Origin of the sequence: Janthinobacterium svalbardense, assembly GCF_002327145.1 — a bacterium.
Taxonomy (GTDB): Bacteria; Pseudomonadota; Gammaproteobacteria; order Burkholderiales; family Burkholderiaceae_D; genus Janthinobacterium; species Janthinobacterium tructae.
Genome location: NZ_CP023422.1, coordinates 5,039,502 through 5,500,874 on the forward strand (window position 1 = coordinate 5,039,502; position 461,373 = coordinate 5,500,874).

The 461,373-nt window shown below is 62.9% G+C and carries 404 protein-coding genes, 4 tRNA genes, 1 other RNA gene and 2 pseudogenes (1 of these 411 cut by a window edge); 204 read left to right on the plus strand and 207 right to left on the minus strand.

Translation table 11 applies throughout. From position 1 onward, the window contains the following. Positions 1–185 precede the first annotated feature (185 nt). From hemP to CNX70_RS22430, 3 genes are all read left to right on the plus strand, one after another. Entirely contained in the window at positions 186–383 is a 198-nt protein-coding gene (gene hemP / locus CNX70_RS22420; RefSeq protein WP_034750559.1) for a hemin uptake protein HemP, read from the plus strand. An 86-nt stretch (positions 384–469) separates the two neighbouring features. Further along, positions 470–796 (plus strand): hypothetical protein, encoded by a 327-nt coding sequence (locus tag CNX70_RS22425; RefSeq protein ID WP_071076090.1) that lies wholly within the window; start codon positions 470–472, stop codon positions 794–796. 40 nt (positions 797–836) lie between these two features. Continuing rightward, positions 837–2,066, plus strand: a complete 1,230-nt coding sequence (locus tag CNX70_RS22430; RefSeq protein ID WP_096237225.1) for a DUF2325 domain-containing protein — start codon at positions 837–839, stop codon at positions 2,064–2,066. A 15-nt stretch (positions 2,067–2,081) separates the two neighbouring features. Here the strand turns inward: CNX70_RS22430 and CNX70_RS22435 are convergent, their stop codons facing one another. From CNX70_RS22435 to CNX70_RS22455, 5 genes are read right to left on the minus strand one after another with little or no spacing between them, the layout of a single operon-like run. After that, the gene (locus CNX70_RS22435) at positions 2,082–3,446 is read right to left on the minus strand and encodes a sulfite reductase subunit alpha (RefSeq protein WP_096237228.1); all 1,365 of its coding nucleotides are present in this window, start codon (positions 3,444–3,446) and stop codon (positions 2,082–2,084) included. 13 nt (positions 3,447–3,459) lie between these two features. Next, positions 3,460–4,500: an FAD:protein FMN transferase gene (locus tag CNX70_RS22440; RefSeq protein WP_096237230.1), complete on the minus strand. Its 1,041-nt coding sequence runs from the start codon at positions 4,498–4,500 to the stop codon at positions 3,460–3,462. Between the two features lie 26 nt (positions 4,501–4,526). Beyond that, complete coding sequence (locus CNX70_RS22445) at positions 4,527–5,351, minus strand: DUF4198 domain-containing protein (protein ID WP_071076087.1); 825 nt, start codon at positions 5,349–5,351, stop codon at positions 4,527–4,529. Between the two features lie 10 nt (positions 5,352–5,361). Then, positions 5,362–5,877, minus strand: coding sequence for a DUF2271 domain-containing protein (locus CNX70_RS22450; protein ID WP_034783417.1), 516 nt, complete (start codon positions 5,875–5,877; stop codon positions 5,362–5,364). 32 nt (positions 5,878–5,909) lie between these two features. Beyond that, entirely contained in the window at positions 5,910–6,563 is a 654-nt protein-coding gene (locus CNX70_RS22455) for a PepSY-associated TM helix domain-containing protein (protein ID WP_096237232.1), read from the minus strand. Positions 6,564–6,826: 263 nt separating this feature from the next. Here CNX70_RS22455 and CNX70_RS22460 point away from each other — a divergent pair, with 263 nt between their 5' ends. Then, positions 6,827–7,324 (plus strand): pyridoxamine 5'-phosphate oxidase family protein, encoded by a 498-nt coding sequence (locus tag CNX70_RS22460; RefSeq protein WP_096237234.1) that lies wholly within the window; start codon positions 6,827–6,829, stop codon positions 7,322–7,324. A 117-nt stretch (positions 7,325–7,441) separates the two neighbouring features. Here CNX70_RS22460 and CNX70_RS22465 read toward each other — a convergent pair whose 3' ends face one another. From CNX70_RS22465 to CNX70_RS22525, 13 genes and pseudogenes are all read right to left on the minus strand, one after another. Then, positions 7,442–7,714: a hypothetical protein gene (locus CNX70_RS22465; RefSeq protein ID WP_157751232.1), complete on the minus strand. Its 273-nt coding sequence runs from the start codon at positions 7,712–7,714 to the stop codon at positions 7,442–7,444. 174 nt (positions 7,715–7,888) lie between these two features. Continuing rightward, entirely contained in the window at positions 7,889–8,284 is a 396-nt protein-coding gene (locus CNX70_RS22470; RefSeq protein WP_096237238.1) for a KGG domain-containing protein, read from the minus strand. 193 nt (positions 8,285–8,477) lie between these two features. Next, positions 8,478–9,167: a ligase-associated DNA damage response endonuclease PdeM gene (gene pdeM, locus CNX70_RS28405; protein ID WP_157751234.1), complete on the minus strand. Its 690-nt coding sequence runs from the start codon at positions 9,165–9,167 to the stop codon at positions 8,478–8,480. Next, positions 9,164–11,629, minus strand: coding sequence for a ligase-associated DNA damage response DEXH box helicase (locus CNX70_RS22480; protein ID WP_157751236.1), 2,466 nt, complete (start codon positions 11,627–11,629; stop codon positions 9,164–9,166). Before CNX70_RS22480 ends, pdeM begins: the two co-directional genes overlap by 4 nt. Next, a complete protein-coding gene (locus CNX70_RS22485) occupies positions 11,626–13,257 on the minus strand; it encodes an ATP-dependent DNA ligase (protein ID WP_096237242.1) in 1,632 nt (543 codons plus the stop codon). The genes CNX70_RS22480 and CNX70_RS22485 overlap by 4 nt, the downstream gene beginning before the upstream one ends. Next, a pseudogene (locus tag CNX70_RS22490) lies at positions 13,250–14,280 on the minus strand (ligase-associated DNA damage response exonuclease). The gene CNX70_RS22485 and the pseudogene CNX70_RS22490 overlap by 8 nt, the downstream one beginning before the upstream one ends. Positions 14,281–14,366: 86 nt before the next feature. Beyond that, positions 14,367–16,055 (minus strand): RecQ family ATP-dependent DNA helicase, encoded by a 1,689-nt coding sequence (locus tag CNX70_RS22495; RefSeq protein WP_244198917.1) that lies wholly within the window; start codon positions 16,053–16,055, stop codon positions 14,367–14,369. A gap of 103 nt (positions 16,056–16,158) precedes the next feature. After that, a complete protein-coding gene (locus tag CNX70_RS22500; protein WP_096237244.1) occupies positions 16,159–16,557 on the minus strand; it encodes an MAPEG family protein in 399 nt (132 codons plus the stop codon). Positions 16,558–16,604: 47 nt separating this feature from the next. Then, entirely contained in the window at positions 16,605–20,015 is a 3,411-nt protein-coding gene (locus CNX70_RS22505) for a hybrid sensor histidine kinase/response regulator (protein WP_244198918.1), read from the minus strand. Further along, on the minus strand, positions 20,012–21,136 hold the full coding sequence (locus CNX70_RS22510) for a hybrid sensor histidine kinase/response regulator (RefSeq protein ID WP_096238625.1): 1,125 nt from the start codon (positions 21,134–21,136) through the stop codon (positions 20,012–20,014). The genes CNX70_RS22505 and CNX70_RS22510 overlap by 4 nt, the downstream gene beginning before the upstream one ends. Before the next feature lie 106 nt (positions 21,137–21,242). Next, positions 21,243–21,851, minus strand: a complete 609-nt coding sequence (locus CNX70_RS22515) for a chemotaxis protein CheB (protein WP_096237246.1) — start codon at positions 21,849–21,851, stop codon at positions 21,243–21,245. A 1-nt stretch (position 21,852) separates the two neighbouring features. Continuing rightward, positions 21,853–22,698, minus strand: coding sequence for a CheR family methyltransferase (locus CNX70_RS22520; RefSeq protein WP_208624455.1), 846 nt, complete (start codon positions 22,696–22,698; stop codon positions 21,853–21,855). Positions 22,699–22,826: 128 nt separating this feature from the next. Further along, positions 22,827–23,819 carry an aldo/keto reductase gene (locus CNX70_RS22525; RefSeq protein WP_157751238.1) on the minus strand — a complete coding sequence of 331 codons (993 nt, stop codon included), beginning with the start codon at positions 23,817–23,819 and terminating at the stop codon, positions 22,827–22,829. A gap of 83 nt (positions 23,820–23,902) precedes the next feature. Between CNX70_RS22525 and CNX70_RS22530 the strand changes: the two genes are divergently transcribed. Both CNX70_RS22530 and CNX70_RS22535 read left to right on the plus strand, forming a co-directional pair. Further along, positions 23,903–24,793: a LysR family transcriptional regulator gene (locus CNX70_RS22530; protein WP_244198919.1), complete on the plus strand. Its 891-nt coding sequence runs from the start codon at positions 23,903–23,905 to the stop codon at positions 24,791–24,793. 67 nt (positions 24,794–24,860) lie between these two features. Continuing rightward, positions 24,861–25,370, plus strand: a complete 510-nt coding sequence (locus tag CNX70_RS22535; protein ID WP_096237248.1) for a free L-methionine (R)-S-oxide reductase MsrC — start codon at positions 24,861–24,863, stop codon at positions 25,368–25,370. Here CNX70_RS22535 and CNX70_RS22540 read toward each other — a convergent pair whose 3' ends face one another. Both CNX70_RS22540 and CNX70_RS22545 read right to left on the minus strand, forming a co-directional pair. Then, positions 25,371–25,967: an O-methyltransferase gene (locus CNX70_RS22540; protein ID WP_096238629.1), complete on the minus strand. Its 597-nt coding sequence runs from the start codon at positions 25,965–25,967 to the stop codon at positions 25,371–25,373. It lies immediately after the preceding gene. 37 nt (positions 25,968–26,004) lie between these two features. Then, positions 26,005–26,895, minus strand: a complete 891-nt coding sequence (locus tag CNX70_RS22545) for a DMT family transporter (protein WP_096237249.1) — start codon at positions 26,893–26,895, stop codon at positions 26,005–26,007. Positions 26,896–27,003: 108 nt separating this feature from the next. On the opposite strand from CNX70_RS22545, the gene CNX70_RS22550 reads away from it, so the two are divergent. Next, positions 27,004–27,783 (plus strand): AraC family transcriptional regulator, encoded by a 780-nt coding sequence (locus tag CNX70_RS22550; protein WP_096237251.1) that lies wholly within the window; start codon positions 27,004–27,006, stop codon positions 27,781–27,783. A gap of 81 nt (positions 27,784–27,864) precedes the next feature. Continuing rightward, positions 27,865–30,327 (plus strand): tetratricopeptide repeat protein, encoded by a 2,463-nt coding sequence (locus CNX70_RS22555; protein ID WP_096237253.1) that lies wholly within the window; start codon positions 27,865–27,867, stop codon positions 30,325–30,327. Here the strand turns inward: CNX70_RS22555 and CNX70_RS22560 are convergent. From CNX70_RS22560 to CNX70_RS22575, 4 genes are read right to left on the minus strand one after another with little or no spacing between them, the layout of a single operon-like run. Continuing rightward, positions 30,324–30,617, minus strand: a complete 294-nt coding sequence (locus tag CNX70_RS22560; protein WP_244198920.1) for a hypothetical protein — start codon at positions 30,615–30,617, stop codon at positions 30,324–30,326. The genes CNX70_RS22555 and CNX70_RS22560 overlap by 4 nt on opposite strands. Before the next feature lie 48 nt (positions 30,618–30,665). Continuing rightward, entirely contained in the window at positions 30,666–31,064 is a 399-nt protein-coding gene (locus CNX70_RS22565) for a hypothetical protein (protein ID WP_096237255.1), read from the minus strand. Position 31,065: 1 nt separating this feature from the next. Beyond that, positions 31,066–31,869: a type I methionyl aminopeptidase gene (map, locus tag CNX70_RS22570; protein ID WP_096237257.1), complete on the minus strand. Its 804-nt coding sequence runs from the start codon at positions 31,867–31,869 to the stop codon at positions 31,066–31,068. Positions 31,870–31,886: 17 nt separating this feature from the next. Continuing rightward, positions 31,887–32,486 carry a TetR/AcrR family transcriptional regulator gene (locus CNX70_RS22575; protein WP_096237259.1) on the minus strand — a complete coding sequence of 200 codons (600 nt, stop codon included), beginning with the start codon at positions 32,484–32,486 and terminating at the stop codon, positions 31,887–31,889. 122 nt (positions 32,487–32,608) lie between these two features. On the opposite strand from CNX70_RS22575, the gene CNX70_RS22580 reads away from it, so the two are divergent. Then, positions 32,609–34,123, plus strand: coding sequence for an AMP nucleosidase (locus CNX70_RS22580; RefSeq protein WP_096237261.1), 1,515 nt, complete (start codon positions 32,609–32,611; stop codon positions 34,121–34,123). Positions 34,124–34,130: 7 nt separating this feature from the next. On the opposite strand, the gene CNX70_RS22585 is transcribed toward CNX70_RS22580, so the two are convergent. The 4 genes from CNX70_RS22585 to CNX70_RS22600 all read right to left on the minus strand — a co-directional run bounded on the left by CNX70_RS22585 (position 34,131) and on the right by CNX70_RS22600 (position 37,963). Continuing rightward, the gene (locus tag CNX70_RS22585) at positions 34,131–34,601 is read right to left on the minus strand and encodes an RES family NAD+ phosphorylase (RefSeq protein ID WP_096237263.1); all 471 of its coding nucleotides are present in this window, start codon (positions 34,599–34,601) and stop codon (positions 34,131–34,133) included. After that, on the minus strand, positions 34,598–35,074 hold the full coding sequence (locus CNX70_RS22590; RefSeq protein ID WP_243420321.1) for an Xre family toxin-antitoxin system antitoxin: 477 nt from the start codon (positions 35,072–35,074) through the stop codon (positions 34,598–34,600). Before CNX70_RS22590 ends, CNX70_RS22585 begins: the two co-directional genes overlap by 4 nt. Positions 35,075–35,207: 133 nt before the next feature. Then, positions 35,208–35,678, minus strand: a complete 471-nt coding sequence (locus CNX70_RS22595) for a cyanophycin metabolism-associated DUF1854 family protein (RefSeq protein ID WP_096237265.1) — start codon at positions 35,676–35,678, stop codon at positions 35,208–35,210. A 2-nt stretch (positions 35,679–35,680) separates the two neighbouring features. Continuing rightward, positions 35,681–37,963 (minus strand): cyanophycin metabolism-associated ABC transporter, encoded by a 2,283-nt coding sequence (locus CNX70_RS22600; protein ID WP_244198921.1) that lies wholly within the window; start codon positions 37,961–37,963, stop codon positions 35,681–35,683. 467 nt (positions 37,964–38,430) lie between these two features. On the opposite strand from CNX70_RS22600, the gene CNX70_RS22605 reads away from it, so the two are divergent. The 7 genes from CNX70_RS22605 (at position 38,431) to CNX70_RS22635 (ending at position 52,285) form a co-directional block, all read left to right on the plus strand. Beyond that, positions 38,431–40,608 (plus strand): cyanophycin synthetase, encoded by a 2,178-nt coding sequence (locus CNX70_RS22605; RefSeq protein WP_096237267.1) that lies wholly within the window; start codon positions 38,431–38,433, stop codon positions 40,606–40,608. Positions 40,609–40,677: 69 nt separating this feature from the next. Further along, a complete protein-coding gene (cphA, locus tag CNX70_RS22610; RefSeq protein WP_096237269.1) occupies positions 40,678–43,248 on the plus strand; it encodes a cyanophycin synthetase in 2,571 nt (856 codons plus the stop codon). Positions 43,249–43,433: 185 nt separating this feature from the next. Beyond that, on the plus strand, positions 43,434–46,598 hold the full coding sequence (locus CNX70_RS22615; protein ID WP_096237271.1) for an EAL domain-containing protein: 3,165 nt from the start codon (positions 43,434–43,436) through the stop codon (positions 46,596–46,598). 224 nt (positions 46,599–46,822) lie between these two features. Further along, positions 46,823–49,501 (plus strand): TonB-dependent receptor, encoded by a 2,679-nt coding sequence (locus tag CNX70_RS22620; RefSeq protein ID WP_096237273.1) that lies wholly within the window; start codon positions 46,823–46,825, stop codon positions 49,499–49,501. A gap of 163 nt (positions 49,502–49,664) precedes the next feature. Next, complete coding sequence (locus CNX70_RS22625) at positions 49,665–49,949, plus strand: hypothetical protein (RefSeq protein ID WP_167389588.1); 285 nt, start codon at positions 49,665–49,667, stop codon at positions 49,947–49,949. 44 nt (positions 49,950–49,993) lie between these two features. Beyond that, positions 49,994–50,881 carry a MurR/RpiR family transcriptional regulator gene (locus CNX70_RS22630; protein WP_096237277.1) on the plus strand — a complete coding sequence of 296 codons (888 nt, stop codon included), beginning with the start codon at positions 49,994–49,996 and terminating at the stop codon, positions 50,879–50,881. Between the two features lie 81 nt (positions 50,882–50,962). Continuing rightward, on the plus strand, positions 50,963–52,285 hold the full coding sequence (locus tag CNX70_RS22635; RefSeq protein ID WP_096237278.1) for an aspartate aminotransferase family protein: 1,323 nt from the start codon (positions 50,963–50,965) through the stop codon (positions 52,283–52,285). Here the strand turns inward: CNX70_RS22635 and CNX70_RS22640 are convergent. The 4 genes from CNX70_RS22640 to CNX70_RS29015 form a co-directional block, all read right to left on the minus strand. Next, complete coding sequence (locus CNX70_RS22640) at positions 52,282–52,545, minus strand: PAAR domain-containing protein (RefSeq protein ID WP_096237280.1); 264 nt, start codon at positions 52,543–52,545, stop codon at positions 52,282–52,284. The genes CNX70_RS22635 and CNX70_RS22640 overlap by 4 nt on opposite strands. Before the next feature lie 28 nt (positions 52,546–52,573). Beyond that, positions 52,574–53,662 (minus strand): hypothetical protein, encoded by a 1,089-nt coding sequence (locus CNX70_RS22645; protein WP_244198922.1) that lies wholly within the window; start codon positions 53,660–53,662, stop codon positions 52,574–52,576. 322 nt (positions 53,663–53,984) lie between these two features. After that, positions 53,985–55,196: an effector protein Tle3 domain-containing protein gene (locus tag CNX70_RS22650; protein ID WP_244198923.1), complete on the minus strand. Its 1,212-nt coding sequence runs from the start codon at positions 55,194–55,196 to the stop codon at positions 53,985–53,987. Beyond that, the gene (locus CNX70_RS29015; protein WP_341865574.1) at positions 55,180–55,446 is read right to left on the minus strand and encodes a type VI secretion system baseplate subunit TssF; all 267 of its coding nucleotides are present in this window, start codon (positions 55,444–55,446) and stop codon (positions 55,180–55,182) included. Before CNX70_RS29015 ends, CNX70_RS22650 begins: the two co-directional genes overlap by 17 nt. 189 nt (positions 55,447–55,635) lie before the next feature. Here CNX70_RS29015 and CNX70_RS22660 point away from each other — a divergent pair, with 189 nt between their 5' ends. The 5 genes from CNX70_RS22660 (at position 55,636) to CNX70_RS22680 (ending at position 62,531) form a co-directional block, all read left to right on the plus strand. Further along, complete coding sequence (locus CNX70_RS22660; protein ID WP_096237284.1) at positions 55,636–56,967, plus strand: serine/threonine-protein kinase; 1,332 nt, start codon at positions 55,636–55,638, stop codon at positions 56,965–56,967. 26 nt (positions 56,968–56,993) lie between these two features. After that, on the plus strand, positions 56,994–57,875 hold the full coding sequence (locus CNX70_RS22665) for a tetratricopeptide repeat protein (protein WP_167389709.1): 882 nt from the start codon (positions 56,994–56,996) through the stop codon (positions 57,873–57,875). Further along, entirely contained in the window at positions 57,872–58,432 is a 561-nt protein-coding gene (locus tag CNX70_RS28415; RefSeq protein ID WP_157751244.1) for a hypothetical protein, read from the plus strand. The genes CNX70_RS22665 and CNX70_RS28415 overlap by 4 nt, the downstream gene beginning before the upstream one ends. 362 nt (positions 58,433–58,794) lie before the next feature. Then, the gene (gene mutS / locus CNX70_RS22675; RefSeq protein WP_096237290.1) at positions 58,795–61,485 is read left to right on the plus strand and encodes a DNA mismatch repair protein MutS; all 2,691 of its coding nucleotides are present in this window, start codon (positions 58,795–58,797) and stop codon (positions 61,483–61,485) included. A 14-nt stretch (positions 61,486–61,499) separates the two neighbouring features. Continuing rightward, complete coding sequence (locus CNX70_RS22680; protein WP_244198925.1) at positions 61,500–62,531, plus strand: hypothetical protein; 1,032 nt, start codon at positions 61,500–61,502, stop codon at positions 62,529–62,531. A 193-nt stretch (positions 62,532–62,724) separates the two neighbouring features. Here the strand turns inward: CNX70_RS22680 and CNX70_RS22685 are convergent, their stop codons facing one another. Next, on the minus strand, positions 62,725–63,276 hold the full coding sequence (locus CNX70_RS22685) for an FKBP-type peptidyl-prolyl cis-trans isomerase (RefSeq protein WP_096237294.1): 552 nt from the start codon (positions 63,274–63,276) through the stop codon (positions 62,725–62,727). A 93-nt stretch (positions 63,277–63,369) separates the two neighbouring features. Here CNX70_RS22685 and CNX70_RS22690 point away from each other — a divergent pair, with 93 nt between their 5' ends. Beyond that, entirely contained in the window at positions 63,370–64,491 is a 1,122-nt protein-coding gene (locus CNX70_RS22690) for a cupin domain-containing protein (RefSeq protein WP_096237296.1), read from the plus strand. A gap of 353 nt (positions 64,492–64,844) precedes the next feature. Further along, on the plus strand, positions 64,845–65,099 hold the full coding sequence (locus CNX70_RS22695; RefSeq protein WP_096237298.1) for a hypothetical protein: 255 nt from the start codon (positions 64,845–64,847) through the stop codon (positions 65,097–65,099). 160 nt (positions 65,100–65,259) lie between these two features. Here CNX70_RS22695 and bamC read toward each other — a convergent pair whose 3' ends face one another. From bamC to CNX70_RS22735, 8 genes are all read right to left on the minus strand, one after another. Continuing rightward, positions 65,260–66,453 (minus strand): NlpB/DapX family lipoprotein, encoded by a 1,194-nt coding sequence (gene bamC, locus CNX70_RS22700; protein ID WP_096237300.1) that lies wholly within the window; start codon positions 66,451–66,453, stop codon positions 65,260–65,262. Positions 66,454–66,533: 80 nt separating this feature from the next. After that, entirely contained in the window at positions 66,534–67,412 is an 879-nt protein-coding gene (gene dapA / locus CNX70_RS22705) for a 4-hydroxy-tetrahydrodipicolinate synthase (RefSeq protein ID WP_096237302.1), read from the minus strand. Positions 67,413–67,496: 84 nt separating this feature from the next. Further along, positions 67,497–68,069 (minus strand): class I SAM-dependent methyltransferase, encoded by a 573-nt coding sequence (locus tag CNX70_RS22710; RefSeq protein ID WP_096238633.1) that lies wholly within the window; start codon positions 68,067–68,069, stop codon positions 67,497–67,499. Positions 68,070–68,112: 43 nt separating this feature from the next. Beyond that, positions 68,113–68,790, minus strand: a complete 678-nt coding sequence (locus CNX70_RS22715; RefSeq protein WP_096237303.1) for a site-2 protease family protein — start codon at positions 68,788–68,790, stop codon at positions 68,113–68,115. Between the two features lie 83 nt (positions 68,791–68,873). Next, complete coding sequence (locus CNX70_RS22720) at positions 68,874–69,497, minus strand: L-threonylcarbamoyladenylate synthase (protein WP_096237305.1); 624 nt, start codon at positions 69,495–69,497, stop codon at positions 68,874–68,876. A 36-nt stretch (positions 69,498–69,533) separates the two neighbouring features. Next, positions 69,534–70,418 (minus strand): protease HtpX, encoded by an 885-nt coding sequence (gene htpX / locus CNX70_RS22725; RefSeq protein WP_070303511.1) that lies wholly within the window; start codon positions 70,416–70,418, stop codon positions 69,534–69,536. 92 nt (positions 70,419–70,510) lie between these two features. After that, on the minus strand, positions 70,511–71,344 hold the full coding sequence (locus CNX70_RS22730; RefSeq protein WP_096237307.1) for a 3',5'-nucleoside bisphosphate phosphatase: 834 nt from the start codon (positions 71,342–71,344) through the stop codon (positions 70,511–70,513). A gap of 102 nt (positions 71,345–71,446) precedes the next feature. Continuing rightward, on the minus strand, positions 71,447–72,325 hold the full coding sequence (locus CNX70_RS22735) for an alpha/beta fold hydrolase (RefSeq protein ID WP_096237309.1): 879 nt from the start codon (positions 72,323–72,325) through the stop codon (positions 71,447–71,449). A 219-nt stretch (positions 72,326–72,544) separates the two neighbouring features. Between CNX70_RS22735 and CNX70_RS22740 the strand changes: the two genes are divergently transcribed. The 5 genes from CNX70_RS22740 to CNX70_RS22760 all read left to right on the plus strand — a co-directional run bounded on the left by CNX70_RS22740 (position 72,545) and on the right by CNX70_RS22760 (position 78,159). After that, positions 72,545–73,069 carry a gamma carbonic anhydrase family protein gene (locus CNX70_RS22740; RefSeq protein ID WP_096237311.1) on the plus strand — a complete coding sequence of 175 codons (525 nt, stop codon included), beginning with the start codon at positions 72,545–72,547 and terminating at the stop codon, positions 73,067–73,069. A gap of 4 nt (positions 73,070–73,073) precedes the next feature. After that, the gene (gene hslO, locus CNX70_RS22745; protein WP_096237313.1) at positions 73,074–74,054 is read left to right on the plus strand and encodes an Hsp33 family molecular chaperone HslO; all 981 of its coding nucleotides are present in this window, start codon (positions 73,074–73,076) and stop codon (positions 74,052–74,054) included. Between the two features lie 138 nt (positions 74,055–74,192). Beyond that, positions 74,193–76,595 (plus strand): TonB-dependent receptor, encoded by a 2,403-nt coding sequence (locus CNX70_RS22750; RefSeq protein ID WP_244198926.1) that lies wholly within the window; start codon positions 74,193–74,195, stop codon positions 76,593–76,595. Further along, positions 76,595–77,725 (plus strand): glycerophosphodiester phosphodiesterase, encoded by a 1,131-nt coding sequence (locus tag CNX70_RS22755; RefSeq protein ID WP_096237315.1) that lies wholly within the window; start codon positions 76,595–76,597, stop codon positions 77,723–77,725. The genes CNX70_RS22750 and CNX70_RS22755 overlap by 1 nt, the downstream gene beginning before the upstream one ends. A gap of 152 nt (positions 77,726–77,877) precedes the next feature. Next, positions 77,878–78,159, plus strand: coding sequence for a hypothetical protein (locus CNX70_RS22760; RefSeq protein WP_071075942.1), 282 nt, complete (start codon positions 77,878–77,880; stop codon positions 78,157–78,159). Between the two features lie 204 nt (positions 78,160–78,363). On the opposite strand, the gene ftsB is transcribed toward CNX70_RS22760, so the two are convergent. From ftsB to CNX70_RS22775, 3 genes are all read right to left on the minus strand, one after another. Then, the gene (gene ftsB / locus CNX70_RS22765; protein ID WP_071075941.1) at positions 78,364–78,687 is read right to left on the minus strand and encodes a cell division protein FtsB; all 324 of its coding nucleotides are present in this window, start codon (positions 78,685–78,687) and stop codon (positions 78,364–78,366) included. Between the two features lie 61 nt (positions 78,688–78,748). Next, complete coding sequence (gene eno / locus CNX70_RS22770) at positions 78,749–80,032, minus strand: phosphopyruvate hydratase (protein WP_096237317.1); 1,284 nt, start codon at positions 80,030–80,032, stop codon at positions 78,749–78,751. A gap of 140 nt (positions 80,033–80,172) precedes the next feature. Next, entirely contained in the window at positions 80,173–81,825 is a 1,653-nt protein-coding gene (locus tag CNX70_RS22775; protein ID WP_071075940.1) for a CTP synthase, read from the minus strand. A 246-nt stretch (positions 81,826–82,071) separates the two neighbouring features. Here CNX70_RS22775 and CNX70_RS22780 point away from each other — a divergent pair, with 246 nt between their 5' ends. Continuing rightward, on the plus strand, positions 82,072–82,479 hold the full coding sequence (locus tag CNX70_RS22780; protein WP_071075939.1) for a PRC-barrel domain-containing protein: 408 nt from the start codon (positions 82,072–82,074) through the stop codon (positions 82,477–82,479). A 30-nt stretch (positions 82,480–82,509) separates the two neighbouring features. Here CNX70_RS22780 and CNX70_RS22785 read toward each other — a convergent pair whose 3' ends face one another. The 5 genes from CNX70_RS22785 to CNX70_RS22805 form a co-directional block, all read right to left on the minus strand. Beyond that, positions 82,510–84,765, minus strand: coding sequence for a TonB-dependent receptor domain-containing protein (locus tag CNX70_RS22785; RefSeq protein ID WP_096237319.1), 2,256 nt, complete (start codon positions 84,763–84,765; stop codon positions 82,510–82,512). 40 nt (positions 84,766–84,805) lie between these two features. Continuing rightward, the gene (locus tag CNX70_RS22790) at positions 84,806–85,585 is read right to left on the minus strand and encodes an energy transducer TonB family protein (RefSeq protein WP_096237321.1); all 780 of its coding nucleotides are present in this window, start codon (positions 85,583–85,585) and stop codon (positions 84,806–84,808) included. Beyond that, a complete protein-coding gene (exbD, locus tag CNX70_RS22795) occupies positions 85,582–86,010 on the minus strand; it encodes a TonB system transport protein ExbD (protein WP_096237323.1) in 429 nt (142 codons plus the stop codon). The genes CNX70_RS22790 and exbD overlap by 4 nt, the downstream gene beginning before the upstream one ends. A gap of 3 nt (positions 86,011–86,013) precedes the next feature. Continuing rightward, a complete protein-coding gene (gene exbB, locus CNX70_RS22800; RefSeq protein ID WP_096237325.1) occupies positions 86,014–86,769 on the minus strand; it encodes a tonB-system energizer ExbB in 756 nt (251 codons plus the stop codon). 105 nt (positions 86,770–86,874) lie between these two features. Beyond that, positions 86,875–87,804, minus strand: coding sequence for a ChaN family lipoprotein (locus CNX70_RS22805; RefSeq protein ID WP_096237327.1), 930 nt, complete (start codon positions 87,802–87,804; stop codon positions 86,875–86,877). A 189-nt stretch (positions 87,805–87,993) separates the two neighbouring features. Here CNX70_RS22805 and CNX70_RS22810 point away from each other — a divergent pair, with 189 nt between their 5' ends. Beyond that, complete coding sequence (locus CNX70_RS22810) at positions 87,994–89,403, plus strand: FAD-binding oxidoreductase (RefSeq protein WP_425269206.1); 1,410 nt, start codon at positions 87,994–87,996, stop codon at positions 89,401–89,403. On the opposite strand, the gene CNX70_RS22815 is transcribed toward CNX70_RS22810, so the two are convergent. Together CNX70_RS22815 and CNX70_RS22820 are read right to left on the minus strand one after the other, a co-directional pair. After that, the gene (locus CNX70_RS22815) at positions 89,404–89,883 is read right to left on the minus strand and encodes a GNAT family N-acetyltransferase (RefSeq protein ID WP_244198927.1); all 480 of its coding nucleotides are present in this window, start codon (positions 89,881–89,883) and stop codon (positions 89,404–89,406) included. It lies immediately after the preceding gene. Between the two features lie 40 nt (positions 89,884–89,923). Beyond that, positions 89,924–93,067, minus strand: a complete 3,144-nt coding sequence (locus CNX70_RS22820; protein WP_096237329.1) for an error-prone DNA polymerase — start codon at positions 93,065–93,067, stop codon at positions 89,924–89,926. Between the two features lie 96 nt (positions 93,068–93,163). Between CNX70_RS22820 and CNX70_RS22825 the strand changes: the two genes are divergently transcribed. Further along, a complete protein-coding gene (locus CNX70_RS22825; RefSeq protein WP_096237331.1) occupies positions 93,164–93,949 on the plus strand; it encodes a PhzF family phenazine biosynthesis protein in 786 nt (261 codons plus the stop codon). Positions 93,950–94,126: 177 nt separating this feature from the next. Beyond that, entirely contained in the window at positions 94,127–96,529 is a 2,403-nt protein-coding gene (locus CNX70_RS22830) for a TonB-dependent receptor plug domain-containing protein (RefSeq protein WP_096237333.1), read from the plus strand. Positions 96,530–96,652: 123 nt separating this feature from the next. Here CNX70_RS22830 and CNX70_RS22835 read toward each other — a convergent pair whose 3' ends face one another. Continuing rightward, complete coding sequence (locus tag CNX70_RS22835; RefSeq protein ID WP_244198928.1) at positions 96,653–97,138, minus strand: hypothetical protein; 486 nt, start codon at positions 97,136–97,138, stop codon at positions 96,653–96,655. A gap of 209 nt (positions 97,139–97,347) precedes the next feature. Between CNX70_RS22835 and CNX70_RS22840 the strand changes: the two genes are divergently transcribed. Continuing rightward, the gene (locus tag CNX70_RS22840; RefSeq protein WP_096237337.1) at positions 97,348–99,546 is read left to right on the plus strand and encodes an OsmC domain/YcaO domain-containing protein; all 2,199 of its coding nucleotides are present in this window, start codon (positions 97,348–97,350) and stop codon (positions 99,544–99,546) included. 39 nt (positions 99,547–99,585) lie between these two features. Here the strand turns inward: CNX70_RS22840 and coaD are convergent, their stop codons facing one another. From coaD to CNX70_RS22865, 5 genes are all read right to left on the minus strand, one after another. Further along, positions 99,586–100,734, minus strand: coding sequence for a pantetheine-phosphate adenylyltransferase (coaD, locus tag CNX70_RS22845; RefSeq protein ID WP_096237339.1), 1,149 nt, complete (start codon positions 100,732–100,734; stop codon positions 99,586–99,588). Positions 100,735–100,828: 94 nt separating this feature from the next. Further along, complete coding sequence (locus CNX70_RS22850) at positions 100,829–102,163, minus strand: ATP-binding protein (RefSeq protein ID WP_096237341.1); 1,335 nt, start codon at positions 102,161–102,163, stop codon at positions 100,829–100,831. A 2-nt stretch (positions 102,164–102,165) separates the two neighbouring features. Continuing rightward, positions 102,166–102,825 carry a response regulator gene (locus tag CNX70_RS22855; protein ID WP_010400558.1) on the minus strand — a complete coding sequence of 220 codons (660 nt, stop codon included), beginning with the start codon at positions 102,823–102,825 and terminating at the stop codon, positions 102,166–102,168. Positions 102,826–102,922: 97 nt separating this feature from the next. After that, entirely contained in the window at positions 102,923–104,437 is a 1,515-nt protein-coding gene (locus CNX70_RS22860) for a Do family serine endopeptidase (RefSeq protein WP_096237343.1), read from the minus strand. A 266-nt stretch (positions 104,438–104,703) separates the two neighbouring features. Beyond that, positions 104,704–105,180 (minus strand): Hsp20 family protein, encoded by a 477-nt coding sequence (locus CNX70_RS22865; RefSeq protein ID WP_096237345.1) that lies wholly within the window; start codon positions 105,178–105,180, stop codon positions 104,704–104,706. Positions 105,181–105,402: 222 nt separating this feature from the next. Here CNX70_RS22865 and CNX70_RS22870 point away from each other — a divergent pair, with 222 nt between their 5' ends. Continuing rightward, positions 105,403–105,753 carry a hypothetical protein gene (locus tag CNX70_RS22870; protein WP_096238637.1) on the plus strand — a complete coding sequence of 117 codons (351 nt, stop codon included), beginning with the start codon at positions 105,403–105,405 and terminating at the stop codon, positions 105,751–105,753. A 198-nt stretch (positions 105,754–105,951) separates the two neighbouring features. Here the strand turns inward: CNX70_RS22870 and CNX70_RS22875 are convergent, their stop codons facing one another. The 4 genes from CNX70_RS22875 to imuA all read right to left on the minus strand — a co-directional run bounded on the left by CNX70_RS22875 (position 105,952) and on the right by imuA (position 109,858). After that, positions 105,952–106,710, minus strand: a complete 759-nt coding sequence (locus tag CNX70_RS22875; RefSeq protein ID WP_096237347.1) for an alpha/beta hydrolase family protein — start codon at positions 106,708–106,710, stop codon at positions 105,952–105,954. A gap of 70 nt (positions 106,711–106,780) precedes the next feature. Further along, a complete protein-coding gene (locus tag CNX70_RS22880) occupies positions 106,781–107,485 on the minus strand; it encodes a glutathione S-transferase N-terminal domain-containing protein (protein WP_096237349.1) in 705 nt (234 codons plus the stop codon). Between the two features lie 245 nt (positions 107,486–107,730). After that, a complete protein-coding gene (locus CNX70_RS22885; RefSeq protein ID WP_096237351.1) occupies positions 107,731–109,218 on the minus strand; it encodes a Y-family DNA polymerase in 1,488 nt (495 codons plus the stop codon). Then, entirely contained in the window at positions 109,148–109,858 is a 711-nt protein-coding gene (gene imuA, locus CNX70_RS22890; protein WP_096237353.1) for a translesion DNA synthesis-associated protein ImuA, read from the minus strand. Before imuA ends, CNX70_RS22885 begins: the two co-directional genes overlap by 71 nt. Before the next feature lie 217 nt (positions 109,859–110,075). Here imuA and CNX70_RS22895 point away from each other — a divergent pair, with 217 nt between their 5' ends. Next, positions 110,076–111,341 (plus strand): putative Na+/H+ antiporter, encoded by a 1,266-nt coding sequence (locus tag CNX70_RS22895; RefSeq protein ID WP_096237354.1) that lies wholly within the window; start codon positions 110,076–110,078, stop codon positions 111,339–111,341. Between the two features lie 34 nt (positions 111,342–111,375). On the opposite strand, the gene CNX70_RS22900 is transcribed toward CNX70_RS22895, so the two are convergent. The 3 genes from CNX70_RS22900 to CNX70_RS22910 form a co-directional block, all read right to left on the minus strand. Then, positions 111,376–113,409 (minus strand): GNAT family N-acetyltransferase, encoded by a 2,034-nt coding sequence (locus tag CNX70_RS22900; protein ID WP_096237356.1) that lies wholly within the window; start codon positions 113,407–113,409, stop codon positions 111,376–111,378. A gap of 83 nt (positions 113,410–113,492) precedes the next feature. Then, on the minus strand, positions 113,493–114,707 hold the full coding sequence (locus CNX70_RS22905) for an MFS transporter (RefSeq protein ID WP_096237358.1): 1,215 nt from the start codon (positions 114,705–114,707) through the stop codon (positions 113,493–113,495). A gap of 284 nt (positions 114,708–114,991) precedes the next feature. Continuing rightward, entirely contained in the window at positions 114,992–116,245 is a 1,254-nt protein-coding gene (locus tag CNX70_RS22910; RefSeq protein WP_341865530.1) for an extracellular catalytic domain type 1 short-chain-length polyhydroxyalkanoate depolymerase, read from the minus strand. A gap of 185 nt (positions 116,246–116,430) precedes the next feature. Here CNX70_RS22910 and CNX70_RS22915 point away from each other — a divergent pair, with 185 nt between their 5' ends. Continuing rightward, positions 116,431–117,015 (plus strand): PRC-barrel domain-containing protein, encoded by a 585-nt coding sequence (locus CNX70_RS22915; protein WP_096237360.1) that lies wholly within the window; start codon positions 116,431–116,433, stop codon positions 117,013–117,015. Between the two features lie 82 nt (positions 117,016–117,097). Here CNX70_RS22915 and hrpA read toward each other — a convergent pair whose 3' ends face one another. Further along, positions 117,098–121,249, minus strand: a complete 4,152-nt coding sequence (hrpA, locus tag CNX70_RS22920; RefSeq protein WP_096237362.1) for an ATP-dependent RNA helicase HrpA — start codon at positions 121,247–121,249, stop codon at positions 117,098–117,100. A 57-nt stretch (positions 121,250–121,306) separates the two neighbouring features. Here hrpA and argA point away from each other — a divergent pair, with 57 nt between their 5' ends. Next, positions 121,307–122,617 carry an amino-acid N-acetyltransferase gene (gene argA / locus CNX70_RS22925; RefSeq protein WP_046685875.1) on the plus strand — a complete coding sequence of 437 codons (1,311 nt, stop codon included), beginning with the start codon at positions 121,307–121,309 and terminating at the stop codon, positions 122,615–122,617. Positions 122,618–122,664: 47 nt separating this feature from the next. Here argA and kdsA read toward each other — a convergent pair whose 3' ends face one another. Continuing rightward, complete coding sequence (gene kdsA, locus CNX70_RS22930; protein ID WP_096237364.1) at positions 122,665–123,510, minus strand: 3-deoxy-8-phosphooctulonate synthase; 846 nt, start codon at positions 123,508–123,510, stop codon at positions 122,665–122,667. Positions 123,511–123,729: 219 nt separating this feature from the next. Here kdsA and CNX70_RS22935 point away from each other — a divergent pair, with 219 nt between their 5' ends. Together CNX70_RS22935 and CNX70_RS22940 are read left to right on the plus strand one after the other, a co-directional pair. After that, positions 123,730–124,002, plus strand: a complete 273-nt coding sequence (locus CNX70_RS22935; protein WP_034750797.1) for an oxidative damage protection protein — start codon at positions 123,730–123,732, stop codon at positions 124,000–124,002. Positions 124,003–124,228: 226 nt separating this feature from the next. Beyond that, complete coding sequence (locus tag CNX70_RS22940) at positions 124,229–124,663, plus strand: DUF6622 family protein (protein ID WP_244198929.1); 435 nt, start codon at positions 124,229–124,231, stop codon at positions 124,661–124,663. Between the two features lie 65 nt (positions 124,664–124,728). Here the strand turns inward: CNX70_RS22940 and rpiA are convergent, their stop codons facing one another. After that, on the minus strand, positions 124,729–125,406 hold the full coding sequence (gene rpiA, locus CNX70_RS22945) for a ribose-5-phosphate isomerase RpiA (RefSeq protein ID WP_096237366.1): 678 nt from the start codon (positions 125,404–125,406) through the stop codon (positions 124,729–124,731). Positions 125,407–125,612: 206 nt separating this feature from the next. Between rpiA and CNX70_RS22950 the strand changes: the two genes are divergently transcribed. The 19 genes from CNX70_RS22950 (at position 125,613) to CNX70_RS23035 (ending at position 142,244) form a co-directional block, all read left to right on the plus strand. Then, complete coding sequence (locus CNX70_RS22950; protein WP_096237368.1) at positions 125,613–125,981, plus strand: response regulator; 369 nt, start codon at positions 125,613–125,615, stop codon at positions 125,979–125,981. 2 nt (positions 125,982–125,983) lie between these two features. Then, positions 125,984–126,610 carry a chemotaxis protein CheC gene (locus CNX70_RS22955; RefSeq protein ID WP_071075909.1) on the plus strand — a complete coding sequence of 209 codons (627 nt, stop codon included), beginning with the start codon at positions 125,984–125,986 and terminating at the stop codon, positions 126,608–126,610. 5 nt (positions 126,611–126,615) lie between these two features. After that, positions 126,616–127,587: a sensor domain-containing diguanylate cyclase gene (locus tag CNX70_RS22960; protein WP_167389710.1), complete on the plus strand. Its 972-nt coding sequence runs from the start codon at positions 126,616–126,618 to the stop codon at positions 127,585–127,587. Positions 127,588–127,737: 150 nt separating this feature from the next. Continuing rightward, positions 127,738–129,405 carry a sensor histidine kinase gene (locus CNX70_RS22965; protein ID WP_157751246.1) on the plus strand — a complete coding sequence of 556 codons (1,668 nt, stop codon included), beginning with the start codon at positions 127,738–127,740 and terminating at the stop codon, positions 129,403–129,405. After that, positions 129,402–130,118, plus strand: a complete 717-nt coding sequence (locus CNX70_RS22970; RefSeq protein WP_341865531.1) for a response regulator — start codon at positions 129,402–129,404, stop codon at positions 130,116–130,118. Before CNX70_RS22965 ends, CNX70_RS22970 begins: the two co-directional genes overlap by 4 nt. 243 nt (positions 130,119–130,361) lie before the next feature. After that, entirely contained in the window at positions 130,362–130,508 is a 147-nt protein-coding gene (locus tag CNX70_RS28420; protein ID WP_157751248.1) for a hypothetical protein, read from the plus strand. A gap of 80 nt (positions 130,509–130,588) precedes the next feature. Then, positions 130,589–130,759 carry a Flp family type IVb pilin gene (locus CNX70_RS22975; RefSeq protein ID WP_096237373.1) on the plus strand — a complete coding sequence of 57 codons (171 nt, stop codon included), beginning with the start codon at positions 130,589–130,591 and terminating at the stop codon, positions 130,757–130,759. A gap of 68 nt (positions 130,760–130,827) precedes the next feature. Continuing rightward, positions 130,828–131,001: a Flp family type IVb pilin gene (locus CNX70_RS22980; RefSeq protein WP_096237375.1), complete on the plus strand. Its 174-nt coding sequence runs from the start codon at positions 130,828–130,830 to the stop codon at positions 130,999–131,001. Next, on the plus strand, positions 130,998–132,053 hold the full coding sequence (locus tag CNX70_RS22985) for a phosphatase PAP2 family protein (RefSeq protein ID WP_096237377.1): 1,056 nt from the start codon (positions 130,998–131,000) through the stop codon (positions 132,051–132,053). The genes CNX70_RS22980 and CNX70_RS22985 overlap by 4 nt, the downstream gene beginning before the upstream one ends. Next, positions 132,050–132,637: an A24 family peptidase gene (locus tag CNX70_RS22990; protein WP_096237379.1), complete on the plus strand. Its 588-nt coding sequence runs from the start codon at positions 132,050–132,052 to the stop codon at positions 132,635–132,637. The genes CNX70_RS22985 and CNX70_RS22990 overlap by 4 nt, the downstream gene beginning before the upstream one ends. Before the next feature lie 41 nt (positions 132,638–132,678). Next, a complete protein-coding gene (locus CNX70_RS22995; protein ID WP_096237381.1) occupies positions 132,679–133,299 on the plus strand; it encodes a methyltransferase in 621 nt (206 codons plus the stop codon). Between the two features lie 36 nt (positions 133,300–133,335). Continuing rightward, on the plus strand, positions 133,336–134,682 hold the full coding sequence (locus tag CNX70_RS23000) for an ATP-binding protein (protein WP_096237383.1): 1,347 nt from the start codon (positions 133,336–133,338) through the stop codon (positions 134,680–134,682). Then, the gene (gene cpaB, locus CNX70_RS23005) at positions 134,679–135,512 is read left to right on the plus strand and encodes a Flp pilus assembly protein CpaB (RefSeq protein WP_096237385.1); all 834 of its coding nucleotides are present in this window, start codon (positions 134,679–134,681) and stop codon (positions 135,510–135,512) included. The genes CNX70_RS23000 and cpaB overlap by 4 nt, the downstream gene beginning before the upstream one ends. Before the next feature lie 43 nt (positions 135,513–135,555). Continuing rightward, positions 135,556–137,385, plus strand: a complete 1,830-nt coding sequence (locus tag CNX70_RS23010; protein WP_244198930.1) for a type II and III secretion system protein family protein — start codon at positions 135,556–135,558, stop codon at positions 137,383–137,385. Positions 137,386–137,394: 9 nt separating this feature from the next. Next, positions 137,395–137,685 (plus strand): pilus assembly protein, encoded by a 291-nt coding sequence (locus tag CNX70_RS23015; protein WP_096237387.1) that lies wholly within the window; start codon positions 137,395–137,397, stop codon positions 137,683–137,685. Positions 137,686–137,730: 45 nt separating this feature from the next. Next, positions 137,731–138,921 (plus strand): CpaE/TadZ family protein, encoded by a 1,191-nt coding sequence (locus CNX70_RS23020; RefSeq protein WP_096237389.1) that lies wholly within the window; start codon positions 137,731–137,733, stop codon positions 138,919–138,921. Then, positions 138,918–140,303 (plus strand): TadA family conjugal transfer-associated ATPase, encoded by a 1,386-nt coding sequence (locus CNX70_RS23025; protein ID WP_096237391.1) that lies wholly within the window; start codon positions 138,918–138,920, stop codon positions 140,301–140,303. The genes CNX70_RS23020 and CNX70_RS23025 overlap by 4 nt, the downstream gene beginning before the upstream one ends. Before the next feature lie 11 nt (positions 140,304–140,314). Beyond that, the gene (locus CNX70_RS23030; protein ID WP_096237393.1) at positions 140,315–141,292 is read left to right on the plus strand and encodes a type II secretion system F family protein; all 978 of its coding nucleotides are present in this window, start codon (positions 140,315–140,317) and stop codon (positions 141,290–141,292) included. Between the two features lie 19 nt (positions 141,293–141,311). Then, positions 141,312–142,244 carry a type II secretion system F family protein gene (locus tag CNX70_RS23035; protein ID WP_096237395.1) on the plus strand — a complete coding sequence of 311 codons (933 nt, stop codon included), beginning with the start codon at positions 141,312–141,314 and terminating at the stop codon, positions 142,242–142,244. A gap of 292 nt (positions 142,245–142,536) precedes the next feature. Here CNX70_RS23035 and CNX70_RS23040 read toward each other — a convergent pair whose 3' ends face one another. From CNX70_RS23040 to edd, 6 genes are all read right to left on the minus strand, one after another. Next, positions 142,537–143,937, minus strand: coding sequence for a vWA domain-containing protein (locus CNX70_RS23040; protein ID WP_096237396.1), 1,401 nt, complete (start codon positions 143,935–143,937; stop codon positions 142,537–142,539). 36 nt (positions 143,938–143,973) lie between these two features. Further along, the gene (locus CNX70_RS23045) at positions 143,974–144,555 is read right to left on the minus strand and encodes a TadE/TadG family type IV pilus assembly protein (RefSeq protein WP_096237398.1); all 582 of its coding nucleotides are present in this window, start codon (positions 144,553–144,555) and stop codon (positions 143,974–143,976) included. Continuing rightward, positions 144,555–145,079, minus strand: coding sequence for a TadE/TadG family type IV pilus assembly protein (locus CNX70_RS23050; protein ID WP_096237400.1), 525 nt, complete (start codon positions 145,077–145,079; stop codon positions 144,555–144,557). The genes CNX70_RS23045 and CNX70_RS23050 overlap by 1 nt, the downstream gene beginning before the upstream one ends. Positions 145,080–145,242: 163 nt before the next feature. Then, complete coding sequence (locus CNX70_RS23055; protein ID WP_096237402.1) at positions 145,243–145,755, minus strand: hypothetical protein; 513 nt, start codon at positions 145,753–145,755, stop codon at positions 145,243–145,245. 63 nt (positions 145,756–145,818) lie between these two features. Further along, a complete protein-coding gene (eda, locus tag CNX70_RS23060; protein ID WP_096237404.1) occupies positions 145,819–146,448 on the minus strand; it encodes a bifunctional 4-hydroxy-2-oxoglutarate aldolase/2-dehydro-3-deoxy-phosphogluconate aldolase in 630 nt (209 codons plus the stop codon). A gap of 3 nt (positions 146,449–146,451) precedes the next feature. Then, on the minus strand, positions 146,452–148,365 hold the full coding sequence (gene edd, locus CNX70_RS23065; protein WP_096237406.1) for a phosphogluconate dehydratase: 1,914 nt from the start codon (positions 148,363–148,365) through the stop codon (positions 146,452–146,454). Between the two features lie 336 nt (positions 148,366–148,701). Here edd and pgi point away from each other — a divergent pair, with 336 nt between their 5' ends. After that, on the plus strand, positions 148,702–150,366 hold the full coding sequence (pgi, locus tag CNX70_RS23070; protein ID WP_096237408.1) for a glucose-6-phosphate isomerase: 1,665 nt from the start codon (positions 148,702–148,704) through the stop codon (positions 150,364–150,366). Positions 150,367–150,380: 14 nt separating this feature from the next. Next, the gene (locus tag CNX70_RS23075) at positions 150,381–151,277 is read left to right on the plus strand and encodes an SMP-30/gluconolactonase/LRE family protein (RefSeq protein WP_096237410.1); all 897 of its coding nucleotides are present in this window, start codon (positions 150,381–150,383) and stop codon (positions 151,275–151,277) included. Between the two features lie 68 nt (positions 151,278–151,345). Here the strand turns inward: CNX70_RS23075 and CNX70_RS23080 are convergent, their stop codons facing one another. Then, the gene (locus CNX70_RS23080; protein ID WP_096237412.1) at positions 151,346–152,299 is read right to left on the minus strand and encodes a chemotaxis protein; all 954 of its coding nucleotides are present in this window, start codon (positions 152,297–152,299) and stop codon (positions 151,346–151,348) included. 528 nt (positions 152,300–152,827) lie between these two features. On the opposite strand from CNX70_RS23080, the gene zwf reads away from it, so the two are divergent. Both zwf and CNX70_RS23090 read left to right on the plus strand, forming a co-directional pair. After that, the gene (gene zwf / locus CNX70_RS23085; protein ID WP_096237414.1) at positions 152,828–154,300 is read left to right on the plus strand and encodes a glucose-6-phosphate dehydrogenase; all 1,473 of its coding nucleotides are present in this window, start codon (positions 152,828–152,830) and stop codon (positions 154,298–154,300) included. Positions 154,301–154,387: 87 nt separating this feature from the next. Beyond that, positions 154,388–155,242, plus strand: coding sequence for an SIS domain-containing protein (locus CNX70_RS23090; RefSeq protein ID WP_034750862.1), 855 nt, complete (start codon positions 154,388–154,390; stop codon positions 155,240–155,242). A gap of 130 nt (positions 155,243–155,372) precedes the next feature. Here the strand turns inward: CNX70_RS23090 and CNX70_RS23095 are convergent, their stop codons facing one another. The 6 genes from CNX70_RS23095 to CNX70_RS23115 all read right to left on the minus strand — a co-directional run bounded on the left by CNX70_RS23095 (position 155,373) and on the right by CNX70_RS23115 (position 159,982). Beyond that, entirely contained in the window at positions 155,373–155,744 is a 372-nt protein-coding gene (locus CNX70_RS23095) for a DUF3304 domain-containing protein (protein WP_096237416.1), read from the minus strand. 38 nt (positions 155,745–155,782) lie between these two features. Next, positions 155,783–157,954 carry a phospholipase effector Tle1 domain-containing protein gene (locus CNX70_RS23100; protein WP_244198932.1) on the minus strand — a complete coding sequence of 724 codons (2,172 nt, stop codon included), beginning with the start codon at positions 157,952–157,954 and terminating at the stop codon, positions 155,783–155,785. Positions 157,955–157,963: 9 nt separating this feature from the next. Continuing rightward, on the minus strand, positions 157,964–158,236 hold the full coding sequence (locus CNX70_RS23105; protein WP_096237420.1) for a DUF3304 domain-containing protein: 273 nt from the start codon (positions 158,234–158,236) through the stop codon (positions 157,964–157,966). Continuing rightward, positions 158,173–158,430 (minus strand): DUF3304 domain-containing protein, encoded by a 258-nt coding sequence (locus CNX70_RS28630; RefSeq protein ID WP_167389589.1) that lies wholly within the window; start codon positions 158,428–158,430, stop codon positions 158,173–158,175. Before CNX70_RS28630 ends, CNX70_RS23105 begins: the two co-directional genes overlap by 64 nt. Positions 158,431–159,065: 635 nt before the next feature. Next, entirely contained in the window at positions 159,066–159,575 is a 510-nt protein-coding gene (locus CNX70_RS23110) for a DUF3304 domain-containing protein (RefSeq protein WP_157751250.1), read from the minus strand. A 68-nt stretch (positions 159,576–159,643) separates the two neighbouring features. Further along, complete coding sequence (locus tag CNX70_RS23115) at positions 159,644–159,982, minus strand: DUF3304 domain-containing protein (RefSeq protein WP_167389711.1); 339 nt, start codon at positions 159,980–159,982, stop codon at positions 159,644–159,646. 181 nt (positions 159,983–160,163) lie between these two features. On the opposite strand from CNX70_RS23115, the gene CNX70_RS23120 reads away from it, so the two are divergent. Continuing rightward, on the plus strand, positions 160,164–161,513 hold the full coding sequence (locus tag CNX70_RS23120; protein ID WP_425269253.1) for an IS4 family transposase: 1,350 nt from the start codon (positions 160,164–160,166) through the stop codon (positions 161,511–161,513). A 120-nt stretch (positions 161,514–161,633) separates the two neighbouring features. Here the strand turns inward: CNX70_RS23120 and CNX70_RS23125 are convergent, their stop codons facing one another. Beyond that, positions 161,634–162,563: a DUF4123 domain-containing protein gene (locus CNX70_RS23125; RefSeq protein WP_096237426.1), complete on the minus strand. Its 930-nt coding sequence runs from the start codon at positions 162,561–162,563 to the stop codon at positions 161,634–161,636. A gap of 13 nt (positions 162,564–162,576) precedes the next feature. After that, positions 162,577–165,411 carry a type VI secretion system Vgr family protein gene (locus CNX70_RS23130; protein ID WP_096237428.1) on the minus strand — a complete coding sequence of 945 codons (2,835 nt, stop codon included), beginning with the start codon at positions 165,409–165,411 and terminating at the stop codon, positions 162,577–162,579. Positions 165,412–165,585: 174 nt separating this feature from the next. On the opposite strand from CNX70_RS23130, the gene tal reads away from it, so the two are divergent. The 3 genes from tal (at position 165,586) to CNX70_RS23145 (ending at position 169,820) form a co-directional block, all read left to right on the plus strand. Beyond that, positions 165,586–166,521 carry a transaldolase gene (tal, locus tag CNX70_RS23135; protein ID WP_096237430.1) on the plus strand — a complete coding sequence of 312 codons (936 nt, stop codon included), beginning with the start codon at positions 165,586–165,588 and terminating at the stop codon, positions 166,519–166,521. A gap of 232 nt (positions 166,522–166,753) precedes the next feature. Then, positions 166,754–168,493, plus strand: coding sequence for a methyl-accepting chemotaxis protein (locus CNX70_RS23140; protein ID WP_096237432.1), 1,740 nt, complete (start codon positions 166,754–166,756; stop codon positions 168,491–168,493). 151 nt (positions 168,494–168,644) lie between these two features. Next, positions 168,645–169,820, plus strand: a complete 1,176-nt coding sequence (locus CNX70_RS23145) for a tetratricopeptide repeat protein (protein ID WP_096237434.1) — start codon at positions 168,645–168,647, stop codon at positions 169,818–169,820. On the opposite strand, the gene hemW is transcribed toward CNX70_RS23145, so the two are convergent. The 3 genes from hemW to rph all read right to left on the minus strand — a co-directional run bounded on the left by hemW (position 169,817) and on the right by rph (position 172,539). After that, positions 169,817–171,091 carry a radical SAM family heme chaperone HemW gene (gene hemW / locus CNX70_RS23150; protein WP_096237436.1) on the minus strand — a complete coding sequence of 425 codons (1,275 nt, stop codon included), beginning with the start codon at positions 171,089–171,091 and terminating at the stop codon, positions 169,817–169,819. The genes CNX70_RS23145 and hemW overlap by 4 nt on opposite strands. Continuing rightward, positions 171,088–171,672: an RdgB/HAM1 family non-canonical purine NTP pyrophosphatase gene (rdgB, locus tag CNX70_RS23155; RefSeq protein ID WP_096237438.1), complete on the minus strand. Its 585-nt coding sequence runs from the start codon at positions 171,670–171,672 to the stop codon at positions 171,088–171,090. Before rdgB ends, hemW begins: the two co-directional genes overlap by 4 nt. 138 nt (positions 171,673–171,810) lie before the next feature. Next, positions 171,811–172,539, minus strand: coding sequence for a ribonuclease PH (gene rph, locus CNX70_RS23160; RefSeq protein ID WP_096237440.1), 729 nt, complete (start codon positions 172,537–172,539; stop codon positions 171,811–171,813). A 278-nt stretch (positions 172,540–172,817) separates the two neighbouring features. Here rph and CNX70_RS23165 point away from each other — a divergent pair, with 278 nt between their 5' ends. The 4 genes from CNX70_RS23165 to CNX70_RS23180 all read left to right on the plus strand — a co-directional run bounded on the left by CNX70_RS23165 (position 172,818) and on the right by CNX70_RS23180 (position 177,095). Next, positions 172,818–173,708 (plus strand): YicC/YloC family endoribonuclease, encoded by an 891-nt coding sequence (locus CNX70_RS23165; RefSeq protein ID WP_096237442.1) that lies wholly within the window; start codon positions 172,818–172,820, stop codon positions 173,706–173,708. A 120-nt stretch (positions 173,709–173,828) separates the two neighbouring features. Next, positions 173,829–174,467, plus strand: a complete 639-nt coding sequence (gene gmk / locus CNX70_RS23170) for a guanylate kinase (RefSeq protein ID WP_099762610.1) — start codon at positions 173,829–173,831, stop codon at positions 174,465–174,467. A gap of 59 nt (positions 174,468–174,526) precedes the next feature. Then, on the plus strand, positions 174,527–174,730 hold the full coding sequence (gene rpoZ / locus CNX70_RS23175; protein WP_010400723.1) for a DNA-directed RNA polymerase subunit omega: 204 nt from the start codon (positions 174,527–174,529) through the stop codon (positions 174,728–174,730). A gap of 82 nt (positions 174,731–174,812) precedes the next feature. Further along, on the plus strand, positions 174,813–177,095 hold the full coding sequence (locus CNX70_RS23180; RefSeq protein ID WP_096237446.1) for a RelA/SpoT family protein: 2,283 nt from the start codon (positions 174,813–174,815) through the stop codon (positions 177,093–177,095). A 90-nt stretch (positions 177,096–177,185) separates the two neighbouring features. On the opposite strand, the gene CNX70_RS23185 is transcribed toward CNX70_RS23180, so the two are convergent. Both CNX70_RS23185 and greB read right to left on the minus strand, forming a co-directional pair. Beyond that, the gene (locus CNX70_RS23185) at positions 177,186–177,827 is read right to left on the minus strand and encodes a transposase (RefSeq protein ID WP_096237448.1); all 642 of its coding nucleotides are present in this window, start codon (positions 177,825–177,827) and stop codon (positions 177,186–177,188) included. 69 nt (positions 177,828–177,896) lie between these two features. After that, complete coding sequence (gene greB, locus CNX70_RS23190) at positions 177,897–178,463, minus strand: transcription elongation factor GreB (protein WP_096237449.1); 567 nt, start codon at positions 178,461–178,463, stop codon at positions 177,897–177,899. A gap of 115 nt (positions 178,464–178,578) precedes the next feature. Here greB and CNX70_RS23195 point away from each other — a divergent pair, with 115 nt between their 5' ends. The 12 genes from CNX70_RS23195 (at position 178,579) to CNX70_RS23250 (ending at position 190,658) form a co-directional block, all read left to right on the plus strand. Beyond that, positions 178,579–179,166 (plus strand): hypothetical protein, encoded by a 588-nt coding sequence (locus CNX70_RS23195; protein ID WP_096237451.1) that lies wholly within the window; start codon positions 178,579–178,581, stop codon positions 179,164–179,166. Positions 179,167–179,183: 17 nt separating this feature from the next. Beyond that, positions 179,184–180,686, plus strand: coding sequence for a sensor histidine kinase (locus CNX70_RS23200; RefSeq protein WP_244198934.1), 1,503 nt, complete (start codon positions 179,184–179,186; stop codon positions 180,684–180,686). 30 nt (positions 180,687–180,716) lie between these two features. After that, positions 180,717–181,364 carry a response regulator gene (locus CNX70_RS23205; RefSeq protein ID WP_096237453.1) on the plus strand — a complete coding sequence of 216 codons (648 nt, stop codon included), beginning with the start codon at positions 180,717–180,719 and terminating at the stop codon, positions 181,362–181,364. Between the two features lie 201 nt (positions 181,365–181,565). Further along, positions 181,566–183,137, plus strand: coding sequence for a diguanylate cyclase (locus CNX70_RS23210; RefSeq protein WP_096237455.1), 1,572 nt, complete (start codon positions 181,566–181,568; stop codon positions 183,135–183,137). A gap of 368 nt (positions 183,138–183,505) precedes the next feature. Then, positions 183,506–184,954, plus strand: a complete 1,449-nt coding sequence (locus tag CNX70_RS23215) for a flagellin (RefSeq protein ID WP_096237456.1) — start codon at positions 183,506–183,508, stop codon at positions 184,952–184,954. A 93-nt stretch (positions 184,955–185,047) separates the two neighbouring features. Continuing rightward, positions 185,048–185,425, plus strand: a complete 378-nt coding sequence (locus tag CNX70_RS23220; protein WP_096237458.1) for a flagellar protein FlaG — start codon at positions 185,048–185,050, stop codon at positions 185,423–185,425. 120 nt (positions 185,426–185,545) lie between these two features. After that, positions 185,546–187,546, plus strand: coding sequence for a flagellar filament capping protein FliD (fliD, locus tag CNX70_RS23225; protein WP_157751254.1), 2,001 nt, complete (start codon positions 185,546–185,548; stop codon positions 187,544–187,546). Positions 187,547–187,576: 30 nt separating this feature from the next. After that, positions 187,577–188,032: a flagellar export chaperone FliS gene (gene fliS / locus CNX70_RS23230; RefSeq protein ID WP_096237462.1), complete on the plus strand. Its 456-nt coding sequence runs from the start codon at positions 187,577–187,579 to the stop codon at positions 188,030–188,032. A gap of 3 nt (positions 188,033–188,035) precedes the next feature. Beyond that, positions 188,036–188,362: a flagellar protein FliT gene (locus CNX70_RS23235; RefSeq protein ID WP_096237464.1), complete on the plus strand. Its 327-nt coding sequence runs from the start codon at positions 188,036–188,038 to the stop codon at positions 188,360–188,362. A gap of 17 nt (positions 188,363–188,379) precedes the next feature. After that, positions 188,380–189,567, plus strand: coding sequence for a flagellar hook-length control protein FliK (gene fliK / locus CNX70_RS23240; RefSeq protein WP_096237466.1), 1,188 nt, complete (start codon positions 188,380–188,382; stop codon positions 189,565–189,567). Continuing rightward, positions 189,560–189,886, plus strand: a complete 327-nt coding sequence (locus tag CNX70_RS23245) for an EscU/YscU/HrcU family type III secretion system export apparatus switch protein (protein WP_096238642.1) — start codon at positions 189,560–189,562, stop codon at positions 189,884–189,886. The genes fliK and CNX70_RS23245 overlap by 8 nt, the downstream gene beginning before the upstream one ends. A gap of 25 nt (positions 189,887–189,911) precedes the next feature. Beyond that, complete coding sequence (locus tag CNX70_RS23250) at positions 189,912–190,658, plus strand: flagellar brake protein (protein WP_096237468.1); 747 nt, start codon at positions 189,912–189,914, stop codon at positions 190,656–190,658. 72 nt (positions 190,659–190,730) lie between these two features. On the opposite strand, the gene fliE is transcribed toward CNX70_RS23250, so the two are convergent. Then, entirely contained in the window at positions 190,731–191,033 is a 303-nt protein-coding gene (gene fliE / locus CNX70_RS23255; protein ID WP_243136536.1) for a flagellar hook-basal body complex protein FliE, read from the minus strand. Here fliE and CNX70_RS29020 point away from each other — a divergent pair. The 14 genes from CNX70_RS29020 to fliR all read left to right on the plus strand — a co-directional run bounded on the left by CNX70_RS29020 (position 190,930) and on the right by fliR (position 202,693). Further along, positions 190,930–191,286, plus strand: coding sequence for a hypothetical protein (locus tag CNX70_RS29020; RefSeq protein ID WP_243136610.1), 357 nt, complete (start codon positions 190,930–190,932; stop codon positions 191,284–191,286). The genes fliE and CNX70_RS29020 overlap by 104 nt on opposite strands. Positions 191,287–191,370: 84 nt before the next feature. Then, entirely contained in the window at positions 191,371–193,086 is a 1,716-nt protein-coding gene (gene fliF, locus CNX70_RS23265) for a flagellar basal-body MS-ring/collar protein FliF (protein ID WP_096237474.1), read from the plus strand. Then, a complete protein-coding gene (gene fliG, locus CNX70_RS23270; RefSeq protein ID WP_071075865.1) occupies positions 193,079–194,077 on the plus strand; it encodes a flagellar motor switch protein FliG in 999 nt (332 codons plus the stop codon). Before fliF ends, fliG begins: the two co-directional genes overlap by 8 nt. A gap of 43 nt (positions 194,078–194,120) precedes the next feature. After that, positions 194,121–194,834: a flagellar assembly protein FliH gene (locus tag CNX70_RS23275; RefSeq protein ID WP_096237476.1), complete on the plus strand. Its 714-nt coding sequence runs from the start codon at positions 194,121–194,123 to the stop codon at positions 194,832–194,834. Positions 194,835–194,923: 89 nt separating this feature from the next. After that, a complete protein-coding gene (fliI, locus tag CNX70_RS23280; protein WP_244199198.1) occupies positions 194,924–196,240 on the plus strand; it encodes a flagellar protein export ATPase FliI in 1,317 nt (438 codons plus the stop codon). A 32-nt stretch (positions 196,241–196,272) separates the two neighbouring features. Then, positions 196,273–196,713, plus strand: a complete 441-nt coding sequence (gene fliJ, locus CNX70_RS23285) for a flagellar export protein FliJ (protein WP_071075863.1) — start codon at positions 196,273–196,275, stop codon at positions 196,711–196,713. A gap of 19 nt (positions 196,714–196,732) precedes the next feature. Next, positions 196,733–198,010, plus strand: a complete 1,278-nt coding sequence (locus tag CNX70_RS23290; RefSeq protein WP_244198935.1) for a flagellar hook-length control protein FliK — start codon at positions 196,733–196,735, stop codon at positions 198,008–198,010. A gap of 257 nt (positions 198,011–198,267) precedes the next feature. Next, a complete protein-coding gene (fliL, locus tag CNX70_RS23295; protein WP_341865533.1) occupies positions 198,268–198,708 on the plus strand; it encodes a flagellar basal body-associated protein FliL in 441 nt (146 codons plus the stop codon). A gap of 6 nt (positions 198,709–198,714) precedes the next feature. Next, a complete protein-coding gene (fliM, locus tag CNX70_RS23300; protein ID WP_071075860.1) occupies positions 198,715–199,701 on the plus strand; it encodes a flagellar motor switch protein FliM in 987 nt (328 codons plus the stop codon). A gap of 51 nt (positions 199,702–199,752) precedes the next feature. After that, positions 199,753–200,187 (plus strand): flagellar motor switch protein FliN, encoded by a 435-nt coding sequence (gene fliN / locus CNX70_RS23305; protein ID WP_034754038.1) that lies wholly within the window; start codon positions 199,753–199,755, stop codon positions 200,185–200,187. Next, on the plus strand, positions 200,184–200,771 hold the full coding sequence (gene fliO / locus CNX70_RS23310; protein WP_096237479.1) for a flagellar biosynthetic protein FliO: 588 nt from the start codon (positions 200,184–200,186) through the stop codon (positions 200,769–200,771). The genes fliN and fliO overlap by 4 nt, the downstream gene beginning before the upstream one ends. A gap of 7 nt (positions 200,772–200,778) precedes the next feature. Continuing rightward, on the plus strand, positions 200,779–201,537 hold the full coding sequence (gene fliP / locus CNX70_RS23315) for a flagellar type III secretion system pore protein FliP (protein ID WP_096238644.1): 759 nt from the start codon (positions 200,779–200,781) through the stop codon (positions 201,535–201,537). Between the two features lie 9 nt (positions 201,538–201,546). After that, positions 201,547–201,816 (plus strand): flagellar biosynthesis protein FliQ, encoded by a 270-nt coding sequence (gene fliQ, locus CNX70_RS23320; protein ID WP_071075857.1) that lies wholly within the window; start codon positions 201,547–201,549, stop codon positions 201,814–201,816. Positions 201,817–201,832: 16 nt separating this feature from the next. Next, positions 201,833–202,693 carry a flagellar biosynthetic protein FliR gene (gene fliR, locus CNX70_RS23325; protein ID WP_096237481.1) on the plus strand — a complete coding sequence of 287 codons (861 nt, stop codon included), beginning with the start codon at positions 201,833–201,835 and terminating at the stop codon, positions 202,691–202,693. 15 nt (positions 202,694–202,708) lie between these two features. Here fliR and CNX70_RS23330 read toward each other — a convergent pair. After that, positions 202,709–202,870, minus strand: a pseudogene (locus tag CNX70_RS23330) (amino acid transporter); the annotation flags it as partial. A 73-nt stretch (positions 202,871–202,943) separates the two neighbouring features. On the opposite strand from CNX70_RS23330, the gene CNX70_RS23335 reads away from it, so the two are divergent. Beyond that, entirely contained in the window at positions 202,944–203,708 is a 765-nt protein-coding gene (locus CNX70_RS23335; protein ID WP_096237483.1) for an ArgP/LysG family DNA-binding transcriptional regulator, read from the plus strand. A 9-nt stretch (positions 203,709–203,717) separates the two neighbouring features. Here CNX70_RS23335 and CNX70_RS23340 read toward each other — a convergent pair whose 3' ends face one another. The 13 genes from CNX70_RS23340 to flgB all read right to left on the minus strand — a co-directional run bounded on the left by CNX70_RS23340 (position 203,718) and on the right by flgB (position 216,573). Then, complete coding sequence (locus tag CNX70_RS23340; protein ID WP_096237485.1) at positions 203,718–204,977, minus strand: MFS transporter; 1,260 nt, start codon at positions 204,975–204,977, stop codon at positions 203,718–203,720. A gap of 48 nt (positions 204,978–205,025) precedes the next feature. Then, complete coding sequence (locus CNX70_RS23345; RefSeq protein ID WP_096238645.1) at positions 205,026–205,469, minus strand: MarR family winged helix-turn-helix transcriptional regulator; 444 nt, start codon at positions 205,467–205,469, stop codon at positions 205,026–205,028. Positions 205,470–205,637: 168 nt separating this feature from the next. Next, entirely contained in the window at positions 205,638–206,879 is a 1,242-nt protein-coding gene (gene flgL / locus CNX70_RS23350; RefSeq protein WP_167389712.1) for a flagellar hook-associated protein FlgL, read from the minus strand. Positions 206,880–206,930: 51 nt separating this feature from the next. After that, positions 206,931–208,898 (minus strand): flagellar hook-associated protein FlgK, encoded by a 1,968-nt coding sequence (gene flgK, locus CNX70_RS23355; protein WP_096237489.1) that lies wholly within the window; start codon positions 208,896–208,898, stop codon positions 206,931–206,933. A gap of 88 nt (positions 208,899–208,986) precedes the next feature. Continuing rightward, a complete protein-coding gene (gene flgJ / locus CNX70_RS23360; protein ID WP_096237491.1) occupies positions 208,987–209,913 on the minus strand; it encodes a flagellar assembly peptidoglycan hydrolase FlgJ in 927 nt (308 codons plus the stop codon). A 10-nt stretch (positions 209,914–209,923) separates the two neighbouring features. Next, positions 209,924–211,039, minus strand: coding sequence for a flagellar basal body P-ring protein FlgI (locus tag CNX70_RS23365; protein ID WP_096237493.1), 1,116 nt, complete (start codon positions 211,037–211,039; stop codon positions 209,924–209,926). Positions 211,040–211,041: 2 nt separating this feature from the next. Beyond that, positions 211,042–211,692, minus strand: a complete 651-nt coding sequence (locus CNX70_RS23370; RefSeq protein WP_096237495.1) for a flagellar basal body L-ring protein FlgH — start codon at positions 211,690–211,692, stop codon at positions 211,042–211,044. Between the two features lie 50 nt (positions 211,693–211,742). Then, positions 211,743–212,525: a flagellar basal-body rod protein FlgG gene (flgG, locus tag CNX70_RS23375; protein WP_010400781.1), complete on the minus strand. Its 783-nt coding sequence runs from the start codon at positions 212,523–212,525 to the stop codon at positions 211,743–211,745. Positions 212,526–212,596: 71 nt separating this feature from the next. After that, entirely contained in the window at positions 212,597–213,340 is a 744-nt protein-coding gene (locus CNX70_RS23380) for a flagellar basal body rod protein FlgF (protein WP_096237497.1), read from the minus strand. Between the two features lie 60 nt (positions 213,341–213,400). Continuing rightward, entirely contained in the window at positions 213,401–214,948 is a 1,548-nt protein-coding gene (locus CNX70_RS23385; RefSeq protein WP_096237499.1) for a flagellar hook protein FlgE, read from the minus strand. A 54-nt stretch (positions 214,949–215,002) separates the two neighbouring features. Then, positions 215,003–215,701: a flagellar hook assembly protein FlgD gene (locus tag CNX70_RS23390; protein WP_096237500.1), complete on the minus strand. Its 699-nt coding sequence runs from the start codon at positions 215,699–215,701 to the stop codon at positions 215,003–215,005. A gap of 15 nt (positions 215,702–215,716) precedes the next feature. After that, positions 215,717–216,118, minus strand: a complete 402-nt coding sequence (gene flgC, locus CNX70_RS23395; protein WP_071075845.1) for a flagellar basal body rod protein FlgC — start codon at positions 216,116–216,118, stop codon at positions 215,717–215,719. 2 nt (positions 216,119–216,120) lie between these two features. Continuing rightward, the gene (flgB, locus tag CNX70_RS23400; RefSeq protein WP_096237501.1) at positions 216,121–216,573 is read right to left on the minus strand and encodes a flagellar basal body rod protein FlgB; all 453 of its coding nucleotides are present in this window, start codon (positions 216,571–216,573) and stop codon (positions 216,121–216,123) included. A gap of 191 nt (positions 216,574–216,764) precedes the next feature. Between flgB and flgA the strand changes: the two genes are divergently transcribed. The 3 genes from flgA to CNX70_RS23415 all read left to right on the plus strand — a co-directional run bounded on the left by flgA (position 216,765) and on the right by CNX70_RS23415 (position 218,355). Further along, on the plus strand, positions 216,765–217,460 hold the full coding sequence (gene flgA, locus CNX70_RS23405; RefSeq protein WP_096237502.1) for a flagellar basal body P-ring formation chaperone FlgA: 696 nt from the start codon (positions 216,765–216,767) through the stop codon (positions 217,458–217,460). 110 nt (positions 217,461–217,570) lie between these two features. After that, complete coding sequence (flgM, locus tag CNX70_RS23410; protein ID WP_034754089.1) at positions 217,571–217,879, plus strand: flagellar biosynthesis anti-sigma factor FlgM; 309 nt, start codon at positions 217,571–217,573, stop codon at positions 217,877–217,879. 8 nt (positions 217,880–217,887) lie between these two features. Then, complete coding sequence (locus CNX70_RS23415) at positions 217,888–218,355, plus strand: flagella synthesis protein FlgN (protein ID WP_096237503.1); 468 nt, start codon at positions 217,888–217,890, stop codon at positions 218,353–218,355. Between the two features lie 50 nt (positions 218,356–218,405). On the opposite strand, the gene CNX70_RS23420 is transcribed toward CNX70_RS23415, so the two are convergent. The 11 genes from CNX70_RS23420 to CNX70_RS23470 form a co-directional block, all read right to left on the minus strand. Beyond that, positions 218,406–219,266, minus strand: coding sequence for a hypothetical protein (locus tag CNX70_RS23420; protein WP_096237504.1), 861 nt, complete (start codon positions 219,264–219,266; stop codon positions 218,406–218,408). A gap of 72 nt (positions 219,267–219,338) precedes the next feature. Continuing rightward, positions 219,339–219,701, minus strand: a complete 363-nt coding sequence (locus CNX70_RS23425) for a translation initiation factor Sui1 (RefSeq protein WP_096237505.1) — start codon at positions 219,699–219,701, stop codon at positions 219,339–219,341. 48 nt (positions 219,702–219,749) lie between these two features. Beyond that, positions 219,750–220,538 carry a flagellar motor protein MotD gene (gene motD / locus CNX70_RS23430; RefSeq protein ID WP_096238646.1) on the minus strand — a complete coding sequence of 263 codons (789 nt, stop codon included), beginning with the start codon at positions 220,536–220,538 and terminating at the stop codon, positions 219,750–219,752. 5 nt (positions 220,539–220,543) lie between these two features. Beyond that, the gene (locus CNX70_RS23435) at positions 220,544–221,290 is read right to left on the minus strand and encodes a flagellar motor protein (RefSeq protein WP_071075840.1); all 747 of its coding nucleotides are present in this window, start codon (positions 221,288–221,290) and stop codon (positions 220,544–220,546) included. Then, positions 221,272–222,003: an RNA polymerase sigma factor FliA gene (locus CNX70_RS23440; protein WP_096237506.1), complete on the minus strand. Its 732-nt coding sequence runs from the start codon at positions 222,001–222,003 to the stop codon at positions 221,272–221,274. The genes CNX70_RS23435 and CNX70_RS23440 overlap by 19 nt, the downstream gene beginning before the upstream one ends. Positions 222,004–222,047: 44 nt before the next feature. After that, positions 222,048–222,911: a MinD/ParA family ATP-binding protein gene (locus tag CNX70_RS23445; protein WP_096238647.1), complete on the minus strand. Its 864-nt coding sequence runs from the start codon at positions 222,909–222,911 to the stop codon at positions 222,048–222,050. Further along, a complete protein-coding gene (gene flhF, locus CNX70_RS23450; protein ID WP_096237507.1) occupies positions 222,904–224,232 on the minus strand; it encodes a flagellar biosynthesis GTPase FlhF in 1,329 nt (442 codons plus the stop codon). Before flhF ends, CNX70_RS23445 begins: the two co-directional genes overlap by 8 nt. 323 nt (positions 224,233–224,555) lie before the next feature. After that, on the minus strand, positions 224,556–226,652 hold the full coding sequence (flhA, locus tag CNX70_RS23455; protein WP_096237508.1) for a flagellar biosynthesis protein FlhA: 2,097 nt from the start codon (positions 226,650–226,652) through the stop codon (positions 224,556–224,558). Then, a complete protein-coding gene (gene flhB, locus CNX70_RS23460; RefSeq protein WP_096237509.1) occupies positions 226,649–227,842 on the minus strand; it encodes a flagellar biosynthesis protein FlhB in 1,194 nt (397 codons plus the stop codon). Before flhB ends, flhA begins: the two co-directional genes overlap by 4 nt. Positions 227,843–227,981: 139 nt before the next feature. Further along, positions 227,982–228,980: a fumarylacetoacetate hydrolase family protein gene (locus CNX70_RS23465; protein ID WP_096237510.1), complete on the minus strand. Its 999-nt coding sequence runs from the start codon at positions 228,978–228,980 to the stop codon at positions 227,982–227,984. A gap of 86 nt (positions 228,981–229,066) precedes the next feature. Further along, complete coding sequence (locus tag CNX70_RS23470) at positions 229,067–229,777, minus strand: pseudouridine synthase (protein ID WP_096237511.1); 711 nt, start codon at positions 229,775–229,777, stop codon at positions 229,067–229,069. A gap of 257 nt (positions 229,778–230,034) precedes the next feature. Here CNX70_RS23470 and CNX70_RS23475 point away from each other — a divergent pair, with 257 nt between their 5' ends. Beyond that, positions 230,035–230,400 (plus strand): hypothetical protein, encoded by a 366-nt coding sequence (locus CNX70_RS23475; protein WP_096237512.1) that lies wholly within the window; start codon positions 230,035–230,037, stop codon positions 230,398–230,400. A gap of 388 nt (positions 230,401–230,788) precedes the next feature. Here CNX70_RS23475 and CNX70_RS23480 read toward each other — a convergent pair whose 3' ends face one another. The 4 genes from CNX70_RS23480 to CNX70_RS23495 form a co-directional block, all read right to left on the minus strand. Continuing rightward, complete coding sequence (locus CNX70_RS23480) at positions 230,789–231,790, minus strand: S49 family peptidase (protein WP_096237513.1); 1,002 nt, start codon at positions 231,788–231,790, stop codon at positions 230,789–230,791. Positions 231,791–231,831: 41 nt separating this feature from the next. Continuing rightward, on the minus strand, positions 231,832–232,209 hold the full coding sequence (locus CNX70_RS23485; protein WP_208624456.1) for a Rieske (2Fe-2S) protein: 378 nt from the start codon (positions 232,207–232,209) through the stop codon (positions 231,832–231,834). Continuing rightward, on the minus strand, positions 232,206–232,865 hold the full coding sequence (locus tag CNX70_RS23490; RefSeq protein WP_096237515.1) for an HAD-IIIA family hydrolase: 660 nt from the start codon (positions 232,863–232,865) through the stop codon (positions 232,206–232,208). Before CNX70_RS23490 ends, CNX70_RS23485 begins: the two co-directional genes overlap by 4 nt. An 89-nt stretch (positions 232,866–232,954) precedes the next feature. Then, entirely contained in the window at positions 232,955–233,950 is a 996-nt protein-coding gene (locus CNX70_RS23495) for an RluA family pseudouridine synthase (protein WP_071075830.1), read from the minus strand. 697 nt (positions 233,951–234,647) lie between these two features. Here CNX70_RS23495 and CNX70_RS23500 point away from each other — a divergent pair. From CNX70_RS23500 to CNX70_RS23525, 6 genes are all read left to right on the plus strand, one after another. Continuing rightward, positions 234,648–237,776, plus strand: coding sequence for an Rne/Rng family ribonuclease (locus tag CNX70_RS23500; protein WP_096237516.1), 3,129 nt, complete (start codon positions 234,648–234,650; stop codon positions 237,774–237,776). A gap of 88 nt (positions 237,777–237,864) precedes the next feature. Then, positions 237,865–239,196: a chromate efflux transporter gene (gene chrA, locus CNX70_RS23505; RefSeq protein WP_096237517.1), complete on the plus strand. Its 1,332-nt coding sequence runs from the start codon at positions 237,865–237,867 to the stop codon at positions 239,194–239,196. A 29-nt stretch (positions 239,197–239,225) separates the two neighbouring features. Continuing rightward, on the plus strand, positions 239,226–240,347 hold the full coding sequence (gene moaA, locus CNX70_RS23510; RefSeq protein ID WP_096237518.1) for a GTP 3',8-cyclase MoaA: 1,122 nt from the start codon (positions 239,226–239,228) through the stop codon (positions 240,345–240,347). Positions 240,348–240,408: 61 nt separating this feature from the next. Further along, complete coding sequence (gene moeA, locus CNX70_RS23515; protein WP_096237519.1) at positions 240,409–242,256, plus strand: molybdopterin molybdotransferase MoeA; 1,848 nt, start codon at positions 240,409–240,411, stop codon at positions 242,254–242,256. Next, positions 242,256–243,041 (plus strand): hypothetical protein, encoded by a 786-nt coding sequence (locus CNX70_RS23520; protein WP_096237520.1) that lies wholly within the window; start codon positions 242,256–242,258, stop codon positions 243,039–243,041. The genes moeA and CNX70_RS23520 overlap by 1 nt, the downstream gene beginning before the upstream one ends. Before the next feature lie 292 nt (positions 243,042–243,333). After that, the gene (locus CNX70_RS23525) at positions 243,334–244,236 is read left to right on the plus strand and encodes an MHFG family PEP-CTERM protein (RefSeq protein ID WP_096237521.1); all 903 of its coding nucleotides are present in this window, start codon (positions 243,334–243,336) and stop codon (positions 244,234–244,236) included. Between the two features lie 12 nt (positions 244,237–244,248). Here the strand turns inward: CNX70_RS23525 and CNX70_RS23530 are convergent, their stop codons facing one another. Together CNX70_RS23530 and CNX70_RS23535 are read right to left on the minus strand one after the other, a co-directional pair. Then, positions 244,249–245,634, minus strand: a complete 1,386-nt coding sequence (locus tag CNX70_RS23530; protein ID WP_096237522.1) for a DNA recombination protein RmuC — start codon at positions 245,632–245,634, stop codon at positions 244,249–244,251. A 5-nt stretch (positions 245,635–245,639) separates the two neighbouring features. Then, a complete protein-coding gene (locus CNX70_RS23535) occupies positions 245,640–246,035 on the minus strand; it encodes a group II truncated hemoglobin (protein ID WP_034754244.1) in 396 nt (131 codons plus the stop codon). A gap of 133 nt (positions 246,036–246,168) precedes the next feature. Between CNX70_RS23535 and CNX70_RS23540 the strand changes: the two genes are divergently transcribed. From CNX70_RS23540 to CNX70_RS23550, 3 genes are read left to right on the plus strand one after another with little or no spacing between them, the layout of a single operon-like run. Next, complete coding sequence (locus CNX70_RS23540) at positions 246,169–247,434, plus strand: MFS transporter (RefSeq protein ID WP_096237523.1); 1,266 nt, start codon at positions 246,169–246,171, stop codon at positions 247,432–247,434. A 12-nt stretch (positions 247,435–247,446) separates the two neighbouring features. Next, positions 247,447–247,794, plus strand: coding sequence for a GIY-YIG nuclease family protein (locus CNX70_RS23545; protein ID WP_096237524.1), 348 nt, complete (start codon positions 247,447–247,449; stop codon positions 247,792–247,794). A gap of 57 nt (positions 247,795–247,851) precedes the next feature. Further along, positions 247,852–248,319: a MarR family winged helix-turn-helix transcriptional regulator gene (locus CNX70_RS23550; protein WP_096237525.1), complete on the plus strand. Its 468-nt coding sequence runs from the start codon at positions 247,852–247,854 to the stop codon at positions 248,317–248,319. Between the two features lie 10 nt (positions 248,320–248,329). On the opposite strand, the gene cqsA is transcribed toward CNX70_RS23550, so the two are convergent. Next, positions 248,330–249,574, minus strand: coding sequence for an alpha-hydroxyketone-type quorum-sensing autoinducer synthase (gene cqsA / locus CNX70_RS23555; protein ID WP_096237526.1), 1,245 nt, complete (start codon positions 249,572–249,574; stop codon positions 248,330–248,332). Between the two features lie 167 nt (positions 249,575–249,741). Here cqsA and CNX70_RS23560 point away from each other — a divergent pair, with 167 nt between their 5' ends. After that, positions 249,742–251,046 (plus strand): sensor histidine kinase, encoded by a 1,305-nt coding sequence (locus CNX70_RS23560; RefSeq protein ID WP_096238648.1) that lies wholly within the window; start codon positions 249,742–249,744, stop codon positions 251,044–251,046. A gap of 3 nt (positions 251,047–251,049) precedes the next feature. After that, positions 251,050–252,057 carry a response regulator gene (locus CNX70_RS23565; protein WP_096237527.1) on the plus strand — a complete coding sequence of 336 codons (1,008 nt, stop codon included), beginning with the start codon at positions 251,050–251,052 and terminating at the stop codon, positions 252,055–252,057. Positions 252,058–252,065: 8 nt separating this feature from the next. On the opposite strand, the gene CNX70_RS23570 is transcribed toward CNX70_RS23565, so the two are convergent. Next, the gene (locus CNX70_RS23570; RefSeq protein ID WP_096237528.1) at positions 252,066–254,597 is read right to left on the minus strand and encodes an ABC transporter permease; all 2,532 of its coding nucleotides are present in this window, start codon (positions 254,595–254,597) and stop codon (positions 252,066–252,068) included. Between the two features lie 36 nt (positions 254,598–254,633). Then, positions 254,634–255,665, minus strand: a complete 1,032-nt coding sequence (locus tag CNX70_RS23575; protein ID WP_096237529.1) for an adenosine deaminase — start codon at positions 255,663–255,665, stop codon at positions 254,634–254,636. A gap of 549 nt (positions 255,666–256,214) precedes the next feature. Between CNX70_RS23575 and CNX70_RS23580 the strand changes: the two genes are divergently transcribed. From CNX70_RS23580 to CNX70_RS23645, 14 genes are all read left to right on the plus strand, one after another. After that, a complete protein-coding gene (locus CNX70_RS23580; protein ID WP_071075815.1) occupies positions 256,215–258,137 on the plus strand; it encodes a PrkA family serine protein kinase in 1,923 nt (640 codons plus the stop codon). A gap of 72 nt (positions 258,138–258,209) precedes the next feature. Then, positions 258,210–259,478 (plus strand): YeaH/YhbH family protein, encoded by a 1,269-nt coding sequence (locus CNX70_RS23585; RefSeq protein ID WP_096237530.1) that lies wholly within the window; start codon positions 258,210–258,212, stop codon positions 259,476–259,478. Next, entirely contained in the window at positions 259,478–261,079 is a 1,602-nt protein-coding gene (locus CNX70_RS23590; protein ID WP_096237531.1) for a SpoVR family protein, read from the plus strand. Before CNX70_RS23585 ends, CNX70_RS23590 begins: the two co-directional genes overlap by 1 nt. A gap of 538 nt (positions 261,080–261,617) precedes the next feature. Then, entirely contained in the window at positions 261,618–262,274 is a 657-nt protein-coding gene (locus CNX70_RS23595) for an energy transducer TonB (RefSeq protein ID WP_071075813.1), read from the plus strand. A gap of 86 nt (positions 262,275–262,360) precedes the next feature. Then, complete coding sequence (locus CNX70_RS23600; protein ID WP_167389714.1) at positions 262,361–263,290, plus strand: MotA/TolQ/ExbB proton channel family protein; 930 nt, start codon at positions 262,361–262,363, stop codon at positions 263,288–263,290. Positions 263,291–263,295: 5 nt separating this feature from the next. Further along, positions 263,296–263,724, plus strand: a complete 429-nt coding sequence (locus CNX70_RS23605; RefSeq protein WP_071075811.1) for an ExbD/TolR family protein — start codon at positions 263,296–263,298, stop codon at positions 263,722–263,724. 105 nt (positions 263,725–263,829) lie between these two features. Continuing rightward, complete coding sequence (locus CNX70_RS23610; protein WP_180979394.1) at positions 263,830–264,261, plus strand: ExbD/TolR family protein; 432 nt, start codon at positions 263,830–263,832, stop codon at positions 264,259–264,261. 78 nt (positions 264,262–264,339) lie between these two features. Beyond that, entirely contained in the window at positions 264,340–265,551 is a 1,212-nt protein-coding gene (locus CNX70_RS23615) for a tetratricopeptide repeat protein (protein WP_096237534.1), read from the plus strand. A 283-nt stretch (positions 265,552–265,834) separates the two neighbouring features. After that, positions 265,835–266,806, plus strand: a complete 972-nt coding sequence (locus tag CNX70_RS23620) for a bifunctional riboflavin kinase/FAD synthetase (protein ID WP_096237535.1) — start codon at positions 265,835–265,837, stop codon at positions 266,804–266,806. Between the two features lie 81 nt (positions 266,807–266,887). Continuing rightward, positions 266,888–269,788 carry an isoleucine--tRNA ligase gene (ileS, locus tag CNX70_RS23625; RefSeq protein WP_096237536.1) on the plus strand — a complete coding sequence of 967 codons (2,901 nt, stop codon included), beginning with the start codon at positions 266,888–266,890 and terminating at the stop codon, positions 269,786–269,788. 183 nt (positions 269,789–269,971) lie between these two features. Continuing rightward, positions 269,972–270,478: a signal peptidase II gene (gene lspA, locus CNX70_RS23630; RefSeq protein ID WP_096237537.1), complete on the plus strand. Its 507-nt coding sequence runs from the start codon at positions 269,972–269,974 to the stop codon at positions 270,476–270,478. 17 nt (positions 270,479–270,495) lie between these two features. Beyond that, complete coding sequence (coaBC, locus tag CNX70_RS23635) at positions 270,496–271,716, plus strand: bifunctional phosphopantothenoylcysteine decarboxylase/phosphopantothenate--cysteine ligase CoaBC (RefSeq protein WP_096237538.1); 1,221 nt, start codon at positions 270,496–270,498, stop codon at positions 271,714–271,716. A 34-nt stretch (positions 271,717–271,750) separates the two neighbouring features. After that, on the plus strand, positions 271,751–272,200 hold the full coding sequence (dut, locus tag CNX70_RS23640; protein ID WP_086140592.1) for a dUTP diphosphatase: 450 nt from the start codon (positions 271,751–271,753) through the stop codon (positions 272,198–272,200). A gap of 10 nt (positions 272,201–272,210) precedes the next feature. After that, positions 272,211–273,314 (plus strand): M48 family metallopeptidase, encoded by a 1,104-nt coding sequence (locus tag CNX70_RS23645; protein WP_096237539.1) that lies wholly within the window; start codon positions 272,211–272,213, stop codon positions 273,312–273,314. 124 nt (positions 273,315–273,438) lie between these two features. On the opposite strand, the gene CNX70_RS28635 is transcribed toward CNX70_RS23645, so the two are convergent. Then, complete coding sequence (locus CNX70_RS28635; RefSeq protein ID WP_162835767.1) at positions 273,439–273,579, minus strand: hypothetical protein; 141 nt, start codon at positions 273,577–273,579, stop codon at positions 273,439–273,441. 98 nt (positions 273,580–273,677) lie between these two features. Between CNX70_RS28635 and CNX70_RS23650 the strand changes: the two genes are divergently transcribed. The 5 genes from CNX70_RS23650 (at position 273,678) to CNX70_RS23670 (ending at position 277,429) form a co-directional block, all read left to right on the plus strand. Next, positions 273,678–274,685, plus strand: coding sequence for an XdhC family protein (locus CNX70_RS23650; protein WP_096237540.1), 1,008 nt, complete (start codon positions 273,678–273,680; stop codon positions 274,683–274,685). A 68-nt stretch (positions 274,686–274,753) separates the two neighbouring features. Next, positions 274,754–275,671, plus strand: a complete 918-nt coding sequence (locus tag CNX70_RS23655; protein ID WP_096238649.1) for a DNA-3-methyladenine glycosylase family protein — start codon at positions 274,754–274,756, stop codon at positions 275,669–275,671. A gap of 57 nt (positions 275,672–275,728) precedes the next feature. Beyond that, the gene (locus CNX70_RS23660) at positions 275,729–276,100 is read left to right on the plus strand and encodes a COG4315 family predicted lipoprotein (RefSeq protein WP_096237541.1); all 372 of its coding nucleotides are present in this window, start codon (positions 275,729–275,731) and stop codon (positions 276,098–276,100) included. A 19-nt stretch (positions 276,101–276,119) separates the two neighbouring features. Then, complete coding sequence (locus CNX70_RS23665; protein WP_096237542.1) at positions 276,120–276,647, plus strand: RNA polymerase sigma factor; 528 nt, start codon at positions 276,120–276,122, stop codon at positions 276,645–276,647. Then, positions 276,644–277,429 (plus strand): anti-sigma factor family protein, encoded by a 786-nt coding sequence (locus CNX70_RS23670; RefSeq protein WP_096237543.1) that lies wholly within the window; start codon positions 276,644–276,646, stop codon positions 277,427–277,429. Before CNX70_RS23665 ends, CNX70_RS23670 begins: the two co-directional genes overlap by 4 nt. A gap of 43 nt (positions 277,430–277,472) precedes the next feature. On the opposite strand, the gene mug is transcribed toward CNX70_RS23670, so the two are convergent. After that, a complete protein-coding gene (gene mug / locus CNX70_RS23675; protein ID WP_096237544.1) occupies positions 277,473–277,994 on the minus strand; it encodes a G/U mismatch-specific DNA glycosylase in 522 nt (173 codons plus the stop codon). A gap of 183 nt (positions 277,995–278,177) precedes the next feature. Between mug and CNX70_RS23680 the strand changes: the two genes are divergently transcribed. Both CNX70_RS23680 and CNX70_RS23685 read left to right on the plus strand, forming a co-directional pair. Next, on the plus strand, positions 278,178–278,654 hold the full coding sequence (locus CNX70_RS23680) for a (2Fe-2S)-binding protein (protein ID WP_096237545.1): 477 nt from the start codon (positions 278,178–278,180) through the stop codon (positions 278,652–278,654). Then, complete coding sequence (locus CNX70_RS23685; RefSeq protein WP_096237546.1) at positions 278,651–280,966, plus strand: xanthine dehydrogenase family protein molybdopterin-binding subunit; 2,316 nt, start codon at positions 278,651–278,653, stop codon at positions 280,964–280,966. Before CNX70_RS23680 ends, CNX70_RS23685 begins: the two co-directional genes overlap by 4 nt. Here the strand turns inward: CNX70_RS23685 and CNX70_RS23690 are convergent. After that, positions 280,963–282,141 (minus strand): MFS transporter, encoded by a 1,179-nt coding sequence (locus CNX70_RS23690; RefSeq protein ID WP_096237547.1) that lies wholly within the window; start codon positions 282,139–282,141, stop codon positions 280,963–280,965. The genes CNX70_RS23685 and CNX70_RS23690 overlap by 4 nt on opposite strands. A gap of 110 nt (positions 282,142–282,251) precedes the next feature. On the opposite strand from CNX70_RS23690, the gene CNX70_RS23695 reads away from it, so the two are divergent. Continuing rightward, positions 282,252–283,052, plus strand: coding sequence for a helix-turn-helix transcriptional regulator (locus CNX70_RS23695; protein ID WP_096237548.1), 801 nt, complete (start codon positions 282,252–282,254; stop codon positions 283,050–283,052). Between the two features lie 46 nt (positions 283,053–283,098). Here CNX70_RS23695 and CNX70_RS23700 read toward each other — a convergent pair. Continuing rightward, a tRNA-Met gene (locus CNX70_RS23700) sits at positions 283,099–283,175 on the minus strand. A 142-nt stretch (positions 283,176–283,317) separates the two neighbouring features. Then, positions 283,318–283,394 (minus strand) — tRNA-Met (locus CNX70_RS23705). A gap of 198 nt (positions 283,395–283,592) precedes the next feature. Here CNX70_RS23705 and CNX70_RS23710 point away from each other — a divergent pair. The 3 genes from CNX70_RS23710 to CNX70_RS23720 are packed head-to-tail and all read left to right on the plus strand — an operon-like array spanning position 283,593 to position 285,700. Then, the gene (locus CNX70_RS23710) at positions 283,593–284,171 is read left to right on the plus strand and encodes an NUDIX hydrolase (RefSeq protein WP_096237549.1); all 579 of its coding nucleotides are present in this window, start codon (positions 283,593–283,595) and stop codon (positions 284,169–284,171) included. Positions 284,172–284,200: 29 nt separating this feature from the next. Then, on the plus strand, positions 284,201–284,917 hold the full coding sequence (aat, locus tag CNX70_RS23715; protein ID WP_096237550.1) for a leucyl/phenylalanyl-tRNA--protein transferase: 717 nt from the start codon (positions 284,201–284,203) through the stop codon (positions 284,915–284,917). Between the two features lie 60 nt (positions 284,918–284,977). After that, entirely contained in the window at positions 284,978–285,700 is a 723-nt protein-coding gene (locus CNX70_RS23720) for an arginyltransferase (RefSeq protein WP_096237551.1), read from the plus strand. Positions 285,701–285,775: 75 nt separating this feature from the next. Here the strand turns inward: CNX70_RS23720 and CNX70_RS23725 are convergent, their stop codons facing one another. Next, positions 285,776–289,087: a S41 family peptidase gene (locus CNX70_RS23725; RefSeq protein WP_096237552.1), complete on the minus strand. Its 3,312-nt coding sequence runs from the start codon at positions 289,085–289,087 to the stop codon at positions 285,776–285,778. 203 nt (positions 289,088–289,290) lie between these two features. Between CNX70_RS23725 and CNX70_RS23730 the strand changes: the two genes are divergently transcribed. After that, positions 289,291–290,334, plus strand: coding sequence for a quinone-dependent dihydroorotate dehydrogenase (locus tag CNX70_RS23730; RefSeq protein WP_096237553.1), 1,044 nt, complete (start codon positions 289,291–289,293; stop codon positions 290,332–290,334). A 172-nt stretch (positions 290,335–290,506) separates the two neighbouring features. On the opposite strand, the gene CNX70_RS23735 is transcribed toward CNX70_RS23730, so the two are convergent. From CNX70_RS23735 to CNX70_RS23745, 3 genes are read right to left on the minus strand one after another with little or no spacing between them, the layout of a single operon-like run. Next, complete coding sequence (locus tag CNX70_RS23735) at positions 290,507–292,018, minus strand: efflux transporter outer membrane subunit (protein WP_096237554.1); 1,512 nt, start codon at positions 292,016–292,018, stop codon at positions 290,507–290,509. Beyond that, positions 292,015–295,191: an efflux RND transporter permease subunit gene (locus CNX70_RS23740; RefSeq protein ID WP_096237555.1), complete on the minus strand. Its 3,177-nt coding sequence runs from the start codon at positions 295,189–295,191 to the stop codon at positions 292,015–292,017. Before CNX70_RS23740 ends, CNX70_RS23735 begins: the two co-directional genes overlap by 4 nt. Next, positions 295,191–296,357, minus strand: a complete 1,167-nt coding sequence (locus CNX70_RS23745; RefSeq protein ID WP_279629326.1) for an efflux RND transporter periplasmic adaptor subunit — start codon at positions 296,355–296,357, stop codon at positions 295,191–295,193. The genes CNX70_RS23740 and CNX70_RS23745 overlap by 1 nt, the downstream gene beginning before the upstream one ends. Positions 296,358–296,819: 462 nt before the next feature. Here CNX70_RS23745 and CNX70_RS23750 point away from each other — a divergent pair, with 462 nt between their 5' ends. From CNX70_RS23750 to CNX70_RS23760, 3 genes are all read left to right on the plus strand, one after another. Next, complete coding sequence (locus CNX70_RS23750; RefSeq protein WP_096237557.1) at positions 296,820–299,243, plus strand: TonB-dependent receptor plug domain-containing protein; 2,424 nt, start codon at positions 296,820–296,822, stop codon at positions 299,241–299,243. Positions 299,244–299,390: 147 nt separating this feature from the next. Next, the gene (locus CNX70_RS29025; RefSeq protein ID WP_096237558.1) at positions 299,391–300,002 is read left to right on the plus strand and encodes an immunity protein Imm33 domain-containing protein; all 612 of its coding nucleotides are present in this window, start codon (positions 299,391–299,393) and stop codon (positions 300,000–300,002) included. Beyond that, positions 299,999–300,352 carry an MmcQ/YjbR family DNA-binding protein gene (locus tag CNX70_RS23760; RefSeq protein WP_096237559.1) on the plus strand — a complete coding sequence of 118 codons (354 nt, stop codon included), beginning with the start codon at positions 299,999–300,001 and terminating at the stop codon, positions 300,350–300,352. The genes CNX70_RS29025 and CNX70_RS23760 overlap by 4 nt, the downstream gene beginning before the upstream one ends. Here the strand turns inward: CNX70_RS23760 and CNX70_RS23765 are convergent. From CNX70_RS23765 to CNX70_RS23800, 8 genes are all read right to left on the minus strand, one after another. Continuing rightward, entirely contained in the window at positions 300,349–301,281 is a 933-nt protein-coding gene (locus tag CNX70_RS23765) for a CysB family HTH-type transcriptional regulator (RefSeq protein WP_096237560.1), read from the minus strand. The two genes, CNX70_RS23760 and CNX70_RS23765, sit on opposite strands and share 4 nt — an antisense overlap. A 13-nt stretch (positions 301,282–301,294) precedes the next feature. Continuing rightward, positions 301,295–302,365, minus strand: coding sequence for a sulfate/molybdate ABC transporter ATP-binding protein (locus tag CNX70_RS23770; protein WP_096237561.1), 1,071 nt, complete (start codon positions 302,363–302,365; stop codon positions 301,295–301,297). Between the two features lies 1 nt (position 302,366). Beyond that, complete coding sequence (gene cysW / locus CNX70_RS23775) at positions 302,367–303,293, minus strand: sulfate ABC transporter permease subunit CysW (protein WP_096238650.1); 927 nt, start codon at positions 303,291–303,293, stop codon at positions 302,367–302,369. After that, positions 303,290–304,099, minus strand: coding sequence for a sulfate ABC transporter permease subunit CysT (gene cysT / locus CNX70_RS23780; protein WP_070224513.1), 810 nt, complete (start codon positions 304,097–304,099; stop codon positions 303,290–303,292). The genes cysW and cysT overlap by 4 nt, the downstream gene beginning before the upstream one ends. Before the next feature lie 313 nt (positions 304,100–304,412). Beyond that, positions 304,413–305,051, minus strand: coding sequence for a peroxiredoxin (locus tag CNX70_RS23785; RefSeq protein WP_096237563.1), 639 nt, complete (start codon positions 305,049–305,051; stop codon positions 304,413–304,415). 44 nt (positions 305,052–305,095) lie between these two features. After that, on the minus strand, positions 305,096–305,662 hold the full coding sequence (locus tag CNX70_RS23790; RefSeq protein ID WP_096238651.1) for an RBBP9/YdeN family alpha/beta hydrolase: 567 nt from the start codon (positions 305,660–305,662) through the stop codon (positions 305,096–305,098). 53 nt (positions 305,663–305,715) lie between these two features. After that, a complete protein-coding gene (locus CNX70_RS23795; protein ID WP_096237564.1) occupies positions 305,716–306,720 on the minus strand; it encodes a sulfate ABC transporter substrate-binding protein in 1,005 nt (334 codons plus the stop codon). A 130-nt stretch (positions 306,721–306,850) separates the two neighbouring features. Then, positions 306,851–307,234, minus strand: coding sequence for a diacylglycerol kinase (locus CNX70_RS23800; protein WP_096237565.1), 384 nt, complete (start codon positions 307,232–307,234; stop codon positions 306,851–306,853). Positions 307,235–307,387: 153 nt separating this feature from the next. On the opposite strand from CNX70_RS23800, the gene CNX70_RS23805 reads away from it, so the two are divergent. Then, positions 307,388–308,167 carry an IclR family transcriptional regulator gene (locus CNX70_RS23805; protein WP_096237566.1) on the plus strand — a complete coding sequence of 260 codons (780 nt, stop codon included), beginning with the start codon at positions 307,388–307,390 and terminating at the stop codon, positions 308,165–308,167. A 107-nt stretch (positions 308,168–308,274) separates the two neighbouring features. Here the strand turns inward: CNX70_RS23805 and CNX70_RS23810 are convergent, their stop codons facing one another. From CNX70_RS23810 to CNX70_RS23820, 3 genes are all read right to left on the minus strand, one after another. Continuing rightward, positions 308,275–309,348, minus strand: coding sequence for a serine hydrolase (locus CNX70_RS23810; RefSeq protein ID WP_096237567.1), 1,074 nt, complete (start codon positions 309,346–309,348; stop codon positions 308,275–308,277). Positions 309,349–309,524: 176 nt separating this feature from the next. After that, entirely contained in the window at positions 309,525–310,244 is a 720-nt protein-coding gene (locus tag CNX70_RS23815; RefSeq protein ID WP_096237568.1) for a nitroreductase, read from the minus strand. Between the two features lie 21 nt (positions 310,245–310,265). Further along, complete coding sequence (locus tag CNX70_RS23820; protein ID WP_096237569.1) at positions 310,266–311,192, minus strand: DMT family transporter; 927 nt, start codon at positions 311,190–311,192, stop codon at positions 310,266–310,268. Positions 311,193–311,541: 349 nt separating this feature from the next. Here CNX70_RS23820 and CNX70_RS23825 point away from each other — a divergent pair, with 349 nt between their 5' ends. Then, complete coding sequence (locus tag CNX70_RS23825; protein WP_071075781.1) at positions 311,542–312,108, plus strand: phasin family protein; 567 nt, start codon at positions 311,542–311,544, stop codon at positions 312,106–312,108. Between the two features lie 133 nt (positions 312,109–312,241). Here CNX70_RS23825 and CNX70_RS23830 read toward each other — a convergent pair whose 3' ends face one another. The 6 genes from CNX70_RS23830 to CNX70_RS23860 all read right to left on the minus strand — a co-directional run bounded on the left by CNX70_RS23830 (position 312,242) and on the right by CNX70_RS23860 (position 317,640). Next, positions 312,242–312,979, minus strand: coding sequence for an ABC transporter ATP-binding protein (locus CNX70_RS23830; protein WP_425269207.1), 738 nt, complete (start codon positions 312,977–312,979; stop codon positions 312,242–312,244). Continuing rightward, entirely contained in the window at positions 312,976–313,749 is a 774-nt protein-coding gene (locus CNX70_RS23835) for an ABC transporter ATP-binding protein (protein ID WP_034785170.1), read from the minus strand. Before CNX70_RS23835 ends, CNX70_RS23830 begins: the two co-directional genes overlap by 4 nt. Before the next feature lie 12 nt (positions 313,750–313,761). Then, entirely contained in the window at positions 313,762–314,979 is a 1,218-nt protein-coding gene (locus tag CNX70_RS23840) for an ABC transporter permease subunit (RefSeq protein ID WP_096237570.1), read from the minus strand. 22 nt (positions 314,980–315,001) lie between these two features. Beyond that, the gene (locus CNX70_RS23845; RefSeq protein WP_034785168.1) at positions 315,002–315,931 is read right to left on the minus strand and encodes a branched-chain amino acid ABC transporter permease; all 930 of its coding nucleotides are present in this window, start codon (positions 315,929–315,931) and stop codon (positions 315,002–315,004) included. Between the two features lie 295 nt (positions 315,932–316,226). Continuing rightward, positions 316,227–317,174 carry a 4-hydroxy-3-methylbut-2-enyl diphosphate reductase gene (gene ispH, locus CNX70_RS23855; protein WP_096237572.1) on the minus strand — a complete coding sequence of 316 codons (948 nt, stop codon included), beginning with the start codon at positions 317,172–317,174 and terminating at the stop codon, positions 316,227–316,229. A gap of 10 nt (positions 317,175–317,184) precedes the next feature. Next, entirely contained in the window at positions 317,185–317,640 is a 456-nt protein-coding gene (locus CNX70_RS23860) for an FKBP-type peptidyl-prolyl cis-trans isomerase (RefSeq protein ID WP_070224501.1), read from the minus strand. Between the two features lie 121 nt (positions 317,641–317,761). Here CNX70_RS23860 and radC point away from each other — a divergent pair, with 121 nt between their 5' ends. The 3 genes from radC to rpmG all read left to right on the plus strand — a co-directional run bounded on the left by radC (position 317,762) and on the right by rpmG (position 319,111). Next, complete coding sequence (radC, locus tag CNX70_RS23865; protein WP_096238653.1) at positions 317,762–318,436, plus strand: RadC family protein; 675 nt, start codon at positions 317,762–317,764, stop codon at positions 318,434–318,436. 248 nt (positions 318,437–318,684) lie between these two features. Next, positions 318,685–318,921 carry a 50S ribosomal protein L28 gene (rpmB, locus tag CNX70_RS23870; RefSeq protein WP_010400928.1) on the plus strand — a complete coding sequence of 79 codons (237 nt, stop codon included), beginning with the start codon at positions 318,685–318,687 and terminating at the stop codon, positions 318,919–318,921. Between the two features lie 22 nt (positions 318,922–318,943). After that, positions 318,944–319,111: a 50S ribosomal protein L33 gene (rpmG, locus tag CNX70_RS23875; RefSeq protein WP_010400929.1), complete on the plus strand. Its 168-nt coding sequence runs from the start codon at positions 318,944–318,946 to the stop codon at positions 319,109–319,111. 139 nt (positions 319,112–319,250) lie between these two features. On the opposite strand, the gene CNX70_RS23880 is transcribed toward rpmG, so the two are convergent. The 5 genes from CNX70_RS23880 to CNX70_RS23900 form a co-directional block, all read right to left on the minus strand. Beyond that, positions 319,251–320,420 (minus strand): DesA family fatty acid desaturase, encoded by a 1,170-nt coding sequence (locus tag CNX70_RS23880; protein WP_425269208.1) that lies wholly within the window; start codon positions 320,418–320,420, stop codon positions 319,251–319,253. Positions 320,421–320,591: 171 nt separating this feature from the next. Further along, positions 320,592–321,950, minus strand: a complete 1,359-nt coding sequence (locus tag CNX70_RS23885) for a mechanosensitive ion channel family protein (RefSeq protein ID WP_096237574.1) — start codon at positions 321,948–321,950, stop codon at positions 320,592–320,594. Positions 321,951–322,073: 123 nt separating this feature from the next. Beyond that, entirely contained in the window at positions 322,074–323,393 is a 1,320-nt protein-coding gene (locus tag CNX70_RS23890; RefSeq protein WP_096237575.1) for an RsmB/NOP family class I SAM-dependent RNA methyltransferase, read from the minus strand. A gap of 21 nt (positions 323,394–323,414) precedes the next feature. Beyond that, a complete protein-coding gene (purN, locus tag CNX70_RS23895; protein WP_096237576.1) occupies positions 323,415–324,023 on the minus strand; it encodes a phosphoribosylglycinamide formyltransferase in 609 nt (202 codons plus the stop codon). Positions 324,024–324,179: 156 nt separating this feature from the next. Further along, on the minus strand, positions 324,180–324,578 hold the full coding sequence (locus CNX70_RS23900; protein WP_071075771.1) for a barstar family protein: 399 nt from the start codon (positions 324,576–324,578) through the stop codon (positions 324,180–324,182). A gap of 559 nt (positions 324,579–325,137) precedes the next feature. Between CNX70_RS23900 and CNX70_RS23905 the strand changes: the two genes are divergently transcribed. The 5 genes from CNX70_RS23905 to CNX70_RS23925 all read left to right on the plus strand — a co-directional run bounded on the left by CNX70_RS23905 (position 325,138) and on the right by CNX70_RS23925 (position 329,110). Continuing rightward, positions 325,138–325,650 (plus strand): glycine zipper 2TM domain-containing protein, encoded by a 513-nt coding sequence (locus tag CNX70_RS23905; RefSeq protein ID WP_071075770.1) that lies wholly within the window; start codon positions 325,138–325,140, stop codon positions 325,648–325,650. Between the two features lie 201 nt (positions 325,651–325,851). After that, a complete protein-coding gene (locus CNX70_RS23910) occupies positions 325,852–326,640 on the plus strand; it encodes a class I SAM-dependent methyltransferase (protein WP_096237577.1) in 789 nt (262 codons plus the stop codon). A gap of 47 nt (positions 326,641–326,687) precedes the next feature. After that, positions 326,688–328,454 (plus strand): GspE/PulE family protein, encoded by a 1,767-nt coding sequence (locus CNX70_RS23915; RefSeq protein WP_096237578.1) that lies wholly within the window; start codon positions 326,688–326,690, stop codon positions 328,452–328,454. A gap of 68 nt (positions 328,455–328,522) precedes the next feature. Then, positions 328,523–328,598 (plus strand) — tRNA-Lys (locus CNX70_RS23920). A 104-nt stretch (positions 328,599–328,702) separates the two neighbouring features. Beyond that, on the plus strand, positions 328,703–329,110 hold the full coding sequence (locus tag CNX70_RS23925; protein WP_096237579.1) for a hypothetical protein: 408 nt from the start codon (positions 328,703–328,705) through the stop codon (positions 329,108–329,110). A gap of 14 nt (positions 329,111–329,124) precedes the next feature. Here CNX70_RS23925 and CNX70_RS23930 read toward each other — a convergent pair whose 3' ends face one another. Together CNX70_RS23930 and CNX70_RS23935 are read right to left on the minus strand one after the other, a co-directional pair. Beyond that, positions 329,125–329,628 (minus strand): hypothetical protein, encoded by a 504-nt coding sequence (locus CNX70_RS23930; protein WP_096237580.1) that lies wholly within the window; start codon positions 329,626–329,628, stop codon positions 329,125–329,127. 3 nt (positions 329,629–329,631) lie between these two features. After that, positions 329,632–330,678, minus strand: a complete 1,047-nt coding sequence (locus CNX70_RS23935; RefSeq protein ID WP_096237581.1) for a lysozyme inhibitor LprI family protein — start codon at positions 330,676–330,678, stop codon at positions 329,632–329,634. A 174-nt stretch (positions 330,679–330,852) separates the two neighbouring features. On the opposite strand from CNX70_RS23935, the gene CNX70_RS23940 reads away from it, so the two are divergent. Next, entirely contained in the window at positions 330,853–333,021 is a 2,169-nt protein-coding gene (locus CNX70_RS23940) for an alpha/beta hydrolase family protein (protein ID WP_096237582.1), read from the plus strand. A 55-nt stretch (positions 333,022–333,076) separates the two neighbouring features. Here the strand turns inward: CNX70_RS23940 and CNX70_RS23945 are convergent, their stop codons facing one another. The 5 genes from CNX70_RS23945 to CNX70_RS23965 all read right to left on the minus strand — a co-directional run bounded on the left by CNX70_RS23945 (position 333,077) and on the right by CNX70_RS23965 (position 338,628). Further along, on the minus strand, positions 333,077–334,369 hold the full coding sequence (locus tag CNX70_RS23945; RefSeq protein WP_096237583.1) for an MFS transporter: 1,293 nt from the start codon (positions 334,367–334,369) through the stop codon (positions 333,077–333,079). Positions 334,370–334,536: 167 nt separating this feature from the next. Then, positions 334,537–335,268: a BON domain-containing protein gene (locus CNX70_RS23950; RefSeq protein ID WP_096237584.1), complete on the minus strand. Its 732-nt coding sequence runs from the start codon at positions 335,266–335,268 to the stop codon at positions 334,537–334,539. Positions 335,269–335,372: 104 nt separating this feature from the next. After that, positions 335,373–336,077, minus strand: a complete 705-nt coding sequence (locus tag CNX70_RS23955) for a hypothetical protein (protein WP_244198937.1) — start codon at positions 336,075–336,077, stop codon at positions 335,373–335,375. Between the two features lie 146 nt (positions 336,078–336,223). Beyond that, on the minus strand, positions 336,224–337,948 hold the full coding sequence (locus CNX70_RS23960) for a dipeptidyl-peptidase 3 family protein (protein ID WP_096237585.1): 1,725 nt from the start codon (positions 337,946–337,948) through the stop codon (positions 336,224–336,226). An 80-nt stretch (positions 337,949–338,028) separates the two neighbouring features. Next, on the minus strand, positions 338,029–338,628 hold the full coding sequence (locus CNX70_RS23965) for a short chain dehydrogenase (protein WP_096237586.1): 600 nt from the start codon (positions 338,626–338,628) through the stop codon (positions 338,029–338,031). 111 nt (positions 338,629–338,739) lie between these two features. Here CNX70_RS23965 and CNX70_RS23970 point away from each other — a divergent pair, with 111 nt between their 5' ends. Continuing rightward, a complete protein-coding gene (locus tag CNX70_RS23970; protein ID WP_096237587.1) occupies positions 338,740–339,657 on the plus strand; it encodes a LysR family transcriptional regulator in 918 nt (305 codons plus the stop codon). On the opposite strand, the gene CNX70_RS23975 is transcribed toward CNX70_RS23970, so the two are convergent. The 3 genes from CNX70_RS23975 to CNX70_RS23985 are packed head-to-tail and all read right to left on the minus strand — an operon-like array spanning position 339,658 to position 343,988. After that, a complete protein-coding gene (locus CNX70_RS23975; protein WP_244198938.1) occupies positions 339,658–341,133 on the minus strand; it encodes an efflux transporter outer membrane subunit in 1,476 nt (491 codons plus the stop codon). It abuts the gene before it with no gap. Positions 341,134–341,174: 41 nt separating this feature from the next. Continuing rightward, complete coding sequence (locus tag CNX70_RS23980; protein WP_096237588.1) at positions 341,175–342,773, minus strand: DHA2 family efflux MFS transporter permease subunit; 1,599 nt, start codon at positions 342,771–342,773, stop codon at positions 341,175–341,177. Positions 342,774–342,779: 6 nt separating this feature from the next. After that, positions 342,780–343,988, minus strand: a complete 1,209-nt coding sequence (locus tag CNX70_RS23985; RefSeq protein WP_096237589.1) for an HlyD family secretion protein — start codon at positions 343,986–343,988, stop codon at positions 342,780–342,782. Positions 343,989–344,132: 144 nt separating this feature from the next. Between CNX70_RS23985 and CNX70_RS23990 the strand changes: the two genes are divergently transcribed. Beyond that, positions 344,133–344,849, plus strand: coding sequence for a TetR/AcrR family transcriptional regulator (locus tag CNX70_RS23990; protein ID WP_096237590.1), 717 nt, complete (start codon positions 344,133–344,135; stop codon positions 344,847–344,849). A 23-nt stretch (positions 344,850–344,872) separates the two neighbouring features. Here the strand turns inward: CNX70_RS23990 and CNX70_RS23995 are convergent, their stop codons facing one another. The 4 genes from CNX70_RS23995 to aceE all read right to left on the minus strand — a co-directional run bounded on the left by CNX70_RS23995 (position 344,873) and on the right by aceE (position 352,539). After that, positions 344,873–345,973 carry an STAND family AAA ATPase gene (locus tag CNX70_RS23995; protein ID WP_157751256.1) on the minus strand — a complete coding sequence of 367 codons (1,101 nt, stop codon included), beginning with the start codon at positions 345,971–345,973 and terminating at the stop codon, positions 344,873–344,875. Positions 345,974–346,294: 321 nt separating this feature from the next. Beyond that, positions 346,295–348,076, minus strand: coding sequence for a dihydrolipoyl dehydrogenase (lpdA, locus tag CNX70_RS24000; protein WP_096237592.1), 1,782 nt, complete (start codon positions 348,074–348,076; stop codon positions 346,295–346,297). Positions 348,077–348,086: 10 nt separating this feature from the next. Continuing rightward, positions 348,087–349,748, minus strand: coding sequence for a dihydrolipoyllysine-residue acetyltransferase (gene aceF / locus CNX70_RS24005; protein ID WP_096237593.1), 1,662 nt, complete (start codon positions 349,746–349,748; stop codon positions 348,087–348,089). A 94-nt stretch (positions 349,749–349,842) separates the two neighbouring features. Next, positions 349,843–352,539 (minus strand): pyruvate dehydrogenase (acetyl-transferring), homodimeric type, encoded by a 2,697-nt coding sequence (aceE, locus tag CNX70_RS24010; protein WP_096237594.1) that lies wholly within the window; start codon positions 352,537–352,539, stop codon positions 349,843–349,845. 533 nt (positions 352,540–353,072) lie between these two features. On the opposite strand from aceE, the gene folD reads away from it, so the two are divergent. From folD to CNX70_RS24035, 5 genes are all read left to right on the plus strand, one after another. Continuing rightward, positions 353,073–353,918: a bifunctional methylenetetrahydrofolate dehydrogenase/methenyltetrahydrofolate cyclohydrolase FolD gene (folD, locus tag CNX70_RS24015; RefSeq protein ID WP_096237595.1), complete on the plus strand. Its 846-nt coding sequence runs from the start codon at positions 353,073–353,075 to the stop codon at positions 353,916–353,918. Positions 353,919–353,966: 48 nt separating this feature from the next. Next, complete coding sequence (locus CNX70_RS24020) at positions 353,967–356,036, plus strand: M3 family metallopeptidase (RefSeq protein WP_096237596.1); 2,070 nt, start codon at positions 353,967–353,969, stop codon at positions 356,034–356,036. Between the two features lie 20 nt (positions 356,037–356,056). Next, entirely contained in the window at positions 356,057–356,482 is a 426-nt protein-coding gene (locus tag CNX70_RS24025; RefSeq protein ID WP_096238656.1) for a DNA polymerase III subunit chi, read from the plus strand. Beyond that, positions 356,479–356,832: a DUF2486 family protein gene (locus CNX70_RS24030; RefSeq protein WP_096237597.1), complete on the plus strand. Its 354-nt coding sequence runs from the start codon at positions 356,479–356,481 to the stop codon at positions 356,830–356,832. Before CNX70_RS24025 ends, CNX70_RS24030 begins: the two co-directional genes overlap by 4 nt. Before the next feature lie 367 nt (positions 356,833–357,199). Further along, a complete protein-coding gene (locus CNX70_RS24035; RefSeq protein WP_096237598.1) occupies positions 357,200–358,342 on the plus strand; it encodes a branched-chain amino acid ABC transporter substrate-binding protein in 1,143 nt (380 codons plus the stop codon). Here CNX70_RS24035 and CNX70_RS24040 read toward each other — a convergent pair. After that, positions 358,335–359,237: a LysR family transcriptional regulator gene (locus CNX70_RS24040; RefSeq protein ID WP_096237599.1), complete on the minus strand. Its 903-nt coding sequence runs from the start codon at positions 359,235–359,237 to the stop codon at positions 358,335–358,337. The two genes, CNX70_RS24035 and CNX70_RS24040, sit on opposite strands and share 8 nt — an antisense overlap. A 91-nt stretch (positions 359,238–359,328) precedes the next feature. Here CNX70_RS24040 and CNX70_RS24045 point away from each other — a divergent pair, with 91 nt between their 5' ends. Then, positions 359,329–360,327, plus strand: a complete 999-nt coding sequence (locus CNX70_RS24045; protein ID WP_096237600.1) for an NAD-dependent epimerase/dehydratase family protein — start codon at positions 359,329–359,331, stop codon at positions 360,325–360,327. Positions 360,328–360,348: 21 nt separating this feature from the next. Here CNX70_RS24045 and CNX70_RS24050 read toward each other — a convergent pair whose 3' ends face one another. Next, positions 360,349–360,660, minus strand: coding sequence for a c-type cytochrome (locus tag CNX70_RS24050; protein WP_071075742.1), 312 nt, complete (start codon positions 360,658–360,660; stop codon positions 360,349–360,351). A gap of 223 nt (positions 360,661–360,883) precedes the next feature. Continuing rightward, positions 360,884–362,755 carry a dihydroxy-acid dehydratase gene (gene ilvD, locus CNX70_RS24055; protein ID WP_096237601.1) on the minus strand — a complete coding sequence of 624 codons (1,872 nt, stop codon included), beginning with the start codon at positions 362,753–362,755 and terminating at the stop codon, positions 360,884–360,886. Between the two features lie 186 nt (positions 362,756–362,941). On the opposite strand from ilvD, the gene CNX70_RS24060 reads away from it, so the two are divergent. Together CNX70_RS24060 and lgt are read left to right on the plus strand one after the other, a co-directional pair. Next, entirely contained in the window at positions 362,942–363,853 is a 912-nt protein-coding gene (locus CNX70_RS24060) for a LysR family transcriptional regulator (RefSeq protein ID WP_096237602.1), read from the plus strand. A 79-nt stretch (positions 363,854–363,932) separates the two neighbouring features. Then, on the plus strand, positions 363,933–364,763 hold the full coding sequence (lgt, locus tag CNX70_RS24065) for a prolipoprotein diacylglyceryl transferase (protein WP_096237603.1): 831 nt from the start codon (positions 363,933–363,935) through the stop codon (positions 364,761–364,763). A 9-nt stretch (positions 364,764–364,772) separates the two neighbouring features. On the opposite strand, the gene CNX70_RS24070 is transcribed toward lgt, so the two are convergent. The 5 genes from CNX70_RS24070 to CNX70_RS24090 form a co-directional block, all read right to left on the minus strand. Continuing rightward, complete coding sequence (locus tag CNX70_RS24070) at positions 364,773–365,237, minus strand: EVE domain-containing protein (RefSeq protein ID WP_096237604.1); 465 nt, start codon at positions 365,235–365,237, stop codon at positions 364,773–364,775. 88 nt (positions 365,238–365,325) lie between these two features. Beyond that, a non-coding RNA gene (gene ssrS / locus CNX70_RS24075) (6S RNA) lies at positions 365,326–365,503 on the minus strand. 54 nt (positions 365,504–365,557) lie between these two features. Continuing rightward, positions 365,558–365,869, minus strand: coding sequence for a cell division protein ZapA (locus CNX70_RS24080; protein WP_034747344.1), 312 nt, complete (start codon positions 365,867–365,869; stop codon positions 365,558–365,560). Beyond that, positions 365,869–366,159: a DUF904 domain-containing protein gene (locus CNX70_RS24085; RefSeq protein ID WP_306594795.1), complete on the minus strand. Its 291-nt coding sequence runs from the start codon at positions 366,157–366,159 to the stop codon at positions 365,869–365,871. Before CNX70_RS24085 ends, CNX70_RS24080 begins: the two co-directional genes overlap by 1 nt. A 129-nt stretch (positions 366,160–366,288) precedes the next feature. Beyond that, positions 366,289–367,035 (minus strand): hypothetical protein, encoded by a 747-nt coding sequence (locus tag CNX70_RS24090; RefSeq protein ID WP_096237605.1) that lies wholly within the window; start codon positions 367,033–367,035, stop codon positions 366,289–366,291. Positions 367,036–367,569: 534 nt separating this feature from the next. Between CNX70_RS24090 and groES the strand changes: the two genes are divergently transcribed. From groES to CNX70_RS24115, 5 genes are all read left to right on the plus strand, one after another. Beyond that, positions 367,570–367,860, plus strand: a complete 291-nt coding sequence (gene groES / locus CNX70_RS24095; protein WP_096237606.1) for a co-chaperone GroES — start codon at positions 367,570–367,572, stop codon at positions 367,858–367,860. Between the two features lie 50 nt (positions 367,861–367,910). Then, positions 367,911–369,551 (plus strand): chaperonin GroEL, encoded by a 1,641-nt coding sequence (groL, locus tag CNX70_RS24100; RefSeq protein WP_096237607.1) that lies wholly within the window; start codon positions 367,911–367,913, stop codon positions 369,549–369,551. Positions 369,552–369,772: 221 nt separating this feature from the next. Continuing rightward, positions 369,773–370,282 carry a hypothetical protein gene (locus tag CNX70_RS24105; protein ID WP_244198939.1) on the plus strand — a complete coding sequence of 170 codons (510 nt, stop codon included), beginning with the start codon at positions 369,773–369,775 and terminating at the stop codon, positions 370,280–370,282. A gap of 92 nt (positions 370,283–370,374) precedes the next feature. Continuing rightward, positions 370,375–370,950: a GNAT family N-acetyltransferase gene (locus CNX70_RS24110; RefSeq protein ID WP_096237608.1), complete on the plus strand. Its 576-nt coding sequence runs from the start codon at positions 370,375–370,377 to the stop codon at positions 370,948–370,950. A gap of 82 nt (positions 370,951–371,032) precedes the next feature. Continuing rightward, the gene (locus CNX70_RS24115; RefSeq protein WP_096237609.1) at positions 371,033–372,607 is read left to right on the plus strand and encodes a POT-type proton-dependent oligopeptide transporter; all 1,575 of its coding nucleotides are present in this window, start codon (positions 371,033–371,035) and stop codon (positions 372,605–372,607) included. Between the two features lie 52 nt (positions 372,608–372,659). Here CNX70_RS24115 and CNX70_RS24120 read toward each other — a convergent pair whose 3' ends face one another. Then, positions 372,660–374,291, minus strand: a complete 1,632-nt coding sequence (locus CNX70_RS24120) for an alpha-D-glucose phosphate-specific phosphoglucomutase (RefSeq protein ID WP_096237610.1) — start codon at positions 374,289–374,291, stop codon at positions 372,660–372,662. A 168-nt stretch (positions 374,292–374,459) separates the two neighbouring features. Here CNX70_RS24120 and CNX70_RS24125 point away from each other — a divergent pair, with 168 nt between their 5' ends. The 11 genes from CNX70_RS24125 to CNX70_RS24175 all read left to right on the plus strand — a co-directional run bounded on the left by CNX70_RS24125 (position 374,460) and on the right by CNX70_RS24175 (position 388,222). Beyond that, the gene (locus tag CNX70_RS24125; RefSeq protein WP_208624458.1) at positions 374,460–374,945 is read left to right on the plus strand and encodes a sigma-70 family RNA polymerase sigma factor; all 486 of its coding nucleotides are present in this window, start codon (positions 374,460–374,462) and stop codon (positions 374,943–374,945) included. An 8-nt stretch (positions 374,946–374,953) separates the two neighbouring features. Next, positions 374,954–376,051, plus strand: coding sequence for a FecR family protein (locus CNX70_RS24130; RefSeq protein ID WP_167389715.1), 1,098 nt, complete (start codon positions 374,954–374,956; stop codon positions 376,049–376,051). Positions 376,052–376,135: 84 nt separating this feature from the next. Further along, positions 376,136–378,538, plus strand: a complete 2,403-nt coding sequence (locus CNX70_RS24135; RefSeq protein WP_096237613.1) for a TonB-dependent siderophore receptor — start codon at positions 376,136–376,138, stop codon at positions 378,536–378,538. A 269-nt stretch (positions 378,539–378,807) separates the two neighbouring features. Further along, on the plus strand, positions 378,808–381,069 hold the full coding sequence (locus CNX70_RS24140) for a TonB-dependent siderophore receptor (RefSeq protein WP_096237614.1): 2,262 nt from the start codon (positions 378,808–378,810) through the stop codon (positions 381,067–381,069). A gap of 71 nt (positions 381,070–381,140) precedes the next feature. Continuing rightward, a complete protein-coding gene (locus tag CNX70_RS24145; protein WP_244198940.1) occupies positions 381,141–381,887 on the plus strand; it encodes a DUF4198 domain-containing protein in 747 nt (248 codons plus the stop codon). A 2-nt stretch (positions 381,888–381,889) separates the two neighbouring features. Next, positions 381,890–382,225: a DUF3649 domain-containing protein gene (locus tag CNX70_RS24150; RefSeq protein WP_096237615.1), complete on the plus strand. Its 336-nt coding sequence runs from the start codon at positions 381,890–381,892 to the stop codon at positions 382,223–382,225. After that, complete coding sequence (locus CNX70_RS24155) at positions 382,222–383,844, plus strand: PepSY-associated TM helix domain-containing protein (protein WP_096237616.1); 1,623 nt, start codon at positions 382,222–382,224, stop codon at positions 383,842–383,844. Before CNX70_RS24150 ends, CNX70_RS24155 begins: the two co-directional genes overlap by 4 nt. Continuing rightward, entirely contained in the window at positions 383,844–384,197 is a 354-nt protein-coding gene (locus CNX70_RS24160) for a DUF3325 domain-containing protein (RefSeq protein WP_096237617.1), read from the plus strand. Before CNX70_RS24155 ends, CNX70_RS24160 begins: the two co-directional genes overlap by 1 nt. A gap of 5 nt (positions 384,198–384,202) precedes the next feature. Beyond that, the gene (locus CNX70_RS24165) at positions 384,203–384,730 is read left to right on the plus strand and encodes a sigma-70 family RNA polymerase sigma factor (protein WP_096237618.1); all 528 of its coding nucleotides are present in this window, start codon (positions 384,203–384,205) and stop codon (positions 384,728–384,730) included. Beyond that, positions 384,727–385,680 carry a FecR domain-containing protein gene (locus CNX70_RS24170; RefSeq protein WP_096237619.1) on the plus strand — a complete coding sequence of 318 codons (954 nt, stop codon included), beginning with the start codon at positions 384,727–384,729 and terminating at the stop codon, positions 385,678–385,680. Before CNX70_RS24165 ends, CNX70_RS24170 begins: the two co-directional genes overlap by 4 nt. Before the next feature lie 91 nt (positions 385,681–385,771). After that, positions 385,772–388,222, plus strand: coding sequence for a TonB-dependent siderophore receptor (locus CNX70_RS24175; RefSeq protein ID WP_096237620.1), 2,451 nt, complete (start codon positions 385,772–385,774; stop codon positions 388,220–388,222). Here the strand turns inward: CNX70_RS24175 and CNX70_RS24180 are convergent. The 12 genes from CNX70_RS24180 to CNX70_RS24235 form a co-directional block, all read right to left on the minus strand. Beyond that, a complete protein-coding gene (locus tag CNX70_RS24180; RefSeq protein ID WP_096237621.1) occupies positions 388,213–390,027 on the minus strand; it encodes a putative bifunctional diguanylate cyclase/phosphodiesterase in 1,815 nt (604 codons plus the stop codon). The two genes, CNX70_RS24175 and CNX70_RS24180, sit on opposite strands and share 10 nt — an antisense overlap. 168 nt (positions 390,028–390,195) lie before the next feature. Continuing rightward, entirely contained in the window at positions 390,196–391,809 is a 1,614-nt protein-coding gene (locus CNX70_RS24185) for a methyl-accepting chemotaxis protein (protein WP_096237622.1), read from the minus strand. A 226-nt stretch (positions 391,810–392,035) separates the two neighbouring features. Then, entirely contained in the window at positions 392,036–393,511 is a 1,476-nt protein-coding gene (gene xylB / locus CNX70_RS24190; RefSeq protein ID WP_096237623.1) for a xylulokinase, read from the minus strand. 36 nt (positions 393,512–393,547) lie between these two features. After that, positions 393,548–394,426: an AraC family transcriptional regulator gene (locus tag CNX70_RS24195; protein ID WP_096237624.1), complete on the minus strand. Its 879-nt coding sequence runs from the start codon at positions 394,424–394,426 to the stop codon at positions 393,548–393,550. 42 nt (positions 394,427–394,468) lie between these two features. Continuing rightward, positions 394,469–395,593, minus strand: a complete 1,125-nt coding sequence (locus tag CNX70_RS24200) for an ABC transporter ATP-binding protein (protein ID WP_096237625.1) — start codon at positions 395,591–395,593, stop codon at positions 394,469–394,471. Positions 395,594–395,595: 2 nt separating this feature from the next. Then, positions 395,596–396,636, minus strand: a complete 1,041-nt coding sequence (locus tag CNX70_RS24205; RefSeq protein ID WP_096237626.1) for an NAD(P)-dependent alcohol dehydrogenase — start codon at positions 396,634–396,636, stop codon at positions 395,596–395,598. Between the two features lie 30 nt (positions 396,637–396,666). Further along, positions 396,667–397,494, minus strand: a complete 828-nt coding sequence (locus CNX70_RS24210; protein ID WP_096237627.1) for a carbohydrate ABC transporter permease — start codon at positions 397,492–397,494, stop codon at positions 396,667–396,669. Further along, the gene (locus CNX70_RS24215) at positions 397,482–398,372 is read right to left on the minus strand and encodes a carbohydrate ABC transporter permease (protein WP_096237628.1); all 891 of its coding nucleotides are present in this window, start codon (positions 398,370–398,372) and stop codon (positions 397,482–397,484) included. Before CNX70_RS24215 ends, CNX70_RS24210 begins: the two co-directional genes overlap by 13 nt. A 114-nt stretch (positions 398,373–398,486) precedes the next feature. Continuing rightward, positions 398,487–399,758, minus strand: coding sequence for an ABC transporter substrate-binding protein (locus CNX70_RS24220; protein ID WP_096237629.1), 1,272 nt, complete (start codon positions 399,756–399,758; stop codon positions 398,487–398,489). A gap of 147 nt (positions 399,759–399,905) precedes the next feature. Continuing rightward, positions 399,906–400,448: a GNAT family N-acetyltransferase gene (locus CNX70_RS24225; RefSeq protein ID WP_244198941.1), complete on the minus strand. Its 543-nt coding sequence runs from the start codon at positions 400,446–400,448 to the stop codon at positions 399,906–399,908. A gap of 8 nt (positions 400,449–400,456) precedes the next feature. Further along, positions 400,457–400,975, minus strand: a complete 519-nt coding sequence (locus tag CNX70_RS24230) for a GNAT family N-acetyltransferase (protein WP_096237630.1) — start codon at positions 400,973–400,975, stop codon at positions 400,457–400,459. 36 nt (positions 400,976–401,011) lie between these two features. Beyond that, a complete protein-coding gene (locus tag CNX70_RS24235; RefSeq protein WP_096237631.1) occupies positions 401,012–402,286 on the minus strand; it encodes an amidohydrolase family protein in 1,275 nt (424 codons plus the stop codon). 380 nt (positions 402,287–402,666) lie between these two features. Here CNX70_RS24235 and CNX70_RS24240 point away from each other — a divergent pair, with 380 nt between their 5' ends. The 5 genes from CNX70_RS24240 (at position 402,667) to CNX70_RS24260 (ending at position 411,355) form a co-directional block, all read left to right on the plus strand. Further along, positions 402,667–403,581, plus strand: a complete 915-nt coding sequence (locus tag CNX70_RS24240; RefSeq protein ID WP_096237632.1) for a phasin family protein — start codon at positions 402,667–402,669, stop codon at positions 403,579–403,581. 165 nt (positions 403,582–403,746) lie between these two features. Continuing rightward, positions 403,747–405,498 carry an ABC transporter ATP-binding protein gene (locus CNX70_RS24245; RefSeq protein WP_096237633.1) on the plus strand — a complete coding sequence of 584 codons (1,752 nt, stop codon included), beginning with the start codon at positions 403,747–403,749 and terminating at the stop codon, positions 405,496–405,498. Then, entirely contained in the window at positions 405,488–407,296 is a 1,809-nt protein-coding gene (locus CNX70_RS24250; RefSeq protein ID WP_096237634.1) for an ABC transporter ATP-binding protein, read from the plus strand. Before CNX70_RS24245 ends, CNX70_RS24250 begins: the two co-directional genes overlap by 11 nt. Positions 407,297–407,422: 126 nt before the next feature. Next, on the plus strand, positions 407,423–409,123 hold the full coding sequence (locus tag CNX70_RS24255) for a methyl-accepting chemotaxis protein (protein WP_096237635.1): 1,701 nt from the start codon (positions 407,423–407,425) through the stop codon (positions 409,121–409,123). A gap of 165 nt (positions 409,124–409,288) precedes the next feature. Next, positions 409,289–411,355 (plus strand): sensor domain-containing diguanylate cyclase, encoded by a 2,067-nt coding sequence (locus CNX70_RS24260; protein ID WP_244198942.1) that lies wholly within the window; start codon positions 409,289–409,291, stop codon positions 411,353–411,355. Between the two features lie 24 nt (positions 411,356–411,379). On the opposite strand, the gene CNX70_RS24265 is transcribed toward CNX70_RS24260, so the two are convergent. Next, the gene (locus tag CNX70_RS24265; RefSeq protein ID WP_096237636.1) at positions 411,380–411,709 is read right to left on the minus strand and encodes a hypothetical protein; all 330 of its coding nucleotides are present in this window, start codon (positions 411,707–411,709) and stop codon (positions 411,380–411,382) included. 150 nt (positions 411,710–411,859) lie between these two features. Then, complete coding sequence (locus CNX70_RS24270) at positions 411,860–413,095, minus strand: cytochrome-c peroxidase (RefSeq protein WP_425269209.1); 1,236 nt, start codon at positions 413,093–413,095, stop codon at positions 411,860–411,862. Between the two features lie 163 nt (positions 413,096–413,258). On the opposite strand from CNX70_RS24270, the gene acpA reads away from it, so the two are divergent. Next, on the plus strand, positions 413,259–415,379 hold the full coding sequence (gene acpA, locus CNX70_RS24275) for an acid phosphatase (RefSeq protein ID WP_096238662.1): 2,121 nt from the start codon (positions 413,259–413,261) through the stop codon (positions 415,377–415,379). Positions 415,380–415,436: 57 nt separating this feature from the next. On the opposite strand, the gene CNX70_RS24280 is transcribed toward acpA, so the two are convergent. Both CNX70_RS24280 and CNX70_RS24285 read right to left on the minus strand, forming a co-directional pair. Next, positions 415,437–416,372, minus strand: a complete 936-nt coding sequence (locus tag CNX70_RS24280; protein ID WP_157751258.1) for a hypothetical protein — start codon at positions 416,370–416,372, stop codon at positions 415,437–415,439. A gap of 219 nt (positions 416,373–416,591) precedes the next feature. Then, the gene (locus CNX70_RS24285; protein ID WP_096237638.1) at positions 416,592–417,011 is read right to left on the minus strand and encodes a hypothetical protein; all 420 of its coding nucleotides are present in this window, start codon (positions 417,009–417,011) and stop codon (positions 416,592–416,594) included. Positions 417,012–417,307: 296 nt separating this feature from the next. Here CNX70_RS24285 and CNX70_RS24290 point away from each other — a divergent pair, with 296 nt between their 5' ends. Then, on the plus strand, positions 417,308–418,378 hold the full coding sequence (locus CNX70_RS24290; protein WP_096237639.1) for a M29 family metallopeptidase: 1,071 nt from the start codon (positions 417,308–417,310) through the stop codon (positions 418,376–418,378). Here CNX70_RS24290 and CNX70_RS24295 read toward each other — a convergent pair. Further along, positions 418,371–419,330 carry a LysR family transcriptional regulator gene (locus CNX70_RS24295; protein WP_244198943.1) on the minus strand — a complete coding sequence of 320 codons (960 nt, stop codon included), beginning with the start codon at positions 419,328–419,330 and terminating at the stop codon, positions 418,371–418,373. The genes CNX70_RS24290 and CNX70_RS24295 overlap by 8 nt on opposite strands. Before the next feature lie 109 nt (positions 419,331–419,439). Between CNX70_RS24295 and CNX70_RS24300 the strand changes: the two genes are divergently transcribed. The 13 genes from CNX70_RS24300 to CNX70_RS24360 all read left to right on the plus strand — a co-directional run bounded on the left by CNX70_RS24300 (position 419,440) and on the right by CNX70_RS24360 (position 436,822). After that, on the plus strand, positions 419,440–420,279 hold the full coding sequence (locus tag CNX70_RS24300) for a phytanoyl-CoA dioxygenase family protein (protein ID WP_096237641.1): 840 nt from the start codon (positions 419,440–419,442) through the stop codon (positions 420,277–420,279). Further along, positions 420,279–421,097: a sugar phosphate isomerase/epimerase family protein gene (locus CNX70_RS24305; protein ID WP_096237642.1), complete on the plus strand. Its 819-nt coding sequence runs from the start codon at positions 420,279–420,281 to the stop codon at positions 421,095–421,097. The genes CNX70_RS24300 and CNX70_RS24305 overlap by 1 nt, the downstream gene beginning before the upstream one ends. 45 nt (positions 421,098–421,142) lie before the next feature. Beyond that, positions 421,143–421,604 (plus strand): MarR family winged helix-turn-helix transcriptional regulator, encoded by a 462-nt coding sequence (locus tag CNX70_RS24310; protein WP_096237643.1) that lies wholly within the window; start codon positions 421,143–421,145, stop codon positions 421,602–421,604. Positions 421,605–421,769: 165 nt separating this feature from the next. Further along, positions 421,770–424,139: a M1 family metallopeptidase gene (locus CNX70_RS24315; protein WP_096237644.1), complete on the plus strand. Its 2,370-nt coding sequence runs from the start codon at positions 421,770–421,772 to the stop codon at positions 424,137–424,139. Continuing rightward, complete coding sequence (locus tag CNX70_RS24320; RefSeq protein WP_096237645.1) at positions 424,136–424,624, plus strand: DUF6702 family protein; 489 nt, start codon at positions 424,136–424,138, stop codon at positions 424,622–424,624. Before CNX70_RS24315 ends, CNX70_RS24320 begins: the two co-directional genes overlap by 4 nt. 6 nt (positions 424,625–424,630) lie before the next feature. Further along, the gene (locus CNX70_RS24325) at positions 424,631–426,667 is read left to right on the plus strand and encodes a TonB-dependent receptor (protein WP_096237646.1); all 2,037 of its coding nucleotides are present in this window, start codon (positions 424,631–424,633) and stop codon (positions 426,665–426,667) included. A 105-nt stretch (positions 426,668–426,772) separates the two neighbouring features. Further along, the gene (locus CNX70_RS24330; protein WP_096237647.1) at positions 426,773–427,507 is read left to right on the plus strand and encodes a 2OG-Fe dioxygenase family protein; all 735 of its coding nucleotides are present in this window, start codon (positions 426,773–426,775) and stop codon (positions 427,505–427,507) included. A 142-nt stretch (positions 427,508–427,649) separates the two neighbouring features. Then, complete coding sequence (locus CNX70_RS24335; RefSeq protein ID WP_096237648.1) at positions 427,650–429,011, plus strand: hybrid sensor histidine kinase/response regulator; 1,362 nt, start codon at positions 427,650–427,652, stop codon at positions 429,009–429,011. A gap of 264 nt (positions 429,012–429,275) precedes the next feature. Continuing rightward, positions 429,276–430,004 (plus strand): CerR family C-terminal domain-containing protein, encoded by a 729-nt coding sequence (locus CNX70_RS24340; protein ID WP_096237649.1) that lies wholly within the window; start codon positions 429,276–429,278, stop codon positions 430,002–430,004. Beyond that, positions 430,001–431,416 carry an efflux transporter outer membrane subunit gene (locus tag CNX70_RS24345; protein ID WP_244198944.1) on the plus strand — a complete coding sequence of 472 codons (1,416 nt, stop codon included), beginning with the start codon at positions 430,001–430,003 and terminating at the stop codon, positions 431,414–431,416. The genes CNX70_RS24340 and CNX70_RS24345 overlap by 4 nt, the downstream gene beginning before the upstream one ends. 13 nt (positions 431,417–431,429) lie before the next feature. Continuing rightward, positions 431,430–432,593 carry an efflux RND transporter periplasmic adaptor subunit gene (locus tag CNX70_RS24350; RefSeq protein WP_096238664.1) on the plus strand — a complete coding sequence of 388 codons (1,164 nt, stop codon included), beginning with the start codon at positions 431,430–431,432 and terminating at the stop codon, positions 432,591–432,593. Positions 432,594–432,602: 9 nt separating this feature from the next. Continuing rightward, positions 432,603–435,719, plus strand: a complete 3,117-nt coding sequence (locus tag CNX70_RS24355; RefSeq protein ID WP_096237650.1) for an efflux RND transporter permease subunit — start codon at positions 432,603–432,605, stop codon at positions 435,717–435,719. A gap of 131 nt (positions 435,720–435,850) precedes the next feature. Then, positions 435,851–436,822, plus strand: a complete 972-nt coding sequence (locus CNX70_RS24360) for a hypothetical protein (RefSeq protein WP_157751260.1) — start codon at positions 435,851–435,853, stop codon at positions 436,820–436,822. A gap of 28 nt (positions 436,823–436,850) precedes the next feature. Here the strand turns inward: CNX70_RS24360 and CNX70_RS24365 are convergent, their stop codons facing one another. From CNX70_RS24365 to CNX70_RS24395, 7 genes are all read right to left on the minus strand, one after another. Beyond that, positions 436,851–437,591, minus strand: coding sequence for a tetratricopeptide repeat protein (locus CNX70_RS24365; RefSeq protein WP_167389716.1), 741 nt, complete (start codon positions 437,589–437,591; stop codon positions 436,851–436,853). Positions 437,592–437,699: 108 nt separating this feature from the next. Further along, a complete protein-coding gene (locus tag CNX70_RS24370) occupies positions 437,700–439,100 on the minus strand; it encodes an efflux transporter outer membrane subunit (protein ID WP_096237653.1) in 1,401 nt (466 codons plus the stop codon). Beyond that, positions 439,097–440,266, minus strand: coding sequence for an HlyD family secretion protein (locus CNX70_RS24375; protein ID WP_244198945.1), 1,170 nt, complete (start codon positions 440,264–440,266; stop codon positions 439,097–439,099). The genes CNX70_RS24370 and CNX70_RS24375 overlap by 4 nt, the downstream gene beginning before the upstream one ends. Continuing rightward, entirely contained in the window at positions 440,253–441,947 is a 1,695-nt protein-coding gene (locus CNX70_RS24380) for an MFS transporter (RefSeq protein WP_208624459.1), read from the minus strand. Before CNX70_RS24380 ends, CNX70_RS24375 begins: the two co-directional genes overlap by 14 nt. A 151-nt stretch (positions 441,948–442,098) precedes the next feature. Next, complete coding sequence (locus tag CNX70_RS24385; RefSeq protein ID WP_157751262.1) at positions 442,099–442,719, minus strand: helix-turn-helix transcriptional regulator; 621 nt, start codon at positions 442,717–442,719, stop codon at positions 442,099–442,101. A 140-nt stretch (positions 442,720–442,859) separates the two neighbouring features. Further along, positions 442,860–445,271, minus strand: coding sequence for a catalase (locus CNX70_RS24390; protein WP_096237656.1), 2,412 nt, complete (start codon positions 445,269–445,271; stop codon positions 442,860–442,862). 235 nt (positions 445,272–445,506) lie between these two features. Beyond that, positions 445,507–445,860: an ElaB/YgaM/YqjD family protein gene (locus CNX70_RS24395; protein ID WP_096237657.1), complete on the minus strand. Its 354-nt coding sequence runs from the start codon at positions 445,858–445,860 to the stop codon at positions 445,507–445,509. Between the two features lie 332 nt (positions 445,861–446,192). On the opposite strand from CNX70_RS24395, the gene CNX70_RS24400 reads away from it, so the two are divergent. After that, positions 446,193–447,593 carry an aminotransferase-like domain-containing protein gene (locus CNX70_RS24400; RefSeq protein WP_096237658.1) on the plus strand — a complete coding sequence of 467 codons (1,401 nt, stop codon included), beginning with the start codon at positions 446,193–446,195 and terminating at the stop codon, positions 447,591–447,593. A gap of 98 nt (positions 447,594–447,691) precedes the next feature. On the opposite strand, the gene CNX70_RS24405 is transcribed toward CNX70_RS24400, so the two are convergent. The 3 genes from CNX70_RS24405 to pepN form a co-directional block, all read right to left on the minus strand. Beyond that, positions 447,692–447,767: transfer RNA gene (locus CNX70_RS24405), tRNA-Thr, on the minus strand. Positions 447,768–447,873: 106 nt separating this feature from the next. Then, positions 447,874–448,875 (minus strand): class 1 fructose-bisphosphatase, encoded by a 1,002-nt coding sequence (locus CNX70_RS24410; RefSeq protein WP_071075685.1) that lies wholly within the window; start codon positions 448,873–448,875, stop codon positions 447,874–447,876. 108 nt (positions 448,876–448,983) lie between these two features. Then, the gene (gene pepN / locus CNX70_RS24415; RefSeq protein WP_096237659.1) at positions 448,984–451,638 is read right to left on the minus strand and encodes an aminopeptidase N; all 2,655 of its coding nucleotides are present in this window, start codon (positions 451,636–451,638) and stop codon (positions 448,984–448,986) included. 197 nt (positions 451,639–451,835) lie between these two features. Between pepN and CNX70_RS24420 the strand changes: the two genes are divergently transcribed. Further along, positions 451,836–452,465, plus strand: a complete 630-nt coding sequence (locus CNX70_RS24420; RefSeq protein ID WP_096237660.1) for a DUF4136 domain-containing protein — start codon at positions 451,836–451,838, stop codon at positions 452,463–452,465. A gap of 175 nt (positions 452,466–452,640) precedes the next feature. Here the strand turns inward: CNX70_RS24420 and CNX70_RS24425 are convergent, their stop codons facing one another. The 4 genes from CNX70_RS24425 to CNX70_RS24440 all read right to left on the minus strand — a co-directional run bounded on the left by CNX70_RS24425 (position 452,641) and on the right by CNX70_RS24440 (position 457,577). Then, complete coding sequence (locus CNX70_RS24425; protein WP_096237661.1) at positions 452,641–453,630, minus strand: quinone oxidoreductase family protein; 990 nt, start codon at positions 453,628–453,630, stop codon at positions 452,641–452,643. Positions 453,631–453,653: 23 nt separating this feature from the next. Continuing rightward, positions 453,654–454,043: a methylglyoxal synthase gene (locus tag CNX70_RS24430; RefSeq protein WP_096237662.1), complete on the minus strand. Its 390-nt coding sequence runs from the start codon at positions 454,041–454,043 to the stop codon at positions 453,654–453,656. A 29-nt stretch (positions 454,044–454,072) separates the two neighbouring features. After that, positions 454,073–454,993 (minus strand): DMT family transporter, encoded by a 921-nt coding sequence (locus CNX70_RS24435; RefSeq protein WP_096237663.1) that lies wholly within the window; start codon positions 454,991–454,993, stop codon positions 454,073–454,075. Positions 454,994–455,093: 100 nt separating this feature from the next. Then, a complete protein-coding gene (locus CNX70_RS24440) occupies positions 455,094–457,577 on the minus strand; it encodes an alkaline phosphatase D family protein (RefSeq protein WP_244198946.1) in 2,484 nt (827 codons plus the stop codon). A gap of 144 nt (positions 457,578–457,721) precedes the next feature. On the opposite strand from CNX70_RS24440, the gene CNX70_RS24445 reads away from it, so the two are divergent. From CNX70_RS24445 to CNX70_RS24460, 4 genes are all read left to right on the plus strand, one after another. Next, positions 457,722–458,447 carry a YebC/PmpR family DNA-binding transcriptional regulator gene (locus CNX70_RS24445; protein WP_010401062.1) on the plus strand — a complete coding sequence of 242 codons (726 nt, stop codon included), beginning with the start codon at positions 457,722–457,724 and terminating at the stop codon, positions 458,445–458,447. A 60-nt stretch (positions 458,448–458,507) separates the two neighbouring features. Next, positions 458,508–459,776, plus strand: coding sequence for a phosphoribosylamine--glycine ligase (gene purD, locus CNX70_RS24450; protein WP_096237665.1), 1,269 nt, complete (start codon positions 458,508–458,510; stop codon positions 459,774–459,776). 88 nt (positions 459,777–459,864) lie between these two features. Continuing rightward, the gene (locus CNX70_RS24455; RefSeq protein WP_096237666.1) at positions 459,865–460,611 is read left to right on the plus strand and encodes a hypothetical protein; all 747 of its coding nucleotides are present in this window, start codon (positions 459,865–459,867) and stop codon (positions 460,609–460,611) included. Positions 460,612–460,694: 83 nt separating this feature from the next. Then, on the plus strand, positions 460,695–461,373 hold the 5' portion of the coding sequence (locus CNX70_RS24460; RefSeq protein ID WP_096237667.1) for a hypothetical protein. The gene runs 596 nt beyond the window's last position; 679 of the gene's 1,275 nt are visible here — the first part of the coding sequence; the start codon lies at positions 460,695–460,697; its stop codon lies beyond the right edge, outside the window.

The following is a 461,373-nucleotide window of genomic DNA, read 5'->3' on the forward strand; positions in this document are numbered from 1 at the left end:
GTCTTTTTTCTGCTGTCCGCCCCATCTCCCGCCCGCTGGCGCCACCGCGCGCCACGCCTACGGCACTCCCCTCCCCGGCAGTCAAAAAAAGCCTGCATCCGGCACAAATAAGCCTTGCTTTTCGGGCCACATTCAACAATAATGCAAATACGAATCATTCTCAACTGAGACAAAGAAAGCCCAACATGCAAAGCTCAAAACCAGCCTTGATCCAGGATGCCGCTACTGCCCACGTCCGTCCTCCCGTCAGCATGGCCCAGCCGGCGCGCCGCATCACCAGCGAAGCCCTGCTGCAGCAGGGCCGCGAAGTGGAGATTGAACACAGCGGCAAGATCTATCGCCTGCGCGTCACCCAATTGAACAAGCTGATCCTGACTGCCTGAAGCAGCACGGCAGCCAGTCACCACACTCGCCAGCCAGTCGCGCCCCGTGCGCGCAGCCAGCCAAACCACCCGCACAGGAGTGATTGATGGCGAACGACCGACCTTTCCCGATGTTTCCTTCCCCGCAAGGCCAGCAGCCTGAATTGCTCCTGTCGGCCGTGCTGCACCTGATGTCGCACTACCATGCGGGCAGTCCCTGCGAGAAACTGGCCGGTGTCATCGAACGCCATCTGCAAGTGCTGTCCAGTTCGCCCGGACTGGGTCCCGTGTTGCAAGCGACCTGCCAGCAACTGTCGCAGCAATGGGCCACCCTGGTGGCGCTGCACCGGCCCGCGCCGCCGAAGACCACCTTGCTGGATCGCCTGGTACGCCTGCTGAGCGCCAGGCGCCCTGCCTCGCCCCTGCCGCAATAATTTCTCTTCAACACCTCCCACCGCCTAACAGGATATCGCCATGTGTGACAAAGACCAGTCCCTGCCCGTCATCAGCAATTGTTCCAGCGGCGAGGCCGAAACGGCCGCGCTCGCTTCGCGCCGCCGCCGGCTGTGGGAACTGTCGCACACCTGCCATTGTCCGCTGGTGGGCGTGGGCTTGCCATTGGGATACCTGCGCAAGCTGGTGGGCAAGATGACGGGCGGACGCGTGCTGGCCGACGACTACGAAGTGCATGTGGGTGCCGTGACGGAATGCGGGGTGCGCAACCGCCTGTCCGAAGCCCTGCAAAAGGAACTCGAACGCCGCTACGCTCCCGTCATCCTGCGCTTTCGCGGCGCCAAGACCACGCAACAAGTGGCCGAACTGTGGCGCACGGCCGTCGCCAACGGCGACGTGTCGGGTGCCTTCTGGGCCGGCCTGACGCATCCGCGCTGCGACGCCGAACTGGAAGAGCAGATGTGCCGCGATTTGCACATGATTCAGCACCAGGCCGGTGCCTGCGTGCGGGCCGACATGGGAAAATTTACCGCCTTGCAGGAAGAAAATGCGCGCCTGACGCACGAACTGGCCAAGCTGCAACAGCGCAGCCAGGCCATGCTGATGGAAAAGACGGGCGAACTGGAACGCCAGGAAGCCGTGCTGCTGCGCACGCGGTTTGACTCGATCAGCAAGGATAGCGTCATCGATGGCTTGCGCTTTGATCTGGCGCAATTGCAGGCCGCCATCCCCGCGCTGGAATCGCGCACGCGCCTGGTCGAACGCCTGGCGCAAATGGATGAGCGCGAAAAGGAATTGCGCCAGCAAATCGCGGAATTGAAGCAGGCCCAGCCACGCCCGGCCGCCGCCGTGCCGCCACCGGCACCGAAGCTGGAAGTGCCGACGGGCGGCAAGCTGAAAATGCCGATCCGCCTGGTCGATCAAAGCGTCTTGTGCGTGGGTGGCCGCAGCGGCAATGTCGCCACCTACCGCGCCCTGATCGAACGGGTCGGCGCGCAGTTCGCCCACCACGACGGCGGCCTGGAAGACAATGCCAACCTGCTCGATTCGAGCCTGGCGGCGGCCGACCTGGTGATTTGCCAGACGGGCTGCATCAGCCACAGCGCCTACTGGCGCGTGAAGGATTATTGCAAGCGCACGGGCAAGCGCTGCGTCTTCATCGACAACCCCAGCATTTCCAGCCTGGCACGCGGCTTGCAGGAAGTGAGCGGCGAGATGGAAACGACGCCGCTGGCCGCGATCCAGCCGTAAGCAGCCCCTTCTGTATTAATACACGTCGCGCCGGTAGCGCCCCTCGGCCGCCAGCGCATCGAGCGCGGGCCGGCCCAGGATTTCCTGCAGGGCCTGGTCGACGCCGCCCGCCATGCCGGCCAGGCTGCCGCAAATGTAGATGGCCGCGCCCTGCTGCAGCCACAATGTGATTTCATCGGCATTGCCGCGCAGGCGGTCTTGCACGTAGGTGCGCTCGGCCTGGTCACGCGAAAACGCCAGATCCAGACGCGGCAAGTCGCCGCTGGCGTGCCACTGTTCAATTTCTTCGCGATAATGGAAATCGTGGGCCGCGTTGCGCTCGCCAAAGATCAGCCAGTTGCGCCGCTGCCCTGCCAGCACGCGGCTTTTCAAATGCCCGCGCAAGCCGGCAATGCCGCTGCCGTTGCCGATCAAGATCAACGGCCGCTGGGCATTATCTTCCAGGCGAAAACGTTTGTGCTGGCGCAGGCGCAATTGCAGCACCTCGCCCACTTGCGCTTGCGCCGTGAGAAAGCCCGAGGCCAGGCCCAGGCTGCCGTCGGGATGCGCATGCTGGCGCACCAGCAAATGCACGCTGCCATCATGCGGGATCGAGGCGATCGAATATTCGCGCGGTTGCGATGGGTCGGCCGGCGCGGCCACTTGCACCAGGTCGCCCGACTGCCAATCCGGCAAGCTGCCTGCCACGGGCGCCAGTTCCACATGATAGATGGCGCCACCCGCGCTGCCCGGATTGAGCAACTGCCGCTGCATCAATTTCCAGTCGCCGAAGGCGGGGCCGCTCCAGTCCGGCGCGTCGCTGGTGCCAGCCAGGTGGCTCAGGTGCTGGAACCATTGTTCGATGGCGGCGCTGGCGCTGCGGTCGACCTCGATGCGTTGAAACAGGCGCGCGGCGCCCTGCGTGGCCAGCCAGGCATCGAGCGCGCGGCCGAAGCCGCAAAACTGGTCATAGCTGCGGTCGCCCAGGGCCAGCACGGCGTAATGCAATTGCGGCAGCGCCAGTTCGCCCGTCATCAGGCGGCCCATGAAAGCGGCGGCATTATCGGGCGCATCGCCTTCGCCATACGTGCTGACCAGGAACAAGGCCCGTTCCGCTTGTTGCAGATCAAGGGCTGTGAGTTCGGCCAGCGCGCACAGGCGCACGGGGATGCCGGCCAGTTGCAGGCTCTGCGCCGTTTGCGTGGCCAGTTCCTCGGCATTGCCCGTCTGGCTCGCATACGCCACCAGCCAGGCAGGATTGTTGGCCAGCGCCGCCCTGGCGGCAGCGGACGCGCGGCGCTTAGCGCGTGCGCGCAGCCAGGGTGCCAGGCATACGCCCGCGTAGCTGAGGGACAAGGTGGCAAGCAAGGCCAGCCGCGTCGTATCGTGCGTAAAAATCATGGGAAATAAATGTTCATTCGTCGAGCATGGCCAGCATGTGGCTGCTCAACGTTTCGTGGTAGCCATCGCCGTCGCGCTGCAGGAAGCGCGCGGCCAGGCCCTGCTCTTCGGCCAGCGCCATGCCAGCGTCTGGTCCCAGCACCGTCAGGGCCGTCGACCAGGCGTCGGCCGCCATGCATTGCTCATGCACGACGGTGACGGAAGCGAGCTGATTGGCGATCGGCATGCCGCTGCGCGGATCGATCGTATGGGAAAAACGCACCGTGCCATCCTGAAAAAAACGCCGGTAGTCGCCCGAGGTGGCCACGGACAGGCCGTGCAGCGCCAGCAGCATTTCCGGCGGATGCTGGGCATTATCGGCACTATCCGCGGCGCCTTCGACCTGTTCCAGCATGACCCACCACGGCTGGCCGTCGGGCTTGCTACCGGCGCCGCGCAGCTCGCCGCCCACTTCGACCAGGTAATGGCCGATGCCCTGGCTGTCCAGGTAGCGGGCCAGGCGGTCCACGCCATAGCCCTTCGCCACGGCCGACAAATCGAGTTGCAAGCCACCGGGCTGGCGCGCGCGGCGGGCCGGCAAGTCCAGTTCCAGGCGGCGGCGCTGGCGCTGCGACAGCAGCAGCGCCAGCGTATCGTCTTTCGGCGGCAGGAAGCCCGGTTCATCGTAGCGATTGCGGGGGCCGAAGCCCCACAGGTTGACGAGCGCCCCCGCGCACGGGTCGTACGCGCCACCGGACGCCTGCGACACGTGCATGGCAAAGCCCAGCACCTCGCAAAAGGCGGCGGGCAGGCTGTGCCAGCTGCCCGGCTCGGCCCGGTTGAAGCGGCCCAGGTCGGACGCGTCGCTCCAGTGGCTCATTTGCGCCACGACCAAGTCCAGCTGTTGCTGCAAGCCCTGCTGCAGGTCGGCGCTGCCGGCGCGTCCCGGCATGGCGGATTCGACCAGGCGCACCGACCAGCTGGTGCCCATGGTCAGGCCGTGCAAGTCCCGGATCGCGGCGCCGGGCGGCGCGACCTGATCGGAAATATGCTGCGGCAGCAGGACCCAGCGCATCGGCGAGCTCGTGAAGAGGCCGCCGCTTACTGCGGCAGCACTTCCACGGTGGCCGCGTAGGTCATGCGGCGCTCGGGCATGGCTGGCGGCTGGCCGGCCACGGCCGGTGCGGCCGCTGGCCAGGTGCTGCTCAGGTAATACATGCCTGCCGCCGGTACCGTAAACGTGATCTCGCCCTTGGCATCGGTGCTCTGGCGGATTTCACCGAGCACGCCACGGTAGCGCACGCCGCCTGGCACCAGGCTGAAAGCCTGGTTCGCCGCCGGCTTGCCGTCGACCAGGAAACGCCAGGTGGCTTTTTCGCCCGCGCGCAAGTCATTCGGGTGCGTCACGGGCACGAATTCCAGGCCCACGCCCGTCGGCTTGAACACTTCCGTGCTGGTTTCGCCATTGCTGAAGAAAGTTTCCAGGCGGCTGGCCGTGCGCGTGACTTTCACGTCTTGCGCATCGGCCGGCATGTCTTTCTTGAAAGTTTCCTCGTTGCCGCGGAAACGCTTCTGCTCGCCATTTTGCTTGTAGCTGGCCATCACGTTTTGCGACACGATGGCCGCCTTGTACGTGCCCGGCTTTTCCATCTTCACATCAAACACGCTGCGCAAGCGGCCCGTGACGGTGTTCGCCGGCGCCACTTTCGCGCCATCGGGACCGATGACTTGCAGCGCGTCCAGGCGCAGCGGCTGGTGGTCGATCTCGAACAGGCCATCGGAGACGGCCGCGTCCACCGTCACCCAGGCGTCCTTGCTTTCCACCATCGTGCTCGATGGCACCATCCAGCCGCGGTGGGCGTGGGCGTTCATGGCCAGGCCGGCCAGGGCCAGGGCGATCAGGGGCTTATTGAGTTGCTTGAACATGATGTGCGCCTTATGGTTTGAGTTGGACGACGACATTGCCGAGTTCTTCCTTGCCTTTGGCAGGAACGGACTGGGCCGATTTCAGCGGCCACTGGAACGGCACGCGCACCAGTTCGCGTCCACCCGCTTCGCGCGCCGCTTCCACCACCACCTGGTATTCGCCGGCCGGCAGCTTGTCGAGCAAGGCCTTGGCGCCGGGGAACGTCAGGGTATGTTCGCCCGGCGCACGCGTGGCGCCGCTGACGCCGTCGACGGGCATGGCCAGGTCGCGGCCGCTCTTGCGCCACCATTGACGCATGTCCTTCAGCCATTTCTCGCCTGCCTTGTCCTTCTTTTTCACGTCATACAGCACCGTCAGGTTGCCGACCACCTTTTGATCGGCCGTTTCCAGCCACGCCGCCACGTAGGGACGGTGGTATTCCGCCACGTTCAATTGCGGGATTTCAATCTTGAGGGCCAGGTCGGCCGCCATCGCCGAAGTGCCGATCAGGGGAAGGCCAAGCGCCAGGGAGTAGCGTAATTTCATGGTGTGCCTGTAAAAAGAAAAAATAAAAACGATCAGTGGATAAACAGCAAGGCGATCGCGCAAGGTATCAAGATACCGAGGCCAACCATCGGCCAGGTAAATGGCCGGTTGGCCGCGTGGAACTTCAAAATCAATAGCCCCGTCAGGCAAAACACGATGCAGGCGCCGGCAAAAATGTCGATGAACCAGCTCCAGGCCACGCCCGTGTTGCGGCCCTTGTGGACATCGTTGAGCCAGGACACCCAGCCCCGGTCCGTCAATTCGTATTCGGCGGCGCCGTCTTCCAGGCCGATCCGCACCCAGGCGTCACCACCCGCCTTCGGCAGCGGCAGGTAGACTTCGTCGACGCTCCATTCGGCGGGACGGCCACCCACATTGAGCGCCCATTGCTGCTTGAGCCAGGTCTCGGCGGCGGTCGGCATGGGCGCGTTGGCGCCATCGTGCTGGGCGGCATACGCGGCCAGTTGCGTGACCAAAGGGGCCGGCAACGTCGCCTTCTGGCGTGTGATCGCCGGCTTGGCCTCGATCTGGCCAGCGTGGTTCAGGGTGATGCCGGTGATAGCGAACAGAAACATGCCCAGCAGGCAAAGCGCCGAGCTGATCCAGTGCCATTGATGCAAGTTCTTCAGCCAGACGGCGCGGCTGGCGTTGTTCTTGGCCTTGTCTGCGGCGCCCGCATTACCCATAGCTCGCTCCCGGCAAGGAGCGGGCCAGGTGGCGCGACAAGTCAGTGTGCTTCATTCCCATCCTTCAATCAAAGTGCATGCTGATATTTTCAAACAAATGATAATGATTATCATTTATTAAGTCAATACATGGGGCACCCCGCCGGACCAGCGTTTTGTAACAGCTTTGAAACAAAGCTCCGCTGCTACGTAAGCTGCCGTACAGAGCAGCATGCAGCAAGCGCCTATGCTTGTTGTTCAGGACAACCAACAAGGGAGTACCCATGCAAGCTTATTCCAGCGAACAACTGGCCAGCATCGCGGCCAGGATCAAGGACGTCAAATTCGGCATGCTGACCACCAGCGACGACATGCGCACTCTCACCAGCCGGCCCCTGACGCAGCAGCAGGTCGACAACGAAGGGCAGATCTGGTTCTTTGTCTCGGACGAGGCCGCCTACACGCGCGACTTGCTGAACAATCCGCAAGTCAACGTCAGCTTCGTCGACACGGGCGACAGCCTGTATGTGTCCGTCTGCGGCCATGCGCAGTTGCTGAAAGACCGCGCCAAGGCGGAGGAATTGTGGAATCCGCTATTAAAAGCCTGGTTCCCGGGTGGACTCGACGATCCGAAACTGTCGCTGATCAAGGTGACGATCCAATCGGCCGAGTATTGGGACAGCAGCGCCAGCAAGATGATGCAATTCTATGCAATGGCCAAGGCGGCCATCACGGGCGAGGCGCCGAAAGACCTGGGCGAACATGGCCGGGTAGAGCTGTAGCGCTGTAGCAGAGCCTTCCTGATTGACACGCGCACAGGCAGGCATGGCCAGCCAGCGTGCGCGAACACGCCTGACGGCTGCCCCTGCAGGGATGATCAGACAAGCAAGAAGGGCAGCTCAGACCCCCGTACTGCCCGTGGTGTCGGGTGCATCGTCAGCGCTCTGCCGGCTCTGGCCGGCGGAACCGGACTGATGATGGGGCAAGCGGTCGGCGCGCCGTACTTCGCCGATGGAAAACAGATCGTCGCCAATATCGAGGCCCTGCTCGCTATCGACCAGCACAAAGTTCTCGGCCGACTCGGCCGTGCTTTGCTTGTTGCCCAGCGTGGACGGCATGGACGGCGTGCCGCCCTGGCTATTGCCGGGCTGCGGCGTAGTAGAGTTACCCATCATCTTCCCCCTGATCGTGAATGCGAGCGGATTGCAGATTGGCTGTGCGTTGGCCGTGGCCGGCGCCGCTATTTCATCATAGTGCATGCCTGCTGCATTGCATCAAAATTTTGTGACTGGCCGGCGGCAATGCGCGATTCCCGCCGGCCAGACTTGCCTTGCTACGGCTTGCGCTTACTTGTTGCGCGAACCGGAGGAGCCCGACCCTGAACCTGAACCTGAGCCACCGCTTTGCTTGTTGCCACTGTCGCGGTTGCCCTCCTGGTTCATGCTGGCATTCTCACGCGAGCCGCTGGAGCTGGAGCTGGAGCTGGCGGCACTTTGCCGGCTGCCATCGTTCTTGTGGCTTTGGCTGCCTGCGCGGCGCGCTTCTTCCGACGTGAATTCATGCGCCGTGCCCTTTTCATGCGCTGCACGTCCGCCTTCGCTGGCGATTTCGCGCTGCTGGGCGGGGTCCATGGAAGCGAAGCCACGCTTGCTGGTATCGCTTTGCTTGTTGCCGCCGCTGCCGCTACTACCGCTGCTGCTGGCTTTACTGCCTTGCTGTTTGTTGTCGTTCGATGTGGCCATGATGATCTCCTTGATCGTTAGAATCAGAAAACAGTGCAACCATGCAATTCTTCCCCCTCGCATGGCAAGGGAACCCTCATCTTAGTGCGCACATGGGGCGCAAGAAATAGGAGGATGGCAAGAGCGCATGTAGGATGAGTCCCGCCCACGGTGGCACAGTTACTTTCAGTTTTTCACCAAAAGTACCAAACACTCAGCAGTTAGCGGGTATAGCAAAAATCGCCGCGTCCGCCGTCACATACACGCGCTCGCCAGTGGCAGGCCGCAGGATATGGCCGCCCGTAAAGGCGCCAAACGCGGGCAGGATGGCGTGCGATGGCCCCAGCAGGAAACACGGCAGGCGCAGGCCGCCACCGCGTAATCCCCGCCCTGTTGCGCGCAGGTGAAACACGGGATGCACATGACCGGCCAGCACATAGCCGGGCGCGACAATGTCCGGGTGATGGCAGAACGACAGATTGCCGACGCTGTGCGGTTCATCGACCATGCGGATGCCCAGCGCGGCGGCCGGATCGCCCGCATGCGCATCGTGGTTGCCGCGCACCACCGTCAGGCGCATGTTGGAATGGCGCGCGCGCCAGGCCAGCATCGCCGCCACGGTGGCGGGCGCATGCGCGGCGCGCGCGTGCAAAAAATCGCCGAGAAAGACGATTTCCTCGCAGGCGTAACTGGCCAGCAAGGCGTCGAGCGCCAGCAGGTTTTGCGTGGTGGTGCCGCGCGGCACGGGTACGCCCAGCGCACGAAACGCGGCCGCCTTGCCGAAATGGATGTCGGCGATAATCAGCATCCGGCGCGCCGGCCAGTACACGGCCTTGTGCGCCAACAGCCAAACGCTCTCGCCAGCCAGGTCCACCGCGCAGTGCGCTGGCCGCTGCCCGCTCATGCGGCCGCCTTTTCCAGCGCGCTCACCAGGCGCGCCACCCGGTCCGACAGCTTTTCCGTCGTCAACTGTTCGCGGAAGCGCTCGACCATCAAGCCGAAGGCAAACGGCGAGGCGCGCTCCAAAGGCTGCAGGCTGATGCGCCGGCCGTGCAGCTCGCGCAAGGTGGCGCGCAAGCGCGTCAGTTCCAATTCCTGCTCCAGCACTTCGCGCTGCGCCTGCGTGAGCAGCAAATTGGCCGCGTCGTGCTTGCGGAACACTTCAAAGAACAGCGAGGACGAGGCCTGCAGCTGGCGCGCGCTTTTCGGCTGCCCCGGATAGCCTTGGAATACGAGGCCGGCGATGCGGGCGATTTCACGGAAGCGCCGCTGCGACAATTCCGTCGCGTTCAGGCTGGCCAGCACGTCTTCCAGCAAGTTGTCGGTGCTGAACAGGGCAATATCGGCGCCACTGGCGGCCGTCAACAGCGGCGCAAATGCGATGTCGTCCGTGCCCAGCAATTCAAAACCGTAATCGTTGACGGCGATCGACAAGGTGGCCGGCTGCACGCGCGCGATGCGGTACGCCAGCAGCGACGCCAGTCCCAGGTGCACGGAGCGACCGGCGAACGGATACACGAACAGGTGATGGCCTTCGCGGCTGGACAGGGTTTCCACCAGCAGACTGGCGCGCGTGGGCAGGCTGGACCATTTCTGCTGGATGGCCAGCAGCGGCGCCAGCGCGCGCATTTCCGGCCCGCTGGCTTTCCCTTCTTGCGCCAGCTGCAACTGGTCCAGCACGGCATGCGCCAGTTCCGACGACAACGGCATCTTGCCGCCTTGCCAGCGCGGCACGGCGCCGCGGCTACCCGTGGCGCGCCGCACGTAGGCCGTCATCTCGTGCACGCGCACGAATTCCAGGATGCGCCCGCCAAACAAGAAATGGTCGCCCTGCTTCAGGCGCGCGATGAAGGATTCCTCGATGCTGCCGATGCGTCCGCCACCGAGGAACTTGACCTGGATCGCCGCCTCCGACACGATGGTGCCAATGCTCATGCGGTGGCGCCGCGCCAGCGCCACGTCCGGCACGCGGTACGTGCCCTGTTCATCCGGCAGCACGCGCCGGTACTCCGGATACACGGTCAGGCTTTGCCCGCCGCGCGCAACGAAGTCGAGCGCCCATTGCCACTCGTCCAGGCTCAGGTGGCGATACGACCAGGCCGCGCGCACTTCCGCGTACAGCACCAGCGATGCAAAACCGCCGCCCAGGGCGATCGTCACCAGGTGCTGCACCAGCACGTCGAGCGGTTTGTCCGGCACGGGGCGCGCTTCCAGGTGGCCCTGCGCCAGGGCCGCGCGGGCAGCCGCCGCTTCCAGCAATTCCAGGCTGTTGGTGGGCACCAGGGTGACGCGCGAAATGCGCCCCGGCGCGTGGCCGCTGCGCCCCGCCCGCTGCACCAGGCGCGCGATGCCTTTCGCGCTGCCCACCTGCAGCACCCGTTCGACGGGCAGGAAATCGACGCCCAGGTCCAGGCTGGAGGTGCACACGACGGCTTTCAACTCACCCGTTTTCAGGTGCTGCTCGACCCACTCGCGCACTTCGCGGTCGAGCGAACCGTGGTGCAGGGCGATCAATCCTGCCCAGTCGGGCCGCGCATCGAGCAGGTGCTGGTACCACAGCTCGGCCTGCGAACGCGTATTCGTAAACACCAGCGTGGTGGTGCTGCCCTCGATCTCGGCGATCAATGGCTGCAGCATCTGGATGCCCAGGTGACCGCCCCAGGGAAAGCGCGTGGGGTTCACAGGAATCAGGCTGTCGACGAGGATGCGCTTTTTAACTTTGCCTTCCACCAGCACGCCATCGCTTTGTTCCCCCAGCAAGACGCCCTGCGCCTGCCGCAGATTGCCCAGGGTGGCCGACAGGCCCCACGTCATCAAGGTTCCATTCCAGCGGCGCAAGCGGGCCAGCGCCAGCTGCACTTGCACGCCGCGCTTGCTGCCCATCAATTCGTGCCACTCGTCGACGATCACGGTTTCCAGCAGGCTGAAGCGTTCCTGCGCGTCCGCCTGGCTCAGCATCAGGGACAGGCTTTCCGGCGTCGTGACGAGGACCTCGGGCCAGGCTTTCGCCTGCCGTGCCCGCTGCGCGGCGCTGGTATCGCCCGTGCGCGCCTCGATGCGCCAGCCGGGAGCGAGCTCCGCGCCAGAGGCTTGCAGCGCGCGCACGGTATCGGCCGCCAGCGCCCGCATGGGCGTGATCCACAACACGCGCAAGCCCTGCCTTTTGCTCTTGCGCGCCAGCCGCTCGGCGCGCAGCAAGGCGCCGAACCAGACGGCATACGTCTTGCCGGAACCCGTACTCGCATGCAGCAGGCCGGAGCGGCCCTGCGCAGCGGTGCGCCAGACGGCGCGCTGGAAGGGAAAAATCTTCCAGCCACGCCCGGCAAACCACGTGTCGATGCGCTGCGCCAGCACGCTTTTGCTCATGTGGCCTGGACCAGCATGGCCTTCAGGGTGGCCAGGGTGTCCGCGTCGGCGATGGCCTTGTCGTCACGGCGGCGCAGGATGCGGGGAAAGCGCACGGCGATGCCCGCCTTGTGACGGCTGGACGCGGCGATGCCTTCGAAGCCGATCTCGAATACCATCGTTGGCTGCACGCTGCGCACGGGGCCGAATTTTTCTATCGTCGTCTTGCGGATGGCCGCGTCGACTTGCGCGATCTCCGCATCCGTCAAGCCCGAATACGCCTTGGCGAACGGCACCAGCTTGCGCTCCTCGCCACCTTCCTCATCCCATACGGCGAACGTGTAATCCGTGTACAGCGACGCGCGCCGGCCGTGGCCCGCCTGGGCGTAGATCAGCACGGCGTCGATGGCATACGGCGCTATCTTCCATTTCCACCACGTGCCCACGTCTTTCGTGCGGCCCACGCCATATGCGGCCGAGACGGCCTTGAGCATCAGGCCTTCCACGCCGCGCGCGCGCGATTCAGCGCGGATGGCCGCCAGCGCCTCCCAGCTGGCAGCCATGATGCGCGGCGACAGGCGCAGCGCGGGAGCATCTACCTGCGCCACGACGCTTTCCAGCAGCGCGCGCCGTTCGAGCTGGGGCAACTGGCGCACATCCACGCCACCCGTTTCCAGCACATCGTAGGCTACCAGCACGGCGGGCAACTCGGCCAGCAGCTTGGACGACACCGTCTTGCGGCCCATGCGTTGTTGCAAATCGGCAAATGGCGCTGGCACGTCACCAGGCTGCCAGATGAGGATTTCGCCATCGAGCACGGTGCCCTCGGGCAAGGCCAGCTGCGCCAATTCGGGAAAGCGCTCCGTGATCAATTCCTCGCCGCGCGACCACAGCCAGTTCACGCCCTCGCGGCGCAGCAGCTGGGCACGCATGCCGTCGTACTTCCATTCGACCAGCCAGTCGCCGATGTCGCCCAGCGTCTCCGGCCCCGCCTGCAAGGGGTGCGCCAGGAAAAAGGGGTAAGGCTGGCCGCCGCGCAGCGCATGCTCGCCCTCCGACTGCGCGGCGATCAGTTTCAAAAATCCCGCCCCCGTGGGGCTGACCTTGCCATCGGTCCAGCCCATCAGGCGCTGGGCGATCAGCTTGCCGTCGACGGCGGCGATGGACGCCAGCGCGCGCGTCACCAGCAGTTTTGAGACGCCCACGCGAAAACCGCCGCCGATCAGTTTGATCAATAAAAAACGTTCGCGCGTTTCCAGCTCATCCCAGTAGGCCAGCAAGTCGGCGCGAATCGTGTCGGGCGCTGCGCCGCGCAACGGTGCGATGCGCTGCTCTATCCACTCGGCCAGGCCGATGTCGCTGCGTCTGGATGGTGCGGGCAGGATCAGGGCGATGGTTTCGGCCAGGTCGCCGACGGCGTGATAGGCTTCGTCGAACAGCCAGGCATCGAGGCCTGCCCGTTCGGTCGCGTATGCGCGCAGCAACCTGGTGGGCACGGCCTGGCGCGGCTTGCCACCGGCCAGGAAGTACACGGCCCAGGCCGCGTTCTCGGGCGCGGCAGCACCAAAATAGGCTTGCAGCGCCGCCAGCTTGCGGCTGGTGGACGTGGTTTCATCGAGTTCCGCGTACAAGCGGGCAAAGTCACGCATGGGGCGCTGCCTCCTGCTGTGCAACTACGCTGTCGTCCGCCTCGTCATCGCCATATTCCGTCTCGAAGCCGCCCGCCTGCCAGCCATTCTGCTGCAGCCAGCGCACCATCACGGGTATCGAGCCGTGCGTAACGATGATGCGCTCGGCCTGCGTAGCCGTGATGGCTTGCATCAGGCCGGGCCAGTCGGCGTGGTCGGACAGCACGAACCCCCGGTCCACGCCACGCCGCCTGCGCGCGCCACGCAGCAGCATCCAGCCGCTGGCGAACGCATCGCTGTAGTCGCCGAAGCGCTTCATCCACGGCGAACCGGCCGCCGATGGGGGGCGATCACCATGGCCGTCTTCAGGGCCGCCTTCTCCGCCACATCGCCGACCATGACGGTGGCGGGCAAGGCCACGCCGGACTCGCGGTAGACCTGCGTCAAGGCCTGCGCCGCGCCATGGCAGATGATGGGGCCGATGCTGGGATCGAGCCCGGCCAGGATGCGCTGCGCCTTGCCGAAGGCATAGCAGAACAGCACGCTGGTGCGCCCTTCGGCCGCATTCCTGCGCCACCACTGGTTGATGTCGTCATGGATTTCCTGCGGCGCCTGCCAGCGGTAGATGGGCAGGCCGAAGGTCGATTCCGTGATGAAGGTGTCGCAGCGCACGGGCTCGAACGGTGCGCAAGTGGGATCGGGCTGCAGCTTGTAGTCGCCGGACGCCACCCACACTGCACCGCCGTATTCCATGCGCACCTGGGCAGAACCGAGCACGTGGCCGGCCGGATGCAGCGACACTTGCACGCCGTGGTGTTCGATGCTGGCACCATACGCGAGCGCCTGGATGGAAACGGCGCCCAGGCGCGCGCGCAGCACTTGCTCGCCGGGAGCGGCGCACAGGTAATGCCGGTGCCCAACTCGCGCATGGTCGGCATGCGCATGCGTGATGATGGCGCGCTCGACCGGTCGCCACGGGTCGATGTAGAACTGACCCGGCACACAGTACAAGCCTTCCTTGCGCACCACCACCATGTCCGCCATGCCCGCCTCCTTACGAAAAACCGCGTTGGAATGGGCTGATTCTAGCGCTCTTGCGCTCGATCACTGTTCGACAGCGCACTATGGGTTCAAGCCGGTGCGACAAACTCGGCCATGAAGGTGCGCGTGGTGTTTTCCGGAAACGCAATCGTGACCTGGTCGCCCGCCACCGATAGCACGGTGCCGATCTGGTAACGGGGCACGCGCACGCGGCTGCCGACGGCGATCTGGGACCCTGGCGCCGACACATGAGCAGGCGCAGGCGGCAACTCGTCCAGGGTGATGGGCGCGGCCAGCGCGGGCGGCGACTGGCAATTATCGCAAGTGCAGCAGCGCGCGAAATCACCGGCATCGCCAAAGTAATCGAGCAGCAGTTTCCAGCGGCACAGGCCGCTTTGCGCATACGCCACCATCTGCTCCAGCGCCTGTTTTTCGCGCTCCTGCTTGTCGACATAGATCTGTGCCAGCTGCGCATACGAGGGCGACTTGGCCGAGGGCGCTTTCAGACTGTAGCCCAGCTTGCGGTCCTGGTGCAGCAGTTTGCCGTCTTTCAACAGTTTCAGGCACACCTTCAAGTGGCCGTCGGAAAACTCGGGCAGGCTGGACGCCAGCGCAGCGAAAGCAAAGGTGGCCGGCAAGTCTTGCGCTGCCGCCACGATGGCGGCCAATTCTTCAGTTGTCGGGTAATGCTTCGCCAGAAAGAATTGCTGGACCCGCTTGTCTTCCTGGAAGTACAGCAAGGTGCAGTCGGCGGGCAAGCCGTCGCGCCCCGCCCGGCCCGCTTCCTGGTAGTACGCTTCCAGGTTGGCCGGCACCTGCAAGTGAATCACGAAGCGGGTGTCGGGCTTGTCGATGCCCATGCCGAACGCGTTAGTGGCGACCATGATGCGGCGTTCGCCGTTCATGAACAAGTCCTGGTTGTGCTGGCGATCGCGCGCCGCCAGCTTGCCGTGGTAGCACGTGACGCTCTCGCCCAGTTCCGCCAGCCGCGCCGCCAGGTCCTCGACGGCCTTGACGGTGGCCGCATACACGATGCCCACGCCAGCCGTCTCGCGCAGCAGGCGCAAGACGCTATCGTGTTTCTCTGCGGCATTCGTAACCTGGATTACGCGGTAGCGCAAATTGGCGCGGTAGATGCCCGTATTGATGACATGCAGCTTGCGCGCTTCCAGTTGCGCGTCGATATCGGCCATCACTTCTCCTGTGGCCGTGGCCGTCAGCGCCAGCACGGGCGGACGGCCCAGCGCGCGCAGGGCGGCCGCGATGTCCAGGTAGGCGGGACGGAAGTCGTGGCCCCACTGGGAAATGCAATGGGCTTCATCGATAACCACCAGGCTGGGGGGCGCGCCAGCCAGCAGCGACAGGAATGCGGTATTGGTCAGGCGCTCCGGCGTGCAAAAGATGATGAGCCTGCCGCGCTGGGCGATGCAGGCGATGGCAGCGTCCTCTTCCGCACGCGCCAGGCTGCTATTGAGCTGCACGGCCGTGATGCCCAGTGCGTGCAGCTTTTCCAGCTGGTCTTTCATCAATGAAATGAGCGGCGAGACGACCAGCGTCACGCCCGGCAACAGGGCGGCGGGCAGCTGGTAGCACAGCGATTTGCCGCTGCCGGTGGGCATGATGGCCAGGGTGTCGCGCCCGGCCAGCACGCTGTCGATGACTTCCTGCTGGCCAGTGCGCAGGCGCGCGATGCCGAATACCGAACGCAGCAGCCGCTGGATCTTGCGCTGGCGGGCGCGGCCAGAATCTTGCACTACAGAAATAGCATTCACCATCATGGTCCGGTCCCTGACATGCCGGCACCAGTTACCAGCTTGTCGCCACTTTACGGCCGGGTCTGTCGCCAGGCCGTAGGACGCCTGCTACAGCCCGCGTAGGAATTCAGGAAGCGAACAGGATGGCCCAGAACAGCATCAGCAAGCCGGCAATCGACACGCACCACACCAGTGTGCGCACGACGGGCACGCCAAACGCGTACAGGGGCAAATACAGCACGCGGGCGGCCAGGTACAGGGCCGCGCCGTACAGGGTCAGCGCGCTTTCGTGCGCCGTCACGTGGGCGATCAGCACGGCGGCGGCGAACAGGGGCAGGGTTTCAAACAAGTTCGCCTGGGCGCGCTGCAAGCGGCCCGTGATCTTGCCCACGGGCGGCCCATCGCCGTCGCGCGCGCTGACGTTATACGCCGTGCCCGTTTCGCGCGTGCGAAACATTGCAGGCAGCAGGATTTGCACCAGCGCCAGCACCAAAGTACAGCCCAGCATGGTCAGTTCAGGAGTCATCTTTACCTCTGCGGATGGGATAGGCAAGCCGTGCCGGCGCGTGCCCGTCAGGGTTGGTCGAGTGCTGCTTGTAATTCCGTCAAATCATACGGCTTGCGCAAGACACTGGCGGAAAAGCCCAGTTCATCCATCGATTCCTTGCCATAGCCGGTGGAAAAGATGATGCGCATGCCCGGTTTCTCGCGCAGCACCATGCGTGCCAGCGCGATGCCGGACATGCCGGGCAGGCTGACATCGGTAAACAGGATATCGAAGTCTTGCTCGTTGAGCAATTTCCACGCCGCCTCGCCATCGGACACGCCGCTCACCGTGTGGCCCAGCATGCCCACCAGTTCGCACACCATCAGCTGGGAATCGAGATTGTCTTCCACCACGAGTATCTTCATCGATGTCGGCATGTCCCCCTGCGGTTCGGGCGCATGGCCAGTCAGGTCCAGCCCCGGCGTGCCGCTTCCCAGCGCGCTGGCCGCCGTGCTGCCGCTTGCCGGAGAGCCGGCCACCGGCGCGCCAGACCGTTCAAACTGGCGCGCGCGCATTTGCTGCTGGCGGTTGGCAAGCACATGGCGCAGCTTGCGCGCCAGCTCTTCGCGCCGGTACGGCTTGCTGAGCAATTCCACCCCCGCGTCGAGCCTGCCCTCATGCACGATCACATCCTGCGCGTAGCCCGAGGTAAACAACACGGCGATGTCGGGCTGCAATTCGCGCGCCTGGCGCGCCATGTCCGTGCTGCTGACGGGGCCCGGCATGATGACATCCGTAAACAGCAAGTCGATCTGCGCGCCGCTGTGCAGCACGGCCAGCGCGCTTTCGCCATCTTCGGCTTTCAGCACCGTATAGCCAAGCGCGCCGAGCATGTCGACCACGGTGGTGCGCACGCCCACGTCGTCTTCCACCACCAGCACGGTTTCCGTGCCGCCCGTGACGACGCCGCTCAACTCCAGCTCCTCGTCCGCTTCGGCCATCAGGGAACGGGGCAAATAGATTTTGACTCCCGTGCCCACGCCAGGTTCACTGTAGATGCGGATATGGCCGCGGCTTTGCGTGACGAAACCATACGCCATCGACAGGCCCAGGCCCGTGCCCGCGCCTTCCGGCTTGGTGGTGAAAAACGGCTCGAACGCACGCTGCAGCACGGGGCCGCTCATGCCGCGGCCCGTGTCCGTCACCGACAGCATCACATACTGCCCCGCCGGCACGTCGACCAGCTTGTGCACATACTGTTCGTCGAGCACGACATTGCCCAGTTCGATGGTCAGCTTGCCCGCGCCATCCATGGCGTCGCGCGCGTTGATGGCCAGGTTCAGGATGACGTTCTCGATCTGGCTGCGGTCGACCAGAGTGTTCCACAGCCCGCCGCCGCCCACCAGCACGATGTCGATCGCTTCGCCCAGGGCGCGCCGCAGCAGCGCATCCATATTGCGCACCACACGGGCCAGGTCGGCCACCACGGGTTTCAACGGTTGACGCCGCGCAAACGCCAGCAGGTGAGACGACAGCTTGGCGCCCCGCTCGACGGCGGCAATCGCCGTGTCCAGGCGCTGGCGCATCAGGCCATCCGAGCCCGTCAGGTGGTGCAGCAAATGCAAATTGCCGGAAATGATTTGCAGCACGTTGTTGAAGTCGTGCGCGATGCCGCCCGTCAGCTGGCCCACGGCTTCCATCTTTTGCGCCTGGCGCAAGGCGTCTTCGGCCTTGGTGCGCTCAGCCACTTCCTGTTCGACACGGTGTTCCAGCGTTTCGTTCAATTCATGCAGCGCTTTTTCCACGCGGCGCCGGTCCGTGATATCGGTCTTGACGGCGATCAGGGAACGTGTCTGGCCATGCTCGTCCAGCAGACGGCTGACATTGCTCGACACCCACACTTGCGAGCCATCGGGTTTCAAATAGCGCTTTTCCAGCGAAAAAGACTCGCCCGTTTCCACCAGGCGCTGGAACAGTACGCTGTTGCCGGGTACATCCGCCGGATGCATAATGTCGTTCATGTTCAGGCTCAGCAGCTCTTCGGCCGAGCGGCCCAGCATGCAGCACAGGGCCCCGTTGACCCTCTGGAAACGGCCATCGAGGCCCAGCTCGGACAAGCCCACCGAGGCCTGGCCGAAAATGGCCGCCATGCGCTCCTGGCTGGCGTTGAGTTCATCCTCGATCTGGCGCCGCTCCGTCACGTCGAACGAGACGCCCACGTAGCGGCGCTGGCCCGGCATGCGGCCGGCCACCACCTCGCCCTGGCGCGCGATCCAGCGCAGCGCGCCGTCGGCAGGGCGGCGGATGCGGTATTCCTCGTATTCGAGGGGATTGGGCGCCAGATCCAGCTTGCTCGGTCCGACCTTTTGCCGGTCGCGCGCATCGACCAGACTCACCAGCAGGCGTTCCGTCACTTCCACCTCGTCGGCAATGCCCCACAGGCGACGGAACATGGGCGACACCAGCATCGCACCCGTATCGGGAAACCATTCGAACGTGCCGATGCCGCCCGCCTGCTGGGCCAGGCGCAGCCGCTCCTCGCCTTCCATGCGCCTGGTGACATCGATGCCCTCGACCAGGATGCCCGTGACCACGCCCTCGTCATCCTTGATGGGCTGGTACACGAAGTCGATCTGGCGCTGGCCCGTCTGCCCATCCGCCGTCTGCAAATCCACTTTGACCTGGCGCCCCTCGTAAGGTTCGCCCGTGCGGTAGACCTGGTCGAGCAGTTCGATGAAGCCCTGCGCCTTGACTTCAGGCAAGGCCGATTCGACTGTCTTGCCGAGTAAGTCGCGGTGCCCCACCAGGTGCAGATAATGCTCGTTCGCCAATTCGAACACATGCTGCGGCCCGCGCAGCAGGGCCATGAAGCTGGGCGCCTGCTGGAACAGGGCGCGCAGCAGCGCGCGCTCCTCGCCCAGGCGGCGGTTGGCCGCGCGCACGGCCTCGCTCTCGGCCTGCAAGGTGGTGTTGAGTTGGCCCAGCTCGGCCGTGGCCAGCTTCAGCTGGCGCCCCTCTTCCATGCGCGCCGTCAATTCCAGCGCCGTGCACAGCACGCCGTCCACCTGGCCGCCGGCGCCATGCACGGGCGCATAAAACAGGTCGAAGCAAACATCCGTCGGTTTTCCATCCCGCAACAGCGGCAGACAGCGCTCGCGGTGCATTTGCGTCTCGCCGCGCAGTCCCGCTGCGAGGATGCGCGCGTTCCAGTCCCAGATTTCGGGCCAGACGGCGGGCACCGTGCCGCCCAGCGCCACCGGATGGCGCGCGCCGGCGATCTGAATGTAATCGTCGTTGTAAATCATGACGTGCTGCGGGCCCCACATCAGCACCATCGCCATCGGCGAATTGAGCATGATGTCGACGCTGGTGCGCAGATGGGCGGGCCAGCCTTCGAGGGCGCCCAGGCTGGTGGCGGACCAGTCATGCTGGCGCACCAGTTCGCCCATGCTGCCGCCGCCGGACGGCCAGGCTGGCGCGCGCATGTCGCCGCTCATGTGGCCAGTCCCGCTTGCACGCGCACCTGGCACTGGCGCGGGATGCGCACCGTCGCCAGCGTACCCTGCGTGGCCGTCGAACTGATCTCGACCGTGCCGCCGTGGGCCTTGACGAACATGTTCACCGTGTACAGGCCCAGTCCCAGGCCCTGCCCAGTCCGGCGCTTCTCGCCCGCCTGCTGGAACGGTTCGAACAGGGTCGGCAGCAAGGCGGCGGGAATGACGCCGCGATTGGCGATGCGCAACTCGATGCTGTCGGCGTCCCGTCCATCGAGGGCCAGTTGCACCGGCGTACCCGCCTCGCCATGCGTGAGGGCATTGCACAGGAGATTCGAGATGACTTGCGACAGCAAGCCCGCATCGCATTGGCCGTGCAGCTCGCCAACACTGCTGACTTCGACAAGCGGGGCCTGGCCGGCCGTCTCGCATTCCTCGACGATGGCGCGCGCCAGCGCCAGGAAGTCGTGTGTGCTGCTGCGCAACTCCATCGTGCCGGAACGGATGCGCGCCAGGTCCAGCAGCTGGTCGACCATGCGCGCCATGCGCTTGGCGCTGCTTTCGATGCGCTGCGCCGTGACGATCACCTTCGGATGATCGCTCATCATCGGCAACAGCATGGCGCCGTTCATCACCACCGACAGCGGCGTGCGCAAGTCGTGGCCCAGCACGGCCGTGAACAGTTCGTTGAGGTGCAGCGCATGCTTGAGTTCATCGAGCTGGGCCGACAGTTCACGCTTTTGCTGGAACAGTTGCACCAGCACCGCCACCTTGCTTTGCAAGGCTTTCACGTCGATGGGCTTGTACAGGAAATCGACGGCGCCCGCCTCGTAGCCACGGAAGCTGTAGCTCGGCTCGCGCGACGCGGCCGTGAGAAAAATCAGGGGGATGCCGCGCGTGCGTTCGCTGCCGCGCATCAGTTCGGCCAATTCAAAACCGTCCATCTGCGGCATTTGCACGTCGATCAGGGCGAGTGCCACTTCATGCGTCAACAGCAGTTCCAGCGCTTGCGCGCCCGAACTTGCTTTCAGGATCACAATACCGGGCCGTGCCAGCACAGCTTCGGCGGCGACCAGGTTTTGCGCGATGTCGTCAACGACGAGGATATGGATAGGAGCGGTCACGGAATCATCTTCAGGCATCGCAACGGCAAGATGCCATCGTGTTTCGATATGAACATCAACATTGTTTCAATTCTCACATATATTACACGCACTGCCCCACTCCCATTCACTTGTGTTCGCCATCACCGAGCAAGGCCAGGCTGGCAGCCATCTGCGGCAAATCGAGCACCCGGTCGGCGCCGGCCAGCTTGAGCGCGGCGGCCGGCATGATGCCACAACTGGCGCGTTGCGGATCTTGCACCCAGGCACTACCGCCCAGCTGCCGCACGCGCGCCAGTCCCGCCGCGCCGTCGGCCGAAGCGCCCGTCAGGATGATGGCCAGCATGGCGCGCCGGTAGGCATAGGCAGCCGTTTCCAGCAGGACATCGATGGACGGGCGCGAAAAATACACGGGTTCTTCCTGCGACAGGGAAAAACAGCCATCGGGTTCGATTTGCAGGTGGTAATCGGGCGGGGCAAAATACACGGTGCCGCCTTGCAGCGGTTCCTTGTCCTGCGCTTCGCGCAAGGGCAGCGCGCAGCGCGCCGCATACAGCTGCGGCAACTGGCTGGAACGGCCTGGCGCCAAATGCAGCACCACCACCACGGTGGCGCGGCAGGTGGCGGGCAAGGCGCGCAGCACCGTGCCCAGCGCTTCCACGCCGCCGGCCGAGGCGCCGATGGCGATCAGGCGCAGGCCTGCGGGCGGTGGTGCCACGTCGCTGGTCGGCAGCATGTCAGGCACGCTGGAAGATGCGTTCAGCCGGACTCAGCTCGTTGAAGCTGGCCGCATGGCGGCTGAAGTGCAGGCTTTCCTTCATGCCCAGGCCCAGGAAGCCCCGGTTCACCAGCGCTTCGTGGAACAGGCCCAGGCTGCGGTCTTGCAAGTCTTTATTGAAGTAAATCATGACGTTACGGCAGGAAACCATGTGCACCTCCGAAAACACGCTGTCCGTCGCCAGGCTATGGTCGGCGAAGACGAACTGGCGCCGCAGGCGGCGGTCAAAGATGGCGCCCTTGTAGGCGGCCGTGTAATAGTCGGACAGCGAACGCTTGCCGCCCGCCAGCTGGTAGTTTTCGCTGAACTGGGCGATGCGCTCGACCGAATAGATGCCCGCTTCGGCGGCGGCCAGCGCCTCGACATTGATGTCGGTCGCATAAATCATGCTGCGCTCAAGCAAGCCTTCCTCTTCCAGCAGGATGGCCAGCGACCACACCTCTTCGCCGCTGCTGCAACCGGCCACCCAGATCTTGATGGAGGGATAGGTGTGCAGGACGGGCACGACTTTTTCGCGCAAGGCGCGGAAATATGCGGGATCGCGGAACATCTCGCTCACCTGCACCGTAAAGAATTGCAGCATCTGCGCGAACATGGCCGGTTCGTGCAAGATGCGGTCCTGCAATTGCGACAGGCTGGCGCAGCCAAAGCGCTGCATGGCCTGGCGCATGCGCCGGCGCAGGGACGCCACGGAATAATCGCGAAAATCATGCTGATAGCGCAGCAGTATTCCCTCAAGTAATAACTTCAGTTCGATATCGAAAATATCATCATCTAGCAATTTGACATCCACCCTTCTATCCATGCAGCATCCCCCGGCCCCGCACCACTACACGGGTGCATGGAGCCAGCCGAAATGCTAGCAGATCACCGGGGATTATCGCGCAGGAAAAGCGTCAGTTAGGTACGCTGGCGTACGCTCGGCCCACTTTTTCAGGCATCCACGCCCTTCATGCCCTCCTGCGTATAACGCGCCCCCGCCGCCATGCCCAGGGGAAAGGCGGCGTTCATCGCCGCCAGCTCCGCCCCGTCCAGCTGCACGGCCAGCGCGCCGAGGTTGTCGTGCAAATACGCGATGCGCTTGGTGCCGGGAATGGGGATGATGTCATCGCCTTGCGCCAGCAGCCAGGCCAGCGCCAGCTGGGCCGGCGTGCAACCTTTTGCGCGCGCCAGTTGCTGGACCTGCGCCACGATGGCCTGGTTGCGCGCCAGGTTGTCGGCTGCGAAACGGGGATTGAACTGGCGGAAATCCCCCGCGTCGAGACTGGCCGCATCGGCGATGGCGCCCGTCAGGAAACCGCGCCCCAGCGGGCTGTAGGCAAAGAAACTGGCACCCACTTCGCGGCAGGCGGCCAGCACGCCCTGCTCCGGCTCGCGCGTCCACAGCGAGTATTCGCTCTGCACGGCGGCCACGGGGCAGAGTGCCGCCGCACGCCGCAAGGTGGCGGTGCTGACTTCGCACAGGCCCACGGCGCGAATCTTTCCTTCTTGCAGCAGTTGCGCCAGCGCCCCCATCGATTCTTCCAGTGGCGTATCCAGGTTCAGGCGGTGCAGATAGAACAGGTCGATGCTTTCCACGCCCAGGCGCGTCAGCGACGCTACGCACGCCTGGCGGATATAGGCGGGGGAATTGTCGACGCGGCGCGCATAACTGCCCGCCTCGCGCGCCAGGCCGCACTTGGTGGCGACCAGGGCCTGGCCGCGATGGCCCTTTAAAAATCGCCCCAGCAATTGCTCGTTGTGGCCGACGCCGTAGGCGTCGGCCGTGTCGAACAGGGTCACGCCCGCAGCCAGGGCCGCTTCCAGCGTGGCCATCGATTGCGCCTCGTCCGTGGCGCCATAAAATTCCGACATGCCCATGCAGCCCAGGCCCAGTGCCGAGCTGCTCAAACCGCTATGGCCGATGCGTCGTTGTTGCAGTTGCATATTGATCTCCCTCACGTCAAAGCGGCCAGTCTGCGCCGCGCCGGCTGGCGGGGGAATGTGCGATTTCGTGATACCTTTCTGGTATGAGAGCCCTCGACACCCATGCCCTGAGCCTGTTTTGCGCCGTTGCCCGCTGCCTCAATTTCCGCCAGGCGGCGGAGCAATTGCACATGACCCAGCCGCCATTGTCGCGCGCCATCAGAACATTGGAAGAAAAACTGGGCGCGCGATTGTTCGAGCGCGACACGCAGGGCGTGGCCCTGACGCAGGCGGGCAGCACCCTGCTGCCGCAGGCACTGCACATTCTCGATTTGCTGGATCGGGCGCAAACGTCGCTGCGGCAAGACAGCGCGCCCGCGCGCCTGCGCCTGGGCCTGACGAGTTCCGTGGCAGCCGGCCTGTTCCGCCCGCTGCTGGGGGCGCTGGAAGGACAACTGGGCAATATCCGCCTGGAACTGACGGCCGCACCGTCGCCACGCCTGGTGGCTAGCGTGCGCAAGGGCCAGCTCGACGCGGCCCTGCTGGCGCTACCCAGCGCCACCTTCGAGCTGGCCGTGCAGCCGCTGGCGCGCCAGCCCATGATGCTGGCCCTGCCCGCAGGCCACCGGTTGGCGAAGAAACGCAAGCTCAGTCTGAGCGACATCGCGGCAGAACCGATTTACTGGTTCGAACGGGCGCGCCAGCCCGCCTTCTTCGACCATTGCCAGCAAGTGTTTCGCCGGCATGGCTTCGCGCCCACCTTCCTGCGCGAAGCGGTGGACCACCATGTGCTGCTCGGCGACGTGGCGGCCGGCAAGGGCATGGCGCTGCTGGCCGATTCGTTCCGCGCGCTGCGCTTAGCTGGCGTGGCCTACCGGCCATTGACCGAGGGCGAGGAGCTGGCGGCCGGCATTGGCCTGGCCTGGCGCGAAGAGCACGGCCATGCGGCCCTGCCCCTGCTGCGCCAGCTCGCGCAAGAACATCTGACAAAATGAAGGCCGCGCGCGGAGGCGCCAGACGCGCTACCATGACGCCTTCCCCATTTTGCACGCCACCACGACCATGACGTTTACCCTCAGCGACGCCGCCTACGCCACCGATACCCCAGAAGCCAAGCAAGCCATGTATGCGGACCTGCGCTCGCAGCTGCAAGGCTTGCTGTCGGGCGAAACCGACTTCATCGCCAATACGGCCAACTTCAGCTCGCTGGTCTTCAACACCATGCCGGGCCTGAACTGGGCCGGTTTTTATTTCCTGAAAGGCGAGGAACTGGTGCTGGGACCGTTCCAGGGCAAGCCGGCCTGCATCCGCATCAAGAAGGGACGCGGCGTGTGCGGCACCACCGTGGTCGAAGGCAAGTCCATCGTCGTGCAGGATGTGCACGCGTTTCCTGGCCACATCGCCTGCGACGTCAATTCGCGCTCGGAACTGGTGGTGCCCGTGTTTGCGAACGACCAGATCATCGGCGTGTTCGACCTCGACAGTCCCCTGGTCGGCCGCTTCGATGATATCGACGCGCAAGGCGTCGAATCGCTGGTGCGCGTGCTGCAAGCGGCTATCGTTGCTGAATAATCAGTTGCCGGACTTGACGGCGATGAATTCGCCCTTGCCGACGGTGGCCAGGCACGTCGTGTAGCGGCTGTCGGCGCGGATGGCGTCAAGGAACGGCGCCATGTCCGCGTAGTGCGAACTGGCGTTGTCGACCACCAGCACGCCGCCGGCCGCCAGCGCGCGGTCCAGCTGCGGCCACCATAGGGCGTATTGCTGGCGCGCGGAATCGAGGAAGATGAAATCGTAGGCGCCATCGGCCGCATCGCGCAGCACGTCGCCCGCGTCCGCCAGCAACTGGCCAATCACGCCTTGCAATTGCGCGCGCGCAAAGTTGGCATGCGCCATGTCGAACTTGTCCTGCGCCTTTTCCACCGTCACCACGCTGCCGCCCAGCGAGCGCGCCGCGCGCGCCAGCCACAGGGTGGAATAGCCGTTCGAGGTGCCGATTTCCAGCACCCGGCGTGCGCCGCGCGCATGCACCAGCACGGCCAGCAATTCGCCCGTATCGCGCGTGATGTTGAGCATGCGGCTGGCGCGCTCGGCATGTTCAGCATCATTGGCCAGACCGAACGCTTCCAGTTCGGCCAGCAGGGTATCGATGGTATCGGCGCTTGCCATGATGGCTCCTTTGCAAAATACCAGCATAGCAAAAATACTACGCTTGTGCGCGCCTCAATGGACGTTTCAGGGTTTGCACCATCAGCACGCCCAGCAGCGTCACGCCGCCACCGATCACATCGTAGCTGTGCAAGGTTTCACCGAGGAACAGCATGGCGATGATCACCGTGAACACAGGCAGCAAATTCATCAAGGTCGTCGCGCGGCTGGGGCCCAGCTTGGCCAAGCCATGCATCCACAAAAACGGCGCGATGATCGAGGCGGGAATGCCGGCAAACAGCACCAGCGGCAAGCCGGCGCTGGTGACGGGCGGCGCAGACTGGCTCAGGTAGTACACGAACAGCACGGGCACGGCGCACCAGACCTGGATCAGCAAGGAATGCCAGTTATTCATGGGAATCTTCCAGCGCTTGAGCAGCACGCCGTAACCCGCATACGACAGACAAGCCAGCAGCATCAGGGCGTCGCCCACGGCCGCGCCATGGGCGAGCAGGGCGGCCGGATCGCCATGGCTGAGCAGATAGCCGAGTCCCAGCAAGGACACGATGCCGCCGAACACGCCGCCCACGGTGGGCGCCTCTTTCAACACCAGCACGGACAAGCCCACGGCCAGCAGCGGCATCATCGACGCCAGAATGCCCATGTTGGTGGCCGTCGTCGTCTGCGCGGCGATGTAGGCCAGGCACTGGTACATGACCATGCCCAGCATGCCCAGCACAAACAGTTTCCCAAGATACGGTTTCACCACGGACCGCTGCTTCCACACGGGGCGGGCAAACACGAGCGCCAGCAGCACGCCGGCCAGCAGCCAGCGGTAGAACGAGATGGCGGCCGGGTCGATCACGCCGACAGCCATCTTGCTGACGATGGTATTGATGGCCCAGATCAGCACCGCGATCACGGGAAACAGATAATGCTTGGCTTTCATGCAAGTAACTCCACTATTCAATGACTGCCATTTTCGCATGGTCCGATTCCATGGATATAATGAAAACCGGACAAACGATGCGAAGAACAGGACAAAACAGGACACTCCATGGCCAGCAACCAGCATTTCCCCGCCGTTTCCGACACCCTGCCCTACCCCGTGTACTTTCGCCTCGACGATTATCACGCACACCAGCAGTTCGATTACCAGAGCCATCCCTGGGGCCAACTCACATATTGCTCCACGGGCGTGATGGAAATCATGGTGGCGGGCCAGCGCTATCTGTCGCCGCCCCAGTACGCCGTGTGGATACCGCCCGAGACCTTGCACGACGGCTATATCCGCCAGGATGTCGTGTTTCACTCGGCCTACATCGACGCCAGCCTGTGCGCGCAGCTTCCCGCGCAGCCATGCGCGCTGGTAGTGAGTCCCTTGCTCAAAGCCATACTCGGCGACTTCGCCGAAAGGGGCGTCACCACGCCCACCACCCTGGCCGACCAGCGCCTGGCGCAAGTGCTGGTCGACCAGTTGCAGTTGGCGCCGTGCAGCCGCAACTACCTGCCCGGCAGCGACGAGCCCGTCATCGCGGCGCTGCTGGCCGCCCTGCAGGCGGAGCCGGGGAGTAACCGCTCACTGGCCGAGTGGGCCGCACAATTGCATGTGACCGAACGCACGCTGGCGCGCCGCTGCCAGCGCGAACTGGGCATGCCGTTCGGCGAATGGCGTCAGCGCCAGCGCTTCCTGGCGGCCCTGCCCCTGCTGGAACAGGGCGACACCGTGCAGGCGATCGCGCTGGAACTGGGCTACAGCACGGCCTCGGCCTTCATCGCCATGTTTCGCCGCCAGAGCGGCGGCACGCCGGACCAGTTCCGCCGCGGCCTGCGCTGAAAAAGCCAGTCCGCTTTGTCATGGTTTGTCATATGAGGATGCTAAAATCCAAACATCTTTCCAGAGAGCAAAAGGACGCGCATGAACCCCAGCACCGAGACGGCCCATGACACCCCAGGCAGCGAGGATGCGCCGCAGGTGACGAAGACAGCCGCGACGGCGCCAGCGCCCATCCGCCTCGACAAGGAAGACATCCCCACCGTGCTGGGCAAGCTGCGCACGCTGGTGCAGGACAAGACGCGTTTTGAGCCGCAGGACATCACGCCGCTAGGCGAGGAAGACGTGCTGCAGGATTTTTCCCTGCAAGCCAATTACGCGCTCGAAGCGCACTTCGAACAGCGCGTCATCAATGGCTACTTCACGCCAGCGGGCAATGACTGCCGCTGTGGCTCCCACGAGGTGGGAGCGCTCGCTCACGCGCAGGAGAAGGAACGGCTGCGCCGCGCGGCCGGCAAGCTCGACAATGCCTTGCGCCAGGCGGGCCAGGCCTACAATGGCATCGAGGCGGGCGTCTACCTGCCGCACGCCGTCAAGTACTGGCACCTGGACACCTGCAACAACTGTCATGGAAAAGGCCGCATCAGCTGCCACACCTGCCACGGCTTGACCACGGAAACCTGCTGGAGCTGCCATGGCGGGCGCACCGTCAGCTGTGACGCGTATGGCTGCTACGGCAGCGGCAAGGTGTCGTGCTCGTATTGCAGCGGCAGCGGCTCGGTCGCCGAGCAAGTCACCGATTACGTCACGGTGCAGGTGCCCACGACCACCTACAGCAACGGCAGTTCGCACACCAGCTACCACAGCGAAACGCGCACGCAATACCGCACCGAGCATCGCAATTGCTACCATTGCAGTTACGGCAAGGTCACGTGCAACAGCTGCCACGGTTCCGGCAACATCAATTGCGGCACTTGCCGCGCCAGCGGCAGTGTCACCTGCCGCACCTGCAGCGGCGTGGGCGACTTGCGCTGCAACCCCTGCGACGGCTCCGGCAAGGTGGGCAAGGCGGCCTGGGTCGACGTACACGTCGCACCCGGCTACAGCGTCAGCCTGCCCAAGCAGGCGCCCGACGACGCGCGCCGCATCCGCGACAAGGAGAGCGTGCACTCACTGGCGGCCATTTCCAGCAGCCTGGCCCTGGCGAAAGTGAGCATTTACAATGAAGACCAGCCGCAGGAAGTCGACGCCCTGTACGCAGGCAAGCTGCGCATCGTGCGCCTGGATGCATCGTGCAACGCCGAAAAGCACCACCTGGTGGCGTACGGCACCGACTTGCGCTGGCTGACCCTGGACGACATCGTGGAAAAGCTGCTGCGCGGCGACCTCAAGGCGCTCAGCGACGCGCTCGCTGGCAGCTTGGATGACGGCCTGTTCTCGGCCCACGTGCAGGGTTTGCTCACGCCGCTGCGCGACGTGGCCGCCTCGGAACTGAATGCGGACGTGATCGAGTCTGTCCTCAGCGGCGACGCAGACCACGCACACGTCGATGTCGTCTCCGCCGAGTATGCGCAGAATGTGCGCACCTGCGTGCTCGGTGCCTTGCGCCAGGTCTACACGCGGCTGGCCAAGCAATTCTGGTGGAAAAGCGCGCTGGCCGCGCTGGCCGCCGCCATCGCCACCTGGTTCTTTGCCGGACGCGGGGCCGCCGTCGTCGCCGGCCTGCTCGTCACGGGCGCCGGCTACTGGCTGTTCAACCGCAAGGTCAAAGCCGTGCTCAGCGAAGCGCTGGGCGGCGAGCAGCAAGCCGCACGCGCCATGCGCATCGCCGGCAAGGGCCGCCGCAACCAGCTGGCGCAAGTGCTGGTCCTCGCGCCGGCCAGCCTGGCCGTGCTGGCCGCCAGCTATGGCTTGCCCGTGCGCGTGCGCCCGGTTTCTGCGCCACCGCAAACGGCCATGGCCTCGGCGCCCGTCGCGACCCATGCGCCGGCCGCCGTACCGCAGAACGCGAGCAGCGCCAAGGCCGTCAAGCTGTACGAAAATGGCGACAAGGTACAGGCACTGGCCATGCTGGAAAGCCTGGTCGGCAAGGGCGACGCCGGCGCGTATGGGCTATATGGCTGGATGCTGCTGATGGGCGAAGGCAAACCCGGCCCCGCCACGGCGCCAACGGTGCAACAGCGCGAAGCGCGCCAGGTGGCCGCCAAGCCCCTGGTCGGCAAGGGCTTGCTGAAAAACGACAGCTATGCGCTGACGGCGAAGGGCGTGATGCTGGCCGAAGGCTGGCAAGAGCCGCGCAACATGGCGCGCGGCCTCGACCTGCTGAAACAGGCGGCGAACAAGGGCAATGCGCAAGCCATGCATTTGCTGGGCCTGTACCATGTGCGCGGCTACCAGATCCCCGTCAACCACAAGGAAGCGCGCAAATGGTTCACCCAGGCCGCAGACAAGGGCAGCGCGGGCGATATCTACAATCTTGGCTTGATGGACTGGGAAGGCGCTGGATTAAAACGCCCGGACCGCGCCAGCGCCATGCAGCGCTGGAAGATCGCCGCCGCCATGGGCGAAGAGCGCGCGATCAAGGCGGTAGCGCAAGGCAAACCTTAAGCTGCTGCCAGCGCCTGCAAGGCCATCGGGTTCGGCGCCGGCTCGCCGACTTTCGTCAACAGGTTGCGGTCCGTGTGGTGAAACGGCTCGTCCTTGCCACGGATCAGCATGACCGTGTCTTCATCGTAGCCCCAGGTGCCGTCGGCGTGGATGTCGACCTTGATGCGGTATTCGACGGTAGTGAACGCGTGTTCGAGGAAGGGGTTCGAGCAGATGCCGTAGGCCGTCGAATCGCGCCTGGCCACCAGTTCAAAACTGGTGGCGTACGCCGTCGTCGTGCCGGACGCCACGGCGATCTTGGGGCAACAGTGCTTGCCGCCATGGTAAGACCCACGCAGCTATCCGGGAAACAGCGCGATGTGGCACTCGATGAACAGCAAGGCTGCTGTCGCCAGCGCGGGGCGCTGCGCCTCGAACACGGCGGCGTCGCGCGTCTGCAGCAAGTTGGCGGCCACATCGGGCAGGTCCAATGCACCGGCGATGAACGCCGCCACCGCCTCAAGGTTCGCGTACAGCGCGCTGTCAAACCCTTCCCAGTCCACATAGGCCAGCCACTCGGCCAGCGTCACCACGCCGGCGACGGGCGGCGCCAGGGCCGCGATGCGCTCGACGCGCAGCACGCTGTCGCTGCGGATGCCTTCTTGCTGCAAGACCGCCAGCGCCACCTGCTGCAGCGCGTCCTCGGCATCGTGCCGGTGCTGGTTCAGCAGGCGCTGCGTCAGGCTGGCGCTGTGCATCTCAGACCAGCGGGTCCGGCAAACCGGTCAGGGTGAAGATTTCAAAGCCCGTTTCCGTCACGGCCAGCGAGTGCTCGAACTGCGCCGACAGCGAGCGGTCTTTCGTCACCGTCGTCCATTTGTCGGGCAAGACCTTGACCTGGTAGCTGCCCACGTTGAGCATCGGTTCGATCGTGAAAATCATGCCCGGTTCGAGCACGATGCCCGTACCGACGCGGCCATAATGCAGCACTTGCGGCGTGTCGTGGAAGACCTGGCCCACGCCATGGCCGCAGAAATCGCGCACGGAAGAAAAACCCTGCGCCTTGGCCACCGCTTCGATGGCGGCGCCCACGTCGCCCAGGGTGGCGCCCGGACGCACCGTGTGGATGCCGGCCATCATGGCGTCATACGCCGTGTTGACGAGGCGGTTGGCCAGGATGGAGACGGCGCCCACCTTGAAGGTGCGGCTGGTGTCGCCGAACCAGCCCTGGAACTTCGGCGTCACGTCGATGTTCAGGATGTCGCCCACTTTCAGGATTTTCGTTTCCGACGGAATGCCGTGCGTGACCACGTGATTGACGGAGATGCAGCTGGCGTGCTTGTAGCCGTGGTAGTCGATGGTGCCGGGGATGGCGCCGGCGGCGCGCATGAATTCTTCGCACAGGGCGTCGAGTTTGGCCGTCGAGACGCCCGGTTTCACGAAAGGCGCGATGTAGTCGAGCGTGTCGGCGGCGATGCGGCCGGCCGCGCGCATGCCGATGAAACCTTCTTCGTCGTGCAGGGGGATTTTCTTGCCGTGTTCAAGCTGGGTGGAATAGCGCATGGGGATTCTTTTCTTTGTTAGTGTGATGTGGCATGTAAGGCCCAGCCGCGCACGGCGTCGTGCGAGGCGCGCAGCATGGCGTCGACACTGGCCGGTATCGGCCGCTCCTGGGTCAGGTAAGGCTTGACGACGGCCACTGGCGCGTCGATCAGCACGAATTTGAGCAGCATGTGATCGAGGTCCAGCTGCGTAGTGGCGGGCATGGCTTCGGCGCAGCGCACAAAGCAGGCGTCGAGCGCCGCCTGCTCCTCTTCCACGGCGGCCAGCAATTGCTCGCTGAGGCCACTGCTGAAATCGGGGCTGTCCGCGCATTGCAGCAAGAAGCGCGCATACACGGGCTTGCGCCGGCACCAGTCCAGCAAGCCGTGCACGCCAGCCCAGGTATCGCCACCGAGCCAGCGGCTGGCCACTTCCTCGCGGAAATCGCTCTTCACGCGCAGCCAGGCGCGCGCCAGGATGGCATTGCGCGAGTCGAAGCGGTGATATACGGAACCGATGGGCGCACCGGCCTTGACGGCGATGGCGGCCATCGACACGGCACCCACGCCGCACTGGGCGGCGACGGCAATCGCGCTGTCGATGAAGTTGTTTTCGTTGAATTTTGCGAGTCTGACCATTCAAATAGAATACAGATTCTATTTGAATCCGTCAAGCGGCCCCGCCAGGCAAAAAACGCGTCCAACGCGACTTGCCCCGCTGCCTTACAATGATATGCACGAACAGCTAAAGGAGAATCCGCTTGCTTACGCCCCCCTTCATCGCCTCCTCCCGCTTCGACGATCCACGCCTGGCGCTGGAACAAGTGCAAGCCATATACCGCAGCAGCATCGAACACCTGCGCGATGCGCTGCAGCGCTTTGTCGCCGGCGAAGACATGCACGAGCGCGTACGCGCCTGCTACCCCTTCGTGCGCATCCAGACCGACACCGTGGCGCGCGCCGACTCGCCGCTGGCCTACGGCTTTGTCGCTGGCCCCGGCGTGTTTGAAACCACCCTGACGCGCCCCGACCTGTTCAGCGACTATTACCTCGACCAGTTCACCCTGCTGCTGAAAAACCATAACGGCGGCCAGAATGTCCACCTGGAAGTGGGCGTCAGCGCCCAGCCCATCCCCGTGCATTTTTCGTTCGCCGAGCATGACCATATCGAAGGCAATATGGATGCGGGCCGCCGCCTGGCCATGCGCGACCTGTTCGACCTGCCCGACCTGTCGGCCATGGACGACGGCATCGCCAACGGCACGCACGAACCGGCGCATGGCGAAGCGCAGCCGCTGGCCCTGTTCACGGGGCCGCGCGTCGATTACTCGCTGCAGCGCCTGCGCCACTACAGCGGCACCTCGCCGCAGCATTTCCAGAACTTCGTCCTGTTTACCAATTACCAGTTCTACATCGACGAATTCATCCGCCTGGGCCACGCCATGATGGACCGCGCACCCGACACGCAAGCACCATCGGACGACGACGGCTATATCGCCTTTGTCGAACCGGGCAACGTCGTCACGCGCCGCGTGGGACAGACCGTGGAAAGCGAAGATGCGCTGGGCGCCGCGCCGCCGCGCCTGCCGCAGATGCCCGCGTATCACCTGCTGCGCGCCGATGGCAGCGGCATCACCATGGTCAATATCGGCGTGGGACCGGCCAATGCGAAGACCATCACCGACCATATCGCCGTGCTGCGCCCGCACGCCTGGCTGATGCTCGGCCATTGCGCCGGCTTGCGCACCACGCAAAGCCTGGGCGACTACGTGCTGGCGCATGCGTACGTACGCGAAGACCATGTGCTCGACGAAGACTTGCCGCTGTGGGTGCCGATCCCGCCGCTGGCGGAAATCCAGCAGGCGCTGCAAACGGCGGTGGCGGAAATCACCCAGCTGACGGGACATGATTTGAAACACATCATGCGCACGGGGACGGTGGCCAGCACGGATAACCGCAACTGGGAACTGCTGCCGCAGCGCACGCCGGAGCGCCGTTTCAGCCAGAGCCGCGCCATCGCGCTGGACATGGAAAGCGCGACCATCGCCGCCAACGGCTTCCGCTTCCGCGTCCCGTACGGCACCCTGCTGTGCGTCAGCGACAAGCCGCTGCACGGCGAAATCAAGCTGCCCGGCATGGCCAACCACTTCTACCGCGAGCGGGTCGACCAGCATCTGCGCATCGGCATCCGCGCCGTGGAACTGCTGCGCCGCCAGGGCGTGGACCGGCTGCACAGCCGCAAGCTGCGCAGCTTTGCGGAAGTGGCGTTTCAGTAAGCCTGCATCAAGGGAAAAAGCGGGGATCGTAGCTCCACCGCCGGACGGTGCTGGCGGTGACCGCTGCTGCATCGGCATGGCGGGGGTTGAGCAAGACATTGTATTCGTCGGGCACGATCACGGAAGGCACCAGCAGCAAGGCAGATTTTCCCGCTGCAATCCAGCCATCGCCGGCCCGCTTGCCCGACAAGCCGGCCGGTATGGCGTCCCAGCAGCCGGGAAATGGGTCGAGTACCTGGCGCGCGTTCCATACGCCATCGGGAATGGCGATACGCACCAGGTAACGGTTGAACGGCAGGCCGCCGCCCCGCAGGTAATGGACGGTTTCCAGGGTGGCCAGGGCGATACTCGTCGAGCAATACACGACGGGCGCGCCCTTGCTGTTCCAGCGGCCGCCCGTGATCCTCGCGCCGGTGCCGCTCAGGTCACTGGCGGGATAGGCTGGCGTCTCGACGGCAATACGCCAGAGCACGTTCATGCATAGGCTCCGCTCTGCGTCATGGACAGCAATTCCGCCACCAGTTTTTGCCCCTCGAAGGTATCCATGTAGCTGGCCGGCGTCGCTCCCGCCAGCGCAGGCAGCGGCTTGCTCAGCCAATCGGAGACCCAGCGCGCCGCGTCAAAGCCGGCGGGATCGCCCGATTGTTCGACCATCGCCTGCACCATGCCGATCAGGGTTTCAACACCCAGTACGCGCTCCGATTCATCCTTCGACAGCAAGCTGGCGTCTTTCTCCTTGCGGCTGATGGTGGCGCGCGACAACCCCAGGCTGGACAACAGGAATTCCTTGCTCATGCCCATGCGCGCGGACAAGCGACTGATCGTCGAAGCTGGAATGCCCCGCCGTATCAGCGCAATGCGCGCATCAGTATCAAAGCCGTACAGCGCCATGCCTTCGTACAGGGCCCTCGCTTGCTGAGCCGGAACGGGAGCATCAATGTGTCGTTGCATAATCATCTCCTTTAAGACGATAGTATAGCTCAAATGAGGCAACCTACAAGGAAAGCACAAGGTCAAAAAAAATGCCGCCCAGCGCAAGCTGAACGGCATGAGCGGCGGCACTGCACCGCATTCGGGGCGCTTCCTACAGGAAGCGATCCAAAATCTTCCGCGTCGTCTTGTCGATATTAAACATGTCGCGGATCAGGAAGTGGATGCCGTGGTTGTCGGCGATCAGCAGCGACGTGGCGCCGATGCGGCGGATGTCTTCCTCGCCTTTCAGCACGAATTGCGTCTCGCCCCGGTCCGTGTCCACATGCCAGGTGCATGGCGTGGCAAAGCTGGAAACGCTTTTCACGCGCGCGATCTCGGGCATGAATTCGCGCCCTTCCAGCTCTTCCTGCAGCAGGCTGCGTGCCGGCTCCGGCAAGGTGTCGAGGCGCTCGATCCACGCCACTTCCTTGCCATTGCCCAGCACCAGCGAAATGCCTTCGTCGGGCGACTGGATGGGAAAAGCGCGCACGGGCGCCACGCCTTCAAAGACCTGGCCGTCTTCGGCCGTCATCACCAGCTTGCCGAAGGTGTCGCGGCTTAATGTAAAAGTTGTACTGGCCATGCTTATTCCTTGTCATCCAGGGCGAGTTCGTTGTTGCGCGCCTGTGCTTCGTAGAGGCGGAAATAGGCGCCCTCTTTCGCCATCAGTTCATCGTGACTGCCCACTTCGACGACCTGGCCGCGATCCAGCACCACCAGGCGGTCGGCCCGGTGCAGGGTCGACAGCCTGTGCGCGATGGCGATCGTCGTGCGGCCTTGCACCAGGTTGTCCAGCGCCTTCTGGATTTCTTTTTCCGTTTCCGAATCCACCGACGATGTCGCTTCATCCATGATCAGGATGCGCGGATCGATCAGCAGGGCGCGGGCGATCGAGATGCGCTGGCGTTCGCCGCCGGACAAGCCCTGGCCACGCTCGCCCACCATCGAGTCGTAGCCTTGCGGCAGGCGCAGGATGAATTCGTGCGCATGCGCGGCGCGCGCGGCGGCGATGATCTCCTGGCGCGACGCGTGCGGCTTGCCGTAGGCGATATTTTCCGCGATGGTGCCGAAGAACAGGAACGGTTCCTGCAGCACCAGGCCGATGTTGCGGCGGTAGTCGGACACGGCGAACGAGCGGATGTCGACGCCATCGAGCAAGATCGCCCCTTCCGACACGTCATAGAAGCGGCAGATCAGGTTGACCAGCGTACTCTTGCCCGAACCGCTGTGGCCCACCAGGCCGATCATCTCGCCCGCCTTGATATTCAGCGTGATGCCGCGGTTGACGGCCCGGTTGCCATAGCGGAAACCGACTTCACGCAAATCGATCCTGCCTTCGATCTTCTCCAGTTTGACGGGGTGCGCCGGTTCCGGCACGCTCGACACGTGGTCGAGGATGTCGAAGATGCGCTTGGCGGCGGACGCCGATTTCTGCGTCACGGAAACGATGCGGCTCATGGAATCGAGGCGGCCATAGAAGCGCGTGCTGTAGGCGATGAAGGCGGTCAGCACGCCGACGGTGATTTCGCCGCGCGACAGTTGCCAGATGCCGAAGCACCAGATGACCAGCAAACCCATCTCCGTCAGGAACGAGACGGTGGGCGAAAACAGCGACCAGACTTTATTGAGCTTGTCGTTGACGGCCAGGTTGTGCGCGTTGGCGTCGCGGAAGCGGGCCGCTTCGCGTTTTTCCTGCGCAAACGCCTTCACCACGCGGATGCCGGGGATCGTATCGGCCAGCACGTTGGTCACTTCGCTCCACACGCGGTCGATCTTTTCAAAGCCCGTGCGCAGGCGGTCGCGCACCAGGTGGATCATCCAGGCGATGAAGGGCAAGGGTGCCAGGGTCATGATGGCCAGCCAGGGGTTCATCGACCACAAAATGACGCCCGTCATGATGATCATCAGCACGTCGGAGGCAAAATCGAGCAAATGCAGCGAGAGGAAGACGCAGATGCGGTCGCTGCCACTGCCGATGCGCGACATCAGGTCGCCCGTGCGCTTGCCGCCGAAAAATTCCAGCGACAGCTTCATCAGGTGTTCATACGTGGCCGAGCGCAAATCGGCGCCCATGCGTTCGGACACCAGGGCCAGCACATACGTCTTGCCCCAGCCCAGCAGCCAGGCCAGCAGGGCCGAGCCGAGCAAGCCGCTCATGTAGTACACCACCAGCCACGGGTCGATGTGCTTGCCGTTCTGATACGGGATCAGGACATTGTCCATCAGCGGCGCCGTCAGGTAGGGCGGAATCATGTGCGCGGCCGTGGAGAGCAGCATCAGCATGAAACCCAGCGCCAGCTGGCCACGGTAAGGGTGGGCAAAGCGCCACAGGCGAAACAGGGTCCAGGTGGATGGCGGCGTGTACAGCACCTTGGCGCAGATCGGGCATTCTTCCTGCTCCGGCTCCAGAGGCGCCTTGCAACTCGGGCACACTTCCTGTTCCGCTTGCAGCACGGGCTGGCCCGTCAGGTGGCTGTCGAGGCGCTCGACGAACTGTTCCAGCACGCGGATCGCATGCAGGTTCTGGCCCAGGGTGAAGCGCCACGCCGCCAGGCGGCCGTGGTCGTCGAACAGTTCCAGGTGGCCGACACCGGCGTGGTCGTGGTGCGTCAGGCGCAGTCCGGGGCGGAAAGACCAGCTTTTCCAGTCGGTATCGCCCGGTGAACGGGCCAGCAAACGCTTCTCGGTGACAACAATTATGCCTTTTGTGAAACGTAATCGCGCATCGAGGTCAACCTCAACGCTACTTAAAACGTTCTCCCCTGGAGAAAGCTTGCTCTCCACCTCCGCCAGCCAGGCTTCTGCTACCGGCGCAGGCAGCGAGGTGAGGGGAATAGTTGTTGCAGGAACACTCAGTTCAGTTGTCATCGTAAAGCATACTCCGGCTCGAGGCCAAGCCCTTCAGGGCGGGATTTGGGGGATGGGGCAGACGCCCGATCAATGTTTGTGTACTGCGCGATGGCGAGGTAGATGCACCAGTGGCAATTTCCTGTATTGTATCGAATGGATGCCTGCCGGTAAGGAATGATGGCAAAACGGCGCAAAAAAATGCGTGGCCATCGACCAGCGACAAGTATACAACAGCGCGCTGTTGCGCAAATGCTCCAGCTTGGCCCGGAGTCGGTATCTTTATAACAAGTAAGGCAACATTTAGTAACAATTAGAATGACAACAGCAGCAGAATACGGGAAGCAAACGCGACAAGAGGCCGCTAAAAGTGGCACACTGCGCATACCCGGGATAAAGAACCAAGCACGAGCCTGAAAAGACTCTGTAGAGCCACCATAAAGTATCTGGCGCCCAGACGCCTGGCTTGTTATCAAGAAACCACTTACATGATCAAGAAGAAGAACATCGAATTTGCCCGCGTCACCCACTTGCGCGGCCCCAACATCTGGACGTATCGCCCGGTGATTGAAGCCTGGGTCGACATCGGCGAACTGGAAGACTATCCATCCAATACCCTGCCCGGCCTGTACGAGCGCCTGGTGGCGTGGCTGCCGGGCATGATCGAGCACCGCTGCGGCGTGGGCGAACGGGGCGGCTTTTTCGAGCGCCTGCGCGAAGGCACCTGGTCGGCGCACATCCTCGAGCACGTGGTGCTGGAATTGCAAAACCTGGCAGGCATGCGCACGGGCTTCGGCCAGACGCGCTCGACCAGCCAGCGCGGCGTCTACAAGATGGCTTTCCGCACGCGTGAAGAGCACGTGGGCCGCGCCGCCCTGGCCGCCGCGCGCGAACTGCTGATGGCCGCCATCAACGATGAAGCCTACGACCTGGAAGCGGCCCTGGCGCCCCTGCGCGACATGGTCGATGCGCGCTGCCTGGGCCCGAGCACGGCCAGCATCGTCGATGCGGCCACCGAGCGCGGCATCCCTTCGCTGCGCCTGAACGACGGCAACCTGGTGCAGCTGGGCCACGGCGCCGCGCAGCGCCGCATCTGGACGGCCGAAACGGACCGCACCAGCGCGATTGCCGAAGGCATCGCCAGCGACAAGGACCTGACCAAATTCCTGCTCAAATCGTGCGGCGTGCGCGTGCCCGAAGGCAGCCTGGTGCGCAGCGCCGAAGCGGCCTGGGAAGAAGCGCAAGACATCGGCGTGCCCGTCGTCGTCAAACCGTATGACGGCAACCATGGCCGCGGCGTGTCGCTCAACCTGATGACGGAAGCGGACGTCAAGGCCGCCTACGAACTGGCCGCGCGCAAGGGCGACAGCTCGGCCGTGCTGGTGGAAAGCTTCATCACGGGCGACGAACACCGCTTGCTGGTGGTCGGCAACAAGCTGATCGCGGCCGCCAAGGGCGAATCCTTGTGGGTCGACGGCGACGGCGTCTCCACGGTGCTGGAACTGGTGAACACGCAGATCAATATCGATCCGCGCCGTGGCGAAGGCGAAGATTTTCCATTGGGTACCGTCAAGCCGCATGAATCGGGCGAAATCGTGCTGGAACTGCAGCGCCAGGGCATGACCGCCCTGTCCGTGCCGCAGGCGGGCCAGAAAGTGCTGATCCAGCCGAACGGCAACGTGGCCATCGACGTCACCGACGACGTGCACCCGTCCGTCGTGCATGCGGCCCTGCTGGCCGCGCGCGTGGTGGGCCTGGATATCGCCGGCATCGACCTGGTCACCACCGACATCACGCGTCCTTTGGAAGAGCAGCGCGGCGCCATCATCGAAGTCAATGCCAGCCCCGGCCTGCTGGCGCACATCAAGCCGGGCGTGGGCCAGAGCCGCCCTGTCGGCGCGGCTATCGTCGACCACCTGTTCGCGCCCGAGGAGACGGGCCGCATTGCGCTGATCGGCGTGACGGGCACGCGCGGCGCCAGCCTGATCGTGCGCATGCTGTGCAAACTGCTCAACCTGTCGGGCCTGCACACGGGCGCCGTCTGCAGCGAAGGCATGTACCTGGACCAGCGCAGAGTCGTCAGCAGCGATTGCGTGAACTGGGACGCGGGCCAGCGCCTGCTGCTCAACCGCACCGTGCAGACGGCCCTGTTCGAGAGCAATCCACGCATGATCCTGGCCGAAGGCCTGGCCTATGACAAGTGCCAGATCGGCATCGTCACCGACATGGGCAGTTTGGAGAGCGTCAAGGATTTCGACGTGCTCGACGATGCTGGCCTGTACAAGGCCGTGCGCAGCCAGGTCGACGTGGTGGTGCCGACGGGCGTGGCCGTGCTCAACGCCGCCAACGCCCACGTGCTGGAGCTGGCCGAACTGTGCGACGGCACGGTGACCCTGTACGCACAGGATGGCAGCTTGCCGGCCATCGCGGCGCAACTGACCGCCGGCCAGCGCGCCGTGTTCGTGCGCGGCAACCATATCGTGCTGGCCGAAGGCGGCATCGAAACGGTCTTGCTGTGCCTGGACCTGCTCAAACCTGCTACCGCCGGCAATGTCGACAGCGTGCTGGCCGTCGCGGCCGCCGCTTGGGCCATGAACCTGCCCGTCGACCTGATCTGCGCGGGTTTGCGCACGTTTGACGCGGCTCCCGGCTGCATCGGCAACTAAGACTCAAGCCAAGACTCAAGCCCGGCTTAGGCCGGGCCCACAAGAACACAACAGGATTACGGTTTAATTATGGAAGTATCTCGCGTACGGGCCTTGCGGGGCCCTAATCTCTGGAGCCACGACACCGCCGTGGAAGCCATTGTTTCCTGCACCACGCAGGAACTCGACATCGCCCAGTTGCCCGGCTTCGAAGCCCGCCTGCGCGCGCGCTTTCCGCAACTGAGCCCGCTGCAACCGCTGGGCAATTACAACGCCGCGCCGATGGCGCAGGTGCTGGAACTGGCGGCGCTGGGCCTGCAGGCGCAAGCCGGCTGCCCCGTCACCTTCAGCCGCACCACGCCGACCCTGGAAACGGGCATCTTCCAGGTCGTCGTCGAATACTCGGAAGAAGCCGTCGGCCGCCTGGCCCTGGAACTGGCGCAGCAGCTGTGCCGCGCAGCGCTCGACGATGCGCCGTTCGACCTGGCCGGTGCCCTGCACCAGTTGCAGGAACTCGATGAAGACGTGCGCCTGGGCCCTTCGACGGGCGCCATCGTCAACGCCGCCGTGGCGCGCAACATCCCGTTCCGCCGCCTGACCGAAGGCAGCCTGGTGACGTTCGGCTGGGGCAGCAAGCAACGCAAGATCCAGGCCGCCGAAATGGACGGCACCAGCGCCATTGCCGAAGCCATCGCGCAAGACAAGGAACTGACCAAGAAGCTGCTCGATTCGGCCGGCGTGCCGGTACCGCACGGCCGTGTCGCCATCGACGCGGACGATGCCTGGGCCGCCGCCTGCGAGATCGGCCTGCCCGTCGTCGTGAAACCGAAGGATGGCAACCAGGGCAAGGGCGTGACAGTGAACGTCACCACGCGCGAACAGCTGACGGCCGGCTTTCTCGCGGCGCAGGAATTCCGCGACGATATCCTCGTCGAACGCTATCTGCCGGGCCACGATTTCCGTTTGCTCGTCATCGGCAACAAGATGGTGGCAGCGGCCCGCCGCGACCCGCCGCAAGTGGTGGGCGATGGCCAGCACACGGTGCGCGAACTGGTCGATCAGGTCAACCTGGACCCGCGCCGCGGCAGCGGCCACGCCACCTCGCTGACGAAAATCCGCTTCGACGACATCGCCCTGGCCAGCCTGGCCAAGCAGGGCTATGTGGCCGAATCCGTGCCGCCCGTGGGCCAGCGCGTTATCTTGCGCAATAACGCCAACCTGTCGACGGGCGGCTCGGCCACCGACGTCACCGTCGACGTGCACCCGGAAGTGGCGGCGCGCGCCGTCGCCGCCGCGCACATGGTGGGCCTGGACATCTGCGGCGTGGACGTGGTCTCCGAAAGCATACTGAAACCGCTGGAAGAGCAGAACGCCGGCATCGTCGAAGTGAACGCCGCGCCTGGCCTGCGCATGCACCTGGCGCCGTCGTTCGGCAAGCCGCGTCCCGTGGGCGAAGCCATCATCGCCGCCATGTTCGCCGAGGGCGACGATGGCCGCATCCCCGTCGTCGCCGTGACGGGCACCAACGGCAAGACCACCACCGTGCGCCTGATCGCCCACCTGCTCACCACCTCGGGCCTGCGCACCGGCATGACCAACACCGATGGCGTGTACATCGAAGGACGCCAGATCGACAGCGGCGACTGCAGCGGTCCGCGCAGCGCACGCAACGTGCTGCTGCACCCGGACGTGGACGCCGCCGTGTTCGAAACGGCGCGCGGCGGCATGCTGCGCGAAGGCCTGGCCTTCGACCGTTGCCAGGTCGCCGTGGTGACGAATATCGGCGCCGGGGATCACCTGGGCCTGAACTACATCACCACCGTGGAAGACCTCGCGGTACTCAAAAGAGTGATCGTGCAGAACGTGGCCGACAGCGGCGTGGCCGTGCTGAACGCCACCGACCCTGCCGTGGCGCGCATGGCCAAGAATTGCAGTGGCACAGTGACCTTCTTCGCCGCCGACAAGACGCATCCCGTGATGGCCACGCACCGCGCGCAGGGCAACCGCGTGGTGTACGTGGAAGATGGCAATCTGGTCGCCGCACAGGGCAAGGAACGCCACGAGATCGCCCTGTCGCAAGTGCCGATCACGCGCAACGGCGCCATCGGCTTCCAGGTCGACAACGTCATGGCTTCGCTGGCCGCCGCCTGGGCCGTGGGCCTGGACTGGAAAACCATCGCGCTGGGCCTGAAAACCTTCGCCAATGAAGCCGACAATGCGCCCGGCCGCTTCAATGTATTCGACTACAAGGGCGCCACCTTGATCGCCGACTATGGCCACAATCCGGACGCCATCCTGGCACTGGTGCAGGCCGTGGAAAGCATGCCGGCCAAGCGCCGTTCGGTGGTCATCAGCGGCGCCGGCGACCGCCGCGATGAAGACATCCGCCAGCAGACGGAAATCCTCGGCGCCGCCTTCGACGACGTGCTGCTGTACCAGGATCAATGCCAGCGCGGCCGCGCCGACGGCGAAGTCGTGGCGCTGCTGCGCCAGGGCTTGAACGGCGCCAAGCGCACCAGCTATATCGATGAAATCAACGGCGAATTCGTCGCCATCGACAAGGCCCTGGCGCGCTTGAACGAAGGCGATCTGTGCCTGATCCTGATCGACCAGGTGGAAGAAGCGCTGGCGCACATCGCCAAGCGCGTCGCCGAAGCGTAAACGCAGCCTGACGGCATACGAGGGCGGCCTGCGGGCCGCCCTTTTTCATTGCCACCGCTTTTCCGCACCAGCATGGGGCACGCACAGCCCAAAACGCCCCGCATCGACCTTATCAGCCTGTAAATTCAGGCATGAAAATTGCTCATAAGAAAACATAAATGAGCTGACGAGAAGGTGGGGCACGCATGGTGGGCAGAATCTCGCGCATGATCGGGGCATTGACGGTGGGGCGCAAACTGGCGCTGATCTATTTGCTCGACCTGTCCGCCGTCATCTTCATTTCCGGCATCCTCATCAACGAAAAATACATCGCCATCGATTTCTCGCGCAAGGAGATGGCGGGCAACGACTACATCGCCGCCATCCGCGATGCGCTGCTGCCACTGACGCGCAGCACGGCGCAAGCGGACGCGCAAGCCGCCGCCATCGAGCAGGCCGAGCGCCAGTTCGGTGCAGGCATGCGCAGCGCGCAATTGAGCGGGCAATTCGCCACCCTGTTGCGCCAGGCCGGCGACACGCCAGCGGCACATGACGGCATGGCGCCCTCGCCCGCCTTTGTGGCCGGACGCGAACTGCTTACACGCGTGGGCAATCAATCGAACCTGATCCTCGACCCTGACCTGGACAGCTACTACACCATGTCGCTGGTGATCCTGCGCTTTCCCGAACTGCTGGAAGTGATCAACAGCACGCGCGACCTGGCCCTGCAGTTGGCGACAGCCGAAGGCGCGCAGCGCCAGCGCCTGCAGACCCAGTTCCTGATCCTGGAAGGGCGCATGGACGCCACCATGGGTGGCATCGGCAGCGACTACACGGAGGCGTTCGCGGCCAGCACGCCGCTGCTGCGCCGGCACCTGGACGGCTCGCGCGCGGCCCTGCAGCAAGCCGTGACGCAGTTTCGCGCCAGCACCCAGGCACTGGCCGGCACGCCGGCCCATGCGGATGGCAACGCCGCGCTGCTGCGGCACGATGCGGCGGCCGTCGCGGCCCTGCAGCAGGCCTGGCACGCGGCGGAAAACGAATTGCACCGTTTGATCCAGCTGCGCGTGGACGGCTTTTTCACGCGCATGTGGCTGCACCTGGGCACGGCCGTGCTGCTGCTGATGATGATACTGGGCCTGGTGTTTTTCGTCGCGCGGCAGATCGCCCTGCCCATCCGCCGCCTGGCGCGCGTGGCGCAGGAAGTGCGCGAAACGGGCGACCATAGCCTGCGTGCCGTCTGGGACAGCGAAGATGAAACGGGGCGCCCGGTCAGCGCCTTCAATACCATGCTGCAGCAGCTCGACTTCCAGCGCATGGCGCAGCAGGACCTGGTGGCGCGCGCCAGCGCGGCCGATGCGCAGCGCCAGCTGGTCGACGCCATTCCCATCCCGCTGATGGTCACCTCGATCCCGCATCACCAGGTGCTGCACGCGAACCAGGCCGCGCACGCGTGGCAGGGCGGCCTGGAACTGGACCCCTGGGTGGGCGGCATGAGTCCGCAAGCCCGTTCGCGCTTCTTCCAGCGCTTGAGCGATCTGGGCGCCGTCGATGAGTTCGAGGTGTGCTGGAGCGGCGGCGGCACGCCCACCTGGGCCTTGATTTCCGCGCGCCTGATCGACTACCAGGGCCAGCGCGCCGTGCTGTCCACCTTCACGCCGATCAACAAGATGAAGCTGATGGAATCGCGCCTGGAACTGTGGGCCAAGGTCTTCGAGGCATCGGCTGAAAGCCTGATCGTGATGGATGCCGACATGCGCATCATCACCGTCAACCAGGCCTTCCGCCGCCATTCGCTGTACGAGATGGTGGAGCTGATCGGCAAGCGCCCGGCCTTCCTGCTGTCGCCGCAAAACAGCCATGAACAGCTCGACAGCCTGCGCCAGACCCTGGCGCGGCGCGGCTACTGGCAAGGAGAAATCTCGGTGCAGCGCAAGTCGATGGAAAGCTATCCCGCCTGGCTGGTGATGAACGCCGTGCGCGACCTCGATGGCGTCACCACGCATTTCATCGCCAGCTCGCTCGACATCAGCGAACGCAAGGCCAGCGAGCGGCAGATCGAGCACATGGCCCATCACGACGCTCTGACGGGCCTGGCGAACCGCCACGTGTCGAAACTGCGCCTGGCGGCCGCCATCGCGCAGGCGCGCCGCAGCGGTGAAAAGGTGGCCGTGCTGTTCGTCGACCTGGACCGCTTCAAGCACGTCAACGACGCGCTGGGCCACCATGTGGGCGACGCGCTGCTGCAATCGGTCTCAAAGCGCCTGCTGCAGCTGGTACGCGAAGGCGATACCGTCAGCCGCCTGGGTGGCGATGAATTCGTCGTCATCCTCAACGGCATCGGCGACGCAGAAGCCATCGGCGCGCTGCTCGACACGCGATTGATACCGGCCATGCGCCAGCCGCACCTGGTGGAAGGCAGCGAGCTGTATGTCTCTTGCAGCGTGGGCGTGGCCATCTACCCGGACCACGGCGACGACATGGATACCCTGATGCGCCACGCCGATGCGGCCATGTACCAGGCCAAGAGCGGCGGGCGCGATAATGCGCGCATGTTCACGCCGCAGATGCAGGAGCAGCAGTTGCAGCAGCTGCACCTGGAAAGCGACCTGCGCCACGCCATCGAGCGGCAGGAACTGGTGCTGTACTACCAGCCGCGCGTTGATGCGCAGAGCAGCCGCCTGAATGGTGTGGAAAGCCTGATCCGCTGGCAGCACCCGCAGCACGGCCTGATCGCGCCCGACAGCTTCATTCCCGCCGCCGAGGAATCGGGCCTGATCGTCTGCATCGGCGCATGGGTCATCCGCGAAGCCTGCCGCCAGCAGCTGGCCTGGCGCAAGGCGGGCGCGGGCGAGATCGCCGTGTCGATCAACCTGTCGGCCATCCAGTTGAAAAGCGGTACCCTGGTGGCCACCTTGCGCGACGTGCTGCGCGAGTTTCCCGTCACGCCAGGACAGATCGAATTCGAACTGACCGAATCGATCCTGATGGACAATGTGGACGACACCATCGCCACCCTGCACGCCATCAAGGCGCTGGGGTTTGCACTGTCGATCGACGACTTCGGCACCGGCTATTCGAGCCTGAACTACCTGTGCCGCTTCCCGCTCGACAAGCTGAAAATCGACATGAGCTTCGTGCAGGACATCCACGGTTCGCCGCAAAACCTGGCGGTGACGAAAACCATCATCGGCCTGGGCCATACCCTGGGTTTGACGGTCACCGCCGAAGGCGTGGAAAGCGCGGCCGATGCCGACGTGCTGCGCCACGCCGGCTGCGATGAATTGCAAGGCTTTTATTTTGCCCGTCCCATGCCGCAGGCGCACTTCATGGCATGGCTGGCGCACAGCGACGCCCGCTGCGCCGCCTGACACCTCCTGTGGAGCGTCCGCAACGCGCACGCGGATTCGACAACACGCAGTGCGCCGCCAGGGCGCATGAATGCTGCAGGGATACCGGAATTGGTATTGACATCGCAAAAGAAGTCATTTGTGGGGCAAAGTCATTCCCCCTACCATGTTTCCTGAGCAAGTTTCAGCTCTGGCGGCGACTGCCGCAGCGTTCTCAACATAACTAAAATACAGGTGGAGACAAGATGAAGCAATGGATGGCAACGGGCACCCGCACGCCCAAGCAAAACACACGGTTGACCTTGAAGGCCACGGTGGCCGCGCTGGCCGGCGCAGGCCTGCTGAGCAGCGCTTCCGTCTGGGCGCAACAGGCGCCCGCCGTGGAGACACCGGCGGCAGAAGTGGCAGAAGTGGCAGAAACAGCGTCGGCGGCGGCGCCAGCCGACAATGCCGGCATCGCCGTGGTGGCCGTCACCGGCGTACGCCGCGCCGCACAGAGCGCGCAGACGATCAAGAAGAACAACGACCAGGTGGTCGACTCCATCGTTGCCGATGAAATCGGCAAATTCCCCGACAAGAACGTGGCCGAAATCCTCGGCCGCGTGACAGGCGTGCAAATTCGCCGCGAAGGCGGCGAAGCGGGCTCCGTCATCATCCGCGGCCTGCCCGGCGTGGTGACCTTGCTCAACGGCCGCGAAATGTTCACGTCCGTTGGCCGCAGCCTGTACCTGGCCGACATTCCGACGGCCATGCTGCAGCGCGTGGACGTGTACAAATCGCAGGGCGCCGACATGGTCGAAGGCGGCACGGCCGGCGTGATCGACGTGCGCACCAACCGCCCCTTCGACTTCAAGGGTTTTACGGCGTCTGGCAATGTGCGCGCCGAGCACCGTGACAAGTCCGGCTCGACGGACCCGAACGTCAGCGGCATGGTCTCGAACCGCTGGAAAACCCCGTACGGCGAATTCGGCGCCCTGCTCGGCCTGTCCTACCAGCGCAGCAAATACTATGACGAGACGATCTGGAACGCCGAACCGGTGAAGCGCCCGGAAGCGGGCAACATCACTGGCCCCGATTCCGTCGGCATGATTCCGACCGTGGGCGACCGCAAGCGCTATGCGGCGAATGCCGCCTTCCAGTGGCGCCCGAACTCGCAGGTGGAAGTGTATGCGGAAGGCATGTCGACCCTGATCAAGCACGCGTTCGACAGCCAGTTTTTCGTCGGTTCGCTGCCCTGGGGCCAGAATCCGGACATCACCCTGATCCCCGGCACCACTCAGGCGGCCACGGTGGGCAAGATCGATGGCCCATGGTCGCCGTTCACGCTCGGTTCGACCCAGGCGCGGCGCGACCGTTCGATCGGTTCGCAAGGCGCCATCGGCGCGCGCTGGGACGTCACGCCGCAATTGCGCGTGACGACGGAACTGGCGCGCACGGTCAGCAACTTCGAGCGCGAATTCCCCATCCTCGATTTCCTCGCCCATCCGACCAGCGTGATCGGCAGCACGAACGTGAACGGCGGCGCGCAAATCAGCTACCCCGGCTACAACATGCTGGACCCGAAGAACTACACGCTGCTCGGCTTTTACGACAACCACAACCACGACGAAGGCAGCTCCACCGACTGGCGCGCCGATGCCACATACGACATGGACAGCACGGGCTTCTTCCGCGAGTTTTCGGGCGGCGTGCGCATGGCCAAGCGCAAGGCCGAATCGATCCGCGAAAAAAATGGCCAGGGAGGGCTGACGTCGACCATGTACGCGGACGCGATTCCCGGCCTGGCCTGCACCTCGCACCAGAACACGGGCAACTTCGGCCTGCAAAGCTGGCTCACGCCATGCCGCGACTTCATGCTCAACAACACGGACACCTTGCGCCAGCTATTTACGGGCAGCAGCGAACGCAGCCCCGACGATCCGATGACCCACTTCAAGGATGTGGAAAAAACCAATGCCATCTACGGCAAGGCGCGCATCGGCTTTGACCTGGCACAAGTGCCGGTCGATGGCACCTTGGGCGTGCGCGTGGTGCAGACCAAGCAGGACTTGCAAGGCAATTCCTCGCAAAACGGCATCATCACGCCCGTGCGCGTGAAAACGTCCGACACGGACGTGCTGCCCAGCCTGACCCTGAAAGCCATGCTGCGCCAGGACCTGATCGCCCGCCTGACCGCCGGCAAGGCCGTACAGCGCCCGAACTTCGCCGACTTCAATCCCGGCGTGACCCTGGGCCAGAGCCTGGAAATGGTGCGCCCGACGGGCAGCGGCGGCAATCCCGACCTGAAACCCGTGGAAGGCAAGAACCTCGACGCGGCGCTGGAATGGTATTTCGCGCAGACGGGCTCCGTCACGGCCACCGTGTTCCGCCACAACTTCAAGAATTACATCCTGTCCGGTTCTGCCAAGGAAACGTATGGCGGCATCGTGTACGACATCACGCGCCCGCGCAACACGTCGAAGGGCCATCTGCAAGGCATGGAAATGGCCTACCAGCAGTTCTACGACAAACTGCCAGGCTGGATGAGCGGCCTGGGCCTGCAGGCCAACGCCACCTACATGACGGGCGAACTGGAAGAATTGAATGGCAGCGCACATCCGTTCACGGGCATGTCGAAATGGTCGGCCAACATCGTCGGCCTGTACGAACAGGGAGCATGGTCGGCGCGCCTTGCCTACAGCTGGCGCGACAAGTACGTCGACGACTACAACTACCGCGGCAAGGGCATCCACCTGACCGTGGCGCCGACGAAAACCCTGGACGCGTCGGTGTCATACAAGCTCAACCCGCACACCACGGTGACCCTGGACGCGAACAACCTGCTCGACTCGACCTACCGCGACTACCACGACACGCCGGACTACGTGCGCGATGTGCGCCGCTATGACAAGGTCGTCGGTTTGTCCGTCCGCTGGAGTTACTAGCCCCCCCTTTCTTCCTTGCGAGGGTTTTCAGCGCCAGCCGGCAACGGTTGGCGTTTTTTTTGCATTGAGGAATCTATCCGACATTGGAGTGATCTGGCGCAAGGTGCCGCCGCCGGGGCGCTTTTATGCTGGCGGCTTGACTAGCGAACCCGGCGGGGACAGCATGCGCGATGCACGGCACGTCGATGCACAGTTATTTCAACCCGACATCCCGCTGCGGCTCGACATGCGCACGGCGGCGCTGGTCGAACATGCGCTGGCCTTGCAGGAAATGGCCGGCACGGGCGCCGCCGCCCTGTTTTTGCATTGCCACGACGTGCCGCTGCCCACCGCCTTGCGCGTGCTGACGACGGGTCCGCGCCGCAAACCGGCCGGGCCACACCTGTTTGCCCGCCTGCGTCCGCGCACGGCCGCGCTGGCGCAAGGCTTGCCCCTACCGGCGCGCTGACGAATCCTGTACCATCGCCGCAACCTATCCAATGAGGCACGGCGATGCAGGCAGCGACACCCCACGACTCCTATGCGGCACTGATGGACCTGATCAAGGCGCGCCATGCGGAACTGAGCCCGCAATTCCAGGCCGGCGCACGCTACCTGGCCGACCATCCGGACGACGTGGCGGTATCATCGATGCGCAGCATCGCCGCGCGCGCCCAGGTGCAGTCGGCTGCCCTGGTGCGCCTGGCGCAGCAACTGGGCTTTTCCGGCTGGCCGGAACTCAAAGCCATCTTCGTCGAACGCCTGCGCGCGGGGCCGGCCGGGTATGCTGAAAAAGCCAATGCGCTGGCTGGCAAGGAAGGGAATCTGGTCACCGAAGTGTTCGCGGTGCAGCAGCGCAACCTGGCCGCCACGGAGAGCGCCAACCACGCCGCCCTGGATGCGGCCGCCAGCCTGCTGCAGGCGGCACCCCGCGTGCACGTGGCGGGCTTTCGCGCCGCCCACCCCATCGCCTATACCCTGCACTACCTGTACCGGCTGCTGCGCCCCAGCGTGCAGCTGCTGAGCGGCCAGGGCGGCACGCTGGAGATGGATTTGCGCGCCCTGCAGGCGGGTGAAGCCGTCGTTGTCATCAGCTTCGCGCCGTATTCCAGCGAAGCGCTGCTGGTGGCGCAGGCGGCGCGCCAGGCCGGCTGCCTGGTGGTCACCATCAGCGACAGCGCCATGTCGCCGCTGGCCCTGCAGGCCGACGCCAGCATCGTCATTGCCGTCGACAGCCCCTCCTTCTTCCCCTCCATCGTGGCCGGCGTCGCGGCCGTGGAAAGCCTGGTGGAATTGCTGGTGGCGCGCGCGGGGCCGGATGCCGTGACAGCCATCGGCGCGGCGGAAAAACAATTGCGGGCGCTGGGCGCCTACGCAAAAACATCAAATGATGTAAATTAAAAACAAATACATCAATCGTTGCATTGCGGCGCAGCGCATCCTATACTCGGCCATCTCCCTTGCCGACAAGAAAGCGATGCCATGAGCCATGTCTTCCACCGCAGCCTGACCGCCACTTACCCCGTCGCCATGGGCGGCGACGGCCCTTACTTGATCGATGCAAACGGTAAACGCTACCTGGACGCCTGCGGCGGCGCGGCCGTCTCGTGCCTGGGCCATGCGGATGCGGCCGTCATCGCCGCCGTGCAGCAGCAGATTGCCACGCTGGCCTACGCGCACAGCGCGTTTTTCACCAGCGAACCGATGGAGCAGCTGGCCGATTTCCTCGTCGCCCGTGCACCTGCCGGCATCGACAGCGTGTATTTCGTCTCGGGTGGCTCGGAAGCGGTGGAAAGCGCGCTGAAAATGGCGCGCCAGTATTTCGTCGAACGGGGCCAGCCGCAGCGCCGCCACGTCATCGCGCGCCGCCAGAGCTACCACGGCAACACCCTGGGTGCGCTGGCCACGGGCGGCAACGCCTGGCGCCGCCAGCAGTTCGAGCCATTGCTGATTGGCGTCACCCATGTGTCGCCCTGCTATGCCTGGCGCGACCAGGCAGCCTATGAAACGGATGGCGACTACGTGGCGCGCCTGGGCCAGGAGCTGGAAGACAATATCGCCGAGCTGGGCGCGGACAACGTCATGGCCTTCATCGCCGAACCCGTCGTCGGCGCCACGGTTGGCGCCCTGCCCGCTATCACCGGCTATTTTGCGCGCATGCGCGCCATCTGCCAGCGCCACGGCATCCTGTTGATTCTCGACGAAGTCATGTGCGGCATGGGCCGCACGGGCAGCCTGTTCGCCTGCGAGCAGGAAGCCATCACGGCCGACCTGATCTGCATCGCCAAGGGTTTGGGCGCCGGCTACCAGCCCATCGGCGCCGTGATGGTATCGAAGGACATCCGCGACACCCTCCGCGCCGGCACGGGCTTCTTCCAGCATGGCCATACGTATATCGGCCACGCCACGGCCTGCGCCGCCGCCCTGGCCGTGCAGCGGCAGATCGAGGAACGCGATTTATTGGCCAATGTGCGCGCCATGGGCGGCTTGCTCAAGGAGCGCCTGCACCAACGTTTCGATGGCCATGCGCATGTGGGCGACATCCGCGGCCGCGGCCTGTTCCTGGGCCTGGAACTGGTGCAGGAACGCGCCAGCAAGCAGCCGTTCGACCCGGCCCGCCGCCTGCACGCGCGCATCAAGGCGCACGCCATGCAGGGCGGGCTGATGTGCTACCCCATGGGCGGCACCATCGATGGCCTGCACGGCGACCACATCCTGCTGGCGCCGCCCTACATCATAGCCGCCAGCCACATCGATGAGCTCGTCGACAAGCTGGGCACGGCCATCGACGCCAGCCTCGCCTAACCGCGCCCGCTGTTGCCCACGGTGGACATCAGGCTGGCGCCGCAGCTGGTCTTGTGCCCGTCAAAGGCCACGGGCACGCCATCGATCAGCACCTGCGGAGCGCCCTCGGCGATCACGCAGCGCACGTGGCCCTTGATCGGACACACGCAAGGGTCGCCCTTGCGCGCCACGGCCACGCCCAGCACCGTACTGTTCGGCGCCGCTCCCACCACCTTGCCGCCGTGGCTGGTGGGGTCATTCAAACGGATCACGCCACGCATGCTCTTCTCCTTGAATATGTAAAACGCCTCATTGCGAAAACCCCTGGTAATACTCGCGCGCATCGTGGCGCAAGCCCCACCAGGGCAGATAAGCATGGTTGCCGCTGCGCGCGCGGAACCACGGTTTGTCGGGCTGGATCGGCCGCACGACGGTCGGCGGCGCCACCACCAGCGCGACAGGCGCGGACAGGTCGCTGGTGCCAGCCACCAGCACGGGTTTCCCGAAATGGTGCGCGTAGGCGATGCCCAGCGCCACGTTCGTCAGGGCGGTACCCGCGCCCGTCTCGCCCAGCACGGCGGTCAAATTGAAGCTTTGTTTGAGGAAATCGAATTCCGGCAATTGCACGGTGAGCGTCTGCGCCAGCGCACCCAACCGTGCGGACGAATCCTGCTGCGTATTGCCGGCGTCGTGAGTGAGATAGCCGATCCCGGTCTCGGCTTGATTGGCCTTAGCCGCAGCCTCTTCGATAGCCGCCGTCCACGCCTGCACCAGGCGCGGCGGTTCGCCCTTTTTGACTTCAAAATCCGCCACAGCCTTGCTGCTTGGATAGCCTAGCCACGCCAGCGGCGCCCGCTCCGTTTTAAAGTCGGGGCCGGCCAGCACCAGCAGTACCAGGTTTTCGTTGATCTGCCGGTCCAGGGGACGGCTGGGCGCATCCCAGTTCATGGCCCAGACAGTTTCCTTGGGGTGGCTTTGCAGGTAGTCGAGCGCGGCGGAAAGTGAAGTAAAACCGGCGTTGGGGCCGCCCGTGGTGATGCGGACGTCGGGTGGGGTGGAGCGGGTCCAGAGGGTGGGAGAGTGGATGTTGCCGATGCTAAAAGTCCTTGCAACTCTTTTGCGCACAAATGCTATCGTTTCGACCGGATCGAGCTTACCTTCTGGCAGGGCATATTCGATATGAATACCAGCCAATTCTCGCCAGCGTGACTTGTCCTCGGCTGAATGAACGTTATAAAAATATTCCGGGTCGGAGTAATACACATCATGGTACAAGTTCATTAACTCATTAATGTATTTTTCATGGTATCCATCGAAAGTTTCAGAGCCTTCATTACCTATAGCAATGGAGGCAATACTCTGCAACTTAGAATATTTTTCAGGTTTTTCTTTTACCATATCATCGTTCGGATTAGGCCGTGCCAGGCCGAGGGTCCAAAGTAGCTGCCATTCAGTGGGATAGTCTCTACGATGCAAAGGATTTAACCATTGCAACCCGACTACCTGAGCCAGAAATGGTCTCTGCACTAAAGATCCATCAATAGGAACGACAGGAGTCACTATGTTTGCCGATGTACGTAAACGGGCGCAAGCTGACAAAACTAAAACAATCAAAAACGCACCGAGTATAGATAACAATATAGATCTAGCCATGACATAATCTCCAACAAGATAAATATTTACTTAATATTTATGAATTTATATGAAATGTTATTTCTCTTTATAAAAATGCTCGTTCACCGGAATTAGGACGAGAATCAAGAGCAGGGTTCTCTCTCACGTCAACTATGGATACAGGAAGATTACCTTCTCCACCAGTCTGCTGAGACCATTGAGTAATGGTCAAACCATGCAATTTCCCATCATTGAAATATTCTTCGAACAATTTAGCGGATTCAGTATTATTTAGCGCCCTCAACAACCTCCAATCCGCCGCCACCCTCAACTTGCGCAGCTGGTACGGCTTGATGCGGCACACGCCCACCGCCACGTCGTACGCGAGCGCCCGCTCTGCGTGCATGGGGTTGGTCAGGATGCTGGAATGGTCGGTGGCATAGGCACCGGCCTGGCTGGACATCATTTCCTCTGTCCGCGTGCTGCGCCATGCTTGGTACTCGGCGTCAGGCGTGGCGTTGGGCATTTCCTGCTGGACTTTTTGACCGGCCGGACTTTTCCCTTCCCGTACGGCCTGCGCGCGTATCACCGCGCGCTGCTCGAAGCGCAACCGTGCCTCGTCATCGGCCGTGCCCCTGGCAATGTCCATGCGCCTGGTCTCGTCTTTTGCCGCCTGCCCCTGCAGGCCGCCGGGCGGAATCTCATGATCGGCAAGGTAATCGTCGCCGGGCGCGCGTTGCTTGCCCGCCTGGCGCGATTCGCCGGCGGGCGCGTAGCCTTCGTCGAATTGCTCGCTTGTCTGGCCAAAGCGCAAGGACTGCGGCTTGAAGGGCGGCAGCAAGTCAGGTGCGTTCAGTTCGATTTTCCAGTCTTTGTGGGGCGAGGCATTGCAAGGGCTTTGAGCCAGGCCCGTGATCACGATAAACACAGGTGCCAATCCCACCGTCAGGATGGTGGAACAGGCGCCCTCGCTGGCCTCGACGCCCTGCTTGATCGAATACGACGCATATTTCTGCGCCGGAAACCAGAAGTCCTTGCCGCCCGGCGCAGGCTTGCGCCAGTGATCGCTCCAGTAGTGATAGCTGCCCTGCTTGCCCACCTCAAACCCCTGGGCAAACACGCGCTGCACGCACACGCCTGCGGCCTCGGTGGCAGCCAGTTCGCCGCCGGGCGCGGTACCGGCAATCCCATATTGCTCGAGGTCCGCAGCGGCGGCCAAGCCGTGCTGCGCATTGGCCATCGAGCGGTCGATTTCCTCGTTTGTCTGCGCCATGCCCAGACTGGCGCGCTGGCGGATGATGTCAAAGAAGTTTTTCAAGGTGGCTATGCGCGCCTGCACCCTGCCCGTGCTGCCGTCCCACGAGTCCCAGCGCGCCAGCTATGGCCGGATAGCGCCGGGCAAACGCCTGATTGTGCGCATGCAAGGTGCCCAGTTCGCGCTCGTAATATTGCAGCAGCTCATCCATGCCAGCCTCCTTCGCCTGATCGGCACATGCCGGTACAGCCTCGTCTGCATTATTGAGGAAGCGGGGAATAGGAAAATTGAGTTTGAACAAGATTACATGCATCAGCAAGGAATGCCACTCCAGCGCTGGCACAGCACTTTTGTTCACTCTTTGCCAATATTAATTGACTTATTCGAAACAATCGTTTTAAATCAGGAGGTTACTCAAAATCAATCATCTTGGGCATTCAAACATCGCATTGACCCTCTCGATGCTTGACGTCCACGCTGATGCACTCAGAAGCCAAGATATATGGAACTGCTCGACTCCCTGCGTCAGACCCCGTCGCAAGACGACACGATCAGCGGGCACTATGAAGTGCGCCGCTTGCTGGGCGAAGGCGGTTTCGGCCATGTATTCGAAGCCTGGGATGCCAAGCTGTGCCGCAGCGTGGCGCTGAAGCGGCTGAAACCGCAAGCCGACGTGCTGCATCCGGAAAAACTCATCAATGAAGCGCGCCTGGCCGCCTCGCTGCGCCATGCCGCCTTCGTGCGCATCTTCGCCATCGAGGGCCAGGGCACGAGCCAGTCCATCGTCATGGAACTGGTCGAAGGCCAGACGCTGGGGCAATTCATGCACAGCGGCAAGGCGGACTTGCAGGCGGCGCTCGACATCGCCTACCAGATCGCCGACGCGATGGACGAGGCGCATGCCATGGACCTCGTCCATGGCGACCTGAAACCGTCGAACCTGATGCTGGAGGCAAGCGGCAAGGTGCGCATCCTCGACTTCGGCCTGGCGCGCCACATCGACCCGCAAGCGACGCAAACGACCACCCTGTGCGACTTGCAGGGCACGATCGCCTACATGGCGCCCGAGCGCCTGATGGGCCGCCTGCCCGACACGCGCGGCGACGTGTATGCCTTGGGCGCCATGCTGTACGAAATGCTGGCCGGCCAGCGCCACTTCGCCCACCTGAACGGCCTGGCCCTGGCCGCCGCCCACATGCAGGCAACGGAAGCCTGGCCCGACCTGCCGGAAACCGTCCCGCCCACCATCAACGCCCTCGTGCGCGCGATGACGGCGCACGACCCGGCCGAACGGCCACGTACCATGCGCGACGTGCGCGAGGCGATCGGGGTGCAGCGCGGCGAACCGCTGACCTTGGCCACGCCCCTTGCCGACGAGACGCCTGCGAAGGAAGAACCGCCCGCCAGCGTCTCCATCCGCCTGCCCCTGCCCGCAAGCGCACCCTGCAGTGGGGCGCGGGCGTGGCGCTGCTGGCGGTACTGGCGGGATGGCAGCTGCCCAATATCATTCCTGCCGTCAAATCGTTCGTCACGGGCGAAAAAGCACCGGCACCGTATTCGGAAATGGCTAGCATGGCAGCGGGGATGGAGGCGTTGCGGGTGTTTGATCGCGATACGAGCCAGGCGCAGGCCATCGAGCACTTTAGTACGGTGCTCAAGCATAATCCGACGAGCGCGGCCGCCGCCGCCGGCTTATCACTCGCCTTTAGTCTGCGTTATATTGGTGATGGCCGGGACGATACCTGGCTACAACGCGCAGATGCAAGCGCACAGCAAGCGCTGGCTGCAGACAGCCAACTTGCACTATCACACGTTGCGCGAGCTTGGGTCTTAGAACTGAAAGGCCAGCCCGACGAAGCCTTGATCGCAAGCGCAACAGCACTCAACTTAGACCCGCAGAATTTGCTGGGACTAGTCGGCAAGATAAGAGTACTGACAAAGGAAAAGAAGTTTACGTTGGCACAAACAGTTCTCGAAGGAACACATCAGTTATATCCTCGCGAACGTGTGTTCCAAATATTGCAGGGAATACTACACTATCGACAAAGCGCCTATAAGGACGCAGAGATCGCTTTTCGCAAGGCCATCGAACTCGATCCCAGGTCGTCCTCGGCATACTCCGCTCTCAATGCGGCACTTCTACGCCAGGATCGCCAGGATGAAGCTTTACAAGTGCTGCAACAAGGCCTGCAAATTCATCCACACTGGGAACTATACGGCAACCTGGGCACCTCTCTATTTGCCAAAGCAGACTATCTTGGCGCCGTAGAAGCATTCAAAAAAGCCGTGTCCTCGAATACAGGAAATCCGGGGGCCTACCTGCTGTGGGCCAATTTGGCGGATGCACAACGCTGGGTTCCCGCGCAGGCCGCAGCTTCGAAAGATTCATATCAACGTGCTATTACACTCCTCACCCCAATCGTAAAGCGCATGCCAGGCAATGCGACCCTCCATTCTCGAATGGCATTGTACAGAGCCTACATTGGCGATAAGACTGAAGCCATGGCGCGGCTCGAGCAAGCACTCGCGATTTCCAGCGATGTGGCAGACGTACAGTTTCGTGCCGCTCTCACGCAGGAGCTCATAGGCAATCATAAAGAGGCATTGGACGCGCTGCTGAAGGCCGCCAAACTTGGCTATCCAATAAATTTAATCGAATCAGCCCCTGATCTACTCGACCTCCGACGAGATAGCCGTTACCAGCAGTTTATTATCAACATACAAAGAGATCGCAAAATATGACGCATGTAAGCCCGTGGATGAAATTATCCGTACATTTTGATGCAGACCAGACTAGCAGCCAGCTCGACTACAATTTCAGTTCGTGCGATGGCTCTGCGAATCCAAGACACGGCCAATATATGGGGGGCATTCACTTCCAGCAAGGCCAGCATGTCTACGTAGAGGTCAATTGCTGTGGATCAAAAAAAAGCGGCTTTACCTCCTTCCAAATCGTCGACTGCTGCATTATCAGCGTCCCTCAGCTGACACAAATCGGTGCGCACGTGCCGACAGTGTATTCACCACCATCGCCATTTCTTCAAGCCCTCGGCGCGACTTACGGCTTGCAGCTGGATTTTGAATCGCAACTGCTGCCACAAGATCCGGAACTACCCGACTTACGTCGTATTCGCCAAGAATGGAAACACACACTTGACGTTGGCCATACCGAGGGACGCTGGGAACTGTCGTTTGTCCTAACTGTTCGTATCCTGCGCGGGGATAAAGTACAACCCGAACTGCGCGTTTTTGCCTTCGATCCAGAAAGTACTGTTGGCGGCTCAATAGACCTGGACTGATCGCTCCCACAAGCGGTAACACCGAATGGGGTAAGCGAACTTCCTCGGTGTCATTTCAACGGTACGGCCCCATCCGAACCGGAAAGTACGGCCTGCTGCTTGTTGGCCGCAGGCTAAGCCCGCACGGCCAAGCAACGCGACGTGGTACTCGTCCCGCCGCCTGACGAAGTATTCCCAAGCCACGCCCTGGCGGCGCGGCTTTTTCACATCCGCACGCAATACGCCGCCCCGCCTGCCGAAAGCGGTAAAATGACGGCCTTGAAGCCAAGCTCTGCCCCCTGGCGCAGCCTTGAACGCACACAGCACCACCCACAGCCCGGCAGGCATGCCTTTCCTGCCGCCGGACCAACGACAAAGAACACATGACCACCGTCCCAAAAGAAATCAACGCCGCCGCGGCAAAGAAAAATTCGGCTGAAAAGCTCACTCCGATGATGCAGCAATATTTAGGCATCAAGGAAAACCACCCGACGATGCTGGTCTTCTACCGCATGGGCGATTTCTACGAGCTGTTTTTCGAGGACGCGGAAAAAGCCTCGCGCCTGCTGGGCATTACCCTGACGGCGCGCGGCGTGGCCAGTGGCAACCCGATTAAAATGTGCGGCGTGCCGTTTCATTCGCTCGATGGCTATCTGGCCAAGCTGGTCAAGCTGGGTGAGTCGGTGGCCATTTGCGAACAGATTGGCGATCCGGCCACCAGCAAAGGCCCCGTCGAGCGCAAGGTCATGCGCGTGGTCACGCCCGGCACCCTGACGGATGCGGACTTGCTGCCCGAGAAGGCCGAGCGCCCGCTGCTGGCCATGTGCAGCATCACGCAGCGCAAGACGGTCACCACCGGCCTGGCCTGGCTGTCGCTGGCCAGCGGCGCCTTGAAACTGATGGAGTTTTCCGGCGACAGCGGGACCGTGGCGGCGCGCTTGCAGCAGGAACTGGAACGCATCGTGCCAGCCGAAATCTTGAGCGGCGACAATGGCAACCTGTTTGACGACTATGCGGGCACGCACATCAACCGCGTGCCGGACTGGCATTTTGACGTGGTGGGCGGCCACAAGGCCCTGCTCGACCAGCTGGGCGTGGCGACCTTGACGGGTTTTGGCGCCGATGGCCTGGGCGCCGCATTCGGCGCGGCCGGCGCGCTGCTGCGCTATGCACAGTCGACGCAGGGACGCGGCTTGCAGCACGTGCGCTCCCTGACGACGGAAACGGAAAGCGAATTCATCGGTCTGGACGCGGCCACGCGGCGCAACCTGGAGCTGACGGAAACCATTCGCGGCCAGGAATCGCCGACCTTGTTCTCTTTGCTGGATCATTGCCGCACCGCCATGGGCTCGCGCATGCTGCGCCACTGGCTGCACCATGCCCGGCGCGACCAGAACGTGGCGCGCGCACGCCATGAAGCCATCGCCGCGCTGGCGCAAAGCGAAGCGGCGGGGCCATTGGCCGCCACCCTGGCGCAAGTGCCCGATATCGAACGCATCACCACGCGCATCGCCCTGCTGTCGGCACGTCCGCGCGACCTGGCCGCCCTGCGCGACGGTTTATTGCAACTACCGGCCCTGCGCGGCGACGTGGTCCGTTGTTATGGACCTGGCCAGGGCGGCGAAACCGGTTTGCTGGCCGCCATCCACGCGGCCCTGTCCACGCCAACGGCCTGCCTGGATTTGCTGGTGCGCGCCGTGGCGCAGGAACCGGCTGCCATGGTGCGCGACGGCGGCGTGTTCGCCACGGGTTTTGACGCCGAACTCGATGAACTGCGCGCCCTGTCGGAAAACGCGGGCCAGTTCCTGCTCGACCTGGAAACACGCGAACGCGCACGCACCGGCATCGCCAACCTGCGCGTCGAATACAACAAGGTGCACGGCTTCTATATTGAAGTCACGCACGGCCAGACGGACAAGGTGCCGGACGACTACCGCCGCCGCCAGACCCTGAAGAACGCCGAGCGCTACATCACGCCGGAACTCAAAGTGTTCGAAGACAAGGCCCTGTCGGCGCAAGACAAGGCCCTGGTGCGCGAAAAACTGCTGTACGACCTGCTGCTGGCCGAGCTGGCGCCGCACATCGGCACCTTGCAGACGATTTCGCAGGGCCTGGCCCAGCTCGACACCCTGAATGCGCTGACGGAACATGCGCAGCAGCACAACTGGGCCGCGCCGCAACTGGTCGACGAGCCGTGCATCAACATCATCGAAGGCCGCCACCCGGTGGTGGAAAAGCAGATCGAACGCTTCATCGCCAACGATTGCCGCCTCGTCAACGAGCGCCGCCTGCTGCTGATTACCGGCCCGAACATGGGCGGTAAATCGACCTTCATGCGCCAGGTGGCGCTCATCACCCTGCTGGCTTACGTGGGCAGCTACGTGCCGGCCGCGTCCGCCACCATCGGCCCCATCGACCGCATCTTCACGCGCATCGGTGCCACCGACGACCTGGCGGGCGGACGCTCGACCTTCATGGTCGAAATGACGGAATCGGCGGCCATCCTGAACGGCGCCACCGAACACTCGCTGGTGCTGATGGATGAAGTCGGCCGCGGCACCTCGACCTTCGATGGCCTGGCTTTGGCGTGGGCCATCGCGCGCCATCTGATCGACAGCAGCCGCAGTTTCACCCTGTTTGCCACACACTACTTTGAGCTGACGCAACTGCCGGACAGTCACCCGAGCGCCGCCAACGTGCATTTGTCTGCCGTCGAGCACAAGGACAGCATCGTCTTCCTGCACGCCGTGCAAGCCGGTCCCGCCTCGCAAAGCTATGGCTTGCAGGTGGCGCAACTGGCCGGCGTGCCGCAACCCGTGATCAAGGCCGCGCGCAAGCACCTGGCGCGCCTGGAAGCGCAGGCGCTGGACGCCACGCCGCAGCGCGACCTGTTCGCCGCGCCGGCAACCGATCCGTATGCGCAAGCGGAAGAAGAGGAAGCGGCGCCGCTGGCCGCGCTGAATGCGGCGCAGCAAGCCTTGCTCGACGCCATCGCCGACCTCGATCCCGACGCACTCACGCCGCGCGATGCGCTGGAGCAGTTGTATCAGTTGAAACGGCTGGCCGCTGCATGACCATACGGCGCAGCATGGCTAGCCTACGCCTGCGCCTGCTGGCTGCCGGCTTGCTGGCCGCCAGCCTGCCATGGCAAGTGGCGCTGGCCGCACCAAGCGACCAGGCCGGCTTCGAGTTTGCCGTGCTGGGCCATTCCTTCAATGCGGGGCCGGACGATGGCCCCCTGAAAAAAGCCATCGCGGAAACCAGCGCCTTCAATGCGTCGTTCGTCGTGGCCACCGGCATCAAGGCCGCCAGCGAGTCCTGCAGCGACAAGCTGTACAGCCAGCGCAAGGAGGTGCTGGACGCCAGCGGGCCGCCGCTGATCGTCTCGCTGTCGGCCAGCGACTGGGCCAACTGCCGCAATTCGCGCGGCAGGGTCAACGCGATCGAACGCCTGAACCGCTTGCGCGACGTGTATTTTGCCGACGACCAGAGCCTGGGCCAGCGCAAGCTGACCCTGTCGCGGCTGTCATCGACGGCGAAGTTCCGCAGCTATGCGGAAAATGCCCACTGGGAATACGGTGGCGTGCTGTTTGCAACCGTCAACCTGCCCGCGAATAACAACCATTTCCTGCCAGAAGCGGGACGCAACAGCGAATTCGAAGACCGCCTGGTGGCCAACCGCTCCTGGCTGCAGCGCCTGTTCGCCATGGCACAGCGCAAGAAACTCGACGGCATCGTGCTGTTTTCCGATGGCGACGTGGGTGTACTGGACGAAGACGACAATTCGCTGCTGCCCAGCTTCAGTTCGAAACAGGATGGCTTTGCCGGACCGCGCAAGCAGATCCGTACCCTGGTGAAGAAATTCAGCGGCAAGGTCTTGCTGGTCGATACGCAGCGCGATGGCGACGCGGACGGCAAGGAGGGCAAGAGTAAAAAGGCCGCGGCCAAGGCTGGCGGGCCGAAAATCAGCTGGAAAGGCAACCTGGGCCACGTCAGCATCGACAACGACTGGTCCGCCATCGCCGTACGGCCCGGCAAGACGCCATTCTTTGAGGTGCGTCAACGGGCCACGCGGCCATCGGCGCAAGCGCGGGTTAAGGCGTCGACTGTGCGCAGATAAACATGCGCCACAATAGATAAAGGCCGACGCAAAGCCAGCCTTTATCTATCCAACCCACCAGCGTCACGGCGCCTGACAAAACCGTAGCGAGCAGCTGCGCGGCGTGGCCGAGAAGCGCAACCGTACTCTAGTACGGTGAGCATCGCCGGCCGCGCCCCGCTGCGCGCAGTAGGTTTGGTCAGGCGTCTCCAGATTAGTGGATAGGGTGGGTGCGGAAGTGATCGCCCTCGTCGCCTTCATCATCGCCATCTTCATCGCCATGGTCATGGCCGTGTGCGCCATGCACGTGGCCATGGGCGATTTCTTCGTCGGTGGCTTCGCGCACGTCAGCGACGGTCAGCGAGAAGCGCAGCGCGATGCCGGCCAGTGGATGGTTGCCGTCCAGCACGACTTTGTCGTCGGCGATATCGGTCACCGTGAAGATCATCGCTTCTTCGTCCGGCGAATCGCTTTCCGGCATGCCTTCGAACTGCATGCCCACTTCCAGCGGCTCAGGCAGGCGATTGCGCGGCTCGACCTTCACCAGGGCTGGATCGTATTCACCGAAAGCATCATCCGGTTCGATCTGAATCGTGTTGGCATAGCCCACTTCCTTGCCGTCGAGCTCTTCTTCGATCTTCGGCAGGGTGTTTTCATAATCACCGTGCAGGTAGACCATCGGCTGACGGCCGTCTTCGATCAGATTGTCTTGCGCGTCTGACAGTTTGTAGTTGACAGTCACGACCGTATTTTTGGCAATCTTCATTATGCTTCCTTTCATTGTATAAGCTGGCAAATTATACCTTCACGCCGCCAACGGCAGGCGCATTCCTGCATTTCCGGTTGTTATAATGGGCGCATGAAAAAATTAACTCTCCTCGGCGATATCACGCCGGCGCAATTCCTGCGCGACTACTGGCATAAAAAGCCCTTGTTGATCCGTCAAGCCGTGCCTGGCTTCAAGGCCCTGTTCGATTTCAAGGCCCTGGCCGAGCTGGCTACCCTCGACCACGTCGAATCGCGCCTGGTCAGCCATGCGGATGGCCACTGGAACATGCAGCAAGGTCCGTTGGCCAGCCTGCCCTCGCTGAAACAGAAGGAATGGACCTTGCTGGTGCAGGGCGCCAATCTGCACAGTGCCAAGGCCGACGCCCTGCTGCGCCAGTTCCGTTTCCTGCCGGACGCGCGCCTGGACGACCTGATGGTCAGCTTCGCCACCGATGGCGGCGGCGTGGGCCCGCATTTCGATTCCTACGACGTGTTCCTGCTGCAAGGCCAGGGCAAGCGCCACTGGCGCATCGGCGCGCAGAAGGACCTGAGCCTGATCGACGGCTTGCCGCTGAAAATCCTCAGCAACTTCACGCCCAACGAAGAATTCACGCTGGAACCGGGCGACATGCTGTACCTGCCACCCCACTACGCGCACGACGGCGTGGCCATCGGCGACTGCCAGACGTATTCGATCGGCTTCCGCTCGCCCACGTTCCAGGAACTGGGCGAAGCTTTCCTGCAATTCATGGCCGACTCGATCGACTTGCCGGGCATCTACAGCGATCCCGACTTGAAAGCCTCGGGCAAGCCGGCGGAAATCCCCCGTGAAATGCTCAGCACCATCACGGAAGAAATCAACAAGGTGCGCTTCACGGAAGAAGACGTGACCATCTTCCTGGGCGAACACCTGTCGGAACCGAAACACAATGTGTTTTTCAAGCCGCTGTCCAAGCCGCTGACGGTGGGCCGCTTCGCGGACGCCGCACAGAAAAAGGGTGTCGTGTTGTCGCGCAAGACGCTGATGCTGTATCGTGGCAAGAATGTCTTCATCAATGGCGAATCGTTTGCCATTGGCAAGGCCGATAAAACGGCCCTGGAAACCCTGGCCAACGAACGCGCGCTCGATGGCGCCGCCGTGGCCCAGGCTTCCGATGACGTGATGGATGCGTTATATACCTGGTATCAGGATGGCTGGATCGAACTGGCCTGAATGATCGTGGCGTAGCAAAGTGGTATGACAGCAGGTAAAAAGACAACATCTGCGCTAGCACAATGAAACATATTATTTTTATATCGTTTTGTCGTGCTTTCGCAAATCGCTTACACTTGCTTGCAATTTGCTTCGGCAAATATTGCGATATCACAAAATAGTTGCGAATTTGCCTCTTGCTCCTATTGCGACGCACCAAAAATCGCTATAATATTCGGTTAGGAAGTTTCCGTTGTCTGGCAGGCACCACCTGGTACGAAAAGCCTTCGAAGACGACCTAACGAGCGATAATTACCGGTAATTATTCATCGCAACAATATTGATTTATTTTTTGAAATAATTAAGGAAAACAAATGAAAAAATCCCTGCTGATCGCCTCCCTGATGGTTGTTGCTCTGGCTGCTTGCAGCAAAAAAGAAGAAGCTCCTGCACCAGCACCAGTAGTTGAAACCCCAGCAGCAGCACCAGTAGTTGAAGCTGCTCCAGCTGCTGCTGCTGACGCTGCTGCTTCGGCCGCTACCGACGCTGCTGCTGCTGCTTCGGCTGCCGCTTCGGCCGCTACCGACGCTGCTTCGGCTGCTTCGGCTGCTGCATCGGCTGCTAAGTAATTTAGCACCCTGCACTAGAGAAAGCCGACCTTCGGGTCGGCTTTTTTGCGTCCGCAGTTTTATAAAACGCGGACTATCGGCAATAAAAAGGCTGACCCAGTTTCCCGGGCCAGCCTTTTTAATGCGCGGCAGGTTTTCAAACCTGCCGCTGCCACACCACTTATTTCAACTGCTCGTTCAACAAACCCAGGATCTTCTCGGCCACTGGCGAGGTATCGGGCTGGCCTTCGTTGCTGAGGATGCTGACCAGGCTGGTCGAGCCATTGCCGGCCTTGACCAGGACGCGGTAGCGCTGCGCTTCCTTATCCTTGTCGGACGACGAGCCCCAGCTGAACAGTTTCGAGAAGAAACCATCTTTCTTGACGACATCCGGATCGACGTAACGCACGAAATAGGTGCCTTGCGTGCGGTCGCGGTCTTCCACGGTAAAGCCGACACGGTCCAGGGCCAGGCCGACACGGCGCCAGGCGCGGTCGAAGCCTTCATCGACTTCGATGGCGCGCGCCGGCGTGGCGGCTTGGCCCACCAGCTTGGCGTGCTGCGGCTGCACGATGGCGGCGTCGACGGCCGTCTTCGCCTGCGCATCGTCGCTGGCCGCGCCCAGGCGCGTCATCAGCTTGGCCAGGAATTGCGCTTCCAGGCCCGGATCGTTCGGACGCGCAGTCCAGGTGGTGGTTTCCTTGTCGCGGCCCGTGACGACCTCTTCCACGCCACGGTGGCTGATGTAGATTTCGGTCGAGCCATCGGCCAGACGCTCCACGCGGGTACGGAACTTGTCTTTTTCACCCGTCGAGTACAGCGAATCGAAGGCCTTGCCGATGGTGTTGCGAATAAAGTCCTGCGGCAGCTTGGCGCGGTTTTCGTTCCACTCGGTTTCCATGATGCCAGCCGTCGGCTGGTCGATGGCGACGGTAAAGCCGGAATCTTCCCAGAACTGCTTGAGCTGCGGCCACAGTACTTCAGGCGACTGCTTGACGACCAGCCAGCGCTGGTTGCCCGCGCGCTCGACCTTCACACCACCGGCAGTGACAGGCACGACGCCCACCACGCCGTCGGCGCCCACGATGACGGGCGTACCGGCCGTGGCGCTGCGCTGCGCGTTGTAGCCGGAAGCCGTGGCCACGCCGTTTTTCGCATCCGGCAGGGAGTAGCGGTTGTCCTGTTGCAATTGCGTCAGGTCAGGCGGCACGTCCAGGGTGCTGGCTTTCTTGACCGACTTGTAGTCGACCTTGTCGCCACCGACTACCGAACTGATCATGCCACAGCCCGCAAGGCTGGCTGCGACGGCGCCGATGATAATGCCGCGGACGGCGATGGTGGCAGGCGCCGGTATGGTTTTCTTGCAATTAGTCATGTCGTAACTGGATAAGAAGCTAAGTAGCAGCTGGAATCAGGGAAGGTCCGGACTGGTCAAGCCCGGGCTTGAAGTTCGGCTTAAGACAGGATGCCAGCGTCGCGCAAGGCCTCGCGCACGGTGGCATGGCAATTTTCAGCCAGCGGCACCAGTGGCAAGCGTATGCCGGCTGGCATCATGCCCATTTCGGCCAGCGCCCATTTGACGGGCACCGGATTGGGCTCGACAAACAATTTCTGGTGCAGGGGAAAAACTTTGTTATTGATGGCGATCGCCGTGGCGCGCTCACCCGCCATGGCTGCGACGCACAGTTCGTGCATGGCGCGCGGCGCCACGTTGGCCGTCACGGAGATGTTGCCGTGGCCGCCGCAGAACATCAGCGCCATGGCCGTCGGATCATCGCCCGAGTACACGGCGAAGCCCGCTGGGACCAAACGCAGCAGGTCGATGCCACGGCCGATATTGCCGGTCGCATCTTTCACGCCGACAATATTCGGGATGGCGGACAGGCGCACGATGGTGTCGTTGCTCATGTCGGCAACGGTGCGGCCAGGCACGTTATACAGGATGACAGGGATGTCGACGGCTTCGGCGATGGCCTTGAAGTGCTGATACATGCCTTCCTGCGTAGGACGGTTGTAGTACGGCACCACTTGCAAGACAGCATCGGCGCCCGCTTCTTTCGCATAGCGCGTCAGTTTGATGGCCTCGGCCGTGGAGTTGCCACCGGCGCCGGCGATGATAGGAATGCGTCCCTTGGCATGTTCGACGGTCAACTTGATCAGTTCGCAGTGTTCTTCCACGCTCACTGTTGCCGATTCGCCCGTGGTGCCAACGATGACGATGCTGTCCGTACCCTCGGCGATATGCCAGTCGATCAGCTTGCGCAGACCTGGAAAGTCCAGACTGCCGTCAGCGTGCATCGGGGTGACGATTGCTACAATGCTGCCCTTGATCATAGTAAGTTTATAGCGCCGATAAATAAAACAACGATTGTAGCGGATAGCCCGCGCCTGTGGTGCATTCTGACATAGTATGGCCGCTCAAAACGTCGGCAGCAAGGCTGCCAACCGTGGAAAATCCGGCCGGACGGCACAAATTCGTTGCACCAGAGCAGCTTTTGGCTGTTCCACGCGCCCATCCTCGTACGCTACCACACGCAAGCCGTGCTGCACCGCCCAGGTCAGCATTTCGCCTTCCTTCAGCAGAAATTTCGGATTCGACGGCTTGCCGAACTGCTCGTTACCCTCGGCGAAGGTTTCGTACAGCAGCACGCCATCGGGCGCCAGGCTGGCCACCATCGCTTCGAGCAAAGGCCGGTGCAGATAATTGGTGACGACGATGCCGGCAAAGCGGCCAGGCGCGAACGGCCATACGGCGCCCGCTGCCTCCAGGTCCACCAGCGAGGTGGTGATGCCCGTGCCGGCCGCCTTTTCCAGCATTTCCGGATCGTGGTCGAGCGCGATCACGGGGTGGCCCAGGCTGACCAGGTGGCGCGCATGGCGGCCGGCACCACAGGCCAGGTCCAGCACTTCGCCACCCGGGATCAGGGGCGCCCAGCGGCGCAGCCAGCCCGAAATCGCTTCAGTTTCTATTGTTGGTTCAGTTACTTGCATCGGTACTTCCATCAGTTAATTGCGTGCATCAGCTTGCGCGGCATCAAGTCAAGACAGCCGTCAGGGGCGTGACCAAGGTGACAAAAATGCCAATGACAAATTCGATCGCCGCCAGCAGGGCGCGGTTCAAGATGCCCGTGTACATCAGCAGCACCAGGGCGCCGAAGACATACAGGCTGTAGCGCTCGATGCTGGCATACGGACGCGCCAGCTGCATCGGCAGCAAGCCCGTCATGATGCGCCCGCCATCGAGCGGTGGCACGGGAATCAGGTTAAAGACAAACATGGCCGCATTCACGCTAACGCCGGCGCCGGCCATCTTGCGGAAAAACATGCCCATTTCCGTCGGCGCCAGGACGCTCAGGACGACAAAGGCGATCATCCAGCCCAAGCCCATGACAAAATTGGCGCCAGGCCCGGCAAACGCCACCCAGGCCATCTGCTTCTTCGGATTGCGCAGGCGGCTGAAATCGACGGGCACCGGTTTGGCATAGCCGAACGGTACCTGGATCGTGAAATACAGTATCAAGGGCAGCAATATCGTGCCGAAAGGATCGATATGCCGGATGGGATTGAGGCTCAGCCGGCCCTCGTTCGAGGCCGTGGGGTCGCCGAAATAGCGGGCCGCGTAGCCGTGCGCCGCCTCATGCAGGGAAATGGCAAACAGCACCGGCACCAGGTACACCGCAATGGTCTGGACTATCGTATTGAAATCGCTCATGACCGCGATTCTACCAGAGGCGTCCCAGGCACTTTCTTATGTTGCCATTAAAGATAGGTAAATCCCGCGCCCTGCGCCAGCGACTACAAGCCCAGCACGGCCGGGTCGCCGCGTCCCACGCGCACCACTTCCGGCTCCGCTCCCGTCAGATCGATCACGGTACTGGGGCCATGCGCGCAGACGCCGCCATCGATGATCAGGTCGACCAGCTTTTCCAGCCGTTCGCGGATGGTGTCGGCATCCGTCAGGCTGTCTTCGTCGCCAGGCAGGGTCAGGGTCGCACCCAGCAGGGGCTGGCCCAGTTCTTCCAGCAGGCTTTGCACGATGCGGTGCTGCGGCACGCGCAGGCCGATGGTCTTGCGCGAAGGATGGCTGAGGCGGCGCGGCACTTCCTTGGTCGCCTCCAGGATAAAGGTATAGGCGCCCGGCGTGCCCGCCTTGAGCAGGCGGAACTGGCGGTTGTCGACGCGGGCATACAAGCCCAGCTCGCTCAAGTCGCGGCACAGCAGGGTCAGATGATGCTTTTCATCCACGCCACGGATGCGGCGCAGGCGCTCGACGGCACCCTTGTCGTCGAGCTGGCACACCAGCGCGTAGCAGGAATCGGTGGGCAAGGCCACCACGCCGCCGGACTGGATGATCTGCGCCGCCTGTTTGATCAGGCGCAATTGCGGATTCTCGGGGTGAATCTGGAAAAATTGACTCATGGTCTACGTAGTCTTAGTTATTGGCATTAATTATCATTATTGCACGCCGCGCAGGGCGGCGATGCGTTGCTCGATCGGTGGATGGGTGGCGAACAGCGCGCCCCAGCCGCCATTGCCGCCGCTGATGCCCAGCGCCTGCATCGATTGGGGCAGCTCGCCCGGCGGCACGCCGCCCAGGCGGGCCAGCGCATGCATCATCGGCGTGGGGCTGCCCAGCAGCTTGGCCGAACCGGCATCGGCGCGAAATTCGCGCTGGCGCGAGAACCAGGCCACGATGATGGAAGCGAGCAAGCCAAAGATGACTTCGCACACCATCACGGTAACAAAGTAACCGATGCCGCGTCCGCCGCCTTCGCGGTTGTTATTTTTCAGCAGCACATTGTCGACAAAGAAACCCACCACGCGGGCCATGAAGACGACGAATGTATTCACCACGCCCTGGATCAGGGTCAAGGTCACCATGTCGCCATTGGCGACGTGGGCGATTTCATGCCCCAGCACGGCTTCGACCTCATCGCGGTTCATGCTTTGCAGCAAGCCGGTGGAAACGGCCACCAGCGCCGAGTTTTTGAAGGCGCCCGTGGCAAACGCATTCGCGTCGCCTTCGTACACGGCCACTTCCGGCATGCCGATGCCGGCCCGCTCGGACAGTGCGCGCACGGTATTGACCAGCCACAACTCGGTCGACGAGGTGGGGTTGTCGATGACGCGCGCGCCCGTGCTCCACTTGGCCATCGGTTTGCTGATCAACAGGGAAAAGATCGACCCTGTAAAACCCACCACCAGCGAAAACACCAGCAGGCTGCCCAGGTTCAAGGTGCTGCCGCGCGCCGGATTGCCCACGCCCAACAAGCTGAGGACGAGCGACAGCACCAGCATCACGGCCAAGTTGGTTGCAATAAAAAGGACAATACGTTTCATGGGCGATGGCTCCGGAAAACAATAATAACTAAAAGATAAGTATGCGGTCGCAACTTTTCAAGCCCGCGCGGCAGGCGCAGGCAGGCCGTGCCCTAGAACCAGTCGTGCCAGATCGGGGTCACATTGGCGGGTAAAGGCGGCAGCTTGGCAAAATCCACGCGCGATTCGCCCGGCGCATGGAAATCCGTGCCGCGCGAAGCGAGGAAGCCGTAGGCGTTGGCCAGCTGCGCGTATTCGGGATACTGGTCCGGACTGTGACTGCCCGTGACGACTTCGATGGCCACACCGCCGAGTTGCTTGAATTCATCGAACAGCACGCCTTGCGCCATGTCGCTGAAACGGTAGCGGCCCGGATGGGCGATGACGGCCACGCCGCCCGCGCCACGTATCCAGCCCACCGCCTCGGCCAGGGTGGCCCAGCGGTGCTCGACATAGCCCGGCTTGCCTTCCGACAGGTATTTCTTGAACACGTCAGGGATGTCCGCGCATTTCCCCGTTTCCACGATGTAGCGGGCAAAGTGCGTGCGCGACATCAGATCCGGGTTGCCGACAAATTTCAAGGCCCCTTCATAGGCGTCGGGAATGCCGGCCAGGTCCAACTGGCGGGCGATTTCGCGGCCGCGCGCGTCGCGCCCGGAGCGTGTCTGGTGCAAGCCCTGCACCAGGCCCGGATTGTTTTCATCGACTTGCAAGCCCACGATGTGCACGGTCTGGCCGGCCCAGGTGATGGAAATTTCCACGCCGGCCACGAAGCGCATGCCCAGGTCCAGCGCGGCCGTGCGCGCAGCGGCGACGCCGGACACTTCATCGTGGTCCGTCAGCGCCCATACATCGACGCCAGCCGTGCGCGCGTACGCAGCCACGGCGGCGGGCGCGAGCACGCCGTCGGAAATATTCGAATGACAATGCAGGTCGACTTTAAGCATGTGAAAACAATACCCTGCACGGGCTGAGCATGGAAGAAGTTTTCATTGTACGCTGCTTGCAAGATAAGGAAGTCGCGTTAGCGACACAGTTGTGCCAGCGCATTACTGCGCCAGGAAAGTTTCCACCAGACGCGCCAGCTCCGCCGGCTGGTCATGGTGCAGCATGTGGCCCGCGTCCGCCATCATCTCGCAGCGCACATCCTTGATGCAGGCCAAACGCCGGTCGATTTCGATGCGCGCCTCTTCCTTCGGCCCCATCCATTGCCACATATTCGTATCATCGGCTTCTACCCACAGCACGGGCGCCGTGATGCGGCGCCAGCACGCCATCACCTCTTCCACCTGGTACAGGATGGGATTGACCCGCTTGTGCTGCGGGTCGCCCAGGATGTCCCACTCGCCCGCCTCGTTCTGCGCCGACCAGTGCTCGGCCAGGAAGGCGGCGCGCGTGTCGGGCAGGCGCGGATTGGTCTTTTGCAGGCGCTCGGCCACGGCCTGCTGGCTCGGATAGCTGCGCATCGCGGGCGGCTCGCGCAATTCATCCAGCCACTTGGCGTAGCGGCCCGGCGCCTGCTCCGGTTTCGTCGCCATCATGCCGAAGCCTTCCAGGTTGATGAAACGGCTGATGCGCTCGGGCCGCACGCCCGCGTACAGGCCGGCCACATTGGCGCCCATGCTGTGGCCGAGCAGATTGACGGGGGCATCCGGCGAATAGTGCAGCAGCATGGCGTCCAGGTCGGCCAGGTAATCGGGGAACCAGTAGGTGTCCGATTGCGTGTAGTCGCTCAGGCCAAAGCCGCGCCAGTCGGGTGCGATCACGTGCCAGTCGCCTTGCAATTCGTCGACGACGAACTGGAACGAGGCGGCCACGTCCATCCAGCCGTGCACCATGAACAGGATGGGCGCGCCTTCGCGGCCCCAGTGGCGCACATGCGTGCGGGCGCCGCGGATGTTGATGAATTCGGAACGGGAAAGTTTCATGGGTTTCATCTGATTGCCTGCCTTGAAAGTGGCGCGGATGGCGCCACATGCTGTGTCTGTAGATAGGGTGCGCATAAAAGTACGACCGTTCGATTATTATACCGGATTAGCGCCGGGCGCCAGGACTTGTCCTGCAACAGCGTAAAATAGCGTACGCAGCACAGTAAAACTTCAGCGTCCGGCCATGCCCGTCGCTTCCACCACCGCCACAGGCTAATGATGACACTCTACCAATTGGGCGCCGATGCGCCACAGATTGACGCTTCCGCTTTTGTTGCCGACACGGCCAACGTGATCGGCAAGGTGACCCTGGAAGCGAACACCTCCGTATGGTTCGGCGCCACGCTTCGCGGCGACAATGAACGCATCACCGTGGGTGCCAACAGCAATGTGCAGGAAGGCGCCGTGCTGCACACGGACCCCGGCTACCCGCTCGACATCGGCCAGAACGTGACAATCGGCCACCAGGCCATGTTGCATGGGTGCACGATTGGCGATGGCGCCCTGATCGGCATCCAGGCCGTGATCCTGAATGGCGCGAAGATCGGCAAAGGGTGCCTGGTCGGCGCGGGCGCGCTGGTCACGGAAGGCAAGGAATTTCCCGACAATATGCTGATCATCGGCTCGCCGGCAAAAGCCGTGCGGCCCCTGACGGCAGACGATATCACCAGGCTACAAAGCAACGCCGTAAACTATGTGCAACGCGGCCAGCTATTTAATACGCAACTCAAGAAGATTGGATAAAAGAATGACGACTGAAACCACCGGCGCAGTCAGCGCAGCCGTTAGCGGCCAGGATACCCTGCAAAAATTTATTTTCGACAACGCCGCCGTGCGCGGCCAGTTCATCGACGTTTCCCACACCTGGCAGGAAGTGGTAGCGCGCCACGCCTACCCGACGGCCGTGAAAAAAGTGCTGGGCGAAATGGTGGCTGCCGCCGCCCTGCTGTCGGCCAACCTGAAATTCAACGGCTCGATCATCATGCAAATCCACGGTGACGGTCCCGTGCGCCTGATGGTCGTCGAGTGCGATTCCGACCTGCGCCTGCGCGCCACGGCCAAGCTGGACCCGGACGCCACCATCCCCGACGTGGCCAGCGTGCCGCAATTGCTCAATGCCACGGGCAAGGGCCGCTTCATCATCACCCTGGACCCGGCCGACAAGGTGCCGGGCCAGCAACCGTACCAGGGCATCGTGCCGCTGGACGGCGACGACATGGCGACCGTGATCGAAAACTACATGTTGCGTTCGGAACAGCTCGATACGCGTCTGTGGCTGGCCACGGACGACAGCGTCTCGCGCGGCCTGCTGCTGCAAAAGCTGCCCCACCATGGCGGCAAGGCCGAAGCGACGCCTGTCTCGGAAGAAGCTGCGCTGGACACATGGCACCGCGCCGTGATGCTGGCGTCGACCCTGAAAGAGGAAGAAATCCTCGCCACCGACATCGAGACCCTGATGCAGCGCTTGTTCTGGGAAGAAACGATCCGCGTCTTCGACCCGCTGCACCCGAGCTTCCATTGCAGCTGCACGCGCGAAAAAGTGGGCAATATGCTCAAGATGCTGGGCGAGGAAGAAGTCAACGGCACGCTCGACGAAGTGGGACAAGTGGGCGTGAACTGCGATTTCTGCGGCCAGCACTATACATTCGACAAAGTCGATTGCGCGCAGCTGTTCATCACGGATGCGCCGGCCGAAGTACTGATTCCGCCAGCCGCCAGCATTAACTAATTGTAATATTCCTCGCGCCGCCCCTCTGGCGGCGCCCTTGTTTCCACTGTCATCGTTCCGTCATCAGTTAGTCATCAGCCCGTCACGCGCCGCCGTTACGCTGCGCAGCTTGTATTACTTCCCACTTTCCACAGGCTGATGATGACCACCCACTTGACGCTGGCCCTGCGCCGCCATTCCTTCCATGTTTTGCTGGGCGCTTGCGCTGCGGGCCTCTCCCTGCCGGCTCTGGCCCAAACGGCCGTGGCCGCCGCCGTAGCCTCCGCCGCCACCGAGATGGCAGCGCCCGTTGATGACAACGCACCGATGGCCACGGTGGAAATTTCCTCGCGCAAGACGCGTTCTTCGGTCGCCCTGAGCAAGAATGAAATCCAGAAAATCCTGCCCGGCACGAATCCCCTGAAAGCCCTGCAAACCTTGCCTGGCGTCAGCTTCCAGACGGCCGATCCATGGGGCAACAATGAGCAAAACCTGTCGCTGTTCGTGCATGGCTTTTCCGGCCAGCAACTCGGCTACACCATGGATGGCGTGCCGCTGGGAGACCAGCAGTACGGCAATTACAACGGTCTGTCGCCGCAGCGCGCCGTGATCAGCGAAAACGTGCGCAGCGTCGTGCTGTCGTCGGGTGCGGGCGACCTGGCGACAGCCTCGACCAGCAACCTGGGCGGCACCATCGAAACCTATTCCAGCGACCCGCTGGCCACGCAAGGCGCCAGCGTGCAGCAAACGGTGGGTAGCCACCGCACCTCGCGCACGTTTGCCCGCTACGACACGGGCGCCTTCGGCGACGGCAGCAGCGCCTACTTTTCCATCTTGCACCACGAAGCGCGCGCCTGGGATTTCGATGCGCGCCAGGGCGGTGACCAGTTCAACGCCAAATACGTCAACCGCAGCGAAGCGGGCAAGCTGACCCTGTTCTTCAATTACTCGGACAAGATCGAGCCGAACGAAGACAGCACCGTGCACGTGAAGGGCGAGACGAGCGCGCCGTACACGCGCCCCTTCCTGTACCCGGACTTCAAGGCGGCCCTGAATTACCTGTCGCCGACGGGCGCCACGCCTGCCGCCGACGGCAACAATTACCGCAATTACTACAGCGATGCGCAGCGCACCGATTACCTGGCCTACGCCAAGTTCGACGCCAACTTGTCCGAAGGCATGACGTGGGCTAACCAGGTGTATTACCACAAGGATGACGGCGCGGGCGTGGTGGCCGGCCCCATCGGCGTGGCCGGCTTGCCTGGCCTGTTCAGCGTGTACTACCCGAAACAGAACCTGAAACAGGTGTTCGGCAACTCGGGCTACGCCGTGCGCACGACGGAATACGACATCAAGCGCGGCGGCTTCATTTCCACCTTGCGCCGCGAAATCGGCAATCACCAGCTGGAAGCGGGCCTGTGGCTGGAACAGAACCGCTCGTCCGCCTACCGCCGCTGGTATGCGCTGGACGTCAACAACCCGACCTCGCCCTACGACCGCCCCAGCAATCCTCTGATCACACAGTACGGCAGCGAGATCGACAACAAGGTGGTGCAGCTGCACTTGCAGGATGAATGGCGCATCCGTCCCGATATCGCCCTGCAGGCCGGCTTCAAGTCCAGCCTGCAGTTTGCCGATGGCCAATTCCCCGTGCAACCGGCCCTGGGCGCCATTTCCGGCGGCTCGACGGCCTTGCCGGTCGGCACCATCAACACGAAAAAATGGTTCCTGCCGCAAGTGGGCGCGCGCTGGGACTTCACGCCGCAAGACCAGCTGTACTTCAATATCCAGAAAAACATGCGCCAGTTCGTCACCTATGGCGGTGGCGGTGCCTCGCCATGGAGCTTGTCGAGCCAGGCCGCGTTCGACCTGTTCAAGCGCGACGCCAAGCCGGAAACTGCCCTCACCTATGAAGTGGGCGTGCGCGGCAGCCATCCATTGCGCTTGGGCGCCATCACGGCCATCGATGGGCAAGTCAATGTGTACCACGTCGATTTCAGCAACCGTTTGCTGCAGATCAGCCCCACGCCCGTGATTTCCTCCATCATCGGCGGCAACCCCGTGCTGGCCAACGTGGGCAGCGTGCGCACGGACGGCATCGACATCGCCGGCACCGTGCACTTTGGCAACAATTTCTCGTTCTACAATGCCCTGTCGTACAACCGTTCGCAGTACGCGGACAATTACAACAATGGCGCCGCGCTGGTGCTGACGGCCGGCAAGAACGTGCCGGGCTCGCCGGAATGGCTGAACAAGTTCGTGGCTTCGGCTACGTTTGGCGATATTGAAGTGCAACTGACGGGTGACTATGTGGGCAAGCGCTACGCGACGTACACCAACGATTTGTCCGTGCCCAGCTATTTCCTGATGGGCCTGGGCGTGTCGGGCAAGCTGCCAGTCATGGCCAGCTGGCTGAAAAACCCGCGCTGGCGCGTGAACGTCAGCAACCTGGCCAACCGCGACGGTTCGCTGAACGTGGTGGTGGGCGCAGCCGACAAGACGTACAATACCTTCCCCATCGCCCCGCGCCAGGGCTTCCTGACCCTGACGGCGGATTTCTGATGCGCACGCCCGCTCTGCCCCAGCGTCACTTTTCGCGCCGCAACTTCGTCCAGGCGGCCGTGGGCGGCCTGGCGCTGGCCGCCGCCCCCGGCTTTGCGGCCGGCCTGCTGGAAACAAAACCGGCGCGTCCGCTGGTATTCGCCCACCGGGGTGCCAGCGCCCTGCGCCCCGAGCATACGCTGGCGTCGTATGCCAAGGCGATCCTTGACGGCGCCGACTACGTCGAGCCCGACCTGGTCGCCACGCACGACGGCATCCTCGTGGCGCGCCACGAAAGCAATCTGATCGACACCACCGACGTGGCGCGTCGTCCCGAGTTCGCCAGCCGGCGCGGCAAGAAGCTGGTCGACGGCGAATGGCACGAGGGCTGGTTTGTCGACGACTTCACGCTGGCTGAACTGAAAACCCTGCGCGCCATCGAACGGCTGCCGAAAGTACGCACCGGCAACACCTTGTACGATGGCCAATTCCAGATCCCAACGTGGGAAGAAATCATCGATTTTGTTGCAGCGCAATCTGCCGCCAGCGGCCGCATCATCGGCCTCGTACCGGAGCTGAAGAGCTCGACGTATTTCCGCGATGCGGGCCTGGCGCTGGAAGACCGTTTCCTGTCGACCATGCTGGCGCACGAATACACGCGCCGCGCACCGATCGAAATCCAGTCCTTCGAAGTGGCCAATTTGAAGTACCTGCGCGAGAAGCTGGGACGGCGCGCCAACGTGCGCCTGATGCAGCTGGTGGTGGGCGGCGAGGTGCGTCCCATGGATGTCGTCAAGGCGGGTGGAAAGTTAACGTTTGGACAAATGACCACACCGGCCGGCTTGCGCGACATCGCCGCCTACGCGGACGTGGTGGCGCCGCCCACGCGGGGCGTCATCCCGCTGGGCGCCGATCAGCGCCTGGCTGCGCCCACGACCATCGTCGACGATGCGCACCAGGCAGGCTTGCTGTTGCACACGTGGACCTTCCGCCCGGAAAACCGTTTCCTGGCGGCCGACTTCCGCGACGGTAATGGAGAAAATGCGCGCAACGAAGCGGGATCCGTGGCGGAAATGCGGCGCTATATCGAAACGGGACTGGACGGCTTTTTCAGCGACGATCCGGGCCTGGGACGCATCGCCGCCGGATAAACATTTCGTAACAATTTTAATTCCAGGGCGTGGCCAGCGGCTACGCCCTTATTATTCGTTTCTTGAATTACTGAAATTGGAATTTGAAATTAGACATATATCGCCAACTCCACTATTGTGCAATGCAACAACAGACCATTCATGGAGGGCATATGTCCACTTTTACCAACACCTACAGCAACGACAACGACAACTACTTCAGCAACCTGGGCCGCGCCACGCGCGCCTTCCTGGGCGCCCTGCTCGCTTCCAAGCCGTACAGCGAACTGGCGCAGAAGGAAGTCATCGCCACGAACACCAGCAGCGCAGAAGAACAGCGCTATGTGCGCCCAAGCAAGCGCGACATCGCGCTGCTGAACTCGGAAGCGGCCCGCTACGAGCACCTGATGCCGAATCTGGCCTCGGAACTGCGCTTCCTGGCGTCGCGCGGCTAACTCAATACACGAAAGGATTTTTATATGATGATTCTCGAAACCGCACTGATCGCCGTTGCCGTCGTGGTCACCGGCATCCATTTCTACCTGATCACGACCGGCAAAGCCCGTTTCTGATCAGCAAGCAGCAAGGTAGTAGCAGTCATAAAGTGATATGTCAGCCTGGCAATCGGTCCAGGCTGGCAAGCGGGAAGTCGTACTATCTTAATGTGGCGCAGCAGCGTCCACCGGCGTTTCCAGCAGTGGCGGGGTTTGTCCCTTGCGCACGATCTGCACGAAAATCTCATTCTGTTTGACCATACCCAGCTCATAGCGGGCACGCTCCTCGACGGCGCCCGTACCATCTTTCAGGTCGCGCACTTCGGATTCGAGCTTGGCGTTTCTCGCCTTCAATTCCACATTCTTCTTGTTGGCCAGCGCCACTTGGGCTTCCATGTCGGCAACACGCAGCCAGCCGCCTTTACCCAGCCAGAGGGGAAATTGGATCAGCAGCAGCAGGGCTGCCAGGGCGAGCGTAATCAGGCGCATGGGGCATTCAGTTAACAAACCGGCCGGATATCTCCGGCCGGCCAGTGGGTTTTACATCAGCTTACTTCAGATTATAGAACGCATCGCGGCCAGGGTAGCTGGCGATGTCGCCCAGGTCTTCCTCGATACGCAGCAGCTGGTTGTACTTGGCCATGCGGTCCGAACGCGACATCGAGCCGGTCTTGATCTGCAGGGCGTTGGTGGCAACGGCGATATCGGCGATGGTCGAGTCTTCCGTTTCGCCCGAGCGGTGCGAAATGACGGCCGTGTAGCCGGCGCGCTTGGCCATTTCGATGGCGGCAAAGGTTTCCGTCAGGGTGCCGATCTGGTTGATCTTGATCAGGATCGAGTTGGCGATGCCCTTCTGGATGCCTTCTTTCAGGATCTTGGTGTTGGTGACATACAGGTCGTCGCCGACCAGTTGCACTTTCTTGCCCAGTTCTGCCGTCAGGATCGCCCAGCCGTCCCAGTCGCCTTCGTGCATCGCGTCTTCGATCGAGATGATCGGGTACTTGTCGCACCAGGTCGCCAGCAGGTTGGTGAACTCGGTGGCCGTCAGGCTCAGGCCTTCGCCTGCCATTTCGTACTTGCCGTTCTTGTAGAACTCGGACGCGGCGCAATCGAGGCCGATGGCGATCTGCGTGCCTGGCTCGTAGCCCGCTTCTTCGATGGCCTGGATGATCAGCTTGATGGCTTCTTCATGGTTGGCCAGCGATGGCGCGAAACCGCCTTCGTCGCCCACGTTGGTGTTCAGGCCCTTCTTGTGCAGGATCTTTTTCAGCGTGTGAAACACTTCCGCGCCGTAGCGGACGGCTTCCTTGAACGACGGGGCGCCCACGGGAATGATCATGAATTCCTGGATGTCCAGGTTGTTGTCGGCGTGCGCGCCGCCGTTGATGACGTTCATCATCGGCACTGGCATCTGCATGGCGCCCGAACCGCCGAAATAGCGGTACAGCGGCAAGCCCGCTTCTTCGGCGGCAGCCTTGGCGACGGCCATGGAAACGGCCAGGATGGCGTTGGCGCCCAGGCGCGATTTGTTTTCCGTGCCGTCCAGGTCGATCAGGGTACGGTCCAGGAAAGCCTGTTCATTGGCGTCCAGGCCCATGATGGCTTCGGAGATTTCGGTGTTGATGTTTTCGCATGCTTGCAGCACGCCCTTGCCGAAGTAGCGCTTGGCGTCGCCATCGCGCAATTCCACGGCTTCGCGCGAACCGGTCGAGGCACCCGACGGTACGGCCGCACGGCCCATCACGCCCGATTCCAGCAACACATCGCATTCGACGGTCGGATTGCCGCGCGAGTCCAGGATTTCGCGACCGATAATATCAACAATAGCACTCATGTCATTCTCCAAAGTTAAGCGTAACAGGGGCTGCACACTGCGTTCTGATGCGCAATTGCACAAAGGGGCAAAGAAACTCCCGGCGGGAACCATCTGGCCGGGAGCTGTCTTACGGGTAATACTGTCGCAATCGACCCGCGTTATTCCGCGGCGGCGTTGGCTTCTTTGTGCGCCAGCGCTGCCTTGATGAACGAGGTAAACAACGGATGGCCGGTGCGTGGCGTCGACTTGAACTCGGGATGGTATTGCACGCCCATATACCATGGGTGGGAATTTTCACCCGTGCGTGGCAATTCCATGATTTCGCACAAATCTTCGCTCGGCGTGCGGGCCGAGACGATCATGCCAGCCGCTTCGACACGGGCCAGGTAATGATTGTTGGCTTCGTAGCGATGGCGGTGACGCTCGGTCACCACGCTGCCGTAGATCTCGGCAGCCAGGGTGCCCGGATTGACGGCGCAGGTCTGCGCGCCCAGGCGCATGGTACCGCCCAGGTCCGAGTTTTCATCGCGCAACTCGACTTTACCATCGTGGTTTTGCCACTCATTGATCAGTGCAACGACAGGTTGATCCGTATCAAGGTCGAACTCGGTCGAATTCGCGTTCGGCATGCCTGCCTTGTTGCGCGCGTATTCGATCAGGGCCACTTGCATGCCCAGGCAGATGCCCAGGTAAGGGATCTTGTGCTCACGGGCGAACTGGGCCGCCTTGATCTTGCCTTCCACGCCGCGCTTGCCGAAGCCGCCCGGTACCAGGATGGCATCGTACTTGGCCAGGTTCTCGCAACCGGTCGTTTCGATTTCTTCCGAATCGATGTACTCGATGTTGACGCGGCTTTCCGTGTGGATGCCGGCGTGGCGCAACGCTTCGATCAGCGACTTGTACGACTCGGTCAGCTCGACATACTTGCCGACCATGCCGACGGTCACTTCCGCCTTCGGGTGCTCCATCGTGTAGATCAGCTTGCTCCAGATCGACAGGTCGGCCGGTGCCGGATCGAGGTCCAGCGCTTCGCAGATGATCTTGTCGAGGCCCTGGTCGTGCAGCATTTGCGGCACTTTGTAGATGGTGTCGACATCCCACACGGAAATGACGGCATGCTCTTCGATATTCGAGAACAGCGAGATTTTCGCGCGTTCGTCTTCCGGGATGGCGCGGTCGGCGCGGCACAGCAGCGCGTTCGGCATGATGCCGATTTCGCGCAGCTTTTGCACCGAGTGCTGCGTCGGCTTGGTCTTCAGTTCACCGGCCGAGGCGATGTAAGGCACCAGGGTCAGGTGGACGAAAGCCGTGTTCTTGCGGCCGGCGCGCAGGCTCAGCTGACGCGCCGCTTCCAGGAAGGGCAACGATTCGATATCGCCGACGGTGCCGCCGATTTCGCACAGGGCCACGTCGTAGCCTTCGGCGCCACGGCGGATGTAATCCTGGATTTCATTGGTGATATGCGGAATCACCTGCACGGTCTTGCCCAGATACTCGCCCCGGCGTTCCTTGCGGATCACCGATTCATAGATCTGGCCAGTGGTGAAGTTATTCACCTTTTTCATGCGGGTGGAGATGAAGCGCTCGTAGTGACCGAGGTCGAGGTCGGTTTCAGCCCCGTCATCGGTGACGAATACTTCACCGTGTTGCATAGGGCTCATCGTGCCAGGATCGACGTTGATATACGGGTCGAGCTTGAGCATGGTGACTTTAAGGCCGCGCGATTCGAGGATCGCGGCGAGGGAGGCGGCGGCAATCCCTTTTCCAAGGGAAGACACAACGCCACCAGTGACGAAGACAAATTTGGTCATTGCAGATGGTGCCGAACGGCACGTGCGGGAAATTGAAATTATACACTAAAGCCCGCCTGCGGCGCTCTCCACGCGCGGAAATTTACGCCAAATGTCGACGATCGCCCCCGCTCCTGCGGTCTACACACAACAAAATTACTCAATAGTAATAATTAAAATATTTTCAATTCCTTAATTTGTGTGGGCGAGCGAACAGACCCTGCCGCGCCCTGTCGGCAGACTGGGATTTTTCAACGGAGGTACATCATGAGCTACGAAGAACGCGACGCCTACGGCATGTATGTCAACCGCGGCCACAAAGGTCCCGGTCCTGAACTGATGGGTGCCGACACCCTGATCGGCGACCATGTGCACAACGCCAAGGATGAACACCTGGGCGAAATCAAGGAAATCATGATCGACATGCGCAGCGGCAAGATCGCCTATGCCGTCATGTCGCACGGCGGCGTCTTCACCATCGGCGAAAAACTGTTCGCCGTGCCCTGGGAAGCGCTGCTGCTCGACACCGTCAACAAGCGCTTCACGCTCAACGTCGACAAGGAACGCATCGAAAACGCGCCCGGCTTCGACACGGATAACTGGCCGAACATGGCCGATACCACGTGGGCCCAGTCCATCCATAGTTACTACGGAACGACACCACGCGAGTATTAATTCACCCAGGGCGCAGGGCTGGGGTGCACCTTAAAACCGGTACTCCAGCCCCGCCACATACGTCCTGCCCCGCGCCGTGCTCAGCGGCGTGTTGTCCTGCGACTGCGACGGCATCGAGTTCAAGCGGTTCAGCGCTTCCGAAAAATCCTTGTTCATGGCGTTCTGCACCGACAGGCGCAGGAACAGGTTTTTCGACACCTGATAACTCGCATACAGGTCGATCACGGCCGGGATCTTCGGATTCTCGGCCTTGAGCACTTCGCCCGTCGCTTCGTCGGCTTCATTGTCCGGCGACAAGCGGCGGTTCGAGCCCGTGTGCTTGAGGATGGCACCCACTTCCAGCTTGTTGTCCAGCAGGCGCGTGCCCACGTCGAGGTTGTAGTACGCGCTGGGCAGCTCGCTGATGTCGGCCGCGCCGAACCAGGCGCTGGCGATCGAGGTGGGCTGGCGCGTCGTTTCGCGCGTGTACGACAGGCGCGCATAGGCCGGCCCCAGCTGATATTGCGCTTCCAGCTCCCATCCGCGCGAGTACACGGGCGTGGCCGAGTTGATGTAGATATACATGTTGGTCATGTAGTCATCCACATTGCGCCAGTCATTGGCGAGCACTTCCGCGATATTGCACTTGCGGCCGCTGTCGCACACGAGGAAGGACTGGCTGGTGATATAGCCGTCGATCTTGCTCTTGAAATACAGGGCCTTGAAGTTCAGCACGTCATTCTTGCTCAGCAAACCATGCAGGCTGGAATTGAAGCCCAGCTGATAAGTGCTGGCCCGCTCGCCCTTCAGGAAGGGGTTCATCGAGGCGCCGCCATCGTTGGAAAAGAATACTTCCTGCGGATTCGGTCCGCGCATGGTGCGCTCGGCACTGGCAAACGGCTGGAACCACGGCGCGACCTGGGCCGACAGCATCAGCGAAGGATTCACGCCGTGTTCTTTCAGCGCGATGTGCGACGCGCCTTGCGGGAAGCACTGCACGCGCAGGTCGCAGGCAGGCTTGTAACCCGTCAGCTCGAAGCTCGTATAGTTGAGGCCTGCATTGACTTGAACAATGCCACGGTTGTATTGCAGGCCGGCATACAGGCTATCGATCTTTTGCCGTCCTTCCGGCCCGAAAGTATTGTTTTCAATCGATTGCTGGTTCGCCTCGGGGTTGTCGGGATCGTCAACCAGGCTTTCCACGTGCTTGCTGTATTTGTTGCGCATCAGTTTGCCGCCGACGGTCACCAGCGCATCGCCGCCCGCCAGCTTGAAGCTGCTGGTGTTGTTGATATCGAAGGCATCAGCGCGGTTGGCCGCATTCGTGTTGATGAAATTGGTCAGCGCTTCGGGCATGTATTTTTGGTTGCCACGGCTGCTGCTGGCCACCACATTGAGGTCGATCAATTCGGAAAACGGCGTGTAGTGATATTTGACGTAGTAGTCATCACTCTGGATATCGCGGCGCGTAAACGTGCTGCGGTAATCGCGCGCCGACAGTTCCAAAGAGTGGAAATCGCTCAATTTGAGGTCCAGCTTGAGCAGTTGCGACTTGGGCTTTTGCTTGTAATAGCGGTTGTAGCCGAAACCGAATTCCTCGCTGTTGACGCCGTTGGCATTCTTGTAGTTATTGCCGATCACGCTGGCACTGGTGGCCGCCATGAAGCCCACGCTGCCGCCATCGAAGGCAGGGTTTTTCATGGCCACGGCCAGCATGGCGCTACGCCCCACGCCATTATTTCCTGTCGACATCTTCGTGCGCGCCCCGGTTTTTTCACCGGCGAAGACGACATCATCGACGCCGATGGTGCGAAAGTTGCTGCTGCCGGCCAGCGCATTGATGCCGTCGCCGCCGACGACATTGCCGCGCGACACGTCCACGCCGATGATGAAATTCGGGTCGATCAGGGCGCCGAACTGGCTGCTGGGCACGCCGCCGTGCGACACGGACGAGGGCGCGCTGCCATAATAATTCTGGCTCACGCCATCGACCATCATGTTGACGCGCCCCAGACCCGACAAGCCGCGAACATTCACGCTGACGGCACCCTGCGCCGGATCGATCTGGGTAAACGTGCCCGGCATGCTGCGCACGATCTGGTCCACGCTCTGCAAGCGCGTGTCCGGTCCGCGCGCACTGACGGCGCCCGGTTTTTCCAGCGCCTGCTGTTCCGCAGGGACCGCCTCGCCCGACACATTCAGCGGCGAAAGCTCGACCTTGCCGCCGGCATTTTCTTGCGCCCACGCCTGTTGCGCGAGCACGGCCATGCACACGCCCACGGCGCGCGCCATTATCTTGATATTCATACACCCTCGATTTGTTATGTGATTGAAAAAATGCGAAAAATCAGCTGCCGCCGTGGCCGCTCTCGGCATCGAGCCTGAACGACACGGGCAAGGTGACCGTCACCGTGCCCTGGCGCAGCAAGGTGACTGGCGGCGCCGGCAACGGTTGCGCGCGCTCAAGCACTTGCAGCGCTTCGCGGTCGAGCATCACCGTGCCCGATGACGTGATCAATTCGCTGGCCAGCAGCTTGCCGTCGCGGTCCACCTGGAAGCGCACCCAGGCGGCGCCGGCCCGCTTGCGCTGGCGCGCATCACCGGGATAGCGCTTGAAGTGGGCCAGGTGGCTGAGCACGCGGCTTTGCCAGCTGGCCGGCGCCGCGCTGGCAGGTGGCGTGTCGCTGTCGAACGGCGCCGCCTGCGGACCGCGCACGGGGCTTGGCGCCGGTGTGGCGCTGCTGCTGGCCTGTGCGGGGACCGTCGGCTCATTGGCAATCTCTTTGCCCGGATCCGTCACGGGACTGGCCGCCGCCTTCGCGTCCTTTTCTGCGGCGATGATCTGCGGCGCGGCGGCACGCGCCAGCACGGGCAGCGCTTCCTGCCTGATGGCACTCTTTGGCGGCCGGGCGGCACTGGAGGCGGCCGACTGGCGCGCCCCTGCTGCTGCCGCCTGTTGTGTCTCCGGCGACATCGCTTGCGCGGCAAACACCAGCATCACGCTGGCGGCCGGATTGACGGGCGCCACACTGACGGGCTGCCAGCTGGCCCACAGCAGCAGCGCCAAGGCAGCCAGCAACACCAGCGACGTGGCGATGCCCCAGCTCAATATCGGACGCGGATTCACCCGCCCCCCTCCCGGCCCACCAGGCCCACTTTCAGGTAGCCGGCCTGGCGCAGGGCATCCATCACGCCCAGCACGTCTGCATACGCGGCTTGCTTGTCGGCCTGGAAAAACAGCGTGCGCTGGCGGTCGCCGCCCGTTTCGGCATCGAGCAGGCGGCCCAGTTGCTCGCGCGCCACGGGCGATTCCCCCAGATACAGGCGGTGATCGGCTTTCAGGGAAACGAACAGGGGCTTGTCGGGACGCGGCTCGGGCTTGGCCGTGGCGGCCGGCAAGTCGATTTTCAGGTCGACGGTGGCCAGCGGCGAGACCACCATGAAGATGATCAACAGCACCAGCATCACATCGATGAAGGGCGTGACATTGATCTCGCTCAATTCCGGCATGTCGGCCGTGTCGTCGTCCGTAGAAGGAAAGAGGCTGGCCATGGCTCAGGCCTGCTGGCGCGTGTCGAGGTCGCGGCTCAGCATCAGCAGCACTTGCGCGGAAGCGGCGCGCAGCTGCGCCTTGTACTGGTTGATGCCACGACTCAAGACGTTATAAATGACGACGGCGGGAATCGCCGCCACCAGGCCCAGGGCCGTTGCCAGCAAGGCTTCCGCGATGCCCGGCGCCACGGTGGCCAGATTCGTGCTCTGGCTGACGGCGATGCCGATAAAACTGTTCATGATGCCCCACACGGTGCCGAACAGGCCGACAAACGGCGCCACGGCGCCGATGCTGGCCAGCAGACCGATGCCTTGCGTCATGGCGCGCACCTGGTGGGCGATCCACTGTTCCTGGCGAAAGCCGGCCCGCTCCTTCAGGGCTGCCGCCGGTGCATTCGCGTGCGACAAGCTCAGTTCCTGCTGCACCTCGGCCAGCAACTGCTGCGCCAGCGAAGTGCTGCCTGAGCCCTCCACTTTGGCGGCCGCGTCGGGTAGCGAGGTCGCCGTCTTCAGCATGGCGACGGCTTGCGCCGCCGCGCGCCGGGCCGTCAGCAAGCTGGCGCCCTTCACCAGCAAGACCACCCAGGTGGCCAGCGCGGCGACCAGCAAGCCGATGAGCACGCTTTTCACGACCTGGTCGGCGGCGAAAAACATGCCCAGCGGCGACATGTCGTGCGGCAGCGCGGACGCTTGCGCGCCGGAATGAAAGATGAAAAGAAACACGCCGCCGGCAGCGGCTTTGATACAGGAAATACGCATGGAAGCTTCAACAGGTAAGAAAAAATCGGACGGACTACCTGGCTGCTGCTAAGAAGCTTGCTGGGGAAGAGTGCCGGGCAGAACGCCCGGCGGAAATGCAATGAATTATTGGGCGCTGGCAACGGCCGGCATTGCCGGCGTGAACCAGACGAAATCCGCCTGCGGCGCCAGCACCGTGGCGCCCTGCTGCGCCAGCACCAGCACCAGCGGCGCGGGGCCGCCCGTCAAGTCCTGCACGTGCAGCGGCACGCCCAGGTCCTTGTGCGCGTGGTAGGCGCCGGCGATCAGCACGGCCGGCGCGGGCGCGGCCAGCAGGCGCTCGGCCATGCGGCGGTCGCGCTGCTGCTGCACCGACAGCATGGCGGCCAGGCGCGGCGCGTCGATCTGGTTGTCATGCATGACGCGGATGATGTCTTTCAACTTGTCATGCACCTTGCCATCGTTGGCCAGGTTCGAATGCTTGCCCTGCACGGCTGGCTGGTCGATGAACAGTTGCTTGATCTCGCTGCGGTCCAGGTTGGCCGACCAGACGGGATACGGCGCGCGCATCACGGTCATGACCAGGTCGCCATATTGCGCCCACTTCCAGCTCGGTTGCCAGGCCAGCAGTTCGGCCACGTGTTCGGGACGTACGACGGGGTCCGTCTGCAGCCACGGCTTGACCTTGTCCACCTTGGCTTGCTGGTCCGGATTCAGCATTTCCAGCAGCACGCTGCCTTGCGGACGCTGGCCCTGCAATTGCTGCAGCAGCCATTGCTCGATCCGGTGATGGCTGAGCTGGTCATGCTGTTCGCCGATGATCACGCGCGGCGCGGCGGCCAGCTGGGCCAGCAATTGCTCGGCGCTCAGGCGCTGGCCGCTGCGCAGGTCGACGATCTCGCCCAGTTGGCGCACGTCTTGTGCAGAAGCGGGCGCGGCGCTCGTGGTGGCGGCCGTGCCAGTGGCTGGTGCAGCGGCTGGTGCGACGCTGCTGCAGGCGCTCAGCGCCAGCACGCAGGCGGGCAGGACGGCGGCGAGGGACAGGGGGAATTTCATGGCAGGGCCTTTCGGGTCTGAGCACGCATTGCAAAATAACTACTGGCGGGCATTTTAATAGAAATGATTCTCATTTACAACCAGTGCACGGCAAACCCTGCGGATTTTTTTACAACTGGCAAAAAATTAATATACTGCTTGAGTGAAATCCCCGGGCGCGGAGTAGAATAAAAAAAACGGAGGACTCGCGTGAATCAAACTGACCAGTTGGCGGTACTGAAACAACCGCTGCCAGACTCTCTTGCTGCCGTACTTTCCCTGATCTTTGCCGACCGCTTTTCCATGACGCAAGCCATGCGCGCACACCATGGCCGCGACGAGTCGAGCTATCCGCCCATGCTGCCCGATGCCGTCATCTTCGCCCATTCCACCGAGGAAGTGGCGGCCGCCGTCAAGCTATGCAGCGCGCACGATGTGCCCGTCATCGCCTATGGCAGCGGCACCTCGCTCGAAGGTCACGTGCTGGCCCTGCATGGTGGCGTGACGATTGATCTGTCGCAAATGAACCAGATGGTAGCAGTGCATGCTGAAGACTTGACGGCCACCGTGCAGGCGGGCGTGACGCGCAAGCAACTCAACGAGGAAATCCGCGACACGGGCCTGTTCTTCCCCATCGACCCGGGCGCCAATGCGTCGCTGGGCGGCATGGCGGCCACGCGCGCCTCGGGCACGAATGCCGTGCGCTACGGCACCATGCGCGAAAACGTGCTGGCCCTGACGGTGGTGACGGCCGATGGCCGCATCATCAAGACGGGAACCAGGGCGAAAAAATCGTCGGCAGGCTACGACCTGACGCGCTTGTTTGTCGGCAGCGAGGGCACCCTGGGCATCATCACCGAAGTGACGGTGAAACTGTACCCGCTGCCGGAAGCGATCTCGGCCGCCGTGTGCTCATTCCCCGGCACGGGCGAAGCCGTCAGCGCCGTGATCCAGACCATCCAGATGGGTATTCCTGTGGCGCGGGTCGAGTTTCTCGATGAAAACGGCGTCAAAGCCATCAACGCCTACGACAAGATGGCGCTGCCGCAAAAGCCGCTGTTGCTGTTTGAATTCCACGGCACGCCGGCCAGCGTGGCCGAACAAGCGCAGCTGGTGCAAGCCATCACGGCGGAACACGGCGCCAGCGATTTCGAATGGGCCAGCCGCCCCGAAGACCGCTCGCGCCTGTGGGCCGCGCGCCACAACGCGTATTTCGCCCTGCTGCAGATGCGTCCTGGCAGCCGCGCCATTTCCACCGACTGCTGCGTGCCCATTTCTCGCCTGGCCGAATGCATCCTGGCCACCAAAGCCGATTGCGAGGCGCAGGGCCTGGTCTACGCCATCATCGGCCATGTGGGCGACGGCAACTTCCACGTGCAGATGCTGGTCGATCCCGATGACCCGGCCGACATTGCCCGCGCCGAAAAGGTCAACAGCGACATGGTCACGCGCGCCATCGGCATGGACGGCACCTGCACGGGAGAACATGGCGTGGGCATGCACAAGATGGCTTTCCTGGTGGAAGAACATGGCGAGGGCGCCATCGACACCATGCGCGCCGTGAAACACGCGCTGGACCCGAAGAACCTCATGAATCCGGGCAAGATCGTGCGCTGGTAATCAGGCCGTCAATTCCATGCGCATCGGCACAAACGCGATGCCGCCCGTCTCCACCTTCGGTCCCGTGGCGACAAAGCCCAGGCTTTCATACAGGGGCAAAGCGTAGGCCGAGGAGTTGACGGTAAATGCCGTCACGCCGCCCCTGGCCAGCGACGCATCGCGGGCAGCCTGCCACAAACGGCGCGCCATGCCGCGCCGGTGCAGGGCACGCGGCACGAACATGTGGAACAGATGCGTGTTGTCGCGCATGGCCACCACGCCGGCCAGTTCGCCGTCGATATGCGCGAGCTGGTAGGCGTAATTGGGCAGCGACAGATACTGCTCGATGGCGGGCTGGCGGCAATGTTCGATGAACTGTTCCGCCCCCGCGCCATCGGGGTGCAGGGTCAGAAAAGGCATGAGGTCGTCGATCAGTGCAACGATGGCGGGCGCGTCGGCGACCAGGGCGGGACGCAGTATTGGTTCGGGCAAAGTAGTCATGATGACAATCATGCCATCGTCTGGACGATGTTGACAAGCCTCAACAAAAATCCCGGCTGCTGGTCCGCAAGCGTCCCAGCAGATGCGACATGTCGACCAGGCGCTTGGCCACCAGGTTGCGCACGATGCCTTCCCTTTGCCACACGCCATACACGCCCAGCAGCGGCGCGCTCAGCACTTCGCGCCGCTGGCTTTCCACCAGGTCCGGCCAGACGATGACGTTGACGGTGCCCGTCTCGTCTTCCAGTGTCATGAAGATCACGCCCTTGGCCGTGCCCGGCCGCTGGCGCACGGTGACGATGCCGCAGGCGCGCGCCAGCTGGCCATGCGTGTAGCTGGCCAGCGTCGCGGCGGGCAGAAAACGTTCTTCCAGCAACTGTGCGCGCAGCAGCGCCAGCGGGTGGCGGCCCAGGGTCAGGCCTTGCGAACGGTAATCGCTGACGATGCTTTCGCCTTCCGTCGGCGCGGCCAGCATGGGCAAGTCTTCCTCTGGCGTGGTGGAACGCAATAAATCCCTGTCGGGCACGGCACCAAACGCCTGCCATAGCGCTGCGCGCCGGTGGCCGGCCAGCGCGTGCAGGGCATTGCCGGCAGCGAGCACCTGCAAATCATGACGGTCCAGGCCGCCACGCCGGGCCAGGTCGGCCACGTCAAGAAAGGCGGCGATGGAACGCGCATCCTCGATGCGCCGGGCGGCCTCCGCGCGCATGCCGAACAGGCTGTTCACGCCCAGGCGTACGGCGGGCGCGGTGCCTTCCGCAGTCTCTTCCAGCGTCGCCTCCCAGCCGCTGACGGCCACGTCGACGGGCAGCACTTGCACGCCATGGCGGCGGGCATCCTGCACCAGTTGCGAAGGGCTGTAAAAACCCATGGGCTGGCTGTTGAGCAAGGCGCACAGGAAGACGGCCGGTTCGTGGCATTTCAGCCAGGAACTGGCGTACGTCAGCAGGGCAAAACTGGCCGCGTGCGACTCGGGAAAACCGTATTCGCCAAAGCCCTCGATCTGGCTGAAGATGGCCTCGGCAAAACCTTTCTCGTAGCCATTGTCGACCATGGCATCGACGATGCGGTCATGGTAATTGTTCATGCCGCCCTTGCGTTTCCAGGCAGCCATGGCACGCCGCAACTGGTCCGCTTCGCCGGGCGTGAAATCGGCGGCGATAATGGCCACCTGCATCACTTGCTCCTGGAAGATCGGGATGCCCAGGGTGCGTCCCAGCGCCTTTTCCAGGCCCTTCGGATACACCACGGCTTCCTTCTGCTGGCGCCGCTGCAGATACGGATGCACCATGCCGCCCTGGATGGGGCCGGGACGCACCAGCGCCACCTCGATGACGAGGTCATAGAATTCACGCGGACGCAGGCGCGGCAGCATGCTCATCTGCGCGCGCGACTCGATCTGGAACACACCGATGGTGTCCGCCTGGCACATCATGTCGTAGGTGGCGGGATCTTCGGCTGGAATATCCTGCAAACGGAATTCCTCGCCGCGCCGCGCACTCACCAGTTCCAGGGCACGGCGCAAGGCCGACAACATGCCCAGCGCCAGCACGTCGACCTTCATCAAGCCCAGCTCTTCAAGATCGTTCTTGTCCCACTCGATGACGCTGCGCTCGGCCATGCTGGCGTTTTCAATCGGCACCAGGCGCGACAATTTCCCCTGAGCGATGACAAAGCCGCCCGGATGCTGCGACAAATGGCGGGGAAAGCCCAGCAACTGCTGCGCCAGGCCGGCCCACTGCTGCGACAATGCCGCCTCCGGATCGAGCCCGCATTCGGCCAGGCGCTGCAGCAGATCGTGCTTGCCGTCGAACCAGCGATGCGCCTTGGCCACTTTTTCCACGATGCCCAGGTCGATCCCCAGCGCCCGGCCACTGTCGCGCAAGGCGCTCTTGGGCCGGTAACTGATCACCACGGCCGCCAGCGCGGCCCGCTCGCGGCCATATTTGCTATAGATATATTGGATGACCTCTTCGCGCCGCTGGTGCTCGAAATCGACGTCGATGTCGGGCGGCTCGTTGCGCTCGCGCGACATGAAGCGCCCGACCAGACAATTGCCCCGTGCAGGGTCCACTTCCGTGATGTGCAGGCAATAACAGACGGCCGAATTGGCGGCCGAGCCCCTGCCCTGGCACAAGATGTTTTGCGAACGGGCAAAGCGCACGATATCGTAGACGGTCAAAAAGTACGCTTCATACGACAGCTCGGCGATCAGTTCCAGCTCCTGCTCGATCTGCTGCTGCACGTTGGCGGGAATGCCCAATGGAAAGCGGATGCGCGCGCCCGCATAGGTTTCCTCGCGCAAATAGGTCGCCGGCGTGTGGCCGTCCGGCACCAGCTCGTCGGGATAGTCATAGCACAGGCTGTCGAGGGAAAATGTGCACAGCTTGGCGATGCGCACGGTTTCCGCCAGCGCTTGCGGCGGATACACATTGGCCAGGCGCAAGCGCGCGCGCAAATGCTGCTCCGCATTTTGCGCCAGCGCATAGCCGCACTCGCCCACGGGTTTACCCACGCGTATCGCGCACAAGGTGTCGAGCAAGGGCTTGCGCGAACGCACGTGCATGCACACATGGCCGACGGCCACCACGGGCAAGCCCAGCGCCTGCCCCGCGTCCTGCACGGCACTGCGGTGCGCGTCGTCCTGCGCCCGCTGCAGCAAATTCAGGCCGATCCAGCTGCGCTCGCTGCCAAAGGTGGACGCCATCCACGCACCCTGCGCGCGCACGCCTTCCGGCGAGGCCGGATAGCTGGGCAGCAAGATCATCAGGCAGCCGGGCAGCCCCCGCAAATGGGCAAACTGCGCCGATGGCGCGCTGAAATCGTCAAGCGTCAGCAGATAGCGCCCCTTGGCCGCCCGCGTGCGCGCCATGGTGATCAGTTCCGACAAGTTGCCGTAGCCATCGATATCGCGCACCAGCGCCAGCAAGGACAAGGCCGCGCCGCCATCGGCCCGCGTCAAGTGAAAGTGCGCGCCGATAATCAGGGGAAAGCCGGCCCGCTTGGCTACCGCATGGGCACGCACGACGCCGGCCAGCGAACACTCGTCGGTGATGGCCAGCGCCTTGTAACCGAGCTGGACTGCGCGCGCCACCAGCTCTTCCGCATGCGAGGCCCCATGCAGGAAGCTGAAGTTACTCAGGCAGTACAACTCAGCATACTCGGGTAAGACTGCGCCCCACATGATCCACCTCAATACTGTATATAAACACAGTCTATTATACTTATCTGGAATCGGGCTTATCGTTTATGCTGGTGTTTTACCTCCACATCGACCGCCATGATCGTCCACTTACTAAAATGTTTCGGCGCCGCCCCCGGTGGCGGCAATGCGGCGCTGGTCGTGGAAAACGACCACGGCAGCGAAACGGCGCGCCAGCAATTCGCCCGCGAGCGGCAAGTGAGCGCCTGCGTCTTCATCGACCGGCAAGCGGACGGCGGCATCGTGTTCGACTATTTTTATCCGCACACGCGCAGCCCCCTGTGCCTGCACGCCACCCTGGCGGCCGCGCATGTGCTGCTGACGGCGCCGGGTGCCCCGGCAACCCTGACGGTGAGTACCGCCATGCGCGGGCAAGCCTTGCAGCTGGTGCGCCGCGCAGCCGATCTGTTCATCGGCCTGGCGCCGCAGCCGGCGCCTGCCGTCATGCTGGAAAAATATGTGCCGTCCGAACTCATGGGCCAGCATATGCACTTGCTGTCGCCACCCGTGATCGCCTCGGTCGGCAGCCCGAAGCTGCTGCTGGAAGTGGCTGACCGCACCGCCCTGCGCGCGCTGCGGCCGAACCTGGAGCTGATCGCCGACTGGAGCGCCTTGCATCAGGTCAATGGCTGCTATGCGTATTGCCGCACGGGCGAGAGCGAATACGAGGGGCGCAACTTCAACCACCTCGACCAGGCACTGGAAGACAGCGCCACGGGCGTGGCGGCGGGCGCGCTGTCAGCGCACCGACAACAGTCGCTGCGCCTGCATCAGGGCCACGTGACGCAGCAACCGTGTCTGATCGAGGTGCAATACAGCGCGCAGGCAATCTGGGTGGGCGGCATGGTGCAACGCAGCACCTGAATGGGGCATGCTGCACCAGTACAGGGCAAGCCGGGCAGCGACCAAAAGATAATCAACCAGGAAACAACAGTTGCAACCAATTTGTAATAACAAAACAAAGTATCGCTGGTGAATGCTGAAATGATCGCACTAGAATCAAGCGAGTAATAAAACAACCATACCACTTGGAGATACTGCGTGCCGACCCTCACCACCTTGCGTAAAGCCGTCCTCATCAGCCTGTACGGCAGCGCCGCCCTGGCCGCCTTCAGTCCCGCCGCCATGGCCCAGTCCACGGAAGCGGGAGCCACGGACGGTCCCGTGCAAACGGTCAGCGTGGTCGGCTCGCGCCGGGTCGCCAGTTCCGCCACCGACACCATGGTGCCGGTCGATATCATTCCGATGTCCAGGGTCGCCGAGCAAGGCGGTCAGTTTGACCTGGCGCAATCGCTGCAATACATCTCGCCCTCGTTCAACTCCACGCGCCAGACGGGCGCCGACGGGGCTGACCTGGTCGATTCGGCCGCCCTGCGCGGTCTCGGTTCCGACCAGACGCTGGTGCTGGTGAACGGCAAACGGCGCCACACGACGGCCCTGGTGAACCTGTTCGGCGCGCGCAACCGCGGCAATACGGGCACGGACATGAATGCGATTCCCTTGTTGGCGATCAAGAACGTGCAAGTGCTGCGCGATGGCGCTGCCGCCCAGTACGGCTCGGACGCCATTGCCGGCGTGATTGACATCGAACTGAAGAAAAGCCTGGGTTGCGAAGCAGTGGCCGGCTACAGCCAGTATTCCGAAGGCGACGGCAAGAATTACATGACCTCCGCCTACTGCGGCATCGCGCTGGGCGACAAGGGCGTCATCGCCATCACGGGCGAATACCTGGACCGGGGCCGTTCGAACCGGGCCGACGCGGACAGCATGCGCATCATCGGCGACACCAAATCGCAAAACAAGACGCTGTACCTGAATGGCGACTACGCCACCAGCGGCACGGGTAAACTCTACTTCACGGCCGGCGCGCAGACGCGCGACGCGTCGAGCGCCGCATTCGGCCGGGGTGGCATCGGCAGCGACGACATTCCGTCGCGCAATTCGGCCGCCATGTATCCCAATGGTTTCGTACCGTTCATTAACGGCAAGATCGATGACCAGTACGCCACCTTCGGCCACCGCAGCCAGATCGGCGAATGGCATGCTGACTTTTCGCAAACCTATGGCTACAACAAGATGCGCTACGACATCAGCCATACCTTGAACGCCTCGATCGCCAATCTTGACCTGATGAACGGTGGCAAGGGCATCAGCGCCAGCAGCTACGACGCGGGCGGCTTCTCGTTCCAGCAACTGACCAGCAACGCCGATTTCAGCCGCTATTACGACACGGTGATGAGTGGCATGAACGTGGCCTTCGGCGCCGAATACCGCAGCGAGGAATACAAGATCATGGCCGGCGAACCGGGCTCCTACAGCGACGCCGACGGCGTGGGCGTGGGCGGCAATGCGGGCAGCCAGGGCTTTCCCGGCTTCCAGCCAGGCGACGTGACCAAGGCCAAACGCCACAGCATTGCCGCGTATGGCGACGTAGAACTGGACTGGACGGATCGCCTGAAAACCCAGGCGGCTTTGCGCTATGAAAAATTCAGCGACTTCGGCTCCACCGTGACGGGCAAGCTGGCCGCCAGCTATAAAGTGGCACCGAATGTGCTGCTGCGCGGCTCGGCCAGTACGGGCTTCCGCGCGCCGTCGTTGCAGCAAGTGTATTTCTCGTCCACCTTCACCGACTTCATCGGCGGCGTGCCCACGGACGTGGTACTGGCCCCCAATGGCGGCGCCGTCGCCAACGCAGCCGGCATTCCCAAGTTGAAAGAGGAAAAATCCACCAGCTTTACGTTCGGCACCACCTGGACGCCGACGCAAGCCATTTCCGTCACGGCCGACTTGTACAATATCAAAATCAAGGACCGCATCGTGCTGTCGGGCCGCTTCAATGCCGACAACTATCCCGACCTGGCGGCGCGCCTGGCCCTGTTGGGCGTGGGCGAGGCGCAATTCTTCGTCAACTCCATCGACACGCGCACGCGGGGACTGGACCTGACGGCCTCGCACAAGGGTGAACTGGCCGGCAACCGCCTGAACACCTTCCTGGCCTTGAACTTGAGCAAAACGGAAGTGACAAAAGTCAAGACGCCCGCCTCGCTGACGGGCTTCGAGGATGTCTTGCTGTCCGAGCGCGAACGCCTGTTCATCGAACAGGGCGGCCCGCGCGCGAAAGCCACCCTGGGCTTCGACTACATCACGGGCAAGCTGGAATCGGACCTGCGCATCATCTACTTTGGCCCGCAAACCCTGGGCACCTTCAGCGGCACGGCTGAAGGCGTACCGAACGCCCGCTACGCGGCCAAGACGTCCGCCGACCTGAGCTTCACCTACAGCATCAGCAAAAATACCAAGCTGACCTTTGGCGGCAACAACATCTTCAACGTCAAGCCCACCACGCAAAACGCGGACGAAACGGATAACGGCTTCAAATACGACAGCGTGCAATTCGGCCTGAATGGCGCGTCGTATTTCGGACGGCTGTGGGTGAAATTCTGATCACCGTGTCCACCTGAAAAAACAGCGGCTGCGCCAGCATGGGCAGCCGCTGTTTTTTATGCCCGCATCGACACACGGCCAGTATCGGCTGCCGCATTCGTCACAAGTTTTCACAGTTCACTTTCACAACTCATACACGCCCATACTCCAGTACCGGCTGCCTTGCCTGTTGCGGGCAAGCCAACCCAATGCCTGCAACTCCTTGCCGATCAGGCGATTCATGATGCCATGTCCGACCAGCAACACAGGCCCGCTGGCGGCCAGCGCAACAAGCCGCTCGGCGGCAATCCTGGCGCGCCGCCGGCTGAGCGTCAGCGAATCGGCTCCGCGCGCATAACCGAACAACCAGAGCAGGCGAAAAATCGCTGCCCAGGCGGCAGGCGGCAGCCAAGGTGCCCTCCACAGCGCAAAGGGCAGCCCGGCTTCGGTAAACATCGCCTCTTGCATGAACGGCAAGTCACCCAGTGCCCTGGCCGATGAGCATGCCCTCGGTGCCGTGCTGGCGACGATAGTCGACGCCGATAGCGCTGCCATGGCGCACTCTGCAGGTATGCCGTTGTCCTTGATGAGCGATTGGTTGTAGAGATCAATCCACTCGCCCATTTGCATGGGCGCTATCCAGCCCCCCTTGGCGAGTTGGGGCTCGCCGTGACGCATCAGTGTTATTCGCATGTAGTCAGATCACCTCGACGATTTATCAGTCTGTTTCATTACCCCGGCGGCGCCCGGCCAGCACGGCCGCAGTGAACAATCTTTGCCCTGCGGCGGAAAGCACGGATAATAGCGCCTAACTCATAAGCACAGTATTGGATTACCTCATGGAAATTAAAGTCAACTTTCTCGACAAGCTGCGTCTCGAAGCCAAGTTCGACGATTTTACCGTCATCGCCGACCAGCCCATCCGCTACAAAGGCGATGGCTCGGCGCCTGGCCCGTTCGATTACTTTTTGGCATCATCGGCACTCTGCGCGGCGTACTTCGTGAAGTTGTATTGCGATACGCGCAATATTTCCACCGAGAATATCCGCCTGTCGCAAAACAATATCGTCGATCCGGAAAACCGTTACCAGCAGATTTTCAAGATCCAGGTCGAGTTGCCGGCCGATATCTCGGCCAAGGACCGCCAAGGCATCCTGCGCTCGATCGACCGTTGCACGGTGAAAAAAGTGGTGCAAGCGGGGCCAGAATTCGTCATTGAAGAAGTCGCGAACCTGGACGCCGATGCGCAATCCTTGCTGATGCTCAATCCGACCGGCGAAGCCAGCACCTATATCGTGGGCAAGGATTTGCCGCTGGAACAGACCATCGCCAATATGTCGGGCCTGCTGGCGGGCCTGGGCATCAAGATTGAAATCGCCTCGTGGCGCAACATCATTCCGAATGTGTGGTCGCTGCATATCCGCGATGCGCATTCGCCCATGTGCTTTACCAACGGCAAGGGCGCGACCAAGGAAAGCGCGCTGGCGTCGGCCCTGGGCGAGTATATCGAGCGCCTCAGCAACAACCATTTCTACGCCGGATCGTTCTGGGGTGAAGACATCGCCAACGCGGATTTTGTTCATTACCCGAACGAGCGCTGGTTCAAGCCGGGCCGCAAGGATGCGCTGCCGAAGGAAATCCTCGATGCGTACAGCCTGGAGATCTACAACCCCGATGGCGAGCTGCGCGGTTCACACCTGATCGACACCAACTCCGGCAATGCCGAGCGCGGCATCTGCTCGCTGCCGTATGTGCGCCATTCCGATGGCGAGGTCGTGTATTTCCCATCGAACCTGATCGAAAATCTGTACGTCAGCAATGGCATGAGCGCCGGCAATACCCTGGTCGAAGCGCAGGTGCAATGTCTGTCGGAAATTTTTGAGCGGGCCGTGAAGCGCGAAATCCTCGAAGGCGAAATCGCCCTGCCCGACGTGCCGCAGGACGTGCTGGCGAAATACCCGGGCATTCTGGCCGGCATCCGGGGCCTGGAAGAGCAAGGCTTCCCCGTGCTCGTCAAAGATGCGTCGCTGGGCGGCGTGTACCCGGTGATGTGCGTCACCCTGATGAACCCGCGCACGGGCGGCGTGTTTGCCTCGTTCGGCGCGCACCCGAGCCTGGAAGTGGCGCTCGAACGCAGCCTGACGGAATTGCTGCAGGGCCGCAGCTTCGAAGGTTTGAACGACTTGCCACAGCCGACGTTTGCCAGCGAAGCCGTCACCGAGCCGAACAACTTCGTCGAACACTTCATCGATTCCAGCGGCATCGTCTCGTGGCGCTTCTTCAGCGCGAAAGCCGATTACGACTTTGTCGAGTGGGATTTTTCCGGTCACGGCGAAAACTCGAATGCCGAGGAAGCGGCGACCCTGTTCGGCATCCTCGCCGAGATGGGCAAGGAAGTGTACACAGCCGAGTACGACCAGCTGGGCGCCATAGCCTGCCGCATCCTCGTGCCCGGTTATTCGGAAGTGTATCCCGTTGAAGATTTAATCTGGGACAACACCAACAAGGCGCTGCTGTTCCGCGCCGACATCCTGAACCTGCATCAGCTGGACGATGCCAGCCTGGAAGACTTGCTCGAGCGCCTGGAAAACAGCGAGCTCGACGAATACGGCGACATCGCCACCCTGATCGGCATCGAGTTTGACGAAAACACGGTGTGGGGCCAGCTGACGACGCTGGAATTGAAGCTGCTGATTCATCTGGTTCTGCAGCAGTTCGAGGAAGCGAAAGAGCTGGTGGAAACCTTCTTGCAGTACAACGACAACACGCTCGAACGCAAACTGTTCTATCAAGCCTTGAACGTGGTGCTGGAAGTGGAGCTCGATGACGCGCTGGAACTCGACGATTATGTCGTCAATTTCCGCCGCATGTTTGGCAACGAACGCATGGACGCGGTGCTGGGCTCGGTGGACGGCAGCGTGCGCTTCTTCGGCCTGACCCCGACCAGCATGCAACTGGAAGGCCTGGACCGGCACCAGCGCCTGATCGACAGCTTCAAGAAGCTGCACGCGGCGCGTGCCAAGGTTGCTGCCCGCTAGGGCGGCAAGCCCGGGCGGCTGACAAGCGGCTGACGAGAGTCAGCCGCTTGTCAGCGCCGCGATCTCCTTCTGCATGTTTTCAATCGCCCGCGCGTTGTACTGATCGGCGAAATACACGTCGCCAAACAGCTGGCCCGCCTGCGCCTTGCTGCATAAATGCTGCAGGGCCAGGCCCCGCTGCTGCTTGAAGCGCACGGGGTCCACATGCGCGTATTCCAGGCCGATGGCTTGCGTGTAGGCGTGATACACCTCTTCATCCTGCCCCAGGATGGCCAGGTCGGCGCTGAGCATGGCGTCCTTCAGCGCGTGGCTGATGCCGGGCCCCTGGAAATGGTCGGTGGCGCGTATCAATTGCGCCACATCGAGGTTGTCCCCGGCATCGAGGCCGCTGGCCAGCCACAGCTGGGCGCTCGCCTCTTCGCTGGAATACAGGGCATCGTCGTCGTGACCGTAGACGGCGTCATGGAACCAGAACGCCTTCTTGACCAGCGCGCTGTCGCGTTTGGGTGCATAGGTATTGTCGGCCCAAACGCGGATCTCGGACAGGCCGTGCACCAGGTGGTCGAGGTTGTGATAGTGGCGCTCCGCGCCGCCATACGCCTGCGGTCCCGTCAGGTGCGCGAACCAGTGGTCCGCCAGCGCGATGTCGGCTTGCGAAGCGGTGGCGTAATGCCACAGCGCTTCCCACTCCTTGCGCAGACAGTCGAGTATCCACGCGTGGTAGGCGGGACCGGGGACGAATTTTTTCATGGTCCAGTTCCAGCCCACCGGGCCTTCCAGCGCCTTGACGAAGCTGGAACTGACGGAGCCGAGGTCGCGCGGCGGCATGACGAAAATCGTCTTGGCGCCCTGCAGTACGTCCACATTGGTTTGCTGAATCAGGTTTTCATAGTCGAAATCGGCCGTCGTGCGGATGCCGCGGATCAGGTAGTCGCAGCCATGCTTCTTCGCCGCGCGCGCCGTGTAGTCGCCCTTGACGATGACCACTTGCACATTCTCCCAGCCGCACTCGCGCGCGCTCTGCTCGATGATGCGCTTGCGGTCTTCGGCCGGGAACTGCGGCTTCTTGGCGGGGTTTTGCGACAGGAAGACGATCACCTCGTCGGCGAGCGAACGCGCTTCGCCGATCACCCACATGTGGCCATTGGTGATGGGGTCGAGGGTTCCTGAAAAGCCGATCTTCTGCATGCTGCGCTCCGTTTGCTTGATTGCTTATTGCGCAGACAATATATGCCAGCGGCGCGCGCGTCAATGCAACAGGCCAAAGATCATGATCAAAATATTATTTTCTTACGGCTTGCGGGAATTCCACGCGCACGCACAGGCCGCCCAGGCGCTCGGATTTGTCCAGCACCAGGCGCGCGCCATGGCGTTCGGCGATGGCCTTGATGATGGCCAGCCCCAGGCCGCTGCCGTTGGCGTCCGTGCCGGGCACGCGGTAGAAGCGGCTGAAGACGCGTTCGCGCTCCTCGGGCGGGATGCCGGGGCCGTTGTCTTCCACGGACAAGGTCACGCCGACGGGGCTGGCGCGCAGGTCGATATCGACCGTGCCGCCCTGCGGCGTGTACTTGATGGCGTTGTCGACCAGGTTGCGCAGCATGATGTTGAGGGCGTCGGCCTGCCCCGCCACTCTGGCCGGGTCCATGTGGTGCAAGCCCAGGTCGATCTTGCGCGCCTGCGCGATGCCGGCCATGTCGCCCAGCGCCCGCTTGACGACGTCGTTCAAGTCCACCGCCTGCAACTGGTCACCGCTGGCGGCGCTCGCTTCCTGGCGGGCCAGCACCAGCAGCTGCTCGACCAGGCGCGTGGCCCGCTCGATGCCGGCGCTCACGCGGGAAATGGCCAGGCTGCGTTTTTCTTCCGATTCGGCCCGCTCCAGGCTCAAGACCTGCAGTTTCAGGGCCGCCAGCGGCGTGCGCAATTCATGCGCGGCGTCGGCAACGAAATGCTGCTGCGCGTCGAACGCCGTTTTGACGCGCCCGAACAGCAAATTCAATTCATGCACCAGGGGGCGCACTTCGTCGGGCAAGCCCGCTTCCGAGACGGGCGATAAATCGTCCGCCTGGCGCGCCGCCACCTGCTTGCGCACGCGCGAGACGGGCGCCAGCGAACCGCTGACGACCCACCACACGACCAGCATCAATATCGGCGCCATCAGCGCGATGGGACCGACCGTGCGCAGCGCCAGGCTGCCGGCCATGCGCTTGCGCACGGCCATGTCCTGCGCGATCTGCACGGTCTGGGAACTGGTTTGCACGGAAAAGATGCGGTAAGTCGTGCCGTTCGCTTTCACATTCGAAAAGCCCAGCACGGCGCGCTGCGGCAATTCCGCGCGCGTGATCGAGCGGAACACCTGCACGCCGTCCGGCGTCCACACCTGCACCACCATGTCGTTGTTGACGGGGTCGGCCGGCAAGGCTTGCGCATGGTTGGCCAGCGGCGCGCCGGAGCGCAGCGACAGGGCCATCTGCTGCATGTGATAGTCGAAGATCTGGTCGGCGTCGTACAGGGCGCTGCGGTAGGCGATCGAGGCCTGCGCCAGGGCCGCCATGATGATGGCCGCCAGCAAAAACCACAGCAGGCGGCCGCGCAGCGAGTGCGTCACCGTGACCTTCATCCTCATGCCTTGGGCACCATGTAGCCGAGGCCGCGCACGTTCTGGATCAAGTCGCTGCCCAGCTTCTTGCGCAAGCCGTGGATATACACTTCCACGGCATTGCTGTTGACTTCATCCTTCCAGCTGTACAGTTTTTCTTCCAGCTGCGCGCGCGACAGCACGATGCCGGGACGCGCGATCAGCGCTTCCAGCACGGCCCATTCACGCGCCGACAGGTTGACGGGATGGCCCTCGGCGATCACTTCGCGCGTCAACGGATTGATACTCACGCCCTGGTGTTCGAAGATCGGTTCCGGACGGCCCGAGGCGCGCCGCAGCAGGGCACGGATACGCGCCAGCAGTTCGTCGAGATCATACGGCTTCAAGACGTAATCGTCGGCGCCCGCGTCGAGGCCCGCGATGCGCTGCTCGACGGCGTCGCGCGCCGTGGCCACCAGCACCGGGGTATCGAGCTTGCGCAAACGCATCGAGCGCAGCACGTCGAGGCCATCCTTGCGCGGCAAGCCCAGGTCCAGCAGCACCAGGTCATAGGTTTGCGTCTGCAGGGCCGTATCGGCCATGTCGCCGTCCTTGACCCAGTCCACCGCATAGTGCTCGGCGCGCAGCAAATCGAGCACCACCTCGCCGATCATCGTATCGTCTTCTACCAGCAATAAGCGCATGGCTGCTCCTTGTTCTATTTTCACCCCAAAGGCGAAAGGCCGGGGTCGAACCCTGAGGGTTCGACCCCAGTATTTGCCCTTGGGTTTGTTTCTTTCATTAACCCAAACGCACCGGAATAAAAATCTTGTCGGGGCCGCGCTGGATCAGCAAGGCCACCGACTTGGCGGATTTTTCCACCACGTCGCGCACCTGCTCGACCGTGTTGACGGGACGGCCATTCACCGACAATAGCACGTCGCCCGGCAGCACACCGGCATTCGCGGCAGCACCGCCCGCGTCTTCCACCAGCAGGCCGGCACTGATGCCCGCCTCGCGTTTTTCATCCGATTGTAACGGACGCAGAGCCAGGCCCAGCTGTACCTTGCCGGCCGCGCCGTCGCTCTTCGCCACTTCGGCCACCTTGTCGGCCGCATTGCCCAGCGTCGCCGTCAGGCTGACGATCTTGCCGTCACGCCAGACATCGAGGCTGATCTTGTCGCCTGGCAAGGACGTACCCACCAGCGCCGGCAAGTCGGCCGAAGCGATGATGCGCTGGCCATTCACCTTGCGCACCACATCGCCCGACTTCAGGCCCGCCTTGTCGGCCGGGCTGCCACGCTCCACGTTGGCCACCAGCGCGCCTTCCGGCGTGGCCAGCTTGAACGAGTCGGCAAAGCCCTGGTTGACTTCCTGCACCGTCACGCCCAGCTTGGCATGGCTTGCCTTGCCCGTGGCGACGATCTGGTCCTTGATGCGGCCGGCCAAGTCGATCGGGATGGCGAACGACAGGCCCTGGAAGCCGCCCGTCTGGCTGTAGATCTGCGAATTGATGCCCACCACTTCGCCGCGCGTATTGAATAGTGGACCACCCGAGTTGCCGGGGTTCACCGCCACGTCGGTCTGGATGAACGGCACATTGCTGTCGTCGGGCAGGGAACGGCCCTTGGCGCTGACCACGCCGGCCGTCACGGTGCTGTCGAAACCGTACGGCGAACCGATGGCCAGTACCCACTCGCCCACTTTCAGGTCGCTCGAATGGCCCAGCGGCACGATGGGCAGGTTGTTGGCATCGATCTTCAGCACGGCGATATCGGTCTTCGGATCGGTGCCCAGCACCTTGGCGCGGAATTCGCGGCGATCGTTCAACTTGACGGTCACTTCGCGCGCATCGCGCACCACATGGGCATTCGTCATGATGATGCCGTCCGGGCTGACGATGAAGCCGGAACCGAGGCCGTGCGTGGGCACGTCGCGGCCACCGCGCTGCCCGCCTTGCGGCCCCTGGAAGCGGCGGAAGAATTCGAAGAACGGGTCGTTGCCGAAGTCATCGTTGCCGGCCTGGGCCGATGGGTCGTAAGCCACCTTGGTGCTGCCCGTGACGCTGATGTTGACGACGGCCGGGCTGTTGCGCGCGGCGATCTGGCTAAAGTCGGGCAAGGCCACCAGCGGCGCGCTGGCGGCAGGCGCGACGGCGGCAGCCACGGGGGCGGCGGGAGTGCCGGCGGCGGCATTCGCGCCGGCATTGTTCTGATGCATCACCATGGCGCCGCCGGCGCCCAGCACACCGATCGCGGCCAGCGCGGCTACGGTGCGTTTGATTTTCAGCGATGCGGTATTCGTTTGCTGTTCCATGAATTGCTCCTCATTCAATGAGATTTTGATGTATGCAATAGTGGGCCACGAGTCTTAGGCGGTGCTTAACATTTTTCCATTTGGAAACAGGCGTTGGCGCCTTTAAGCATCGCTTAATCCAGCGTTCCGCATGGCGGGCGATGGAGGGGCATACAGGGCCTGGACGTGACACTGGCCGGATCAACCGGCCAGTATTTTACTGCATGGGAGGGTACCCTCCTGGCTGCCCGGGCGCCAGAGGGGCGCCGGGGTCAGCTCAGCTCAGCTCAAGCTGCCTGGCGCTGTTCCAGCGCATTCACGTTGGCGGCGGTAGCGAGGGTGTCGCTGCCTGTGCCGATCTCGATCTTGCGCGGTTTCAGCGCTTCCGGCACTTCACGCACCAGGTCGATGGTCAGCATGCCGTTTTCAAACGTGGCGCCCGTGACCTTCACATGATTGGCCAGCTGGAAACGCTGTTCGAAATCGCGGGCAGCGATGCCGCGGTGCAAGAACGTGCGCTCGACGCCATCTTTCTGCTTGCGGCCCGTGACATGCAGCGAGTCGCGTTCGGTGATGATGTCGATCTCTTCGCGCGAAAAGCCGGCCAATGCCATCACGATGCGGTATTTATCTTCCGACACCAGTTCGATGTTGTAGGGCGGATAGCTGGGCTGTGCATCGGCGCGCTGTTCGTTGAGCAGCTGTGCCAGGCGGTCAAAGCCAATGGCGGAACGGTACAGGGGAGCAAGGTCAAAAGTACGCATGATAAATATCCTTTTCAAATGAAGCGATAAGAGGGGCGGACCTCACCGTGAGCATCCGCTGGCTACCAATCTAAGGACGATCAAGCGGCCTTCAAGGCCTTGAAATTGGCAAAAAGCGCCCCAGACGACGCTAAATTTGTAAGAAATTTTTACACGGCCAGCCCAAAGCGATTTTGCATGGCGTCCCCTATGCGGGGCCGGCTTTTGGTGTATGCTGGCGGCATGAACAATGACACCGACATCCAGCTCAGCGGCCCTTTCAAGGCCACCGACGGCTCCGGCCGTGCCCACGACATCAAGGCCATCCGCATCTTCGACGAAGGCTACGGCATCATCGACGTCTACGTCGATTTCGCCGCTCCGCTCGAAGCGGGCGCCTGCAAGGACAAGACCCTGGTCGGCCACATCCTGGCCCGCTTGCGCAGCCTCGGCTACGTGGGCCCCGATTTCGGCCACGGCGACCTGGGCTTGCAAGACAAGAAACTGATCGTCCTGGAAGCACCCGAGGAATTTTCCGCCTTTGCAATCAGTAAGGGCTGGAAGGATCTATCAGCCGAATTTGACGAAGACTGAGAACACCTGACCAAATCTACTACGCGTCGCGCTTTGCGGCCGGCGATGCTCACCGTGCTTTAGCACGGCTGCGCTTCTCGGCCACAAATCACTGCCGCTCGCTACGATTTTGTCAGGTGTTGTGAAGTACCAATAGTATGTGCGCCGCGCCAGCTTCTGCTGCCGCGGCGTTTTTCATGGGCGACCGCTTAGTTCAGCTTAGTTGATATAACGCGCGCTCCAGGCGGCAATCACATTGGCGACATACGCGGCATCATCGCGCCCCGTCAACAGATGGTCGGCATCGTCGAGCGAAACAAAACTTTTCGGGTGCTTCGCGGCCGTAAAGATATCCATCGCGTTCGACAGGCTCACCGTCGTGTCGTTCGGTGCGTGCATCACCAGCAGGGCGCGGCGCAGGCCGGCGATGTGAGCCTTCAGGCTGTGGCTGCCCGCGTCGTCGACGAATTGCTGGCGGATGCGGAAGGGCCGCCCTTCCAGCTGCACCAGCGCCTCGCCTTCGGCGGCAATCTGCTCCAGGTGTTCGCTGAACATGCGCGTCACGTAAGCGGGCGTGCTGGGGGCGGCCAGGGTCACCACGGCGGTCGCTTCCGGCACTTGCGCGGCAGCGGCCAGCACGGCGGCGCCGCCCAGGCTGTGGCCGATCAGCAATTGCGGCGCAGCATGTTTTGCACGCAGGAAATCGGCGGCGGCCAGCAGGTCGTCGACATTCGACGAAAAATTCGTGGCGGCAAACTCGCCCTCGCTGGCACCGAGTCCCGTGAAGTCGAAGCGCAGCACGGCGATACCGTGCTGCGTCAAGCCTTGTGCGATGCGCCGCGCGGCCAGCACGTCCTTGCCGCAGGTAAAACAGTGGGCGAACAGCGCGTAGGCGCGGATGGCGCCGTCAGGCGCGTCGAGGCGCGCCGCCAGCACATGGCCGTGCGCGCCGGGAAAATCTTGCCGGGTGGATTTCATTGTCTCAGATCAAAGCTGCCGCGCAGGGCGGCCGATGGCGCATTGTAGCGCCGCCCGGCCACGGCCTGTTCTAAGCACGCTTGGGAATATCCACGCCCTTGGTAACGGCTGGCCTGACCAGGAAAGCGTCCAGCGCGCGCTGCAGGTTCGGGAAGTTGTCGATGCCGACGAGGTCGCCAGCGCCATAGAAACCCACCAGGCAGCGCACCCACGGGAAGATGGCGATGTCGGCAATCGTGTACTGGCCACCCATGATCCAGTCGCGGCCCTGCAGGCGCTGCTCGAGCACGCCCAGCAGGCGCCTGGCCTCGCCGAGATAGCGCTCCAGCGGACGCTTGTCTGCGTAGTCCTTGCCGGCGAATTTATGGAAGAAGCCCACCTGGCCAAACATGGGGCCGATACCGCCCATCTGGAACATCAGCCACTGTATCGTTTCATAGCGCAGGCCCGCGTCCTGCGGCAGGAACTTGCCCGTCTTTTCCGCCAGGTACAGCAGGATGGCACCCGATTCGAACAACGCCAGCGGCTTGCCATCGGGACCGTCCGGGTCGAGGATGGCGGGAATCTTGTTGTTCGGATTGAGGGACAGGAAGGCGGGCGACAGCTGGTCGTTCTGCTCGAAACTGACCAGGTGCGGCTCGTATGCCAGGCCCAGCTCTTCCAGCAGGATCGAGACCTTGATGCCGTTCGGCGTGGGCAGCGAGTACAGCTGCAGGCGCTCGGGATGCAGTGCGGGCCATTTTTGGGTGATGGGGAAGTCGGAAAGTTGGGACATGGAAATCCTTATTCAAGTGGTTGACGCCGCGCAAGCAAGAAAGCCAGTATAGCCAAGCATGGCCGTTTCAGCAGGACAGCGCATTTAGAGCCTATCCCAGTAGTGAGCGTCTTCTGCTGGCAGTTCATCAGGAGCGCGGACAAGGCGTGAGGAGGACGCGTGGCGAGCCACGCAACGACGATCAACGCAGTCCCCGCTTCTGAGGGGCGCCAGCAGGGGATGTATTCATCTACTGGGATAGGCTCTTAGCCAAACAAGCCATGCAAAAACCAGCGCGGCGCGGCGTCTTCTGCGCTGCCGGCGATGCGTTCGCGGTAAACCCAGTAATGGGCGTGGTCGCGTCCTTCGGCAATAAAATAATCGCGCGCCTGCGACTGCCCCCACCAGCCCGCCTCGATGCGCTCGGCGACAGACACCATCTTCAGGGGCGAGCCATAGAAGGGCCGGTGTTCGCGCATCAACAGGGCGATGGGCTGGGCCAGCAGCCAGCCGGGACGGGGCATACCGGGCAAACCGGGCGGCAAGTCGGGTAGCGCGCTTCTTGAAACGGGCTTGGCCGGCAGCGGCAGCCACTGGTTGGCCGCTTCGGGACGGTAATCGGCGCGCGGGGATGCCTGCAAGACATTCTCGGCGCCCAGGCGCGCCACCAGCAACTCCATCAGGCGCTGGCGCTCCTGCGGCGTGCCGCCCGGCTCGGGAAACAGGCTCTCGCTGGGCGGGGCCATCGGCTGCACCTGCAGCGCTTCCAGGGTCAGGCCGATCACGGGTGCGTCCAGCACCAGCTGCGCCAGGCGCTCCTTGAGCAAACGCACCAGGTGCTCGTCGCGCCAGACGGCCTCGCCCAGCGCCAGGTCGATGACGGTGGGCGGGCGCGCCACCCTGCCCCGCTCGTGCGCCAGCAGCAGCTGTATGCGCTCGACGGCGAATTGCCGCGCGCACAGCCAGCCCGTCATTTGCTGCAGCAGGCGGCGCGCGCCGAACAGCAGCGCGTCCGCGTGCTCCACGCGGTCGAACAATTCCAGGCTGGCGCGGAACGTGGGCGGCGCTTCCATCCAGACGAACAGTTCCGTGCTGTGGCCATGCGCGTCGTCGAGCATGGCCAGCACGGCGGCGCCGCAGCGGCGCTGCAAGCCGGGCCGGGGCAACTGGCGCAGCTGCCCCAGGGTGCGGCAGCCGATGCCCTCGAACCATTCGAGCCAGGGGCGCGCGGGCGGCAGCAAGGCGCACGGCAGGCGGTCGAGGCGGCGCACCAGACTGGCCATGCCCAGCACGCGGCCCTGGCGCGTACCGGCACGCGCCAGCAGCCAGGCGCCGCGCGCCGTGGGGGCGCACGACAGCTGGGCCGTGTAGCCCAGCGCGCGCAAGCTGGCCGCGATGTGCCGGCACAGGGCGCGCACGCCGCCGAACAGGCGCAGGCTGGCGCCCGCATCGACCAGCAGGGTCGCCTCCTCGCCCTGCGCCACCAGAGGCGAATATTGCAGCAGCGCCAGCGCCACCGCTTGCAAGGCCTGCGCTTCCAGTTCAGGAGAGCGCTCGTGCAGGCGCGCCTGCGGCGCCAGCATCAGCGCGCCTGCGCGGCGCATGCCCGGCCGGATGCCGGCCGCCCGCGCCAGCGGCGACAGGGCCATCACTTGCTCCTGCTCCAGCACCACGCCCAGCTGGTCAGCCGACCAGCGCGGGCAAAACACTTCGAGCGGAAGCCGGGGCAGGCACAGGCCGATCCAGAGTCGCATGGCGTCGCAATAATGAAGGAGGTTGCAGGGGCAGGAACAGGGGCGCGTCGCGCTGCGGTCCCCGGCGCTTGATGAAGCCGATCTCGATGCCGCCAGCGGCCGGGCGCACGGACAGGCGCAGCGGCGCGGGCGACGCATCCTGCGCGCCGTGCAAGGGGCGCAGCATGCAGAACAGGGTGTTACCGCCTTGCGCGGCCAGGTGCAGCCGGCGCAGGCTGTCGGCGCGCACGTGTGACTGCCAGAACAGCAAGGCGCCGCAACTGCCGCTGCGCAAGATGTTTTCAGCTGCCCACAAGGCATCCTTGCTGCCGGCGCTTTTGAGCCACAGCAGTTGCGACGGCGTCAGACCCTGCGCGGCCAGGGCCAGCGCCTGCGGCGGATGGGGCGGCTGCAGCAGCACGATGGGCAAGCCCGGCAGTTGCGCCAGCGCAGGCGCCAGCAGCCGCAATTCGCCACTGCCCGCCTGCTGCACCAGCAGATCGATGAGGCTGCCGCTGGGCCAGCCGCCGCCGGGCAGTTGCGCGGACAGGGCGGCAAAGCCCGTGTCCAGACAGCGCGTGGCGCCCTGCCCCAGCTGCGATGCGCGCCATAAAGACGGGTGCAAGGCTTCCGGCGAGGCCATCAATTCGGAATGTTGCATAAGTTGTTGTCTAACTGAAATCAAGATGAATACTGTATGCATATACAGTACTATCCAGCCCCGCTTTTGGCAAGGCTTATCTGCCAGATAGCATGCCCGGGACCGCTCCGCCATGTCCGAAAAACCCCGTTTCCGGCATCGATTGCTGTACCATAAGCACTCTCCTTACCGCCTGGCAAAGTACCAGTCGGCTCCCTCCGTCCATAAGGAAACGCATTTGACCACCATCCAAATCATCAGCGCCATCGTCTTCGGCCTTGCGCTCATCCACACCTTCGCCGCCAAGTCATTTGAAACCCTGGCACAGCGCCATCCCCGCCATGGGGGCCTGCTGCACCTGCTGGGCGAAGTGGAAGTCGTGTTCGGCTTCTGGGCTTTCATTTTGATCATCATCATGGCCTTTGTCTCGGGCGGCGATGCGGCCATCGAGTATGCCGAATCGCGCCAGTACACGGAACCGCTGTTCGTCTTTGTCGTCATGGTGGTGGCCGCTTCGCGCCCCGTGCTCGACGCCGTGCAGCGCCTGTTGAAAGGCGTGGCGCGCGTCATGCCGCTGCGCACGGAACTGGCCCTCGTCTGGCTGGGACTGGCGCTCGTGCCCCTGACGGGCTCGATGATTACGGAACCGGCCGCCATGACCCTGGCCGCGCTGATGCTGGCGCCACAAATCTTCCGTCCGGGCATCCCCGAATGGCTGAAATATGGCGCGCTGGGCGTGCTGTTCGTCAACGTTTCCATCGGCGGCACCCTGACTTCGTACGCAGCGCCGCCCGTGCTGATGGTGGCCACCACGTGGAACTGGGACAGCGCCTACATGGCCAGCCATTTCGGCTGGAAAGCCGCCATCGCCGTGCTGGTCAACGCCACGGGCGTGAGCATATTGCTGCGCAAATACCTGCACAGCAACACCTCCGATATCAAGCCGAAAGCCGGCGAAGTGGAAGCGCCGAAAGTGCCGCTGGCCGTCAGTCTCGTGCACATGATCGTGCTGGCCGGCGTGGTGGCCCTGGCGCACCATCCCGTGCTGTTCTTCGGCCTGTTCCTGTTCTTCCTCGGCTTCGTGCAAGCGTATGAGCGTTATCAAAGCCCGCTGATCCTCAAGGAAGGCTTGCTGGTCGGCTTCTTCCTGGGCGGCCTGGTGGTACTGGGCGGCATGCAGCAATGGTGGCTGCAACCTATCGTCTCCAGCCTGGAACCGCTGGCCCTGTTCTTCGGCGCCCTGGGCTTGACGGCCATCACCGACAATGCGGCCCTGACTTACCTCGGTTCGCTGATCGTCGGCATGACGGAAGAAGCAAAATACATGCTGGTGGCTGGCGCCGTGGCCGGTGGCGGCCTGACCGTCATCGCCAATGCACCGAACCCGGCCGGCGTATCCCTGCTGCGCCGCGGCTTCAAGGATGAATCGATCGGCGCCGTCGGCCTGCTGGCCGGCGCCCTGCTGCCCACGGCCGTGGCGGCCCTGGCCTTCCTGGCTTTGTAGTCACCGCAGTGCGGCGGCCACCCCGGCCGCCGCTTTAATCGCCTTCATACACGAGGAAGTGCAGCCGGTCATAAAACAGGCTGTAGGCATAGTCGAACGTGCCCACGCTGCGAAACCCCTTGTGCAGATACACCTGCAGCGCTTCGCTCTTTTCCCACACCGTCAAGGTAATGCGCGCACAGCCCTTGCGGCTGGCCAGGTCGCGGATTTCATGAAACATTTGCCTGAATAAGCCCTGGCCCCGGTATTTCTCGTCGATGGCCAGGCTGCTGACGAAACAGTCGTCGGCGCGAGCATGCGCGAGCACGAAGGCGTCGTACGCATCGTCGAGCGCCATCATGTCGTCGCGGTAATATGAAACGGCGCCGCAAGCCTGGAACTCGTCCATCGTCGCGGCCGTGAAAAAGCCGATGAAGTGCCCATCCTCGTCATGCAAGCCGTGGATGTGCGCCAGATACGGGTCGATGTTTTGCCGCCGCTGCAGTTCGACGAACTGCAGATTGAGTTTATTTCCAAAAGAACAGTATTCAAGGTAGCTGGTGGCAAACAGCAATTTGGCCATGCGGTTCTTCGCCTCGTCACCCAGCAGTTCGCCCGCCACCAGCCTGAGCGGCGCATGCGACAGCAAGCCCGCCTGCGCCTCATCGCCGGACGGGACTGCATCGCCGATGGCCGGCATGCGGCTGCCGTGGCGGCCCACGGTGGGGCGCCAGAAAGTGCCAGCGGCAATATGCTGTGAGCGCTGGGCCAGCAGGTAGCGGCAAAAGACGCTATTCACCCGGTCGAGCAGCGGGTCGTCCGATAGCACCGAATAATAGTGGAAGTGATCGATGTCGGCCCGCAGCTGGGCCGCATACGCCATGCGCGGCACTTCCTCGATGTCGAACACGTCGACGATGTCGGGCAGGCGCAAAGGATCGTCGAGTTGCCAGTCGAGTTCATCGAGCCGCGCCACGCAGCGCGCATACGCGCGCCGCTCCTCGTCGCTCAAGGGGATGTGCATCTCGGTAATGATGTCAATCAGCAAGCGCATGCCACGGATGCCGCCCGCCACCGCTTCGCGCGCGCCGTCATACAGCACGCAATAGCGCTGGTAGAACTCGGCATGGCTGAGCAGGGTCACGCCCAGGTTTTTCTTCCATTCGGCATAGAACTGGCCGAACAGCTGCGCTTCGAATTGCGGGCAGGAATGGGGAATTTCCCCATCGATGCGCGCATAAGCGAGGTTCACATTGCGCTGGATCACACGCAGCGCGGCGTCGTTCTTCTTGGCAATCAGCATGCCCGTTTCATCGAGAAACAGATTCATCCAGCTGACATGCCGGCGCTCTTGGCTGTCATCAGCGTTGCGCTGGAAGTAGTCGGGCACTTCGGGCTTCATCAGGAAAATCGTCGCGGGATTATGCGGGATCGTATCGACATCCATATACATGCCGCCGTATTCGCACATGATGAGGATGCGGAAATAATCGGACAAGGTGGCGAAGTAGCGCTGCGTATGCAGGGTATCGAGGATATCGAAGCGGGCCGGCGCAAAGTCCAGCGCCAGCGCGCGCAGCGAGTTGATATGCAGGGTCGTGCCGCCGATGGCGTAGCGGCCTATCGTGTAGCGCCCGGCGCCGCCCGTAGGGCTGAAGCGCGCGTCATTGCGCAATTGCTGCGCATCCCACACCCACAGGATGGAGACATACGGCGCGCCGCCATTGTGCCGCACCTCGTCCAGCGCCGCGCCCCACTGCCCAATCGCTTCACAGGCGATGGCCGGCAGCGGCCCGCCCATCCAGATGCGGTGCAGGTAGCGCTCGTCGTCGCCCAGCGCACGCGTGGGGATGCAGCTGAGCGAGGAACAGCTTGCCGCATTGAAATATGTAAAATTGGCGGCGACGAAGCTGCGCAGGGCGGCGACGCCCGCCTGGTGCTCTGCGGCCAGTTGCACCAAGTCAATGCCGGCCGGCCGGACATCGGCCAGGGTGATGTAATCGAGTTTCAGCCGGTGGATGCGGAACTCGTATTCCAGGCTGAAAATCTTTGCTTGATCGTGTTTCGAGGCCAGGTCATCTATTTTCATGAAAGCACCATTTTCCAAAGAAGAGTGTCAATCAACGTCGCAGGAGGTAAAACAAGGTCGGGAACATGCGCAGCGTGGCGCCATCAGTGCCGGGCCAGCCGCACCTCGCTTTGCCGGCGCCCCGCCATGCCCCGCGTAAACAGCAGCAGGCAGGCGGCAATGACCACGATGACGGGGATATTCAGTAGCGCATACGTTTCCAGCGCATAGCCGAAACGCTGGCACAGCACGTTGTACAGCTGCAGCCAGGCGGACAGATAAATGCAATACAGCAGGCTCATGGCGGCCGTTGTCAGTGTCATCGATTCCTTGCTGGCCGTGATTGCGCTGCGGATCAGGGCGCCATTGAACAGGCCGAAGCCGATGGAATAGACAAACATGCAGGCCGCAAACACATCCACGTGGTGGCGGCCCGCGCCGGCGCCCAGCATGCCGGCGGCCGCGATCAGTCCGCCCAGGCGCAGCAGATGGACGAGGGGGAAATCCTGGCGCAGGCGCTGGATGGCGATGCTGCTGAGGACAAAGCCGGACAGAATCACGCATTGCAGCGCGATATACGTGGCATAGGACGCGCCCATTTCCTGCAGCACGAAGAGGGGCGAAAAGCCGATCCAGGCCGTCAGGGGCACGGTGGCCAGCCCGGCCGTGAACATGCCGAACATGAAGCGCCCGTTGCTGAAAATGGCGACATAGCTGCGCACGATGGCGCGGCCATCCAGGCGCGGCTGTGTCGCCGCCGTGCGCGGCATGCTCTTGAACAGGCCCAGCAGAGACAGCAGCGCCAGCAGGCCGGAGAGGAAAAACACGTAGCGCCAGTCCAGCCGGCTGATGATGGCGCTGCCGAGGATGGGACCGGCCAGGGGCGCGAGGATGGTGGTGCTCGACAGAATGCTGCTGAGCTTGACGGCCGCCATGTCGTCGAACAGTTCATGGATCATGGCATAGCCGATGAAGATGAAGCAGCAGCCCATGCCCTGGATGAAGCGCAGGGCGAGAAATTGCTCGATGGAAGTGGCAAATGGCACGGCCAAGGTGGCCAGCAGGAATAGGGTATTGCCGGTCAATACCAGCTTGCGCTTGCCGATCGTGTCGGCCAGCGGGCCCAGGACAATCTGCAGCGAACTGCCGCCCAGCAGATACAGGCTCAGGGACAGAGGGACGAATTTTGCCTCCGCCTGGAACTCGTCGACGATGCCCAGCATGGCCGGCATGATCATGTCGTTCGACAGATAGATATTCAGTTCAAAGACGAGGAAAAACGCAAAAAACCACAGCAACTGCCTGGACTGGATGGACATGGTGCATTCCGTAACGTGGGTGGCTGCCGTCAGTGCGTGCCGGTCGTCGGGGCATGGGACGACGGACATGGATCACACTGAAAACGTGTACCAATTGTATACCAGTTAGGGTTTTTATCGCTTATTTTTGTGATTTTTAAATACCGCAGCAATACCACTTGAAAAACCGAGGGCAGCACGGCATGCGCTGCCGGGGCTGAGGAGGGCACGGCCGGCACTGAGGGGAAGGGAGTAGCGATGCGTACCAGTGCCTGCCGCGCCGTTGCGGCGCGCGGCAGGCTGGCTTAGCGGCGGCGGTGGCTGGCGAAGAAATCGAGCAGCATCTTGCTGGCGTCGGGCTTGGCCTTGTCGTTGAACGGCAGGCTGGCGTCGCCGCCGCTCCACGCGTGTTCAAGGTGCTCGACCTGCGCCACGCGCAGCAGCACCTCCTGGCCCACCTGATAATCGTGCAGCGCGTACGCATGGGCCGGATTGCGCCCGCCCGCCGCGCCGCCCGGCAGGCGCTGCGCCGTCACCAAGGTATCGGCTGGCAGGCGGTTCACGCGCACGCTCTGGCGCACCAGCTGCGTCTGGTTGATGGGCCGCACCACCTTGTCGGCCAGCCCTTGCAGCAGGATGGTCGGCAGGCGAGGAAACGCGGGCTGGCGCGCCAGCACTTCATCGATGGCCGCGTCGGCACGGGCGGCAGCGCCATGCTGCATCACGCCCAGCGCGCCGATCAGGTTATGCCCGGCGCCAAACACGGGCCCCGAATGCAGGCCCAGTGCGGCAAACAGATGGGGATGGTTCAGGGCCACGATATGCGCCATGCCGGCGCCGGCGGAAATGCCGCAGATATAGATGCGCGCGCGGTCGATCGCGTAGCGGGCCGCCACTTGCTCGATGGCGCCGACGATCAGGCGCACGTCGCCGCCGCCCTCCTGCGTCAGCTTGTCGTACCACTTCCAGCAGCGGCGCGCATGCGAACGCAGCGATTGCTGCGGATACAGCACGGCATAGCCCTTGCGTTCGGCCAGGCGGTTCATGCGCGTGCCCTCGGCAAACTGCGTGGCGCTCTGCTCGCAGCCATGCAGCATCACCAGCAGCGGCCGGCCCCGGCTGCGCATGGCGACGCTGGGCGCCTTTTCGGGCAGGTACAGGAAATACGGCAGGCGCCGGCCCGGCAACTGCCCCAGCTCCGGCAACGGCGCATAGTGGGCGGCCAGCCACTTGCCCGGCGGGGGCGCCGTTCGTTTGCGCACGCGCGGGGGCGACAGAGGCGTGGCAAACGGCGCCAGGGCGGGCACGGCGTCGCTGGCGGGCCTGGCGCGCGGCGTCGGTCTGGGCTTGGGCTTGGGCTTGGCCACGGTCTTGCTGCGGGGTTTAGCCTTGGGCTTGGCGGGTACAGGCCCGAACAGCACCTTGGCCAGTTTGGTCGCCGTACGCTGCTGCGCCTTGCCGGCGCGCAATAGCCCGCGCAGCCACTTGGTGGCGGGCTTCACCATGGCGAGCGGCGCGCGTGGCTTGGTGGAGCGTAGCGCCAGTTCATCCCTCTGCAACGTTGCATCGTCAGCATGTGCGGCCTCCTCCGTAGAACGCATAGAGTACCGCAATTGGCTGGCAACACCGTGCGTTTGCACACCGATAAAAGTGCCGGAGGCACGATTGAGGCAGATCAAGCGTGACCTTGGGCGTATGCTTACGCTAGGTGTTCGATCAGCATTTCACCAGAGGAGAAAACACCATGAGCTATCTGGACCGCGACATCCTGGGCATGTACCGCAACGACGACGGCCCGGGGCCGGCCCTGATGGGGGCCGACACCCTGCTCGGCGACGATGTCTACAATCACAGCGACGAGGAACTGGGCGACATCAAGGAAATCATGCTCGACATGCGCACGGGCCAGATCGCCTATGCCGTGCTGTCCTTCGGTGGCATTCTGGGCATGGGCGACAAGCTGTTTGCCGTCCCCTGGGAACGCCTGACCCTGGACCCCGTCAACAAGCGCTTCTTGCTCAACGTAGAAAAAAACCAGCTGAAAGACGCACCCGGTTTCGACAAGAACAACTGGCCCGACATGGGCAGCGATGCGTGGAACCAGCAGATGGAAGCGTTCTATGGCAGCGGCACGCGCTATGGCAGCGGCGCCATGGCGGCGGGCCGCATGGCATCGGGCAACGACCTGCGCAGTGGCGCCAGCCTGCAATCGGGCAGCGACAGCAGCATGTCCGGCACCTCCATGAGCGGCAGCCGCGCCGGCACGGGCAGCAGCCAGGGCGGCTCGCACTCATCGCTCAGCGATGACGGGCGCGACGAGCGTAGTTAATGGACCAGGCAGACAAACCCGACAGGCAAGGGCCGGGGTCGTACCCTGAGGGTACGACCCCAGTCTTTGCTTGGGGATGAACCTACCGCTGCATCGACTCCCATACTTTCTGCAAGCGCTTGGCAGAAACAGGCATCGGCGTGCGCAATTCCTGCGCAAACAGCGATACGCGCAGCTCTTCCAGCATCCAGCGGAACTCGACCAGTTTCGGGTCCGTGTTCTTGCCGGCCTGGCGGTCCTTCGCTTGCCGCAGGTAGGGTGCGGCCGCCGATTGCCATTCGGCCATCAACTTGGTGTCGCGCGCGGGGTCGGCGCGCAGTTTTTCCAGGCGCACATTGATCGCCTTCAAATAGCGGGGGAAGTGCGCCAGCTGCGTGTACTCGTTTTCCGTCAGGAAGCGTTTATGCACGAGTCCCTGCAGCTGCGACTGGATATCGGCCGCTGCCGCTGCAGGAATATTCTGCAGGCGCTTGGGCAAGCCGTGAAATTCCGTCAGTACTTGCGACAGCAGGCGGGCGATTTCATTCACCAACAGAACCAGGCGCGACTTGCCTTCCGCCTGGCGCTTGGCGAACGAAGCGGCGTCCAGCGGCAGCGGATCTTGCAGGCAAGCGATGTCGAGCGCCTTGTTGATGATTTGCTCGCGCAGCTCTTCCTGCGACCCCAGGGCCATGAACTGCATGCCCATCTGCTGTAAACCCGGGATGCTTTTCTCGACGTACTTGATCTGCTCCTTCATTTGCAGCGCGAACAAGCGGCGCAAACCGATCTTGTGCGTGCGCGCGGCCACGGTCGGGTCGTCAAACACTTCCAGGTCGCAATGCGTGCCCTTGTCGACCAGCGCGGGAAAGCCGATCAGGGTCAGCTTGCCCTGCACGATTTCGAGCAGCTCCGGCAATTCGCCAAAGGTCCAGGCCGTCAAGCCCATGTGCTGCGAGACGGTGGCATTCGGCGCTGCCGGCGCGGTAGCGGCGGACGCGCCCTTGCCTGCTGCGACCGTAGCGTTCTGTGCCTGCAGCCGCGACGCCACTTGCGCGCCAGCTACCTTCGCACCGGGCGTGCCCGTGCCCGACACGCCGGACACTTCAGCCAGTTTCTGGAAACTCTGGCGCGCCTGGCCGCCGAATTCCGCCTGCAGGGTGGCCAGGTTGCGGCCCATGTCCAGCTGGCGGCCATGCTCGTCGATCACCTTGAAATTCATGAAGTGATGGGCAGGCAGGGTTTCCGGCTTGAAATCCGTCGTCAGCACGTTGATGGTGATCTGCGTGCGGATATCGAGGATGATGGCGTCGATCAGGTCACCCCGGCCAAACACGCCCGCTTCATGCACGCGCTCGCAGAATTTCGCCGCATAGTCGGGCAGCGGCACGCAGTGGCGACGCAGCTTTTGCGGCAGCGATTTGAGCAGCAGATGCACTTTTTCCTTCAGCATGCCCGGCACCAGCCATTCGCAGCGCTCGCGTGGCAACTGGTTCAGCGCATACAGCGGCACGCTCAACGTCACGCCATCGCGCACGCTGCCCGGCTCGAAGTGATACGTCAGGCCCATTTCCAGGCCCGTCACGGACATGGTTTTCGGGAACAAGTCGGTGGTCACGCCGGCCGCCTCGTGGCGCATCAGCTCTTCGCGGTTCAGATACAGCAGCTTGGGGTTCTCGCGCGTGGCTTCCTTGTGCCATTTTTCGAAACCGGCGCCATTGCACACGTCCGCCGGCAGCAGCTTGTCGTAGAAGGCGGCGATCAGTTCATCGTCGACCAGCACGTCCAGGCGGCGCGATTTGTGTTCGAGGTTTTCAATGTCCTTGATCAGCTTGTGGTTGTGCGCAAAGAATGGCGCGCGCGTGTCGAAGTCGCCGCCGACGAGGGCGTCGCGAATAAAAATTTCGCGCGCTTCCGGCAAGTTGAAATTGCCGTAATTGATGCGGCGCTGGCTGTACACCACCAGGCCATACAAGGTCGCGCGTTCCGAGGCCGTCACTTGCGCCGAACGTTTTTCCCAGCGCGGCTCGCCCCACGATTTTTTCAGCAAATGTTCACCGACTTTTTCCAGCCATTCGGGCTGGATCTGCGCCACGCAGCGCGCATACAATCGCGTGGTGTCGACCAGTTCGGCCGCCATGATCCACTTGCCCGGCTTTTTCAGCAGCGAGGAACCGGGCCAGATATGGAACTTGATGCCGCGCGCGCCCAGGTACCCGGCGCCCGGCTCGTCCTCGCCCTTGAAACCGATATTGCCCAGCAAGCCGGTCAGCAAGGCCATGTGCAGGTTGTCGTAGGTGGCCGGTGCCTCATTCAATCGCCAGCCCTGCTCCTTGACGATGGTCAGCAGCTGCGAGTGCACGTCGCGCCATTCGCGCAAGCGCATCTGCGACAGGAAATTCGTGCGGCAATTGTCCTGCAGCTGGCGGTTGGTTTTCTTGTGCTCGATGGCGGACTCGAACCAGCGCCAGATTTTCAGGTAGCTCAAGAATTCCGACTTTTCATCGGCGAATTTCTTGTGCGCCTCGTCGGCCGCCTGCTGGTGCTCCATCGGGCGGTCGCGCGGGTCTTGCACGGACAGGGCCGAGGCGACGATCAACACTTCCGTCAGACACGCGTTATCGAGCGCGGCCAGGATCATGCGGCCCACGCGCGGGTCCAGCGGCAGCTTGGCCAGCTTGTTGCCCAGCGCCGTGAGCTGGTTCACCTCGTCGACGGCGCCCAGTTCCTGCAGCAACTGGTAGCCGTCGGCCACCGCGCGCGCCAGCGGCGGCTCGATGAAGGGGAAGGTTTCCACGTCCGTCAGGTGCAGGGATTTCATGCGCAGGATGACGGCGGCCAGCGAAGAGCGCAGGATTTCCGGCTCCGTGAATTTGGGCCGCAGCAAATAATCCTGCTCTTCGTACAAACGGATACAGACGCCATCGGCCACGCGGCCGCAACGGCCGGCGCGCTGGTTAGCGGCCGACTGGGCGATCGGCTCGACCTGCAGCTGCTCCACCTTATTGCGATAGCTGTAGCGTTTCACGCGCGCCAGGCCCGCGTCGACCACGTAGCGGATGCCGGGCACGGTCAGCGAGGTTTCCGCCACGTTGGTGGCCAGCACGATGCGGCGCGCATTGCTGGTCTTGAAGACCCTTTCCTGCTCCTCGGCCGACAGGCGCGCGAACAGGGGCAAAATCTCCACGTGCGGCGGATGGTGCTTGCGCAGCGCTTCGGCGCAGTCGCGAATTTCGCGCTCGCCGGGCAAGAACACCAGCACGTCGCCCGAGCCGATGCGGCACAGCTCTTCCACGCCATCGACGACGGCATCCATCAGGTCGCGCTTTTCGCGCGCGGCAGCGGTGCGCTGGCCAGGCTTGTCAGGGTTGGCGGCACCCGGCATGACCACCTGCTCGCGCTCCACGGGACGGTAGCGCACTTCCACCTGGTACAAACGGCCCGACACTTCGATCACGGGCGCGGGTTTTCCCGGCGTGCCGAAATGGCGCGAAAAGCGTTCCGCATCGATGGTGGCCGAGGTGATGATGATTTTCAAATCGGGCCGGCGCGGCAGCAGCTGTTTCAGGTAACCGAGCAGGAAATCGATGTTCAGGCTGCGTTCGTGCGCTTCATCGATGATGATGGTGTCGTAATTTTTCAACAACGGGTCGGTCTGCGTCTCGGCCAGCAAGATACCGTCCGTCATCAGCTTGACGGAGGCGCCACGGCTCAGGGTGTCGGTAAAGCGCACCTTGAAACCCACCGTTTCGCCCAGCGGCGTACCGAGTTCCTGTGCGATGCGCTTGGCCGTCGAGGAAGCGGCGATACGCCGCGGCTGCGTATGGCCGATCATGCCCTTCTGGCCACGTCCCAGTTCCAGGCAAATCTTCGGCAACTGCGTCGTCTTGCCGGAACCCGTCTCGCCCGAGACGATGATGACCTGGTTTTCCGTCAGGGCCTTGGCGATTTCGGCGCGCCGGCCCGAGACGGGCAAGTCTTCCGGATACGTAATCGGTGGCAGCGGATTGCGGAAAGCCTTTTCCGCCTCGCGCGCGGCGCGCGCTGCGTCGCGGCTTTCCTGGCCCTCGCGCGGGGCGCGCTGCTGCTGTTGCTGTTTCTGTTGCTCCGCGCGCGGCGGCTGCGGCCTTTGCTGGCTCACGGGCGGGCGTGACCGGCCCTGCGCGGGCGTAGCGGCAGGCGTGGCAATATCCGCGCTGGCGGGCACATTTGCAACGGTGGACGGAGGGGAAGACTTATTGCTGGCTGAAGACATTGTTTTTTTACAGGTATTTTAAGCGCGCACATCGCGCAGCGAATTATAATGCGCTTAATGGAAAACCCTACCCAATTCGTCCAATGGCTGCGCTCCGTCGCGCCCTACATCCACGCCTTTCGCGGCAAGACCTTCGTGGTCGCCTTCCCCGGTGAACTCGTCAGCGCCGGGGCGCTGCAGGTGCTGGCCCATGATTTGTCCCTGCTGCATGCGCTGGACATCAATGTCACCGTCGTCTACGGCTCGCGGCCGCAGGTGGCGGAACAACTGGCCTTGCGTAACGTCGAAGGCCGCTTCCACAACGGCGTGCGCATCACGGATATCGCCGCGCTGGAATGCGCGAAGGAAGCGGCCGGCGAGCTGCGCCTCGATATCGAGGCCGCGTTCAGCCAGGGCTTGCCGAATACGCCCATGTCGCATGCGGCCATCCGTATCATTTCAGGCAACTTCATCACGGCGCGCCCGCTGGGCGTGATCGATGGCGTGGACCTGGAACTGACGGGCATCACGCGCAAGGTCGACGCCGAAACCATCCATTCCATCCTCGGTTCCGACGGCCTGGTGCTGCTCTCGCCGCTGGGCTTCTCGCCGACCGGCGAAGCGTTTAATCTCACCATGGAAGATGTGGCCTGCAGCGCCGCCATCGCCCTGCACGCGGACAAACTGATTTTCATCACGGAAACACCGATGATGGAAGACGCCACGGGCGTGGAAATTCGCGAACTGTCGTCGCACCAGGCCGAAGCCGTGCTGATGGCAGGATTTTTGCCGGACGCCACGGCGTTCTACCTGAAACATTGCGTCAAGGCTTGCCACAACGGCGTCGAGCGTTCGCACATCGTGCCATTCTCGATGGATGGCTCGGCCCTGCTGGAATTGTTTACCCACGATGGCGTGGGCACCATGATCAGCCATGAAAACCTGGAAAGCCTGCGCCAGGCCACCATCGAAGACGTGGGCGGCATCATCAAACTGATCGAACCGCTGGAAGCGGACGGCACTTTGGTGAAGCGGGGCCGCGAGCTGATCGAACGCGAAATCGATTATTTCTCCGTCATCGAGCATGATGGCGTGATCTTCGGCTGCGCCGCCCTGTACCCGTTCCCCGCGCAAAAGATGGCGGAAATGGCATGCCTGACGGTCAACCCGGAAGTGCAAGCCCAGGGCGACGGCGAGCGCATCCTGAAACACATGGAAAACCGCGCGCGTGCCGCCGGCCTGAACAAACTCTTCGTACTGACCACGCGCACCTCGCACTGGTTCAAGAAACGCGGTTTCGTGCCCGCCACCGTCGACGATTTGCCGAAGGACCGCCAGCATATGTATAACTGGCAACGCAAATCCCAAGTGCTCATCAAGACACTGTAAAACTGAAAAAGCCCGGCATGCCGGGCTTTTTCTTTACTTACACATCATTACTTGATATTCAACGGCGCAAACGATTTGACCAGGTCATCGAGCGCCTTCAATTGCGCCAGGAATGGTTCCAACTGGTCCAGCGGCAAGGCGCTGGGGCCGTCGCAGCGGGCGTTGTCCGGGTCAGGATGGGCTTCCAGGAACAGGCCGGCGATGCCGACGGCCAGGCCGGCGCGGGCCAGGTCCGCCACCTGCTGGCGGCGGCCGCCCGAAGCGGCGCCGCCGGGGTCGCGCTGCTGCAGCGCGTGCGTGACGTCGAAGATGATGGGCAGGTCGTCACAGGTTTTCTTCATGACGCCAAAACCCAGCATGTCGACCACCAGGTTGTCGTAACCCAGGCACGTGCCACGGTCGCACAGGATCAATTGATCGTTGCCCGCTTCCTTGAATTTTTCGACGATATTGGCCATCTGGCCAGGACTCAAAAATTGCGGCTTCTTGATGTTGATGACTTTACCCGTTTTCGCCAGGGCCACGACCAGGTCCGTCTGGCGCGCCAGGAAGGCGGGCAGCTGCAGCACGTCGACCACCTCGGCCACCTGCTGCGCCTGCCATGGCTCATGCACGTCGGTAATCACGGGCACGCCGAACGCCGCCTTCACATCCTGGAAGATGCGCATGCCTTCTTCCAGGCCAGGGCCACGGTAGGAATGGATCGATGAACGGTTGGCCTTGTCGAAACTGGCCTTGAACACATAGGGAATGCCCAGTTTTTGCGTCACGCGCACATATTCTTCGCAGGCGCGCATGGCGAGATCGCGCGATTCGAGCACGTTGATGCCGCCAAACAGCACGAAGCTGCCTGCATTGCTGACGTCGATGCCATGGACTTTCACTGAGGTCATACGGATTCCATATTGGTTAATTGCTACTACTTGCTTGGACGAGGCACAGCCAGCGGCTGGCGTGATAAGGCATCTTACTAGCTGGGGCGGCGCAGATCAAATTTGATCCAGCGCAAGGGTGCGGCAAACGGCGCGTGGCCGGGCCGCGACGGCCCCGCGAGGGCAGGCGCAAAGTACCTTATAATCACGCTTTATCTCTACACTGATTCAGGAGCACAGATGGCCCGCACGATCCACTGCATCAAACTCAACAAGGAAGCCGAAGGACTGGATTTCCCACCGTACCCGGGCGAACTGGGCAAGAAGATTTACGAATCGGTGTCGAAAGAAGCATGGGCCGCCTGGCTCAAGCACCAGACCATGCTGGTCAATGAAAACCGTTTGAACCTGGCCGATGCGCGCGCCCGTAAATACCTGGCCACGCAGATGGAAAAGCATTTCTTCGGCGATGGTGCCGATGCCGCCATGGGCTACGTACCACCGACGGAATAAGTTTTATCGCTTGCCCGTGACCACGTCACGGGCAGTTTCACCTGCGTTTCACGCCCTGCCCCGCCGTTTCGCGGCACCTCCTTCCCGTTTCGTCGCACACCGCTCGCCGCCCACGCCGCCGGCTGGCACAGTACGTCCATCGACAACTTCACACCAAGGCGGACACCATGTTGCAGCACATCTTCAGCCACACCCCCTCTACGTCTGGGCCATCCTGGGCTTTCTCGTGTACCGGGGCGTGCTGGCCAGCCGCGCACGCGAAGTGACCTTGCGCAAGCTGTGCATCATTCCCCTGGTCATGCTGGTCCTGTCCCTGAGCGGCGTGCATGGCAGTTTCGGCCTCGATGGCATGGCGCCGTTCGCCTGGCTGACCGGTGCCCTGGCCGGCGCGGCGCTGGCATGGACGCTGGTCGATACGCGCAAGATCGTGGCCATTCCCCAGCGACACAGCGTGCAGCATCCCGGCAGCTGGCTGCCGTTGATCCTGATGATAAGTATTTTTTGCATGAAATATGCGGTCGCCGTAACCCTGTCCATCGCGCCGGCCTATGCCCATGCGACCGGCTTCAGCGTACCCGTCTGCCTCGCCTACGGTGGCTTCAGCGGCATCTTCCTCGGGGCTTGCTGCGCACCGTGGCTGTGTACCGCCAGGCGCACATGACAAGCGGCCCGCAAGGGGCCGCAGTATAAGACAGGTGCCAACGCCGGCGAACGCCGGCTATCACCTTAGTAGGCCAGCGTACGCACGCCTTCCGGCATGCCCAGCAGGCAAACATTCGCGCCGCGCACGGCGAACAGGCCGACGGCGATGACGCCAACGATCTGGTTGATCTGCTGTTCCAGCGCTACCGGATCGGCGATCTGCAAGCCCAGCACGTCGATGATTTCGCCACCGTTGTCGGTAATGAAGGCTTCCGTGCTGCCCGCTTTCAGGCGCAAGCGGGGCGTGCCGCCCAGCGCGGCCAGCTGGCGCGAGACGGCGGCGCGGGCCATCGGCACCACTTCCACCGGCAGCGGGAAGGCGCCCAAAGTGCCCACCAGCTTGGAGCCGTCGGCGATACAGACGAATTGCTTCGCTACCGAAGCAACAATCTTTTCACGCGTCAATGCCGCGCCGCCGCCCTTGATCATGGCGCCGCTGGCCGTAATTTCATCGGCGCCGTCGATGTAGACGGCGATCGACTCGACGTCGTTGAGGTCGAAGACGGCAATGCCATGGCCAGCCAGGCGCGCGGCCGTCGCTTCGGACGACGCGACCGTGCCTTTGATGCGGTGCTTGATCTTGGCCAGTTCATCGATGAAAAAATTGGCGGTAGAACCGGTGCCGACACCGATGATTTCACCGTCGACCACATAATCAATGGCGGCGCGGGCTACGGCTTGCTTCAATTCGTCTTGGGTCATGACATTCAGGCTAAAGTGGGGAATGGCGCTATTTTAACGGATTGCCAGCCCGGCTTGCCGGCCATGATGACCGACCATACCATGAGATACAACAGCTAAACGGGAAAAACTTACCATAGGGCAATTCCCCATTCAATTACTCTCTATGGCCTTTAAAATATGCGAAAATGGAATGATCGACCGATATGACGTTTCAGGAATAGCAAATGAATCACAGTAAACAGGTACTTGTTGTCGATGACAGCCGGGTTTCACGTTTGATGTCGCATCAGTTCATCCTCAGCAAACATGCCGACTGGCAAGTGATTGAGGCGGCGACGGGTGAAGAAGCCCTGGAAAAAGTCAAGACAGTCAACCCTGTCCTGATATTACTGGATGTCAACATGCCCGGCATGGGCGGCGTGGCGGCGGCGGAACAATTGCGCGTGCTGTATCCGCAAACGCACATCATTCTCGTCACGGCGAATGTGCAAAACGCCATCCGCAACCGCGCCAGCGAGCTCGGCGTCGGCTTCATGGAAAAACCGATCACGGAAACCCGCATCCATCAGCTGATCGAATCACTGGGACTGTGAGCATGATCAATCTCTCCGAACTCGAAAACGATGCCCTGGTAGAGATATTCAACATCGGGGTGGGCCATGCGGCCGCCGCGATGAGCGAGATCGTCAATGAAGAAGTCACCATGTCGGTGCCGTCGATCACGTTCCTGAACCGTGCCGACGCGGCCGCCCTGCTGGGTAGCAAGAAGGATGGCGAACGCATCTGCGGCGTCAGCCAGCATTACGATGGCGCCTTCGCCACCGAAGCCATCCTGATGTTCCCGGAAGACAAGAGCCTGGAAATCGTGCGCCTGATGGTGGGCGATGCCATGCCGCTGCAGGAACTGACGGAGATGGAACAGGAGGCGATGAGCGAAATCGGCAACATCATCCTCAACTCCTGCGTGGGCACCCTGGCCAACCTGTTCGACAGCGAACTGCATGGTTCGCTGCCCCTGTACCACGTGGGCACCAGCGCGGAAATCCTGTCCTCGTTCGGCGGCCGCGATGACGAAGCCGTCGTGCTGATGCTGCATATCGACTTCGTGCTGTCCAAGCACCAGATCCACGGCTATGTCGCCTTCGTGCTCGACCTGTCCGCCTTGCACGACCTGAAACAGCAGGTCAGCCACTATCTGGCCAAGGTCCTGGGACAGGCGTGACGATCATGCCGGATGCCTTACACCGACTCGCCCTGCTCGAGAGCATACTCGGCGCCGTCAACCTGGGCGCCATCGTGCTCGACGAGCAGCACCGCATCGTGCTGTGGAACCACTGGATGGCGCGCCACTCGGCATGCCGGGCCGACGCCGTGCTGGGGCAAGACTTCTTCGCCGTCTATCCGGAACTGCGGCACAAGCGCATCGATTCAGCCATCACCCAGGCCCTGCGCGACAATTTCCAGTCGCTATTATCGCAAACGCTGCACAAGGCGCCATTTGCCCTGTACACGCATGGCGCAAGCGTTGGCGCGGCAGAAGGCGGCGAGCGCATGCAGCAGGCGATCGCCGTCACGCCGATCAATCTACCCGCTTCACCGCGCCACTGCCTGATCCAGATCAATGATGTCACCATCGCCGTAGGCCGTGAAAAGCTGCTGCGCGAACAAACCATGGTCTTGCGCTCGCAAACGTTTTCCGACGGCTTGACGGGCATTGCCAACCGCCGCCACTTCGACGTGGCGATCGAGAAGGAAATGCGGCGCGCCATGCGCACAAGCAGCCCCCTGTCGCTGCTGATGATCGATATTGACCATTTCAAGGATTACAACGACCATTACGGGCACCAGCAGGGCGACGACTGCCTGATCCGCGTGGCAGCCGAACTGGCCGCCATGCTGCAGCGCCCCACCGACCTGCTGGCACGCTATGGCGGCGAGGAATTTGCCGCCATCTTGCCCGACACGGACGCCGCGCAGGCGCTGCGCATGGCCGAGGCGCTCCGCGAACGGGTGGCCGAACTGCGCATTGCGCATGCCAAGACGGGCAATGCGGTCAAGCACATCACGGTCAGCATCGGCATCGCCACGCAGCACCCGCAGCAGCAACTGGCCATCTCCGCCCTGATCGGCGCCGCCGACCGCGCCCTGTACCTGGCCAAGGGCGCCGGGCGCAACCGTGTGATGGTGCAGCCATTATAGGAAATGCAAGGCCTGGCAAAGGATTCCAGTAGACATCTTTACGGCGTGTGCGTAGACTCGTAACTGATTGCAGCAACAACAACAAGAATTTGTCTGTGGTATCTATCCATGCGCATGGCCTGCCCATGCGGGACACGGCCAGGAGCGCTTGTGAATCTCGATCCTTCCTTCAAATCCGGCTTGCCGGGTGCTGGCATGGATACGACCATGGTGAACGGCATGCGCCTGCTGCTGTCGAGCGCTACCTTGCTGACCCTGTTCATCGACCCCGAAAGCGCCGGCAAGCTGAGCAAGATCACCTGGCTGATCTTTTCCGCGTATACCCTGCACAGCCTGCTGCTGTATGTGCTGGCCGTCCTGGGCCTGAGTTTGCCGGAAGATATTCTGCTGTACTGGCTGGACGTGGCCTGGTATGCACTGATCGTATTCTCCAGCAGCAACCACAACAACCTGTTTTTCCTGTTTTTCTTCTTTGCCATCCTGACCTCGTCGTTCCAGCGCGGCTTCGAGGAAGGCGCGCGCATCACCCTGGCCTCGGCCGGCCTGTTCGCCGCCACCGCCCTGTTCGGCGAAACGGATGCGGAACTGTCGCGCCTGCTGCTGCGCACCACCTTCCTGCTGGCGCTCGGCTACATGATCGCCTACTGGGGCGGCTCGGCCATCACGCAGCGCAGCCACCTGGCACTGCTGCGCGATGTCAGCCAGCTGTCCAATCCGCGCTTCGGCGTCGACCAGACCATTAGCTCGGTGCTGGAAAAAACCCGCAGTTATTTCAACGGCCGCAGTTGCCTGCTGGTCATGCAGGACAAGGGCACACGCGTCTGGTCGCTGCGCAGCGTACTGCATACGGCAACGGGCGTCGTGCACACCAGCTCGCTCCTCAGCGACGACGCGGCCAGTCTCCTGCTCGCTTTCGCGCACGATAAAATCGCGCTGTACAACCAGCCCGTCGGCCCCTGGCTGCCGTGGACAGGCGGCGCGCGCATGCTCGATCCCCACAGCGGGCGCTGGCTACGGCATGACGCTGCGGCAGGCGCGCGCCTGGCCGAACTGCTCGAAGCGCACGCCTTCATCAGCGCGCCACTGCCCTTGCGCAATGGCAAGGGCCACATCTTTATCGTCTGCGCCACCAGCATGAGCAAGACCGACGCCCTTTTTCTCAGCCATATCGGCGCGCAGGCGTTTCCCGTCATTGAAAACATCGATCTGCTCGACCGCCTGGCATCGCAGGCGGCCTCGCGCGAGCGCGAAAAGATCGCGCGCGACCTGCATGACACGGCCGTGCAGCCGTATATCGGCTTGCGCCACGGCCTGGCCGCCCTACGCAATGAAGCCACGCCGGGCAATCCGCTGCTGCCCGAACTGGAAAAACTGATCATCATGTCGGGTCAGGTGATCGCCGACCTGCGCAGCTATGCGCGCACGTTCAAGAACGGCCAGGTGCAAAGCGAGCCGGAACTGCTGGTGGCGCTACGGCGTCAGGCGGCACAGATTCACGAATTCTATGGCATCGACATCACCCTGCATATCGAGGGCGACCTGCATATCAACGACCGCCTGGCGGCCGAGGTGTTCCAGATCGTCAACGAGGGCATGAGCAATATCCGCAAGCATACCTCGGCGCGCCACGGCGCCGTCAAGCTGACCTGCGTGCAGGGCGCGCTGCACATCAGCATCGAGAATGAATGCGCGGCCGCGCACGTGCCCGATTTCCTGCCCGACTCGCTGGCCGAGCGCGCCGCTGCCCTCGGTGGCAGCGCCCGCGTCACCCACAGCCGCCTGGGCCACACTTCCGTGCAGATCGAGATCCCGATATGACCGACATGAATGAACACCAGCACCTGCCCGACGTCCACACCCACACCAGCATCCGCGTCATGCTGGTCGACGACCACAAGACCATGCTGTGGGGCCTGGAACGGCTGATCGGCGGCGAACACTCGGGCATGCGCGTGGTCGCCACAGCGTCCGACAGCGCAGCAGCGCTGGCACAGGCGCTGGCGCTGGAACCCGATGTCATCGTGCTGGACCTGGACCTGGGCGGCGTCAGTTCGCTGGCCATCCTGCCCGCGCTGGCGCAGTGCGGCAGCACGCGCGTGCTGGTGCTAACAGCCAGCCACGACCAGGCCACGCTGGACCAGGCCATCCTCAAAGGCGCGCGTGGGGTCATCAGCAAGGATGCGCCGGCCGAGATGGTGCTCAAGGCCATCGAAAAGGTCTACCACGGCGAACTGTGGCTGGAGCAAGCCATGCTGGGGCGCATGATGACCCAGCTGACGCAGCCGGGCGGCGCATCGGCGCACGCCATCGCCGTGGCCAGCCTGACCTTAAAGGAAAGAAAGATCATCGCCGCGCTGGTGCACGGCAGCGGCACGCCAGCCAAGCTGCTGGCGGACCAGCTGTTCATCTCGGAACACACCTTGCGCAACCACCTGACGTCGATCTACCGCAAGCTGGGCGTGTACAACCGCCTGGAACTGTACGCCTACGCCAGCAAGCATCAACTGGGCGAATTGCCGCCCGCCAGCTGATTCCCGTTTCCGCAGCCGCACCCCCTCACAGGGCGCCCGCTTTGCCAGCGTAGCGCCAGGCATGCGTTCGGCCTGCGCCTGCGCGTGCCAAGCCCAGCCATGACAATTGTCCCGAAAAAATCGAGCATATCCTCCCGGCCGGAAAGGGAGGTTCTTCTGATGTAGATCAAGCTGCCCACTTCTATATTGGTGTTACCGGAGTGCAAATCACACGCCACGGTCCACCACGATACGGAGCACGGCATGCGCCTAGCCAAGTTTCTTCCTGCATCACTATCCGCCTATTTGCAGGGCAAGGAAAAGGCCGCCTTCTACCGCTATGCCCTGGTCGCCGCACTGCTGGCCGTGATCTGCATCATCGGGCTGCTGGCACTGGGAGTAAGCCCGTAAGGCAGCGTTTCGCGGAAATACCCCTGCAAGACAGCAATGCTGTTTCACCCACCGTAGTTCCTCAACCACCAGGAGTTGTCATGAACCTCATCAAAAACTTTATCCGCGAAGAAGATGGCGTGACCGCCATTGAATATGGCCTGATCGCCGCCTTGATCGCTGTCGTGATCATTGTTGCCGTCAAGCTCATCGGCACGAACCTGAACATCATCTTCAACAAGGTCGCTACTGCCCTGGTTCCCGCCGCGTAACAGACCACAAGCCGGGCTGGCCCTGTGCGGCCCGGCTGTTGGCAATTGTCCAGTTTCCGAGGTACGCCATGAAACGCCTGTTCTCCTGCCTGCATGACGATTCAGCCGTCACCGCGATCGAATACGCGTTGCTGGCCAGCCTGCTGGCAGTGGCAGTGGTGGCCAGCATCAGCCTGGTCGGCGACCAGGTGCTGCTCATGTACGGCCATATCAAGGACCAGATCATCCTGGCGCTATCATGAACGCCCTCAGCCACCGCCCCCTATGCCTGATCGTGCTTGGCTATGCCGCCGCGGTCACATTACTCCTTGGCAGCCTCTCCACGCTGCGCGACAGCGTGCCGATACTTTCGGGCTTTCTCCTCATTTCGCTGCTGTGCGCCGTGTTTGCGCTATGTGGCTACAGCCTGTATGTGATGCTCGGGCTGCGCCCAGATCGCCTGTGCCATGACCTGTATCACGTGCTGCGCCGCTACCTGAGCAGGGAGCGCCTGCTGCAGGCGCTGCCCGTGTTGCTGCTCATTCCCATCTTTGCCGCCAGCTTCACGGCCTTCAAGGCGGCCATTCCCCGCTTGCATCCCTACACCTGGGACAGCCGCCTGTCCGCCTGGGATATCGCCCTGCACGGCGGCAGCGCGCCATGGGCATGGCTGCAACCGCTGCTGGGCTATCCATGGATGACGGGCCTGCTGAACGTCAGCTACCACCTGTGGTTCTTCCTGTTCTATGCCACGATCTACTGGCTGGCGCAAGACATGCGCCGCCCGCTGCTGCGCATGCAGTTCCTGCTCAGTTTTGTCCTCTCCTGGATCATCCTGGGCAGCATCGCGGCCATGCTGTTTTCCTCCGTCGGCCCCTGCTACTACGGCCACTTGCACGACAGCGACCCCTACGCCCCACTGATGGCCTATCTGCACGAAGCCAACCAGCACTTCCCCATCTGGGCTTTGTCGGTGCAAGACACGCTGTGGCAAGACTACCAGAGCAGGGGCGCTTCGAGCGAACTGGGCATCTCGGCCATGCCCAGCATGCATGTCGCCACCGCCGTGCTGATGGCCTTGCTGGGCTGGCGCGTCAGCCGCACCGCCGGCCTCGCCCTCAGCGTTTTCGCCATGCTGATCATGCTCGGTTCCGTGCACCTGGGCTGGCACTACGCGCTCGACGGCTATGCCGGTGCGGCCGGCGCGGCACTGGTCTGGCATGCGGTGGGCCGCATGCTGCGTGCCGGCGGCGTCTGCGTCAGCACGCTGGGCGCTGCGGCGCCATGCATGAGCAAGGGAGGGCTGCTGTCATGAGTGCCGCCCTGACCTCGCTGCTGTGCCTGGCCTTGCTGGCCGGCCTGTTGGGTGCTGCCCTGTGGCATGACCTGCGCACGCGGCGCATCCCGAATCGCCTGGTGCTGTGGGGCACGGTGGGCGGCGTGCTCCTGAACAGCATGCTGCCGGCCGGCGCCGGCCTGTTCCAGCAGCCGTTTGGCGGCCTGGGCCTGCTGCAGTCGCTGGCCGGCGCCGCTGCCGGACTGGCCCTGCTGCTGCCCATGTATTTGCTGCGCGCCCTGGGCGCCGGCGACGTCAAGTTGATGGCCATGTGCGGCGCCTTCCTGGGGCCGCTTGCCGTGCTCGAAGCGGTGCTGCTGACCTTGCTCGCTGGCGGCGTGCTGGCCATCGCAGCCGCCCTGCTGGGACGCCGTTTGCGCCAGGTGCTGAAAAACGCCTACTACATGCTGCTCGGCACGCTGCTGCAAAGTCTTGCAGGCGGCCCCGCTACCGTGGCCGAGCCGCCTGCCGTCACCGGCAAGCTGGCTTACGCGTTTGCCATCACCAGCGGCACGGGCCTGCAAATTTTCCTGACGTACAACCACCTGTGGAGCTTGCGCTGAACAGCGCAACTCCATGACCGCATCCAGAACGGGACGCCATCATGAACGCCATCAGCACCCTGCGCCACTCGCGGCACGCCAGCCTGCTCGGCAACGCCTTCATGGCGGGCATCTGGGCCGTGTTTGCCTATGCCCACGTGCTCGCTTACCTTCACACCAGTGACTGGAGCTATTTGCTGTTCTGCATGACGGAAACCGTCTCGGCCCTGTTTTTCCTGATCCGCACGGTACCGGACAGCGTCTCGACCGACATGCGCGACTGGCTGCTGGCCATCGGCGCCACCTTCGCGCCTTTCTTCTTCAATCCTTCCGACATGGCGCTCTGGGCCGATGCACGCTACCTGCTGCTGCCGGGCAGCGCCTTGCTGCTCACGGGCCTGCTGTCACTGAACCGCAGCTTCGGCCTGGTGGCTGCCCAGCGCACCATCAAGACCCGCGGCGTCTACCGCGTGATACGCCACCCGCTGTACGCCAGCTACCTGATTTCCCTGAGCGGCTACGTGCTGGCCAATACCTCGACAGCGAATCTTCTCATCTACGTCGCGACGATGTCGCTGCTACTGGCGCGCCTGCTGCGCGAAGAGCGCTTCCTGGCTGCCGACGTGCGCTACCGCGCCTACATGCGCCAGGTGAAATACCGCTTGCTGCCTTTCATTTTCTGATCACCAGCCCAGATCGACCCGCAACAAGGAGCCGTCATGCCCGATACCTATCCAGAAGAACCCGCCAACGGCAGCATCACGCCGGCAGCGATGCGCGCGCCGCGCAATGTGGCCGAGACCGGCTTGCCCTTCTTGTTCCTGGTAGAACTGCTGGTGAAAGTCATGTTCCAGCGCGGCCAGATCAGCTTGCCGGCCCTGTCGGCGCACGTGAAGCTGGGCGCCAGCGTGCTCGAACCGCTGCTGACCTTCATGCGCGCCGAAAAACTGTGCGAGGTACAGCGCACCGGCTACAGCGGCACCGACGCCGACCAGCAGTATCACCTGGGCGACCAGGGACGCCTGCGCGCCGCCGACTATTTGCGGCGCAATGCCTACAGCGGCCCCGCACCGGTCACGCTGGCCGACTACAGCGCGCAGGTGCTGGCGCAAAGCGTGGCCCGCATGCAAGTCACGCGCGACACCGTGATGCAGCAGTTTCACACCGTGGTGGCCAGCGCTGCCGTACTCGACCAGCTGGGCGCGGCCATGAACTCGGGCCGGGCGCTGCTGCTGCACGGTCCCGCCGGCAGCGGCAAGACCTACCTGGCCGAGCGCCTGCATGGCTTGCTCAGCGGGACCATCGCCCTGCCGCATGCGGTGATGGTCGATGGCGAAGTGCTGCCCTTCCTCGACCCCATGCTGCACACACTGGCCAGCGGCGCCGCGCCGCCGGCCGACCCGCGCTGGGTGCGTGCCCTGCGCCCCACCGTGCTGACCGGCGGCGAACTGACGCTCGACATGCTCGACCTGCAATTCGACCAGGGCGCGCGCCTGTACCAGGCGCCGCTGCACCTGAAAGCCAACAACGGCATCTTCATCATCGACGACCTGGGCCGCCAGCGCTGCTCTCCCGTGGAACTGATGAACCGCTGGATCGTGCCGATGTCGCGCCGCGTCGATTACCTGTCGCTGCACACAGGCTACAAGTTTCCCGTGCCCTTCGACGTCATCGTGGTGTTTTCCTCGAACCTGGCACCGCAGCAGCTGGCCGACGACTCCTTCCTGCGCCGCATTGGCTACAAGATCCATATCGGCGAACTGAGCGGCTACCACTACGAAACCGTGTTCCGCAACACCTGCGAACAATTCGGCATGGCCTTCAACCACGCCAGCTACCACTACCTGCTGCAACTGCATGGCCAGCATGCGCGGCCGCTGCTGGCCTGCTATCCACGCGACATCCTGTCCCAATTGTGCGACGTGGCGTGCTACGAGGGCCGTCCGGCACGCCTGGAAGCCGATGCGCTGCACTGGGCCTGGAACAACTATTTCGGCGCCGCCGACGGCTCCGCCGGCATACAGAACGGATCGGCTTCGGTCCTGCATAAAGGAGTATCAAAATGAGAAACGCACGCGCTCTGACGATGATGGCCTTCGCGGTCATCCTGGCGTTCGTGGCGGTCATCGTGGCCGCGCGCTGGATCAATGCCCAGGCTTCGGGCAATACCAACAAGGTAGCCGTTGCGCTACTCGACATCAGCCTGGGCGCGCGCATCTCGCCTGAAATGGTGCGCATGGTCGACTGGCCCGCCAACGCGCTGCCGCCGGGCGCCTTCAACGATCCGAAACTGCTCGACGCGCGCGTCACGCGCACCAGCATCCAGCACGGCGAACCGATCATGGAGAGCAAGCTGGCGCCCCCCGGCACCCAGGGCGGCCTGTCGGCCGTGGTCGGCGAAGGCAAGCGCGCCATGACCGTGCGCGTCAATGACGTGGTAGGCGTGGCTGGCTTTGCCCTGCCCGGCAACTATGTCGACATTCTCGTCAACACCCAGGACGAGATGACCAAGAATGCCAGCGGACGCGACCCCAGCATTTCGAAGATCGTCCTCGAACGCATCCTCGTGCTGGCGATCGCACAGGAATCGAGCCGCGACGACACCAAGCCCAAGGTGGTCAATGCCGTGACCCTGGAATTGACGCCGGACCAGGCGGAAAAGCTTGACCTGGCGCGCAGCGTCGGCACGCTCTCGCTGGTGCTGCGCAACCAGATCGAAGACAAGCCCGTCAACACTGAAGGCGCCACCAAGACCAGCCTGCTCGACACCAAGGTCGCCGCCCAGGTACCGGCGCCAGCACCACGCCCTGTCGTGCGCCACCGCGTGGTGCAAGGACCGGTCGGGCCACAAGTCGATGTCATCAAGGGGCTGGAACGCAGTTCCCAACAATTCTGAACAACGCGGATTCCTGCCCGATCCGCACCACGAGGAGCATGCCATGAGCACCATGAGCAAACTGAGCACAGCAAACGGGAGCCGCATCCTGCGCATGGCCCTCGCCATCGCCGCCATCGGCGCCCTGATTCCGGCCGCGTATGGCGAAGTGGCCGCCCCGGCGCCACCAGCGACTTCGCCCGGCCTGTCGACGACGCCACCGGGCGCCAAGCCGCAGATGGCTGGCGCCTCTGCCACAGCCACTGCGGCGGCCATCTCGCCGCCGCCAAAAGTGGTGTACCGCGCACCACGCGCCAAGGCCATCACGCCGCAAGCCAAGCCGGACTCGGCCGGCAGCCACACCGACGTCAGCCGGAGCATGGCCCTGGCCGAAGGCAAGTCGACCTTGATGCACCTGCCGTTTCCCGTCGCCCGCGTCTCGGTGGGCGACCCGCGCATCGCCGATGTGATCCTGCTCAATACCACCGATGTCTATCTGCTGGGCAAATCCGTCGGTACCACCAACCTGATCATCTGGAACCGCAGCAACGAGGCCAGCATCATCGACCTGTCCGTCAGCATCGACAGCAGCCTGCTGCAGGCGCGCCTGAGCGCATTGCTGCCGAACGAGAAAGACTTGCATGTGACGGTCGCTGGCGACACGCTGATCCTGTCGGGCATGGTCAGCGATACCGTCAAGGCCGACCAGGCGATGTCGCTGGCGAACGCGTATGCCCAGCGCGGTTCGCGTCCTGCCACCGGCACGGCTGCGGCGGCGGGCGCCGGCGCAGCGCCAGCGCCCGCCGCTGGAGGCCCCGCCGATCCCTCGGGCGGACCCGCTCCCTCGCCGCGCGTGATCAACCTGATGTCCATCGCCGCGCCGCAGCAAGTGATGCTGGAAGTCAAAGTGGCGGAGGTATCGAAAACCCTGGTCGACCAGCTGGGCGCCAGCCTGGGCATCAACAAGACCATCGGCAGCTGGTCGTATTCGCTGCTGTCCAGCCTGTTGAGCAATAATCCCAGCGGCTTGAGCGGCGCCAGCAAGAACAACTTCTTCAATCTCGACGCGCAGAAACGCGATGGCCTGATCAAGGTGCTGGCCGAGCCGAACATCATGGCCATCAGCGGCCAGGAAGCCAGTTTCCTGGCCGGCGGCAAGATTTTCATTCCCGTCAGCCAGACCAACAACGGCGGCACGCCCACGATCACGCTGGAAGAAAAAGAGTTTGGCGTGGCCGTCAAATTTACCCCCACCGTGCTCGAAGGGGGGCGCATCAACCTGAAAGTGTCGCCGGAAGTATCCGACCTGAACAAGGAAGGCATCGGCATCACCGCTACGGGCATCTCGACGACCGCCATTCTGCCCTCGTTTACCACGCGGCGCGCCACCACTACGGTGCAACTGTTCGACGGCCAGAGCTTCGCCATCGGCGGCTTGATCAAGAACAACGTCACCAGCAATATCAAGGCCCTACCGGGCCTGGGTGAAGTTCCCGTACTGGGCGCGCTTTTCCGCAGCACGGATTTCCAGACCGACCGCTCGGAACTGGTCTTCATCATCACGCCGCACCTGGTCAAGCCATTGCCGGCCGACTACAAACTGCCCACCGACGAGTACATACCGCCGACGCGCGGTGACGTCTTCCTGCAGGGAAAAATGGAAGGCCGGGCGCCAGCACCGCAGCCGCAGCCGCAGCCGATGCTGCAGCCGGCACCGATGCCCATGCCAGCGCCGCTGCCAGCACCCGCTTCCATGCCGCCCCAGGCAGCCATGCCGGCCCCCGTGCCGCCCGCCATGCCGACATCGCCCAGCGACGATCTGCCGCAATACCGCGCCGTGCCCAAGGCCGATGCGGCCACGCCGTCAGCCAGCATCATCGATGATCTCAAATAGGAGCACCCCATGAAAACCTTTACCTTCACACGTACCCTGCCCCGCTGCCTGGTGTGCGCAGCGGTATCGCTGGCTGGCTGTGCCGCCACGACCACTCCTGTGCTCGACAGCCATTTCGGCGAGGCGCTGACCCTGCTCAAGCAACAGCAGATCCTGTATCCCGCTGCGGCCAGCAATACCAATCCCGTGCTGGGCCTCGATGGCAGGAGCGCCATCAGCGGCTACAAGCTGTATCAGAAGTCGTTCAGCGCGCCCGAACCGCTGCCCGACGTACTGACGATCGGCGTCAGCAAACGCTGACACTGCCGCCCCGCCCTTTGATCCCATCCACAGCCGGAGCCCGCCGTGAAAATCTTCATTATCTCCAGTAACGAACAACAACTGGCCGGGATGGCGGCGCTGCTGCGCGAGCGCCATGCCGGCGACGATATCGACAGCGCCATCGGCAGCCTGGAGCGGCTTGCCGGCACGGCCGAAATGGCGGCGCCCGACGTGCTGCTGCTGGCGCAACCCGTCATCGACGATGCCGACCTGGCGCGCATCGAGCGCCTGGCCAGCCGCCAGCAGGGCATGGCCATCATCCTGCAATGCGAGCACCAGGGCAGCGACTTCCTGCTGAAAGCCATGCGCGCCGGCGTGGGCGAAGTGCTGCCGCAAGCCGACAGCGGCGCGGCCTTGAATGCGGCGCTGCAGCGTCTCGAGGACAAGAGCGCGCGGCACGTGCAGCGCCATGGCAAGGTGATCGCCTTTGCCTCGTGCAAGGGCGGCAGCGGCGCCACTTTCATCGCCGCCAACCTGGCCTATGCCCTGTCGCTGGACAATCAGCGCGTGGCACTGTTCGACCTGAACCTGCAGTTCGGCGATGCGGCGCTGTTTGTCTCTGACCAGAAGCCGACGGCGACCCTGTCGCACGTGGCGCAGCAAATCCACCGCCTCGACGCGTCCTTCCTGGCCGCCAGCATGGTGCAGGTGACGCCGAATTTCAGCATCCTGGCCGCGCCCGAAGATCCGGCCCATTCCAGCGACGTGAAACCGGAACACATCGACCAGCTGCTGCACCTGGCGCGCAGCGAGTACGATTTCATCGTGCTGGACCTGGGCCGCGGCCTCGATGCCATCAGCGTGCGCGCGCTGGACCATGCCGACATGATCTGTCCCGTCATGCAGGCAACGCTGCCCTATATCCGCGACGGCAAGCGCCTGCTGCAGGCGTTCCAGTCACTGGAGTATCCGGTAAGCAAGATTCACCTGATCCTGAACCGCTACGCAGGCGACGATGAAATCCGCCTGCGCGACCTGGAGGCGGCGTATGGCCAGCGCATCTTCCATACCATCGCGAATCACTACGCGGCAGCGGCCGCTTCGGTCAACCAGGGCGTGCCGGTGTTGAAGCTGGCGCCGGGCAGCCCGCTGTCCAAGTCGCTGCAGGAATGTGCCAGCAAGCTGTCGGGCGGGCGCGCGCCCGTCCCGGCAGGCCTGTTTTCGCGCCTGTTCCAGCGTAGCCGGCCCATTCACCTTCGAGGGGAAACAGCATGAGTACCGATATCCATGGCGGCAATCCCAGCCTGCGTGAACGCCTCGGCAGCGCCGCCGCGCCGAATGGCTACGCGCCGTTCGGCGCACCCCGCGCTGGCAGCGCCGACAATCCCGCCTACCATGAACTCAAGCAGCATGTGCACCAGGCCCTGCTCGACAGGATCGACCTGGAGGGCATGCAGCGCCTGTCGCAGGAGCAGATACGCGAGGACCTGAAAACCCTCGTCGGACGCCTGCTCGATGAAGATAATGTCGTCATCAACGACATCGAGCGGCGCACGCTGGTGCGCGACATCCAGGATGAAGTGCTCGGCTTCGGCCCGCTCGAACCGCTGCTGGCCGATCCGGAAATTTCCGACATACTCGTCAATACCTACCGCCAGGTGTATGTCGAGCGGCATGGCCAGTTGGAACTGAGCAATATTCGCTTCACCGACGATGCCCACCTGCTGAAAATCATCGACAAGATCGTCTCGCGCGTGGGCCGGCGCATCGACGAATCGAGTCCCATGGTCGATGCGCGCCTGCCCGATGGCTCACGCGTCAACGCCATCATCCCGCCGCTGGCCATCGATGGCCCGGTGATGTCGATACGGCGCTTCTCGGCCCAGCCGCTGCGCCTGGCCGACCTGGTGGAACGGCACAGCCTGACGACGGAAATGGCACAGATACTGCAAGGCCTGGGCAAGGCCAAGGTCAATATTCTGATCTCCGGCGGCACTGGCAGCGGCAAGACCACCATGCTCAACGCGATTTCCGGCTTCATCAGCACGAGCGAGCGCATCGTCACCATCGAAGATGCGGCCGAACTGCAGATGCAGCAACCGCACGTGGTACGCCTGGAAACGCGGCCGGCCAATATCGAGGGCAAGGGCGAGGTGACGCAGCGCGCGCTGGTGCGCAATGCGCTGCGCATGCGGCCCGACCGCATCATCCTTGGCGAGGTGCGCGGCGCCGAAGCGCTCGACATGCTGCAGGCGATGAACACGGGCCACGAAGGCTCGATGGCCACCATTCACGCCAATACCCCGCGCGACGCGCTGACGCGGCTGGAAAACATGATCAGCATGGCTGCCTCGATGTTGCCGGGTAAGGCCATGCGCCAGCAGATCAGCGCCGCCATCGGCGTGGTGGTGCAGGTGGCGCGCCTGACCGATGGCAAGCGCAAGGTGGTGGCGATCCAGGAGATCACCGGCATGGAAGGCGAGATCATCACCATGCAGGAAATTTTCACCTTTCGCCAGACCGGCATTGCCCAGGACGGCACCGTCAGCGGACACTTCCAGGCCAGCGGCGTGCGGCCGCAGTTCCTCGACCGCCTGCGCGCCTTCGGCGTCGTGGTGCCGGAAAGCCTGTTCGATCCCAGCCGCCAATACCACTAAGGAGAAGGGCCATGGACTATAGCTATTACGTCTTCGGCGCGCTGATCTTCCTCGCCGTGGTGCTGTTCATTACGGGCCTGTATCACAGCTGGAACAATGCGCGCGGCCCCGAATCGGAGCGGGTGGCGCATCGGCTGCGGGTGCTGTCGGCCGGTGCCCACGCGGGCGAGCAAAACAACACCATGATCAAGCAGCGCCTGCTCAGTGAAACGCCGGCGCTGCAGAAATTGCTGCTGGAGGTGCCGCGCGTGCATGCCCTGGACCGCCTGCTGGAGCAGTCGGGCCTGAAATGGAGCGTGGCCCAGTGGGCCATGCTGGTGCTGCTGACCTTTCTCGTCGCCCTGGTGGCCATCAGCTTCATCAACCTGCCCTGGCTGCTGCGCCTGCTGGTGGCGGCCGCCTGTGCCCTGCTGCCCCTGTACTACATCGAGCGGGCCAAGGCGCGCCGTTTGCTGCGCATCGGCATGCAGCTGCCCGACGCACTCGACCTGATGAGCCGTGCACTGCGCGCCGGCCATGCCTTTCCCACGGCACTGAAAATGGTCGGCGATGAAATGAACGCGCCGCTGGCCGAGGAATTTCGCATCGCCTTCGACGAAGTCAATTTCGGCATCGCCATGCCGGATGCCCTGATGAACCTGGCCACCCGCGTGCCCAGCACCGACATGCGTTATTTCGTCATTGCCGTACTGATACAGCGCGAGACGGGCGGCAACCTGGCAGAACTGCTTGAGAGCATCAGCCACATTATCCGCGACCGCATGAAACTGCTGGGCCAGGTGCGCGTGCTGTCGGCCGAGGCGCGCCTGTCGGCCTGGATACTGTCGCTGCTGCCATTCGCCGCGGCGGCCGTGATCCACCTGAGCAATCCGACTTTCCTGGCCGTGCTGTACGACGATCCCGGTGGAAAAAAAATGCTGGCCTGTGCTGCGATGCTGATGCTGATCGGCATCCTCATCATGCGCAAGATCATCCACATCCGGGTGTAGTGTCGAGGGAGAAAACATCATGACTACCGTGCAAATAGGATTTCTGGGCTTGCTCTTCATCGCCGTCTTCGCCGGCGCCATGTTCGTGCTGCTATTGGCCATACCCGACCCGCTACGCCAGCGCCTCGACAGTGTGGGTACCAGCGAAGCAGGCGGTGCGCGCCAATGGCTGGCGCACTTCGTCAAGTTCAGCGGACCGCTGGCCCGCCTGTCCTTGCCGGAAGACGGCTGGGAAACGTCCAGGATACGCCTGCGCTTCATGCATGCGGGCCTGCGCCATCCGTCGGCGCCCCTGCTGTACTTCGGCGCCAAGACGGGCCTGGCCATCGGCCTGCCCGTGCTGCTGTTCCTCGGGCTGAGCTTGGCCGGGGTACATAACGATGGCATCAATTTGCTGCTGTGCCTGCTGTTGGCGGCCGGCCTCGGCTACTACCTGCCTAATCTCTGGCTGAACCGGCGCATCCGCCTGCGCCAGCGCGAGATCTTTGAAGCGTTTCCCGACGCACTCGACCTGATGACCGTCTGCGTGGAGGCGGGCTTGGCCATGGATGCGGCACTGGCGCGGGTAGCGGCCGAGATCAGCCTGAAAAGCGGGGTGCTGGCCGAGGAACTGCATTTGCTGACGCTGGAACTGCGCGCCGGCAATTCCAAGGAGCGCGCCTTGCGCAACCTGGGCCTGCGCACGGGCGTCGAGGATGTCGACGCCCTGGTGTCCATGCTGATCCAGGCCGAACGCTTCGGCACCAGCATCGCCTCCTCGCTGCGCGTGCAGTCCGATCAGCTGCGCACCAAACGGCGCCAGCTGGCCGAAGAGCAAGCCGCGAAAATCGCCCTGAAGCTGCTGTTTCCCCTGATCTTCTTCATTTTCCCCTCGCTGCTGGTGGTACTGATGGGGCCAGCGTTCCTGCAAATCTACCGCATCCTGCTGCCAGGCATGGCTGGCGGTAATTAAGACGAGCGTTCCCTACGACTCCCGGCAGCAGCCACTGCCGGGAGCAATGCCTTCCCCCGCCAGCAACGCATCCCTCCCTGCCCTTTCTCGCAGCCTGCCCCTGCCGCAGCACCGCATGCCTGTCCAGTGCTGTGCTGGCGGGCCCGAACAACATGTCCGGCTTGGCCGTATGGCGCCAACTACGCACGTATGCGTCGCAGGCGCGTGCTTGATGCGGTGAAGGCGCCTGCCGCGATGAACCCAAAAAAAGGCCGGACTGCGTGTCCGGCCCTGTTGCCTGCCTGGCGAGCAACTACATGCTGATGCGCAAGATGGCCGAGGCGAGTTTCTCGAAGCACGGTTTGAGCTCGGTGGCATTGGCCGCGTGGCAATAGATGCCCACCGGCTGCGTCGGCGTGGCGCAACGCGCTGGCGCATCCGTCGTGTTGGCCATGCACTTGAGAATACTCTCGCCCGTGTCGCCAGCGACGGGGCCATTGACGGTGGTCAACTGCGTTCCCAGGCCCAGCGTAAATACATACATGCCTTCCGAGCGTGCCTTGGCGGCCATCGCTTCGAGCAGGTTGCGCGAAGCATTGTTGACATTCACCCAGGTCTTGGCATTGGTACTGGTATCGTTGGTCACGGGCCGCAGCGTGGTGCCCGGATAAATGGCGAACTCCTGGTCAGCCAGATTGTGCGCGTTGTACCATTTTGGCAAGGCGGCAGCATCCAGGTTTTTGACGATATCGCTTCCCTGGTAGCACTTTCCCGCAGCCGTCGAACTCTGCATGTTGATCAGCCACAAGCCAGCCGGCGTGCCGGTGGCGGCATCGTTCGTGATCAGCGAGCCGGGCGTGGTGCAATCAGCAGGTTTTTTGAAGGTAAAAACGGAAGAAAGGGTATTCGGCGTGCCGTCGGAAAAAAACACGATGACGCGCAGGCTGGAACGCTGGGCCAGAGGAATGCTGTTGAGCTGGTTGCGCCCATTCCACATGCCTTCGGCGGAATTGGTCAAGCCGTCAAAAACGTATTTGCCGATGTGAGTATTCATGCCCTTGCCGTCCGCCGAGCCGGTCGGCGCATCCGTATCGTTCAGGGCGAAGCCGCGTGTGCTGGTACGTATTGTATTGTCGAGTACAGCGCCATACGAAAAATGAATCAGGGCCATTCGATCGAGGTCCTTGTTAAATTTGGTCAGAAACAATTTCGCACTGCTGATCACGGTCGGCCCCACGGACGCCATCGACCCCGAGGTATCCATCACGAACGCCAGGTCCAGGTCCTTGCGGATGGTTTGCGCCGCTGCGCTGACATTGAGAAAATTGAAGCCCAACACCCGCATCAGGGTCACCGGCACCGATGCCGTGGCCGACGCGTCGACTGTGACCTTGCCCGCGTCAAACGTGATGGTCGGATCGGGAAAGCTGGGCGTGGCACCCAGATAGCCGGTGGGAAAATTGGCGGCAAAGAATTTGCGCGCGGCAGCCTGCGCGCTGGCCCGTTGCGCGGCCTCGCCCACGCCCTGTGTGACGGAACGGGCAGCGGCGATGCTGGCCGCATCGACGGCAGAGTTGAGCTTGGAGCGGACAATGAAACCCAGGCCCGAATCGATGGCCAGGCCCACGGCGCCTATCAGCACGACAAGCGACAATGCCACGACAATCAGAACCTGTCCCTTGGCCTTTTTTCCAGGCGTGTTACGTTTTTTCATGATGCCCTCCAGGTAGCGGATGATGGCGTCCGGATGTCAGAAGATGGTTTTGGCGTACAGGTTGCCGCTCAGCTGCGGCGTTTTGGCGCCGAAGCCCAGGTTCATGCCTGCAAACAGAATGGTCGAGCGGTACAGCGTTTCCACGACATAAATCACTTCGCCGTCAGCGAGCTGGTTGCTCATGGCGTCATTGATGGCCGAGCCGGCGCTGGGGATGTTGCTGCACTTGCCGCTGCCATCGGTGGCCCAGCTGTTGCAAGTCCATACCCGGCTCGGCTGCTGCGCCCCCTTGGTCCAGCGGTAGTGTTCCAGTATGACGTTCGACTTGCCAGGGCCATTGCCCATGATCTTGCTGATGTACATGCTGCCATTGTTGGCCATGTCCAGCGGCGGCGTCGTCATGGCCAGCGCCGTCATGATGGTCTGGGGGTCTTGCGAGGAGCGCGATGCCAGGTTGGCGCCTTCGCGGCTCAGATTAGTCAGGATCATGTCGCCTTGCACGATGCGCGCCAGGTCGAACACGGGGACGGCCAGCATCAGCAAAAATGGCAGCACGAGAGCGAATTCCACGGCGGCCACACCCTTCTGGCGCCGGATTGGCAGTTTGCACGCGTTCATCAGAAGGCCTCGTTGCGCATGGTGGCAGCCACGCTGAAGGTGTATTGGCTGCGTGAGCCGGCACTGGTCTGGTGGCTGGGATTGAGCAGTGCCATCAAGCGCCAGGCGGGCGTGACGACAGGCCAGGTGCAGTTCACCTGCAAGACGACGATGTCGCCGGCGGCGCCAAACATAGTGTTGTTGTAAGCCGATGGCGTTTGCGACACGCCATTGACGACGATGACGGGACTGACCATGCCATACAGCCCCAGCGAACTATCCTTAATTCTTTGCAATACCGCTTCGTAACGCTGCTTGTTCGCCGTGGCGGGGTCGAGGTTGTTTTGTCCCGTGATGGAATAGCGCGCCCCTTCGCGCACCGCGTATTGCATTGTCAAGTTGACCCAGAACATGACCCCCAGTTCCATGATCATGGCGATGAGGAAAAAGAGGAGTGGGGCGACCATGGCAAACTCCACCAAGGCCGCGCCGCGCGGCATTTTTTTCAGGCACAACTTTCCCCTACAGCTGTTTCTAGTCTGCATGATTTACTCGCTTGGACAGGTTGCTCTCGGTCTCGCGCCGAAGTTGCAATAAAGTCAAATAAATTGTTCTTTGTATAATTTAATTTAGGTAATGCCGAGACGAAAGTCAAGGTCTGAATGCGGGTAAATCAGGTGCGCTCGAAAATGCGCAGGGGAGATAAAATTAGCGCGGCAGCAGGCGCCGGTCGGCAGGGTTGAGCAGGAAGCCTTGCAGGATCTCCTGCAGTTGCGGCAATTGCGCCTCGTAGGCGGGAATGCCAAGCTGGCGCGCGCCGAAGTAGTGGGCGATGATGTCGCCCTGCTGCTCCATGTTGAAGTCGGACAGGACGCCGCCGGCCTGCGCGTCGTAGCGGTAGGCGCGCTGCCCAATGTAGCCACCGCGCAGCGCCAGCAGCACGCCATGCAGCAGCACGCCGTAGCCCAGTTGGTACTGCCACACATGCACCATTTCGTGGATGAAGAACAGCTTGCCGCCGTGGCCTTCGCGGGAAAAATCATCGCGGTACTGGGCCGGCATGAAGTGCAGGCTGCCGCGCGGCGTCATCGCCGTGTTCTGGTCCTGCAAGCCGAATGGTAAAAAGGAGCCGCGCACGACGCGCACGCGCGCGTAGTCGATGGCGCCCTGGAAGACGCTGCGGGCCATGGCGGTTTCGCCGATGGTGAGGGGGCGGCGCAAGACTCGCATCAGAAGAAGAGAAGAAAGCGCGGCAGGCATGCAAGCCTGCCGCGCCGGTACCGCTTAAACCGAACGTAAACCGCTGGCTGCTTTCGCGATTTCCGTGATGCGTTCCCAGTTGCCGGCCGCAATCGCGTCTTTCGGCGTCAGCCATGAACCGCCCACGCAGGCGACGTTCTTGCATGCCAGGAACTGCGACGCTGTCTCTTGCGAGATGCCGCCCGTCGGGCAGAAGGTGATGTCCGGCAGCGGGCCGTAGATGGCGTTGAGCATGCCGATGCCGCCGGCCGGCACGGCCGGGAACAGTTTCAGCTGCAGGAAGCCGTTTTCACGCGCCGCCATCACTTCACCGGGCGTCATCACGCCTGGCAGCAGCGGCAGGCCGCTGCTTTTCGCCGCCGCCACCAGGGCCGACGTCAGGCCAGGCGAGACGCCGAAGACGGCACCCGCATCGCGCGCCTGGACGAATTCCTCGGGACGGGTCAGCGTGCCGACGCCGACGATGGCGCCCGGCACGGCCGACATGGCGCGGATCGCTTCGAGGCCGTGCTTGGTGCGCAGGGTCACTTCCAGCACGCGGATACCGCCCGCCACCAGCGCGCGCGCCAGCGGTACGGCGTGTTCAGGATCGTCGATCGCAATCACGGGGATCACGCTCGAAGTGCGCATAATTTCCAGTAGTGTCATGGTCATCTCTTATTTCCTAGCCAAAAAGTCTTCATCGGAACCCGGTACGATATCACCGACATTGTCGGCGTCGTGCAAGGCGACGGTGGTGGGAATCGGCGACGGCAGGCCGAAGGTGGTGGCACCCTCTTCCGCCGCGCTGACGGTGGAACGGAACATGGAAAACAGCTCGCGGCCCATGCCGACGTGGTTCGGCGACAGGTCGGTCGTGACCAGCGAACGGGCGTGCCAGACGTCGGCCGGCACCAGCGCTTCCAGGACGCCGGTAAACGCGTCGAGGCGGATGATGTCGCCGTCGCGCACCAGGCCCAGCGGGCCGCCGGCGAGGATTTCAGGCGAGACATGGATGGCGGCCGGCACCTTGCCCGACGCGCCCGACATGCGGCCATCGGTAACCAGCGCCACGTGGCGGCCCGCATCCTGCAGGTTGGCCAGCGCGGGCGTGAGCGCATGCAGTTCCGGCATGCCGTTGGCGCGCGGGCCCTGGAAGCGCAGCACGGCGACGAAGTCGCGGTCCAGCGTGCCGGCCTTGTAGGCGGCCATGAACGCTTCCTGTGAATTGAATACCAGGGCCGGTGCTTCGACCGTGCGGTGCTGCGGCTTGACGGCCGAGACCTTCATCACGGCGCGGCCCAGGTTGCCTGCGACGAGGACCATGCCGCCGTCCGGCGCGAACGGGTTCGAGGCGGGGCGCAGCACGTTTTCGTCGGCGCTGGCGGCCGGTGCATCTTTCCAGAAGACCTTGCCGTCTTCACCGAGGAAGGGCTCCATGCAGTGCGCGCGCAAGCCATGACCGAGGATGGTGTTGACGTCTTCGTGCAGCAAGCCCGCATCGAGCAGTTCGCGGATCAGGTAACCGGTGCCGCCGGCCGCGTGGAAATGGTTCACGTCGGCGTCGCCGTTCGGGTAGATGCGCGTGAGCATCGGCACGATGGCCGACAGTTCGTTGAAATCGTTCCAGTCGATGACGATGCCGGCCGCCTTGGCGATCGCCACCAGGTGCAAGGTATGGTTGGTCGAACCGCCCGTGGCCAGCAAGCCCACGACGGCGTTGACGATACATTTCTCGTCGACGATATGGCCGACTGGCAAGTAATTGGTGCTTTGCGCCGTGATGACGGCAGCGCGCTGGGCGGCAGCTTTGGTCAGCGCATCGCGCAGCGGGGTATTTGGCGTGATGAAGGCGGCGCCCGGCAAGTGCAGGCCCATCACTTCCATCAGCATCTGGTTGCTGTTCGCGGTGCCGTAGAAGGTACAGGTGCCGGCGCCGTGGTAGGCTTTCGATTCGCCTTCGAGCAAGTCTTCGCGCGTGGCCTTGCCTTGCGCATACAGCTGGCGCACCTTGGCTTTGTCCTGGTTCGACAGGCCCGACGTCATCGGACCGGCCGGCACGAAGACGGCGGGCAAGTGGCCGAAGTGCAGCGCGCCGATCAGCAAGCCCGGCACGATCTTGTCGCACACGCCCAGGTACAGGGCCGCATCGAACATATTGTGCGACAGCGCCACGGCGGTCGACATGGCGATGGTGTCGCGCGAGAACAGCGACAGTTCCATGCCCGGCTGGCCTTGCGTTACGCCATCGCACATGGCGGGCACGCCGCCGGCGAACTGGGCCACGGCGCCCACTTCGCGCACGGCTTGCTTGATAATCTGCGGGAAGCCTTCGAAGGGCTGGTGCGCCGACAGCATGTCGTTGTACGAGGAAACGATGGCCACGGACGGCTTCTTGTATTCTTTCAGCGACAATTTGTCGTTGACGGGAAAGGCGGCAAAGCCGTGCGCCAGGTTGGTGCACGAGAGGGCGCCGCGCTGCACGCCCTGAATGCGGGCCGCATCCAGATGCGCCAGGTAGGCGCCGCGCGATGGCCGGCTGCGCGCGATGATGCGCGCTGTTACGGATTCGACTACTGGATGCAGCGCCATATGGATTTCCTTAAAAATGAGTATTTCGTGAAATTTTACTACAAAATGCTGAAGAAGAAGCGCTCTTGCATGGGCCAACAACAGAAATAAGCCACAAATTGCGGCATGTCAAAGCCAAGCCAGGCAATATCGCGTATCCGCAGCTGCCAACATATCTCTTATATATGGCTGCTGCAATCGCTAAAAAAAGCACAACAAAATCGGCTTCACGTCACAAACTGTAGTGAAATTACGTTTTTGTGATGTATTATTCTCATACCAACGCCGGATCCGCTGTTCGCCACGACGAACGCGCCGCGCTCCTTTCAACCGAGACAAGCACCCAAGCCGACCGCCATGCGCCAGCCAGCACCTACTCCTGCCATCACCGCCACCGCCAGTTTCCAGTCCCTGCAAGCGCACAGCGCCAGCCTGCGCGAAGTGCATCTGCGCGAGCTGTTCGCTATTGACCCCGCACGTTTCTCGACGATGACGGTCGATGCGGCAGGACTGCTGCTCGATTACTCGAAGAACCGTGTCGACGCCAGCGCCATGGCGCTACTGATGGACCTGGCGCGCGAGCGCGGCGTGGAAGCGCAGCGCGAAGCCATGTTTACAGGCGAGAAAATCAATCTTACCGAACATCGGGCCGTTCTGCATACCGCCTTGCGCGCGCCGCGCGGCACGAAACTGGTGGTCGATGGCCAGGATATCGATGCCGACGTGCAAGATGTGCTGCAACGCGTCAAGGCGTTTACGGACAAGGTACGCAATGGCAACTGGCTCGGCCACACGGGCAAGCCGATTTGCGACATCGTCAACATCGGTATCGGCGGCTCGGACCTGGGCCCGAAGATGGCTTGCCTGGCGCTGCGCTCGTATGCCAACCCAGGCCTGGAAATGCACTTTGTGTCCAACGTCGACGGGCACGACATGGAAGCAACCCTGTCGAAAGTCGATCCGGAAACGACGCTGTTCATCGTGGCCTCGAAAACCTTCGTCACGGCCGAAACCATGCTCAACGCCAATACAGCGCGTGCCTGGTTCCTGCTCGAAGGCGAAGAAAAGGACCTGGCCCAACATTTTGTGGCCGTCTCGACCAACACGCAAGCCATCGTCGACTTCGGCATTTCGCCGGACAACATGTTCCCGTTCTGGGACTGGGTCGGTGGCCGCTATTCCGTCTGGTCGTCGATCGGCCTGGCCGTGGCCCTGTCCGTGGGCTTTGAATACTTCAGCGATTTCCTCGCCGGCGCGCATGCGATGGACCAGCACTTCCGCCAGGCACCATTGGAACAGAACATGCCCGTGGTGCTGGCCATGGTGGGCTTCTGGAACCGCCAGTTCCTCGATTGCGGCTCCGTTTCCATCGCGCCGTATCACCAGGACTTGAGCCGCTTCGCCGCCTATCTGCAACAGCTGGACATGGAAAGCAACGGCAAGCGCGTCACCAAGGATGGCGTGCCCGTCGACGTGCCGACCGGCCCCGTCATCTGGGGCGATTGCGGCACGAATGCGCAGCACGCGTATTTCCAGCTGCTGCACCAGGGCACCGATATCACGCCCATCGACTTCATCGCCGCCCTGCGCGCCACGCACGACTTGCCAGGCCACCACGACGCCCTGCTGGCCAACTGCTTCGCCCAGTCGGAAGCCTTCATGACGGGCAAGACGGGCGAGGAAGTGCGTCTTGATTTGCAGGCGCAAGGCTTGCCGGAAAGCGAAATCGAGGCGCTGGTGCCGCACAAGACCTTCCCCGGCAACCGCCCCAGCAACACCATTTTGATGGACCAGCTGACCCCGACCACCCTGGGCGCCCTGATCGCGCTGTACGAACACAAGACCTTCGTGCAGGGCGTCTTGTGGAACGTCAACAGTTTCGACCAGTGGGGCGTGGAACTGGGCAAGGTGCTGGCCAAGAAAATCCAGGCCGAACTGACGGGTGTAGCCCGTCCCGACCACCACGACAGCTCGACCAATGGCTTGATTGCCCTGGCGAAAGCCGCCAAAGCGGCGTATTAATTTAATTGAGGTTTATGAATATTTACGAAATCAAAGTAGTCAGCGACAAGCCCATGCAAGTGGGCGAATGCCCGCTATGGCATGGCAAGGAAGCGGCCCTGTACTGGGTCGACATCGATGGCCGCGCCGTACACCGCTTGCACCCGGCCAGCGGCCAGCATGAACAGTGGAGCATGCCGACGGAACCGTCGGCACTGGCCATCAACGCGGGCGGCGGCCTGATCGTGGCCTTGCGCAGCGGCTTTGCCCACCTCGACACGAAGACGGGCAGCCTGGCGGAAATCGCCCCGGCACCGTTCGACATGGCCACCACGCGCTTCAACGACGGCAAGGTCGACCCTGCCGGCCGCTTCTGGGTCGGCACGATTTTCGAGCCGCGCAGCGCCGATGCGGCGGAAATGTTCGTGCTGGAAAAGGGACAAGTGCGCAAGGTCTGGTCCGGCGGCATGACCGTGTCGAACGGCCTGGGTTTCAGCCCGGACGGGCGCACCATGTACCACGCCGATACCACCACGCACCGCATCGACCGCTTTGATTTCGACGCAGCCACGGGAGCCATTTCCGCGCCGCAACCATTCCAGCGCTTTTCCACGGACAAGAAAGCGTTTGATTACGGCGGACGCCCCGATGGCGCGGCCGTCGACAGCGAAGGCAATTACTGGTCGGCCATGTTTGAAGGCGGCAAAATTTTACGCTTCGCCCCCGATGGCCATGTACTGGGCGAAATTACCGTGCCCGTGCGCTGCCCCACCATGCTGACGTTTGGCGGCCCCGACCTGCGCACCTTGTACATCACCAGCGCCAGCCACAACCGTTCCGCCGCCGAACTCGCCGACCACCCGTTGAGCGGCCACGTGCTGTCCGTGCGCGTGGACGTGGCGGGCCAGCCGGAAACGCCGTACCAGGCGTAACACGGCCAGGCATGAAAAAGCGCCGGCACCCGCGAGGGTCCGGCGCTTTTTACATGCCAGCACAAAATTTAGCGGGCCAGCACTTTGCGGATGGTGTCAGCCAGTTCCGCTGCCACAAACTTGGCCACATAACCATCGGCGCCCACGCCCTTGACGTGGTCTTCGTTGGTCGAGCCCGTCAGCGACGAATGGATCACCACGGGGATGTTGGAGAAGCGGCCATCGTTCTTGATGTTGCGCGTCAGGGTAAAACCATCCATTTCCGGCATTTCCAGGTCGGTCAGCACCAGCGCGACCTTGTCTTTCGCCGTCTTGCCTTCGGTCGCCGCCTGGGCCGAGATCGCCTGCAGGCGTTCCCACGCTTCCTTGCCCGTCTTGGTCATGATGAAGGGCACGCCCATCGCTTCGAGGCCCTTCTCGATCAGCGAACGGGCCAGCGAGGAATCGTCGGCCGCGAGGATCACGGCGCCGGCCGGCAAGCGCACTTGCGGGCCGATACTGTTCTTGTCCACGTCCGGGTCGCCCGACGGCAGCACGTCGCGCAGGATTTGCTCCACGTCGAGCACTTGCGCCAGGCGCGTCTTGTCCGTGTCGCCATCGAGGCGCGCGATGCTGGTGACGAGGCCGCCACCGACGCTCGATTCGGCCGACAGCACCTGATTCCATTCCAGGCGCACGATTTCATCGACCTCTTCCACGGCAAACGCCTGTGTCGAGCGGGCAAATTCGGTCACCATCAGGATCTTCAAGCCGCTGCTCTTGCAACCGACCGCCATCGGCAAGTCGATCACGGGCACGATCTGGCCGCGGATATTGACCACGCCCAGCATGTGCGGGTGCGACCCGGCCACCGCCGTAATGACCGGCATCTCCATGATTTCACGTACCTTGAACACATTGATGCCGAACAGTTCGCGGCTGGTCGAGTGATCGCTGGTGCCCAGCTTGAACAGGAACAGTTCGAATTTGTTATTGCCTGTCAGGCTGGTGCGTTCATCGACATCTTGCTGCATTGAATTCATTGTGTCCCCTTAAGCCGTCTTGTAAAGTTAAGTCTGCCTACCCGTGATGCTGCGAACAGTGCGGACTGCACGTCGCACAGACGTCGGATGGCGGGTTCGGGGCATGGCCGGCGCTAACGGTGCAGTGCAGTACAACCAATAGTTGCTATCGATTTCAGCTTGAATTATACGTTTTTTTACTTTCCTTAAAGCTACTTTACGCTGCTAACGGCGATCCTGACAGCATTTCTTGATTTGCTTGTTGCTACAGCGCAAATGATGACGGAGGGAACCGAAAATTTCCCTGGCAACCATGGTTGCTTTGAAAAGCCCTGCGCCAGCGAACGGCATATAATGGTCCTGCCGACGCCGCCTGCCAGCATACCGGGCAAAACTGCGACGCCAGTGAATGGAATGTAGTAAAATTTCTTGCAATTGCCTGTTCTACGTAGTAAATTTACACCACAGAATGATAGTAGCGACAGACTGGCACTTCCGGTCGGCCTCCTCCCCGCTCCGGCTCTTTTACTTTTGCGACGACACTCACTTATGGCACTTACCGATTTTGACCTGGTCCTGTTTGGCGGCAGCGGCGATTTAGCAATGCGCAAGTTGCTGCCTGCAATGTATGCGCGCGACGTCGCGAACGATTTGCCGCCGACGGCGCGCATCATCTGTGTGGGCCGCCAGGACAGCGGCCAGGATGCCTTCCTGAAGATGGTAGAGACCAACTCGCGTCCCCACATCAAGGCCAGCACCCTGAATGCCGCCACCTGGAGCAAATTCTGCGCGCGCATCGTGTATGTGTCGCTCAACGCCAGCGATGCAACAACGTATGCGCCGCTGGTCGAAGCGCTGCGCGGCGATGCCGAGCTGACCCGCGTGTACTACCTGGCGACGCCGCCGCACTTGTTTGCCTTGATCTGCGACAACCTGGAAGACAATGGCCTGGTCACGCCGAATTCGCGCGTGGTGCTGGAAAAGCCGCTGGGCCGCGACTTGGCCAGCGCCAAGCAGATCAATGCCGAAGTGGGCAAGGTCTTCCAGGAATCGCAGATCTACCGTATCGACCATTACCTGGGCAAGGAAACCGTGCAGAACTTGCTGGCCCTGCGCTTCGGCAATATCCTGTTCGAACCGCTGTGGCGCCGCGAATGGATTTCCGACGTGCAGATCACCATCGCCGAGAAACTGGGCGTGGGCAACCGCATGGGTTACTACGACACTTCGGGCGCGCTGCGCGACATGCTGCAGAACCACTTGCTGCAACTGCTGTGCATCGTCGCCATGGAACCGCCGACCTCGATCGCGCCGGACGCCGTGCGTGATGAAAAGCTGCAAGTGCTGCGCTCGCTGAAAAAATTCACGCCCACCACCCTGGCGCAAAACATCGTGCGCGGCCAGTACCGCGCCGGCCACGTCGATGGCGCCACCGTGCCGAGCTACCGCGACGAGCCGGATGCACCGGAACATTCGCGCACCGAAACCTTCGTCGCGCTGAAGGCGGAAATCGACACCTGGCGCTGGGCCGGCGTGCCGTTCTACCTGCGCACGGGCAAGCGCATGGCCGACAGCCTGGCCGAAATCGTCGTGCGCTTCAAGCAGATCCCGCACTCGATCTTCAACCAGCCCACCTCCAGCTTCCAGCCGAATTGCCTGGTCATCCGTTTGCAGCCGGACGAAGGCTTGCGCATGAACCTGATGGCGAAAACCCCGGGCGACGGCATGCGATTGAAACCGGCGGAACTGGAACTCGATTTCCGCGAATCGTTCAAGACGCCGCGCATGGACGCCTACGAGCGCCTGCTGCTCGACGTGCTGCGCGGCCAGCTGACCCTGTTCATGCGCGGCGACGAACTGGAAGCGGCCTGGGAATGGGTCGAGCCGATACTCGACCACTGGGAACAGAACGACAGCGCGCCGATTCCGTACACGGCCGGCACCTGGGGCCCGGCCGCGGCCAGCGCCCTGATCGGCCGCGATGGCTTGCAGTGGCGTGAAGAAGCCTTACCTGAGGATTAACAGGCAAGACAAGGGCCTGCCCACAGATGGGCAGGCCTTTTACCTATTATCCCGACACTCCTGAACACCTACCAGAAGACTACCCTGATGCTGCTTGACTCCATCCGCACCCAGCTCGATTCGCTCTCCAAGTCGGAGAAGAAGGTCGCGCTGGCCGTGCTTGACCAGCCGAACCAGACGGTCAGCCAGAACATCACGGCGCTGGCGAAAAGCGCGCAGGTGTCGGAACCGACCGTGGTGCGCTTTTGCCGCACCCTGGGCTATGACGGCTGGCATGAATTCAAGCTGAAACTGGCGCAGGGCCTGGCCTTGGCCATGCCGGGCGCGAACGAGCAGCCGGCGCAGGACGACCTGGCGGCCGACCTGGTCAACAAGATTTGCAGCCGCTCGATCAACACCCTGCTCGACCTGCGCAACAACCTGAACCCGGAAGCGATCCAGCGTGCGCTCGACATCCTGTCGCGCGCCAGCAAGATCGAATTCTATGGCCAGGGCACCTCGGGCATCGTGGCGGCCGACGCGCAGCACAAGTTCTTCCGCTCGGGCGTGCCGACGGTGGCCTACAGCGATCCGAACATCCACAGCATCGCGGCAGCCCTGCTGCGCGGCGGCGACTGCCTGGTGGCCATCTCGCAGCGCGGCAACAGTCCCGCCCTGGTCCGCTCAGTAAAACTGGCGCGCCGCGGCGGCGCCGACGTCGTCGTGCTGGCCCCATCGGGCACGCCGCTGGCCGACCTGGCGACGGTGCTGATCCCGATCGACCTGGTCTTCAACACCGATCCCTACACACCGATTTCCGCGCGCCTGGCCTACCTGGTCGTGATCGACGTGCTGGCCGTGGGCCTGGCCCTGCAGCGCGGGCCTGAATTCCGCAAGAAGATGCAAAATGCACAGAAGGCCTTGCAGGAATTCGACATGCAGTTCGATTCCTTCATCGGCTGACCTCTCATCGGCTTCAGCCTCGCTGGAGCCGCCCCTTTGCGCGACAGACATCAAGGCATATCGGCAGGTTTTCCGGAATGAAGAATAGGATGAGTTTTGGCACTCCCTCCGGCATTTGACACAACAACCCTCACCTCATCATGGGGAAGAAATGCATATAGATATCTCCCGGCTCATCGTATTTTTCCACTTCCACCATTTTTTCTTTGACAACATCGGTATGCCCCTCAGGCATATTCCACCGCACCAGCACCATCATCCCCGGATACCACACTCGCGGAATAGAAGTACAACAAACCTCGGCTCCCCCTGCTCCCCATCTGGCCATATTGGCGCCTCCCGCCCCATCCACCGATGCGGAGTAAATAGACTCCCCCGTATGGTTCACGATACCTACCTGCGCCCCTGCCGTAGGACTTGGGCCTGCTTCCTCAAGCTGCCGGGCCTTGAGGGCGCAGCCGCTCAGTAGCAATGCAACGCCAAGACAAATAATCCACTTCATAATTTTCCTTTCTGCTCCAGCCGCGCTGAAGTCACGCCTTATGCGAGCGCCTCGATCCGGGTTGCAGAACGCTGCTGCGCCAGGTACATCTCTTCATCGGCTTTGGCTTGCGCAATATCCTGTATCAAGTTATCACTCCACACGAATTCTTCCGGTGCTTCTTTCGCCTTGATGCCGGCCGTCGGCATGCGCTGCAGTTCCTTCTCGTGCACGCTTTTCCGGAAGAAGCCGCTTTGCGGGGAATAGCCTCGGCGCAGGATATAGCCGCCACCCTCGCGCCGCGTATAGGTTTGCGTGGTGATCAGCCTGCTACGCATGTCGGCGCTGTCGGCATCCGTACGGATCGGGTAAGGCGTGCCGTACTGCGCTTCCTTGACCAGTGCCTCCTCTTCCGGTGTCAATGCTTCGCCATTCTTCTGTTTCAGTTGCGCGGCTTCGGTCTTCCGGCTGAGCTCATACGCGCGTTTATAAAAGCCTTCTTTAGGCGGTTTATTGGCGAACGAGGCGATCCTGGCGCGCTTGTCGTATTCCGTCACTTCACCCGCCATATAAAAGCCGGCCAGGGAATCATGTACATAATCGTCAAAAAACCGCATCACTTCGGGGGGCAGCGGTTTGGGGTGATCGAATATGTCGAGCGCAAATTCTTCCCATTTATCCAGGGACGTGTGATTCTGGGCGCGAAAATATTGCCAGTGATTCATTCGCTGGCTATCCCGGGCGCTGAACGGTTGCCCTTCATCACCATGACGGAAGGCTTTGCGCACGCGCAGCGCTTCCAGATCGCCTGCCAGCAGGCGGTTGTAGGACCCCAGATCCTCCCGCTCTTGCGCGTTGGCCGCCTTGAAGCTGGTCGTGGCTTCCAGTGTCTTGACGCGCACGGCGCGCCAGCGGTAATACAGCTCCATGTGCTTGCTCAGCAAATCGCCTTGCTTGTTCAGCTCTGCGGTGTACGCTTCCCATGCGCGGGCAAGCTCTTGACTGACCTGGAAATCAACTTGTACCGTAGCCTCCAGTTCGCTGAACGGTCTCAAAGGTACGCCCTTGAGGCGCGCCTCTTTGAACATATGCGCCAGCGGGATTTGCGACAGCAAGGCCGCTTGTCCGCCGCGCCCCTTCCCTTGTTCTCCCGGACCATAGCCGCCTCCCACGTCGGAGTGCACGCCTGGGAAATACACTTCCTCAATATTGCCTTTCAGGCGCGTGACGGGGAAATTCATGCGCTGTTCATGCGCGGCAATGCAATGCAAGCCGGCCTGGACGCAGGGCGGTAACGGCTTGAGCAATTCGTTGGCCCAGGCCCAATGGCCATCGAACATCGCGCCAGGCGCGATCGTGGTTTGCGCCACCGACCCCGAACTGCCCACGGTCGCCACCGTGTCGAAGACGCCAAGAAAATCGATGATGACGGGGATGCCGGCAAACTTCTGCACCTTACCTTCGCCTGGCGTGAGCAAATCGGCAAACAGCTGGCAAAACGCTACCGCCTCGGCGGCACCACGCGAAAAACCGAACACGGACAAGGTCAGCGATGGAATATACGGCCTCGGCTGTGCCGCCATTGCCGCCCTTAGTTTTTCAATATGCTCAGCGAACCATTCAGAATGGGTCATAAAGCGCTCCCTCCCAGTTGACGGATGCGCTACCTTTTTGCGGCCTACGGCATTATCATAAGTACGTGCGAACTCGCCGGCTTGATCATCTTTATATAATGGATTTCCTTTTGCATCAATAATTGCATGCAATGAATTTACAACCTGCAACAGTCCCCATATAATGCGCGACTGCCCCCCTGCTGCAAAAGCCTTCCCTTCGTCCGACTCAGTCAATTCACCAATTTCCTTAAATGGCGTCCCCACTCCAGGAATATAATATCGGAAATAACCGGCACTCCGCTTATCAGATGAAAAACTAGAAAATAGACGTGCCACATTGCTATGACTGGCATCACTGGCGTCTACCACAACATTATTTATAGATGTTGGCTTCTTTGTTTTTGGATCGAGCACACCTGTTCTCACCCCATTTTTATCGCGCTCCAGGTTGTTATTTGTTCCGTCAAAAAAGAGTCCGACTTTCACCGGAATACTACATGTTCTTTCACCTTTACCGTCACATCCAGCCAAAGAAATTTTTGATTGCTCAAGCGTAGATGATTTAAGAAAAGAAACAACAGGGAAGGGTGCAAGAGTGGGAGTTTCACTAATCACAATAAACCTCTAAGGATTAATATTTTCTGGTTTTCCATAGTGACGTATCGGATGAGCAGTGCTATATCCTGGATAAATTGAAACCACAACCCGAACTTCGTCGTTTGGAAAAAAATGGATATAAATACTTCCTGTTTCATCGTATTTTTCCACTTCCACCATTTTTTCTTTAACAATATGTTTTAATCCATCCGGCATATCCCACCGCACCAGAACCATCATTCCCGGATACCAAACTCTTGGGATGGAGGCACAACAGATTTCTGCCCCCCTGCCCCCCATCTGGCCATATCCGCGCCTCCCGCTCCATCAACCGATGCGGAGTAAATAAAATTTCCGGTATGGTTCACAATACCCACCTGCGCCGTCGCGGTGGTCCTTGGGCCAGCTTCCGCAACCTGTCTGGCCTTGAGGGCGCAGCCGTTCAGCAGCAATGCACTAAACAAGGCCGTGCCAAGATAAGTCATCCATTTCATAATTTTCCTTTTATAAAAGCTAACAATTGAAGCAACAAGGCTAGGCAGCTGATCGTGCCTGCCAGAAATCGTCGGGGAGCGTGTCGAGTTCGGACAAGTAATTTGCCCCCTGGCGTGTCCGACGCAAGATGCTGATTTACATAATCCAGTCTCACTCTCATACATTACCCGATTAATTTCATGTAAATCTGCAATAACTCCTACACAATTCGCCACCCCTCCTTTGGAAAAATTCTTCCCTTCATCCGATTCAATTAATTCACCGATTTTCCTAAATAGCGTCCCAACGCCAGGAATATAATATCGAAAACAACCAGCACCCGCTTATCAGATGAAAACCAAAAATAGACGCGCCGCATTGCTATGACTGGCATCATTGACGCCTACCACAACATTATTTATAGGTATGGTTTTTTTGATCGAGCACACCTTTCCTCACCCCACTTTTATCGTGCTCCATGTTGTTATTTTTTATCAAATAATAGTCCGACTTTCACTGGAATACTGCATATTTTTTCACCTTTACCGTCACATCCAGCCAAAGAAATTTTTGATTTCTCAAGCGTAGATGGTTTAAGAAAAGAAACAACAGGGAAGGGCGCAAGAATGAAAGTTTCACCAATCACAATAAACCTCTAAGGATTGATATTTTTTGGTTTTCCATAGTGACGTATCGGATGAGAAGTGCTATATCCTGGATAAATTGAAACCACAACTCGAACTTCGTCGTTTGGAAAAAAATGGATATAAATACTCCCTGTTTCATCGTATTTTTCCACTTCCACCATTTTTTCTTTTATAACGTCGGTATGTCCCTCAGGCATATTCCACCGCACAAGGACTTTCATTCCCGGATACCACACTCTTGGGATAGAGGCACAGCAAATTTCTGCCCCTCCCGCTCCCCACCTGGCCATATTGGCGCCTCCTGCGCCATCCACCGATGCGGAATAAATATATTTTCCCGTATGATTCACAATACCCACCTGCGCTGTCGCGGTCGACCTTGGACCTGCTTCCTCAAGCTGTCTGGCCTTGAGCGCGCAGCCGTTCAGCAGTAAGGCACCACACAAGACACCAGCAAGAAGAATAATCCGTTTCATCATTTGTCTTTTATAAAAATAATAGCTAATTGGATTGATCAAGCATCGACGGCTGAAATAAAAAAACGACAGGCAAAGGCGCGAAAGAGGAAGTTTTTTAGATGAAAAAATCAAGGAGTATTGGCAGGTTTTCCGGAATGAAGGATAGGATGATTTTTACTATCGCCGTCCACATTTGACACAACAACTCTCACCTCATCATCCTCAAAAAAATGCATATAGATGTCTCCTGGCCTATCATACTTCTCCACCTCCACCATTTTTTCTTTGATAACGTTGGTATGTCCCTCAGGCATATTCCACCGCACAAGGACTTTCATTCCCGGATACCAAACTCGCGGGATAGAGGCACAGCAAATTTCTGCCCCTCCCGCTCCCCACCTGGCCATATTGGCGCCTCCCGCGCCATCCACTGATGCGGAATAAATATATTTTCCCGTATGGTTCACAATACCCACCTGCGCCGTCGCGGTGGTCCTTGGGCCAGCTTCCGCAAGCTGTCTGGCCTTGAGGCATATCGTTATACACAAGTCGGCAGGCGTCCCACACGCAGCCCTGAAAGTCGTTAACTTTCAAGGACTTACCTGAGGGGCTTGTAAACTTTGCCGAGATCGCGTTTACTCTTTGACTTTGGGTGACGCATTGGTCAAGGTATCGAGCCGCTGGACGGAGCAAGAGTTTGCTGGACTGGACTTGGGCGATGCTCGCCTCGACAAACGAGCGAGAACACTGATGGAACGATTTACGGCAAAGCCGACGGCGAGCATTCCCGAAGCCTGCGACAGTTGGAGCGAAACCTGCGCGGCCTACCGCTTTCTCGGCAACGAGGATGTGTCTTGGGAGGCCATCCTGGCCCCGCATTGGGAGCGCACCCGCGAGCGCATGCAGGCCCATGCTGTCGTGCTGTGCATCCAGGACACGACCGAACTCGATTTCAACGGCCAGGAAGCGCAGGGGCTGGGGCCGCTGAACTATGAGGCACGGCGCGGCATGTACCTGCATCCGACCTACGCCGTCACGCCGGCGCGCGAACCGCTCGGCGTGCTCGATGCCTGGATGTGGGCGCGCGCGAAGCGTGGCAAGGACGGCGTGCGTCCCGGGCAGAAAGAAAGCGCGCGCTGGATTGAGGGTTACGAACGCGTGGCCGAGATGGCCGCGACGTTGCCTGGTACACGGCTGGTGTACGTGGCCGACCGCGAGGCCGACGTGGTGGCGTTGATGCGCCGTGCGCGCGACTTGGACACGCCGGCCGACTGGCTGGTGCGCGCCACGCACAACCGCAGTGTGGACGACGGCGAAAAGCTGTGGGAGCACACTTGCAGCGGCGCGGCACTGGGAGAAATCAGCTTCACCATGCCGGCCGGCGAAGATCAGAAGGCGCGTACTGTGCGCCAACAACTGTGGGCCCGGCAGGTCGAGATTGCCGACGGCAAAGGCGGACGCCTGGGCGTGACCTGCGTGGTGGCGCGCGAAGTGGGCGCGCCAGCCGGCAGCGAGCCGGTCGAATGGCGCTTGCTGACCAATCGGCCCATCGAGACGGTCGAGCAAGCCGTCGAATTGATCGAATGGTACCGGGCGCGCTGGGAGATCGAGATTTATTTCCATGTGATCAAAAATGGTTGCAAGGTCGAAGCGCTGCAGCTATCGGCCATCGACCGCATCGAGCGGGCGCTGGCCTTGTTCATGGTGGTCGCCTGGCGCGTCACCTATCTGATGCGGATGGGCAGGACCTGCCCCGATCTCGATGCCGCGCTGTTCTTCGATCCCGACGAGATTCGTGGCGCCCATTTGCTGACCAAGAAGAAGATGCCAGCCTCGCCGCCCACCTTGAACGAGATCGTCCGCCTGATCGCCCAAGTCGGCGGCTTCCTCGGCCGGAAAAGCGACGGAGAACCTGGCGTCAAAACCATCTGGCGCGGATTGAGTCAAGTTCACGCCGCAGCCGAAACATTACGCGCACTGCGCGATGGGCTTGGCTGACTTATGTATAACGATATGGCCTTGAGGGCGCAGCCGTTCAGCAGCAAGGCACTAAACAAGACCGTGCCGCAAAAAATAATCCATTTCATCATTTTCCTTTTATAAAATAAAGCAACAAGGCTAGGCAGCTGATCGTGCCTGCCAGAAATCGTCGGGCAGCGCGTCGAGTTCGGACAGGTAATTCGCACCCTGGCGCGTGCGCCGCAACAGGCTGGCCATCGCAGGATGCAAGGTAAAGTCATCGGCCAGCATCAAGGCCAGGGCGCTGAAATGCTGACGCTGGCCAGCCGCCTCGATGCCGCTGGCGTTTGCCACTAACAAATGACGCGCCACGCGCGCGTGGCACCCGGCCGGGGTGCCGGAATAAAATAGATCGGGCTGCACATCATGCAGATTGGCCAGGATGGCGTCGGTCTCGGCGATATCCACCAAGGCGGCAAAGGCGGCGTCGCTGAGGGGGAATTTGTCAAACTCCGCAGGGACGGGACTGGGCTGCGCCTCGCCCTGCCAACTGATCAGGGAGCCATCGCGCCGCAGCGACCACCAGCGGTAGATCGGGCTCAGCAAATGCGCAGACTGCGTTTCAGTCAAGGCTGCCAGCAAGGCCGGCAATGTGCGGCTATCGGCCCAGCGCACGGGCCATTCAACGGTATCTGGCGTAATGGCAATCAAATAGGGGCGCAGATGCTGCTCCAGCTGGTCGATATCGAGCGTGCTGGCGATGATGCTGAGCATGGGCTTGCCTGCGCACAGCGAAAACAGGCGCTGCAGCCACTCGGCCTGCTCGCTGCTTGTCGATGGCGCCGCCATTAAATGCGGTGCGGCACTCTTGAAATTTTGTAGCGAGGTGTGCGCATACAGAGACTGGCGCCGGAGCCGGCTAGGGTAGCGCCTGGTGAAAAACTCCTCATCGCAGGCGCCGTCCAGCAGCGCCAGCAGATGCAAGGGCTGGCTGCCGTTCGCCACCGCCGCCTCCGCGCGCAAGGCCTGCAGTTGCTGCACGATCAGTACTGGAACTTCTGGGTCGGGAACATCGATGGCAAAGTACATCAGGATTCCTTTTCTAGGCTGCCGTGGGTGCGACAAACGGGCTGCCGCTACGCAGTGCCGCCAGCAGGCACGCCTTGCAAACGCTGGCAGGCAGCGCCGGCAATGGATAAGCCAAGCGTGTCGGCCCGATAAAACTCTTCCTGCCGGCATGCACCGTGATCTTGCCAGGGCACTGGATGGTGATGTTGCCGCCCTCGATGGTGATATTGGCTCCGCCCGCCGTCGACAGGCGTATGCTTTTTGCCGCCGCCCAGTCGATATGCGCGTTGGCGCTGATGACGTTGATTTCCTCGCGCGCCTGCACGTTGAGCACGTCGGCCTGCGCCTGCAGGTCGATGGCCTGTTTGGCGGCGATCATCTCCAGGCCGATATTGTTCTCCCCGGCCTTGACCACGCCACCCAGCACGCCAATCGCCTGGCCCGTGTGCAAGCGCAGCTTGCCGCCGCCGGTCAGTTGCGTGTCCTGCCCGCTCATCATAGTGACGGTTTCGCCATTCGCCAGTTGCAGGTCTTGCCCCGCGACGACGCCCAGTCCGGCCCTGGCGGCAATCGCGATGATGGAGTCCTTTGTTTGGGGCAACTGGTCATGCATTCCGGAAACACTGGCCAGCATCGCCTTGAGTGGCGCCGCCTTGTCGTCGAGCTCGCTGGCATTCGGCGCGCTGGCGCCGATGTGGCTGGCGTACGTCACCGTCTGGTGCGTCTTGGCGGCCTGGCTGAAGGTGTCGCCCAGCAGCACCGCCTGTTTCAACAATGCCATGCCACCGGCGTTGTCGCCGGCCGGTTCGCGTTGCGCGGCGTCATGCCTGAGCACATAGCTGCTCACCAGCAAGCCAGCCTTGGCCCGCACCACGCCATACGCGTCGGTACGCAACTCGGCGCCGGCGCCGCGCAGGCTGCCCCGGTAATTGTCGGCCGCGTGGATCAGGTGGCCCAGGTTCAGCTCGCTGGCCGCGTGGCTGCTTTTCAGCTCGATGCGTCCCTGCTGGTCGGTATCGTCGAACAGCAGCTGGTTGTAGCCGGCCGCGCTGCCTACCTTGCCGAACTCCTTGCTGCGGATGCCCCATTGCGCCGCGCCATTACGGTGCGCCGCGCTGGCCCCTGCTGCGCCATGCCACAGCGGACTGTTGCCGCCCGCCAGATTGCCCTGGCCCGCCACGGCGTGATCGTGCGCCGGCTGGAAAACGCCAGCGTCGTTTTGATCACGCGCCATGCCGCCCGGGGTTGGTTTGGTACCGCCCTCGCCCTGGCCGTTGTACAGGGCGCCGATGATGACGGGCCGGTCGATATCGTTTTCCAGGAATTGCACCAGCACTTCCTGGCCGATGCGCGGCAGAAACTGGCTGCCCATGCCGCCACCGGCCGCGCGTTGCGCCACGCGCACCCAACAGGTCGCGCCAGTCTCTTGCTGCCAGTGAAAGCGGATGCGCACCCGGCCCAGCTTGTCGCAATAGATTTCATCGGCGCCGCTGGCCACGTCATTGCCATCGGCGCCGACGACGATGGCGCTCTGGCTGCCCAAGGCGGTCGGCGTGGCGTGCTGGCGCGCATCGTTGTCATCGTGCACCGGACGCCACGGCGTGCTTGCGGTAATCATCTCGATACAGTTGGCGTAACCGCTGCTTTGCGCCTGGGCAATCGCGGCAGCGAAATCTGGAAACCCTGCGCCCCACTCTGCCACGGTTTCTTCCAGCAATTCCGGTATCGGGCCGAACAGTTCCGCCAGTCCTTCCAGCGCTGGGGCCGGCAGGTTGTTGACGCCGATGCTGGCCACGCGCAGCACGACATACTCAGGCGCGGCACCGTCGGCTGCCTGCAACGGCCCCTGCGTCAGGGTAAAGCGCGTGCCGGCGCGCAAGGTGCGCACGGTCGAGCGCGCCTGCCACAGCTGGGCACGCGCTTCGTGGGCCTGCATCTGCAACTGCGCGTAGCGCTGCGCCTGGGCGCCATTCGCATACCAGTACTGGCCCGGTGTGTCGTAGCTTTCCAGCAGCGGCGCATTCTTGCCGCCGAGAACCATATTCGTCGGCACGCTGGCCGCGACCGCCTTCTTGGCCTTGTAATCGTAGCTGAGCACGCTACTCAGCCCGACGTGCAGGCTGCGCCGCGCGTACAGCGCTTGCACGCTGTCGCCCGGCTCGCCGACGCGCGCGCCATGGAAGCGCAAGCCGCCGCCTTGCGTGCTGCTGGCGTCCTCTGGCGTGGCGCAAGCCTGGCTGCTGTCGGCAAAGACGATCATGGTCTGACCGTCAAACCGCCAGGCCAGCCCCTCTTCGGTCAGCAGGCGGCGCACGAAATCGAAATCCGATTCGCGGTACTGGCAACAATAGCTGCGTTCGCCCGCGTCCTGCATGAACGACGCCACCTCGTCGCTCCAGCGCCACAGTGCGTGCGGCGCGTAGGCCGAAAATACCGCGTCGACGATGGCCGTCACACTCCGATCTTGCCAGACGCGGCTGTTACGCACTTGCGTCAGTAGCCACAGCCACGGCGTCATGCGCAGCCGGTAGCGCGCCAGGCCGCCATTGCTGCCCAGCATGGCGGCGGCGCTGATGTAGCCGGAAAACTGGGTGCGCGTGCCGTCGGCCAGGCTGATATGCAGGCTGGCCGGCTGGCCCAGCAGGGAAGCGAGCGGGACATAAGCACTGGTGGATAAAGCAATGATGTCGCGCGCGCCGATGGTTTGCAGTGCCTCGTCGGCGGCGAAGCCTTCCACCAGCAAGCCGCTGTCCTGGCCATCGTCACCGATGGACAATGCATACAGGCGTGTCGCGCCATTGAAGGCGGCTACCGCGCTAACGATATCTTGTGTCAAAGGATGCTCTTCATCTGGAGTGTGGCATCGCATATTGCTTATAAAAACAATGTGCAAATTAAACAAGTTCAGGCAATTATGCGCGAGTTCTCAAAAAAGCAAGATTCAATTGAACAAGTAGTGCGCGGGGAAGACAATAGTCGGTGCTTCAGGCACCGGATTCGGTACAATACCCGGGCAAGCCCATTCACTCTTTCCCGTGCAGCCATGAACCAACTCGAACAACTGAAGCAATTTACTACCGTGGTGGCCGACACCGGCGACTTCCAATCGATCCAGGCTTACACGCCGCGCGATGCGACGACAAATCCGTCGCTGATCCTGAAGGCTGTACAGAAGGATGAATACAAGCCGTTGCTGGAAAAGGCCGTGCGCGACCATCCGAATGCCTCCAACTCCGAAATCATCGACCGCCTGCTGATCGCGTTTGGCGAGGAAATCCTGCAAATCATCCCCGGCCGCGTCTCGACCGAAGTCGATGCGCGCCTGTCGTTCGACACGGATGGCACGGTGGCCAAGGGCCGCGACCTGATCGCCCTGTATTCGAACGCCGGCATTGCCCGCGAGCGCGTGCTGATCAAGATCGCCTCCACCTGGGAAGGCATCCGCGCCGCCGCCATCCTGGAAAAGGAAGGCATCCGCTGCAACATGACCCTGCTGTTCTCGCTGGCGCAGGCCATCGCCTGCGCCGAAGCGGGCGCGCAGCTGATTTCGCCGTTCGTCGGCCGCATCTACGACTGGTACAAGAAATCGACGGGCATCGACTACGTGGGCGCGGAAGACCCGGGCGTGCAATCGGTACGCCGCATCTACAATTACTACCGCAAGTTCGGCTACAAGACCGAGGTGATGGGCGCGAGCTTCCGCAACACCTCGCAAATCCTCGAACTGGCCGGCTGCGACCTGCTCACCATCAGCCCCGACCTGCTGCAAAAGCTGGCCGACAGCGATGCCCCCGTGGAGCGCAAGCTGAGCGCCGAAGCGGCGCCATCGGCCAACGTCGTGCACATGTCGCTCAACGAAGAAGCCTTCCGTTTCATGATGAATGAAGACGCGATGGCGACGGAGAAGCTGGCCGAAGGCATCCGCGCCTTCTGCGTCGATTCCGGCAAGCTGAAACAGATGATCGCGGCGCTGCGGTAAGCGCCTATACCCCCGCAAAAAGCGGCGTCCGTGCACTGCACGGCGCCGCTTTTTTTCCGTCTCGCCCTCGCCCGCCTTCGTGAAAGCGAGCGCCAGGCGGGCGATCTGCAGCACGTGCGTGGCTGCAACAGTGAGCAAAAACAAGCCATTTTTTCGTTTACCTCTTGGTCACTTATCAGTGCATACTATGTCGCACAGGCAACCTTAATCCCTCTGCGACAGGAGTCTAACCATGCACGCCCTCTCCCACCTTCGTATCGGCACCCGCCTGGCGGCAGGCTTCGCGCTGGTGCTGCTGCTGTCCGTGGTCTCCACCTCGTACGCGCTGTACAGTGCCCGCGTGAATACCGAAGCGACGCGGCAAATGATGGAAAAGCCGCTGGCCAAGGAACGCCTCGTATCGGACTGGTACGTGCTGATTTATTCGGCCATCGCGCGCACCTCGATGATCGCCAAAAGCACGGATGAAACCCTGTCGAGCGTGTTTGCCGACACCATCGCCGACAGCACGAAACAGGGCAGCGAACTGCTGAAGAAAATCGAGGCGCTGCTCGACAGCGACGAGGAAAAAAACATTTTCAAGGCGTCCATTGCCGAGCGCGTCAAGTACCAGGATGCCAAGACACTGGTGATGAATGCGCGCAAGGCCGGCAACGCGGCGCAGGCGGAAAGCGCCTACCGCGACAGCTTCGCGCCCGCCGCCGCCAAGTACCAGAACAACGTCAAGGCCCTGCTGTCGCAGCAGCGCCAGGCCATCGATGCCACGGCGCAAGCGATCGAGGCGGCCAACCGACGCAGCTTCACCCTGCTGCTGACCTTGTGCGCGCTGGTGGTGGCGCTGGGCAGCGTCTGCGCCTGGCTGATCACGCGCTCGATCACGCAGCCATTGAAGGCCGCCGTGAAGGTGGCCGAAACGGTGGCCGACGGCGACTTGCGCACGCATTTCGGCACGCCTGCCAGCGATGAAATCGGCGACTTGATGCGCGCGCTGCACGGCATGAACGAGGCACTGCGCAAGGTGGTGTCGGAAGTGCAGACGGGTACCAACGCGATCGCCACGGCCTCGGGCGAAATCGCCGCCGGCAACCAGGATCTGTCGGCGCGCACGGAGCAGCAGGCCAGTTCGCTGGAAGAGACGGCGTCGTCGATGGAAGAATTGACCAGCACCGTGAAGCAGAATGCGGACAACGCGCGCCAGGCCAACCAGATGGCGGTCGCCGCGTCCAGCGTGGCCGAACGGGGCGGCAACATCGTCAGCCAGGTGGTCGACACCATGGGCGCCATCGACACGGCGTCGACGAAAATCGTCGACATCATCGGCGTCATCGACGGCATCGCCTTCCAGACGAATATCCTGGCATTGAACGCGGCCGTCGAAGCGGCGCGTGCCGGCGAGCAGGGGCGCGGCTTTGCCGTCGTGGCCACGGAAGTACGCAGCCTGGCGCAGCGCTCGGCCGCGGCGGCGCGCGAAATCAAGACCCTGATCGGCGACTCGGTGGAACAGGTCAACAACGGCACGCGGCTGGTGCAGCAGGCCGGCAGCACCATGAGCGAAGTGGTCGACAGCGTGCGCCACGTTACCGACATCATGGCCGAGATCACCGCCGCCAGCGCCGAGCAAAGCATGGGCATCGACCAGGTCAACCAGGCCATCGCGCAGATGGACCAGGTAACGCAGCAAAATGCGGCCCTGGTGGAAGAAGCGGCGGCGGCGGCCGAGAGCATGCAGGATCAGGCGGCGCGCCTGGCGCAGGTGGCGGCCGGCTTCCAGCTCGAACACGTGACGCCGGCAGTAGCGCCGGTACGCGCCGCGCGGCCGGCCAGGACCGCCCCCGCCGCCACGCCGCGGCTGGCGACGCAGCGCCAGTCTCAGGCGACGGCCAGCAAGCCGGCCGCACCCAGGGCTGCCGGTGCTGCGGCGCGCAAAACGCCATCACACGTCGCCGGCGAGCAGGACTGGGAAGAGTTTTAAGCCCGCGGTGTCAAGCCCTGCTTCAAGCGCCGTGCAGGCGGCAAGGCGCTTGAAACTATTTGACAGCGGCGCCAGGCGCGCCGATACTGGTTTCAGGTGGGACTGGCGCGCCACCGCGACATGAGACAGCCGGCGCCTCCAGGGAGAGACCATGCGTCCCTATCTTGTTTGCACCGCTTGCGTCGTGCGCCTGCTTGCCGTCCTCCTCTGCGCCACGCTGGCCGCCTGCGCCGCCGCACCGCCCGCCAGCTTGCCGCCCATCTTCAACGATAACGATTTTGCGCCGGCCAGCGCCGTCGATACCGGCCAGGTCTTCGCCCTCAGCGACGCCATGCGCCAATATGTGCAGACGCACGTGCGGCACGCTGCGCGCAACGGCAATCCCCGCGTGGCACTGTACGAGGCGCTGTACGACAAATCCAGGCTGAAGCTCGAGTACGATGCGGCCATGACCCGCAATGCGCGCGAAACGTTTGAGGCGCGCAGCGGCAACTGCCTGTCGCTGGTGATCATGACGGCAGCGCTGGCGCATGAATTGGGCTTGCAGGTGCGCTACCAGGAGGTACTGGGCGAAGCAAGCTGGAGCCGCAGCGGCGACATGTATTTTGTCGCCGGCCACGTCAACCTGGTGCTGGGCCAGCGCCTGGGCGAGAGCCCGAATAACTACGACGCCAAGGGCATGATGGTGATCGACTTCCTGCCGTCCGGCGACGTGGCGGGCTACCGCACGCGCGAAATCAGTGAAGCGACCGTGCTGGCCATGTACCTGAACAACCGTGCCGCCGAAACCATGAGCGAAGGCCGGCTGGACCAGGCGTACTGGTGGGCCAGGGCGGCCCTCCTGCAGGATCCCTCGTTCAGCGGCGCCTACAACACCCTGGGCGTGATCCAGTTCCGCCATGGCGACCTGGCGCAAGCGCGGCGCACGCTGGCCCATGCGCTGATGCGCACGCCGGACAATACGCTGCTGCTGTCGAATCTGGCGCAAGTCCTGGAAGCGTCCGGCCTGCCCGATGCAGCGCTGCCGCTGCGCCGGCGCCTGCTGGCGCTGCAGCCGCAGCCGCCCTTCCACTACTTCAACCTGGGCAAGGCGGCCATGCAGCAAAACGATTACGTCCAGGCGATCCGCCTGTTTTCACGCGAAATCGCGCGCGACCCGTACTACCACGAATTCCACTTCTGGCTGGCGCAGGCGCATGCGCGTCTGGGCCAACTCGCGCAGGCGGACCGGCAGCTGGAACTGGCGATGGACAACAGCACCACGCGCAGCGAGCACGGGCTGTATGCGGCCAAGCTGCAGCGCCTGCGCGCCACCACCGCGCATTAATCTTCCAGGAACATCTGCTGCAGGTCATTCAGGAAGCACAATCCCCGTTCCGTCGGGCGGATGACCTGGTGGTCGCGGTACAGCAAGCCTTTCGCTTCGGCCGCATTCAGCGGCTGCTCGATGGCGTTGAGGGCCAGGCCCGTGCGCTCGGCGAACAGGTTCGGCGAGAAACCCTGCGTCAGGCGCAGGGTATTGAGCATGAATTCAAAACCCATCTCCTCGCGCGCCAGCTCGCGCTCTTCCTGCACCGGCACGCCGGCCAGTACCGCGTCCATGTAGGCGCGCGGCTGCTTGTAGCGGGCCTGGCGCAGCACACGATGCGGGAACGATATCTTCGAATGGGCGCCCGCGCCGATGCCCAGGTAGTCGCCGAATTCCCAGTAATTGCGGTTGTGTTTAGCCTGGCGGCCCGGCTGCGCATACGCCGACACTTCGTAGCGGCCATAACCGGCCTGCGCCGCACGCGCGGCCACCATGTCGGCGATGTCGGCGCTTGCGTCGTCGTCCGGCAGCACCGGCGGATACTTGGCGAACAGGGTGTTCGGTTCCAAGGTCAGGTGGTACAGCGACAAATGCGGCGGCGCGAACGACAGCGCCGTTTCCAGGTCCTGCTGCGCCTCGGCCAGGGTTTGCGTGGGCAGCGCGTACATCAGGTCGAGATTGAAATTGTCGAAATTGGCGTGCGCAATGTCCACCGCGCGGCGCGCCTCGTTGTCGTCATGGATGCGCCCCAGCGCCTGCAAATGGCGGCCATTGAAGCTCTGGATGCCGATCGACAGGCGGTTGATGCCGCTGGCCCGGTAAGACTTGAATTTTTCCGCTTCGAAGGTGCCCGGATTGGCTTCCATGGTGATTTCGCAATCGGGCTCCAGTGGCAGCAGGGTGCGCACGTCCGACATCAGCCGGTCCAGCCCCGCCGCCGACATCAGGCTGGGCGTGCCGCCACCGATGAAAATGGTGTGGATCTTGCGGCCCCAGATCAGCGGCAGCGCCATTTCCAGGTCCAGCCGCAAGGCCGCCAGGTACTCCGCTTCCGGCAAGTCACCGCGCACCTCGTGCGAATTGAAATCGCAATACGGGCATTTTTTCACGCACCACGGGAAATGGATGTACAGCGACAGCGGCGGCAGTGCCGTCAGGTTCAGCGCGCCCGGCTGCAGGTATTTCAGGGCCGCACCGGCCGCGCCGGAAATGCCTTCCTGCGGCGCGGGCGAGGCGCCGGGCCTGGCTGCCGACTTGGCAACGGCGCCCACCAGTTTGATCGGGATCATCGCAGCTTTTCCACCAGCGCGCGCAGGGCCTGGCCACGGTGCGACAGCGCGTTCTTTTCATCGGACGTCAGTTCGGCCGCGCACTTGCCCAGCGCAGGAATGAAGAAATGCGGGTCGTAGCCGAAACCGCCGGTGCCGCGCGCAATGGCGATCATTTCGCCATTCCAGCGGCCGTCGGCGATCACCGGTTGCGGGTCGTCCGCATGGCGCACGTACACCAGCACGCAGTAGTAATACGCGGACTTGTCGGCATGCGCCTCCAGGTCGGCGATCAGTTTGGCGCTGTTGGCGGCATCCGATTTCGGCTCGCCCGCATAGCGGGCCGAATACACGCCCGGCGCGCCGCCGAGCGCATTGACGCACACGCCGGAATCGTCGGCCAGCGCCGGCAAGCCCGTCAGGCGGGACGCGTGGCGCGCCTTTTGCAGGGCGTTTTCAACGAAGGTGTGAAATGGTTCGTCGCTTTCCGGCACGGCGTACTCGCCCTGGGCGTGGACGGAAAAACCGATGCTCGAGAGCAGCTCGTTGAATTCCTTGAGCTTGCCGGCGTTGTTGGAGGCGAGGATGAGGCGTTGGGTCATGTCAGTAGTCCGGTTGAAGTGCCGACATTGTAAACCCTTTGCGCTCCCCTCACCTCGCCCCGCCGCCGCGCTCAACGGCGGCGAGTGTGGGCTTTTTGCCCGGCACGGCGGGCAATGACATGTAAATCTATGTAAAGATTACATGCCGAGAGATTGCTTTTGCAGGGCGATCAGGTCGGCGATGCCGCCCTGCGCCAGGTCCAGCAAGCGGTTCATGCCGGCGCGGTCGAACGCGGCGCCTTCGGCCGTGCCCTGCACTTCGATGAAGTGGCCCGCTTCCGTCATCACCACGTTCATGTCCGTGTCGCAGCCCGAGTCTTCCACATAGTCCAGGTCCAGCACCGGCATGCCCTGGTAGACGCCCACCGAGATGGCGGCGACAAAGCTTTTCACAGGGATGGCGGTGATCGCGCCGCGCGCCTGCAACTGGGAAAACGCGTCATACGCGGCCACCATGGCGCCCGTGATCGAGGCCGTGCGCGTGCCGCCGTCGGCCTGGATGACGTCGCAATCGAGGTGCAGCGTGCGTTCGCCGAACGCCTGCAAATCAAAGGCGGCGCGCAGCGAGCGGCCGATCAGGCGCTGGATTTCCTGCGTACGGCCGGACTGCTTGCCGCGCGCCGCTTCGCGGTCCATGCGCGTGTGCGTCGAGCGCGGCAGCATGCCGTACTCGGCCGTCAACCAACCCTGGCCCTTGCCCTTCAGGAAACCCGGCACCTTGTCTTCGATGCTGGCAGTGCAGATGACCTTGGTGTCGCCACACTCGATCAGCACCGAGCCTTCGGCATGCTTGGTGTACTGGCGGGTGATGCGGATGGCGCGCAGCGCGTCGACGGCGCGGCCGCTCGGGCGGGATTCAAATGTCATGGGGTGTCCTGTGTAATTGGGGTTGCGGCCGCGATTTTACCACCGCGGCGCCATGCCACGGCGCAGGGCGGGTCCGCGCACAAGATCCCTACAATCCTGCCCCGCCAAACACAATTTTCTTTACAATGCCGTAAAACGCACACTATTCAGCAATTTTCAGGCCATCGAGCACTTCGGTCCTGTTTTGCGGCGCGGGCGGTATTGCCTGCGCTGGCTGATTAAGTGTATAAGTGACTGTATATAAGACCAAATCGGGGAATCCTTTGAGCATTTCAAGCATGACAGGCTACGCGGTTGCCACCAGCGAAGGTGCTGCAGGCACACTGACAATTGAAATCAAGAGCGTCAACTCGCGCTTTCTCGACCTGCAATTCCGCATCAACGACGATCTGCGGGCGCTGGAGCCTGACTTGCGCGCCGCCGTCATGTCCGCCATCACGCGCGGCAAAGTCGAGGTACGCCTGAGCTTTGGCCGCAAGGCCGCCACCGCCGGCACGCAGGCGCTGAACCTGCCCCTGCTGGCCGAACTGGCGCGCCTGCAAAACGAAGTGGGCCAGCATTTTGTCTCCGCCCCCGTCATGACGGTGGCCGAACTGCTGCGCTGGCCGGGCATCATCGAAGAAGCACAAGTGGGGCAAGAGTCCTTGCAGGCGGACGTGGGCGCGCTGACCAAACGCACCGTGGCGGCCTTCGTCGACAGCCGCAAGCGCGAAGGCGCGGCACTCGAAGCGGTGCTGATATCGCGCATCGAAGCGATGGAAGCCATCGTCAAGCGCATCACGCCCTTGATTCCGCAGGTGGTGGCGGCCTTCCAGCAAAAAGCCATCGAGCGCATGCAGGATGCGCTGGGCCTGGCCAGCCAGGGCTCGAATTCGGCCCTGTCGCGCCAGGACGCCATGGAGCGCATCCGCCAGGAAGTCATTTTGTACGGCATCCGCATCGACGTGTCGGAAGAACTGGCGCGCCTGTCGGCTCACCTGGGCGAAACGCGCCACATCCTCACCAAGGGCGGGCAAGTGGGCAAGCGCCTCGACTTCATGATGCAGGAACTGAATCGCGAAGCCAACACGCTGGGCGCCAAGGCTTCCGTCAAGGAACTGGCCGACGCCTCGATGGACTTGAAGCTGCTGATCGAGCAGATGCGCGAACAGGTGCAAAACCTGGAGTAACCGGCCGGCCACGCCGGCCTCTTTGGGACTGGCTCACAGCCTTGCCTCTTGGTAAAATACCGGATTGGGCGCCGCTTGCGCGAGCATTGGCGCCAACAACACGATTATTGAAAGATCCGCATGAGCCACCCTACCGCCTTCTCCGGCAGCCTGTTCGTGGTCGCCGCGCCATCAGGCGCCGGCAAATCGACACTGGTCAATGCATTGCTGGCGCAAGAGCCCGGCATTAAATTGTCGATTTCGACCACCACGCGCGCGCCCCGTCCGGGCGAGCAGCACGGCCGCGAGTACTACTTCACGACGGCGGAAGACTTTGTCGCGCGCGCAGACCAGGGCGAGTTCCTGGAATGGGCGGAAGTGCATGGCAATTACTATGGCACCTCGCGCATCATGGTGGAACAGCAAATGCTGGCTGGCACCGACATCCTGCTGGAAATCGACTGGCAGGGCGCGCGCCAGGTGCGCAAGCAATTCCCCCGCGCGGCCGGTATTTTCATCCTGCCGCCATCGATCGATGCGCTCGAAGAGCGCCTGAACAAGCGCGGCCAGGACGAGCAGCACGTGATCACGCGCCGCCTGCTGGCGGCCGGCGGCGAAATCGCACACGCTCCCGAGTTCGAGTATGTTATTATCAATGAAGAGTTTACGGTCGCTTTGTCCGAACTGAGCGCGATCGTGAGAGCGGCCCGTTGCCGGTTTGCGCAACAAGCGGCCCGCAACGCATCGCTATTCGCCCAGCTGGGCCTGCACGCAGAGTAATTCGTCTGCACGCCAGTTCACACAGCGCCACGCACCACGCATAAAATTGAGGAGTTACTATGGCCCGTATCACAATCGAAGATTGCCTGAAGCAGATCCCTAATCGTTTCCAGCTGACCCTGGCTGCAACCTACCGCGCACGTCAGTTGTTGCAAGGCCACACCCCAAAGGTGGAAGCCAAGGACAAGCCTACCGTTGTCGCACTGCGTGAAATCGCTGCCGGTAAAGTCGGCATCGAAATGCTGAAAAAAGTCCCGATGTAATTGGGAAGCCGCGTGCCGGAACAGTGCTGACCCCTGGTTCTACCGTATCCTTTATTCACACTGTAAAGCAACGCGACGTTTTATGAGTCCGACTCCAGCCGACACGACTTCTGCAGCACTGCCGCCCCTGGCCCCGCGCCAGGCGGCAAAATTACAAGGCGCTTCCGCGTCCGGCGCTGGTACGTCCACCGGGACCACCTCCGCCACACCGCCAGCACCCGCCTTGGGCGTGGCCTCCGTCAGCCACCTGGCCGACAAGCTGGCCGAATACCTGTCCCCCGCCGACCTGAAAAAAGTCAAGGAAGCCTACCGCTTCTCCGACGAAATGCACCTGGGCCAGATGCGCCGCTCGGGCGAGCCGTATATCTCGCATCCGATCGCCGTCGCCGAAATCTGCGCCGACTGGAAACTCGACGCGCAAGCCATCATGGCCGCCCTGCTGCATGACGTCATGGAAGACCAGGACGTCAAGAAGGAAGAATTGATCGAGCGCTTCGGTGCGCCCGTGGCGCACCTGGTCGACGGCCTGTCGAAGCTGGAAAAGATCGAATTCCAGAGCCAGATCGAAGCGCAGGCGGAAAACTTCCGCAAAATGCTGCTGGCCATGGCGTCCGACGTGCGCGTGATCCTGATCAAACTGGCCGACCGCCTGCACAATATGCGCACGCTCGATTTCATGACGGCGGCAAAAAAACGCCGCATCGCCAGCGAGACCATGGAAGTGTACGTGCCGATCGCGCACCGCCTCGGCCTGAACAATATTTACCACGAACTGCAGGACCTGTCTTTCTCGCACCTGTATCCGATGCGCTACCGCACCCTGGCGAAAGCCGTCAAGGCGGCGCGCGGCAACCGGCGCGAAGTGGTCAACAAGATCATGGAAGCGGTGAAAAGCACCTTGTCCATGGCCGAACTCGAAGCCGACGTCACGGGCCGCGAAAAGACCCTGTACGACATCTATAAAAAGATGCGCAGCAAGCATTTGTCGTTCTCGCAAGTGCTGGACGTGTACGGCTTCCGCGTGGTGGTGGGCAGTTTTGCCGACTGTTACGTGACCCTGGGCACCCTGCACAGCCTGTACAAGCCGATGCCGGGCAAGTTCAAGGATTACATCGCGATCCGCAAGCTGAACGGCTACCAGTCGCTGCACACGACCGTCATCGGCCCCTACGGCACCCCCGTCGAATTCCAGATCCGCACCCAGGAAATGCACCGCACGGCCGAGTCTGGCGTGGCGGCGCACTGGCTGTACAAGAGCGGCGAATCGAACCCGTCCGACCTGCAGCAGCGCACCCACGCGTGGCTGCAATCGCTGCTCGACATCCAGCAGCAGACGGGCGACTCGGCCGAATTCCTCGAACACGTCAAAGTCGACCTGTTCCCCGATTCCGTCTACGTGTTTACGCCGAAATCGAAGATCATCGCCCTGCCGCGCGGCGCCACGGCCATCGACTTCGCCTATTCGATCCATACGGGTATCGGCGACCAGACCGTGGCCGTCAAGATCAACAACGAAACCTCGCCGCTGCGCACCGAGCTGCACAATGGCGACATCGTCGAGATCATCACCGATTCCTCGTCGCGCCCCAGCCCCACCTGGCTGTCGTTCGTGCGCACCGGCAAGGCCCGTTCGGCCATCCGCCACCATTTGCGCACGATCAACCTGCCCGAATCGATCGCCCTGGGCCAGCAATTGCTGTCGCAGGCGCTGCAAAGCCTGAACATCGACGCCGATCTGCCGGCGCCGCTGGTCGAACGCCTGCTCAACGAATCGAGCGCCAATTCCATGGACGAGCTGTACGCGGACATCGGCATCGGCAAGCGCATGGCTACTCTGGTGGCGCGCCACATCTTCGGCTTGATCGGCGGCGAAGCGGCCAGCATGCCGGTGGAACACAATAGCGGCAGCGAACTCGACCCCGTTACCATCTGCGGCAGCGAAGGCGTCTCGGTGCAGCTGGCACCGTGCTGTTTGCCGATTCCGGGCGACCAGATCATCGGCCAGCTGCGCCGCGACCAGGGGCTATTAGTGCACACGAGCGACTGCTCGCAAGCCAAGCGCCAGCGCGCCAAGGAACCGGACCGCTGGATCGCCGTGCGCTGGGGAACCGAACTGAACCGCCGCTTCGACTGCCGCATCAAAGTGCTGATCAACAGCGAACGGGGCATCCTGGCTAGAGTCGCCGCCGAAATCGGCGAGTCCGACGCCAACATCATCTATGTCGGCATGGACGAAGACAAGGACAACGTCCTCGACCAGCTGCGCTTCACCGTGCAAGTGAAAGACCGCGTCCACCTGGCCGCCCTGCTGCGCAATGTGCGCAGAGTGGCCGGGGTGAACCGCATCCTGCGCGAGCGTAACTAAAAATTGTTGGCAAAGAGCTGGGGTCAGACCCGGCGGGGGAATACGTCCCAGTGGGACGTATTCCGATCGCGGAGCGACCGACCCCGGCCTTTACGCTTTGCGGGTTTGATTTTCTTGCACGAAGGCGCTACTTCCGACAACAGCATTGCCACGACTAGCGTCACGCAATGCTTGGAACGCAAGCGCATCTTCTGCCTGGAACAAAGCAGCATACGCCTGCTGTCTGTCACCCGGACGGTTGCCAAGATCAAGATAAAGCGGATGCGGCTCAATCAACGGATCGATTCGCCCTTCAGCATTGCAACGGTAGCTGGACCACTTGTAATTGCCCGGATACTGCACCATGCCGGCGCGAACCGGATTGAGCTCTATATAGCGCTGGCAAACCAGCAGATAAGTCGCATCCTGTACCACACAGGATTTGTAGCGCCCATCCCACAAGGGGCCGGTACGATGGCGGCGCCAGTTGATGTAATGCGCATATGCCTGCCCCAACGACTTCATCAACTGAGAAACGGCCTCGACTTTCGCCGCAGACAGCAGCAGATGCACATGATTGGTCATCAGGACATAGGCATGCAACTGGACCTTGTGCGCCAGACAGTGGCACTGTAACTGCTGCAGATACCAGAGATAATCGCCTGCCTCGAAAAAGCAGATCCGCCTGTCAGCCCCACGCTGCACCACATGCAAGGGCATGCCAGGCATAAACAAACGCTGGACGCGTGCCATGGCTGCTCTCCCGTAAAGAAAAGTCCCAGCGTGACAGGCTTATCAAGACGCACCCTGCGTCACCGCAAACTACCCCTCCCCCGGCGCCGGATACGTCACTTCCAGCAGCTCCAGCTCTTGCTCGCCCTGCGGCGTGTTGAGGGTGATGAGGTCGCCCTCGCGCGCCTTGGTGATGGTGCGCGCCATCGGCGAGACCCAGCTGATCTTGCCGTTCAGGGGATCGAATTCATCGATGCCGACGATGGTGATGGTGTGCGTTGCGCCGTCGCTGGTGCGATACGTTACCGTGGCGCCGAAAAATACCTGGTCGTTGCCATGGTGCACGCTGGGGTCGACGATGGCGGCCAGGTCCATGCGTTTGGTGAGAAAGCGGATGCGGCGGTCGATTTCGCGCAGCCGGCGCTTGCCATAGATATAGTCGCCATTTTCCGAGCGGTCGCCATTCGACGCCGCCCAATGCACGATGCGCACCACTTCCGGACGGTCGACGTCGATCAGCTGCAGCAGCTCTTCCTTGATGCGCTGGTAGCCGGCCGGCGTGATGTAGTTCTTGGCGCCGGCGGGAATGGCCAGCGCCAGCGCGGCCGCTTCTTCATCGTCGTCGTTGTCGGATTCTTTTACAAAGGCTTTATTCATCCGTCTATTGTAGCCCCGCCAGGGAGCCGCAGGCACACCGGATGCGGGGGCAGCCGGGCTTTTTTGACGTATCATCGTGGCAATCGCGGCAAACCTGCGCCGCACACGGAGACGGATGAAAAAATTTTACAGAGTCAGGCGCTGGCTGTTCGCGCCGCTGGTCTACCTGGCCGCCATCTGCCTGCTGATCGAGGAATGGCTGTGGGCGACGGGCGCGCGCATCATGCAGGTGGTGGCGCAATTTCCGCCGCTGCATGCGCTCGAAGCGTGGATCAAGCGCCTGCCGCCGTACTGGGCGCTGGCCATCTTCGTGCTGCCGGCCGTGCTGCTGTTTCCCGTCAAGCTGCTGGCCCTGCTGGCGATCGCGCGCGGCCATGCGTTTTCCGGCATCGGCGTGATCGTCATCGCCAAGCTGGGCGGCGCGGCCGCCGTCGCGCGCCTGTACAAGCTGACGCGCCCTACCCTGCTCAGTTTGCCGTGGTTTGCCCGCTGGCATGGCCGGTTCATGGAAACCAAGGACCGCTGGATCGCCCGCCTGCGCGCCACGCGTCCATGGCGCCGCGTCAGCCGCCTGTCGGCCGCGCTGGGCCGCGCCCGCCGCGCCTGGTGGCAGCGCTTGCGCAAGGGCGCGCCAGGCCGTCATCATTCCCGCCCGGCCAGAGTGCTGCGCCGCTTCGCCGCCTTTTGGCGCGCGCGCCGCTGATGAGGAAAGGCCATCCCATGCACGATACTGCCCGGCTCGCCCCCGCCCTGCGCGCTGCGGCGCGGGAAATCTACCTGTACGACGCGGTCAGCTTGCAATTGCTGGACGCCAACGATGCCGCCTGCGACAACTTGCAGTACGCGCGCAAGGAGTTGCTGGCGATGACGCCCTTCACCTTGGCGCCACAGCTCGACGCGCAGCAGCTGGCCGCCGTGCTGGCCGCCCTGGACGACAGCATCGGCGCGCAAACGCTGCTGCACGTGCAGCAGCGCCGCCGCGATGGCAGCCTGTATTCGCTCAGCCTGCACCTGTCGCGCGTCAGCCGCCAGGGCCGCGCCCTGCTGCTGGCCGAGGGCGAAGACTTGCGCACGCCACAGGCGACGGCCGCCGCCCTGGCGCAGGTGCAGTCGCGCTTCAACGCCATCGTCTCGAATACGCCGGGGCTGGTGTACCAGTTCTGCCTGCATGCGGATGGGCGCGCCGCCTTCCCCTACCTGAGCGAGGGCTGCCAGGCCTTGCTGGGCCTGGAGCCGGCACAGCTGCATGCGCGCCCGGAACTGTTCTACCAGCTGATCCTGGCCGACGACCGCGCCTCGTATCTGGAGTCGATGCAGGCCTCAAAAAACGCCTTGTGGAGCTGGAACTGGGAAGGCCGCATCTGGATCGATGCCTGGAAGGATGTCAAATGGATCAACTTGCGCTCCACGCCGCGCGCGCTGGCCGACGGCACGGTGCAGTGGGAAGGCATCATGACGAATATCACGGAAAGCCGGCTGGAACAGATTGAAGTGCGCCAGTCGCGCGCCCGCCTGGCCGAGCTGACTGCGCATATCGACAAGGTCAAGGAACACGAACGCACGCGCCTGGCGCGCGAACTGCACGATGACCTGGGCGGCAATTTGACGGCGATCAAGATGGCGCTGGCCATGCTGGCGCGCCGCCTGCCGCCGGACGACCCGCTGCTGCAGGAAAAAGCCGACTATGTCGATGCCCTGGTCGACCGCAGCATCGACGCCGTACACCGTATTTCGCTGGACTTGCGCCCCTCCATGCTGGACCTGGGCCTGGTTGCCGCGCTGGACTGGCAGGTGAAGGAATTCGCGCGCCAGGCCGGCATCGAATGCCAGTTCATGTCGAACCGCCAGCATATCGAACTGGAACTGGACCAGGCGACCAGCCTGTTCCGCATCGCCCAGGAGGCACTGACGAATATTGCCAAGCATGCGCAGGCCAGCAAGGTCAGCGTGCGCCTGGCCCGGCAGCGCCAGCATCTGAGCCTGTCGATCGCCGACAATGGCGTCGGCATGCGCCTGTCCGACCGCGCCAAGCCACAGTCGTTCGGCATTCGCGGCATGGCCGAACGCGCCAGCGCGCTGGGCGGCACCCTGAGCCTGGTGGACGGGCCCGATGGCGGCACCCTCCTGAGCATAAAAATCCGGCTCACCACGCCGCGAGAGGCGATAATAGCGGCTGCAGCCAGTGCGCCCGCGCACAGCGGGCCGCCGCCAGACGCGGCCTAGTGGGTGAATTAGATAGGAAACAACGCAGTCATGAAAGAAAAAGCCACCATCCGGGTATTCATCGCCGACGATCATGCGATCGTGCGCGAGGGCTTGAAGCAAATCCTCGCCGACACGAAGGACATCATCGTGGCCGGCGAGGCTGAAAATGGCCACGACGCCATCAAACTGTTCCGTGGCTCGAAATGCCAGGTATTGCTGCTCGACATCTCCCTGCCCGACCGCAGCGGCATCGAGGTGCTCAAGCAGATCAAGAAGGAAAAGCCGGAACTGGCCGTGCTGATGCTCTCCATGCACCGCGAGGACCAGTACGCCATCCGTTCGCTCAAGGCGGGCGCGGCCGGCTACCTGACGAAACAGAGTGCGCCGCGCGAGCTGGTCACGGCCATCCGCCAGGTGGCGCAAGGCTTGAAATACATCAGTGCCTCGCTGGCGCAGGAACTGGCCAACACGGTGGGCGAAGACCACGAGACGGCCTTGCACGACGCCCTGTCGGACCGCGAATACCAGACCCTGGTCATGATCGCCTCGGGCAAGGCGGTGGGCGCCATTGCCGAAGAACTCAAATTGTCCGTGAAAACGGTCAGCGAATACCGCGCCCGCTTGCTGGTCAAAATGAAACTCAAGAACAGCGCTGAACTGACGCATTACGCCATCCGCAACCAGCTGGTGGATTGACGCCAAAGCGGCATGCCCGCTGGCATCGGACGAATTGACAGGACTTCTCCTTGCTTCTCGCACAATAAGTTCTTTGCCAACTCGCCTATCATGGGGATAATGAGAAATATCTGAAAAGGCTGTGTCTACATGTCCAGTAAATTGCCATCTTCACCAGCAAGCGCTCCCGCTGGCGCTACGCACACCGCCGCCGCTGCGGCGATGAACCCTGCCGATATCGCCCGCGAAGCGTTTCGCCGCCTGGCCACGCGCCGCATCGCCCCCACGCCCAGCGCCTACCGCGACATCTACAATGAAATCGCCGGCATCAGCGAACCGGCCGATACGCCGGGTGCGCCTGCGGCGGTGCTGGCCGCCAGCGCCCCTCAGGACGGCGGCGCGGAAAACGTCCTGACGCAGTTTGCCACCAAGATGAGCGAATCGGCGGGCGAACTGGGCGACTTTGGCCGCCGTTTCCAGCGGGCACTGAAGGCGCGCGACTGGGACAGCTATGCGCGCACCCTGGCGCAACTGGCGGAAAAACAGGTCAAGAAAGGCGGCGGCATCGAATTGCCGCCCCTGCCGGACGGCGAACAGACGCGCACCCTGCGTGAATTGCTCAGCCGCACCCTGGGCTTTGCCGTCGCCACCTTGCTGACGGGCACGCCCGCGCTGGTGGAAGAAGCCGAATCGCTGGGCGCGGCCATCAAGCTGGCGCACACGGAAGAGGCGCTGAACGAAGCGGCGCTGCGCCTGAAGCAGCTGTGCTACCAGATCGAACTGAAAAGCGGCGATACGGCCGAGCAGCAGGAATTGCTGCTGCGCCTGTTCAAGTTGCTGCTGGACAACGTCAGCCAATTGCTCGACGACGACAGCTGGCTGCGCGGCCAGGTCGATGCCGTGCAAAACCTGATCGCCGGCCCGCTCGACCAGCGCGCGCTGGAAGACGCCACGCGCAGCCTGAAGGAAGTCATCTACAAGCAAAGCCAGCTCAAGCACAGCCTGTCCGACGTCAAGCTGACGGTGAAGAACATGATGATGACCTTCATCGACCGCCTGGGGCAAGTGGCGGCGTCCACGGGCGACTTCCATGAAAAGATCGGCGGCTATTCTGAAAAGATCAGCCAGGCGGAAAATATCAGCGAATTGAACAGTGTTCTCGACGAAGTCTTGCGCGAAACGCGCATGGTGCAGAACGAAGCCCTGCGCGCACGCGACAAAATGGTGCTGGCGCGCCAGGAAGTGCAGGATGCGGAACAGCGCATCCACACCCTGGAAGCGAAGCTCCAGCATATGAGCGAACTGGTGCGGGAAGACCAGCTGACGGGCAGCCTGAACCGCCGTGGCCTGGACGATGTGTTCGAGCGCGAGACGGCCCGCTCCGACCGGCGCGGCACGCCGCTGTGCATCGCCATGCTGGACCTGGACGACTTCAAACGCCTGAACGACACCTACGGCCACCTGGCCGGCGATGCCGCGCTGAAACACCTGGTGAAGATCGTCAAGGAAACCCTGCGCTCGATGGACGTCATCGCCCGCTTCGGCGGCGAGGAATTCCTCATCCTGCTGCCGGAAACCACGGTCGAAGCGGCCTCATCGACGATGACGCGCTTGCAGCGCGAGCTGACCCGGCATTTCTTCCTGCACGACAACGAGAAAGTCTTGATCACTTTTTCCGCCGGCGTGGCCCTGCGCCTGCCCAACGAAGACCAGGCCGAGCTGGTCAAGCGCGCCGACCGCGCCATGTACCAGGCCAAGCAGACGGGCAAGAATCGGGTGGTGGTGGCCGACTGAGCGGCAACTTGCAGGCTGTCACACACCATGCCCACCTTACGGTGGGTTTTTTTTGGGCTGCGCCCGCCTTGGACGCACAGCGGCGCTGCCGCGGCCGCTATGCGCCCCCTGTGGCAATCTGAAGATACTGAACATTATTTCTTATATTTAATTATTTACAACCCTAAAGTTTCCTCAAAGCGTGCCGTTTATGCGTCCTTGCCTATGCCAACTTGAGGGGCAAAACAAAAAATATACTCGCTGTATTTCCCTAAACTTTCCATGGCCCACTCCGTTAATGAATATAACTGCGGTGTGAGTGTCCCGGAAGGCAGGGGCAGACCAAGGTACAAGGCACATAGCCAAAACATATAGCAAGGAGCTTCAAAATGGCCTCAGTCATCAATACCAATACCGCGTCACTGAATGCGCAACGCAACCTGAGCACATCGCAGTCCGCCCTGTCCACGTCATTGCAACGCCTGTCGTCGGGTTTGCGCATCAATAGCGCAAAAGACGATGCTGCTGGCCTGGCGATTTCCGAGCGTTTCACCTCGCAAATCCGCGGTCTCGATCAAGCCAAGCGCAACGCCAACGACGGCGTGTCGCTGCTGCAAACGGCCGAGGGTTCGCTGAAATCGACGGGCGACATTCTGCAACGTGTCCGCGAACTGTCAGTACAGTCGTCGAATGCCACCAACTCGGCCGGCGACCGCAAGGCGATCCAGGCTGAGGTAGGCCAGCTGCTGTCGGAAGCCGACCGCATCTCGCAAACGTCGGAATTCAACGGCTTGAAACTGCTCGACGGCTCGTTCGGCTCGGCATCGTTCCAGGTGGGCGCCAACGCTGGCCAGACCATCCAGGCCACGACTGCCAACTTCCGTACGAATAACTACGGCAACAACCAGTCGTCCGCCGCGCCTCCAGCAACCTTGGCTGGCAGCACTGCTACCGCTTACGCCGGCGGCACCTTCGACATCCAGGGCCTGAAATCGGCAACGGTCACCGCGACGACCGCCGACACCGCGCAAACGCTGGCAGCCACCATCAACGGCAAGACCGCCGATACGGGCGTGACGGCCACGGCCAAAACGGAAGAAGAAGTCAAGTTTACGCAAAATGGCGTGTATTCGCTGGCAGTCACCTCCGACAATGCCACCGCCTCGAACGTGACCTTCACGGTGGGCCAGAACAACGCGTCGGGCCTGGCATCGGCAGTAAGCGCCTTCAATGATGTATCGTCCACCACCGGCGTGACGGCCAAGCTGAACGATGCCAAGGATGGCCTGGTGCTGACCAATATTGCCGGCAACAACGTAAAGCTGGACAACAAGAGCGCAACCTCGACCTTCACGGCTGCCTCGATCGGCGCCGACGGTGCCCGGACAGCGGCTGCCACTGTTGCCGCCACCAACGGCTCCGCCGTGTCGATGGGCTATATTTCGATGAACTCCGACAAGGGTTTCTCGTTGGGCACGGTTACCGCCGGCAATGGCGTGGCCGCTGGTCCGGCGACGCTCAATGCGGTATCCAGCATCGACGTGTCGACTGTCGCGGGTTCGAACGATGCGCTGAAGATTCTCGATTCCGCCTTGGCCAGTGTCAACAGCCAGCGCGCAAGCTTCGGTGCCTTGCAGTCGCGCTTTGAAACGGCGGTGAGCAACCTGGAATCGACTTCGGAAAACCTGTCGGCATCGCGTAGCCGCATTCAGGATACCGACTTCGCATCGGAAACGGCCAAGCTGACGCGCGGCCAGATCCTGCAACAGGCTGGTACGGCAATGTTGGCCCAGGCCAACTCGCTGCCTAACGGCGTGCTGTCGCTGCTGCGCGGTTAATCTCCGCCCCGTAGTACCGTAGCTTAGCCCTCCCCGGCCGATCCAGATATTGCATCTTGATCCGCCGGGGATTTTCCGTTAGAGGACACCATCATGGATATCCAGGCAACAAACGGCCTCCCGGCCCCGCAGCAGCAGCGCACTGCGATCACCCCAGGCAGCACCACGGCCGCCAAACCGGCGGCGCCAGCAGCCACGGACAGCAAGCCCACCGGCAAGGCCGCCAGCAAGGAAGACGCGCAGTCCGAGCTGAGAGAGGTCAAGCAAGCCGTCAGTGACATCAACAAGGCGATGCAGTTCATGTCGCGCCAGCTGGAGTTTTCAGTCGATACCGACAGCGAGCGCACCATCGTCAAGGTGATCGACCAGCAAACCCGCGAGGTCATCCGCCAGATGCCCACCAAGGAAGCGCTGGAAATCGGCAAGGCGCTGGAAAAAGCACAAGGTTTGCTGATCAAGCAAACGGCGTGAAACGGCCCTGTGCCACTTCCTTCGTGGCATAGGGCAAACAGCTGGCCGAATACCCCTCTAAAGTCTGGATGGATTATGCCGTTAACCAAGTATATTCATGCATTCTCATAGGAGGTTATTGTGGCTGTCTCATCCGTCAGTACTGGTGGCGTTCTCGACGTAAATGGCCTGGTCAGTCAGCTGATGGCAGTGGAGAGCCGCCCCTTTGTTGCCATGCAGAACAAAGAGAAGGCGATTACCTCCCAAATCTCCGCCTATGGCACCCTGAGCGGCGCGGTCGGCGCGTTCCAGACCACCGTCACCGCCCTGGCCGATTCCTCCAAATACAAGGTGGCCAACGCCACCACCTCGGATGACAAGGTCCTGACCGCCACCGCAGGCAAGGACACAGTCAAAGGCAACTACAGCGTCAACGTGACCCAGCTGGCGCAGGCGCAAACCATATCCGCCGCCGGCCAGGAAAGCACCTCGACGCTGATCGGCTCGGGCGCCAGCACCGTGCTGACATTCGACTTCGGCAGCGTCACCGGCGGCACCCTGACCGACGGCAAATATACGGGCGCCACCTTCGACCTCGATGCCACCCGCGTGGCGCGCACCGTCACCATCGACGGCAGCAACAACTCGTTGCAAGGTATTCGCGACGCCATCAACAAGGCCGGCATCGGCGTGACCGCCAGCATTATTTCCGACGGTAGCGACAAACCGAACCGCCTGGTGCTGACTTCCGACAAGAGCGGCGAAACGTCGAGCATGCGCGTGTCCGTCGCCGGCGACCAGGACCTGAGCAACTTGCTGTCCTATGCGCCCAACGGCACGCAGAACATGACCCAAAGCAATGCTGGTCAAAATGCCAAGCTGACCGTCAACGGCGTGGCCATTACCAGCCAGACCAATAGCGTTGACAATGCAGTACCTGGCGTGACGATGTCGGTACTCAAGATCGGCACCAGCAGCGTCGGCGTCAGCATGGACACCTCCGGCATCAAGACGGCGCTGACCAATTTTGTCAAGGCCTACAATGACCTCAATACCACCATCACCGGCCTGACGGCCGTCACGCCCGATTTGAAACAGGGTGCGGCGCGCACCGGCGGCCCGCTGGTCGGCGATTCGACCACCAACAGCCTGCAGGCCAGCTTGCGCAAGCTGTTCGGCACCAGCGTGCCGGGCCTTGACAGCACTGTGAAGAGCCTGAGCCAGCTGGGCGTCGCTTTTCAGAAGGACGGCACCCTCAAGCTCGATACCGGCAAGATGCAAACGGCGATCGACAAGAATTCGGAAGACGTCATCAAGCTGCTGGCGACCTCGGGCTCGACCTCGGACAGCCTGGTCAGCTTCGTCAGTTCGACCAGCAATTCGACGGTCGGCACCAAGGGCATCTCGATTTCCAAGCTGGCCACGCAAGGCACCCTGGTAGGCAGCACGGCGGCCAACCTGACCATCATCGCCGGTGTCAACGACAACCTGTCGCTGAGCATCAATGGCGTCAGCACCAAGGCCACCCTGGTGCCGGGCAACTATACGGCCGACAGCCTGGTCAGCCATGTGCAGTCGCTGATCAACGGCGCCTCGGGCGTGACCGACACCACGGCCGGCGTCAAGGTAACGCAGGAAAATGGTGTGCTCAGCATCGTCTCGAACAAGTATGGCTCGTCATCGAAGCTGGAAATCACCGGCAATGGCGCCGACGACCTGTTCGGCGCGCCGACCATGACCACAGGCGTGGACGTGGCCGGCACCATTGACGGCGCGGTGGCCGTCGGCAGCGGCCAGACCCTGACCGGTTCGGCCGGTTCCGGCAGCGCCGGGATTGCCGTACTGATCAAAGGCGGCCAGCTGGGCGACCGCGGTACGGTGAATATTTCCAAGGGTATCAGCGCCTTGTTTGCTACTATTACGGATAATTACCTGGGAACGGCGGGTCTGATCCAGAACAAGAATGACGGCTTGAACAAGAGCATCGCCGATATCACCAAGCAACGCGATGCGCTCAATACGCGGCTGACCCTGACCGAGGCGCGCTTGCGCAGGCAATACAGCTCACTCGACGTCTCGCTCAGTTCGATGAACGGCACCATCAATTTTTTGACTCAGCAACTCGCTGCGCTGGCCAAGTAGAGCTAACGCATATCTACCAGAGGAATACGAATGTTTGGATCATCAAACAAAGGCGCGCAATCCTACGCCAAGGTTGGCCTGGAAACGGGCATAGGTGCCGCTTCCCCGCACAAGCTGATCGCCATGCTGTACGACGGCGCCTTGGTAGCAGTGCTGAGCGCGCAGATGCACATGAAAGCAGGCAATATCCCTGAAAAGGGCAAGTCCATTTCACGCGCCATGCAGCTGATCGACCAGGGACTGCGCGCCAGCCTGGACAAGAATGCGGGCGGCGAGATCGCCGAAAACCTCGATGCGCTGTATGAATACATGGGCGCGCGATTGCTGACGGCCAACCTGAAAAATGACCTGAGCATCCTCGAAGAGATCCAGCGCCTTCTGACCGACCTGCGCGACACCTGGAACGCCATCGGCACGCCTTCCAGCATGAATATTGCTGCTAGCGATGCATCTGCTACCCGCATCTCCAACTATGCGAGCGCCTGAGCCATGATGACCCATCAAGAAGTCCTGACCACCTATGAAACCATGCAGACCCTGACGGGCCGGATGGTGACCGCCGCCAGCAACGCCGACTGGGACGCGCTCGAAGCGCTGGAGCAGCAAGTGAGCGCACACGCGGAAGCGCTGAAAGCGAATGAAGCAAAAGTCGTGCTGGAAAGCGCCGGCCGCCAGCGCAAGGTTGCCCTGATCAAGCAGATCCTGGAAGACGACCGCAAGATCCGCGACCTGACCATGCCGTGGATGGCGCATTTGTCCAAGCTGATCAACAGCACGGGCACCGAACGGCGCCTGGCCAACGCCTACGGCGTCTAAACGCAAGCGGGGGCGCCATGTTGCCGAAGATGGATGCCATCGGCATGCCGCCCCTGACCCCGGTCAAGGGCGCGCGCCCGGCCGACGCCGTCGCCGACCCGCGCCAGGCCGAGTTCCAGCGCTCGCTGCAAGGACTGATCGGCAAATCCATGCAGGGCCAGGTGCTGGCGCGCATGGGTGATGGCAGCTACCTGGTGCGTGTGGCCGGCACGCCGGCCCGCATGCAGCTGCCCGCAGGCGCCCAGCTGGGCACGGAAATTCCCCTGACCCTGATCGGCATCAATCCCCGCCCCTCATTTCAAATCGGCAACAACCGCGACCAGCCCGCCAGCGCCCTGCTGACGTATGCCGACGCGCAGGCCGAACCCGACGCGGCCGAAGCACGGAGCTCCCAGGCCGGCGCCGCCCAAGCGGGCACGCGCGCCAGCAGCACGGCCGCCACCCTGCTCAGCCGCGCACCGCTGACGCCGGCCAATTTGCTGCCCGCCCTGGCAGGCGATACACCGGCGCCGGAACTGAGCACCACCGCGCGCGCCATCAGCAGCGTACTCAGTCAGGCTGAAAGCGTGCCCGGCGCCCCCTTGGCGCTGGTCGGCAAGACGCCGCTGATGGCCGCGCCGGGAGCCGATCCCGCCCAGCTGGCGCAAAAGCTGCGCGACACGCTCGGCAGCAGCGGCCTGTTCTATGAATCGCATGTGGCCGAATGGGCCGAAGGCAAGCGCCCGCTGGCCTCGCTGCTGCTGGAACCGCAAATGCAAAAGGCCGCGCCGGGCGAGACGCCCAGGACGGGCACCGACCTGGCCTCGGCGCAGCTGATCAATTTACAGCTGCATACGCACGAACAGGCGCGCGTGCAGTGGCAGGGCGAAGCCTGGCCGGGCCAGAAGATGCAGTGGGATATCAGCCAGGATGCACCGGAAGGACAGCAGCACGCTGGCACGCAGGGCGACGAGGAAGCGACGGCCTGGCGCAGCAATGTGCGCTTCCAGTTCCCCCTGCTGGGCGACCTGGCCGCGCACGTGGTCTTGCAGGGCGGCCGGGTGGCCATCCAGCTGCAGGCCGGCAGCGAGGCCAGCGCCGATACCTTGCGCCAGCATGCGGCGCGGCTGGAAGCGTCGCTGGACGCCGCCGGCTGGCCCCTGTCGTCATTGACGATCGCCGGCAAGCCGGAAGCGGCCGAGCCAGCGGAAACAGATGATGCTTGACGACACCAAGCGCAAGGTGCCGCAGACGGCCGTCGCCCTGGCCTACCAGAGCGGCACGCCAGCGCCCAAGGTGGTGGCCAAGGGCAGCGGCCTGATCGCGGACCAGATCATCAGCACGGCGCGCGAACACGGCGTCTTCGTGCATGAATCGAAGGAATTGGTGGCGCTGCTGATGGATGTCGACCTGGACCGCCAGATTCCGCCCGGCCTGTATCGGGCGATTGCGGAACTGCTGGCCTGGTTATATCATATTGAATCTGCGAATGGCGGACCGATCCCGCCGCCGCCCGACACCAGCATCAACCTCACCGATACATAGACAGGCATCAATGCAAGCACATATTATGGATTCCGGCCTCGAAAACTGGCATGACTTTGAAGTGGAATCGCGGCGGGAAATCGTCGCCTTGCTGCGTAGTATCAGCGAAAAGAACCAGCTGATCCGCATGCTGATCCATGGTGAATCCGATGTGTGCGTCACCTCCATCCTGGAAGTCGATGCCGACCACAATACCGTCATCCTCGACCGTTCCGTGAACGCTGACCAGAACCGGCGCATGCTGGCCGCCAAGGGTATCTCGTTTGAAACGTCGCTCGACAAGATCCGCATCCTGTTTGCCAGTGCCCAGGTGCAAGAGTGCAATTACGGCGGCACTCCCGCCTTGAAAATTGCCATTCCAGAAACATTGATCCGCCTGCAGCGGCGCGAGTATTACCGCATGACCACGCCCGTGAGCAATCCCGTGCGCGTCTCGATTCCCCTGCCGCCCTCGCTGGGCGGCGCCGACGCCCCGTTTCCGCTGGCCGACATCAGCTGCGGCGGCATCGCCATCCTGGACAATAAGCTGATACTGGGCGAGACCATCGGCAGGGACTATCCAGGTTGCCGCATCGACTTGCCTGACGTCGGCATCGTCACCGCCACCTTGCAAATTCGCAATTCGCTGGACATGACCTTGCTGAACAACAAGCTGAACCGCCGCCTGGGCTGCCAGTTCGTCGACCTGCCGCGCAGCATGCTGGCGCACGTGCAGCGCTATATCACGCGCCTCGAACGAGAACGGAATGCGCGGATGGCTGGACTCAGCTGATACCCCAGCCGAAAGCTGGGGTCAGACCCGCCGGGTCTGACCCCGGAACTTGCCTTTGGGGTAAATGAAACTTTACACCTGCATATTCATGATCTCGTGATACGCCGACACTAATTTATTGCGCACCTGCACCGTCGCCTGGAATTCGATGCTGGACTTTTGCATCGACACCATCACATCCGACAGGCTGACCTTTTCGTCGCCCATGGTAAAGCGCTGCCCCATCGCCGACGAAGCCTGTTGCGAACTGCTCACGGAGTCCAGCGCGCTCTTGAAGGCATCGGCAAAATTCACCTTCGCTGCCGGCATTTCGGTCTGGATCGCCGGTATTTTCGCCTCCGGCCGCGTGGCCGCCGACTTCAGTTGCGCGATCATCGCCTCGATCCTGCTGCTATCGATACCGCCTGTTTTCACTTTGCCTCCCGATTCTGGTCTGCTTCATATCTGTTCCATGCCTGTTGCACCCAGAGAACAAAACCCTGGCTTGCAAGGCAACGACGGGTACAATAACTTCCGTCACATGTTGCCAGGGTTCCACAATACCAGCGCCAACGCCAGCCGCTCGGCCGAGCAGGCGGCAAAAGCGCCTTCTGTTTGGACGATTGAAGCGCGTGACAGTGGCGGATAATTCTGCATATCGCCCCTCCTCCCGAGGAAGCGGCCCCCACGCACCACCGAACACCCGTCAAACCACACGCCCTGGAAGGCAATCATGGCTGTAGCCGAAGAAATCGATGTGAACCGCATACCGCCGGAACCGGCGCCTGCCCGCTCGCCCGTGGAGTCCGTGCAAGCGTTCGCCAAGACGCCGATGGGCAAGAATTTCCTGCGCGGCCTGGGTGTGGCCGCACTGATTGCCATCGGCGTGGCCCTGTACATGTGGAACCAGCCACCCGAGTACAAGGTCCTGTTTTCCAATTATACGGACCGCGACGGCGGCGCCATCACCGCGTCGCTGGACCAGCTGGGCATCAAGCACAAGTTTTCCGAAGGCGGCGGCGCCATTCTCGTGCCCACCGAGCAAGTTCACGATGCGCGCCTGAAACTGGCCGCGCAAGGCTTGCCGAAAGGCGGCAACGTGGGCTTCGAACTGATGGAAAACCAGAAGCTGGGCGTCTCGCAATTTCTGGAACAGGTCAATTTCCAGCGCGCCCTCGAAGGCGAACTGGCGAAATCGATCGAATCGGTGTCCGCCGTCGATACGGCGCGCGTCCACCTGGCCCTGCCCAAACCGTCCGTCTTCGTGCGCGAACAGCAAAAACCCACGGCTTCCGTGCTGCTGAACCTGCATCCGGGCCGCGGCCTCGATCAATTGCAGGTAAGCGCCATCGTGCACCTGGTGGCGTCCAGCGTGCCGGAATTGCTTCCAGTCAATGTCACCGTGGTCGACCAGGCCGGCAGCTTGCTGTCGAACCAGGAAAAGGACAAGGACCGCGCCAACGGCATCAAGAGCCTGGACCCGAACCAGTTAAAGTACGTGCAGCAATTGCAGCAAAGCGTGATCAAGCAAGTCGAATCGATCTTGCTGCCCATCGTCGGCGAAGGCAATGTGCGCGCCGAAGCGACGGCCGACGTGGATTTCTCGCAAAGCGAGCAGGCGGCCGAAACCTACAAGCCGAACTCGCCGCCGGAAGCGTCCACCATCCGCAGCCAGCAAACGAGCGAATCGACGGGCGCCGGCAATGCCAACCCGTCCGGCGTGCCGGGCGCCCTGTCGAACCAGCCGCCGGGCGTGGCCACGGCGCCGCTGACGGCGGAAGCGCCAGGCGCACCGGCCGGCGCAGCGACGGCGCCGAGCCAGAAAGAATCGACGACAAATTACGAAGTTGACAAGACCGTGCGCTACGAGCAGAAATCCATGGGCGGCTTGCGCCGCCTGTCGGTGGCCGTCGTCGTCAACTACCGCCGCAGCTTCGACAAGGATGGCAAGGTCACGGTCAAGCCGATTTCGCCTGCCGAAATGGTGCAGATCAATAACCTGGTCAAGGAAGCGATGGGCTACAACAAGGAGCGCGGCGACAGCTTCAGCGTGGCCAACTCGCCCTTCGACGGCATCGACCGCGCGCCGGAAGGCAAGCTGGAGTGGTGGCGCGACCCGGCCAACCTGCCGCTGGCCAAGGAACTGGCGAAATTCCTCATCACGGCCCTGATCCTGCTGTATATCTTCATCAAGATCGTGCGCCCGATGCTGCGCCCCGTGATGCGCAAGATCGACGATTTCGGCGCGCCACCGCCTGTCATCGAGCCGGAACTGGCCAAGGACGGCGCAGAAAACGAAGTTCTGCTCAGCGAAGCGGAACTGGAAGAGCTGGAAGAAGATACGGCGCGCGGTTATCGCGAAAACCTGGCGATGGCCAGGAAACTGGCACAGGACGACCCGCGCGTGGTGGCCAACATCATCAAAGCATGGATAGGCAATAATGAGTGAGACAACGGGACTGCAAAAAGCATCGATCCTGATGCTGGCACTGGGCGAGAGCGAAGCGGCCGAGGTCATGAAATTCCTCGGACCGCGCGAAGTGCTGAAACTGGGCGCCGCCATGGCCACCATGAAGGGCATCGCGCACGAGCAAGTGGTCGAGGTGCTCGACGACTTCCGCGCGCAGACGGAACTCAATTCCACCGTCGGCCTCGATTCGGACGAATACATCCGCCAGGTGCTGACCAAGGCGCTGGGCGACGACAAGGCATCCGTGCTGCTGTCGCGCATCTTGGGCGGCAAGGATGCATCCGGCATCGAATCACTGAAGTGGATGGATTCGCAATCCGTGTCCGAGCTGATCCGCAACGAACACCCGCAGATCATCGCCACCATCCTGGTCCACCTGGAACGCGACCAGGCGTGCGAAATCCTCGGCCATTTCACGGACCGCCTGCGCAACGACGTGGTCTTGCGCATCGCCACCCTGGACGGCGTGCAGCCGGCCGCCTTGCGCGAACTCAACGATGTGCTGACGAAACTGCTGTCGGGTAACGAAAACATCAAGAAATCGTCGCTGGGCGGCGTGCGCGCAGCGGCCGAGATCCTCAACTTCATGAGCGGCGAGCAGGAAGGCTCCGTCATGGACAATATCAAGAACTACGACAACGACATGGCGCAAAAGATCATGGACGAAATGTTCGTGTTCGACAACGTGATCGACATCGACGACCGCGGCATCCAGCTGCTGCTGCGCGAAGTACAGTCGGAAATGCTGATCATCGCCCTGAAAGGCGCCTCGCAAGAGCTGCGCGACAAGATCTTCAAGAACATGTCGCAGCGTGCCGGCGAGATGATGCGCGAAGATCTGGAGTCGAAAGGTCCCGTGCGCCTGTCGGAAGTGGAATCGCAGCAGAAACAGATCCTGCAAATCGTGCGCCGCCTGGCGGACGAAGGGCAGATAGTCCTGGGTGGAAAAGGCGAGGATTCGTTTGTCTAATTTAATACCCAAAGAGCAACAAACCGCTTACCAGCGCTGGGAAATGACCTCGTTTGGCGACGAGCGTCCCAGCGTTGTGGCGGCGCGCAAGCTGCTCGAACCCGATCCTGAACCCGAGTTCGACCCGGAAATGGATCCATACGGCGAGCTGTCGGAAGCAGAGCCTGCCGCGCCGCTGGAATACCCGACGCAGGAAGAACTCGACGCCATCCGCGAGGAAGCGCGCGCCACCGCCTTCGATGAGGGCCGCACCGCCGGCTATGCGGAAGGCCACGCGGCCGGACATGCCGATGGCCATGCGCAGTCGTATGCCGAAGGCAAGGCGGCGTCCGGCGTGGAACTGGCACATCTGCAAACCATCGCCGTCGACTTCGGCACGGCAGTGCACCAGGCCGATGAACTGATCGCCAACGACGTCATGGAACTGGCCTTGCAACTGGCCAAGGCCATGCTGAAGACGGCCTTGCCCGTGCGCCCAGAACTGATGCTGCCGATGGTAAGGGAAGCTATCGAATATTTGCCTGTGCTGCAACAACCGGCCTTGCTGATGCTCAATCCGGAAGATGCGCAAGTGGTGCGCAACGGCATCGGCGATGAGCTCGACAAGGGTGGCTGGCGTGTCATCGAAGACCCGTCCGTGGAACGCGGCGGTTGCAAGATCGACACGGCCAGCAACCAGATCGATGCGCAAAGCTCCACCCGCTGGCAGCGCCTGACGCATGCGCTGGGCAAGGACCTGGACTGGCTGGCGCCGTGAGCGAGCCCGTCAAAGGCCCCACGGCCCATGCGGCGCGCTGGCGCGCCTACCTGAGCGACTGTTCGGCCGTGGTCGGCTTTGTGGAACCGATGCAAATATCGGGCCGGGTCACGCGCGTGGCCGGCCTGGTGATGGAAGCGGTGGGCCTGCGCCTGGCCGTCGGCGCCGCCTGCACCGTGCCGCTGCCGAATGGCGGGCGGGTCGAGGCGGAAGTCGTGGGTTTCGAAGGCGAGCGCCTGTTTTTGATGCCGCAAAGCGACGTCGAAGGCATCGTGCCCGGCACGCGCGTGTTTTCCGTCGAACCGGCCATCCCACGTCCCGGCAGCGTGGCGCATCCGCGCCGCCGCCCCAGCGACCGCGCGCGCCACCTGCCCGTGGGACCGCAACTGCTGGGCCGCGTGCTCGATGGCGCGGGCCGCCCGCTCGACCAGCTGGGCCCGCTGCTCACGACGGACAGCGCCCCCATCAATGTGCGTCCCGCCAATCCGCTGGGCCGTGCGCCCATCGTGACCACGCTGGACGTGGGCGTGCGCTCGATCAATGCCATGCTGACCGTGGGCCGGGGCCAGCGCATGGGCCTGTTCGCCGGTTCCGGCGTGGGCAAGAGCGTGCTGCTGGGCATGATGGCCCGCTACACGGAAGCGGACGTGATCGTCGTCGGCCTGATCGGCGAACGGGGACGCGAAGTGAAGGAATTCATCGAGCAAATCCTCGGTGCGGAAGGCCTGGCCCGCTCCGTCGTCGTGGCGGCACCGGCCGACACGCCGCCGCTGATGCGCCTGCAGGGCGCCGCGTATGCGACGGCCATTGCCGAGTATTTCCGCGACCAGGGGCAAAACGTGCTGTTGATCATGGATTCACTGACCCGCTACGCCATGGCGCAGCGCGAAATCGCCCTGGCCATCGGCGAACCGCCTGCCACCAAGGGGTATCCGCCGTCCGTCTTCGCCAAGCTGCCCGTGCTGGTGGAACGGGCCGGTAATGGCGAGGAAGGCGGTGGCTCGATCACTGCCTTCTACACCGTGCTGACCGAGGGCGACGACCAGCAAGACCCGATCGCCGACTCGGCACGTGCGATTCTCGATGGCCACATCGTGCTGAACCGGCGCCTGGCCGAGGCAGGCCATTATCCCGCCATTGACATCGAGCAATCGATTTCTCGCGCCGCCCACTCGATCACCACACATGAACACCAGCAGCAGGCGCGCAAGCTGAAGCAACTGTATTCGCGCTATGAACGCAGCCGCGACCTGATCAGCGTGGGCGCCTACAGCGCCGGCACCGACCCCGTACTGGACCAGGCCATCGCCCTGCATGAAAATATCGAGGCGTTTTTGCAACAGCAAATCACCGAGCGGGTCAGCATGGACGAGAGCTTGGGGCAACTTACCGCTCTATTCGACTGATTAGGGCTTGCATGGCGGGAATATAATCAGGCATGGCTTCTCCTTCCCAACTTGCAACCCTGATCGACCTTGCCCAGCGCGAAACGGATGACTGCGCCAAGCGCCTGGGCGCAGCCCTGAAAGCGCTCGACGATTGCCGCCAGAAGCTCGACATGCTGTCCGGCTACCGCGACGATTATGCCCAACGCTTCGAGGCAAGCATGAGCAACGGCATCACGCCCATGGCTTACCGCAACTTCCAGGCCTTCATGGTCAAGCTCGACAGCGCCATCCAGGGCCAGCAGCAAGTGGTCGAGCATGCGCAAGCACGCAGCGAGAATGAAAAGATGCGCTGGCAACTGGCCGAACGCAAGCGCATGTCGTACACCACCCTGAATAACCGGGCGCAGGAACAGGCGCTGAAGCTGGAAAACAAGCGCGACCAGAAAGCAATGGATGAGCACGCGGCGCGACAAGCCTATTACAAACGCTAAGCAACACTGAGGCAGCATCATGCAAACCCAGCCAACACCGATTTCCCAGATTATCTCGCCGAATGCCACGCCGGGCGCCGCCAACCGCAGCCAGCCGCCCACCAGCAGCACCGCGGGCGACTTCCAGCGCACCCTGAACCGCCAGATCGAGCAACGCCAGGCCAGCCGCAATATGGAGCAAGCGCAGGGACAAGCATCGGCGGCAAGCCGCCCCGCCAGCCATGCGGCAACGCCGGCCCACGCCCAGGTGCCGGCCAGGGAAACGACGCCAGCGCAAGCGGGCACCGAACAGGCCGCCAACAAGGAACAGCCTTCCGCGCCGGCCAGCGAGGCGCCCGCCACCAGCGATAGCGCCACGGCCGAGGCCAGCGTGCCCGCCATTCCCGCCGAGACAGTCGCGCCGCCGGCCGATCCGGCCGCCGAGATGCTGGCCCTGGTGGGCAGCATCCAGCTGGCCATCCAGCCGCCAGCGGCCAAGGCCGCGCCAGAACTGCCCGCGCGCGCCAGCCTCAAGGCCGAGGGCAAGAACCTGGCAACAGGGGCCTTGCTGGCAGCCGGCCAGGGCAGCGGCAAGGCCGCCGCCACCGTTATCGCGCAAGCCGACAGCGGCGACTTTGCCGACAGCCTGGGCCTGGCCCAGGGCAAGACCAGCGCCACGCCAGGCACCAGCGTGCCGAGCGGCAAGGCCGAGCCGGGCAAGCTGGCCATCGATGCGCAGCTGGCGGCCACGGCCAAGGCTGGCAGCGCCGTGGGCGACGCGATCATCAAGGAAGCACCTGCCGACCTGAGCCGCCTGGCAGCCCAGTTGCAGCCAGGCGCGCTGCAGCAGGCCGCCGCCGCTGTGGCCGTGCCGGCAGACAAGCTGACGGGCCGGGTCGGCACGCCGGCCTGGGACCAGCAGCTGGGACAGAAGGTCGTGTGGATGGCGGCCGGTGGCGACCAGAGCGCCACCCTGACCCTGAATCCGCCCGACCTGGGACCGGTGCAAGTGGTCCTGACGGTCACCAATGACCAGGCCGATGCCGCCTTCATGTCGGCCCAGCCCGAAGTACGCCAGGCGCTGGAAGCGGCCATGCCGCGCCTGCGCGAGATGATGAGCGAAGCGGGCATCGCCTTCGGCAGCGCTACCGTCTCGGCCGGCACGCCGGAACAGCAACACAATGGCGAGCGTGCCGCCTCGGGCGAACGCCGCGGCAACGGCCAGGGCGGCGGCGTCTCCGGTGGCGAGATCGCCATCGCGCCGGCGGCGGGCGGACGCAGCCGGCCCAGCCTGAGTGCCGTGGATACCTTTGCCTGAGGCCAATTCGTCGGCCGCAGGCATCAGGCACCCGCCAGAGAGTAACTTTTCGTCTAAAAACAGCGAGTTGAGGGCGCTTCCGCCCTCTTTTCACTGCATCCTTCTGCGCAGAATTTGCCGATAATGACATAATGGCGTCGTGATCCACTTCCATGCACTCGTGTACCATTGAAAGCAAATCCAAAAATGAAAGCAGATCCGAAAGCAGATGCAGGCCTGGCCCCCCCGGCGCCTCGAAAAAGAAGCTTCTGATCATCGTGCTGGCCTCGGTGCTGGTGGCCGGCGGCATCGGTGGCGGTGCAGCCTGGTACTTCCTGCATGGCAAGGCCGATAAAGAAGAAGCGGCGCCCAACAAGAAAAAACATGCCGCTTCCAAGGCAGGTCCGCCCGTCTTCGTGCCCATCGATTCCTTCACCGTCAACTTGCAGCCGGAAAATGGCGAGCAATACCTGCAGATCGCCTTCACCTTGCAGGCCAGCAGCCCGGAAGAAATGGACTTGATCAAGGTCAACATGCCGAAAGTGCGCAGCCGCTTGCTGCTGCTGCTGTCCGGCAAGAAGGCATCCGAACTCAATACCGTGGAAGGCAAGCAGCAACTGGCGGCCGAAATCATCAATCAGGTGAACCAGCCGTTCGAGGACAAAGGGCCGGAGCAGGACGTGACGGACGTATTATTTACCGCATTCATCATTCAATAAGCAGCCATGGCCGATAATTTCCTCTCCCAGGAAGAAGTCGATGCCCTTCTGAAGGGCGTCAACGGAGACCAGGACGACGCGCAGGCGCCGGAAGATGTCACGGGAGTTCGTACCTACAACCTGGCAACCCAGGAGCGCATCGTGCGCGGCCGGATGCCAACGTTGGAAATTATCAACGAGCGTTTCGCCCGCCTGCTGCGCGTGGGCCTGTTCAACTTCCTGCGCCGCAGTGCCGAAGTGTCGGTGGGTTCCGTGCGCGTGTCGAAGTACAGCGAGTTCATCCGCAACCTGGTGGTGCCGACCAATCTGAACCTGGTGCACATGAAGCCGCTGCGCGGCACGGCCCTGATGGTCTTCGATCCGGGCCTGGTGTTCCTGCTGGTCGACAATCTGTTTGGCGGCGACGGACGTTTTCATACGCGTGTCGAAGGACGCGACTTTACGCAGACGGAGCAGCGCATCATCTTGCGCATCCTCGACATCGTCTTTGAAGCCTATACCAAGTCGTGGGAACCGGTCTTCCCCGTCGAGTTCGAATATATCCGTTCGGAAATGAACACGCAGTTCGCCAACATCGCCACGCCGAACGAGGTCGTCGTCGCCTCGACGTTTACGGTGGAACTGGGCTCCGTTTCCGGACAAATCCACTTCTGCATGCCGTACTCGATGATCGAGCCGATCCGCGATTCGCTGACTTCGAGCCTGCAGGGCGAAGCGCTGGAAGTGGACAAGCGCTGGATCCGCCTGATGACGCAGCAGATCCAGATCGCCGAAGTCGAACTGGTGGCGTCGCTGGGCACGGCGCGCGTCTCGTTCGACGAGATTTTGAACATGAAGGTGGGCGACATCATTCCGCTGAATATTCCCGAACTGATCGCCGCCACCGTCGACGGCGTGCCCGTGATGGATTGCACATATGGCGTGTTGAACGGACAATATGCGCTGAAGGTTGAAAAGTTGTTGGCAAATTCCGATAACATGAATAATCACTAAATAACTACCCGGGCCGCGTTGCGGCCCGTATCTGCACAACAGGAGAAACACATGTCTGACAACCAAGACGACCAAAGCGCGGAAGACGATTGGGGCGCGGCCATTGCCGAGCAGGCCAAGGCGGAAGCCGAAGCGCTGCAAAACCAGGCCGCCAATACGGCCAGCGCGGCCAGCGCCGCCGTGTTCAAGGACTTTTCCAAGCAGGCGTCGAAGTCGGAAACGCACAACGATATCGATTTCATCCTCGATATTCCCGTGCAGCTGACAGTCGAACTGGGCCGCACCAAGATCGCCATCAAGAACTTGCTGCAACTGGCACAGGGTTCCGTGGTCGAGCTCGACGGCCTGGCGGGCGAACCGATGGACGTGCTGGTGAACGGCTGCCTGATCGCCCAGGGCGAAGTGGTGGTGGTGAATGACAAGTTTGGTATCCGCCTGACCGATATCATCACGCCTTCCGAACGCATCCGAAAATTGAATAAATGAAGCCTGGCCTGTTGATTTCCACCGTGCTGCCGCTCATGGCGGCATGCAGCATTGCGCTGGCGGCGCCCGCTTCGGCGCCCGTACCAGCTTCGGTCCCGGCTGAAACGGCGGCGGCCAGTGCAACTGCCGAAGTGGCATCTGAAAAACCCGCTGCCGCCGCTGCAGCGGCCCCCGCCCCTGCCGCCGCCCTGCCCGCCATGCCGGCGGGCGCGCCCATGACGATGGCGCCGACGAGCTCGGCCGGCAGCTTGCTGCAAACCATCTTGGCGCTGGTGTTCGTGCTGGCCCTGCTGATCGGCCTGGCCTGGTTCATGAAGCGCTATGGCCCCAAAGTCATGGGCGGCAACAACAAGATGCGCGTCGTCAGTTCGCTCAATCTGGGCGGACGCGAACGCATCGTCCTCGTCGAAGTGGCCGACCAGTGGATCGTCGTCGGCGCCTCGCCCGGCCGCATCAACGCGCTGGCGACCATGCCGCGCCAGGAAGGCGAGTTGCCGCAATTGGCAACGGCGCAAAACGGCCCTGCGGCGGCCAATTTTTCCGAGTGGCTGAAACAGACCATCGAAAAACGCAATGGGAAATAAGCAGCAGATGGCGTGGTCCAACGTAAAGACTCCCCTGACCTGGCTGCTGGCGGCGGCGGCCCTGGCCTTGCCGCTGTGGGCCATGGCCCAGCCGGGTATCCCGGCCTTCAACAGCACGCCGGCGCCGGGCGGCGGACAGAATTACTCACTGCCGGTGCAGACGCTCATCCTGATGACGTCGCTCACCTTCCTGCCGGCGGCCCTCCTGATGATGACCTGCTTCACGCGCATCATCATCGTGCTGTCCCTGCTGCGCCAAGCCATCGGCACGCAATCGGCGCCGCCGAACCAGGTGCTGGTGGGACTGGCCCTGTTCCTGACCCTGTTCGTCATGGGCCCCGTGTTCGACAAGATTTATACGGATGCCTATCTTCCTTATCAGGAAAACAAGATCAGCATGCAGCAAGCCATGGACAAGGGCGTCGATCCCCTGAAAACCTTCATGCTCAAGCAGACGCGCCAGGCCGACCTGGCGCTGTTTGCCAAGATGTCGCGCTCGCCGGCCCTGCAAGGCCCGGAAGACGTGCCGCTGCGCATCCTCGTGCCCGCCTTCGTCACCAGCGAACTGAAGACGGCATTCCAGATCGGCTTTGCCATCTTCATCCCGTTTTTGATCATCGACATGGTGGTCGCCAGCGTGCTGATGTCGATGGGCATGATGATGATGTCGCCGGCGACGATCTCGCTGCCGTTCAAGCTGATGCTGTTCGTGCTGGTCGATGGCTGGCAATTACTGCTGGGCTCCTTGTCTCAGAGTTTTTACTAGGGGAAAACGATGACACCCGAAAGCGTCATGACCCTGGGCCGCCATGCGATGGAAGTCACCCTGATGGTGGCCGCGCCCATGCTGCTCGTCGCCCTCATCATCGGCTTGATCGTGAGTATCTTCCAGGCGGCCACGCAGATCAACGAGTCGACCCTGTCTTTCATCCCCAAGCTGGTCGGCATCTTTGTCGCCCTCGTCGTGGCCGGTCCGTGGATGCTGTCCGTCATGCTCGACTACATGCGCCAGGTATTTACCGGCATTCCGAACCTGGTGGGTTAGTGCAGCCACCATTGCCATGCTGACCCTGTCGAGCATCGAACTGAATACCTGGATCGCAGCACTGCTGTGGCCGCTTAGCCGCATCCTCGGCCTGATTGCGGCCGCGCCCCTGTTCGGCAACGCGGCCGTGCCGGCCAGCGTCAAGGTGACCCTGGGCGCGCTGCTGGCCATGATCATCGCTCCCACCGTGCCGGCCTTGCCGGCCGTCAACCCGATGTCCTTGCCCGGCTTGCTGATCCTGACGCAAGAGATGCTGGTGGGCCTGGCCATGGGCTTTTCCATCCGCATCGTGTTTTCCGCCGTCGAAATGGCGGGCGAGCTCAGCAGTCTCACCATGGGCCTGGGCTTCGCCTCGTTCTTCGACCCGCAAACCAAGGGCAGGTCTTCCGCCATCAGCCAGTTCCTCGTCATGCTGGCCACCTTGATGTTTTTGACAGTCAACGGCCACCTGGTCTTGCTGGCGGCGCTGGCGGAAAGCTTTGTCAGCCTGCCCATTTCATCGAATCCCATCAGCGGCGGCGGTTTCCAGCAATTGGCGGCCTGGGGCGGGGAAATCTTCCGCTCCGGCCTGCAAATTGCGCTGCCCATCATCGCCGCCCTGCTGCTGACCAACGTGGCGCTGGGCATTTTGACACGGGCCGCGCCACAGCTGAACATTTTCGGTATCGGTTTTCCCGTGACCCTGGGCGTGGGCTTGCTGGTGATCAGCATGGTCCTGCCCTACCTGGCCACGCCGTTCCAGAACATGTTCCTGCGCGGCATAGAAGCGGCGCGTTTGCTGCCGCGCGGCTTCGCCACGCGCGACCGCCCACCGCCGCCCGCGCCGCCGAATCCCTTGCGCCCCGCGCCGCCAGCAGCGCTGCCGGCAGCGCGCTGATCAGGGCTAGCCGCCCAGCGCGCAAAACAGCACGATGGCGCCCACGTGTTCGCGGCGCAGGCCTTGCCGCAAGACAAAGGCATTTTGCGAGCCGATGGCAACGATGAGTCCCAGGCCCAGGGTCATGCCCTGGAAAAAGACGGAAAAAACCAGTGGGGTGGTGGCGGAGAGTGTCATGCGGCGATCTTGCCAGCCGCACGCAATGAAGGCAAACTACCTTTTCTATTGCTACTTAAGGAAAACTTTATCCATGCTCGACTATGCCGCCCTGGGCGCCCTGGCCGCCGTCATCCGCGAAGGCAGTTTTGAGCGCGCGGCGCGCGCCTTGCATGTGACGCCATCGGCCATTTCGCAGCGCATCCGCCTGCTGGAAGAGCGCGTCGGTTGCGCGCTGGTGATACGCGATCAACCCTGCCGCGCCACGGAAACAGGCCGGCGCTTGTGCCAGCACGTGGACCAGGTGCAACTGCTCGAACAGGATTTGCAGGGCAACTTGCCGGCGCTGGCGCAGGCAGCACTGGGCGTGTCGCGCGCCAGCGTGCCCGTCGCCGTGAATGCCGACAGCCTGGCCACCTGGCTGGCGCCCGCCATCGCCGCCTTCGCCGCCGGGCACCCGGTGCTGCTGCAAGTGGCCGTTGACGACCAGGACCATACGGCCGAGTGGCTGCGCAGCGGCACCGTGCTGGCCGCCGTCAGCGCCATGGCCCGGCCCGCATCGGGCTGCAACAGCCGCCCGCTGGGCGCCATGCGCTACCTGGCGGCCGCCAGTCCCGCCTTCCTGCAGCGGTATTTTGCCCACGGCGTGGGCGCCGCCAGCCTGGCCCTGGCGCCCAGCCTCGTGTTCAATGCCAAGGACGAGCTTCAATCGCGCTGGGTGCGGCGCCTGTGCCACCGGCATGTGGAATTGCCGCGCCATGCCCTGCACTGGCACACGGCACGCGCCGCGTCCGGCCTGCTCGACGGTTTGAGCGCAGCCATCCTGGCTGCCGGCCGCACGGGCCTGCTGCCGCCCTGATTGCCAGGCTCAGGGCTGGTCGCTGCTGAACGCGAAGCGCCAGCGCCGCACATCGACATTCAAACGCAACTGGTGATGTTTGACCAGGTAGCGCACGCCGACCAGCGCCGCCGCCAGCCCCGACAGGGCGGCTATGCCCAGCGCCCAGCGCGGGCCGAAGGTGTCGGCCACCCAGCCCACGACGGGTGCGCCCAGCGGCGTGCCGCCCGCCGAGATGGCCAGCAGGATAGCCATCACGCGACCCCGCATGGCGGGTGCCGTCGACAGTTGCACGCTGCTGTTGACGCTGGTGGTAAACGTTTGCGCGGCGATGCCGATGAGCACCAGCATCATGCCGAACAGCCAGTAATTGGGCATCACGGCGGCCAGCGCGCAGGCCAGGCCGAACAGCGCCGCCGCCCCCAGCAGCAAGGCCAGCGTCGGCTGGCCACGGCCCGCCGCCAGCAGGGCGCCGGCCACGGAGCCGCACGCCATGATGGAACTGAGCACGCCATACTGGCCGGCGCCCGCATGGAAGGCCGTGACCGACATGGTCGAGAGGAAAATCGGGAAATTCAAGCCGAAAGTGCCGATCAGGAACAGCATCAGCAGGATGGCCATCAGGTCGGGCCGCTGGCGCACGTAGCGGAAACCCTCGCCCAGGCTGGCGCGCGTGGCCTTGATGCGCGGCGCGCGGCGCAGCAATTGCACGCGCAGCAGCAACAGCGAACCGATCACGGCGGCAAACGAGGCGGCGTTGATGATGAAGACCCAGCCACTGCCGACGCTGCTGATCAGCAGCCCTGCTACTGCGGGGCCCAGCATGCGCGCCGCATTGAACGAGGTGGAATTGAGCGCCACTGCATTCGTCAAGTCTTCCTCGCCGACAATTTCGGCAACAAACGTCTGGCGCACGGGCGAATCGAAGGCCGTCACGCAGCCCAGCAGGAAAGCAAACACATACACATGCCACAGTTGTACCAGGCCGCTGATGCACAAGATCCCGAGTCCCAGCGCCAGCAAACCCATGGCCGCCTGCGTGCACAGCAGCAATTTCCTGCGGTCGAGCAAGTCGGCTGCCATGCCCGTCAGGGGCAGCAACAGCAGTTGCGGGCCGAATTGCAAGGCCATGACGATGCCGACGGCGCTGGCATTGTGCTGCGTCAATTCGCTCAGCACCAGCCAATCTTGCGCCGTGCGCTGCATCCAGGTGCCGATATTCGACACCAGGGCACCGCCGGCCCAGATACGGTAATTGGGAATGCGTAACGAACGGAAGGTGTTGTTCATCTGGGCGTGCGGGCTCCTTGCCGGGGTCGTGGTGGAAAATTCAGCGCATCACTGCGCCAAGCGTTTGAGTAAGGCCACCGCATGGTTCAGTTCGGTGACTTCGTCCGGCGTGAGCCGGGTTTCAATGGTGCGCGCCAGCCAGTCCTCGCGCGCGGCACGGCTGGCCGCGATCCAGGCGCGACAACTGTCCGTCAGGGTCAAGAGCGTCTGCCGGCCATCCGCCGGGTCGGGCGAGCCCGTCACCATCCGCGCCTCCGTCAAGGCTTGCACGGTGGCGGCCATCGACTGGGGCCGCATGCCTTCGGCGCGCGCCAGGCTGCTGGCGGTGGCCGGGCCATCGCGCTCGAGGCGGCTCAGCACGGATGCCTGCGACATGCTGACATCGCCCAGATGCGCTTCTTCGCGCAGGCGGCGGCGCAGCTTGCCGACCAGGATACGTAATTCGCCGGCCAGTTGCAGCACTTGTTCGTGGTCTTCTTGTAAAGTGGTCATGGTAGCCATAGGGTGTATCAACGGCCATCAGTATAACAGATAGACAGGTAGACTGCACAGTTTGCCTGTACATCTTGTCAAGGCGGCCATTTTGCGCACGTAAAAAAGCCGGGGCGGGAGGTATTCTCCCTGCCCCGGCTTGCCGGTCATCCAGCTGATACCGAGCTCTTAGCTGATGTAATTGAACAGCGACAGGCCCGAGATCGAGGTGAATGTTTTTTGCGCCGCCTGCAGGGTGACCTGCTGCTGGGTGAAGGTGGAAATGGCTTTCACCATGTCCAGGTCTTGCAGGTCCGACAGGGTGGTGGCGTACTGGAGGTCGAGGTCGTCGCCTGCGCTGTCGAGATAATCGAGCTCTTTCATGCGGGCACCCACTTCGGTGCGCACCGACAGCACATTGTCGTAGGCCGTGTCGAGTATATTGTGGGCCGCGTTCAAGCCGTTCGCCAGGCGCGCCTGGCCCGCGTCGCCAGTGGTCGTCTGGCGCAGCACGCCGATCAGGTTTTTCACGGTGGTAAACAGCGATTCCTTGGCGCTCGGCTCCAGCGTAAAGCTGTCCTGGTCGGCCGGCGCACCCGTGATGTTGACTTGCTGGCCGTCGAAGGTGATGGTGTCGCCAGTCTTGTAGGGGACGGGCACGGCGGGATTCGGTACCGTCTGGCCCAAGGTGGCGTCGGTGATGGTATACGTGGTGACGGCAGTCGTACCCGTGCCCGCGACCTTGAAGTCAATGGAATACTTATGTCCCGTCAATGCCGTCGGGTCCGTCACCGTGCCGCCGGAAACGATGCCGGAACCACCGCGCGTGAAGTTGCCGGCGGCGGCGGCCGTGGTGAACTTGCCGTTGCCGGTCAGGTTGTTTTCAAAGACGGTGGCGCCGGAATCGCTGGTCGCCAGGTTGCGCGCCGAGCCCACCTGCAATTCGCGCTGGCCCTGGTCGCCCACATAGGTGGCGCCCGTCGGCGTCTGGCTGAATGGCTGGGTGGTGGATTTATAGCCGGAAAACAGGTAGCCACCGGCGCCGTCGGCCGTGTTGGCGATGCCCAGCAAGTCGGTCAGCCGCCCTTCCAGCTCCCTCGCCAGGGTCTCGCGGTCGACGTCTTTCAGCGCGGGATTGCCGGCCTTGACGACCAGGTCTTTCACGTCCGCAATCAGTGAACCCGTGCTGGCCAGCGCCAGCTCTTCCTGTGACAGGAAATTCTTCGCATTCGAACGGTTCGTCACGAACTGGGTATTGATCGATTGCGACTGCGTCACTTCCAGCGCGCGCGCCGAGGCGATCGGATCGTCGGCAGGCGTCAGATTGCGGCGGTTCGCCGACAGCTGCATCTGCGTACGGTTCAGGGCGCCCTGCAGATTGTTCAGCTGCGAACTGCCCTGGTCATAAATCATTCGTGTGCTGATGCGCATGATGCTGCCCTTCCAGAAAGCCGCCGCGCGCTATGTCGCGGCAAAAATTGATTAACGTCCCAGGCCGATGACCACGTCGAACAGGGTGCTGGCGATCTGCATGACCTTGCCGCACGCCTGGTAGGACTGCTGGTAACGCAGCAGGTTGGCCGCCTCTTCATCGAGGTTGACGCCGGAGACGGCCTGCTGCTGGGTGCTGACCTGCTGCAGCAAGGCCAGGCTGGCCAGGCCGCTGACCTGTACTTCGCGTGTCTTGTTGCCCACGAAGCTGACGGTTTGCGCATACGAGCCCTGGAACGTGGCATTGCCGCCATCGAGGATATTCTTCGTCTGCAAGCCCGCCAGCAGCGCGGCATTGCGGTTGTCGCCCACGCCACCCGTATTGGGCTTGATCGTGAAGGTATCGCCCTGCGCCGGCGTGCCCGTCATGCTGACATTGATGCCGCCAAAGCTGAAGTTGTCGCCTTCCGCATACGGGATGCTCGCCGTGCCGGCCGGATAGGTCGTGGTGGCGCCATTCACACCCTTGACCGTCACCGCCTGGCCGGCCGGGAAACCCGTCAGCGAGGTAGTCGCCTTGTCGTAGGTCAAGGTCACGGGCCCCGTCAGGGCATTGCCCGGGGTCAGGTAGGCCTTGTCGACGGAGCCGGCGCTGAGCTTGCCCGTGCCCGTATTGGCCACCGGCGCCGAGGTGGCGATGGGGGCGGCGGCGGCAATCTTGTTGCGGTCGGTGATCAGCACGGCCAGGCCCGCCGCGCCATTCGCCGTCGGTTTGATGACGTAGTTGTCGCCCTGGGCGGCCGTGCCCGAGATCGAGAAATCGACGCCGTCGATGGTTTGTGGCGCCGTTTGCGGATACGGATTGATGATGGTGTGCGCGCCGTCCGATTCGCGCGTCACCACATAATTGGTGCCATCGTAATTCAGGCTGTAATCGCTGGCCGTCAGCTTGGTGGGGTCGCTGACCTTGGCCGACAGCACGGTGGTGCTGCTGGCGTTGTTGCCGCGGTCGGCGCCGATCACGGGGTCGGGTATCTTGAAAAAGTCGCCGCCCATGACGCCATTCAAGTCCTGGCCCAGCTTGTGCTGGTCGTTGAAGGTACTCGCCAGCGCGATGGCCACCTTGCCCAGCGAGTTCTGCACATTGTCCAGGGTGCCGCTGCGAAATTCCAGCAAGCCGCCCAGCGAGCCGCCGGCCAGGGAGCTGTCCGGCAGTACGCTGACGGTATTGCCCGTGACATAGCCCACCTCGATGCGGTTCGGGTCCGTCCGCGAAGGCGTAGCCGCCAGCGCGAAGCTGCGGTCCGCCACCACCAGCGGCTGGCCCGCGCCAATGGAAATGGTGACGGTATTGTTGGCAGCGGGCTGCACCGTCGCCTTGACATATTTATTCAATTCCGTGATCAGCTGATCGCGCTGGTCCAGCAGATCGTTGGGCTGGTTGCTGGCATCGACCGACAATTGGGAAATCGACTTGTTCAGCTCGGCGAGTTGCTTGGCGTAGGTATTAATCACCGTCACATTCGACGTGATCTGCGAATTGACGCCGTCGCCGATCTCCGTCAGGCGCGCGCTCAAGCCCTGGAAACGGGAAGCGAGCGAGCCTGCGCTCGACAGCAACGCCTGACGCGAGGCGACCGAAGACGGATTGGCGCTGAAGTCCTGCACGCCCTTGAAGAAATCCTGCATGGCGGGCGACAGGCCCGCCGTGGGGTCGGCCAGCAAGTTGTCGATCTGGCTGATCTGCGTGTAATAGCTATCGAGCGCGCTGGTGGCGCTTTGCGCGGCATTGACCTGGGTGCCCATGAAGCTGTCGTACTGGCGCTTGATCTGCGACACTTCCGTGCCCGTGCCGACGAAGCCATAGCCGGCAAAGTTCGACTGCGAAGTCTGCTGCAGCACCGTCTGGCGATTGTAGCCGGGTACATTCGCATTGGTGATGTTATGCCCGGTCGTCGACAGGCCCACCTGCGCTGCAAGCAAACCGCTCTTACCGATACTGAGTAGATTCGAAGTCATGGTGTCTTATTGGTTACCGTCACATGTATTTACGGCAGCCGCGGCGAAAACTTGAAGCGCGCAGCCTGCACAGGGGTAGGAAGGCGGCTTAACCGACCAGCGAATGCTTGATGATTTTTGTCAATTTGGCAGCGTAATTCGGGTCCGTCGCGTAGCCAGCCTTTTGCAAGCCCTGGGCAAACGTGCTGGCGTCGCCCGCGCTGGCGAGCACTTTCTCGTAGCGCTTGTTGTTGGTAATCAACTGCGCATAATCCTTGAAGCTGTCCGCGTAACTGTCATAGGCGCGGAATTTTTCCACCTTGCGCTGCGCCTTGCCATTCACATATTCCGTGGTGACGGCTTCCGTGACCTTGCCCTTCCAGTCGCCCGTGGCCTTGATGCCGAACAGGTTGTGGCTGCTGCTGCCGTCGCGGGCGATGATTTCGCGCTTGCCCCAGCCCGTCTCCAGCGCTGCCTGGCCCAGCATGAACTTGGCCGGGATGCCGGTGGCGCGGCTGGCTTCTTCCGCGTGCACGCCCAGCTTTTCCTGGAAGGCGCGCACATGCGGCGCCTGCGTGGCGTTGGCCTTCTCGCTCAGGGTCTTGCCGCTGCCGCTGGCACTGCTTGCGCCGTCGGTGAGGGCGCCCTGCTGCTGGCGGAATGCGGCCAGCGCCTGCGTCATGCTCGACGAGCGGGGCGACGGCGCTTCGGCGCCATCGGCGGCCAGCGCCTGGTTCGAGGACGACAGCTGGCGGATCAGCACGTCCGCCAGGCCCGTGCCCCGCTTGGCCAGGTTCTGGCTCGTCTGCTGGTCCAGCATCGAGGTATACATCTTGCTTTGCTGGCTATCCATGATGCCGTCCTGCGGCGAGGCTTCACGCATGCTTTTCATCATCATGTTGATGAACATGGCTTCAAATTGCGTGGCCGCCTCTTTCAGGGCGGCAGGGTCCTTCGCCCTGGCGGACTGGCGCAAGCCATCCATGCCCTTGACGTCGTAGGCGGCGGTGTTGCTGAGGTCGGTTTGGCTGATCATGGCGTGTCCATCAAATGATTTCAAGTTCGGCGCGCAGCGAACCGGCCGCCTTCATCGCCTGCAGGATGGCCAGCAAGTCTTGCGGCGAGGCGCCGATGGCGTTCAAGGCTTTCACCACATCGGACAGCGAAGCGCCACCCTTGACCAGCATGACCTTGCCCGGTTCCTTCTTGATATCGATCTGTGCCGTCTGCGTGACCACCGTGCGCCCGCCCGACAAGGGCGCCGGCTGGCTCACCTGTGGCTCGACATTGATGGTGACGGACAAGTTGCCGTGCGAAATAGCGCAGGTTTCCAGCGTCACAGACTGGTTCATCACAACGGAACCGGTACGCGCATTCATGATGACCTTGGCCGCCAGGCGGGCCGGATTGACTTCGATGCTTTCCAGCTGGCCCAGGAAGGTCACGCGCTGGTCGCTGCTGCCCGGCGACTGCACCTGAATCACGCGCCCGTCCAGCGCGGCAGCCGTGCCGGCGCCGTAGCGGCTGTTGATGGCGTCGACCACGCGGCTGGCGGTGGCGAAATCGGTGGCATTCAATTCCAGGCGGATGGTGTTGTTGGCGCCCAGCACCGAGGGCACAGTGCGCTCGACGGTGGCGCCACCCGAGATGCGCCCCACGCTCAGGTGATTGATGACGATGGAGCTGCCGGCCGCCTGCGCGCCCACGCCGCCCACCAGTACATTGCCCTGCGCCATGCCGTACACCTGGCCGTCGGCGCCCTTCAATGGCGTCATCAGTAAGGTGCCGCCGCGCAAGCTTTTCGCATTGCCCATCGACGACACGGTCACGTCGAGCATCTGGCCCGGCTGGGCAAACGCGGGCAAGGACGTCGTCACCATCACGGCGGCCACGTTTTTCAGCTGCAAACTGGTACCTTGCGGCAAGTTGATACCTTGCTGCTGCAGCATCGCCGCCACGCTCTGGATGGTGAACGGCGTTTGCGTGGTCTGGTCGCCGCTGCCGTCGAGGCCGACAACCAGGCCATAGCCCATCAGCTGATTCTGGCGCACGCCGGCGATGCTGGCCAGGTCTTTCAGGCGTTCGGCCTGGGCGACGGGCGCCAGCATGGCGGCTGCCAGGCCGCAGGCGAGCAAAAGGCGGGGGAAAGTCAAGGTCGCCATGATCAGAACGGCAGCAGGCTGAGGAAGAAGCGCGAGGCCATCGAGGCCATTTCGGCGCGGTCGATCTGGCTGTTGGTGCGGTATTCGACGCGCGCGTCGGCCACCTGGGTCGAGGCCACGACGTTGCCCGTGCCGATGGTGTCCGGATTGACCATGCCCGAGAAGCGGATGAATTCCGTGCCCTTGTTCATGGCGATCTGTTTTTCGCCGGCGACGATAAGATTTCCGTTTGGCAATACTTCGATCACCGTCACGCCGATCGTGCCGGAAAAGGTGTTGCTGGCGGACTGGTTGTCGCCATCCGCAAACTTGGTCGCACCATTCGCCGAGACGCTGCCGCCCAAACGGCCCTGGGCAAAACCAGGCGTACTGAAGCCCACGCTGCCGGACTTGTTGCCGGAACTGGCGCCCGCCTTGACGGCGTTCGTGCGCTCGGTGATGGCGATGATCATGGTGTCGCCCACGTGGCGCGCGCGGCGGTCTTCGAAGGCGGGACGGTAGGTCGACGGCTGGTAGATGGAACCGTTGCTGACGACCACGGGTTCCGGCATCGGTGCGCGCGTGGTGGTCGGGTATTGCACGATGGACGTAGGCGTGATGGCGCAGCCGGACAACAGGACTGCGGACAACAGGGCGATGATGGGGTATTGCATGGCGAACCTCCGCTGCCATCCGGCGGCGGATGGCATGACGACTATGAAAATTAAAGTTGCGACAATTTCTGCAGCATTTGATCGGATGTGGTGATGGCCTTGCTGTTGATCTCGTAGGCGCGCTGCGTCTGGATCATGTTGACCATTTCCTCGGCCACGTTGACGTTCGAGCTCTCGATATAGCCCTGCATCAGCACGCCGGCACCATTCGTGCCCGGGGTGTTGGTTTGCGCCACGCCGGAGGCGCCCGTTTCCATGTACAGGTTTTCGCCCTTCGACTCCAGGCCGGCCGGATTGACGAAGGTGGTCAGCTGCAGCGAGCCGATCTGCGATGGCGCCACGGTATTGGGCAAGGTCACGGAGACGGTGCCGTCGCGCGCCACGGTCAGGCTCAGCGCATTCGTCGGCACGGTGATGGCGGGCTGGATGACGAAGCCTTCGGAGGTCACCAACTGGCCATTGGCATCCGTCTGGAAAGAGCCGTCGCGCGTATAGGCGGTGGCGCCATCAGGCAGCAGCACCTGGAAGAAACCGGTGCCGTTGACCATCACGTCGCGCGAATTGCCCGACGCCTGGGGATTGCCCTGGGTATGGATGCGTTCGGTAGCCACGGTGCGCACGCCCGTGCCGATCTGCAAGCCCGACGGCAGCTGGGTTTGCTGCGACGATTGCGCACCCGGCTGGCGCACATTTTGATACAGCAAGTCTTCAAACACGGCGCGCGACTTCTTGAAGCCCGTGGTGCTGACGTTGGCCAGGTTATTGGCGATCACGTCCATCTGCGTCTGCTGCGCTTCCAGGCCGGTCTTGGCTATCCAAAGGGAACGAATCATTTTTTTCTCCAATAACAGCGCTTGCCAGCCCTGTAGACTATTTCTATGTAACCATTATGCGACCGGCTCTATCAATTCAAAGCGAGGATCTGGGTGGCTTTCGCCGCGTTATTCTCGGCATTCTTCAACAAGCTCATTTGTGTTTCGAACTGGCGCGCCAGGGCGATCATGCTGACCATCGAGTCGACGGGGCTGACATTGCTGCCTTCGAGCGCGCCCGTCGTCAATTTGACGGCCTGGTCGGCCTGCGCCAGCGTGCCATCCTTCAGGCGGAACAGGCCGTCGTCGCCGCGCACCAGTTGCTGCTCGGGCGGGTTGACCAGCTTGATGCGTCCCAGCACCGTGGACGGGCCTGGCGGCACATCCGTGGAAATCGTGCCCACCGTGCCATCGCTGGCGATGGACACCGTCACGCCCGGCGGAATGGCCAGCGGACCCGTGTCGCCCTGCACCATCAAGCCCGATTGGGTCTGCAACATGCCGTTTTCATTGAGCTTGAAGGCGCCGTTGCGCGTATAGGCTTCGGAACCGTCGGCCGACTGCACCGCGATCCAGCCGCCATTTTCCACGGCCACATCGAGCGTGCGGCCCGTGTGCTGCATGGGTCCTTGCGTGAAATCGGAACCGACCGTCGAATCGACGACAAAGGCGCGCGTCGGCATCATGCCGTCCGCCACCACGGGCACGGCGCGAAACGAGTCGAGCTGGGCACGGAAACCCGTGCTGGTGGCGTTCGCCAGGTTATTCGCCGTGGTCGCCTGCTTGTCCAGGATGTGCTTGGCGCCCGAGCCGGCGGTGTAGATGAGACGGTCCATGTGTTTTCTCCGTGCAAAACGAAAGCCGGGAGCAGTCCGAAAGAACTGCTCCCCTTACTCTTAACGCAGGTTGACGAGTGTTTGCAAGACCGAATCCTGCGTCTTGATGGTCTGCGCATTCGCCTGGTAGGCGCGCTGGGCCGTGATCATGTTGACCAGCTCGGCCGTCAAGTCCACGTTCGACACTTCGACGGCCGAGGCGCGCAAGTCGCCCAAACCGGCCGAGCTCGGCTCACCCGTCATGGGGCTGCCCGAGGTCGAGCTTTCCGCCCAGGCATTGTTGCCCAGCGGCTCCAGGCCATTCGGATTGGAAAACTTGGTCAATACCACCTGGCCCAGGTCGCGTGTCTTGCCATTGTTGTACTGGCCCTGGATCACGCCATCGGTGCCCACGACGAAACGGCTCAGCTGACCGGCCGCATAACCATCGGCCACGGTACGCTTTTCGCTGGTGGACGAACTGAGCTGGGTGGAATTGGTGAAGTCGACCTTGATCGCCAGGTTCGCATTCGCGCCCGTGGCGGGGAAGACGGGCAGGTTGACCGTCACCGGCAAGGTTTGCGGCGGCGTCAGGCCCAGCATGGCGGCCTTGTCCAGGCTGCCGACGCTGTTGAACACCAGCGAGGCCGACCTCACGGCGGGCACTTCCGTCACGGCGGCGATATTCTTGTCGATCTGGTCTGGCGTCAGGCTGGAATTGATGCCGTTGGGCACGGCGCTGCCATAGGTGGCGCTGATGGCGGCCAGCTGGGCGGGGCTGGCACCGGCCGCGGCTGCGGCGGCGCTCACGGCGGCGCCGGCCGCATTGCCATAGGCGACGGCGGCAGCCGTGATGGCCGCCGGTACCAGCGGCACGGCCGTGACGGCGGACTGGTAGGCAGCGCGCGCGGCCAGAGAGGCGGCATCGGTCTGTGCCGCGGCAGCCACTTTCGCGCTGGTAATTTCCTTGCCGTCAGTAGCCGAGTAGACATCCCAGCTATTGGTGCCCGTCTTGACATAGAAATTGGACATGGTGTGGGCATTGCCCAGCGAATCAAAAACCGGTACGGGGAATTGCTTGGTCCACGACTTTTGCTCGCCCACGCTGAACGGCACCACGGTTGGCATGGCCGAGTTGGAATCGAGGTTGACCTGGGTATCGATCTTGGTGGTCGCCTGCGGCGCCATGTCGGACGGGTCGATCTGCAGCGGTACCACGGCGCCGGCCAGGATCTTGCCGTTCACGTCGGCCGGATAGCCCGTCAGCTGGGCTTTCTGGGCATTGATGATGAAGCCGCTCTTGTCGACCTGGAACTGGCCGTTGCGCGAATACTGGATGGCACCGTTCACGCTGGTGCGGAAGAAACCGCCGCCATTGATGGCGATGTCGAGCGGATTCGACGAGCTTTCCAGGTTACCCTGGTTGAACAGCTGCGCCACTTGCGACACGGCCACGCCGATGCCGGGCTGGTTGCCGCCCACGCCATACAGCGAGTTGGCATAGATGTCGGCAAACTGCGCCTGCGATTGCTTGAAACCCACGGTGGCCGAGTTGGCGATATTGTTGCCGATGACGTCCAGCGATTTGGCGGCGCCATTCAAGCCGCTCAGGCCTTGTTGGAAAGACATTGTGTTCTCCTGGTAGAAATTAGGGGTAGAGGGTCTACGCTACAAACGAGCGGCTTACAAAATCTGTTTCACATCGGCCATGGTGATGCTGCCCACGCCCGGCACGTTCAACTTCACGCCACCGGCGCCCGTCGACACGCTGGCGACCGAACCGAACATCAGCGCCGCTGCATCCGTGAGCTTGGCGCCGCCACGCGTCGCTTCCACCGAAAAGGTATACGCGCCGTCGGCCAGCACGACCGGCTTGCCATCCTTGTCGAGCTCGGCCGTGGAGCCGTTCCAGCCCAGCGGCAAGGTACCCGCATCCTGCGGGCCCAGGTCGATGGAATGGACTTCCTTGCCCGCGCTGTTGTAGATGATGACCTTGACGCTGTCGGCCGGCGTCGCCAGGTCCACGCCCAGCAGGGCCGCGCTCTTGCTCAGGGTGACGTTCTTGCCTGCCGTCAGCACGCCGTGGCCGATGATATTGGCCGCCTGCATGGATTCGGCCTGCTGGTAGCTGGTTTTCAGCGTTTCCAGCGTGGTATTGAGCTTGTTGACGCCCGTCACCGTGGACAGCTGGGCCAGCTGGCTCGTCAGCTGCGCATTGTCCAGCGGGTTCATCGGATCCTGATTTTGCAGCTGGGTCACCAGCAGGGTCAGGAATTTGTTCGTTTCTTCCTCGACGCTGCCCTTCGCGGCCGTCGTCTTCTTCGGATTCATCGTCGCCATCAAGTCGGTGACGGTGGCGGTGCTGGTATCGATGGTTGCCATAATGGTCAGTCAGCCTTATTGGCCGAGCGTAAGGGTTTTCAGGAGCAGCGACTTGGCTGCGTTCATGGTTTCCACATTGGTCTGGTACGAGCGCGAGGCCGACAGCATGTTGACCATCTCGTCGACCGTATTCACGTTGGGCATGGTGACGTAGCCCTTTTCGTCGGCCAGCGGGTTCTTCGGGTCGTAGACCAGCTTCATCGGCGACGGATCTTCGATCACCTTCTGCACCTTGACGGCCGTGGCGCCGTTGGCCATGGGCACGGCTTCGAACACCACCTGCTTGGCGCGGTAGGCTTCGCCCGTGGCGCTGGTGGCGCTGTCGGCATTGGCCAGGTTGCTGGCCACCGTGTTCAGGCGCTGCGCCTGGGCGCTCATGGCCGAACCGGAGACGTTAAAGATATTAAATAGCGACATGATTATTGTCCTCCCTGGATGGCCGTCAGCATGCCCTTGATCTGCGAGTTGAGGAACGTCACGGCCGCCTCGTAGCGGATGGCGTTGTCGGCAAAGGCATTGCGTTCAAGATCCATGTCCACCGTATTGCCGTCGACGGCGCCCTGGGCCGGCGCGCGGTACAGCAGCGGCGTGCCGTCGGGCAGGGTCTCGACCTTGCCGCCCGTGCTGCTCCCTGCTGCAGCGGCCACGCCCTTGCCCGGCAGATGCTGCGGCGCCGTGCCCTTCAGGGCCGGCGGCACGCCATCCTTGCGCGCCATCGCCCCCTTCAGCGCGCTGGCGAAATCGACATCGCGCGCCTTGTAGTTGGGCGTATCGGCATTCGCGATATTCGAGGCGAGCAATTCCTGGCGCGTCGAGCGCAGGCTCAGCGCCGTCTCGTTGAAGCGCATGTAATCGTCGAGTTTCCCTATCATGTCAGGCTCCGGAAAGATCTGCCACTGGCGCCTGAGATGGCGGAAGGATGGCGGTATAGTGATGACAGGAAACATAGTACGGTGCCCACCGGCAAGGCCATCGCCGGATCAGACCGTACTTTTACCCCTTAATCGGCGCTTCGATCAGAGCTGCGCACACTATCATGGCACTATTCCAGAGGCCTATCACCATGAAAACACCGCTCGCTTTCTTCTTCGTTCTTGCCGCCCTGCCAATATTGGCGCAGGCGCAAAACGCCGGCCGGCAGACGCCGGAAGCGCTACGCAACAGCGTGGAACAGTTCCTGCAAGTGCAAAGCAATGGCTTGCCAGGCAAGGTGACGGTCACCGTCGGCGCCGTCGATCCGCGCCTGAACCTGGCCGCCTGCCCCGCGCCGCAAGCGTTCATGGCGCCAGGCGCGCGTGCCTGGGGCAAGACTACCGTGGGCGTGCGCTGCACGGCACCCTCCAACTGGACCATTTATTTGCAGGCCAACGTGGCCGTCGTGGGCGACTACGTGGCCAGCGCCGTGCCGCTGGCACAAGGGCAAGCCATCGACGCCAGCCAGCTGGTGACGATGCAGGGCGACCTGGCGGCATTGCCTGCAGGCATCGCCACCGACATGGCCCAGGTGGTGGGCGCCAGCACGAATATTTCCTTGCCACCAGGCACGCCGATGCGCCTCGATACCCTGCGCCGCAAACCGGTGGTCATGCAAGGCCAGCTGGTGCGCGTCGTTTCAAGTGGCAACGGTTTCCAGGTGGCATCAGAAGGACGCGCCATCGGCAGCGCCGGCGATGGCCAGACGGTGCAGGTACGCACGCAGAGCGGGCAGCAGATCAGCGGCGTGGCGCGCGCGGGTGGCATGGTGGAGGTCGCCTTTTAACGCGGATAGATAGCGATATTGTAGTCTGGCGCACTAAAGTTCCTGGATAAGATGCCGATAAGAAGTCATATCCCGGAGTTTTTTGACTTCGACCAGACGAGGATCACGCTGTGAAAATTACCGATAACACCATTAAAAGCAATCCCGGCCTGCCGGTGGCGCCCGCGAATACCTCCGGCGCCCGGAATGCCGAGAAAGCCCAGGCAACACCGACGACGTCGGACAATGTACGCCTGTCGCCGCAAGGACAGGCATTAGCGGCCAGTGCAACTGCCGGCAGCGGCGCCGTGTTCGACACGAAAAAAGTCGAACGCATCAAACTGGCGATCGCCGACGGCCAGTTCCAGGTCAACTCTGAAAAAGTGGCGGACGGTCTCCTCGACACAGTCAAGGACTTGCTGCACTCACGAAATAGATAGGTTCCCTCATGCAATCAGTGACTCCGTTTTCCAGCCTGCGCGACGAGCAACAGCTCATGACCACATTGCTGGCATTGATGAAAGAAGAACAGCGGCATCTGGTTGCGGCTGACATCGATGCAATCACGGAGCTCACGGTGCGCAAGACGGCACTCGTCGGACAATTGAGCCAACTGGCGGCGCAACGCCACCAGGCGCTGGCGGCAGCCGGTTTCACGGCCGCCGAAGCGGGCATGGAAGACTGGCTGATCAGCGCCAGCGAAGCCGAAGCGGCGCCCCTGTGGAAAGCCCTGCTCGACACCACGCGCGAAGCGAAAGAACAGAACCGGCTTAACAGCCTGCTGGTCAACAAGCACATGCTGCACACGCAAGGCGCCCTGAACGCCATGCGCCCCACGGCCCAGAGCGGCAATTTCTACGGCCCCAGCGGCCAACCGACGACGAACACGGCCAGCCGGCGCGTCGTCATCGGCTAAGTCCCTTATTTAGAGCCTATCCCCCGGCAAGGCGCAGCGGCTTTGCCAGCTCAGCCGTGCCCGGGACGCCCCGTATGCTGGCGAAATTTCGCCGCGATGGCTTGCCCCTTCGCTGCGGCGGCAGCCTGCTGCGCCGGGGTCAGCTCATCCTGCAGCCAGTGCCAGTATTCATCCTGATACGGATTGGTGACGCCGGGAGCGAGGATGTCGTCGTAGACGAGGCGCAGGGCCAGCAGGTAGCCATACGCTTGCGGCGCATCTTTCTGCACCATCTCGCCATCGCGCAGGTAGGTCATCATCAGGGTCGCCACGCTGGAGAGTTCAGCTTCATCCGCCTGCGCCGTCAGCTGGGCGATGGCTTGCCGCTTCCATGCCTGCACCAGCGGATCGTCGGGACGGTTGCGCAACGCGCTGCGGTCGCCGAACGGCCCTTCCGACAGGAACAGGGTGGCGGCGCCCGGCACGCCCGCCTTCGCGGCAGTGGCCAGGTAGCCGAGACGGTCGTCGCGCTGGCGCTGCGTCAGGCCCGCGCACAGCTGCTGCTGGGCGGCTTTTTCTTCTGCCGTCATCTCGCGGCCCAGCTCGAATTCCAGCCCCGGCAAGCGGCTTTCGCGCTGGAAGACGATGCAGTCGTCGAGCAGGTTGTAGGCCGCATACGCGTCTTCCGGCCTGCCGCTGGCGGCCAGGCGTTCGAGCCGCTGCACCAGGGAAACGACAACGGACGCGTCAGCCGCAGGGACGGAAGCATCGATATGCAAATACGATTCCAGGCTGCGCCCCGCTGGTGCGCTGGCGGCAGCGATAGCCACAGATTCCGGCGCGCCGCCGTCGGGTGCGGGCCAGTACGCCAGCGCCAGTGCTGCCGCGATGGCAGCGGCGATGGCGATGCCGGTGAGCTTGATATTCATCATGAGTGGCGTGCGTGGACTGGAAGCGCACGTTACCACAGGTGCGCGGCGGCATGCCGCACGCGGCGCGGGCGATCAGCCGCCGGCTTTTTTCGCCTGATGGCCCAGTTTGGCCAGCGCAGCCACGATGGTGTCCACGTGGTCGCCCTGCACTTCGATCACGCCATCCTTGACGGTGCCGCCCGAGCCGCACTGCGTGCGCAGCTGCTTGCCCAGCAGGGCCAGCGCGATGGCGTCCAGCGCCAGGCCTTTCACCACGCTGACGCTCTTGCCGCCGCGGCCCTTGGTCTGGCGCGACACGCGCACCACGCCATCGCCCGCAGGCGCCACCTTGGCCTGCGCCTTGCACGCGCATTGCGCCAGCGGCAGGCGGCAGGCGGGACACATGCGGCCCGTTTCAGTGGAATACACGAGACCGCCCAGGGAACTGCTTTTCATGATGGAGAGATAAAAAGGGAGAAGGCGCGATTGTACCAAGCGCCGGGTTCAGTTGGCGGGAGCAGGTGCCGGTGCGACGGGCGGCGTCGGCACTTCCGTCACCGTCTCGGGGATGCCCGACAAAATCGTCACGGCGACCCTGCGGTTGCGCGCGCGCCCTTCCGGCGTTGCGTTCGGCGCCACGGGGATGTTGTCGGCGTGGCCCACGGCCGTCAGGCGCGACGCTTGCACGCCGCTGGCGATGAACAGGCGCACCACGGCGCTGGCGCGCGCGGCCGACAATTCCCAGTTCGAGGCAAAGGTCGAATTGCTGATCGGCTGCACATCCGTATGTCCTTCTACCTGCACGTCGTGCGTGTCATCCTTGAGCAGCACGGCCACGGCGCGCAAGGCCTGGTCCGACTCCATCGTCAGCCCTGCGGCGCCCGGATCGAACAGCACGCTGGCATTGATTTCCACGCTCACGCCGCGGCTCGTCTGCGTGACCCGCACCTTGCCTTCCTTGACCAGCGGCGCCAGCGTGGACGTCAGGTCCTGCGCCAGGCGCGTCATGTGTTCGCGCTCGCGGCGGATGGCTTCCGTGCGGCGTTTCAGGGCGGGGTTCGGCAGCGCAATGGCTTGCGGCGCTTCCATGATGATGGGCGGCGCGCCCTTTTCCAGGCTGAAGGCCTGGCCGATGGCATTCTGGAAGACGCGGTACTTGCCTTCGTTGACTTGCGAAATCGCGTACATGACGACGAAAAAGGCGAACAGCAAGGTGATGAAGTCGGCGTACGAGATCAGCCAGCGGTCCTGGTTGTCCGGCTCCTCGTCATACTTCCTGCGCGCGCGCCGCATCATGCTCAGTGCTCGTGCAGCAGGCTGGCCACGCGCTCTTCGATGATGCGCGTGTGGTCGCCCGTGGCGATGTCGTACAGCACGGCGGCCGTGATTTCATACTGCAGTACGCGGCGCGAAACGATGGCCTTGAGTTTGTTCGCCACCGGCAGGAACAGCAGATTGGCCAGGCCGACGCCATAAATCGTCGAGACAAACGCCACGGCGATGCCGCTGCCCAGCTTACTCGGGTCGGTGAGGTTTTCCATCACGTGGATCAGGCCCAGCACGGCGCCCAGGATGCCGATGGTGGGCGAATAGCCGGCCGCCGATTCCCACACCTTGACGGCCTGGCGTTCGGCCATCTCGTAGGCGGAGATTTCCACGTCGAGCAACTGGCGCAGCTTGTCGGGCGCGATGCCGTCGACGATCATGCGCAAGCCCTTGGCATTGAAGCGGTCGGCCGTGTTTTCCATCAGGCGTTCGAGCGCCAGCGGGCCGTCGCGGCGCGCCGTCAAACTCCATTGCCCGATGTCGCGCGCCAGCGCGGCACGCGTGTCGGCTGGCGGCAGGAAGACCCAGCGCAGCATTTCCAGGCCGCGCACGAAGGTGCGCAGCCGCGTTTGCAGCAGCACGGCGCCGAAGGTGCCAATGACCACGATGGCAAAGGCGGCCGGCTGCAGCAGGGAGGCCATCTTGCCGCCTTCCAGTGCCTGGCCGACCAGCAGGCCGGCCAGCGCCAGCGCCAGCCCGATTACGCTGGACCAGTCCACGCCAGCTCCCTCAAGGTTGCCCGCAGGCGCGCGACGGCCTGGGTATGCAGCTGCGAGACGCGCGATTCGGACACGCCCATCACCGCGCCGATCTCCTTCAGGTTCAGCTCTTCTTCGTAGTACAGGCCCATGAGCATTTTCTCGCGTGGCGGCAGCGCGTCGATGGCATCGATCACGGATTGCCGGAAATCGGTATCGAGCAGGGACCGCAAGGGGTCGCTGTTCTCGTCCACGCAATGGCGGTCGAGAAAGCTGTCATTGCCGTCCGGGTCATGAAAGTCTTCGTAGTACAGCAACTGGTGGCCGCCGCCGTCGCCCAGCATTTCCTGGTAGTCGACCAGCGACATTTTCAGCAATTTTGCCACTTCCGACTCCGTCGGCGGGTGTCCCAGGCGCTGCTGCAAAATGCTCATCGCCTCTTCGATCTTGCGCATGTTCTGGCGCATGCTGCGCGGCAGCCAGTCGCTGGTGCGCAATTCGTCGAGCATGGCGCCGCGGATACGCAGCACGGCATACGTCTCGAACTGTGCGCCATGCGTCTCTTCATAGCGGCTGATGGCGTCGAGCAGGCCGATCATGCCGGCCTGGATCAGGTCATCGACCTCGACCGAAGGCGGCAATTTCGCCTTCATATGGTGCGCCAGACGCTTCACCAGCGGAATGTGCTCCGTCAGCAAATAGTCCTTGTTCGATTTCCCTTTGACCGTGTACATAGGCTGCTTATTGTTTTAACTGCTATCGTGTGCTGATGATGGATTCAGACGCTGAACTGGTGCGGGCTCCCCGTCTGGTACAAGGTGCCACCGAGCACCGGCGCCGCCGAACGGGCCAGCCGCTCGGCCAGTCCGCGAAACGCCACCGAGGCTCCCGCCAGCGGAAAGGCATCGACCACGCTGCGGCCCAGACGCGCCGCGCGGTGCAGATACTCATCGGCAGGTACCGACCCCATCGAGGTCAGTTTCACGGCCAGGTAGCGGCTCGCCGCCTGCGCCATATTATCGTATACCACTTTTGCCTCGGATTCGGAAGCGCCGGTGACGAGAATGCCGAACGGACGACGTCCCAGCTCCTGGCTCAGGCGCTTGATCAGGCAGTACGCGGCCTTGATCGAGGTGGCACTGGTCGACACTTGCACCACGATATCGGACGAGGCCATCAGCGGCACGGGGAAGCATGCACCCGCGTCGGCCATGATGCCGTCGACCAGCACGATGCCGCTCTGGCGCGCCAGCACCTCGAAGGTCTTGCCAAGGCGGCGCAGTTCTTCCTCGCCCGCATAGTCCATGCTGTCCATCAGGTGGTTGCGCGCGCCCAGGCTGGCCACGCCGAAGCCTTGCGGCACCTGGTGGATGACCTGGTTCAAGGCGCACTGCTGGCGCGCCACGTCGCGCAGGCTGGCACCGTGCGCCAGTCCCAGGCGCGCGGCGACGCCGTCGCTGCCGCCGCTGGCGTCGAGCAGCAGCACGTCATTGCCGCCGTAGACCAGCGAGGCGCCCAGGTTGACCAGCATGGCGCCCTTGTCGTCCTGCGGCGTGGCCGATAAAAATGTCATGACGCGCGGCTGCGGGCCAGCCAGCATGCGGCGCAAGCCTTCGGCCTGGTCGAAATCGAAATTAGCCAAGGCGCACCCCGCGCGCTTCATTGTTGCGGGCGGCCGCTTGCGCCATCAAGAGCGGCAGTTCGGCATCGGAAAACTGCGTCGCCGCCGCATCGCGCTTGAGCTTGAAGGCGCGGTCGATCAGGTAGCCGCGGTCGGCCAGGTACAGGTCTTCCGGCACGCGCTGGCCGTTCGACACATAAAACAGGTTGAGTTTCTGGCGGATCACCACGTCGAGCACATTGCCGATCGAGGCCGCTTCATCGAGCTTGGTCATGATGCAGCCGGCCAGACCGCTGCCCTGGTAGGCGCGCACCACTTCGTTCAAGGTTTCCTGCGTCGCCGTGGAGTTCAGGCACAGCAAACGTTTCACGTCGGCGCCGGCACCCGACAGCATGGCCACCTGTTCCGTCACCATCTGGTCGCGCTGGCTCACGCCCACCGTATCGATCAGCACCGTGTGCTTGTTCTTCAATTCTTTCAAGGCGATGCGCAAGTCCGCTTCATCCTTCACCGAATGCACCATCACGCCGAGGATCTTGCCGTAGATGCGCAGCTGTTCGTGCGCGCCGATACGATAGGCGTCCGTGGTGATCAGGGCCAGCTTTTCCGGGCCGTGGCGCATCACGCAGCGGGCCGCCAGCTTGGCCGTGCTGGTGGTCTTGCCGACACCGGTCGGGCCGACCAGCGCAAACACGCCGCCCTGCTCCAGCATGGCGTCTTCATTGGCGACCGTATTCAGATTGCGGCTGAGGACAGTCTTGATCCAGCGCATGCTTTGCGCGCCATCGAGGCCGGCGGGCAGCTTGTCGATCAGGTAGCGCGCCAGGCTGGCCGAGAAACCGGCGGCCAGCATTTCGCGCAGCACCACGGCTTTTTGCGGCTCGCGCTGCTGCGTCGAGCCCCACGAGATTTCCGCCAGCTGGGTTTCCATCATGCCGCGCATGGCGCGGATTTCATTCATCATGCCGCTCATCTCGGCGGCGGCGTTCTCTTTGACGTGCGCCAGCGCGCTGGCCATCATCTGCTGCATGCGGGCCATGTCCACTGGCTCGCCGGCAGCCTGGCGCGGTGCGGCAGGACGTGGCGCAGCCGGGCGCTGGGCCGGGGCAGCCTGACGCTGCGGCGTGGCGAACTGGGTCTGCAACTGGGGACGGGGCTGGGACATTTCGGACGCGGCCGGCGGCGACGCCAGCGAAGCGGCATCGTCATTGGCCAGCGCGAGGATTTCCACCACGCCATCGGCCTGGCGGTTCGACAGGATCACGGCATCGGGACCCAGCGCTTCGCGCACCTTGCGCAGCGCATCGCGCGACGAGGCGCCCGTAAATTTCTTCACATTCATGACCGGCCTCCCAGGGCGGGGGTGGCGCAATATTGGCTGAACTGTGTGACCATCGTCGACTCCTGTTGCTTGGGTGCTGTCTTCCACATGGACACAGATCACCCGGACAGTTTCCATTATTAGCGATGCTTGGAGGAAATGATCGAAGGAACAGGACGGGAAAGTACCCGTTATTCAGTTTGCCGGCAGGAAATTGATTAAAAAATAAGCAAAAAGGCGGCAACCCGTCGCTTCGCGATCGGAGTGCGCCCCCATTGGGACGCACTCCCCCATCGGGTTCGACCCCGGCCCTTCGCTTGGGTTTGCGGTCTTAACAATGCCGACTATTGCGCGCCCACCAGGCTGGTGACGCGAATCGTCTTGGTTTCCGGCACTTCCGCATGCGACAGCACCTTCAGCTGCGGCAAGGCGCGGCGCAGGAAACGCGACAGCAGGGCGCGCAGCGGCGCCGGCACCAGCAGCACCGGCGTCAGGCCCAGCGCTTCCTGCTGCTGCGCGGCCAGCCCTGCCTGGTGGGCGATGGTATCGGCCAGGCCCGGCTCGATGCCGGCGCCGTCGCCGCCATTGCCCATGGCTTGCATCAGCAGGCGCTCCAGGCGGCTGTCCAGGGTCATCACGGACAATTCGGCGGCACCGGGGAACAGTTGCTGCACGATGGCGCGGCCCAGGGATACGCGCACCAGCGCCGTCAGCTCGTTCGGGTCTTGCGTATTGACCGTATGCTCGGCCAGGGTTTCGATGATGCTGCGCATGTCGCGGATGTGCACGCCCTCGGCCAGCAGGTTCTGCAGCACCTTTTGCAAGGTCGACAGCGACAACATCTTCGGCACCAGGTCTTCCACCAGGCGCGGCGCATCCTTGCCCAGGTGATCGAGCAGGGACTGCACTTCCGCGCGGCCCAGCAGTTCGGAAGCGTGCGAGGTGATCAGGTGGTTCAAGTGCGTGGCCACCACGGTGCCCGCATCGACGACCGTGTAGCCCATCGATTGCGCCTGGTCACGCAAGCTGGCGTCGATCCAGGTGGCGGGCAAGCCGAACGCGGGATCGCTGGTGGCCACACCCGGCAAGGCGCCGCTGGCCATGCCGGGATTGATGGCCAGGAACTGCCCGTTAAACGCTTCGCCCACGCCCACTTCCACGCCCTTGAGGGTGATGCGGTAGGCGGACGGCTTCAATTCCAGGTTGTCCCGGATATGCACGGGCGGCGCCAGAAAGCCCACTTCCTGGGCAAATTTCTTGCGGATGCCCTTGATGCGCTTGAGCAATTCGCCGCCCTGCGTCTTGTCGACCAGGGGAATCAGGCGGTAGCCCACTTCCAGGCCCAGGGTATCGACGGGCATGATGTCTTGCCAGCTAGCTTCTTCCTGCTCGGGCGCCACGGTGGCTTGCGGCACGTCGGCCGGCCTCTCGGCCGCTTCTTTTTCCTGCGTGCGTTTCTTGCTGATCAGATAGGCGGAGCCGGCCAGCGCGGAGGCCAGCAGCAGGAAGACCATGTTCGGCATGCCGGGAATCAAGCCCATGCCGCCGATGATGCCGGCGGTGATATACAGTACTTGCGGTTTCGCAAACAGCTGCCCCACCAGCTGGGTGCCGATGTCCTGGTCGCTGGCCACGCGCGAGACGACGATACCGGCCGCCGTGGAAATGATCAGCGAAGGAATCTGTGCCACCAGGCCGTCACCGATGGCCAGCAGGGTGTAGTTCTTGAGCGCGTCGGCAAAGCCCATGTCGTGCTGCAGCAAACCCACCAGCAAGCCGCCGATGATATTGATGACGGTGACCATGATGCCGGCGATGGCGTCGCCGCGCACGTATTTGCTGGCACCGTCCATGGCGCCATAGAATTCCGCTTCCTGCGCCACTTCCGTGCGGCGGCGGCGCGCTTCGTCTTCGCCGATCAGGCCGGCGTTCAGGTCGGCATCGATGGCCATCTGTTTACCAGGCATGGCGTCCAGCGCGAAACGGGCGCCCACCTCGGCGATACGGCCCGCACCCTTGGTCACGACGGTAAAGTTGATGATGGTCAAAATGATGAACACCACGATACCGACCGTGTAGTTGCCGCCGATCAGGAAGTGACCGAACGCTTCAATCACTTTACCGGCCGCGTCGGCGCCCGTATGGCCTTCCGTCAGCACCACGCGCGTGGACGCCACGTTCAGCGACAGGCGCAGCATGGTCGACACCAGCAGGATGGTCGGGAAGGCCATGAAGTCGAGCGGCTTGACCGTGTACAGCGCCGTCAGCAGCACGATGATGGACAGCGCGATATTGAAACTGAAAAAGATGTCGAGGATAAAGGCCGGCAGCGGCAGCACCATCATCGCCAGCAGCATGATGATGATGATCGGCGCGGCGAGACCCTTGCTGGCGTTGCCGCTCATACCGCTGAGCCAGGCTGGCAATCTCAGGCCGTTCATGGTGTACTTCCTTTATTCTTGTCTGCCGCGTCTGCTGCGGCCTTGATCTGCGATGCGGGGTCGAGCGGATCGAGCTCGGGCGGCACGTCGAGTTTTTTCGGCTTGTCGGGCCGCTGGCCATGGCCACTGCCGTAGCTGCGCAGCTGGAACACATACGCCAGCACTTCGGCCACGGCGCCATACAGCGCCTCGGGGATCTCGTCGCCGATGTCCGTGTGCTGGTACAGCGCACGCGCCAGGGCCGGCGCTTCCAGGATGGCGACCTTGTGTTCGCCCGCCAGTTCGCGGATCTTCGCCGCCACCTCGTCGATACCCTTGGCCACCACCTGCGGCGCGCCACGCGAATTCTCGCCATACTTCAAGGCCACCGCGTAGTGGGTAGGATTGGTCACCACCACATCGGCCGTCGGCACGTCGGCCATCATGCGGCGGCGCGACATTTCATGCTGCATCTGGCGAATCTTTGCCTTGATCTGCGGATTGCCGTCCGACTCCTTCGACTCTTGCTTGACTTCCTGCAAAGACATTTTCATCTTGTTGGCGTAATGCCACATCTGGTACGGGCCGTCGATGGCGGCGATCAGGCCCAGCGCGCCCACGATCATCAGGAAGGCCGTAATCAACAGGCTGATCAGATGGGCCGAACCGGCGCGCAAGGATTCGACCGACAGGCCCAGCACGGCGTCTTTCTGGTGCTGCATCACCATCCAGGCGACGACGCCGACGACGAGCGTCTTGGCGATGGCCTTGAGCAATTCCACCAGCGCATTCTTCGAAAACATATTGCCCAGGCCGCGAATCGGGTTGAGCTTGCCAAAATTGGGGGTGAATGCCTTGGAACTGAACAGCCAGCCCCCAACCAGCACGGGCGAAGCAAGGGCGACGAGCATGATCGCCAGCGCGTACGGCAGGCAAGTCAGCAAGACGGAACCCACGTCGTAGCCGATGCGCAACATCATCGCGTCGGGATTGAGGATTTGCTCCCGGTCCAGGGTCAGGCCGGAGACCATGACGGCCGTCAGCCGGCGCACGATGGCGTCACCGGCAAACCACAGGCAGCAGCCGGACGCCATCAACACCGTAAACGTGGCCACTTCACGCGATCGCGGAACGTCGCCTTCCTCACGCGCCTGCTCGAGGCGCTTCGGTGACGCGGCTTCGGTCTTTTCTGCGTCGCTGTCTTCCGACATCAATCAACTCCGGTGAAGTCCTGCAGCCTGGTTAGGCGCAATACGGACTGGGCATGACGCATTATCGGTTCAAGTGTGCGGACGCCATCGGCGGAACAGGGGCACAATTCCCCTGTATTTCCCTTTGCCTAGATGAAACTTAACGCGACTTGCGCGCCTCGGCCTGCTTGACGGTCTGCTCGATGGCACCAAACAGCGACTTGCCGTCATCGCCCTGCATTTCCAGTCGAACAACATCACCGAACAGCAAATAGGGTGTGCTGGCGACGCCATCGGCGATCATCTCCTGGTGACGTCGCTCAACGATGCTGGAAAATCCCTTTTTAATTTCCTTGTTGGCGACACCGCCCGCACTGACCACGCTGCCGGCGCGCGCGTTGCGCGTCTGGCACAGATGCGCAAGCAATTGCGGATAATTAAACGCCATGTCGGCGCCCGCGTGGGGCTGGCCCGTCAATTTTCCGTTCAGGCTGCAGCGCAGCGCGTAATGCACCTTGCCGCCGCGCCAGGCATCGCCCAGCTCGTCAGGCGTGATGGCCACCGGTGAGCAAGCCATGGCCGGCTTCGATTGCAGGAAGCCGCAGCCGCTGGCCTGCTCCTCGGGCGCCAGATTGCGCAGAGTAATATCGTTGACCAGCATCAACAGCTTGATGTTCAGGTGCGCCTGGTCCGGCGTCGAGCCCATGGCCACGTCATCCGTGATGGCGGCGATGCCCGCCTCGTAATCGATGCCCCACTGTTCGTGCGCCAGGGTGATGTCGTCGTGAGCGCCGAGGAAATCATCGCTGGCCCCCTGGTACAGGCGCGGCGCTTCGCGCAAGTTGGTGGGCACATCAACGCCAGCGGCCTTGCAGGCCCGCTCGATCTGCTGCAGGTAAGATGCGCCAGCCACGCGCAGGCTGCTGCGCGGCAAGGGCGCCATGCAGTTGGCAGGGTCGAACTCGAAGGCGCGATGGCCGCGGCCGCTATTGATGGTCTGGTACAGCAAATCGAGCTGGGGCGCGATGAAACTCCAGTCGTCGAGCGCCTTTTGCAAGGTCGAGGCGATGCCATCGGCCAGATGGGCCGTTTTCAGGTCGCGCGAGACGACAGCCAGCTGGCCGTCGCGCGTGCCGTCTTTCAAAGTTGCTAATTTCATGTACGGGAAACTTCGTCTAGGCAGGCAATGGAGGCTAAAGACGTCAAAAAGCCGGGAAATCCCCGGCTTTGACGGTCAGGAGGGATTTACGCCAGCAGCGCGATCTGCTCGGGAGTCAGATAACACCACTCGCCTTCGGCAATGCCCAGCGACTCCAGCGTCAGGCTGCCGATGGCGGAACGGTGCAGCGCGCTGCAATGGTTGCCGGCGGCGGCCAGCATGCGCTTGACCTGGTGGTATTTGCCTTGTTCGAGCACGATTTCCAGCTGGAATTCTCCACGCTGGACGCAGACGAGGGCCGCCAGCGGGGCCGGTTCGTCGTGCAATTGCACGCCAGCCAAGAGCTGCGCCACCAGTTCATCGGTCACGGGCGCTTGCGTGGTAGCCTGATAAATCTTGGGAACATGACGCTTCGGCGACGATTGCGCATGGATAAAGGGGCCATCGTCGGACATCAGCAGCATGCCGGTCGTATCGTGGTCGAGCCGGCCGACGGGTTGGACTTCGCGCCAGGTGAACTGTTCCGGCAGCAGGGTCAGCACGCCCGGGTGATGGCTGGGCTTGCGCGAGCATTCGAAGTTGGCGGGCTTGTTCAGCGCCAGGTACAGGTGCGCGCGGTATACCCACTCTTCTTCAAACACGTGCAGCACCAGGCCTTCGGTCTCGACGGTGGTGCGGTAAGTGGTCTGGGTGACGCCATCGATGACGACATCGCCATCTTCGATGAGGGAACGACAATATTTACGGGTGCCAAAACCCTGCGATTGCAGGATGCGGTCTAGGGATAATTTACTCATGGGCGTGACTTTACCAGAAGCGGCTGGCAGCGTGAAGCGGCGGCGCGCGGCGCCTGCACCAGCCGGCGCACCGTGCGTCAGCCTTGCGCAGGCACAGATACGGCGATGCACAAGGTGAGATTTCGATATAAATGGCCCATTCCTTTGAGATATATCAAGCGCTCGGAATATCGCATTGATAGACTGAAACTTCGTTAGGAATCCGCCTAACGTACTTTAGGAATTGTGGCAGTCGCCACCCCTCATAAGGACATTGTATGAAGCATACCGATACCATCGCCTTACAAGGCAGCATCGCCGACATGCGCCAGCGCATCGCCGTAGAACAGGCGGCCATGCACAAGGTCAGACTCGGCGTGGCGCGCTGGCGCAACACCCCTGCGCCGCAGGATGCGGACGCGCCACCATCGCCAGCGAGCCAGACGCACTGGCATGCCGAGGTGCAATGCCAGTTCATGTGCTGGCTGGAACTGGGCGGTTTTGCGCACGCGGATGCGGCAGCCGACAAGGTGAGCGCGCCCGCCATGACGGACATGCCACCCGACATCAGCGCCAGCTCCGGCAACAACACAGCAGCGGCGCCGGCTCCCCTGCCCGCACACTGTAACGGCTGCGCCGCCTGAGCGCGCCACCATCGGCCCTGCCATGCCCTACCCCGCATGCCTGCCTTGCCAGCCAGACCAGATCACGCATTGCACGATGCCAGCCCACCCGGCACGAACGACGCACAAAAGGAAACGGCGGCATTGCGCCGCCGTTCCCAAGCCCCATCGGGACTTCAGTGAGGAATGTAAATTCACTCAAAACCACATCTGCGATGCGGCGAGTAGTTCCAAGACCTGCCAATCAAGTTAGCATTGACCACATACTGACAACATAGTTGATATATCGCCCCTCCTTGAAAAGAACTACGCTTTCACTATAGCCCAAGCAGCCCCTTTTTCAAGCCAAATTACCATCTTATTGAAAATCATTCTCGACTGGCTTGCTTGTCAGCCAAGAGTAATGCCTTCAACGCAACGCCGGTTGTGACTGCTGTACGGCCGCCTTCATGGCGCCTGCGCCCATGGCGGCGCCAAATTTTTTCAGCACCCGCTCCGGCAAGCCTTCATGCTGCGTGTAGTCGACGATGTCTTCCGCCTTGACGACATCGCGCGCCACGCTGTCGACCGTGCCGAAATCGTCGGCCAGGCCCATTTCCACGGCTTTCGCGCCCGTCCAGTACAGGCCCGAGAAGGTATCCGGTGTTTCCTTCAGGCGCTTGCCCCGTCCCGTGCGCACCACGTCGATGAATTGCTGGTGGATTTCATTGAGCATGCCTTGCGCATACGCCTTGTGCTTTTCCGTCAGGGGGCTGAACGGGTCCATGAAGCCCTTGTTCTCACCCGCCGTCAGCAGGCGGCGCTCGACGCCCACCTTTTCCATCACGCCCGTAAAGCCGAAGCCATCCATCAGCACGCCGATGGAGCCGACCACGCTGGCCTTGTTGACATAGATTCGGTCGGCGGCGGCGGCGATGTAATAGCCGCCCGAGGCGCACATTTCATCGACCACCACATACAAGGGCTTGTCCGGATAGCCCTTGCGCAGGCGCTGCATCTCGTCGACGATCATGCCGGCCTGCACGGGACTGCCGCCCGGACTATTAATGTGCAGCACCACGGCCACGGAACCGGCATCGGAAAATGCCTTGTCGAGCGCGGGGATGACGACGGCGGCCGAGCCGCTGCCTTCAGACTCGATGGCGCCGCTGATGTCGATCAGGGCCGTGTGGCGCCCCAGGGTCTCGCTGTCGTCGGCCGTGTTGTAGTCATAAAACACCCACAGGGCGAACAGCACGATCAGCAGGCCGAACACCTTGAAAAAGATGCTCCAGCGGCGGTGCGCGCGTTGCTCTTGCAAAGTGGCAAATACCAGCTTTTCCAGCACATCGCGCTCCCAGTTCCCCGCAGGTGCGCCGTGGCCGGCGGCTGGCGCGCTGCTGTCCAGCTTGTCATTCGTGTTTTCGCTCATGGTTCACTTTGTTTAAATTGCAATAATGCCTGTGCCCGGCTTCAGGCCGGCAGCGGCTGGACATACTCATCGGGTTGCCAGTACAGCTGGCCATCGCGCTCGCTCACGGGAATCGGGCGCAAGCGGCCACCCTTGCAGGGACCGCCCGCGCAGTAGCCGCTCTCCGGCACATAGATGGCGCCATGCGTCGAACACATCAGATACAAGCCGCTGGACTCGAAAAACTCGCCCTCGGCCCAGTCCAGTTCGATCGGTACGTGGGCGCAGCGGTTCAGGTAGCCATATGCCTTGCCGCCGTGGCGCACGACAAAGCCCGTAGTCGCTTCGCCACCGGCCGAGACGGGAAAGCGCACGCCCTTGCCGCCGTCGGCCACCGCATCGGCGGCACAAATCAACACTTCCACAACATCGCTCATCATGCGTGCTCGCTCAGCCATTGGTGCAGATCGGCCACCGTGGCGGCCGAATACAGGGGATTACAAGCCTGCAACTGCTCCACCGGATGCGCCCCATACTCTACGGCAATACCGGCCGCGCCTGCATTGCTTGCCATCAACAAATCATGACTGGTGTCGCCGATCATCACGGTGCGGCGCATATCCTGCCCCAGTTCGCGCGTCAGCTCCTGCAGCATGGCCGGATGGGGCTTGGAAAACGTTTCATCAGCGCAGCGCGTCGCATCGAACAGCGACAGCAGCTTGACGGCGTTCAGCGAACGGTTCAGGCCGACACGGCTCTTGCCCGTGGCGACGGCCAGAAAGTACGCTTGCTGCGAGAGTTCCTGCAGCATTTCCTGCACACCGGGAAACAGGGTCAGCTCATGGTCGCGCGACAGATAGTGATAGCGATAGCGTTCCGCCATGCGCGCATGGTATTTCGGCTCGACATCTGGCATCACCAGCTGCATGGCTTCCTGCAAGCCCAGGCCGATCACATGCGAGGCCAGCAACTCGGTGGGAATTGGCAAGCCCAGGTCTTTCGCCGACGCCTGGATGCACTTGACGATGGTCGAGGTACTGTCTATCAGGGTACCGTCCCAATCGAAGACGATCAGATCAAATTGCTTTCTTGCCATGTTTCCCGACGGCAAAGCCGCCGGCTCCTTGAGAATGAATGATGGCGACTGACTACCTTGTGAGTAGTGTCCCCGCACGCGATGCAGAGCTATCGTGCGGCAACGGCCAATGGTTTGCCCAAGCTTACCAAGAAACGCTCGCATTCGGCAGCCAGCGGCGCATTCAGGGTCACCGTCTTGCCCGTCTCCGGATGCGTAAACGTGATCTGGTGCGCGTGCAGGAACATGCGCTTCAGGGCGCCGCGCGTGCTGTCGGCTTTCAACAGGGCACGGTTGAGGGCAAAGTCGCCATATTTATCGTCGCCCGCAATGGGGAAACCGGACGAGGACAGATGCACGCGGATCTGGTGCGTGCGTCCGGTCTTCAATTCCGCTTCCAGCAAGGCGAAGTTGTGATATTTATGCAACAGTGAAAACACCGTGTGCGACGCCAGGCCATCGGCCTGCACGGCCACCCGGCGCTCGCCTTCGGCCGTCGTATATTTATGCAGCGGCAGCTTGATATGCTGGCGCGCATTCTTCCAGTCACCGGCCACCAGCACCAGGTAGCGCTTGTCCGTGAGGCCGTCGCGCATCTGCTCGTGCAAATTCGTCAACGCCGTGCGCTTCTTTGCCAGCAACAGCAAGCCGGACGTGTCGCGGTCCAGGCGGTGCACCAGTTCCAAAAACTTGGCGTCGGGGCGCGAGGCGCGCAATTGCTCGATCACGCCGAACGAGACGCCCGAGCCGCCATGCACGGCCACGCCGGCCGGCTTGTCGATGACGAGCAGCTGCGCATCTTCGAAAATGATCTTGAATTCGGCGGCCGGCGCGCCCGTGGGGGCCTTTTCGGCCACGCGCACGGGTGGAATGCGCACCACGTCGCCGGCGACGAGACGGTACAGCTGATCGATACGGCCTTTATTCACCCGCACTTCTCCCGATCGCAAGATCCGGTAGATGTGGCTTTTAGGCACTCCCTTGCACACTCTTAATAAGTAGTTGTCGATGCGCTGGCCTGCTTCTTCCTCGGCGATCGTTACGAATTGGGCTTGCGGCTGAACCGGCGGTGTTGAAGGGGGAACAACATCTTTTTGACTCTTCATTTACTATGTCTTCCCAGAAATCTCTCTAAGTCCTTCATTTTGAATATATAATTGTTTTTGCTGCGGCCCTGGCTGCTGCGAGTGTAAGAATAAAAGCACATTTTACACAGGGGCGTCTCCACCGGCCTCGCCAAATTGCAAATTCGGTGGAAAAAAATGTATATGCACCATCCCTGCGCGAATCAAGGTTGCACCGTAGTTGTAATCGGATAACGCGTGGAGATGCTGAAGTGAGTGTGGGATTATAAGGATAAGTACCCGTTAGCGCGACTTATCGAGTCGGGCTCGCGGGTTGATGAAGTTGATAACGCTTGCCGTTTTCGCCAAACCCCGTATGTGGCCAAATACTGAGGGTTGTCGATGATAGGCTGAGGCCAAGCCTCGCCATCGCGATCCCTGTAATGAGCCGGCTAACGATTTTGGCTCTGAATTTGCTGACCACTTGCATTCTCTGCCCCCGATGCAGTTCATTCTCATCCGGGCTGTTTCAGATGAGTTGCAAGTGTCCTGTGCACTCGGCATGACGATTGACCTCACCGCGCCTGTTGCGGCCGTAACGCATATCTCGTACGCGTTGTTGCTCCGCACGCCTGGGCATTTCCCCCGCCAACACTCCCGTTCTCGCATATATCCCTGTACTTTCGCCGCTTCCCCGGAAGCGGCTTTGAGATGGCCTACGGGTCGCGGAGTTATAAAAATGAAACGCATGTTGTTTAATGCCACGCAGCAAGAAGAACTGCGCGTAGCGATTGTCGACGGACAAAAACTGATCGACATCGATATCGAGACAGCCGGGCGCGAACAGCGCAAATCCAACATCTACAAGGGCGTCATCACGCGCATCGAGCCATCGCTCGAAGCGTGCTTCGTCAGCTATGGCGAAGACCGCCACGGCTTCCTGCCTTTCAAGGAAGTTGCCCGCACGTATTTCCGCGAAGGCGTCGATGTGCGTAACGCTTCCGTCAAGGAAGCGCTGCGCGAAGGCCAGGAAATCATGGTGCAAGTGGAAAAGGAAGAGCGCGGCAACAAGGGCGCTGCCCTGACCTCGTTCGTTTCGCTGGCCGGCCGTTACCTGGTCTTGATGCCGAACAACCCGCGTGGCGGTGGCGTATCGCGCCGCGTGGAAGGTGAAGAGCGTCAGGAATTGCGCGAAACCATGGATAAACTGGACTTGCCAGCTGGCATGTCCGTCATTGCCCGCACCGCCGGCATCGGCCGCAACGTCGATGAACTGCAGTGGGACTTGAATTACCTGATGCAACTGTGGCGCGCCATCGAAGGCGCCGGCAAGTCGGCCAACGGCGCTTTCCTGATCTACCAGGAATCGTCGCTCGTCATCCGCGCCATCCGCGACTACTTCCAGCCCGACATCGGCGAGATCCTGATCGACACCGACGAGATCTACGACCAGGCGCACCAGTTCATGAGCCACGTGATGCCCGACATGGTGCACCGCGTAAAACGCTACAGCGACGACGTGCCGCTGTTCTCGCGCTTCCAGATCGAACATCAAATTGAAACGGCGTACAGCCGCACCGTGCCGCTGCCATCGGGCGGCGCTATTGTTATCGACCACACCGAAGCGCTGGTGTCCGTCGACGTCAACTCGGCCCGCGCCACGCGCGGTTCGGACATCGAGACGACCGCCTTCAACACCAACTGCGAAGCGGCCGAAGAAGTGGCCCGCCAGTTGCGTTTGCGCGACTTGGGCGGCTTGATCGTCATCGACTTCATCGACATGGAAGTGGCAAAAAACCAGCGCGAAGTGGAACAGCGCCTGAAAGACGCGCTGCACCATGACCGTGCCCGTGTACAAATGGGCAAGATTTCCCGCTTCGGCCTGATGGAACTGTCGCGCCAGCGCCTGCGCCCTTCGCTGTCCGAAGGTTCGCACGTGACATGCCCGCGCTGCTCCGGCACGGGCCATATCCGCGACACGGAATCGTCCGCCCTGCAGGTGCTGCGCATCATCCAGGAAGAGGCGATGAAGGAAAACTCGGCCACCATCCACGTGCAAGTGCCCGTCGACGTGGGCGCCTTCCTGCTGAACGAAAAGCGCGGCGAAGTGCTGAAAATCGAAAACCGCCACCGCATCGCCGTGATCCTGATCCCGAACAAGCATCTGGAAACGCCGCACTACAAGCTGGAACGCATCAAGCACGACGATCCGCGTCTGGAAGACAGCCAGGCCAGCTATAACCTGGCCGAAAGCGCTGAAACCGACATGGCTTACAGCAAGCGCCAGAAGGAAGAAGCCAAGCCGCGCCAAGAAGCCGTCGTCAAGACGATCACGCCTGACCAGCCGGCACCGCTGGTCGAGCGCAAGCCTGTCGAAGCGAAGCCAGCCCCGGTGGCCGCGCCTGTCGCACCACAGGGCCTGATCGCCAAGATCATCAGCTTCTTCACCGGCGCCCCGGCACCGGTGGCGCCAGCGCCCGCCCCTGCCACAACAGCCAAGCCGGCCGGCGCCGACCGCGGCGACCGCAACAGCCGTGGCCCGCGTGGCCGTGGCCGCAACGGCAAGCCTGGCCGCGAAGAACGCGAACCGGGCCAGGGTCGCCCAGCCCAGGACGATGCAGCGAAAGAAGCGGAAGCACTGGAAAAGGCGGCCCGTCCGCCACGCCCACCGCGTCCGCCACGCGAACCGCGTGAAGCGCGCGAAGGTGGCGACGCCACGGCGGCGCCACGCGAACGGGGCGAGCGCCCTGAACGCGCGGAACGTCCAGAGCGCGCAGAGCGTCCAGAGCGCGTGGAACGTCAAGAGCGCGCCGAACGTCCGCCACGCCAGCCACGCGAAGGCCGCGAGCCACGCATCGACAAGGCTGTTGTTGCTGAAGTGAAAGCGGATGAACTGGCCTTGGTTGGCGCTACCGCCAGCGCCGTCAATGTGGTCGTACCGTCAAGCGGTCCGGACGCTGATGCAGCACCAATGAGCTTGCTGAAAGCGCCGGTCAATGCCGGTCCTGAAGGCGAAGAGACGGAAAACGACGTGGAAGGTGAAGAACCGCGCCGCCGCCGTCGTCGTGGTGGCCGCAACCGCAACCGCCGCGACCGCGAAACGGGCGAGCTGATCGAATCGGCAAACGGCGAGAACGAAGGCCAGGACGCGCCAGTGATCAGCTTTACGGTCGCCCCGGCGCCAGAAGCCGCCGCTGATGCTACCCCGGTCGCCGTCGTGGCTGCCACCGCTGTCGTCGCCGTCGCTGCGCCAGTGGAAGCTGCCGTCGTGGAAGTGGTCGAAGTGGTCGAAGTGCTGGAAGTGGCCAAGGTCGTAGAAGCCGCTCCTGCCGCAGAAGCTGCACCAGTTGCTGAAGTGATCGTGCCGGCAGCCCCTGTCGAAGCGGTTGCAGCGCAAGCTGAACCAGCCGCTGCCGAGCCAGCACCAGTTGCCGAGTACAGCTTTGCCGAGAAAGCGGAAGCTGCACCTGCACCTGCTGAAATCATCGTCGAAGCCGTGCCAGTGGTGGAAGCTGCGCCTTTGGTCGAAGCCGTCGCCGTGATCGAGGAAGCACCAGCGCCAGTGGCTGAAACGGCACCTGCCGTGGTGGAAGCCGCACCGGTGGTTGCCGAAGTTGCTCCCGCCCCTGCTCCTGCTCCGGCGCCAGCACCTGTCGTCGCTGCAGCGCCGGCACCTGCGCCGCTGGACTTGAGCGCCGTGCTCGGTTCGGCCGGCCTGACCCTGGCTGCCACCGATCCGGAAAAACTGCGCTTGGCGCAGGAAGCGGCCGCCAAAGCAATCGCTCCCGTGCGCAAGCCGCGCGAACGCAAGCCATTGCCGCCGCAATCGGATGAGCCGTTGATCCAGGTCAACACGCAACGTCCATAAGCGCGCCGGGTTCGCCCAGCCGCCAATAATGAAAGGGGGAGCTCAGGCTTCCCCTTTTTTATGTCCACTTTTTTGCCAGCCAGCCGCCATGCACGAGCACGCCACTCCGTCCCCCGTCAGCCTGCGCAGCGCCTTCTGGTACTGGCTCAAGCTGGGCTGCGTCAGCTTCGGCGGCCCGGCCGGGCAAATCGCCATGATGCATGCGGAACTGGTGGAAAAGCGGCGCTGGATTTCCGAACAGCGTTTCCTGCACGCCCTCAATTACTGCATGCTGCTGCCGGGGCCGGAAGCGACCCAGCTGGCCATCTACATCGGCTGGCTGATGCACCGCACGCGCGGTGCCCTGGTGGCGGGCCTGCTGTTCCTGCTACCCTCGCTGCTGCTGCTGATCGTCCTGTCCTGGCTCTACATGGCCTACGGCCACGTGGCCGCCATCGCCGGCATCCTGTACGGCATCAAGCCGGCCGTCGTCGCCATCGTGCTGGCGGCTGCCTGGCGCCTGGGGCGGCGCACCTTGCGCAGCCCCGGCCTGATCACCATCGCGGCGGCAGCATTTGTCGCCATCGCCGCACTACAGCTGCCATTTCCGCTGATCGTGCTCGCCGCTGCCCTGCTGGGCATGGCGGGCGGGCGCTGGCTGCCGAGCCATTTTCATATTGGCGGCACGCAACATGGCGGCGCGGCCCGCTACGGCGCCGCCCTGATCGATGACGACACGCCCACGCCGGAGCACGCGCAACTCAAATGGCCGCGCCTGCTGGGCACGGCCGCCGTGGGCCTGGCGCTGGCATTCATCACCTGGCTGGGCCTGGCACTACTGGGCGGACGCGAGCAACCGCTGGCGCAGATGGGCGTGTTTTTCAGCAAGTCCGCCCTGCTCACGTTCGGCGGCGCGTATGCCGTGCTGCCCTACCTGGTGCAGGGCGCCGTAGACCATTACCACTGGATCACCAGCGCGCAGATGATGGATGGCCTGGCGCTGGGCGAAACGACGCCCGGCCCTCTGATCATGATCGTCGCCTTCATCGGTTTTGTGGGTGGCTGGAGCCATGCCGTGGCAGGCGAGCACCTGTGGCTGGCGGGCGTGTGTGGCGCGCTCGTCGCCAGCTGGTTTACTTTCCTGCCCTCGTTCATCTTCATCCTCGCCGGCGCGCCGCTGGTGGAAGCGTCGCGCGGCAATTTGCGCCTGAGCGCGCCCCTGACGGCCATTTCGGCGGCCGTGGTGGGCGTCATCGCCAGCCTGGCCCTGTTCTTTGGCCGCCATGTCTTCTGGCAAGAAAACCTGCTGCCCCACTGGGACTGGCTGGCGATGTTCATCGCACTGGCAGCCGGCGTGGCGCTGATCAGGTTTCAAATGGGCACCATCAAATTGCTGCTCGCCTGTGCCATCTTCGGCCTCGTGCTATCGTATCTGCCTTGACCGATTTAACGTAAGTGGTATCACCTTTCATGGCTGACAAGATTATCTACCTCGCCGAGGCCCGCAATGGGGCACCGGCGATCCCCGCGCGGCTGGAAAGTCCCAGCGGTAACGTGGCCGACAGCCTGGGCCGGCCCCTGCACGACCTGCGCATCTCGATTACCGACCGCTGCAATTTCCGTTGCGTGTATTGCATGCCAAAGGACGTGTTCGACAAGAACCACGTGTATCTGCCGCACACGGATTTGCTGTCGTTCGAGGAAATCACGCGCGTGGCGCGCCTTTTCGTTGAACACGGCGTGGAAAAGATCCGCCTGACGGGCGGCGAACCGCTGCTGCGCAAGAATATCGAAAAGCTCATCGCCATGCTGGCCGCGCTGCGCACGCCGTCGGGCCAGCCGCTGGACCTGACCCTGACGACCAACGGTTCCTTGCTCGCCAGAAAGGCGCAAGCCTTGAAGGATGCGGGCCTGAACCGCGTTACCGTGTCGCTCGACTCGCTCGACGACGCCACCTTCAAGCGCATGAACGATGTCGATTTCGCCGTCGCCGACGTACTGCACGGCATCGATGCGGCGCACCAGGCAGGACTCGGCCCCATCAAGATCAACATGGTCGTCAAGGCCGGCATGAACGAGCAGGAAATCGTGCCCATGGCACGCCACTTCAAGGGTACGCCCTACATCTTGCGCTTCATCGAATACATGGACGTGGGCGCCTCGAACGGCTGGAACTTGCAGGAAGTCATCCCGTCCGCCGAAGTCGTGCGCCGCATCGGTGCACACCTGCCCTTGCTGCCCATCGACCCCAACTACACGGGCGAGACGGCGGCGCGCTGGCGCTATGCCGATGGCAGCGGCGAAATCGGCCTCATTTCCAGCGTCACGCAAGCGTTCTGCGCCGACTGCAGCCGCGCCCGTCTCTCGACCGAGGGCAAGCTGTACACCTGCCTGTTCGCCAGCAGCGGCCACGACTTGCGCAGCCTGCTGCGCGGCGGCCGCAGCGACGCGGAAATTTCCTCGGCCGTGGCGCAGTTGTGGCGCGGCCGCGCCGACCGCTATTCGCAATTGCGCACCAGCCAGACGGATTTGACGGGCGGCGCGCTTGAGCATGGTAAAAAGAAAGTGGAAATGTCGTACATCGGCGGCTGAATCGGGCGCGGCGCGCGCCCGCCGCTGCTACCATGGCGCATGCACCCACTTCCTACCTGACATGATCAACACACACGACATTACCGGCCTGATCCTGGCCGGCGGCCTCGGCACGCGCATGGGCCAGCGCGACAAGGGCATGCTGCCCCTGCATGGCCAGCCCCTTGCGCGCCACGTGCTGCAGCGCCTGGCGCCACAAGCAGGCCAGTTGGCCATCAGTGTCCACGCCGATGCCGGCGATTACGCGCGCTTCGGCCTGCCCGTCTGGCCCGACGTGCTGCCTGGCCAGCTGGGCCCGCTGGCAGGTTTACACAGCGGCATGCAGCACGCCAGCACGCCCTTCCTGCTGACGGTGCCGTGCGATTCGCCCCTGCTGCCGCCCGACCTGGCAGCGCGCCTGGCCGCCGGCCTGGTCGACAACGACGCCGACCTGGCCATCGCCGTCACCGAAGAGATCGACCCGGTGACGGGATCGACGGTGCGCCGCCCGCATCCCGTATTTTGCCTGGTAAAAACCTCGGCCTTGCCCCAGCTCGATGCGTATTTGCGCAGCGGAGAGCGCCGCATGCGCACCTGGCATGGCCCCTTGAAGCTGGCCGAAGTGCTCTTCGAGAACAATCGTGCATTCGGCAACATGAATACCCCGGACGAGCTGGCCGCCCTGCAGGCGCAAGGCCTGTCCGTGCCAATGGCGCAAGCGATTCTGGCCGACACCGTGGCGCCCGTCGCCGACGTGGAACAACTGCCGCTGCTGCAAGCGTTCGAGCGCATCCTGGCGGCCGACATCATCTCGCCCATCAGCGTGCCCGCGCACGACAATTCCGCCATGGATGGTTATGCGCTGCACGGGGCTGACCTCGGCGGCGACACTGCTGTCACCCTGGCCGTGGTCGACACCATCCTGGCCGGGCGTCCCGGCACGGTCAGCGTGCAACGCGGGCAATGCGCGCGCATCATGACGGGCGCCGTCATGCCGGACGGCTGCGACAGCGTGGTGCCACAGGAACTGCTGCAGCAGGCCAGCGAACAGCACATCACCATCGCGCCGGACTGCATCCGCCCCGGCGACAACCGCCGTTTCAAGGGCGAAGACTTGATGCAGGGCCAGCCGGCCTTGCTGCAGGGCAAGCGCCTGGGACCGGCCGAACTGGGGCTGCTGGCCTCGCTGGGCATCGCCACCGTGCCCGTGCGCCGGCGCCTGCGCGTGGCCTTCTTTTCCACCGGCGACGAATTGCGCTCGATCGGCGAGCCACTCGACGCCGGCTGCATCTACGACAGCAATCGCTACACCCTGCTGGGCATGCTGAGCCGTTTGGGCTGCGAAGTGCTCGACATGGGTATCGTCAAGGATGAGCCGCAAGCGCTGGAAGCGGCCCTGCGCGGTGCCTGCACCAAGGCCCACGTCATCATCACCTCGGGCGGCGTGTCCAGCGGCGCGGCCGATTTTACGCGCGAGATCCTGGCGCGCCTGGGTGAGGTGGCCTTCTGGCAAATCAACATGCGTCCGGGCCGCCCCATGGCCTTTGGCCGGATTGCCAGCGAAGGCGACACGGCCTTGCTGCTGGGCCTGCCCGGCAACCCCGTGGCCGTGATGGCGGCGTTTTATTTCCTCGCCCGCCCCACCCTGCTGCGCCTGATGGGCGCCGATGCGGACACGGCCACCCTGCCGCTGCTGCAAGTGGCTGCACAAGCACCCATCCGCAAGAAGCGAGGCCGCACGGAATACCAGCGCGGCATCGTCGAGCGGGGCGCGGACGGGCGCCAGCACGTGCGCGTGACGGGGGCGCAAGGCTCCGGCATCCTGCGCTCGATGACGCAAGCCAATTGCATGATCGTGCTGCATGAAGCGCAGGGCAACGTGGCCACGGGCGACCTGGTCGATATCGTGCTGTTCCATGGATTGACCTGATGAAACCTCTGCTTCTGGCGCTGGCCTTGCTGCAGGGAATGGCGGCGTACGCTGGCGAAGTCCACAGCAATGGCTACACGGTGCGCTTCGACGAGCGCATTGAAACGGCGCCGGGCGACTTGCATGGTGCCACCGTGGGCCGCATCAGCATCGTGCGCGCCGCCGATCAAGCTCTCGCGTGGCAGGAAAACACGCCCTTGCAACCGGGCTGCGGCGCCATTGCGGCCATCACCGTCCTCAACGACAGCTATGTGGCCCTGTGCGGCCACTTGGGCGGGCGCCATTACACGCAAAAGATCATCTTCATACAAGGCAACTCGCCCAGCATGGTGAGCGTGGACCAGTTCGATTCGCCCAGTGCCGTGCGCGTGGAGCGCGACGGATCGCTGGCCGTCGACGTCCTGCGGCGCGACCGCTTCCCTGCCGAACTGACGGGTCCGCATTACTTTCCCACCGTGTACCGCTTGCACCGCGATGACGCCACCCTCGGTTTCATCCCCAGCTTTGATGCCGATGCCGCCGAGCGCTACTGGCAGCACTATCGCGCCACGCGCCAGGCGGCGCCAGCGGCGGACGTACTGCCGGAACTGCTGGCCTCCCTGCTGGCGGCCCAGGCTGGCAAACAATCCATCTGTGCAGAGCTGGCCACGCTCGCCGCGGATTTGCAGCAAGGACAACCGTACGATACGCAAGGCGCACGCACCTTGATGCGCAAGTGGCTGCACAAGCTGCCCGCCATCGGCTATCCCGCCTTCGATACGCAAGCCTGCCCGGGCCGCATCTAGATCGTTTCACCGCCGCCTGCTGGCGGCGCATCCCTCAACACCCCACTGCCCTCTCAACCGGCCCGCCCAGCGCGGGCCGCTCGCATTGCCCCTTCGCAATCAATTGACCTGCGCGGCAAGCGTTCGACCATCGAGATTAAAATACTAATTATTTCTTTAAGGAACATATTAATAAACACAACATCAATTGTAATTATTTTATTTATTTGTTGATACTACAGTTTCTTCGGTGATAACATTCGAACTCACATAAAAATTCAATTTTGATATTGTTTTCACGAGGAAACTAATAATGAGACACCATTCATGGATCGCGGGCGCCGGCATGCTGGGAGTGGCTTGCCTGCTTGGCATGTTGTCCCTGGCGCCGCTGCCCGCCTATGCCAAAGGGGCACCACGGGCGGACGTGCTGGAGCATTGCAGCTGGAACCGCCCGGGCGCTGACCCGTTCATGGGAGATGTGGTGGCCGCCGTGGACAGGTACCCGGACATCGCGCCGCAGGTGCGCGAAGCATTGAAGGCGCGCATGCGCGCGCGCCAGTACGATGAAATCGTCGTCATCAGCCGCGACGCCATCCGCGGCAAGGGTAATTACAATGCGCGCATCAGCGACATGCATTTCGGGCCAGGCCGCGTCTGCCGCAATGTCACGCGCTCAGGCTGGAGCGAGCAGATGCAGGAAAGGGGTCTCGTGTACTGCGTGCAGGGCGTTTGCATCCTCGTGCCCACCGTGTGCCGCAATGTCAGCCGCATCACGCGGATGCCAGCGTCAGCGACGCCAGCTGCCGGAGCCGCGCCCGTTGCCGCCGCGCCCGCCGCCCCGGAAGCAACTGGCGTGCCCGTGATCGATAATCCCGACGCCTTGCACGGCGGTTCCTTCACGGGCGCCGGCGCGCCGCCTGCCGTGGCGAGCACGCCCTTCCTGCCCTTCGATTATGTGCGTACCGTCGGCGGTATCACGCCGCCAGCCGGCATGGGCGGCATGGGCGGCGGAGGTGGTGGAGGTGGTGGCGCCCTGCCGCCGGACCAGGGCAGCAGCATCATCGTGCCGCCCACCGTGATCCTGCCGACCCTGCCACCCACCGGCCCGACAGTCTTGCCGGCCGTTCCCGAGCCGCAAACATGGGCCATGCTGCTGGCGGGATTGGCACTGCTGGCCGGCGCCACGCTGCGCCGCCGGCCAGCGGCGGCCTGAACGCCGACGGCGCTATTCGCCGTCCGCCTCGGCGGACAGCCCCGCGTCCGCCGCGCCCAGCAGCAAGGCGGCCGCCTCGCCCGGCAAGGCTTCCACGGATTTCAATTTGCGCGCCATCTGCCGGCTGCGCACTTCCGCGCTTTCGATATTCTTCGCCGCCTTTTCCAGCGTCAGCCGGGTTTGCGACAGCACGTCGCCGAACTTGCCGAATTCCGTCTTGACGGCGCCCAGCACTTGCCACACTTCCGACGAGCGCTTTTCCAGCGCCAGCGTGCGGAAACCCATCTGCAGGCTGTTGAGCAAGGCCGTCAGGGTGGATGGCCCGGCAATGCTGACCCTGTGTACGCGCTGTAATTCGTCGGCCAGTCCCGGGCGGCGCAGCACTTCCGCATACAAGCCTTCCGTGGGCAGGAAGAGGATGGCGAAGTCCGTCGTTTGCGGCGGCGCCAGGTATTTCTCGGCGATGGTTTTCGCCTCACCCCGCACGGCCCGTTCCAGCTCGCGGCCGGCGACGGCCACGCCGTCCGCATCGGCCCGCTCGGCCGCGTCGACCAGGCGCTCGTACTGTTCCTTGGGGAATTTCGCATCGATGGGCATCCACACGGGGGGACCGCCATCGACCATGCCCGGCAACTTCAGGGCAAATTCCACGCGCGCGCCGCTGCCCGGCAGCGTTTCCACGTTCTTCGCGTACTGGTCGACAGTGAGTACCTGCTCCAGCAGCATTTCCAGCTGCACCTCGCCCCACGTTCCCCGCGTCTTGACGTTGGTGAGCACCCGCTTCAAATCGCCTACGCCCAGCGCCAGCTGCTGCATTTCACCGAGGCCCTGGTGGACTTTTTCCAGCCGCTCCGACACTTGCTGGAACGAGGCACTCAAACGCGTTTCCAGCGTGGCATGCAGTTTTTCATCGACCGTCTTGCGCATCTCTTCCAGGCGCGCGCCATTGTCGGCCTGCAAGTCGCGGATCTTGTTTTCCAGCGTGGCGCGCACTTCCAGCATGCGCTGCGCATTCGATTCGGTCAGCTGGGCCAACGTCTGATTGGTGCTCTCGGCAAAGCGCGCCAGGCTTTGCGCCTGCTCCTCGCGCCCGACTTTCCCCTGCGCCTGCATCTGCGTGCGCAGGCTGTCGAGCTGTTGCAAGGTTGCCGCCTGGAATTGCGCCAGGCCGGCCGCCAGGTCTTGCCGCGTGGCTTGCGCCGACGCCTGCAGCTGCAGCCGCACCTCGCGCTCGACCCGGTCGATGCGCTCCAGGCTTTGCTGCTGATGCTGCTGTACCAGGGCCAGCGTGGTGGCGCCATCGCCGGCAGCGCCACGCGGGCGCAGCAACAGCAAGAGCAACAGGACAATGGCGACGATGGCGGCGCCCAGCAGGCTGTAGAACTCGATTGGGCTCATGGGTGTCAGTCAGGTTTATTGCGCATCCAGTCGGCTGTCTGATAGAACGATTCCATCAGGCGCACGCGCAGGGATTCTTCGATGCCCGTGTCTTCCATGGCCCAGGCCATGGCCCGCAGCCACTGGTCGCGCTCGCTGGTGCCGATGGCGTAAGGCAAGTGACGGGCGCGCAGGCGCGGGTGGCCGAATTTCTCGATATACAAATCCGGCCCGCCCATCCAGCCCGTCAGGAAGAAATATAGCTTGTCGCGCGAACCGTCCGTCGATGGCGGATGCATGACGCGGATGCCGGCGAACTCGGGCTCGAGTTCCATCAGATCATAAAAGCGGTCGACCATTTCACGCAGCACAGGGGCGCCGCCGATGGTCTCGTACAGGGTGGGGGCAGTGGTATCAGTCATGGCCGCCATGATAGCGCAAGCATCGGCGCTCCATGCGCCACTAGCTCTCTCTGCCACAATAAATGGCAATATACTTGACTGATCAAGCTTATATCAACTACTATGCAATTTTTAAACCACGGACAAGACGACCATGCCAGACGCTATCGACACTCCTTTGCTGCGCAATAGCAACTTCCGCTGGCTGCTGGGCGGCGGCCTCGTTTCCATGCTGGGCGACCAGTTCAGCATGCTGGCCCTGCCGTGGCTGGTGCTGAGCCTGACGAACGATAGCCTCAGCCTGGGCATCGCCGTGGCCCTGATGGGCGCACCGCGCGCCGTACTCATCTTGCTGGGCGGCACCATCGCCGACCGCTACTCGCCCCGGCGCGTGCTGCTGCTGAGCAAATATGCGAACGCTGCCATCCTGCTGGCGCTGGCGGGGCTGCTGATGCTGGAGCAGGCCAGCCTGGCGCTCGCGTATGCGGCCGCGCTGGCACTGGGCATCGCTTCCGCCTTTGGCATTCCGGCCGGCACGGCCATCCTGCCGCAAGCCGTGCCGACGCAATTGTTGCAAAAAGCCAATGGTTTGCAGATGGGTGCGCGCCAGTTGTCGCTGCTGGCCGGCCCCCTGCTGGCGGCGCTGGTGCTGGGCGCCCACGAGGGCGCGCAGAAAACCCCCATGGCGGCGCTGGCCGCCGCCTTTGCCATCGATGCGCTGACGTTTCTGTTCTCCGCCTGGACCTTGCGCCAAGTCAAGCTGCGGCCACTGGCCGTGGTGGCGGCGCAGGGCATGTGGCGCGACATGGCGGCGGGCCTGGCCATGGTGTGGCGCGACCTTCCCTTGCGCAGCTGCTATGCGTACTGGGCGCTGGTGGCCTTCTTCGTCATGGGTCCGCTGCAAGTGGCCTTGCCCGTGCTGGCCAGCGAACGCCTGCACGGTGCTGCGGCGCTGGGACTGCTGATGGGCGCGCACGGCGCCGGCACCCTGGCCGGCATGCTGGCGTCCAGCCTGGGCGGCGCCTGGCTACGCCAGCGTTTCGGCGCCACCTTGCTGGCCGTTGACGCCATTGTCGCCATCCTGCTGATGGCGCTGGGGCAAATCGAAACCGCCTGGCAAGGCGCGGCCTTGCTGGCCGTCACCGGCCTGCTGGGCGGCTATGTGCAGGTGGCCATCTTTACGTGGATACAGCGGCGCGTGGCGCCCACCATGCTGGGCCGGGCGATAGCCGTGTTCATGGGCATCTTCCTGGGCCTGGCGCCTCTGTCGGCGGCGGCCACGGGCGCGCTGCTGCGCCACCTGAGCGTGGGCGAACTGTTCTGCGCCGGCGGCGCCCTGCTGCTGGCCGCCGCCATCGCCGCCACCCTGTTCACTGACATTGCGCGCATCGCGGCAACCGATTACGTCACCCAACCTTGAGGAAATCGCAGGATGGATAAAACACAGCAAGCTGCCCTGAAAGCGGCCTACCGGCAACAAGCGCCAGCATTGGGCATCATCGCGCTGCGCCACGTGCCCAGCGGATGCACCCTGCTCGAACGCAGCCGCAACGCCCCTGGTGCGCTGAACCGCCACCGCTTCGAACTCGCGCTGGGCACGCACCGCAACGCCCGCCTGCAGGCGGACTGGCGGCGCGATGGCGCGGCAGCCTTCCGCTTCGACATCATCGACAGCGTCAAGGCATCGGGCGATCCCGCCTTCGATGCGCAGGCCGAACTCGATGCCCTGCTGGCGCTGCACCGCGCACAGTGGCTGGAACAGGGGCAGCCACTGTATTGAGCAGTATTGCTTTACACTTGCGCACTCAAGCACTGCGCAGCCAACACCAAGGAAACCATGACCGATCACACTTCCCCGCCGCCGGACGGCGCCAGCGCGCTGGACTTCTGCTTGCGCCTGGCGCGTGCCCAGGCGCTCATTGTGCGCCGCTTGGACAGCATCTTGGGCAATCTGCACGGCCTGAGCTTTGGCGATTATCAATTGCTGTACCACTTGCAGCGCGCACCCGGTGGCCGCCTGCGCCGCATCGACCTGGCCGAGCGCCTGGCGCTGACGGCGTCCGGCATCACGCGTTCGCTGATACCGCTGGAGAAAATCGGCCTGGTGGCGCGCCAGGCCGATGCGCGTGATGCCCGCGTCGGCTATGCCGTCATCACCGATACGGGGCAAGCCCTGCTGATCCATGCCGATGCGACGGCGCAGGCGCTGGGCCAGGAATTGCTGGGCAGCGCCAGCGCGCAGCAGTTGGCACCGCTGTCCCTGCTGCTGGCCGGCATCGCCGGCAGCCAGCCCGGCAACGGCTGACGCGCGCTCCCTACACCAGCGCCAGCTTGCGCAAACGCCGCGTCGACGGCCAGCGCGCCATGCCCGTCTCGTCGCGGATGGCGGCGCAGGCGGCCAGCACTCTGGCGCACTCGTCCTCGCGCAAGCCCGCATTCAGGGTCAGGCGCACCAGCGAGCGGTTCTTCGGCGTGGCCGGCGCGCAGAACACGGCGCCGTAGATGCCGTGCCGCTCCAGCGCCTTGCGCAGGATCAGGGTGTCGGGTTCAGCGCCCGCTTCCAGCGCGATGATTTGCTCGGTGCCGTCGCTGACGTTGTAGCCAAGCTCAGCCAGCCCCTGGCGCAGCTGCACGCTGTGGCGGCGCAGGGCGGCGCGGCGGCCGTCGGCGGCGCGGATGAAATCGAGCGCCGCATCGAACCACGCCAGCTCGTGTTCCAGCAGGCAGGAGCTGAAGATGGCGGGCCGCGAGGCGGACAGGAAATAGCCCTTGAAGCGGGCCGAACAGGTGATCAGCCCCGCCCGCCCCGCAAACGCCTTGGCCAGCGACGCCGTGCGGAAATGCACGCGCCCGGCCAGGCCCAGCTCGGCCACCAGGCCCGCGCCCTGCGGGCCGTGCGTGCCCAGCGAGTGCGACTCGTCGACGATCAGCATGCTGCCGCTGCGCTCGGAGATTTCCACCATTTCCAGTAGCGGCGCCACGCTGCCATTCGTGCTGTACAGCGCATCGACGACGATGATGCCGGGGCCATGCTTGTCGAGCTGGCGCTGCAGGTGGGCGCCATCGTTATGCAGGAAGGCCACGGGCACGGCTTGCGCCGATTGCACCCCTTCCCACAGCGAGGCGTGCGCCTGCATGTCCAGGTAGACGGGGATGCCGGGCCCGGCCAGGCTTTGCAGCAAGCCCACGTTAGCGGCCCAGCCCGACTGCGCCAGCACACAGGCTTCGCTGCCGAGATAGTCCGCGAATTTTTGTTCGAGCCGGTGCTGGCGGCTGCCTTCCTGCAAGAACACGGACGACATCAGCATGGCGCCGCCGCCCTGCAAGACGCGCGCCTGGGCCGCCAGCAGCACGGTCTCGCCGGCGATGTTCAGGTAATCATTACCTGCCAGCATGACTGCACGCGCGGGCATCGCTTGCCATTCGTGCAGGTGTTCGCCACCGAGCAGCTTCTCGATGCGCTCGACGTAATGTTCATCCATGCGTGCGCGCACGAAGGCAGGCATCTGTTGTTCGGCATGGATGGCGGGGGACGACAGGGGAAAAAGGGCGTGTGACATAGGGGACTCCTGATTGGTTGCGGGGGAACTACCGCGTCCAACATGCGCGAGCCATCCGGCAAGAGTTTGATACAGCTCAACAGTTATGCTGATATCGTGCTGATAAGGAGAGAACCCGCCGATCATGTTGCATTGACACGCCTCAACGAACACGTCCCCTGATCATGATGCACGTGCAGTCCCCTTCCGGAAAACGGTGGCAAGGCAAGCTGCTCCAGCCTTTCCTGCATTTCCACGACGCCATCGAACACACGCCCGTGCGGCGCGCGCAGGTGCGCACCCTGGCACTCATCGGTGCGCTGGGTATGCCCCTGTACTACGCGCTGTGGCATTATTTTTTTCCGCAAGAATACGAATCGCCACTGCTGCGCACCATCTCCGCCCTGCTGTTCCTGCCCGCGCTGTGGCCCGACCGCTTCAGCAATACCTGGTTCAGCGTGTACCTGTTCCTGGGGCTGACCTTCGAACTGCCATTTTTCTTCACCTACATGTTCCTGATGAACCACGCCGCAGCGCTGTGGATGCATTCACTGCTGGTGGCGCTGGTCGTGCTGTTTCATTTCGATACGCGCATCGCCATGCTGGCCTACCTGAGCGGCACCCTGCTGGCCTGCCTGGCGTTTGCCGTGTTTGGTGATCCCGCCTTTTTGCTCAGCGGCGACGTCTTGCAGCAATTGCCCGTGCACTGGTTCACGATTGCCGTGCTGTCGGTGGTCAAGGTGGGGCGCCATGTGGGTGCACAAGAGAAACTGGCCGGGCTGGCGGCCGGCCTGGGCAGCGTGGCGCACGAATTGCGCACGCCCCTCGTCAGCGTCGAGGCGAACGTGCGCGGGCTGCAGCGCAAGCTGCAAGACCGGCCGCCGGACGCGGCCAACCTGGAAGCGTTGGCGCGCATCCAGTTCGAAGTGCGCCACATGCACCACATGATCGATTTGTTCCTGCTCAGCGCCAGCGCCGTCAACCGCAAGCTCGAAGCGAACGAAGCTGTGGCCATGCACGACAGCGTGGCGGCCGTGCTGCGCCGCTATCCATTTACCAGCACGGCCCAGCGCGACATCGTCAAGGTCGACGTGCGCGCCGATTTCACCTTTCCGGGCCAGTCGGAATTGTGCGTGGTGATCCTGCTGAACCTGCTGCGCAATGCCTTGAAAAGCATCCACCGCGCCGGCAAGGGCCGCGTGCGCATCATCATCGATGGCGCCCATCCCGTGCCGCGCCTGCTGTTCATCGACACGGGCTGCGGCATCGCGGCCAACCGCCTGCCGCTGATCTTCGACCGCTTCTATTCGTATCCTGCGCACAACGGCAGCGGCATCGGCCTGGCCCTGTGCCGGCAAATCATGCAAGCCTGGCAGGCACGCATCCGCTGCGTGGCGCGCGAAGGTGCCTACGCCATCTTCGTGCTGGAATTTCCCCAGCCCCTGCCCGTGCCCACCCACACCCGTTTTCCATCCATCCACCGCGCGAGGTGACGCATGCAACTGCCCGTCTACACCCATCCGACCCTGACCGTACTGATCGACGACAGCGATTCCTTCCTGAAAAGCCTGGCGTTCCAGCTCGATCCTGGCCTGGCGCGCAAGACTTTCCACGACACCAGCAGCGCGCTGCACTGGCTGCGCCACAGCACGCAACTGGGCGAGACACCGCTGCACGTCAATTTCGACACGCAAAACCTGCCGCCCGACCAATGCAACGTGGCGCTCGATCTCGAACGCATCTGGCGCATCAGCGGCCAGGCGCAGCGCTTTGCCGTGCCCTCCGTGCTGGTAGTCGATTATTCGATGCCGCAAATGAATGGCCTGGAATTCTGCCAGGCCGTGCGCGACTTGCCGTGCAAGAAGATTTTATTTACAGGTGCAGCCGATGAAAAAGTGGCCGTGACGGCCTTCAACCGGGGCTTGATCGACCGCTACATCAAGAAGAGCGACGACGATGCGCTCGACATCCTGGAACAGGAAATCGTCTCTTTGCAGCGCGAATTTTTCCTGCAGCACTCGGATACCGTGCGCGACTTGCTATTGCTGCACGACTATGCTTTCCTGCAAGACGAAGCCCTGGCCGCAGTCGTGTACGAGCTGTGCCAGCGCCATGGCTTCGTCGAGTTCTACATCTTTCCCAATCCCTGCGGCATCCTGTTCTTCACGCGCGACGGCCACGCCAGGCTGATGATCATCGAGACGGAGCGCAGCCTGCACACGCAATATGAAATGGCGCGCGACAGCGACGCACCGCAATCCCTGCTGCTGGCCCTGCTGGAAATGCGCGTGATCCCGTACTTTTCCGACGCCGACAGCGACGGCATGTATTCCAGCCAGATCGGCGAAAACTGGTTCCGCTACTGCGCCGCACCCACCATCTGCCTGGGCCGGGTGACGTATTTCTGGGCCCTGTTCGACGTCCCGCCGCACCAGCTGGGGCAGCCGGTCATGTCCTACGCGCAATTTCTGCGCGCGGGCGCGGGCGACAGCGTCAGCGCGTAGTTGGCAACTTAGCCTTCCCGTAGCGTTTGCAGCGGCGGATGTTTCAATACATTGCGCAAGCCCAGCCAGCCGCCGGCGATGGCGCACAGGGCGCCGGCCAGCAGGCCGAAGGCCCACACGCCCGGTGCGAAGCTCCAGGCGAACTTGAACTGATACGTGGCCAGGGCCCAGCCCATGGCCGCCGCGCCCGTGGCCGCCAGCAAGCCGGCCAGCGCGCCCACGAGGGAAAATTCGATCAGCTGCGCCTGCGCCAGCTGGCGCCGCGTGGCACCCAGCGCGCGCAGCAGTCCCGCTTCGCGCGTGCGCTCGTCCTGCGACCCCATCAGCGCGGCATACAGCACCAGCAAGCCCGAGGCCAACGTAAACGCGAAGAGGAATTCGACGGCCGTGACCACCTGGTCCAGCACACCCTGGATCTGTTTCAGCACGCCGCCCACGTCGACCACCGTCAGATTAGGATAGTCGCGCAGCAAGGCATTACCCAGGTCCGCCTGTGCGGGAGGCAAGTGAAACGCCGTGATCCACGTCTGCGGCGTGTCCGCCATGGCGGCCGGGTTGATGATGACAAAGAAATTGACGCGCATCGAACCCCATTCCAGCTTGCGTAAACTCGTGATCGCCGCCTCGACGGGCTGGCCGGCGATGTCGAAGCGCAGCTTGTCGCCCAGTTTCAGTTTCAATGTCTTGGCGATGCCCTCCTCCACCGACGCCTCAGCCGGCGCACCGGGCGCATTGGCGAACCACTTGCCGGCCACCAGCTTGTTTTCTTCCTGCATGGTGGCCATCGTCGACAGGTTGAATTCGCGCTCGGCCAGGCCCTTGGCGCGGTCATCCTCGTAGGTGGTTTCCGTGATGGCATTGCCGTTCACGGCCACCAGGCGCCCGCGTATCATCGGATACAGGGGCGCATTGGCCACGCCGGCCTGCGCCAGGCGCGCGGCGATCGGGTCTTTTTGCTCGGGCAGGATATTGATCATGAAGCGGTTCGGCGCGTCCGGCGGCGTGGCGTTGCGCCAGGCCAGCATCAAGTCGCCTCGCACCACCGTCAGCAGCAGCAAAGCCATCAGGCCCAGCGCCAGCGACACCACCTGGATCACGGTGGCGCCCGGACGGCGCTGCAAGGACGTGACGGCAAAGCGCCAGCCCTGGTGATTGAAGGCGCCGCGCAGGGTTTTCAGCGATTTGATGCCCAGCCAGCCGGCCAGGCCGAACAGGGCGAAGCCGCCGAGGAAACCGGCCGCCGTCAGCAGCGCCAGTTTCACGTCGCCCGCCTGCCACAGCAGCAGCACGACGAAGGCGGCGATGCCCAGGCCGTAGGTGGCCAGGGCCAGCGCCTGCGGCGGCTCCTGTTCGCGGCGGATCACCCTGTTGTGCGGCACATTGCGCAACTGCAAAATCGGCGGCAGGGCAAAGCCCAGCAGCAAGAGCATGCCGGTGGCCACGCCTTGCAGCGCGGGCAGCAGGGAGACGGGCGGCAAGTCGCTCTGCACCAGCTTGCCCAACAGCTCCAGCAGCACCAGGTGGCCGCCGAAGCCCACCATCACGCCGACCACGCTGCCGGCCAGGCCCACCAGTAAAAATTCGATCACGTACATGGCCGTGACCTGGTTTTGCGTCAAGCCCAGGCAGCGCAGCATGGCGCAGGCGTCCAGGTGCCGCAGCATGAAGCGGCGCGCCGCCATCGCCACGGCGACGGCGGCCAGCATGGCCGACAACAAGCCGACCAGCGACAGAAAACGGTCGGCGCGGTCCAAGGTCGATTGCATCTGCGGACTGCCCGATTCCAGCGACTCGATGCGCACGCCCTTGATGGCCTGCGCCTTGATCTGGCTTTCCAGCCAGGCTTGATATTGCGCAAGCTCGGCCGCCTTGGCGGGCGGTGCCGACAGCAGCAAGCGGTACGATACGCGCGAGCCGTTCTGCACCAGCGCCGTGGCGGCCAGGTCGCTCAAGGGCAGCATCACGCGGGGGGCGAAGTTCAGGAACGAGGCGCCCCGGTCCGGCTCGCTGGCGATCAGTTGCGTGACGGTAAATGCCTTGTCGCCCAGTGTCAAGGTGTCGCCCAGTTTCGCGTTCAGGCTGGACAAAATCGCCGCGTCGACCCACACGGTGCCGGGCGCCGGTACCTGGCTGGTCGGCTGGCCCACGGCATCCTGCGCTTCGTTCAGTTGGGTGGTGATTTTCAGCTTGCCCCGCTGCGGGTAGCCGGGTGAGACGGCCTTGATGGACGCCAGCTGCGACAGCGACTGCTCACCTTCTCCCGCCTGCGCCATACTGGGGAACGTCACCGTGTCGGCCAGGATAAAACCGCGCTTCTGCGCTTCGGCGCGCCATGCCGCATTGACGGGCTGGTCGGCGTTGATGACCAGGTCGGCCCCCAGCAGCTGGTGCGCGTCGCGGTTCAGGCCCGCGCGCAAACGGTCGACGAAGAAGCCCACGGCCGACAGGGCCGCCACGGCCACGATCAGGGCGACGAGCAGGAAACGCAGTTGCCCGGCGCGCCAGTCGCGGCCGGTCATTTTCAGGGAGAGGCGGAGCATGGGCGGCGGGTCTTTATGAACGTGGATAGTGATGCGTTATTGCGCTGCGCCGTGGGCGGCGGCGTGCCGGGCGAAATACGCAGCGACGGTAGCGAGAAACGCGTCTTTTTGCGCCTGCGGCAGGAAGGCGGCAATAAAACCGTTGCGCGCCAAGCGTTGCGCGTGGGACAGGCCCAGCGGCAAAGCATCGAAAATGGCGTCGAAATTGTCGTTCATGTAGCCGCCGAAGTACGCGGGATCGTCCGAGTTCACCGTCACGAGCAGGCCGGCGTCGAGCAGTTGCAGCAGGTTATGGTCATGCATCTGGTCAAACACGCGCAGTTTGGTGTTCGACAGCGGGCAGACGGTCAGCGCGATTTGTTCGCGCGCCAGGCGGGCCGTCAGTTCCGCGTCTTCCAGGCAGCGCACGCCATGGTCGATGCGTTCGACTTGCAAGTCGTCGAGCGCCGTGCGGATGTAGGCTGGCGGGCCTTCTTCACCGGCGTGGGCCACCAGGTGCAGGCCCAGCTCGCGGCAACGGGCAAACACGCGCGAAAATTTCTCGGGCGGGTTACCCACTTCCGAGGAATCGAGGCCGATGCCGATGAATTTGTCGCGGTGCGGCAGCGCGTCTTCCAGGGTCTCGAACGCTTCTTCCTCGCTCAGGTGACGCAGGAAACACAGGATCAGGGCCGCGCTGACGGGGCTGTCCTGGCAGGCGCGATGGATGCCGTTGATCACGTCGGCAATCGGCACGCCGCGCACCGTGTGCGTTTGCGGGTCGAAGAAGATTTCCGTGTGCAGTACGTTATCGGCTTCGGCGCGGCGCAGATAGGCTTGCGTCATGTCATAGAAATCCTGCTCTTTCAAGAGCACGCTTGCGCCAGCGTAATAAATGTCGAGAAAAGACTGTAAATCCGTAAAAGCATAGGCGCTGCGCAAGTGTTCTACCGATTCATAGCCCAGCGGCACGCCATTGCGCTCGGCCAGTGCGAAAATCAGTTCTGGCTCCAGCGAGCCTTCGATATGGATATGCAACTCGGCCTTCGGCATGCCGCGGACGATCGCGCGCAATTGGGGGTTCATCATGGGTGTTCCTCATAGGGTGACGATAAAAGTGCTGGCACGCGCGCGCGCGGCGCGCAGGGCCATCAGACATGCAGGCATCTTAGCGCAAGATGGCCGGTCTCACCGGCGACAGCAGCGCCATGGCTGGCACCGGCACGTGCTGGCGAATTGTCGTATGATGGTTTAAAAGGTACAAAAAGGTTCATTGCAATCGATGAAAAATTTGATGATTTATCCAATTAAATCAACAATTTACAAACAAGTATTAAGGATATGCTGACATATCTTTTGACTTCCTTATCCTTTAGAGCAATAATAAATTTCATGGGGCAATGGTAGGTGCAACAAGCGCTATCAACAGTGAAAAAAAGCCGGCTGGCCACGTCAGCGTACGGCATCAAGCGCCAGTTTTTTGGTCCGGGCAATCCGGACTCGCAAAGACACCCGGGCTTGAAACAACAATAAAAATCGGTACGGGGTACAGGAAAAGTTCAGACGGCGAGCCCAGGCGAGTGCCAGGCGGGCGGCCATGGTGACTGGCAGTACAGGTTTACATTAAAGGACATTGACATGACCATTTTTGATAACTATGCAGCACGCTACGAGCGCACCCGCGAAGAGGAAATGTCGCTCACCGAATACCTGGCCCTGTGCAAGAAGGACAAGCTGACCTATGCCAGCGCGCCCGAACGCATGCTGGCCGCCATCGGCGAGCCGCAACTGGTCGACACGCGCAACGACACGCGCCTGTCGCGCATCTTCGCCAACAAGGTGATCAAGATCTATCCCGCCTTCCGCGAGTTCTACGGCACCGAGGAAGTCATCGAGCAAGTCGTCTCGTATTTCCGCCATGCCGCGCAAGGGCTGGAAGAACGCAAGCAGATCCTGTATCTGCTGGGGCCTGTCGGCGGCGGCAAGTCGTCCATTGCGGAAAAACTCAAGTCGCTGATGGAGCACGTACCCTTCTATTGCCTGAAAGGCTCGCCCGTCAACGAATCGCCGCTGGGCCTGTTCAACGAGCAAGAAGACGGCACCATCCTGGAAGAGGATTACGGCATCCCGCGCCGCTACCTGCGCAACATCCCCAGCCCGTGGGCCGTGAAACGCCTGCATGAATACAATGGCGACATCAACCAGTTCCGCGTCGTCAAGCGCTATCCGTCCGTGCTGAAACAGATTGCCATCTCGAAAACGGAGCCGGGCGACGAGAATAACCAGGATATTTCCTCGCTGGTGGGCAAGGTCGACATCCGCAAGCTCGAAGACTACGCGCAGGACGACCCGGACGCCTACAGCTATTCTGGCGGCCTGTGCCTGGCCAACCAGGGCTTGATGGAATTCGTGGAAATGTTCAAGGCCCCGATCAAGGTGCTGCATCCGCTGCTGACGGCCACGCAGGAAGGCAATTACAAGGGCACGGAAGGTTTTGGTGCGATTCCGTTCGACGGCATCATCCTGGCCCACTCGAACGAGTCGGAATGGAAGACCTTTAAAAACAACCGCAACAACGAGGCTTTCCTTGACCGTATCTATATCGTCAAGGTGCCGTACTGCCTGCGCGTGACCGATGAAATCAAGATCTACGACAAGCTGGTGGCCAATTCCTCGCTCGTCAAGGCCCCGTGTGCACCCGGCACCCTGCGCATGATGGCGCAGTTCGCCATCCTGTCGCGCCTGAAAGACCCGGAAAACTCCAGCATTTTCTCGAAAATGCTCGTCTACGATGGCGAAAACCTCAAGGATACGGACCCGAAAGCCAAATCCATGCACGAATACGTCGATTACGCGGGCGTGGACGAGGGCATGAACGGCCTGTCGACGCGCTTTGCCTTCAAGATCCTGTCGAAAGTGTTCAACTTTGACAATTCCGAAGTGGCCGCCAATCCCGTGCACTTATTATATGTACTGGAACAGCAGGTCGAGCGCGAGCAGTTCGCGCCGGAACTCGAGCAGCGCTACTTCTCCTATATTAAAGAGCACCTGGCGCAGCGCTATGTGGAATTCATCGGCAAGGAGATCCAGACGGCTTACCTGGAAAGCTATTCGGAATACGGTCAGAACATTTTCGACCGCTACGTGACGTTTGCCGATTTCTGGATACAGGACCAGGAATACCGCGATCCGGACACGGGCGAAAGTTTTGATCGCGAATCGCTGAACAATGAACTGGAAAAAATCGAGAAACCGGCGGGCATTTCCAATCCGAAGGATTTCCGCAATGAAATCGTGAACTTCGGGCTGCGTGCGCGGGCCTCGAACGGCGGCAAGAATCCCGCCTGGACCAGCTATGAAAAGTTCCGCACCGTGATCGAAAAGAAGATGTTTTCGAATACGGAAGAATTGCTGCCCGTGATTTCCTTCAATGCCAAGGCCAGTGCCGACGATGCCAACAAGCACGCCGACTTCGTGGCCCGCATGGTGGAAAAAGGCTATACGGCCAAGCAGGTACGCCTGTTGTGCGAATGGTACTTGCGCGTACGCAAGTCATCCTAGCGCGGACAGCGGAGGCGTGCTCCCGCCCGGCGACTGGCGGGGCGCGCAAGACGAGAGGCAAGGAGGCACCCTTTGACATACCTCATCGACAGGCGCTTGCAAAGCAAGAATAAATCCGCCGTCAACCGCGAGCGTTTCCTGCGGCGTTACAAGGGCCAGATCAAGGATGCCGTGGGGCGCGCCATCAAGGGGCGCTCGATCACGGACGTCGAGAATGGCGAAAAGGTCAGCATCCCCGTCAAGGACGTGGGCGAACCGTCGTTCGGCCACGCGCATGGCGGCGTATGGGAAGTGGTTAATCCCGGCAACAAGGAATACCTGAAGGGCGACCAGATCGCCCGGCCGAAAGGCGGCGGTGGCAGTGGGCGGGGCAAGGCGGGCAATAGCGACGAGACGACGGAAGACGACTTCATCTTCGAATTGTCGCGCGAAGAATTCATGAATTATTTCTTCGAGGACTTGGAATTGCCGCACATGGTGAAAACCCAGCTAACGGCCACCACGGAATTCAAGAACCAGCGCGCCGGCTACAATATGTCGGGCACGCCATCGAACATCCATGTGCTGCGCTCGCTGCGCGGCGCGCTGGGCCGGCGCATCGCTGTCGGCGGCGGCGCCCGCAAGCAACTGGCGCAGGCCGAGGAAGACCTGGCCGCCCTGCTGCTCGACGGCGCCGCCGAGGACGACCCGCTGGTGGTGGAACTGCGCCGCGTGATCCATCACTTGCACACGCGCCTGCTGGCCATCCCCTTCATCGACCCGTTCGACTTGCGCTACAGCAACCGCATCAAGGTGCCCAAGCCGATGACGCAAGCCGTCATGTTCTGCATCATGGACGTCTCCGGTTCCATGGACGAATCACGCAAGGACACGGCCAAGCGCTTCTTCATCCTCTTGTATCTGTTCCTCAAGCGCGCCTATGACAAGATCGAGGTGGTCTTCATCCGCCACCATACGGCGGCGGCGGAAGTGGACGAGCATGAATTCTTCAATTCGCGCGAGTCGGGCGGCACCGTGGTGTCGTCCGCCCTGCACTTGCTCAACACTATTATTGACGAACGCTATGGCGCCGGACAATGGAACAGCTATGTGGCGCAGGCGTCCGACGGCGATAACTGGGACAACGATTCCGTGCTGTGCCGCCAATTGCTGATCAACACCATCCTGCCCAAGGTGCAGTACTACACCTATGTCGAGATCACCGACGGCCCGCAGCAAAACCTGTGGGAGCAATATGCGGGCGTGCTCGACCATCACGCCCATTTCGCCATGCAAAAGATCGTCACGCCGGCCGATATCTACCCGGTCTTCCGCGAACTGTTCAAGAAACAGGTGAAATGATGAGTGCAGCCTTTGACCGCGCCAGCAACACTCCGGGCGAACCGTTCGTGCGCCTGCGCCACCCGAACGCCCTGCCCGAGCAGTCGGAATGGACGTTCGAACTGATCGAGCAAATCCACGAGGAAATCCGCAGAGTGGCGAAGCAGTTCGGCCTGGACACCTATCCGAACCAGCTGGAAATCATCACGGCCGAGCAAATGATGGATGCCTACACCTCGGTCGGCATGCCTGTCTCGTACAACCACTGGTCGTTCGGCAAACATTTTCTTTCCACCGAAAAAAGCTACAAGCGGGGCCAGATGGGCCTGGCCTACGAGATCGTCATCAACTCGAACCCGTGCATCGCCTATTTAATGGAGGAAAACAGCCTGACCATGCAGTCGCTGGTGATCGCGCATGCGGCCTACGGCCACAACTCCTTCTTTAAAGGCAACTATCTGTTCCGCGCCTGGACGGATGCGGACGCCATCATCGACTATATGGTGTTTGCCAAGAATTACATCGCCGAATGCGAGCAGCGCCATGGCGTCGATGCGGTGGAATTGCTGCTCGACTCTTGCCACGCCATCCAGAACTATGGCGTGGACCGCTACAAGCGCCCGGCGAAACTGTCGATGGCGAAGGAATATGCGCGCCAGAAAGAGCGCGAAGCGTATGTGCAGTCGCAGATCAACCAGCTGTGGCGTACCCTGCCCCGGCGCGAGGATGACGAGGAAGAGGATGAGCAGCGCAAGGCCGCCCCCCGCTTCCCGCCCGAAGCCGAGGAAAACCTGCTGTACTTTATAGAGAAGTATGCGCCGCTGCTGGAACCGTGGCAGCGCGAGATGGTGCGCATCGTGCGCAAGATTTCCCAGTATTTCTATCCGCAGCGGCAAACCCAGGTCATGAACGAAGGCTGGGCTACCTTCTGGCACTACACGATATTGAACCAGCTGTATGACGAAGGCGTGGTGGGCGACGGCTTCATGATGGAATTCCTGAAAAGCCATACCAACGTGGTCTACCAGCCGCCCATCGACAGCCCGTATTACAGCGGCATCAATCCGTATGCGCTGGGTTTTGCCATGATGAGCGACATCCGCCGCATCTGCGAGCATCCGACGGACGAAGACCGCGCCTGGTTCCCCGACATTGCCGGCAGCGACTGGCGCAAGAGCCTGGACTTTGCCATGCGCAATTTCAAGGATGAAAGCTTCATCGCCCAGTATCTGTCGCCGCGGCTGATCCGCGAATTCCATTTCTTTGCCGTCCTCGACGACGACAAGAATGAAAAACTGGCCATTTCCGCCATCCACGACGATGCCGGCTACCGCTACGTGCGCCAGCAACTGGCCGAGCAGTACAACCTGGGCAACCGCGAGCCGAACATCCAGGTCTGGTCCGTGAATACGCGCGACGACCGCGCATTGACCCTGCGCCACACGCAATTCCAGCGCCGCCCGCTGAACCAGCAGGCAGCCGAAGTGCTCAAGCACGTGGCTCGGCTGTGGGGCTTCGATGTGCACCTCGATACGGTCGATCCGCAGGGTGTCGTCCTGGGTACCCTGAATTGCCGGCGCGAGAAGCGCAACCGGCGCGATGATGCGCCGGCAAGGCCATAAGTGATCTTCTTGATAATTATTTTAGCAAGAATATAAGCACATCCTATGCCTATATAGGAATTCCGTATGGCCTGGCGACGTCGAAACGGCTGCCGGGAGCGTCTTTTTTGACCTGGGTGAAGTTCCTTTCGCACCCGATTGGTGCGCGCGTATGGCGAAGTGGTCTGGTTCAGAGGTAAAATATTCCTCATGGGAAATATTTTTCTCCAAATTTAGCGGTTTCCATATTGATTATCACGAAATATAATTCCGTCATATGGGCACATCGGAGAACTTAGCAGTAGTCGCCCAAAACGGCTGTAAAAAACCGATAAGACCGCCTTTTTTTATGTCCGAAAGCGTGCAAAGATGACATAAGCAAGTACGTTTTCAGGGCGCAAAAGCGCCAAAAATTTAACCGGTTTTAGGCGTTAAAAATCTGTGTAAAATAAAGAATTCGTATGTATAATTCGGCGACGTCCCGGATACGGCTGGAGCTTTGTGTCGTCATTTTGGGGTTCAGTTGCAAGACAAGAGATGGTATTTGGAGAAAGCAGGCATGAATTTTTCGAACGAGAAAAGTCCCAAGAACTACACAGGCATCACCGTCGTTGTCCTGCTGCACGTTCTCGCGGCTTACGGGATCGCGACGGGCTTGGGCAAGCGGTTGGTCACCAAAATGATGGAACCGGTTGAAACCAAGATTATCGAGGAAGTCAAACCGCCTCCACCGAAGGATCTTCCACCGCCACCACCGCCGCCAGAAATGAAAGCGCCACCGCCGCCATTCATTCCGCCAGTCGAGGTGAACGTGCAGCAGCCGCCACCACAGCAGAACGTGATTGCAAATACGACTGCCGTGAAGCCAGCCACGAATGTATTGGCACCGCCAGCGCCGCCTGCACAGCCTACGCCAACTCCTGGACCAGCCAAATCGGTGCGTACACCGGCCGTGGTTGACTTCAGTGTCTGCGAAAAACCGGCTTATCCAAAGTCGTCGCAGCGCAACGAGGAAACCGGTGTGGTGACACTGTCGTTCCTGATCGGTGTGGACGGCAAGGTCGCTGATTCGAAGATCGTGAAGTCCAGCGGCTTCAGAGACCTGGACAAAGCTGCGGTGCAAGGTATCAGCCGCTGTACATTTAAGCCGGCAACAGTTGACGGCAAGCCGGAACAAGGCTGGCAGCAAATGCAATACGTTTGGTCGCTGGATTAACACCCGAGACAGTTATCCCCTGTCTCACACCATGATTTCGTTGTCATTACGTTCAGCGATCTGTTATTTTTAATTTTGGAGGAAGCATGTTTAAGAATACCCGTTTGTCCGCATTTTTTGCCGCGGTTCTGTTGTCCGTCACCGCTACTACCGCTCTGGTAGCAGCTCCGGCATTCGCTGACGCGCCAGCATCGGCTGCCGCTTCGGCTCCTGCGGCAGACGCTGCACCAGCACCAGTTGCCGCAGATGCAGCCGCTCCAGCAGCAGACGCAGCAGCTCCAGCCGCTGATGCAGCAGCTCCAGCCAAAACTGAAGAAGTGCATAACCCGTTCGGCCTGTCCGCAGTCTGGGACGGCGGCTTCGTGCCACGCGCTACCCTGATCATCCTGTCCATCATGTCGATCGGCAGCTGGTACATCATCATCACCAAGCTGATCGATCAAATGAAGATCTTCAAGCAAGCCAAAGAAGCCGCTTCCAAATTCTGGAAAGCTCCTTCGATCGCTGCTGGTTCGGCAACCTTGAGCGAAGGCTCGCCATTCCGCTTCATCGCTGAATCGGGCACCAAGGCAACCGCGCACCATGACGGCGCCCTGCTGGAACAAATCGATCTGTCGACCTGGGTGACGATGTCGATCCAGCGCGCTTCGGACAAAGTCCAATCGCGTCTGCAAGATGGCCTGTCGTTCCTGGCAACCGTTGGTTCGACCGCACCGTTTATCGGTCTGTTCGGTACCGTCTGGGGTATTTACGGCGCGCTGACCGCTATCGGCATGACCGGTAACGCATCGATCGATAAAGTGGCTGGTCCAGTTGGTGAAGCACTGATCATGACCGCGTTCGGTCTGCTGGTCGCCGTTCCTGCCGTTTTGGGTTACAACTGGCTGGTGCGTCGTAACAAATCCGCAATGGAAGACATCCGCTCGTTCAGCGCCGACGTTCACTCGGTACTGATCTCCGGCGCCATGTCGACCAGCGAAGCTGGCCGTGCTGCCGGCGCTAAAAAGATCGGATAAGAATCATGTCGATGTCCGTCGGCTCCGACAGCGGAGATGAAGATCAAGTAATGTCAGAAATCAACACGACGCCGCTCGTCGACATCATGTTGGTTTTGCTGATCATTTTCTTGATTACGAGTCCAGTTGTCCTCAAGCTGCAGAAAATCGATCTGCCGATTGAGGCCAATCAAGCCCTGCAAACCAAGCCAGAGAACGTTAACATCGTTGTTAACAAGGATGGCGAGATTTACCTGGGCCAGACCAGACTGAAAGACACGAACGAACTGTTCGATTATCTTAAAGTTGAAGCAGTGAAAGTACCGCAGCCGGAAGTACACGTTCGTGGCGACCAAGAAACACGCTACGAATCGATCGGCCGGGTTATTTACACGACCCAACGTGCCGGGATCCAGAAGGTCGGCTTCATCACCGAACCACCTGACAAGGGCTGATAGCGGCTGGCAGCGGCGTCCCGGCAACAGGGGGATGCCGCTGCCGGAAGCTGACCGGGCGGCAGTTTTGCCCGGTGCTTCGTTGGACTTCTTAAAGGAAACACTATGAGTATGAATGTCGGTTCGGGAAGCGCTCCAGGCGCGGATCCGGAACCAATGATGGAACTGAACATGACGCCCCTCATCGACGTGATGCTGGTGCTGATTATCATGTTGATCATCACGATTCCTAAGCAAAACCACTCGGTGAACCTGAACATGCCGGTCGGCACCCCGCCGCCACCGACAACCGAACCAGTGGTCGTCACGATCGATGTCGATTTTGATGGCACTATCTTGTGGGACAATCAGGTCGTACCTGATCGTAATACGCTGGAAGCCAAGCTGAGCAACGTTGCTGCGCAAGCAGACCAGCCAGAAGTGCATCTGCGTCCTAACAAGCTGGTGGAATACAAAGTCGTCGCCGGTGTGATGGCGTCGGCGCAGCGTCTGGGCGTGACCAAAATCGGTCTGGTCGGCAACGAGCAATTCCAGTAAGCTGTAGCAATCAGGTTATCTTTACATCCGAATAGGCAGGACTTCCTGCCTATTCGCTTTTTACTGAAAGACTTTCTTATGTCCAAGTTTCGTCTCGCTCATCTCGGCCTCGTCATGGCCGCTATCGGTTTTACCGCAGCAACTCCCGTAATCGGCCTGGGCTCGCTGGCATACGCCGCGGACACCGTGCGCGCCGAAGTGGGCAAGCCACTGCAAGAAGCGCAAAAACTCGCTAGCAGCGGCAAAAACAAGGAAGCGCTGGCCAAACTGCGTGAAGCAGACAGCGTCGGCGGCAAGACCGCCTTTGAAAGCTACCAGATCGAGCGCGTGCGCGCCTCGGCCGCTGCTGCTGCCGGCGATAATGGCGCCGCCATCAAGGCTTTCGAAGCCGTCATCAATTCCGGCCGCCTGAGCGCCGCCGAAGCCCCCAAATTCACACAAGCGCTGGCAGGCATGTACTACCGCGCCAAGGACTGGCCGAACACCATCACCTGGATCAAACGCTCGCTGAAAGACCGCGAAGATCCACAGATGCGCGAACTCCTGATCCAGACCTACTACGTCAGCGGCAACTACGCCGAAGCGGCGAAGGAACTGCAAGCGCGCGGCGGCAACTCGGAAGCGAGCCTGCAAATGCTGGCCAACATCCAGATGAAGCAAAACGACAAGGCCGGCTATGTGGCCACCTTGGAAAAACTGGCATCGAGCTATCCGAAGACCAGCTACTGGGCCGACCTGCTGAACCGCGTATCGGGCAAACCTGGCTTCTCGCAACGCCTGAGCCTGGACGTCCAGCGCCTGCGCCTGGCCAACGGCCTGTTCACCAAGCCGTCCGAATACATGGAAATCAGCCAGCTGGCCCTGCAAGCAGGCAATCCAGGTGAAGCATTGAGCATCATCGAGCAGGGCTACAAAAAAGGCGTGCTGGGCACCGGCGCCGACGCACCGCGTCACCAGCGCCTGAAAGACCTGGCCCTGAAAACCCAGGCCGACCTGAAAGCCAGCGCCGCCAAGTCGGAAGCGGAATACGTGAAGAACAAGGATGCCGACAGCTTGAGCAAGCTGGGCTTCGCCCTGGTCTACGATGGCCAGGCCGACAAGGGCCTGGGCTTGATGAACGACGCTGTGAAACTGGGCACCGCCAAGTATGCGGAAGAAGCCAAGCTGCATCTGGGCATCGCCTACATGCACGCCGGCAAGAAGTCCAATGCCACGACGGCGTTCAAGACCGTCAAGGGCACGGATGGCGCTGCTGACCTGGCCCGTTACTGGACTTTGATGAACAAGTAATTGACATCGAACCCAGGCTACTGCGCGTCGCGCTTTGCGGCCTGTGATGCTCACCGTACTAGCGTACGGTTGCGCTTCTCGGCCACAAATCACTGCCGCTCGCTACGCCTGGCTTCGACGTTGAGAGTGTAGTGTATCCATATTAAAGCGTTGCCAGCACACCCGCCGGCAACGCTTTTTGTTATTTCAGCAGTGAAATTCGCCCTGCGCCAGCCCTGCCGGGTGTGCATCCCTGAAACAGTCCGTATAATCCCCCTTTTGGCACAGTTTTCATCAGATTCCTATGAAGGTATTCCGCGGACTTCCCAATGCCCAGGCACGAGCGCCTTGCGCTCTGACCATCGGCAATTTTGACGGTGTCCACATCGGCCATCAAGCCTTGCTGGCGCGCGTGCGCGGCGCGGCGACCGAACTCGGCATTGAAGCGGCCGTGATGACGTTCGAACCGCACCCGCGCGAATTCTTCGCGCAGCGCGCCGGCGACCTGTCGAAGGCGCCGCAGCGCATCGCCAACCTGCGCGACAAGCTGCAATCGCTGGACGACGCCGGCATCGATAGAGTCGTCGTCGAGCACTTCAGCGCGCAATTTGCCGCCTTGACGCCGCAGGAATTCACGCAAAAAGTCCTCGTCGACGGCTTGCACGTGAAATGGCTGATGGTCGGCGACGATTTCTGCTATGGCGCCCGGCGCGCCGGCGACGTCGCCATGCTGCAGGACGCGGGCCGCGAACATGGTTTCCACGTAGAAACATTGCCTACCGTCATGAATGGCAGCACGCGCATCTCGTCGTCGGCCGTGCGCCTGGCCCTGGCCGCCGGCGACTTCCCGCTGGCCACGCAGTTGCTGGGCCACCCATACGCCATTTCCGGCCATGTGATCCACGGCCAGAAGCTGGGCCGCACCCTGGGTTTTCCCACCCTGAACCTGCGCGTGGCGCACCGCCCCGCCCTGTCCGGCATCTTCATCGTGCAAGTGCACGGCCTGGCGCCGCAAGCGCTGCCCGCCGTGGCCAGCCTGGGCGTGCGCCCTACCGTCGACGACAGCGGACGCGTCTTGCTGGAAGTGCATCTGTTTGATTTCAATCAATCCTGTTACGGCAAGCTGGTGCGCGTAGAATTTTTGCAAAAGCTGCGCGACGAAGAAAAGTATGACGACTTGCCCACCCTGACGGCCGCCATCGAGCGCGACTCGAACCAGGCGCGCGCCTATTTTGAGCACCGCAGCGGTGCCATTACCGCTACCGACCGAATTTGACGCCGGCCAACTCCGCCGCCTGGCGGCGCCTGCCGCCGCAAACCCGCTACAAAAATAGACTCCATACCATTAAAGAAGATTATGTCCGATCAAAACAAGCCCGCCACGCCCAAGCAGAACAAGAAGCCTGAAAGCAAATACCCGGTCAACATGACGGAAACCCCGTTCCCGATGCGCGGCGACATGGCCAAGCGCGAACCGCAATGGGTACAGCAATGGCAAGACAAGAAAATTTACGAGCGCGTGCGCAAGGCTGCCGCCGGCCGTCCTAAATTCATCCTGCATGACGGTCCGCCGTACGCAAATGGCGACATCCACCTGGGCCACGCCGTCAACAAGATCCTCAAAGACATGGTCGTCAAGTCGCGCTCGCTGGCCGGCTTCGACGCGCCGTATGTACCGGGCTGGGATTGCCACGGCATGCCGATCGAGATCCAGATCGAAAAACTGCACGGCAAGAACCTGCCGACGGCCGAAGTGCTGGAAAAGGCCCGCGCCTACGCCAACGTGCAGGTCGAGCGCCAGAAGAAAGATTTTATTCGCCTGGGCGTGCTGGGCGAGTGGGACAACCCGTACCTGACCATGGCGCACGGCAATGAAGCCGACGAATTGCGCGCGCTGGGCAAGCTGCTGGAAAAAGGCTATGTCTACCGTGGCCTGAAACCGGTCAACTGGTGTTTTGATTGCCAGTCGGCGCTGGCGGAAGCTGAAATCGAATACGAAAACAAACGCGACCCGGCCATCGATGTCGGCTTCAAGTTCGCCGAATTCGACAAGCTGGCAAAAGCCTTCAATCTGCCGACACTGCCGACCGAGAACGGCTTCGTCGTCATCTGGACCACCACGCCTTGGACCATCCCGTCGAACCAGGCACTGAACGTCCATCCTGAATTGAAATACGCGCTGGTCGAAACCTCGCGCGATGGCCAGCCTTTGCTGCTGATTCTGGCGCAAGACCTGGTCGAATCCTGCCTGGCGCGCTACAAGCTCGATGGCACGACGATCGCCACCTGCGATGGCGCCGCGCTGGAAGGCATCAGCTTCCGCCATCCGCTGCACGCGTCGGATGCTTTCTACGACCGCCTGTCTCCGATGTACCTGGCCGATTACGTGACCGCCGAAAGCGGCACGGGCGTGGTGCACTCGGCGCCGGCGTATGGCGTGGACGACTTTATCTCGTGCAAGGCGCACGGCATGAAGGACGACGACATCATCAAGCCCGTCATGGGCGACGGCAATTACGTTTCGACCTTGCCGCTGTTCGGCGGCATGAGCATCTGGGATGCTTCCAAGCCGATCTGCGCCGCCCTGAAAGAAGCGGGCGCCCTGTTCGAAGTCAAGATGTTCGACCACAGCTACATGCACTGCTGGCGTCATAAAAAGCCTGTCATCTACCGCGCCACCTCGCAGTGGTTCGCCGGCATGGACGTGACGCCGAAGGACGGCGGCGCGACCCTGCGCGAAACCGCGTTGAAAGGCATCGCCGAGACCGAGTTCTTCCCGGACTGGGGCCAGGCGCGCCTGCACGGCATGATCGCCAACCGTCCTGACTGGACCCTGTCGCGCCAGCGCCAGTGGGGCGTGCCGATGGCTTTCATCGTGCACAAGGAAACGGGCGACCTGCATCCGCGCACGCCGGAACTGCTGGAGCAAGTGGCCAAGCTGATCGAAAAAAACGGCATCGAGGCATGGCAGGCGCTGGACTTGAAAGACCTGATCGGCGACGAAGCGGCCATTTACGCCAAGAACAAGGACACGCTGGACGTATGGTTCGATTCCGGCGCCACGCACCAGACGGTGCTGGGCGGCCCGCAAGGCCATGGCTCGCATTCGACGCAGCTGCAATTCCCGGCCGACCTGTACCTGGAAGGTTCGGACCAGCATCGCGGCTGGTTCCACTCGTCCCTGCTGGTGTCGTCGATGCTGAATGGCCGTCCGCCGTATAAAGCCCTGCTGACGCACGGCTTCACGGTCGATGGCGAAGGCAAGAAGATGTCCAAGTCGCTGGGCAACACCCTGGCGCCGCAAAAGATCTCGGACACCCTGGGCGCCGACATCCTGCGCCTGTGGATCGCCTCGACCGACTACACGGGCGAGCTGTCGATCTCCGACGAGATCCTGAAACGCGTGACGGAAGCGTACCGCCGCATCCGCAACACCCTGCGCTTCCTGCTGGCCAACACCTCGGACTTCAATCCGGCCACGGACGCCGTGCCGGTGGCGGAGATGTTCGAAATCGACCGCTATGCGCTGGCCAACATGGCCTCGCTGCAAACGCAGATCGAGAACAACTACGCACGCTACGAATTCCAGCCAGTGGTGTCGAAGCTGCAGACGTACTGCTCGGAAGACCTGGGTGGATTCTACCTGGACATCCTGAAGGACCGTTTGTACACCTCCGGCTTGACGTCGCACGCACGCCGCTCGGCGCAGACGGCCCTGTGGCATATCACGCAAAGCCTGCTGCGCCTGATGGCCCCCGCCCTGTCGTTCACGGCCGAAGAAGCATGGGCTGTCTTCGCCGGCGCGGATGCGTATGCCGCCAGCGATGAAACCATCTTCACGCAAACCTGGTGGCAGCTGCCGGAAGTGTCGGACGCGGCCGCCCTGCTGGAGAAATACACGGCCCTGCGCGCCGTGCGCACGGACGTCACAAAACAGCTGGAAGACTTGCGCACCTCGGGCGCCATCGGCTCCTCGCTGCAGGCGGAACTGACGATCAAGGCCGCGCCGATGAAGTACAAGCTGTTGACCACCCTGGGCGAGGACTTGAAATTCGTCTTCATCACCTCGCAGGCCAGCGTGGCCGAAGTAGCCGACGAGGCGGCAGAGGAAATCGTCGTGGCCGCGTCGACGGCGCCGAAGTGCGAGCGCTGCTGGCACTACCGTGCGGACGTGGGCACGGACGCCGCGCATGCTACCCTGTGCGGCCGCTGCGTCAGCAACCTGTTTGGCGCGGGCGAGAAACGCCGCTTCGCCTAAACAACGTCGTCAAAATCTACTGCGCGTCGCGATTTGCGGCCTGCGATGCTCGCTGTACTAAAGTACAGCTGCGCCTCTCGGCCACAACTCGCTGCCGCTCGCTACGATTTTGCCCGCCGTTGTATGCTATGAGTCCAACCGCCGCCTGCCACCAGGCGGCGGCTTTATCTTCCCTGGAAAAATATGGCCACTAAAAACCGTTTTTCATCGAAATCGTCCTCCTCGTCGCTGGTGCCCTGGCTGGGCATTGCCGCCATCGTCATCCTGTTCGACCAGATCACCAAGATCACGATCCTGAAGACTTTCCGCTATGCGCAGGAGATGGTCATCACCTCGTATTTCAACCTGGTGCTCGCGTATAACAAGGGCGCCGCGTTCAGCTTCCTGTCCGACCAGGGCGGCTGGCAGCGCTATTTCTTCACCGCCATCGCCCTCGTGGCAGCCGTCTACATCATTTATTTGCTGAAAAAGCACGCCGGCCAGCGCATGTTCTGCTGGGCCCTGGCACTGATCCTGGGCGGCGCGCTGGGCAACGCCATCGACCGCCTGATGTACGGCCACGTGGTCGACTTCCTCGACTTCCACTGGAAAAGCTGGGGCCACTTCCCCGCCTTCAACATCGCCGACAGCGCCATCTGCATCGGCGCGGCCCTGTTCATCATCGATGAACTGCGCCGGGTAAACAAATAAACACGCAGGAGAACGGCATGGAATTGTCCGGCAAAAAAATCGTCCTGGGACTCTCGGGCGGCGTCGCCTGCTACAAGGCGGCGGAACTGTGCCGCGCCCTGACCAAGTCTGGCGCCTCGGTGCAGGTGGTGATGACAGATGCGGCCAGCCACTTCATCACCGCCGTGACGATGCAGGCCCTGTCGGGCCACCCCGTGCACACCAGCCAGTGGGATGCGCGCATCGATAACAACATGGCGCATATCGATTTGACGCGCCATGCGGACGCCATCCTGATCGCGCCGTGTTCGGCCGATTTTCTGCGTAAACTTGCGCACGGCGTGTGCGACGACCTGCTCTCGACCCTGTGCCTGGCCCGCCCGGCCCACCTGCCTTTGCTGGTGGCCCCGGCCATGAATGTGGAAATGTGGCAGAACCCCGCCACGCAGCGCAATGTGCAGCAGCTGCGCGACGACGGCATCAAGCTGTTCGGCCCTGCCGCCGGCGAACAGGCATGCGGCGAAGTTGGCCTGGGCCGCATGCTGGAACCGGAACAGCTGTTGACGGAGCTGATCGCCGCCTTCCAGCCGAAAGTCCTGGCGGGCAGGCGCGTGCTGGTCACGGCCGGTCCAACTTTTGAAGCCATCGACCCCGTACGCGGCATCACCAATCTGTCTTCGGGCAAGATGGGCTATGCGGTGGCGCGCGCGGCGCGCGAGGCGGGCGCCGAGGTGCTGCTCATTTCCGGCCCCACGGCCCTCGACGCGCCCTTCGGCGTGCACCGCATCGACGTGCAAAGCGCGCAGCAGATGCACGATGCGGTACTGGCCCACGTCGACGGCCAGCATGTCTTCGTCGCCGTGGCCGCCGTGGCCGACTGGAGAGTCGCCAACGCCAGCGACCAGAAGATGAAAAAGCAGGCCGACGGCTCCGTGCCCGAACTGCAGTTCGTGCAAAATCCCGATATTTTGGCCACCGTGGCGGCACGCACCAACCTGGCCGGCTATCCCTACTGCGTCGGCTTTGCCGCCGAATCGGAAAACCTGGTGGAATTTGGCTCGACCAAGCGCGAGAAAAAAGGCATTCCTCTGCTGGTCGGCAATATCGGCCAGAACACGTTTGGCCAGGACGACAACACCATCATCCTGTTCGATGAAGAAGGCCATACCGTGCTGCCGCGCGCCTCGAAACTGAACCTGGCGCGCCAGCTGATTTCCGAAATCTCGAAGCGAATCGCCAAGAATTCGCTGCTCAAGTAACCCTTTATACGACTTAGCTTAGTTAATCAGATTAATGAAAAATATCGACATCAAGATCCTCGACGCCCGCATGCAGGAACTGCTGCCGGCCTACGCCACCCCGGGCAGCGCCGGCCTCGATTTGCGCGCCTGTATCGACGCGCCCATCACCATCGAAGCGGGTCAGACGGTGCTCATTCCCACCGGCCTGGCCATCCACATCGGCGACCCGTCGTATGCTGCCATGATTTTGCCGCGCAGCGGCATGGGCCACAAAAACGGCATCGTCCTGGGGAATCTGGTAGGCTTGATCGATTCCGATTACCAGGGCCAGCTGATGGTATCGACCTGGAACCGGGGCCAGAGCGCTTTCACGCTCAATCCCATGGAACGCCTGGCGCAGCTGATTATCGTGCCGGTGCTGCAAGTGGGCTTTAACGTCGTCGAGGAATTCGGCGACAGCGAACGCGGTGTTGGCGGTTTCGGCAGCACCGGAAAACATTAAGGAATTTCTTATGCCAGGTTTCCGCCATCTGATCTCAGCCCCGACTTCGCTGCGCCATCTGGCCTCGCCACTGCTAGTGGCTTGCGTTGCCCTTCTCTCTGCCTGTACCACGCCAACGACGACTGTCAGCGGCCCGTTCAACGTGGTGCCTGCGCCCGATGCGCCCGCGCCGACGGCGCAGCAAAAGGCAGCGCAGGAAGAGCTGGTGAAGATGGTGGCGCTGCAGGATCGCCTGTCGAAAGTTTCGGCGCCCCTGCTGATCAACAATTCGGACCTGTGCAAGACGTATGCACGCAACCTGCTGGGCTTCACGGCGCAGAATAAGTATTCCTACCCTGGCATCTATGCCGATGCGGCGCAGGCAGCCCTCGGCTATGGCGAACAGATGCAGGTCTCGGGCGTGCTGCCTGGCAGCGGCGCCGCGCGCGCCGGCTTGCGCAAGGGCGACGGCTTGCTGGCCGCCGAAGGCAAGCCGCTGCCGGCCGGCCCGAAAGCGGAAGGCCCGTTCGGCGCCATCGTCGGCCCGCTGGCCTCGAAGAGCGCCAGCCTGAACATGACCATCGCCCGCGACGGCCAGCCACAGGACCTGAAAATTCCCGTCACGCGCGCCTGCGCCTTCCGCGTCGCCCTGGGCAATGCGGACAATGTCAACGCGTATTCGGACGGCGCGCGCATCATGCTCACGCGCGGCATGCTCAATGCGGCGCAAAACGACGAAGGCATCGCCTTCGTGATCGCCCGCGAAATGGCGCACAACATCCTCGATCACGCGCGCAGCCAGCGCACGGCCGGTACGGCCGGCAGCATCATCGACAGCCTGGGCGCCGTGCAGCCCGACGTATCGATGCTGACGGGCGCCGCCGGCATCAAGCCCATGCCGCAGGAACTCGACGTACAAGCCGACACCCTGGCCATCTACCTGCTGGCGCGCGCCGGCTACAACGTCGACAACGCCGCCCGCTTCTGGCAGCGCCTGGCCACGCAAGTGCCGGCGACAGTCGCCAACGGCTACACGGCTCTGCATCCAGGTACCAACTCACGCATGGCGGCCATCAACCGCGCCGTCACCGACGTGCGCGCCAAGCAGGCGGCAAAGAAGCCGCTCAAGCCTTAAGCCTGACAAAGGAGGCGCCTGAACAAACCGTCGCGAGCGGCAGTGATTTGTGGCTAAGAAGCGCAACCGTACTCTAGTACGGTGAGCATCGCAGGCCGCAAAGCGCGACGCGCAGCAGGTTTGGTCAGGCGCCCGGGAAGTTCGGGAAGTAGGTGCCCATGATCCAGGTCAGGGCACCGCAGAACACCACGGCCAGAAACAGGACGATGAGCAGCTTGCCGAACTTGGGAATACCCTCTTCTTGCGTCTTGACTTCATTTGACATGAAAATTCTCCGCAGGGTGGTGGAGCAGGTAGTATATCCACAATCTTGAAACCTTTTCCATACTTTGCCGCAAACATGCGGCATCACTCCCGTACCCCATGGACAGCATCGACCTTGAAGTTCTGAAAACCAGCGCCGCCTGGCTCGCTGCCGGCCACCGCTGCGAACTCGTCACCGTCATCAAGACCTGGGGTTCCAGCCCCCGCCCGGTGGGCGCCACGCTGGCCATCTGCGACGATGGCACGGTGGTCGGTTCCGTCTCCGGCGGCTGTATCGAGGATGACCTGATCGACGCCGTCCGCACAGACGGCATCGTGCGCACGCTGCCGGAAATCGTCAACTACGGCATCAGCGCCGACGAGGCGCACCGCTTCGGCCTGCCCTGCGGCGGCACCATCGAACTGGCCATCGAGCCGCTGCATGCGGACAGCCGCGTGGCCGAACTGCTGGCGCGCCTGGAAGCGCATGAACTGGTCGAACGCCGCCTGGACTTGCACAGCGGCGCCGTCACCCTGCGCACCGCCGTGCCGGGCGCCGTGCTGGCCCTGAAAGACGCCGTGCTCACCACGCAGCACGGCCCGCGCTGGCGCCTGCTGATCATCGGCGCCAGCCAGCTGTCGCGCTTCGTGGCGCAAATCGCCACGGCCATGGATTACCACGTCATCGTCTGCGACCCGCGCGAGGAATACCGGGGCGGCTGGAACGTGCCCGGCGTGCCCCTGCTGCACGCCATGCCCGACGACCTCGTGCTGGATTTAAAGCTCGACAGCCGCAGCGCCGTCGTCGCCCTCACGCACGATCCCAAGCTCGACGACCTGGCCCTGATGGAAGCACTCAAATCCCCTGCGTTTTACGTGGGTGCCATCGGCTCGCGCGCCAACAACGCCAAGCGCCGCGAGCGGCTGCTGCAATTCGACGTCAGCGCCGAACAGCTGGCGCACCTGCATGCGCCCATTGGCCTGTACATCGGCAGCAAGACGCCGGCCGAAATCGCCATTTCCATCCTGGCCGAGCTGACGGCCGTCAAAAATGGCGTGCCCGACGCGCTGCAGATCCAGCACGCGGCCGCCTTGACGCCGCCCAACCCGGACCTCTGCGTGCGCTGAAGCCTGAAAGCAAGAAACAAGATGCGCCAGCGGCGCGCCCCTGCTACCTTCCCTGATTTTTGGCCACCATGACCCTGCTGCACTGGACCCTGCCCCTGCCCGCCGGCTACCGCCGCGACGATGTCATCGCCTTCCACAGCCGCGATGGCGAAGCCGTAGCGGAGCAAGTCACGCCGACGGGGCTGCGCAAGGGCATCCTGCTGCGTGGCAGCGCCGTCGTGCTGGATGTGGCGTTCACGGACGACGCGGCCATCTGCCGCGCCGAGATCGACGGCAGCGCCAGTGACGCTCTGCAAACGCCGCTGCACGGCGCCTTGCTCAATATCCTCGGCCTGCGCATCGACCCGCAGCCATTCGCGCAACTGGCCGCCGCCGACCCGCTGCTGGCGCCTTTGATCCGGCTCAACCCGGGCTTGCGCATCGTGCAATCTGCCAGCCCGTTCGAGGCGCTGACCTGGGCCATCATCGGCCAGCAGATCAACCTGTCGTTCGCCATTTCCCTGCGCCGCACGTTTATTCTGCAGGCGGGACGCCGGCACGGCAGCGGCTTGTGGTGCTACCCGGAGGCGCGCGACGTGGCGCGCCTGTCCGTCGAGGATTTGACCAGCCGCAAATTCTCGCGCGCCAAGGCGGAAACCGTGCTGCGCCTGGCGCGCCTGGTCGACGCTGGAGCATTGTCGCTGGAGCTGCCCCCCTGCGGCGACGTGGCGGCCATCTCACAAGCGCTGCTGGCCGTGAAGGGCATCGGCCCGTGGACCGTGAATTACGCGCTGCTGCGCGGCTACGGCTATGCCGACTGCTCGCTGCACGGCGACGTGGCCATCCGCGCCGCCCTGCAAAAGCTGCTCGGCGAAGTAACGAAACCTGACATGGCGCGCACCGAGCAGTGGCTGCGCCAGTATGCGCCGCACCGCACCATGGCCGCCGCCCACCTGTGGGCCAGCCTGCATGCGCCGGCAAAAAATATTTTGCCAGCCCGGGAATAAACGGCAGGCGGCACGCGTCTATCCCTTGCAAGCCCCCAAAACCTCAAGGAGACCATCATGCGCTTTACTACTTTTGCCGCCACCGCCCTTTTCACCGCCTTGTCCGTCCCGCTGGCCTTCGCCGCCGACGTCATGCCCGCCAATGGCATGCTGGTCAACGCCGGCGGCATGACCGTGTATGTGTTCGACAAGGATGTCGCCGACAGCGGCAAGAGCGCCTGCAGCGGCGGCTGCCTGGTCGCCTGGCCCGCCGTCATCGCCACTGACGCGGCGCCCGCCGCCCCGTATGGCAGCATCAAGCGCGAAGACAACGGCGCCATGCAGCTGACCTACAAGGGCAAGCCCCTGTACCTGTACAAGGAAGACAAGAAGCCGGGCGATGTCGCCGGCGACAACTTCAAGAACGTGTGGCACGTCGTCAAGCCGTAAGCCCCCTCCTGCCGCCACGATGACCACGCCAGAGGACAGCCGCCAGCTGCAAGCCTGCCTGCCGGGCCTGCGCCGCTATGCGCGCGCGCTGGTAGGCGGGCTGCAGGCGGACGACCTGGTGCAGGATACCGTGGAGCGTGCCTGGCGCAAGCTCGATCAATGGCAGCGTGGCGGCGAGATGCGGCCCTGGCTGTTCTCCATCATGCATAACCTGCACCTGGACCAGCTGCGCCGCCCCGGCCTGGCGCTGCAGGAACTGGACGACGACAGCGTGCTGCCCGCCCCTGAGCGGGCGCCGGGGCAAGCCATCGCCATCGGCGAAATGGATGCGGCGCTGGCCCGCCTGCCGCTGGGGCAGCGCGAAGTGATTCTGCTGGTCGCGCTCGAACAAATGCCGTATGAGCAGGTGGCGGCCACCCTGGACATCCCCATCGGCACCGTCATGTCGCGCCTGTCGCGCGGACGCGACAAACTGCGCACCCTGCTCGATGGCCGCCCTGCCGGCAGCCAGGGCAGCGGCCCTCCCACCCTGAAAGTCGTGAAATGACAATGCAAGCCATCAGCGAAGCGCAATTGCATGCCCTGGCCGACGGCGTCCTGCAGGAAGAGCAGCGCGCGGCCGTCGACGCCCACCTGCGCGCGCATCCGCAAGACGCGGCCAGGGTCGCTGCCTGGCGCGAGCAAAACCGGCAATTGCGCGCCCTGTTCGATCCCGTGCTGGACGAAGCCGTGCCGCCGGCGCTGCGGCAGGCAGCGGCCCCGCCGGCGGCCAATTACGCCTGGTACCGCCCCGCCATGCAGGCGGCAGCGGCCATCGTGCTGCTCATAGCAGGTGGCGCAGGAGGCTGGCTGCTGCGTGGCGGCGACAGCATGACCGCCAGCGCCAGCCCGATCTCCCTGGCGCGCAGCGCCGCCATCGCTCATGCCGTCTACACGCCAGAAGTACGCCACCCAGTGGAAGTGGGGGTCGAACAAGAGGCGCACCTGGTGCAATGGCTGTCGAAACGCCTGGGCAGCAAATTGCAGCCGCCCGCGCTGTCGCAGCTCGGCTATCACTTGATCGGCGGGCGCCTGCTGCCCGGCGATGGCGACGGCCCCGTGGCACAATTCATGTACGAAGAGGGCGGCGGCAAGCGCCTGACCCTGTACGTGGCCAGGGAGCGGGCCGGCAAGCAGGAAACGGCATTCCGCTACACGCAGGAAAAGGACCTGGGCGTGTTTTACTGGATCGATGGCCAAATGGGTTACGCCCTCTCGGCCAGGCTGCCGAAAGCCGAGTTGGGCAAGATCGCCGACGCCGTGTATGCGCAACTGGAGGCACCTCGCTGAGCCACGCATAGCCGCTATTGCCGCGCCGGCGCGCGTCTGGACGTCAGCTGAGCGCGCGCCTCAGTTCCGCATACGCGTCGACCAGCCGCTCCTTCGAATAGCCGCGATTGAGTCCACTCGGATTGGGCAAGATCCACACGCGCGCGCCGCCAAAGCGCTCTGGCTGTTCGCCCCAGTCCACCTGGCGTTGTCCCGTCATTGCCGCGTAGGCGGCCTTGCCCAGGAAGGCGATCCACTGCGGCGGCATCAATGTCAGTTTGTGCTGCAGGCCCGCCGCCGCTTGCGCGAATTCGTCCGTCCCCACCTGGTCCGCGCGGCTGGTCGGGCGCCCGACGGCCGCCGTCAGCCCCAGCCCGAAACCGAGCACGCTGGCATCGTCCTGCGGCGCCACCAAATGCGGCGTGAAGCCGGCCAGATGCAATACGGGCCAGAAGCGGTTGCCGCGGCCGAGAAAATGGTGGCCGGCCGCCGCCGCGTCCACACCGGGATTGAGGCCGCAAAAAACCACCTGCAAGCCAGGAGCCAGGATGTCGGGCAAGCCTTGCGCCGGGGCGATATGTGTCATGGAAAACTCCCAATACCAGGAGCCGCAGTATAGAAGAACTTGCGCAGACATGTGCTGGCCTGCCGCCAGCTGCCATGCCCTGCAACACATGGCGGCTGGTGCTACCATCTGGTACTGATGAGCTAATCCCTATGGCGGATGGCCGTCGCGCTGTCCCGCACCATCCCCCACCGAGGAATAAACATGACGACCCTGACCATCAATGGCAAGCAGCACGACCTTGCACTGCCTGAAGACACGCCCCTGCTGTGGGCCTTGCGCGACGAACTGGGCATGACCGGCACCAAATTCGGTTGCGGCATGGCCCTGTGCGGCGCCTGCACCGTGCATATGGATGGCGAGGCCATCCGCTCCTGCGTGACGCCCGTGTCGGCCGCGACCGGCAAGCGCATCACCACCATCGAAGCGGTGGGCGAAGACAAGGTCGGCCTTGCGCTACAGCAAGCCTGGCAGGAACACGGCGTACCACAATGCGGCTATTGCCAGGCTGGCCAAATCATGTCGGCCACGGCCCTGCTGCACAAGACGCCGGCGCCGAACGACAAGCAAATCCGCGAAGCGATGAGCGGCAATATCTGCCGCTGCGGCACCTACACGCGCATCCACGCAGCCATCAAGCAGGCCGCGACCAGCATCAACGCGAAAGGAGCGGCCAAATGAGCATCCTTGAAAACATCCCCGCCCCCTCCCCCACTTCGCCTGCGCGGCGCAACTGGCTCAAGGCCGCCGGCGTGCTGGCCGGTTTGAGCCTGGTGGCCGGCCCTTCCGGCCTGGTAATGGCGGCCGACGCCGTCAAATACGGCGGTGACAAGATGGCCGGCGGCGTGGTCGACGACACCCTCGTATTCCTGTCGATCGGCGCCGACGGCATCGTCACCATCGTGGCGCACCGCTCCGAAATGGGGCAAGGCATCCGCACCAGCCTGCCCATGGTGGCGGCCGATGAACTGGGCGCCGACTGGGCGCAGGTGCGCGTGCAGCAGGCGCCCGCCGACGAAGCGCGCTACGGCAGCCAGGATACGGACGGCTCGCGCAGCATGCGCCACTCATTCCGCGCCATGCGCCACGTGGGCGCCACGGCGCGTTTGATGCTGGAAACGGCTGCCGCCGTGCGCTGGGACGTGCCCGTGACGCAAGTCAAAGCCGTCAACCACGCGGTCGTGCATGCTGCCAGCGGACGCTCCCTGTCGTTCGGCGCCCTGGCCGAAGAAGCGGCCAAATTGCCGGTGCCGCCGCGCGCGCGCATCAGCCTGAAAACGGCGGGCGAGCTGCGCTACATCGGCCAAAGCAGCACGCGCGGCATCGACCTGCATGACATCGTCACCGGCAACACCCACTTTGGCATCGACACGCGCCTCGATGGCATGGCGTATGCCGTCATCGCCCGTCCGCCCGTCTTCGGCGGCAAGCTGAAAAGCGTGGACAAGACGGCGGCCCTGAAGGTGCCGGGCGTGCTGCGCATCGTCGAACTGGCGGGCAGTCCGCCGCCGACCATGTTCAACCCGCTGGGCGGCGTGGCCGTCATCGCCAGCAACACCTGGGCCGCCATCAAGGGCCGCGAAGCGCTGGTGCTGGAATGGGAAGATGGCCCGAACGGCGGCTACGATTCGAAGGCTTTCCGCAAGACGCTGGAAGCGGCCGTGCGCCAGCCGGCCAGCCCGGCGCGCGACCAGGGCAAGACGGTGGCCACCCTGGCCGCCGCACCCGCCGCGCGAAAATTCAGTGCAGAATACTATCTGCCCCACCTGGCCCATGCCACCATGGAACCGCCCGCCGCCACCGTGCGCATCGCCGATGGCAAGGCTGAAGTGTGGGCCTGCGTGCAGGCGCCGCAAGCGACACGCAGCAACGTGGCCAAGGCCCTGGGGCTGGCGTATGACGACGTGACCGTGCATGTGACCCTGCTCGGCGGCGGCTTCGGGCGCAAATCGAAACCCGATTTCGCCGTCGAGGCGGCGCTGCTGTCGAAGGCCATGGACGGCGCGCCCGTCAAGCTGACATGGACGCGCGACGACGACCTGCAACACGACTACCTGCACACGGTGTCCGTCGAGCGGCTGGAAGCGTCGCTGGACGCCAAAGGCCATCCCACCGCTTGGTTGCACCGCACGGCCGCGCCCACCATCACCTCGACCTTTGCCGCCGGCGCGAACAAACAGGCACCATTCGAGCTAGGCATGTCGGCCATCAATGTGCCGTATGCGATTGCGAACATCCGCGTCGAAGTGCCGGAAGTGCCGGCCCATACGCGCATCGGCTGGTTCCGTTCCGTCTCGAACATCCCGCACGCCTTTGCCATCCAGTCGTTCACGGCCGAACTGGCGCATGCGGCGAAAAAAGATCATCGCGACTACCTGCTGGATTTACTCGGGCCGGCGCGCAAGATCAACCCGGCCGACTTGTCCGATGGCTGGAACTATGGCGAAGACCCGGCGAAGTATCCGGTCGACATAGGCCGCATGCGCCACGTGATCGAGCTGGCGACAGCCAAGGCGGGCTGGGGCCGCAAGCTGCCCAAGGGCCGGGGACTGGGCCTGGCCGTGTCCTACAGCTTTGTCACCTATGTGGCGGCCGTGATCGAGGTGGAGATCAACGCAGCCGGTGAAGTCATCGTGCCCAGGGTCGATATCGCCATGGATTGCGGCCCGCAGATCAACCCGGACCGCGTGCGTTCGCAGATCGAAGGCGCTTGCATCATGGGCCTGTCCCTGGCCATGAGCGGCGAAATCAGTTTCAAGAATGGCCGGGTCGAGCAAAGCAATTTCCACGACTATGCCGTGCTGCGGGCCGCCGATGCGCCGCACGTAATCCACACGCACCTGGTGCCCGGTACCCTGGACATGGAACTGGGCGGCGTGGGAGAGCCGGCCACGCCGCCCATCGCGCCGGCCCTGTGCAACGCCATCTTCGCCGCCACGGGCAAGCGCATCCGCGCCCTGCCCGTGGGCATGCAGTTGGCAAAAAAGGCTTAAGTCCGCCGCGCGGCGGGGAACTGCAACAGCAGCGCGGCGATGGCCACGGCCGCTGCGCCGGCCGCCAACAGCCACATGGGCCAGTTGAGCAGGAGCAGCACCCCGCCCGTGGCGGCGCCGATGGCGCTGCCCAGGTACAGCGCCGATTCATTGAGGGCGATGGCCAGGTTGCCGTCGCCCTGCTGCGCGCGCACGGCCAGCAACTGCTGGTTCTGCGGCACTTGCAGGGCCCAGCCAGCCGCGCCCCACAACGCAATGGGCGCCAGCATCAGCCAGGCCGACCAGCCGGCCGCCAGCGGCAGCGCGCACAGGGCCAGCGCCAGCAGCAGCAAGATGAAACAGGTCAGTTTCGGCGCCGCCACCTTGTCCGCCCATGGCCCCACCAGCACGCTGCCCGCGATGCCGCCCACGCCCCACGCCCACAGGAACGGCGTGACGGAAAGCATGGCGCCGGGCGCGGACCACGCCAGCAGCGGCGCAATAAACGTGTACATGCCCAGGCTGGCGACGGCCGCCAGCAGGGACACCAGCAGGATGGCCAGCACCGGCCCATCGGCCAGCAAGGCCAGCTTGCGGCGCAGCGGCATGGTCGGCGCCACCGGCAGCGCAGGCAGCTGCCACAGCAAGCCCGCCAGCGCCAGCCCGCCAAGGACGGCGACCAGCCACAGGGCCGCCGTCCAGCCCAGCTGCTGCGCCAGCAACAGGCTCAATGGCACGCCCAGCACCGTGCCGCCCGCCATGCCGCCCATGATCACGCCGATGGCCTTGCCCCGCTGCTGCGGCGCCGACACGCCCGCCGCCGCCGCGATACCCAGCGCCAGGTAGACACCGGCCCCGATGCCGGCCATGGCCCGCCAGGCCAGCAAACTGGCAAATCCGGACGCCAGCGCGCTGGCCCCGTTCGCCAGCACGAACACGGCCAGGGCGAGCAACAGGCCGGTGCGTTGCGCCCGCGCCGGCAGCAAGGCCACGACCAGCGGCGAGCCCAGGCCATAGGCCAGGGTAAATGCCGTCACCAGTTGCGCGGCCATGGCCAGCGAGATGGAAAATGCACTGGCGATCAGCGGCATCAAGCCCGCCGTCACATACGAGGCCATGCCCAGCGCGAACGCACCCACGGCGATCAGGTAGACGGTGAGGGGAAGAACGGCACGAGAGGAAGAAGAGTCAGACATGGGCTAGCTTTCGGGAAGAAAACGGGCATTCTGGAATACAATATAAACAATTACAATTTAACTGTTTATGCTATTACTGATAGCAACAGGTTCACAGGAGAGACCGCAGCATGCGCACTTTGGCCCGCACCCGCCACGAACTGGCCGCCTATCTGCAGGCGCGGCGCGCGCGCCTGTCGCCGGAAGACGTGGGCTTGCCCGGCGGCGGGCGGCGCAGGACGCCGGGTTTACGCCGCGAAGAAGTGGCGGCGCTGGCCGGCGTGGGGCTGACCTGGTACACCTGGCTGGAGCAGGGGCGCGAGATCGGCGTCTCCAGCGTCTTCCTCGACAAACTGGCCGAAGTGCTGAAACTGGATGGGGGCGAGCGCCGCCACCTGTTCCTGCTGGCGCATGCGCGTCCACCGGCCGAAGAGGGCAAGACGTATTGCGTGGTGCCGCCGCTGGTGCGCCGTCTGATGCACGAGCTGGCGCATCCGGCCTATGTGCTCAACCTGCGCTGGGACGTGCTGGCGTTCAATGCGGGCGCGGACGCCCTGTTTGGCTTCGGCGCGCATGCCGCCTCGCGGCGCAATCTGCTGTGGCTGCTGTTTACCGATCCGCTGCTGCGCTCACGCTTCGCCGGCTGGGAAGAGCAGGCGCCGCTGATGCTGTCGAGCTTTCGCCGCGACTACGCGCGCGCCACGCAGGAAGCCGATATCCACGCGCTGGTGGAAGAATTGGAAAAAGTGTCGCCCGAATTCAAGCAGTGGTGGCGCCGCCACGACGTGCATGCGCCGTGCGACGGCGTGCGCCGCCTGGCAATCGACGGCGAGCAGGTCGCGTATGAACACACCTCGCTGACCATCGATGCGGACCGCCATTTGCGGCTGGTCGTGTATGCGCGCCAGCTGGAAGAAGAAATCGCCCCGTAAACGAAAAAACCGCTGGCCCTCTTGCGAGGAACCAGCGGCTTCGAAATGGTTGCGGGGACAGGATTTGAACCTGTGACCTTCGGGTTATGAGCCCGACGAGCTGCCAGACTGCTCCACCCCGCACTCGAATTATATACCAGATTGTTGCGCCGCGTAAAGGGCAAGAATTGACAATCTCATTCCTGCCCCGTCTGCCGGAGTTTGCCGTTGGCCGGCAATGGAAAAAGCCGCTGATCTTTTGCAAGAGTCAGCGGCTTTCCGGTATTGGTTGCGGGGACAGGATTTGAACCTGTGACCTTCGGGTTATGAGCCCGACGAGCTGCCAGACTGCTCCACCCCGCACAAGAATTATAAGGGCAAACGGGTGACTTAGGCAATAGCTATCTCAACTTAGACTGCAATAGAGCTATTAAATTAAAAACCTCGGTCAATTGCCACTTGGCATGGTGTCCGCCTGTCACGCCACGCCGCACGCAATCGGTGTACAGTAAGCGTTACACTATCGACTTACCCGATGCCATCCCTACTCCAAGCCTGCCCATGAAATTCTGCTCCGAATGCGCCCATCCTGTCAGCCTGTCCATTCCGGAAGGCGATAACCGTCCGCGCTATGTGTGCGCCAACTGTGACGCCATCCATTACCAGAACCCGAAAATGGTGGTCGGCTCCATTCCCGTCTGGGAAGAGGACGGCCAGTTGCAGGTCTTGCTGTGCAAGCGCGCCATCGAGCCGCGCCTCGGTTACTGGACCCTGCCGGCCGGCTTCATGGAAAACGATGAAACCACGTCCGACGCGGCCGAGCGCGAAACGGTGGAGGAAGCAGGCGCCAATATCGAGCTGGGGCCCCTGTTTTCACTGCTCAACGTGCAGCGCGTGCACCAGGTGCACCTGTTCTACCTGGCGCGTTTGCGCGACCTCGATTTCGCACCGGGCATCGAAAGCCTGGAGGTACAGCTGTTTACGGAAGCGCAGATTCCCTGGGATGACCTGGCCTTCCCCACCATCCGCGCCACCCTGGAACTGTTCTTTGCCGACCGCGTGAAAATCCGCGAAGGCGGCGGCTATGGTTTCCATACGGGCGACATCACGCGCCCGATGGCGCGCCCGGATGCCGAGTAAGCCCATCCCCCCATTACCATTGCGATGGCATGATTCCCTGGCTCGATATCCACACCCCCTTTCCCGACGTTTCGCGCGCCCTCACCGATGAAGCGCCCGGCCTGCTGGCGGCCGGCGCCGACCTGTCGCCCGCGCGCCTGCTCGACGCCTACCGGCACGGCATCTTCCCCTGGTTTTCCGAGGGCCAGCCCATACTCTGGTGGAGCACCGATCCGCGCATGGTGCTGATGACGGAGGACTTCAAGGTCTCCGACAGCCTGGCCAAGGCCATCCGCAAGGTCGAGCGCAGCGCCGCCACGGACGGGCGCTGGCAGCTGCGCTTCGACGGCGATTTCGACGCCGTCATGCGCGCCTGCGCGGCACCGCGCAAGGATGGCCCGGGCACCTGGATTTCCGACGAAATCATCGCCGGCTACACGGGCTTGCACAAGCTGGGCTACGCGCACTCGTCGGAACTGTGGCTGGACGGCGAACTGGTGGGCGGCGCGTATGGCGTGTCGATCGGGCGCATGTTCTATGGCGAATCGATGTTCGCGCGCGTCTCGGATGGCTCGAAGATCGCGCTGGCGCAGCTGGTGCGCTTTTTGCGGGCACGCGGCGTGACCATGATTGACTGCCAGCAAGAAACAAAACACCTGGCCTCGCTGGGCGCGGCGCCCATTTCGCGCGCGCGCTTCCTGGCCCATGTACGCGTCGCCATTGAAGCTGCGCAAATCACCGATTGGCATGCTGCGCCAGCAGCGTAAAAAAGCTATGATAGCTTCACACAGACATCCATTGCTGCGGCCAGACCAGACAGGATCAGCATGACGCACCTGAACGAACTACCGTTTGCCACCCTGCAGTTCTACACGACGGCGCCCTACCCGTGCAGCTACCTGGACGACCGCCAGGCCCGCTCGCAGGTGGCCACGCCTTCGCACCTGATCAACAGCGACGTGTATTCGGAACTGGTGCGCAACGGCTTTCGCCGCAGCGGCATCTTCACCTACCGGCCGTACTGCGACGGCTGCCAGGCCTGCATCCCAGTGCGCGTGGTGGCGCAATCGTTCACGCCCAACCGCAACCAGCGCCGCGCCTGGAGCCGGCACGCCGACCTGCAGGCGGGCGTGGCCACCCTGTCCTTCCTCGACGAGCATTACGAGCTGTATCTGCGCTACCAGAGCACGCGCCACGCGGGCGGCGGCATGGACCAGGACAGCCGCGACCAGTACGCGCAATTTTTGCTGCAAAGCCGGGTCAACACGCGCCTGGTGGAGTTTCGCGATGCCGAAGGCATCCTGCGCATGGTCAGCATCATCGACGTGCTGGCCGATGGCCTGTCGTCCGTCTACACGTTTTTCGATCCCGACGTGCCGGGCGCCTCGTACGGCACCTACAACGTGCTGTGGCAAATCGCCCAGGCGCGCGAACTGGGCCTGCCCTACATCTACCTGGGCTACTGGATAGAACAAAGCCCGAAGATGGCGTATAAAACCAACTTCAAGCCGCTGGAAGCGCGGATCAAGGGGCAGTGGGTAGTCCTGTAAATTGAACCCAACGGCGAAGGGCCGGGGTCGAACCCTCAGGGTACGACCCCAGTCTTTGCAACGGGGGTTTCCGTTTTATTTGCTCTTGTCCGGAAACGCCGGACGTGCCGGCCGCACGGGCGGGTTCTTCGCCAGCTCGGCCTGGATCACTTCAATCGCCTTTTCCAGCTGCGGATCGCGCCCGGCGATGACGTCGGCCGGCGTTTGCTCGACTTCGATATCGGGCGGCACGCCTTCGTTTTCCACGCCCCAGCCGTTTTCGCGTGTCCAGAACGCCAGGTTCGGCGCCGTGATCGTGCCGCCATCCATCAGCACGGGAAAGCCGAGGATGCCCACCAGGCCGCCCCACGTCGCCTTGCCGATCAGCGGGCCCATGTTGTTTTTGCGGAACATCCACGGCAGCAGGTCGCCGCCCGAGCCGGCCGTCTCGTCGATCAGCATGGCGCGCGGCCCCTGGATCGAGGCGGACGGCGTCTTCATGTCGGCGCCGTAGCGCATGGTCCACCAGGCGATTTCCTTCTTCTGCAGAATCTCGATGTAGTAATCGGCCACGCTGCCGCCGCCATTGAAACGCTCGTCAACGATGATGGCCTGCTTGTCCGCCTGCGGGAAGAAATAGCGCTTGAAGTAAGTGTGGCCCAGGCCCGCCGTATTGGGCACGTACACGTACGCCACCTTGCCATTGGTGGCCGCATTGACCTTGCGCATATTGCCCTCGATCCAGTCGCGGTTGCGCAAGGCATCCTCGGTCGGCACGGGCACCACGGTGATGGTGCGCGCGCCCTTGCCGTCGGCCGATGGCCCCACGGTCAGGTCGATGGCCTTGCCGGCCGTGTTCTCGAAGGCGCTGTAGATATTCGTCGGCGGCGTCAAAGGACGGCTGTCGACGGCCAGCAGGTATTCGCCCGCCTTGACGTTCAGGCCCGGCTCCGTCAGCGGCGCGCGCAGGGCCGGATTCCAGTTCAAGCCACCATACACCTTCTTGAAGCGGTAATGGCCGTCGCGCACTTCGTAATCGGCGCCCAGCAAGCCGCCCGGCACTTTCTTCGCCTCGATAAAATCGTCGCCGCCGCCGCCGCGATGGTGGCCCACGGCCAGTTCGCTGCACATCCATTGAATCAACCGGTTCAGGTCGGCGCGGCTGGCCAGCTCGGGCAGGAACACGGCGTACTTGTCGCGCATGGCCTTCCAGTCCACGCCATGCATGCCCGGATCATAGAAATAGTCGCGGTTGATGCGCCACACTTCATTGAAAATCTGCGTCCACTCGGCGCGCGGATCGGCTTTCACTTCGATGGCGTCGACCTTGATCTTGCCCTCGCCCGGCGCCAGCAACTTGCCCGTGGCGGAGCCCATGGCCCAGTTGTCCTTCTGCCGGTACAGCAGCTTCTTGCCATCGGCCGACACCTCGAAGTCGTCCGCTTCGGCCACCACGGTTTCCGCCTTGCGCTCCTTCAAATCAAAGCGCTGCACGGCCTTCTTGCCATCGCTTTCGCGCAGCAGGAAGATCTGCCCCGCAGCGCCAGCCGTCAGGCTGGAGAATTGCGCGGCCGGCAGCGGCAGGTCGACGATGCGCGTGGCAATGCCGTCGAAATCGATGGTAATCGGCGCCACGGGCGCCACCACCACTTTCGGATCGTCGCGGCCCGTCTTCGGATCGACTTTCGGTTCGTTTTTCGGCTCGGCTTCCGCCTTGGCCGTGTCTTTCTTGCTCTCCGCGCTGGCGGCCTTTTCCTCGTCGCTTTCCTTGATCAGCGGCGACGGCAAGTCGCGCCGCAGCACGGCCATCCACACGGTGCGCGTCACCAGATTGTCTTCGTTCTGCTGCGAGAACCAGTTGTTGCTGGGGCCTGCGTTGGTCGACGCGAAGAAGTACAGATATTTGCCGCTCTTGTCGAACACGGGCTGGGCCACGTCGGACAGGCCATCGGTCACGGGCATCGACTTGTTCTGCTCCACGGAATAGATATACGCGCTGCGCGTGTAGGTGGGCGAATTGAGCGTGTAGGCCAGCCAGCGCGAATCGGGCGCCCACGAGGCGCGCATGCTCTTGTCGACGCCATACATCGGCTCCGTGGCGACCTTTTGCACCTTGCCCGTGCCGACGTCGATCACATACATGCTCCAGCCATTGTCGGCAAACGCGATCTTCTTGCTGTCGGGCGACCAGACGGCGTTGTCATAGAAGCCGCTGCCATTCAGCTTGTACTTGCGTACGGCGCCCTTGCCGTCCTGCGCGCGCACATGCAGTTCATATTCTCCCGACTCGTCCGAAAAATACGCGACCGAGCGGCCATCGGGCGACCAGATGGGCGTGCGCTCGTGGGCGCCGGCCGTCTGCGTCAGGTTGCGCACGTCGCCCTTGTCGGCGGGGATGGTGACGATCTCGCCCCGGTATTCAAAGGCGATGCGCGCACCCGACGGCGAAATCGACGCGTCGCGGATGTATTTCGCGTTCTTCACCCAGCGGGGGCGCGTCTGCCCCAGGTCGCTGGCTACGCCGATGGCGAGTTTGTGCGCCTGGCCGCTGGCGATGTCAAACGCGTGCAGATAGCCGGCCTGCTCGTAGACGATGGTGCCATTCGCCGCCGAAGCGTTCAGCACGGGGAAATCCGTGTGCTGCGTCAGCTGGCGCACGGCTTTGGTCTTGACGTCATACGCGAACAGGTTGAATTCGCCGTTGCGGTCCGAGCGGAAGTACACGGTGTCCTTGATCCACATGGGATCGACGTCGTTCGAGCGCGTGCTCGGCTGGGGGATTTTTTCGATGGATTTATCGGCCGAGGAGAATAACCACAGCCAGGAATTGGTGCCACCCCGGTAGCGCTTCCACTGCTTGAAGGCCGGCATCAGCGGGTTGTAGGCGATGCGCTTGCCGTCCGGCGAATACGCGGCGCGCGACGCGTTGGGGATCTCCAGCTGGGTTTCCACGCCGCCCGCCACCGGCACCGTGAACAGCTTCTGGAAGCGGTTGTTGAAGGCGGCGCGGGGCGAGGTGAACATCACGGCCTGGCCATCGGGCGTAAACGACTGCGCCAGGTCCGCGCCCGGGTGGAAGGTCAGGCGGCGCGGCACGCCGCCCGCCGCCGCGATCACATACACGTCGACATTGCCGTCGATGTTCGCGCTATACGCGATCAGGCTGCCGTCGGGCGAGAACACAGGGTTGGACTTGTCGCCCAGGTCGGACGTGAGGCGCCGCGCGCCGCCGCCATCGAGGTTCGACAGCCACAGGTCGCCCGCATAAATGAAGGCGATATGGCGGCTGGAGACGGCCGGTTCGCTCAGCATGCGGGTGTCTTGCGTATTGGGCAGGGCCAGGGCCGGGTGGCTCAGCAGCAGTGCGCTGGCGGCCGCGATGGCCGTCAAGATGCGTGTCTTTTTCAATCGATGTCTCGCTTATGAAGTCAACAGAACAGAGAAAAAACAGGAAAGTCCGTGGCCGAATGCGAATTAACAAGGAATCAATGTTGCATTTGACCAAAGAGAACTATACACCCGGCAGCCGCGCGGAACACGGTAAAATACGCCACTTATTTCGCACGCCGCCAGTCCTTCCCGGTAGCCCGCACACCTACTCAAAGCGCCCCATGTCTGAAAAATTCCTGTACTCCCTCGCCCGCCCGCTGCTGTTTTCGATGGATGCCGAAGCGGCCCATCATCTGACCCTGCCCGCCCTGAAACGCGCCAGCGCGCTGGGCCTGACCAAGCTGGCCGGCAAGCCGGCACTTGATCCGCGCACGGTGATGGGCATTACCTTCCCCAATCCCGTTGGCCTGGCCGCTGGCCTGGACAAGGATGGCGCCTACATCGACGCGCTGGCCGACCTGGGTTTTGGCTCCATCGAAGTGGGCACCGTCACGCCGCGCGCGCAGGCGGGCAATCCGAAACCGCGCATGTTCCGCCTGCCGCAGGCGCAGGGCATCATCAACCGCATGGGTTTTAACAATGGCGGCGTGGACGCCTTCGTGGCCAACGTGCAGGCGTCGAAGTTTTACCAGAACCGCGCCGGCGTGCTGGGCCTGAACATCGGCAAGAACGCCGACACGCCCATCGAGCGGGCGGCCGACGACTACCTGCTGTGCCTGGAAAAAGTCTACCCCTACGCCAGCTATGTGACGGTGAACATCTCTTCGCCGAACACCAAGAATTTGCGCCAGCTGCAGGGCGCGTCCGAACTCGACGCCCTGCTGTCGCAACTCAAAGAGGCGCAGGCGCGCCTGGCGGACAAGCACAAGCGCTACGTGCCGCTGGCCCTGAAAATCGCGCCGGACATGGATGGTGAACAGGTGAAAAGCATCGCCGAGTCGCTCACGCGCCACCGCATCGATGGCGTCATCGCCACCAACACGACCCTGTCGCGCAGCGCCGTCGAAGGCATGCCGCACGGCGCGGAAGCGGGCGGCCTGTCGGGCGCGCCCGTGTTCGAACTGTCGAACAATGTCATCCGCTTGCTGAAGGCGGAACTGGGCGACGCCCTGCCCATCATCGGCGTAGGCGGCATCATGCAGGGCAAGGATGCCGTGGCCAAGTTCGAGGCGGGCGCGCAGCTGGTGCAGCTGTACAGCGGCCTGATTTACGCCGGTCCGGCCTTGATCAAGGATTGCGCACGCGCGCTGAGGGGCACACGATGAGCTTCGGCAAACAGAAGCTTCCAGTGACTTGAGGACGTCAGCCACCGGCACCTCTCGTCGCTGACTTGATATGCAGTGTTTGGCCTACAACGCTGGGATGGTCAAGAGATACGACGCAAGGCCCGGGCGGCCCGCCATACACAGGATCGGCCCGGGATGCTGCTAAGTAAGGTCAATTCCGGCCGCTGAGTTGTTTCGCGAAGCGCGATCGAGTAATGGCCCTGGCGCCGCCGCAGTCGTCATTTTCCTGCGCACAGATCTCCCAGCCGCCGCCCAGTGCCTTGTAGATGCTGACGACGGCAAGCCGCTGGTTGGTGCGCGCGACCGCCAGCGCACGCCTGCTGGCAAAGTCGGCGCGTTGCGCTTCGAGCACATCCAGGTAGAGGCCTTCACCCTCTGAAAACCGCAGCCTGGCAAGATGCGCCGCCTCGCGATTTGCCGCCGACTCAAGCAGCCGCAGTCCAAGCGTGCTACCGGCGCTGCCATAGGCTTTGAAGGCATCATCTGTTTCCTGTAGTGCGCGCAACACGGTCTGGTCATACGCGAGCAGGGCCGCCTGGGCACGGGCCTCGCTGGCGGCGATCCGGGCGCGCACGCGCCCCCTGTCGAGCAAATTCCAACGCATCACCGGGCCGATAAAGCTGGACTGCATTCCAGCGTCGCCCATGGCATCGAGACTGCCCCCAACGAGCCCGATGGAACCGAGCACCTGGATCTCGGGGTAGAGACCGGCCGTCTCCACCCCGATGCGGGCGGTCGCCGCAGCAAGGTTTCTTTCTGCCGCCGCAATATCGGCGCGCCGTGCGAGCAGCGTGGCGGGATCGCCCACGGCAATCGTCCGCACTGACAGCGCTTCATGCACAGGCATGGCGGCGGGAAGACTGAACGTCTGCGGGACTTCGCCCAGGAGGATGGCCAGCGCATTGACGGAAGCCGCGCGGCGGCGTTCCAGCTCGGGCATGGCTACCTCCACTGTGCGCAGCAAGGCTTCGGCACGAAGCCGGTCAAGTTCGCTGGCAGAGCCCACGCTCATCAGGCGCTCGACCAGCGCCAGGCTGTCGCGCTGGCTTTGCCGGATGCTGGCGACAACAGCGAGTTCAGCGTCGATGCCGCCCAGCTCGAACCAGGTGCCCGCCACTGCGGCGGCAACGCCCGCCTGCACGCCGCGCAGCAACGCTTCGCGTGAGCCCGCCAGCGCCCGCCCCGCCTCCACGGAACGCCGCACGCGGCCAAACAGGTCGATTTCCCAGGCAGCGTCGACGGTCCCGCGATAGGTTTCGCTCTGACGCGGCTGGCCGGGTAGCGTTTCGATCTTGCTCAAGCGACGCTGCTCGTAAGCAAGCGCGGCTCCACCCTGCGGCAGGAAGCCTTGCCTGTCTTCGCGCAGCAGGGCTTTTGCCTCTGCGAGCCGAACGGCAGCGATGCCGACGTCATGGTTTGCCGCCAGCGCCCGCTGGATCAGGGTGACCAGCAGCGCATCGTCGAAGGTGCGCCACCATTCCACCTCGACCGCACCCGGGACAAGCGCGGCGTGCGCCTGGCCAGTACCACTGGAGAATTGCGACGATGGCAGCGACGGCGGCAAGGGCGGCGAGTAATCGGGGCCTGCCGCGCATCCGGCCAGCACGACGAACACACTTAGCGCACTCAGAGAAACTACAACTGTTTGATACGGGCGGTTCATGACGTGCTCCTGTCCATGCTGGGCTTGGTCGTTGGCGTGCGGCGCTCGAAGCGGGCCGCCAGGGCGCGCATCAGCACATAAAACACGGGCGTGAGAAATAATCCGAACAGTGTCACGCCGAGCATGCCGGCGAAAACCGCGATGCCCATGGCCTGGCGCATCTCGGAACCGGCACCACTGGCGAACACCAGCGGCACGACGCCAGCGATGAAGGCGAGCGAGGTCATCAGGATGGGCCGCAGCCGCAGCCGGCAAGCCTCGATGACCGCATCGAGCGGGCGCGCTCCTTCCATTTCCAGGCTACGTGCGAACTCGACAATGAGGATGGCGTTCTTGGCCGCCAAGCCGACGAGCACAATGAGCCCGATCTGCACGAAGATGTTGTTGTCGCCGCCCACCAGCCACACGCCGATGATCGCGCTCAGCAGACACATCGGCACGATCAGCAGGACCGCCAAGGGCAGCAGCCAGCTGTTGTACTGCGCGGCGAGGATGAGATAGGCGAGCAGCACGCACAGCGGGAAAATGAACAGCGCCGAATCGCCGGCCAGCTTTTGCTGGTAGGTGAGGTCAGTCCATTCAATACTCATGCCTTCAGGCAGCACCTCCTTCGCCAGGCGTTCCATGACAGCAACCGCCTGCCCCGAACTGACACCGGCCATCGCGCCACCCGAAATGTCGGCCGAGGGATAGCCATTGTAATGAACCACGCGGTCCGGACCGGAGCTGGGCGTGACGGTAACAAACGACGACAAAGGCAGCATGTCGCCGGCCGCGTTGCGCACCTGCAAGCGGCCGATGGCCTCGGCCTGCATGCGGTGCTCCGCATCGGCCTGGGCCGTCACCTTGTAGGTCCGGCCGAAGCGGTTGAAGTCGTTGACATACAGGGAACCGAGATAGATCTGCAGCGACTCGAACACATCGGCCAAACGCACCCCCTGGCTCTTGACCTGGGTGCGATCGATGGCGACGTCGAGCTGCGGGGCATTGACGTCCATGCTGGTCATGAGTCCGGCCACCTGTCCCGACTCGGTGGCTTTGGTCATCAGGATATGGGTCTGCTGGACCAGTGCATCGAGCCCGGCGCTGCCGCGATCCTCGACCAGCATCTTGAAGCCACCGGTCGCGCCAAGGCCGGGCACGGGCGGCGGCGGGAACACACCGAGGAAGCCGTCGGGAATGCCGGAAAATTTCGCCTGCAGGCGCGCGGCGATCGCGCTCGCGGTGAGATCGGCGGTCGTGCGATCCTTGAACGGGTCGAGCATGACGAACATGACCGCGGCGTTCGGCACGTTGACGAAGCCGTTGATCGACAAGCCAGGGAAGGCAACGACGCTTTCAACGCCAGGTTCGTCCAGCGCGATCCTGGACATTTGCCTGGCGACCGCCTCGCTACGCTCCAGCGATGACGAATTCGGCAGCTGAGCGATCGCAACAAGATAATATTTATCCTGCATCGGCACGAAGCCCGGCGGCACGGCCTTGAAGCCGAAGAAAGTCAGCGCGAGCAGGCCACCGTACACCAGCAGCGCCACGCTGCTGACCCCGACGACCTTGCGCACGGTGTTGCCATAGGCATCCGGCGCGCGCTGGAACGGCCGGCCCAGCATCTGCAACAGGCGCTCGGCACGGCCACGCAGGCTGCGCGGGTCATGCACGGCCTCGGCCTTGCGTGGCTTGAGCAGGAGGCCGGCAAGCGCCGGGCTGAGCGTGAGCGAATTGACGGCCGACAGGATGGTCGAGATGGCGATCGTCAGCGCGAACTGGCGGTAGAACTCGCCCTGCAGACCGCTCAGGAAAGCGGTCGGAATGAAAACGGCGGCGAGCACCGAGGTGATCGCGATGATGGGGCCCGTGACCTCGTCCATGGCGCGCCTTGCCGCTTGCTTGGGCTCTTCGCCATTTTCGATGTGACGTTCGACATTCTCGACCACCACGATCGCATCGTCGACGACGATGCCGATCGACAGCACCAGGCCAAACAGGGACAAGGTGTTGAGCGAGAATCCCATCAAATGCATGACGGCGAAAGTGCCGATCAGCGATACCGGCACGGCCATCAGGGGGATCAGCGAGGCGCGCCAGTTGCGCAGGAACAGCACCACCACGATGACGACGAGAATGATCGCCTCCAGCAAGGTGGTTGCCACCGACTCCAGCGAGGCGCGCACAAAGACCGTCGGATCATAGGCGATGCGCGAGCTCAGTCCCGCCGGGAACTTGCCCTCCAGCCGCTGCATGGTTTCCCGTACCGCCTGCGAAACGTCGAGCGCGTTGGCGCCTGGACTCTGAATGATTTGCAAGGCGACGGCGGGTTCGCCGTCAAGCAGGCTGCGCAGCGCATAGGCGTCGGCCCCCATCTCGATGCGGGCGACATCGCGCAAGCGCGTCACCTGGCCTTCGGCGCCCGTGCGAATGATGATGTCGCCGAACTGTTCCTCGTCGGTCAATCGTCCGAGCGTGTTGACCGTCACCTGGAACGCGGCACTGGAATCGGGAGACTGGCCGACGGAGCCGGCTGCCACCTGCACGTTCTGCTCGCGTACCGCGGCAATCACGTCGCCGGCCGTCAAGCCACGTGCGGCGATCAGGTTTGGATCGAGCCAGAGCCGCATGCTGTATTCACCCGCGCCCCAGACCAGGACGTCGCTGACGCCGGGGATGCGGGACAGCTCGTCGCGCACCTGGAGGTAGGCGTAATTCGACATGTACAGGGGATCGTAGCGTTTGTCGGGCGACAGCAGGTGGACCACCATCAGAATGTCCGGCGAGGTTTTCTGTGTGACGACGCCCTGGCGCTGCACTTCTTCAGGCAAGCGCGGCAACGCGCGCGAAACCCGGTTCTGCACCTGAATCTGTGCCATGTCGGCATTCGTCCCCTGCGCGAAAGTGGCGGTCAGGATCATGCGGCCATCGGTTGCCGATTGCGACGACATGTACAGCATGCCCTCGACCCCGGTAATGGCCTGCTCGAGCGGCGCTGCCACCGTTTCGGCGATCACCTTGGGATTGGCGCCAGGATAGGAAGCGCTCACCTGCACGGTCGGCGGCGTCACGGCCGGATATTCGCTGAGCGGCATCTGGAAGAAAGCCACGATACCGGCGAGCACCATCAGCACCGAAAGGACGATGGCAAAGATCGGGCGATCGATGAAGAAACGTGGGAAAGACATTACGCGCCTCCCGAGGTTTTCGGCACAGCAATGGGCGTACCGTCAATCGCGGCTGACTGTGGCGTCACTTGCATGCCGGGGCGCACCAGCCCCTTGACGACGATGCGCTCACCGGGCTGCAGGCCTTGCTCGATCACGCGCAAACCGTCGACAACGGGGCCAAGCTCGACGGGCCGGTATTGCGTCTTGTCGTCTTTGCCGACCACGAGCACATAGCGGCGCCCCTGATCCGTGCCTATCGAGTGATCGGCAACCAGCACCCTGGCTTGCGGCGCCCCCGTCTCCAGCCTGACCTTGGCAAACAGGCCGGGCGTCAGTTTTCCATCGGGGTTGTCGACCACCGCGCGGACACGCACCGTCCCCGTCCCGCGATCAGCAGCGTTGGCGAGGAAGTCGACACGGCCGGACCGCGAATACGACTTGTCGGTGGCCAGTGCCAGCATGACCTTGGCCGCCTGCGTCCCATGCGGGGCGGCATTGGCTCGGCCGGCTGCAAGCGAGCGCAAATAGGTGCGTTCGTCGACATCGAAATAGACATGCAGCGGATCGATGGAGACGATCGTCGTCAGGGGCGTCACGCCGCTGGTGACATAATTGCCCTCGGTGACGAGGACTTGCCCGACACGTCCGCTGATCGGCGCCGTGACGCGCGTGAAACTCAGATCCAATTGCGCAGTATCTCGCGCAGCTTTTGCGGCATCGACCTGTGCCTTGCCAGCATGTAGCGCAGCCGTTGCCATGTCGAGACGATCACGCGCGACGATCTTTTTGCCGAACAGCTGTTCGGCTCGCGCATATTCCGCCTGGGCCAGCATCGATGCCGCTTCAGCCTCGCTCAAGCGCGCTGTCGCGGCATTCAGCGCGGCCTGGAACACGCGTGGATCGATGTCAAAGAGCTTGCGGCCCTTCTCGACAAAGCGTCCTTCAGGCACGCTCACGTCCTGAATGTAGCCGGCCACCTGCGGGCGCAGTTCAACCCGCTTGAGCGCGGTCAGCGAGCCGTTGAACTCGACATACGGTGTTGCCGGACGAACGACCACTTCGGCCACGGGAACGCTGGGCGGCTTTGCGGCTGCGGGAGAGGATGCCGTCTGCTTGCATCCGCTGATGGTGAATGCTGCGCCTAGCACCGCAGTGATCAGGGTTATGGTTTTGACTTTCATCATTGTGCCTTTCGCGACTGGAGTCGACTTGGTTTCGTTGATCTGAAGCAGATCCCATAGTCGTTATCCGAGGTGACACACTTGGAAGGTCAAGCATTTTTTGATTTCGAGAGCGGTGCTGAAGGGAGTTGTTGGTTCGCACAATCCCAGTCTGAATATTTCTTCGGACAGCCATGGGCAGAAAGAACGTGTTCTTCATGCCAGACACCCCACGCTCATGACATATAGTCGTATTTATACAACAGCCAGCAATTTACTGCGGTGCAGCATTGCAGCCTTGCCATGCCCGGTCGTATGCTGGAGACAAGGCCACCGCACTACTCGCGCCATTTTGACGTGCATCAGATATTTATTGCATATCGATAGACAGAACGATTCGTAAGCACGCCGTTCGCCCGCTGCTAAGCTGATTTCGTCACCGGACCGCCATGGTCCGCGCAACCACTAACCGAAGAGATATTGTCGATGAGTTCCAGCACCGCCCGCTCCCAGCTTCCCGCCCTCCCGGTGAAAACCGTCCTCGCCGCCAGCCTGATCGCCTGCTTCAGCCTGCCAATGCATGTGCAAGCGCAGCAAGAGCTGCCGGCCGAAGGTGAATTGCAATCGGTGGTGGTCACCGGTACCTTCGCCAAGAACCGCCGCACCATCGATTCCGAATCGCCGATCGACATCCTCACCTCGCGCGACCTGCAAAGCACGGGTTCGGGCGAACTGGCTACCGTGCTGGCGCGCCTGCTGCCATCGCTGAACTTTGCCCGCGCCACAGGCGCCGACGCCAGCGACGCCGTGCGTCCGGCGCAATTGCGCGGCCTATCGCCCGACCAGACCCTGGTGCTGGTGAACGGCAAGCGCCGCTACACCTCGGCCGTGGTTAACGTCAACGGTTCGCTGGGCCGCGGCTCGGCGCCCGTCGACTTGAACGCCATTCCCCTGGCCGCCATCGACCATGTGGAAGTGCTGCGCGATGGCGCGGCGGCCCAGTACGGCTCCGACGCGATAGCCGGCGTGATCAACATCATCCTGAAAAAAGGCGCGGCCGGCGGCGATATCGAAGTGGGCTATGGCCAGACGCAGGAACGCGACGGCAAGCAAAAATCCATCAAGGGCTCGGCCGGTTTCGCCTTGGGCGACGACGGCTGGGTGCGCGTCTCGGCCGAAGTGGCCGAACGCGACCCGACCAACCGTGCCGGCGCCGATTTCCGCAATCCGCTGGAACCGCGCTATGGCAAGGTCAACCAGCGCTATGGCGACCCGGAAAGCAAGCCGGCCACCGTCTTCATCAACAGCGAATACCACATCAATGACGATGTGGACTGGTACGCCTTCGGCAATTACGGCAAGCGCGACACCTCGGCCGCCGCCACCTGGCGCACGGCCCTGATCGCTGACCCGAATAATTCGAAGCTGTTCGTGCAGCGCACACCGCTCTTCCCGGAAGGCTTTTTGCCATTGCAAAACAGCACCCTGACCGACCAGTCCATCGTCACGGGCTTGCGTGGCGAAGCGGCCGGCTGGCGCTGGGATGCCAGCATCAATTACGGCAGCAACAAGTTCGAACTGGACCTCGACAACACGGTCAACCAGTCGCTGGGTGCAGCCAGCCCCACGCACTTTTATGCCGGCTCGCTGAAAAATGAACAGACGGTATTGAACCTCGATGCGGCGCGCGAATTTCCCGTGTCTTACTTTACGGGACCGCTGACGGTAGCCGTCGGTGCCGAAGCGCGCCATGAGAAGTACAGCATCGGTGCAGGCGACGCAGCGTCGTACACGGGTGGCGGCTCGCAAGGCTTTGCCGGCTTCCGTCCTGCCAATGCGGGCAGCCATTCGCGCCACAACGAGTCGATCTATGTGAATCTGGAAGCGGAAGCGACGAAAAACCTGTCCGGTGGCGTGGCCCTGCGCCATGAGCGCTACAGCGATTTCGGCAGCACCACTTCGGCCAAGGGTTCGGCCCGTTACTCGTTCACGGACGCGCTGTCGCTGCGCGGCACCGTGTCGAGCGGCTTCCGCGCGCCATCGCTGGCGCAGCAGTACTACACCATCACCACCACCAACTTCCAGGTCATCAATGGCAACAATACCGCCATCGAGACGGGCACCTTCGCCGTCAACACGCCGCAGGCACGCTCCCTCGGTGCGCAAGACCTGAAACCGGAAAAGGCCCGCAACTACAGCCTGGGCCTGCAATTCCAGCCGACCCGCAACTTCACCACGACAGTGGACGCTTACCGCATCGACATCGACAACCGCATCCTGTTCTCGGCCAATCTGGTCCTCAACAATGCTTTGAAGAACATCCTGGCCGCCCAAGGCACGCCGGTGGGTTCGGGACGCTACTTCACCAACGCCGTCGACACGCGCACGGAAGGCGTGGACATCGTCAGCACCTACCGGATCGACCTGCAAGAGAAAGACCGCCTGGACCTCACCGTGGCGTACAACCACAACAAGAGCACGGTACAGAAAATCGCCGACAATCCAGCCATCCTGACGGCCAACAACCTGAAACTGATCGACCGCCAGAGCATCGACCGCATCACGGTGGCGTCGCCGAAGGACAAGTTCAGCCTGGCCGCCGATTACGGTTTTGGCATCTGGAACGTGCACGGCCTGGTGACGCGCTACGGCAGCTTCACCGTGCCGCAAAACGATGTCAAGCTGGACCAGACGTATGACCCGCAATGGGTGCTGGATGTGTCCGGTTCCGTAAAGCTGGGCAAGAACTGGCGCCTGGTGGCCGGCATCGACAACGTCACCAACCGCTACCCGGCGCAAGTGACCAGCAACGGCAACCTGAACGTCAACGGCACGCAGCCCTACAGCATCTTCGCGCCGAACGGCTTCAACGGCCGCTATTACTACGCCAAGGCGGGTTATAGCTGGTAATCGCTGGTAATAGCTGACAATAGCAACACAGCACGGGAGGCATCTGCCTCCCGTTTTTTATTCCCGCCTGCCCCCTGGCGTACGGGTGGCCATCCTGGCAGGCAATCGGCTACCATGGACATTCTCCCACTCTGACGACGGAATATCATGCCCAGCTGGCATCTGACCGACGCCGCCGATCTGGCGGCGCGCCATCCCTACACTTTCTACAAATCGCCACCCGAGGCCATCGCCCAGGTGCGCCCCGGCGAGGTGGTCAAGCTGATCTTCGCCTTCCACAGCGACGATCCGCAGGCGCCGGGCGCCGAGCGCATGTGGGTGCTGGTGGAGACGATCGAGCCGCATGGACATTTCACCGGCAAGCTCGACAACATGCCCGGCTACATCGCCGATCTGCACGCCAAGGACGCCATCGCCTTCGAAGCGCGCCACATCATCAATACGCAACACGACGATGACGACAATCTCGTCAACCGCTATGCGGGCCTGTGCTTCGTCACAAAACGCGTGCTGGAAGACGGCGCGCCCGTCGGCTATCTGTACCGCGAAGAGCCGGACAACGACGACGACAGCGGCTGGCGCCTCACGGCCAACGACGAGAGCGACGACTACATCAACGACAGCGCCAACGTGGCCCTGGTATCGCTCGGTGCCGTGCTCAGCGTGGACGACCGCTTCATCCGCCTGCTGGACTCGCCTGCCGGCGCGGCATATGCTTTCGACCACAGCACGCAACAATTCATGGCGGTTGAGGAATGACAACAGATGAACTGAAGGAATTTTGCGCGGCCCTGCCCGGCGCGCAAGCCGTGCTGTACGGTGCGCCGTCGAACATCCTCGTGGTTGAAGTGAGCGGCAAGAAATTTGCCTACTTTAAGACCAGCGCACCGGAGCAGTGGCGCTTCAGCCTGAGGGTCAGCGCGGAGCGCTTTATCGAACTGACGGACATGCCAGGCGTGAAACCGGCCCGCTACATGGGTCGCTTTCACTGGGTCACCATCGTCGATGTGACACGCTTCCCGGCCGATTACCTGGCCGAGCTGGTGCAAGATAGCTACGCGCGCGCCGTGGCCAGCCTGACGCGCGCGCAGCGGGCGACCATCGGCTAGAGGGCTTCCTCTCCCGCCATGGCGCGGTCGATGTCTGCGCGCGTCAGGTCCGGCGCCAGTTGCAGGATGAACTCGTAGGCGTAGGCGCGCAGGTAGGCGCCACGGCGCACGGCCAGGCGCGTCGTGTTGCTGGCGAACAAATGCGACGCCTCCACGGCCCTTAACCCCTTGTCGCGGCCATGGTCGAAGGCCATCGACGCGACGATGCCCACACCCAGGCCCAGCGCCACGTATTGCTTGATGACGTCCGAATCCATGGCCGTCAAAATAATATCGGTGGCCACGCCCGCCTTGGCGAACGCGGCGTCGATATGGCCCCGGCCCGTGAAACCCTTGTCGTAGGTAATCAGCGGATACTTGGCCAGGTCTTCCAGGCGGATGGGTGTATGTTCGAGCAGCGGGTGGCCGTCCGGCACGACGATCAAATGGCTCCAGCGGTAGCACGGGAACGACACCAGGTCAGGGAACTGGCTCAAGCCTTCCGTGGCGATGCCGATATCGGTCTTGCCCGACAACACCCATTCCGCGATGTGCTCGGGCGCGCTTTGTTGTAGCGCAATGCGCACGTCGGGATAGGCGGCGCGGAAGCCCTGCACCACTTTCGGCAGCGCATAGCGCGCCTGCGTGTGCGTAGCCGCCACCGACAGGGTACCGCTGGTCTGGCCGCTGTATTCCAGGCTGGCCTGCTGCAGGTTTTCCGCCTCGATCAAAAGGCGATCGACGATTTTCAAAATGCCCTTGCCCGGCTCCGTCAAGCCCGTCAAGCGCTTGCCGTTGCGCTCGAAGATGACCACGCCCAGCTCGTCTTCCAGTTCGCGGATTTGCCTGCTCACGCCCGGCTGCGACGTGAACAGGGCGTTCGCCACTTCCGTCAGGTTGTAGCCGCGGCGCGCCGCTTCGCGGATCGAGCGCAGTTGTTGAAAGTTCATATATTTTCAGCCTTTAGGTTCTTGTTGGTTCAACGAACACGTGGAGGCGTTTCGGGCGGACAACTAACGTCTCGCCTTCCTTCAACTGCAGATGCGTAAAACGCTCGTTCGACATCACCGCTTCGATCAGTTCGCTGTTATCGATGCGCTGCAAGTCCAGCTGGGCCAGCGGGCCGATGGCATGCGCGCGGCTCAGTTTCACCACGATGCCTTCGGCACCCTGCGTGTAGCGGTCGATTTCCAGGTCGTGCGGACGCACATAGGCCGTGCCCTTGCTGTCGCTCACGCCCGCATAATCGGGCACCTCGAAGCTGGCGTCGCCGGTGGCCATCACGCCGTCATGCACGCGGCCGTGGAACAGGTTGACGTTACCCAGGAAGCCGTAGACGAAAGGCGAAGCCGGATGGTTGTAGACTTGTTCCGGGGAACCGAGTTGCTCGACGGTGCCCTTGTTCATCAGCACCACCTGGTCCGCCACCTCCAGCGCCTCTTCCTGGTCATGCGTGACAAAAATACTGGTGACGTGCAAGTCGTCATGCAAACGGCGCAGCCAGCGGCGCAATTCCTTGCGCACCTTGGCATCCAGGGCGCCGAACGGTTCGTCCAGCAGCAGCACGCGCGGTTCGACAGCCAGGGCGCGTGCCAGGGCGATGCGCTGGCGTTGTCCGCCCGACAGCTGCGGCGGATAGCGGTCGGCCAGCCAGTCCAGCTGCACCAGCTCCAGCAAATCTTTCACTTTACGGCGGATCTGGTCTTCCGACGGGCGCTCGCTGCGCGACTTCACGCGCAAGCCGAAGGCCACGTTTTCAAACACCGTCATGTGCTTGAACAGCGCATAGTGTTGAAAGACGAAACCGACCTGCCGCTCGCGCACATGGCGGTTCGACGCATCTTCCGCGTCGAGCAGCACCTGGCCGCTGTCCGGATGTTCCAGACCGGCGATGATGCGCAGCAAGGTCGTCTTGCCGCAGCCGGACGGGCCCAGCAGGGCCGTCAATTCACCGGCGGGAAAGTCCAGCGAGATATTGTCGAGGGCGACGAAATCGCCGAAACGCTTGTGGATGTTTTTAACTGCGATGGTCATATCAGTGCTCCGTGGAACGTAAGGCGGAATCGTCGGCGTCGCTCTCGTTCAAACGCCACTCAATAAAAGCTTTCAAGGCCAGGGTCACCAGCGCCAGCAGGGCCAACAGAGAGGCGACGGCAAACGCGGCGGCAAAGTTGTACTCGTTGTACAAAATCTCCACCTGCAGCGGCATGGTGTTCGTTTCGCCGCGGATATGGCCGGAGACGACGGACACGGCGCCGAACTCGCCCATGGCGCGGGCATTGCACAGGATCACGCCATACAGCAAGCCCCACTTGATGTTTGGCAAGGTCACTCTACGGAACGTATTCCAGCCCGAGGCGCCCAGCACGAGAGCGGCCTCTTCCTCTTCGCTGCCCTGCGACTGCATCAGCGGGATCAGTTCGCGCGCCACGAACGGGAAGGTAATGAAGATGGTGGCCAGCACGATGCCGGGCACGGCAAACAGGATCTTGATGTCGTGCTCCTGCAGCCACGGGCCGAACCAGCCCTGGGCGCCGAACATCAGCACATAGATCAGGCCGGAAATCACGGGCGAGACGGAAAACGGCAAGTCGATCAGGGTCAGCAGGATGCTCTTGCCGCGGAACTCGAACTTGGCGATACACCAGGACGCGGCCACGCCGAACACCAGGTTCAGCGGCACGGCGATGGCGGCCGTGATCAGGGTCAGCTTGATGGCGGAAATCGCGTCCGGATCGATGATGGCGGCGATATACGCTTCCCAGCCCTTCTTGAACGCTTCGGCAAACACGGCCACCAGGGGCACGATCAGGAACGCCGTCAGGAACAGCAAGGCGATGCTGATCAATACCGTGCGCACCCACAACGGCTCCAGCACGACGGGGCCGACGTTCGGCTCGAAACGGCGCGCTTTTGGCAGCGCATCTTCCACCGTCGCCACGGCAGTGATATTCGTACTCATGATTTCTTCGCCTTTCCGCGCGTCCATGCTTGCAGCAGGTTAATCGTCAACAACAGCAAAAAGGAGACCACCAGCATCACCACGGCGATGGCCGTGGCGCCCGCGTAATCGTATTGCTCCAGCTTGGTAATAATGAACAGCGGCGTGATTTCCGACACCATCGGCATGTTGCCAGCGATAAAGATTACGGAACCGTACTCGCCCGTGGCGCGGGCAAAGGCCAGCGCAAAGCCCGTCAGCAAGGACGGCAAAATCGTGGGAAAGATGACGCGAATAAACGTTTGCAGCGAATTGGCGCCCAGGCTGGCGGCCGCTTCTTCGAGTTCCTTTTCCGCGTCTTCCAGCACCGGTTGCACGGTGCGCACGACGAAGGGCAAGCCGATGAAGGTCAGCGCCACCACCACCCCCAGCGGCGTGAACGCCACCTTGATGCCCAGCACGCCTTCGATGAACTGGCCGAACCAGCCGTTCGACGAGTACAGAGCGGTCAGGGTGATGCCGGCCACGGCCGTCGGCAAGGCGAACGGCAAGTCGACCAGCGCGTCGATGATGCGCTTGCCGGGGAATTTGTAGCGCACCAGCACCCAGGCCAGGATGCCGCCAAACACCACGTTCAGCAGGGCAGCGATCAGCGAGGCGCCAAACGTCAGCCGGTACGACGCCATCACGCGCTCGGACGTCACTGCGCTGAAGAAGGCGTCCCACGTCATGGTGAAGGTTTTCAGGAACACCGACGAGAGCGGAATGAGAACGATCAAGGCCAGGTAAAAGAGCGTGAAGCCCAGTGACAGCTTAAACCCCGGCATGACCCGAAACGGCGCGCCGCGCGCCTTGATCGGTGCTGCTGATGCTGCAGACATAGAAACTCCTTCTTATTACATTTTTGAGTTATAGGGCGCAATAATCACATGCAATCGTTATAAAAAGAACTAACCATTTCTCATTTGCTTAGATGGATTTTGCATACTTCGTTATCAAAGCGCTGGGCGAAAAAAAACGCACCGGACAGGTGCGTTTTTTAAGTGTCACTTGAGAAACCCCTGCGAAATGCCGGGGTCGGACCCTGAGGGTCCGACCCCAGAACTTGCTTTTGGGGTATATCCGCAACTGACCCCGTTCTTACTTGTTCGGCTGCGGCGTCAGGCGCAGGTACGGCTTGGCAGCCGTAAAGCCCTTCGGATACTTCTGCTTGATCACGTCCGGGTCTTGCACGGTCAATGGGATGATGACGTCGTCGCCATCTTGCCAGTTGCCTGGCGTGGCGACCGTGTAGCCGTCCGTCAGTTGCAGGGCATCGATGACGCGCAGGATTTCATTGAAGTTGCGGCCAGTACTGAGCGGATACGTGAGGATCAGGCGTACCTTTTTGCTCGGGTCGACGATGAAGACGGAGCGCACGGTGGCCGTCACGGATTGCTCCGGGTGGATCATGTCGTACAGCACCGACACTTTCTTGTCGACGTCGGCGATGATGGGGAAGCCCACCACGGTGTTTTGCGTCTCTTCGATATCCTTGATCCAGCTCTTGTGCGACTCGGCCGCGTCCACGGACAGGGCGATGGCCTTCACGTTGCGCTTGTCGAATTCCGGCTTGAGCTTGGCCGTCAGGCCCAGCTCCGTCGTGCACACGGGGGTAAAGTCGGCCGGGTGGGAAAACAGCACCACCCAGGAATTGCCAGCCCACTCGTGGAACTTGAGCGTCCCGATCGAGCTGTCTTGTTCAAAATCAGGGGCGACATCGCCCAGGCGTAAAGTCATCGTGATCTCCTTGTGAAGTTGTGTGTCTATGGATATTCGTCGAATCAGGCTGCCTGACGGTGGCGTTTGTCGCTTTGCGCCAGATCAAACAGTGTTTGCAGTTGCGCCTGACCGTAGACCCAGTCACCAAGGCGCGACTCGGCGTTGATATGGCCCAGCGCACCGCCATCAATATACTTGCAATTCCAGCGCCGCGCCCACTGCGCCGCGTGTTCGGCCGTCATCCACGGATCCGTCTGGCTGGCGATCAATATGCCGGGGCAAGGCAAGCGCTTTTGCGGCAAGGCTTTGGCCACGCCAAACTTGTCCGGATCGGCCGGCCCTACCAGCAGCACGCCGGCCACGCCCTGCGGGTCGCGCGCCAGGCTGTGCGCCGTCGTCAGGCAGCCGAAGCTGTGGGCGACGATCAGGGTCGGGCGCGCATCTTGCCGCCGCACCTGGTCCAGGCGCGCCGACCAGGTGGCCAGCTCGGGTTCGTTCCAGTCATCCTGCTCAACCCGCTCGAATTGCGGATACAGGCGCTGCCAGCGGCTCTGCCAGTGCTCGGGACCGCTGTTATGCAAGCCCGGCACGATCAGTACCCGGTAATCGGAAAAGCTGCGCAGCGCCATGATGTGTCCTTGCGTGATCGATTCCGGCAAGCGTTGCCGCCTACCGGTGAAGATTACTTCGGCTGATAAATCTGGTCGAAGATGCCGCCGTCGGCAAAGTGCGCCTTCTGGGCCGACGTCCAGCCACCGGCCACTTGCTCGATGGTGAACAGCTTGACCTTGGCAAACTGCGACGCGTATTTCTTCGCCGCCTTGTCCGTTGCCGGACGGTAGTAATTCTTGGCGATGATGTCTTGTGCTTCGTCCGTGTACAGGTAGTTCAGGTAAGCCTCGGCCACCTTGCGCGTGCCGTGCTTGTCGGCAAACTTGTCGACCACGGCGACGGGCGGCTCGGCCAGGATGCTGACGGACGGGGTGATGATGTCAAACTTGGTCGGGCCCAGTTCCTTGACGGCCAGGTAAGCCTCGTTTTCCCAGGCGATCAGCACGTCGCCGATACCCCGTTCAACGAAGGTGGTGGTGGCGCCGCGTGCGCCGGAATCGAGCACGGGCACGTTTTTATACAGTTTGCCGAGGAAATCCTTGGCCTTCGCTTCGTTGCCGCCCGGCTGGCGCAAGGCATAGCCCCAGGCCGCCAAATGGTTCCAGCGGGCGCCGCCCGAGGTTTTCGGATTCGGCGTGATGACGGACACGCCCGGCTTGATCAGGTCGTTCCAATTCTTGATGCCTTTCGGGTTGCCCTTGCGCACCAGGAACACGATGGTCGAGGTGTACGGCGCGCTGTTGTGCGCCAGGCGCTTTTGCCAGTCGGCGGCCAGCAGTTTGTGCTCGGCCAGTGCATCGATGTCATAGGCCAGGGCCAACGTGACCACGTCCGCTTCCAGGCCGTCGATGACGGCGCGCGCCTGCTTGCCGGAACCGCCATGCGATTGCTTGATCTTGACGTTGTCGCCCGTCTTGCCTTTCCACTCCTTGGCAAATGCCGTGTTCACATCCTGGTACAGCTCGCGCGTCGGGTCGTACGACACGTTGAGCAGGGTGATATCGGCGGCCTGCGCCGTTTGCAGAAGGGCAAACGCGCTAAGGGCGGCGGCAATGATGATTTTTTTCGACAGCATCTAAGATCCCCGTGTGGTTGAACTTTCAGAGCCACCAGATTACGGCGCAACGGCCGCAAAGAGAACGAAGCGTTTCGCCGTTTGATATGCGTTTTTCACATATGGACGGCACACAACGGGGATAAAGCAGTTAATAAAAACGGTTGAACAGCACCACGGACCACGTGGCGAAGGCCAGGATGCAGGTCAGCAGCACGGCGGCGCTGCCGAAGTCCTTGGCGTTTTTCGACAGCGGATGAAGCTCGAGCGAGATGCGGTCGACCACGGCTTCCAGCGCGGAATTGATCAGTTCGACGATCAAGACCAGCAGCAGCACGCCGATCAGCACCAGTTTTTCAAAGGCGGAGATGCGCAGCAGCAAGGCGATCAGCGTGCCGACGACGAACAAGCCCAGTTCCTGGCGGAACGCATGTTCATGGCGCCAGGCCGCCTTCAAGCCGTCGAGCGAGTAGAAAAAGGCGGAAAAAATCCGTTTCAAGCCGCTCTTGCTCTTGAATTCATTGACAGGTTGCATAGTTTTCCATGGTTCAAAGTACATCCAGCCGTCAATTATGACGGCCAACATGAGAATTGTGACAATTTATTCGCTGAATATCTCGGAACATTTCACTATTTTTTCACATCATGGTATAAAGATGCATGAATACTGCATTGCACCAAATCCATCATGAAAATTGAACCGGTCGCAGCTCCAAAGACGACGATCCAGGTCATCGAACGCATGGTCGCCCTGCTCGATGCCCTGGCCAAATATTCCGACCCGGTCAGCCTGAAGGAATTGTCCAAGGTTTCCGGCCTGCACCCCTCGACGGCGCACCGCATTCTCAACGACATGGTGCTGACCCGCTTTGTCGACCGCATCGAACCGGGCACGTATCGCCTGGGCATGCGCCTGCTGGAACTGGGCAATGTGGTGAAAAGCCGCCTCAGCGTGCGCGAAGCGGCGCTGGACTTCATGCGCCAACTGCACAAGAAAACCCAGCAAACCATCAACCTGTCCGTGCGCCAGGGCGACGAGATCGTCTACATCGACCGCGCCTTTTCCGAGCGCTCGGGCATGCAGGTGGTGCGCGCCATCGGTGGCCGCGGCCCGCTGCACCTAACCTCGACCGGCAAGCTGTTCCTGTCAGTCGACGAGCCGAAAGCCATCCGCGCGTACGCCACGCGCACGGGCTTGGCCGGGCACAACAAGAATTCCATCACGGATCTGCAAAAACTCGAGCGCGAGCTGAGCCTGGTGCGCGAGCGCGGCTATGCGCGCGACAATGAAGAGCTGGAGCTGGGCGTGCGCTGCATGGCCGCCGGCATCCGCGACGATTCAGGCAAGCTGATCGCCGGCCTGTCGATCTCGGCCCCCGCCGACCGCCTGCAGGATGAGTGGCTGGGGGATCTGGTGGAGACGGCGAACCAGATTTCCGTCACCTTGGGTTTTATTCCACAGGACTAAAGCACTGCCGCATAAAAATGTTCAGGGCAAGGCGCACTAACGAAGACAGTACGACTAGTACGGCGAGTTAGTGCAACGTAGCCATGGACATTCGCATTGAAACTTAATCAACCGCCGGGCAGGCTCATGTTGGCTGGTTTGAGGGCTTCCAGCCACTTGCGCATGCGTCCCGCATCGGCCGTACGCGACTGTTTTCCCTTGGAATCGAGGAAGACCATGATCACGGCCCGTCCTTCGATGACGGCCTGCATCATCAGACAACGTCCCGCCTCGTTGATGAAGCCCGTCTTTTGCAGGCCGATTTCCCAGCCCGGGTTGGCCACCAGGTGATTCGTATTGCCAAACTGCATGGGCTGGCCGCTGGCTTCGACGATGGCTTTCGGGTCCGTCGAGTACTCGCGCAGCAGCGGATGGCGGAAGGCGGCCATGGCCAGCTTGCCCAGGTCGCGCGCGCTGGCCACGTTCATCTTCGACAAGCCGCTGGAATCGACGTAATGCGTATCGAGCATGCCCAGTTGGCGCGCCTTGCTGTTCATGGCGTCGACAAAGGCCGGCAAGCCGCCCGGATAATTGCGGCCCAGCGCCGAGGCGGCGCGGTTTTCCGAGCTCATCAGGGCGATATGCAGCATATTGCCGCGCGTCAATTGCGAGCCCACTTTCAGGCGTGAGCTGCTGAACTTGGCGCGGTCGACGTCCTCGTCCATGATCGTCAACACTTCATCCATGTCCTGGCGCGCTTCGACCACCACCAGGCCCGTCATCATCTTGGTGATGGAGGCGATGGGCAGGGCCACATTCGAATTCTTTTCAAACAGCACTTCCGAATTGGCCTGGTCCAGCACCAGTGCCACGCTCGATTTGAGGTCGAGCGGATCGCGCGTGAGATTCAGACCAGCCAGGTCGCCCATGGTGGGCATCGGTGCGGCCATGGGCACGGCCACGCTGCTGACTTTTTGATAGATGACCTTGCGTTTGCCGCGCACCATGACGACCCGGCGCACGGTCTTTTCGCGCGGCGCGGCCGTCGTGCCCTTGCGCAGCACGACTTTGACTTTCTTGGTGTTGTGTTTCTTGGAGGCTGAGGATTTGCCGTTCGCTTCCTTGGCGTGCACGGCCGCAGCCGGCGCCAACGCAAACAGCAGGGAAGCCAGGACACCCAGCGCAAGTTTAAACTTAGCCATTCGATAATTCCCCGTGAAGCTGTTGCCTTATTGCAGTGTAGCGAAATGCAGAGTAATCGCAAGCCTATTTAACAGTTGGGACAGTATTTATTGCAGCAACGAAATACAAATCGTTGGCGATCAGCAAACAAACTCATCCTTAATCGACTGTTTGCTTGCGCAAATCGCCAGCGTGTCTATTTATCCATGAATTTAACAAAGCCGGCCAGCGGCTCGCGTTCCGTGTTCAAGCGGTTCTCGATCTTGTCCGGGTCGGCATAGCCGAGGGCCATGCCGCACACCACCATTTCGCTGGCCGGCACGCCCAGTTCCTCGCGGATGATGTCATGGTAGTGGATGAAGGCCGCTTGCGGGCAGGTATCGAGTCCGCGCGCGCGCGCCGCCAGCATGATGTTTTGCAAGAACATGCCGTAGTCGAGCCAGGAACCCTGTTCCAGCACCCGTTCGATGGTAAAGATCAAGCCCACGGGCGCATCGAAAAACTGGAAATTGCGTCCATGCTGGGCCGCCATGCCGGCCGTGTCGCCGCGCTCCAGGCCCAGCAACTGATACAGATCCAGGCCGATCTTGCGGCGGCGTTCGATGAACGGCGCCGTCCACTGGCGCGGGTAATAGATATACGACGCCGTGCGCGCGGGGGCGTCCGGCGCCTTCGGTGCGGCATAGGCATCGAGGATGCGGCGCGACAGGCGCAGGCGCGCTTCGCCCGACAGCACGTACACTTTCCACGGCTGCATGTTGGCGCCAGAGGGGGCGCGCGCCGCCACTTCCAGGATGCGCGCAATCTCGTCCGGCGCCACCGGCGTGGGCAAAAAGGCGCGGATCGAACGGCGCGACACAATGACGGCGTCCACGGCTTGCTGCGCCGACGTTGTTTCCAATGCTTGCTTGCTCACTGCCCTGCTCTCCCGCTCACTCTATTTCTTGACGACAAACACCACGCCGACCACGGCCACCAGCATGCCGGCGATACCCAGCATATTAAAGGCTTCGCCAAACATCAGCCAGGCCATCACGGCCGTCGTGGGCGGTGTCAGGTACAGCAAGCCCGTCACTTTCGTCGCATCGCTGCGGCGGATCAGGGCAAACAGCAGGAAAATGGCGCCGATAGACAGCACGAGTACCGACCACAGCAAGGCGCCTATGAAATTCGCCGTCCATTGGACGTTGCTGAAATGCAGGTCCAGCCCCTCGTAATACAGGGCGAATGGCAACACGACCACGATGGAGGCGGCAAACTGCACCACCGTGCCAGTGCGCAAGTCGAACTGGGGACAGTGGCGTTTTTGATACATGGTGCCGGCCGTCATCGACAGCAGGGCAAACACGCACAGCAGCACGCTTTCCACGGTCAGGCCCACGAGATTGATCTTCGCGTACACGACGAGGGCCACGCCCAGCAAACCAAAGAGCAAGCCCAGCCACTGGCGCGGGCGCACGGATTCGCCGATCAATGGTGCGGCGCAGGCCGTCAGCACAGGCTGCATGCCGACGATCAGGGCAGAGAGGCCGGCTGGCATGCCCAGCTTGATGGCGCACCAGACGCCGGCCAGATAGCCAGCCTGCATCAGGATGCCGGCCACGGCGATCTGGCGGAACTGTCCCACGGGCCACGGTGCGCGCAACAGCAGCACCAGCGGCAGCAGGATCACCAGCACGCCCAGGAAGCGCAGCAACAAAAAGGTCAGCGGCGGCGCGTACGGCAGGCCGAACTTGGCGACGATAAAACCTGTGCTCCATAACAACACAAAAAAGCCGGGCAAGGCCATCGGCGCCAGGGTCGTCAAGAAAGGAGCTTTGGGGGCTTTACCGCTGGCGCCAGCTGCGGCGGGAAGATTGGACATGGTATCAACTCGGGAAACGGGGTCGGCACCGGGGCGCTGCGCCAGTGCGGGAGGCAAAGTCTAGCATGCTGCGCCGCACTCGTCCTGAAAGGCGGGGAAATAACAGTTTAGGGTTAAACCATTGACACCCAGAAATCAAATATTTCTCTTTAGAAACAATGGTTTTTGATGCAAATCTATTCAATTGTTGCATTGCACAAGAATCGCTTGACTTCATTTTTTTTCGCCGTAGAATAGGGTTTGTTGCGTTGCACAATTCTTGTTCAGCTTGAAAATTTAGATTCACCTGCTTTCCCAAACGGTACACGCAGCATCAAATTAACCAGATTTCGATTTTTTGGAGATTTATATGTTTTCAATTCCTGAGCAATTTTCGTCCGCTACCAAAACCAACCTGGAAGCCCAATTCGCCCTGTTCTCGTCGCTGACGAGCAAAGCCTTCGAAGGCATCGAAAAGATCGTCGAACTGAACCTGACCGCGGCCAAGGCAACGCTGGAAGAATCGACCGCCGCCGCCAAGCAATTGCTGTCGGCAAAAGATCCCCAAGAATTCTTCTCGCTGAGCGCTGCTCAAGCCCAGCCTAGCGCCGAAAAAGCCATCGCTTACGGTCGTCACCTGGCTGCCATCACGTCGGGCACCCAAGCCGAGTTCAGCAAAGCAGCTGAATCGCAAATCGCTGAAACCAACCGCAAAGTGCTGTCGCTGGTGGAAGAAGTCACCAAGAACGCGCCAGCCGGTTCGGAAAACGCTGTTGCCATGCTGAAAAGCGCCATCGGCAACGCCAATGCAGGCTACGAGCAATTCTCGAAAACCAGCAAGCAAGCCGTCGAAGCCATCGAAGCGAACCTGACATCGGCCGTGAACCAGTTCACGCAAGCGGCTGAAAAAGTCGTGCCACGCACGGCTGCCAAGTAATTATTGCGCGACCGCTACGGCGGTCCGTTGTTCCAAGCTCCTCCAGGCATCCATCCCGCACTTCTCCGACGGATGCCATTATGCCCCAGCCCAGCTGGGGCATTTTTTATGTCTGAGCACTTCCTGAACGCGTTTACTCCCCCAGATACGCCGCCTTCACGCGCGGGTCGTCGAGCATGGCGGCCGCATTGCCGCCCATGATGACCAGGCCGGAATCCATCACATAGCCGCGGTGCGCCGCTTGCAGGGCCAGGCGGGCATTCTGCTCGACCAGCAAGATCGTGATGCCTTCGGACGACACCTTGCGGATCACCTCGAAGATTTTTTCCACCATGATGGGCGACAGGCCCATCGATGGCTCGTCGAGCAGCAGCAGCTTCGGATGACTCATCAGGGCGCGCGCCATGGCCAGCATCTGCTGCTCGCCGCCCGACAGGGTGCCGGCCATCTGCGCCGCCCGCTCTTTCAAGCGCGGAAACACGTCGAACCATTTCTCGATATCGGCCTCGACACCGGCCTTGTCCGTGCGCGTGTAGGCGCCCATCATGAGATTTTCACGGATCGACATGCGGGTAAACACGCCCCGCCCTTCCGGCACCATGGCCAGTTTCTTCTCCACCAGGTGAAACGACTTCGTGCCCTTGAGCGATTCGCCCAGGTAACTGATCGTGCCCTCGACCTTACAGGCCGGCAGGGTGCCCGTGATGGCTTTCAAGGTCGTCGTCTTGCCCGCGCCGTTCGCGCCGATCAGGGCGATCAGCTCGCCTTCGTTGACTTCCAGGTCGATACCCTTGACGGCCTTGATGCCGCCGTAGGCCACGTGCAAGCCCGCCACTTTCAATACAGTCTTGTTCAAGCCATTGTTACTCATGCGTGCGATCCCCCCAGGTAAGCCTCGATGACGGCCGGGTTTTGTTGTATTTCGGCCGGCAAGCCTTCGGCGATGCGCTTGCCATATTCGAGCACCGTGATGCGGTCGCATAGTCCCATCATCAGTTTCACGTCGTGCTCGATCAACAGCACGGTCTTGCCTTCGGCCTTGATTTTCACCAGCAACTCGCGCAAGGCCAGCTTTTCCGTCGCGTTCATGCCCGCCGCCGGCTCGTCGAGGGCCAGCAGCGTGGGGTCGGTGGCCAGCGCGCGGGCGATTTCCAGGCGCCGCTGGTCGCCATACGATAAAAAGCGCGCCGTGCGGCTGGCGAACTGGGCGATGCCGACGAAATCGAGCAACTCCATCGCCCGCTTGCGGATGGACGCCTCTTCCTCGCGCGCCGCCTTGTGGCGGAAGATGGCGCCGAACACGCCCTGGTGCGAGCGCACATGGCGCCCCACCATGACGTTTTCCAGCGCCGTCATGTCGCCAAACAGGCGGATATTCTGGAAGGTACGCGCAATGCCCGCCTTCGCCACCTTGTGCGGTGCCGACGGCGAATACGGCTTGCCGGCCAGCTCGAAGGTGCCCGTATCGGGCTGGTACAGACCCGTAATGACGTTAAAGAAAGTGGTCTTGCCGGCGCCGTTCGGGCCGATCAAGCCGTAAATCTGGCCTTGCCGGATGGTGATGCCCACATCGGTCAGCGCCTGCAAGCCGCCGAAACGCTTGTTTACGCCGGCGATATTGAGAATGATCTGTTCGCTCATGCTATCCCTCCCTTATGCGGACACGACGCCGGTGGATTTATTCGGCTGGTCCACATCGTGGTCGGGCCGGTCTTCGTGCTTCGGCGATGGCCACAGGCCGGCGGGACGGTTGAGCATGATCAACACCATGGCCAGGCCGTACAGCAATTGGCGCAGCACTTCCGCCTCGATCACCACGTGGCCGAACAGCGCCTGCTGGGCCGGCTCCACCACGTGGCGCAGCACTTCCGGTATCGAGGCGAGGATCACGCCGCCGAGGATCACGCCGGGGATATGGCCGATGCCGCCCAGTACCACCATGGCCAGCACGGCGATCGATTCCGTCAGCGAGAACGATTCGGGCGAGACAAAGCCCTGGAACGAGGCAAACATGGCGCCGGCCACGCCGCCGAACGAGGCGCCCATGGAAAAGGCCAGCAATTTGACGTTGCGCGTATTGATGCCCATGGCCTTGGCGGCGATCTCGTCTTCGCGGATGGCCACCCAGGCACGGCCCAGGCGCGAATGCTGCAGGCGCTTGGTGACGAACACGACGGCGATGCACAGGAAGAGGAACAAAAAGTAATAGGCATTCACGGACGGCATGGAAAAGCCGGCCACCACGACGGTGCTGTTGGTGCCCGCCTCGCCCGCCAGGTTGACGCCGAAGATGCGGATGGGGTCGATCAAATTGATGCCTTGCGGGCCATTCGTGAAATTGATCGGGTCGTTCAAATTGTTCATGAAGATGCGGATGATCTCGCCAAAACCCAGGGTCACGATGGCCAGATAGTCACCGCGCAACTTCAAGGTCGGCGCACCCAGCAAGGCACCAAACAGGCCGGCAACAAAAGCTGCCAGCGGCACGATGAGCCAGATCGACAAATGGATGCCGTTTTCGCGGATTTCCGGTCCCATCAGTTGCACCAGGGTCTCGCCCAGCAGCGGATATTGATTCACCACCGATTCGAGCAGGATGGCGAACTGTGGCGACGCCAGCAAGGCCGTCAGGTAAGCGCCCACGGCGTAGAAGGCGATGTAGCCCAGGTCGAGCAGGCCGGCAAAGCCGACGACGATGTTCAAGCCCAGGGCCAGCATGATGTACAGCAAGGCCATGTCGATGATGCGCACCCACGAGTTGCCGAACTGCGCGGCAAAGAACGGGAACACCATCAGCAGCGCGGCCAGGCCCAGCATGCCGGCGTAGGCTTTGGCCGGATTTTTCTTCGCGTCAAAATCGAGTAGTGCCATGATTTAATCTCCCAGTTTCACATCAGGCACGGTCGGCCACGCGTTCGCCCATGATGCCGGACGGGCGCAAGGTCAGCACGATGATCAGCACGACGAAGGCAAAGATATCCTGGTAGTGGCTGCCCAGGAAGCCGCCCGTGATGTCGCCGATATAGCCGGCGCCCAGGCTCTCGATAATGCCCAGCAAGATACCGCCCAGCATGGCGCCATAGATATTGCCGATGCCGCCCAGCACGGCCGCACAGAAGGCCTTCAAGCCGGGGATGGCGCCCATGGAAAATTGAATGGAGGCATAGTTGGCGCCCCACATCACGCCCGCCACGGCCGCCAGCGCGGCGCCGATGGCAAAGGTGGCCACGATGACCTTGTCGGAATCGACGCCCATGAGGCCCGCCACGCGGGGGTTTTCCGCCGTGGCGCGCATGGCGCGGCCCATTTTCGTCTTTTCCACCAGCAATACCAAGCCGCCCATCGACAGCGCGGCCAGGGCCAGCAGCAACACTTGCGTTTGCGAAATCACGGCGCCGCCTATGTTGATGGGGTCGGTCGACAGCAATTGCGGGAAGGGCAAGGGATTGCGCGTCCAGATCATCATGGCGAAGGTTTGCAGCAGGATGGAGACGCCGATGGCGGTAATCAGGGGGGCGAGGCGGGGGGCGTTGCGCAGGCGGCGGTAGGCGACCCGCTCGATGATAATGTTGACCAGAATACAGATGGGGATGGCGCCGAGGATGGCGGTGGCCAGTTTCAGGTAGCCGGGCCAGTCCGGTACATAAATGCCCAGCAGCTTGAGGATGGTCAAGCCCACCATGGCGCCGATCATGAGTACGTCGCCGTGGGCGAAGTTAATCAGGTTCAAGACGCCATACACCATCGTGTAACCGAGGGCGACTAAGGCATACATGCTGCCCAACACCAAGCCGTTGATGATCTGCTGGATGAATGTATCCATGATTGCCCTATCAAATATGCATTTTTCGGGAACAACTTCGGCCAGAATATGTCGCTGATACAAAAACGGCACCGGAGGAAGAATTCCTGCAGTGCCATCCCTGGACCGTTCTCACCAGCATGGTGCACGCACTCAAAACGGGCGTGACCTTGCTTAGTCATAACGACAACATATTCAAGCTTGAAGCAATCATAACGATCTTTTGCAAAAACTAAGCTTGGAATAAATCGATCATTTCCGAATTAAATTCGGTTTTGAGGTAACTATTTCATCGATACGCAATCGCCCTACAGACTCAGGCCACGTCGCGCTTGAGGCCATCGAGGCCTTTCGGCATCGGGAACGTGACGGCTTCCTGCACGCCGTCGAGCGGGCGCACGCTCTTCACGCCACACTCTTTCAAGCGGTCGATGACGGCTTGCACCAGCACCTCGGGCGCCGAGGCGCCAGCGGTCACACCCACGCGCAGCTTGCCTTCCAGCCAGGCGGGATCGATCTGCGAGGCATTGTCGACCATGTAGGCTGGCGTGCCCATCTTCTCGGCCACTTCGCGCAGCCGGTTCGAATTCGAGCTGTTCGGGCTGCCCACGACGATCACCACTTCCACTTGCGGCGCCATGAATTTCACGGCTTCCTGGCGGTTCGTGGTGGCGTAGCAGATGTCGCCTTTTTTCGGCTCGGCGATGTTCGGATATTTCAGCTTCAAGGCCTCGATAATGTCGCGAGTGTCGTCAACTGACAACGTTGTTTGCGAAACATAGGCCAGGCTCTCCGGATTGGCTACCTGCAATGCCGCCACATCATCGAGCGTTTCCACCAGATGCATGCCCATATCAGCCTGCCCCATCGTGCCTTCCACCTCGGGATGGCCATCGTGGCCGATCATGATGATTTCGCGGCCTTCGCGGCGCATCTTGCCCACTTCCATGTGCACCTTGGTGACCAGAGGGCAAGTCGCGTCAAAAATGCTCAGGCCGCGCGATTCCGCCTCGGCGCGCACGGCTTTCGACACGCCATGCGCGGAAAACACGAGCGTATTGCCAGCAGGCACGTCATCGAGGTCGTCGATGAAGATAGCGCCCTTGTTGCGCAAGTCGGCCACCACATAGGCGTTGTGGACGATTTCATGGCGCACATAGATCGGTGCACCAAATTGCTGCAAGGCACGTTCGACGATTTCAATCGCCCGGTCGACGCCAGCGCAGAAACCACGGGGCTGGGCCAGTAACAGTTCTTTATCCATCGCTATTCCTTCACAGCACCGAAATGAGCTTGACTTCAAAGCGCAGCGGCTGGCCTGCCAGCGGATGATTGAAGTCGAACAGGGCCGAATCCTCGCGCATTTCGCGCAGCACGCCGGCAAAGCGGCCGCCGCCCGGCGCGGCGAAGTCGACCAGGTCGCCGATCTTGTAGTCGGCGCCCGGCACCGAGTTCTCGTCCAGGGTCGCGCGCGAAACGGACTGCACCAGCTCGGGATTGCGCTCGCCAAAGCCTTCGCCGGCGGCCAGCTCGAACGTCTGGTGCGTGCCTTCAGGCAAGCCCAGCAAACGCTGCTCGAGGAATGGCGCCAGCTGGCCCTGTCCCAGCATCAAGGTAGCAGGATTTCCGCTAAAGGTAGTGACAATATCAGTACCGTCAACAGTAGCAAGACGATAATGCAGGGTGAGGTAAGCCGCTTCGGTGACGACTGCTGGTTGCTCGTTGGACATAGTGAGTTTTCAGGTAGCTGATGCAAAACGATATTGTAAGCCACACTGGCCGCGCTTGCCCCATGGCTTCGTCAAAGAAGACCATGCCGGGGCACGCGCCGGTGACAAACAGGAGAACAGCATGGGCATCAAGGACTGGCCGGCCAGCGAACGGCCGCGCGAACGCCTGATCGAGGATGGCGCACACTCGCTGTCGGATGCGGAATTGCTGGCCGTGTTCCTGCGCACGGGCGTGCGCGGCAAGAGCGCCGTGGAGCTGGCACGTGACACGGTCGAGCACTTCGGCTCCCTGCGGGGCCTGTTTGGCGCCAGCCTCGTGAGTTTTTCCGCCGTGCATGGCATGGGCAGCGCCAAGTTTGCTCAGCTGCAAGCAGTCATGGAACTGGCGCGGCGTGCCATCATCGAGGATTTGCAAGCAGGCCAGGCGCTCAATTCGCCGCACGCCGTCAAAGACTATTTGCGCCTGACCCTGGGCAACCTGGCACACGAAGCGTTTCATGTGTTGTTTTTGGACGTCAAGAACCGCCTGATCACGACCCAGGAAATGTTTCGCGGCACCCTCACCCACACCAGCGTGTATCCGCGCGAAGTGGTGAAACAAGCGCTGCTGCACAACGCGGCCAGCGTCATGCTGGCGCATAACCACCCGTCCGGCACGCCCGAGCCCAGCGAATCGGATTTATTGCTCACGCGCGCGCTGGTGCAAGCCTTGTCGCTGGTGGACGTGCGCATCCTCGACCATTTCGTCGTGGCCGGTCGGCAAGTACATTCGTTTGCGGAACACGGCCAGATCTAGGCCCGCACCCGCCCTGGTCACAGTTAACCATGTGTAAACAAGGACATACGTGACAGCAGCGGAACGCTTATCTAACAGTAAACAGTCCTGTTTACCAGTGCTTTCCCCTATGAAGAAGGGTAAAAGTCTAATTGTTAAATTATTTCAATACAACATGACACAATTGTTTTTCGCAAGTCATTGATAAATCTGCTTATTTTGGATATACTCTCGTTTTTCCAATTTGGAATATCTTTAAGGAGTGCGCCATGGCACGTGTTTGCCAAGTCACTGGGAAGAAGCCGATGGTCGGCAACAATGTTTCCCATGCAAACAACAAAACCAAACGTCGTTTTTTGCCTAACTTGCAGAATCGTCGTATTTTTGTTGAATCTGAAAACCGCTGGGTCTCCCTGCGTTTGTCCAACGCCGGTCTGCGCGTCATCGATAAAGTCGGCATCGACGCCGTATTGGTCGATATGCGCGCTCGTGGCGAAAAAGTCTAATTAGCAGAATAAGGGAGCTATCATGGCAAAATCAGGCCGCGACAAAATCAAGTTAGAATCGACCGCCGGTACGGGTCACTTCTACACGACTACCAAAAACAAGCGTACGACGCCTGCGAAAATGGAGATCATGAAATTTGATCCTAAAGCACGCAAGCACGTAACGTACAAAGAAACCAAAATCAAGTAATTGATCTTGTGTTCTGTAAAAAGAACCGCTCCGATGAGCGGTTTTTTTTCGTCCTGATTTTTTACGCCGCCCTCCCCCTTTGCCAGGGCGAAAAAAAAGGCCCTGGAATCCAGGGCCTTGATATGGCGCAACAGGCTAATCAGGCATAGCTGCGCAGGCGCAGTGAAAAATCCTGCAGCGACTGGATGCCCGACGCTTCGGCGCGCGTGCACCAGTCTTGCAGCTTCTGCAGCAATTGCTCGCGCGTAAAGTGCGAACGCTCCCAGATGGCCCCCAGCTCCACGCGCATGTGGTGCATGGTTTCCAGCGCCTTGCTGTGCTGGAACAATTCAGACAGTTGCTCATGGTGCGCCTCGGCCAGCTTGCCCGGCTCGCGCTGCATCAGCTTGCGCGACGACTTGAGGAAACGCTTTTCCAGTTCGGCCTTGTGCTTCAGGTGTTCCAGCTCTTCCTTCCAGGCATGCTTGATCGATTTCGCGTACTTGGCCATCACGTCGTAGCGGTTGGCGATGACCGACTGCAAGGTCTCGAAGTCCGCTTCCAGCTTGCCGTGCGAGAACTTCGGTTCCGGCGCCAGCTTTTTCACCTTGGCCAGACCCAGCATTTCCAGCGCGCGGATATACGCCCAGCCGATATCGATTTCATACCATTTCGACGACAGCTTGGCCGACGTCGCATACGTGTGGTGATTGTTATGCAACTCTTCGCCGCCGATCAGGATGCCGAACGGAATGATGTTGGTGGCCGCGTCGGCGCAATCGTAGTTGCGGTAGCCCCAGTAGTGGCCGATGCCGTTGATGATGCCGGCTGCCGTGATGGGTATCCACATCATTTGCACGGCCCACACGGAAATGCCGATCACGCCGAACAACACGAAATTGATGACGAACAGCGACACCACGCCCAGCCAGCTGTACTTGGTGTACAGGTTGCGCTCGATCCAGTCCGTCGGCGTGCCGTGGCCATACTTGGCCATGGTTTCCATGTTCTTCGATTCAGCGCGATACAGCTCGGCGCCTTCCCAGAACACTTTCTTGATGCCGCGCGTCACGGGGCTGTGCGGATCTTCTTCCGTATCGCACTTGGCATGGTGCTTGCGGTGGATAGCCGCCCACTCCTTGGTCACCTGGCCCGTCGTCAGCCACAGCCAGAAACGGAAGAAATGGCTGGGGATGGCGTGCAATTCCAGCGCCCGGTGAGCTTGGTGGCGGTGCAGATAAATCGTGACGCTGGCGATCGTGATATGCGTGACCACCATGGTGTACAGGAAAACTTGCCATGCGGTCAGATCGGTAATGCCAGTTGCCATGAACTGCAAAACGTCGTGTAAAACGGAACTCAATGTCATTACTACTACTCCAAGTGGACAGGCATGCGCACGGTCGCTCCAGTGACTCTGGAGGTCCGGCAGAGTTAATTTTAGGCGTAATTGTACGCCCTAATGGGTACGATCAGGCAAAATCGGAGGCAGGCAGCGAGGTTAAGGCTGGGTGCCGGATGGCGCGGACTCACCCTCTGCCGCGCCCGCGAGCGGGGCAGGAGGCGTACCAACAATACGCAATTCGCGTTGCGGAAACGGTACAGTGACCTTATGTTCCTGCAAGGTGCGCCAGATGGCGCGGTTCACATTCGACTTCACGCCGCCGGTGCCGTTTTCCGGGTCGGCGATCCAGAAGCCGATCTGCACATCGAGGCCGTCGGCGCCGAAACGCACAAGGGTGGCCGATGGCGGATTGCTTTGCGACACACGCGGCACCTTGGCCGTCGCCGCTTCCAGCAAGGGGAAGATGACATCGATATCCGTTTCATAGCCCACCGACACGGCCGTCGACAGCCACACCATGCGGTTGCTCAGCGACATATTCTGCACGCCGCCGGAAATCAGCATTTCATTCGGCACGATGGATTCAACGCCATCGCCACCCAGTAATACAGTATAGCGCGTATTGATCTGCGTCACCTTGCCCGTAAATTGCCCCACCGTGATCATGTCGCCGATGGTCAGACTGCGGTCGAGCAGGATGATGAAGCCGGAAACGAAGTTCGCGGCGATCTTTTGCAAGCCGAAGCCCAGCGCCACGCCGAAAGCGCCGCCAAACACGGACAGCACCGTCAGGTCGATGCCCACCAGCGACAGGCTGACCAGCACTGAAACGAGGATCAGCACGGCGCGCCCCATGCGCGACAGCACCACGCGCAAGGAGGTGTGCAAGCCCTGCATTTTCATCAGGCGCTCGTCGAGCGAAGTGCCGGCCCACATGGCCAGCACCAGCAGCACGGCCACGGAAATACCGGCTTGCAAGATGGCAGCCACGGACACCTTGTTGCGGCCCAGCGGTACGACGATGCCTTCCAGGAAGGCATGCAACTCCGGCCACAGGCCCGTGATATACAGGGCCATGCCGGCCCACACCACCACCGTGAATATCTTTTCCAGCAACAACATGGTGGGACTGATGTCGCCATGGCGGGCAAAAATACGGCGCAGCACATAAAAACCGAAGCGCACCAGCGCCATCGAGGTGCACAGGGGGATGGCAATACTGAGCAGATTCACCGACTGGAACTTGGCCAGGAAATGTTGCGCAATGCCCAGCAGCATGGCCGCCAACACGGGCGTCAGGATGCGAATGAAACTGTCGGTGCGCTGCAAGGTTTCCGGCGTAGCCGGGACAGCGGCCGCTTCCGCCCGCTGGTGCAGGAATGCCCGCAACTGCCGCACCAGCAGCCAGCTCAGTGCCAGGCAGGCGACGATGACCAATGCCTGCCACAGGATGGCCGGTTGACGGAAATCGTCGACAAAGTCAGTGATCAGGTTGAGCAGCGGGGTTTCATTCATGGCGGATGGTCTGGAAGATGGTGCAGGGAAATAACTGGGCGGGGCGCCCACAGCCTGCGCCAGACTGGCTGGCGCAAGTGCATGGCCACCGCTGCGATGCTGCAGCGGCGGCCCGTGACCAACTTATTCGGCTGGTTCAGCGTCAGCGTCGTCGGCCGGTTTTTCATCGGCGTAGACTTTTTTCGGCATGACCTTGCGCTCGAACACGGCGGCGAAGAAGCCGTCGGTATGGTGCAGGTGCGGCAGCAATTTCAGGTAATCGCCCATTTCCAGTTCGATCTTCTGTTCGGCCAGCACCTTGCTCATCGGCACCAGGGTGAAGTCCGGATGGGCCGCCAGGAATTGCTCGGCGATAAAATCGTTTTCTTCGTTCAGGAAACTGCAGGTGGCGTACACCAGACGGCCGCCGCCCTTGACCAGGCGCGCCGCGCCGGTCAGGATGGCTGCCTGCTTGGCTTGCAGTTCGACGATGGAGTTCGGCTGCTGGCGCCATTTCACGTCCGGATTGCGGCGCAGGGTGCCCAGGCCGCTGCACGGGGCGTCGACCAGCACGCGGTCGATCTTGCCGGCCAGGCGCTTGATCTTGGCATCGCGCTCATGCGCGATCTGCACCGGATGCACGTTCGACAGGCCGCTGCGGGCCATGCGTGGCTTCAGCTTGGCCAGGCGTTTTTCCGACACATCGAACGCATACAAACGGCCCGTGTTGCGCATCAGCGCACCCAATGCGAGCGTCTTGCCGCCAGCGCCGGCACAGAAATCGACCACCATCTCGCCGCGCTTGGCGCCGACGATCTGCGACAGGATCTGGCTGCCCTCATCTTGCACTTCGATGGCGCCGCTCTGGAACAACGGCATGTTTTGCAGCGAAGGCTTCTTGATCACGCGCAGCCCCAGCGGCGCGTAAGGCGTCGGGGTGCTGAGGATCGGTGCTTCGGCCAGGGCCAGCATCACGTCTTCACGCGTGGCCTTGAGCGAGTTGACGCGCAAGTCCAGCGGCGCCGGTGCGTTCAGCGCATCGGCCAGCTTCATGGTTTCCGCTTCGCCGAACTGGGCGATCAGCTTGTCGAACAGCCAGGTCGGCATGTTGGCACGCATGTTCGACGGCATCAGGCTGCGGTCGATCTGCGTGATGCGTTCCAGCCATTCCACTTCTTCTTCCGTCAGGCCACCCAGGGAGTCGGCACCAACGGCTTCGGCCAGGCCGAGGATGGTCAAACGGCGCATGGTCGGGCCACTGCCCGCTTCGGCGAAATCGGTAAAGAACGACTTGTTGCGCAGCACGGCATAAATGCCTTCGGCGATGGCGCCGCGTTCGCGCGAACCGAGGCGCGGATGGTCGCGGAAATAGCGCGACAGGGTGGTGTCGGCCGGGGCCGTGAAACGTAAAATTTCGCGCAATACTTCTTCAGCATTGGCAAGTATCGCTGGTGGCAATCTCATTGTTATTCTTCCTGTAATATTTTATTGAGGGTCCACGCGGACCTGGCCATGCTCGACTGACAGTTTATCGTCAATGAACAGGCGGATGGCGCGCGGGTAAAGCAGATGTTCCTGTACCAGCACGCGCGCCGATAAGCTGTCTTCTGTGTCGCCTGGCAAGACGGGGACTTTCGCACTCGCCACGGCCGGGCCATGATCGAGCTCGGCAGTTACGAAATGCACGGTCGCGCCGTGTTCCGTCACACCCGCCTCGATCGCCTGGCGGTGCGTCGCCATGCCCGGGAACAGCGGCAGCAGCGACGGGTGGATATTGAGCATGCGCCCCGCATAATGCTCGACGAAGGGCGGCGTCAGGATGCGCATGAAACCGGCCAGCACGACCAGGTCGGGGGCGAAGCCGTCGATCACGGCTTGCAGCGCCGCATCAAACTGCTCGCGGCTGGCATAATCCTTGTTGGCAACGACTGCCGTCGCTATCCCATGTTCCGCGGCAAAAACCAGTCCCTGGGCGTCGGCCCGGTTACTGATGACGGCGGCAATCCGGGCTGGCCATTGCTCGGCTTGCGCCGCGCGGACGACCGCCTCCATGTTGCTGCCGCGTCCGGAAATGAGGATAACGATATTTTTCATAGCGCGCATTGTACCCGCTATGGCGATGCGAATCTAGAAAGGCCGGTATTATTGTTGCGGCGCAACATAAGCGCCAGCGCGCCGCAGCCGCCCGGCGATGCTGATTCCCATCTGCATGGGAAGCCGGCTTCAGGGCATCGCGGCAAGAGTAAGTATTTACTCGAACGAATAGAAGACGCGGAACGGCACTTTCTTCTCGGCCCAGTAGTCGGCCGCATCGCGGAACACGTCGAGCAGGATCTCGCGCGCTTCCTTGTCGAATTTTTGCGTATTTGGCAATTGCTCGAGCACCACCAGGAAGCCCGTTTGCGTGCCGGCCTTGTGCATGGTATCCGTCAGGCACAGGCGCAGGGCATCAAAATTCTTTGCCAGGTTTTTCGGGAACAGGAATGCTTCTGCAATAATGCCGATGACTTGTTGTTTGGTCTGTCCAGCGTTGCAATGCGCATATAAAAAGTGCTGCCCGAGACGGATCGCCTCGTCTTGTAACTCGGTCACGCGAAAGGCACGGATGGACTGGACAAGGTTGGGCGGCACGGTTAGTAACAAACTCATTTTTCCCTCAAATCGACCTGTTATGTATGGATTTGTTTAAGTAACCCCCAATAAATTATTGTGATTTCTAACTTCCATAACCGGCGCTCTGCGGCGTTGCCCACCGCTAGCAGTGCTCGCACTGCGTCGCAGCGGACGCCTTGCATAGCATCCGGTTCTGTTCGTTATAAATTTACAATATTTTCCTGAGCATTACTTAGCTGCTCTTCTTATTGCATCCCGCACGCGGGTCAATGCGCACGCGGTGATTCGATCTGTATCAACTTTTATGCGATTCAGTGCGATTTTATATAAGCCATACGCGTATTAGGGTAACGTGTTGTCCTGTATGAATCAACCCGAATGTGATGTCAAACGCAAGATTTGTTACAAACCGCTGGTTTCAAGTCACTTCAACATCTTGTATCGATTGAAAGTGCATGTTACAGACTGTGGGGCAAGGGGCTTGGGCTGTTACATTTTGTTGCCATGCGAACGACAACCGGGCAGCGAGTCGGATTACTATAGACTCAAGTTATAAAAAATACCCTGAAAGATTCTCTACATAATGAGGTTAGAAATGAACTTGCAAGCCAAATTGATGATGTCAGCCCTCTGTATCGGCACATTGCCACTCGCTCAGGCTGCCGACTTTGAAGATTTCGGCAAGGTCGTGCGCGTCGTGCCACAAGTGGAACAGATCAATCGTCCACGCCAGGAATGCCGCACGGAATACGTGCAAGTGCAAGCGCCGCCGCAACAGCGCAGCGCTGGCGGCTCCATCGTCGGCGGTATCGCCGGCGCCCTGCTCGGTAGCCAGGTCGGTGGTGGCAATGGCCGCACGGCCGCTGCTGCTGCCGGCGCGATTGCCGGCGCCGTCGTCGGCGACCGTGTCGACAACCAGAACAATTACCAGGGCGGCATGCAGGAACAAGCCGTCAAGCAATGCCGCCAGGTCGACCACTGGGAATCGCGCAACAATGGCTACCAGGTCACCTACGACTACCGCGGCCGCAACTACACGAGCATCATGTCCTACGATCCGGGCGAACGCATCCGTTTGCGCGTATCCATCGAGCCAGCTCAACAGTAACGCCTGACATAAGCTGCTGCGCGTCGGCATAGGCGGCCTGCGATGCTCACCGTACTAGAGTACGGTTGCGCTTCTCGGCCACCTCTTCCTTCCGCTCGCGACGCTTCTGTCAGGCGTTGTTACTCATTATTAAAATGCCGATTCCTAAGGGTCGGCATTTTTTATGGCACGTTATAATGCGGCACACTTTCAGGCCGCCTTATGCTTATCAAACGAAAATCCATCGAACAAGTCGAATCCTCGCGCCCCGCGCGCAAACCCCGCTACGCCCCTGTCACCCTGTCCGAAATGGATGGCGTGCGCTATCTGCATTTCGGCACGGAATGGGTGCAGGGCGCCATGCGCATCCGCAAGCCGGACTGGCCGGAACTCGAATACGCGCAGCAGATGATGGCGTGGATGCTGTGGATCGAGCAGCCGCAGCGCCTCGCCCAACTGGGCCTGGGCACGGGCGCGCTGACCAAGTTCTGCTACCGCCAGTTCCCGCAGGCGCAAGTCGAAGCCATCGAACTGAACCCGTCCGTCATCACCATCTGCGCTTCGATGTTCAAGCTGCCGCCCAACGACGAGCGCCTGCACGTGCGCGAGATGGATGCGCTCGACTACGTCAACGACGACGCCAATCACGGCACCCTGGACGCCCTGCAGGTGGACCTGTACGACGCCACCGCGCGCGGTCCCGTGCTCGACAGCGCGGACTTCTATTCCGCCTGCTGCGCCTGCCTGGCGCCGCACGGCATCATGACGGTCAACCTGTTCGGCGACCACCCCAGCTACGCGAAGAACATCAAAGCGATGAAGTTTGCGTTTGCACAGGTGATCTGCCTGCCGGAAGTCCATGATGGGAATGTGGTGGCGATCGCGTTCAAGACGAAAGTGGCGCTCGATGCCGAAGCGCAAGCGGCCCTGCTGGAACGCGCCAAGCAGATCGTTGCCGAGACCAAGCTGCCCGCCAAGACCTGGGTCAAGGGCATCGTCAGCACCCTGTAAGCACCGGCACAGCCACGCAAGGCCGGCAGCCCTGAAAGGCACCGGCCATGCCCGCTTCCCCTCCTCCCTCTCCCATTTCACCCAACACGCCGCTGCAACTGCCGCAACTGCTGGCCTGGCTGCAGGAAGACGGCTTGCTCGATGCGGCGCAAGCGGCGGCCATCGTCGCCCAGGCCGCCCTGCTGCCGGCGCCCCCCTTGCATCCGCTATGCAGCATCGCCCACGACGCACTCACGCTCGACACCCTGTGCGCCTGGCTGGCGCAACGCTCGGGCTTGCCGTATGTGCGCATCGATCCCTTGCACATCGATTTCAGCCAGGTGGCCGACGTCATGACGGCCGGCTACGCGGCCCGCTTCAACATCCTGCCCGTGGACAGCACGCTTGAGCGCATCGTCATCGCCACGGCCCAGCCCTACGCGCTCGCTTGGCAGGCGCAACTGGGGAACCTGGCGCCACGCAAGCTGAGCCTGGTCATCGCCAATCCGCTACACATCGCCGACGCCATCGCGCAATTTTTCAGCCTGGCCACTTCCGTCAAGGTAGCCCGGCAAGCGTCCACGCAAGACCTGGCACTGCGCCAGAATGTCGAGCAGCTGGTGGAGCTGGGGCGCAACAAGACCAGCCTCGACGCCAACGATCAGCACGTGGTGCGCATCGTCGACTGGCTGTGGCAATACGCGTTTGTCCAGCGCGCCTCCGACATTCATCTGGAACCGAAGCGCGATGCGGGCCTCGTGCGCCTGCGCATCGATGGTCGCCTGCACCAGGCGTATCAATTGCCGCCCGTGGTCTTGCTGGCCATGACGGCGCGCATCAAGTTGCTCGGGCGCATGGACGTCGTGGAAAAGCGCCGCCCCCAGGATGGCCGCATCAAGACGCGCAATGCGCAGGGCAAGGAAATCGAGCTGCGCCTGTCGACCTTGCCCACGGCCTTTGGCGAAAAGCTCGTCATGCGCATCTTCGACCCGGAAGTGGCCGTCAAAAACCTGTTTGAGCTGGGCTTTCCGCCTGAGGACGCCGAACGCTGGCGCCAGCTGACGGCGCGTACGCACGGCATCGTGCTGGTGACGGGCCCCACCGGCTCGGGCAAGACCAGCACCCTGTACAGCACATTGAAGGCGCTGGCCAGCAGCGAAGTCAATGTGTGCACGGTGGAAGACCCGATCGAAATGGTCGAGCCAGCCTTCAACCAGATGCAGGTGCAAACCCAGGCCGGCATCGAACTGTCGTTTGCCGATGGCGTGCGCGCACTGATGCGGCAAGATCCCGATATCATCATGGTGGGAGAGATCCGCGACCTGGCCACGGCCGAGATGGCCATGCAGGCGGCGCTGACGGGCCACTTGGTGCTGTCGACCCTGCACACCAACGACGCACCCTCGGCCGTCATGCGCCTGCTGGAACTGGGCTTGCCCGCCTATTTGCTGGAAGCGTGCCTGGCCGGTGTGCTGGCGCAGCGCCTGCTGCGCTGCCTGTGTCCGGACTGTAAACAGCCGGGCGACGCCCCGGACGCCGCCGCATGGCAGCGCCTGACGGGCGGCCAGCTGGAACGGCCGCAGGCCACGTACCGCCCCGTTGGCTGCGCCCTGTGCCGGCACAGCGGCTACCTGGGGCGTGCCGGCATTTATGAACTGCTGAGTGTGACGGAAACGTTCGGCCAGCTGATCAAGGCGGGCGCCGACCTGCACGCCTTGCGCCGCCAAAGCCTGCTCGACGGCATGACGCCGCTGCGCATCGCGGGTGCGCGCAAGATCATCGATGGCGCGACCAGCATCGAGGAAGTGCTGAAGCTCACGGCAGCCCTGCCTTGACTGGCCTGCACTTTCTCGCAGGAATGCTTTGCATTCTTTTTCAACTGATATATAATGCGGCCTCTTTCGGGTCGTTAGCTCAGCTGGTAGAGCAGCGGACTTTTAATCCGTTGGTCGCAGGTTCGAATCCCGCACGGCCTACCACGAATGCGCAGTACTAAAAAGCCCATCCTCACGGATGGGCTTTTTTCGTTTCAGGCTCCCACGGTTATACTGGCTCTTCGTCTTGCCAGACCTGAAAGAAACGCATGAAACTTGCCGCCCTCCTCCTGTCCACCGCTTGCCTGTCCGCCCAAGCGCAAGCACAAGTACAGCCGCCCATCGTGCTCGATGGCCAGTACAGCGCGCGCACGGACGAGATGAGCTTGCAGATCATCGGCGAGCGCGTCTGCTTCGTGCCCGACAAGGCGCAGTGGAGCCGTCTGCCCCGCCCTGCCGCCACGCACGCCGTGTGGTTTTGTTTCAGCAACGATGGCGAGGCGCGCCGGCTGCTGCGCGTGCCCGCGCGCCAGGCCGACAATTGCGGCTGGCAAGCGCGTGCGCGCATCGTCATCGACACCTATCAAGCGTACGTCGAGCAAGGTGACGGCAACGACATGGCGCGCCTGGCATCCGTGGTGAAGGTGGCGCAACCGAATGCCATCGCCTGCGAGTAATCAGTTCAGTTCGATCAGTCCAGTTCATACTCCTGCAGATAGCGGGCGAACAAGTCGCCATCGGCCAGCGGGCACGCAAAACCGGCACCCCAGTCGGCCAGCAGCAACTGCGCTTTCAAGGGCAGCAGCAACAGCTCAGGCATGGCGTAGCTGCACCACAAATCCACCACGATGCCGTCGTCGTCCAGGCCGGCAAACAGGGTTTCCGTCTTGTCGCCGCCAAAGGCCAGCACGTTCTTGCATTCCACGCGGTAACTGCTGTAGCCCGTGTAGACGGCGTCATACGGCGGCATGGCGTCCGCCAGCGCCAGCCGCAGCTGTTCCATCGTGAGGCCCAGCGCGCGCATCTGCGACGGCGGCGCCTCGGGCACGTACATCTCGGTCCAGCCGGCGCCGCTGCGGTGCGCATCGGCGAACGCCTGCTGCTCACCCATCTGCGTCAAACAGTACTGCAAGTTATCCAGCGGCAGCAGTTCGATCATGCAAAAATCATCTTCGTGATAATAGGCTTCGCGCATGCTTCAATTCTCCAGCAAATCTTGTAATTGGGCATTGCGCCGCGCCGTCAGCAGACCAGCCCAGGTGTCGCTCGTCACGGACGGATAGCGCACGGCGCCGAAATTCATCCAGGCATCGCGGTACGCCAGCCACAGGCGCTGGGTGGCGCGGATGCCATCCTTGCCCACGGCGCCCGCGTACGTCTCGGCCGGCTTTTTCATCAGCTTGCCGTAGATGGCGTTGAGCTCCTTGTCGAGCGCCGCCACCTGTTCCTTGGACATGCTGGCTGGCAACTTGCCCGCTTCGTAGCCACGCACATCCTGCGCCAGTAAATCGAGCTCGGCCGTGCGGGCGGCAATGCTCAGGGCGGCGCGCGCCGTGCCGCTCAAATCCGTTTCATTCGCTGCGCGCGCGTCGGCAAACTTGCTTGCCGCCGTCTGTAGTTTTTGCAGCGACGCTTGCGCCACGGCAGGCATGCTTGCGCTGACTTTGCCTGTCGCCTGCGCGCGCACGCGCTGCTTTTGCCGCGCATCGATGGCGCTGCACACGCCCATCATGTAGCCGCTGGTGATGTCGTCGCACCAGTCCATCATGCCGCGTCCACTGGCATTGATCTGCTGCAAGTGTTCGATGCGGCCCTGCATCTCGGCCGGCGCCGCATCGATGCTGCACGCATACTTGAGCGCCAGCAGCGGGTCTTTCTGCACGCCCTGTCCATTCTGATACAGCATCATCAGCACGGCGCTGTTGTGCGTAGCCATCGCGCAATGGCGCGCGGGACGCCAGTCAGCGGGCTTGGGCGAAGACATACTCTTGGTATCGTAATACAGCTCGCTCGCCTGGCACTGCTGCAAGGCAGCCACGGCGGACGGCGCCGGCAGGTCGGCGGGTGGCGGCGCCGCATCCTTGACCTTCAGGCAAGTCGTATACCAGGCCGTGCTTTCCGCGTGGCCCACGCCCATGGCGCTGGTATTCGGGTAGGGTGCGGCGGCAGCGGCAAAGCCCGGGGCGGCAAGCAGCGCGCCCGCGCCCAGCAATAGCGTTTTCAATAAGGGTAGACAAATTTTCATGTTCAAGCAGCGCCAGCGTGAGTAAAGCGGCAAGTTTAACTGATCAGCCAAGCGGCACCCGCCCGTTACACGCCCATCCCGCCTGGTAAGTAACGGTACTCAGCCTTGGCAGTACAGGAAACCATGGGCAATAATGTTTCCCGCTGTACTTTTTTCACTTCCCGGACCACGCCCATGACCTTACCCCGTCTTCGCCGTTCCCTCGGCTCCCTGCTGATCGCAGCAGCCTGCGCCTCGATGGCAACGACCATCCACGCCGCCGATACCACGGCGGCTATACCAGTTGCCGCCCCACAAGCGCAAGCCAGACACGCCATCACGCATGAAGACGTATGGCTGATGAAACGCGTGGGCGCGCCCGTCGCCAGCCCGGACGGGCGATGGGCCGTGTTTTCCGTCGTCGACAGTGCCTACTCTAGCCAAGATCAATGGTCGGACCTGTGGATCAAATCGCTGCTTGACGACAGCCCCGCGCGCCGCCTGACCTATTCCAAAAGCGGCGAAGGCGCCGTGGCCTGGTCGCCGGACAGCCGCCAGCTGGTCTTCGTCGCCAAGCGCGACGGCGATGAAGCGGGACAGATTTACCGCCTCGACGTGGCCGCCGGTGGCGAAGCGCAGCGCCTGACCTCGCTCACCCTGGGCGCGCGCATGCCGAAATGGAGTCCGGATGGCAAGCAATTGCTGTTCATCAGCGACATCTATCCAGGCAACAAGACGGAAAGCGACGTCAAGCAAAGCGCCAAGGAGCGCAAGGAACGCAAAGTCAGCGCCCGTTCATATGAAACGACGGCGCCCCGCTACTTCGACAAATGGCTGACCGACAAGCAAGTGCGTCTGTTCGTCATCGACGCCGACGCCGCAGCACGAGGTGACAACACCGCGCGCGACATTCTGTCGGGCACGCAATTGGTCACCCTGCCGGGCTTTGGCGGCGGCCAGGGCGATGAAGGACAATCCTTGGACGCCGTCTGGACGCCAGATGGCAAGGCCGTCGTCTTCAACGCGGCCACCAACCGCGACGCGGCCCAGCGCGAAGCCGTGTATTCGCAACTGTATCTGCTGCCCGTGGCGGGCGGCGAAGCGCAGCGTTTGACGCAGGACAAGCACAGCTACGGTTCCTTGAAATTTTCGGCCGACGGCAAGACCCTGTTCGCCTTGAGCGATGCGCAAACGTCCGGTAAAGTGTATGACGTGAAACGCCTGGCCAGCTTTGCCTGGCCGATGAGCAACCCTGCACCGACGATATTGACAGCCAAGCTGGACCGGTCTATTTCGCGCTTCGTGCTGCCCGAAGGCGGCAAGCGCGTCATTTTCAGCTATGAACACGCGGGCCTGGAAAAGCTGTACTCGATCGATGCCAAGGGTGGCGACGTGCGCGAGGAGCCATCCTTGCCGACGGGCAGCATCAATTCGCTGAGCAGCGGCGGCAAGGCTTTGGTCGGCGTGTGGGAGTCCGCCATCAACCCGCCGGAAATCTATGCGCTCAACGGCAAGCAGCCAAAGCGCCTGACGGCCTTCAACACGGAGAAAGCGAGCAAGATCGATTGGCAGGCGCCCGAGCACTTCTGGTTCACCACGGCCGATGGCCACCAGATCCACAATATGCTCGTCAAGCCCGCCAATTTTGATCCGAACAAGAAATACCCGCTGTTGACCGTCATCCACGGCGGCGCGGCCAGCATGTGGCGCGACCAGTTCGTGCTGCGCTGGAACTATCACTTGCTGGCCAAGCCAGGCTACGTTGTCTTGCTGACGGACTACAAAGGTTCCACCGGCTATGGCGAGGAATTCTCGCGCTCGATTCAGTTCGACCCATTGAAGGGACCGGGCGACGAAGTCAACCAGGGCGTCGATGAAGCCATCAAGAAATACCCATTCATCGACGGCACGAAACTGGCCGCCGGCGGCGCCAGCTATGGCGGCCACCTGGCCAACTGGCTGCAAGCGACCACCACGCGCTACAAGGCCATCGTCTCGCACGCGGGCGAAATGGACTTGATCATGCAATGGGGCACCAGCGACGGCGGTTTTGGCCGTGAAACGAATGCGGGTGGCCCCGTCTGGTCGAACCTGCCCGTGTGGCGCGATCAAAGCCCCGTCATGCAAGCGGGCAATCACGAAAAAGGCACGGGCTTTACCACCCCCATCCTGATCACCGTGGGTGAGCTCGATTACCGCGTGCCGGCCAACAATGCCTTGATGAACTTTGCCGTGCAACAACGCCTGAACGTGCCGGCGAAATTGCTGGTCTTCCCGGACGAAAACCACTGGATCTTGAAGGGCGAGAACAGCCGCTTTTTCTATAGCGAAGTCGAGGGCTGGCTGGCGAAATATTTAAAATAATCCTGCTGCGCGCTTTTTGAAAGGCCAGGCTCCGCTCACGCGGGCCTGGCTTTTTTCATGCAGGCTGGACTGTGGCCACGGCCGCCTTCTGGCGGGCGATTGCCAGCACCATCAACGCGGCGACGAGGCAGGCGGCACCGGCCGCGAACAGGGCCGGGTTGTAGGTCAGCATCAGGGTGCGGATGCGGCCTGCGCCATACGCGGCCACGGCGGCGCCCAGCTGGTGGCCGGCGAAAATCCAGCCGAACACCATGCCCGCCCGCTCCCGGCCGAACGTGGCGCCCACCAGTTTCACCGTCGGCGGCACGGTGGCGATCCAGTCCAGGCCGTAGAACATGGCGAACAGCGACAGGCCGTACAAGGTGAATTCCGAATACGGCAGCCAGAACAGGGACAGCCCCCGCAAGCCGTAATACCAGAACAGCAGTTTGCGGTTGTCATAGCGGTCCGACAGCCAGCCGGACAAGATCGTGCCAAACAGGTCGAAGGCACCCATCATGGCCAGCACGGAGGCGGCCGGCACGGCGGACAGGCCCGAGTCGCCGCACAGGGAAATGAAGTGCGTCTGGATCAATCCGTTGGTGCTGAGGCCGCAGATGAAAAACGTGCCGAAGAGTATCCAGAAGGTACGATTGGAAACCACGCTGCGCAGGATTACGAAAGGCGTGGCAAACGTCATCTTTGCCGCAGGCGGCGCCATCAGGGGCGTGGCCGAGTCGGCGCCATACGGACGCAAGGCCAGGTCCTGCGGGCGGTTGCGCATGCACAGGAAGGCCAGCACGGCGACGATGGCGCAGCTGGCAAACACGGGCATGACGGCCGTGCGCCAGCCGAAGTGCTCGATTAGCCAGGCGCCCACGGGCAGGAACAGCAGCTGGCCCGTGGCCGAACTGGCCGTCAGCACTCCCACCACCAGGCCCCGGTGCGTCTCGAACCAGCGGTTCGCCACCACCGCGCTCAAGACCAGCGCCGTCATGCCCGAGCCCAGCCCCAGCAGGATGCCCCACAGGGCCACCAGGTGCCAGAACTGCGTCATGCGCGTGGCCAGCAGCATGCCGGCAGCGATCAGCCCCAGGGCCACGCAGATGACATTGCGCAAGCCGAAGCGCTCCATCAGGATGGCGGCAAACGGCCCCATCAGGCCAAACAGCACGAAGCGCACGGCCAGGGCCGAGGAAATCTGCTCGGCATCCCAGCCGAACTCGCGGCTCAAGGGCTGCATCAGCGCGCCGGGCAAGCCCAGCGCAGCCGACGAGGTCAAGGCGGTGAGGAAGGTAATGGCGACGATGACCCAGGCGAAGTGGATGCCGCGCCGCGCCAGCCAATGCGAAACAGGATAGGAAAGCATGCTGCCCTCATGAGAAAAAGTGGATACCGATCCACACCAGCGGGCGGGATTTTTCTCATGTTATATTACGATCATAATTTATACAATCAAAAAAAACTGGAGCCACGTCGCGGTGCGCGGCTCCAGTCCTGGCTTCAAGCTTGTGAAATGGGATCAGACCCCAAACATTACTTCACCTTCAAGCCATTCTTCACATCCGTCACGCCTTCCACGCCACGGGCCAGGTCGGCGGCTTTTTTCACTTGCGCCTGGGAAGGCACAAAGCCGCTGAGCATGACGACGCCATTCACCGTTTCCACGTGCACGTCGAGCGCTTTCAAGTCATTGTCCTTGACCAGGTCTGCCTTGATCTTGGTGGTAATGACGGAGTCTTCCACTGCCACCTTGGTGCTGCTGGCCGCATTGCGCGTCATGCAGGCGGCCTTGGCCGTCGCATCCATGGCGTCGCAATTTTCTTTCATCGTGGCGGCGGGATTCTGCGCCACGTTGGAGCCGGCCCTGGCGCCCGTGCTGGCGTCCGCCAGCGCGGCCGTTTTCGCCGCCTTGGCATCGTTCATGCACGTGGTTTTATCGGTGCCCGTGCGGTCGCCGCACTTGGCCTTGGCCATGTCATACTCGGCATTGGCAACATCCTTGCGGGCCTTGCCCAGTTCGCGCGGCGTGTTGCGGTATTGCGCCACGGCGTCCGATTCGGCCTTGGCGCGCGCCACTTTGGCTTCTTCCACGCAGACTTTTTTCGCGTTGCCGCTGTGGGCATCGCAAGCAGCCTTGGCCTGCTTGTAGTCGGCCGTTGCCTTGTCCGTCAAGCTCTTGTACGAAGCATCCTGCGCATACGCGGGCGCGGCGGCAAGCAGGGCGCTGGCACTGGCGGCCAGCATGAGTGCGATCATTTTGTTCATGATGGTTCCTCTCTGGTTAGTTGATGCCCAGATTAGACCCCTGCCGCACGCAAAGCTCCGTGCGACAACACACGCTGACAGGTCATCCGCGTAAAAATCAGCGTTTATTTGTCGCCGCTCAAACCCTTTCGCCACAATACTTGCGCCTGTTCAAATGGTGAAGCGGCCTCAGCAAATGTACCTTTGCCATCGCCCAGCGCCAGCCATGCCTGCGTGGCGTGGGAACTGCCTGCACCGCCATCCGCGCCATCGCTGCCGGCGCGCACGCCGCGCATCCAGGCCAGCACAGCAGGGTATTGCCCGGGGTAGCGTGCATGCATCCAGGCCAGCGCCACCAGATCCGCATAGGCCTCTTCGCGACGCGTCTCGCGCAGCTCCTGCGCCAGCGGTGTCAACTTGCCCCGCTGCCTGCTGCGCGGCTCGATAAAGCCGCGTGGCAAGGCGTGCCAGTCGCCCTGTGCATAGCGCTGGCAATGGCCGATTTCATGCGCCATCATCGCTTCCATCATCATGCCTTGGCGCGCAGCCGGCACGCCCTGCAAGACACTGTCCGCCTGCGCATTCCCGCGCAAGGAGAGCACCAGCTTGCAGCGCCCCGCTTCGTAGCCCAGCGCCAGCGGCACGGCGCCGGGCGCATCTTGCGGTTGCACGATGATATCGATGGGCAAACCTTGCGCGCGCGCGAATGCGATGACGGGCTGGCCGGCCTGCAGCCAGCGGCTTTCCAGATCGGTGAGCTGGGCGGCAGCCACGGCGGGCACAGGGGATAAAGCGATGAGCAAGCTCATCAGCAAGAGCGGATTTGGCATGGGATAGACGGGACGGAAGAGAAGCAACTACTGCAGAGTAAGCGGTGAAAATATTTCCACAAGGAAAAACTGGCAACTTTTCATAAATAAAGACGAAAAAAACCGGTGCAGTGCACCGGCTTTTCACACTGACAATAGTCTCGGGTTTATTTCTTCGCAGTCATTGCTTTGTCCAGCGCACGGGCCGTGACGAATTCCGGGCGGATATCGTTCGGTACGGCCTTCATCTTGTCGAGCGCTACCTGCACTTCAGGGCGGATCACCACGTACTTGCTCATCAGTGCTTGCGCGCGCGCATAGTCGCCCGTCGCCTCGATGGTCAGAAATTCGCGGTCCAGGTCGATCACGGCCTGTTTGATCTTGCCAAAATCGACGCCGAACTTGCCGTCGCCCAGGGAAATAAAACCACCCTTGTCGAGGATGTAATTGATCTGGATGGCCATGCCGCGCGCGTGCGAATCGGTCAGGCCGAAATGCAGGGTGCGGAAACCGGAAGCGAGGAAAGTGTTGTACAGCTTGCGCTCGGCCGCGGCGCCCTGGCCCAGGGTATCGTTGAGTTGTCCCTTGTCCATCATGTAGCGCAGCGCAAACAGGCCCGTGATGTCGGCCTTGGCTTCTTCGATGGTCGAATATGCTTCCTTCAAGTCCTGGCGCGGCGTCGATGGCTTGCCGTCGACGACGGTGGCGTGCGGGCCCAGGCCGTGCATGATTTCATGCGCGAGGATGTGCGTGAAGAAGGAATTGAAATCCACGTCCTGCTGCGCTTCGGGCGTCAGCACCAGTTTCGAGATCGGCGTCAGGGTGGCCTTGAACTTGGCTTCCTGCACATTCTTCAACATGACGCGCTTCGAGCCGCGCGCACTGATGATGCGCTCGTCGTTCGGCAAGTTGTAGGCGGCCGTCTGCACGGCCATGTTGCCGTCGCCGGCGCCATACACCTGGTTGACCACCACCATCGGCGCCAGCGCGCCCACTTTCGGGTTGCGGTACTGGGCGTCGAGCGGCAGGTTGTCTTCCAGCTCCTGCATGTGTTTGGCGAAGAAGTTCAGCTTTTGCGTTTCCGCCTGGTCGCGGATATTCACGTAGGCTTCGAACGCGGCCTTGTAGCCGAACAGTTCGTCGTTATACGTTTCATACGGGCCGATGGTGATGTCGACGGGCGAATCGAGGTCCATCCAGGCGAAGTCGGATGGCAAGTAATCGTTGTCGAGGAAAGCCTTGGCGCGCAGGGTCAAAAACTTCTTCAGCGACGCGTTGTCCGTGGCGGCCGCCGCTTCGTCGAGCAGTTTGGCCAATTGCTTCAGCTCCACCTTGTATTCGTCCGAATACTTGACGGTCTGGTAGGTGCCATCCTTGCCCGCGCGAATCGTCGTGAAGAACCATTGCGCCTGCTGCTTGTCGTCCGCCGGCAAGCCATTCATCCACGTTTCCAGGCTGGCCTTGGTGGCGCCCTGCGGATAGAAATTGCCCGCTTCCGGCTTGTGTGCGGGAATGGCCATGCCCGCATAGCTGGCCGGCATGAACGAGGCGTGCGCGTCGAGCACCGACCATGGGCCCTTGTTGATCCAGAAATAGTTCAGACGGGCCTGGCCCAGCTTGGATTTGTCCTTCTTCAAGGCCGCCCACAAGGCTTCATTGCCGGACCAGCGCTGGCGCAGCTGCAATACGTCGACCAGCTTGGCCGCTTCGACCAGCTTGGCGATGGCCTGGCGGTCGCCGGCAGACAGGTGGGTGACATCGGCGGTCAGTGCGACGGGCGCATAGCGGGCGCTCATGCTGGTCAGTTGTTGCGCGGTGGCCGGGATTGCTGGTGCGGCGCAGGCGCTGCCGACGGCGGCGGCCATCAGCAGGGGAATCAGGAATTTTTTCATGGGGCCTCGGTTAAATTTTGGGGTCAGACCCCAAGTGAGGCAAATTGTAATCCACCAGCGCCCCCGCCTGCAGCGCTGGCCTACCAAACCTTGTACACCTGCCCCGTCTGCGCCCCTTCCACGCTGCGGCTGTAAGCGAGCGCCACGCGGCTGGCGGCGGCCGGCTCGAAGCCGTAGAAGAACGGGCCATACGCGTCCAGCGATTCGGCCAGCACCGTGGGGCTGACGACATTGATGCGCACGCCGCGCGCCAGTTCGATGGCGGCGCCCCGCACGAAGCCTTCCACGGCTGCATTCGTCATGCTGGCGGCCGCGCCGAAGCGGATCGGCTGCTCGGCCACGATGCCGCTGGTGAGGGTGATCGAGCCGCCGTCGTTCAGGTATTCCTGCGCCACCAGCGCCACGTTGACCTGGCCCATCAGCTTGCTGTCCAGACCCAGCCGGAATTGCTCGGGGGTAAACTCGGCCAGGGGGCCGAAATGCAGCTTGCCCGCCGTCACGACGACGGCATCGACCTTGCCGATGCGCTTGAACAGGGCGCGCACTTGCGCGATGTCGCCCATGTCAGCCTGGTGCGTGCCGCTGCGGCTGCCCACTTCGATGATTTCATGGCGTTGCGCCAGTTGCGCGGCGACGGCTGTGCCGATGGTGCCACTGGCGCCGATGATGACGATTTTCATGCTGCTTCCTTGTGTGGGTTGAACGACGGAGCCAGTATGCGCCGCTTACAAAAAGGAATAAATACGCTAGAATTTACAAGATTACTAACCCATAATTTGCAATCGAGGCATATGGATAAATTGCGCAGCATGGAGATTTTTGTCGCCGTCGTCGATGCGGGCAGTTTCACGGCCGCCGCCGAGGCGTTCCAGATTTCGCCCGTGATGGTGGGCAAGCACATCAAGCAGCTGGAAGAGCGGCTGGGTGCGCGTTTGCTGGCGCGCACGACGCGCCGGCAAAGCCTGACGGAAATCGGCCTGCAGTATGTGGACCAGTGCCGCCAGATCCTGGCGCAGATCGCGGCAGCCGAAACGGGCGCGGAAGCGATGCGCTCCACGCCGCGCGGCAAGCTGAAAATCACGGCACCCGTGTCCTTCGGCAGCGAGTGCATCGCGCCGCTGATGGCCGACTACCTCGATGCATATCCGGAAGTGAGCCTGGAATTAAGTCTGAACGACAGGACGGTGGACCTGGTGGAGGAAGGGTTCGATGCGGCCATCCGCATCGGCAAGCTGGAAGATTCCGCCATGGTGGCGCGCGTGCTGCGGCCGTATGCGATGGTGATCTGCGCCGCGCCCGCCTATCTGGCAAGACACGGCACGCCGCGCACGCCGGCCGACCTGGCGCGCCACGAATGCCTGGACTTCATGCAGTGGACGCGCCACGTGCGCTGGCGCCTGGCCAGGAGCGGCGACGACGACGGCAGCCCCGTGCGCGAAAGCCGCTTCCGCTCGAACAATGGCCAGGCGCTGCGCGTGGCGGCCCTGCACGGCTTCGGCATCGTCATGCAGGCGGAAATCCTGATGGCCGGCGATATCGCGGCGGGCCGCCTGGTGCCGCTGCTGGAGGATTACGTACCGGCGCCGCGCCTGATGCATCTGCTGTATGCGCGCGACCGCCAGCCCACACCCAAGCTGACGACCTTCATCGATTTTCTGCTGGAACGCTACGGGCCAGCGGCGACACCGCCGCCGGCCACGCTCACGTAACTAGTTAGCCTTGGCCAGCGTGGCCAGCGCGCCTTCCGGCGCCCAACCCGCGCCAAGCGCGCGGGCCACGGCCACGCTCGCCAGCAAACGCTGGGTCTTGATCTGCGCGGCGGCGCGGTCCGCCGTCAGCGAACTGCGCTGCGCATCGGTGACGTCGAGGTAGGTCGAGATGCCGCGCTCATAGCGCGTGCGCGCCACCAGATAGGCGCGCGCGGCGGCTGCCTGCGACAGGGCCTGGGCGTCGCCCTGCAACTGGCGCTGCTCCACGTCGGACAGCGCATCTTCCACTTCGCGCAAGGCCGTCAGCAGCTTGGTTTCGTGGTTCGCCACGGCTTCCGCATAGCGCGCCTTGGACAAGTCCAGATTGGCCTGGTTGCGGCCAGCGTCGAAGATCGGCAGGGACAGGGCCAGCGGGCCAAAACTGAACTGGCGCGAACCGCCCTGCGCCAGGTCGCGCAGTTTTTCGGAGGCGTAGCCGAAATTGCCCGTCAATTGCAGCGACGGGTAAAACGCACCTTCGGCCACGCCCACTTGCGCGTTCGCCGCGCGCAGGCCCGCCACGCTGGAAACGAGGTCCGGGCGGTGCGCCAGCAGGCTGGCCGGCAAGCCGACGGGAATGGCGGGCGGCAGCGGCAGGCTCGATGGCTCGGCGGCCACCGGCAATTGCAGCGCCGACGGCGGCTTGCCCGTCAGGGTGGCCAGGCTGTTTTCCAGCTGGTTGCGCTGGCGCTTGACTTCATGCAGGTCGGCCTGGGCGTTCGACAGTTCGACTTTCGCGCGCGCCAGGTCCAGCTCATTCGTCAGACCCGCATTGAAGCGCGCCTCGACCAGGTCGGCCGATTCGCGGCGCGTGCCCAACGCGCCATTCAGGATCGCCATTTCCGCATCCAGTCCGCGCAGCTGCCAGTAATTGCTGGCCACTTGCGCCGACAGCATCAGCAGCACGCCGTCGCGGTCGGCCTGCGCCGCCAGCGCCTGCGAATCAGCCGCTTCGACCATGCGTTTTACACGCCCCAGCAAGTCGACTTCATACGACAGCGAACCGCCCACGGAAAAGTTATTACCACTGATGGAGCGGTTGCCCAGAGCCAGGCCCTGCGAAGTGTTGGCCGAGGTACGCGAGTTCGAAATACCCGTGCTGACGTTGACGCTCGGGCCCTGATTGGCGCGCGCCGTGCCGCTTTGCGCCAGCGCCTGCAGCAGGCGCTCGCCGGCCGCCTTCACGCCGGGATTGTCCTGCAGCGCGCTGTGCTCCAGGCGATCCAGGGTCGCGTCGCCGTAGATGCGCCACCACTCTTTGGGCAGCTGCGCTGCATCCGCTGCGGCCGCGCCGTGGCGAAAAACGCCATTGTCGATGCCGGCCACGTTTGCCGGGGCCATGAAATCCTGGCCCACGCTGCCGCAGGCGGACAGCGCCACGGCAAGGGAAGCGGCCAGCGCGATTTTCGTCATTACTGTTTGCATGATGGTTTGCATGATGATTACCTTCTTGTTCTTGAGGTGGCTGCGTGCGGCGCTCAATGACCGCCGCCACCGCCACCGGGAGCTTTGAGTTTGTCGGCCAGCCACAGGGGCACGATGCAGGCCAGCAGGATGGCGCCGATCAGGAAGAAGCCATCGTTGTAGGCCATCACATACGCTTCGCGGCGCACGATGCCGTCGATCGCCTGCAAGGCCTGGTTGCCGGCCGTGACGGCGTCATAGCCTTTGGCCATGAACGACGACGTCAGCTGGTCGATGCGCAGCTGCGTGGCGCTGGAATACGCATTGATCGCTTCGCCCAGGCGCTGCGAATGAAAATGCTCGCGGGTACTCAGGGCCGTGGCCAGCAGGGCGATGCCGATCGAGCCGCCCAGGTTGCGCGTCATGTTGAACAGGCTCGATGCGGACGGCATGTCCTTCGGTGCGATGCCCTTCATGGCGAAGTTCGACAGCGTCAGCATGACGAAGGGCTGGCCCAGCGCGCGCACCACTTGCGACCACAGCAGCTGGTCGTAGCCGGTGGACGCGTCCATGTAGGCATTCATCATGCACGAGCCGCCGAACAGCAGCAGGCCGAACGAGCACAGGATGCGGTTGTCCACCACGGACGACAGCTTGGCGACGAAGGGCATGATGAACAGCTGCGGCAAGCCCACCCACATGATGACTTCACCGATCTGCATCGGCGAATAGCCGGCGATCTGGCCCAGGAACAGCGGCAGCAGGAATGCCGAGCCGTACAGGCCCATGCCCGTCACGGCCGACAGCACGGTGGCGACCAGAAAATTGCGCTGGCCGTACAGGGCCAGGTTGACGAACGGCTCGGCGCGCGTGGCGCTGGTGACGACCCAGCCCAGGATGCCCGTCAGGGCCAGCGCGGCAAAGGCGATGATGAAACCGGAGTCGAACCAGTCCTTCGAATTGCCCTCTTCCAGGAAGATGGTCAGGCAGCCCAGGCCCAGGGCCATGAAGAAGATGCCCAGCCAGTCGGCTTTCCAGAACATCGCCAGCTTCATCGGCTCCTTGTCCAGGCCATAGATCATGCCGGCGATCAGCAGCACGCCTGGCACCCAGTTGATGTAGAAGATCGAAGGCCAGCCATACAGCTCGGAGAGATACCCGCCCAGAGTCGGGCCCATGGCCGGCGCCAAGGTCGCCGTCAGGCCGAAGATGGCCATGCCGACGGCGCGCTTCGACGGCGGCAGCTTGAGCATCACCAGGGTGAAGGCCATGGGAATCAGTGCGCCGCCCGTAAAACCCTGCAGCATGCGGAAGACGATCATGCTTTCCAGGTTCCAGGCCGCCCCGCACAGGGTGGAGAAGAGCAGGAAGAAGGCAGTGGTACCTATCATGTAGGTGCGCAAGCCGAACACGCGCGCCAGCAGCGCGGTGAGCGGGATGACGATAATTTCAGCCACCAGGTAGGCCGTGGAAATCCACGAGCCCTCTTCCTGGGTGGCCGACAGCGAGCCAAGGATATCCTTGAGCGAGGAGTTGGTGATCTGGATGTCGAGCACCGCCATGAAGGCGCCCAGCATGCCGGCGGCGACCGCCAGCCAGGTGCGCCCGGAGACGTTCTCGTCGATCACGGGAAACGCTGGCGGCTTCGCCAGCGTGGTGGAAGGGCTGCTCATGGAAGCTTAGCGGGCGGTGGTCTGGGCGGCAGGAGCAGCAGGAGCTGCGGCGTGGCGCGCGTCCTTTTCCTGATCCGCATTGGGCTGGTTCACTTCCACTTCGGCGATCACCGACATGCCCGGCACCAGGCGGCCATTCATGGCCTTGATGTCTGCCGGCTGGAAGACGATTTTCACGGGCACGCGCTGGACGATCTTGGTGAAGTTGCCGGTGGCGTTATCGGCCGGCAGCAGGGCGAATTGCGCGCCCGAGGCAGGCGCGAAGCTATCCACGGTACCCAGCAGTTTCTTGCCCGGCATGGCGTCGATCGTCACGTGCACGCTCTGGCCGCGGTGCAGATCGGCCAACTGGGTTTCCTTGAAGTTGGCGGTGACCCAGACGTTATCCTGCACGATGGCCGTCAGTTGCTGGCCAGGCTGCACGCGCATGCCCGTTTCCACATTGCGCTTGCCGATGCGGCCAGCGACAGGCGCCAGGATGCGGTTGTATTGCAGCTGCTGCTGCGCGTCTTTCAATTGCACCTGCAACACGGCAACCTGCGCCTTGGCCACGTCGCGCGCAGCTTGCGCCGCACCGATCTGCGCCTTGGCGGCCGAGGCGCTGTCGCGGCGGGCGGCCAGGTCGGCCACGGCGCTCGAACGGGCCGCGTTGGCCCCGTCCAGTTCCGCTTTCGAGACGGCTTTCATCTGGCTCGTGTACAACTGGCCATAGCGCTCCGCATCCTGTTTCGCGCGCAGCAATTGCGCATCGGCTTGCGCCACTTGCGCCTGGGCGGCGCTGGCTTGCGCCTGCACTTGTGCGATCTGCGCGTCGGCTTGCAGCACTTGCTGCTCGGCGCTGGCGATCTGCGCGGCGATCTGCTCGGTTTTCACGCGCTGGTCGAACGGATCGAGTTCCGCGATCACGTCGCCCTCTTTCACCATTTGATTGTCGTCGATGAAGACCTTGGTGACGACGCCGGAAATGCGCGCCGAGACAGGGTGCACATGGCCGGACACATAGGCGTTTTCCGTTTCCACGAAATAGTGGCTGCGGTACCACATGCGCGCGCCAGCGCCCAGAGCGACGAGGACAATCAGGCCGGCGATGATTTTGACGCGGTTGTTGGGTGGTGCGGAGCTGGCGGAAGCGGCGGGCGTGGAAGGTGCGGCAGGGGCCGCGGGTGGGACGGCGCTCAGCACCTTGTGCTCTGCTTGGCCTGGCTGGTTGGACATACTCGCTCCGAAAATGAAATGATATAGGTTCATTATTGGGCAAAGAAAAACCAAAGTCAAGAAATGAAACGATTGCATTTCATTTTAATTTGCACTACAGTGTGAGCCATCACTTACCTTCCAACTTATAAAGAGACCCAGACCATGTCCGATCCCGGCCTCAGCGATACCTTGCCCACCACGACAGAATCCGACGCCGCCCAGGAGCTTTCCTGCTGCGGCAAGCCGGCCGGCCGCCCGCGCGCGGCCGACATGGAAGCGCGCATGGAAAACCTGCTGCACACGGCCGGCTGCCTGTTTCTGGAAAAAGGGTATGGAAAGGTGAGCCTGGAAATGATCGCCCGCGAAGCCCATGTGGCCGTGCGCACGATTTATGTGAAATTTGGTGGCAAGGCAGGCTTGTTCAATGCCGTGGTGGAATTGCGCCGCGCCGCCTATTTTTCGACCATGCCGGCGCTGGAAACGGATATGCGGCCCCTGGCCACCATCCTGGGCGAATTCGGCCTGCTGTTCGTGCAACTCGTCACCATGCCGGCGGCCATCCGCCTGAACCGCATGGTGGTGGCTGAAGCGGCCACACACCCGGAACTGGCGGAAACGTTTTACAAGGTGGGGCCGGGGCAGACGCGCGAGATGCTGAGCAAGTTTTTCAGCCGTCCCGACATCGCGCCGCTGTTTCGCGCGGAATTGACGCCCGCCATCCTGGCCCTGCACCTGCTCAATTGCCTGTTGGGAGATCAGATGTCGCGCCTGCTGTTTCCGCCGCAAGCCCAACCCGATGTAGCGCAATTGCGCGCCAAGGTAGCGCTCAGCCTGGACCTGTTCTTGCGCGGCACCTTGCGCAAGCCACTCGCAGCCTGATACGCGACGGCCTGGCGCGGAAGTCAGCCGAGGGGGCTGCCGTCTTCCTGCATCGCCGCTGCGGCACGCTCCTCGTTCAAGCCCAGCGCGCGCAGGAAAGGCTGAGCCGTCGACGTGCCACCCAGGCTAAGTGAAGACTCACTTCCATCATGCCGTTCCGGGCCATAACGCATCAGATCGAACGAGGTTTCAAAGCGCTGCGCCAGGAAATAGGTGCGGAAATAATCGAAGGAAAATGCCACCTGGCCATCGGTCCGCAGCAGCAAGCCCTGCGCATACAGCGGCGCCAGCCATTCTCCGGCGGCCATGCTCCAGCCCTTCACAGCGCAATAGTCGCTGGTAAAACGCTGCAGTTCGGCTTCGCCGAGGAATACGCTCTTGGCTTCGAACATCACGAATGCGAGCTCGATCAGGAATTCGCGCGCATCCGCAGCCACGCCGGCGCCCTCACGCTGCTGCCCGCCCGCCTGGCCCAGCAAGCCATCGAGATAAGCGCGTTCGCCTGCCAGCTGCGGCAGCAAGGTGGCAAACACATGCTCGGCATCCATCTGCCCCGTTTCCTGTCCATTCGGCGTGTACAGCACCGACAGAGCGAAGTTCTTGCTCACGTCGTCGAACTCGCGCAGCGACACCGTCCACTGCGTGCCTGGCGCGTCGCCATCTGCCGCGACCGTGCCGAACTCAAGCACGGAAAACGCCGCCATCTGGCCATGCGCACCGTACAGGCTGCCGGGATTGCTCTTGAACAGGATGCCAAGCGACTTCATCAGTGAACTGGCATCGCCCGTATGCTGATGGCCGTGGAACACGGCGTGGATATTCTTGTAGTGCGCGCGCTGCTCGGCGCTGGCGTGCTCATCGGCGGAGAAAAAACTGAAGCCCGCATTGCCCAGCGCCGCCGCCGTAACACCCTGCGCGCGGCTGCCCGGCACCAGGTAAAAACGCGCGCCGGGCAAGCTGGCCGCCTGCAGCAAGGGGCGCAGGAAATATTCGTAGACATACACGGGTGTCGTGCCGGCACAGGCGTCCGGCGCCACCAGCTGGCCCGTGAAGAAAATCGCATCGATCTGCTTGCCCGCCGCCAGGATAGCGGCCACATCCTGGTACAAGGCATGCAGTATCACGGCTTGCTCTTGCTCATCAGCCCGACACAAACGGACATCGGCGATATGAAGGGCGGTAAATTTTTTCATCGTTGCAAAACTCTTTCAGTACAGCGGAATTTGACCGAACCCCACGCTGGCAACATTCCTGGAAAAATCACGCGTTCTATTGAAGCAGAACATAGTGACAGACCCTCATTCTGCCACTTTTTCCATGCGGCAATACTCACCAATTTTCACATGACACCGCTGCGCCACGCTTTACCATGCTGAAGGTCAAAGGAAATAAAAAAACCCGCAATCGCTTGCGGGTTTTTGATGTTGCAACGTGCGCTTAAAACATCAGCGCTTGCGCGGTGGCGGCAAGTCCGTGCACACGCCTTCGTACACTTCAGCGGCCATCCCGATCGATTCACCCAGCGTCGGGTGCGGGTGGATGGTCTTGCCGATGTCGGTGCCGTCGCAGCCCATTTCGATGGCCAGCGCGATTTCGCCGATCATGTCGCCCGCATGCGTGCCGACGATGGTGCCGCCGATGATGCGGTGCGTTTCCGCGTCGAACAGCAGCTTGGTGAAGCCTTCGGCGCGGCCGTTGGCCACGGCGCGGCCCGAGGCGGCCCACGGGAAGTGGCCCTTCTCGACCTTGATGCCCTTGGCTTTCGCTTCGTCTTCCGTGATGCCGGCCCATGCCACTTCCGGGTCCGTGTAGGCGACCGACGGAATCACCTTGACGTCGAAGTGCGACTTCTGGCCGGCGGCAGCTTCCGCTGCCACGTGGGCTTCATGCACGGCCTTGTGCGCCAGCATCGGCTGGCCGACCAAATCGCCGATGGCGAAGATGTTCGGCACGTTGGTGCGCATCTGGCTGTCGACTTCGATGAAGCCGCGGTCGGTGACGTTCACGCCGGCCTTGTCGGCAGCGATCTTCTTGCCGTTCGGGCTGCGGCCCACGGCGACCAACACCAGGTCATAGATTTGCGGCGCCGGCGCCGTGGCACCCGCTTCGGCCGCTTCGAACGTGACCTTGATACCTTCCGGCAGCGCTTCCACGGCGACCGTCTTGGTCTTGGTCATGATGTTGTCGAAGCGCTTTTCATTGAACTTCTGCCACACCTTGACGGCATCGCGGTCGGCTCCCTGCATCAGGCCATCCATCATTTCGACCACGTCGATGCGCGCACCAAACGTGGAATAGACGGTCGCCATTTCCAGGCCGATGATGCCGCCGCCGATGACCAGCATGCGTTTCGGGATCTGGCGCAATTCCAGCGCGCCCGTCGAATCGACGATGCGCGGGTCTTCCGGCACGAAGGGCAGCTTCACCACGGACGAACCGGCGGCGATGATGGCTTGCTTGAACTGCACGACTTTTTTCGAGCCGTCGCCTGCCGTCACTTCGATGTGATTCGCGGAGAGGAACTGGCCCACGCCCGTCACCACTTGCGTCTTGCGCGCCTTGGCCATGCCGGCCAGACCGCCCGTCATGTTCGAGATCACACCTTCCTTGTACTTGCGTACCTGGTCGATGTCGATCGTCGGCTTGGCAAATGTCACGCCCGTGTTGCCCATGTGCGCCGTCTCGTCGATGACGGAGGCAACGTGCAGCAGCGCCTTCGACGGGATGCAGCCCACGTTCAGGCACACGCCGCCCAGGGTGGCGTAGCGCTCGACGATGACGGTGCTCAGGCCCAGATCGGCCGCGCGGAACGCCGCCGAATAACCGCCAGGACCGCCGCCCAATACCATCATGTCGACGTCGATGTCGACCTGGCCGCTGTAACTGCCGGCCGGGATGGCGGCGACAGACGCTGCTGCCGGAGCCGGAGCCGCAGCAGGTGCTGCCGCTGGCGCAGGAGCAGCCACTGGTGCGGCAGCTGCAGCGCCTTCAGATGCTTCCAGCACCAGCAAGGCGCTGCCTTCGGCGATCTTGTCGCCGACCTTGACCTTGATTTCCTTGACGACGCCGGCGTGGGTCGATGGAATCTCCATGCTGGCCTTGTCCGATTCGACCGTGATCAGCGACTGGTCCACCTTGATGGTGTCGCCTACCTTGACCATCAATTCGATGACTTCGACTTCCTTGAAGTCGCCGATATTCGGTACTTTTACCTCTACTGTGCTCATCAATCGCTCCTTACAGCAGAATTTTGCGCATGTCGGCCAGGACTTCGCCGAGGTACACGGAGAATCGCGCGCCCATCGCGCCATCGACCACGCGGTGGTCGTAGGACAGCGAGGTGCCCATCATCAAACGTGGCTGGAAGGCCTTGCCATCCCATACCGGCTTGATCGAGGCTTTCGACAGACCCAGAATCGCCACTTCCGGCGCATTCACGATAGGCGTAAAGTGCGTGCCGCCGATGCCGCCCAGGGACGAAATCGTGAAGCTGGCGCCCTGCATGTCGGCCGGTTTCAGCTTGCCTTCGCGCGCCTGCAAGGAGAGTTCCGTCATTTCGCGGGCGATCTGCGAGACCGACTTCTGGTCCGCGCCCTTGATCACCGGTACCACCAGGCCATTCGGCGTGTCGGCGGCGAAGCCGATGTTGTAGTACTGCTTGAGGATCAGGTTTTCGCCCTTGGCATCGAGCGAAGCGTTAAACGCGGGGAATTTCTTCAGCGCGGCAACGGACGCCTTGATGACGAAGGCCAGCATGGTCAGCTTGGCCGCATCCTTGTTCTTCGCATTGGCGGCGTTGGTGTCGACGCGGAACGCTTCCAGGTCCGTCACATCCGCTTCGTCGAACTGCGTGACGTGCGGGATCATGACCCAGTTGCGGTGCAAATTCGGACCCGAGATTTTCTTGATGCGCGACAGCGGCAGCAGTTCGGTCGTGCCGAACTTGGCAAAATCGAGCGACGGCCATGGCAGCAGATCCAGGCCCACGCCCGAACCGCCTTTGGCAGCGGCTGGCGCATTTGGCGCGGCAACAGCGCCCGACATCACGCCCTTGACGAAGTTCTGCACGTCTTCCTGGGTGATGCGGCCCTTCGGACCGGAACCGCCCACGCTGGCCAGGTCCACGCCCAGTTCGCGTGCGAACTTGCGGATCGATGGCGACGCGTGCGCCAGCTTGCCGTTGACGGCAGGCGCGGCGGCAGGGGCAGCAGCAGGGGCAGCGGCGACCGGCGCCGAAGCGACGGCAGCGGCTGGTGCGGCGGCAGCTTGCGCTGGCGCAGCGGCTGGGGCAGCAGCGGCAGGAGCAGCAGCGGCGCCGGTCGTTTCCACCACCAGTACCAGACTACCCTTGGCAACCTTGTCGCCGACCTTGACCTTCAATTCCTTGACGATACCGGCGTGGCTCGATGGGATTTCCATGCTGGCCTTGTCCGATTCGACCGTCAGCAGCGACTGATCGACCTTGATCGCATCGCCGACCTTGACCATCAGTTCGATGACTTCGACTTCCTTGAAGTCGCCGATATCGGGCACGGTCACTTCGACCAGCCCGCCAGCGGCGGCGGGCGCTGCGGCAGGTGCGGCAGCGGCGGCAGCTTCAGCAACTGGCGCGGCTGCCGGTGCAGGCGCAGCGGCGGCAGGCGCCGGAGCGGACGCGTCGTCCGCCACTTCCAGCAGCAGCACCAGCGAACCTTCGGCGATCTTGTCGCCCACGTTGACTTTCAATTCCTTGACGACACCGGCGTGGCTCGATGGAATTTCCATGCTGGCCTTGTCCGATTCGACCGTGATCAGGGACTGGTCGACCTTGACCGTGTCGCCCGGCTTGACCATCAGTTCAATGATCTCGACTTCCTTGAAATCGCCGATATCCGGGACTTTGACTTCCACAATGCTCATAGCTTGCTCCGTTATTTTATTTGTCAGATGGACCCGCACACATGCCAGGGCGGCACTTTCGCACCGCCCTGGCATCATCGGGTCCGCACAACGATTACTGGGTCACCGGATTCGGTTTGTTCGCGTCGATGCCGTACTTGGCGATCGCCTGCTCCACCACCGACACGTCGATCTTGCCTTCGTCAGCCAGCGATTTCAACGCGGCCACGGTGACATAATAACGGTTCACTTCGAAGAACTCGCGCAGCTTGGCGCGGCTGTCCGAGCGGCCAAAGCCATCGGTGCCCAACACTTTGTAGGTGCGGCCCTTCGGCATGAAGGCGCGGATCTGTTCTGCAAACGCGCGCATGTAGTCGGTCGTGGCGACGATCGGGCCTTCCGTATCCTGCATAAGCGACGTCACGTAAGGCACGCGCTGCTGTTTCGACGGGTTGACCATGTTCCAGCGTTCGGCATCCTGGCCATCGCGGGCCACCAGGGTCAGCGACGGCGCCGACCACACGTCCGCAGCCACGCCCCAGTCGTTTTGCAACAGTTCGGCAGCGAAGATCGATTCGCGCAGGATGGTGCCGCAACCGATCAGTTGTACGCGCAGCTTGGCGTCCGCCTGGCCTTCCTGCAGCTTGTACATGCCTTTCAGGATGCCTTCTTCCTGGCCTGGCTTGATGCCTGGCTGGGCGTAGTTCTCGTTCATGATCGTGATGTAGTAGAACACATCTTCCTGGTTGGCGATCATGCGGCGCAAGCCGTCCTGGATGATGACGGCGACTTCATGGCTGAAAGTCGGATCGTACGGCATGCAGGTCGGGATGGTGGCGGCGAAGATATGGCTGTGGCCATCTTCGTGCTGCAAGCCTTCGCCGTTCAAGGTCGTACGGCCGGCCGTGCCGCCCATCAGGAAGCCGCGGGCGCGCATGTCGGCCGAAGCCCATACCTGGTCGCCGATGCGCTGGAAGCCGAACATCGAGTAGAAGGTGTAGAACGGGATCATGATGCGGTCGTTGGTCGAATACGACGTCGCCGCAGCGATCCACGAGCTCATGCCGCCCGCTTCGTTGATGCCCTCTTGCAGGATCTGGCCAGCCTTGTCTTCGCGGTAGTACATGACCTGATCTTTGTCGACCGGCTCGTACAACTGGCCTTTCGGGTTGTAGATGCCGATCTGGCGGAACAGGCCTTCCATGCCGAAGGTACGCGATTCATCGACCAGGATAGGCACCACGCGCTGGCCCAGGTTCGGGTCTTTCAGCAGGGTCGAGATGACGCGCACGAACGCTTGCGTGGTGGAGATTTCACGGCCTTCCGGCGTAGCATCGAGCACGTTCTTGAAGGCGTCCAGGCCAGGCACGGGCAGGGTTTCTTCCGACTTCTGGCGGCGCTGCGGCAGGTAGCCACCGAGGGCCTTGCGGCGCTCGTGCAGGTAGACCATTTCCGGCGCGTCGTCGGCAGGCTTGAAGAACGGAATATCGGCCAGCTTGTCGTCAGGGATAGGCAGCGAGAAGCGGTCGCGCATTTCGCGAATCGCTTCGTCGTCGAGTTTTTTCGTCTGGTGCGCCGTGTTGCGCGCTTCGCCGGACTTGCCCATGCCGTAGCCCTTGACGGTTTTCACCAGCAGGACGGTCGGCTGGCCCTTGTGTTCCTGGGCGATCTTGAAGGCCGCGTAGATCTTGTGCGGATCGTGACCGCCACGGGTCAGGCGCCAGATGTCGTCGTCCGTCATGTTGGCAACCATTTCCAGCAGCTTCGGATGCTTGCCGAAGAAGTGCTTGCGCACGTAGGCGCCGTCTTTCGCTTTGTAGTTCTGGTATTCGCCGTCGACGGTTTCCATCATCACGCGCTGCAAGATACCTTCCTTGTCTTGCGCCAGCAGGGCATCCCAGCCCGGACCCCAGATGACCTTGACGACGTTCCAGCCGGCGCCACGGAATTCGCCTTCGAGTTCCTGGATGATCTTGGTATTGCCGCGCACGGGGCCGTCCAGGCGCTGCAGGTTGCAGTTGACCACGATGACCAGGTTGTCGAGCATGTCGCGTGCGGCCAGGCCGATCGCGCCCAGGGATTCCGGCTCGTCCATCTCGCCATCGCCGCAGAAGGCCCAGATCTTGCGGTTATCGGTCTTGGCGATGCCGCGTGCGTGCAGGTATTTCAGGAAGCGCGCCTGGTAGATCGCCATGTGCGGGCCCAGGCCCATCGACACGGTCGGGAACTGCCAGAAGTCCGGCATCAGTTTAGGATGCGGGTACGAGGACAGGCCCTTGCCGTCGACTTCCTTGCGGAAGTTCAGCATTTGCTCTTCCGTCAAGCGGCCTTCGAGGAAGGCGCGCGCGTAGACGCCGGGCGAGGAGTGGCCCTGAATGTACAGCAGGTCGCCGCCGTGGTCGGCCGTTGGTGCGTGCCAGAAGTGGTTGAAACCGATGCCCAGCATGTTCGCCAGCGAAGCAAACGAGGACAAGTGGCCACCCAGGTCGCCGTCGGCGCGGTTGGCCTTGACCACCATGGCCATGGCGTTCCAGCGCATCCACGAGCGCAGGCGCTCTTCGTATTCCAGGTTGCCGGGACAGTGTGCTTCTTGCTTGGTGGGGATGGTATTGACGTAGGCGGTGGTGCTGGAGAACGGGATCTGGGCGCCACGGCGGCGGGCCAGGTCGACCATGCGCTCCATCAGGTAATGCGCGCGTTCCGGACCTTCATTTTCCAGAACGGCTTCGAGCGCGTCCAGCCACTCCTTGGTTTCCTGCATATCCGGGTCGGTGCCGATCTGTGTCGTTACCTGGTTCAGTTGAGCTGACATCTGTTGAGTCTCCTTTGTGAACGCCCCACCCCGATTTTCCGGATCGCTGTCGGACGGTATTTCGCTGATTATTTACTATTAAGTCGGTTTAGTGTGGGGATTCTAACAGCGTATTTACTATTTTTCAAATTACGATATAGCATTTCATATTGTGAAATCGCCCTATGAAATTTATGCTGCACTGCCGCAAATTCTGCCTGGAAATTAGGGTGATCAAAGTGCCAAAAACGACGGGAACATGCACACCAGCAAAACGCATTAACGCCCCAGTCGTCCGCACAGGCATACCGGGCCAGCGGGCCTGAAAAATGTCGAGGGCAAGGCGCGGCGACGCAGACAGTACGCCAGTACGGCAAGGAGCTGCAACGCCGCCATCGGCATTTTCTCAGGCCCGCGTTTCCGGCCCGCTGTTGTTAAGCCTTGCGCTTTTAAACGCATGGCACTGCTTAACTTAAAGGCTTGGCGCCAAAACCGCCCCTTTGCGCCGCCCGGCTTTATAATCTGTCCTTTCCCTCCCACACAGCCTCCCTACCATGCCAGCACAACTGATCGACGGAATCGCCCTCTCCCAAAAACTGCGCAGCGAGATCGCCACGCGCGCCGCCGCCCTCACGGCCAAGGGCACCCAGCCCGGCCTGGCCGTGATACTCGTCGGCGAAGACCCGGCCAGCCAGGTGTATGTCCGCAACAAGGTCAAGGCGTGCGGCGACGTGGGTTTCCACTCGGTGCTGGAAAAATATGAATCGGACCTGTCCGAAGCGGACTTGCTGGCACGCATCGCCAGCCTGAACGCGGATCCAGCCATCCACGGCATCCTCGTGCAAATGCCCTTGCCCAAGCACATCAACCCGCACAAGGTCATCGAAGCGATCTCCACGACGAAAGATGTGGATGGCTATTCCGTCCTGAGCGCCGGCGAACTGATGACGGGCTTGCCCGGCTTCCGCCCCTGCACGCCCTATGGCTGCATGAAACTGATCGAAAGCACGGGTGTGGACCTGCGCGGCAAGCACGCCGTCGTCATCGGCCGCAGCAACACCGTCGGCAAACCGATGGCCCTGTTGCTCTTGCAAGCGAACGCTACCGTCACCATCTGCCATAGTGCGACCCCGGACCTTGGTCTGTACACGCGCCAGGCGGACGTGGTCGTGGCCGCCGTCGGCCGCCGCAACACCCTGACGGCCGACATGGTCAAGCCGGGCGCCATCGTCATCGACGTTGGCATGAACCGCGACGATGACGGCAAGCTGTGCGGTGACGTGGATTTTGCCGGCGTGAAAGAAGTCGCCTCGCACATCACGCCCGTGCCGGGCGGCGTGGGGCCGATGACGATCACGATGCTATTGATGAACACGGTAGAAGCTGCCGAGCGCATCTAAAGAATCACCCCGGGGCGGCGTTGCCGCCCTATTAATATGGAACCGACGATGAATACCAATCCCCTGCTTGATTTTTCCGGCCTGCCACGCTTCGACGCGATCACGCACGAGCATGTCACGCCCGCCATCGATACCCTCTTGGCCCAGGCGCGCGCCACGGTGGCGCAACTGGAGGCGCCCATGGAAGAAGTGAGCTGGGACAACCTCGTCGTGCCCCAGGACCAGATTGCCGAAACCCTGGGCCGCGCCTGGAGCATCGTCAACCACCTCAATAGCGTGATCGATACGCCCGAACTGCGCGCCGCCTACAATGCGAACCAGCCCAAGGTGACGGAGTTCTTGACCGAGCTGGGCCAGAACGAAATTCTCTTCGGCAAATACAAGCAATTGCAGGCCCGCGCCGATTTCGCCGACCTGTCGCCGGCGCGCCGGCGCATCGTCGAGAATGCCGTGCGCGACTTCCGCCTGGGCGGCGCCGAGTTGCCCGAGGACAAGAAAGAGCGCTTTGGCGCCATCCAGGAAGAGCACGCGGCCGTCGGTACGCGTTTTTCCGAAAACGTGCTCGACGCCACGAATGACTACAAGTTGCTGGTCGAGAACGAAAGCGACCTGGCTGGCTTGCCCGACGACGTGAAGGCCGCCGCGCGCGCCGCCGCCGAAAAAGCGGGCAAGCAAGGGTATGAATTCTCGCTGCACTTCCCGTCGTATTACCCGATCCTGCAATTTGCCGATAATCGCGCGCTGCGCGAAACCATCTACCGCGCCAACGCCACCAAGGCATCGGACCAGGGCGAAGTCTTCAGCAAGAAAGAGGACTGGGACAACACGCAGAACATCGTCACCTTGTTGCGGCTGCGCAACGAAGAGGCACAGCTGCTCGGCTACGCCAATTTCGCCGAAGTGTCGCTGGTTTCCAAAATGGCCACCTCGCCTGCGCAAGTCATCGCTTTCCTGGAAGACCTGGCCCAACGCGCCCGTCCGTTCGCCGAGAAGGACCTGGCCGAGTTGACCAGCTTCGCGCGCGAAGAACTGGGCATCGCCGAACTGCAAGCGTGGGACGTGCCGTACGCTTCCGAAAAGCTGCAGGAACGCCGCTACGCGTTCTCTGCCCAAGAAGTCAAACAGTATTTCCCTGAACACAAGGTGATCGATGGCTTGTTCCGCCAGATCCAGAACCTGTTCACGGTCGAGATCAAACTCGATACGGCGCCCGTCTGGCACCCGGACGTGCGTTTTTACCGCATCGAGCGCGACGGCCAGCTGGTCGGCCAGTTCTACCTGGACCTGTATGCGCGCGCGGGCAAGAGCGGCGGCGCCTGGATGGACGATGCGCGCGGCCGCCGTGCCGACGCACAGCACGTGCAAACGCCGATCGCCTATCTGACCTGCAATTTCACGCAGCCGGCCGTGGTCGATGGCCAGGTTCAGCCGGCGCTGTTTACGCACGATGAAGTGATCACCCTGTTCCACGAATTCGGCCACGGCTTGCACCATATGCTGACGGTGGTCGACGAGCTGGGCGTATCGGGCATTGCCGGCGTCGAATGGGATGCTGTGGAACTGCCATCGCAATTCATGGAAAACTTCTGCTGGGAATGGGAAGTGCTCGAACACATGACGGCGCATGCCGTCACGGGCGAGCCGCTGCCGCGCGTGCTGTACGACAAGATGCTGGCGGCCAAGAATTTCCAGTCGGGCTTGCAAACCCTGCGCCAGGTGGAATTTTCCTTGCTCGACATGCATTTGCACTATGACTACGATGCCAGCACGGGGCAGAGCGTGCAGCAGCTGATCGACGGCGTGCGCGCCAAGTTCGCGCTGATCATCCCGCCCCCGTTCAACCGCTTCCAGAATTCCTTTGGGCATATCTTCTCCGGCGGCTACGCGGCCGGCTACTACAGCTACAAATGGGCCGAGGTGCTATCTGCCGACGCCTATGCGGCCTTTGAGGAAGCCCGCGCGCTGGGACCGGCCGCCACCACGGCAGCGGGCAGGCGTTACCTGCAAGAAATCCTGTCCGTCGGCGGCTCGCGCCCGGCGCTCGAATCGTTCACGGCCTTCCGCGGCCGCGAACCGTCGATCGACGCCCTGCTGCGCCACAGCGGCATGGCCGCTTGAAGGGTGATATGAGCAGCGCCATGACCCGCGTCGATTTTCATACCAATGTGCCGGACAAGCTGGCCTACGCCTGCCGCCTGGCGCGCAAGGCGTATATGGCTGGCAACAAGGTGGTCGTGCTGGCAGCCGACAGCGCCCAGCTCGACGCCTTGAACAGCGCCATGTGGACCATTTCCGCCACGGATTTCCTGCCGCACGTGCTGGCCGGCGACCCGCTGGCCACGCAAACGCCCATCATCCTGACCGCTGACGCGGCGGCGGAGCTGCCGCACCACGACATCCTCGTCAACCTGTCGCAGTTGCCGCCCGCCAATTACGCGCAATTCCAGCGCGTCTTTGAAATCGTCTCCATGGATGCGCAAGATGCGCAGGCGGGCCGCCAGCGTTTCCTGCACTACCGCCAGCAAGACGTGCAGCTGACGCACTTCGTGGCGGGGAAAGCATGAGCCAGCAGCCATTCGACCAGGGCATTCCCCTGCTGACGGAGGTGCTGCTGGGGCCGGAGGTGGCGCCCGCCATCCCAGCCGAGCCTGCTATCGAGGCAACGCCGGCGTTGCCGCCAGCGGTGGCACAACCCGACTGGGACGCCATCGAACAGCGGCTGACGCAGCGCATCCTGCACCAGGTGCAGGGCAAGATCGACCATCTGCTGGAAGAACGCATCGCCCACGTCTTGCAGACGGCCCTGCAAAACGCCCTGATCGGCATGCGCGGCGCATTGCGCGCAGACTTGCAGCAATCGCTGGAACAGATCGTGGCGCATGCGGTCAGCCATGAGCTGGGGCATTTGCAGTGACACCTGTCAAAACCTACTGCGCGTCGGTATAGGCGGCCTGCGATGCTCACCGTACTAAAGTACGGTTGCGCTTCTTAGCCACCTCTCCCTTCCGCTCGCTACGGTTTTGTCAGGTGTTGTCAATTTCAGGACCTTTGAGGTCCGACTTCTCCTACACCTGTATTCTCTACAACGCCATTCTTTGGTGCGCTCGCGCCTGCGAAACCGGTGCATCGCGCCTCAGTTTGGTGATTGTGACGACAAAATGCAAAAAGCCCCAAATGCGGCTTTGCGCCGCCTGTTTTTTGTTGTACCTTTCTTCACACGTACCGCCAGTCGTAGCGGTTTCACGAGACGCCGCCGTATCTTTATCCATTGGAGAATGTTTATGCTGCTCAAGACCAAAGTCCTTCCTCTCGCCCTCGCCCTCGCTTTTGCCGGCCATGCGGGCGCGCAGGAAATCATCAAGATAGGCCACGTCGCCCCGGTCTCTGGCGCCAGCTCCCACCTGGGCAAGGATAACGAGAATGCGGCCAAGATGGCGATCGAGGATTTGAACGCCAAAGGCTTCAAGATCGACGGCAAAGCCGTCAAATTCGTGCTGGTGCCCGAAGATGACGCAGCCGATCCCAAGCAGGGCACGGCGGTGGCGCAAAAGCTGGTCGATGCCAAGGTCAACGGCGTCGTCGGCCACCTGAACTCGGGCACGACGATTCCCGCCTCGCGCATTTACTTCAATGCCGGCATTCCGCAGATTTCGCCGGCCGCCACCAACCCGACGTACACGCAGCAGAAATTCAACACGGCCTTCCGCGTGGTGGCCAATGACAACAAGCTGGGCGGAACGCTGGGCGCGTATGCCGTGGGCAAGCTGCAGGCGAAGAAAATCGCCGTCATCGATGACCGCACGGCTTACGGCCAGGGCGTGGCGGAACAGTTCGTCAAGGGCGCCAAAAAGGCGGCGCCAGGCGTGCAAATCGTCGGCAAGGAATTTACGAATGCCAACGCGACCGACTTCAATGCCATCCTGACCAGCATCAAGTCGAAAAATCCCGACCTGATCTTCTTCGGCGGCATGGATTCCGTGGGCGGCCCCATGCTGCGCCAGATGAAGGCGCTGGGCATCAAGGCCAAGTTCATGGGTGGTGATGGCCTGTGCACGGAACCGCTGGGCAAGCTGGCCGGCGACGCCGTGGGCGAAGACATGGTCACCTGCGCGGAAGCGGGCGGCGTGACGGGCACGCAGCAAAAAGGCATGGACGATTTCCGCGCCCGCTACAAGCAGAAATACAATATGGAAGTGCAGCTGTACGCGCCGTATGTGTACGATGCCGTGATGACCATGGCCACCGCCATGGCCGACGCGAAATCGTCGAAACCGTCCGTCTACCTGCCATTCCTGGCCAAGGTGCACTACCAGGGCGTGACGGGTCCGATCTCGTTCGATGCCAACGGCGACATCAAGGATGGCGCGCTGACGCTCTTTACGTACCGCGATGGCAAGAAAACCAAGATGGAAGTCATCAAGTAAGCGGCTGTTCAGCCACGTAAGCGAGTAAACCTTCGGCCAGCGCGTCGAAGGTGGCGCGGCAGCGCAGGCTGCCGCGCAAGTCTGCATGCATGGTGACCCAGGTTTCCATCGGTAGCGCAAACGCTTGCGGCAACACGCGCCGCAGGGCTGGATCGCGCGCCGCCAGCCCCACCTGGCACACGCCGATACCGGCGCCCGCGCGTATCAGGGCCAGTTGCGCCAGGTCGCTGTCGCTGCGCCAGGCAAAGTTTTCCCGCGCAAAACCCTCAAAGGCGGCGCCCGCGTTGCGCACGAAGGGACTCGCCTCGTCGTAGCCGATGACGGCGTGTTGCGCCAGATCCGGCAATCCGGCCGGCGTGCCATGGCGCGCCAGGTAATCCGCGTGCGCATGCAGGCCCAGTTCGATATCGCCCACCTTGCGCGCCACCAGCTGTTCCTGGCGGGGCCGCAGCATGCGCACGGCGATATCCGCTTCGCGGCGCAGCAAATCCTGCACCTTGTTGCTCAACACCAGTTCAATGACCAGTTCCGGATGGCGTTCGCGCAAGCGGGCCAATATCGTCGGCAGCACTTCCACGCCCACCACTTCGCTGGCGGCGATGCGCACGACACCGGCCACGCCCTGCCCCTGGCTGCTGGCGGCGCGCTGCATCAGGGCGGCCGTGTGCTCCATGGTTTCCGCATGGGGCCGCAGCGCCAGCGCCACTTGCGTGGGCAGCAAGCCCTGCTGGGAGCGCGTAAACAGGGTCGCACCCAGCTCCTTTTCCAGAGCGGCGATGTGCCGGCCGACGGTGGGCTGCGTGATGCCCAGCGCGCGGGCCGCGCCGGACAGCGAGCCGTGCTGCAGCACGGCCAGCAGCGAACGGTAATATTCCCAGGCAATGGCGGTAGTCATACATAAATGTATAGCCTCTGCTCGATGTTCGTCAATTCCCAATGAGCCTTGCGCGGCAGATACTGGCGCCATCAACCACACGGAGGACAATATGGACAAAACAGTATTGGTACTGGGTGCCACGGGCGGCATCGGCGGCGAGATGCTGCGCCAGCTCCTGGCGGCGGGCTGGCAGGTACGCGCCTTGACGCGGGGAGAAACGCAGCCGGAGCACGGCGACCGTGTTGCATGGCTGCGCGGCGATGCGCTGTCGCGCGCGGACGTGCTGGCGGCCGCCAAAGGCTGCGCCGTCATCGTGCACGCCGTCAACCCGCCCGGCTACCGCCACTGGGGCCGGCTGGTGCTGCCCATGCTCGACAACACCATCGCAGCCGCCATCGCCGAAGGCGCCACCATCGTGCTGCCTGGCACCGTGTACAACTTTGGCCCCGATGCGTTTCCCGTGCTGGCAGAGGACGCGCCGCAGCACCCGCAGACGCGCAAAGGCGCCATCCGCGTGGAACTGGAAGCACGGCTGGAACAGGCCAGCACGCAGGGTGCCAGGGTGCTGATCGTGCGCGCGGGCGACTTCTTCGGCCCCCGCGCCGGCAATAACTGGTTTTCGCAGGGCCTCGTCAAGCCTGGCCAGAGCGTGCGCAGCGTGCTGTATCCGGGCGCGCCCGGCGTGGGCCATCAATGGTCCTACCTGCCCGACGTGGCGCGCACGATGCTGCAATTGCTGACCATGCGCGCCACCTTGCCCGCGTTTGCGCGCTTTCACATGGCCGGCCACTGGGACCACGACGGCCGGCAAATGACGGGGGCGATTGCCCGCGTGGTGAAACAGGCCACGGGAGCCACGCCCGCCATCCGGCGCTTTCCATGGTGGCTGGTGGCGCTGGCGTCGCCGTTCGTGGCGACCCTGCGCGAGATGCGCGAGATGCGCTATCTGTGGCAAACGCCCTTGCGCATGGAGAATGCGCGCTTGCTGGCCGTGCTGGGCCAGGAGCCGCATACGCCGCTCGACGAGGCGGTGCGAACGACATTGGAAGGCCTGGGCAATTTAGATGCAGCAGGCAAAAAAAATGCGCCGGGATTGCCGGCGCGCTAATTGCAGGTACTGCGGCACAGATTATTTCTGTGCCAGTACCCATTTAACCAGGGTATGGGCTTCCGCATCGCTCACTTGCGGATTGGCTGGCATCGGGATCGCGCCCCAGGTGCCGGAACCGCCCTTCATGACTTTCGCCACGAGCTTGGCTTCCGCGTCTTTTTGACCGGCATATTTGGCCGCCACGTCTTTATACGCAGGACCCACCAGTTTCGTGCTCACCGCATGGCAAGCCATGCAGTTTTTTGCTTTCGCCAGGTCCGGATTGGCCAACGCTGCTTGCGATGCCAGAGCCGATACGGTCAATACACTCACCAACATAAAACGTTTCATTGTCTTTTCTCCAAAGTTACTTCCTGCGGCATTTTACTGTGTTTCCGCAGATGCACCACGAGCCCAGATCAAGCGTTTCAATGTAGTAACGCAATGTAGTAGCGATTAGGCACTCATATTCTGCCCCATCTGCGCACGCATGACCATGTTGTTTGTAAGGCGATGTAACGACAGGCGGCCCCGCACGGTCAAACGGGGCCGGCCGTCGCACTTATACAACAAATCAGCGTTTCTGCTTTTTCAGCTGCGACAGGTCACGCACGGCGCCGCGGTCGGCCGACGTCGTCAGCGCGGCATACGCCTGCAGCGCCTGCGACACGTAGCGCTCGCGCTTGACGGGCAGCCAGGCATCGTCGCCCTTCGCTTCCATGGCGGCGCGGCGCGCGGCCAGCTCGGTATCGGTCACGCGCAGGTTGATGCTGCGCTCGGGGATGTCGATGTCGATGAAGTCGCCCTCTTCCACCAGGCCGATGGCGCCGCCTTCGGCCGCTTCCGGCGAAGCGTGGCCGATCACCAGGCCCGAGGAACCGCCCGAAAAGCGCCCGTCCGTGAACAGCGCGCACGCCTTGCCCAGGCCCTTGGATTTGATGTACGAGGTCGGATACAGCATTTCCTGCATGCCGGGGCCGCCTTTCGGGCCTTCGTAGCGGATGATGACGACGTCGCCCTCATGCACGGTATCGGCCAAAATCGCTGCAACAGCGGTATCCTGGCTTTCAAACACGCGCGCCTTGCCCGAGAATTTCAAAATGCTTTCATCGACGCCAGCCGTCTTGACGATGCAGCCCTTTTCGGCCAGGTTGCCGTACAGGACGGCCAGGCCGCCATCCTGCGAGTACGCATGCGCCTTGTCGCGGATGCAGCCGGTGGCACGGTCCATGTCGACGGCGGCAAAACGCTCCGACTGCGAGAACGCCGTCTGCGTCGGCACGCCGCCCGGGGCGGCGCGGAACAGTTCATGCACGGCCGGATTGTCCGTGCACATGATGTCGTTTTGCGCGATGGCGTCGGCCAGGGTCGGCGCGTGGATGGTCGGTAAAGTGGTGTTGAGCAGGCCGGCGCGTGCCAGTTCGCCCAGAATCCCCACGATGCCGCCCGCGCGGTGCACGTCTTCGATATGGTATTTGTCCGTCATCGGCGCCACCTTGCACAGGCACGGTACCTTGCGCGAGATGCGGTCGATGTCGGCCATCGTGAACTCCACTTCCGCCTCGTGCGCGGCGGCCAGCAAGTGCAGCACGGTGTTGGTCGAGCCGCCCATGGAGACGTCGAGCGCCATGGCATTTTCAAATGCCGCCTTGGTGGCGATCGAGCGCGGCAGCACCGAGTAATCGTCCTGCTCATAGTGGCGCTTGGCCAGTTCGACGATCAAACGGCCCGCACGCAGGAACAGCTGCTGGCGGTCCGAGTGCGTGGCCAGGATGGTGCCATTGCCGGGCAGGGCCAGGCCCAGCGCCTCGGTCAGGCAGTTCATCGAGTTGGCCGTAAACATGCCGGAGCAGGAACCGCAGGTCGGGCAGGCCGAACGCTCGATTTCCGCCACGTCGGCGTCGGACACGCTGCTGTCGCCCGCCTTGATCATGGCGTCGACCAGATCGAGCTTGATGATCTTCTGCGTGCCGTTGACCACCTTGATGACCTTGCCCGCTTCCATCGGCCCGCCGGAAATAAACACGACGGGGATGTTGATGCGCATGGCGGCCATCAGCATGCCCGGCGTGATCTTGTCGCAGTTCGAGATACACACCATGGCGTCGGCGCAGTGGGCGTTGACCATGTATTCCACGGAGTCGGCGATCAGGTCGCGCGAAGGCAGCGAATACAGCATGCCGCCGTGGCCCATGGCGATGCCGTCATCGACGGCGATGGTGTTGAATTCCTTGGCCACGCCGCCGGCCGCCTCGATTTCGCGCGCCACCATCTGGCCCAGGTCTTTCAGGTGCACGTGACCGGGCACGAATTGCGTGAACGAGTTGACGACGGCGATGATCGGCTTGTCGAAGTCGCCATCCTTCATGCCGGTGGCGCGCCACAGGGCGCGGGCGCCAGCCATGTTGCGGCCGTGGGTGGTGGTGCGGGAGCGGTATTGCGGCATGATGGGGTCCTTCCAAGGATGATTGATGCCTGACTGCGCGGATTTGCAGAAAAGTTCGCAACAAAACCCTGTATGCAGTGGGGGGTACGTCAGAGTGCCTTGCGCGCGCCCCACTGTCAAATATATGATGCACATGTCTGTGAGTCGTTTTGCATATCACAGCAATCAATCCGCATGGAAACACATATGAATCTCGAACTGCGCCAGCTGCGCTACTTTGTCACCGTTGCCGAGGAATTGCACTTCGGCCGCGCCGCCGCGCGCCTGCACATGACGCAGCCGCCCCTGTCGCAAACCATCATGGCGCTGGAAGAGCTGCTGGGCGCGCCCCTGTTCGTGCGCACCCGGCGCGAAGTGCAGCTGACGCCTGCCGGCATGGCCCTGCTGCCCGAGGCGCGCCGCTTGCTGGCGCAGGCGCTCGATTTGCCCGCGCTGGTGCGGCGGGCCGCGCAGGGCGAGGCGGGGCGTCTGAGCCTGGCTTTCGTTTCCTCGGCCGACTACAGCGTGCTGCCGCCGCTGCTGCGCGCTTACCAGGCCGCCTATCCGCAGGTGCAGATCGCGCTGCAGGAAGCCACCTCCGATTTGCAGCTGAACGAATTGCTTGCCGGGCGCACGGATGCGGGCCTGTTGATCCCGCCCCTGCCCGAAAAGGCGAAAGGTGAACTCGATTACCTGCCCGTGCTGACCGAAGGGCTGGTGCTGGCCGCGCCGTCCGGCCTCGACATATTAAATACGCCGGGACCGGTGCGCCTGCGCGACTTGCCCCCCCTGCCATTGATCATTTTCCCGCGCGCGATATCGCCCGCCCTGCACGACGCCATCCTCGGCGTGTTCCGCGCGGCCGGCATCACGCCGCAGATCGGCCAGGAAGCGATCCAGATGCAAACCATCGTCAGCCTCGTCTCGGCTGGCATGGGCATCGCGCTTGTGCCACAATCGGTATCGAATCTGATGCGCCCGGGCGTAGAATACAGGCCGCTGCAGGACGCCACGCCGCTGGTGGAAACGGGCCTGGCCTGGCGCCGCGACAATCCGTCCGCCGTGCTGCAGGGTTTCCTGGCGCTGCTGCGCAAGCAGATCAGCGCGACTGCCCCTTAAATTAAGTGGCCGCTAAGGCAAAAAACCGCAAGCGCCCCCATACTACGCAACCTTCGCTTTAAACAAAGAAAGAAACCCCATGCTGATACACCCGATGCCCGACCCGATCGCCATACAAATCGGCCCGCTCGCCGTGCACTGGTACGGCCTGATGTATGTACTGGCCTTTGCCCTGTTCATTCTCCTGGGCAGAGTGCGCATCAAGCAGCCGCATATCGCCGTGCTGGGCTGGAAGAAGGAAGACCTTGATGACATGCTGTTCTACGGCATGCTGGGCGTGGTGATCGGCGGGCGCCTGGGCGAAGTGCTGTTCTACCGCCCCGAATACTTCATGCACAATCCGCTGGAGATCTTCATGGTCTGGCATGGCGGCATGTCCTTCCATGGCGGCTTCCTGGGCGTCATCCTGGCCATGTATCTGTGGAGCCGCAAGGCGGGCCGCAATCTGTTCGACGTGCTCGACTTCATCGCCCCACTGGTGCCGCTCGGTTATGCCGCCGGCCGCCTGGGCAACTTCATCAATGCCGAACTGCCGGGCCGCATCGCCCCGGAAACCCTGCCGTGGGCCATGCAGTGGCCAGGCATTCCGTATCCTGTGCACCCGTCGCCCCTCTACCAGATGCTGGTCGACGGCATTTTGGTGTTCATCATCCTGTGGCTGTATGCGCGCAAGCAGCGCCCGCGCATGGCCGTGGGCGCCATGTTCACCCTGCTGTACGGCTGCGCGCGCTTCTTCACGGAATACTTCCGCACGCCGGACTGGGAAGTCGTCTGGCTGGGCGTACCGATCACCTCGGGCCAGATGCTCTCGCTGCCGATGATCGTCGGCGCCATCGCGCTGCTGGTGTGGGCGTATAAAAGCCAGGTGATGGGCACCCCGCCCACCAAGGCGCGCGTGGCGGACGCCTGATCGGCCGCCCTAGGCCTTCAACCTGCTTGTAATCACTTTCCATTGCGCCGGCGTCACGGGCGTGATGGACAAACGGCTGCCCTTCTTCAACAGCAGCATGTCTTCCAGCTCCGGCATCTGGCGCATCTCGGACAGGGGCAGCAGCGCCGTCTTCTTTACACCCAGCACGTCGACGCTGATCCAGCGCGGCTGTTCAGGCGTCGCCTTCGGATCGAAGTACTTGCCGCCCTCTTCAAACTGGCTGTGATCGGGATACGCGCCGCTGGCCACTTCGGCCACGCCCGCCACGCCCGGCTGCGGGCAGCTGGAGTGATAAAACAGCACGCCATCGCCCGGCTGCATGCCATCGCGCATGAAGTTGCGCGCCTGGTAGTTGCGCACGCCAAACCAGGGCATGGTGTGCTTGGGCGCTGCCATCAGGTCGTCGATGCTTACTTCATCGGGTTCGGATTTCATCAGCCAATATTGTTTCATCTAGACTCCGTGTGAAAGCGACAGACGTAAAAAAACGGTTGCGCATCAATGCTGCAACCGTTTTCTTTGTATTGCCAGTTCGTGCAAATTAGGCCCCGCCTGTGCCGCTATGCCGGCATCCCGAACCAAACGGTTCAAGGTGGTCACGTTAGTTCAATTTCGGGTTCGTCGAACGAGCGACGCTCACTCCCATCAAACAAAATTCGCAACCGATGCGCATAAATGGTTCAAGGAATATATGGCAATCGCGAACACTGCAGGGTAGACCCAAGTTTACTCCTTTGGTCGCGCATCGCAAAGACAAATCGTCGCGGACGCGCTTAAAAAAGGTTTTCCTGGGGCGTCAATGCGCTGTCCAGGACGGTGTGCATGGCCGAGATCTTTTGCTTCACTTCGAGTATCGTCAATTCCGACAGCGGACCTTGCGGCGACTTCACGGAGAGGAATTCGGCGGCCACGCCCAAGGCGGCCAGCACGGCGATGCGGTCATTGCCCTTGACCTTGCCCGCGTCGCGGATGGCTTTCATTTTACTATCGAGATAGATTGCCGCTTCGCGCAGTGCGCGCTCTTCACCGTCGCGGCACACCATGCTGTAGGACTGGCCCATGATATTGACATCGACACGCGGCATTACGCTTCCTTCTCGTTCTCGGCAATGTAGGCGCCCGCTTCCGAAGCGGCTTGCTCCAGGCCGGCTTGCACCAGTTCGGGAATTTTTTCCAGCAACGCTTCCACCCGCTCCTGCGCCTCGCGCATGCGCTGCACATACAGGGCGTTCTCGGCGGCCAGCGCGGCATTGTCCTTGCGCAATTGCGCGTTTTCACGGCGCAGCGCATGGGTCATTTCGGCCAGCAGGCCTATCTTGTCGGATAATTCGTTGAATTCGGAAATCATCCCGCCACTATAGGGCGGACGCTCCATGGGCGTCAATCGAATCACGCCGCTGTCACACATATTTACATCAATGCAGGGCAGTTGGCGGACAATACACGCTTTTTCCGGCGCTTTTCGCCAAGTGCGCGCATCTGCCAGCGCCGCGATGGCGGCGTTTTACTCGTCGACGTAATCGGCTTCGATATCGAGTCCGCCATAACGGTTTTCGCAAGAGCGGCGCACCAGCGTCTGTTGTCCGCCCTTGCCGTCAAGCACCATCGTCAAGTCGCGGCAAGTGCGGCCGTAGCTGCCAGGCTTGGCGTCCGTCCCCGAGGGCGTCAGGCGCACTGCCAGCGGCGCCGCATTGCCCAAGCCCTTGTTGCTCCATTGGCGCGTCTTGCCATCCTCTTCATCTTTCAAGGTGCGCACGGCGGCCGTCAGCAGGGCTTGTTGTTCTTTCGCATTGAGCTTGGCGATGGTGACGTCGGACAGGAACGGCGGATACACGACGGGCGCCGGGTCCTTGCCCTGCACATCCCAGTTGCCGCTGTTCTGCGAACAGGTGCGGCGGCTCAAGTCTTGCGACTTGCCGCCCGCCGTGACGACGAATTTCAGGTCGCGGCAGACGTGCGCCTTCAGGCTGTGCTCCGTCATGCCGGAGTTGCTGAAGTTATACGTGACTTTCACCAGCACGCCACTGTCGCCGCCGTTGTCCCATACGTGCGCTTCCTGGTCGTCGTCATCCTTGTTCAAATCGTTGAACAAGTCATTGAGCAGCATCTTCTTTTCCAGCGGCGTGAGGGCCGCCACGCTGATCTCGTCGACGATGGTGGGCGTGTGCGCGGCGGCATTGCCCAGGCAGGCGAGGCCGATAACGGTAGCGCACAGCAGGCGCAGCGCGGGACGGGAAACAGGAAATGGCATGGCGTTCTTTCTGGTGCAAGTGGCGATATGTGGCAATATTGATATGCAATTGCAATCATCTTATCAAATTTCATAGTAAAACTCTGTTTCCTGCGCGTACAGGAACGCCCCCCATCCGGGCGGCATGCTAGAGTCGCTGCTGTTGCTGACGCCCGGGAACGCGGCTTGTGCTGGCGCAAACCCTGTGTAGATGCAGGCTCTGCTCAGCATCTATCTATATGTTCCTCTTGAATAAGCCCTTGAAGTTGACCCATACCGTCCCTATAATTAGCACTCGTTAGTAGAGAGTGCTAACAAACTCTTTCGTAGCAATCCTCAGGACTGATGGTGCTTGCCAGACCACTGCAGGGAACGCTACGCGGCGGGCGACGCCGCGATGCACCACTGCCGGATACAGGCAAGGACAGGATGACATGGGGTTTGCTTGACCGTTGCGGGCTGCTTTCAACGGCGGTCACTGAAAGCAGGTCTGGCGCTGTGCCGGACATGTATTCATTTAGCAACACTTATCCATTGAACTTTAAGGAGTTTTGTATGAATCTGCGCCCATTGAACGATCGCGTCATCGTCAAACGCCTCGACCAGGAAACCAAAACTGCGTCCGGCCTCATCATTCCTGATGCAGCTGCTGAAAAACCGGATCAAGGCGAAGTCCTTGCCGTAGGCAATGGCAAGATTCTCGACGACGGCAAAGTCCGTCCTCTGGATGTCAAAGTGGGCGACCGCGTCCTGTTCGGCAAGTACGCCGGCCAAACCGTCAAAGTTGACGGCGATGAGCTGATGGTCATGCGCGAAGAAGACATCATGGCGATCGTCGTCAAGTAATTGTTTCCACGTTGTAGACAGACACATCCCGAAACTCAGGAGAATTGAACATGGCAGCTAAAGAAGTAATATTCGGCGACGCAGCGCGCGCCAAGATGGTCGAAGGCGTCAACATCCTCGCCAACGCAGTCAAAGTAACGCTGGGCCCGAAAGGCCGCAACGTGGTCCTGGAGCGCTCGTTCGGCGCCCCTACCGTCACCAAGGATGGCGTGTCGGTAGCGAAAGAAATCGAACTCAAAGACAAGCAAATGAACATGGGTGCTCAGTTGGTCAAGGAAGTTGCTTCCCGCACCAGTGACAACGCCGGCGACGGCACCACCACCGCCACCGTGCTGGCACAAGCCATCGTACGCGAAGGCATGAAGTTCGTTGCCGCCGGCATGAACCCGATGGACCTGAAGCGCGGTATCGACAAAGCAGTTGCTGCCACCGTCGAAGAACTGGCGAAAATCGCCCGTCCTTGCACCACGACCAAAGAAATCGCCCAAGTTGGCGCGATCTCGGCGAACTCGGACTACTCAATCGGCGAGCGTATCGCTGAAGCGATGGAAAAAGTCGGCAAAGAAGGCGTCATCACCGTGGAAGACGGCAAGTCGCTGAACGACGAACTGGACATCGTTGAAGGCATGCAATTCGACCGCGGCTACCTGTCGCCATACTTCATCAACAACCCAGAGAAACAAGTTGCCGTCCTGGACAGCCCATTCGTCCTGCTGTGCGACAAGAAAATCTCGAACATCCGTGACCTGCTGCCGGTACTGGAACAAGTCGCAAAAGCTGGCCGTCCACTGCTGATCATCGCAGAAGACATCGAAGGCGAAGCGCTGGCGACCCTGGTTGTGAACAACATCCGCGGCATCCTGAAAACTTGCGCAGTGAAAGCACCTGGCTTCGGCGACCGCCGCAAAGCCATGCTGGAAGACATCGCTGTCCTGACCGGCGGCCAAGTGATCGCTGAAGAAGTCGGCCTGACCCTGGAAAAAGTGACCCTGGCCGAACTGGGCCAGGCGAAACGCATCGAAGTGGGCAAGGAAAACACCATCGTCATCGATGGCGCCGGCGAAGCTGCCTCGATCGAAGCACGCGTGAAACAAGTGCGTGTACAGATCGAAGAAGCGACCTCGGACTACGACCGTGAAAAACTGCAAGAGCGCGTCGCCAAACTGGCTGGCGGCGTTGCCGTGATCAAGGTTGGCGCAGCCACCGAAGTCGAAATGAAAGAAAAGAAAGCCCGCGTTGAAGATGCACTGCACGCTACCCGCGCTGCCGTGGAAGAAGGCATCGTGCCAGGCGGCGGCGTAGCCCTGCTGCGCGCACGCGCCAACATCACGGTCAAGGGCGACAATCCTGATCAAGATGCCGGTATCAAGATCGTCCTGCGCGCAATGGAAGAGCCACTGCGCATGATCGTGCAAAACGCTGGCGAAGAAGCTTCGGTCGTCGTGGCAGCCGTACTGGCTGGCACGGGCAACTACGGCTACAACGCTGCCAACGGCACGTATGGCGACATGGTCGAAATGGGCGTCCTGGACCCAGCCAAAGTGACCCGTTCGGCGCTGCAAAACGCCGCTTCGATCGCTTCGCTGATGCTGACAACCGACTGCATGGTCTGCGAAATCGCTGACGACAAAGCAGGCGGCGGCATGGGCGGCGGCATGGGTGGCATGGGCGGCATGGACGGCATGATGTAAGCCCGGCATCCCCGCCCGCAGGCGACGGCGCGCGGGGATGCCTATGCCGGGCCTGGACAGGCAGACCAAAAGCTGTTTGCGCCTGCCCGGCAGCCCCGAAAGCCATCTTCTACGGAAGGTGGCTTTTTTTCGCCTATGTATTTAACAAACCCGTTTGGCAAACCCGTTAGCAAGCCCGTTGGCAAGCCCGGCGATTGCCGGCCTGCGCGTTTTGCTTTAGCATGGCCGCCATCGTCCTTCTTTCTCATGCCACCATCATGCCGCCACGCGCCTCTTCTTCCAAAACTACCATCATCGCCGGCATCCTGGCCGGCTTGCTGGCCGCCGGCCTCGGCGCTTTCTACCTGCACCAGCAGTCCGCCCCGCACGACGGCAATGCCCCGGCCGGGAACAGCCAGGCGGCGCAGGAGCAGAACGCGCGCGCCGTCGATGCGCTGATGGCTTTGCCGGAAATCAAGGCTTGGTCGGCGCATATCGAAAAGGCTAGCGGCGGCCGCGCGCACGGCGCCGTAATGGAAACGTCGCCGGAAACGCGCCTCGTCGATGGCGTCGCCTGCTATCAGCTGAGCTTTTTCGAAAGCACGCCCGACGCGGCCCACCGCTGGGAAAGCTTTGTCGTCACGCCCGACGGCAAGCGCATCCTTGTGGACGATATCGTCAACGGTGACCTGATCAGCCTGGAACAATGGCGCAAGGACAGCGCGCCCATGCAGCGCATCGCCACGCAATAACGCCCCAGGCTGGCTGCGGGCGCGATGGCCAGGGACGCTGGCGTTGCAGCGCAAGGTTTACTTTCTGACATCGAAGCCCGATACTCGCTCACATGCCCACCACCTCTGTCCGCCCCCTTGCACCAGACGACGCCAGCGCCTACCGCGCGCTGCGCCTGGCCGGCATCGCCGAACTGCCCACCGCCTTCTGCACCACGCACGCAGCGGAAAGCGGCTTGCCGCTGGCACAGATCGCCCAGCGCTTGCGCGCCACCTCGCACCAAATAATATTTGGCGCTTTCAACGAGGAACAATTGATCGCCATTGCCGGCCTGCGCCGCGAACCGATCGCCGTCGTGCATGACAAGGCCAGCCTGTGGGGCGTGTATGTGGCGCCGCAGGCGCGTGGACGCGGCGCGGGACGGCAACTGGTGCAGGCCGCCATCGACCATGCCTGCGCCATTCCCGAGCTGGCCCGCATTCGCCTGGCCGTGGCGCAGGACAACCACGCTGCGTTGACCCTGTACCTGGGTTGCGGTTTTACCCTGGCGGACGGTCCGGCAGCGGAGGGCATGCTGCCACTGCAGCTGCTGCTGCCCCGCTCCGCTCGTGCAAGTGCCAGTGCAAGCGCAAGTGCCGAAAGTAATGTCTTTATGAAAATCAATACCTTACAAATCTCTGCGAAATAGCGGACAGGCCGTTTTTTCTGTTGCAAGCAAACGCGGCAGGCCTTAGCATCGCGGCTTACAAAAAAAACTTGGGGGAGAGCCAATGTCATCGGCCGAGACACAAACCGCCACGGGCAAGATGCCCCGGCAAATACCGTACATCATCGCCAACGAAGGCTGCGAACGCTTCAGCTTTTATGGCATGCGCAACATCCTGACGCCGTTCCTCATCAGCACCTTGCTGTTGATGATCCCGATCGATCAACGCACGGGCGAAGCCAAGCACGTCTTCCACACCTTCGTCATCGGCGTGTACTTCTTCCCGCTGCTGGGCGGCTGGCTGGCCGACCGCTTCTTTGGCAAGTACAACACCATCTTCTGGCTCAGCCTCGTGTATTGCGCCGGCCATGCCTGCCTGGCCCTGTTTGAAAACAGCGTCAACGGCTTTTATTTCGGCCTGTTCCTGATCGCCTTCGGTTCCGGCGGTATCAAGCCGCTGGTGGCCTCGTTTGTCGGCGACCAGTTCGACCAGACCAACAAGCACAAGGCCAAGCTGGTGTTCGACCTGTTCTACTGGATCATCAACTTCGGCTCTTTCTTCGCCTCGCTGCTGATGCCGATGTTCCTGCGCGACTTTGGTCCCTCGATCGCCTTCGGCATCCCTGGCCTGATGATGCTGGCCGCTACCCTCGTCTTCTGGATGGGCGCCAAGAAGTACGTGCACGTGCCGCCGGCGCCGCCGAATCCCGACTCGTTTACCCGCGTCGCCCGCACGGCCCTGCTGGCCCGTGTCGATGGCGGTTCGCGTCCCGGCCTGTATGTGGCCTACGTCGGCGTGATCGGCGCCCTGTATGCGTTCTACAGCATTCCCGAATGGGGCTTCGTGATTGCAGCGTGTACCGCGCTGGTCTTGCTGCTGGCCTTCGGCAGCATCGGCACGGCCATGCAGCTGGAACGCGCACGCGGCATCCATCCGGATGAAGCCGTCGAAGGCGTGCGCGCCGTCTTGCGCATCCTCGTCATCTTCGCCCTCGTCACGCCGTTCTTCTCGCTGTTCGACCAGAAGGCCTCGACCTGGATCGTGCAAGCGAACACCATGGAAAAACCAAGCTGGTTCCTGCCGGCGCAGATGCAGGCGCTGAACCCGATGCTGGTGATGCTGCTGATCCCGTTCAATAACCTGGTGCTGTACCCGATGCTGAACCGCTTCGGCCTGGAAGCGACGGCCCTGCGCCGCATGACGGCCGGTATCGGCTTTTCCTCGCTGGCGTGGATCGTCATTGGCCTCTTGCAGCTGGCCCTCGACAGCGGCAACGCCGTCTCCATCATGTGGCAAATCCTGCCGTACGCCTTGCTGACCTTCGGCGAAGTGCTGGTCTCGGCGACAGGGCTGGAGTTTGCCTACAGCCAGGCGCCGGTCTCCATGAAGGGCGCCATCATGAGCTTCTGGAATCTGTCGACCACGGTGGGCAACCTGTGGGTGCTGATCGTCAACCGCAGCGTCATGAACGAAGGCGTGATCGGCAAGATCGCCGAGAGCGGCATCAGCGTGACGGCCTTCCAGATGTTCTTCTTCGCCGCCTTTGCAGCGGTGGCCATGCTGGCCTTCGGCCTGTATGCACGCAACTACAAGATGGTCGACAACTACCGCCAGGCCGCAGTGCCGGGCAAGGCGTGATAGCGCTGTAATCTGGCCGCAATCAAGAAGGGCGCCCGAGGGCGCCCTTTTTTTACGTCGTCACCGTCGGTGCATCGCGCCCCGTGCGCTCGCGGATCTGCGCCAGCTGCTCGGCCACGGCGATCAGTCCCGCCAGCGCCTCCTGGGTCGGGATGCCATGTTGCGCAACATCGGCTTCGTAGCGCTCCAGGTACAGGCGCAGGGTGGCGCCATCGGTGCCCGTGCCGGACAGGCGCAGCACGATGCGCGCGCCATCCGTCATGATGATGCGGATGCCCTGCTGCGTCGCCACCGAGCCGTCGACGGGGTCCGTGTAGCTGAAATCGTCGGCCAGCGCCACCGTGTAGCCATTGACTGCCTGGCCCGGCAAGGCGGCCAGCTGGCCGCGCACGGCGTCCATCAGCTGCTGCGCACCGGCGCTGTCGATGTCTTCATAATCGTGGCGCGAATAGTAGTTACGGCCATACGTGGCCCAGTGCGCGCGCACGATGTCTTCCACCGATTGTTTTTTCTCTGCCAGCAGGTTGAGCCAGAACAGCACGGCCCACAGGCCATCCTTTTCGCGCACGTGGTTCGAGCCCGTGCCGTAGCTTTCCTCGCCGCACAGGGTGGCCATGCCGGCGTCGAGCAGGGTGCCGAAGAATTTCCAGCCCGTCGGCGTCTCGTAGCACGGGATGCCCAGCGCGCTAGCGACCCGGTCGGCCGCTCCCGATGTGGGCATGGAGCGGGCGATACCCTTCAAGCCCCCACGGTAGCCGGGCGCCACAGTGGCGTTGGCGGCCAAAATCGCCAGGCTGTCCGAGGGCGTCACGTCGAAGCGCCGGCCGACGATCATGTTGCGGTCGCCGTCGCCGTCCGAGGCGGCACCGAAGTCCGGTGCATCGGCGGCGGCCATGATGGCAATCAATTCCTGCGCGTTGACGGGATTCGGGTCGGGATGGCCGCCACCGAAGTCTTCCAGGGGCACACCATTGATGACACTGCCCTTCGGCGCGCCCAGCATGCCTTCCAGGATGGCCGTCGCATACGGGCCGGAGACGGCGTGCATGCCGTCGAAGCAGATGCGCAAGCCGCCCGCGAACAGGGCGCGGATGGCGTCGAAATCGAACAGCTGCTGCATCAGTTCCGCGTAGTCAAGAACCGGGTCGATCACTTCGACCGTCATCTGCTCGATGCGCGTCAATCCCGGCGCATCGAGGTCGATGTCGGCAGCATCGCTGATGCGGTACTCGGTGATGCTTTGCGTGCGCGCAAACATGGCTTCCGTGACCTTTTCTGGTGCCGGGCCGCCATTGGCGATGTTGTACTTGATGCCGAAATCGCCATCGGGGCCGCCCGGATTATGGCTGGCCGACAGGATGAGGCCGCCGCTGGCGCCATGCTTGCGGATGACGCAGCTGACGGCCGGCGTCGACAGGATGCCACCCTGCCCCAGCAGCACGCGCGCGTAGCCGTGCGCGGCTGCCATGCGCAGCACCGTCTGGATGGCCGCGCGGTTGTAGTAACGCCCGTCGCCGCCCAGCACCAGCGTCTGGCCATGGCAGTCGCCGAGCGTGTCGAACACGCTTTGCACGAAGTTTTCCAGGTATTGCGGGGCACTGAAGACCGCCACCTTCTTGCGCAAGCCCGAGGTGCCGGGCCGCTGGCCAGCCATCGGCGCCGTATTGATAATTTGAATATCCATCTTGCCTCCTTATTAACTTCCCATGTTAACCGATGCTGGCCGTGAGGCAAAGCGTTGTACGCCTGCCACGGTGCGGCAAACCGCTTAGCGTGACATCCCGGCATGACATATAATGAGAATCATTCTCATATGCGGCATTCCTGGCTGCGGACTCATACATCGGACGCCGTGGTTGCACGCTATTACCAAGAACTGTTGAACTTTTGCTGGCGCAGCTTGCGCAACCGCGAAGCCGCTGCTGACCTGGTGCAGGAAAGCTATGCGCGCGTGCTGGGCGAAGCGGCCGTGCGCGAACCACGCGCGCTGCTGTACCACACGGCGCGCAACCTGCTGATCGACCAGCACCGGCGTGCCGCCTTGCGCCAGCACGAGGAACTCGACGCCCTGCCGGAAACGGCGCATCCGGCCGCACCACGCCATTTGCAGCCGGAGCAGGCGCTGGAAAGCAGCCAGGACTGGCAAGCCTGCGTGGCCGCCATCGACGCCTTGCCGCCGCGCTGTCGCGACGCCTTCGTGCTGCATGTCTTCGAGGAGTTGCCGCACGCACAAATCGCCGCGCGCATGGGCATTTCCGTGAGCATGGTGGAAAAACATATCGCGCGCGGCATGCTCAGTTGCCAGGCGCAGTTGCATTCTTTGCGGGAAGCCACATAATGGCGCCCATGACCGCCCTTCCGCCCCGCCATGCTTTCGGCCCCTCCGCCCAGGAGCAGGCGGACATGCGCGAGTACGCCGACTTTGCCACCACGCAAGACCCGGTAGCGCTGGCGGCCGCCACCTGGTTCAGCCGGCGCGGCAACCTTGATGTGCAGCAACAGGCCGACTTTGCCGCCTGGCTGGCAGCCGATGCGCAGCACGCGCAAGCATATGCGCAGCTAAAGGATACGCACCGCGCCGCGCGCACAATTCCCGCGCAGGTGGCCGCGCGCTGGGCAGTGCCACCGGCGGCGCCAGCGCCATTTCCCCGCCGCCCGCTTCTGCGCTCCCTGCGCGTGCTGCCGTATGCGGCCGCCGCCATGCTGCTGCTCAGCGTGGGCGCGGGCGCCTACCAGTGGTGGCAACAGCAACCCACGTTCAGCCAGGCGTATGCCACCGCGCGCGGCCAGCGCCTGGCCGTTGCCCTGCCCGACGGCAGCAAGCTACAGCTCGATACGGCCACGCAGCTGCACGTCACCCTGTACCGCCAGCGCCGCGAAGTGCGCTTGGCGCACGGCGAAGCGCTGTTCCAGGTGCAAGCGAAGCAAGGCCAGCCTTTCAACGTGCTCAGCGGTCCTTTGACGGTGACGGTGGTGGGAACGCAGTTTTCCGTGCGCAACACCTTGGCCCACGACGGCCAGTTGCGCGTGGCCGTGCAGCATGGCCAGGTGCGCGTGGCGGGCGCGCGGCAAGACCTGGTCGACCTGCGAGCCGGCCAGGGCGTCAGCAGCGATGCCGGCGGCCGCCTGTCTGAAGTCGCCAGCCTGGCCCCAGGCAGCGTGGCGCCGTGGCGCGACGGTCGTGTCACCTTCGACAATGTGCCGCTGGGCGCGGCGCTGGCCGAATTTGAGCGCTATGGCGACACGGGCCTGGCCGTGCGCGATCCCGCCGTGGCCAGGCTGCGCATCGGCGGCAGTTTCAGCCTGACACAGCTCGACCGCTTCGCCTCTGCCTTGCCGCAGCTGCTGCCCGTCCAGGTCGTGCGCAGCGGCGGCGTCAGCGAGATCCGCATGGCGGCAAAAATGCCGGCGCAAGCCCCTGCGATGCGGCTGCCTGAAAAATAAATGCAAATAGTTCGCATTCTCAGGTGAGGATTTTGTCCGCTGCCGCGTCTACCAAGTTAATCGACAACAAATTAACCTGGAGAAATGCAACATGTGGTCCCCCGCCTCAATCTGACACCCGCCCCCCTCGCCCTGGCCGCCATGCTGGCCCTGGGCAGCATTCCCCTGGCACAGGCGCAAACGGCGCCCACCGTCAAGCTGGCCATCGCCGCCCAGCCGCTGGGGCAAGCCCTGAATGAACTGGCGCGGCAAGCCAATTTGCAACTGCTGTTCGCCCCCGAGCTGGTGGCCGGCAAGACGGCGCCCGCCGTCAGCGGCATCCTCAGCGTGGCCGACAGCCTGGAACGCCTGCTGGCCGGCAGCGGCCTGGCCGCCAGCATCGATGGCAACAGCGTCATCATCCGTCCGGCGCCCGCCGCCACGGGCAAGGTGGCGACCCTGGCGGAAATCACCGTCAGCGCACGCCAGGAGGCGACGACGGATACCGAGCTGAGCAAGTCGTATGCGGCGCAGGCGGTGAGCATCGGCAAGGGCCGGCAAAGCCTGCGCGAGATTCCCCAGTCCGTCTCCGTGCTGACGCGCCAGCAACTGAACGACCAGAATTTGCTCAGTCTGGACGACGCCATGCGCGGCGTGACGGGCATCACCGTCGAAGCGAGCAGCACGGGCGGCAACCACGGCAATTTTTACTCGCGCGGCTATGCGCTCGATGCGGTGCAGGTCGATGGCGTGATGACGCCCGCCAGCACGGGCAATGACTTGTCAGCCGGCTTCGGCCTGGCCATCTATGACCGCGTGGAAGTGCTGCGCGGTCCCGCCGGCCTGTTCCAGGGCGCGGGCGACCCGGGCGGTACCATCAACCTGGTGCGCAAGCGGGCGCGCGACACCTTTGCCGCCAGCGGCGTGCTCAGCGCCGGTTCCTGGGACCGCTACTATGCGGAAGCGGACGTGACGGGTCCCCTGAGCGCGGACGGCAAGGTGCGCGGCCGCCTGGTGGCCGCGTATGAACACCGGCGCTCCTTCGTCGACCACGTGTATGCGGAAAAACCGCTGCTGTACGGCACCGTCGCCGTCGATCTGGCGCCGGGCACCGTGCTGACGGGCGGCGTCACCTGGCAGGAATACAAGGGCCGTCCCGCCTTCGGCTTGCCCGCGTATGAAGACGGGCGCCTGCTCGATGTGCCCCGCTCCACCTACCTGGACCCGGCCTGGAACCACATCACGGAAAAGGTCACGGAATACTTTGCCGAGCTCGACCATAGACTGGATAACGGCGGCCAGGTCAAGGTGACGGCCCTGTACCGTGAGCAGGATGAGCCATCGCGCAACTTCGGCTGGTCCGACTGCTCGGCCGACCCCGTCACGGGCGACAGCTGCCTGATCAGCTGGAACTACCGCAGCCACTGGAAGACGCAGGGCCTGGATGCTTACCTGGCTACGCCGTTCCAGGCGTTTGGCCGCAGCCATGACCTGATCGTGGGCGCCGACTATCGCCAGGTGCACAAGCATTTCCAGTATGGCGGCGGCGACAATGCACCGATCAATATTGTCCATCCGGATAACAATATCGCCCGGCCCAGCTACACCTTTTCCAACGGCAATGACAACCGCAGCAAGCAGTTCGGCCTGTACGCGCGCACCCGCCTGCAGGCGACGGAACGGCTGGCCGTCAACCTGGGCGGGCGCCTGACGCACTGGGACAACCACACCGTCAACCGCAATGCGTATTTCAACCAGTTCACCGATGTCAGCAACACCATCAATGCGAAATTCACGCCGTACGCGGGCCTGGTCTACGAGCTCGACAAGCAGGTGTCCGCCTACGGCAGCTACACGCGCATATTCTCGCCCCAGAGCACAACGGACGCTGCCGGCCAAACCCTGAAACCACGCACGGGCCAGCAATTCGAACTGGGACTGAAGGCGGAGCTGTTCGACAAGAACGTCAATGCGCATGCGGCCCTGTTCCGCATGGAAGATGAAAACCGCGTCATGCCCGACCCGGCCAACCCGCTGTTTTCCATCGGCGCCGGCAAGATGCGCAGCCAGGGCGTGGAAGCCGAACTGAGCGGCAGCCCCCTGCCGGGCTGGAACATCACGAGCGGCTATTCCTACACCAGCACGCGCACCCTCGAAGGCAGCGACGACCAGAAGGCCCAGCTGTACACCTTCATCGCCCCGCGCCACAATGTCAACCTGTGGACCAATTACCGGCTGGCCGGCGCGCTCGATAAAATCAGCGTGGGTGGCGGCTTGCGCAGCGTCAGCAGCATGTACCGCCTGAACGGCCCCGTGAAATTCGAGCAGGGCCCCGTCACCACGGTGGGCTTGCAGGCGGGCTACCGCCTCAGTCCCAAGCTGGAGCTGTCGCTGACGGTGAACAACCTGTTCGACAAGAAATACTACACGCGTGTGTGGGCCGCCTATGGTTCCAACTTCTATGGCGAACCGCGTAACGCCATGCTGACCCTGCGCGGCCAGCTGTAACGCTTGCCCCCCCCCGGGACGGCCGCCGCCAGGAATGGGGCGGCCGTGCTCGTTTACAACATCGCACTCTTGCATGTCTCGCAACCCCACACTATAATAAGAATAGTTCTCATTCACATTTACGACTCCCACCGGAGTCTGCACACAGTCGCCTGACTGAAGCGCGGCTGGATGACAGACTGCGCCAGCCAGGCACCACCGCCAAGCAAGCCTCCCATACCAACAACGCCAGCCGCTCGACGGTGGGCACACGAGAAGAAGGATGTTTCATGGCGCGAGCACGTTCGCTGGCCGGTATCGCTACCGGCCCGTTTTCCCCACCGGTTCCCCACGTTGCCCTGCGTCCGCTGGCCATCGCCGTACATTCCGCATTGCTGACGGCAGCACTGGGCGCCGGCGCGGCCCTGGCTGCCGAGGCGCCGGCCAAGCCCGATGAAGCCACCTTGAGCGAGATCAAGGTAGTGGGCCAGCAAGACAAGGCATCGACCGAGCATACGGGTTCCTACACGACAAAGCAGATGGCCACGGCCACGCGCATGGGCCTGTCGATTCGCGAAACGCCGCAATCGATCTCGGTCGTGACGCGCCAGCGCATGGACGACATGGGCTTGAACAGCCTGGCCGAGGTGCTGGTGCAGTCGACGGGCGTGACGGTGCAGGAAAACGACAGCGAACGCACGAACTTTTCGGCGCGCGGCTTTTCCATCGGCAATTACCAGATCGATGGCGTGGCCGTCAATTCGGGCTCCAATGCGCTGTTCGACACGGCCATCTACGACCGCATCGAAATCGTGCGCGGCGCCACGGGCCTGGTCAGCGGCAATGGCGACCCGTCGGCCACCATCAACATGCTGCACAAGCGTCCCGGCAAGGAGTTCGCCGCCTCGGCCGGCCTGACGCTGGGTTCCTGGAGCAAGGTCCGCCTGGAAGGCGACATCAGTGCGCCGCTCAATGCCGATGGCAGCATCCGCGGGCGCGTCGTCGTGGCCGGCCAGAACCGCCATTCCTATATGGACCTGTACCAGGAACGCAAGCTGGTGGGCGCCGTCATCGTCGAGGCGGACCTGACGCCTGCAACGTTGCTGACGGCCGGTATCGACTACCAGAAAAATACACCGAAGGGCACGAGCTGGGGCACCACGCCCCTGTTCTTCTCTGATGGCACGCCCGCCAACATGCCGCGCTCGTTCAACATGGCGGCCAAGTGGAGCAGCTGGGAGCGCGCGTTCCAGAACAGCTATGTCTATCTCGAACACCGCTTCGCCAACGACTGGAAGATCAAGGCCGCCTACGGTCGCCTGAACAGCTCCTCGAACGGCAAGCTGTTTTACGGCGGCAGCGGCTATCCGAAACGCGATGGCAGCGGCCTGGAAGTCTGGAGCGGCGCCTTCCCCTACGATGAAAAGCAGGACAACTTCGACCTGGCGGCCAACGGCACCTTCCCCCTGTTCGGCCGCCAGCACGACCTGGTGCTGGGCGTGAACGGCTGGAAGCGCACCGGCACGACGAATGAAACCTTGCTGCCCGATCCGCTGCCATTTGCCACCACCATCCCCGACTTCCGCAACTGGACGGGCGATGTGCCCGAACCCAGCCTGACGCGCACGGGTGCGCGCGACGTCGCCACCACCAAACAGTCGGGTGCCTTCATCGCCACGCGCATCAATGTCACGGACAGCTTCAAGGTGCTGGCCGGCGCGCGCGTCTCCAGGTGGGAAACCTACAACGACCGCTACGACACCAAGGGCCGTTTTGAAAAGCGCAGCTCGGCCTACAAGACGGATGATGTCGTCACGCCCTACGCGGGCCTGGTGCTCGATGTGAGCAAGAGTACCTCGCTGTACGCCAGCTACACGGACCTGTTCAAGCCGCAAAACCTGAAGGACAAGAACAACGCCTTCCTCGACCCGATCACGGGCAGCAACGTGGAAGCGGGCGTGAAGAGCGAATTCTTCGACGGCGCCGTGAACGCCTCGTTCGCCGTGTATGAAGCCAAGCAGGACAATCTGGGCGAGGAAGACAGATCGGTGCCGCTGACCTTTGTGCTGCCGGACGGCAGCCTCCCCTATGTCTCGACGGGCAAGGGCACGAAAAGCCGCGGCTACGAGGCGGAAGTGTCGGGCAGTCCCTTGAGCGGCTGGCAGCTGTTCGCCGGCTACACGCACAGCAAATCGAAGACGGGCAAAGGCGTGGTGACCAACACCATCCAGCCGACCAACATGCTGCGCGTCTCGACCACCTACCGCCTGCCGGGCGAGCTGCAAAATCTCACCATCGGCGGCGGCTTGAACTGGCAGAACGAAATCTGGACGATGGCCACCCTGCCGAACAAAAGCAAAATCCGGGTCAGCCAGGGCAGCTACGTGCTGGCCAACCTGATGGCGCGCTACCAGATCAGCCCGAAACTCTCGGCCAGCCTGAATGTCAACAACCTGTTCGACAAGACGTATTTCCGCCGCGTGGGTTTCTATAACGGCGGCTATTACGGCGAACCGCGCAACGTGGCGCTGAACTTGCGCTACCAGTACTGATGCATCGCAGGCCGCTGTCCCCCGGGAACGCGGCCGATTTTCCATTCACATAAAAAGATAAGGGATACACCATGCACATCGATTCCATCGCGCGCCTCGGCGTCCTCGCCACCGCCCTGCTGGGCGCAGCCCTCGCTTCCGGCTCGGCCAGCGCGCACCAGATCTGGCTGCAGCAGGACGGCAAGGCAGCCAGCGTGTATTTCGGCGAGTTCGGCGACAACCTGCGCGAAGCGTCGCCCGGCCTGCTGGACAAGTTCAGCATCAAGAACGTGACATGGATCTCGGCCAAGGGCGCGCAGCCGCTGCAGGCAAGCAAGACGGCCGGCGCGTTCATCCTGAACGGCAAGGTGGGCGCCGGCGAAAGCATCATCGTCGAGGAAGACAACTACCCGTCGTGGGAAGAAAAGAAGGATGGCAAGAGCACGCGCACCGTGTGGATTCCCGCCGCGCGCCTGATCGCCGACAGCAAGACGCAAACGCCCGCGCTGACCCTGGACCTGGTGCCAACCGGCAAACCAGGCCAGTTTCAGGTCAGCTACCAGGGCAAGCCGCTGGCGCAAGCCAAGGTCAGCGCCGTGGTGCAATCGGGCTGGGGCAAGGAAGCGTGGAGCGATGTGCAAGGCCTGGTCAGCTTCCCGCTGCCATGGAAGGGCACCTATGTACTGGAAGTGCAGCACACGGACAAGACGGCCGGCCAGCGCGGCACACAAGCGTATGACAAGGCCATGTTCGTGACCACCCTGAGCCTGCTGCAGCCGCAAGGCGTGACGCCGCTGCCGGCCGGCCCGGCCCTGCCACCGAGCAAGGATCACGACTGACCATGCAAGCGCCAGCCATCATTAAAATGCCGCGCCTGCGGCTCTCCGCCGGCGCCGTCTACCGCCTCGGCGTGGCGTCGCGCAGCGTGGCCGCCATCGTTGGCGGCTACGTACTGGCAGCGCTGGTCACCATGCTGCTGTCGGTCAGCCTGCCCATGGCCCGTTCCGAAGCCGTCATGACGGCCACCCTGCTGTCGTTTGCCATCTACACCTGCGCCGTGATGTGGGTCTTCGCCACGCGCAGCGCCCTGCGCGCCTGGCTGGGCCTGCTGATTCCCGCCGCCGTCATCGCCGCCATCCTGCAGTCGATGGACGCACTATCCTGGAGTCTCGCATGAAAGAAGGTTTCCGCCAGTCGATGGCATGGCTGCACACCTGGTCCGGCCTGCTCGTCTGCTGGATTTTGCTGTTGGTGTTTTACGCCGGCACGGCCAGCTACTACCGCAATGAAATCACCCTGTGGATGCAGCCCGAATTGCACGGCGCCGCCGCCAGCCAGGTAAGCACAGAGGAAGCGGCCAAGGTCGCGCAAAAAGCGATGCAGGAGCGCGCCACGGGCGCCACGCGCTGGTTCATCAGCCTGCCCGGCGAGCGCAATCCCGCCACACAGCTGGGCTGGAGCAAGCCATCGCAGCCCGGCGAAAAGAAACGCGGACGGCGCGGCAATTTTCATAGCGAAAAAGCCGACCCGGCCACGGGCGAGGTGCTATCGAAGCCACGCGAGACGCGCGGCGGCGAATTCCTCTATCGCCTGCATTTCGACCTGCACTACATGTCGGCCATCTGGGGCCGCTGGATCGTGGGTTTCTGCGCCATGTTCATGTTCGTCTCCATCATCAGCGGCATCGTCACGCACAAGCGCATCTTCAAGGACCTGTTTACCTTCCGGCCGAAAAAGGGCCAGCGCTCGTGGCTCGACGCGCACAACGTGACGGCCGTGCTGGCACTGCCCTACCACATCATGATCACCTACACGGGCCTGGTCACCCTGATGTTCCTGTACATGCCGTCCGGCGCCACGGCCGCCTACAAGGGCGACCAGGACACCTTCTTCGCCGAGGCGTTCCCCGGCCGCTCGGGCGACAGCAAGCCGGCCGGCGTGGCCGCGCCGCTGACACCGCTGGCACCGCTCGTGCGCCAGGCGGAACAGCATTGGGGCGGCAAGGTCGAACGCATCTCCGTGAATCACCCGGGCGACGTCAACGCCACCATTTCGCTGACGCGCGCCGGCGGACGCGACATGTCGTCGAAGCAGCCGTCGATGGAATTCGATGGCGTCACCGGCAAGCTGCTGTCGACCGATGGAGACGCGCAGCCCGGCGCCGCCGCCACGCAAGGCGTGATGGTCGGACTGCACGTCGCGCATTTCGGCGGACCGCTGCTGCGCGCGCTGTTCTTCCTCTCCGGCCTGGCCGGCTGTGCCATGGTCGCCACGGGCGCCCTGCTGTGGGCCGTCAAGACGCGCCAGAAGCAAGCCAAGGCGCTGGCCGCCGGCAAGCGCGCCAGCTTCGGCCTGCGCCTGGTCGAGGCGCTCAACATCGGCGCCATCGCCGGCATCCCGATCGCCTTCGGCGCCTACTTCTGGGCCAACCGCCTGCTGCCGGTGGCGATGGAAGACCGGCCGAAGGAAGAAATCGCCTGCTTCTTCGGCGCCTGGGCCCTGGCCGCCATCATCGCCCAGCTGCGCCCCTCGCGCGCCATGTGGCGCATGCAACTGGCCGTGGGCGCCTTCCTGCTGGCATCGCTGCCCGTGCTGAACGTCTTCACGACCCATTCGCACCTGGGCGTGACCCTGTTCCTGGGCCGTGGCCCTGTCGCCGTGGCCGCCTTCGACCTGGTGGTGCTGGCGCTGGGCCTGGGCCTCGCGTATGCGGCGTTCAAGTTAAAACCGCTGCCCGTGAAGGCGGCCAAAACCACACCCGCCGCCAAGCCGGCAACGACGATGGAGGCCGCGTGATGGAGCTGCTGTCGAACTTCCTTGTCTTCGCCCTGTGCTATGCGGGCCTGTCTTCGCTGTGCCTGGCCATGGACCGCCACTACGCCGACCTGCATGGGCGCGGCACCGAGCCACCCGCACCACTGCGCCGCCGTTTGCAGTGGGCCGGCTGGCTGGCGCTGGCGGCCGCCCTGGCCTGGGCCATGCACATCGCCGGCGGCGGCTATGGCCTGGTCTACTGGGTCGGCAGCCTGACGGGCTGCGGCTTGCTGCTGATCTGGCTGCTGCCCTACGCGCCGCACCAGGCCATGCGCCTGGCGCGCGTCATCGGCGGCGCGGCCGTGCTGGCCGCCGTCGCGCTGGCAGTGCTGTAACGATCATGGCCATGCCCCCCCTGCTGCCCACGCAGCTGGAAAGCCATTACCGCGCGCACCACGGCTGGCTGGCGCACTGGCTGCAGCGGCGCCTGGGCAATGCTTTTGATGCGGCCGACCTGATGCAGGACACTTTCATCCGCCTGCTGGCCGGTGCCCCCGCACAGCCGCAAACGCCGGCCCTGCGCGCGCCGAAGGCTTACCTGGCTACCGTCGCCAAGCATTTGCTGATCAATCATTTACGGCGCCAGTCGCTGGAACGCGCCTGGGCCGCTGCGCTGGCCGCGCAGCCAGAGCAGTACCAGCCCTCCGTCGAGCAGCGCGCGCAAATCCTGCAGGCGCTGCAAGCCGTCGACGCCATGCTCGACGGCCTGAAACCGAAGGTGCGCGCCGTCTTCATCATGGCGCAGATCGAAGGCCATGCGTATGCGGACATCGCCGCGCAACTGGTCATCGGCGAGCGCTCCGTGAAGCGCTACATGGCCGAGGCGCTGACCGAATGCGTGCTGCTGGCGCCGGACTTGCCGGCATGAGTGCGGCCACTCCACCATCTCCTCTTCTGTCGCGCAAGGTGGCGCGCCAGGCCGTCGAATGGTATTTGCTGGAGCAATCTGGCCAGGCCACGCCGGATGACCTGGCGGCATCGGCCGCATGGCGCGCGCGCGACCCGGAACATGCGCGCGCCTGGAGCAAGGTGCAACAGGTCGGCCAAACGGCCAGCCTGCTGCCGCCGGATCTGGCCGTTCCCGTGCTGCGCCGGCCGCAGCGCCGCGTGGCAGTGCAGGTACTGCTGGCGCTGATGGCGGCGCCCGCCGCCTGGCTGCTGGTGCGCCACGAGATGCTGGCCGACTACCGCAGCGGCGTGGGCGAACGGCGCGAGGTGTCCTTGCCCGATGGCGGCACCCTGGTGCTCAACACGGACAGCGCCGTCGATGTGGCGTATGGCGCCGATGAAAGGCTGCTGACCTTGCGCCGCGGCGAAGTGCTGATACAGACGCGCCCCGACCACGCCGGCAGCCGACCCTTCATCGTCGCCACCGGCCATGGCCGCATCCGCGCACTGGGCACGCGCTTCAGCGTGCGCGTCGACGACGACAGCAGCCGCGTGACAGTGTTCGAACACGCGGTGGAAATCACGCCGCGCGCGCCCTCGGCCACCGTGCGCATGCTCATGGCGGGACAGCAAAACCGCTTCGACGCCAGCCACGCCGGCCTGCCCGCGCCGGCGCTGCCGCAAGCCGATGCATGGGCGCGCGGCATGCTGGCGGCGCAGGACATGCGCCTCGATGCCTTCGCCTTTGAGCTGTCACGCTACCGACCTGGCCTGCTGCGCGTGGAGCCGCAAGTGGCGGGCTTGCGCCTGACGGGCGCGTTCCAGCTCGACGACACGGACGCCGTGCTGGAAAACCTGGCGCGCATCCTGCCCGTCGACGTGCTGTACCGCACCGCGTACTGGGTCACCCTCGCGGCGCGCAAAAAATAGTTTATAAAAGTTGGCCCTTTTTTTCAGCATGGCCTGTCCTGTGAGTATTGCAACGATATCTTCAACGACACTCCACCGAAAAGGCCAGACCATGCACCCACCTCGTTTGACTCCCCTCGCGCGCGCCGTCGGCAGCGCCGTGTTCCTGCTGTCGCTGGCGCAGGCACCGGCCCTGGCGGCCGATGCCACCGCCGCGCCGCCCGCCGCGCAAACAGCCTTCAACGTGCCGGCTGGCGAGCTGTCCGCCGCCATCGCCAGCTTTGCCATCGAGGCCAAAGTCAGCGTGGGCGCGGCGGCCGAACTGCTGCAAGGCGTGCGCACGCCGGGCCTGAGCGGCAGCTACACGGTGCCGCAGGCGCTGGCCCGTTTGCTGGCCGGCACGGGACTGGAAGCACTGCCCAGCGGGGAACGCAGCTACGTGCTGCGCAAGGCCGGCGCTGCATCGCCCGGCGCGCCGATCGCCGCCACCCTGGATGAAGTGGCCGTCAGCTCCAGCGCCCTGCGCGACGGCACCACGGAAGGCAAGCGCGGCTACGCGGGGCTGACCAGCGCCACGCGGCTGAACCTGTCGCTGCGCGAAACGCCGCAGGCGGTCAGCGTCATCACGCGCCAGCAGATCGACGACCAGGGCTTGCGCACCTTGCAGGACGTGCTGCTGCAGGCGCCCGGCATCACGGTCGACCATTCGTCGAGCACGCGCGAATACGACCAGGTGTTTTCACGGGGATTTGAAGTGACGTCGTACATGTTCGACGGTATCCCGACCAGCAAGAACCTGGAAGCGCGCACCTACGACATGGCCATCTACGACCGCGTCGAAATCATCCGCGGCGCGACGGGCCTGATCAGCGGCACGGGCAGCCCGTCGGCGGCCGTCAACCTGCTGCGCAAGCGCCCGGGCCGCAGCTTTGCCGCCACGGCCGGCGCGCAGCTCGGTTCGTGGGACCGCTACCGCATCGAAGGCGATGTCTCGACGCCCTTGACGGCGGACGGCAAGGTGCGCGCGCGCGTCGTCGCCGCGCATGAAGACCAGCGCTCCTTCATCGACCGCTACCGGCAGAAAAAGGACGTGCTGTACGCCATCGTCGAAGCGGACCTGACGCCATCGACGGTGCTCAGCGCCGGCATCAACTACCAGAAGGAAAAGCTGAAAGGCGCGGGCCGCGACTTCCCCATGTTCTATGCCGACGGCTCGCAGACCAGCTTCCCCCGCTCGATGAACGGCACGGCCGCATGGAGCACGTACGAGCGCGAACAGAGCATGCTGTTCGCCACGCTCGACCACTATTTCGACAACGACTGGATCGCCAAGCTGGCCGTCAGCCGCAGCAGCAACCAGTACGACGCCCTGCAGGGCTTTTCCGGCAATGGCTACCCTGAGCGCGTGACGGGCGGCGGCATGCGGCTGTGGCTGGCCAACTGGCACAGCAAGCCGCAACAGACCTCGCTCGACGCCTATGTCAGCGGCCCGTTCCAGGCCTTCGGCCGCCAGCATGAACTGGTGCTGGGCGTGAGCGCCTCGGAACTCAAGACGAACAGCCCCATCTATCCGGGCTGGCGCCTCGATGGCTATGACTACACGGTGCCGGATATCCACGCCTGGAATGGCGCCATGCCGGTGCCCGACTACAGCGGCACGCGCCTGGGCAGCTCGTACGACAAGGAACGCGAAAGCGGCCTGTATTCGACCCTGCGCCTGCGCCCGACGGATGCGCTGTCGGTGATTATTGGCGCGCGCCTGTCGTACTGGAAGCGCGACATCCGCAGCGATTATGCCAATGACACGGACCTGTACGACGCGATGCGTGAAAACGGCAAGATCACGCCGTATGCGGGCCTCGTCTACGACCTGGGCCGGCACTGGTCGGCCTACGCCAGCTACACCAGCATCTTCACGCCGCAAAGCCAGCGCGACGTCAACAGCCGCTTCCTGGCGCCGCTGGAAGGCAAGAACTACGAAGTGGGGGCGAAGGGCGAATTCTTCGGCGGCAAGCTCACCACCAGCGCCGCCGTCTTCCAGCTGAAGCAGGAAAACCTGGCCGAAGCCGATCCGGGCAATGTCTGGATCATCGGCACGGGCGGCGGTTCCTACGCCTATCACACGGTCAAGGGCGCCACCACGCGCGGCGTCGAGGCGGAAGTCTCAGGCCAGCTGCGCCCCGACTGGCAACTGACGGCCAGCTATGCCTACAGCCGCATCCGCAATGCCGCCGGCGCACGCATCCAGACCAACCAGCCGCAGACCATGGCCAAGCTGTGGACCACCTGGCGCCTGGCGCAGGGCGTGCCTGGCCTGGTGCTGGGCGGCGGCGTGAACTGGCAGAGCGATATCTACATGGATGACCGCGGGCCGAATGGCGAACGCTTCACGCAGAAGGCGTATGCGGTGGCGGGACTGATGGCGCAGTATCAGCTCAGTGCGCAGCTGGTGGCGACCCTGAACGTCAATAACGTCTTCGACAAGAAGTACTATTCGACGGGCATGGGCGGCTACTACGGCGATCCGCGCAACGCCATGCTGTCGCTACGCTATCAGTACTGAATGACTTCGCTACTTTTGAGCAGCACCTCGATGCCCTCGGGTGCCATGGCGCGGCCCAGGTAGTAGCCGAACGCCTCGTCGCAGCCCATCTCGGCGAGCAGTTCCAGCTGCGCGCCGCTTTCCACGCCGCCGGCGATGCTGCGCAGCCCGAGCGTGCGCGCCATCGCCACGATGGCGCGCACCATGGCGCCGTCGCCACCGGGTTTACCCAGGTCGTCGACGAAACACTTTTCGATCTTCACGGCATCCGTGGGAAAGCGTTTCAGGTAATTGAGCGAGGCGTCGCCCGTGCCGAAATCGCTGATGGCAATCGCCATGCCCAGCTGGCGGAACTGGCGCAGTATCAGTTCGCAATTCTGGTTGCGGTCGATCAGGATGCCGGCGGCGATTTCCAGTTCGATGCAATGTCCCGGCACGCCAGCCGCCTCCAGCGCGGCGGCGAAATTGCGCGCGATATCGCGCTGGTAGAACTGGCGCGCCGACAGGCTGACGGACACCGTCAGCCTCTGCCCCTGCGCCATCCAGCTGCGCGCCTGTTCCACCGCCGTGGCCAGCACCCAGGCGCCCACCGGCAGGATCAAGGCGCTTTCTTCCAGCACCGGTAAAAAGTCGAGCGGCATCATCAGTCCCAGTTCCGGATGCTTCCAGCGCAGCAGCGCCTTCACGCCCGTGATCCTGCGCGTCTTCAGGTCCATGCGCGGCTGATAGAACAGGGCGAATTCGTTGCGTTCGAGCGCATGGCGCAGGGCAGTCTCGAGGATGGTGCGCGAGTACGACTGCGTCTGCATGCGCGCGGCGTAACGCAAACAAGTACCCGGCGCGTGGCGCTTGGCCGCGTACATGGCCAGGTCGGCCTTCTCGATCAGCGCATTGACGTCGTCGTCATCGTCCGGGTACAGGGCCACGCCCACGCTGGCCGCCACCGACAGGCTGTACTCGCCGATGACGAAGGGCGCGGCGATGGCGGCGACGATCTTTTCGGCCACTCGTTCGGCATCGTGCGCCGTGCGCAGTTCCGTCAGCAGGATGATGAATTCATCGCCGCCCTGGCGCGCCACCGTATCGACCTTGCGCACGCACTGCTGCACCCGGCGCGCGAACTCCGTCAGCACCTGGTCGCCCACGTCGTGTCCCAGGCTGTCGTTGATGGACTTGAAGCGGTCGATATCGACGAACAGCACGGCCAGCAAAGCCTGGTGGCGGCGCGCGTAGGCGATGCCGTGCTCGAAGCGGATCTGGAAATGCAGCCGGTTCGGCAGCCCCGTCAAGCCGTCGTGGTGGGCGATGAATTCCAGCTGCTGCTCGGCGCGCCGGCGGGCCGATACATCGTGCAGCAGCAGTACCGCGCCACCTTGCGCCAGCGGCGCGCAGCTGTACTGTACGTCGATGCGCTTGCCGTCGAGATGGCGCAGCAGCACGGCGCCGCGTGCCACTTCCAGCACTTCCTGCCGCTCTACGCAGTCGCGCACCTGGCGCGCCGCATCGACAGGCGCGCCGTCATGGAACAGCGGCAGCAGCTCGGTCACAGGCTGGCCCAGGCCATCGTCGCCCAGCAAGCCACCCATGCTGCTGGCGCGGGGATTCATGTACTGCACCACGCCATCGTGGTCGGTGCCGATGACGGCTGCCGGGAGTGCGTGCAGCAGCGCCAGCGCATCCGCCATGCGCTGCGCCTGCGCCGCCTGCAGCACCACGCCCGTCGCATGGCGCATGCGCCACATGCGCGCCGCCTGCCACTGGCAGGCCAGCAGCGCGCTCAGTACCACGGCCAGGGTCAGGCACAGCACCAGCAGCAGCGCCGTCATGCGTCACCCGGCAGGCGGAAAGTGAAGAACATGGTTTTCCTTTGCAACGCGCGCCATGCGGCCGGGCGCAGATCCATGCGGAAAGGAAATAGTATAAGAATTTCGGCGCGATATTTGCCTGATCGGACGCCGCTTGACTGGCATCAAGCGGCGCGGGGCGGGCCTGCATCAGGTCAGCGACAGTCTCCGGGCCGGCGCGGCCACGCCGGGAACGGCATGCAGTTTGAAGATGCTGACGGCGTCGGCCAGGCTGGCCGCCTGCTGCTGCAGCGCGTCCGCGGCGGCGGCGGCCTGCTCCACCAGGGCCGCATTCTGCTGCGTCACACCATCCATCTGGCTGATGGCGATGCTGATCTGCTCGATGCCGTCGCGCTGCTCCACGCTGGCCACGGCGATCTCGCCGATGATGGCGTTCACGCGCTGCACGCTGCTGACCACATCGTCCATCGTGCGCCCCGCCTGGCCCGCCAGCACGCTGCCCTCTTCCACCGTGCGCACGGATTCGCCGATCAGCTGCTTGATTTCCAAGGCCGCCGCGGCCGACCTGTGCGCCAGGCTGCGCACTTCGGTGGCCACGACGGCAAAGCCGCGTCCCTGCTCGCCCGCGCGTGCCGCTTCCACGGCCGCATTCAGGGCCAGGATATTCGTCTGGAAGGCGATGCCGTCGATGACGGCGATGATGTCGACGATACGCTTCGACGACGCATTGATATGGCTCATGGTCTGCACCACCTGCGCCACGGCCTCGCCGCCGCGCTGCGCCACGTCGGACGCGCCGCCGGCCAGCTGGCGCGCCTGGTCCGCGTTGTCGTTATTCTGCCGCACGGTGGAGGTCAGCTCGACCATCGCGGCAGCCGTTTCTTCCAGCGAACTGGCCTGCTCCTCCGTGCGCGACGACAGGTCCATGTTGCCGTTGGCAATTTCGCCCGACGCCGTGGCGATGGCGTCCGTGCCGGCGCGCACCCGTCCCACGATGTCGGCCAGGTTACCGCTCATCGCCTTCAAGGCGCGCAGCAGGTCGCCGATTTCATCGCGGCTGCTGTTGGCCACCACGGCGCGCAAGTCGCCGGCCGCCACTTGCTGGGCGATGCCGACGGCCGCGCCCAGCGGCACCGTGATACTGCGGATCAGCCACCACACGGTGATTGACCCCACGACCAGGGTCACCAGCACGGTGGCCAACATGGCGATGCTGGCACTGCGGTGCGCGGCCGTATCCTGCTCCTTCATCTGCGCCATCAGGCTGTGCGACTGCTTGCCGATAGTGGCGACGATGGCGTCGATCTGGCGCGTCGGTTCGCGGTCCATGCCCTTGACCAGCGCATCGACCGTGTGGGCGCTGTCGGCGCGCGCGCCATCATACTGCTGCAGCGCCGCCAGGTAGCTCACGCCCAGCGCGTCGTGCGCCTGCAGCGCTTGCGCCACGGGCGCCGTATCGAGTTTCAAGGCGGCCATCATGGCTTGCAGGCCGGCCAGCTCCTTGCGCGTCTGCGCACCGCTGGCGACAAACGCTTCGCGGTAGCGCCGGAAGGCGGCCGCATCGCCGCCGCGCAGCAGGATGTTTTTCCATTCCTGCACCTGGATCTTGAATTCCACCTGCGCGCTGCGCGCCGCATCGACCGCTTCCGTCAAGGCCACGGAGCGCTGCATGGCCTGCGCGCTGCGCGCGCTGGCCGCATCGAGCGCACTCCAGCCGCGCACGCCAACGAACACCAGCGCAAGAAAGAAGAAGGCGCCCAACAAACCCAGGCGGATGGAGATTTTCAGATTTGCGAGTTGCATATGTTTCTCCCGGCGGCAAGAACAGGATGGCAACAAAGGCGCCACCAAAACTATCCAATTCTCACCAAATGAGGAAATCATGCCGCGCACCCCAGGAAAAACCAAGCGGTGCTTTCGCTAGAGAAACACTTTCAACACAGAAACAACAAATTACACGGGAAGGTTGACTGTCTGGCCATATTGGCGGGATCGCAGCATGGTCGGGCCGGCAATCTTGCCGGTCGCCTCAGCGCGCCGCCGCAGCCGCGCCCGCGAACTCTTCGCGCAGCAGCGGGTACAAACGCCGGTAGCGCGCCAGCCGCTCGTCCAGCATGGGGGACGCCTGCGGCGCGAGCGTTTCCTGCACGGGCGGACGCGTGCACACCTGCGCGGGCGGCAAGCCAGTCACCGCCATCTGCGCCAGGCGCGCCGCACCGAGAGTGCCGCCAGCCACGCCATGGTCGTGCCGCAGCACGTTCAGGCCCGAGGCATTCGCGCATAGCTGGGCCCAGAAGCGGCTGCGCGAACCGCCACCGACGAATGACGCTTCGTCCAGCTGCGTGCCGGCGCTGCGCAGGGCCGCATTGCCGTCGGCCATGGCAAAGGCCACGCCTTCCATCACGCTGTAGGCCAGTTCGGCGCGCCCATGTTCCGTCGACAAGCAAAAAAACACACCGCGCGCCGTGGCGTCGTTGTGCGGCGTGCGCTCGCCGCTCAGGTAGGGTAAAAAGATCGGTGCCGTGCGCGCATCCACGCCTTCGGCCAGCGTCACCAACTCTCCGATGTCGGACGACCGCGTCAGCCGCGCCACCCAACTGAGGCTGGACGCGGCGCTGAGGATCACGCTCATCTGGTGCCAGCGACCGGGCAGGCAATGGCAGAAGGCGTGTACGCCCTGGCCCGGATTGGGTGCGTAGCCATCGCTGCCGGCGAACAGCACGCCCGAGGTACCCAGCGACAGCAGGCCGGCGCCAGCTTCCACCACCCCCAGGCCCACGGCGGCGGCGGCATTGTCGCCCGCGCCGCCGGCCAGCAGCACCGCATGTGCGATGCCCCATTCCTGGCACAGCGCCGGGCGCACCTGCGCGGCGGCATGGCTGCCTTCGACCAGGCGCGGCATGTGCTCGCGCGTCAAACCGGTGGCCGCCAGCATGCGTTCGGACCAGTCGCGTTTGGCCACGTCCAGCCACAGGGTGCCGGAGGCGTCGGACATGTCGGAGACGCAGTCGCCCGTCAGGCGCAGCGCCACGTAATCCTTGGGCAGCAAGACTTTACTGATGGCGCGAAACAGCGACGGCTCGTACTTTTGCAGCCACAGCAGCTTGGGCGCCGTGAAGCCGGACATGGCCTGGTTGCCCGTGATGGCACGCGACTCGGGCACCAGCGCTTCGAGTTCCACGCATTCGGCAAAGGCGCGCGTATCGTTCCATAAAATGGCCGCGCGCAGCACGTGCTGCTGCTTGTCGAGCAGCGTGGCACCATGCATCTGCCCCGACAGCGCGATGCCACGCAGGCCGGAAAACGCCACCGGCTGGGCGCTGCGGATGGCTGCGATCACGTCCAGCGTGGCGTGCCACCAGTCCTCGGGATTTTGCTCTGACCAGCCGGGATGGGGGCTGGACACGCGCAGGCTCACGCCGCTGCTGGCCAGGATGGTTTGCGCGTCGTCGGTCAGGATGGCCTTGACTTCGGAAGTGCCGATATCGATACCGAGATATGTCACGATGGTTCCATGTATAAAAGTAATTAAAGCCGGCCGTCAGGGAAAGGACTCGGGCATGTTCATGTGCAGGCAGGAGCGAAATTTCGACGGCGACATCTGCTTGTGGGCCAGGAACTGGCGGTTGAAATTGGACAGATTGTTAAAACCCGTGCGGTAGCAGATATCGGTGACCTTCATGTCGGTATTCATCAGCAGATCGCAGGCCAGCGCGATGCGTTCCTGGTTCACGTAATGGATGAACGACGTGCCCGTATGCTTGCGAAAAAAACGCGTGAATTTCAAGGTATTCATTTCCGCCACATCGGCCACGTCCTGCTCGCAAAAATCCAGGGTGATGTTCTGCTTGATGTACGCCAGCACCAGGTTGATGGTCGAGGACATGTAGCGCCCCGCCTGCGCCAGATAAGTGACGCTGGCCAGCGCACGGCGTTCGCGGCAGTCGCACAGCTCGCCGAACAGGCGCGCGAACAGTTCCACCCGGCGCGGGCCCTGCGCCGTCGTCAGCTCACACATCAGCGGCGCCAGGCGCAAGCCCAGCGCATCGGGAAACTGCAAGCCCCTGCCCGCCTCGCCCAGCAGCGTTTTCAGGGGTGCCATTTCCGGGAACAGCAGCGCGCAGCGGTCGATGAAGTCGCTGGAAAACTGCAGCACCAGGTCGCGCGCGGGCAGGCTCACGCCTTCGGCCAGCTCGCTGACCCAGTTGTGCGGCAGGTTCGGTCCCGTCAGCACCAGGTTGCCCGGCGCGTAACTGCCGATATGGTCGCCAACAAAAAACTTGCCGGTCGACGTGGTGATGATGTGCAATTCGTACTCGGGATGGAAATGCCATTTCGCCACCACATGCGGGTAGCCGTGCGCCCACGCGCGAAACGATTCGTGTATCGGTTTGTGGATCAGTTCCAGGTCAGGCGTCACGGCGGTTCCCTTGCACAGTCTCGGTGGTGCCTATTCTAATACTTAAGCACTTACCGCCAGGGCCAGCTCGGTCTCGGCATCGAACAGATGGATGTGTTCTTCGTCGAAGGCCAGCGCCAGCATCTGGCCCACTTGCGCCGCGCTGTTGGCGGCGTTCGCCGGCAGCAGCGCCGACAGGGTCAGTGCACCGCACTGGAAGCTGATCAGCGCTTCCGCGCCCAGCAATTCCACCAGGTCGATCACGCACGCCAGGCCATGGCTTGCGCCGCTGCCAGGCTGCTGATCCTGCGGCGTGGCGGCGCGCAAATGATTCGGGCGCAAGCCTAACACCACCCGCGTGCCCGACTTGAGCGCCGCGAAACGGGGCGACGTCAATGGCCAGCGGTAGCCGGAGCAAATGAGCAGGGTGCGCGCGCCATCCCTCTCGATCACGCCGTCGATGAAGTTCATGGCCGGCGTGCCGATGAAGCCGGCCGCGAACAGGGTGCGCGGATGGTTGTACAACTGGGCCGGCGTGCCGATCTGCTCGATATGCCCGCCCTTCATCAGCACCACGCGGTCGGCCAGGGTCATCGCCTCGAGCTGGTCGTGCGTCACGTACAGGGTCGTGGTGCGCAGGCGGCGGTGCAGGCGCTTGATGTCGGCACGCAGCTGCGCGCGCAGCTTGGCGTCCAGGTTCGACAGCGGTTCATCGAACAGGAATACCTGCGGCGTCTTGATCATGGCGCGCGCGATGGCCGTGCGCTGCTGCTGGCCGCCCGACATGGCGCGCGGCTTGCGATCGAGCAGGCTGTCCAGGCTGAGGATGGCCGCCACCTCGCGCACACGGCGCTCGATCTCGTCGGCCGGCACCTTCAGGCGGCGCAGGCCGAAGGCGATATTGTCGTAAACCGTCATGTGCGGATACAGCGCGTAGTTCTGGAACACCATCGCCACATTGCGCTCGCGCGGCGGCAAGTCGTTGACGACGGCCCCGCCGATCAGCAACTCGCCGCCGCTGATGTCTTCCAGTCCCGCGACCATGCGCAGCAGCGTCGATTTGCCACAGCCCGATGGCCCCAGCAGGACGATGAATTCACCGTCGTCTATCTCCAGGTCGAACGGCTGCAGCACCGCCGTCTTGTGGTCGTAAGTCTTGTGCAGCTGCCTGCAGGCGATGTTTGCCATGATTATTCCCCTGCCAGTTCAATTTGGATCTTGACGTCGTGCGGGTGGCCCTTGGCCGCCTCCTCGAACGCCCGCACGCCGTCGGCGAAGTCGAAGGTGCGCGAGATGAAGGGTTTCACGTCGATCTTGCCCGAGGCCAGCAGCGCGATGGCGCGCGGGAAGATGTTCGCGTAGCGGAACACGGACTCGATGCGCGCTTCCTTGGCCTGGATGGCGACGATATCGAAGGGCACCTTATCGGGCGGCATGCCGACCAGTACCAGGCAGCCGTTGGGGCACAGCAGGTCGATGATGCCGTCGTAGGCGCGCATGCTGCCGCTGGCCTCGAAGACGATGTCGGCGCCCCAGCCTTGCGTCAGCTCGCGCACGGTATCAAACAGGCTGGCCTGGCGCACGTCGAGCGTGGTCACGGCGGCGTTATCGGCGAACAGCGCCAGTTTTTCCGGCACCAGGTCGGCCAGGATCACGCGCGAGCAGCCGCCCGCCAGCGCCGCCAGGGCAGTCATCGCGCCGATGGTGCCGGCGCCGATCACCACCGCCACATCGCCCGGCTTGATGGCTGCCTTCTTGGCCGCCTGCAGACCGATGGCCAGCGGTTCGACGATGGCGCCTTCGCCGAAGCTGACGTTGTCGGGCAGCTTGAAGGTGAACGCGGCCGGGTGCACCACATACGGCGTGAGGCAGCCATGGATGGGCGGCGTGGCCCAAAAGCGCACGGCCGGGTCCAGGTTGTACAGGCCGCGCATGGTGGCCGGCGAATCAAACTGCGGCACGCCCGGTTCCATGCAGACGCGGTCGCCCACTGCCAGATGCGTGACTTCCGCGCCCACTTCGGCCACCACGCCGGAAGCCTCGTGGCCCAGCACCATGGGCGCTTCGACGGCGAAGGGGCCGATCTTGCCATGTTTGAAATAATGCACATCGCTGCCGCAGATGCCCACCGTGTGTATCTTGATTTTCACGTCGCGCACGCCGACGACGAGCGGCATGTCGATGTCGCGCAAGGTGATTTTTTCCGCCTGTTCCAGTACGAGTGCTTGCATGATGGTTTCCTTGTTTTTGTTTATTTATATTTATTTATGTTTGAGCATGGAGTTGAGCAGCCGTCCCAGGATGCCGACGAACAGCAGTGGCGGCAGCGCCAGCAGCACGGTGGACGCGTTCACCACGCCCCATGGCACTTCCTGGCCCATCGAGGTAAACGCCGACGCCACCACGGGCAGGGTCATGCTCTTCGACGAGGTGAGCGCCAGCGCGATCATCAGCTCATTCCAGACCAGCACGAAGCTGAAGACGATGCCACCCATCAGGGTCTTCGAGGCCACCGGCAGGGCCACGTGCCAGAACACCTGGTAAGGGCTGTAGCCATCCAGCGCCGCCGCTTCCTCGATCTCTTTCGGGATGCGCGCAAAGGCGGGAATCGACAGCCAGATGATGGTCGACAGGGTCACCAGCAGATACGTCACCACCATCGACAGGCGCGAGTCATACAGGCCCAGGTCGATCCAGATCGAGATCAGGGGAATGGCGACGGCGACCGGCGGCAGGAAGCGCAGGGAGAGCAGGAAGAACTGGATATCCTTCTTCGCCGGGATCGGATAGCGGGCGATCGCATACGCTGCCGGCACGCCCAGCACGGCGCCCAGCAACACGGCCAGGCCGACAATGGCCACGCTGTTGCCCAGCCCCGTCAGCACTTCCGGGCTGGCCAGCACCTGCTGGTAGTTGGCCAGCGTCGGGCTGAAGAAAAAGCGCGGCACGGGCGTGACGATATCCATCAACTCCTTGAAGGAATTGAGCACGGCCCACAGGATGGGGAACAGCGCCACCAGCACGATCAAGGTGGTGACGGCGGTGGTGGCGACGGCGCCCAGGCCGCGCGTCATAGTCAGTTTTCCCATTTGGCGACCCGCTTCCAGAGTAAAGTAAAGATGACGGTCGTGGCCAGCATCATCAGCACGGCCATGCTGGACGCATACGAGACCTTGCCCATCAGGCCAATGCCTTGCGCATACGCATACATGTCCAGCGTTTCAGTGGCGATGCCGGGGCCGCCCTTGGTCATCACGTAGATCAGGTCAAAGGAACGCAGCGACTCGACCATCTTGATGAACACCAGGCTCATGATGGGCACCTTCAGCATCGGCAGCGCGATATACGCATACACCTGCAGAGTGCCGGCGTAATCGAGGCGCGCCGCTTCCAGCGGTTCGGTGGGCAGGGTCTCCAGCAGTTTCAGGATGACGGCACCGAAGAACAGGCCCCACTGCCAGATGTCGACCAGCGCCACCGCATACAGCGCCGTGGCGGGATCGGACAACAGGGCCGTGCCGCCCAGGCCCACGCATTCCAGCAGCCAGTTCAAAATGCCCATCAGGGGCGAATACATGAACTTCCAGATGAAGGCGGCCGAGACGCGCGGCAGCAGCACCGGCACGATCAGCAGCAGCGCGAGAAGATCGCGCGTGCGGCCCTTGATTCTCTCGAACAGGAACACGGCCAGCAGCACGCCGACGATCAGCGAGCCGGCCACGGTGACCACTTCCCAGATGGCCGACACCTGCACGGCATTGAGGAAGCGGCGGTCGCCGAACAGGCGCAGGAAATTGGCCAAGCCCACGTACTCGCTGTCGCTGTAGCGCAGCACGCGGTTTTGCAAGGCCAGGTTGATGGCGGCGATGCTGGGCACCAGGCCCAGTATCAGCAGGACCAGCAGCGGCAGGGTGAGGAACACCGCCGGCAGCCAGGTGTGGCGTTTTTTACGGATGGAGCGTGGCATAGAAAAGCTTTCGGGCGAGGATAGGCAAGCGCTGGCTTTAACCCCAAAGGAGAGATACCGGGGTCGGACCCTGAGGGTCCGACCCCAGCTGTTCAGGTATTGGGGTGAAAGAAGTTATTTACGTTTCTTCGCCCGCGCCATCACCTCGGTCGCATACTCATTCGCTTCGTCGAGGGCGCTCTGCACGTCGCCGCGCGTGCCCGTAAACACCTCCTCCAACACGACGCCCAGGTTGTCGCCGATGTCCGGCCACTCTGGGCTGGGCCAGATGGTGACGCGCGAGACGGGCGTGGTGTCCGTCAGACCCGCCTGGATCTGCGGCTTGACGTGCTTGCGGAAGTACTCGCTGGCGATGGTGCTGCTGCGGTTGTAGTCGCTGAAGACATTGTCCTTCAGGCGCGCCTGTTCCTGCTCCTTGCCCGTGGCCCAGGCAATGAACTTGCCGGCCGCCTGGCGCGTGCATTCATCCTTCGCGCCCGTGGCGGAGATGGCCAGGCCGTGACCGTAAGCGGCCGACGGCAGCGGCGACGGCGGACGCACATAGCCCACCTTGTCGACCACCGAGGATTTTTTCGGGTCTTCCATCCAGTCGGCGAACGGCGTCGACTCGATCATGAAGGCCACCTTGCCGGACCTGAACGCTTCGAGCGCATTGCTCCAGTCGTAGGTGGGGCCGCCCGGCGGCGAATACTTGAACAGCTCGCGGTACAGTGTGGTCGCCTTGACGGCCTGCGGCGAATTGAAAGTGGGCACGCCATCCTTTTCCCACTTGCCGCCGGCGGCCAGCATGAACGGCGCCCAGCGCCAGACATTCATGCCCGAGCCGCGCTGACCGCGCGCCGCCCAGCCGTAAACATGGGGCGGGTTATTCAGTTTTTTCACGGCGGCGACCAGTTCGTCAAGCGTCTTGGGCACGGCGATACCGGCCTTTTCCAGCAAGTCGCGGCGGTAGAACAGGAAGTCGCTGCCGCCGATCAGGGGCGCGAAATACGCCACGCCCTTGTAGGAAGCGACGGCGCGGCGGCCCGGCAGGAAGTCCTCGTAATCGGCGTCCTTGGGCAGGTATTTGAGCAGCGGCACGACCCAGCCAGCGGTGGCGAATTCAGCCACGTTGGCTTCGTCGATGTAATAGATCTGGTAAGAACCGGCCTTGGTCGAAGCGTCGAGCCTGGCCTTGGAACGGCGGTCGTTTTCGCCGAAATAGCTGATCTGGACCTTGGTGCCGTTTTTCTTTTCATACTCGGCCAGGGTCTTTTCCATCACCGTCAGCCCCAGGCTTTTTTGCGCCAGCACCTTGAGCACGGGCACCGAGCAACTTTGCGCCGAGGCGTCGGCAAACCCGGCGGACATGAGGGCGCCCCATGCAATAGCAGTAACGATTTTCATCACGAGTCTCCATTTTTATAGTCCGGCGGTTTTCCACCGGTATGCCAACTATAAAAACAAAGACTGCGCATCACCACTACAAAAGGCGCGGGTTTCTAAATACTTTTTTTCACTTATGTTTCACTTCGCCAATATGGATTTGCCACCTCAATCCTGACGAAAATCCTTGCGGTAGATATTGGTATCCTTGCCCGTCGGCGGCAGGCGCGAAAAGCGCTCGAAGCGCAAGCCCAGTTTATTGAGCAAATGGATCGATGCCTGGTTCTGCGGCGAGGTGATGCCGTACAGGGTGGGCAGGCGCAGCACATGCTGCGCATGCCGCACCACGGCGGCGGCGGCCTCGTAGGCATAACCCTGGCCCCAGTAGGCGGGCAGCATGGCGTAGCCGATGTCGGGACCGGGCAGGCTGTCGCGGCGTATCATGCCGCCCATGCCCATGGCCACGCCGTCGCTGCGGCGCTCGATCATGTAAAAGCAATAGCCATGCTCGCGGAACTGCGCTATCGGACCGGCCTCCAGCGCCGCGCGCGCCGCTTCCACGGTATGGATGTTGCGGTCGCCGATATTGGCGATCCACGATGGCTCATTGATCAGCGCCAGGTAGAACGGCGCGTCTTCGGGCGTGAAGGTGCGCAGGCGCAGGCGGGGCGTTTCGATGACGGTGATCGGCTCGATTGTCAGCTCGGTCATGGCGCCGCTCATGCCGGCCACTGCATCGGATCGCTGAGCAGCTGGTACATCACGTAGGCGTCGACATAGCCCAGGTGCGCGTGGCGGTAGGCCAGCGGCAGGGTAGCGACGATGGAAAAGCCCAGCTTTTTCCACAGGGTGACGGCGCCCAGGTTGGTGCTGACGACGAAGTTGAACTGCATCGCCAGGTAGCCGGCGCGGCGCGCTTCTTCCATGCAGTGCACGCCCAGCATGCGACCCACGCCCACGCCCTGCGCGGCCGGGTCGACCATGAACGAGGCATTGGCCACGTGCGATCCATGACCCGGCTGGTTCGCCACCAGCTTGTACATGCCCAGCAAGCGCTCGCTGCCCATCACGGCGACATAGCTTTGCACGCCGGGGCCGAACCAGTAGGCGTGGCACGCTTCACGCGTGGTATCGGCGGGGAAGGTGTAGGTGTCGCCAGCGGCCACCAGGGTCTGGAAAATCGGCCACATGGCGTCGAAGTCGGCTTCCTGGGCCGGGCGGATATCAATTTCTTTCAAGGCGCTGCTCCCGATAACAAGTGATGGCCGATTGTATCAGCGCCCCAGGCGGAAATTCACGCTATCGGGCCGGCCCGGCAGGTGCAGGCGCGATTGCGCGCGCGGCGCCTCGCTGACGATTTTCCCGCGCCGCAGTACCAGGCGCCGCGCCGCGCGCAGCCGCAGCGCCTCCACCGTGGAGCTGCAATCGAGGATCAGCAAGTCTGCGTGGCAGCCGGGTGCGATGCCATAGCCGTCCAGCCCCAGGATGCGCGCCGGCGTCTCGGTCACGGCCAAAAAGCAGTCGTGCATCGCTTGTTGCCCCGTCATCTGCGCCACGTGCAGTCCCATGTGCGCCACTTCCAGCATGTCGCCCGAGCCGAGGCTATACCACGGGTCCATCACGCAGTCGTGGCCAAAGGCGACGGGAATGCCGGCGGCCAGCATCTCGGGCACGCGCGTCATGCCGCGCCGCTTCGGATACGTGTCGTGGCGCGCCTGCAGGGTGATGTTGATGAGGGGGTTGGCAATCGCCGCCACGCCCGCCTCGCGGATCAGCGGCAGCAGTTTGCTCACATAGTAGTTGTCCATCGAATGCATGGACGTCAGGTGCGAGCCCGTCACCCTGCCCTGCATGCCAAGGCGCTGGCTGTGAAAGGCCAGCGTTTCAATGTGGCGCGACAGCGGGTCATCCGACTCGTCGCAATGCATGTCCACCATCAGACCCTGTTCGCAGGCGAATTCGCACAGCAGGCGCACCGATTCGGCACCGTCGGCCATGCTGCGCTCGAAATGCGGAATGCCGCCCACCACGTCGACGCCCATGGCAATCGACCGCTTTAAATTGTCGAAGGCGCCGGGACTGCGCAGGATGCCATCCTGCGGGAACGCCACCAGTTGCAGGTCGAGATACGGCGCCACTTGCCGCTTGACGTCGAGCAGCGCTTCCACGGCCAGCAGGCGCGGGTCGCAGATATCGACGTGCGAGCGGATGGCCAGCAAGCCGCGCGCCACGGCCCAGTCGCAATACTGCAAGGCGCGTTGCACCAGCGCGTCCTGCGTCAGCTGCGGTTTCAGCTCGCCCCACAGGGCGATGCCTTCGAGCAGGGTGCCGGAGGCATTCACGCGCGGCAAGCCGTAGCTGAGCGTGGCGTCCATGTGGAAATGGGCGTCGACGAACGGCGGCGTGACCAGGTCGCCGGCGGCGTCGATCTCCTGCGCGCCCGTCACGGGCAAGGCGGGGCCGACGGCAGCGATGCGGCCGCCCTCGATGGCGATATCGATGGCGCGGCGCCCGTCGGGCAGGCTGGCATTGCGGATGACTAGGTCCATGCGGACACTCCTTCGGTTGACTACGGTATCTGTTGCTTCCACTGCATTGACATCTTCTCGCTCAAGGATGTTGCAGTGCACGAATATACTCGCTGGCAAAAACCTGACCATAGATTCGCTGACAACACCTTGCGCGTGCGCAAACTTCCCATAAATGCTGCCAAGCGCGTGAATTAGGGCAAAGACACGCGACACGGCCTGAATAAAATAACTTTCAACTAACTCGAATCACCGCTAGAATATTCATATTGCGTTGCATCATAAAAAGTCCATGATTAGCTGTTCAGCACGCTACCCACTTTACAAAACGCGGCCAACTCTGGTTTTCGGGATTTTGCAGAGCGTTTTGCCAGCATTTTAATCCGTACAAAGGAGTAAATATGTTTCCGCTTCCAGAACAATTTTCCAGCGCCGCCAAGTCGCAACTGGAAAGCCAGCTGCAAATCTTCAGCACCCTGACCAACAAAGTCTTCGAAAGCGCCGAGAAAATCATCGCCCTGAACCTGAACGCAGGCAAGGCCGCCATCTCGCATACGGCAGAAACGGCGCAGCACCTGCTGGCGACGCAGGACCCGCGCGACTTCTTCAGCTACAGCACCAGCCAGGCGCAACCGAATATCGAAAGCGTGCTGGCATACAGCCGCCAGCTGTTCGGCATCGCCTCGAGCACCCAGGCTGAATTGCTGGCCTCGGCCAAGGCCCGCCTCGATGCCGCCGCACCTGCTGCCGTCCCCGCCCCGGCAGCGGCCAAGCCGGCACTGGCCGCTGTACCTGCTACTGTGGCGCCTGCGTCCAAGCCGGCCGCCGCACCGGCACCGGCACCAGTGGCAGCAGCACCTGCGCCCGCCGCCAAGCCTGCGCCAGCCAATCCTGTCGAAGTGGCCAAGTCTGCCGCCAAGGCAGCCCCCGCCACTGTTGCTACGCCAGCAGCCAAGCCAGCGGCAGCACCGGCCAAGGTTGCCGATAAGGTCGCCGACAAGCCCGCCGTGAAAGCCGTCGACGCCAAGCCAGTGGCCAAGCCGGAAGCGGCCAAGCCCGCACCCGCACCTGTACCCGCCGCCGCCGCGCCAGCGAAAGCCGCCGCACCAGCGCCAGCCAAGCCTGCCGCGAAACCATTTCCTTCCAGCAAACCAGTCGCCAAGCCGGCCAGCGCCGCCAGCAAGACCGTGACCAAGGTTGCCGTGAAGCACGCGCCAGCACCCGTCGCCAAGCCGGCAGCCAAGGCAGCGCCCAAGGGCACGCCATCGAAACAGCTCGACATGCTGGGCAGCGGCAAAGGCAACGGCCGCAAGTAAGCCGCGCGCACGCCACTGACGCAGCAAAACAACGGGCTAAGGCCCGTTTTTTGCGTGCCCCTCCACAGCGCGCTTTTCCGCCTTGTTGTATCCTACGCGTACTTTCCGTCCGCGTGCCCGTCCTTCCGCCCCGCGACACCCCATTACTCAAAACAAAAGGTAACCATGAGTTTATCGAGGCTCATCGCCGGCTTCGTGCGTCAGCATTGGCCGGCGTATGCCGCCGCCGCCGTCATGCTGACCGGCGTGGCGACACTGACCGTCTGGATCCCGCGCCGCGTGGGCGCCATCATCGATGCGCTGGCCGCGCACCGCATGACGGCTGCCGAATTGTGGCTGGAACTGCTGACCCTGCTCGCCGTCGGCGTCGTCATTTACTTTCTGCGCGTGGGCTGGCGCATCACCCTGTTCAAGGCTGCCTACCAGCTGGGCGTGATGCTGCGCACGCGCTTCTATACGCGCATGTCGCAACAGGGCGCGTCCTTTTACCAGAACCAGCGCACGGGCGACCTGATGGCGCTGGCGACAAACGACATCGACGCCATCGAAATGGCCGCCGGCGAAGCCATGCTGGCCGGCTTCGACGGCACCTTGACCCTGCTGATGGTGCTGGGCATCATGCTGCTGGGCGTGGACTGGCGCCTGGCCTGCATCGCCCTCTTGCCCTTCCCGCTGATGGGACTGGCCTTCTGGCGCATCTCCAGCCATATCCACACGGCGTCGACCGATTCGCTGCAACGCTTTTCCGCGCTGAACGACCATGTGCAAGAGTCCTTGTCGGGCGTGCGCACCCTGCGCGCGCTGGGCCTGGAAGAGCGCAGCAGCGCCCAGTTCTCCACCCTGGCCGGCCATGCAGCCAACGCCAGCCTGACGGCACAGCGCTGGGAAGCGGCGTATGAACCGGCCGTCGGCCTGACCCTGACGGCCGCCACGGCGCTGACCCTGGGCCTGGGCGGCTACCTGGTGTGGCAAGACCAGCTGACCATTGGCGCGCTGACCAGCTTTTCCATGTATCTGGGCCAGCTGATCTGGCCCATGTTCGCCGCCGGCTGGGTGCTCTCGCTGATCGAACGGGGCCGCGCCGCCTGGCAGCGGCTGCAACCCATGTTAGATGCACCGCTGGCCATCGACGACCATGGCACGATTGCATCCTTGAAGCCCGGCCCCCTGCAACTGAGGGACATCGGCTTCGCCTACGCGGGCCAGACGGCGCCGGCCCTGTCCGGCATTTCGCTGCTGTTGCAGCCGGGCCAGACCCTGGGCCTGGTCGGTCCCACGGGCAGCGGCAAGTCGACCCTGCTGCGCGTGCTGCTGCGCCAGGTCACGCCGCAATCGGGCACGGCCACCTGGAGTGGCCAGCCGCTCGATGCGTACACCCTGCATGCGCTGCGCGCGGCCATCAGCTGGGTGCCGCAGGAGTCGTTCCTGTTCTCCGCCAGCATCGCCGACAATATCGCCCTGGCCCGTCCCGGCGCCACGCGCGAGGACGTGGAACGGGCGGCGCAGCTGGCCGACATCCATGACGATATCCTGCAATTCCCGGACGGCTATCAAACGCACGTGGGCGAAAAGGGCATCACCCTGTCCGGCGGCCAGCGCCAGCGCGTGGCGATCGCGCGCGCCCTCCTGGCCGACAACGGCCTGCTGCTGCTCGACGATGCTTTATCCGCCGTCGACACGGGCACGGAAACGCGCATCCTGCAGCACCTGGAAGAACTGCGCCGCAAGCGCCCCGAGCGCAGCGCCATCATCGCCAGCCACCGCCTGAGCGCCGTCGTCAACGCCGACCTGATTTTGGTGCTGCGCGATGGCCATGTGACGGAAACGGGCAGCCACGACGCGCTGATGCAGCGCGACGGCTGGTACGCCAGCCAGTGGCGCTATCAACAACTGGAGGCCAGCCTCAATGCCATCTAAGACCGACCAAGCCACCACCACCACGCCATCCGTGCGCCGCCAGGCCGCGCAAGCGATCGGCCTGCTGCGCCGCGCCGCCGCACCCGATCTGCGCCATTTATACTGGGCCACCTTCTGGCTGATCCTCGCCGCCGCGCTGGAAGTGACGGGGCCGATTTTGGGCAAGGCCCTGATCGACCAGCATCTGCTGCCGCGTAACCTGGACTGGACGCGCATGTCGCTGCTGCTGGGCGGCTGCCTGCTGACGGGCTGGGTCGCTTCCGGCCTGCGCTATTTGCAGCTGGTGCGTTTGTCTGGCCTGGCCATGCGCTCGGTGCAGCGCCTGCGCGAAACCGTGTATCAACACGTACTGCGCCTGCCCATGGCCTTTTTCGACCGCGCCATCACGGGGCAATTGGTCAGCCGCGTCACCAACGACACGGAAGCAGTGAAATCGCTGTACGTGCAGGTGTTGTTCGTCATCCTCGACAGCTCCATCGTGCTGGTCGGCACCATGGCCGCCATGGCCTTCCTCGACTGGCGTTTGATGCTGATCGTGCTGGCCCTGCTGCCGGCCGTGCTGGTGATCGTCTTTTTGTACCAGCGCTGGAGCGCGCCGGCCGTCACGCGCGCGCGCGCCCTGCGCAGCGAGATCAATGGGCAAATCGCCGAATCGATCGGCGGCATGAGCGTGCTGCAGGCGAATAACGCGGAAAAACGCTTCGGCGCGCGCTTCACGGGCATCAACCAGGACCACTACACGGCGCGCATGCAGGAATTGCGCGCCAACGCCTGGCTGCTGCGCCCCGCGCTCGACATGCTCAATATCGTGCTGCTGGCCGTCGTCATCTTCAGCTTCGGCCAGCGCGAGATGGGCGCCCTGGAAGTGGGCGTGCTGTATGCGTTCATCAGCTATATCGCGCGCGTGATCGAGCCGCTGATCCAGATAACCATGCAGTTCAGCCAGCTGCAGCAGTCGGTGGTGGCGACGGCACGCGTCTCGGCCCTGCTGGACGAAGCGCAGGCGCTGGAACACGCGCAGGGAAGGGAAACACCGGCCCTGCGGCAGGCGACAGCGGACAGCGACGTGCCCGCCGTCGACATCGCGCGCCTGACCTTCGCCTACGTGGAAAACCAGCCCGTGCTGCACGAGCTGTCGCTGAGCATTCCGCAAGGCGCGTTTTTTGGCATCGTCGGCCACACGGGCAGCGGCAAGTCGACTTTGCTCTCGCTGCTGCTGCGCTTTTACCCCGTCACGCAGGGCAGCATCGCCATCAATGGCGTCGCCCTCGACAGCATCGACAACGAGCACTTCCGCGCCGACGTGGGCCTGGTGCCGCAAGACCCCTTCCTGCTGGCCGCCTCGGCGCGCGAAAACATCGACATGGGCCGCGGCTACACGCAGGCGCAGATCGAGACGGCGGCGCGCGCCGCGCATGCGCACGACTTCATCGCCGCGCTGGAACACGGCTACGATACGCCGCTGGGCGAAGGCGGCTCGCGCCTGTCGTCGGGGCAGAAACAGCTGATCGCGATTGCCCGCGCGCTGGCCGGCCAGCCGCGCATTTTGCTGCTGGACGAGGCAACCTCGCGCATCGATAGCCAGACCGAGCAGATCGTGCAGCTGGCCCTGAATGAATTGCGCGGCAAGGTGACCATCATCGCCATCGCGCACCGCCTGTCGACGATTCGCGAAGCCGACCGTATCATCGTGCTGAACCACGGCCGCATCACGGAAGCGGGGCCGCACGAGGAACTGATGCAGATCGAGGGCGGTTTGTACCAGCGCCTGTACCTGCTGCAGCAACTGGCAGTGTGATAGGCACAGGGCGCCGTTGCGCGGCGCCGCTTTTTTTCTGTACGGCATTAAAAATGCCGTACGGACGGGAGTATATTCATCTGGCGGGCAGCGCCGACGGCCCCAACCACACTTCCGGGGGACGCCATGCGCAGCAAACTGTCGATCAGGAATATCTTTGCCGCCATCTTCCTGCTTAGCCTGGCGCTCTCCATCGTCAGCCTGCTGGCTCTGTTCCGCGTCGCCACCAAACAGGCTGAAGCGAACCAGGTCACTGAAACGCGCTTCCAATCCTATCTGCTGGCCGATGAATTGCGGCAAAGCTCGGACGACCTGACACGGCTGGCCCGCACCTACGTCGTCACGGGCGACGCCAGCTACGAGCAGCAATACATGGACATCCTCGACATCCGCAACGGCAAGAAGCCGCGCCCCGCCCACTACGAGCGCATCTACTGGGACTTCGTGGCGGCGGGCATGCCGGTGCCGGCGTCGACGGGCCCCAGCGTGCCACTGGCCGAGCTGATGCGCAAAGCCGGCTTCAGCGAGCAGGAATTCGCCAAACTGCAAGAGGCCCAGACCAATTCCGACGGCCTGGTGAAGACCGAGGTGATCGCCATGAACGCCGTCAAGGGCTTGTTCGACGACGGCAGCGGCAACTTTACCAAGAAGGGTCCGCCCGACCTGGAAATGGCCCGCACCATCATGCATGATGCCCAATACCACCGCAACAAGGGCAAGATCATGCAGCCGGTGAATGAATTTCTCACGCTGCTCGACCAGCGCACGAGCGCGGCCGTGCAGACGGCGACGGGCGGCACCATGGCGGCCTATTCCGTCACCGTCGGCGTGCTGCTGGTGTCGGTCATGGTTTCGCTGCTGTGCCTGTTCCTCGTGTACCGCCACATCAAGCGCAATCTGGACCAGGCGATCGCCACGGCGCAATTGATCGCCGGCGGCGACCTGAGCATCGATGCCGTCATCGAACGGGCCGACGAAATCGGCGTGCTGCTCCACGCGATGAACACCATCAACGCCAACCTGACGGGGCTGATCGGCGACATCCGCAACAGCACCGGCGAAATGTCGGTCGCCACGCACGAAATCGCGCTGGGCAATGCCGACCTGTCGGCGCGTACTGAAGCGCAAGCCAGTTCCCTCGAAGAAACGGCCAGTTCGATGGAAACGCTGACGGCGACGGTGCGGCAAAACGCCAGCAACGCCGGCGAGGCAAACCAGCTGGCCGCCACCGCCTCGGCCGTCGCCGTGCAGGGCGGCGCCGTCGTCGCCCAGGTGGTCAACACGATGGGCGCCATCAAGGAAAGTTCGAGCCAGATCGCCGATATCATCGGCGTCATCGACGGCATCGCCTTCCAGACCAACATCCTGGCCTTGAACGCCGCCGTCGAGGCGGCACGGGCCGGCGAACAGGGACGCGGCTTCGCCGTCGTCGCCGGCGAGGTGCGCAGCCTGGCCCACCGCAGCGCTGCCGCCGCCCAGGAAATCAAGACCCTGATCGGCGCCTCCGTGGAACGGGTCGACGCCGGTAGCAAGCTGGTCGACGAGGCGGGGCGCACCATGGCGCTGGTGGTGGAATCGATCCAGAAAGTGGCCGCCATCATGAGCGAAATCACCAGCGCCAGCCACGAGCAAAGCGCGGGCATCAGCGAGGTCAACCAGGCGGTCACGCAGATGGACAACATCACGCAACAGAACGCCGCCCTGGTCGAGCAGGCGGCCGCCGCGGCCGAAAGCCTGCAGGAACAGGCGCAAGCCCTGATCGAGGCCGTCGCCATCTTCCGCCTGAAAGGCAGCCCGCCGGCCACGGCCGCCCTGGCCCTGCGCTGACATGCAGCCAAAGTGTGCACTTTCGCAAAAATCTGCACATGCCATGATATTTCTTGATTGCAACATCATATAATCGTTGTAAACAGGCATGGTCATTGCGGGGGCGGGACGTTGGCAGGCAGACACACACGGGCATCGTGGCGAAGGGCGCATTGGCTGCTGGTATTGGCCTGCCTGCTGCCGCCTGCCGTCCAGGCCCAGGTCGGCAACCTTGAGCAGCATATCGCCGCCGTGCGCGAAGATGGCCGTTTCGTGCCCGCGCGCGCGCTGCAGCGCCTGCAAGAGGTGGAAACGCAGGCGCGCAGCGCGCCCCTGCCCGTGCGCGCGGAATTCCTTGCCCAGCTGAGCAACGCCCGCATGCGCCTGGGGCAGAACGATATCGCCATGCAGCTGGCCGAAGAACTGATCGCCTACGCCCGCATGAACAAGAGCGACGTGGCGCTGGCGAAAGGCATACTCAGCAAGGCCTACATCACGTTTGCCAGGAACGAAGGCCACGCCTCGCATCTGCTGGCCTTCGAAGCGGAAAAGATCGCCAACCGCACGGATGACCTGCCCGTGCGCGTGCAGGCCACCATCAGCGCGGGCCAGTCGTGGGCCGAGGAAGGCAATTTCCCGTTTGCGCTGGCCAAGCTGCAGGCGGCCGTCGACCTGGCGCGCCAGAGCAATTCCCCCTCCAGCCTGGCCGCTGCCCTGAATGCCCTCACCCTGCTGTACACGCAGATGCGCGAATACAAGCAGGGATTCAAGACACTGGACGAGCTGCTGGCCGTCTGCGCCACCCTGGCATCGCCGGGTCGCATGGCGCAGGCGAAGAATACGGAGTACGGGCTGGCACTCGACGCGCAGCAGCCGCAACGGGGCCAGCGCGCCCTGCTGGCGGCCCTGGCGCTGGAACGCCAGCTGGACGCCCGCGGCATGGTTGCCGTTACCCTCGTCAATCTGTCGGACAGCTATCTGAAAGAAGGCGACTACGCGCGCGCGCTGCGCCATGCGCATGAAGCCATCACGGCGGCTCGCCAGGTCAACAATGAACAAGTGGAGGCGACGGCACGCCTGAACATCGGCCAGGCGCTGATCGGCCAGGGACGCTTGCAGGAAGGCAAGCAAAGCGTGGCCACGGGCCTGGCCTACTACGAACGCACGGCCAACCAGCCGGACATGCAGGCCGTGCTGCTGGAGTACGGCATGGCGCTGGAAAAGGCGGGCGACATGCGCGGTGCCGTCACGGCCTACCACCGCGAGCGGGGCATTTCCAACCAGCTGTTCGAAAAGCAGCGGCAAAAGGCCGTGTATGAATTGCAAGAAAAGTATGAGGCGGAAAAGAAGCAGCGCCAGATCGAGCTGCTCAGCCGCGAAAATCAGCTGAAAAGCACCGAGATCGACAACCGCCGCCTGCAGCAGCGCGTATGGTGGCTGCTGGCGCTGGTGCTGGCCATGGCGTCCGTCATCGTCGGCTTGCTGTACCGCAAGGTGCGCCACGCGAACGTGCAGCTGAAGGTGAAAAACCAGGAACTCAAGCGCCAGAGCTCGCGCGACCCGCTGACGGCCCTGTACAACCGCCGCCATTTCCAGGAATTCATGCGCAGCCATGCAGGCAAGCCGCTGTCTGCCAGCGGCGGCGATGTCGTGGGGGCACTGTTCCTGCTCGATGTCGACCATTTCAAGCACATCAACGACCGTTACGGCCATGCGGCGGGTGACCTGGTACTGACGACGATCGCCGAAACCTTGCACGACGTGCTGCGCGAAACGGACATGATCGTGCGCTGGGGCGGCGAGGAATTCCTCGCTTTCCTGCCCGCCGTCGCGCGGGACGGCCTCGACGATATCGCGCGGCGCATCCTCAACGGCATGGCGGCGCAAGTCATCCACTACCAGGGACAAACCATCGAAGTGCACGTGTCCGTGGGCTTTGCGCCCTATCCGCTGGCGCCGCTGGGACGGCCGCTCACGTGGGAACGCAGCGTCAACCTGATCGACATGGCACTGTACCTGGCCAAGGCGCACGGGCGCAACCGGGCGTATGGCTTGCGCGGTTTTCAGCAAGTGGAAAGAACGACCCTGGAAGCGGTGGAGCAAGACCTGGAACGCGCTTGGCGCGACGGCTTTGTCGATTTGAGCGTGGTGCTGGGGGGAACGGACGGAATGGACAGTAGCAATACAGGGACAGCGGTGCATGGCAAGCAGGCAGGCGCCAGTGATGGCGTCGCGGCAACTGCCATCACCTGACGGCAGCTACCGGCCCTGGCACGATTACTTGTGCGCGGCGTCCTGCATCTTTTCGCCGGCTTTTTCCACTTTCTTGCCGACGGCATCGGCCGCTTCGCTCATTTTCTTGTCGGCGTCAGCGGCGACATGGTCCATCTTGGCGCCCGTCTCGGAAGCGGCCTGGCTCACGGCGGCATCGGCTTTGGTAGCGGCGGCCTTGATGTCGGCTTCAGCCTTGGCAGCGGCCGCATCGATCTTCTGGCCAGCTTGTTCCGCAGGACCGGCAGCGACATCATCCTTCTTCTGGCAGGCAGCCAGTGCCACAACCATCATCCCGGCGGCGCACACGGTCATCCAATTTTTGCTTACTTTCATGATATTCCCTTTCATTGTTATCAAAAGACACAGATCAGTTCGCAATATACACCTGCCTAAAATTTTCTAGCGTGCGCTAACGCACATAAAAACAGGCTTTTGTGGCGTAGTTGTAAGCAATGGTATCTTGATATTTTTTTGGCATCCCGCTCAGTGCGTGGCAGGGGCCGCTTGATAGCCATCCGTCAAGGTGTGCAGGAAAACGATCACGTCGGCGATCTCCCGCTCGTTCAGGGCCGGCGCCTGGCCCGGCTGGCGGTCGAACGGCGCAGCCACATTCACGTTCGCTGCCAGGCCAGGCGGCAGATCGTCGTATTTGCGCACCTTGCCGTTTTTATCTTTCGGATACCACTTTTGCGGCGCCGTGTCGCGCTGCACGTAAAAACGCAACACCTGCTCCAGGCTGTCAAAGCTGCCATTGTGGAAAAACACCTTGCGCAGGGCGACGTTGCGCAAGGACGGCGTCTTGAAGCTGCCGCAGTATTCCTTGTGCGCCATCAGGTCGGTGCGGTCCGGGCCGCACAAGCCAAGGTCAAAGAAGGCCGGGTCTCCATTCGCCGGCAGCCTGGCATTGCGCGGCACGCCGATATTGATCAAGCCGTAATCGGTAAATTGGGGGAAGGCGCCGCCGGAACTCACCTGGCTGATGTGGCAGGAGGCGCAATTTCCCTTGCGTTCATCGTTGAACAGGGCCAGGCCGCGCGCTTCCTGCGGCGTCAAGCTGGCCTGCTTGCGCAGCACGGCATCGTACTTGCTGGTATAGGGATAGAAGTCCAACGGGCTTTCCTGGAACACTTCCAGCGACATCAGCGCCCAGCGCAGCGCCTGGCCCGGCTGTTCGAAGATATCGGCGCCATACGTCTGGCGGAACTGCGCCGCCAGCGGGCTGGCGCGTAATTTGGCGACCACGGCCGCCGCATCGCGGTTGCCCATCTCACGCGGCGACAACAAGGGCGCGAGCGCCTGTTCATGGCCGGACTGGGCGCGGCCGTCCCAGTTGCGCCCGCCCGTGGGCCCGGCGTCGACGCTGTCGTCGCCATCGTCGTCGTGGTAATGCTCGGTAAACGGCGGCGCGTTCTGGATATAGCGCAGCGAGGGCGCGGCGCGCGTGCCCGCATCCTTCAATTCCGGCCCGCCCAGCTGCACCGCCAGCGCGTTCGGCGGACCGTACGCATGTTCGGGACTGTGGCAGCTGGCGCAGGCCAGCTTGCCCGACACGGACAGGCTGGGCTCGAAAAACATGGCGCGGCCCATGGCCGTCATTGCCGCCACCGAAGGCTGGCGTTTCAGGGTGGGCGCATACGCGCCCGCGTCTTGTTGCGGCGCGGGCTGGCAGGCGGACAGCACGCACATGGCCAGCAGCAGGGAGAGGTTCGTTTTCATCATGGGCTGGCAGCGTAGCAACGGCATGTGACAACTGCGTGACAAGTCGCTGCAAAACGTCATGTATCAAGTTCGTACATTACGTCATGTAACAGACGCTGACATGTCACGCAGCTGACATATTGCCTGCCTAGCATGCGACGTTTTCCACCCAGAAGGCATGAACATGAAACCGCACGCAAACACTTCTTTACGGCCCCTGCCGTTGCTACTGTCGCTGGGCCTGGCCGCCTGCGGCAGCGACTACGCCGTCACGCCCCACATCACGGGCCAGGTCATCGGCAGCTACTATGAAAACGCCCAGGTGTGCCTGGAAAGCAGCACGACCAAGCTGACCTGCGACAGCGGCTCGGCGGCCGTGCGCACGGCCGCCGACGGCAGCTACACGCTCGACGGCCAGGGCGCCGTGCTGGCAAGCATCGGCACGGACGCCATCCGCCACGACGCCATCGGCGACGCGGGCAGCAAGGTCGCGCAAAAACTGCTGCTGCGCGCCCCCGCCGGACACAGCGCCTTCGTCAGCGCCCTGTCGACGGAGCTGGCGCAAATCATGGACGGCAACGGCGGCGACTTTACGGCCGCCAGCAGCAAGCTGGCCGCGCGCCTGGGCGTGTCGGAAGCGGGCCTGGCATCGGACTTCAACAAGGCCAGCGGCGACGAGCTGGCGAAACTGAAGGCGGAAAACGTCAGCGTGACGGCCTTGATCGCCAGCGCCAGCACACAGGCGGCGCCCGCCGACGCGCTGGCCGCCCTGAACAGCGCCCTGGCGCTGAACAACATCCAGACCATCGTCGTCATCTACGCGGAAAACCGCGGTTTCGACAATTTGTACGGCCTGTTCCCCGGCGCGAACGGCGTGCCGGGCGTCAACCCCACCGCCAGCACCGCCTATGTGCCGCAGAAAGACTATGACGGCAGCACCCTGCCCGTGCTGCCACCCACCTGGGGCGGCATGACGGCGGCCGGCCAGAGCACCGTCATCACCCAGGCGCAATCGGCCAATTTGCCCAACAAGCCGTTCCAGATCGATGACGCCAGCAGCCCCCTGTACCTGCCGCAATCGGTCATCACGCGCGACCTGGTGCACCGCTTCTACAACAACCAGATGCAGATCAACGGCGGCGCCAACGACAAGTTCGCCGCGTATTCGGATGCGGGCGGCCTGTCCATGGGCTATTACGACGGCAGCAAGATGCAGCTGTGGGACATCGCCAAACAATATGCGCTGGCCGACAATCTGTTCATCGGCGCCTTTGGCGGCTCCTTTCTCACGCACCAGTACCTGATCTGCGCCTGCGCGCCCACGTATCCGAACGCCGACACCTCGGTGGCCAAGGGATCGATTGCCAAGATCGACGTCGACGCCAACGGCAACTTCGTGCGCCTGACGCCGTCGGCCACGGCGCCGACCACCGTCCTGAACGGCGCGCCCGCGTATGCCAACGACGGCGCGCTGACGCCGGCCGACAGCACGGGCATATTTTATGCCGTCAACACCATGCAGCCGCCGTTCCAGCCCAGCAGCAATGCGCCCGCCTCGGGCGACAGCAGCAAGCTGTATGCGGACACGGGCAAGGCCAACACCCTGCCGCCGCAAACGCAGACGAATATCGGCGACTTGCTCTCTGGCAAGAACATCGACTGGGCCTGGTATGCGGGCGCCTGGAAGGATACGACGACCCTGGCCACGGCCAGCGCGCGCGCCGGCAGCTTCCCGAATCCGCCGAACTTCCAGTTCCACCACCAGCCGTTTAACTATTTTGCCAACATGGACCCGGTGAAGGCGCCAGCCTACCGCGCCGCCCACCTGCGCGACTTCGACAGCCAGTTCCTCAGCGATGCCAGTGCCGGCAAGCTGCCGCCCGTGGCCTTCTATAAGCCGCAGGGCAATTTGAACCAGCACCCTGGCTACGCCAGCGTGGCCGATGGCGACGCGCATATCGCCAGTGTCATCGCCCAGCTGAAAAAGAGTCCGCAGTGGAAAAACATGCTGGTCATCGTCACTTACGATGAAAACGGCGGCTTTTATGATCACGCCGCGCCGCCGAAGGGCGACCGCTGGGGTCCGGGCACGCGCGTGCCGGCCATCCTCGTCTCGCCGTACGTGAAAAAGGGATTGGTTGATCATACACAATACGATTCGGCCTCGATCCTGCGCGCCATCACGCACCGCTTCGCCCTGCCCGTACTCGACGGCCTGAGCACGCGCGACAAGGCGCTGGTGGCCAACGGCGGCAAGCCGATGGGCGACTTCAGCGCGGCGCTGGCGCTGGTGCCGCAAGAGTAAGGCTGCGGAAAGTGCGCCCGCCCGGCTTGAACGCGGCGGGCGTTTTACCTGATGGCGCTACTGGCCGGGGGCAGGGGTTGGGACCGCGTCGAGCAGCGAACGTTCGAGCAATTGCGACAATGCCGTGCGCAGCGCCTGCGTGCGCGCCGCCAGTTCCGGCCGCTTGTAGTGCTCGGCGGCGATCAGGCTGTTTTCCAGGCAGACCCGGTCGCTTTTCGCCAGGCAAGCGTCGGCCAGGTCGAGCTGGGCGCTGGCTTGCGCCACTTTTACTTTGGCATCGAGTTCCAGCGTATCGGGATCATCGCCCCAGCGCTTCACGTAGATGGCCAGGCGCGTGGCGGCCAGCTCCGGCTTGCCCGCATCGAGCGCCTGGTTGACACTGTCCTGCAGCGCCGTCCACGCCTGTGCCCGCTGCTGTTGCCGCTCGCACGCGGCGGCGGACTTGGTGATGTTCGCCTGCAAGCGCTTGATCTGCGCGGCGGGCGCCCTGGCGCTTTTCAGCACGGCCAGCCCACTGCGCGCCCCGTCCAGGTCGCACTGCGCCGCCAGCGCAGTGGCGGCCTCGACCTGTTCCGCCACGCTGGCTGGCTTGTCGGCGGGCTTGTTGAAGAACCAGATACCGGTCAGCACCACGGCCGCTGCGATCCACGTGCGCAAGCGCACGGGCGGGCGTGGCGGCGGCACCGAACCCTTGATGGCAGGCTTGGCGGGCGGCGCCTTGGCTGGCGCCGCTGCGGGTGCGGGTGCGGCAGCCGGTGGCAGGACGGGCTGGGGAGCGGGAGCGGGCTGAGGCGCGGCTTGCGGTGCAGGAACGGGCGGGGCGACGGGCACCGGCGGTGGCATGCGCGGCAGCGGCGGCGGCGCTGGCACTTTCTCCAGAACAGGCGCTGCAGCCACCTGGCGCGCGCCGCAAAACGGGCAATGCGCCAGGCGCAGCGGCAAGGTCCGGCCGCAAGCGGCGTTGATGCAAACGTCATTCACTGTTTCAAGCACATTCCAACCTTTTCCTGGAGTCATTCCACTGCGTTCTGCCGCAATATTACCTTACGCGCATACCACAACGGCACACCCGCAGCGAGTTCCAGCGCCTTGATACCGACCAAAAAAAGCTCTGCCTCTGGTAAACAGGGGACAGAGCCAATATTATCGTGGTATCAGGGGAGTCGCCGAGAACGGCAGAGCAAAGGTTCAGGGGCGTTTTATCAACGGCTCTTACACCTTGACGGAATCAACTTTTGCAATCACCGTGCGCGCAATGATATCCGTTGCCGGGCAAGACTCCATCGCATCCGAGTACGCGAGCCAGCGTTGCAGGCTTTCCATGCGGCGGATGGTGATGCCCTTGCCATTGATATAACCGATCTGCTCGAAATTGGCGGGGCTGGTGGTCAGTTTCGACACGGTGGGCGCATTGTCGACCAGGCGGTCGTAGGCCTTGCGCGCCTTGTGCTCCCACTTGGCCAGCACGGGATCGTCAAAACGGTTGCTTTCAAAATACACGGTGATGGTGCGGTCGTGGTTGGCAAAGCCGACGATGGCTGCCCCCTTGCGTATGGTCAACAGGACATCTTCCTTGACGCCCGTGACGGGAACGAACACGGCGGCGCGTCCATCCGTATCCGGCCGCTCCATGGGAATATCTTGTCCGATTATGCTCATCACATCACACTCTTCATCATCGCCTGCTGGCTTGTTGTCCCTGCATCACTGAAAACGTTCCGCCATGCGCATGCGTGCGTTTGCCGCTGCGCCGGGCCGCTTCCAGGCTCGCTGCCTTACCATTTATCAAATAATACATTGCCGTAAAGCACTACACAAGATAATCAGGGACGCGGCAGCCGCCTGTCCTCCGCCGGATGGGGAATAGTGTGCCCGGCGGCAATCGCCTTATAATGCTGCGATTACTTCACGTCCCCCACCTTCGCACCATGACGCTTCCAGAGAATGACACCAGCCGGCTCGACGCCATCAGCGCCGCCGCCACCGAAGTGGCCGCGCAAAACGTGGCCGACTTGCTGGCCATGGCCATCTGCCACCGCCCGGACGAACCGGCCCTGATCGTCTGCGACAAGCGCAGCTGGCTCAATGTCGTGCTGACGCAAGCGTATCGCCAGGCCTTGCCGGACGCGAGCTTCATCGATTTCGACGAGGTCACGCCCGACGCCGTGCTGGCCGCGTTTGCCGAACTGCCCGCCGGCAGCCTCGTCGTGCTGATCCAGTCGACCAGCTTCCGCCTGGAAGCGTTCCGTATCCGCATCGAGCTGTTCAAGCGGGGCCTGAAAGTGATCGAACACGTGCATCTGTCGCGCATGCCCGGCGTGCAGGGACTGCACTACATCGCTTCGCTGGCCTACGACCCCGCCTATTATCGCGGCGTGGGCCATGCACTGAAAGCGCGCATCGATCGCGCCCATCATGGCATGATCGACAGCGGCGGCGAGCAGCTGGTCTTCGCCTCGCCCTTCGAATCGGCCAAACTCAATATCGGCGATTACGCGGGGATGAACAATATCGGCGGCCAGTTCCCCCTGGGCGAAGTGTTTACGGAAGCGCAGGACCTGGAAGCGGTGAACGGGCGCGTGCGCATCTTCGTCTTTGGCGACACCCAGTTCATGGTCAACCGCCCCGACACGCCAATCACCCTGATCATCGACAAGGGCAGAGTCACGGGCACGGAAAACGCCACGCCGGAATTTACCGCCATGCTGGAAATCATCCGCGCGCATGAGGGCGAGGTGTGGGTGCGCGAACTGGGCTTCGGCATGAACCGCGCCTTTTCGCGCGAGCAGCTGGTCAACGACATCGGCACGTATGAACGCATGTGCGGCATCCACCTGTCGCTGGGCGCCAAGCACGGCGTCTACACCAAGCCGCAGTTCAAGCGCAAGGATGCGCGCTACCACGTCGACATCTTCGCCGTCACCGAGGCCGTTTACCTGGACGACGAGCGTGTGTACGCGGACGGCGCATGGACGCTGGAACCCGTCGCCTTCAACTAAAAAATCCGGCCGCTGCCAGCTCGCGGTCCCACGGCGGCACGGGCTGGTATTCGGCCACCAGGAAATCGATCAGCGCGCGCACCTTCGGCGACATTTGCCGGCTGGCCGGATACAGCGCGCTCAAATGATTCAGCGGCAGCTCCCAGCCGGGCAGCACGGGCAGCAGGCTGCCATCGAGCAGATTGCGCCAGGCGAGGAAGGTGGTGCTGTAGACGATGCCAAGCCCCCGCAACGCCGCCTGGTGCAGCACCAGCCCGTTGTTCGCCGTGAAGCCCGCCTGCACGTGCACGCCCACTTCCTCGCGCTGTTCTCCCTCTCCCCGCTGGAAATGCCAGTGCGTGCCATCGGTCAGGTGGCTGAAATGCAGGCACTGGTGCTTCAATAGCTCTTGCGGCGTCTGCGGCACGCCCCATTGCGCCAGATAGGCGGGGCTGGCGCACAGCACGGCGCGGCAGGGCGCCAGCGGGCGCATGGCCAGCGCGCTGCTGTCCGGGATGCCGCCCACGCGGATGGTCAAGTCAAAGCCGTGGCGTATCGGGTCGAGCAGGGCATCGTCGACAAACAACTCGGCCCGCACCTGCCGGTGCAGCAGGCTGAAACGGGCGACGGCATCGGCCAGCCACGCGCTGCCGAAACTCGATGGCGCCTGGATGCGCAGCGGCCCGGCCAGCTCCGCCCCCGCTCCCGTCTGCGCCACGTGCGCCACCATGCGCGCCGCTTCCTGCGCCTGGCTGACGGTCGCCATGCACGGCGCCAGGTAGGCGCGGCCCGCGTCCGTCAGACTCACTTCGCGCGTGGAACGGTGCAGCAGGCGCGCATGCAGGCGTTCTTCCAGCTGCATGATGGTCTTGCTGACCATGGCGCGCGTCAGGCCCAGGCGCTGCCCGGCCACGGTGAAGCTGCGCTGGCGCGCCACTTCGACAAAGATTTCCATCGCTTTTAGTTGATCCATGTCAAAGATTGTCTGCGTTTTGACGACAATCTGTCAACCGCTGGGCGATTGTTTGCGCACTGTCCCCATCCTACAATGGCGCTTTCCCTTGACCTCCGGAGCCGCCGCCATGCTAACGATCGAACAACAAGAGCAATACCAACGCGATGGCTACATCATCCTGCCCGATTTCAAGGGTGCGGACGAAATCGCCGCCTTGCGCGCGCGCGCCGAGCAGATTGTCAACGAATTCGATCCCAGCGTCAGCCAGTCCATCTTCACCACGCGCGATCAGGCGAAGAACACCAACGATTATTTTCTCGCCTCCGACAACACCATCCGCTGCTTCTTCGAGGAAGAGGCGTTCGGCGCGGACGGCCAGCTGAAGCAGGCAAAATCACTGTCGATCAACAAGATCGGCCATGCCATGCATGACCTGGACCCCGTCTTCCGCGCCTTTTCGGCCGACCCGAAACTGGCCGAGGTGGCGCGCGACTTGGGCCTGGCGGACGCGCAAGTCTGGCAATCGATGTACATATTTAAACAGCCCGGCATCGGCGGCGAAGTGCGCTGGCACCAGGATGCCACCTACTTCGAAACCACGCCCATCAGCGTGACCACGTTCTGGTTCGCGCTGGAAGACGCGACCCTGGACAACGGCTGCCTGTGGGCCGAACCGGGCGGCCACCGCGGCCCCCTGCGCGAACGCTTCATCCGCAACGGCGACGCCGTGCGCGTGGAAAAACTCGACGCCATGCCCTGGCCCGACGACAGCACGGCCGTGCCGCTGGAAGTGAAGGCGGGCGCCCTGGTCTGCTTCCACGGCTTGCTGCCCCATTACAGCGCGCCTAACCGCTCGCCCGTCTCGCGTCACGCCTACACCTTGCACGCCACCGATGGCCAGACGGAATACGCGGCCCACAACTGGATCCAGCGCGACGCGGCGTTCCCCGTGCGGGGCTTCGTCTGATGCGCATCGACGTCTTCGCCGCCCACTGGGGCAATAACGAGCTGGCGCCCGAGGTCTTCATCGACAAGGTGCTGGCGGCCGGCTTCGACGGCATCGAAATGTCGCTGCCGCTGGACGCGGCCCTGCGCGAGGAATGGACGGACCGCATCGCCAAGGCGGGCCTGCAACTGATCGCCGCGCAGTGGGAAACCGTGTTCCACAGCGACTTCGATCTGCACCGCGCCGCCCTGGCGGAACTGCTGGAGAATGCCTGCCTGGCCCGCCCCGTGCTGGTCAACACGCACACGGGCAAGGATTACTACAGCCAGGCGCAAAACGCGCAGTTGCTCGACCTGGCCGCCGCCATCTCGGAAAAGCACGGCGTGCCCATCGTGCATGAAATTCACCGCAGCCGTTTCAGCGGCCACCCGATGCTGCTGCTGCCGTATCTGCAGCAGTACCCCGGGCTGCCCTTGACGGCCGACCTGTCGCACTGGTGCTGCGCCTGCGAATCGCTGCTGGAAGACCAGCCGCAGACCCTGGCGCAGGTACTGCCGCTGGTGCGCCATGTGCACGCGCGCGTGGGCCATGCGCAGGGGCCGCAGATGGCCGACTTCCGCGCGCCGGAAGCCAAGGCAGCGCTGGACGCCCACCTGGCGTGGTGGGATGCCATCGTCGCCCTGCGCCGCGCGGCCGGCGCCGAGCGCATGACGTTCACGCCGGAATTCGGTCCCGCGCCCTACCTGCAAACGCTGCCGTACACGCAGCAGCCCGTCAGCGATGCATGGGAACAGAATGTGGCCATGCTCGCCCTGCTGCGCACGCGCTACGCCGGGTAGGCGCCGCGCATTGCAATTAAATAGCGCGCTATATATACTGTGCCCATGGATACCACCACTTCCCCCAACCCCTTGCACCAGGTGCCGCGCCTGGACAGCCAGCTGTGCTTTGCGCTGTACTCGACCTCACTCGCCATGAACAAGCTGTATCGCAAGCTGCTGCGTAAACTCGGTCTCACGTATTCGCAATACCTGGTGATGATGGTGCTGTGGGAGCGCGACGGCTTGACGGTGTCGGAAGTGGGCGAGCGCCTGTTCCTCGACTCGGCCACCCTGACGCCCCTGCTCAAGCGCATGGAGCAAGCCGGCCTGTTGACGCGTGCGCGTGCCGCCAGCGACGAGCGCCAGGTCATCATTTCCCTCACCCAGCAAGGCGACCAGTTGCGCCATGAAGCGGCCCTGCTGCCCGAAGCCATCCTGACGGCCAGCCACTGCAGCGTGGAGCAGGTTGTGGACATGAAACAACAACTGAACCAGTTACGCGACAGCCTGATGAAAAGTGAATAAAAGCGCCGCTTTTCCGAGCAAAATCAGGTAAAGCATCGCCCTGACAGCGCCAGGCAAAAGCTGGCGCAAAATCTGCCTTTCTTTATTACAAATCGATACAAGGACGCCCCCACCCTGCGTATAGAATAGTTGCCACTATTTCCTTACAACAACATCAGGGTGACCATGCGCATACCTTTCGGCTCCGTAGCCTCGTTGGCTCTGTGTTTTACCGTGTCGGCTTTCGCTGCCGAACCATTCGACGACAAGTTCCGCCAGCTCGAAGAAGTGCTGCCCACCCCGAACACCTGGCGCACCGCCTCCGGCGCGCCGGGCCACGCCTACTGGCAGCAACGCGCCGACTACACCATCCGCGCCACCCTGGACGAAGCCAAACGCGAAATCGCCGGCAGCGGCAGCATCACCTACCATAACCAGTCGCCCGACACCCTCGGTTACCTGTGGCTGCAGCTGGACCAGAATATCTACAAGCCCGATTCCGACGCGCGCCGCATGACCACGGCGCCGTCGCGCCAGGCGTGGGCCAAAACGGCGGGCGACGAGACGATGAAGTTCGAAGGCTTGCGCGGCATCCTCGCGCGCGGCGACTTCCAGGGCGGCTTCCATATCCGTGCATTGAAAGGCGCGGACGGCCAACCGCTGAAGTACGTTATCAACCGCAGCATGATGCGCATCGACCTGCCGCAGCCCCTGAAACCGGGCCAGGACTTCATCTTCCAGATCGACTGGGATTACCGCATCAATGAACAGAAGGTGCTGGGCGGGCGCGCCGGCTATGAAGTCTTCGACGACAAGAACGCCCTGTTCGAAGTGGCGCAGTGGTTCCCGCGCATGGCGGCCTATTACGACGCGGCCGGCTGGCAGCACAAGCAGTTCCTCGGCTCGGGCGAATTCACGCTGGAGTTCGGCGACTACGACGTGCAGCTGACGGTGCCTGCCGATCATATCGTCGCCGCCACGGGCGAACTGCAAAATCCGCAGGATGTGCTGTCTTCCGCGCAGCGCGAGCGCCTGGAAAAGGCCCGCAGCAGCGACAAGCCCGTCGTCATCGTCACGCAAAAAGAGGCCGAAGCGGCCGAAAAGTCCGTCAGCCGCGCGCAAAAGACCTGGCACTTCAAAGCGGCCAACGTGCGCGACTTCGCCTGGGCATCGAGCCGCAAGTTCATCTGGGATGCGCAGGGCTACAAGAAGGGCGGCAGCGATGTGATGGCCATGTCCTACTATCCGAAAGAGGGCAATCCGCTGTGGGAAAAGTACAGCACGCAAGCCATCGTGCACACGATTGAACAGTACAACAAGTACAGCATAGCCTACCCGTACCCGACGGCCATCTCCGTCAACGGCCCCGTGGGCGGCATGGAGTATCCGATGATCTCGTTCAATGGCCCGCGCCCCGTGAAGGACAAGAAGACGGGCGAGCTGACATATTCGAAGCGCACCAAGTATGGCCTGATCGGCGTGATCATCCACGAGGTGGGCCACAACTACTACCCGATGATCATCAACTCGGACGAGCGCCAATGGACCTGGATGGACGAAGGCCTCAACACCTTCGTGCAATACCTGGCGCAGCAGGCGTGGGAAGAAAACTACCCGGCCTCGCGCGGCGAGCCACGCGAGATCGTCGACTATATGCGTAGCCGCGACCAGGTGCCCATCATGACGAACTCCGAATCGCTGCTGCAGTTCGGTAACAACGCCTATGCCAAGCCGGCGGCGGGCCTGAACATCCTGCGCGAAACCGTCCTCGGACGCGAGCTGTTCGACTACGCGTTCAAGGAATATGCGCAGCGCTGGAAGTTCAAGCGTCCCACGCCCGCCGACTTTTTCCGCACCATGGAAGACGCCTCCGGCACGGACCTGGACTGGTTCTGGCGCGGCTGGTTTTATACCACCGATCCGGTCGACATCAGCATCGACGGCATCAGCGAATACGGCGTGAGCTCAAAAGACCCTGCAACGGAAAAAGCCTGGAAAAAGGCGCAGAAGGACGCCCAGCCGGAATCGGTCACGAGCCGCGCCAACAAGGGCATGCCGCGCCGCGTCGATGCGCATCCGGAGCTGAAGGATTTCTACAACCAGCACGACGATTTCACGGTAACCAACAAGGACCGCAACGCCTATGCCGAAGCGCTGGCCGCTCTGGAACCGTGGGAAAAGGACTTGCTGAAACAGGGCAAGCACCTGTACCTGGTCGACCTGTCGAACCTGGGCGGCATGCTCATGCCCCTGATCCTCGAAATCGAACTGAAAAGTGGCAAAAAATACGTCGAGCGCGTGCCGGCCGAAGTGTGGCGCTACTCGCCGAAAAAAATCACCAAGGTCGTCATCACCGATGAACCGATGGTGAGCCTGGTGCAGGACCCGTACTGGGAAACGGCGGACATCGACACCAGCAACAATGCCTGGCCGAGAAAGATCACGCCATCGCGCCTGGAACTGTTCAAGAGCGAAAAATCGCCCAAGGATAACCTGATGCGCGATTTTAAAACGCCGCTGAAAGGCAGCGGCGCAGACAAGGGCGACGAGGCGTGAAGCGCTGGCGCCTCCTCGCGGCAAGCCTGCTGGCCTGCGCCAGCATGGCCGCTGGCGCCCATAACTTCCACATGGGCATCGCCGACATCAGCTATAACGCGGCCAGCGGCAGCACGGAAGTGGTGCACACCTACACGGGCCATGACGTCGAGGCGCTGCTGACGAACCTGTACCAGCGCCAGTTCGACCTGGGCCAGGAAGACAGCGAAGCGGCCCTGCGCCGCTATGTCGAAAAACAGTTTTATCTGGTAGGGCCGGATGGCAAGCGATTGCGCCTGAACTGGGTCGGCATGAAGGTCAACGCCGACAACGTGGTGATCTTCCAGGAGATCGAGCACACGCGCCTGGCACCCGCCACGCGCATCCACAACCAGTTGCTGATCGACTTCCTGCCCAGCCAGCGCAATACCCTCAACGTGCAGGACAGCGGCAGCATCCAGACGCTGATTTTCGACCACCAGAATACGGAACTGCCAATCCGGTAGGCCACCATGAAGCCACGCTATCTTCCCCTGCTCCTCGCCGCCCTGTTTTCCGCCACCGCCGCCCACGCCGACGACATCTTCCAGCGCGTGCTGGTCGACGGTTCGCGCCTGAACCAGCTGGGCGTGGCCGATTCGGCCAATGCGGGCAGCGTCACGCAACAGCAGCTCGACGCGCGCACCAGCTACCGGCCCGGCGAATTGCTCGAAGCCGTGCCGGGGCTGATCGTCAGCCAGCATAGCGGCGAGGGCAAGGCCAACCAGTTCTACCTGCGCGGCTTCAACCTCGACCACGGCACGGACTTGCGCACCAGCGTCGACGAGATGCCCGTCAACCAGCGCAGCCATGGCCACGGACAGGGCTGGACGGACCTGAACTTCCTGATCCCCGAACTGGCCATGCGCCTCGATTACAAAAAGGGCCCGTATGCGGCGGCGCAAGGCGATTTTTCCTCGGCGGGAGCGGCCTCCATCATCTATGCAAACCGCCTGACGCAGGGCATCGCCAGCGCGGGGATCGGGCAAAACGGCTTTCGCCGCGCCCTGCTGGCCGATTCGTTTGACGCGGGTGACGGCAGCCTGCTGTACGCGCTCGAAGCGCAGCATAACGATGGTCCGTTCACGCAGCCGGACCGCTACCACAAGCGCAATGGCGTGCTGCGCTACAGTCAAGGCTATGCCAACAACGGTTTCAATGTCACGGCCATGGCGTACGACGCCAGCTGGAATGCCACCGACCAGATTCCGCTGCGCGCCGTGCAGGACGGCACCTTGGGCCGCTTCGACGCCATTGATGCCAGTGACGGCGGCAAGGCGCAGCGCTACAGCCTGTCGGGCGCCTGGCGCCAGACCACGGACGACGTGTCGTCCAGGGTCAGCGCGTATGTGATCGCCAACCGCCTGGCCCTGTTCTCGAATTTTACGTATGCGATGGACGACCCCGACAATGGCGACCAGTTCGCTCAGCCCGACCGGCGCGTGACGGCCGGCCTTGATGCCAGCCACACCTGGCACCGCCACACGGACAGGGGCAGCAGCGACACCACCATCGGCGTGCAACTACAGAACGACAATATCCACAATGGCCTGTACCACACGCGCCAGCGCCAGACCCTGTCGACCACGCGGCAAGACCATATCGTCGAAACCAGCATCGGCGTGTATGGCGAAAACAGCACGCGCTGGTCGCGGTTGCTGCGCACAGTGGCCGGCCTGCGCGCGGATGCCTACCGCTTCGACGTGCGCAGCGACCGCGCCGCCAATTCGGGCCAGGCCAGCGACCATTTGTTCAGCCCCAGCCTGAGCGTGATCGCCGGCCCATGGCGCGAGACGGAAGCGTACTTCAACATTGGCAATGGCTTCCACAGCAACGACGCGCGCGGCACGACGATCACGCTCGACCCGAAGACGGGCGAGGCGGCAGGCAAGGTCACGCCCCTGGTGCGCTCGCGCGCCCTGGAAGTCGGCTTGCGCAGCGCCGCCATCGCCGGCCTGCAAACCTCGCTGTCGCTGTACCGCCTGGACTTCGATTCCGAGCTGCTGTTCATCGGCGACGCCGGCGCCACCGAAGCGGGCCGCCCCAGCCGCCGCTACGGCATCGAGTTTTCCAGCTACTACAAGGCGGCCAGCTGGCTGTCGCTGGACCTGGACCTGGCGTATGCGCGGGCGCGCTCGCGCGGCAGCGATCCGGCGGGAGACTTCATTCCCGGCGCCATCGAAGGCGTGGCCCAGCTGGCCATGACGCTGACGCCGCGCGGGCCATGGTCAGGCTCTTTGCGCCTGCGCTACTTCGGCCCGCGCCCCCTGACGGAAGACAACAGCGTGCGCTCCGCAGCCAGCGTGGGCTTGAACGGGCGCCTCGCCTACCAGATCGACAAGACCTTGCGCGTGGAGCTCGAAGGCTACAACCTGGCCAACCGGCGCGACTCGGCCATCGATTACTACTATGCCTCGCGCCTGCCCGGCGAGGCGCAGCCGGTCGACGATATCCACTTCCATCCAGTGGAATCGCGCTCGCTGCGCCTGACCCTGGTAAAGAATTTTTAACGCGGCAAGCATAATTTCTGGCGGACGTAACACAAGAGTCGCCGCGAAGTCGTAGAATGCCAGGCTGGATAAACTGAGACAGGCCGCGTTCCGGCCCGCACCGCCATGAGCACTTCCGCACCGATCTTTACCGACCCGTCCCACGTCAAGGACGCCTTGCGCGATGACGGCTATGCCGTCCTGCGCCCGCAGGACGTGGCCGCGCTGGCCGGCTGCCCGCTGGCCGCGCTACGCGCGCTCGAACCGAGCTGGAACTCTCTGGCGCTGGACAATTACCTGAAGGATGGCGGCCGCTATCGCCGCCGGCGCCATTCGTGTTTCGTGCAGGATGGCGCACGCCTGACGCAGACGGCGCACCGGCCGCACTGGCAACCGGTGGAATACAACGCCCTGCATGGCGGCATGCACCGCCTGTTCGAGCCGGTCGAGCCGGCCATCGTCGCGCAGCCAGCCTGGCAACAGCTGATCCGCGCGCTGGGTGACGCCTGCTCGCAGGTGAAGGGCAGCCAGCCGTGGTTCATCGAGGCGCACCAGTTCCGCATCGATACGACCGATGGCATCGGCCGCCCCACGCCGGAAGGCGCACACCGCGACGGCGTCGATTTCGTCGCCGTGCTGCTGATCGGGCGTGAGCAGGTCAAGGGCGGCGAGACGCGCATCTTCGAAGCCAATGGTCCCAACGGCAAGCGTTTCACCCTGAGCGAACCATGGTCGCTGCTGCTGCTCGACGATGCGGCCGTGATCCACGAATCGACACCGATCCAGCCCATCGGCGAACATGGCCACCGCGATACGCTGGTGCTGACGTATCGCGCAGGCCAGTTCCAGGGCGAAAACTGACAGGCGGCCACAGCATTCCCTGTGGCCAAAATAGTTACCTGGAAGTTACTTTTGCAGACCTAAATCCGATATAGTCGTACGATGTCGATATTGCGCGCTCACCGCGCCCAGCATCACCACACTGAAATTCTAGGAGAGGTCTGTGGACTCCAACAACCAAATCAAGCCTGACGAAATCGAGATCCTGATCGTCGAGGACAGCCCGACCCAGGCGGAGCGATTGCGCCGCCTGATCCAGTCGCTGCACTACAACGCGCGCGTGGCGGCGAATGGCCAGTTGGCCCTGGCCGCCATCCGCGAGCGCAAGCCGCACCTGGTGCTGTCCGATATCGTCATGCCTGAAATGAATGGCTACGACCTGTGCCGCGCCATCAAGTCCGATCCGACCCTGCGCGACATTCCCGTGATCCTCGTCACCTCGCTCAACGACCCGAAGGACATCATCCGCGGCATCGAATGCGGCGCCGACAATTTCATCCGCAAGCCATATGCGGAAGACTACCTGCTCAACCGCATCAGCCACATGCTGATGAACCAGAAGCTGCGCAAGAACCAGAATGTGGAAATCGGCATCGCCCTGTACCTGGGCGACCAGAAGCACTTCATCAATGCGGAGCGCCAGCAAATCCTCGATTTGCTCATTTCCACGTATGAACAGGCAGTGCAGGTCAACGGCGAACTGCAGGCGCGTGAACGCCAGGTGATTGAATTGAACATGCGCCTGGCGCACCATGCGGCCGAACTGGAAACCATCAACCGCGAAATCGCCCTGAAAAACCTGGAACTGGCCGAGGCGAGCCGCATGAAGTCCGCCTTCATCGCGAATATGTCGCATGAACTGCGCACGCCGCTGAACGCCATCATCGGGTTTACCGGCGCACTGCTGATGAAACTGCCCGGCCCCCTGACGTCCGACCAGGACAAGCAACTCAATACCATCCGTGCCAGCGCGCGCCATCTGCTCTCCTTGATCAACGACATTCTCGACGTGGCCAAGATCGAAGCGGGCAAGCTGACCCTGTCGATCGAGCCCGTGCACTGCCAGGAGCTGATGGCCGAAGTGGCAGACACCCTGCGCCCCCTGGCCCAGCAAAAAGGCCTGACGCTGGAAATGGCACTGGGCGAAGCGGGCCAGCCGCCCGCCATCATCGACACGGACCGCCGCGCGCTGACGCAAATCCTCATCAACCTGCTCAACAACGCCATCAAATTCACGGAACAGGGCACAGTGCGCATCAGCCTGTCCCAGCGCGAAGAAGACGGTGTGCTGGTGACGGAAATGAGCATCGCCGACAGCGGCGCCGGCATCAAGGAAGAAGACCAGGCCAAGCTGTTCCAGGCCTTCTCGCAGCTCGATTCCACCTCCACGCGCCACGTGGAAGGCGCGGGACTGGGCCTGTACCTGTGCCAGAACCTGGCCAACGCCATCGGCGGCGCCCTGTTCTTCAATAGCGACTACGGCTCCGGCAGCACATTTACGCTGGCCGTGCGCAGCAAGCCCTGATTCGGGTGCGTCGCAGCATAAACTCTGGATTTTTTTGCCATCTAACGTAGATCGATACCGTAGTTTTACGGTATTGCACTGCACCATTTTCAGCGCTATAGTAGAACTGTCTCCTCCAATTCGTTCCCTGAACATTGGATTACGCCCGCGAATACAACCGCGGGCTTTTTTTTGCCCGCGTTTTACATTATCTTCCTCTTTCCTTAACTAAATCAAACGATTTAGTTATATCAATCGTTTGAGATATGTGATTAAATCTCCGGCATGATTGAAAAAAACGCCACCCCCACTCTCCACGCCGACGACGCACGCAAGCCCCGTTCCGATGGAGAACAGTCGCGCGAGCGGCTGCTGCATAGCGCCATCCGCCTGTTTGCCGAACAGGGCTACGCCAAGACCTCCACGCGCGAACTGGCGCAGGCGGCCGGCACCAACGCGGCCGCCATCCGCTACTATTTTGGCGACAAGGCGGGCCTGTACCGCGCCGCCTTCGCGCAGCAATCGTCGGACCCGCAAGACAATATCGCCCTGTACGAGCAGCCCCATTTCACCCTGCGCCAAAGCCTGGAAGGCTTTTATGCGCAATTGCTCGCCCCCATGCAGCAGGGCGAGATCGCACGCGACTGCATGCGCCTGTGGTGCCGCGAAATGCTCGAACCGACGGGCCTGTGGGCACGCGAAATCGACCAGAACATCCGCCCCGAACACGAGGCGCTGACGCGCGTGCTGGCGCGCCACCTGGGCGCGCCCGACAACAGCGACGACATGCACCGCCTGGCGTTTTCCATCGCCTCGCTGGCCCTGCAGCACATGGTGGGCGCCGAAGTGCTGCAAACCTTGCGTCCGCAATTGCTGGAATCGCCGCACGCCATCGACACCTGGTTGGCGCGCATGACCGACTACGCGCTGGCCATGGCCGACGTGGAGCGCCGGCGCCTGGCCCTTCCTCCCTCTCCCCCCACCGCTCAACGACAAGCAGAAGGACCAGCATGACGACTATTCGATGCACCGTTCAACGCGCCCTGGCCGCCAGCATCGTGCTGGCGCTGGGCGGCTGCGCCCTGCAGGGGCCGCCCGCAGCCGTGGCCGCCAGCGCACCCGCGCAATGGCAGGCGCCGCTGCCGCATAACGGCAAGCTGACGGACCTGGCCAGCTGGTGGCAGGGCCAGGGCGATAGCCTGCTGGTGGAATTGATCACCGATGCGCAGCAGGTCAGCCCGACCATCGCCGCCGCCGGCACGCGCATCGTGCAGGCGCGCGCAGACAGCATCGCCAGCGGCGCCGCGCTGGCGCCCAAGCTCGATGCGACGGGCAGCGTGGTGCGCACCAGCCAGCAATCGGCGCAGCCCGGCGGCACCACCTCGCAGGCCGCCTTGCAAGCGTCGTGGGAAATCGATGTGTTTGGCGCCAATCGTGCCACGCGCGATGCGGCGCAGGAGCGTTACGACAGCGCCCGGGCGGGCTGGCATGAGGCCCGCGTCTCGGTCGCCGCCGAAGTGGCGAACCAGTACTACGCCTTGCGCACCTGCCAGCAACTGCAGGCAGTGGCCGAACAGGATGCCGTCTCGCGTCGCGATTCGGCACGCCTGACGCAACTGAGCGCCGGCGCCGGCTTTCAGCCGCCCGCCAACGCCGCCCTGGCCCGCGCCAGCGCCGCCGAAGGAGCCAGCCGCGCCATCGAACAGCGCGCCGCCTGCGATGTGAATGTCAAGGCGCTGGTGGCCTTGTCGGCCCTGCCGGAAGAAACGCTGCGCCAGAAGCTGGCGGCCAGCCCCTTTGTTGCGCCCTCGCCCGTGGCGATTGCGCAACTGCCGGCGCAAACCCTGGGCCAGCGTCCCGACATCTACAGCGCCGAACGCGAAGTGGCCGCCGCCAGCTTCGAAGTGCGCGGCGCCCAGGCGCAGCGCTACCCGCGTCTGAGCCTGGCCGGCTCCATCGGCAAAGGCAATATCCGCGCTGGCGGCACCAGCATCACGGCCAGCACCTGGAGCATCGGTCCGCTGGCCGTCAGCCTGCCCATCTTCGACGGCGGCACCCGCCGCGCCCAGGTCGATGCAGCCACGGCGCGCTACGACGAAGCGGTGGTGAAGTACCGCGCCGGCGTGCGCCAGGCCGTGCGCGAAGTGGAAGAAGCCTTGGTCAACCTGGCCAGCACGGACGAGCGCAGCGGCCATGCGAAAACGGCCCTGGAAGGCTACCGCGTGTCGTTCGTCGCCACCGAGGACCGCTACAAGAATGGCCTGGCCAGCCTGATCGAACTGGAAGACGCGCGCCGCACGCGCCTGGCCGCTGAAAACACTGTGGTCAACCTGGCGCGCGAACGCAGCGCCGCCTGGGTAGCGCTGTACCGCGCCGCCGGCGGCGGCTGGAACAGCAGCAACGCCATCGCCAACAATGCCCCCTGACGGATACGACAACATGAAAAAAATGACCTTGAAACCGATGGCGCTCGCGCTGGCCGCCCTTTGCGTGATGCTGGGCGCCGGCGTGGCCCTGTACTCCCCATCCTCCACAGCGGCCGACGACGCCAAGGATAAAAACGCGGCACCAAAGCCTGCGCTCACCGTCACCACGGCCAAGCCGCAAACGGCCAGCCTGCCCATCAAGCTGAAGGCCAACGGCAACGTGGCCGCCTGGCAGGAAGCCGTCATCGGCAGCGAATCGAACGGCTTGCGCCTGACCGACGTGCGCGTCAACGTGGGCGACGTGGTGCGCGCCGGCCAGGTGCTGGCCGTGTTCTCGAACGACACGGTCAACGCCGACGTGGCACAAGCCAGGGCCGCCGTACTGGAAGCGGAAGCGAATGCGGCCGAGGCGGCAGCCAACGCCCAGCGCGCCCGCTCGCTGCAAAGCACGGGCGCCATCAGCGCGCAGCAGATCAGCCAGTACCTGACGGCCGAACAGACGGCCAACGCGCGCATTGCGTCCGCCAAGGCGCAGCTGGCGTCGCAGCAGCTGCGCCTGAAATACACGCAGGTGGTGGCGCCCGACAGCGGCATCATCTCCTCGCGCTCGGCCACCGTCGGATCGGTGGTGGGCGCCGGCACGGAGCTGTTCCGCATGATCCGCCAGGGCCGCCTCGAATGGCGCGCCGAAGTGACGGCCACCGAGCTGCTGAATTTAAAACCGGGCACGCTGGCGCAAGTCAAGGCAGCCAATGGCAGCGTTTTGACGGGCAAGGTGCGCATGATCGCCCCTACCGTCGATCCGCAGACGCGTTCCGCCCTCGTGTATGTGGACCTGCCGGCCAGCAGCGGCAACAATGCGCCATTCAAGGCCGGCATGTACGCCAGCGGCGAATTTGAACTGGGCACGTCGGGCGCGCTGACGGTGCCGCAGCAGGCCATTGCCGTGCGCGATGGCTTCAGCTATGTCTTCCGCCTGAATGCCGACCAGCGGGTCAGCCAGATCAAGGTGCAGGCCGGACGGCGCTTGAGCGACCGCATCGAGATTGTAAGCGGCATCACGGCCGACACGACGATTGTCGTCAGCGGCGCCGGCTTCCTCAATGACGGAGATTTGGTCCGTAATGTGAAAACCCCGGTTCAGACGCCGGTGGCTGCACCGGCAGCGAAAAAGTAAGGAGAGGCCATGAACTTTTCCTCCCTCTCGATCAAGAATCCGATCCCGGCCATCATGCTGTTCGCGCTGCTGACCCTGGCCGGCCTGCTGGCCTACAAGGCCAATCCGGTGCAGGATTTCCCTGACATCGAACTGCCTATCGTCACCGTCAGCGCGGTGTTGCCCGGCGCCGCGCCGGCCCAGCTGGAAACGGAAGTGGCGCGCAAGATCGAAGACTCCGTCGCCACCTTGCAAGGCGTGAAAAACATCTACACCAAGGTGCTCGATGGCGTCGTCACGGTGACCGTTGAATTCATCCTGGAAAAGCAGATCGCCGAAGCCGTCAACGATGTGCGCGACGCCGTCGCCCGCGTCAAGGCGGACATGCCGGCCGAGCTGCGCGACCCCACCGTCACCAAAGCGTCCACCGCCGGGCGCGTGGTACTGACCTTTATCGCCACGGCGAAACCGGGCGTGGACAATCCGCTCGACTCGCCCGACCTGTCCTGGTTCGTCGACAACACGGTGGCCAAGCGCCTCTTGACAGTGCCCGGCGTAGGCGCCGTTACCCGCGTGGGCGGCGTCTACCGCGAGATCCAGGTGGAGCTCGACGAGGCACGCATGGCCGCATTGAAAGTGTCGGCCCTCGACGTCTCGCGCCAGCTGCGCCTGGTGCAGCGCGAAGCGCCTGGTGGCCGGGGCGACATCAGCGGCGCCGAGCAGTCGGTGCGCACCATCGCCACCGTCAAGACGGCCGATGAACTGTCGCGCGTGGAAGTGCCGCTGCCGGATGGACGCCATGTGCGCCTGGACCAGGTGGCCACGGTGCGCGACACGGTCGCCGAACCGCGCGCGCTGGCCGAGCAGGATGGCAAGACGGTTGTCGCTTTCGAGGTGTTCCGCACCAAGGGCGCCAGCGAAGTGGCCGTCGCCAAGGGCGCACGCGACGCCATCGCCGACCTGCAGAAGGAAAACCCCAACGTGGTGCTGCAGCAGTCGATCGACAATGCCTTCCCCGTCGAGGAAAACTTCGAAGGCTCGATGGAGCTGCTGTACGAAGGCGCGCTGCTGGCCGTGCTGGTGGTGTGGTGGTTCCTGCGCGACTGGCGTGCCACCCTGGTGGCCGCAGCCGCCCTGCCCCTGTCGGTGATGCCGGCTTTCCTCGGCATCTACTGGTTCGGCTACACGCTCAATACCGTCACCCTGCTGTCGCTGGCGCTGGTCGTCGGCGTGCTGGTCGACGACGCCATCGTGGAAATCGAAAACATCGAGCGCCATCTGCGCATGGGCAAGTCGCCCATGCAAGCGGCCATGGAAGCGGCCGACGAAATCGGCATGGCGGTGATCGCCACCACCTTCGCGCTGGTGGCCGTGTTCCTGCCGACGGCCTTCATGAGTGGTATTCCCGGCCTGTTCTTCAAGCAGTTCGGCTGGACGGCCGTGCTGGCCGTGCTGGCTTCCCTGGTGGTGGCGCGCCTGCTCACGCCGATGATGGCCGCCTACATATTGAAACCGCTGCCGCACAAGGAAGAAAAGGATGGCTGGCTGATGACGCGCTACCTGCACGTGATGCGCTGGTGCCTGAACCACCGCGGCGTCACGGCCATCGCTGCGGCCCTGTTCTTTGTCGGCGCCATCCTGCTGGTGCCGCTGCTGCCGACGGGCTTCGTGCCGGCCGCCGACCGCGCGCAAACGCAGATCAACCTGGAACTGCCACCCGGTTCCACCCTGGCCGAAACGCAGGCCGTGGCAGCCATGGCGCGCGACGCGGCCATGCAGACGCCTGGCATCAAGGGCGTCTTCAGTTCGATTGGCGGCGGCTCCAGCGGCGATGCCTTCGCCCCCGGCGCGGCGGCAGAGGCGCGCCGCGCCGTGCTGACCCTGACCACCGTACACCGCACCGAACGCAAGGAATCGATGGCGGGCCTGGAAACGCAGTTGCGCCACAAGCTCGATACGATACCCGGCGCACGCTTCACGGTGGGGCCGCCCGACACTGGCGTCAAGATGCAGCTGGTGCTGCGTTCGGAAGACCCGGTGGCGTTGATGGCGGCGGCGCAAAAGGTCGAGCGCGAGCTGCGCGGCCTGAAAGGCATCGGCAACGTCAATTCCAGCGCCTCGCTGGTGCGCCCGGAAATCATCGTGCGTCCCGATTTTGCCAAGGCGGCAGACCTGGGCGTGACGGCGGCAGCCATCGGCGAGACGGTGCGCGTGGCCACGGCCGGCGACTACGATACGGACCTGACGAAAATGAACCTGCCCGAACGGCAAGTGCCGATCCGCGTCAAGCTGCCCAACAGCGTGCGCGCCGACCTGGCCGCCATCGAGCGCCTGAGCGTACCCGGCAAGAATGGTCCCGTGCGCCTGGCGAACGTGGCCAGCGTGACGATGGAAAGCGGCCCGGCACAGATCGACCGTTTGAACCGCAGCCGCAACGTGACGCTCGACGTGGAACTCGGTTCGCGTACCCTCGGCGAATTGAATGAAGAAGCGCGCGCACTGCCGTCGATGAAAAATTTGCCGCCTTCCGTGAAGATCGCCGAACTGGGCGACGCGCAGGAAATGGCGTCGCTGTTTGCCAGCTTCGGCCTGGCCATGCTGATCGGCGTGCTGTGCATCTACTGCGTGCTGGTGCTGCTGTTCAAGGACTTCATGCAGCCGGTGACCATCCTGGCAGCGCTGCCGCTGTCGATCGGCGGCGCCTTCGTGGCGCTCCTGATCACGGGCAGCGCCCTGTCGATGCCGTCGATGATCGGCCTGATCATGCTGATGGGGATCGTCACCAAGAACTCCATCCTGCTGGTCGACTATGCGATCCTGGCGCGCCAGGCCGGCATGAACCGCTTCGACGCGCTGGTCGACGCCTGTCACAAGCGCAGCCGGCCCATCCTGATGACGACGATTGCCATGGGCGCCGGCATGATGCCGCTGGCGCTGGGCTGGGGCGCCGATCCCAGCTTCCGTTCGCCGATGGCGATTACCGTCATCGGCGGCCTGATCACCTCGACTTTATTGAGCCTGCTGGTGGTGCCGGCAGTCTTCACCTACATCGACGACCTCGAGCACCTGCTCAAGCGCGGCATGGCGAAACTGCGCCGCCAGAAGGCCCCGCTGCGGCGCGATGACAGGGCGGCGCTGGAAAAATAAGCAGCGCCATTGTTTGCAAAATCGCCCCCTGCGGGCAAGGAAGCGAGGGACCGGCCGCCAGGCCGCGCTCCCTCGCTTCCATCTATCTGGCATACTGCGCCCATTCTCCATGAACGCAATCTGCCCTGCCTATGAATTACCGTACTCCGCTCGTCCTGCTAATGGTATCCGCACTGCTCGGCGCCTGTTCGGACAAGACCACCCCCGCCAGCGCCGACCTGGCAGCTGATGTGGTAGCCGATGTCCCCGCCGCCTCTGCCGAAACGGCATCGGCCGAACACGTGCCGCCACCGGCCGCCACCGCGCCCAAGACGGAAGAGATGAACACGCCGCAGGCGCGCAAGCGCGAGGCGGGCATGATGCGTGCCGTCTTTGGCAAGGACTACCGCGGCGACAGCGACGATGCGCTGGCCGACCTGCCCGATCCGGACAACCATGTCGACAAACTCAGTTATGTCGTCAGTGCCGTCAGCCACAGGCTGCTGCCCGATGGCCGCGCCATCCTGGTGGCGAATGCGGAAACGGCCAACACGGAAGGCACGGCAGAATCGGCGCACGCCTCGTCGGGGCTGTTGAACGTCTTTTTCCTGGCCCCCAAGGGTCAGCCGGAAGACGGCCAGTGGCAAGTCGTGAAACGGCTGGAAAACATCGCCGCCCTGGGTTCGTCTGGACAACTCGGTGAAGTGCACTGGGTCATGCTGGGTGCGAACAAGCCGGGACTGGCGATCCGCCACGGCTATACGGGCCAGGGTTACACCATCACGCAACTGGCCCTGTTTGAAATCGGCGACGGCAAAGTGACCGCGCTCGATGGCGGCATGGACCTGTACTCGGACAATATGGGCGCCTGCACGCCGGACATGGACGAGTGCTGGATGGTCAGCGGCAAGTGGCGCTTCGCCCCCGCGCGCAACGGTGGCGCCTACGACGACTTGCTGATCGATTTCACGGGCGCATCCGAAAAGATCAAACCGGGCGTCACGGTCAAACCGGACCAGGACCCGCCGCGCATCGCCACGCCCTTGAATGGCCATGCGCGTTATGGCTTCGATGGCAAGGGATATAAACTGGTTGAGGGCAAAAATACGGTGCCTGGCGTGTAAGTTATACCCGCCAGGCACCGTCATGCCACTACCTGCGCGCCGCCTCCAGGCGCGCCAGCAGCGGCGCATACATCGAGCGCGTATGGCTGCTCCAGCGGGCCATGGCGCTGTCGATATCGAGCAGCAGGCGTTCCGACAACACCTTGTCTCCCTGCTGCAGTGCCCAGATCGCGTACTCGGCGCGGCAGTCGAAGCTGTTGTAGCGCGTCAGCGCGTCGTCGAATTCCACCTTCGCTTCCACCTGGCGCCCGCTTTGCGCCAGCGCGCGGGCCGTCAGCAGCGACACCATCTCGGGACGGAAATGCATATCCGTGCGGCGAATGAATTCCAGGTGCGTCAAGGCCTCGGCGCCACGCGCGCATTCCAGGTAGGCGCGTGCCGCGCCCAGGCGAATTTCCAGGTCCGATGAAAACGCTCCCCGCAAGCAGGCTTCATACGTCGATGCCGCTTCCTGCGCATCGCCCGCTTCGAGCAGCGCGCTGGCCAGGCGCATCTGGTTTTGCGCCGTTGGCGTGTACTCGAAGGCGGCCTTCGCCTCACGCAATTCCCGATTCGGATCGAGCACCTGCACGGCTACCGAAGCGACCTTGCGCGCACCTTGCGGCAGGCGCGAATTGGGCAGGTAGATGGCGAAGAAATACACCACGCTGCCCAGCAGCGGGAACATGAATAAAATGAGCAGCCAGTACAGCTGCTGCCCGTTGCGCACCACGTGAATCGCAAAAAATACCGCGATCAGGATGTGGATGCCTATGCCAAAAATCGTCATGCTGCGACCTCGTTCGTTCGTGATGGGAGCCGCTGGCACCATGCCGCCGCTTTCCCTGGTCAGAATATTACACTGGCCGCGTCAAACGGCCGCGCCAGGCACGCTGGCCTATTGCACCTTGGCCGACCAGCCGCCGCCCATGGCCCGGTACAGGTCCACCGAGGCGACGAGGATGCGCGTCTTCAGCTGCAGCAGCCCCACGTCGGCGCTGTACAGGGTGCGCTGGGCATCGAGTTCTTCCAGGTACGAGGCGTAGCCATTGCGATAGCGGTTATGCGCGATGCGCAAGGTGTCCGCCGCCGTAGCGCGGCGCGCGTCGTTTTCCACGGCTTGCTGCTGCAGCCGGTAGATGGCGCCCAGGCTGTTCTCCGTTTCGGCGAAAGCATTCCGCACCACATTTTCATACGTGTACACGAGCTGGTCGCGCTGTGCGCCGGCCGCATCCGTCTGCGCCTGCACGCGCCCGCCGTCGAACAGGGGGCCGGCCGCCAGTGCCGTCAGCCGCCACAGGGCCGTCGGCGCATGCAGGAAATCGGTGAGCGTTGTTGCTTGCCCGCCGCCCGCCGCCGTCAGCTTGAACGAGGGCAGCAGCTGGTCGCGCGTGGCCGCCAGGCTGGCGTTGGCGGCCGCCAGATTGTGTTCCGCGCGCGCGATGTCGGGCCGCCGGCGCAACAGTTCGGACGGCAGGCCGGCAGGCACGCCCGGCGCCGCCAGCTCGGCCAGCGGCAAGCCGCGCGCGATGGCGCCAGGATTGCCGCCGACGAGGATCGCCAGCGCGTTTTCCTGCTCAAAGATCTGCCGCTGCAGCTGCGGCACCTGCTCGGCCGCCGCATGGTATTCCGATTGCGCCTGCAGCCATTCCAGCCGCGAACTGTAGCCCACCTCGAACTGCTTGCGCGCCAGCTCGCGCGACTGTTCGCGCAGCTGCAGGGTCGATTGCGTCAGCGCCAGCTGCGCGTCGAGTCCGCGCAGATTCAGGTAACTCGTCGCCACGCTGGCGGCGATCGACAGGGCCGCCGCATCGAGGCTGGCCTGTTCGGCGCGGTAACTCTCGCCGGCTGCGTCGCTCAGATTGCCCAGCCGGCCCCACACGTCGATTTCATAGCTGGCCTGCAGTTCTGCCTGGAAGATATTCGTCACATACGGCTTGCCACTCGACGCCAGGGTGCGCGTGCGCGTGGGCGAACCGTCGAACGCCAGGTTCGGCGCGCGGTTCGCATCGGCCTGCGCCAGGCGGGCGCGGTATTCCTGCACGCGGGCGCGCGCCACGCGCAAGTCGCCATTGCGCGCCAGCGCTTCGCCCACCAGGTCGCTCAGTACCGGGTCGCCGAAGGCTTGCCACCACAACTGCTCGACATGGGCGTCAGTCGCCGCAGGCGCACCGGCCGCCTGCGCGCGCCAGCCGGACGGCAATTGCAGGCTTGACGCGGGCTGCGGTGGCGCGTTGGCGGCGCAGCCGGCCAGCGCCAGCACGCCGGCCATCAGCAGGAAACGGCGGCGGCGCTTCATGGCTTGGCTTTCTTTGGCGGCGGCGGGGGCGCGGGATTGTCCACCGAGTCGTTCAGCACGGCCGACGTGTCGACGCTGACCACCACCGACATGCCAGGCACGAGCCGGCGCGCATTCGCCTGCCCCGCATCGATGCGGATACGCACGGGAATGCGCTGAGCAATTTTGAGGTAGTTGCCCGTCGCGTTATCGGCCGGCAGCACGGAAAATTCGGAACCGGTGGCCGGCGAAATGCGCTCCACCTGGCCCGTCAGCACGGCGCCGTCGAGCGCGTCGACGTGGAAGGTGGCGCTCTGCCCTTCCTGCACGCCGTTCATTTGCGTTTCCTTGAAATTGGCGATGACCCACATCTGGCGCGGCACCAGCGCCATCAGCTGCGCGCCCGAATTCACATACGCGCCCTGGCGCACCGTCACCTGGCCCAATTGTCCATCGGATGGCGCCACGATGCGCGTGTTATCGAGGTCGATCTTCGCCGCCTTGAGGGCCGCCTGCGCGTTCGCCACGGCCGCTTCCAGTGCCTGCTTGTTGACTACCACGCTATGCACGCTTTGCTGGGCGATGTCGAGATTGGCGCGCGCCTGCGCCAGCGCGGCGGCCATCTGCGCCTGCGTGGCGCGCGACTGGTCGTGTTCGCGCTGCGACAGCGAGCCATCGGCCACCAGCTGCTCCACGCGATTCAAATCGGCGCTGGCCTTGCGCGCCTGCGCTTCCGCGTTGGCCAGTGCCGCCTCGCTGACGGAAATACCCGCCTGCGCGCTGGCCTTCTGCTGCGCCCAGTTCGACAGCGCCGCCTGCTGCGCCGCCAGCTGGGCCTGGGCCTGCTCGTAGCGCTGCTGGTAGATGCGGTCATCGATGCGCACCAGCAGCTGCCCTTCCTTCACATCCATGAAATCCTGCACCGTCACTTCCACCACATAGCCGGACAGCTGCGTGCCGATGATGGTCACCTGCCCGCGCACGGTGGCGTTTTCCGTCGTCACGATGGGGCTGGTGAACGGCGGCAAACGCCACGCGTACAGCACGATCAGCACGCCCACCAGGGCCACGGCGGCAAAGGCCAGCGCGGACAGCCACTGGTGGCGCCGGTCCGGCTGCGCCATGGAAGGGGCGGCGGGTGCGGGTGCGGTGGGAGGTGCTGGCGGTGTACTGTTATTTTCTGTCATTGCTCGGTTCCGAATTGGTAATGGGGACGATGGCCATGGCCGTCTGCGCATCGCGCACGGGGCCGACCAGGCGACGCGCGCCAGTGGTGATGCGGGTCCAGGACTGGCTGACCAGCATCCAGACCAAGGTGGCGATGGCGACGCCGGCGATCATCAGAAAGACGTCGTTGTAGGCCAGCACATTGGCTTCGCGCGTGGCGATGGCGCCCAGGCGCGCCACGCCCTGGGCGCTGCGCAGGGCCGGGTCCATCAGCACGCCGCCATAGCTTGCGGCGCCCGACTGCACGCGCGCGGCTACCTGCGGGTCGAGCATGGTCAGGTGCTCGACCAGGTAGCTGGAATGGTATTTTTCGCGCGCCGTCTGGATGGTGCCGACGATGGCCGAACCAAGCAGGCCGCCCAGGTTCTGCGTCATGGTAAACATCACGGAAAAACTCACCAGGTTGCGCGGTTCGGCGATCACGGCGCCCATGCCAGCCACCATGGTGGGGCCGAGGAAATACGTGCCGCCAAAGGCCAGCAGGAACTGGCTGACATACATGTTGACGGGGCGCGTCTGGCTGGTGGCGTGCGCGTCGATCAGGGCGCCGGCAGCGATCAGCAGCAGCGCGAACATCAGCGAGCGGTTCAGGGTCGCCGGATTGATCGTCAGCGCGCTGACCACCAGGCCCGCCACGCTGCCCAGCAGCACCACGATGAACAGGTGCTGCATCTGGTCCGTGTTCAAGCCCAGCGCCTGCAGGAAGCCGACGGCGCCCGTCGACTCGGACAGCACGATGCGAAACAGCAGCACCGATAAAAACAGCTTGGCGATCTTGCCCGTGGTGAGCCAGCGCGTATTGAGCAGCGGGCGCGCGCGGTTATGCTCGATGGCCAGCGAGGCGGCGATCAGCACGATGGAACACGCCAGGCACACGCCCACCCACTCGGACTCCATCCACCACGCCGTGCGCCCCTGCGCCAGCACGGCGCACAGCAGGGCCACGCCGGGCGCGAACAGAATGAAAGTGAGGAAGTCGAGCGGCTCGAACGTCTGCACGCGGTCGCCGGGCGGCAGCTTCAGGGCCAGCACGCAGCCCAGCGCCAGCAGGGCCAGTCCCAGTTCGAACAGGTACAGGCCATGCCATTCGCCGATCTGCAGCAGTTCGGAGGTGAAGATGCGCGCCAGCGGCAAGGCCAACTGGGCAAAGCCCAGGCCCAGCACCACGCCCTTCAGGCGGTGCCGCGCGGGAAACGCCTGCAGGGTGTAGTACAGGCCCAGCACGCCCAGCGCGCCGCCCACCATGCCATGCGCGGCGCGCACGGCGATCGCCGACGGCAAGGTATTCGCATACAAGTGGGCAAACGTCACCAGCGCATACAGCACCAGGAATGCTTCCGTAAACAGGCGCAGGCCGAATTGCTGGCGGAACTTCACCAGCAGCAGATTCATGGAGACGATGGTCATCACGTAGGCGGCCGGCAGCCACTGCATCTGGTAGGCATAGGCGGCCAGCGAACCTTGCAGGTTCAGCAAATTGGCCGTCACCAGGCCGTTGCCCAGTCCCCCCGTCAGCGCGACGATCAGGCCGACGATGAAATACGCGACACGCTTGGGCGTCGAATGTTCGGGCATCGATGGCGACCCGGGCAAGGTCGGGCGTTCGCCCGGCCCCCAGGTGCGAGGTGTATACTTGTCCATGCGGTAATCGCGATCCGGTTTGCTGAAGCCGTTCTTTGCTGCTGCTTTACTGCCATCAAGCAGACAGTTGCAAATGAACAGTTCTCATGCGCAGCATATCACCGCAGGACGTTTTTATTGTTTACATTGATGGAAGCTGTTGTCCAGCCGCTCACGTCCCCGTTTTCACGATACCACTGCGGTCGCGCCTGCGCGAAAAATACCAGTCGACCATGTAGCGGATGACACAGGCGAACAGTGTCATCTGGAGGCTGGCCATAGCCAAGGCGCGTGGCGTTGCACTGAAACTGGTAAACAGCAGGGCCAGGGCGCCAAAAACAAAGCCGAATTGCGCCGTGCGGCGAGCCGGAGTGGCCAGAGCCGCCCGCCCGGTAAAGTACCAGCCCAGGCCTGCGTACAGCGTGGCAGCGATGGCCAGCATACAGGCCACAGGCATGGCGGCTGGCAGGAGCCAGCCCAACGCGGACAATAGCGCGGCGCCCGCCGCCAGCAGCGCCAGCAAGCCGGCGGCGCGATAGCGCGTGGGGGCCGCGCTGGAAATTGCCACCGCCGGCAAAGGGCTGTCTTGCGGTGCCGGCTCACGCAGCGACAGCGCGCGCACGTCGATGCCGAAGACGGCAGCCAGAGCCATGCGCGTTTCATTGGACGCGCTGCCATCGGCTTCGACCCGCTGTATCGTGCGCAGACTCACGTCGGCGCTGCACGCCAATTGCTCCTGCGACCAGGCGCGCTCCGTGCGTAGCCGCCGGACGGTGCTTGCATCAATTTTCATGTCGTCATCCATGGTAAGGCTCCAATAAGAAAGAAAGGAAGCCAAGGATGCCGAGTTTACAACATAAATACGACGACACCATGCCGCCAGCGGGGTGACAGCAAGCCGCCACTCCAGTAATGCAGCGGCTGGCTCCTTGCTCACACCCGCGGCGGGTCCGTTTCGCGCGCGAACGCCCGGTGCGCCGCCAGCGCCTTTTTAAAGGCCGCTACGGCTTTCAGCACGTCGCTGGAAGGCGCAACGATGAAGGCGGGATCCGGCTTGCCGTCGGGCAGGGCCGCCGGCACGCCAGCCTTGTCCAGCAAGCCCTTGCCCGCGCCGATGGCCAGCAGCGGCTTGCAGTGGCGGTATTGCAGGCGCAAGAAGTCGAGCGCGTTGGCGTCGTCGCCCAGTTGCTGCACGGCGCCCTGGCCGTCGGCAAGCACGACGGCGTCGAACAGCACGGACGGTCCCGCTTCGAGCGAGATTTCCACGTCGAGCGGCGCGCCGCCGCTGGTGTCGACCCGGCCAAGCTGGCTGCCCACCAGACGCGGCACGGCGCCATCGGCCAGCAACGCGGCATAGATATTGCGCACCTGCGCGCCATCGCTGCCCGGCCCCACCAGGATGGCCACGCGCAAGGTATGGATGCCCGTCTTGCCAGGACGGAAAAAGAGCGACAGCGCTGGCGACGGCGCATACGCGGGCAGCGGCTGCAGGGAGGCGCGCGGCATGACGGGCGGCAGCGCCAGGCCCAAGGCATCGGCCAGGTCCTGCGCCAGGGTTTCGTCGACATTGCGCAGCATGGCGACGATGCGCTGGCGAATGGCCACCGTCTGCACCTTGCTCAGTTCAAAGCGGAACGCATGCACAATGTGATCTTGCTCGACAGGCGTCTGGCTGATCCAGAACAAACGCGCCTGGCCATAATGCTCGGCGAATTTCTCGGGCTTGCCGCGCACCTTGTCGCCTTCGGCGGGCGCGGGGAAACTGTTGAAACCCTTCGCACCCGCCTGGAACGGACAGCCACCCGCCAGCGAATTGGGTTCGTACGCCACCCGGCCACGGTTGATGGCCTGGCGGTGGATGCCGTCGCGCTGGTTGTTGTGCAGCGGCGCCAGCGGCGCATTGATGGGGATTTCATGGAAGTTGGCGCCGCCCAGGCGCGTCAACTGGGTATCGACATACGAGTGGATGCGCCCCTGCAGCAGCGGGTCGTTACTGAAATCGATGCCGGGCACGATGTGCGCCGTGCAAAAGGCCACCTGCTCCGTCTCGGCGAAAAAATTGTCAGGATTGCGGTTCAAGACCATTTTCCCGACGGGGACAAGCGGCACCAGTTCTTCGGGGATCAGCTTGGTGGGATCGAGCACGTCGAAGGGAAACGCTTCGGCCTGCGCTTCCGTGAAGACCTGGAAGGCCAGCTCGTATTCGGGATACTCGCCGCACTCGATGGCTTCCCACAGGTCGCGCCGGTGAAAATCGGAATCGGCGCCGCTGATCTTGACGGCTTCGTCCCACACAAGCGAATGCGTGCCGGCCATGGGCGACCAGTGGAATTTGCAGAACACGGACTGGCCCTTGGCATTCACCAGACGGAAGGTGTGCACGCCGAAGCCCTGCATCATCCGATAACTGCGCGGGATGGCACGGTCGGACATGGCCCACATCAGCATGTGCGTGATTTCCGGCGACAGCGAAGCGAAATCCCAGAAGGTGTCGTGCGCACTGGCCGCCTGCGGCATGCCATTGTGCGGCTCGGGTTTGACGGCGTGCACCAGGTCGGGGAATTTCATCGCATCCTGGATGAAGAAGACGGGGATGTTATTGCCGACCAAATCCCAGTTGCCCTCGTCGGTATAAAACTTCACGGCGAAGCCGCGCACGTCGCGCGCCGTGTCGGTCGAACCGCGTTCGCCGGCCACGGTGGAAAAGCGCACGAAGACGGGCGTGCGCTTGCCCGCCTTGGCGAACAGCGCGGCGCGCGTATGCTTGCTTTGCTCCTTGTAGCATTCGAAGTAACCATGGGCGGCCGAACCGCGCGCATGCACGACGCGCTCGGGGATGCGCTCATGGTCGAAATGCGTGAGCTTCTCACGCAAAATAAAATCTTCCATCAGGGTGGGACCGCGCAAGCCCGCCTTCAGCGAATTCTGGTTGTCGCCCACGGGCACGCCCTGGTTGGTCGTCAGTACGCAGCCGCTGTCGTCGGATCTGGCACGGTCCAGCGAGGCATTCGCGGCAGTCTCGCCCAGCACGGGCTGGCCAGCGCCCGTCTTCGCAGAAGGTATCGTTTCGCCCGCAGTGCTGGCCGTGGCCAGCGCTTCGCCCGCTGCCACATGCACGCCTTCGACCGGCGTGCGCGCTGCCTCGCCGTACTGGCCGTCCTCCTTGGGATTGACGGCCATGGCGGCGGACAGCTGCTGGCTGGCGGCCGTCTTTTGCAACAGCGCGCGGGTCACGTCATTGTCCGCGCCCAGGCTGTGCGGCGCAGTGCTGTCGGATGGGCCGCACATGCTGCTCAAGATGGAACCCGCACCGTCCGTGGACGGCGTTTTCTTGGTGGTAGCCATTACATCTCCTGTGAGTAGTTTGCGCCGGGAAGTAACGCTACAACTCCCTCATTCAGCGCACGAACAGGGCAATCAAAATAATGATGGGAATAGGTATGCCGATCAAACACAACAAAACGGAGCGCATCATCACTCTCCTTTACTGCTTGCTACTGTGCGCGTGGGCGCTGGCCCGCCCCGCCATGATGGCGAAGGGAACAGCGCCCACGACTTACCTTCCAGGAAGGCGTAAAGCTTATTTACGCGAACCCAGCAATTTCGACAGGCCATAACCGGCCGCGGCCGCAATCAGCAGCGACATGGCCGGGCGCTCACGCACATAACCGCGTCCCGTCTCGCCAGCGCGCTGGCAGGCGGCGCCCAATTGCTTGCCGCGCGCCATCAGGGTTTCGGAAGCTTTGCTGACGGTATCGCTGACCTGGCCGATGCGGTCGCCCACCTGGTCCACGCCGTCATGGGCGCGCGTGGCGACCTTGTCGGCCAAGGGCTGGGCCTGGCTAGCCACCTTGTCGATGGTGCGGTGCAAGTCCTGGCGCGTATCCTGGGCGGTGCCGTTCATATCGGAGCTGGTTTTTTCAATCGCGTTCATGGTGGTTTCCTTTAACAGTGAATAATTTCAACCATGCTCGATGCCGTGACCGAATCATGATTCTCCTCGCTTCGGGGAAAAAGAAGCGCCTAAACGCTGCCGGGCTGAGCCATATCAAATACGGGATCAGCAGCAAGCTGTTGGCACTACCTTAACCGCGCGCGCCGTGCGCCACTGTGCGCTGTCACACCTTGTGACCCAGACTTAAATTCCTGATGGAAATAACAATCCCCGCCGGCCTGGCGGGCCGAGCGGGGAAGCCAAATATGTATGGATTTTTAACGGGATCTTCCGCATAATTGCCAGAAGCAATATCCATGCATATAGATAAAATGTCTACATCAAAAGCCATACAAGAAGATAGCCGGGCCAGCGCGTGGATCACACCGTTCGTGCAGCACGGCGGCCCGCGCTACCTGCAGATCGCCGACATGCTCGAGCGCGCGCTGTCCGACGGCAGCCTGCGCCCGGGCGACCGCCTGCCGCCGCAGCGCCGCCTTGCAGCCCTGTTCCAGATCGACCTGACGACGGTGACGCGCGCCTACGACGAGGCCAAGCGCCGCAATTTGCTGGAGGGGCACGGCGCGCGCGGCACCTACGTGGCCGCGCCGAAGGTGGAATTGACGCAGATGCTGGACCTGAGCATGAACATCCCGCCGCCGCCTGCGGGCGTGGATTTCGACGACCTGCTGAAACAGGGCGTGGCACAGGTGCTGATGCGCACGGACAGCGACTTGTTGATGAGTTATCACCTGGGCGGCGGCGGCAAGGCTGACCGTGCGGCGGGCGCCGTCTGGCTCGCGCCCATGTTCGACCACGTCGAGGCCGAGCAGGTGGTAGCCTGCCCTGGCGCGCAGGCGGCGCTGGCAGCGCTGATACTGACCCTGAGCCGGCCCGGCGACAGCATATTGACGGAGCCAGCCGTGTATCCGGGCTTGCGCTCGGCAGCGGGGCAGCTCAATCGCAAGGCCATCGTCGTGGAAACGGACGCGGACGGCATGCTGCCCGATGCGCTGGAAAAAGCCGGCCGCAAGCACCGTGCGCGCCTGGTCTACCTCAATCCCACCCTGCAAAACCCCACCGCACACACCATGCCGGCCGCGCGGCGCCTGGCCATCACGCAGGTGGCCATACGCTGCGGCATGCACATCATCGAGGACGACCCGTACTGGCTGCTGGCCTCCGACGCGCCGCCGCCGCTGGCCCATTACGCGCCGGGCAACGTGTCGTATATCGCCACCCTGTCGAAATGCCTGGCGCCGGGCTTGCGCATGGCCTACGCGCTGGTTCCCGACGCGCAGCTGCGCGAGCGCTTCGTGCAAGCCCTGCGCTCGTTTTCCCTGATGGCCACACCGCTGACGACGGCACTGGCGACGCAATGGATACACGACGGCTCCGCGCACGCACTGCTGGCCGGCGTGCGCAGCGAAGCGGACGCGCGCCAGGACGTCATCCGCACGATTCTGACGGGCACCAGCCACCCGCGCAGCGACGGCATCCATGTCTGGTTTTCACTGCCCAGCTACTGGACCTCGCGCGAACTGGCCGCCACCGCCCGCGCCCAGGGCGTGGCCGTCACGGCCTCGGACGCCTTCCACGCCAGCAAACCACCGAACGCCATCCGCATCTCCCTGGGCAGCATCCGCGACCGCGCGCGCCTGGCCAGCGCATTGAAGAAATTATCGCTGCTGCTGGCGCACAAGCCGGTGGTGCACCAGGAGTTCGTCATTTAGGCGGTAGATGAGCGCGTCGGCGCAGGCTGGCGGGGAACAAAGCTTCAGACGAAAAAAAACCACCGTTTGTGCGGTGGTTTTTTTCTACTGCGAATACTTGGTGCCGTTGGCCGGAATCGAACTGGCGACCTTCACATTACGAATGTGCTGCTCTACCAACTGAGCTACAACGGCGAAGACCCACATTCTACAAACAATGCACAAAATTTGCTAGTGTCAACGCGAACTTTTTTGCATTTTTTTCGCGGCCCGGCTGCGGGCCGCTGAAAATCGCGGCTTTTTACTCCGCGTGATACGCCGTGACGCGGGCCACTTCGTCTTTCGAGCCAAGGAACACGGGCACGCGCTGGTGCAGCTTGTGCGGGGCGATGTCCATGATGCGCTGCTGGCCGTCGGTGGCCGCGCCGCCGGCTTGCTCGACGATGAAGGCCATCGGGTTCGCTTCATACATCAGGCGCAGCTTGCCCGGCATCGAGGTGTCGCGCAGGTCGGCCGGGTACATGAAGATGCCGCCGCGGTTCAGGATGCGGTGCACGTCGGCCACCATCGAAGCGATCCAGCGCATGTTGAAGTTGGTGCCGCGCGGGCCCGTGTCGCCGGCCAGCAGTTCGTCGACATAGCGCTTCACCGGTGGATGCCAGTGGCGCGCGTTCGACATGTTGATGGCGAACTCCTTCGTCGTTGGCGGAATCTGCATATTGCTTTGCGTGAGGACCCACGAACCCATTTCCCGGTCCAGGGTAAAGCAGTTCACGCCATTGCCGAAGGTCAGCACCAGCATGGTTTGCGGGCCGTACACAGCGTAGCCGGCGGCGACCTGCTTGGTACCCGCCTGCATGAAGTCCTGCTCGCTTGGCTGCCCCATGCCTTCCGGCGCTTTCAGCACCGAGAAGATGGTGCCGATCGAGACGTTGACGTCGATGTTCGACGAGCCATCGAGTGGGTCGAACAGCAGCATGTATTCGCCCTTCGGATAACGGTTAGGGATCGGGTGGATCGATTCCATCTCTTCCGACGCCATGGCCGCCAGATGGCCACCCCACTCGTTCGCTTCGAGCAAAATCTCGTTGGAGATGATGTCGAGCTTTTTCTGTACTTCGCCCTGCACGTTTTCCGTGTCGGCCGTGCCCAGCACTTCACCCAGGGCGCCCTTGCCGACAGCGTGGCTGATGGTTTTACAAGCGCGCGCGACGACTTCGATCAGCAGGCGCAGTTCGGCCGGAATGCTGTTGTTCGAGCGCTGCTCTTCAACCAGGTATTGCGTAAGACTGATGCGTTTCATGAATTCCCTTTTGTTTTAATGATTAACCATTACCCCAAAAAGAAAGGCCGAGGTCGGACCCTGAGGGTCCGACCCCAGTCTCTGCCTGGGGGTGTAAATAATCTGCGTCTAGTTGGCCAATGCCTTGCTGACCACTTCCATCACGTCATTCGACAGGCTGGCCTGGCCGGCGACTTGCTCCAGCGCGTCGCGCATGTGGCTTTGCAGTGCGGGCACGTAACGGCGCCAGCGGTCCATCGAGCGCGCCAGGCGGGCCGCCACTTGCGGGTTCAGGGCGTCGAGCGCGATGACTTGCTCGGCCCAGAAAGCGTAGCCGCTGCCATCCGCCGCATGAAACTGCGATGGATTGCCGTTGGTGAAATTGAAGATCAGGCTGCGCGCGCGGTTCGGATTTTTCAAGGTGAAGGCCGGGTGCGTCATCAACTGGCGCACGGCTTGCACATCGGTCGTTGGCGCTGCCGCCTGCATGGCGAACCACTTGTCGACCACCAGCGCTTCGTTCTCGAAATCGGTATAGAAGCTGGTCAGCGCCGCCTGCGCATGCGGCTGCGAGCCGGAATGAATCAGCGCCGCCAGCGCCGCAGCGCGGTCAGTCATGTTGCCAGCATTGTCGAACTGCAGCCGCGCCAGGTCCAGCTCCGCCGCCCCGGGCGCGATCAACAGATACGACAGGGCCAGGTTTTTCAACGCCCGCTTGCCGGCCGACAGGGCGTCGGGGCTGTACTCGCCCGGCGTCTGGTTGGCGTGGTATTGCGCCAGCAATTCGGGCTTCAAGGCTACCGCGATGGTCGTGCGCATGAACTGGCGCGCCGCATGGATCGCCTGCGGATCGACTTGCGCCATGCGCTCGGCAATGATGGTTTCCGACGGCAGGATCAGTGCCAGCTCGCGGAAGGCAGGATCGAGCGTTGCATCGGCCAGCAAGGCGCGCTGCGCGGCGATGAAGGTCTCGTCCAGCGCCAGGGCCTCTCCGGCGACGACGGCGCCCGTGAGTTTCAGCAAGCGTTCCATGGCCAGGCGCTGGCCCGCTTCCCAGCGGTTGACCGGGTCGCTGTCGTGACGGAACAGATGCAGCAGCTGCGCATCCGTGTAGTCATATTCGAGCACCACGGGTGCGGAAAAATCGCGCAGCAGCGAAGGCACGGGTACTTCCGTCACATTCGTGAAGCGGAAGGTCTGCGACGCTTGCGTCAATTCCAGCACCACGCTGGCAGCGCCGTTCGATGCCACGCCGTCGACGTACAGCGGTAGATCGCGGCCATCGGCAGCCAGCAAGCCGACGGTGACGGGTATGTGGAATGGCAGTTTTTTCGGCTGGCCCGGCGTGGCGGGGCAGCTTTGCGCCAGCGTCAGCTCGAACGTCTGGCTGGCAGCGTCGTAGCGCGTGGAAGCGGTGACGATGGGCGTGCCGGCCTGGCTGTACCAGCGCTCGAACTGCTTGAAATCGCGGCCATTCGCGTCCGCCATGGCGGCGCGGAAGTCGTCGCACTGCACCGCCTGGCCATCGTGACGTTCAAAATACAGGTCCATGCCTTTGCGGAAACCGTCGCGGCCCACCAGGGTCTGATACATGCGCACCACTTCGGCGCCTTTTTCGTAGATCGTGACCGTGTAAAAATTATTGATTTCGACGAAGGAATCGGGACGCACGGGATGCGCCATCGGGCCCGCGTCTTCGGGGAACTGCGCCTGGCGCAGGGTGCGCACCTGGTCGATGCGCGTGACGGCGCGGCCCGTGTCCGTGCCGATCATGTCGGCCGAGAATTCCTGGTCGCGGAACACCGTCAAGCCTTCCTTCAGCGACAGCTGAAACCAGTCGCGGCACGTCACGCGGTTGCCCGTCCAGTTATGGAAGTACTCGTGGCCCACCACCGCCTCGATGCCCGCGTAATCGACGTCGGTCGCCACGCGCGAATTGGCCAGCACATACTTGGTATTGAAAATATTCAAACCCTTGTTTTCCATGGCGCCCATGTTGAAATCGCCCACGGCGACGATCATGAAGCGGTCCAGGTCCAGCTCCAGGCCGAAGCGCTCCTCGTCCCAGCGGATCGAGTTTTTCAGCGACTGCATGGCGTAGTCGGTTTTATCCAGGTTGCCCTCTTCCACCCATACCTGCAGCAGCACTTCGCGGCCGGACTTCAAGGTGTAGCGCTCTTCCTGGCACACCAGGCGCGCCGCCACCAGCGCGAACAAATAGGATGGCTTCTTGAACGGATCTTCCCACTTGGCGTAATGGCGGCCATCACCGAGGTCGCCCTCCTCGATCAGGTTGCCGTTCGATAGCAGCACCGGATATTTGTCCTTGTCGGCGCGCAGCATGACGGTGTACCTGGCCATCACGTCCGGGCGGTCCGGGAAGAAGGTGATGCGGCGGAAACCTTCGGCTTCGCACTGCGTGAAGAAGTTATGGTTCGACACATACAGACCGGACAGCGAGGTATTGTCCTGTGGCGCCAGCACGGTCTCGATCTCGAGCAGCACCTCGTCCGGCGCCCTGGGAATGGTCAGCATGCCGGCCGTCAGCTTGTACTGCGACGGCTTCAGCAGCTTGCCATTCAGGCGCACCAGCACCAGTTCGATGTGTTCGCCGTGCAATTCGATGCTGCGACTGGTACTGGCGGGGTTGTGGCGCATGTGGATCCGGCTCGCCACCACTGTGCGGGCGGGATCAAGATCGAAACCAAGTTCGACGCTGTCGACCAGGAAGCTGGGCGGCGTGTAATCTTTGCGGTAAATCGTCTGAGGGCTGTCTGTGCGCATAGGGAATGGGTGGGAGCGGAGGCAAAAGCCTATTTTACCAACACCAGCCCCCCGATAGTCGCGATTCAGCTCAGGAATGTTGGATTCCCTTACACGCCGACATACCAGGTAACATTCTGTAATAATGCATGGAAACAAATAGAACTATTCTTATACTACTAAGCGATGAATTGCGTCTACTATCAGGAGATCATGCAATGAAACGATATCTCACCATCATGATGGCCGCATTGACCGTGTTGCTGACCGGATGCGCCACCACCATACGCAGCGATGTGACCGTCTTCCATGAGTGGCCTGCACAATTGCAGGACAAATCGTATGCGTTTGAAGCGCCAGCGGCGGAAAACGACACGCTGGAATACCGCAGCTACCAGAACTTGGTGCGCGCGGAACTGGCCAAGCACGGCTTCGGCGAAGCTTCCGGCCCTGCCGCAGCCAATTTGCGCGTGGCGATGCAGTTTTCCACCGTCGACTATCCTGAGCGCGTGCTGCAAGCCACCGATCCATTCTGGTATGGCCCCGGCTACTGGCCTGGCCGCTACGGCTATCGCTACGGCGCATGGCCAGGCTATGGCCGCTTTGGCTATAACCCCTACTGGTATGGTCCGATGGACGTGGAAGAAAGCGTGCGCCATAAATACGAACGCGAATTGCGCGTGACGATCAATGACCGCAGCGGCAAGAAACTGTATGACGTGACCGTGCAATCGACCAGCAACAAGCGCGCCACGTCGCAAGTGATGCCAGCCATGGTAGCGAGCGCCTTTGCCGACTTCCCGGGCCAGAGCGGCGTCCCTCGTAAAGTGGAAGTAAAAATAGAGTAAAGACGCGGCAATACAAAAAACCGGCTGGTGCAGCAATGCGCCAGCCGGTTTTTTTTCACCTACGAATAATACGCCTCGGCGGCAAAGGTGAGCACGCCGATCAGGGCCACGGCCAACACCAGCACGATCAGCAGGCGGCCGAATTTCGGCGTGCCGTCGTTTCCGCTGCCGCCGCTCATGGCACGATGATGGTCGAGCCGGTGGTCTTGCGCCCTTCCAGGTCCGTGTGCGCCTGGGCGATATTGGCCAGATTGTAGCGCTGGTTGATCTCGATTTTGACTTCGCCGCTGCTGACGACGCCGAACAGCGAGGCAGCCATCTCTTCCAGGTTCGCGCGGTTCGAGGCATAACTGAACAGGGCCGGGCGCGTGATGAAGAGCGAACCGCGCGAGGCCAGTTCACTGAGGGTGAACGCCGGCACGGGGCCGGAGGCGCTGCCGAAGCTGACCATCATGCCCAGCGGCGCCAGGCAGTCGAGCGAGCCCGCAAACGTATCCTTGCCGATGGAATCGTAGACCACGGAGACGCCCTTGCCGCCCGTGATCTCGCGCACGCGCTCGACGAAGTTTTCCGTGTTGTAGTTGATGACGTGGGCCGCGCCATGCGCCTTGGCCAGCGCCGCCTTTTCATCGGAACCGGCCGTGCCGATCAGGTTGACGCCCAGCACCTTGGCCCATTGGCAGGCGATCAGACCCACGCCGCCCGCCGCCGCGTGAAACAGGATGGTATCGCCCGCCTTCAGCGCCACCGTGCGGTGGAACAGGTATTGCACCGTCAAGCCTTGCAGCATCATGGCGGCGGCCGTATCGAAAGCGATGCGCTCGGGCAGCGCCAGCAGCAGGGCCGCCGGCAAGTTGCGCTGCTGCGCATACGCGCCATTGATGCGCGCCGCATACGCCACGCGGTCGCCCACCTTGACTTCCGTGACGCCCTCGCCCACCGCCTCGACGATACCCGCGCCCTCCACCCCCAGGCCATTGGGCAGCGGCTGCGGATACAGACCCGTGCGGAAATACACGTCGATGAAATTGAGGCCGATGGCCTCGTGTTTCACGCGCGCCTCGCCGGGGCCGGGCGGCGGCAGTTCCACATCCACGTATTCCATCACTTCCGGGCCGCCCACGCGCTGTACGCGGATGGCCTTGGTGGTAATTGTTGCGCTCATGCTCATCTCCTTGTCTGGGTGAATCAGGCGGCAGCAACGGCCAGCGCCTGCAGCTGCGACAGCACCAGGTGCGCCGACGACAGATTCGTCGCGCACGCCACGTTGTGCACGTCGCAGGCGCGCACCAGGGCATTGATGTCCGGCTCGTGCGGCTGCGGCGTCATCGGGTCGCGCAGGAAGATCACGCAATCGATCATGCCTTCCACCAGCAGCGAGCCGATCTGCAAGTCGCCGCCGAAGGGGCCCGAATGCTTGCGCTCCACTTGCAAGCCCAGCTCGTTGATCAAGCGGCCGCCCGTGGTGCCCGTGGCCGACAGTTCGCACCCCTTCAAAAAGTCCAAATATTCGCCCGCCAGGGTAATCATGTCATCTTTTTTCTTGTCGTGGGCAATCAGGGCGATGCGTGTTTTCATGTTGAGAGCATTTTCAGTGGGTGGGGGAATTATTTCTTTTTCGATAGCAAGTAAATACCGGCCAATACCAGGCTGGTGCCAGCCAGTTGCCAGTTGGTGATCGGCTCATCGAGAATCATGGCGCCCAAGAACAGGGTCGACACGGGGCCGATCATGCCCGCCTGCGAGGCGACGGGCGCGCCGATGCGTTCGACGGCGATCATCGTCATGAAGACGGGCATGACCGTGCAAAAGATACCATTGAGCAAGGACAGACCATACACGGGCATGGGCTGGATCAGCAGTTCGACGGGACGCAGAATGAAAAACTGGGCGATGCAGGCAAAGCTGGCCACGCACATCGCGTAGCTGACCAGGCGCATGGAGCCAATGCGTTTCACCAGTTCGCCCGAGCCCAGCAGATACACGGCATACGAACAGGCCGAACCCAACACGAGAGTCGAGCCCAGCGCCACATTGCTGGCGCCGCCCTGCAAGTCGTGCACGAACACCAGCACGATGCCGCAATACGAGGTGAGCAAGGCCAGCCACTGCAAGCGGCTGATGCTCTGCTTGAAGTACACGGTGGTAATCAAGAGCACGAAAGTGGGCGTGAGAAACAGGATCAAGCGCTCCAGCCCAACGGAAATATATTGCAGGCCCAGGAAGTCCAGATAGCTGGACAGGTAGTAGCCGACCAGGCCCAGCCCGACCAGGCGCCAGCGGTCGCTGTTCGACAACGGCGGCTGCGTGCGCATTTTCCACCAGGCGATGACGGCGAACACGGGCAGAGAGAAAATCATCCTGAAGGCGATCAGGGTGACGGCGTCGATCTGGTAGCGGTACAGCAGCTTGGCGACGATGGCCTTGGTGGAAAACAGCACCGCCCCGCCCACGGCGATGGCCAGGCCACCGAGGTAGACGGAACGGGGAATAGATGGAGGAGTTGCTTGCGGGGAACTGGAGCTCATGCCCAGATTGTAATGGCAAAAGCGAAAGCAAGCTGATAACCCCAACGGCAAATACCGGGGTCGGACCCTGAGGGTCCGACCCCAGTCCTTGCATTTTGGGTTAGGAAATAACCACCGCCACCGTCCCAGCATTGACCGTCGCCGTCGTCACCCGCGCAATCACGTTCGATGGCGCCGCCGTGCCGATCAACTTGTTGACTTGCTTGAACTGCGCCGCCAGCTTGCCCGGCGTCAAGGTGACCACCGTGTAACCCTGCGCATCCGTATTCAGGTGCTTGATCCATGGATTGTTGCCCAGGCCGGACAATTGCTGCGCCAGGCCCAGCAAGGTCGCGCTGAAGTCGGTGCTTGCTTTCAAGCCCGCCTGCACGGCCGCTACCGTCGCGTCGAGCTGCGCTTCCGGCACGCCCTTGGCGGCCAGCGCGCCGCGCAGCTGCACGCGCAACTGCTCCAGCAGGCTGTCGACGGTGGGCGCCGCCTTGCCCATGGTGTAGTCGAGCAGGTTGACGTCGAGATTGACGGTGCCCAGGCCCGTGACGGGAATGGCCAGCGGGTAGCTGACGAGGGTGCCGATATCGCCCATGGTGCCGGCGGCCGACTTCAGGTAGCTGAAGAAAGAATCCGAGCTGACGCCGGCCGACACCAGGTCCACCATCACGGGCGTGCCACCGCCAGCGGCGTCGAAATCGTCGCTGACGGTGCCGGCAAAAAACGAGTGGATATCACCGGTCAGCGCCACCACGTTGCCGATGGCATTCGTTTTCAGGTGCGCCATCAGGTTCTTGCGTTCGCTGTTATAGCCATCCCACTGGTCGCAATTGAGCAGGAAACGCGTGAAGAACGGCGCCAGCGCCGCTTGCTGGCCGGAAGCGGCGACAAAGCTTGAGGCGGCGCCCTTGGTTTGCACGTCGGGCTTGATCCAGCCGAAGGCGATCACTTGCGCGGCGGCGGCCGGCGAGCCGCTGTTGTAGGCGGCCACCGTGATGCCGGCCTGGGCCGCGCTCAAGCCGGCGCCCACGGCTGCGGCACCCTGCGCGCCGGCATTCGCGGCGGCAGCGGCAATCGCCATGGCCGCTGCCTGCGCCACGCCAGACGACGCGCCCGCCGTCGAAGCGGCCACGATGGCGGACGCCAGCGGCACGCTGCCGCCCACCAGTGGCAGGGTGCTGGCAATGGCCTTGCCCACGTTCGACATGGCGCTCAAGGCCAGCAAGGTGGCAATCGCATCCGTGCCATTCAGGCCCATGCGCAGCAAGGACACTTCATTGCCCCACAGCTTCCAGGTCGACGTGGCCGCCTTCATCTTGCTTTTCCACCAGTCGCGCTGGGTCGTGCCCAGCATGCCGACGGCGGCCAGCGGGTCCGTGCCGGCTTTCGTGGCGGCCGCCATTTTCTGCCCTTCCACGCTGTCGAACAGCGCTTGCGGCACCAGGTAGCGGCTGCCGATGCTGCCCAGCGGCTTGCCCGTGGCCGGATTGATGGTCGACTCGGCGATCGCATGGTCGGCGCGGTACAGGCGCTCATCCGTCATCACCAGCTGCATCAGTTTGCCGAACTGGAAATCACGGTAGATCTGGATATTCTGGAACGTTGTTGCGGCGGCGTCAAACGTGACGTCGGCCGGCATGTATTCGAACCAGGCCTGGTTGGCGCTGCGGCGGCGCGCCGGCTGGTGCAAATCGCTGCCATCTGTCGCCACGATGCCGTCATAGGTGGACGCGTCCTGCCAGGCGTCGTCCGTAAACTCATGGTCGTCCCAGACGGCGATGAAGGCGAAGCGCTCATGCACGGCTTGCAGGCGCGTATCGGTGCGGTATTTTTTGTACAGGTAGCGGTAATCGGCCACCGTGGTGGCGTACTTGGCGCCCGCGCTGCCGCTCTTGAACGTGCCATCGGGCAATTTCAGCTGGTCGTGGCGGCTTTCCACGGCGCCGCTCTGGAAGGCCTCGCCCACCGTTTCATAGATGTAATCGCCCAGGTGGACGATGAAATCGAGCGTTTCGTTGGCGGCGATGTGCGACAGCGCACCCCAGTGGTTGATGCTCCAGTCCTGGCATGTCAGGTAGGCGAACTGCAACTGCGCTACGTCGCTAGTGGCGGCAGGCGCCGTCTTGAAGCGGCCCACGTTCGAGCGCACGTCGCCGGCGATGAACTGGTAAAAATACACCTGACCCGGCTGCAATCCCGTCACCTTGTGGCGCAGGGTATTGTCGAAATCGGCTTTCAGCGGCAGCTTGGCGTCGACGATGGGCGTGCCGGCCAGGGCCGTGTTGCTGCCCAGGGCGGCCGTATTGTCGCTGGCGCTGACGATCAGGCGCACGGCCACGTCGGACTTGCCGGCCACAGCGGGCGCGACGGCGTCAAAACTGGCGGGCACAACGCGCGTCCACAGCATGGCGCTGTCGGCGCGCGGATCGCCCGAGGCCACGCTTTGCGGGAATTTCCAGTCGCTGCCCGAGGCCAGCGGTACGCCAGGATCGCTGTAATCGGTGCTGCCGCAGGCGGCGAGGCCGACGGTGGCCACCGACACGGTAATAAAGCCACCCAATTTCAGAAATTGCCGCCTGTCCATTTGACTTGCCATGATGTCGCGCCCTCGATATAGTGAAAGCGCGTCACTTTAGCAACAGTTTGTGTCATCCTGATGACGGGGCCATGCCGCTTGGCCGGGGGCCGATATGCTAAAATGTCGGCCACAATTGAACACCTAGTCTAAGGAAGATTCGACATGGCAGGACATAGCAAATGGGCCAATATCAAGCATAAAAAGGCTGCCACCGATGCCAAGCGCGGCAAAATCTGGACGCGCCTGATCAAGGAAATCACGGTCGCGGCCCGCATGGGCGGCGCCGACGCGATCACCAATCCGCGCCTGCGCCTGGCGGTCGACAAGGCGGCTGACGCGAATATGCCGAAAGACAACGTCCAGCGCGCGATCAACCGCGGCAGCGGCGGCGTCGATGGCGCCAACTATGAAGAAGTGCGCTACGAAGGCTACGGCGTGGGCGGCGCGGCCGTCATCGTCGAATGCATGACCGACAACAAGGTGCGTACGGTAGCCGAAGTGCGTAACGCCTTCAACAAGAATGGCGGCAACATGGGCAATGAAGGCTCCGTCGCCTTCATGTTCCAGCATTGCGGCCAATTGCTGTTCGCGCCGGGCACCGACGAAGACAAGCTGATGGAAGCGGCCCTGGAAGCGGGCGCCGACGACGTCATCGCCGATGAAGAAGGCGGCTTCGAAGTGCTCACTCCCGTGCACGATTTCGCCACCGTCAAGGAAGCGCTGGAAGCGGCCGGTTTCAAGGCCGAAGTGGCCGAAGTCATCATGAAGCCGGCGACGGAAACCGTCTACGCGGGCGACGACGCCATCAAGATGCAAAAGCTGATCGATGCGCTGGAGCTGCTGGACGATGTCCAGGAAGTCTTTACCAACGCCCTCATCGAGAATTAATCACTCTGCACACAAGGGCGGCACCGCCGCCCTGCAACCCACCTTGAACGAACGGTCCCTATGAAAATTCTGGTAGTCGGCTCTGGCGGCCGCGAACACGCCCTGGCCTGGAAACTGGCCCAGTCCGAACGCATACAGATGGTGTATGTCGCGCCGGGCAACGGCGGCACCGCGCGCGATGCGCGCCTGGTCAATCTCGACATCAGCGACCCGCAATTGCTGGCCGACTTCGTTCAGCAGGAACACATCAGCCTCACGGTCGTCGGCCCGGAAGTGCCGCTGGCGGCAGGCATCGTCAACCTGTTCCGCTCGCGCGGCCTGAAAATCTTCGGCCCGACGAAAGAAGCGGCGCAGCTGGAATCGTCGAAAGACTTCGCCAAGGCCTTCATGCAGCGCCACGGCATCCCGACAGCCGCCTACCAGACGTTTTCCGACGTCGCTCCCGCGCATGCCTACATCGATGCCATGGGCGCACCGATCGTCATCAAGGCCGACGGCCTGGCCGCCGGCAAGGGCGTGGTCGTTGCCATGACCCTGGAAGAAGCGCACCAGGCGGTCGACATGATGCTGTCCGATAACCAGTTCGGCGACGCAGGCGCGCGCATCGTCATCGAGGAATTCCTCGCCGGCGAAGAAGCCAGCTTCATCGTCATGTGCGACGGCAAGAACATCCTGCCTCTGGCCACCAGCCAGGACCATAAACGCCTGAAGGACCACGATCAGGGGCCGAACACGGGCGGCATGGGCGCGTATTCGCCAGCACCGATCGTCACGCCGGCCATGCATGCGCGCGTCATGCGCGAGATCATCGTTCCAACCATCCAGGGCATGGCCAAGGACGGCATCACGTTTACGGGCTTCCTGTACGCGGGCCTGATGATCGACGACAAGGGCACGCCGAAGACGCTGGAATTCAACTGCCGCATGGGCGACCCGGAAACGCAACCGATCATGGCGCGCCTGAAGACCGACCTGGTCACCGTCATGGAACATGCCGTCAACGGCACGCTCGATGCGGTGGAACTGGAATGGGACCGCCGCACGGCTGTCGGCGTCGTCATGGCCGCTGCCGGCTACCCGGACGATCCCGTCAAGGGTACGCCGATTGGCGACATCCCGGCCGAAACGCTTGACTCCGTCACCTTCCATGCGGGCACCCGCATCGAGGGCGAACGCCTGGTCACCAACGGCGGGCGCGTGCTGTGCGTGGTCGGCCTGGGCGACAGCATCAAGATGGCGCAAAAGCAGGCATATGAAACGGTGGAAAAAATCCATTTCGACGGCGCGCAGTACCGCCGCGACATCGGCTGGCGCGGTTTGAAGCATTGATCGCTCCATAGCGATCACACGACGGGCCGGCGCGGAATGCATTCGCCCCGGCCCGTTTTCATTTTGATTGCCCCCCCCATTCCTCGCCATGACCATTCCAACCGGCCTTGCCGCACCAGACAACGATGCCCCGGTGAGCCCCCTGACCTGGCTGACGCTTGCCTCGCTGCTCGTCGCCGGCCTGGCTTGGTACTGGTTCAGCAGCTATGCGGTACCGCGCTGCGACACCAGACAAACCGTGGCCGCGGTCACGGATGGCAAATTCAGCCTGCACGATGTCAAGCAGGCCGGCTATGCCTGGTCGCAAAAAACCCGTGGCTGCCTGGGCACCGTCATGCAGGACGGCAAGCCGCTGCAATACGCCTGGACCATTTCGCGTGTGGAAGGCCGCCGCAAAAGCCGCCTGGAGTATGACCACGCGCATCCGGGCATCGTGCAAACGCGCTTTGCCGACATCGCCTGGCATGGCGGCTTTGCGCAGCAGGGCCAGCCCATCGGGCGCGATGGGCTGAAGAATGCAGTACTGGCCGGCATGGATGCACTGCGCGGCAAGCCGCTCTACCATGTCAACCTCAACGCAGTGGTGTCGCCGCAGCACTACCGTGAAATTGGCGATATTGTAGCGCTGGCACCATGCAAGGAAGTATTGCCTGGCGTGGTTTCCTGCCGCCTGCTGCTGGCCCGCAACGACCTTGCACCCGCTGCCGCGACAAAGGTGCTGGCCGTCTCGGTGCTGCAGCAAGGCGACTTTACTTTCCAGCGCAGCAAAGATGGCAAGAACTGGTCAGTAACACCCCAGTTCAGGACAGAACTGGATCAGGCGCCACTTCAATAGTACGCTAGGGAAACGAGATTGCATTGTAAAATTTATCATCTTAAATTTTGATAAACCCATTCCCGATGACAAGCAATCTCCCCGTGTCCACGCATACTTCCGTCGAGGCGCTGCATGTGCTGAAGCTGCTCACGCGCCGCCAGCGTGAGCAGGCGCTGGCGCATCCCGACTTGCCGCAGCTTGCCATCGGTACGCCGCTACCCGACACCTTGCTGTGGTTGTACCGGCGCCAGATCGTTACGTCCGAGGATGTGACGAGCCTGTCGTCGAGCGTGGCGCGCCACTTCAGCGGCGACGAGCTGGCACTGCGCTTGTCGATCTTGCAGCAGGTGGTGGAGGTGCTCAATCGCGAATCGCTCGATCATCTGCGCGACGAAGCGATCATTACGCCAGAGCTTTATCAACAGGCGCTGCCGCACCTGCCCGGCGACGTTCTGCTGCCCACGCCGGGCGAAGCGCTGAACTGGATGCTCCATGTGGGGCTGCTGCCGCGCGCGCAGTTCAAGACCACGGTGCAGCGCATCGAGGCCGGCGGCAGCGACGATGCAAAGCGCGTGGTCCGGCATGCGCAAGCGCGCCAGGATGAACATAAAAAGGCGGTACGCGGCGTGGTCCTCGACGGTTTGTTTCCCGGCTCGCGCCTGGCCTGGCTGATCGGCGCGCCGCTGGCGCTGGCCGGCATGGTCTGGTATGTGATGAGCGGCAATTCCGTGCCCGAGTGCGACTCCACCGACACGCTCACCACCATGACACGCATGCTCA

What these genes read in the sequence shown, in the direction of transcription:
- hemP (WP_034750559.1), top strand. Translation starts at nt 186, where the DNA reads ATGCAAAGCTCAAAACCAGCCTTGATCCAGGATGCCGCTACTGCCCAC.
- CNX70_RS22425 (WP_071076090.1), top strand. Translation starts at nt 470, where the DNA reads ATGGCGAACGACCGACCTTTCCCGATGTTTCCTTCCCCGCAAGGCCAG.
- CNX70_RS22430 (WP_096237225.1), top strand. Translation starts at nt 837, where the DNA reads ATGTGTGACAAAGACCAGTCCCTGCCCGTCATCAGCAATTGTTCCAGC.
- CNX70_RS22435 (WP_096237228.1), bottom strand. Translation starts at nt 3,446, where the DNA reads ATGATTTTTACGCACGATACGACGCGGCTGGCCTTGCTTGCCACCTTG.
- CNX70_RS22440 (WP_096237230.1), bottom strand. Translation starts at nt 4,500, where the DNA reads ATGCGCTGGGTCCTGCTGCCGCAGCATATTTCCGATCAGGTCGCGCCG.
- CNX70_RS22445 (WP_071076087.1), bottom strand. Translation starts at nt 5,351, where the DNA reads ATGTTCAAGCAACTCAATAAGCCCCTGATCGCCCTGGCCCTGGCCGGC.
- CNX70_RS22450 (WP_034783417.1), bottom strand. Translation starts at nt 5,877, where the DNA reads ATGAAATTACGCTACTCCCTGGCGCTTGGCCTTCCCCTGATCGGCACT.
- CNX70_RS22455 (WP_096237232.1), bottom strand. Translation starts at nt 6,563, where the DNA reads ATGGGTAATGCGGGCGCCGCAGACAAGGCCAAGAACAACGCCAGCCGC.
- CNX70_RS22460 (WP_096237234.1), top strand. Translation starts at nt 6,827, where the DNA reads ATGCAAGCTTATTCCAGCGAACAACTGGCCAGCATCGCGGCCAGGATC.
- CNX70_RS22465 (WP_157751232.1), bottom strand. Translation starts at nt 7,714, where the DNA reads ATGGGTAACTCTACTACGCCGCAGCCCGGCAATAGCCAGGGCGGCACG.
- CNX70_RS22470 (WP_096237238.1), bottom strand. Translation starts at nt 8,284, where the DNA reads ATGGCCACATCGAACGACAACAAACAGCAAGGCAGTAAAGCCAGCAGC.
- pdeM (WP_157751234.1), bottom strand. Translation starts at nt 9,167, where the DNA reads ATGAGCGGGCAGCGGCCAGCGCACTGCGCGGTGGACCTGGCTGGCGAG.
- CNX70_RS22480 (WP_157751236.1), bottom strand. Translation starts at nt 11,629, where the DNA reads ATGAGCAAAAGCGTGCTGGCGCAGCGCATCGACACGTGGTTTGCCGGG.
- CNX70_RS22485 (WP_096237242.1), bottom strand. Translation starts at nt 13,257, where the DNA reads ATGCGTGACTTTGCCCGCTTGTACGCGGAACTCGATGAAACCACGTCC.
- CNX70_RS22495 (WP_244198917.1), bottom strand. Translation starts at nt 16,055, where the DNA reads ATGATGGTGAATGCTATTTCTGTAGTGCAAGATTCTGGCCGCGCCCGC.
- CNX70_RS22500 (WP_096237244.1), bottom strand. Translation starts at nt 16,557, where the DNA reads ATGACTCCTGAACTGACCATGCTGGGCTGTACTTTGGTGCTGGCGCTG.
- CNX70_RS22505 (WP_244198918.1), bottom strand. Translation starts at nt 20,015, where the DNA reads ATGAGCGGCGACATGCGCGCGCCAGCCTGGCCGTCCGGCGGCGGCAGC.
- CNX70_RS22515 (WP_096237246.1), bottom strand. Translation starts at nt 21,851, where the DNA reads ATGCTGCCGACCAGCGACGTGGCACCACCGCCCGCAGGCCTGCGCCTG.
- CNX70_RS22520 (WP_208624455.1), bottom strand. Translation starts at nt 22,698, where the DNA reads ATGGATAGAAGGGTGGATGTCAAATTGCTAGATGATGATATTTTCGAT.
- CNX70_RS22525 (WP_157751238.1), bottom strand. Translation starts at nt 23,819, where the DNA reads ATGCAACTGCAACAACGACGCATCGGCCATAGCGGTTTGAGCAGCTCG.
- CNX70_RS22530 (WP_244198919.1), top strand. Translation starts at nt 23,903, where the DNA reads ATGAGAGCCCTCGACACCCATGCCCTGAGCCTGTTTTGCGCCGTTGCC.
- CNX70_RS22535 (WP_096237248.1), top strand. Translation starts at nt 24,861, where the DNA reads ATGACGTTTACCCTCAGCGACGCCGCCTACGCCACCGATACCCCAGAA.
- CNX70_RS22540 (WP_096238629.1), bottom strand. Translation starts at nt 25,967, where the DNA reads ATGGCAAGCGCCGATACCATCGATACCCTGCTGGCCGAACTGGAAGCG.
- CNX70_RS22545 (WP_096237249.1), bottom strand. Translation starts at nt 26,895, where the DNA reads ATGAAAGCCAAGCATTATCTGTTTCCCGTGATCGCGGTGCTGATCTGG.
- CNX70_RS22550 (WP_096237251.1), top strand. Translation starts at nt 27,004, where the DNA reads ATGGCCAGCAACCAGCATTTCCCCGCCGTTTCCGACACCCTGCCCTAC.
- CNX70_RS22555 (WP_096237253.1), top strand. Translation starts at nt 27,865, where the DNA reads ATGAACCCCAGCACCGAGACGGCCCATGACACCCCAGGCAGCGAGGAT.
- CNX70_RS22565 (WP_096237255.1), bottom strand. Translation starts at nt 31,064, where the DNA reads ATGCACAGCGCCAGCCTGACGCAGCGCCTGCTGAACCAGCACCGGCAC.
- map (WP_096237257.1), bottom strand. Translation starts at nt 31,869, where the DNA reads ATGCGCTATTCCACCCAGCTTGAACACGGCAAGAAAATCCCCCTGCAC.
- CNX70_RS22575 (WP_096237259.1), bottom strand. Translation starts at nt 32,486, where the DNA reads ATGGTCAGACTCGCAAAATTCAACGAAAACAACTTCATCGACAGCGCG.
- CNX70_RS22585 (WP_096237263.1), bottom strand. Translation starts at nt 34,601, where the DNA reads ATGAACGTGCTCTGGCGTATTGCCGTCGAGACGCCAGCCTATCCCGCC.
- CNX70_RS22590 (WP_243420321.1), bottom strand. Translation starts at nt 35,074, where the DNA reads ATGCAACGACACATTGATGCTCCCGTTCCGGCTCAGCAAGCGAGGGCC.
- CNX70_RS22595 (WP_096237265.1), bottom strand. Translation starts at nt 35,678, where the DNA reads ATGGCCAGTACAACTTTTACATTAAGCCGCGACACCTTCGGCAAGCTG.
- CNX70_RS22600 (WP_244198921.1), bottom strand. Translation starts at nt 37,963, where the DNA reads ATGACAACTGAACTGAGTGTTCCTGCAACAACTATTCCCCTCACCTCG.
- CNX70_RS22605 (WP_096237267.1), top strand. Translation starts at nt 38,431, where the DNA reads ATGATCAAGAAGAAGAACATCGAATTTGCCCGCGTCACCCACTTGCGC.
- cphA (WP_096237269.1), top strand. Translation starts at nt 40,678, where the DNA reads ATGGAAGTATCTCGCGTACGGGCCTTGCGGGGCCCTAATCTCTGGAGC.
- CNX70_RS22615 (WP_096237271.1), top strand. Translation starts at nt 43,434, where the DNA reads ATGGTGGGCAGAATCTCGCGCATGATCGGGGCATTGACGGTGGGGCGC.
- CNX70_RS22620 (WP_096237273.1), top strand. Translation starts at nt 46,823, where the DNA reads ATGAAGCAATGGATGGCAACGGGCACCCGCACGCCCAAGCAAAACACA.
- CNX70_RS22625 (WP_167389588.1), top strand. Translation starts at nt 49,665, where the DNA reads ATGCGCGATGCACGGCACGTCGATGCACAGTTATTTCAACCCGACATC.
- CNX70_RS22630 (WP_096237277.1), top strand. Translation starts at nt 49,994, where the DNA reads ATGCAGGCAGCGACACCCCACGACTCCTATGCGGCACTGATGGACCTG.
- CNX70_RS22635 (WP_096237278.1), top strand. Translation starts at nt 50,963, where the DNA reads ATGAGCCATGTCTTCCACCGCAGCCTGACCGCCACTTACCCCGTCGCC.
- CNX70_RS22640 (WP_096237280.1), bottom strand. Translation starts at nt 52,545, where the DNA reads ATGCGTGGCGTGATCCGTTTGAATGACCCCACCAGCCACGGCGGCAAG.
- CNX70_RS22645 (WP_244198922.1), bottom strand. Translation starts at nt 53,662, where the DNA reads ATGGTAAAAGAAAAACCTGAAAAATATTCTAAGTTGCAGAGTATTGCC.
- CNX70_RS29015 (WP_341865574.1), bottom strand. Translation starts at nt 55,446, where the DNA reads ATGCATGTAATCTTGTTCAAACTCAATTTTCCTATTCCCCGCTTCCTC.
- CNX70_RS22660 (WP_096237284.1), top strand. Translation starts at nt 55,636, where the DNA reads ATGGAACTGCTCGACTCCCTGCGTCAGACCCCGTCGCAAGACGACACG.
- CNX70_RS28415 (WP_157751244.1), top strand. Translation starts at nt 57,872, where the DNA reads ATGACGCATGTAAGCCCGTGGATGAAATTATCCGTACATTTTGATGCA.
- mutS (WP_096237290.1), top strand. Translation starts at nt 58,795, where the DNA reads ATGACCACCGTCCCAAAAGAAATCAACGCCGCCGCGGCAAAGAAAAAT.
- CNX70_RS22680 (WP_244198925.1), top strand. Translation starts at nt 61,500, where the DNA reads ATGGCTAGCCTACGCCTGCGCCTGCTGGCTGCCGGCTTGCTGGCCGCC.
- CNX70_RS22685 (WP_096237294.1), bottom strand. Translation starts at nt 63,276, where the DNA reads ATGAAGATTGCCAAAAATACGGTCGTGACTGTCAACTACAAACTGTCA.
- CNX70_RS22690 (WP_096237296.1), top strand. Translation starts at nt 63,370, where the DNA reads ATGAAAAAATTAACTCTCCTCGGCGATATCACGCCGGCGCAATTCCTG.
- CNX70_RS22695 (WP_096237298.1), top strand. Translation starts at nt 64,845, where the DNA reads ATGAAAAAATCCCTGCTGATCGCCTCCCTGATGGTTGTTGCTCTGGCT.
- bamC (WP_096237300.1), bottom strand. Translation starts at nt 66,453, where the DNA reads ATGACTAATTGCAAGAAAACCATACCGGCGCCTGCCACCATCGCCGTC.
- dapA (WP_096237302.1), bottom strand. Translation starts at nt 67,412, where the DNA reads ATGATCAAGGGCAGCATTGTAGCAATCGTCACCCCGATGCACGCTGAC.
- CNX70_RS22710 (WP_096238633.1), bottom strand. Translation starts at nt 68,069, where the DNA reads ATGCAAGTAACTGAACCAACAATAGAAACTGAAGCGATTTCGGGCTGG.
- CNX70_RS22715 (WP_096237303.1), bottom strand. Translation starts at nt 68,790, where the DNA reads ATGAGCGATTTCAATACGATAGTCCAGACCATTGCGGTGTACCTGGTG.
- CNX70_RS22720 (WP_096237305.1), bottom strand. Translation starts at nt 69,497, where the DNA reads ATGAGTCAATTTTTCCAGATTCACCCCGAGAATCCGCAATTGCGCCTG.
- htpX (WP_070303511.1), bottom strand. Translation starts at nt 70,418, where the DNA reads ATGAAACGTATTGTCCTTTTTATTGCAACCAACTTGGCCGTGATGCTG.
- CNX70_RS22730 (WP_096237307.1), bottom strand. Translation starts at nt 71,344, where the DNA reads ATGCTTAAAGTCGACCTGCATTGTCATTCGAATATTTCCGACGGCGTG.
- CNX70_RS22735 (WP_096237309.1), bottom strand. Translation starts at nt 72,325, where the DNA reads ATGAAACTTTCCCGTTCCGAATTCATCAACATCCGCGGCGCCCGCACG.
- CNX70_RS22740 (WP_096237311.1), top strand. Translation starts at nt 72,545, where the DNA reads ATGACACTCTACCAATTGGGCGCCGATGCGCCACAGATTGACGCTTCC.
- hslO (WP_096237313.1), top strand. Translation starts at nt 73,074, where the DNA reads ATGACGACTGAAACCACCGGCGCAGTCAGCGCAGCCGTTAGCGGCCAG.
- CNX70_RS22750 (WP_244198926.1), top strand. Translation starts at nt 74,193, where the DNA reads ATGATGACCACCCACTTGACGCTGGCCCTGCGCCGCCATTCCTTCCAT.
- CNX70_RS22755 (WP_096237315.1), top strand. Translation starts at nt 76,595, where the DNA reads ATGCGCACGCCCGCTCTGCCCCAGCGTCACTTTTCGCGCCGCAACTTC.
- CNX70_RS22760 (WP_071075942.1), top strand. Translation starts at nt 77,878, where the DNA reads ATGTCCACTTTTACCAACACCTACAGCAACGACAACGACAACTACTTC.
- ftsB (WP_071075941.1), bottom strand. Translation starts at nt 78,687, where the DNA reads ATGCGCCTGATTACGCTCGCCCTGGCAGCCCTGCTGCTGCTGATCCAA.
- eno (WP_096237317.1), bottom strand. Translation starts at nt 80,032, where the DNA reads ATGAGTGCTATTGTTGATATTATCGGTCGCGAAATCCTGGACTCGCGC.
- CNX70_RS22775 (WP_071075940.1), bottom strand. Translation starts at nt 81,825, where the DNA reads ATGACCAAATTTGTCTTCGTCACTGGTGGCGTTGTGTCTTCCCTTGGA.
- CNX70_RS22780 (WP_071075939.1), top strand. Translation starts at nt 82,072, where the DNA reads ATGAGCTACGAAGAACGCGACGCCTACGGCATGTATGTCAACCGCGGC.
- CNX70_RS22785 (WP_096237319.1), bottom strand. Translation starts at nt 84,765, where the DNA reads ATGAATATCAAGATAATGGCGCGCGCCGTGGGCGTGTGCATGGCCGTG.
- exbD (WP_096237323.1), bottom strand. Translation starts at nt 86,010, where the DNA reads ATGGCCAGCCTCTTTCCTTCTACGGACGACGACACGGCCGACATGCCG.
- exbB (WP_096237325.1), bottom strand. Translation starts at nt 86,769, where the DNA reads ATGCGTATTTCCTGTATCAAAGCCGCTGCCGGCGGCGTGTTTCTTTTC.
- CNX70_RS22805 (WP_096237327.1), bottom strand. Translation starts at nt 87,804, where the DNA reads ATGAAATTCCCCCTGTCCCTCGCCGCCGTCCTGCCCGCCTGCGTGCTG.
- CNX70_RS22815 (WP_244198927.1), bottom strand. Translation starts at nt 89,883, where the DNA reads ATGACTACTTTGCCCGAACCAATACTGCGTCCCGCCCTGGTCGCCGAC.
- CNX70_RS22820 (WP_096237329.1), bottom strand. Translation starts at nt 93,067, where the DNA reads ATGTGGGGCGCAGTCTTACCCGAGTATGCTGAGTTGTACTGCCTGAGT.
- CNX70_RS22825 (WP_096237331.1), top strand. Translation starts at nt 93,164, where the DNA reads ATGATCGTCCACTTACTAAAATGTTTCGGCGCCGCCCCCGGTGGCGGC.
- CNX70_RS22835 (WP_244198928.1), bottom strand. Translation starts at nt 97,138, where the DNA reads ATGCAAATGGGCGAGTGGATTGATCTCTACAACCAATCGCTCATCAAG.
- CNX70_RS22840 (WP_096237337.1), top strand. Translation starts at nt 97,348, where the DNA reads ATGGAAATTAAAGTCAACTTTCTCGACAAGCTGCGTCTCGAAGCCAAG.
- coaD (WP_096237339.1), bottom strand. Translation starts at nt 100,734, where the DNA reads ATGCAGAAGATCGGCTTTTCAGGAACCCTCGACCCCATCACCAATGGC.
- CNX70_RS22850 (WP_096237341.1), bottom strand. Translation starts at nt 102,163, where the DNA reads ATGAAGGTCACGGTGACGCACTCGCTGCGCGGCCGCCTGCTGTGGTTT.
- CNX70_RS22855 (WP_010400558.1), bottom strand. Translation starts at nt 102,825, where the DNA reads ATGCGCTTATTGCTGGTAGAAGACGATACGATGATCGGCGAGGTGGTG.
- CNX70_RS22860 (WP_096237343.1), bottom strand. Translation starts at nt 104,437, where the DNA reads ATGGAACAGCAAACGAATACCGCATCGCTGAAAATCAAACGCACCGTA.
- CNX70_RS22865 (WP_096237345.1), bottom strand. Translation starts at nt 105,180, where the DNA reads ATGCGTACTTTTGACCTTGCTCCCCTGTACCGTTCCGCCATTGGCTTT.
- CNX70_RS22870 (WP_096238637.1), top strand. Translation starts at nt 105,403, where the DNA reads ATGAACAATGACACCGACATCCAGCTCAGCGGCCCTTTCAAGGCCACC.
- CNX70_RS22875 (WP_096237347.1), bottom strand. Translation starts at nt 106,710, where the DNA reads ATGAAATCCACCCGGCAAGATTTTCCCGGCGCGCACGGCCATGTGCTG.
- CNX70_RS22880 (WP_096237349.1), bottom strand. Translation starts at nt 107,485, where the DNA reads ATGTCCCAACTTTCCGACTTCCCCATCACCCAAAAATGGCCCGCACTG.
- CNX70_RS22885 (WP_096237351.1), bottom strand. Translation starts at nt 109,218, where the DNA reads ATGCGACTCTGGATCGGCCTGTGCCTGCCCCGGCTTCCGCTCGAAGTG.
- imuA (WP_096237353.1), bottom strand. Translation starts at nt 109,858, where the DNA reads ATGCAACATTCCGAATTGATGGCCTCGCCGGAAGCCTTGCACCCGTCT.
- CNX70_RS22900 (WP_096237356.1), bottom strand. Translation starts at nt 113,409, where the DNA reads ATGAAAATAGATGACCTGGCCTCGAAACACGATCAAGCAAAGATTTTC.
- CNX70_RS22905 (WP_096237358.1), bottom strand. Translation starts at nt 114,707, where the DNA reads ATGTCCATCCAGTCCAGGCAGTTGCTGTGGTTTTTTGCGTTTTTCCTC.
- CNX70_RS22915 (WP_096237360.1), top strand. Translation starts at nt 116,431, where the DNA reads ATGAGCTATCTGGACCGCGACATCCTGGGCATGTACCGCAACGACGAC.
- hrpA (WP_096237362.1), bottom strand. Translation starts at nt 121,249, where the DNA reads ATGTCTTCAGCCAGCAATAAGTCTTCCCCTCCGTCCACCGTTGCAAAT.
- argA (WP_046685875.1), top strand. Translation starts at nt 121,307, where the DNA reads ATGGAAAACCCTACCCAATTCGTCCAATGGCTGCGCTCCGTCGCGCCC.
- kdsA (WP_096237364.1), bottom strand. Translation starts at nt 123,510, where the DNA reads ATGACCTCAGTGAAAGTCCATGGCATCGACGTCAGCAATGCAGGCAGC.
- CNX70_RS22935 (WP_034750797.1), top strand. Translation starts at nt 123,730, where the DNA reads ATGGCCCGCACGATCCACTGCATCAAACTCAACAAGGAAGCCGAAGGA.
- rpiA (WP_096237366.1), bottom strand. Translation starts at nt 125,406, where the DNA reads ATGACCCAAGACGAATTGAAGCAAGCCGTAGCCCGCGCCGCCATTGAT.
- CNX70_RS22950 (WP_096237368.1), top strand. Translation starts at nt 125,613, where the DNA reads ATGAATCACAGTAAACAGGTACTTGTTGTCGATGACAGCCGGGTTTCA.
- CNX70_RS22955 (WP_071075909.1), top strand. Translation starts at nt 125,984, where the DNA reads ATGATCAATCTCTCCGAACTCGAAAACGATGCCCTGGTAGAGATATTC.
- CNX70_RS22960 (WP_167389710.1), top strand. Translation starts at nt 126,616, where the DNA reads ATGCCGGATGCCTTACACCGACTCGCCCTGCTCGAGAGCATACTCGGC.
- CNX70_RS22970 (WP_341865531.1), top strand. Translation starts at nt 129,402, where the DNA reads ATGACCGACATGAATGAACACCAGCACCTGCCCGACGTCCACACCCAC.
- CNX70_RS28420 (WP_157751248.1), top strand. Translation starts at nt 130,362, where the DNA reads ATGCGCCTAGCCAAGTTTCTTCCTGCATCACTATCCGCCTATTTGCAG.
- CNX70_RS22975 (WP_096237373.1), top strand. Translation starts at nt 130,589, where the DNA reads ATGAACCTCATCAAAAACTTTATCCGCGAAGAAGATGGCGTGACCGCC.
- CNX70_RS22980 (WP_096237375.1), top strand. Translation starts at nt 130,828, where the DNA reads ATGAAACGCCTGTTCTCCTGCCTGCATGACGATTCAGCCGTCACCGCG.
- CNX70_RS22985 (WP_096237377.1), top strand. Translation starts at nt 130,998, where the DNA reads ATGAACGCCCTCAGCCACCGCCCCCTATGCCTGATCGTGCTTGGCTAT.
- CNX70_RS22990 (WP_096237379.1), top strand. Translation starts at nt 132,050, where the DNA reads ATGAGTGCCGCCCTGACCTCGCTGCTGTGCCTGGCCTTGCTGGCCGGC.
- CNX70_RS22995 (WP_096237381.1), top strand. Translation starts at nt 132,679, where the DNA reads ATGAACGCCATCAGCACCCTGCGCCACTCGCGGCACGCCAGCCTGCTC.
- CNX70_RS23000 (WP_096237383.1), top strand. Translation starts at nt 133,336, where the DNA reads ATGCCCGATACCTATCCAGAAGAACCCGCCAACGGCAGCATCACGCCG.
- cpaB (WP_096237385.1), top strand. Translation starts at nt 134,679, where the DNA reads ATGAGAAACGCACGCGCTCTGACGATGATGGCCTTCGCGGTCATCCTG.
- CNX70_RS23010 (WP_244198930.1), top strand. Translation starts at nt 135,556, where the DNA reads ATGAGCACCATGAGCAAACTGAGCACAGCAAACGGGAGCCGCATCCTG.
- CNX70_RS23015 (WP_096237387.1), top strand. Translation starts at nt 137,395, where the DNA reads ATGAAAACCTTTACCTTCACACGTACCCTGCCCCGCTGCCTGGTGTGC.
- CNX70_RS23025 (WP_096237391.1), top strand. Translation starts at nt 138,918, where the DNA reads ATGAGTACCGATATCCATGGCGGCAATCCCAGCCTGCGTGAACGCCTC.
- CNX70_RS23030 (WP_096237393.1), top strand. Translation starts at nt 140,315, where the DNA reads ATGGACTATAGCTATTACGTCTTCGGCGCGCTGATCTTCCTCGCCGTG.
- CNX70_RS23035 (WP_096237395.1), top strand. Translation starts at nt 141,312, where the DNA reads ATGACTACCGTGCAAATAGGATTTCTGGGCTTGCTCTTCATCGCCGTC.
- CNX70_RS23040 (WP_096237396.1), bottom strand. Translation starts at nt 143,937, where the DNA reads ATGAAAAAACGTAACACGCCTGGAAAAAAGGCCAAGGGACAGGTTCTG.
- CNX70_RS23045 (WP_096237398.1), bottom strand. Translation starts at nt 144,555, where the DNA reads ATGAACGCGTGCAAACTGCCAATCCGGCGCCAGAAGGGTGTGGCCGCC.
- CNX70_RS23050 (WP_096237400.1), bottom strand. Translation starts at nt 145,079, where the DNA reads ATGCAGACTAGAAACAGCTGTAGGGGAAAGTTGTGCCTGAAAAAAATG.
- eda (WP_096237404.1), bottom strand. Translation starts at nt 146,448, where the DNA reads ATGACCATGACACTACTGGAAATTATGCGCACTTCGAGCGTGATCCCC.
- edd (WP_096237406.1), bottom strand. Translation starts at nt 148,365, where the DNA reads ATGGCGCTGCATCCAGTAGTCGAATCCGTAACAGCGCGCATCATCGCG.
- pgi (WP_096237408.1), top strand. Translation starts at nt 148,702, where the DNA reads ATGCGCCAGCCAGCACCTACTCCTGCCATCACCGCCACCGCCAGTTTC.
- CNX70_RS23075 (WP_096237410.1), top strand. Translation starts at nt 150,381, where the DNA reads ATGAATATTTACGAAATCAAAGTAGTCAGCGACAAGCCCATGCAAGTG.
- CNX70_RS23080 (WP_096237412.1), bottom strand. Translation starts at nt 152,299, where the DNA reads ATGAATTCAATGCAGCAAGATGTCGATGAACGCACCAGCCTGACAGGC.
- zwf (WP_096237414.1), top strand. Translation starts at nt 152,828, where the DNA reads ATGGCACTTACCGATTTTGACCTGGTCCTGTTTGGCGGCAGCGGCGAT.
- CNX70_RS23090 (WP_034750862.1), top strand. Translation starts at nt 154,388, where the DNA reads ATGCTGCTTGACTCCATCCGCACCCAGCTCGATTCGCTCTCCAAGTCG.
- CNX70_RS23095 (WP_096237416.1), bottom strand. Translation starts at nt 155,744, where the DNA reads ATGAAGTGGATTATTTGTCTTGGCGTTGCATTGCTACTGAGCGGCTGC.
- CNX70_RS23105 (WP_096237420.1), bottom strand. Translation starts at nt 158,236, where the DNA reads ATGGGGGGCAGGGGGGCAGAAATCTGTTGTGCCTCCATCCCAAGAGTT.
- CNX70_RS28630 (WP_167389589.1), bottom strand. Translation starts at nt 158,430, where the DNA reads ATGAAATGGATGACTTATCTTGGCACGGCCTTGTTTAGTGCATTGCTG.
- CNX70_RS23125 (WP_096237426.1), bottom strand. Translation starts at nt 162,563, where the DNA reads ATGTACTTTGCCATCGATGTTCCCGACCCAGAAGTTCCAGTACTGATC.
- CNX70_RS23130 (WP_096237428.1), bottom strand. Translation starts at nt 165,411, where the DNA reads ATGCGATGCCACACTCCAGATGAAGAGCATCCTTTGACACAAGATATC.
- tal (WP_096237430.1), top strand. Translation starts at nt 165,586, where the DNA reads ATGAACCAACTCGAACAACTGAAGCAATTTACTACCGTGGTGGCCGAC.
- CNX70_RS23140 (WP_096237432.1), top strand. Translation starts at nt 166,754, where the DNA reads ATGCACGCCCTCTCCCACCTTCGTATCGGCACCCGCCTGGCGGCAGGC.
- CNX70_RS23145 (WP_096237434.1), top strand. Translation starts at nt 168,645, where the DNA reads ATGCGTCCCTATCTTGTTTGCACCGCTTGCGTCGTGCGCCTGCTTGCC.
- hemW (WP_096237436.1), bottom strand. Translation starts at nt 171,091, where the DNA reads ATGATCCCGATCAAACTGGTGGGCGCCGTTGCCAAGTCGGCAGCCAGG.
- rdgB (WP_096237438.1), bottom strand. Translation starts at nt 171,672, where the DNA reads ATGACCCAACGCCTCATCCTCGCCTCCAACAACGCCGGCAAGCTCAAG.
- rph (WP_096237440.1), bottom strand. Translation starts at nt 172,539, where the DNA reads ATGACATTTGAATCCCGCCCGAGCGGCCGCGCCGTCGACGCGCTGCGC.
- CNX70_RS23165 (WP_096237442.1), top strand. Translation starts at nt 172,818, where the DNA reads ATGACAGGCTACGCGGTTGCCACCAGCGAAGGTGCTGCAGGCACACTG.
- gmk (WP_099762610.1), top strand. Translation starts at nt 173,829, where the DNA reads ATGAGCCACCCTACCGCCTTCTCCGGCAGCCTGTTCGTGGTCGCCGCG.
- rpoZ (WP_010400723.1), top strand. Translation starts at nt 174,527, where the DNA reads ATGGCCCGTATCACAATCGAAGATTGCCTGAAGCAGATCCCTAATCGT.
- CNX70_RS23180 (WP_096237446.1), top strand. Translation starts at nt 174,813, where the DNA reads ATGAGTCCGACTCCAGCCGACACGACTTCTGCAGCACTGCCGCCCCTG.
- CNX70_RS23185 (WP_096237448.1), bottom strand. Translation starts at nt 177,827, where the DNA reads ATGGCACGCGTCCAGCGTTTGTTTATGCCTGGCATGCCCTTGCATGTG.
- greB (WP_096237449.1), bottom strand. Translation starts at nt 178,463, where the DNA reads ATGAATAAAGCCTTTGTAAAAGAATCCGACAACGACGACGATGAAGAA.
- CNX70_RS23195 (WP_096237451.1), top strand. Translation starts at nt 178,579, where the DNA reads ATGAAAAAATTTTACAGAGTCAGGCGCTGGCTGTTCGCGCCGCTGGTC.
- CNX70_RS23200 (WP_244198934.1), top strand. Translation starts at nt 179,184, where the DNA reads ATGCACGATACTGCCCGGCTCGCCCCCGCCCTGCGCGCTGCGGCGCGG.
- CNX70_RS23205 (WP_096237453.1), top strand. Translation starts at nt 180,717, where the DNA reads ATGAAAGAAAAAGCCACCATCCGGGTATTCATCGCCGACGATCATGCG.
- CNX70_RS23210 (WP_096237455.1), top strand. Translation starts at nt 181,566, where the DNA reads ATGAACCCTGCCGATATCGCCCGCGAAGCGTTTCGCCGCCTGGCCACG.
- CNX70_RS23215 (WP_096237456.1), top strand. Translation starts at nt 183,506, where the DNA reads ATGGCCTCAGTCATCAATACCAATACCGCGTCACTGAATGCGCAACGC.
- CNX70_RS23220 (WP_096237458.1), top strand. Translation starts at nt 185,048, where the DNA reads ATGGATATCCAGGCAACAAACGGCCTCCCGGCCCCGCAGCAGCAGCGC.
- fliS (WP_096237462.1), top strand. Translation starts at nt 187,577, where the DNA reads ATGTTTGGATCATCAAACAAAGGCGCGCAATCCTACGCCAAGGTTGGC.
- CNX70_RS23235 (WP_096237464.1), top strand. Translation starts at nt 188,036, where the DNA reads ATGATGACCCATCAAGAAGTCCTGACCACCTATGAAACCATGCAGACC.
- fliK (WP_096237466.1), top strand. Translation starts at nt 188,380, where the DNA reads ATGTTGCCGAAGATGGATGCCATCGGCATGCCGCCCCTGACCCCGGTC.
- CNX70_RS23245 (WP_096238642.1), top strand. Translation starts at nt 189,560, where the DNA reads ATGCTTGACGACACCAAGCGCAAGGTGCCGCAGACGGCCGTCGCCCTG.
- CNX70_RS23250 (WP_096237468.1), top strand. Translation starts at nt 189,912, where the DNA reads ATGGATTCCGGCCTCGAAAACTGGCATGACTTTGAAGTGGAATCGCGG.
- fliE (WP_243136536.1), bottom strand. Translation starts at nt 191,033, where the DNA reads ATGATCGCGCAACTGAAGTCGGCGGCCACGCGGCCGGAGGCGAAAATA.
- fliF (WP_096237474.1), top strand. Translation starts at nt 191,371, where the DNA reads ATGGCTGTAGCCGAAGAAATCGATGTGAACCGCATACCGCCGGAACCG.
- fliG (WP_071075865.1), top strand. Translation starts at nt 193,079, where the DNA reads ATGAGTGAGACAACGGGACTGCAAAAAGCATCGATCCTGATGCTGGCA.
- CNX70_RS23275 (WP_096237476.1), top strand. Translation starts at nt 194,121, where the DNA reads ATGACCTCGTTTGGCGACGAGCGTCCCAGCGTTGTGGCGGCGCGCAAG.
- fliI (WP_244199198.1), top strand. Translation starts at nt 194,924, where the DNA reads ATGCAAATATCGGGCCGGGTCACGCGCGTGGCCGGCCTGGTGATGGAA.
- fliJ (WP_071075863.1), top strand. Translation starts at nt 196,273, where the DNA reads ATGGCTTCTCCTTCCCAACTTGCAACCCTGATCGACCTTGCCCAGCGC.
- CNX70_RS23290 (WP_244198935.1), top strand. Translation starts at nt 196,733, where the DNA reads ATGCAAACCCAGCCAACACCGATTTCCCAGATTATCTCGCCGAATGCC.
- fliM (WP_071075860.1), top strand. Translation starts at nt 198,715, where the DNA reads ATGGCCGATAATTTCCTCTCCCAGGAAGAAGTCGATGCCCTTCTGAAG.
- fliN (WP_034754038.1), top strand. Translation starts at nt 199,753, where the DNA reads ATGTCTGACAACCAAGACGACCAAAGCGCGGAAGACGATTGGGGCGCG.
- fliO (WP_096237479.1), top strand. Translation starts at nt 200,184, where the DNA reads ATGAAGCCTGGCCTGTTGATTTCCACCGTGCTGCCGCTCATGGCGGCA.
- fliP (WP_096238644.1), top strand. Translation starts at nt 200,779, where the DNA reads ATGGCGTGGTCCAACGTAAAGACTCCCCTGACCTGGCTGCTGGCGGCG.
- fliQ (WP_071075857.1), top strand. Translation starts at nt 201,547, where the DNA reads ATGACACCCGAAAGCGTCATGACCCTGGGCCGCCATGCGATGGAAGTC.
- fliR (WP_096237481.1), top strand. Translation starts at nt 201,833, where the DNA reads ATGCTGACCCTGTCGAGCATCGAACTGAATACCTGGATCGCAGCACTG.
- CNX70_RS23335 (WP_096237483.1), top strand. Translation starts at nt 202,944, where the DNA reads ATGCTCGACTATGCCGCCCTGGGCGCCCTGGCCGCCGTCATCCGCGAA.
- CNX70_RS23340 (WP_096237485.1), bottom strand. Translation starts at nt 204,977, where the DNA reads ATGAACAACACCTTCCGTTCGTTACGCATTCCCAATTACCGTATCTGG.
- CNX70_RS23345 (WP_096238645.1), bottom strand. Translation starts at nt 205,469, where the DNA reads ATGACCACTTTACAAGAAGACCACGAACAAGTGCTGCAACTGGCCGGC.
- flgL (WP_167389712.1), bottom strand. Translation starts at nt 206,879, where the DNA reads ATGCGCATCAGCACACGAATGATTTATGACCAGGGCAGTTCGCAGCTG.
- flgK (WP_096237489.1), bottom strand. Translation starts at nt 208,898, where the DNA reads ATGACTTCGAATCTACTCAGTATCGGTAAGAGCGGTTTGCTTGCAGCG.
- flgJ (WP_096237491.1), bottom strand. Translation starts at nt 209,913, where the DNA reads ATGATCAGCCAAACCGACCTCAGCAACACCGCCGCCTACGACGTCAAG.
- CNX70_RS23365 (WP_096237493.1), bottom strand. Translation starts at nt 211,039, where the DNA reads ATGGCGACCTTGACTTTCCCCCGCCTTTTGCTCGCCTGCGGCCTGGCA.
- CNX70_RS23370 (WP_096237495.1), bottom strand. Translation starts at nt 211,692, where the DNA reads ATGCAATACCCCATCATCGCCCTGTTGTCCGCAGTCCTGTTGTCCGGC.
- flgG (WP_010400781.1), bottom strand. Translation starts at nt 212,525, where the DNA reads ATGATTCGTTCCCTTTGGATAGCCAAGACCGGCCTGGAAGCGCAGCAG.
- CNX70_RS23380 (WP_096237497.1), bottom strand. Translation starts at nt 213,340, where the DNA reads ATGGACCGTCTCATCTACACCGCCGGCTCGGGCGCCAAGCACATCCTG.
- CNX70_RS23385 (WP_096237499.1), bottom strand. Translation starts at nt 214,948, where the DNA reads ATGTCTTTCCAACAAGGCCTGAGCGGCTTGAATGGCGCCGCCAAATCG.
- CNX70_RS23390 (WP_096237500.1), bottom strand. Translation starts at nt 215,701, where the DNA reads ATGGCAACCATCGATACCAGCACCGCCACCGTCACCGACTTGATGGCG.
- flgC (WP_071075845.1), bottom strand. Translation starts at nt 216,118, where the DNA reads ATGTCGCTATTTAATATCTTTAACGTCTCCGGTTCGGCCATGAGCGCC.
- flgB (WP_096237501.1), bottom strand. Translation starts at nt 216,573, where the DNA reads ATGATAGGGAAACTCGACGATTACATGCGCTTCAACGAGACGGCGCTG.
- flgA (WP_096237502.1), top strand. Translation starts at nt 216,765, where the DNA reads ATGAAAACACCGCTCGCTTTCTTCTTCGTTCTTGCCGCCCTGCCAATA.
- CNX70_RS23415 (WP_096237503.1), top strand. Translation starts at nt 217,888, where the DNA reads ATGCAATCAGTGACTCCGTTTTCCAGCCTGCGCGACGAGCAACAGCTC.
- CNX70_RS23420 (WP_096237504.1), bottom strand. Translation starts at nt 219,266, where the DNA reads ATGATGAATATCAAGCTCACCGGCATCGCCATCGCCGCTGCCATCGCG.
- CNX70_RS23425 (WP_096237505.1), bottom strand. Translation starts at nt 219,701, where the DNA reads ATGAAAAGCAGTTCCCTGGGCGGTCTCGTGTATTCCACTGAAACGGGC.
- motD (WP_096238646.1), bottom strand. Translation starts at nt 220,538, where the DNA reads ATGCGGCGCGCGCGCAGGAAGTATGACGAGGAGCCGGACAACCAGGAC.
- CNX70_RS23440 (WP_096237506.1), bottom strand. Translation starts at nt 222,003, where the DNA reads ATGTACACGGTCAAAGGGAAATCGAACAAGGACTATTTGCTGACGGAG.
- flhF (WP_096237507.1), bottom strand. Translation starts at nt 224,232, where the DNA reads ATGAATGTGAAGAAATTTACGGGCGCCTCGTCGCGCGATGCGCTGCGC.
- flhA (WP_096237508.1), bottom strand. Translation starts at nt 226,652, where the DNA reads ATGAACGGCCTGAGATTGCCAGCCTGGCTCAGCGGTATGAGCGGCAAC.
- flhB (WP_096237509.1), bottom strand. Translation starts at nt 227,842, where the DNA reads ATGTCGGAAGACAGCGACGCAGAAAAGACCGAAGCCGCGTCACCGAAG.
- CNX70_RS23465 (WP_096237510.1), bottom strand. Translation starts at nt 228,980, where the DNA reads ATGAAATTAGCAACTTTGAAAGACGGCACGCGCGACGGCCAGCTGGCT.
- CNX70_RS23470 (WP_096237511.1), bottom strand. Translation starts at nt 229,777, where the DNA reads ATGAGTAAATTATCCCTAGACCGCATCCTGCAATCGCAGGGTTTTGGC.
- CNX70_RS23475 (WP_096237512.1), top strand. Translation starts at nt 230,035, where the DNA reads ATGAAGCATACCGATACCATCGCCTTACAAGGCAGCATCGCCGACATG.
- CNX70_RS23480 (WP_096237513.1), bottom strand. Translation starts at nt 231,790, where the DNA reads ATGAGCGAAAACACGAATGACAAGCTGGACAGCAGCGCGCCAGCCGCC.
- CNX70_RS23485 (WP_208624456.1), bottom strand. Translation starts at nt 232,209, where the DNA reads ATGATGAGCGATGTTGTGGAAGTGTTGATTTGTGCCGCCGATGCGGTG.
- CNX70_RS23490 (WP_096237515.1), bottom strand. Translation starts at nt 232,865, where the DNA reads ATGGCAAGAAAGCAATTTGATCTGATCGTCTTCGATTGGGACGGTACC.
- CNX70_RS23495 (WP_071075830.1), bottom strand. Translation starts at nt 233,950, where the DNA reads ATGAAGAGTCAAAAAGATGTTGTTCCCCCTTCAACACCGCCGGTTCAG.
- CNX70_RS23500 (WP_096237516.1), top strand. Translation starts at nt 234,648, where the DNA reads ATGAAACGCATGTTGTTTAATGCCACGCAGCAAGAAGAACTGCGCGTA.
- chrA (WP_096237517.1), top strand. Translation starts at nt 237,865, where the DNA reads ATGCACGAGCACGCCACTCCGTCCCCCGTCAGCCTGCGCAGCGCCTTC.
- moaA (WP_096237518.1), top strand. Translation starts at nt 239,226, where the DNA reads ATGGCTGACAAGATTATCTACCTCGCCGAGGCCCGCAATGGGGCACCG.
- moeA (WP_096237519.1), top strand. Translation starts at nt 240,409, where the DNA reads ATGATCAACACACACGACATTACCGGCCTGATCCTGGCCGGCGGCCTC.
- CNX70_RS23520 (WP_096237520.1), top strand. Translation starts at nt 242,256, where the DNA reads ATGAAACCTCTGCTTCTGGCGCTGGCCTTGCTGCAGGGAATGGCGGCG.
- CNX70_RS23525 (WP_096237521.1), top strand. Translation starts at nt 243,334, where the DNA reads ATGAGACACCATTCATGGATCGCGGGCGCCGGCATGCTGGGAGTGGCT.
- CNX70_RS23530 (WP_096237522.1), bottom strand. Translation starts at nt 245,634, where the DNA reads ATGAGCCCAATCGAGTTCTACAGCCTGCTGGGCGCCGCCATCGTCGCC.
- CNX70_RS23535 (WP_034754244.1), bottom strand. Translation starts at nt 246,035, where the DNA reads ATGACTGATACCACTGCCCCCACCCTGTACGAGACCATCGGCGGCGCC.
- CNX70_RS23540 (WP_096237523.1), top strand. Translation starts at nt 246,169, where the DNA reads ATGCCAGACGCTATCGACACTCCTTTGCTGCGCAATAGCAACTTCCGC.
- CNX70_RS23545 (WP_096237524.1), top strand. Translation starts at nt 247,447, where the DNA reads ATGGATAAAACACAGCAAGCTGCCCTGAAAGCGGCCTACCGGCAACAA.
- CNX70_RS23550 (WP_096237525.1), top strand. Translation starts at nt 247,852, where the DNA reads ATGACCGATCACACTTCCCCGCCGCCGGACGGCGCCAGCGCGCTGGAC.
- cqsA (WP_096237526.1), bottom strand. Translation starts at nt 249,574, where the DNA reads ATGTCACACGCCCTTTTTCCCCTGTCGTCCCCCGCCATCCATGCCGAA.
- CNX70_RS23560 (WP_096238648.1), top strand. Translation starts at nt 249,742, where the DNA reads ATGCACGTGCAGTCCCCTTCCGGAAAACGGTGGCAAGGCAAGCTGCTC.
- CNX70_RS23565 (WP_096237527.1), top strand. Translation starts at nt 251,050, where the DNA reads ATGCAACTGCCCGTCTACACCCATCCGACCCTGACCGTACTGATCGAC.
- CNX70_RS23570 (WP_096237528.1), bottom strand. Translation starts at nt 254,597, where the DNA reads ATGCTCCGCCTCTCCCTGAAAATGACCGGCCGCGACTGGCGCGCCGGG.
- CNX70_RS23575 (WP_096237529.1), bottom strand. Translation starts at nt 255,665, where the DNA reads ATGATGAACCCCCAATTGCGCGCGATCGTCCGCGGCATGCCGAAGGCC.
- CNX70_RS23580 (WP_071075815.1), top strand. Translation starts at nt 256,215, where the DNA reads ATGACCATTTTTGATAACTATGCAGCACGCTACGAGCGCACCCGCGAA.
- CNX70_RS23590 (WP_096237531.1), top strand. Translation starts at nt 259,478, where the DNA reads ATGAGTGCAGCCTTTGACCGCGCCAGCAACACTCCGGGCGAACCGTTC.
- CNX70_RS23595 (WP_071075813.1), top strand. Translation starts at nt 261,618, where the DNA reads ATGAATTTTTCGAACGAGAAAAGTCCCAAGAACTACACAGGCATCACC.
- CNX70_RS23600 (WP_167389714.1), top strand. Translation starts at nt 262,361, where the DNA reads ATGTTTAAGAATACCCGTTTGTCCGCATTTTTTGCCGCGGTTCTGTTG.
- CNX70_RS23605 (WP_071075811.1), top strand. Translation starts at nt 263,296, where the DNA reads ATGTCGATGTCCGTCGGCTCCGACAGCGGAGATGAAGATCAAGTAATG.
- CNX70_RS23610 (WP_180979394.1), top strand. Translation starts at nt 263,830, where the DNA reads ATGAGTATGAATGTCGGTTCGGGAAGCGCTCCAGGCGCGGATCCGGAA.
- CNX70_RS23615 (WP_096237534.1), top strand. Translation starts at nt 264,340, where the DNA reads ATGTCCAAGTTTCGTCTCGCTCATCTCGGCCTCGTCATGGCCGCTATC.
- CNX70_RS23620 (WP_096237535.1), top strand. Translation starts at nt 265,835, where the DNA reads ATGAAGGTATTCCGCGGACTTCCCAATGCCCAGGCACGAGCGCCTTGC.
- ileS (WP_096237536.1), top strand. Translation starts at nt 266,888, where the DNA reads ATGTCCGATCAAAACAAGCCCGCCACGCCCAAGCAGAACAAGAAGCCT.
- lspA (WP_096237537.1), top strand. Translation starts at nt 269,972, where the DNA reads ATGGCCACTAAAAACCGTTTTTCATCGAAATCGTCCTCCTCGTCGCTG.
- coaBC (WP_096237538.1), top strand. Translation starts at nt 270,496, where the DNA reads ATGGAATTGTCCGGCAAAAAAATCGTCCTGGGACTCTCGGGCGGCGTC.
- dut (WP_086140592.1), top strand. Translation starts at nt 271,751, where the DNA reads ATGAAAAATATCGACATCAAGATCCTCGACGCCCGCATGCAGGAACTG.
- CNX70_RS23645 (WP_096237539.1), top strand. Translation starts at nt 272,211, where the DNA reads ATGCCAGGTTTCCGCCATCTGATCTCAGCCCCGACTTCGCTGCGCCAT.
- CNX70_RS28635 (WP_162835767.1), bottom strand. Translation starts at nt 273,579, where the DNA reads ATGTCAAATGAAGTCAAGACGCAAGAAGAGGGTATTCCCAAGTTCGGC.
- CNX70_RS23650 (WP_096237540.1), top strand. Translation starts at nt 273,678, where the DNA reads ATGGACAGCATCGACCTTGAAGTTCTGAAAACCAGCGCCGCCTGGCTC.
- CNX70_RS23655 (WP_096238649.1), top strand. Translation starts at nt 274,754, where the DNA reads ATGACCCTGCTGCACTGGACCCTGCCCCTGCCCGCCGGCTACCGCCGC.
- CNX70_RS23660 (WP_096237541.1), top strand. Translation starts at nt 275,729, where the DNA reads ATGCGCTTTACTACTTTTGCCGCCACCGCCCTTTTCACCGCCTTGTCC.
- CNX70_RS23665 (WP_096237542.1), top strand. Translation starts at nt 276,120, where the DNA reads ATGACCACGCCAGAGGACAGCCGCCAGCTGCAAGCCTGCCTGCCGGGC.
- CNX70_RS23670 (WP_096237543.1), top strand. Translation starts at nt 276,644, where the DNA reads ATGACAATGCAAGCCATCAGCGAAGCGCAATTGCATGCCCTGGCCGAC.
- mug (WP_096237544.1), bottom strand. Translation starts at nt 277,994, where the DNA reads ATGACACATATCGCCCCGGCGCAAGGCTTGCCCGACATCCTGGCTCCT.
- CNX70_RS23680 (WP_096237545.1), top strand. Translation starts at nt 278,178, where the DNA reads ATGACGACCCTGACCATCAATGGCAAGCAGCACGACCTTGCACTGCCT.
- CNX70_RS23685 (WP_096237546.1), top strand. Translation starts at nt 278,651, where the DNA reads ATGAGCATCCTTGAAAACATCCCCGCCCCCTCCCCCACTTCGCCTGCG.
- CNX70_RS23690 (WP_096237547.1), bottom strand. Translation starts at nt 282,141, where the DNA reads ATGTCTGACTCTTCTTCCTCTCGTGCCGTTCTTCCCCTCACCGTCTAC.
- CNX70_RS23695 (WP_096237548.1), top strand. Translation starts at nt 282,252, where the DNA reads ATGCGCACTTTGGCCCGCACCCGCCACGAACTGGCCGCCTATCTGCAG.
- CNX70_RS23710 (WP_096237549.1), top strand. Translation starts at nt 283,593, where the DNA reads ATGAAATTCTGCTCCGAATGCGCCCATCCTGTCAGCCTGTCCATTCCG.
- aat (WP_096237550.1), top strand. Translation starts at nt 284,201, where the DNA reads ATGATTCCCTGGCTCGATATCCACACCCCCTTTCCCGACGTTTCGCGC.
- CNX70_RS23720 (WP_096237551.1), top strand. Translation starts at nt 284,978, where the DNA reads ATGACGCACCTGAACGAACTACCGTTTGCCACCCTGCAGTTCTACACG.
- CNX70_RS23730 (WP_096237553.1), top strand. Translation starts at nt 289,291, where the DNA reads ATGTCTGAAAAATTCCTGTACTCCCTCGCCCGCCCGCTGCTGTTTTCG.
- CNX70_RS23735 (WP_096237554.1), bottom strand. Translation starts at nt 292,018, where the DNA reads ATGAACCGCCCGTATCAAACAGTTGTAGTTTCTCTGAGTGCGCTAAGT.
- CNX70_RS23740 (WP_096237555.1), bottom strand. Translation starts at nt 295,191, where the DNA reads ATGTCTTTCCCACGTTTCTTCATCGATCGCCCGATCTTTGCCATCGTC.
- CNX70_RS23745 (WP_279629326.1), bottom strand. Translation starts at nt 296,357, where the DNA reads ATGATGAAAGTCAAAACCATAACCCTGATCACTGCGGTGCTAGGCGCA.
- CNX70_RS23750 (WP_096237557.1), top strand. Translation starts at nt 296,820, where the DNA reads ATGAGTTCCAGCACCGCCCGCTCCCAGCTTCCCGCCCTCCCGGTGAAA.
- CNX70_RS29025 (WP_096237558.1), top strand. Translation starts at nt 299,391, where the DNA reads ATGCCCAGCTGGCATCTGACCGACGCCGCCGATCTGGCGGCGCGCCAT.
- CNX70_RS23760 (WP_096237559.1), top strand. Translation starts at nt 299,999, where the DNA reads ATGACAACAGATGAACTGAAGGAATTTTGCGCGGCCCTGCCCGGCGCG.
- CNX70_RS23765 (WP_096237560.1), bottom strand. Translation starts at nt 301,281, where the DNA reads ATGAACTTTCAACAACTGCGCTCGATCCGCGAAGCGGCGCGCCGCGGC.
- CNX70_RS23770 (WP_096237561.1), bottom strand. Translation starts at nt 302,365, where the DNA reads ATGACCATCGCAGTTAAAAACATCCACAAGCGTTTCGGCGATTTCGTC.
- cysW (WP_096238650.1), bottom strand. Translation starts at nt 303,293, where the DNA reads ATGAGTACGAATATCACTGCCGTGGCGACGGTGGAAGATGCGCTGCCA.
- cysT (WP_070224513.1), bottom strand. Translation starts at nt 304,099, where the DNA reads ATGCCGGGGTTTAAGCTGTCACTGGGCTTCACGCTCTTTTACCTGGCC.
- CNX70_RS23785 (WP_096237563.1), bottom strand. Translation starts at nt 305,051, where the DNA reads ATGACTTTACGCCTGGGCGATGTCGCCCCTGATTTTGAACAAGACAGC.
- CNX70_RS23790 (WP_096238651.1), bottom strand. Translation starts at nt 305,662, where the DNA reads ATGGCGCTGCGCAGCTTTTCCGATTACCGGGTACTGATCGTGCCGGGC.
- CNX70_RS23795 (WP_096237564.1), bottom strand. Translation starts at nt 306,720, where the DNA reads ATGCTGTCGAAAAAAATCATCATTGCCGCCGCCCTTAGCGCGTTTGCC.
- CNX70_RS23800 (WP_096237565.1), bottom strand. Translation starts at nt 307,234, where the DNA reads ATGCAACCTGTCAATGAATTCAAGAGCAAGAGCGGCTTGAAACGGATT.
- CNX70_RS23805 (WP_096237566.1), top strand. Translation starts at nt 307,388, where the DNA reads ATGAAAATTGAACCGGTCGCAGCTCCAAAGACGACGATCCAGGTCATC.
- CNX70_RS23810 (WP_096237567.1), bottom strand. Translation starts at nt 309,348, where the DNA reads ATGGCTAAGTTTAAACTTGCGCTGGGTGTCCTGGCTTCCCTGCTGTTT.
- CNX70_RS23820 (WP_096237569.1), bottom strand. Translation starts at nt 311,192, where the DNA reads ATGTCCAATCTTCCCGCCGCAGCTGGCGCCAGCGGTAAAGCCCCCAAA.
- CNX70_RS23825 (WP_071075781.1), top strand. Translation starts at nt 311,542, where the DNA reads ATGTTTTCAATTCCTGAGCAATTTTCGTCCGCTACCAAAACCAACCTG.
- CNX70_RS23830 (WP_425269207.1), bottom strand. Translation starts at nt 312,979, where the DNA reads ATGAGTAACAATGGCTTGAACAAGACTGTATTGAAAGTGGCGGGCTTG.
- CNX70_RS23835 (WP_034785170.1), bottom strand. Translation starts at nt 313,749, where the DNA reads ATGAGCGAACAGATCATTCTCAATATCGCCGGCGTAAACAAGCGTTTC.
- CNX70_RS23840 (WP_096237570.1), bottom strand. Translation starts at nt 314,979, where the DNA reads ATGGCACTACTCGATTTTGACGCGAAGAAAAATCCGGCCAAAGCCTAC.
- CNX70_RS23845 (WP_034785168.1), bottom strand. Translation starts at nt 315,931, where the DNA reads ATGGATACATTCATCCAGCAGATCATCAACGGCTTGGTGTTGGGCAGC.
- ispH (WP_096237572.1), bottom strand. Translation starts at nt 317,174, where the DNA reads ATGGATAAAGAACTGTTACTGGCCCAGCCCCGTGGTTTCTGCGCTGGC.
- CNX70_RS23860 (WP_070224501.1), bottom strand. Translation starts at nt 317,640, where the DNA reads ATGTCCAACGAGCAACCAGCAGTCGTCACCGAAGCGGCTTACCTCACC.
- radC (WP_096238653.1), top strand. Translation starts at nt 317,762, where the DNA reads ATGGGCATCAAGGACTGGCCGGCCAGCGAACGGCCGCGCGAACGCCTG.
- rpmB (WP_010400928.1), top strand. Translation starts at nt 318,685, where the DNA reads ATGGCACGTGTTTGCCAAGTCACTGGGAAGAAGCCGATGGTCGGCAAC.
- rpmG (WP_010400929.1), top strand. Translation starts at nt 318,944, where the DNA reads ATGGCAAAATCAGGCCGCGACAAAATCAAGTTAGAATCGACCGCCGGT.
- CNX70_RS23880 (WP_425269208.1), bottom strand. Translation starts at nt 320,420, where the DNA reads ATGGCAACTGGCATTACCGATCTGACCGCATGGCAAGTTTTCCTGTAC.
- CNX70_RS23885 (WP_096237574.1), bottom strand. Translation starts at nt 321,950, where the DNA reads ATGAATGAAACCCCGCTGCTCAACCTGATCACTGACTTTGTCGACGAT.
- CNX70_RS23890 (WP_096237575.1), bottom strand. Translation starts at nt 323,393, where the DNA reads ATGAGATTGCCACCAGCGATACTTGCCAATGCTGAAGAAGTATTGCGC.
- purN (WP_096237576.1), bottom strand. Translation starts at nt 324,023, where the DNA reads ATGAAAAATATCGTTATCCTCATTTCCGGACGCGGCAGCAACATGGAG.
- CNX70_RS23900 (WP_071075771.1), bottom strand. Translation starts at nt 324,578, where the DNA reads ATGAGTTTGTTACTAACCGTGCCGCCCAACCTTGTCCAGTCCATCCGT.
- CNX70_RS23905 (WP_071075770.1), top strand. Translation starts at nt 325,138, where the DNA reads ATGAACTTGCAAGCCAAATTGATGATGTCAGCCCTCTGTATCGGCACA.
- CNX70_RS23910 (WP_096237577.1), top strand. Translation starts at nt 325,852, where the DNA reads ATGCTTATCAAACGAAAATCCATCGAACAAGTCGAATCCTCGCGCCCC.
- CNX70_RS23915 (WP_096237578.1), top strand. Translation starts at nt 326,688, where the DNA reads ATGCCCGCTTCCCCTCCTCCCTCTCCCATTTCACCCAACACGCCGCTG.
- CNX70_RS23925 (WP_096237579.1), top strand. Translation starts at nt 328,703, where the DNA reads ATGAAACTTGCCGCCCTCCTCCTGTCCACCGCTTGCCTGTCCGCCCAA.
- CNX70_RS23930 (WP_096237580.1), bottom strand. Translation starts at nt 329,628, where the DNA reads ATGCGCGAAGCCTATTATCACGAAGATGATTTTTGCATGATCGAACTG.
- CNX70_RS23935 (WP_096237581.1), bottom strand. Translation starts at nt 330,678, where the DNA reads ATGAAAATTTGTCTACCCTTATTGAAAACGCTATTGCTGGGCGCGGGC.
- CNX70_RS23940 (WP_096237582.1), top strand. Translation starts at nt 330,853, where the DNA reads ATGACCTTACCCCGTCTTCGCCGTTCCCTCGGCTCCCTGCTGATCGCA.
- CNX70_RS23945 (WP_096237583.1), bottom strand. Translation starts at nt 334,369, where the DNA reads ATGCTTTCCTATCCTGTTTCGCATTGGCTGGCGCGGCGCGGCATCCAC.
- CNX70_RS23950 (WP_096237584.1), bottom strand. Translation starts at nt 335,268, where the DNA reads ATGAACAAAATGATCGCACTCATGCTGGCCGCCAGTGCCAGCGCCCTG.
- CNX70_RS23955 (WP_244198937.1), bottom strand. Translation starts at nt 336,077, where the DNA reads ATGCCAAATCCGCTCTTGCTGATGAGCTTGCTCATCGCTTTATCCCCT.
- CNX70_RS23960 (WP_096237585.1), bottom strand. Translation starts at nt 337,948, where the DNA reads ATGAAAAAATTCCTGATTCCCCTGCTGATGGCCGCCGCCGTCGGCAGC.
- CNX70_RS23965 (WP_096237586.1), bottom strand. Translation starts at nt 338,628, where the DNA reads ATGAAAATCGTCATCATCGGCGCCAGTGGCACCATCGGCACAGCCGTC.
- CNX70_RS23970 (WP_096237587.1), top strand. Translation starts at nt 338,740, where the DNA reads ATGGATAAATTGCGCAGCATGGAGATTTTTGTCGCCGTCGTCGATGCG.
- CNX70_RS23975 (WP_244198938.1), bottom strand. Translation starts at nt 341,133, where the DNA reads ATGCAAACCATCATGCAAACAGTAATGACGAAAATCGCGCTGGCCGCT.
- CNX70_RS23980 (WP_096237588.1), bottom strand. Translation starts at nt 342,773, where the DNA reads ATGAGCAGCCCTTCCACCACGCTGGCGAAGCCGCCAGCGTTTCCCGTG.
- CNX70_RS23985 (WP_096237589.1), bottom strand. Translation starts at nt 343,988, where the DNA reads ATGTCCAACCAGCCAGGCCAAGCAGAGCACAAGGTGCTGAGCGCCGTC.
- CNX70_RS23990 (WP_096237590.1), top strand. Translation starts at nt 344,133, where the DNA reads ATGTCCGATCCCGGCCTCAGCGATACCTTGCCCACCACGACAGAATCC.
- lpdA (WP_096237592.1), bottom strand. Translation starts at nt 348,076, where the DNA reads ATGAGCACAGTAGAGGTAAAAGTACCGAATATCGGCGACTTCAAGGAA.
- aceF (WP_096237593.1), bottom strand. Translation starts at nt 349,748, where the DNA reads ATGAGCATTGTGGAAGTCAAAGTCCCGGATATCGGCGATTTCAAGGAA.
- aceE (WP_096237594.1), bottom strand. Translation starts at nt 352,539, where the DNA reads ATGTCAGCTCAACTGAACCAGGTAACGACACAGATCGGCACCGACCCG.
- folD (WP_096237595.1), top strand. Translation starts at nt 353,073, where the DNA reads ATGCCAGCACAACTGATCGACGGAATCGCCCTCTCCCAAAAACTGCGC.
- CNX70_RS24020 (WP_096237596.1), top strand. Translation starts at nt 353,967, where the DNA reads ATGAATACCAATCCCCTGCTTGATTTTTCCGGCCTGCCACGCTTCGAC.
- CNX70_RS24025 (WP_096238656.1), top strand. Translation starts at nt 356,057, where the DNA reads ATGACCCGCGTCGATTTTCATACCAATGTGCCGGACAAGCTGGCCTAC.
- CNX70_RS24030 (WP_096237597.1), top strand. Translation starts at nt 356,479, where the DNA reads ATGAGCCAGCAGCCATTCGACCAGGGCATTCCCCTGCTGACGGAGGTG.
- CNX70_RS24035 (WP_096237598.1), top strand. Translation starts at nt 357,200, where the DNA reads ATGCTGCTCAAGACCAAAGTCCTTCCTCTCGCCCTCGCCCTCGCTTTT.
- CNX70_RS24040 (WP_096237599.1), bottom strand. Translation starts at nt 359,237, where the DNA reads ATGACTACCGCCATTGCCTGGGAATATTACCGTTCGCTGCTGGCCGTG.
- CNX70_RS24045 (WP_096237600.1), top strand. Translation starts at nt 359,329, where the DNA reads ATGGACAAAACAGTATTGGTACTGGGTGCCACGGGCGGCATCGGCGGC.
- CNX70_RS24050 (WP_071075742.1), bottom strand. Translation starts at nt 360,660, where the DNA reads ATGAAACGTTTTATGTTGGTGAGTGTATTGACCGTATCGGCTCTGGCA.
- ilvD (WP_096237601.1), bottom strand. Translation starts at nt 362,755, where the DNA reads ATGCCGCAATACCGCTCCCGCACCACCACCCACGGCCGCAACATGGCT.
- CNX70_RS24060 (WP_096237602.1), top strand. Translation starts at nt 362,942, where the DNA reads ATGAATCTCGAACTGCGCCAGCTGCGCTACTTTGTCACCGTTGCCGAG.
- lgt (WP_096237603.1), top strand. Translation starts at nt 363,933, where the DNA reads ATGCTGATACACCCGATGCCCGACCCGATCGCCATACAAATCGGCCCG.
- CNX70_RS24070 (WP_096237604.1), bottom strand. Translation starts at nt 365,237, where the DNA reads ATGAAACAATATTGGCTGATGAAATCCGAACCCGATGAAGTAAGCATC.
- CNX70_RS24080 (WP_034747344.1), bottom strand. Translation starts at nt 365,869, where the DNA reads ATGCCGCGTGTCGATGTCAATATCATGGGCCAGTCCTACAGCATGGTG.
- CNX70_RS24085 (WP_306594795.1), bottom strand. Translation starts at nt 366,159, where the DNA reads ATGGAGCGTCCGCCCTATAGTGGCGGGATGATTTCCGAATTCAACGAA.
- CNX70_RS24090 (WP_096237605.1), bottom strand. Translation starts at nt 367,035, where the DNA reads ATGCCATTTCCTGTTTCCCGTCCCGCGCTGCGCCTGCTGTGCGCTACC.
- groES (WP_096237606.1), top strand. Translation starts at nt 367,570, where the DNA reads ATGAATCTGCGCCCATTGAACGATCGCGTCATCGTCAAACGCCTCGAC.
- groL (WP_096237607.1), top strand. Translation starts at nt 367,911, where the DNA reads ATGGCAGCTAAAGAAGTAATATTCGGCGACGCAGCGCGCGCCAAGATG.
- CNX70_RS24105 (WP_244198939.1), top strand. Translation starts at nt 369,773, where the DNA reads ATGGCCGCCATCGTCCTTCTTTCTCATGCCACCATCATGCCGCCACGC.
- CNX70_RS24110 (WP_096237608.1), top strand. Translation starts at nt 370,375, where the DNA reads ATGCCCACCACCTCTGTCCGCCCCCTTGCACCAGACGACGCCAGCGCC.
- CNX70_RS24115 (WP_096237609.1), top strand. Translation starts at nt 371,033, where the DNA reads ATGTCATCGGCCGAGACACAAACCGCCACGGGCAAGATGCCCCGGCAA.
- CNX70_RS24120 (WP_096237610.1), bottom strand. Translation starts at nt 374,291, where the DNA reads ATGGATATTCAAATTATCAATACGGCGCCGATGGCTGGCCAGCGGCCC.
- CNX70_RS24130 (WP_167389715.1), top strand. Translation starts at nt 374,954, where the DNA reads ATGACCGCCCTTCCGCCCCGCCATGCTTTCGGCCCCTCCGCCCAGGAG.
- CNX70_RS24135 (WP_096237613.1), top strand. Translation starts at nt 376,136, where the DNA reads ATGCAACATGTGGTCCCCCGCCTCAATCTGACACCCGCCCCCCTCGCC.
- CNX70_RS24140 (WP_096237614.1), top strand. Translation starts at nt 378,808, where the DNA reads ATGGCGCGAGCACGTTCGCTGGCCGGTATCGCTACCGGCCCGTTTTCC.
- CNX70_RS24145 (WP_244198940.1), top strand. Translation starts at nt 381,141, where the DNA reads ATGCACATCGATTCCATCGCGCGCCTCGGCGTCCTCGCCACCGCCCTG.
- CNX70_RS24150 (WP_096237615.1), top strand. Translation starts at nt 381,890, where the DNA reads ATGCAAGCGCCAGCCATCATTAAAATGCCGCGCCTGCGGCTCTCCGCC.
- CNX70_RS24155 (WP_096237616.1), top strand. Translation starts at nt 382,222, where the DNA reads ATGAAAGAAGGTTTCCGCCAGTCGATGGCATGGCTGCACACCTGGTCC.
- CNX70_RS24160 (WP_096237617.1), top strand. Translation starts at nt 383,844, where the DNA reads ATGGAGCTGCTGTCGAACTTCCTTGTCTTCGCCCTGTGCTATGCGGGC.
- CNX70_RS24165 (WP_096237618.1), top strand. Translation starts at nt 384,203, where the DNA reads ATGGCCATGCCCCCCCTGCTGCCCACGCAGCTGGAAAGCCATTACCGC.
- CNX70_RS24170 (WP_096237619.1), top strand. Translation starts at nt 384,727, where the DNA reads ATGAGTGCGGCCACTCCACCATCTCCTCTTCTGTCGCGCAAGGTGGCG.
- CNX70_RS24175 (WP_096237620.1), top strand. Translation starts at nt 385,772, where the DNA reads ATGCACCCACCTCGTTTGACTCCCCTCGCGCGCGCCGTCGGCAGCGCC.
- CNX70_RS24180 (WP_096237621.1), bottom strand. Translation starts at nt 390,027, where the DNA reads ATGACGGCGCTGCTGCTGGTGCTGTGCCTGACCCTGGCCGTGGTACTG.
- CNX70_RS24185 (WP_096237622.1), bottom strand. Translation starts at nt 391,809, where the DNA reads ATGCAACTCGCAAATCTGAAAATCTCCATCCGCCTGGGTTTGTTGGGC.
- CNX70_RS24200 (WP_096237625.1), bottom strand. Translation starts at nt 395,593, where the DNA reads ATGGCAAACATCGCCTGCAGGCAGCTGCACAAGACTTACGACCACAAG.
- CNX70_RS24205 (WP_096237626.1), bottom strand. Translation starts at nt 396,636, where the DNA reads ATGCAAGCACTCGTACTGGAACAGGCGGAAAAAATCACCTTGCGCGAC.
- CNX70_RS24210 (WP_096237627.1), bottom strand. Translation starts at nt 397,494, where the DNA reads ATGGGAAAACTGACTATGACGCGCGGCCTGGGCGCCGTCGCCACCACC.
- CNX70_RS24215 (WP_096237628.1), bottom strand. Translation starts at nt 398,372, where the DNA reads ATGCCACGCTCCATCCGTAAAAAACGCCACACCTGGCTGCCGGCGGTG.
- CNX70_RS24220 (WP_096237629.1), bottom strand. Translation starts at nt 399,758, where the DNA reads ATGAAAATCGTTACTGCTATTGCATGGGGCGCCCTCATGTCCGCCGGG.
- CNX70_RS24225 (WP_244198941.1), bottom strand. Translation starts at nt 400,448, where the DNA reads ATGACCGAGCTGACAATCGAGCCGATCACCGTCATCGAAACGCCCCGC.
- CNX70_RS24235 (WP_096237631.1), bottom strand. Translation starts at nt 402,286, where the DNA reads ATGGACCTAGTCATCCGCAATGCCAGCCTGCCCGACGGGCGCCGCGCC.
- CNX70_RS24240 (WP_096237632.1), top strand. Translation starts at nt 402,667, where the DNA reads ATGTTTCCGCTTCCAGAACAATTTTCCAGCGCCGCCAAGTCGCAACTG.
- CNX70_RS24245 (WP_096237633.1), top strand. Translation starts at nt 403,747, where the DNA reads ATGAGTTTATCGAGGCTCATCGCCGGCTTCGTGCGTCAGCATTGGCCG.
- CNX70_RS24250 (WP_096237634.1), top strand. Translation starts at nt 405,488, where the DNA reads ATGCCATCTAAGACCGACCAAGCCACCACCACCACGCCATCCGTGCGC.
- CNX70_RS24255 (WP_096237635.1), top strand. Translation starts at nt 407,423, where the DNA reads ATGCGCAGCAAACTGTCGATCAGGAATATCTTTGCCGCCATCTTCCTG.
- CNX70_RS24265 (WP_096237636.1), bottom strand. Translation starts at nt 411,709, where the DNA reads ATGAAAGTAAGCAAAAATTGGATGACCGTGTGCGCCGCCGGGATGATG.
- CNX70_RS24270 (WP_425269209.1), bottom strand. Translation starts at nt 413,095, where the DNA reads ATGATGAAAACGAACCTCTCCCTGCTGCTGGCCATGTGCGTGCTGTCC.
- acpA (WP_096238662.1), top strand. Translation starts at nt 413,259, where the DNA reads ATGAAACCGCACGCAAACACTTCTTTACGGCCCCTGCCGTTGCTACTG.
- CNX70_RS24285 (WP_096237638.1), bottom strand. Translation starts at nt 417,011, where the DNA reads ATGGAGCGGCCGGATACGGATGGACGCGCCGCCGTGTTCGTTCCCGTC.
- CNX70_RS24290 (WP_096237639.1), top strand. Translation starts at nt 417,308, where the DNA reads ATGACGCTTCCAGAGAATGACACCAGCCGGCTCGACGCCATCAGCGCC.
- CNX70_RS24295 (WP_244198943.1), bottom strand. Translation starts at nt 419,330, where the DNA reads ATGGATCAACTAAAAGCGATGGAAATCTTTGTCGAAGTGGCGCGCCAG.
- CNX70_RS24300 (WP_096237641.1), top strand. Translation starts at nt 419,440, where the DNA reads ATGCTAACGATCGAACAACAAGAGCAATACCAACGCGATGGCTACATC.
- CNX70_RS24305 (WP_096237642.1), top strand. Translation starts at nt 420,279, where the DNA reads ATGCGCATCGACGTCTTCGCCGCCCACTGGGGCAATAACGAGCTGGCG.
- CNX70_RS24310 (WP_096237643.1), top strand. Translation starts at nt 421,143, where the DNA reads ATGGATACCACCACTTCCCCCAACCCCTTGCACCAGGTGCCGCGCCTG.
- CNX70_RS24315 (WP_096237644.1), top strand. Translation starts at nt 421,770, where the DNA reads ATGCGCATACCTTTCGGCTCCGTAGCCTCGTTGGCTCTGTGTTTTACC.
- CNX70_RS24325 (WP_096237646.1), top strand. Translation starts at nt 424,631, where the DNA reads ATGAAGCCACGCTATCTTCCCCTGCTCCTCGCCGCCCTGTTTTCCGCC.
- CNX70_RS24330 (WP_096237647.1), top strand. Translation starts at nt 426,773, where the DNA reads ATGAGCACTTCCGCACCGATCTTTACCGACCCGTCCCACGTCAAGGAC.
- CNX70_RS24340 (WP_096237649.1), top strand. Translation starts at nt 429,276, where the DNA reads ATGATTGAAAAAAACGCCACCCCCACTCTCCACGCCGACGACGCACGC.
- CNX70_RS24345 (WP_244198944.1), top strand. Translation starts at nt 430,001, where the DNA reads ATGACGACTATTCGATGCACCGTTCAACGCGCCCTGGCCGCCAGCATC.
- CNX70_RS24350 (WP_096238664.1), top strand. Translation starts at nt 431,430, where the DNA reads ATGAAAAAAATGACCTTGAAACCGATGGCGCTCGCGCTGGCCGCCCTT.
- CNX70_RS24355 (WP_096237650.1), top strand. Translation starts at nt 432,603, where the DNA reads ATGAACTTTTCCTCCCTCTCGATCAAGAATCCGATCCCGGCCATCATG.
- CNX70_RS24360 (WP_157751260.1), top strand. Translation starts at nt 435,851, where the DNA reads ATGAATTACCGTACTCCGCTCGTCCTGCTAATGGTATCCGCACTGCTC.
- CNX70_RS24365 (WP_167389716.1), bottom strand. Translation starts at nt 437,591, where the DNA reads ATGACGATTTTTGGCATAGGCATCCACATCCTGATCGCGGTATTTTTT.
- CNX70_RS24370 (WP_096237653.1), bottom strand. Translation starts at nt 439,100, where the DNA reads ATGAAGCGCCGCCGCCGTTTCCTGCTGATGGCCGGCGTGCTGGCGCTG.
- CNX70_RS24375 (WP_244198945.1), bottom strand. Translation starts at nt 440,266, where the DNA reads ATGACAGAAAATAACAGTACACCGCCAGCACCTCCCACCGCACCCGCA.
- CNX70_RS24380 (WP_208624459.1), bottom strand. Translation starts at nt 441,947, where the DNA reads ATGGACAAGTATACACCTCGCACCTGGGGGCCGGGCGAACGCCCGACC.
- CNX70_RS24385 (WP_157751262.1), bottom strand. Translation starts at nt 442,719, where the DNA reads ATGAAAATTGATGCAAGCACCGTCCGGCGGCTACGCACGGAGCGCGCC.
- CNX70_RS24390 (WP_096237656.1), bottom strand. Translation starts at nt 445,271, where the DNA reads ATGGCTACCACCAAGAAAACGCCGTCCACGGACGGTGCGGGTTCCATC.
- CNX70_RS24395 (WP_096237657.1), bottom strand. Translation starts at nt 445,860, where the DNA reads ATGAACGCGATTGAAAAAACCAGCTCCGATATGAACGGCACCGCCCAG.
- CNX70_RS24400 (WP_096237658.1), top strand. Translation starts at nt 446,193, where the DNA reads ATGTCTACATCAAAAGCCATACAAGAAGATAGCCGGGCCAGCGCGTGG.
- CNX70_RS24410 (WP_071075685.1), bottom strand. Translation starts at nt 448,875, where the DNA reads ATGAAACGCATCAGTCTTACGCAATACCTGGTTGAAGAGCAGCGCTCG.
- pepN (WP_096237659.1), bottom strand. Translation starts at nt 451,638, where the DNA reads ATGCGCACAGACAGCCCTCAGACGATTTACCGCAAAGATTACACGCCG.
- CNX70_RS24420 (WP_096237660.1), top strand. Translation starts at nt 451,836, where the DNA reads ATGAAACGATATCTCACCATCATGATGGCCGCATTGACCGTGTTGCTG.
- CNX70_RS24425 (WP_096237661.1), bottom strand. Translation starts at nt 453,630, where the DNA reads ATGAGCGCAACAATTACCACCAAGGCCATCCGCGTACAGCGCGTGGGC.
- CNX70_RS24430 (WP_096237662.1), bottom strand. Translation starts at nt 454,043, where the DNA reads ATGAAAACACGCATCGCCCTGATTGCCCACGACAAGAAAAAAGATGAC.
- CNX70_RS24435 (WP_096237663.1), bottom strand. Translation starts at nt 454,993, where the DNA reads ATGAGCTCCAGTTCCCCGCAAGCAACTCCTCCATCTATTCCCCGTTCC.
- CNX70_RS24440 (WP_244198946.1), bottom strand. Translation starts at nt 457,577, where the DNA reads ATGGCAAGTCAAATGGACAGGCGGCAATTTCTGAAATTGGGTGGCTTT.
- CNX70_RS24445 (WP_010401062.1), top strand. Translation starts at nt 457,722, where the DNA reads ATGGCAGGACATAGCAAATGGGCCAATATCAAGCATAAAAAGGCTGCC.
- purD (WP_096237665.1), top strand. Translation starts at nt 458,508, where the DNA reads ATGAAAATTCTGGTAGTCGGCTCTGGCGGCCGCGAACACGCCCTGGCC.
- CNX70_RS24455 (WP_096237666.1), top strand. Translation starts at nt 459,865, where the DNA reads ATGACCATTCCAACCGGCCTTGCCGCACCAGACAACGATGCCCCGGTG.